The organism is Priestia sp. D3YE.R1 (assembly GCF_049199565.1).
GTDB lineage: Bacteria > Bacillota > Bacilli > Bacillales > Bacillaceae_H > Priestia > Priestia aryabhattai.
The window spans coordinates 57,672-519,044 of the sequence record NZ_JBLTHW010000002.1; the positions used below are offsets into that span (position 1 = coordinate 57,672).

A 461,373-nucleotide genomic window follows, 5' to 3' on the forward strand; every position below is an offset into this window, starting at 1 on the left:
CAGAAGGAGAAATTGTTTTCTTTACTGGAATGACTGGTTATCAAGAAGTTGTGACTGATCCATCTTACAAAGATCAAATTATCGTCTTTACGTACCCTTTAATTGGGAACTATGGTATCAATGAAAAAGATTATGAAAGCAAAAAGCCTCACGTAGCAGGCGTTGTCGTATACGAATGTTCAGATGAAGGGTTCCATTACGAAGCGATGTACAGCTTTAAACAATATTTAAAGAAATGGAACATTCCGCTTATTACACATGTGGATACGAGAGCGGTCGTAAAACGAATTCGAAAAGAAGGTACGATGCAATCTGCCTTTTCGGCATCTGCTAAGCCGCCAGCATTTACTGCTGAATGCGATGGATATGTAGTAAAAGAAGTGTCAACAAAAGAGCCTGTTACTTACGGAAACGGTGAAAAACACGTTGTATTAATGGACTTTGGCTATAAAAAATCAATTTTACAAGAGCTGTTAAATCGAGAGTGCAAAGTAACGGTTGTTCCTTATTCTACAAGCTCTTCAAAAGTAAAAGAGCTGCAGCCGGATGGCATTGTCTTATCAAACGGACCTGGAGATCCAACTCAAGTAAGCAGTCAGCTGGATGAATTAAAAGAAATTATTTCATCGTATCCAACTTTGGGAATTTGCTTTGGACATCAGTTAATTGGGCTTGCTTTTGGGGCACAAACCAAAAAGCTGGCGTTCGGTCACCGAGGAGCTAATCAGCCTGTAATTGATTTAACAAATAACAAAGTGTGTATGACGTCTCAAAACCATAGCTATGTCGTAGACGAACAGACGATTACGTCTACCCCATTAAACGTTCGATTTAAAAATGTGAATGACGGATCGGTTGAAGGTTTAATGCATAAAGACCTTCCTGTTATGTCGGTTCAATATCATCCAGAAGCACATCCTGGACCAAGTGACAGCACGTATATCTTTGATGAATTTATGACGAAAGTACAGCAAGTAGGGAGCGGAAAAGTATATGCCTAAAGACCAAACATTAAAAAAGATTTTAGTAATCGGATCAGGACCAATCGTAATTGGGCAAGCAGCAGAATTTGATTATTCAGGAACTCAGGCATGCTTGTCATTAAAAGAGGAAGGTTATGAAGTTATCTTAATCAATAATAATCCAGCTACGATTATGACGGACACTCACGTAGCAGATCGAATCTATTTTGAGCCATTAACAGTAGACTGCGTAGAGAAAATTATTGCAAAAGAAAAGCCGGATGGTTTGTTAGCCACGTTAGGCGGACAAACGGGCTTAAACTTAGCTCTTGAGCTTCATGAACAAAACATTTTGCCAAAATACGATGTGAAACTTTTAGGAACACCGATTGAATCAATCAAAAAAGGTGAAAGTCGTGAAGAGTTCCGCGCATTGATGAATGAACTGAATGAACCGGTGCCGGAAAGTGAAGTTGTCACAAAAGTAGAAGAAGCGTTAGCTTTTGCCGAGAAAATTGGTTTTCCTGTTATTGTACGTCCTGCTTATACGTTAGGCGGAACGGGCGGAGGAATTGCTCATTCTATGGAAGAGCTTGAAAAGCTTTCAGCGTCAGGTTTGCGTGAAAGTGCTATTACTCAATGCTTAATTGAAAAAAGCATCGCCGGATTTAAAGAAGTTGAGTACGAGGTTATGCGTGACGTGAACAATACGTGCATTACAATTTGTAATATGGAAAACATCGATCCGGTAGGCGTTCATACTGGAGATTCAGTAGTCGTTGCTCCTTCTCAAACGTTAACAGACGTGGAATATCAAATGCTTCGCTCTGCTTCAGTTAAAATTATTTCATCGCTTGGGATTATTGGGGGGTGCAACATTCAGTTTGCGCTTGATCCAAAAAGCAAGCAGTACTATTTAATTGAAGTAAATCCGCGTGTGAGCCGTTCGTCTGCTCTTGCATCAAAAGCAACGGGCTATCCGATTGCTAAAATTGCTGCAAAGCTATCGGTAGGCTACACGCTTCATGAATTATTAAATCCTGTGACAGGAGACACGTATGCAAGTTTTGAACCTGCTCTTGACTATGTAGTAGTGAAATTTCCAAGATGGCCGTTTGACAAGTTTTTCTACGCTGAGAGAACGCTTGGTACCCAAATGAAAGCAACTGGAGAAGTAATGGCTATTGACCGTAACTTTACGCGTAGCTTCCAAAAAGCATTGTCTTCTTTAGAAATTGACTTACAGGGATTAGAAGTAGAAGAACTGCAAGAACTTTCAACGGATGAATTAAAAAGCAAGCTTGGCGAACAAAGCGATGAGCGTATTTTTGTTATCCTTGAGCTTTTACGCCGCGGCACAACGCCTGAGTATATTCATGAAGTAACCCAAATTGATTATTTCTATTTAACACACTTTACACAGCTGATTAAAATGGAAGCTTCTTTAAAGGAAGTACGTTTCGATTCCATTACAGCTGAACACTTCAAACAAGTGAAGGAGCATGGTTTTACAGATGCTTATCTAGCAAGCGTATGGAGTGTGCCGGAACTTGACGTAAGAGCGAAACGTAAAGCACTACATATTACGCCAAGTTATAAAATGGTGGATACATGCGCAGCGGAGTTTGAATCTTCTACGGCTTATTTCTACTCTAGTTATTACGGTGAGAGTGAGATTGAACCATCAACGAATAAAAAAGTTGCTATTATCGGTTCTGGACCAATTCGTATCGGGCAAGGAGTAGAATTTGACTACAGCTCTGTACACGGTGTGCTTGCTCTTGAAAAAGAAGGGTACGAAACGATTTTAATTAACAACAATCCAGAAACGGTAAGTACGGATTTTGAAGTAGCAGACCGCTTATATTTTGAACCTGTAACAGTAGAAGATGTATTAAATGTTCTTGATGCTGAAAATGTGACGGATGTAATTGTTCAATACGGAGGTCAAACTGCTATTTCGCTTGTTAAAGGACTAGAAGAAGCTGGCGTCAATTTACTGGGGATTACAAATGATGTCATTGATGCACTTGAAGATCGTGACCTGTTCTATAAGCTCTTAGATGACTGCGATATTCCGCACATCCCAGGTGAAATGGCCAAAGATGAGCAAGAGCTTGTCCAAAAAGCAAAAGATATGGGATTCCCATTACTTATTCGTCCTTCTTACGTGATTGGCGGAAAAGGAATGCTGACAATTCAAAATGAAACAGAGCTTCAGGCTTGTTTACCTGCTATTAAAGCTTCTCATTTCCCAATGCTTATTGATGCTTACTTCCCTGGAAAAGAAGCGGAGATTGATGTTGTAGCAGACGGAAAAGATGTGTTGATTCCGACAATCGTTGAACATATTGAAAAAGCCGGCGTTCATTCAGGAGACAGCTATGCGCTTTTACCAGCAAAAACAATAGAAGCAGCACATAAAGAAAAAATGGTGAGCTACGCTCAAAAAATTGTAAATAAACTTCAATATAAAGGTATTATGAATATCCAATATGTTATTTACAATGATGAAGTCTACATGCTGGAAGTTAATCCGCGTGCCAGCCGTACAGTGCCTGTAGTAAGCAAAGTGTGCAACACGCCGCTTGTTTCGCTATCAACTCAAATATTACTTGGGAAATCATTGTCGGAAATTAGTGAAAAGCTAGGTTTATTGCCAGATCCGGCTTACACAACTATCAAGTTTCCAGTGTTTTCGACAAGTAAATTATCAGGAGTTGATCCACTTGTTGGACCGGAAATGAAGTCAACCGGTGAAGGAATTGCGATTTCTTCAACGATTGAAGAAGCAGCAAAAAAAGTATTCCATCAGTACGTGTTAAGTAAAAAAGGTGCTGCAGAAGTGTATATCAACGGAGAAGCGCAGGGCCTTGAAGAACTTGTGCAAAGCGCGGGATTAACTCTTGTTAAAGATAAAGAAGTTAGTGAATGGGTAAAAACGAAAGAAGCTTTATTATATGTAAGCTTACAGCCTGAAGATAAAGAAAGCCGTATGTCAGCATTAAAACACGGTTTAATGGTTATGACGGAGGCAGAAACGGCTTCGCTATTTTTCCAATCGTTCCAAGTCGATGAATATCAAGTTTCATCACTGCAAGAATGGTTTCAAAAAACTAAAAAGGAAGTGACAGTATCATGAGTACGGTATCGGTAAATACGAATTTAAAAGGAAAAGATTTGCTTACGCTTAAAGATTTATCATCTGACGATATTATGTCACTTTTGGAAAGCGCCATTGAGCTGAAAGAAAAGCATAAAAATGGTGAGATCGTCACATCGTTAAAAGGAAAAACGCTGGGGCTCATTTTTGAAAAATCTTCAACAAGAACAAGAGTCTCATTTGAAGCGGGAATGATGCAGCTTGGAGGAAACGCCCTCTTTTTAAGCAGCCAAGATTTACAGATTGGACGCGGAGAAACGATTGCTGATACAGCGCGCGTACTATCTGAATTCATAGATGCTATAATGATTCGTACGTTTGAACATAGCAAGATCGAAGAGCTTGCAGATTACGCATCCATTCCCGTTATTAATGGTTTGACAGATGATTATCATCCTTGTCAGGCTCTAGCTGATTTATTAACGATCTACGAGCACAAGAAATCATTTGAAGGGCTAAAAGTAGCTTACGTTGGAGACGGAAATAATGTAGCGCATTCGTTAATGATTGCATGTGCAAAAATGGGGATAGATATTTCAATTGGATGCCCTGATGGATATGAGCCAAAAGACTTTGTAACAGCTTATGTTAATGAAATAGCTGCTACAACAGGTGCAAAGGTTACGATTACAAAAGATCCTGTAGAGGCTGTAAAAAATGCCGATGCTATTTATGCAGACGTATGGACAAGTATGGGACAGGAAGAAGAAGCACAGCAGCGCTTGAAAATATTTGCTCCTTATCAAGTAAATGAAGAACTAGCTGCCTATGCTAAGTCAGACTATTTATTTCTACACTGCTTGCCTGCGCATCGTGAAGAAGAAGTAACAGCAAGCATTATTGACGGACCAAATTCTGTTGTCTTTCAGCAGGCTGGAAATCGTATGCATGTACAAAAAGCTTTGCTGCAAGCCATTTTAGCTTAAGAGAAAAACCCTTTCTGAGAATATCAGAAGGGTTTTTTTGTTTAAAGGGAATTAATTGAGGGAACACCAATTGTATACTAAACAGAACGAAAGGTGATTTATGATGAAAGTATTAGTTGTTGGAGCAAACGGAACAACGGGAAAACAAGTGGTAGAAAAAGTTGCAAACAGCAAGCAGCACGAAGCTTATGCAATGATTCGCGACGAAAAGCAAGCAGACGCGTTAAAGAAGCTGGGTGCCAACGTTGTGCTTGGTGACTTGGAGCAAGATGTTTCAGATGCTTTAAGAGGTATGGACGCTGTCATATTTGCAGCAGGTTCTGGAGGACATACCGGAGACGAAAAAACAATCGCTGTGGATCAAAACGGTGCTAAAAATATCATTGATGAAGCAAAAAATCAAGGTGTAAAGCGCTTTGTTATGTTAAGTTCAATGGGAACAGACGCACCTGAACAAGGACCAGAAGGCTTACAGCTTTACCTGCGTGCGAAAGCGATAGCGGATGAATACTTAAAGCAGTCTAATCTGCAGTATACAATTGTACGACCAGGAACTTTATCGAATGATCAAGCTACTGGGAAAATTGATATCAATAATGATATTGAAGATAAATCTCAGACGATTCCTCGAGCGGATGTAGCAACCGTGCTTGTAGAATGTCTAAACGAAGAAGCTACGATAGGAAAAACGTTTGAAATGTTAGCTGGAGAAACTGAAATCGAACAAGCTATTAAATTTACTCATTGATACAAAAGGGCGGATCTAAAGGTCTGCTCTTTTTCTCTTCCTAATATGAAAACATCTCCATTATGAAACAGAAATCTTAAGGGAATAGTATAGGAGAACATTTCATTTCAGGAATGAGGAGGCAGGACAATGGGACAAAATCGTCATTTCACACCGGGTCAAAAAGCTCCTAATAACGGAGTGTATATTGAAATTGGTGAAACAGGAAGTAACGTAAATAATCCTCAAAAGGTTAAATTAAAAGCAGGAGAGCGTTTTCCAGAGACGGCAAACGATGATCGCCACTGGACATACATGCGCAAGCCTTAAATAGTAAAAAATAAAGAAGCCATTCTAAATTGAATGGCTTTACTTGTTTTCCTATTGCTGGGTATAATAAAATAAAGGTCAATAAAGGTCAAATGTATCGAAGGAGGATATTCAATGGATATAAATAAAATGACCCAAAAATTGCAAGAAGGCGTGATGGAAGCGCAGTCCGAAGCTATTAAACGAAATCAGCAGGAAGTAGATATTGCTCATTTGCTTTATACGCTTATTCATCAGCAAGATGGTATTGCTCCTCGCATATTAGATCATTTACATATAGATCATCAATCTTTTCAGCAGCAGGTAAATCAATTGCTGGCGAAAAAACCAGCCGTTACTGGAAGTGGAGCTGAAGCAGGGAAAGTTTATATTACAAATAAACTTCAGCAGCTGTTTGTTAAAGCTCAAGAAGAAGCATCTCGTCTGCAAGATGATTATGTTTCAGTTGAGCACATCTTTTTAGCCTTAGCACAGGAACCGTCTTCTAGTGAATATGGCAAGTTATTTTCAAGTCACGGTATAACAAAAAAAGCTCTGCAAGATGTGCTTACTAGCCTTCGAGGAAATCAGCGAATTACAAGTCAAAATCCGGAAGTTACATATGAAGCGTTAGCTAAATATGGAAGAGACTTAGTGGCAGAAGTACGAGCTGGGAACATTGATCCCGTCATTGGACGAGATGGAGAAATTCGCCGCGTTATCCGCATTTTATCGCGAAAAACAAAAAACAATCCAGTTTTGATTGGAGAACCTGGCGTTGGTAAAACAGCAATTGTTGAAGGTCTAGCACAGCGTATCGTTCGTAGAGATGTGCCTGAAGGATTAAAAGATAAAACCATCTTTTCATTAGATATGGGAGCTTTAGTAGCAGGAGCGAAGTTCAGAGGCGAATTTGAAGAGCGTTTAAAAGCTGTTCTTCAAGAAGTCAAGAAAAGCAACGGTCAAATTCTTTTATTCATTGACGAACTTCATACAATCGTTGGAGCAGGCCGTACGGACGGAGCGATGGATGCAGGGAATATTTTAAAACCAATGCTTGCTAGAGGAGAACTTCACTGTATAGGAGCTACAACTCTTGATGAGTATCGTCAGTATATTGAAAAAGATCCAGCTCTTGAAAGACGCTTTCAACAGGTGCTGGTTGAAGAACCTTCAGTAGAAGATACAATCTCTATTTTACGTGGTTTAAAAGAAAGATTTGAAATTCATCACGGTGTAAACATTCATGACCGGGCGATTGTTTCAGCAGCGGTTATGTCAGATCGTTATATCTCAGATCGCTTTTTACCTGATAAAGCAATTGATTTAATTGATGAAGCATGCGCAACCATTCGAACAGAAATTGATTCGATGCCATCAGAATTAGATGAAGTAACGCGACGTGTCATGCAGCTTGAAATTGAAGAAGCGGCATTAAGTAAAGAAACAGATCAAGCAAGCATCACAAGGTTAGAGGCAATTCGAAAAGAAGTCTCTGATTTAAAAGAACGTGCAGATACAATGAAGCTGCAGTGGGAAAAAGAAAAGCAGTCGATTCAAACGGTGCAAGATGTCCGGGAGCAGCTTGAAAAAGCGAAGCGAGACCTAGAAGAAGCTGAAGGGAAATATGATTTAAATAAAGCAGCTGAACTTCGCCACGGACGCATTCCAGCTCTTGAAAAAGAACTAAAACAGCTGGAAGAAACAGCTGCTGAAAAAGCACAAGAAAACCGTTTGTTAAGAGAAGAAGTAACAGAAGAAGAAATTGCTGAAATTGTAGGAAGGTGGACGGGAATTCCGGTATCGAAACTAGTTGAAGGAGAAAGAGAAAAGCTGTTGAAGCTTGAGTCCATTTTACAGCAGCGTGTGATTGGACAGGATGAAGCCGTATCCTTAGTTACAGATGCTGTGATTCGTGCACGGGCAGGAATTAAAGACCCGAACCGCCCGATTGGATCATTTATTTTCCTAGGACCTACCGGAGTAGGAAAAACGGAGCTAGCCAAAACGTTGGCCCATTCTTTATTTGACAGTGAAGAACAAATGGTTCGTATTGATATGTCTGAATACATGGAAAAGCACGCGGTCTCTAGGCTTATAGGAGCGCCTCCTGGCTATGTAGGGTATGAAGAAGGCGGACAGCTAACGGAAGCGGTGAGACGCAAGCCTTATTCAGTCGTTTTGTTGGATGAAATTGAAAAAGCTCATCCCGAAGTATTTAACGTGCTCCTTCAAATACTAGATGATGGAAGAGCAACAGATTCAAAAGGAAAAGTCATTGATTTTAAAAATACAGTCATTATTATGACGTCCAATATCGGTTCTCAATTTTTATTAGACGGTTTAACAAGTGAAGGCGAGATTACTGAAAAAGCCAGAGAGCAAGTGATGGCTCAATTAAGACAGCATTTTCGCCCAGAATTTTTAAATCGAGTAGATGACACGATTTTATTCAAACCGCTAACTGTTCATGAAGTAAAAGGGATTATTGATAAGCTATTGCTTCAGCTTGAAAAGCGTTTATCCGATCGTCATATTTCGTTAACGTTAACAGAAGAAGCAAAAAATTATATCGCAGCCTCCGGGTTTGACCCGGTATACGGGGCTCGCCCTTTAAAAAGGTTTATTCAAAAATATATTGAAACAAAAATTGCCAGAGAATTAATTGCAGGGCAAATTGAAGATTATAGTCAAGTGAAAGTTGACGTAAAAGATGATGAGTTTGTTGTCAGCGTGTAAGTTTTCTAAAAAGGCCATTCATGATAAATTGAATGGTCTTTTTTTGCTATTAAGAGCAGCTTGCCTTTTAAAATAAATAAAAAGAAATGAAAGAAAATACATGAAGGCTAAGCGTAAAAACTTATTCAGTTTTAGGTTGTAGAATATATCTAATTCATTTATGATAATACAAAATGGGCAAAGGAGCATGAATGAGCACATGAAGGACCGTATAGAGCTTATATATGACGAAGCATACGATTTTATAGATCAGGCATTAACTAAAATAAGAGCGCTGGATAAAAATGATCTTCAAACTGAAAATGAAGAAGTGCAGGAAAAGGCAGAACGGACAGAGTTTGCACTTCAAGCTGCACGAGATATTTTAGAAAATATGATTATCCCGGGTAAAAAATTGACTTTTATTTACGAAAAAGGTTCTGTGGTAGTAGAAATTCCCGATAAAAAATAAAAACGACTTCCTTTTATGGAAGTCGTTTTTATTTTGGCAATGCAAAGTGCTCATCAAGGGATGCATCACTTTTTCGATACTGCCCAGGTGTCATATTGGTTGTTTTGCGAAATACTTTTGTTAAATAATTGGCATTTGCATAGCCGACGTTTTCAGCAATTTCTTCGATTGAATACTTGGTTTGATGCAATAGCTCGGCCGCTTTTTGAATGCGAAGCTTCGTTAAATATTGAATCGGCGTAATCCCTGTTGTTTGTTTGAATAACCGGCTAAAATGATAGCGAGATAAATGGGCTGCATCTGCCATCTCATCCGGACCGATTTCTTCATGATAATGGTTGCGGGCAAATAAAATAGAGCTAATGATACTTTCAGGCCAATCCTCTGTAAAACTATCCATGCTTTTAATATATTGATACAGCTCCATTACAAAGCGGTAAGATAAGCTTGAGGCATGAAATGGATCTGCTATATGTTTTTCACTTGCCCGCTTATATATTTGAGCAAGCAGCTGAACAGGTGCTGATTCAGGGTGAAATCGAATTACAGGGGAGTGGGTTGACTGAATATAATCCCAGCATTTTTGTACTTCATCTCCGTATAATGTAAGAAAAATAAACTCCCAGTTTTCACTTTCCTTTGGTAAGTAATAGCGATAATTTCCAGGTATATTGACGATGAATGCTTTTCCAGCATCCACTTTATATTCTTTTCCATCTATTTCAATCATCCCGTACCCAGAAACCGTGTATTGAAAAATATATTTTCCTACATCTTTTCGCTGATTTCCGCTCCAGTTATAAAGAGGAGAGAAAACTTCATCCCATCCAACCGACCAGAGCTGCGCAACTTCGTTTGTGCGGGATTCTAAAAACCTGTATGCGTACGTTGAATATTCTTGAGCTTGGAAATGTGAGAGCAAATTTTCACCTTCTTTTTGAAATAAAGTAGTACTTAATTCTTACTTTAACGTAATCGCTTTCATTTTTCTATAATTTTTTGAAAATATCATGATTATTTTTAGTGAATGTCTCTAAATCTATTATTTTCTTATAATTTGCAAGTCAAAGCTTACATGAAGATAACACCTTTTTGGCGCAAGAGTAGTTCATCATCAATTTAAAAGAATCATTTTTAAAGTGATAAGCAAAAAAGTACCGATTATCGATAGTAATTTTACCATTGAGGCAAGGAAAATTGGACTTTACAATGTACATATGAATCCGTTTCCAAAAAACTACTTAAAATAGGTGATAATAAATGCTGGGAAAATTAATCGAAGAGTTCAAACAAATATTTCATTCGTCAGAAGCTATTCGCTGCTTTTTTGCGCCAGGACGTGTCAATTTAATTGGAGAACATACTGATTATAATGGAGGGCATGTTTTTCCTTGTTCATTGAGTATAGGAACGTATGCGGTAGTACAAAAACGTCATGATCGAAAAATACGTATGTACTCTAAAAACTTCTCTGAAGCAGGCGTTATTGAATCTTCTTTAGAGCAATTAACGTACAAAGCCGAGGATGATTGGGCTAATTATCCAAAAGGAGTAATGGACACCTTTAAAAAGCACGGATATGACCTTCCTTTTGGTTTTGATATCTTGTTTTTCGGCAACATTCCTAACGGAGCAGGGCTTTCATCGTCGGCGTCAATTGAGTTAGTCACATGCGTACTTTTAAATAAAATTCTTGAATTGAATATTGATATGATAGACCTTGTAAAAATGGCGCAGCAAGCTGAAAATGAATTTATCGGCGTAAGCTGCGGGATTATGGATCAGTTTGCAATTGGAATGGGAAAGGAAAATCAAGCCGTATTGTTAAACTGTCAAACTCTTGAATATCATTATAGCCCGCTGCAATTAACAGATGCTGTGCTCGTTATTTCTAATACAAATAAGCGAAGAGGGCTGGCAGACTCAAAATATAATGAACGACGCATGGAGTGTGAAAGAGCGCTGTCAGATTTGCAAACGTCACTTTCCATTACTTCGCTTGGTGATTTAACCAAAGAGCAATTTGAAAAGCACAAATCTTTGATACAAAATGAAGTAGATTGTAAGCGCGCTAAACATGCGATATATGAAAATGAGCGCACAAAAGAAGCGGTTGGTAAATTGCAAAATGGTGATTTAAAAGGGTTTGGTCAATTGATGAATGAATCGCACCGTTCGCTGCGAGATGACTATGAAGTAAGCGGGAAAGAATTAGATGCTCTTGTAGAAGCAGCTTGGTTGCAAGAAGGTGTGATTGGATCACGCATGACAGGTGCAGGCTTTGGCGGCTGTACAATCAGCATCGTAAAAAAAGCACAGGTTGATAGGTTTATTGAGGAAGTAAAAGACGCCTACTATAAGAAAACAAGTTTAGAAGCTGAATTTTATGTGGTTACGGTTGGAGAAGGAGCGCGTGAACTCACATTAGAAGCAGTATAAGAGAAAACAGATAGAGAAAGGAACGAGTGTATGTCAGTCAACATTCATGAAGAAATCACCCGACTTATTCAATATGGTTTACAAAAGAATCTAGTAACAAAATGGGATATAGATGTGGTGAGAAATAAACTGCTGGAAGTGTTAAAACTCGACGAATGTATTATAGTAGAAGTCAAAGAAGAACGTCTGGAACATCCAGCTGCTATTTTAGACAACATGCTTGATTGGGCTGCAGAAAACAATCGAATCGCCGAGAATTCTATCACGTATAGAGATTTATTCGATACCAAAATAATGGGATGCTTTGCAAGCATGCCTTCAGAGGTTAATCGGACATTTTATGATCACTATCAGCAAAGCCCTCAAAAAGCCACAAGCTATTATTATAAGCTGTCAAAAGACATTCACTATATTCGCAGAGATCGAATTGCTAAAAACGAAAGATGGGTAACAAACACTGACTTTGGAGAACTTGAAATTACTATCAACTTATCAAAGCCGGAAAAAGATCCAAAAGCAATTGCAGCAAGCAAATCATTGAAGGAAAGCAACTATCCGCTGTGTCTTCTATGTAAAGAAAATGCTGGTTATGCAGGTCGTATTAACCACCCAGCTCGTCAAAATCACCGGATTATTCCTGTAGAATTGCAGGAAGAGCTGTGGTATATGCAGTTTTCACCTTATGTTTATTATAATGAACATGCCATTATTTTTGCGAGTGAACATACACCCATGCATATTTCAAAGCAAACGTTTAAGCGGCTGCTTGCCTTCGTTGAACAATTTCCACATTATTTTTTAGGGTCAAATGCAGACCTACCCATCGTAGGAGGATCTATTTTAACTCATGACCACTTTCAAGGCGGCTATCATGATTTTCCTATGGCTAAAGCAAAAATAAATAAATTGTTCTCTCTTAAAGCATATCCAAACGTGAAAGCTGGAATTGTTCATTGGCCGATGTCGGTCGTTCGTCTTCAAAGTTCTCACCTTGCACCATTAGTGGAAGCAGCGGATTTCATTTTGAAGAAATGGAAATCATATAGTGATCAAAGTGCCGATATTTTGGCTTTTACAGGTCAAACTCCTCACAATACGGTCACGCCTATTGCTCGGAAAAGAGGAGATTTGTACGAATTAGATTTAGTACTGCGAAACAATCGAACAAACGGCAAGCACCCAGATGGTATTTATCATCCGCATGCAGAAGTTCATCATATCAAAAAAGAGAACATAGGTTTAATCGAAGTAATGGGGCTTGCGGTTTTACCCGGTCGTTTGAAAGACGAAATGAGTCTAGTGGCCAAAGGGTTGGTTCAGAATAACCTGAGTGAGTTAGCCAGCAGACATGATCAAGTGCAAAAACACGTGAAGTGGGCGGAACAAATCAAGAAAAAATATCCACATATTGAAGCGGAAAATGTTCAAGAGATTCTCCAACAAGAGCTCGGTTTGGTCTTTGCCACTATTTTAGAACATGCAGGTGTGTTTAAACAAACTTCTGAAGGGCAGCTCGCATTCAGTCGTTTTATGAATTCGTTAAATGAAGCGTAAATCATTAATAAAAACAGGCAGCTCGTTACGAGCTGCCTGTTTTTATACAGTTAGGGCATGCTGTTTCAAAAGGATATACAGAGCCTGTGTTCCTTTATTATCATCGCCTTGTTTTTCGAGCTGTTCATAAAGTGATTTTGCTAATTTTAGCCCGGGTGTATACAGCTCCATTTCTTCAGCTGATTCAATGGCAATCTTCATATCTTTAATGAAGTGTTTAATATAAAAGCCTGGTTCGAAGTCTCCTTTAATCATGCGAGGAGCTAAATTGCTTAACGACCAGCTTCCCGCTGCGCCTGTTTCAATACTTTTTAGAACGGTATTCGGATCTAGTCCAGCTTTTTCAGCATAAAGTATCGCTTCGCAAACACCCATCATATTAGAGGCTATAGCAATTTGATTGCACATTTTTGTATGCTGACCAGCACCGGCGCTTCCTTGAAGAACGATATTTGTCCCCATTTTTTCAAGAATAGGCGTAACGGCAGAGAATGCTTCAGAATCGCCTCCGACCATAATCGCTAAGGTTGCTTTCTGAGCCCCGATATCTCCTCCTGAAACAGGAGCGTCAAGCGCATGAATGTGCTTCTCTTTTGCTGCTTGATAAATCTCACGAGCAAGTATAGGACTTGATGTCGTCATATCAATTGTATAGCAGCCTTTCTTTGCATTATGTATAATGCCGTCTTTTCCTAAATAAATCTCTTTTACATCGTGAGGGTAGCCTACCATGGTGATAATGACATCAGATTGTTCGGCCACTTCTTGAACGGTTTCTTGCCATTTGGCCCCTTTCTCAAGCAGTGCTTGAGCACGAGTTTTGGTTCGTGTATAAACAAGGACTTCATATCCTGCGTCAATTAAATGCCCGGCCATGCTTTGACCCATAACGCCTGTTCCGATAAAACCAATTTTTTCTTTAGTCACAGCAGTATTCACTCCTACAATTAATAGTTTGATTATTCTAAAATTATACAGTTAAAGTCTGGCATAATCAATGATTATAAATGTATATAAATGTAAAAAATAGCTTCAGTCATTCGTTTTGAATACGAGTTAACGAAAGAAATTGCTGAGAAGAGCTTATGCCAAAAGATAAAAAAAGCGCTGGCTTTACAGCCAACACTTTTTAGTGGTGATTATTTGCTGGTTTATTCGGTACACCCAGTTCTCCAATCAAAATTACAACTAGCGTGAAAACTACTCCAAGGATGGAAGCGGTTGCGAAACTGTAAGTACCGCCCGTCATTGCAGAGATTACGTACACTGCCATATTCATTAGTAAAAAGCCCCAAACAAAAGCCATTACGACACGCATTCTATTCACCTCGTTTACAGTACAGTTTGATTTCATTTTAGCATATAGCAGTCAAATAAGAAATTGAATTTTTTATGAATAAATAAGGGGCGTGTTCCTATATAGAAACAAAAGATCAATAAGTCAGAAATAGGCATTATTCTAGTGCGCTTTTTGATGGTTCTATCATACACTGTATGGAACAACTAGTAAGTTACGGAGGAAGAGCTATGATACATCGACGCTTTTTTAGCTTAGATACGCAATGGAATGTCGTACATGTCCCTGAACGACCGAATGGTTTCGGTGTGTTAGTATTGGGTGATAAAGATCATTTTGTTGAAAGTTCAACTAGCTTATGGATTCAGCACGGCGGAAGGTCACAGCTGTTGCAATGTTTACAAGATGAAGGATACACAGTATTTTATTCCAATTTATATGGCCGGCATTGGGGGTCTCCTGAAGCATATCACCTTGCAAAACAACTTTATCATTTAGTAATGAAACAAGAAATTTTAAATAAACGAATTCATATTTTAGCTGAAGGAATGGGGGCTCTGTTAGCGCTGCAGCTAATGGAAAATGACGGGAATACGTTCATTCGATCAGCTGGTTTGCTAAATCCATGTATTGATCTTCATACGCATGCAGAACATGAAAAAAACAATAAATTCTTTTATAAACAATTCACGAAGGACTTGACTCAAGCTTATAAAGTGGAGCGGAAGCAAGTATCAAAGCTAATTAAGGAGTACCCTTCCGTTACGGAATTAAAATCAACGCTGCCCGTGAAGATATGGACCGCGCCTAATGCCTCTACTCATTATCCAATTGCACACAGTAAAAAATATGAACTACATCGTGAAGAACTTCACTCTCCGATTATGCTTTCACTTTATTTGCCGGAAAAAAACTATTTATTTGAACGGTCCCTTCTCCAATTTTATAAACAGCATGAAAAAGTGTTATAAGCAAAGCTTCTATGATTATACATATCATAGGGGCTTTTTGTATAAGAGATAAAAGGAAAAAAGAGTTCATGATGCTTTTACAGATGAACTTCTTTGAAATAAGGAATGAGTGCTCTCTATAACTATAGGGATTTAAGCTTTTTGTTGAATAAATGATGAATGAAGAATTGGAGGAAGCGATATGGGAAATGTAGTAGTAATAGGGGCAAACCGCTTTATTGGTTTTCATTTATGTATGACTTTTTTAGACGAAGGTACAGAAGTAAAAGGATATACACATTCTGCTCATAAAGAAGAAGATGATTTGCAGGAAGAGATGAAATTTTTCTTAGGGCGAAACGCTAATTATACATCGACTGAAGTAGGAGATTCATTAGATATGATTACCTCAGAAACGGATATTGTCTACTTTACGTATTTCGATGGAGGAGATTTTTATCATCCTGATTTTTTAAGACAAGAAATGCAAAAAGCGCAGCAAGTACTCATTCAAGCGCTTAACAAATGCCGTCAATTCAACATTCGATTTGTGTTTGTTTCTACCATGCGCGTATTTGGAGACCAGCAGCGAAAGATTGAAGAAACAACGATTCCGGAACCGGACAGTAGTGAAGGAAGGCTATACGTTCATTTTGAGCGAATGATAGAAAAATATAAAGATGATGGATGGCCCATTATGATTGTCAGAACGCCGACTCTTTACGGACCTTGGCAGCCTTTGTCAATGTGCTATTCTAAAAATATTGCCGGGTACGAAGAAGCTTTTACCATCATGGAAGGCACGGATTTTATTATTTATATTGAAGATGCGGTCAGTGCACTTAGACGCTGTAAAACTTCTGCATATTCATATGAAGTAGTTCATTTAGTTGAAGAAAAGTTACAGCCTTGGAGTGCAGGAGCAAACATTACTCATATGGAGGTGAAGGAAGAAGCGGCTCAAGAGAAATATGAAATCAGCAGGAAAGCGAAAGAAATGCTGCATTTTTCTTCCAAAGTAACGGCTAAAGAAGGCATTTATCTGCAAAAAAAACATATGAGAACATTCTTTTTACCTCTTCATTAAAAGGAGAAAGTTGTACTTATAGAATAGATTCGCTAATATAAGGAGGAATAAATGTTTTTAATAAAGGAGATTTCACTATGGAAGAGCAAAATATGCAATTCATGCAAATTGCAATGAAGTACTTGCCAGAAGCAAAGCAGATCTTAGATGAAACAGGCGTTGAGCTATCAATGGAACACGTACAGCCGGTATTGACATTACTGACAAAAGTAATGAACGACGCCTATGAGCTTGGCAAGCAAGATGCGTTAGCTGAAAATGAAAACAACTAAAGAAAACAGCTCGGTAGAATCCGAGCTGTTATTTTTGTTTGGAAAATAAATCGACTAAAGGGGCAAACTGTTTAAGAAGAGGAGCTAGTTCTTCGACGGCGAGTACAATTTCATCGATTTGTTTAAATAATCTTTCCCACTCCTCTCGCTCTCTTTCTTCTCTTGATTTTCTGCGCCCAGCTCCAAACATAAAATCAGAAAAAGCTTCATTTCTTTGTCTTCTTGCCATGATACTCATTCCTTTCACTATTTTAATGGAGGGTAAGTTCTTACCTAATGTCCCATACTAGAGTAAGAGGGACCCGTATGATTACTATATGTAGCATGATAGATACCTGAGTAGGACGAACACCCATATAGACAAAAAATAAAAAATGAAGTAAAATTAGTACCAACTCATAATAATTGATTATATAATCGATAAATGAAATGACGGATATAGGTTTTATAGGAATATAAGCCTTTTATTTAAAGGAGAGGTTGATATGAACGCTGGTGTTCTAGGAATTGGACGTTATGTACCAGAGAAAGTTGTAACAAATTTAGATCTTGAAAAAGTAATGGATACATCAGATGAGTGGATTCGTACGCGCACAGGTATTCAAGAGCGCCGAATTGCAGCCGATAACGAGGACACATCTGATTTAGCTTATAAAGCAGCAGTTGAAGCTTTACATAAAGCTAACGTCGAGGCAGAAGATATTGACATGATCATTGTTGCTACGGTAACGCCAGATCAACCGTTTCCTACAGTATCATGTATGCTGCAAGAAAAATTGGGAGCAAAAAAAGCAGCTTCTTACGATGTGAGTGCAGCATGTGCAGGGTTTATGTACGGCATGATTACAGCTAAGCAATTTATTGAAACCAATGCTTACAAGCATATATTAGTGGTCGGTGTAGAAAAGCTTTCTAAGATTACAGATTGGGACGACCGTAACACGGCTGTTTTATTCGGAGACGGAGCAGGTGCAGTTGTAATGGGACCTGTATCAGAAGGACGAGGTATTTTATCCTTTGAACTAGGATCCGACGGCACAGGAGGCAAGCACTTGTATCAAAACGAGCTTGATCATATTGTCATGAACGGACGCGAAGTATTTAAGTTTGCTGTTCGACAAATGGGGGAATCTGCTGTTAATGTAATTGAAAAAGCAGGTTTAACAAAAGAGGATGTTGATTTTCTTGTACCTCATCAAGCGAATATTCGTATTATGGAAGCTGCAAGACAGCGATTAGACTTGCCTGAAGAAAAAATGTCTAAAACAATCCAATACTACGGCAATACATCAGCAGCATCGATTCCAATTTCAATTGTGCATGAGCTTGAAGCAGGGAAAATTCAAGATGATGATTTAATTGTAATGGTTGGCTTCGGAGGCGGTTTAACATGGGGAGCTATTGCTATTAGATGGGGAAAATAACACTACATTTTTAAAGCAACTGAAGGAGATGAATGTACGATGAATAAAAAACGTGTAGTTGTAACAGGACTTGGTGGGCTTACACCAATTGGAAATGACGTAGAAACAGCTTGGAAAAACGCAGTAGCAGGCGTGTCTGGCGTTGGTCCTTTAACAAGACTAGATGCAGATGAATTTCCGGCTAAAGTAGCGGCTGAAGTAAAAGATTTTAACGTGGAAGATTTTATTGACCGCAAAGAGGCTCGTAAGATGGATCGCTTTACTCAATATGCGATGGTAGCTGCATTGGCGGCTGTTAAAGATGCGGATTTGACTATTACAGAAGAAATTGCTCCAAACGTCGGCGTTTGGATTGGTTCTGGAATTGGCGGTATGGAGACGTTTGAAAATCAATATTCAACGTTATTAGAAAAAGGTGCCCGCCGTGTAAGTCCATTCTTCATTCCAATGATGATTCCTGATATGGCAACAGGGCAAGTTTCTATTGCTTTAGGGGCGAAAGGCGTGAACTCTTGTACGGTAACGGCATGTGCAACAGGTACAAACTCTATTGGTGATGCGTTTAAAGTAATTCAACGCGGAGATGCAGACGTGATGGTGACGGGCGGTACGGAAGCGCCAATCACGCGTTTATCTATTGCTGGTTTCTGTGCGAATAAAGCACTTTCTACAAATCCAGATCCTGCAACAGCATCTCGTCCGTTTGATAAAGACCGCGACGGCTTCGTTATGGGAGAAGGTGCGGGTGTTATTGTGCTTGAAGAGCTTGAACATGCACTAGCACGCGGCGCACGTATTTATGCTGAAATTGTGGGCTATGGTTCGACAGGAGATGCTCATCATATCACAGCGCCAGCTCCAGGAGGAGAAGGCGGCGTTCGTGCAATGCGTCATGCGATTGAAGATGCAGGCCTACAGCCAAGTGATATTGATTACATCAATGCTCACGGTACAAGTACAGGATACAATGATAAATTTGAAACAATGGCGATTAAAGAAGTATTTGGTGACCACGCTCAAAAAGTAGCAATTAGTTCAACAAAGTCAATGACTGGCCACTTGCTAGGAGCTGCTGGTGGAGTAGAAGCTATTTTTAGTGTAAAAGCAATTCAAGACGGTATTCTTCCTCCAACAATTAACTATCAAACACCTGATGAAGAGTGCGATTTAGACTACATTCCAAACAAAGCGCGTAAGCAAGAAGTAAAAGCAGTGCTAAGCAACTCACTTGGATTTGGCGGTCACAATGCAACAATCATCTTTAAAAAATACGAAGCATAATGAAAAATTCTAGGCTGATGCCTAGAATTTTTTTTATTTTTGATAACCAAAAGAGTAGCTGTGAACATATCATGAAACAAAAGGATGAAGAAAGAGAGGGGAAAACATGCCGATTGTTTCAACTTCTACTTGGACGGAGCCGAAAGAAATAAGCCGTCATCTTGCGCGCTATTTTAAGAAATTAAAAGAAAAAGAATGTATGGAATTACTTTTTAACTATGGAATGTGTCCGCCTTCTTTAATGTTTATAAAAGAATTAGAAGAAATGAAGAAAAGACAGGTTTGGAAGAAAGTAAAAGCACATTACGAAAAGCTTAAAAAAGCATGGAATGGGCCGGATGTAGCGGTGCTAGTGCTTCCAAGCAATCCTAGAAATCGAAAAATGCAGCGTGAATTTAACGGAAGAGCAGGTGTCGCTTTTACCGATAAATTATTTGTGTTTATGACAAGTCATACATCCGATGAAGAAATGTTAGCGGTGCTTACCCATGAATACCATCACGTTTGCAGGCTAAAAGCCATTAATAAGTCTGATGAAACCATTACTTTGTTAGACGCTATGATGATGGAAGGGTTAGCAGAAAGAGCTGTAGAGGAGTATTGTGGTAAAAAATATTTAGCTCCTTGGACAAATTATTATACCATTGAAGAAGCTAAAAAAATGTGGGAAAAGCATGTTAAACCTTATTATAATCTTCGCGCTGACGAAAAAAAATATGATCAACTGTTATTCGGCCAAAATTGGTATCCAGAAATGATGGGCTACAATATTGGTTATCATCTTGTTACTTCATGTATGAAGCCTCACGTTTTAACCACTACCCAGCTGCTTCCTCTTAGTACCAATACTATCTTAAAAAAATCTGCGTTCCAACTGTAAAAAAACAAGTGCTATATACCTAAAACAAAAAATAGTAAATTTTATCCTGTTTTAAACAAAAAATTAGGAGGTTTATGCGTTAAAGTGCTGAAGAGATATTCAGAAATAATTATTTTAAAAATAAAAAATATAATTAATTTTCAAAATATATTGATTTTGTAATGAAATTGTAATAATATCTTATTCAAATATAACAATTTTTAGAAAAATGAGGTGTGCACTATAAATGGATAAAAAGCCTGTCGGATCAACACCTTTACTAGAAGTGAAAAATTTACAAACTGCTTTTTCCATTAATGATTCCTGGCATAATGCTGTAGACGACGTGTCGTTTCAAGTCGGACGAAAGCGAATTGTAGGAGTTGTAGGAGAATCTGGCTGTGGAAAAAGCGTATTGTCTTTATCCGTTATTGGGCTATTACCTAAAGTAAATAGTCAAATTAGAAGCGGGAGCGTTGTATTTAACGGAAAGAATCTTACGCACTTATCAGAAGATGAGATGAATGATGTTCGTGGGAAAGACATCTCAATGATTTTCCAAGAACCGATGACATCCCTCAATCCTGTTTTAACCATTGGGTATCAGCTGCAGGAAGTATTGTTTAACCATATGAATATATCGAAAGCGGAAGCGCGCGAAAAAAGCATTGCGCTTTTAAGAAGCGTTGGTATTTCGAGATCCGAAAAGCTCATCGATGAATATCCGCATCAGCTGTCGGGAGGAATGAGGCAGCGTGTCATGATTGCCATGGCGGTAGCTTGTCAGCCTAAACTTTTAATTGCGGATGAGCCGACAACGGCCCTGGATGTTACGGTTCAAGCTCAAATTTTAGAATTGCTAAAAGAAATTCAAGAAAGTAATGATATGTCTATTATTATGATTACTCATGATTTAGGAGTAGTTGCTGAGATGTGTGATGAAGTGATTGTCATGTATGGCGGGAAAATTGTTGAGCATACAGATGTTGATACGTTATTTTATGCCCCAAAACATCCGTACACGAAAGCGCTTCTTCACTCAATTCCACGCATGGAAGATGATGTAGAAGTATTAAATACGATCAAAGGAATTGTGCCTTCTCTTGTAAACATGCCGCGGACAGGCTGTCGTTTCGTTAACCGATGTCCTCATGCAATGGAAGACTGCAGTTCCGTTACGCCTGTTCTTCGCCAGGATTCACAGGGGCATGACGTCGCATGTCTGCTGTATGAAAATAGCTATCCGTCAAAAGGAGTGAAGACAAGCTAATGACTAAAGCGGTGAAAGATGTATTGCTAGAAGTTCAGCATTTAAAAACCTACTATCCTATTCACGGGGGATTTTTTCGAAAGAAAATTGGTGATGTAAAAGCAGTTGACGGTATTTCTTTTGCGATTCGAAAAGGAGAAACGCTCGGTCTGGTAGGAGAATCTGGCTGTGGGAAATCCACGGCAGGAAGAACGATTCTAAGACTGTTGGAACCAACTAGCGGAAAAATTATTTTCGATGGTAAAGATATCACAGAAGTAAAAGGAACTTTTCTCCGTAAAATTAGACAAGATTTCCAAATGGTTTTTCAAGATCCCTATGCTTCCCTCAATCCAATGCAAATGGTTGGAGATGTTATTTCTGAACCAATTCGGAATTTTACAGGAAAATCAACCAATCAATTAAAATCAGAAGTTATGAATCTACTTACAAAAGTAGGGTTACCGGAAGATGCATACTATAAATATCCTCACGAATTTTCCGGTGGACAGCGTCAGCGGATTGGAATTGCACGTGCACTTGCACTTCGTCCAAAGCTTATTATTGCTGATGAACCGGTATCGGCACTCGACGTTTCTGTCCAATCACAAGTTTTAAACCTTCTTAAAGAACTTCAACAAGAATTCGACCTAACCTTTTTATTTATTGCCCATGATTTGAGTGTTGTTAAACATATGAGTGACCGTATCGGTGTTATGTACCTAGGCGGTTTAGTGGAAATTGCTGATAAGAAAAGTCTATACGCAGAGCCATTGCACCCTTATACGCAAGCGCTTGTATCGGCTATACCTGAACCAGATCCACGAAAGAAAAAACAGCGTATTATTTTACAGGGAGATGTGCCAAGTCCAATTGATCCGCCAAAAGGCTGTGCATTTCATCCTCGCTGTATACATGCAATGGCAGAGTGCAGCCAAACGAAACCTGCCTTAAAGGAGGTGAGACCTGGCCATCAAGTAGCTTGCCATTTATATAACTCGTAAAGCTACATACGAACAGATTATTAGTTAAATAGGGGGAACGTCATGATGAAAAGGAAATCATTTTTATCACTTTTTTCCATTTTGCTTGTGCTATCGCTTTTTCTAGCGGCGTGCAGCGGTGGAAGCACTTCTTCATCTTCTAGTAAAGAAGGAGGAGAAACAAAAACTGAAGGTGCAAAAACAGACAAGCCAAAAGACGGCGGAACGATTACGTATGGGATTGACGGAGCGCCAGAAGGGCTTTTTGAGTACGCATTGTATGGTAGTGCATATGATAGCCAAATCTTAGAATTTATCAATGAAGGTCTCTTTACTTATGATAAGAAATTAAAAATTAAATCTGACTTAGCTACTTGGGACGTGAGTGGTGATAAACTAACTTACACGTTTAAATTAAAAAAGGGCATTAAGTGGCATAACGGAGATCCATTAACTGCAGATGATTTTAAATATACGTATGAAACGATTGCCGATAAAGACTATACAGGTCCGCGCTATGTAAACGTTGAGCATATTAAAGGCGCTCAAGAATATCACGACGGCAAAGCGGATTCTATTTCTGGAGTTGAAGTAGTAGATCCGCAAACATTTAAAGTAACGTTTAAAGAAGTTCGTGTAAATAACTTAGATAATCTATGGCCGTATCCAATGCCGAAAAAGTACTATGAAGGAATTGCTGTAAAAGATCTTGCAGAGTCCAAACAAGTTCGTAAAGAGCCAATTGGTGTTGGGCCGTTTAAAGTGAAAAAAGTGGTAGCAAGTGAATATGTCCAAATGAAGCGTAATGATGATTATTGGAAAGGTAAGCCTCATCTTGATGGTGTTGTTGTAAAAGTACTGGATCCATCTGTTTCCGCCGGAGCATTGAAAAAAGGCGATGTCGACATTATGGATGTTCGTCCAGCTGATTTAGGGCAAGTTGAAAAAGCAGAAAACTTAGACTTTTTGGAAGGGAAATCAACTAGTTATTCGTATATTGGGCTACGATTTGGCCATCGTGATCAAAAGGCTGGTAAAAATGTAGATGATTACGAAAAGTTCAAAGACCTAAAACTTCGTCAAGCATTGCTTTATGCAATAGATAGAAAAGCAATGGTAAAAGCATTTATGAACGACAAAGCGGTTGTTTCTAATACAGTTATTCCGTCTGTATTCTGGATTGCTGCTGACCAAAAAGATTTAACAAAGTACAAGTACAGTCCAGAAAAAGCTAAAAAGTTATTAGCTGAAGCCGGTTATAAAGATAAGAATAATGATGGTTTTGTAGAAGATCCAAACGGAAAACCATTTACGATTTCATTCGGTCACTATGCTGGTCCAGCCAACTTCGAGGGTCGTGCGAAGGCTATTATGCAAGCATGGAATGATATTGGTATTAAAACAAAATTAGCAACGGGTTCACTTGTTGAATTTAACTTGTACAATGAAATGAAAGATAACGACGATAAGGCCTTAGAAGCGTTCTTTGGTTCTTGGGACACTGGTTCAGATCCAGACCCTACAGGATTATGGAGCTCTAATGCTGAATGGAACTATGGACGTTGGGTAAATAAGGAATCTGACGAAATGCTTAAAGACGGTTTGAGTGAAAAATCATTTGATGATAAATACCGTAAAGATGTATATGTAAAATGGCAAAAATTCTTTAATGAGCAGCTGCCAGCACTTCCTTTATGGGAAAATATCAATATTTATGCTGTGAATAAGCGTGTGAAAAACGTAACTCTAGATCCATCAACGGTAGTTGTAGATCCGGAGAAATGGTCTGTAACAGAATAAATATTTTACATGTAAAGGAGAGTCAACGATGCTGCAATACTCACTAAGACGTATTTTAGGGATGATTCCAATGTTGATTCTGATCTCCTTTGTTGTGTTTTCCCTGGCAAAAATGATGCCAGGGGACCCTTTTGGGGGAGAAATCAACCCTAGTAATACAGATCCAAAATACATTGAGGAAATGCGCGATAAGCTAGGATATAACGATCCTATCTACGTTCAATATTGGAACTGGGTAAAGGGAGTGGCACAAGGAGATTTAGGAAAGTCAACAACTCATAAGTTACCGACATTAGATATTATTTTAGAGCGTATGCCTAATACGATCTTTTTAGCTTTGACTTCGCTTTTAATTACGTATGTGTTTGCATTTATTTTAGGTATGTATGCAGGAAGAAAACCGTATACCTTAGCAGATAACTTTATTGCAGGATATAATTACTTTGCATTAGCGGTTCCATCGTTTATCGCAGGGATTGTAGGCATTTATTTATTTTCCTTTCAGTTAGGCTGGTTTCCATTTAGCGGTTCTGTTGAAGTAGGATTGAAAGAGGGATCATGGGAATTTATTCAAAGTAGAATTCATCACGTTATATTACCCGCGCTGATTCTTGGCTTGATGTCGACCGCGCAATATACCCAATTTTTGCGTAATGATATTATTGAAAACAGTCGCAAAGATTTTGTGCGCACAGCTAGAGCAAAAGGGACAAAAGAATCTAAAATTTATAATGTTCATATCTTACGCAACTCAATGATTCCGCTTATTACGTTTTTAGGGTTTGATCTTGTAACAATCATTAGCGGTTCTATCATTACAGAGACAATCTTTACGTATCCAGGAATTGGAAAGTTGTTTGTTGACTCTGTAGCAACTCGTGACTACTCAGTTATGATGTCGCTTACAATGTTGTTTTCAATTTTAACCCTGGTTGGGAATCTGGTTGCTGATTTGTTATACGGCGTAGCAGATCCGCGTATTCGTTTGGATTAGGAGGAGAAAGTATGGAAATTGTAACGAAAAAAGATGTACAGCCAGAAGTGAATATGAAAGCTCCTAAAAACCTTTCTCCATGGGCGATTGCGCGAAAGAAGTTTGTTAAAAATAAACTAGCTATGATAAGTTTGGCTTTCATGATTGTGATTACGCTTCTTGCCATTTTTGCACCGCTGCTTACAAAAGCAGATATTACACGTATCGACTATATGGCGATGAATGCAGCGCCTTCTAGTGAGCATTGGTTTGGAACAGATACAAATGGGCGAGACGTATTTGCACGTACATTGTATGGAGGAAGAACTTCGTTACTGATTGGAGTTGCTTGTACAACACTCGTTATTTTAATCGGAACTCTTATCGGTTCGGTTGCGGGTTATTACGGAGGCAAAGTGGACCAATTCTTAATGCGTTTTACAGACTTTGTATTAAACTTTCCCCTAATTGTTTTCGTTGTAGTGTTAAATACAATTCTAATTGGAAAGATTTCAGGCGTTTGGACGCTCATTCTAGTTGTTAGTTTCTTAAGCTGGGGAAGTACGGCCCGGCTGGTGCGAAGCAAAGTCTTGGCTGAAAAAGAAAATGAATATGTGCTTTCAGCTGTTTCCATTGGGTGCAGCCCGTTTAAAATTATCTTTAAACATTTGCTGCCAAATGTGTTTTCAACGATTGTGGTTCAAGCCAGTTTGCAGATGGCTATCCTTATTGTGTTTGAGTCAGCGATTAGCTTTATCGGTTTTGGCGTGCCGGCTGATACGCCAAGCTGGGGGAATATGCTGACAGAAGCAAGGGAATCAGATGTGCTGCAGAATAAGCCTTGGATGTGGGTTCCGCCAGGCTTAGCTATTACATTTACAATCCTAGCTATCAACTTCATTGGTGAAGGATTAAAAGATGCTTTGAATCCAAAATCTCTTCGTTAAAAATCTATCACAAAAGTGTGATAGATTTTTTTAGGTTTGTCAGACCTCCTGACAAACCTATTACTATAGAAGAAACTCGGATTTTTTTCTGCTTATAGCGGTGGATATAGCTCATGAAGCCTTTAGCAATCATCAGCACTCTCGGTATGTCCTAGCTTTGAAATAATGGCATTTGAATAATAAACAAGAACGAAGGCTTTTCATAATTAATTTTTAGAAAAATAACATCATTTGGAATAAAAATTCCTTTCTCTGCCTATACTGATGGATAACAAACAGATAGTAAGTGAGGGGTAAATTATGCTATATCTTCATGATGTATGGGTTAATTGGTTTGAAGGCGAAGAAAACGGTTATAATGTGTGTCATTTCCATGAGTGGAGAAAAGATGATTGTGTAGAACTGCTCGATCAAGCACCGTTATTAAAAGTAAATCCGCTTTTATTTCATTACATTGAAAATGATCTTTCCGAGCTACCTCAACAACTACTACAAGATGTCTATCAGAAAGCATACATTCGGAAAAATCATGAACGCACGCAGGTTGAATATTGTTTTATTGTTACAGACGGAACGAATATTTTAGCAATTGATACGATGGGATATCATATTCCGATTCGAAAAAGCCGCTTAATTCCAAGACAAGAACAGTTGGTCTATGAAATGATTGCGGATCAAGAAGAGCTAGAATATAAGTTCAGTGAAGACGAGCTAAATAAAAAAGAGCATCATATTCTTTCGCCGTCTCCTGAAACGATGAGAGGATTAACACGTAAAGAACGTCAGCTAAAACAGCTGTTATTTATGGCACTTGATCAGCTACATACAACAAAAAATACAGCTCAAATCCGCTACTGGTACACAGAGTGGAATCCAACGAAATACGAAGACATTCAAGAGATGCCGTTTCAAGATGTATGGAATCAGCTATACGATGAAACGAAGTCAGGGTGGTCACCGAAACATAAATTATTATGCGAGCGCTTAGTAAAAGGACAACCTTTCTTTGAAAAACTTTGGGAAATTGAACAAGAGCCAAAAGTTAATTAAAAAAACGACTGCATAGCAGTCGTTTTTTTTAACGTTTACGGCCAATTCCCATTGCGTTTCGCATTTTGCGAAGCATTTTATTCGCCGTTGCATTTGCTTTATCAGCACCTTGATCTAAAATATCATCTAGCTCGCTAGAATCAACTAATTCATAATATCTTTCTTGAATTGGAGCGAGTGCTTCAGCTACTACTTTAGCTGTGTCAGCTTTAAAGTCACCATAACCTTTGCCTTCATACATTGCTTCAATGTCTTCGATCGATTTATTGGCTAGGATTGAATAAATACTTAATAAGTTTGAAATACCTGGCTTATTTTCTTTATCGTAGCGAACAATACCTTCTGAATCCGTTACGGCACTTTTGATTTTCTTTTCAATTGTTTTAGCGTCATCCAAGAGCGTAATAAAAGCTTTTTGGTTTGGATCAGACTTGCTCATTTTTTTCGTAGGATCTTGAAGGGACATGACGCGTGCGCCTACTTTTGGAATACGTACTTCAGGAATAGTGAATATATCATTGTATTTTTTGTTAAAGCGCTCAGCTAAGTCACGCGTTAATTCTAAATGCTGCTTTTGATCTTCACCAACAGGAACCAAATCGGTGTTGTATAAAAGAATATCAGCGGCCATTAGTGGAGGATAAGTTAATAATCCTGCTGATACTGCTTCTTTTCCAGCGGACTTATCTTTAAACTGAGTCATACGCTCAAGTTCACCGATATACGCTACGCACTGTAACATCCATCCTGCTTCCGTGTGGGCAGGCACTTCTGATTGAATAAATAAAGTTGATTTTGCTGGATCAATTCCTACTGCTACATACAGAGCAGCAAGGCTGCGAATGTTTTTACGAAGTGCTAAACGGTCTTGAGGCGCTGTAATTGCATGCTGATCTACAATACAAAAATGACAGTTATAGTCATGTTGAAGTTCCACAAATTGCTTCATCGCTCCAATGTAGTTACCTAAAGTGATTGTACCGCTTGGTTGAATACCTGAAAAAATTGTTTTCATCAAATCTTCCTTTCATCTGCACATATATGATGCTAGTTTACGGATACAACATAAAAAGGCCCATCCGCTCCTAGCATAAGCTAGGGGCGAATGGACCGCGTTGCCACCCTAATTAGCACACATTATTGTGAACTATCTTTATTCATGTAACGTTGAGGTCAACGTTCAAGCTTTGCACTTGAAAGCTCCAAAGTCCATTCTGCAGGTTTCAATGTTTGTTCTCACCAGCCACAAACTCTCTAAAAATGAAAATTCTGCATACTACTCTTTTTCACAGCTTTAATTATATAGTTATTCGTTATTATAACGCGAAAAAGCAGGAATTTAAACATCTTATCGCTAAAAAGTTTTATAAGACAATTTACTGGAATTTTTCAGCGACAAAAAAAGACAAGAACCTTTTAATTAAAGCATTTCTTAATGAAAATTTGGCAGAGGATTTGGTAAAAATCTTTTATTTAGTATTTCTAATGGCTTTGTAATACCATTATAATACCTATACTACAAAAAAGATTTTAGACGTCTGACAAGTAGGCACAATCCTTATAAGATAAGGTTTTTTCCCTCATGATAAAAAAATACCATTAAATAATAGTATTGCAATAAATTTTTAAAATATTTATAATAGGCGTAACAAACATATTTTTTACAAAGGTATTACAATTTCTTAATTTTTCAGAAAAAACAAAATAGCCAATGTTTTGTTTCAATTAGCGAATTTTGTAATGAATGAGTCTTCTACATATTAAGCGCATACATTGGATTTACAGCATGTAAACAATTGATGACAGTTTCATAGGGTAGAAGAATAATTTTGCAGTGAGTTCTTTAACACTCTACTATATGAAAAAATAACTGATTATTTTGTATTGAAAGAGGATTAAGAAATTAGTGAATATCAAAAAAATATGGTTGCTACACAAACAAAATTTAATAGGGGGTAACACGCAATGAAGAAAAGATTGTCGATTCTTTTCAGTTTGCTGCTTGTCATGAGCTTGTTTTTAGCTGCATGTGGATTTAACAAAGAATCTGGTGGCAGTGAAAATGCTAGCAGTGATGGCGGCGATAAGAAAAAAGAGCAAGAGCTTCGCGTAAATATTAAAACTGAGCCTTTTTCACTGAATCCAGGCTTAGCTAATGATTCAACATCATCAAACGTATTACTACAAACATTTGAAGGTTTAACTCGCATCGGTAAAGATGGAAAACCTGAAAATGCAATGGCGAAAGATGTGAAGATCAGCGATGATCAAACTAAATATACGTTTACGATTCGTGACGATGCAAAATGGTCAAACGGTGACCCTGTAACAGCAAAAGATTTCGAATATGCATGGAAGTGGGCGTTAGATCCTAAAAACGAATCACAATATGCATATCAATTATACTATGTTAAAAATGCACAAGCTGCTAATGAAGGGAAAGGTTCATTAGATGATGTTGCCGTTAAAGCAACAGATGATAAAACGCTTGAAGTAACATTAGAAAACCCAACGCCATATTTCTTAGAATTAACAGCTTTCTATACGTACTTCCCAGTGAATACAAAAATTGCTGAATCAAATGAAAAATGGTACACAAATGCAGGTGACAACTATACGTCAAACGGTCCTTTCAAATTAAAAACTTGGAAACACAATGACAAAATCGAGTTAGTTCCTAATGAAAACTATTGGGATAAAGATGCTGTAAAACTTAAAAAAGTTGAAATGTACATGATCAATGATAACAACACTGAACTTTCAATGTTCAAAAACGGTGAATTGGACTGGGCGGGTATGCCTACTGGTCAATTACCAGCTGATGCACTTCCTGAATTAAAGAAAGACGGTTCATTAAACATTCAAGAGATTGCAGGTACTTACTGGTACAAGTTTAATACAGAACAAAAACCTTTAGACAATGTGAACATTCGTAAAGCATTAGCTTATGCAATTGATCGTAAAGGTATTACGGAACAAATTACAAAAGACGGTTCAGTTCCAGCGATGGCAGCTGTACCACCAACAATGTTTGAAGATAACAAAAAAGGCTACTTCAAAGACAATGATGTGAAAAAAGCAAAAGAATATTTAGAAAAAGGCTTGAAAGAAATGGGCCTTAAAGATGCTTCAGAACTACCAGCAATTAAGGTTTCATACAACACGGATGAAAAACATGCAAAGATTGCACAAGCTGTTCAAGATATGTGGAAGAAAAACCTTGGTATTAAAGTACAGTTAGACAACTCTGAGTGGGCTGTTTACATTGAAAAATTACACCAAGGAGATTATCAAGTTGGGCGTATGGGCTGGTTAGGAGACTTTAACGATCCAATCAACTTCCTAGAGTTATTCCGTGACAAAAAAGGCGGAAACAATGATACAAACTGGGAAAATCCAGAATATAAAAAGTTATTAATTGACTCTCAAAAAGAAACTGATCCTAAGAAACGTCAGGCAATGTTGAAAAAAGCAGAAGGTATCTTCATGGATGAAATGCCAGTGGCACCAATCTATTTCTACACAAATGCTTGGGTACAAGACAAGCAGCTGAAAGATGTTGTGATGTCTGGCCTTGGAGACATTCAGATTAAGTGGGCTCATTTTGAGTAAGTAACATCAATTATGACAAAGGGTATATGGGGCCTGGTGCTCCATATACTTTTCTTTCTTGTGCGCGGATTTTGTAAAAATATGGAGGTGTGTCAGGGTGTTCAAATATATAGGAAAACGACTTATTTATATGTTTCTATCATTATGGCTGATCGTAACAGCGACTTTTTTCTTAATGCGTGCTGTTCCAGGAGGTCCATTCACATCAGAAAAGCAGCTTCCCCCTGAAATTCAAAAAAATCTAAATCAGTATTACGGTTTAGACCAGCCTTGGTACCATCAATACTTTGATTATTTAACATCAATTTTAAAATGGGATTTTGGTCCATCTTTCAAATATAAAGGCCAAACGGTAAACGATTTGATCAACGGTGGATTCCCTGTTTCATTCATGCTAGGGATGGAAGCTATTTTAATAGCGATTGCTATTGGTGTACTACTAGGTGTTATTGCTGCTTTAAAACACAATAAGTGGCAAGATTACACGGCGATGGTTATTGCGGTTCTAGGAATTTCAGTACCGAGTTTTATCATGGCAGCGGTATTACAATACGTTCTGGCTATGAAACTGCAAATTTTTCCGGTTGCACGCTGGGAATCATGGGCACACACAGTGTTACCGGCTCTCGCGCTTGCTTCAACTCCTATGGCGTTCATCGCACGATTAACTCGTTCAAGTATGCTTGAAGTGCTAAGCAACGACTATATTCGTACGGCAAAAGCAAAAGGTTTAAGCAGAGGCGTTATTACAGTTAAGCACGCGATGCGAAATGCGATGCTTCCAGTCGTATCCTATATGGGACCTTTAGTAGCAGGGATTTTAACGGGTAGCTTTGTTATTGAAAAAATATTTGGTATCCCGGGATTAGGTTCACATTTTGTACTCAGTATCTCAAACCGAGATTATACAACAATTATGGGCGTAACGGTGTTCTACAGTATTTTACTACTTGTGTGTATTTTGCTTGTAGATATTGCATACGGCTTTATTGACCCTCGAATTAAACTTACAGGTGCTAAGAAAGGAGAGTAACTATGCAGCAACTTCCGAAAATTCCTAAAGAAATGTTTGAAACAGCAGGGATTGACCATGCTCAAGCAGAAAAGATTGAAAAACCGAGTCTTTCGTTCTGGCAAGATGTTTTTATTCGTTTTCGCAAAAATAAGCTTGCTATGTTTGGTGTAGTACTAATGGTTCTCCTTGTTTTTATGGCTATATTTGGTCCATTGATGGTGAAATATGATTATGCAACGAATGATTTATTGAATGCTAATCAGGCACCATCTTCTGAGCACTGGTTCGGCACAGATGAATTAGGGCGCGATGTGTTTGCCCGTACGTGGGAAGGCGCTCGTATTTCATTATTTATCGGGTTAGCAGCAGCTTTAATTGATTTATTCATCGGCGTAGTTTGGGGAAGCATCTCTGGATACCGTGGCGGCCGTACGGATGAAACAATGATGCGTGTTGCGGATATCTTATATGGTGTTCCTTACCTTTTACTTGTTATTATTTTGATGGTTATGCTTGGCCAAGGGTTAGGCACGATGATTTTGGCAATGACCATTACTGGCTGGATTAACATGGCCCGTATTGTACGTGGACAAGTATTGCAGTTGAAAAACCAAGAGTACGTAATGGCTTCACAAACTTTAGGAGCAACAACAAAGCGTATTTTATTTAAACATCTTATTCCTAATGCAACAGGTCCAATTTTAGTAACAATGACACTAACGATTCCTTCAGCAATCTTTACAGAAGCATTTTTAAGCTACTTGGGACTAGGCGTTCCGGCACCGCTTGCAAGCTGGGGAACAATGGCTTCAGAAGGCTTACCTGCTTTGGAATACTATCCTTGGCGCTTATTTTTCCCAGGTTTGTTTATCTGTTTAACAATCTTAGCGTTCAACGTAATTGGTGATGGATTACGAGATGCGTTAGATCCAAAACTACGTAAGTAAGGAAGTGAACTCATATGTCACGTTTATTAGAAGTAAAAAATTTAGCTGTATCATTTAAAACATATGGCGGAGAAGTTCAAGCTGTTCGCGGCGTTAACTTCCACTTAAATAAAGGTGAAACGCTAGCAATTGTTGGTGAGTCAGGATCTGGTAAAAGTGTAACTTCACAAACGATCATGCGCCTTATTCCGATGCCTCCTGGCCGAATTAAAAGCGGTGAAATGCTGTTTGACGGCATTGATTTAGCAAAGAAAACGGATAAAGAAATGGAAGCTATTCGCGGCAAAGATATCGGTATGATCTTCCAAGATCCAATGACTTCTTTAAATCCGACGATGAAAGTTGGAGCTCAAATTGGTGAAGTCGTAATCAAGCATTCTAAAGTATCTAAAGCGGAAGCGAAAAAACGTGCAGTCGAGCTACTAACGCTTGTAGGCATTCCTTTTCCAGAACAGCGTGTGAATCAATATCCGCATGAATTCAGCGGCGGGATGAGACAGCGTGTTGTCATTGCGATGGCTCTTGCTTCTAATCCGAAATTACTGATCGCTGATGAACCAACAACCGCGCTTGATGTAACCATTCAAGCTCAAATTTTAGAGTTGATGAAAGACATTCAGAAAAAAACGGATACATCTATTATCTTTATTACCCATGATCTTGGTGTAGTAGCAAATGTAGCAGATCGAGTAGCCGTTATGTACGCTGGTCAAATTGTTGAAACGGGCACAGTGGATGAAGTATTTTATGATCCCAAACATCCGTACACGTGGGGACTGCTAGCTTCTATGCCAAGCTTAGATAACGAGGCAGAAGAAGAGCTGGCTGCTATTCCTGGAACGCCGCCAGATTTAACGAATCCTCCAAAGGGAGATGCATTTGCAGCGCGAAATCCATACGCAATGAAAATTGATTTTGAGCAAGAACCTCCAATGTTCAAAATATCTGATACGCACTATGCAAAAACATGGCTGTTACATCCCGATGCACCAAAAGTAGAGCCGCCTGCTTCAGTTCAGCGTCGCATGCGTAAAGTTGATAATGTATACAGTACACCTGTACTCGTAGCGAAGGATGGTGAATAACATGACAGATAAATTATTAGAGATTAAAGGCTTAAAGCAGCATTTTTTCACAAGTAAAGGAACAATTAAAGCAGTTGATGGTCTGACGTTTGACATCTTCCGGGGAGAGACGTTAGGTCTTGTAGGTGAATCCGGTTGCGGAAAGTCAACGACAGGCAGAACGATTATTCGTTTATATGATGCTACTAGCGGTGAGGTGCTATTTAATGGCGAAAATGTACATGGTCGCAAATCTCGCTCAGAGCTTAAAAAATTCAATCGTAAAATGCAAATGATTTTCCAAGATCCATATGCGTCACTTAACCCTCGTATGACCGTAGCAGATATCATAGCAGAAGGCATTGACATTCACGGTTTAGCTAAGACGAAAAAAGAGCGTATGGCAAAGGTTCACGAGCTTCTTGAAACCGTGGGACTTAACAAAGAACATGCAAACCGCTATCCACATGAGTTTAGTGGCGGCCAGCGTCAGCGTATCGGTATCGCAAGAGCACTGGCAGTAGAACCTGATTTTATCATCGCAGATGAACCAATCTCAGCTTTGGACGTATCTATACAAGCTCAAGTTGTTAACTTAATGAAGAAGTTACAGCGTGAACGTGGACTAACATATTTATTTATCGCCCATGATTTGTCAATGGTAAAATACATTAGTGACCGCATCGGCGTTATGTACAGAGGTAAGATTGTAGAGCTTGCACCAAGTGATGAGCTTTATCGAAACCCTGTTCATCCATATACAAAAGCGTTGCTTTCCGCTATTCCGCTTCCCGATCCTGACAGTGAAAAAACGCGTCAGCGCAAAATTTATGATCCAGGTATCCATGACTATAACGGTGAAGAACCAGAGCTTAGAGAAGTATCTCCAGGTCACTACGTGTCTTGTTCTCAAGCAGAGTTTGCCGCATATACAACATAACAAAAACGATCTCACAACGAGGTCGTTTTTTATTTAGTTATCAAAGAACGCTAAACTTTAAATTGAGAAAAACATGTAAGAACAAGTAACATTAGCGCTTTACAGGTATTATACAATACAGGATTAGAAAATACTATTGAAAATTTTCAGAATTTTATATTTAAGACAAAATATCTATATGTAAATCTTATAACTAAAGGAATATAAGTGTTTAATAATGTTTTGGTTTGAATAATAATTCAAAAATATAAAAAGGAGGTAGACGCATGTCTACCTTCTTTTTATAAATCTGCTAAGATATCGCCGTCTTTACGATTTTTATCAATTTTTAACACTTGATCTGCCGGCTGATAAGACGCACCATATATTTCTTTGTCTTTGTACGTATGAATTAGCTCGTACGTTTTTTTCATTTTATTTAAGATGCTTTCCTCTGTTTCAGAGGTAGGAGACCAGTATAGGATTTCCATCTGGTTAATTTCATTTGTAGCTAATGAGCGGCGGTTATAGCCGATTGTTTGAGCATGCTTAAAGTCTGCACGTTTATAAAAATGCAGTCGTTTGGCTGAGTCTGAATCTTTATAGTCTACAGGCTCTACTTCTAAGATAATTGGTTTGTTATGCTGTTTTAACTCATCAATTAATTTACCGCCAAGCCCTTGACCTCTAGCGTCTTTTGAAACAAAGAGGTAATCAATAAAGATAAATTGGTCTGTTTCCACGTACATTAATACGTGATGAGGTCCTTCATTTTTATGATAAATATCGCTGCGTTCTTGTAAAAGCGTTTCGATATGCTTCTTTGATTTCATTTCTTCAATGGGAAAATATTGACTTAGTTTTTCATACCAATTCATAGCACCCTCCTACTGATCTTTTCATGGTGATGTTCATAATAGTGTTTAAACAGTTACCTTATCTTTACCCCTTTTAGGGAAAAGTAAGCATCTATAATTGAAAATATAGAAGAATAATCGATTGATTATTCTTAATAGTAAGAAAATTATGGTGAAATAAGAACATATAATGTAAAAAATGGTTTTTATTATGTTTTGATCGTAAGTTTATTTGTGAAAATCACAAAAAACTATCGCATTTTTTGTGATTTTTGATAAAATGAACAAAGTGAAGTTTTTTTAATATTGTATTTTATAGATGTGATAGCGGTAAAGGTGCAGGTGTGGAACTTGCAATATCAGATTTTTAGTACATACACTGCCTAGAATTATTTGACTGAAAAATAAATTAATACTATACAAGTAGCCGCTATTAAATGAAACGGACATGTTAGGAGAGAGAATTATGCAAGAGAACACGCAAGAAAAAGAATTAAGCCGTGGACTTGAGGAAAGACATATTAGTTTAATGTCTTTAGGTGCAGCTATCGGAGTTGGACTGTTTTTAGGTTCTGCATCTGCTATTCGGTTAGCAGGTCCTGGTATTCTTATCATGTATGGAATCAGTGGTCTTATTATGTTTTTTATTATGAGAGCGCTAGGTGAAATGGCAGTACAAAATCCAGTAGCCGGTTCTTTTAGTAAGTATGCTAACGATTATTTAGGGCCACTCGCTGGTTATTTAACAGGCTGGAACTACTGGTTTATGTGGATTATTACATGTATGGCTGAAATTACAGCTGTTGGAGTATATATGGAGTTTTGGTTCCCGGGTGTGCCCCAGTGGATATGGGCACTTGCAGCACTTGTTATCATGACAGGCGTTAACTTTTTAGCTGTAAAAGCATATGGTGAACTAGAGTTTTGGTTTTCTCTTATTAAAGTAGTAACGATTATCCTTATGATTGTGCTTGGACTAGGCATGATTATCTTTGGAATTGGAAATGGCGGTATTGCAACAGGAATCAGTAATTTATGGAATCACGGGGGCTTCTTCCCGAATGGCATGAAAGGCGTTCTTTTATCACTTCAAATGGTTATGTTTGCTTACCTTGGTATTGAAATGATTGGGGTAACAGCAGGAGAGGTGAAAAATCCGGAAAAGACATTAACAAAAGCCATTGATAATGTTCTGTGGAGAATTTTGATTTTTTACATCGGAGCTTTGTTTGTTATTATGTCTATTTATCCTTGGCCAGAGATCGGAACACAAGGAAGCCCATTTGTTTTAACATTTGATAAAGCTGGAATTCCCGCTGCAGCAGGGATTATAAACTTTGTAGTGTTAACAGCGGCTTTATCTTCTTGTAACAGTGGAATTTTTAGTACAGGCCGTATGTTATTTAATTTAGCTCAGCACGGGGAAGCACCAAAACGCTATGCCAACTTAACAAAAGGCGGCGTGCCTGGTGCAGCAGTTATTGCTTCAGCTGTTGTACTGCTACTCGGAGTTGGCTTAAACTATGTTGTTCCTGATAAGGTGTTTACGTGGGTTACAAGTATTGCTACTATTGGAGCGATTTGGACATGGGGCATTATTTTACTTTCTCAAATTCGCTTCCGCAGAGGATTAAGCGATCAGCAAGTAAGTGATTTAAAATATAAGCTTCCGTTTTTCCCGTATACGTCGTATCTCGCTCTTGCTTTCTTAGCGGGAGTAGTAGTGGTGATGGGGTTTTCCTCAGATACAAGAATAGCCCTTATTGTAGGTCCGATATGGTTTGTTTTATTGGTTGTTGTCTACTATTCAAAAGGTTTTCATAAAAGATAAAAAATGAGGTCCGGATAAAAGTAGTTTCGTTGAAGGGAAATCCGAACGAGTTGAATTCTTGATTAAGAATCCAACTCGTTCGGATTTTTTTATTGGTAGGGTGAACGTAGATTTCATGTATGTAGCCGCGTCTAGCGGTTGATTGGAGAGCAAGGCGAAAACTCCTGCAGGAAGCAAAGTCTTGCACGAAAATCAACAGCGGTGGAACAAGTGATCCATACTAGCTCATTTACCCAATTTGTTTGTCTTTAGGTTGAAGTGATTTAGTTATGTTTAAGTCTCATTTTTTTCCAAAAGAAAATGAAAGATTTATTATTTCTCTTTTCGCTTTAGTGTGCTAATATATTATATTGTTAAACAAATGAAGAAATAAATGAAGAAACAAATAATTTCTATGTTTTAATAGATTAGCATCGAGCTTTCTATGTCAAAAGTTTAAGCTTTTAGAAAGCAAAAGGAGAAACGGCAAATGAAAGATAAAAAATGGGGTCTTTGGTTTTTAACAGCCTTTGTAGTTGGTAATATGGTAGGCGGAGGAGTATTTATGCTTCCTTCTAATTTAGCAAACGTATCAAGTCCAATTGGTTCAACACTTGCTTGGGTTGCAACAGGTCTTGGCGTATTCATGATTGCTCTTGTGTTCGGGAACTTAGTCATGAGAAAGCCTGAATTAAAAGGAGGGCCTCAAAGTTATGCAGCGAATCTTTTTTCATCGCCTAAAGCAGGTAAAGTAGCTGGGTATAGCATGGCTTGGGGTTATTGGGCAGCAAACTGGGCTGCAACAGCATCTGTCATCATATCGTTTGCAGGGTACTTAACAACGTTCTTTCCAGTAATGGAGAGTAAAGATATTTTATTTTCAGTCGGAGATTTTCAATTAGAAGCTGGAAAATTTATTACGTTTTTAGTATGTTCTGTTGTACTATGGGGGATTCAAGCTATTTTGCAGAGAGATATCAATAGCGCCGGTAATATTAACTTTATCACAACGGCAGCTAAAATTATTGGATTCGGTTTATTTATTGTTGTGGCGCTATCGCTATTTAGCGCATCCAACCTGGTCAGTACAGAATTTGTTAATTCAAAGGGTATAAATGTAGGATTAGGAAGTCAGGTCAATGGAGCAGCCATTGCTACGCTGTGGGCGTTTATCGGAATTGAATCAGCTGTACTGTTATCTAATCGTGCAAAATCACAAAAAGTAGTAAAGAAAGCAACGCTGCTTGGATTATTAATCTCAATGGTTATCTATGTGGGAATTACGCTTCTCGCTATGGGGATTCTTTCGACAGCTCAGCTTCAGCAGTCTCAAAAGCCTTTGGTAGATACGTTAGAAATGGTTATTGGACATAAAGGTGCTTATGTAATGGCCATTTTAGCACTTATATCTTTATTAGGTTCTACTGTTGGATGGATTGTTGTGAGTGCAGAAGTTCCTTATCAAGCAGCAAAATCAGGGTTGTTTCCACAGTGGTTTGCTAAAACGAATCAGAACAATAGTCCAGCCCGCTCACTAACATTAACAAATGGCTTAACACAGTTGTTTTTGTTTGCGACTATTTCAGGCACAGTTTCGCAAGCCTATAATTTCGCTATCGTTGTAGCTACTCTCGCTTATTTAGTTCCTTATTTTGTGACGACAGTTTATCAATTAAAGCTTATTGTGACAGGTGAGACGTACGATATTATTAAAGGATCGCGAGTAAAAGACGGAATTATTGCTTCGTTAGCACTTATTTATTCGCTATGGGTGATTAAGACAGGGACAGCTGATTTAAAAACATTTTTCCTAGGTATTGGCTTATTTGTCATCGGGCTTTTACTGTATCCTATCTTAATGAGACGAGGAAAAAGCGCATCAGCTATTAAATAAATAAGAGATTATCTCAAAAGCTTTGCAGAAAAGTCATTTCTTCTGCAAGGCTTTTTTAGTGACTGAAAAGTTCGAGGAATTTGTGAAAGAAAAAAATAATAAAAAAAATGAAACTAATCTACAGGTTTATTCGTAATAGTAGTGTGGTAAATAAATAATGAAGAAAATCGGTAATGAAAATAATGACAGTGAAGGAACGAACTAATGTACTAGTTCACTTTAAAAAGTATATCATTCCGATGAAGTTTATAGTATAATGCAAATAGATATTATTTTTTAAAAGTAATTATAAAGTAGTATCGATTTTCATTATCAGTCATTAAATATTTACACTCGTTGAAGTTTGTATAAAACAACATGATTTACAGTTCATGTTTTGAATGTTATGACCGATTATGATAGAAGGAGTGAAGGAGTAAATGGTTACATTATATACATCACCAAGTTGTACATCTTGTCGTAAAGCGAAAGCTTGGTTAGAGGAAAATGATATTGGATATACAGAGCGTAATATCTTTTCAGAGCCGTTATCAATCGATGAGATTAAAGAAATTTTACGTATGACAGAAGATGGAACAGATGAAATCATTTCAACACGTTCGAAAACTTTCCAAAAACTAGACGTTCAGGTAGACGCTATGCCTTTACAAGATTTGTATGAATTAATTCAGCAAAATCCTGGCTTATTGCGCCGTCCGATTATCATTGATGAAAAACGTCTACAAGTTGGTTATAATGAAGACGAGATCCGTCGTTTCTTACCACGTAAAGTGCGTACTTTCCAACTTCGCGAAGCTCAAAGACTTGTGAATGGTTAATTTTTATATTTGTCTGTTTAAGATTTAAATAAGAAACCAACCAAGTAACGTTTGCTTGAAGTTGGTATATAAAGAAATAAGCAGCAGGGAGCCAAATGGCCTCTGCTGCTTATTTTTTGTCGAAATAGCAGGGAAAATGAAGTATATATGTAATTAATAAAGAAAGAGAGTAATTAAACATATAAAAGTGGTGGTGAACGGATTGGAGCTTTTACAGCTAAAATATTTCCAAGTAGTTGCTAGACTAGAACATATCAGCAAAGCGGCTGAAGAGCTATACGTATCTCAGCCTGCGCTCAGCAAAACGATTTCACAGTTGGAAAAAGAGCTAGGCATTCGTTTGTTTGATCGAAACGGTAAATACATTAAATTAAATCGGTATGGTAAAGCGTTCTGTGCCAAAGTAGAACGTGCTTTAAAAACATTAGAAGACGCAAAACACGAGCTAAAGGATATGTCGAGCGATCCATGTGAAGAAATTCGTCTTGTTGTATTAGCTAGTTCACATTTACTTCCAGAGCTATTAAGCAGGTTTCGTGAGCAATATCCTCAGGTGCGTTTTCGGCTGATGCAGCATTTGACTAATAGCTATTCACAGCCTGATTTTGATTTATGTATTTCAGCTTTTCCATTAACAACCCGTCAGATCCAACATACTCCTTTGCTTCGTGAATCGATTTTGCTTGCAGTCCCTCATGATCACCATTTAGCCAAGCAATCACGTGTAAAGTTAAATGAACTTAAAAATGAGAAATTCATTGTGCTAAAGAAAGGGAAAGAATTAAGAAAAATAACGGATGTGATTTGTAAGGAACAGAATTTTGTACCTCAAATTACGTTTGAAAGCGATGATCCAGCAACAGTGAGAGGTTTGATTAGAGCGAAGCAAGGAATCGGTTTTATTCCTGAAGTGACGTGGGGAGGTTCTACAGGAAAAGATGTAAAACTGTTGAAAATTGAAGAGGAAACATTTGAACGTACTATCTTTTTAGCTTGGAACAATGGAGGCTACGTGACGGATTTACAACAAACCTTCCGGCAGTTTGTGATTGATTACTTTAAACATTTACCTTCCGGTATGCCTCATGAATACATATAAGGATCATGACTAAATGTCATGATTTTTATTTCTTTTTCGAATAAATCTAAAATAAACGGTAGAGAAAAACTGCATTATGTCGTTTTTGATATAAGTATATAACTAAAAATGCATAGGTTATTCAACTTTTTTCCTTTACACTATTTTTAAACTATAAAGTAAACGCTTTCAATAATGGGTTGGGGAGGAAGTAATATGATAATCTTCGGTGTAGCGCTGCTGTCTATTTGCATGTTGATAGGAGTAATTGTAGGGGACGCATTAGGAGGGCTGATGGGAGTAGAAGCCAACGTTGGAGGAGTAGGGGTGTCCATGCTTCTTCTTGTACTAGCGGTGGATTATTTAAAGAAGAAAAATAAGCTTCAAGTAAAATCCGAAGAAGGCATTGCTTTTTGGGGAGGTATTTATATTCCTATCGTGGTAGCAATGTCTGCACAGCAAAATGTTGTAGCTGCTCTTGATGGTGGAGGCATGGCAATTCTTGCAGGGGTGCTAGTAGTCGTAGTAGGCTTTTTATCCATACCATTTATCAGCAGAATAGGAGAGAAAGCGAAGGTGAAGGAACAAGAAATAGAGCTTTCTATTTTACCTAAGGAGCAGATAAAATGATGAATATGATCAAAGAAGGATTAGAAAATAACGGGCTGATTACGGCATTTGCTATTATTGGGATTGTCATGTATATTGCTTATTTTTTATCAGATAAATTAACAAAAGGAAGAGTTCACGGATCTGCTATTGCTATTATGTTTGGATTAATTCTTGCTTATATCGGTGGAGTGAACACAGGAGGAGAGAAAGGAATTTCTGATATACAGTTATTTTCAGGAATTGGTTTAATGGGCGGGGGGATGCTGCGAGATTTTGCCATTATTGCTACTGCGTTCGGCGCCAATTTTAGCGAAGTAAAAAAAACGGGAATCAGCGGGATTACGGCCTTGTTTTTTGGGGTTTTCTATTCCTTTGTAATAGGTGTAATTATTGCTCTTTGTTTTGGATATAGAGATCCCGTTGCTTTGACCACAATCGGAGGAGGAGCCGTGACCTATATTGTGGGGCCGGTTTCTGGAACTGCGATTGGAGCCTCCTCCGATGTTATCGCGTTAAGTATAGCTGTAGGATTAATTAAATCCATTTCAGTTATGATTTTGACACCGATATTTGCTAAGAAAATCAAATTAAACAACCCTCGCACAGCAATGATCTATGGAGGAATTATGGGGACGACGAGCGGTGTCGCGGCTGGTTTAGCCGCGACAGATGTAAAACTTGTACCTTACGGAGCCATGACAGCTACATTTTATACAGGTCTTGGTTGTTTACTCGTACCATCTATTCTTTTTTTACTCACAGAGATTATTTTTTAAGTGTACAAAGTGTTTTATGAATAAAAGACTGCTGTGCTCATTAAACTAAAGAAAAGGCCATACTAAATAAAAATGTTTAGTATGGCCTTTTCTTTATCATTTAGTTGAACGAAAGCTATTAACAGCCATGCCGCTTATCAGCACAACAGCAATTGTTATAAACGGAATAAATGTTCCTAGAGATGTATGGCCTGCAAAGAATGAATGTAAACTCTTCTCATGTCCAATCATATTTCCAGCAGTATAAGCTAAAATAGCTGCTCCACCATAAACGAGCAGAGGAAACCGTTCCATCAAATACAAAATGAGCTTGCTTCCCCAAACAATAATGGGGACGGATACGAGTAATCCGGTGACAACCAAGATAATATTTCCATGAGCTGCGCCTGCTACAGCTATTACATTATCTAGTCCCATTACAATATCAGCAAATACAATCGTTCTTACAGCGGCGCCTAATGTCACACCTGCACGGATTGAAGATGCATCATCACCTTCTGATACAAGAAGCTTAAAGGCAATGATCACTAATAAAAAACCGCCGATGAGCTGCAAGTAAGGAATAGTTAGTAAATAAACAGCTAAAATAGTAAGTACAATGCGAACTATCACAGCTAAGCCAGTCCCTAAAAAAATAGCTTTATTTCGCTGATATTCAGGTAAGTTGCGGCTTGCTAAGGCAATAACAATAGCGTTGTCTCCACCTAATACAATATCGATACCGATAATAAGAAGAATGGAGGTTATTAATTCTAAATCCAATAGTCTTCCCTCCCAATATGTAAGGATAAGTAGCTCATATTGCTTTATCTGTGTTCATTTTTAACAAAAAGCGTTCATAGGGTAAAGAGATTATGTATATAACAAAGTAAGGTGTAAGGTGGCTGTGAGTTGTCAGAGTATTTTTTATTTCCTTTCTTTCGCATTTTGTCATAAAATAGATATACAAGGTTCACTCAAATAGTGTATGCTTGTATATCCCAAGTTAGAATGCTTTACAAAGTGAGAAAGTACATGTAATATTGCTTTAACACGGGGGTAAAATAGTCCCTTCATCGTTTAGGGGTAATGTTCGAAATGGCCGGATTACCTTCACTGATTTTTCCGAAGGGAGAGATGATAATGGAAATCGAACGCATTAATGAAAACACAGTAAAATTCTTTGTCACTTACGTAGATATTGAAGAACGTGGATTTGATCGCAATGAAATTTGGTTTAGCCGAGAGCGCAGTGAAGAGCTATTCTGGGAGATGATGGACGAAATTCATCAAGAAGAAGAGTTTGTAGCAGAAGGTCCTCTTTGGATTCAAGTACATGCGCTTGAGAAGGGGCTAGAGGTTATTGTAACAAGAGCACAAGTTTCAAAAGACGGTCAAAAGTTCGAAGTACCTGTTGGTGAAAATGATAAAATCGATATCCCTGTAGATGGAAAAATTGAAGCGTTGCTTGATCATCAAGCGAATCAAAATAAAAAAGCTGATTTTGAAGAAGAAATTATAGAAGACGAAGGGCTACAGTTCGTCGCACGCTTTCAAGACTTAGAACATTTAATTTCCTTAAGTCACCATTTAGAGTTAGATGATATCATCAACAGCATGTACGTGTTTGAAGGGAAATATTATTTATACGTTGAGTTTACAGATGATGAAGACTTTGTAGCTGAAATTGATAACATTTTGAGTATCATTTTAGAATATGCAAATGAATCAAATGTAACAGTTCATCGTTTAATGGAATATGGAAAAGAATTAATCAGTGAAAATGCACTTGAACAAGTAAAGCAGTATTTTCCTTTACGATAATAGCAGCCGATTTCATGTATATGAAATCGGTCTTTGTTTTGCCCTCTTTTTTGGAAATGCTCTCTGCTCAGTTTGAACAATATAGGTGGAAAAAGCAGGGGCTGGTTCCTACACGGGAAAGTGTAGTGTTAAAATAACAAGTTTGAGGATAATAACGGTATAAAGACCTGTTATTAATGATGAAAGATTGGTTGTAGGATAGGTGAAAACAAGTTGAAAAATAGATTACAGCTTTTAATTTTTGTTATTGGTATTATTGCTTTGCTTTATTTTACAAAAGGGTATTGGGACGGTAAATTTATTGGCGTGCTGAGTATCTTAATTACGATTAGTGTTGTTTTCATCGGTCTTGTTATTTCATTAGAAAACCGTCATCCAACTCAAACGCTAACGTGGCTCGTAGTATTAGGCGGTTTCCCGGTAATAGGGTTCTTTTTTTATTTGTTATTTGGACGCAATACGCGAAAACGGCGTTTATTTGCTAAAAAAGCAAAGCTGGATGAACAGGTGCTTTTAAAGATGGAAAGAGATTCCGGTATATTAGAAAATCACTTTGAACAGTTGGGCACCAGTAGAAAGCAAATGCTGAAGCTAGCCGTCAGGCTTGGCAAGAGTCCAATTTCTTTTTCATCAGATACGCGCGCATTGACGAATGGAAAAGAGACGTTTCACGAAATTATGGAATCATTAAAGCATGCAAGGCATCATATCCACTTAGAGTATTACATCGTACGACATGATCACTTAGGAGAACAAATTAAAGATATTTTGATTCAGAAAGTACAAGAAGGAGTTTATGTACGCTTCTTGTATGATGCTGTGGGCAGTTTTCAGCTTTCACCGCATTATATTCACGAGTTAAGAAACGCGGGCGTAGAAATGATTCCATTCTTGCCGGTCAGACTTCCATTTCTCAATAATAAAATCAATTTCCGTAATCATCGTAAAATTGTAGTCATTGATGGAACAATTGGGTTTGTAGGAGGTTTGAACATTGGTGATGAGTATCTTGGGAAAAGTCGGCATTTTGGCTTTTGGAGAGATACTCACTTGATGGTGAAGGGTGAGGCAGTCCGTTCATTGCAACTTATTTTCTTGCAAGACTGGTATTATATGACAGGACAGACGATGCTTACTCAAACGTATCTATCGCCTGATTTAATTGACATTGATATGGAAAAGTGCGGCGGTGTTCAAATGATTGCTGGCGGACCAGACCGTGAGTGGGAAATTATCAAACACTTATTTTTTTCGATGATTACGTCTGCGAAAGAGTCCATTTGGATTGCTTCTCCTTACTTCATACCTGATGAAGATATTTTTACTTCCCTCAAAGTAGCTGCTTTAAGCGGTATAGATGTAAGGCTTCTTGTACCTCAGAAGCCCGATAAAAAAATTGTTTTTCATGCATCACGCTCTTATTTTCCGGAGCTGCTAGAAGCAGGTGTGAAAATTTACGAGTATAAAAAAGGATTTATGCACAGCAAGATTGTGATTGTTGATAGAGAAATTGCCTCTATTGGAACAGCTAACATGGACATGAGAAGCTTTCATTTAAATTTTGAAGTAAATGCTTTTTTATATCGCACAGCTAGTACCCAAAAGCTCGTATATGAATATATGCAAGATTTAGAAGAAACGAGTGAGCTTCACTTTAAAGACTTTGAAAAGCGGCCATTTATACAGCGGCTGTTTGAATCAACAGCCCGTTTGCTTTCACCGCTATTATAATTGCTGTAAACCACATTGCGTATCTGCAATGTGGTTTTTTTCTGAAAGAAAAGGGTTTAGTAGAAAGGTGTCGAATACAAGGATATAGCTCGCTACTATAGGAAGGAGAAATGTATGATTGTTAGTTGCCCAAACAGACGAAGGCCTCATTTCACTGGCTCAGCGCTTTTCGCTTGAACAGCTTAAGCTGTGGAAAAAAGAAAAGCAGTTCTACTGTCCCTCTTGTCAATCCCCTGTACAGTTAAAGGTAGGTACAAAAAAAATTCCTCATTTTGCGCACCTGAAAAAAACGTGCGTCGCTCAGCATGAAGGTGAAACAGATTATCATCTCGACGGAAAACGAAAGCTGTTTCACTGGTTTAGTTCTCATCTTGAAGTCGAGTTAGAAAGTTATCTTCCTGACATTATGCAGCGTCCAGATCTTCTTGTAGATACGCCCTCGCAAAAATATGCAATCGAATTTCAATGTGCTTCCTTATCTTCCTCAGCGCTAACCAAACGTTCTATTCATTATGAGAAAGGAAATTATATGCCCCTTTGGATTATGGGGGCAAAAAGAATGAAGCGCTTATCCACTTATATGTATCAACTTTCTTTTCAAGAGTGGCAGTTTCTTACTCTTTCCGATTATACGCCCACACTTCTTTATTTTTCACCTTCTACTAATCAACTGTTGAAACTTGAACATCTTATTCCTTTTTCATCTCAGATTTGTTATGCACAGCTTGTCGTGCTCTCTCCTCACGAGCATACCTTTCATGATCTTTTTTCTACACATACACAGCCTCAATTTTTCTCTTCATGGATAAAGAAAAAGAAGGCATGGAGAACGCATTATATCCTCTATCCTAATCAGAAGCTTCAGCCTTTTTTACACGCTCTTTATGAAAGCAATATTCCTCCCTCTCATATTCCAGCAGAAGCAGGCATGCCGCTGCCTTCTTTATACATGATTGACACGTCTGCTACTATATGGCAAACATGGCTGCTTCTTGATTTAATGCAGGAAAAGCACGTAGGGGATTTAATTACAGAAAAAGAGTTATGCAGGCTATGGCTCTACAGAATTCATCAGAGGCATATTGTGTTTCGGTCTTTGCCGATGGCCCCTGTTGTTGTGGAACAGCCTTTGGTTGAGTATATAGAGGTATTATGCCGGCTAGGGATGCTAACGTCTATAACTTCTGGGGTATACAAAATCAGAAGGCCTTACACGATTCCAAAGCGAACATCCGATGCGTTTTTAGAAGATGGACAAATGATGAAAAGGTGGTTAAATCAAGCAAAAGAAGTGACATAACCACTGAAAATCAGTACGCTTAAGAAAGAATCCTTTTTTCAAAAGCGTACTGACTTTTGATTAATTCTTTTAAAACAACATACAATAACGAAAGAAATAAAAAGGATTCGCCTTAGAAAAAGCGAACAGTTATAGACAGGTAGAAAAAGATGGAGGGATGACCATGAGTGAACAATCAAAAGTGAAAAAGTTACCAAGTAGAAGCGAGATAAAAGTAGAAGATACGTGGAAACTAGAGGATATTTTTGCTTCAGATGACGCATGGGAAAAAGAATTTGAAGAAGTAAAAGCTCTTATTTCGCAAATGGAAAAATTCAAAGGAAAACTTGGAGAGTCCGCTCAAACTTTATACGACGCTCTTCAAGAGCAAGACGAGCTCACAATGCGCGTTAGTAAACTTTATACATATGCTCACATGCGCTACGATCAAGATACCACTAACTCTTTTTATCAAGGATTAAATGATCGTATTAAAACCCTTTATACTCAAATTGCAAGTGCACTATCGTATGTAACACCAGAAATTTTGTCTATTGAAGAATCAAAAATTAAACAATACATGGCGGAACATAAAGAGCTAAAGTTATACGCTCATGCGTTAGATGAAATTACTCGCGAGCGTCCGCACATTTTATCAGAAAGTGAAGAAGCGCTTCTCGCTCAGGCTTCTGAAGTACTAGGGTCTTCAAGTAACACGTTTGGAATGTTAAATAACGCAGATTTAGAATTTCCGTCCATTAAAGACGAAAATGGAGAAGAAGTAGAAATCACGCACGGACGCTATATTCGCTTTTTAGAAAGCAGCGATCGCCGCGTACGAGAAGAAGCGTTTAAAGCGGTGTATGAAACGTACGGGAAATTTAAAAATACGTTTGCAAGTACGTTAAGCGGCACGGTGAAGAAAGATAATTTCAGCGCCCGCGTTCGTCACTATAATTCAGCTCGTCACTCAGCTCTTAGCACAAATAATATTCCAGAAGAAGTATACGATAACTTAGTTAAAACAGTGAACGATAATTTGCATTTGTTGCATCGATATATTGATTTACGTAAGAAAGTATTGGGAATTGAAGAGCTTCATATGTATGACCTTTATACGCCTTTAGTAAAAGACGTAAAAATGGAAGTAAGCTATGAAGAAGCAAAAGATTATATTTTAAAAGGTCTGAAACCACTAGGTGAAGACTACCTTAATGTGTTAAAAGAAGGATTTGAAAATCGTTGGGTAGATGTTCATGAGAACAAAGGCAAGCGAAGCGGTGCTTATTCTTCAGGAACGTATGGCACCAATCCTTATATCTTAATGAACTGGCAGGATAATGTAAATAATTTGTTTACACTAGCTCATGAATTTGGCCATTCCGTACACAGTTATTACACAAGAAAAACGCAGCCATATCCTTACGGAGATTATTCAATCTTTGTTGCAGAAGTAGCTTCAACGTGTAATGAAGCGCTTCTAAACGATTATTTACTAAAAACAATTGATGATGAAAAGCAGCGCTTGTATTTGCTTAACCATTATTTAGAAGGATTCCGCGGTACGGTATTCCGTCAAACGATGTTTGCTGAATTTGAGCACGATGTGCACGTGCGTGCTCAAAACGGAGAGCCGCTTACACCTGAATTATTAACAAAATTATATTATGACTTAAATAAAAAGTATTTTGGAGACAACTTAGTAATTGACGAAGAGATTGGATTAGAATGGGCTCGTATTCCGCATTTCTACTACAATTACTATGTTTATCAATATGCTACAGGGTTCAGTGCAGCAGCGGCATTAAGCAAGCAAATCCTTGAAGAAGGAGATGCAGCTGTTGAGCGCTATGTAGGTTTCTTAAAGTCAGGAAGCTCTGATTATCCAATTGAAGTGTTGAAAAAAGCAGGAGTGGACATGACAACATCTCAGCCTATTGAAGAAGCCCTAGCCGTATTTGAAGAGAAATTAACGGAAATGGAACGTTTATTAAATCAATAAAATTAAAATGAAGCAGGAGCTGTATCCTGCTTCATTTTTTAAATCCTCGAAATTTGTTGTGATTGTTAAGCAATGTAAAGATAATAAGAATAGCTAAAAATAAGAGAGGGCCTGCGATAATGAGAGGGACAAGCTGCATAAGAGACAAAATATAGAATAAAAAAGAAAATAAAAGAATAACAACTCCTAGAGTAATTCCAGCAATTTTCATAGTTAACACCTCTATTAAAAGCATAATTGGTTGTACTATATGAGTGAATCTGGCTGTTTATGAAGTTTTTTTATAAAAAAGTGAATAAAATTGAAAAAAGGGGTTGCCAAAAGTCGACATAATTTGCTATAGTATTAATCGTGAAGTTTATCACAAAACAAACATATACCCCTTTGTTTGACCGTGAAAAATTTCTCCCATCCCCTTGTTGTCTTAAGACAAACGAAAAGACTTGGCGAAAGCCAAGTCTTTTTTGTTTAGTCGATGCTTAGGATAAGCATCAACATTTAATAATTAACAGCTCTTTTCAGTACTTCGCCAAAAGGTTCCGTATTTGACAGGAACTCTCTCAACAACTTGCTGAAGCTGAAGTTTTTTCAATTCTTTTTCAGCCTCTTCTAATGATAAACCATACACAACTGCCACTTCTTTTGAAGCAACAAATTGAAAATAGCTTAAAAATGAACGAAGAGGCGGAAGACAAGCTGGATCTGGGTCAATTTCTAACATCTCTTTAATGATGTGTACATATGTTTCGTACGAATAGTATCCTGATATCTTAATGCCTTCTTCTTCAACTTTTTCGTTAAAGAACACAAGAGTTGGAATCTCATCGACATCCATTTCCGACGTGATTTTTAAATCACATTGAAAAGCCTTCGCAGCGTAATCTGAATGCAAATCTTTTACAAATTCATTAACATCTAGCCCCACATGTTTTGCACATTGTATTAAGACAGATTCTTCTGTAACATTTTGTTTTTCTAAAAATACTACTTCTTGAAGTCTTCTCAAAAAGCGAATGCCCTGTTTCTTTCCTTGCAGTCCGGCCGCTTTAATTGCAATTGATGCAGCGTAAGGAGTATCGATTGGGTTTTCAAGCCACAGGTTGCCGTCACATGACATGCCGGAGCGGCTTCCAGTTTTCTCCCACGATTTTGCAATATGTTCAAATCTCTGCTGTGCTCCAATATTTAATTGCTGCAAGTTTCCGCCAAGCACATGCTTGAGGGATAACAGCTGACCATATTCTATTTGTAACTTCTTTAGAATAGGCTCGAGTGCCCAGCACTCTGGACAAAGAGGGTCAACAAATACATAGATTTCAAGCGGTTTTTTATTTGAACCTTGACAAAGCTGATGCAAGGATGGGTATTGGCTGTTTAGATTACTCAATGTGAAAATCCTTTCTCATCTGTCTGTTCTGGTGAATTAATCATGTGTTGGGCAGTTAAAATAAGACGATGATAAAGTTCATCTCTCTCAGGGCCTTCTAAATTAATTTCGTCCATTGCTTCATGCATACACGTCAGCCAGGCTTTGGCTCTTGACGGTGTAATTTCAAAAGGAAGATGTCTAGCTCTCAGCATAGGGTGACCATGCTCTTCAGTGTATAACGAAGGCCCTCCTAAATATTGTGTCAGAAATTGCTTTTGCTTTCTTGCTGTTTCTGTTAAATCATCAGGAAAAATTGGCGCGAGCTCAGGATGTTGTCCAACGCGTGTATAAAAAGCATCAACAAGTTTTGAAATCGTATGTTCACCGCCTAATAATTCGTAAGGGGAGTGGATTTTTTCTCTCATGTTGATAACTCCTTTGTTATAAGAAATATACGTCTTAACTCTTTGGTGTTTTTTACTTTCCTTAATTTTAGCAGTGTCATTTCGTTAACTCAAACTATCCGCTTACTTCTTCTACTGGAAAAGAGATAAAGTGGAATTTTACATAAGAAAAGTCTATGATGCTGTGGCGAATCACTAATTATGAGAAACAAAGGAATCCTTTCACAAACGTTTCCTTCTATTTATATAGTGTAACCTCGACAAACTACAGCCATTCCACGTTCGAGTGGCGAATGATTGGACTCTTTTACACAAGATAAGAAGACATAATTTTGTTTACATATTTTTGCGTTTCTTGAAAAGGAGGTACTCCGCCGTATTTATCGACATTACCTGGTCCAGCATTATAGGCCGCCAACGCTAATTTCACGTTTCCGTCGTATTTATCTAACATTTGTCGAAGATATTTGGCTCCTCCAAATACATTTTGCTTGGAGTCGTACGGATCTTCTACACCAAGAGCTTTAGCGGTTGCTGGCATTAGCTGCATAAGCCCAGCTGCTCCGACAGAACTTTTGGCAGATGGATTAAAATTTGACTCTTGTTTAATAACAGAACGAATAAGTTTAGGGTCCAGCTGGTAGCGTGCTGCTGCTTCTGTAATTATCGTTTGGATATCCTGAGAACTGGCCTTTACCGTTTCGTTTTTTTGTGCAGGTAAGGCAGCAGTCGGAGCGGCTGCCTTATCTGAGGAAGAAACAGATGGCTGGAACAGCGTTTGAACCGCCGTAGCTGGAAACATCTGCGCTGCCTGCAAGTAAAGATTGGTACTCATTTGAGGCTCTTGATTGACGTAGTCTTGAAAAAGCTGAGCAAATACAGAGAGTAAAGTTGTACCAAGCATCACGTTAGCTGTTGGCAGCTGGTTGTTAACTGAAAATGGCTGAGTTCCAGGAAATTGAACAGAAGACATGTAATGGTTAATATTCATACTCATGAATTTATTCTCCATCCATTAACGTATACTTTTGCTTGTAAAACCGTCGAATTTTGTTTTCCGTTGGTTTCTTTTTAATATCAAGCTCCGTAAGCAATTGTTCAAAATGTTTTGCCCCTTCATTGGCATCCGTTACTTCGTATTCAAGTTCATAGTCCTCAGCACCTAGATAAAAGCTATGATCGAGTACAAGTAACCCATTTTTATATGGAATTTCTGCTCGACTTGTACGCAAAGTGCCAAAATAAGTTAGCGCATGGCTATCGACTTGTAAATCAGTAATAAGCTGTTGAATCGTTGAAGGAATCTTGGCGCTGCCATCTAGCAATTCTTTAGCTTGTTCATTTGTTAATGCTTCATGTGTTTCTAAAAGACCCTCTTGATGAGGCTGTTTGAGGGTGAGAACGGATTTATCTTTTTTGCTTCGAATTCGCAGGGCAGCCCCGCAGTCTTTCAATGAGAAAGCAGGTGTATCAAAATAGTGGTTTTCTTGAGAAATAAACTGATCTTCAGTTAATTGAAAGTGTGAGCGGAGACGATCAAACTCTTCTTTCGTTACTATATTTTTAAATTCAATTTCAATTTCTTGTTTCAATGAAATCATCCTTTTAATTTAGGTCTTTTGATAAGGCACTTTCCATCTTAATTTATCACACTTTTTGAGACAGTAAAACTACATTTCCTAACAGGAATATCCATATGGGGAACTTGGAAAATGAAGAAATACGGATTGTTTAGGTTTTACCTTTATTAAACGTTCCTGTAATGTGTTAAAATAGTAACGAATTGTATAGTTGGAAGGAGTTTATTTATGCACAATCGAATTGACATCACTACCTGTGTGATGAAATCAAATGAATTACATTTAAAAGCAGACCCTATTGAGACGGAAATTGAACAATTGGAAGATACAAAACAAATGCTTGTTGACTCAGATAACATGTCATTTGTATATGTTGTAGATATTAATGATCAATTTATGTATGTTGGCCTTAGTGATAATATTTGGGCAAATTTAAAGCACGTCTTACATAAAGATATGAAAGTATTTTTAGAAATTAATAAGGAAGTAATTGAGCTATCAGCCGTTAAAGAAGAGCTATCTTATCTCATCAGTAACATCGAAGGAAATGTGAATTATGGAGACGAGATGGTAGCAAGAGTAGAGGAAGTTTTTTTAGATAAAGAAAATAAGTAACAGAGAGAAAAAAGGGGGGTGTTATTAATGATCAGACATTGGGATTTATTTTTAGCACCGTATAAACAAGCCGTTGAAGAACTTAAGGTGAAATTAAAAGGAATTCGTTCACAGTATGATATGAAGTCTACGCATTCACCTATTGAATTCGTGACGGGACGAGTAAAGCCTATCGCCAGTATTTTGGATAAAGCGACTCGAAAAGGAATTTCTCTGGATCGCTTAGAGGAAGAGATGCAGGACATTGCGGGACTCCGTATGATGTGTCAATTTACGGACGATATTAAAGCGGTCGTAGAGCTCCTTCGTCAGCGCACAGACTTTGAATTGATTGAAGAAAGAGATTATATTCTTCATAAAAAAGAAAGCGGCTATCGTTCATATCATGTGGTCGTATGTTATCCTGTTCAGACAATTAAAGGTGAAAAGAAAATTTTAGTGGAAATTCAAATTCGTACACTGGCTATGAATTTTTGGGCTACAATTGAGCATTCTTTAAATTATAAGTACAGCGGGAAATTTCCTGAGAATATCAAAAAGCGACTTCAGCGTGCTTCTGAAGCGGCTACTCAGCTCGATGAAGAAATGTCTCAAATACGAGGTGAGATTCAAGAAGCCCAGGCTATTTTCTCACGAAAAAAAGAATCGGCGGAAGAATCTTAGGTATGACTCAGCAACAGCTTTGTACTTTGGATGGATAGGGGGAGAGAATTAGGTGGAGAAAATAAAATTTGCTATTACATCAAAAGGCAACCAAATATCAAATACGCTTATGCAAAAAATGAAAACGTATTTATTAGATTTTCATTTAGAATATGATGAAAACCAGCCTGATATTGTAGTGTCAGTAGGGGGAGATGGAACGCTTCTCTACGCGTTTCACCGCTATCGAAACCGACTTGACAAGACGGCTTTTATTGGGGTTCATACCGGCCATTTAGGCTTTTACGCAGATTGGACACCTGATGAGATTGAGAAGCTGGTCATTGCTATTGCAAAGACACCCTATCAGACTGTAGAGTATCCACTGCTCGAAGTGATTATTCGCTATACAAACGGTGGACGCGAAGCTCGATACTTAGCTCTGAATGAATGTACGGTGAAAAGTGTAGAAGGTTCTTTAGTAATGGATGTGGAAATTAAAGGGCAGCGATTTGAGACATTCCGAGGAGACGGCCTTTGCGTATCCACTCCCTCGGGAAGTACAGCTTATAACAAATCCCTTGGAGGCGCGATTTTACATCCTTCGCTTCAAGCTATTCAAATTGCTGAAATGGCTTCTATTAACAATCGAGTGTTCCGTACGATAGGTTCTCCATTGGTTCTTCCTGGACATCATACAGCGCTGTTAAAGCCTGTTAACGACGCAGACTTTCAAATTACCATTGATCATTTAACTCTTTTACATAAAGATGTAAAGTCGATTCAATTTCGGGTAGCAAGCGAAAAAATTCGATTTGCTCGCTTTCGCGCGTTTCCTTTCTGGCAGCGTGTCAGAGACTCTTTTGTATGTGATGATTAAAGGCAGGGAAGAGAATGAAACAAGTTTTTACGTTGAGTTGGACCGTAGATCATTCTTTCGAGGGTGTAGCGGTTCGTGAATTTTTAAAAGAACATGATATTTCCAAAGCTTCGCTGACGGACATTAAGTTCAGAGGAGGAGCAATTGAAGTAAATGGAAAGCATGCAACGGTGCGATATATTCTGCAAAAAGGTGACGAAATCAAGGTGGCGTTTCCACCAGAAAAAGCAAGTGAAAGTCTTCTCCCTAAAGCTATACCTTTAGATATTGTATACGAAGATGAGTATATATTAGTTTTGAATAAGCAGCCAAACATGCCAAGTATACCTTCTCGAGAACATCTAACGTGGTCGCTAAGTAATGCTGTGCTCTATTATTATGAGCAAAATAACATTAACTCGACTGTTCATCTTGTGAATAGGTTAGACCGAGACACATCTGGGCTGCTTATTGTCGCTAAGCATAGGCACGTTCATTACTTATTCTCTAAAGCACAAAAAGAACATGAAATTAAACGCGTGTATCGGGCTTTTGTTCATGGTAAGCTTGTTGGCAAGGAAACGATAGAGGCACCGATTGGCCGAAAAGAGTCAAGTATTATCGAACGGGAAGTAAGAGAAGATGGGCAGTTTGCTATTACACACTATGCGGCGCTTCGTCCGTATTCTTCTTTTACAGAAGTTGCTCTTTCGCTTGAGACGGGGAGAACTCACCAAATTCGTGTTCATATGGCTTATAAAGGATATCCACTGCTTGGAGATACCCTATATGGCGGAACGAATCATCTTATTTCTCGTCAAGCTCTCCACAGCTATGAGCTCACTTTTTTTCATCCTTTTTTACAAGAAACTTTGTCTTTTACAGCACCTTTGCCGCCAGATATGCAGAAACTTCAAATCGTAAGATAAAAGTCGCTTTTTAAATGAAAAGCGACTTTCTTTTTACACGAAGTCGTTAAATTTTCCCTCTACATAGGGCATAGATGAAGGCACCGATATAATATTCCCTTCAGGATACTGAAACGCTGTTAAAGCCCCTCCAAAAACTGCGCCTGTATCAATATTAATGGTATTATGAATTTTTCTGGCTTTTACTACGGGTGTATGCCCATACACGATAAAAGGTTTTCCGTTATAATGTTTGGCCCAATCCCGTCGGACAGGCATGCCGTTTAGATGTTTTTCACCCGTAATGTCTCCGTATAGCACAAAGGTTTTTACTTTTTTATCCGTTCTGCCGATGTATTCAGCTTTAAGGCCGGCGTGAGCAATAATTAATTGATTTTGATCAAGCTGCACATATAGAGGTGATTGTTCATAAAGCTCAATGAACTTTTTTTTAATGAATTTCTGTTCTCTTGAAGGCAAAGCTTCGTACTCAGCAACGGTCGTTTCTAACCCATGAGTAATCTGCACTTTGTTACCGCAAAAGAAGCGATATAGCTTATTGCAGTGATTGCCTGGACAGTAGTAAGCTTGCTGATGCTTTATTACAAGTGACCATACGAGCTCAATCACTTTTAGTGAATGAGGTCCCCGGTCTGTTAAATCACCTACAAATCCAAGGCGCCGTCCGTCAGAGTGGACAGGAATCCCGTCTTGCCACTCATACCCAAGTTTTTCTGTTAACGCTTTTAATTCATCATAGCACCCATGGATATCGCCTATTATATCTACTTTCATCTTTTATCCACATCCTTAAGAGGTTTTTCCTTTGACGATATAAAATTACCCTTATATGGAGCAAACTATGTGTAGAACTTATATATTATTGGGAAAAGAGTAAAGAGCTGTGAGTTGAAAAAAAACAAAATTCATCATAAAGTTAAATGAGTTTTGTGCGACAGGGAGGTTGAAGACATGACAGATTCAATTGAAAAAGAAGAAAAGGCATGGTTCGCCGAACATTTATTATCACTTTTAGAAAAAAATGAAATCGATGCATTTCGTGAAGAATTTTTACATATGCATACGTATGACCAAGCTCAATTTTTTGAAGAATTAGATGAGCCTTCTAGATTTGCGCTGTACGAGATGTTATCTCCGGAAGAAATGGCGGATATCTTTGAAAATGTAGAAATACGAGAAGAAGATTATCAAGAAATTCTCTCAGAAATGCATCCGAATTTTGCAGCAGACATGCTGTCGGAAATGTCGGCGGATGATGCCGTTGACGTATTAAATGAATTGGATAAAGAACAAGTGGCGAGCTATTTAACGATTATGGATGAAGAAGCAGCCGATGAAATTAAAGAGTTGCTTCATTACGAGGAATATACCGCTGGAAGTATTATGACCACTGAGTTTGTGGCCATTCGTGAAAATCAAACCGTACATTCAGCTATGCACATTCTACGCAGGGAAGCTCCAGAAGCGGAAACGATTTATTATGTATTTGTTATTGATGAACAAAAGCATCTAGCAGGTGTTATTTCTCTTCGTGATTTAATTATAGCAGATGAAGATACGATGATAAGCGAAGTGATGAATGAACGAGTCGTATCAGTGTCAGTGGCAGAAGACCAAGAAGAAGTTGCGCGTATTATGCGCGATTACAACTTTCTTGCGCTTCCAGTTGTTGATTTTCAGCAGCATCTTCTCGGGATTATTACGGTTGATGATGTGATGGATGTTCTTGATGAAGAGGCATCGGATGACTATTCTAAATTAGCCGGTATTAGTGATGTAGATGATACGATTGATCACAATCCTTTAGTAGCGGCCAAAAAAAGGCTGCCTTGGCTGATCATTTTGCTGTTTTTAGGAATGATGACAGCGAGTTTAATTGGACGTTTTGAAGATACGTTGAATCAAGTAGCTATTTTAGCCGTATTTATACCTTTGATTGGCGGTATGGCTGGTAATACAGGAACACAGGCATTAGCCGTTGCGGTTCGCGGACTGGCGACGGGAGAAATCGAAGAAGAAAGCAAATTTAAGCTGTTAATCCGAGAAGCAGCTACCGGAATGATTACGGGCGCGTCATGTGGACTTTTAGTCGTATTAATTGTTTATATTTGGCAAGGAGATCTCATTTTAGGCGCTTTGGTAGGCGTCTCTGTATTTTCAACATTGATCGTGGCTACACTAGCAGGAGCGTTTATCCCGCTTCTCATGCACAGGTTTAAAATTGACCCTGCAGTCGCATCAGGACCATTTATTACAACGATTAATGATCTTATCAGTATTTTAATTTACTTCGGCCTAGCGACAACATTTATGAGTTACTTAAAATAATGACAGGAACTTTAGAATTCGGCATGAGTAATCATGTCGGATTTTCATTATCAGTTCATATAGTTGACAGAGAACCTTCAAGCTTTTATGATTAACCTTTAATTTTGAATACTAACGTCTTCGTTTTATAAATAGCGAAGGTAAAAGGAGGGGAATCTAATGGAACAGCACGCGTCCTTTACATCACTTGTTATCGTCATTAGTTTGGCCTTTTTAACGCCTATACTGTTGCATCGGTTTAAACTCAACATTATACCTGTAGTCGTAGCTGAAATTATTATGGGGTTAATTATAGGGAAAAGTGGTTTTGACCTTGTGGAGCAGGATATGTGGCTTGAAACACTTTCGACTCTAGGCTTTATCTTTTTGATGTTTTTAAGTGGTTTAGAAATTGATTTTTCGGCTTTTGCTGGAGGAAATTCAAAAGACAAAAAGGCATCAGGAGCAAAGGTGCCAAATGCTTTTTCCATTTCTATACTAGTGTTTGCAGCTATCTTTGCGGTTTCACTATTTTTGTCCTATGTTTTTGTATGGACAGGTTTTATTGATAATGCCTTTTTGATGACGCTTATTATTTCTACCATTTCACTAGGAGTAGTAGTGCCGACATTAAAAGATGCACAGATTATGAAAAAGCCGATTGGACAGACCATTTTACTGATTGCGGTTATTGCGGACTTAGTCACGATGATTTTACTAGCCGTATTTGCTTCCGTCTATGATAAATCAGGAAATAGCAATACATGGTTGATTTTAATTTTATTTGGAGTAGGAGTGATTTTATACTTCATAGGGAAGCAGTTTAAAAATCGATCGTTTCTTGAGACAATGTCTAAAGGTACAATTCAAATCGACACGCGCGCCGTATTTGCACTCATTATCATTCTAGTGGGCCTCTCGGAGTCAATTGGTGTTGAAAACATTTTAGGCGCTTTTTTAGCGGGATCACTCGTTTCTCTTCTTGCGCCCAACAAAAACTTAGTCCATAAATTAGATTCGTTTGGCTATGGATTTTTAATTCCTATCTTTTTTGTGATGGTAGGAGTGAAGCTTGACGTTTGGTCATTGTTCAGTGATAAAAAAGTGCTGATTTTAATGCCTTTATTATTCATTGCATTATTAATATCCAAGCTAGTCCCAGCGTTAATCTTAAGAAAATGGTATGATATGAAAACCGTTTTGGCATCGGGTTTTCTTTTAACATCGACTTTATCACTCGTTATTGCGGCAGCAACGGTTGGCGAAAATATTGGTGTGATTGATTCACAAATGTCCGGTGCGCTGATTTTGGTGGCAATTATTACATGCATTATTACACCTATTATCTTTAGAAAGCTGTTTCCAAAGCCAGAGATCAGTGACAGAAAGCTGAAGGTTAATATGCTCGGTGCAAATCAATTTACACTCCCGGTTATTCGAGAAATGGATCTTGATTTATATGATGTTACGATTTATCATCCTACTCAGGACAAGATTGAAAACCGTACGTCCGATTCCATTTTTAATATCGTCGACATCGATGGGTATAGTAAGGAAACGTTAATACGTATGGGGATTTTAGATGCGGATGTATTAGTTGTGACAACAGGGGAAGAAGAGAGAAATAGCGACATTGCTCTATTTGCAAAAGAACATGGTACAGAACGGGTTATTGCCCGCGTAGAAAGTCCTGTATTAGATGAAAAAATGAAAGAAAATAACATTGAAGTTTTTTCTGTGCTGTTATCTACAACGGCATTGCTAAAAGCTTTAATCGAATCGCCAAATATTTTAAATATCTTAACGAATCAAGAAACAGCACTTTATCAAATCAATATGCGTAACCCTAAATACGAGGGGGTGGAGCTTCGTAAGTTCCCGTTTACAGGAGATGTGATTTTTGTTCGAATCTTTAGAGGCAAAGATTCCATTGTACCTCACGGCGATACGGAGCTTGAATTTGATGATCGTTTGATTGTAACGGGGTCTCGTTCGTATGTGAATGAATTGCGTATGCTTCTTGAGTATAAAATTAGATAAAGATATTTAGCTGGATTTAGTTTTCTACCTGATTGAATGAGAGTAAAAGGCTGAGACAAAAGTATTTTAGCCCAAGTGAAAAACGAACCATTGATCAAAATTTTTGATTAGTGGTTCGTTTTTTTTTTTGTTATGGTGAATATAGGTTTTATCTGTTTAGTTCCTTCTAGCAGTTGATGGGAGGGCAAAGCGAAGTCTTGCACGGGAATCAGCTGCGGTGTAACAAGCGGCTCAGCTAATGTATCCTATTTGTGCGTCTTTAGATTGAATTAATTTCGTTATATCTCAACCTCTTTTATTGTGTTTTTTCAAATGCTGGAAACAAAAGTACAGCGCTGATTTTAATTCCAAAAAGGCTACCGCAAAAAAATAAACAAGTTTTTCCGTGTGCAAGCATACATTTTTAAAAGAACGATAACAAGCAATTGGAGGTATGCTTCATGACTAACTCAAAATCTAAGTCAGAAGAAAATGAGCCGCTAATGTACATTGTCCAGCCAAACGCTACGCAAAACCAGCGTTCTATGCAATATTATTTTAGTTCAAAACAGCAAGACGATAAAGGAATAGAGAAAGAGCATGTGTTAAAAGAAGAGCCCAGCTTTTCTTCCATTCAAGAAGTCAAAGAGCCTGACGTAGAAAAAGTGGAAGAGATTAAGCAAGAAAAAGAGGAAGAGCGTTCAATTGTTCCCGTGGATATACCGCAATCAGAGACTAAAAAGCCAAATAAAATGTTTCAGTCTATGACGATTAAAGAAAAAGTTGAATTTCTATGCAGCTTCCCGCCTCATATGTCTCAGCCAATTTGTGAAATTACGTGTCAAAACCAAAAATATATAGGAACAATTTTAGAATTAAAAGAAGGAAGTTTATACGTAAGCGTTCCTCCTAATAAAGAGAAAACAGTATTGACATTTCATGATATTCAGACCATATCTATCGTTAAAATTTAAGTGATTCTAAAAGCTAACAGTGAAGAAGCACGTTAGCTTTTATTTTCACAAGTTTGTGAATGCACGGAGGAATGAAGATGACATGGATTTATCTAACATTATTTGTCTTTGCGACGTTTCGACTTACTCGTCTAATTGTTTTTGATAAAATTACAGTGTTTATTCGTAAACCGTTTCACAAAATCGTAGAAGATCAAGATGAACAAGGAAATACGGTAACTTACCTAGAGATAAAAGGGAAGGGACTGCAAAGATGGATTGGAGAGCTGCTCAGCTGTTATTGGTGTACGGGCATATGGTGTGCGGTAGGGATTTACTTTAGTTATGTAGCGGTCCCACACATTGCTATTCCTATCATTACAATCTTAGCTATTGCAGGATGTGCGGGAATTATAGAATCGTTTATGAAATAAATGGACGAGTTAAAAGACATATTGAACATCAATATGTCTTTTAATAATTAAGGGAAATTTAGTACAACTTTATTTAAAAAAGGGATACCTTCTTGCCACTCTTCGCTATAAAAAAAGCCTTCTAGAATAAATGAAGTCGTATCAGAGGACAGCGGAATGACTACTTGAAAAGAGTCAAATAGTAATTTGTCTTTTGGCTTTAATACGGTTTGCTTAATAGGTTTGATCCAATATTCACCGTCATTTTGAATTTTTTCGTTCCATTTTGGATGAGCATAGCGCCATTCTAAAGAAGCAGAGGGGATACTAGAAACTTCAATGTCTTTTTCATCAATGATCTTCCCGCTTAATATAGCCGAAGCATTGGGCTTCATTTTTAAGCAAAGCACGGGAGAGCGTAAAGTACTGCTCGTTTGATTTTGAATAATTACGTTGCCGAATATCATCAGCTCGCTTTCATCTTGTTCTGGCAGCAGTAAAGAATGTTGAAAAAAACAGAGGATATCACTCTTTTCAAATCTTTCCACGGGTTTTTCTACAATTTTTTCGATTACTTTTTCCACAATCTTTTCTTCAATAACGGGCTGTTTTCTCGAGGCTTTTTCTCGAAATGCTTCTGCAATAATTTTTTGTTCAGAAAGCTCGTTTCTCAGTAAATCCAGCTCTTTTTCTAATCCTTCAATTTCTACTTCTTTTTCAGATGTAGAAAGCGTCTCAGCGTGTTTTTTCTTCCAAAACGATGTATTTTCTTTTTCTCGTTCTAAAGCTCGTTCATAGCTTTTTAATTGGTTTTGTACGTGCCGAATTTCTGATTTATAGTGAATGAGCTTTTGTTTTAATTGAGTTAAATCATCTTTAGGGGAAGGGGAGTTACGACTCATCTAGTAGTCTCCTTTCCTGCTGAGCTATGAATTAATTTTGTAAACCTAAGCTGCCCACAGCAGTTTTATTTATATGTATGCACAAAGCTTGTAAACGATGAAAAAAGAGGAGAAATATTCTCCTCTGATGATATCTAATTAATCAAAATCTGTTTCAAAAGAACTTTCGTAGCTGCTGCTTTCCTCACAATCATCGTGATGGTGGCGTCTTCCAGGGAAAATCGCTTCACATTGAGGTGGATATTCAACAGGTGCGCAACCGCTGGCTGCATCTATAATTTCAGGGCGAGGATAGCAGAAGCTGCCTTCCACTTCAATTTTAACATCTTTTTCAATTTGTACACTGAAACATAACACGAGCTCAAAGCTTAACAGCTGTAAGTCACAGTGTGACAATCTGATAGAACCGCCGGATCCTTCAAAAGAATCAAGGTGAACAACTGGCTCTGTGCCTTCTGGAGCACAAAGGTAAAACGTTTGATGTGTCTTCCATGGAATATTGCAAGAAGTAAGTTCATGATGTTTGTGATGACCACCTAAATCAATTAACTTAATCTTATAGAACCCACTGATTGACAATCTAACTTCATGAAGAATAACCACTTCTCCATCTGGTAACACGATTTTTCTAGCGCGGCGACCACCGTGTGGCACAAGTTCAATTACTTTATCCAGTGCATCTTCATCTGAAGGATCCACAGGTTTACCGTCACTATCTGTTAAAATAATTTCCACTTCTACGTCATGCCCTAAATCTTTAAGTGCTTCTTCTTCAAATAATGAAGTGTCGTTCGTAAAGATTTGTGGTAAAACAACTTGACGTCTAACCCAGTCGTACACTTTAGGCACGCGGATACATAATGATTCAAAAAGTTCTCCCATTTTTAAACCTCCTAATTGTAATTGTCCTTCCTTTACGCTTTTCGTTACTAGGTATCGGACTACTATAGTGTATGAATGACCTGCTTTTATGTTCCTTAGTAAAAGCGGAATTTATCGGAATAAATTCTAGTTGGAGCGAGCATAAAAAATGAAGGAAATAATAAACTCAATTACAGCATATTCATGTTAATAAAAAGTGTTATTCATCTTTAACTGATTTTTTAGAAGTAGTGGGTTATTTATAATGGAGGAGTGAAGGGCATGAGTGAGGAAAAAACAAAACAATATATTGCTTCATTGAAGTCAGAATTGGCTTTTTATAAAGAAGAATATCAAAAATTCAAACATCAAGAATTTGAATATGAAGATATTAAGGAAGAGTTAGCGGAATTAAAGCAAAAGCATGAAGAAGAAAAAAGAAAACTAGAGGAAAAAATAGATTGGCTTAAAGCATGCGTCAATGAACAAAAATCAAAAACCGAACAGTCCATTGTACAGTACAATCATGAAGCACAAGGAACCATTCAAGAGCTGCAAAAACGGCTGCGTGAAGTGACAGAGCAAAAGGGAGGAGAAAGATCACGAGTAAGAAAGCCAAAAAACAGCACGGATTTATTTTTGTCCATGCAGCGCAAAATGGACAAATAAGATAGAACGTCTTTCTTTAGTCCTGAATATAATGTTATAGATAGGATGCTGTAAAAAGGAGGGAAACATGATGTATTATCATTATAATTATAATCCTAATCAATACCCTCAGCCCCTGCCTTATCATCCACAACCAATGACAAAACAATCGGTGAAGAAAGGGCAGGCTATTCCTAAGCCAGTCCAGTACCCTTCTCCAAAACAAGGTGGTTGCGGCTGCGGTTCAAAGTTACCAAAGCGATAAGCAATAGAAGCATTGTCACTCGGACAATGCTTTTTTACATGGAGTGGAGAGTGGAGAGAGGTGTAGAGATGCCGGATTTTTTCGATGAATTTGAACGGTTTTTTGAACAGCATATGATGGGAGAACATCGAAAGAGAATGAAAGAAGTAGAAAAAGCAGAAAAGCAGATGGAACAGCAAGAGAGGAAACTGCAGCAAAATGTAAAAAGACTTGATGAGCAAGATGCTGAAGATCCGTTTGGACAATGACATTTAATGTACACAGTTGAAAAGCCCATACAAAATCATTTGAGTGAACATACAGTATAGAGAGTAAAACAGAGGGGGTGTAATATTATGGGCTGCGGATTTGGCTACGGTGGTTGTGGTTACGGTGGTGGCTACGGCGGTGGTTTTGCGTTAATCGTTGTATTATTCATTCTATTAATTATTGTTGGTTGTGTTTGTTTTTACAATTAATCCCTTCTATGAATAAGGCACCGAAAAGTGCGGGTGAAGTTTCACTCGCACTTTATTTTTTTATTAAATGTAAAGGGCACCATCTAGGCACATGGTGCATACGATGAAGTATAAATAAAGGAGGTCATGCAAAATGGATAATAATATGTTTAAAAATATAGAAAAGAAAACAGGCGTTAATATGAAGGATATTTTTGAGCTTGCGAATTCTGTACAAAATGCTAACTTTAAAGATGAGCAAACGGTGCGTAATATTGTAAAGCGAGTAGCACAAATTGCGAATAAGCCAATTTCAAAACAAAAAGAAGAACAAATTGTTAAGGCGATTGCAAACAATAATCAGTCCATTGATTTTGCGACCATCGCTAAAATGCTAAATGAGAAAAAATGATTTAATGTTTTTATATAAAGTCCTGACGTGTCAGGGCTTTTTTCCATTTATGCAATTTCATTTGTTTGAAATGCGTTAGAATCAAGATCAAACAGTTCCGGATGCTGTGCTAAGTAATTAATTTCTTTAATACGATGAGCGATAGGAGGGTGAGTTGAAGTGGCTTGATTCAACCACATAAAAAAACCTTTTTCCTGTGAGTGCGTATGAACAAATTCCTCCTGATTTACTTTTTTATTTAGACAACGCCCAACCGCAAGTATAGTGAGTGCTTGAGTGGCAGCTTTTGCATTACCAATCGCAACGGAAGCTATGCGATCACATGTATATTCACAGGCTCTAGAGTAAGCTTTTCCTAAAAAAGGAACCCAAAGAGCAGGTAGAATAAGTGAGTGGTAGAGTGTATGCTTACGTTTTATATGAACTAATTCGTGGGCAATAATAAAAGAAAGTTCTTTTTCTTGATTATCTTCAATCATTTCAACAATATCCGAGTATAAAACGACAAAGTGACGTCCAAAAAAACGTGTAGCAAACGCGTTTAATAAGCCGCCTGATTGAATAATATAAATATCGGGCAGCTCTAAATCCAGCTCTGAAGATAAATGTTTTGCCTGATGATAAGTGTGCGGGAACTGCTTCTCTGTCAATCTAACTCCATTATTGCGAATTTGAGCAATAGAGAAACCGTGGAGCATAAATGTAATTAAAAAACCGATTGCAATGTAGATAATACCGACGAGTGAAATAATTAAAAGCAAATAGGTTAATAAGCTGATAACCATACATAGAATGAAAAAAATCTTTTCATTTTCATGAATAAGCTTTGCGTTCAATAATGGAACCTCCTAAAATATAGTAATATAGTACATAACGTAGTTTAACGCATCTACTTATGAATATCTACCTCTTAGTGGAATATTTGGTTAATAGAAGCAACTAAACATATTAAACCTACATTCACATGACAATAAAAAGTACGAACTGTTAATCAATAATTCTGATTAACAGTTCGTACTTCAATTTAACTAAAATACTTTTGTCCCAGCCTCTTTTTCCTTTATACTTTTTTTATAAAAGACTTCAGGAATCTTGAAGGATAAGCAGTTTTACCTCTTCTAGTTTGCGGAACGGATAAGTAAAGTGAATTTTGCGCACGCGTCATGGCTACATATAAAAGGCGCCGCTCTTCTTGAAGCGGCACATCATCTCCGCCTCGATAAGCTTCGAGTGCATAATCATGAGGCAATCCTCCGTCTACGCTGCTCAGTACGTATACATGCTTATATTCAAGACCCTTTGCTCGGTGAATGGTGGTTAGCTGAATACTTTCATTGAATTGCTTGCTTAAAGCTTTCATCTCTGTGTTCATGGCAATCATATGATCCACATGCTCTAAGAGTTCAGGTACAGTTTTGAATTTACGTGCTACAACTTTTAAATCCCGCACGTCATCCGAACCTTTTTCCATCATATTTCCTTCATTTCCGCGTTTTTTAACAAAATCATCGAATCCCATATCTTTAGAAATCGTCTCAAGTGCCAAAGAAGGAGACATTGATTTTAGCGACTTGAATAAAGGAATTACTTTCTTGAGCTTTTTTTGCTGAAACGGTTTTAAATCTTGAAGATATTCAAGCGCATCAATAAATGTACCGTCATGAAGAATACTTGCTGCTTTTAAGTCATTGACTGCTGTTTTCTTTAAAAAGAGCGCGTTCACTAAATCTTGCAGCGAACTTGCATCATTTGGATTCACGCTCAAGCGTAGAAATGAAAGTAAACTTCGAACCATTCGTCTTTTATAAAACGAATCTGCATCTTGTTCGATTGAAAACGGCAGGTTTGACTGCGATAAACGTTCAAAGATGGCACGTGAAGAAGCGTGAGTTCGGTACAAGACCGCGAAGTCAGTTGGAGAAGCGCCTTGCTTAATCTTTTCTTTCATATCCGTTACAATCATTGTTGCTTCTTCTTCTTCGTCATATGGAAAGAAGAAGGTAGGTCGCAACTCATTATCAAACTGGGCAGCCATTTCTTTTTGTCGGCGAGCTGTATTTCGTGCAATCACTTTATTAGCGGAAGAAACGATGGCATGAGCTGAACGATAATTTTGGTTTAACGTAATAACAGTTGTATGAGCAAAATCTTTTTCAAAATTTAAAATGAACGAAGGGTCGCTTCCGCGAAAAGCGTAAATTGATTGATCATCGTCTCCTACGACACACAAGTTTTTAGAGTCTTCACTTAGCATTTTCATAATTTTATATTGAACTTTATTGATATCTTGAAATTCGTCAATTAAAAAATAGCGAAACCTTTTTTGGTAACGAGTTAGTAAATCGGGATTTTGTTTTAGCATTTCATAACATCCATATAGCATGTCATCAAAATCGAATAGCTGTTTTTGCTTTTTAACTTCTTCATAGCGACGATATAAAAAGTGAACATCTTGTTCCCACTTGTCTTTTGGGCGCACATCTTTCACTCCAACAAGCGTGTTTTTCCAATAGCCGATTTGCTGAAGTGCCTGATCAAACGGAAAATCTTTTTCATCCACGTGGAGCTCTCTTGCTGCTTCTTTCACGATCTGTTCTTTTTGCCAATCCCATTTCAGAAGGCGATCCATTTGCCACGCTTGAGGATTGTGATGAACAATCATACGTAAGAAAATGCTGTGAAAAGTTCCAACTAGCATTTGACGAAGATGGAAGCCGGACATCTTTGGATATGTAGCTAATCGTTCTTTCATTTCTTTAGCTGATTTAGCCGTGAAAGTCACCAGCATAATGGATTTTGGATCAATTTGTTTTTCTTGTATCATATATGCGGTGCGAGCTGTTAACACACGCGTTTTGCCGCTTCCTGCACCGGCTAGAATAAGGAGAGGTCCTTCTGAATGTGTAACAGCTTTCCATTGGTTCGAATCTAATTCAATACCGCTCTCTTTAAATTCATTTAAATAAGGAGAGTCAGAGTGTTTAGGAACAGGTGGTTTTGAGCGAAAAGCAGGAACACTTGAAAAAGGTGCGGAAGACCTCCATGTCGCTTTCTCTTTTGCAGTTGAATTTTTCTCACCAATAGCTCGTCCTTTAGGAATACGAAATCCATTAGTTTCTCTATATTCAGCCGGAGTTTCTTTTATTTGTTGTACAGCTGTTGTTTCTGATAGTGTGTCTGAACACTCTTCTCTTTCATGGGGAACTTGAGCATGATAAAAGTAAGGAGAATGTTCAATCCCCAGATATAATTTAACTGGTTCTCCGCAGTGAGCACATATTATTTCTCCTCGGAGACTAGCTTCATATAAATATTGAAATCGGTCTCTAGCCGTTATAGCAAGGTTAAGTATCTGATTTTGATAAAGTGCACGTTGCAAAAAACATGGCCTCCTTTGTAAAACATGAACAATCAATAGTAAATAAGAGGGGGGTAAAGCAAGAAGCCGCTCTCGTTCTACATCGATATAGATGTGTATATACGCACAGTTTTTATTCCATAATCAAAGTCTATCATATCAAAATCATCTTTTTTTAAAAAGAGCACGGATATTTTTGGAGGGATAGGATGTAAAAAAGGGTATATATTGAGTAAGAGGTCACATATGTTCAAAAAAAGCGGTATAGATACAAAGTGCTATCTGTTCTGAACGAGTCTAGAAGAGGGGTTAAGTGAGCTGTTTCAATGTCGATACTTCTTGAGAAAAATACTGAGGTCTGAGAGTAGAAGGTATCTTGAAAAAGAGGAGGGTTCATATGGGATATATACTTCCCGTCACACCTTATCAGTCTATTCAATATGCAAATCGCCTTCAAAAAAATAATGCTTCTTTTTCAAATCGTATTTGGCCTGTCGAGAAAAAAAGCTTTGACGAAGAGTTTGAATCGCGTTCTCACTCGTTGGAATTGACGCCAAGTCCATTACAAAAGCGGAGAAAGCTTCAAGAAGCAGAGCGTGTATACAGCAAGCTAACAAATAAGGGCCTAGTGATTAATGCACGGGTATAATAGAAAAAATCGTGAACGCAGCAGAATGAATGCGCTCACGATTTTTTCACAAAGTAATGAACAAGTAAAAAACACCTTAGTAAGATTCAATAAAAAGTGTACTTCCCTGCTGCCATTCAGCATAAAGCACCTGTTTATAATCGGTAAATCCCTGTTTTTTCAACTGTGTCTTTAGCCAGTCTTCATCAAAGCCTGACTGAATTAAGTTTTTCAAAAGCAAACGTCCATCACTGACGAAGGCGATAGATAAAACAGGTTCAGAAGGAGGCAGCTGCAGATCGCTTCTTGTTGGCTTAGCATAATCAGATTTTGGCAATACGCTTAGTGATCCATCTGTTTCTAAAATCGCATATTCAACTTCACGAATGGAAAATATGTCTTTTGAACGAAGCATATGAAGAAGCTGATCGATATCTAATCGATTTTTACTAAGTTCTTTGTACGAAATTTTCCCTTTTCGAATAATAATAGATGGCCGTCCTTCTAAAAACAAGCGCAGGCGAATATTTTTTTGAGTAATAACTTCGGTGACATAAATAAGCGCTCCCCAAAAGATAACAGCAAATAAAATTTTGCCTATTCCTACTTCTGAGTCATATAACGCATTTCCTACTAACTCTCCTAATACAAGAGCAGAGATAAAATCAAAAGTGGTAAGCTGAGTGATCGTCGCTCTGCCTAAAAATTTAGTTAAAATAAACAAGCAGATAAATCCGATAAAAAGTTCTAGTGCAATTCCGATAAGTTCATCCATATTTTCACCTAATTCACATGATTAGGTATTAGTATAAGCAAAGTAAAGGTTCTTATCCTTTAAAAAAGCAAAAACACCAGGTTCAATTCCTAGTGTTTTTTACTTAGTTTCTTTACCATCTCTACATGTGGAATTCCAGCATCCATAAACTCACCTGAAACCGTTACGTAGCCTAGCTTTTTATAAAATCCTTCCGCATGCGTTTGAGCATGCAGCTTAATCTTTTCAATCTCATGCTCCGCTGCGAGCTCTTCTAACTTATCCATCAAAAGCTTTCCTACGCCGTCTTTTCGATAAGAAGAAAGAACGCAGATTCGTTCGGCTTTTCCGTAGTCCTCTACTATACGGAAGCGTCCTGCACCAATTGGTGCAGTTCCTTTGTATACAACTAAATGCAGGGCTTCGGAATCGTATTCATCGATTTCTTGCTCCACATCAACCTGCTGTTCTTTTATAAATACTTTTTGACGTACGAAGTAAGCATCAGAAGGATCTTGTTTGTTCGTTAGTACTTTGATGTTCACGTATCTTATCCCTTTCCAAGACGAAATGTTTCAAACACAGTCCACGTTTCATTTTCAAGCTGGTACATTAAATGAAAACGATCTATTGTTTCTTCATGAGCGACATCTACAAGTTTCAACTGGCTATACACATCTAAGTGCTCATCATCTGAAAGTCGTTGGCCAATTGTGATATGTGGAATAAATGAATACTCGGTTGGCTGTTCGAGATTGCCTTTATGAAGTTTATTGTAAAGTGACGTCAGTTCTGGCTTTTGTTCCACTTTTAAGTAAATAACGTTATTGGCTGGTGAAAATGAGCTTACTTTCGTTACATTTAATGTAAATGGATTTGTTTCTTCGGCAATTTTACGCAAGTTAGCCGCAATTTCATCAATTTGGTCTTCTGTAGCTTCAAAGACTTCTTTTAATGTAAGATGAGGCGGAATTAATGAATAGTGAGAATCATAGCGTTTTCGATAAGAATTCGCTACATCTTGCAATTTTTTAGATGGAAAAAGTACAACGCCAAATTTCATAAAAAATCCCTCCAAAGTAAGATCATAAAATATGTATAAAGCGAGCTTATTATAACAAATTTTCAAAAAATATGATATCTTTCTACTTCAACATGTATTGAAGCGAACGCTTTACGTCTTTTTGCCAGTATTTCCACGTATGGTTTCCATTAAATTCTTCGTAGAAAACAGAATATCCACGCTGCTTCATTTGTTCATGCAACAGGCGGTTAGGCTCAATAAAGTTTAATATACCATCTTGTGTGGTTTTGACATCCGTTTCTTCCGTTCCAATAACATGATACAAATCAAGAAGTGAAGGAGAAGCAAATGAGTTGACCGTTTGTAATACAGCATCGTTCACGAAAGGAGAATGCATAATTACTTTCCCGAACGTGTGTGGATACGCAATGGCCGTCAGCAGTGAAACTGTAGCAGCAAGCGAATCGCCAATTAGAACACGCGATTTTCCCATTTGATATGTAGGATATGTTTTATCCAAAAATGGCACAAGCTCATGTGCTAAAAAGCGAATATAAGCATCTACTTGCTTTCCTTCTGGATGATACTTATCACGTCTGTCTTCTACGCTTTTGTATGGAATTCCAACAAAAATAGTACGATCGATTTCTGACTTGTCCATTAAATCATCGATTAAACGAGGTGTACGTCCGTACATAACATAATCTTTTCCGTCTTGGGCGATAAGTAGAGAATACTTATAGAGCGTAGAATAGTTTGACGGCAAATAGACTAGTAATGTGACATCTTCTTGCAGTGCGTCACTATAAAAAGAAATTTCTTCTAACTTCCGCTTACTTTCTGACATGAATAATCGACTCCTATGCATTTGAATGAAAGCGTTACCTTTATTGTAACACATTTTCTAACAACCGTTCTTTATTTTATTGTAACGAATTTTTTAGCGAATGACGAGAAAGAGGCATGCGTCATTAAAAAAAGCGCTTCAGAATCGACTGAAGCGCTTTTGGTTAATCTAATTTTTTCATTTTTTTAAACATAGCTTTTTCTGCTTGGCTGGCTTTTTCTAGCGGTTTCTTCGTATATTCCTCTTCTTTTTCATCAATCGAAACCAATTCTGTGTCATTTTTTACATAACTTCGGATATTGCGAGCACCAAAATAGCCGTTTACATCTTTCAAAATAGGCTTGTTTTCTTTTTGATCATAAAGAGTATATGAATTCTCTTCTTTAACGATAGCGTAGTGATTCCCTGCTAGAAGAGCTACGGCTTCTTTTTCGCTTTTTCCAAAAGTAGACATGAGAAACAGAACGATTAAAACGATAAAGAAAAGGGCTGTTGCGCCAATGAAAAATAATAATAAGCCTCTGCTAAATTTACTTTGTTTTTCTTCCACAGTAGACAAACCCCCTGATTAGATAATTTCATTATAGCAAGTAAATGTAATGAGCGCCTAAAGAGATATGTGACGAGTTTATGAACTCAGGCGGATGAACAAAAAAGGTTTTTAGCGCCTCTCATCGAATTTAGTATAAAGAGAGACAACAACTTGAAAAGGAGAGAGAGATATGACAGCGAAAAAAATCCCAACGAGCAAAGAAGTAGCCAAGGCAACATTTAATTTGCTGGAAGAGCGTGGCGTAACAGTTTTGGATATTGCTGAAATTGTGTATGATTTACAGCTTCCTTATCATCCAGCTCTAACCATTCAGGAATGCGCTGAAAGCGTAGAGAGAGTACTGCAAAAGAGAGAAATTCAGCATGCGCTTCTAGTTGGAATCGAACTTGATAAGTTAGCTGAGCAAAATAAATTATCAGAACCTCTTCAAAGTATTGTAGAGCAAGACGAAGGGCTGTTTGGCGTTGACGAAACGATTGCTTTAGGTGCCGTTTTAACCTATGGCAGTATCGCTGTTACGACCTTTGGCTATTTAGATAAAGTAAAAGTAGGCATTATTGAAAAGCTGGACTGTAAAAAAGAAAAAGGAGTTAATACCTTTTTAGATGATTTGGTAGCGAGCGTAGCTTCTAGTGCGGCAAGTCGTTTGGCTCACCGTCAGCGTGATGAACAAGAACAGCTGCAAGAAGGCAATCCGGCTACGTAATAAACTTCTTTTAGTATGTATATAAGCTGCGTAAATTAACGCGTCAAAATGATTTAGTCTTTTATTTGAATAACGGAGGCTAGGCACGTAGAAGATACGTGCCTAGCCTCCGTTAATGGAACGATTTATGGCTGTAGTGAAGTAGTCATAAGATAGCTTAAGTTTTCCAGCCCAAGACTTTCATAAAAAGCACGTGCTTTTTCGTTAAATGCCCATACGGTAAGCTGGAGGTCACTTGCTCCTTTTTGTACAGCCCACTGTTTCGTAGCAGAAAAAAGACCTTTTCCTACGCCGTAATTTTGAAAGCCTTTTTTTACACCAAAATATTGGATGTATGCTGTATAGGAAAGAGGAGCTAATGTGGTGGGAGGGTTATATTTTAATTCAACAACAGACGCCCCAATAATTTGATTTCGATATTGAGCTACAAGAATATCAATGGTTGCATAATAAAGAGTAGCTTGATATTGTTCCGGAGATAAAACAGCCATTTGGTTATCAAACATAGAAGGAAGCGCATTTGCGTGGAGTTCTAGTGATTCCCCTAATATTTTATTTACTTCTGTATAATCATCTAGTTTTGCAGTGCGATAGATAATATCCATACACACTTCACCTACTTTTTAAAAGTTGTGCTTTATCATATGTAGCAACTTAGAAAATGTTAAATGAGAATGAAAACCTGAAAAATTTAAGTGAAGAACGGCACTAAACAGAGCATATATTTTATGCTCTGTTTGATGTTGTAGTTGAAGAATATATAAGGGCGAAACATTAAATTCTAGTTTCAGCAATAGCATCGCGTACTTTTTCAAGCGAGTGTTTAGAGGTGTCTTTATTCGCAATCATTACATTAACATACAAAGCATCAATGAGGCTTAGCTGTCCAATTCTCGAGGCGAGAGCTTCAGATCGATATTCGGTTTCTTCTGAACTTGTATAAAGAGAAACGTCAACGTTTTGACTTAATGGAGATTTAGGAAAACCCGTGATCCCGATCGTTTTGGCACCGTTCGCTTTTGCTGTATTTAAAATGTTCATCGTGTCTTTATTTGTTCCAGAATGAGAAATTACTACCGCTACATCTTGTTTCGTCAATTGAGAAGCTGACATAAGCTGGAAGTGGGAATCGATAAATGCAAACGTTTTAATTCCTGTTCGCACAAATTTATGAAAAGCATCCATAGCCACGACTGAAGAGCCTCCCGTGCCATAAAATTGAACTTTATCGGCCTTCATCAGAAGTTTCACGGCTTTTTCAATAGCATTGCCCTCTAGTATTTGTAATGTATTCTCAAGCGTTCTCACGTTGGAGCGAAAGATTTTTTCAGCGATCGTTTTTTCATTATCCGTTTCAGCAATTTCCTCATGAATCTGCTGAATGGGTGTCATAATTTCAGCAGCCAGCGCTATTTTCATCGCTTGATAGCCCTTGAAGCCAATTCGTTTACAAAAGCGAAAGACCGTTGCATCAGCTACATTTAAATCGTCTGCTACTTCATTAATGGTACTGTGAATAATTTGTTCTGGCTGTTCTAAAATATAATTTGCAATTTTTTTCTCTTTTTCACTGAATCTAGCATAGTGAGAACGAATTTTTCCTAAGCAATTTTGCGTCATAACTGATGTTCCTTTCCACGAATTTAGTAGTAAAAAGAGTATAGCACAAAAATATGTGTGAAAAAAATTTTCTTGTAAACGATTGCAAAATGAAAAATAATTCGTATAATGAAGGTAATGTGAAATTTTTTTTCAAAGGGAGTTTGTAAAATGAAAATTGGATTAATCGGTTTAGGAAAAATGGGATATAATTTATCATTAAATTTAATGGACAACCATCATGAAGTTGTAGCTTATGATGTGAATAAAGAAGCGGTAGAAAAACTTTCAAATGAAGGAGCGGCTGGTGCCTTTACTATTGAAGAGTTAGTCAATGAACTTCCCTCTTCACCTAAAGTTGTATGGGTTATGGTTCCGGCTGGAGAAGTAACGGAAAATGTTATTACAGAACTAAAAGATCTTCTGTCAGAAGGAGATATTGTAATAGATGGAGGAAACTCTAATTATAAAGAATCTGTTCGACGTGCTAACGATCTTCAGGAAAAAGGTATTTACTTCTTTGATGTAGGGACAAGCGGCGGAATGGAAGGCGCAAGAAACGGAGCGTGTACAATGATTGGCGGAGATGCAGAAGCATTCCGTACAATTGAACCAATTTTTAATAATATTTGCGTAGAAAATGGATTTATGTATGCAGGTAAAAGCGGAAGCGGTCATTTTTTAAAAATGGTTCATAATGGTGTAGAATATGGAATGATGCAATCCATTGCTGAAGGATTTGAAGTTCTGGAAAAAAGTCAGTTTGATTTCGACTATGAAGCCGTAGCGCGCGTTTGGAATAACGGATCTGTTGTTCGCTCTTGGTTAATGGAACTAACGGAAAATGCGTTTTCAAAAGATCCTAAACTAGATAGTATTAAAGGAGTCATGCAGTCTTCTGGTGAAGGGAAATGGACCGTAGAGACTGCCCTTGATCTTCAAACGGCAACTCCTGTTATTGCTTTATCGCTAATGATGCGCTATCGTTCATTAGAGGAAGATACATTTACAGGAAAAGTTGTAGCAGCACTTCGAAATGAATTCGGCGGTCACGGTGTTGTAAATAAGTAAAGTAGTAAAGTAGGGGGACAGCAGCATGAGCAAAAAATATGCAATAGGTGTAGATATCGGAACAACGAGTACAAAGTCTGTATTGTTTTCAGTAGACGGTACAGTCATTGCTAACCATGGGATTGAGTATCCACTATACTCGCCTACGCCCGCGATGGCTGAGCAAGATCCTGAAGAAATTTTTCAAGCAGTTGTACGTACCATTCAAACGGTTGTAAAAACAAGCGATGTAAAACCTGAGGATATTTTATGCGTTTCATTCAGCTCAGCTATGCACAGTGTTATTGCCGTTGATCAGCAGGGAAAGCCGCTGACAAAATGTATTACGTGGGCGGATAATAGAAGTGCAGAATGGACGGAAAAAATTAAAAATGAATACAATGGCCATGAGATTTATTTACGTACGGGCACGCCTATTCATCCGATGTCGCCGCTTTCCAAGCTAACATGGCTTTCTAATGAACAGCCTGAATTAGTGAAGGGAACACATAAGTTTATTTCAATTAAAGAATATGTATTCTTTAAGCTATTTAACGAATATGTTATCGACTATTCGATTGCATCAGCAACAGGTTTGTTTAATCTGAAAAATCTTGCGTGGGATGAAGAAGCACTAAAAGTAGCAGGTGTTACAACCGATCAGTTATCCACTCCTGTTTCAACCATGCATCAGTTAAAAGGGTTAAACCCAGAGCTTGCAGTTGACATGCATTTACTTCCGGATACGCCCTTTATTGTAGGTGCAAGTGACGGTGTATTATCAAACTTAGGCGTAAATGCAATTGAACCAGGCGTTGTTGCGGTGACAATCGGGACAAGCGGAGCGATTCGAGCAGTCACTGACAAGCCAGTAGTCGATCCTAAAGGTCGTATTTTCTGTTATGCGTTGACAGAAGACCACTGGGTAATTGGCGGCCCTGTAAATAACGGAGGCATGATTTTCAGATGGGCTCGCGATCAGTTTGGAGCGTCGGAAGTGGAAACAGCTAAACGTCTTGGAAAAGATCCGTACGAAGTATTAACAGATATTGCGGCTTTAGTGAAGCCGGGAGCAGACGGCTTATTGTTTCATCCATACCTTTCAGGAGAGCGCGCGCCGCTTTGGGATGCAAATGCTAAAGGCTCATTTTTTGGCCTAGGTCTGCATCATAAAAAAGAACATATGATTCGTGCCGTACTAGAAGGCGTTATTTTTAACTTATATACGGTGTTATTGGCACTTGAAGAGTTAATTGGAGAGCCTACAAAAATTCAGGCAACAGGCGGATTTGCACGTTCCGCACTTTGGCGTCAAATGATGGCAGATATCTTTAACCAAGAAGTATCCGTGCCGGAAAGTTTTGAAAGTTCATGTTTAGGAGCAGTTATCCTTGGCTTATATAGCCTTGGCGAAGTTGACTCATTAAACGTTGTTTCCGATATGGTTGGAGCGACTAATCATCATTATCCAATCAAAGAAAACAGTGAAGTATATAAAGAGTTAACGGCTATCTATATTCGTTTGGCTCGCTTATTTAAAGAAGAATACGCAAGCATTACGGCTTTTCAAAAAAAATACGTACATTAAGTTTAAAGATCATCGCTTGAAGCTGTCAGGCGATGATCTTTTGTGTGTTAGGTTATCTAACAACCAATAGAGTTAACACTACACAATATATAAAAGTTCCCTCAAATAATGTTACAATTTGTCCAGTGTATCCCTGTTTCGCATTAAATATAATAAGGGGTAACGTTAGTATTTATCACATACTAGAAGGAATCGTCACAAACGCCTTTATATTTCAGAAAATTCAAATAAAATTTGTTTTTTGAAATGAACTTATTTTATGAAAAGGGGTTTTATGGATGAAAACACAAATCGAGCAAGATGGAATTGTGACGCTCACAGATGAGACGCACAATCAGCTGAGCGGCAGCGATCTTTGGAATGAAGATTTACGTCCTACTACGATGAAAGAACATTCTTGGAAAGGAGTTAACTTTGCCACGCTTTGGATTGGGATGTGTCTGTGTATTCCAGCTTACACAATGGCAAGCGGAATGATGACGCTTGGAATGAACTGGTGGCAAGCAATTGGTACAATCTTTTTAGGAAATGTGATTGTTCTTATTCCTATTTTGCTTAATTCTCACGCTGGAACCAAGTTTGGCATTCCTTATCCAGTATTTGCCCGCCTGTGGTTTGGAGATAAAGGAGCACATATCCCAGCACTGGCTAGGGCCATTGTGGCTGCTGGGTGGTTTGGAATTAATACATGGATTGGAACGGAAGCAATTGATACACTACTAAGCGCTTCGTTTTCATCTTGGAATGGTTTAGCTGGTCATACAGCCATTGTATTCGCTCTCTTTTGGCTTTTAAATGTAGGAGTGGCATATAAAGGACCGCAAGCAATTAAAGTATTAGGAGCGATTGCTGCTCCGGTTATTGGTATTTCAGCTATTATTCTTTTTATATGGGCTTATACAAACTCAGGAGGGTGGGGCCCCATCTTATCTACGCCTTCTAAATTTACATCTACTGGAGAATTTCTAGCTGTATTTTTCCCTGCTTTAACCGGAGTCATTGCATTTTGGGCGACGCTCGCTTTGAACATCCCGGATTTTTGTCGATATGCTAGAAGTCAGAAATCTCAAATGGTTGCGCAAACCTTCTCTTTGCCGTTGACGATGAGTATTTTTTCATTTATTGGAATTGCTGTCACCTCGGCAACCATCGTTATATTCGGAGAAGCAATTTGGGACCCAGTGGCGTTAGTAGCTAAATTCCCTCCGTTTATCATTTTCTTAGGAACAATCGTTATCGTGCTTTCTTCTTTAACGATTAATGTGGGAGCAAATATTGTGGCGCCGGCCCGTGCAATTGAGAATCTGAATCCAAAGAAAATAACGTTTGCCATGGGGGCACTGGTTACCGGTATCTTTGCTATTTTGCTTCAGCCATGGTACATCATGTCTAATTTCGGGAACTATATCTTCGGCTGGCTTGGAACATATGGGGCGCTGCTTGGTCCTATAGACGGCATCGCCATTGCTGACTACTGGCTTGTAAGAAGGAGACAGATGGCATTAAAGGATTTATACGAGGTAAACGGTCGCTATAGTTATTCAACAGGTTTTAATAAAAACGGTATTTATGCATTAGTAATTGGCGTAGCCATACCCGTTTTAGGTTTACTAATTCCTGAACTGCGCTTTTTATGGGATAATGCCTGGACATTTGGTTTATTCATTTCTATCATCGCTTACACGTATCTCATGAGAGGAGATAAAAGTGTATTAGCGCCGGGGGAATATGAAGAAATAACGTTAAAAACAAGCGAAAAACCGATTATTGACAGTCAAACGGCTGATCCAACCATCACCAAATAAATAAGGTTAATCCAATCATTAACATGATTGGATTTTTTTATGTTTTAAAACTGTATGGAAGAAAATTGATAAAATTTTTTTTAGTTTTTTTATTGATTTAAGAATTTTTTTTTCATATAATTTAAGTAATAAAAAGATGAAATCGTTTTCTGATGTAATTAATGTAAACGATTTCGATAATTAAAACTTATTTTTTAAAAAATTAACAGGTTTAGAGCTTTTTTTGCTACATAAAGAAAGCGTTTACTTAAGGGGAAGGTGGAAAGCAAGATGGATGCATACTTATTAGCTATTACAGTTGTCGCAATTGTTATTGTTATTGTAGGTGTTTCAGTTTTTAAATGGCATGCGTTTATCAGTTTAACGGTTGCGAGTTTGTTTTTAGCAATTGCTTCTGGGTTATCAATGGATAAAATTGTTGCCGCTTACGAAACGGGAGTGGGCGGTGTTTTAGGCCACTTAGTAGGAATTTTAGCACTGGGAACAATTTTAGGTAAGCTGATGGCTGATTCAGGTGCTGGCATGCAAGTAGCGGATTATTTCGTAAGAATATTCGGTGTGAAAAGATTGCCGTGGGCAATGCTAGTAGCAGGTTTCATTATTGGTATTCCTGTTTTCTTCGAAGTAGGAATTTTAATCTTACTGCCTTTAGTTATTTCGATTCATAAAACAACAAAACAAAATATATTATTGATTGCTCTGCCAGTTATTGCAGGATTATCAATTGTTCACGGTCTCGTTCCTCCTCATCCAGGAGCGATGGCAGCTATTAGTATTTACGGAGCAAATACGGGGAAAGTGCTTTTATACGCGTTAATCATTTCAATTCCAGCCGCAGTTATTGCTGGACCAGTTTTTGCAAAATGGGTTCACAAACGAGTGGTTCCAGAAGGAGAGCCTGATCTAATTCGTATCACGACAACATCAAAAGATCTTCCTGGTACAGGCGTTTCGTTCTTTGTCATTTTACTGCCCGTTCTATTAATGGTCTTAGCAGCTATAGCACCTGTTATTAACGGATTGCCAAGTGGCCTAGTGAAATTTATAGAACTAATAGGAAGTCCATTGATTGCACTATTAATTTCTTGTTTTGCAGCGTTTTACCTGCTTGGAAAACGTCAAGGTATGACAAAAGATGTGATTAAAAAACTAACGGAAGAATGTTTGCTTCCTGTAGGATCTATTGTCTTAATTATTGGTGCAGGCGGTGGCTTCAAACAAGTATTAATCGATAGCGGAGTAGGTACAACGATTGGTCAAATGTCTGAACATCTATCTCTATCACCACTGGTACTTGCATTTTTAATTGCTGGATTAATCCGTATTGCTACAGGTTCAGCAACAGTTGCATTAACAACAGCAGCGGGTATTGTTTCACCAATCATTGAGCACATGTCCGGTGTTAACTTAGAACTTCTGGTTATCGTTACGGGCGCGGGTTCACTAATGTTCTCTCACGTTAATGATGCTGGATTCTGGATGGTGAAGGAGTATTTAGGATTAACAGTAAAAGAAACGTTCAAAACATGGACTGTTTTGGAAACGCTTCTATCCTTTATTGCTTTTGCAGGAGCACTTATTCTAAATGCAATAATCTAAAAATAAGACTCTTTTACTCTATGTAAAAGAGTCTTATTTTTTTATGAAAGAAAAGAATTTACTAGAAAAATAATCAAAATATTTTATTTATTCGTTAAATTATGGCAAAATAGAAATAGAAGAACAATAGCTTCTAAGAAGGGAATGACAGAGAGTGAGTAATCAACTAGTATTTTTCACAAACTTTTCAGAAGGAAAATTAGATTCAGACGTTTCTTGGTATTGTCCACCAGCTCAATTTCAAATTGATACGGAAACGAATCGATTAGTGATTAAAACGGACGCTAAAACAGATTTTTGGCAGCGTACTCATTATGGCTTTGAAGCGGACAATGGACACTTTCTTTACCGTGAAGTAGAAGGCGACTTTGAAATCATGACCAAGGTGCATACATATCCAGTTAATCGCTACGATCAAGCAGGTCTCATGATTCGTGTATCAAAAGATACGTGGATCAAAACGTCAGTTGAATACAATCCCGATGGACCTAACCAATTAGGAGCAGTCGTAACCAACCAGGGCTTCTCAGATTGGTCCAGCCAAAATTTTACTCAAAACAAATCAGCGCTTTATTTTAAAATTCAGCGCAAAAACGATGATTACACCGTTTGTTATTCAAGTGATGGAGATTCCTGGACTCAGCTCCGACTCGCTCACTTATTGCACTCATCCAAAGAACCTGTTCAAGTTGGAGTTTACGCTTGTAGTCCTCAAGGAGAAGGATATGAAGCCCAATTTGATTTTATAAAAGTAGAAAAGCTTTAAACGAAAAACACGATTTAGTCACAGCTAAATCGTGTTTTTTATTTAGAAAGCACATTATCTAAAGGCTGTGTGGCAGCAGTGGGTGTCGGTTGATTGTGTAAAGCAATTTTTTGCTTGAAATAGCTTATGACAAACCCTGTAATCGCAATGGACATAACAGAGAAAATTCCTTTTGAAAATCCAATTGAATACATGCTCGACAGCACGACAAGGAAATCAAATGAAAAATTCACTTTTCCAGGATCCCAACCGAATTTTCGCTGCGCGAATAACGCGAGAATATTAGCACCGCCGAGAGAAGCTCCGTTCATAAATAAAATGGATAAGCCAAGACCGGCAATTAGTCCACCCGTAACAGCACCCATCAGGCTGGGAAGTGTAAAAGCAGGAAGCAAGTGATCGAGTGAAGTGAGAAGTGATAGCAAAGACACTGATCCTATAGTTGTGACGGTAAATTTCCATCCCATTTGAAAGAAGGAAAAGAGATAAAACGGAATATTAATGAGAAAAAAGATCACCGCAAACGATAAAGGAAGGGCATATGACAAGCTAAGAGACAGACCAGCTGTTCCCCCCGTCACGACGTGAGAGTGCCGCAAGATAAGAACACCAATACTTGCAATCGTACATCCAAGAATAATCCATAAAACTTTTTTCATAAATAAACCCCTTTGTTTGTTTTTTCGGAATTTTCATTTTCAATTATCTACTTTAATGATAGGATATTAAATAAAGAAAACACATGTATAAATGAAGGAAATAATACTTGTTCTGTTATCAACTTGAATAAAGATTTTATTTATTATATTCATTTTGAAAGGAAAGGTTTGTATGGATCAAATCGATGCACAATTATTGTCTATTTTGCAAAGAGACGGGCGTATGACGATTAGTGATTTATCAAAAAAGCTTGCTCTTAGCCGTCCAAGCGTATCAGAAAGGCTGCAGCGTCTTCAGGAACGAGGAGTGATTCAGCGTTTCAGCGCTACGGTGTCTCCGAAAGCTTTAGGAAGAGATACACAGCTGTTTATTCAAGTAAGCGAATTAAAAAGAAAACCAGAGGAATTTGAAGACTTTATTGAGCAAAATGAAGACGTGCTTGAATGTCATCGCGTAACGGGGCCGGTTTCTTACTTTATCAAAGCAGCCGTGTCTGGAATGGATGGACTTAGAATGCTCGTGGATGAACTGATTCCTTATGGAAATGTGAATACCTCAATTATTTTAAAGTCGCCTGTAGAAAACAGGATGATTACCCCTATACAAAAACCGGCCCCATAAGAGGCCGGTTTTTTTGTGTAAGGACATATTAATAAAATCCTTTAATAATATAAAAATGATTTTGTAAAATATCAGGTATTTCTTCTTCTGAAACGTTCCTTTTCGTCTTTTTCCCACCATCTGTTACAGTTAGCGTTTCACCAGAGAGGGTAATGCGCCCTGTAGATGTTGCGATAGTAACAAGACGATTGTGTACAAACGGAGAATCGGCTGACGTTTGATTGAACTCACACATAGGAGTAAAGTCAGTCAGTTTCTTAGAAAGCGTAGACACACGGTACAGCGTTTTCCATACATCATCTTCCCATCGCTGCAAATCATACATATGCTCAGCAACGTTTGTCATACGATAAGAGCCGCTTACATCTCTTACTACTTCGCCATTTAAAGGCATTGGCTTGCGAACAGAATCTCCAAATCCAACGTCTACGATGTAAGACTGATTTTCAACCGTCACAAGGTTTGTAGCGTGACTCCCTTCAATTGTCCACGTTCCGTCGGGTTTTTTGACGGTAGCTGAAACGTAAGAGACTTCATATCCGCTTTCTTTTAACAGCCAGCCAAATAGGCCGTTTAATTCATAGCAAAATCCTCCACGCAAATTCACAACTACTTTTTGAAAAATCCGTTCTAAATCAATGATAATAGGGGTTTGAGACAAAACGTCTAAGTTCTCAAAAGGAACATGAAGCATGTGCTTGTTCTGTAAAGCAGCTAAGCTTTCATACGTTGGGCTATCCGGTTTCTTAGCTAAAAACCGACTAAAATAATAAGTAATATTCATCAAATGCACCTCTTAGTAAATCATTTCTCTCGGTCTTCAAGCTTAGCAGAATGTTCATGCAACAGCGCTTTTTCGATTGTTTCTTTAGAAGCAAACCCTTGAAGTACGCGGCTGCCAATTTTTAAAGTTGGTACCTCCGTTACATGAGCGTCTTCATAAGCATGAGCTAAGCTATCTTTATGAACTTGTTCAAACGTCCGGTCTTTTAAGATACGCGTAAATATCTCTTTATCTAAATGCAGAGAATCAGCGATTTCTGCTAAGACTTCAATTTGGCTAATATCTTTTTCATCTTCCCAATAAGCTTTAAAAACAGCATATACATAGGCACTTTCTTGACCATGTTTTTTAGCAAAATGAAAGCCTTCATGCGCTAAATGAGTGCGCGGGACTGGGGACATGTCCGGCATTTTCATTTCTACGTGCAGCTGTTGTGCTAAGGGCACTATAAATTGATCCCAAGATTTCTCTAAAGAATCTTCTATTTGCTTCATTTGCTGGGCTGGCTCAGGACAAAGCTCAAAAGGCTTCCATTCAATCTCAGCTTTTTGTTCTTTACTGGCTTCTCTTAAAGGCTTAGTGGCTAGAAAACATAGTGGACAGACAAAATCAAAATAAAATTCAACATGTGCTTTCATCCCGTCACGCTCCTTTACGGCATGTTTTTATTTTATCAAAAGTAAAGACGGTTCTTCCAACTTGGGGACTGTAGAAAAATAGTTGACAAAATTAGATAACTCTTTCTATAATATAGTCAATACATATCACGAGCGATTAGTTCAGTGGGAGAATACATCCTTGACAGGGATGGGGTCGGGGGTTCGAATCCCTCATCGCTCATACCAAAGCCGTTTTCTTATTAATAAGAGAGCGGCTTTTCTCTTTCTTTAGTGAAGGTACAAGATATAAAAAGAATTTTATATTGTAAATCGTAATCATTACGTTTAAAATGAATAAAAAGATGAAGGGTGGAGTGACCATGAATGAAAAGATGATGGAGGTTTTTGCAAGAGATATTATTGCTTCTCTTCCTAGTAATAAACGAATGTTATATCAATTCATTGAAGGAGTCGAAGATCGTTTAGCACAGCAGGCCGAAACAAAAGCGCAGTTTTTGACACTTCTCAAAGAACACTCTCCTCATCACCAAGCAGCTAATCGATTTGGGATGACCATTTACGAAACGGTTGCTTTCATGCATGAGATTGAAGATGAAATTAGTGAAAAGCTAGAAAGGAAATTAGAAAGATACAAGTGGATAGATTATACGGATTATGCTACATATCCAAAACAAGCCAGTGATAGTGCTCACTATTACCTTACTATTTCTTAGTTAGTTTACTGACTTTTTATATTACAGGTGTATGAACTGAAAATAAGTTTGAATTCAAAAATGAGTGTATATCCAAAAGCGGCTTGTGTGATTTGAAATTTTGAGCGCGTATAGAAGAATTAAAGTATAATGAAACATAGTGCATCAGGTCATGATAAAGATAATCACTAATTTAAAATAAATGAGGGTACAAAATGAATCAAAGAAGTTTTAGTCAATATGGTCTTAGCGATAAGGTAGCTAAGGCACTTTCTAGCCTGCAATACAATCATCCTACGGAAGTACAAAGCAAGGTTCTTCCCATCGCGCTAGAAGAAAGAGATGTGGTCGTGAAGTCTCAAACAGGGAGTGGAAAAACGGCTTCCTTTGGTATTCCACTGTGTGAATTAGTTAACTGGGAGGAAAATAAACCCCAGGCGTTAGTGTTAACACCTACACGAGAGCTGGCTGCACAGGTAAAAGAAGACATTACCAATATCGGCCGTTTTAAGCGAATTAAAGCAGCTGCTGTGTACGGTAAATCACCATTTGCTAAGCAAAAAGTAGAGTTAAACCAAAAAACACATATTGTTGTAGGTACGCCTGGACGAGTGCTTGATCATATAGAAAAAGAAACGCTTGCATTAGAGAAAATTCGTTATTTGGTTATCGATGAAGCCGATGAAATGCTGAATATGGGTTTTATTGACCAAGTAGAAGCAATTATTCAACGTCTTCCTAGTGAGCGTGTAACGATGCTTTTCTCCGCTACGCTTCCTGAAGATATTGAAGAGCTGTCTCGCAAATATATGAAGAAGCCGGTTGATGTTGAAATCAAAGCGAACGGATTAACAACAAGCACGATTGACCATTCTGTTATAACAGTAGAAAATGAACGTAAATTTGAACTGCTGAAAGCCGTAACTAAAGTAGAAAACCCGGACAGCTGCATCATTTTTTGCCGCACGCAAGAGCAGGTAAATACACTCTTGGATGATTTAGATGATCTTGGGTATCCTTGTGATAAAATTCACGGGGCAATGGTGCAAGAAGACCGTTTTGACGTTATGAATGATTTCAAAAAAGGGAAATTCCGCTATTTAGTGGCGACAGATGTAGCTGCAAGAGGCATTGATATTGATAATATCACACACGTTATTAACTACGACCTTCCGCTAGAAAAAGAAAGCTACGTTCACCGTACAGGAAGAACGGGACGTGCGGGTAAAAAAGGGAAAGCTATCACATTTGTAACGCCTTATGAAGAGAGAATGCTATCGGAAATTGAAGAATATATCGGTTTTTCAATTCCAACATCCACTCCTCCTTCCAAAGAAGAAGTACAGCAGGCAGCATCCGCTTTTACTGAAAAAATCAATGAGCGTCCAGAAGTTAAAAAAGATAAAAGCGAGTCATTAAATAAAGACATTATGAAGCTGTATTTTAACGGAGGAAAGAAAAAGAAAATTAGAGCGGTTGATTTTGTAGGAACAATTGCGAAATTAGACGGAGTAACCGCAGACGATATTGGAATTATTACGATTCAAGAAAATGTCTCGTATGTGGAGATTTTGAATGGAAAAGGTCCCAAAGTATTACAAGCAATGAAAAACAAAACAATTAAAGGAAAGAATTTAAAAGTTCATAAAGCGATTAAATAGCAGGAAGAAGTCCATCTTTTTAAAGATGGGCTTTATTTATACAGCCAATAAAGGAGTTGAGAGTATGAAGTACATAAAAGAAGCGTGTGTAGAGGGATATGAGCAGGCAAAAAAAGCCGAAAAGCTAGGAGCAGACCGCATTGAATTATGTGACAATCTTAGTCAAGGAGGCACTACGCCAAGTTACGGCACCATTCAATATGCAAGCGAACATCTTGATACAGATATCAATGTGATTATTCGCCCAAGAAGCGGCAACTTTGTATATTCCGAGGCAGAATTTCAAATTATGAAAAAAGACGTTAAAGCATGTAAAGACCTTGGAATAAATGGAGTAGTATTTGGTATTTTAACAGAAGAAAGTGAAATTGATTACGGGCGCACTAAAGAGTTAATAACAGAAGCTCGTCCTTTAAGCGTTACGTTTCATATGGCATTTGATGAACTTCATGATAAATATAAAGCCATTGATGTACTTAGTGAACTGGGAGCAGACCGTATTTTAACTAAGGGAGGGAAAGGATCTGCTCTTCAAAACTTGCAGGTGATTCGAGAACTGATTGCATACGCCGGTGACCGTATTATTATTTTGCCCGGCGGAGGAATTCATGCAGGAAATGCGGGTCAAGTTATGACAGAAACAAAAGCAGCTGAATTACACGGAACAAAAATTGTAGGAGATTTATCTCGTTAAATAAAAAGAGGCTGGAACAAAAGTATTTTAGTTCAAGTGAAAAACGAACCACTAATCAATATGTTTGATTCGTGGTTCGTTTTTTTGATGGTGAATATAGTTTCATCTGTTTCGTTCCTTCTAGCAGGTGATTGGAGGGCAAGGCGAAGACTCCTGCGGGAACAGCGGAACAGATGAGACCCCGCAGGAGCACAAGTGACGAGGAGGCTCAGCGGCCGCCCGCGGAAAGCGAAGCCTTGCACGGAAATCAACTGCGGTGTAATAAGCAGTCCAGCTCATCTATCTCATTTGTTCATCTTTAGGTTGGATTCATTTCGTTATGTCTCAACCTCTTTTATTTTGATGTATTTTCTTTTGTTGCTAAGCCGCTCGTCATTTTGGTACGCTGAAAGAAAAAAGAACCTACGACGAGTACAGCAATTAAAAGAGTTAAGAAGAACTGGGAACGTAATGAATCAATAAATGCCATGGCAATAAAAATACTAGTGATGGCAAGGATTGTAGCGTAAGTTAAGTAAGGAAATAACCACATTTTAATTTTTAATGCTTCAGGATTTTCTTTTTCATATTTTTTTCTCATTTTAATCTGTGAAAATGCAATAACCAGATAGACAAGAAGTGCTACGCCACCTGATGCATTTACCAAGAATAGAAAGATTTTGTCCGGTGAAATGTAGTTAAAGATGACGCTGATGTACGAGATAACTGTACAAGCTAATATCGCGCTAACCGGTACGCCCTTTTTATTTAATTTTGAAAAGCTTTTTGGCGCATCACCATTTTGAGACATGGAAAACAACATACGAGAACTTGTATATAGACCAGAATTCAGACAGGAAAGAACAGCTGTTAAAATAATAAAGTTCATAATTTGAGCTGCGGCCGGTATATTCACTAATTCAAGAATAGATACAAATGGACTTTTCATTAGGCTTGATGAATTCCATGGAAGCACGGTTACTAAAATAAAAATAGATCCTAAATAGAAAAACAAAATGCGATAAATAACGGTATTGGTCGCGATGGTAATAGCTTTTTCAGGCTGAGAAGATTCACCTGCCGCCGTTGCGACAATTTCTGTTCCCATAAAGGAGAACATGACAAGGGCAATGCCTAAAAATACAGAACTAATTCCATTCGGTAAAAAGCCGCCTTTGTGCAAAAGGTTGGAAGTGCCGGGAGAATCGATTCCTGGAATAAATCCGCAAATAATAGCTATACCTAAAAGTAAAAAAAGAACGATGCTAACAACTTTAATGAGTGAAAACCAATATTCAAATTCACCGAAAGATTTAACAGAGTACAGATTGGTCATCGTTAATAAAAAAGTAAGAGCCAGGCTGACTCCCCAAGACGGCAAAGACGGGAACCAGTATTGAATAATATTTGCACCCGCAATGGCTTCAACAGCAATAACGATAACCCAGAAAAACCAGTAGAGCCAGCCAATCGTGTAGCCGGCCCACGGGCCTAATGCCTCTTTTGCATAAGTGGAAAACGAACCGCTGGAAGGATTTGCAGTAGACATTTCGCCAAGCATTCGCATGACTAAAATAACGAGCAAACCAGCAAATGCGTACGAAAAGATAGAGCCCGGGCCAGCGGTGTTAATGAGTGATCCGCTTCCGATAAACAATCCAGCCCCAATAATTCCTCCAAGAGAAATCATGGTAATGTGCCGGATTTTTAACTCTTTTTTTAACTGTGGCTGTGGATGGATGTTCATTTGTGACCTCCTATATAACCTGAATTTTTAGTTAATATGGAGAATTATAGTATGTTATAAGGTGCAAGGACAGGATGTTGTTAGAAGTTCTTTCATGTAAAAAACCGAATATGAATTGCTGCATTCATATCCGGCTTACTCTGACACAGACATTCATTATGCGTGTAAAGTACCTGATTAGCGTCTTTTTTCTTTCTCATGATAAGCAATGCAGATGAATTTCTTATGAATGTTGGCTGAAAATTAGCTGAAGGATCGTTTTAGATCCGTTAATCAAAAGAGGTATATATCTAAGTGAAGGATAACGTAGAATAATTTTCAAACTCTCTGTAAAGCGCTAAATGCGGGTTTCCCTTTCTGAAAACGGGTATATATAGTAGTAAGAAGTTTATTCTTTTGCTAAGTATAAAAGAAAGATGTGCTATAGAAACAGGAGGTTATAAATAATGAAACATGTTGAAGTAGTAGAAAACGGAGCGAATATTAACGAAGCAGTTAATCAATTTGCAGATAAAGGTTTTGAGAAAAATGAAGTATACGTGTTTACCTATGACAAGGAAAATTCTAAAAATTTAACAGAAGTAACGGACACAAATATTATTCGACTGTCTGAAGAAGGTCCTTTACATTCAGCAGCGAGTTTATTTTTAACAAGAGAAGATGAGCTTCGAACAAAAATGGCTTCGCTAGGTTTATCAAAAGACGAAACAAAAAAATATGAAGAAGAGTTAAAGAAAGGCAGTGCGATTGTGGTAGCTGCTACAGGGGAAAGAAAAGACGTTTAATTTTGATAGATAGATGCTGGTGCATCTATCTTTTTTACTGTTTTTTCAATATATGATTGATAAAACTAATGGTATTAGTTAAAATAAAAACTAATACCATTAGTTTTTATTTTGATAATAGGGGATGAGGAAATGAGAATAGTTCGTGAGAAAATGTTGTATCAATTGACGTTTTTGCCTCGCTTTTTTCCAGTGAATTGTTATTTAGTCGAAGAGAAAGACAGTCTTACGTTAATTGATGCGGCTCTTCCTTACAGCGCGTCAGGTATTTTGAAAGCTGCAGTTCAAATTGGAAAACCGATTACTCGAATTGTTTTTACACATACTCATGAAGATCACATCGGAGCGATTGATAATGTGAAGAAAAGTTTGCCGAATGCCTCTGTTTATATGTCGCAAAGAGATTATCGATTATTTTCAGGAGATCTCACACTCGATTCTGAAGAACCTCAAAACCCAATCCGTGGAGGAATACCAAAACTAGGAAAGATTTCAACTAAAATTGATCATTTCATCGAAGAAGAGTCTTATATAGGCTCACTTGCTCCTATTTTTACACCTGGACATACACCTGGGTCTATGTCTTTTTTAGACCAGAGAACGAACGCATTAATTGCCGGAGATTCTTTCCAAGTGCGAGGAGGAGTTGCGGTATCAGGTCAGTTAAAACCGCTGTTTCCGTTTCCTGCCTTTGGAACGTGGAGCAAAGAGCTAGCGCTTAAAAGTGCAGAAAAGCTATATGAACTAAACCCGTCACTTCTTGCTGTTGGACACGGAAGAGTTCTTTCTCAGCCGCTAAAAATGATGGAAAAAGCAATACAACAAGCAAAAGTAAAAATAGAAAAAAGGAGATGAAGGGATGTCGCCACGACAAGGACTAGATTTCAAAAAAGTTATTCAAACAGGTGAAAATTTGGCCAATCGTGAAGGGTTTTATGCTGTTACAATTGCTTCATTAGCCAAAGAATTAGATGTTCGCCCTCCGTCTTTATATAATCATATAAAAGGGTTAGAAGAGCTGCGCAAAGAACTGGCTTTAAGCGGACTGCAGCAGCTATATCATCTTTTAAAATGTGCTGTTGAACATGCTTCTGCAAAAGACGCTGTTTATCAGCTAAGTAAATCGTACGTTTCATTTGTAAGAAAGTCTCCCGGAATATACGAAGCAACGGCAACGGTCGCACCAAGGATACAGGATGAAGAAGTCCAAAAAGCATCTGATAACATCGTGTTTTTAGTGCTGGAGGTGTTGAAACCGTATCACCTTCCGGAAAATGAAGCCCTTCATGCTGTTAGAAGTCTTCGCAGCATTTTACATGGGTTTTCTTCTTTGGAGCAAAAAGGGGGATTTGGCATGCCGTTAAGTACCGATGAGACACTAGATTTTTTAATTCGTACGTTTGTATTGGGGCTACACCGGTATGAACAGACTCCATAAATTTCATTAATACCACTAAGCCTAACGCTTTAGTGGAAATTGAAAAAAAACAGGAAGAATGATAGATTACAAATAAAGACATTTATTCCTATTGTTTTAGGGTTGTTACTGATGAAGCAGGCAAAACCTAAGCTGCGAGGACAGAAAAGGTAGTTTCTGTTTGTTGCTGTTTAGGTATTTTTTGCTTTTGTTTAAAATAACCAGCTCTTTTAATTTATTTTATAAAGGGGAAATCTTCTGAGAATGGAGAGAAACAAACATGCTTAATTCAAGAATGATCGTCATATTAAGAGAACTAATGTCCGTACAGTCTACATTATCAACCGTTACGAGCGAATATTTAGCAACAGTAAATCAGGTATCTTCTCGAACTATTCGAACGGATATAAAACAGCTAGATGACATTTTGTCTCAGTACGGGGCCAAAATTAAATCAGCTCGAGGGACGGGATATGAACTTAGCGTTTTAGATGAAAAACAATTTCATCAGCTATTAAAAGAACTTTCGGCTAATCAATTATTTGATTCAACTTCTATTCCAACCGTTCCTGATGACCGCGTGCATTATTTAATTAAAAGACTGCTGCTAGCAGACGAATATTTGAAGCTCGAAGATTTAGCAGACGAGTTGTATATTAGCAAATCAACGGTTCAAAACGATTTAAGAGATGTTAAAAAACAGCTGTGTAAGTATGATATTCTTTTAGAAAAACGTCCTAACTATGGCTTGAAAGCTAAAGGGGACGAAATGAAAATGAGATTCTGTATGTCTGAGTACATATTTAACCGAAAAGATAAAGAAGTAGATATGGTATACAATGAAATATCCATCCTGCCCCAAGAATCAATCTTAACGATTAAAGCCCACATTTTAAATCAAATAAAACGATACAATATTATGGTTTCAGATATTGGATTAAACAATTTAATCATTCATTTAGCAATAGCTTGTAAGCGAATACAAGAAGAAAATTTTATCTCTTTGTATTCAGAAGACTTGCTTGAAATTATGGAGCATAAAGAATATGAAGTAGCAGCTGAAATTGTGAGGGAAATTGAAAAGGCATTCAAGATTCGTTTTCCGAAATCAGAAACAGCGTATATCGCCATTCATTTGTTAGGCACAAAAATGCTCAACAATAGCAATCATGAAGACAAAGAAGTGAAGCAGTTTATTGCCGCAGATATTTATGAATTAACAGCGGCTATATTAGAAGCAATTGAAAAAGAGCTTCATTTAGGAATTAGTGAAGATTCAGAGCTGATTCTTGGCATGAGTTTACATTTGAAACCGGCTATCAACCGCTATAAATATGGAATGAATCTGCGAAACCCGATGCTTGAAGGAATTAAGAGTCATTACCCTCTCGCTTTTGAAGCTGGGATTATTGCTGGAAAGGTTTTGAAAAATCGCCTTGAAATTGACATGCATGAAACGGAAATTGGCTATTTAGCTTTACATATTGGAGGGGCCATTGAACGTCGGAAAATTATCAATCAGCCTAAGCGCTGTTTGATTGTATGCGCATCGGGAGTAGGGAGTGCCAAGCTATTATCATATAAGCTGCAGGCTACGTTTGGATTAAATCTTACTATTTTAGGAACAACTCAGTATTATAAGCTCCACCAAATGTCGCTGCACTCTTTAGATTTTATTGTTAGTACCATTCCAATTCCAGATGATCTTCCTGTTCCTGTAGTACAAGTAAGCACAATTCTAGGAAACAATGATTTTAAAAAAATTGAATGTTTAATGAAGAATAAACCGCAGTCTTCGTTAGAATACACGAAAAAAGAATTAGTATATTTACAGCAAGAATTTCAAACAAGAGAAGAAGTGCTTCATTTTTTAGGAGAGAAATTAACTCATCTAGGACTAGTTCCTTTTCAATTTATAGAATCTGTTTTTGAAAGAGAAGCTGCATCACCAACAAGTTTTGGCAATCTCGTTGCCATTCCTCATCCTATGGTTCCTCAAACGGATACGACGTTTTGGGCCATTTGCACGTTAAAAAAACCGATTATGTGGGAAGGAAACCTTGTCCAATTTATTTGTCTTTTAAGTGTAAAAGCAAATAATCAAGGCGATTTGCAGAAGATGTACAGTTTGTTAGTCCGCGTCGTAGATGATAAGCAGGTCGTGCAGCGCTTAGTAAAGTGCAAGGATTATGAGGAGTTTATAGAGGTATTTATGAAAAATATTAGATAAAAAAGAAGTCCAAGAGAGGGCTTCTTTTTTTGTCTGAATGTTCAAACATAATTTTTCCGTTACTAACGGAAAAAGGTTGTGTATAAATGTAAGCGCTTTTATTTTAAGATAAAACTATCAACAAAACAGATGACAAAATAAAAAAACGGGGGAATGACCAATGAATATTCTATTATGTTGTGCAGCTGGAATGTCTACAAGTTTACTAGTAACAAAAATGGAAAAAAGCGCTCAGGACCAAAGTACGGAGTATAAAATTTGGGCGGTTCCTGGTGACTCTGTCCGCAACCATATTGATCAAGCAGATGTACTTTTATTAGGACCTCAAGTGCGCTACTTGCTGCCGCAGCTTAAGAAGCTAGGTGAAGAAAAAGGTGTGCCAGTTGACGTTATAAATCCTGTTCACTACGGAACGTGCAATGGAGAACAAGTATTAAAATTTGCAGCTCAACTAGTTTCAAAATAGGAGTGTGGACTACATGAGCAAATTTAATAGTATGCTTGAAAGCAAAGTAATGCCTATTGCCGGAAAAATGGCGGGTCAACGCCATTTACAAGCACTTCGAGACGGTATTGTTCTGACAATGCCTCTCATTATTATCGGTTCAGTATTTTTAATACTATCGAATTTACCAATACCAGGTTACAACGACTTTATGGCAGGGATTTTTGGAAAAGAATGGGCAACGAAAATGGCCTATCCAGTTGGAGCTACATTCGATATTATGGCCCTGCTTGCTTGTTTCGGAATAGCCTATCGGTTAGCTGAAAAATACGGGGTGGATGCTTTGTCCGCAGGGGCAATTTCACTTGCAGCTTTTTTACTCGCCACTCCGTATAAAGTGTCCTTTCTCCCTAGCGGAGCCAAAGAAGCTATTTTAGTAGACGGCGGAATTCCAACCGCTTTAATGGGAAGTAAAGGGCTCTTTGTGGCAATGATTGTCGCGATTCTCTCTACAGAAATTTACAGATGGTTTATTCAAAAAGCTATTGTTATTAAGATGCCTGATGGAGTTCCACCCGCTGTTGGAAAATCGTTTGCCGCTCTTATTCCTGGCTTCACGGTAATCGCATTTATTTGGATCTTACGTTTGTTAGTAGAACAGACGCATTTTGGAAGTCTGCATAATATTGTTGGAGAATTGCTTGGAAAGCCTTTAGGCGTGTTAGGCGGCAGTTTAGGCGGTACGCTAGTTGCCGAGCTTGTTATTATGCTCATGTGGTCTTGTGGACTTCATGGAGCGAATATTGTCGGTGGAATTATGGCTCCCATTTGGTATGGAGCTATGGATGAAAATCGAATTGCATTTGCTAACCATGAAGCATTACCCAATATTTTTACACAGCAGTTCTTTGATATTTGGATTAATATCGGAGGCAGCGGAGCGACACTAGCTCTAGTCGTTGCCATGATTTTAAAAGCGCGCAGTCAACAAATGAAGCAGCTTGGTAAATTAGGAATAGGGCCAGCTCTTTTTAATATCAATGAGCCAATCATCTTTGGACTTCCGATGGTGATGAATCCAATGATGCTTATTCCGTTTATTATTACCCCTCTTGTGACGGTAGTAGCAACCTATATTGCAATGTCGACAGGACTGGTAGCAAAACCAGCAGGTATTGCGGTTCCTTGGACCATGCCTCCGATTATTTCTGGCTATTTGGCAACAGGAGGGAAATTATCGGGTGCAGTTATGCAAGCTATTAATATCGGAATTTCTGTTTGCATTTATTATCCTTTCTTTAGAATGTGGGATAAACAAAAATTCACTGAAGAAAATGGGATAGAGCCTGCAGTTGAAGGGGTAACAAGTGATACACAGAAAGATATTGTGTGAGGAGGGATAAAGAATGGAAAGTGTTCAAGAATATATTTTTAAACTAATCTTACACGGTGGAAACGGCAGAAGTTCAGCAATGGAAGCGATAGCGGCTGCCAAAAGCGGAAATTTTTCAGAAGCGCGTGAAAAGCTTACACAAGCTGCGGAAGAATTAAATGCAGCTCATCATATCCAAACGTCGTTAATTCAAGGAGAAATTAGAGGGGAAAGCACAGAAATTTCTCTGCTCATGATTCATGCTCAAGATCATTTAATGAATGCGATGACAGTAAAAGAAATGGCTACTGAATTTGTAGATTTATATGAAGCAATCAAAATTTCCGGGGGGATTACATTATGACAAAAGGTATTAAGATTGTAACGATTGGCGGAGGTTCCAGCTATACGCCTGAACTAATAGAAGGATTTATTAAACGATATGATGAACTTCCAGTTCGAGAACTGTGGCTAGTAGACGTGGAAGAAGGAAAAGAAAAATTAGAGATTGTTGGAAATTTAGCAAAGCGAATGGTGAAAAAATCAGGTTTGCCAATTGAGGTTCACCTAACGTTAGATCGAAGAGAAGCACTAATAGATGCGGATTTTGTAACGACTCAATTTCGCGTAGGCTTGTTAGATGCACGAGCGAAAGATGAAAGAATACCGCTTAAATACGGGGTGCTCGGTCAAGAGACAAACGGTCCAGGCGGGTTATTTAAAGGCCTTCGCACGATTCCCGTTATTTTAGATATCTGCCGTGACATTGAAGAGTTATGTCCAGAAGCTTGGCTGATTAACTTCACAAATCCTGCGGGCATGGTAACAGAAGCTGTGCTTCGCTATAGTAACATTAAAAAGATTGTAGGACTTTGTAATGTGCCAATCGGAATGGAAATGGGGATTGCTAAGCTGCTTGATGTAGACCACTCCCGCATTCGAATTGATTTTGCTGGTTTAAATCACATGGTCTACGGATTAGATGTATATGTAGATGGGGTAAGTGTCAAAGATCAAGTTATTGATTTATTGAGTGATCCAACTAACAGCAGCTTTGTGAAAAATGTAGCGGGACTTGGATGGGAGCCAGAATTTACAAAAGCGCTGAATGCTTTAACGTGTCCATATCACATGTACTATTACAAAACGCGTGAAATGGTAGAAAAAGAGCTTGTTAACTATGAAAAAGGTGAAACGAGAGCAGAAGTGGTAAAACAGTTGGAAAAAGAGCTGTTTGAACTGTACAAAGATCCTAACCTAGATATTAAACCGCCTCAATTAGAACAGCGCGGCGGTGCTTATTACAGTGATGCAGCCGTTCGACTGATTACATCTATTTATACGGATAAAGGCGATATTCAGCCTGTAAATACTATTAATAATGGTGCCATTGCAAGCATTCCAGCTGATTCTGCCGTAGAAGTAAGCTGTATCATTACAAAAGATGGTCCAAAGCCAATTTCAGTCGGCGACCTTCCTGTACCTGCGCGCGGTCTTGTTCAAACAATTAAGTCTTTTGAGCGTATTGCAGCTGAAGCAGCAGTGACAGGAGATTATGACAAAGCTATTTTAGCACTAACCATTAATCCTCTTGTGGCTTCTGATAAACTAGCTAAACAAATTGTCGATGAGATGTTAGAAGCTCATAAAGATTACTTGCCTCAATTTTTTAAAACTGTTCAAGCTTAAATTCAAGCTGTTTGAGTACACTATGTATTCAAACAGCTTTTTTCTGTTTATACAGCTAGATTTCTGCCACCATCAATGTAACAATATAAAATAGAAACAGACAGCAAAGGGTGGCTAGAAATGATTCATTTATTAATTATGATGGTAGAACGAGTTGGAGTTATTGTCATTATAGGTTTTTTGCTGGCACATACAAAAGTTTTTCGGCAATTCCTCCGCAAACAGCAAGGTTATAAAGGAAAAGCTGTACTTATTTTTATTTTTTCTCTTTTTAGCATTATTAGCAACTACACGGGAATTGAAATTCAAGGAACGATTATTCGAAATGAAGATTTATTATTAAAAGTAGATCCATCAAGCTCGATTGCAAATACGCGAATTATGGGTGTGGAAATGGGCGGTCTGCTTGGCGGTCCTTTTGTTGGTTTAGGAGTAGGACTGCTTGCGGGCGTTCATCGCTTTATGTTAGGAGGGAGTACGGCGTTTAGCTGCGCTGTTTCATCCGTTTTGGCAGGAGTGTTAACTGGATATATCGGCTATGCATACCGAAAAAAACATCGAACGATTACACCGCGCTTTGCAGCACTTGTAGGCATAGCGATGGAAACGCTTCAGATGCTGATTATTTTATTATTTGCCAAACCATTTGATTCGGCATGGACGCTAGTGAGCATTATTGCTATTCCAATGATTATTGTAAATGGCACGGGAAGCTATATTTTCTTATCTATCGTTCAGTCCATTTTACGGCAAGAGGAACAAATGAGAGCGCTTCAGACACACAAAGTATTATTAATCGCGGATCAAACTCTTCCACATTTTCGGCAGGGCCTCACTAGTGAGTCGTGTGAAAATGTTGCAAATATTATTCATCGCTTCACAGGTACGGATGCTGTTTCACTAACTGATACGCACAAAATCTTAGCTCATGTAGGAGAAGGAATTGATCACCACGTGCCTTCCCACAGTTTAATTACCGGGCTGTCTCACGAAGTGCTGAAGACAGGGAAAATTATGAAAGCAAAATCGAGGGAACAAATTGACTGTCAGCATAAAGACTGCCCGCTTCATGCCGCAATTGTGATGCCGCTTACTTCTCACGGTACCACAATTGGGACACTAAAAATGTATTTTAAAGATGCGAGCGGGTTAAGCCGAGTGGAGGAAGAGCTGGCAGAAGGATTGGCCAAACTTTTTTCAACTCAGCTAGAGCTCGGCGAAGCAGAGCTTCGAAGTAAATTGCTAAAAGATGCGGAGATTAAAGCTTTACAGGCACAGGTGAATCCTCACTTTTTATTTAATGCCATTAATACGATATCGGCGCTGTGCAGACAGGATGTGGAAAAAGCCAGAAAGCTGCTTTTGCAGCTAAGCGTTTATTTTCGTTCCAATTTGCAAGGTGCAAGGCAGCTTTTGATTCCATTATCAAAAGAGCTTGATCATGTTCACGCGTACTTATCGCTTGAACAAGCCAGGTTCCCTAATAAATACGAAATTGACATGTATATTGAAGAAGGGCTAGATGATGTCTTGCTTCCGCCGTTTATTCTTCAAGTACTTGTGGAAAATGCCATTCGGCACGCGTTTCCGCGCAAACAAAAGCACTGTCGCGTAGAAGTTTATATTGAGACAAAAGATAAATATGTATATGTAAAGGTAAAAGACAATGGACAAGGTATAGACACAAAACGATTGGAAGTGCTTGGCGATCAGCCCGTTTTTTCAGAAAAAGGAACGGGGACGGCTCTTTACAATATTAAACAACGTTTACATGGATTGTTTGGAAAAGAAACAACGCTGGAGTTTGACGTAACAGAAGGAACAGCGGTTTCGTTTGTTATACCAATTGAATTAAAAAGTGAGGGTATGTAATATGCTGCGAGTACTAATAGTAGACGATGAAATGTTAGCGCGAGATGAATTAAAATATTTATTGCATCGAACGAAAGAAGTAGACTTCATTGAAGAAGCTGAGAGTATCGAAGAGGCGTTGGATAAAATGATGGATGAAAAGCCGGATTTATTATTCTTAGATATACAACTGTCAGATGACAGCGGTTTTGATATTGCTAAAAGGCTTAAAAAAATGAAAAATCCGCCAGCTATTATATTTGCAACTGCGTACGATCAGTACGCTTTACAAGCCTTTGAAGTAGATGCAATTGACTATATTTTGAAGCCTTTCGATGAAGAAAGAGTGGTGCAGGCCATTCATAAGTATAAAAAAATGCGTATCCATCATCATCCTGTCAAAGAAGAAGAAGCGATAGGAGAGTCTTCTTCACAAACTGGAAAGTTAGCAATTTCTGTAGATGATTCGATTGTGTTAGTGAATATAGAGGATATTTTATTTGCAGGATTGATAGAAGGAGAAGTCACCGTTCAGACAATAGCAGAATCCTATCATACTGCAGATACGCTGGCTGTGCTGGAAAAAAAGCTTCCTTCTCAGTCGTTTATTCGTGTGCACCGGGGGTATATCGTTAACGTACATCATATTTCTGAAGTACAGCCATGGTTTAATTCTACGTATAATTTAGTGATGAAAAACGATGAGCGAGTTCCTGTCAGCCGTACATATGCTAAAGAATTGAAGAAACGTTTAGGAATTTAAGTAAGAAACAGCTTGCGTATGCATTTTGGCAAGCTGTTTTTTGTATTTCAAGGCTCGATTTTTGTAAGTGAGCACAAATATTTGACTCTTTAATTTGAAAACGCTTTCTTATCGATTTTCATTTTATATAATGAAGTCAACAAACAGAGAGAGGTGAAAGAAATGAGTGCTAAAAAAGTGTATGGCTTTTTAACACAAGCATTTATTTTTTCCGTAATTATGTTGATTTCAGATTTTATTGCAGAGCATTTGCCTTTTCCGATGCCAGCTTCAGTCATTGGACTTGTGCTGTTATTTCTTGCACTCTGCTTGAAGATTATTAAACTAGAGCAAGTTGAATCACTGGGAACGGCTTTAACTTCTTTGATCGGATTTTTATTTGTACCAGCAGGTATTTCTGTTATGAACTCATTAGGTGTTATGCAGCAGTACGGCATTCAAATTTGTTTAGTTATCATCGTGGCAACGATTATTTTGTTAGGCGTTACGGGCTTATTTTCACAGCTTATACTTAGCATGACAAAAAATAATAAGGTACAAGAAGAAATAAAAGATGTAGATATGAGTGAAAAAACGAAAAAACAAGGCATTGCTTAATATCAATTACAAAGAGACAAGGTGGTTGGAAAGATGAATCCGTATTTTGGAATCGTGGTTTCTTTAGCTGCGTACGGTATTGGAACGTATTTATTTAAAAAGTCAAAAGGGTTTTTCTTATTTACCCCTTTATTCGTGGCAATGGTACTCGGGATTGCTTTTTTGAAACTTGGTCACTTTTCTTATGAGGAATATAGTAGCGGCGGAAAAATTATCAGCTTCTTTTTAGAACCGGCAACAATTGCTTTTGCCATCCCTTTATATAAGCAAGCCGATAAATTAAAAAAGTACTGGTGGCAAATTCTTTCTTCTATTGCGGTAGGATCAGTTTGTTCGGTAGCGATTATTTTTGCGATTGCTAAAGGCATTCATATGGATGAAGTCGTAATGAAATCAATGCTTCCACAAGCAGCTACAACAGCGATTGCACTGCCATTGTCTCAAGATATTGGAGGGATTCCTGCTATTACTTCTTTTGCCGTCATTTTTAATGCAGTCATCGTATATGCACTAGGTGCTTTATTTTTGAAAGTATTCAAAGTGAAAAATCCAATTTCAAAAGGATTAGCGCTTGGCACTTCCGGGCATGCGCTAGGGGTAGCCGTAGGGATTGAAATGGGAGAAGTAGAGGCAGCCATGGCAAGTATTGCCGTCGTTATTGTAGGTGTCGTCACAGTTGCCGTTATTCCACTTTTTGTTCAGTTAGTCATGTAACAAAAGCCTGAAGAAGTCAGAGGTTTTCTGACATCTTCAGGCTTTTGTTTGTTAATACACCACTCCAAAATGTCGTGATGCGCAGTTTTGACAGGTTGTATGGTCAAAAAGACTCTCAGGAATGATAAATTCAAAACAAAATTGACATTGTTTGAATTGACTTTGTCTATAAAACATTGTCTCTAAGAAAATAGCTGTAATATGTTCGGTTATGTGCTTGAGGGAACGTTGTTCTAAAGTGGACCATGGAATAGACTGATGCTCTATGTAAATCGGAGAAGAAGTATAGGGTGTATCCCATTGAATTGTTTGATATCCAAACGTAAGGCCATGACGAGTTGCTGATGTAAATATGATCAGGTTTTGATGGAATTCTGGTAGAGGTAATTCTAGTTTTTGATCTTTAAGCGATCTAGTTTTGGAATGAAGGTTATACAATTTAATTTGAAAATGAATCCACTGAGTGGCGTGAACGGTTATTGACATATTTTAAACCTCCAATTCGGAATCTTTCTTTTATCATAATTGATTTCAAAATAAATAAATAGTAGGCAAAAAGAAGATAACAAAATTTTATATAGATTGCTTATAAAGCCTAGAGAAAGGTAATGCAAGCACAGCATCCTTTTTTCTACCCCTTTTTAAAGCATATTAATCTTCTATATAAAAGCCTGCTTTCAGCGAAAGGTATCGGCGTATTCATACGCTTTAAACAGATTTTAATGTTAGAAGTTATAACAAGGTTCATTTCTTTTAGAGAAGTTTATGAAATAATAAAAAATGTATATTTTACGGTCTGAATCTATGTGTTGGAGGTTTTTATATGACGAAACAAAAGCTGATATTAATCGGAAACGGAATGGCGGGAATGCGCTGTATTGAAGAAATTCTTATTCATTCTCCAGATTGTTTTGATATTACTGTTTTTGGAAGTGAGCCTCGCGTTAACTATAATCGAATTTTATTATCAACCGTTTTACAAGGCAGTACAAAGCTTGAAGATATCAATATTCATTCTTTGGCATGGTATAAGGAAAATCATATCACGTTATTTAAAGGAGAAAGTGTTACGCACATAGACACCGAGAGAAAAATAATAAAAACAGATAAAAACAGAGAGACGATGTACGACAAGCTTATTATTGCTACCGGTTCGAGCCCGTATATGCTCCCCGTTAAAGGGGTTGAAAAAGAAGGTGTCCTCGGTTTTCGTACCATCGAAGACTGTCAGAAAATGATTGAAATTTCTAAACAGTATAAAAAATCAGCGGTTATTGGAGGGGGTCTGTTAGGGCTGGAAGCTGCTAGAGGGCTATTAAATTTAGGAATGGATGTTCAAGTTATTCATCATTCGGGTTTTTTAATGGAGCGACAGTTAGACAGAGCAGCATCTGCTATGTTAAGAGAAGAATTGGAAAAGCAAGGCATGAGTTTTCTATTAAACAAACATACGGATGAGATTATAGGGGAAAACCGAGTAGAAGGCGTCCGATTTAATGATAACAGCAAAATTGCAGCTGATTTAGTTGTAATGGCTACAGGAGTGAGGCCTAATGTTAATCTAGCTAAAAAAAGCGGAATAGAAACAAATAGAGCAATTATCGTAAATGATTATTTAGAAACGAGCATCCCGGATATCTATGCAGTAGGTGAATGCGCTGAACATCGAGAAATGACATACGGCCTTGTTGCTCCTCTTTACGAACAAGGAAAAGTCTTAGCGCGACACCTTTGCCAAATAAAAAACGAAGGTTATGGCGGGTCCGTTCTTTCCACTCAGTTAAAAATATCAGGAATAGACGTTTACTCGGTCGGAGAGTTTAAGGAAAATCAAGGTGCAAAAGCTATTACGATTTCGAATATGTTAGATGGTATATACAAAAAAGTAGTTTTTCGCGAAGGAAAAATAGTGGGAGCTGTTCTTTTTGGGGATACCAGTGAGGCTATAAAGCTATCACAAATGATTAGTGAAAAAAAGGATTTGTCGCAAGCGGAAAAAGTACAATTATTTCCTTCTCAACATGAAAAAGAACATGCAGCAGCTTCTATGCCACTTACAGATATCGTATGTAACTGTAACGGTGTAACCAAGGGAGCTATTATTGAAGCAGTACAGAAAAATGATTTAACGACAGTAGATGAAATAAAAAATTGCACGAAAGCTTCTGGTTCATGCGGAGGATGCAAACCCCTTGTAACAGACCTTTTAACGTATATTCAAAGCGATGAATTTGATGAAATCATTGAACAAAGAACCTTTTGTACATGTACACATTTATCAGAAGATGAGCTGGTAAAAGAAATGCAGCAATATCAATTTGAAACGGTTCAGCAAGTAAGAGAAATGTTAAAGTTTAAAGACATGAAAGGCTGCTCGTTATGTGAAGGCGGTCTTCATTACTATTTAGATATGATGAATCCTCATTATGAAAACAATCGACATTCTTTATTTACTACGGAGAATGAACAGGCCGTTTTGCTTCACGACGGGACTTATGCAGTGGTACCGCAAATTCACGGTGGTCTGACAAATGTACAGGAATTAAGGAACATAGCAAATGTGGCTGAAAGGTACAACATCTCGAATATTCGTTTAACAAGTGATCAGCGCATTCAACTTATTGGAGTGAAAAAAGAATATCTTCCGTTGATAAGTGAGGAAATAGATAGAGGACTTCAGCAGCTATATGAACGTACAGTTAAAAATGTATCTGTTTATATCGGAAAAGGAACGTGTATTTGTCAGTATGAACCTGCTCTTGCTTTATCAAATGAATTAGACAAACAGCTTGAATACGTAAAGACCCCATGCGATATCAAAATCAGTATTGCTTCTTGTTTTCACATTACAGAGGATGTAACAACAAGTGATATAGGATTAAGAAGAATAGACAGAGGTTGGGAAATATATGCTGGCGGAAGCAGCACAGAAGCCAGAAGCGGGGAGCTGTTTTATGTGGCCGAAACGAACGAAGAAGCGATAGAAATCAGCTGTTCTTTGATTCAATATTACCGTGAAACGGGCAACTATTTAGAAGCTGTCGGCAGCTGGATCGAGCGAGTAGGAATTGTTCATGTCAGAGAAGTTTTGTTTGAGGCAGACAATCGAGAGTATTTAATGAAGCAGCTCAGCTCAGAACGCTCTCGTGCAATCACATATTTATTATAGGAAAGAAGGGTGACCTACGATGACTGAGATGCTGTTGAAATATTTTCGTGAGCAGCAAAAGCAAGTTGAAACCGAGCGTATCTATGATACGCAGTGTCCTTACTGCAGCATGCAGTGCAAAATGCAGTTAGTTGAACAAACACATGTAAAAAGAAAAACGTATAAAACAATTGGAAGAGACAATCCTACTTCTCAAGGAAGATTATGTATCAAAGGAATGAATGCGCATCAGCATCCTTTGCATAAAGAGCGGATTCAATATCCTTTATTAAAAGTAAACGGAGAGTTTGTAAAGATTTCTTGGAGGGAAGCTCTTGACTATATTAAAGAGCACGTTACAGAGATTCAAGAGAAGAATGGAGCAGATGCGCTAGGTGTGTATGGAAGTGCCTCTATTACAAATGAAGAAGCTTATTTATTAGGGAAATTTGCTCGAGTTGCGTTAAAAACAAAGTATATTGATTATAATGGACGTTTATGTATGTCAGCTGCTGCTTCTGCTGCTAGTAAAACATTTGGCATGGACCGAGGATTTACGAATAGCTTACAAGAGATTCCATTTACTGAATGTATTATGTTAGCTGGAACAAATATTGCGGAATGTCAGCCAACGATTATGCCTTATTTTGAAAAAGCAAAAGAAAACGGAGCTTTTATTATTGCTATTGATCCAAGAGAGACAGGTACAACTAAAATAGCTGATTTACACCTGAAGCTTAAACCGGGGAGCGACGCGGCATTAGCCAATGGAATCTTGAAGGTCATTATCGAAGAAAATTATCTAGATGAACGATTTTTACAAAAACGTGTTAATGGATTTGAAGAGGTAATGCAATATGTGGCGTCGCTAGAATTTAGTGTTATTGAAGAAATAACGGGAGTGCCGCTTGAGGAAATGTATCAAGCTGCCCGTATGTTTGGTCAAAGAGAAACAGGAATGATTTTTACTGCTAGAGGGGTAGAGCAGCAAACAGACGGGAGTGCTGCTGTGCAGAACTTTTTGAATATTCTACTTTCTGTTGGGAAAATCGGTAAACCCCGCTGCGGATATGGAGCCATTACTGGTCAAGGAAATGGGCAAGGAGCCCGAGAACACGGTCAAAAAGCGGATCAGCTTCCAGGCTACCGTTCAATCGAAAATCACGAGCATCGGATGTATATAGCAGATGTGTGGAACATACAGGAGAAAGACCTTCCAAGAAAAGGTGTTTCCGCATATGAAATGATTGAAAAAATTCATGAAGGTGAAATTAAAGGGCTGTTTCTGATGTGTTCAAATCCAACAGTTTCAAATCCAAACGCTAATTTTGTTAAGAAGGCTTTTGAAAAGCTTGAATTTCTAGTGGTAGCAGATATGTTTGAATCAGAAACAGCAAAATTAGCAAACTTGATCTTACCAGCATCCTCTTATTTGGAAGATGAAGGAACGATGACAAATGTAGAGGGAAGAGTTACACTGCGCGAAGCTAGCTTTCCGTGCCGCGGCGAAATCAAACACGACTGGGAAATACTATGTGAAATTGCTAAAGTTTTAGGGAAAGAGGAACATTTTTCGTTTTCATCAGCTGAAGAAATATTTAATGAACTGCGAATAGCAAGTAAAGGAGGGATCGCGGATTACTCCGGTATTACGTACGAACGATTACGAGAGGAAAAAGGAATTTTATGGCCATGCAGAAGCTTAACAGATAAAGGAACCGAGCGCCTGTTTGAAACGCGTTTTGCTCATAGTGATGGAAAAGCGATGATGGTCCCTGTCTCGAATCAAGCTATTGTTCCTAAAGCGAAAATAACGAAAAAATATCCTCTCTATTTAACAACAGGGAGAGTAATGTCACACTATTTAACGGGTGTGCAAACGCGAAAAAGTGCGTCTTTATCTGCTAGAAATTTCGAATCTTTTATGGAAATCCATCCTTTAACAGCGAAAAAATATGAAATTTCGAATCAAGAATTAGTACAAATTGAATCTTCATATGGAAGGATTGTAGTGAGAAGCAAATTTTCAGAGGGAATTCGGCCAGATACCGTATTTGTTCCTTTTCACTGGGCGGATTCTCAAAATGTTAATAATCTTGTCTCTGAGAAATTAGATCCCGCCTGTAAGATGCCAGGCTTTAAAGTAAGTGCTGTGAATATTAGCCCTTCTGTAAAAAGAAGCAGCTATTAAAAATGCTGATGCAAAAAGCCTCTTGAAAAAGAGGCTTTTTACATGGAATCAGGCAAGGTGCTTTTGGTTAATACGTACATCTTGTTTTTTGAATCCAGAATAATTCAGTAAGAGACAGAATAGGGCAAAAAGCGCTAGTAAGGAAAAGCCAACCACGTAATCTCCGCTTGTATCTTTTATAAAGCCTAGCACAATGGGAGGGAAAAAACCGCCTACTCCTCCGAATGCTCCTACGATGCCGGTAACAGCTCCAATATTTCCTGTTGAAACAGATGGAACCATTTTAAAAACAGCTCCATTTCCGATACCAAGAGTAATGGCTGCAAGTAAACAACCTACGCTAAATAGGGAGAAGGCCGTGATGGTAAAGGCAATAAATACCCCTATTAGTAGCATTCCGCTAAAGACGAAGGTGAGTACTTTTTTTGCTCCGAATACATCTGATAAATATCCTCCAAGAGGCCGTACAAACGTCGCTAGTACAACAAAAACAGCTGTTTTCAGCCCGCTGTCTACAGTTGAAGCATTAAATTGATCATGCAAAATGGTAGGGAGATAGATGCTGAACGTGACAAATCCACCAAATGTTAAAAAATAGAAAACGGATAAAAACCACGTTTCTTTAAATTTTAATACCGATAAAGATTCCTGCAGCGTTTTGGGGGAAGCAGCAGAAGGGTGGTCTGAAGTTCCTACCCATAATAAAAGAGCCATTAAGGCTACCGCAATTGCTAAACTCCAAAATACCCAAGGCAAGCCAAAAGAAGAAAAGATAAGTGGAATACTAAAGCTTGCTACCGCTGATCCTAAGTTGCCCATGCCGGCAATTCCTAAAATAAAACCTTGCTTTTGAGGTGAATACCATTTAGAGACATATGTAATGGAAATAGCAAATGTTGTTCCAGCCATGCCGATAAAAAATGCCCAAAAGAGCAGCATGGAGTAAGAATGGGTAAAGCCTGCACAAATGGTAGGGAGTAAAAGAGCAAGCATTGTCAACGAATACACTTTTCTTCCGCCAAAGCGATCTGTTAAAATCCCCATCGGAATCCGCATGAGGGAACCTAATAAGACGGGAGTGGCAATTAAGATACTTTTTTCAGCATTGGTTAATGAATACATCACTTGAATATCTGCGGCGATAGGTGCGAAGACAGACCATACTGAAAAAGCAATAATCATAGATAAAGTAGAGATAAGAAGTACAGATAAGGGCCGTTTAGAAAACATTGCTTAAAAACCTCCTTTTTTATATACAGCGTAAAGCTGTTGCAATATGGTAATTATGATACTACGCTTTCTTTCTTATGTATCATTCTGTGTTAGGTTTTCTTCCGTACTTTTGCTGAAGAACGGACGCAGATAAGAGTGGAGAGATAACTTAGAGTTGTACTCCATCTAAGTGCTGATGAAGAAACAATTAAAAAGCTTTGAAAGAACAGCAAGTAGAAATATTGTGGGAAGAATGGAAGAAAAATTGAAATTAGAAGAGATTAATAGAGTAAGCACCTATAAATTTGTGCTATCGAATTATATCGAAATGAAAAATAATTCATATTTTATATAGAACACAAATTTTTGAAATAGAAGGTGGAAAAAGTGACAGAAAAGCATCCTCTTTCAGGTTATAAAAAGGATGATAATGGAGTTCTCTGGATCTGGAGTTACGTTGGACAGGCTAGAGTGAAAATGGGGTATAAAGTAAAAAGTCTGCTTCACTATGAGCAATCTTCCTATCAGCAAATCAGTATTGTGGATACAAAATGGTATGGGAAGATGCTGGTGCTAGATGGTACTCCACAAATTTCAACAGGAGAAGGGTTTATTTATAATGAAATGATTAGCCATGTGCCAATTATAACGCATTCAAATCCCCAAAAAGTTGCGATGATTGGCGGAGGAGACTGTGGTCCTGCACGGGAGGCAATGAAGTATGACGGAATTCAACAAATTGATGTAGTTGAAATTGACCCAAAAGTTACAGAAATCTGCCGCACATGGCTAACTCCGGCTTCTTGTTATGATGGTGAAACCAGGCTCAATATGATACATCGCGATGGAATAGATTGGATTCAAGAGCAGAAGGGAGTTTATGATGTTCTCATAATTGATCGACCTGACCCTGTTGGGCCGGGAAAAAAACTATTTCAACCTGATTTTTATCAATATGTCTACAACAGCCTTAAAGATGATGGCGTGGTTGTTTTTCAATCAGGGTCTCCTTACTACAATACTTCTACGTTACAAGGCACCGTTAAAAATTTAAAGGAGCTATTTCCCATTGTCCGCACATATCTAGTGACTATACCCCTTTTCCCTTGCGGCATTTGGAGTTTTACGATTGCTTCTAAAAAAATGGATCCTCTTCAGGCCGATTTGGCGAAGTTACAGCATACACATACTCAATATGTTGATCCTGAAATTTTCCGTGCATCATTTGTTTTACCTAAATATATAAAAGAAATAGTAGACGGAAAGGATTCCTAAAAACTAAGTAGCGACGAATGTTTGTTGAAAGTCATCAATAATCTCGGAAAATATATTTGTTATAGCAGTTCTGTGTTTGCTACGCAGAGTCCGGGATAATTCAATTTGAAACGTATTAAAATTATGACTGTAACCTAGATAACCGCTATTGTCACCTTGTCTGTGAAAGGCAATTGATTCGTTTCCCACAAATTTATTATCAAATATTACATGGATTTTCGGGAACGAATCTTCAGATTTTTTAGTTAGCTTCTGTTGAAACCAATCTTTAACTTCCTTTGAGCAAGATTGTCCATATAAAGTCCCGACTTCAATTGCATAAGGTCCGTAATGTGTATCCTTCATTCCATGAAAAGATAAATGCAAATAGGGTGTTAAAAGGCAATTATTACTATCTATTATCTTTAAAAATTTAACAATTTCTTGGATTGTACTTCTATACTCTTGTATCCCCTCATAGTTCGCTTTATTTAGGTTTCTATTTAAATCTGCTACGGTTCTGGAAACCGTACTGACGATTCCTGCACATCCTGTTTTCTTGACTAAATTCTCTACGACTTTGTCCGTAAATAAATCAGCAGCGGGTGGTTCGGCATGAAGTGCATCCACATGACAGCTTATAAAACCAGTTCCTTTGTTGTATTTTAAGTAGTTTCCATGAATGAATTTTAATGTCATTGACTATTTCCCCTTTTATATCGTTTGAAATCTATTCTTTCTATAATAAATGCAGTGAAAATAAAATCGGTGAATTATTACGCGTGTTAAATAAATACATAAAAAGTTTTTAGAGACGGTGGAAATAAATAGATAAATGTACAGGAGTATTTTGTATAGTTACATACTATATGAGTAGCTGATTATTGTTATAGGGCATTAAAGTAGCAAAATACGATAGAAAGTTCTAATTAGGAGGCTTTAAAATGGATCCAATGAGAGAAGAGTTAGGGATATTATCTGATAAAGAAATGACGTTGCAAACTCTTAATCTGAATAATATACCGTCTGTTGAATTAGTTGACCCAAAAACCTGTTCATATCCAGTGATAGGGAGGAAATATGGTCACCATAGCGGAAGAGATATTGTTATCGTCAATACAAAGGACCAAGCAATATATGAAGGATATGATTATTTTACGAAAATATATGCAATAGACAAAGAATATTGTCTAGAAGTAGAAGGACTAAGCGTAAAAACAGTACAAGTAGTGACCAGTGAACATGTTGTATTTAATGAAATACCCATTCGAACGCAAGCCTTCGGTTGGAAATTAGAACAGATAAACAGCATGGATGTACCGGAAATGCTGATGAACGTAGCCATTCGAGCGCTCTACGTAACAGGAGCTAAAAGCGGCTTTGTTAAAATGGGTGTATTAGAAAATGGAGAGTGTATCGTCACAGATATTAACTCATCAGAAAGCGATTGGATAGAAAACCCGCTAAAGCCTGCTGTTCCTTTTAGCATGGGTGCTGATGTTGAGTTTATGTTAAGTTGCGATGGAGAGCTTCTACCAGCTTCTACTTTCTTTTCTGTTGAAGGTCCGGTAGGTTGTGATGAAAGGCAAATAGAGCAAGATAGCGGCGAGTATGCATTAGTAGAAGTTAGGCCTGAAAAAGCGAATTCATCAACAGAGCTATTTGAGAATATCCAAAAATTAATAGAAAAAGCATCTGCACAGGTACCATATAAAAACGTTCATTTTCGGGCAGGAAGCATGCCATTTTCAGGGTATCAATGTGGAGGGCATATCCATTTTGGCATCCCGCTTTCTTTATCTTTATTAAGAGCTCTTGACCACTACCTTGCTATTCCAGTAGCGCTGATAGAAGAATCTAAGACTGCTAAACTTAGAAGGAAAACTAACCATGGAGGTATTGGACGCTATCGTGAAAAACCGTATGGATTTGAGTATTTAACGTTAAGTTCTTGGATTATCGACCCTAGAATTACTCTCTCTACTTTAGCTCTTGCTCAGCTAGTTGCTACCCATCATCATGAATTAAAAAGCGAATTTTTATTTCATCCACTTACGCAGCGTGCCTACTATCAAGGGAATAAAATCTTTCTTAAGCGGATGTGGAAAGATATCAAGGCGAATCTTATGAAAACATCTAGCTATCCACACTATCAAAATGAACTATCTTTTCTATTTGAAATGATCGAAAAAGAAATTCCTTGTGATGAATCAAACGATATTCGAGGAAATTGGAATGTAAAGATTTCTGAAGAAATCTATGATCGCGGATATATTATCCAAATCCCCAAAAAGCTCCGTTTAAAATACGGCCTCACAGAGGGGCAGTCTACGATTGTTAGTGCAGGAAAGGCAATATCAACCGCAACTGTTCATTCTTATCCTTTTTCATTTCGCCATTCAAATATGGTTCAACTCTCTAAATCTCTCCGTCATAAACTATCTCTCCCAAAAGATTGGTGCCCCAAGCTATCAGCTTCAGAAGGCATCATAACTTTAGGTCCTATCATTGGCATTCTTGCTAATCGTCCTTTTGAAAGACAAACAACTTATTTCCACCATTTATGTCGCTTAGCAAATGAAAAGCGAATGCTTGTATATGTGTTTGAACCCGAAGATATTGATTGGGAGAAAAAACTGGTTAAAGGAACAACCATTAATGGTGAAGGGCTTTTTCCTTTTCCTGCTGTTATTTATGATCGTTATTTCATAGATGGTAGAAAAAATATTTTAATAGATGAAGTAAGAGCAAAACTTCAGGCGATTTATAAAATTCCTTTTATTAATTCTTCAAATTTGTTTCAGCTTACGGGAGATAAGTGGGCAACATATCAACTTCTTATGAAAGAATACGAAGAGTTTCTTCCGGAGTCACGTCTAGTAAAAAAACCTGCTGACATTGCAAAAATGCTTGATAGCTACGGAGAAGTTTATTTAAAACCGCTTGGCGGAGCCTTAAGTAAAGGAGTCATGCGCATCGTTCGCCGACCAACAGGTATCTTTTGGTTTGATCTTAATAAAAAAGAGCTTCATCAATTCAGTAATATGGAAGAACTATTTACTTTGCTCTCCCCTTTGATGAAAAACAATCCTTATCTTGTTCAAGAAGGAATTCGCAGAAAGCAGCATAAAGATAAAAATTTAGAAATACGGGTTTATATGCAAAAAAATGAAAAACAAATTTGGCTTCGAACGGGTATGGTTGCGCGCCTCACCGGTGAAGATGTGCTAACGGAAGATTCTGAAACGAATATGCGCCTCAGTAAAATATTGAATAGTTTATACCCTGATCCAACAGACAGAAGGTTCGTTATAAACCAATTAGCTAAAATATCTAAAAATATTGTTGCAACAGTAGAGGAGAAAGTGGGTCCTTTTGGAGAGCTGGCAGTAGATTTATGTATAGATCAGTACGGTTCCATAAAGTTACTCGAAATAAATGCAAAACCAGATAGTCTATTCTCACAAATTAGAGCCTATAAGCTTCGTACTTTGGCGGGGATTCGTCTACTCAATTATGCATCTTCACTGGCGGGTTACGAAGAAGAAAAGGAGGATTTAACATGAAGAACTTCACATTAAATGAAATCCTTAAACAAACGGGGGGAGACCTTTGTTATGGATCAGGAAATCCCGTTATTAAACATGCTATAAACTACGCTAAAAGAGATATAGAGGATCATACACTCATCTTTCATTTAGATAGAGAACCGATTAGAGGGAAGTATTGGAAAGAAAATCATTCAATTGTCGTTATAACAGACCAACCCGAGCTGTGCACGAACTTAGAGGAAAATATTATTCTTGTTAAAACAGCTCAATTAGAAGATGCTTATTGGAAATTTATTGAATACTACCGAGGGCTCTTTGATCTTCCTGTTATTGGTGTTACAGGAACTTGTGGGAAAACGACCACGAAAGAGATGATCCGACAAATATTAATTGAAGATTATAAAGTGAAAGCTACGTGGATGAGTATGAATTCTATGTCTGTAAATCTACGTTATTTAACAGGTATTGATGATACGACGGAGGTAGCTGTTTTTGAGATGCCGGTCGCTTATCCAGGTTATCTAAAAGTTGCGTGCCGCTACTTTCAGCCGCAAATACGAATTCTATTAAATATAGGCGTGCACCATCTCGCTGATTGTGAAACACCTGAAGAATATATGAAAGCAAAAGCTGAAATTGTCGAAGGCTTAGATCCAAATAGCGGCATTTTGATTTTAAACGCAGATGACGAAAATATTAAGAAAGTGGTTGATGTGAGTCCTTTTAAAGGCGTTGTATATGTAGGTAAAAATGATGGTTCCCAATTTCAAGCAAAGAATATTAAATATGCTAATGGAGGAATGGCCTTTACTTTAAAGCACAAAAACAAAGAGTACAATGCCTTTATCCCTGGATATGGTGAACATAATGTTTATAATGCACTTGCTGCCATTGCTGCTGTATTTTATGTAGGCGTTGATATTTCCGTTGCCATACAAAGACTTAGCTTATTTGAACAAGTAGAAGAACATTTGGAATTTAAAAGAGGAATGAATGAATGTACGGTAATTAATGATACATGGAACTCTTCACCTTTATCGATGGCTACAGCTCTTAAAGTTCTTGGTGATATGTCAAAAGAGAAACGATCTATCGCTTTATTAGGCTACATGCCTCAGCTGGGAGAAGGGCCTCATGCAATTAAACAATACGAAGAGATGGGAAAAAAAGCAGCGGAATCAAAAATTGACATTCTGGTTGTAGTAGGAGATGAGGCAAAAGCTATCGGAACAGGAGCTTTAAAATATGGAATGGATCCTAATAAAGTCTATTTCTGTAATACCGGCGACGAAGTATACGATGTTTTAGCTCCTTATTTAAATGAAAATACAATACTTCTATTAAAAGTAACGCATCGTGTTATGAAAAAACCTACTTTTAAACAATTAAGAAATAAACTCATTCCAGATAACGAAGAGTAAAAGGAGGATAGAAATGAAGAAGACTAAACAGCTAAGAGAGTTGATAGAAAGTAAACAGCTAGAGTTTATTATGGAAGCTCACAGTGCGCTATCTGCAAGGATTGTAGAAGAAGCCGGATTCAAAGGGATATGGGCCAGTGGCCTGTCCTTATCTGCAGCACTGGGTGTAAGAGATAATAACGAGGCTTCATGGACACAGGTATTAGACGTCTTAGAGTTTATGAGTGACGCAACATCCGTTCCAATTCTTCTTGATGGCGATACAGGCTATGGGAATTTTAATAATGCAAGAAGATTGGTTAAGAAATTGGAGCAGCGAGACATTCCAGGCGTGTGTATTGAAGATAAATTGTTTCCAAAAACAAACTCATTTATTAAAGGTGAAGCACAGCCGCTTGCAGATATTAATGAATTTTGCGGCAAAATTAAAGCAATGAAAGATAGTCAAAAAGATGAAGATTTTGTGGTGGTATCGCGCGTAGAAGCTTTTATTGCAGGGTGGGGGCTGAAAGAAGCTTTAAAGCGTGCAGAAGCTTATCGCCAAGCGGGAACCGACGCCGTTTTGATTCATAGTAAAAGGTCAGATATGACAGAGATCGAAGCTTTTATGAAAGAGTGGGGAAACAGACTTCCAGTTATTATTGTTCCAACCAAATACTATTCGGTTCCAACTGATAAATTTAGTGATTTAGGAATTAGCTTGAGCATTTGGGCTAACCATAACTTAAGATCTTCCATTACAGCTATGCAGAAAACGTCTGCTCAGATTTATTCCGATAAAAGTTTGATTAACGTAGAAAAAAATGTCTCTCCGCTTGAGGAAGTTTTTCGCCTTCAAAAAGCTGAAGAGCTCGATATGGCAGAGAAACTTTATTTAAGCTCTGCCAATCATAGCACGAACGCTATGATTTTGGTAAAAGAATCAGCAAATGACGCTTTAATAACTGAGCAGATAAATCAGTTAAAAAAAGTCGGCGTGACAAATAGTATAAAAGTAGATCGTAACAAAGCTATGGAAGACAAGGAGTTTCCTCATAAAGGAGAATTATATCATCTTTATGCTGCGAGGGATAAGCTAGGAACGGCTACTTTAATAAGCGATAGTAACATCGTGTATAAAACACATATTTTTGAGGAGTTAATTCATGAAAGTGGCGATATCACTATCGTAGCAGGAGCTGATTACGAGTTAAAAGGAAATCAAACATCTTATGTAACCGCTAAACTTCCCTATTCCAAACAGCTGTATTCCAAAACAGTAGACTTGATTCAAATGTCGTGCAATCCAAACTCTAAAAACATTCATGGTGAATTCATTGGTCTTTGGAAAGTTTCCGGAAAAGGCACTGAGATTGTAAAAAGAGCTTTAGAAGAACTGGCACAAAGAAAAGATTTCGCTCAGCTCACGTTCTCTGATTTCTTTAATTATATTAATCTAATTCATCCGGTTGCTGTTAAATATACGATGGGGTCATGGATAGATACGGAAACGTATACAAAGATTCAAAAAGATGGTGGGAAAAATGATTAGTACGTCCGTATTTGGAACTCAATTAAAAAAACTAGGTTTTCAATTTTATAGCGGGGTTCCTTGTTCCTATCTTAAACATCTTATTAACTACGCTATCAACGAATGTGAATATGTAGCAGCAGCAAACGAAGGAGAAGCGGTAGCGATTGCTGCTGGTGCATCAATCGCTGGTAACAAAGCGGTTGTTTTAATGCAGAACTCCGGATTAGCAAATGCTGTTTCCCCTTTAACCTCTCTTATTCATCCGTTTAAAATTCCTATTCTTGGATTTGTCAGTTTTCGCGGAGAACCTGGATTTCCGGATGAACCGCAGCATGAATTAATGGGAGAAATTACTCCTGCCCTGCTAAATACGATGAAAATAAAATGGGAATATTTATCTTCTGATTTTGCGGAAGTCAAAAAACAATTGCAGCGGGCTAATCAAGCTGTTGAAAATAATGAAAGCTACTTCTTTATTGTGAAAAAAGGAACGTTTGAGCCAGTTAAGCTTTTAGAAAAATCAATGAATAACGTTACTCCTAAAATGAAAAGTGAACAGATAACAACCGACGAGTTACCTTCAAGATATGAGGCATTACAAGTAGTTAATTCACTAAAAGACAATGATACCATTCAGGTGGCCGCTACAGGGAAAACTGGAAGAGAGCTTTACGAAATAGAAGACGCAAGAAATAATTTTTATATGGTTGGATCTATGGGGTGCGTTAGTTCCATTGGTTTGGGCTTAGCTTTAAGCAGAAATGAAAAGAACATCATTACGATTGATGGAGACGGAGCTTTGCTTATGCGCATGGGAAATCTAGCAACCAACGGCTACTATTGTCCGGCAAATTTATTACACATTCTTTTAGACAATCAAACCCATGATTCTACAGGGGGACAACATACGGTCTCTCATAACATTAATTTTGTAGATATTGCTTCTTCCTGTGGGTATCAAAATTCCATTCATGTTCATAACTTAAATGAGTTAGAGACGCATATAAAACAGTGGAAAAACGATAAAAAATTAACGTTTTTATATCTTAAAATAGCGAAAGGATCTAAAAAGAACCTGGGGCGTCCTGAAATGAAGCCTTATGAAGTCAGAGAAAGACTGCAGGTGTTTTTAGATGATTAAAACAGCTGTTATTCTAGCTGCAGGGATGGGGAGCAGGATTCGTAAAAGAGCTGGAAATCGCCCTAAAGGTTTTTTGATGATTGATGAAAAATCGATTATTGAACATTCCATTTCGAAGTTAATAGAAGCGGGAGTTGAGACGATTTTTATTGGAACAGGTTATATGAAAGAAGAATATGAAAAGTTAATGGTTAGATACCCTCAAATAAAATGTGTTTATAATTCTAGATACGAAACAACAGGAAGTCTGTTTACGCTGTATCAATTTAAAAATTATATTAAAGAAGATTTTTTACTATTGGAATCAGATGTAATTTATGAAAAGAGTGCATTGAAAACATTAGTAAACCATTCGAGATCAGATGTCATACTAGCGAGTAAATTGAACGGTGCTGGTGATGAAGTGTATATCGAAGCCGATGAAAATAATAGCCTTAAGAATATGTCAAAACAAAAAGAAGAGTTGAATAGTATCTATGCAGAACTAGTTGGTTTAACCAAACTCTCTTATGCTACATTTCAGAGACTTTGTGATGAAGCAAATACGCTATTTCAGTTTAATCAAACGATTGATTATGAATATGGCCTCGTTAAAATTTCTGAAAAAACAAATGTGTATATTCATAAACTGGACAATTTGGCATGGTGTGAAGTGGACGATGAAGATCACTGGGCAAGAGCAACTACTATTGTTTATCCGGTTATTAAAGCTCGAGAAGGTATTCCACACGCTGTTAAGAGAAATATACTTCTAAACCCGGGACCGGCAACTACCACAGACACCGTCAAATATGCTCAAATAGTGGAGGACATTTGCCCGAGAGAAAAAGAATTTGGGGAGACGATGGAATTTATCTCTGCTGAACTAACAAAATTTGTTGGGAATCCAGAGAAGTATACTACGGTATTATTCGGCGGATCTGGAACAGCGGCAGTGGAATCGATTTTAAGTTCAGTAATTGATAACGGTACTGTGGTTATTATCAATAACGGTCCATACGGTGAGAGAATGTGTAAAATCGCTGAGATTTATGGGCTGAATTATGCAGAATATAAAAGCTCCGCCGAGCAGGCTATTGATATGAACGACTTAGAAATTTTCATAAAAAAGATTTCAATGAACGTTTCTTATCTGGCACTTGTTCACTGTGAAACGTCAACAGGGCTTCTTAATGATATTGAACAAATTGGAGAATTTTGTGCAGTGAAAAATATCGAGATGATTGTGGATGCAATGAGTTCGTATGCAGCTGTTCCGATTGACATGAAAAAAATGAATATAAGCTATCTGGCCGCAAGTGCAAATAAGAACCTTCAAGGAATGGCAGGGGTGTCGTTTGTTATAGCAAATAAAGACCGGTTAGAAAAAACGGAGCAAATGAAGCCTCGTAACCTTTATCTTCATTTATATGATCAGTACCGCTATTTCCAAATGAATAAACAAATGCGTTTTACTCCTCCTGTTCAGACTATGTATGCCTTAAAGCAGGCAATTATAGAAACTCAGTGGGAAGGAATTGAGAAACGATATGAACGCTACTCAAAATCATGGACTACTTTAACTGATGGAATTACTCGGCTTGGGTTAACTTATTTGGTTCCGGAAACACATCATTCTAAAATTATTACTTCTATCATCGAGCCTTCCGATAAAAAATATAATTTTGATATTATGCATGATTTTTTTTATAAACAAGGATTTACCATTTATCCTGGTAAAGTTGATAAATTAGAAACGTTTCGAATAGCAAATATTGGTGATATCACATATAGAGATATAGAAAGATTTCTTCACCTTCTTGAACAATATCTTAAAGCTTTAAAAGGAGAGTGAGAAAGAGTTGAATCAAAAATTAGCTGTAGCAGTTATGGTAATCAATCAAGATCATCACGTACTTCTAGTCAAAAACTATAGACGGGGATGGGAATTTCCTGGAGGTTTTGTAGAAGCAGGTGAATCGATAAAAGAGGCGGGTATACGAGAAGTTAAAGAGGAATCTGGAATTGTTATTGAAGTGACCAACTTTCTTGGAGTAGAACAAGATGTTAAAAGGTCTACTACTGTTATTTTATTAAAAGGAAAAGCGATTAGCGGGGAAATTTCTGTCTCTAATGAAACGCAGGATGTGGGATATTTTACATTAGAAGAAGCAAAAAACATAATTAAATTAGATAACTTTAAGGATCGAATGGCTAGATGTCTAAAAGAGACTGAAATACCATTTTTCTATATTTTAAAAGACACGGGCTCCTTTTACTTATAGGCGGAAGGTTTCTGTGTTGTGCTAGAAAAGCAGCCTGAACTCGATTAAATAAAAAACTCTCATCGTCATGCGCAGCGATGAGAGTTTTTATCAGTAAAAGTATCGTTGTTTATTCAGCCGTCGCAATTTCTTCTTCTACATCATGGTCTTCTAAATTAGCATCTAAAAATTCACTTGTTTCCGATAAATTGAGATTTAATTTCGTTTTTTTGCAAATTTGAATGGTAACATCCTGAACTGAGACGTCTAAAACATGGCCCCCTTCGTTTTTATATTCATCAATAAAGTGCAGGTGGTAGCCGGGAACACCGATGCCTGAAGAATATTCTGGCGTGTAAAAACCTGCTAGTGTTCCATTTACATCTGAAGATGTAAATGTAGGCTGATCAGCCGCCGCATCTACCATAGAGGGGTAGGGTTTCTCTTGCTTTGCAACCGTGCGGGTTTTTACTTCTTTAAACTTCCCGTCAATGCGAACTGCATAGAATAGATTCGGGCTTGGAATAAGCTCGTTCATTAAGGTTTCTAGTTGTTCACGATTCATTTCCTTTTCTACACGGTAAGAGATATCTTCATAAAAGGTTGTCATAATGGCAAATGGTGTTTTTACATCTTCACTAATAGGTGCGGCTTTCCCATCAGCAATATGATAAAATTCTCCGTCAAAGGCAATCATTTCACCGTCCAATTGATTAAACGTACCGATGCCGAAATCACCTTTTTTAGCTAATTCCTTGTATGTGACAACACCGTCAAACACGCCGTCTAATAAAGCAATCATAGTGGAAGTTTGGTGAATCGTTAATTTTTCTTTATTGCTCATTCTTTACTCAGTCCTTTCAGTTAATTTGATCTGGCAGTAGGTGTGTATTTAATTTTTCATTATCTTTATAATCTACAGGAACATCAATGATAACGGGGCCTTGTTCGTGAAAAGCGTTTGCTAGAGTGTCCGAAAATTCTTCTGGAGAGTTAACTCTAAATCCTTTGGCACCAAAACTTTCAGCAAGTGTAACAAAGTCTACACTGCCAAACTCTACTGCAGATTTTCGGCCATATTTAATTTGCTGTTGAAAGCCAACCATATCGTAGGATTGGTCGTTCCAGATAATGTGAACAATCGGTAAGTTTAACCGAACGGCTGTCTCGAGTTCCATAGCTGAAAATAAAAAACCGCCGTCTCCAGACATGGACAGAACTTTTTTATGGGGGCGAACGAGCGCAGCTGAAATAGCCCAAGGTAAAGCAACACCTAGCGTCTGCATGCCATTGCTGAATAGTAAATGCTGAGGTTCATAGGAACGAAAATAACGAGCCATCCATATGTAATGCGAACCAACGTCACATGTGATGGTAGTATCATCTTCAACAAAGTCCTGCAGAGTTTCAATTAACTGTAGGGGATGAAGGTGAGTGTCATTAGAAAACTCGTACTGATCGTCAGGTTGTTCTAGTTTGCTTTTTAGCGTTTTTAAAAAAGAAGCACTTTCTTTTGAACGTATTAAATGTGGGAGTTTATCCGCTAGTATGTCAATTGTGCTTGGAATATCTCCTACTAACTCAATTTCTGGCTGGTAATGATGGTCAGCTTGTGCTTGTAAATCATCTAAATGAATAATACTTCTTTGACTTTCTGAGTTCCAGAGAGAAGGAGGGTATTCAACTGGGTCATATCCAATTGTTAAGACGACGTCAGCATGCTTTAATAAGACGTCTCCAGGCTGATTGCGAAAAAGACCTACTCGTCCAAAAAAATGAGTTTCAAGCTCTCGTGAAACAGCTCCCGCACCTTGGAACGTTTCTACAACAGGAAGGGCATGTTCTGCTACAAGCTGACGGATTGATTCCACTGCTTTAGATTTACTTGCTCTCATACCTAAAAGCAAAACAGGTAGCTTTGCTGTGCGAATAGTGTGTATAGCTTGGGCAACAGCGTCTAAATTAGCAGCGCCAATCCTAGGAGCTTTTAAAACCGGTAGAGTGGAAGCTGATGTTTCGCTATCCATTACATCCTGCGGCAAGCTGACAAAAGATGCTCCTGAAGGAGAAGAAACAGCTTCGCGAAAGGCGTCTGTTATCACTTCCGGAACGTTTGCAGCGTCTTCTACCTCAACGCTGAATTTGGCTATAGATTTAAATAGTCCTTCATTATCCATTGATTGATGCGTCTTTTTTAATCGATCTGCTCTTGGAACGGCTCCTGCTAGGGCTACCACTGGATCACCTTCAGAAGTAGCAGTGACAAGGCCAGTGGCTAAATTAGCAGCACCTGGACCTGATGTGACAAGGCAAACGCCCGGCGTACCTGTCAATCTTCCCATAGCAGCTGCCATAAACGCAGCATTTTGTTCATGGCGGCACACAATTACTTCTGGTCCTTTTTCTTTCAAAACATCAAATACGCCATCAATTTTGGCTCCTGGAATGCCAAATATATAAGGCACATTCTGACTTGCCAAACTTTCTACTAGTAAATCGGCGCCTTTTTTTGTGTCGGTAGTATCACCATTACTCATCATGCATTCTCTCCTTTATATTTCTTAGATAGGTTTTAAGGCCTACTGATTGAATACCCAATTTGTATGACAACTAACCAAAGGAAAGAGAAGGTTTTAATTTTCTAAATAAAAAACTTCCCTATTAATTAGGGAAGCAGAGATGTACCTATTTCGAATAAAACATATCTGTTTTATTTGTAGGTTTATGGTACTTGAGGGATAGCAAGTGAAAGTCCTACGCGGCTCTTATTTGGTATGGTTAAAAAGCTTTTGGTAACTAATAATTTTTTGATCTAGCTTTTGACTTAATTTTAAAATCTCACCGTGAGAATAGCTGCTTGTTTTCTTAGCTAATTGGTAAATATCTGATTGTAAGGCTCGAATTTCTTTTTCTAACTGAGGTTGCTTCATTTGAAATCCTCTCCAAGTCAGAATACTTCTATCTTTTATCTAATAGTATGAAATTCCTTCATATTTGTAAAATGTTTTTTGTTTTGAAAAATATGAAATAGGTGAAGAGCTGCTGCCAAGCTTTGTCGAACACTTTTTTTACCTGTTTTCAACTAATATGATATACTAAGGCTAGGAAAAATGATAATTCGGAGCGCACGTTCAGTTATTCTTAACAAGCGAATGAATTTTTAGCTTTGACAAGTTTAACTTGTAAGGTGAAGAAATTCATCACATAACCTTATTAGATCTGAACCTTGTTAGCCCGGATGAGGATTTGTCGAAAACGATTCACTAGAAAAAACCTTCGAGACCGCCAACTCGGAGGTTTTTTTATTTTTGTGTATGGGAAGTGAAAAAAAGACATAGACTAATAAAGAAAAAGGTCCCGCACCCATAATCGACCGTAGTTGATTACACCTTGTCCATTTCTGCAAGGAAGCGGTCTTTTTACTATAGGGAAGTGCCGCCAAACACCATTCCCTAAAGACAATCAGCACACGGGCCTTATGGATGAAGAACCTTTTAGACGATACTTATCGGTGATTACTTATTTTACTACTGGAAAAATAGCAAAATAAGAGCGACTATGGCTCCTAAAAGCTCTACGTAAGCCGTTAGGAGCTGAACATTCTCAGCATCTAGGAAAAATGACTTGAGGATTTGTCTCAGACTATCCACCACCTTTTTCTTCCTTGCGTGAATTCTCAAGGGAAAGAAAGGAGACGACAGTGCTTCTTTATTTTAACAAAAGTAGGAAATGATAAGTAGATTTATTTGAAGTGTAAATTAAAAAAGCATGTAGAATACATGCTTTTTTAATTTGGATAAATTTCTTTTATGCGTCCGACTTGTCCATCTGTTAAACGGACTTTGATGCCGTGTGGGTGAAAGCTTGAATTGGTCAGAATGTCTTTGACCGTTCCATGTGTAAGTTTCCCAGAACGCTGATCTGCTTTTAAAACAATGTCGACTTCAATTCCAGGGGCTACGTCTTTTCTATTTTGTCCGTTCATTATACACCTGTTCTCTTTCGCTGATTATTCGTTTTTTTTGTTTGTTGACTCGTCAGTTTTTTGGTTGCTTGATTCGTGCTGCTATTTTGAGCTTTACTTGAAGATTGATTTTTCTTATTAGCAAGCTGCTGTTTGATAGCATCTTGAAGACTAATTTTCTTTTTAAGTTGTTCTGTCATATGAGCTCCTCCTGAATACGTACATCGTCTGAAAAAACAAAGAAAGTAAGGCAATGAAAAAGCTGACTATCTAGTCAGCTTTTTTTAATTAGAAACAGTGACTTCTTCTACAGGCTGCATAAGTACAGCTTCTTTATCAGGATACGTTTTTTCAATATGATGTTCTCCCCAAGAGCATAATGAATCAAGAATGCTTTTTAAAGACCATCCGTAATCTGTTAAAGAATATTCTACTCGAGGCGGCATTTCATTGTACATTTTTCTAACAATGATGCCGTCTGCTTCAAGTTCGCGAAGCTGCTGCGTTAATACTTTTTGTGTAACGCGCGGCATAATCCTTTTTAATTCTCCAGGGCGCTTTGTCCCTTTAATTAAGTGGCAAAGAATAACGACTTTCCACTTGCCTCCAATGACTTCTAGTGCCGCTTCCACTGGAATATTATATTTTTTCACGTTAACAACTCTCCTTGTTCTAGAGATAACGGTTAAATGCATGGTTTCGCATTTTTTCTGATGTTTATCATACCACTATAGAGCAAAATTTTCTAGGTGTAAGCATTTTTTTAGAATACCCAATAGTTCATGACTTTAGTATTTACGCTTATTGTAACCTCCAGGTACCTATATCACTTGAAAGTGCGTACTTTTTCTTTGGTTTTACATCGCTCATAATAACAATTGTTGATGGCCGGTTAGCGAATATATGAAGGGTACCTGCGCTAATCAGCTGTAAGAGAAGCTATTATAGAAAAATTATTATAACGAACAGGAGGCGTTAAGAAGTGAATACACTTTCACAAACACAACAAAGTAAAAAAAGCGGTGCTTTGCCGCTATTAGCGCTAGCTATTAGCGCCTTTGGAATCGGGACAACTGAGTTTGTTCCAGTAGGTTTATTATCATCGCTTGCAGATGATTTAAATATTTCCATTACACTAGCAGGGTTATTAATTTCAGGATACGCAATGGGAGTTGCATTTGGAGCTCCCGTATTAACAGCTTTAACAAGTAAAATGAGCAGAAAATCATTGCTGATGCTATTAATGGTTATTTTTATCGTAGGAAACTCAGTAGCAGCTTTGTCAACAAGCTTTGGACTGCTGCTTATAGCACGAATTATCACTGCATTTTCACACGGTATTTTCTTTTCTATCGGTGCGACTATTGCTGCTGATTTGGTGCCGGAAGATAAGCGGGCAAGTGCCATTGCTTTAATGTTTACAGGTTTGACAGTAGCAACTGTTACTGGTGTTCCGCTTGGTACATTTATCGGACAAGCTTTCGGCTGGAGAGCAACATTTTGGGGAGTAGCGTTACTTGGAGTTATTGCCATTATTGCAAGTGCTCTTTTAGTGCCTAAAGACTTAAAAGAAGCGCCGCCGGCAAAATTTAGTGATCAATTGGAAATTTTGAAAAACGGGCCGCTTTTACTATCGTTTGCTATTACCGCCTTAGGATATGGCGGGACGTTTGTAGCTTATACGTATTTAGCACCTATTCTTGAAAAGCTAACAGGGTACGCACCAAGCGCGGTTAGTATCTTGCTACTGGTATATGGTGTAGCAGTAGCCATCGGAAATACGGTCGGAGGAAAAGCTGCGAATAAAAACCCGTTAAAAGCATTATTTTGGATGTTTTTAATTCAAGCAGTTATCTTAGTTATTTTATCGTTTACTGCATCGTTTAAAGTAGCGGGAACAATTACGATTTTTGCCATGGGCTTATTGGCATTTATGAACGTACCTGGACTGCAAGTGCTGGTCGTGAACTTAGCTGAAAAGTATGTCCCTTCAGCAGTGAACGTAGCCTCTGCGCTTAATATTGCTGCATTTAATGTTGGAATTGCTATTGGTTCTTTTGTAGGCGGCCTGATTGTTGATTCCATTGGTCTTGTTCATACTCCTTGGATTGGGGGAGTGATGGTTTTAGGAGCGGTCTTATTAACCGCATGGAGCCGCTCAATAGAAGCAAAAGCAAAATAAAACAAGAGATCATAGCCTTTTGCGATGATCTCTTAGCTATAAAAGGAGAAGAAGTGCTTCCGCGTTTGCCGTCTCATATGTAGCAAACAAAAAGAGGCTGGGACAAAAGTAGTTTAGTTAAAGGAAAATCCGAACGATGAATCGAGATTCTTAATGGAGAATCTAACTCGTTCGGATTTTTTTATGGGTAGGATGAACGTAGATTTTATGTATGTAGTTGCTTCTAGCGGTTGATTGGAGGACAAGACGAAGACTCCTGCGGGAAAAGCGGAATAGGTGAGACCCCGCAGGAGCTTAGCGACAGGCTCACCGGCCGCCCGCGGAAAGCAAAGTCTTGCATGGAAATCAACCGCGATGGAACAAGCGGGCCATATAAGCTCCTTTATCCAATTAGTTCATCTTTAGATTCCATTGATTCATTATGTCTCAATCTCTTTTTATATAGATTTTAAGTTATAGGATATATAAGAAATATGTATTAGAGTTATTGATCCTATGTTCTTTATAATAAAATTATCCATTATCTCCTTGGATGATATAAAGTCGAAAGGAGAAATACGATGAGTGTTGCATTTTTATTTCCAGGACAAGGCGCACAATATGCTGGTATGCTTCATGATATAAAAAATAAATGGGGATTAGCGACTACGTTTGAAGAAGCAAGTGAGGCTTTAAATCAAGACGTGTTATCGTTAGATTCGTCAGAAAAATTAAAATATAATAAAAACGTTCAAATATGTCTTTTTATTGCAGGGGTGGCTACGGCTAGGTCTTTTAAAAACAAAGGATACTCGCCAGACGTGGTAGGAGGGCATTCAATAGGGGCGTTTGGAGCAGCAGTTACATCTGAAGTGTTATCTTTTAAAGAAGCTCTTCTTCTTGTGAAAAAAAGAGGGGAACTGATGGAAAATGCTTATCCTGATGGTTATGGTATGGGGGTTGTAATGGGACTGCGCGAACATCAGCTTCTCTCTATTGTACATGAAATATCAACTGATGCAGCTCCTGTTTACGTAGCGAATCTAAATGCTCCTGATCAAATAACGATTTCTGGCACCTTAAAAGCAATTGAGAAAGTTCTTGAAAAAGCATCTAAAAAAGGGGCTAGAAAAACTAAAATGCTTCATGTAACGGTGCCTTCTCACTGTCCTCTTATGGAAGGAGTTTCGAGCGAATTACGAAAAATAATAACGGAAGTGAAAGGAAAAGCCCCGGTCGTTCCTTTTATAGGTAATTGTAAAGCTCGGAAATTATGGAAAGCTGCTGATATTAAGGAAGATCTGGCAGCGAGTGTTGCCCTGCCCGTTCGTTGGCATGATGCTACGGAAGTTATGTATGAAATGGGTACAAGATTATACATTGAAATGGCTCCCGGAAGAGTACTAACGGATTTGACTGCTAAGAGCTTTCCGGAAGCAAGGGCTATTTCTGCAGCCGAATCTACCATGAAATCTGTGTTAATTCTAATGGAAAAAGAAAAAATGTAAGCGCCTTAATTTAGGAATAGAAGAAAGGAGCTAGAACATGAGTGGCATAAAAAAAACTTCAAAATCATGGACAACTCGCCGAAATCAAAAAGCAGCCCGCCTTGCGAAAATAGACCATCTTCTTAAAGGAAAGTTATTGGTTAATGCACACATTATTGAAGCGTTAGAATTGCTTATATCACCCGGAGATAAAGTAGTGCTTGAAGGAGACAATCAAAAGCAAGCATCTTTTTTATCAAAGGCGCTGAATGAAGTAAGCGCTGATAAAATAAACGGCCTTCATATGATTATGTCTAGTATTTCACGGCCGGAACATCTCGACATATTCGAGAAAGGAATTGCTGAAAAAATTGATTTTTCGTACGCAGGTGCTCAAAGTCTTCGCGTATCTCAAATGATTGAAGATGGCACGTTGAAAATGGGGGAAATTCATACATATCTAGAGCTTTACGGACGTCTTTTCATTGATTTAATTCCCAATATTGCATTAGTGGCTGCCGATAAAGCGGATGCACAAGGTAACTTATATACAGGAGCAAATACGGAAGAAACGCCGACGATTATTGAGGCAACAGCGTTTAAAGACGGAATTGTCATTGTGCAGGTAAATGAACTTGTTGAAGAACTTCCGCGAGTTGATATTCCGGCTTCTTGGATTGATTGTGTCGTCGTGGCGGATCAGCCTTATCAATTGGAAGCTTTATTTACGCGAGATCCTCGTCATATTACAGAGCTCCAAATTTTAATGGCTATGATGACGATTCGAGGTATCTATGAGCGCCACAGCGTACAATCATTAAATCATGGCATTGGCTTTAATACAGCTGCAATTGAGCTTTTGCTGCCTACTTATGGAGAAAAGTTAGGACTGAAAGGAAAAATATGCAAGAACTGGGCTCTGAACCCTCACCCTACGTTAATTCCGGCGATTGAAAGCGGATGGATTGAGAGCGTACACTGCTTTGGCGGAGAAGTAGGAATGGAACAATACACAGCAGCGCGTCCAGATGTGTTTTTTACAGGACGCGACGGCAGTCTGCGTTCAAACCGTGCGATGTGTCAAGTGGCTGGTCAATATGCGGTAGATGCTTTTGTAGGATCCACTTTGCAAATAGATGGAGAAGGAAATTCTTCTACCGTCACATCCGGACGTTTGTCAGGATTTGGCGGAGCGCCTAACATAGGGCATGATCCTAGAGGCCGCCGACATTCTACGCCTGCTTGGTTGGATATGATAAACGAGCAGCACGAACTAGCAAGAGGCAGAAAGCTAGTTGTTCAAATGGTTGAAACCTTTCAATCGGGAAATGAGCCTGTTTTTGTTGAATCTTTGGATGCAATAAATGTAGCTAAACAGGCAAATTTAGCTACCGCTCCTGTTATGATTTACGGGGATGATGTGACACATGTCGTGACCGAAGAAGGAATTGCTTATTTATATAAAGCACAAAGCTTGGAAGAAAGAAAAGCAGCGCTTGAAGCCGTAGCAGGGGTAACGCCTATAGGGTTACGGCATAACCAAAATAAAGTAGAAAGAATGCGCAGAGATGGCCTAGTGGCTTTTCCGGAAGATTTACAGATTCGCCGTACGGAAGCAAAGCGTTCATTATTGGCGGCGAGAAGTGTAGAAGATTTAGTAGAATGGTCAGGTGGCTTGTACAATCCCCCTGCTAAATTTAGGAGCTGGTAAGGAATATGCGTATTCAGAGTATTCAAGAAGAGCCAAGACCAGCTGTGTTTTACTCATGTCTAATAGCTAAAATGGCAGTTACTGCTCTGGTTGATGAGGCGGTGCTTACACCTAAGCCTGGGCTTGTAGATGCAGTAACAACTGGATCTCATCAAGATATGGATATTGAAACGCTGTTAACTTCTGCTTATGCTTTACAACCGACCTTTTCACAGATTGCATTATATAGTCAAGGAAAGCAGCCAAGTCAGTTGCTAAGGGAAGAAATTGCTCGAATTGGACGCGAAGGCGAACAAATTATGTACGCGGCTACGGATGGTGTTAATACACACAAAGGAGCTATTTGGGCATTAGGTCTACTTGCTTCTGCAACAGCGGTTTGCGGCATTCAAGCATCACCTGCATCCATTACAGAAGCTGCAGGACAAATTGCTCGTTATGCAGATCGTTTTTGTCCTCTGCATTCATCTAATGGACTCCGTGTGAAAAAACAGTATGGCGCAAAAGGAGCAGCTGGAGAGGCGAAGCAAGGATTTCCACGCGTGATTCATATAGGCTTGCCTGCTTTACATAAGGCTCGCAAGCTAGGCATACATGAAACATCAGCGAGGATTGATACTTTAGTAACACTAATAGCCAATCTTGATGATACGTGTATTTTGCATCGTGCGGGTCCGGTTGTGTTAGAGGAGGTTAAAATGGCGGCATCCAATGTATTAGAAGTTGGAGGGGTATCTACATCAATAGGAAAACAGCGGCTAGAAGCGTTAGATACTATTCTTCTATCATCTAACGCTTCTCCAGGTGGAAGTGCAGATTTGCTGGCTGCTGTATTATTTTTAGATCGAATATCTCTTTTTAAAAAATCGTAAACGTCTGCAGGGAGGAGTGGCCAATGGAAACGTTAGTGTTTAAATACAAAGCCGATCGAAAGTTAACTCAGCGCGCACATGTAGGCGTTGTTGGTTCAGGGGATTTAGAAATTTTAATGGTTCCTTCTGATGAAGAACAGGCTCACGTATCAGTACGAACAGGAAGTGAAGGGTTTAGTGAAACCTGGAAAGCCGTATTAGACCGGTTCTTTAGTGATCATACGATTCAAGCGAAAATTGTAATTAATGATTTTGGTGCTACGCCTGGTGTAGTCGCTTTGCGTCTTGCACAAGCTTTGGAGGTGAGTGAAAATGGGAGTAAGTAATCAAAGCTTTATTGAGTTAAATGGAAGAGAACGAGCGCAGGCAATCTTAGATCAAGGTACATTCCGTGAGCTGCTCGGCCCTTTTGACGGGATCGAGTCGCCTCATTTACCTAAGCAAGATATTGTTCCTCAAAGCGATGACGGTGTCATCATAGCAGGTGGGCTCATAGCAGGGGAGCCAGCAGTTGTCATTTCAATAGAAGGAGGGTTTCAAGGAGGAGGCATCGGTGAAGTATCGGGAGCTAAAATTGCAGGAGCTTTAGAATTAGCCCTTAATAATCACAAAAAAGGTGTTCCTGTTAGACCTGTTTTTCTATTCGATACAGGAGGGGTAAGGCTGCAAGAAGCGAATTATGGACTTTTGTCCATATCTGAAATTGGCTCAGCTGTAGTTGCTCTGCGTGAGCATACGCCTGTTGTCGGCGTTATTTCAGGAAATGTAGGCTGCTTTGGAGGGATGTCTATCACTGCTTCACTCTTTAGTTATCTCATTATGACAAAAGAAGCAAGGTTTGGTCTTAACGGCCCCGAAGTGATTGAACAAGAAGCGGGAGTTGAAGAGTTTGATGCAAGAGACCGAAGCTTAATCTGGAAAACGATTGGCGGTATTCAACGCTATGAAACGGGGTTTGCAGATGCCTTAGCACAGGATGATGTTACTGCTATTCAACGGGCGGTTCAAGAGACGTTTCACAAAAAAGAAAAAGTAGCTAGTAAAACAGAACAAGTAGATTTTTACAGACATTTGCTTAGTAAGGTTGATCCTTCAGAAAAAATGGCTCCTGATCAATTTCAAGAATTGTATAAAGTAACAAAAAATGAACATATCCCTTTAACAGTCTCTTACTCGTTGAACGAAGTTCCAGGTAGCATGCCCAACAGCCGCGGTCGCGTGTGGATTAACGCTTTAATAAATGATGAAGAAGCAGATTTTGAAATTCCTTCCGTTCTTTATAAAGACGCACTACTAGGAAGAGAAAAGGTCCGATATATATCGGTTGTGCCTAATCCTTATAATCGTTTCTTACGTGCACGAAAAGGCGAAGTAGGACTAGATGAAGGATGGGCAATTGCCAAGCACGTTCGTGAAGTCATAAAAGAAGATCGAAATCAATCTCCGCGTCCTATAATTGCCATTGTGGATGTGCCGAGTCAAGCCTATGGATATCATGAAGAACTTCTAGGTATTCACTATGCTTGCGGTGCTGCGGCTGATGCTTATGCAGCAGCGCGCTTAGCAGGTCATCCGGTTATTACGTTAATTGTCGGAAAAGCAATTTCAGGAGCGTTTTTGGCTCATGGATACCAATCAAATCGGATATTGGCTTTGAAAGATGAAGGAGTGAATGTTCACGCCATGTCCAAACAGTCGGCTGCACGCATTACCAAAAGAAGCATCAAAGAACTTGAAGAAGCTTCAAAGAAAGTCCCTTCCATGGCCTATGATATTGAGTCATTTGCTTCACTTGGTGCTTTATATGAGCTGATTAGCGGTATTCAAGCAGAGCAGCCCACAGAGCGCGACGTTCAAACGATTCAAGATATTTTGACTGGAGCAGTAGAAGATGTACGCCGTGAAGGTGTATACGATTTAAGCAGCCGGCTGCACAGTGAGCAAGCAAGAAAAGCAGGGCGAAAAGCTTCTTTATTAGTAAGAGGTGAGTTGGAAAAACAATGGAATATATAGCTCATGATTTGCTTCAGTTAAAAGAGGAAGCAAAGCTTATCAGTTATACACCTATCCCCGAGTGGGTGGAGCATTCTTTAGCGAAAGCTCCGTTTGTAGTTGTAAGGCGTGCTGTTTACCGAGATAAACTGATACCTGTTGGAGTAAGAGGAGAACGAAGAAATCAGCGTTTTGGTGCTTTTTTATCTGAGGAGGCCATTAAACAAACAATTAGGCCGGAAAATCTCGTTTCACTTTTTCAAAACGGCCAGTCCAGAAACATGCCAGCTATACGCGCTTTAGAAGAGGTGGCTATTATTTTTGGGGAATTTGCGTGGGGACCAACCGGCAGTGTGGGGTTTGAGCTTGCAAGCGGTGAAGAAGTTGTCACGACAACCAGTGATTTAGATGTACTTATTCGCCTTTCTTCATATTTGTCGGTGAAACAAGCGGAAATGATAGTCAGTGAGCTAAAGAGGTGCTCAGTTTCTGTAGATGTACAGGTAGAAACAGAAAAAGGAGCCTTTTCTCTAACGGAATATGCAAAAGGCGAAGAGACGCTGCTTCTGCGTACTATATATGGGCCTGCCTTAGTGAAACTGAATCAATTAATATAAAAGACGGAAAGAGGGATCTGCACCTTTTCCGTCTTTTCTGTCAATACCAGCTTTTTTCCTGATTTAACAAACGCTTGGCTTCCAAAAAGAATATTTGAATAAACTTTTTGGTGTTAATGCGAATCGGCAAAATTTTAGAATCTCCTTGCAATTCTTTCATTTTTTTGCGAACGGCTGTAAAGTCAAAAAACTTAGAAGCGTAATTTTCAAACTTTGGATTTGAAAAATCTGTTAATCCAATAGAAGCAAAGTGATTCAGTGAGTGAGTAACTGCTCGTCTTATTCGCTGTTCACAAGCCTTGGTTTCACGATTAATTTCAATGGAAGACGCGTGAGCGCCCAATTTTTTCTCAGCGACATTCACAAAAATATTTTTTAGAGAAGGGAAATGTTTTTCCACACTTTCTCTTTGGTCATAAGTGTACAGAAACTGTAAAATATCCAGTAAATCTTTTGCACCATTTTCTCCTACAATACCTAATTCGGCTAATAAGAATTTCCCTACATCGTATAGATGAGCTTGTTTCGTTATCGGCTGACTTGAAGGGGAAGCGTGATGAGCTGTCGCTAAACTATTCAAGGAGGTTTTAATATCATCGATTGATTTCTCAAGAGAGATTCGTTCAATTACTTTTCGAATAACCGTTAAAATTTCAATTCGATTAATTGGTTTTGTAATATAGTATTCAATTCCTAATGAATAGGCTTCTCCTATCAATTCTTTGGACTCTACCTGTGAAATCATAATCATTTTTCCTTTAAATGAATCTTTTAAATGACGGATCGTTTCGATTCCGTCTCGTCCTGGCATAAGTAAATCAATAAATAAAATATCAATTTGCTTTAAATTTAACGTAGAGGCATCTAAAAAGCTTCCGTCTACGACTTCTTCTACAACTTCTCCTAAATCCTCATCTTCAATCAGCTGACTGAGCGTTGAACGAATGGCTGAATCATCATCTGTAATACAAAATCGCATAAACTCATCCTTTCTGAATTAGACTACAAAGAGGTATTTGAATGATAAAAATCATCCCGTTATCTCCATATTTAGCTTCAATCGTACCTCCAAGTTCTTGCACAATATCTCTTACGTAAGAAAGGCCAATTCCAGTAGAGGGGTTTCCAAATTGATCATATTTTGAGGTGAAGCCAGGTTCGAAAATAGCTTTTTCGTACTTCAAAGGCACGCCAGGACCATCATCTTGTACATGAAATTCTACATGTTCAGCTTGTCTATGTACGGATAAAACAATCATTCCCTCATTTTTAATCGCCTCCACTGCGTTTGCTACCAAATTATTAATGATCGATAAAATAGTGTAAACGTGGTAGCTGAAATGTTCCCCGGTGACAGAAGAAAAAAAGCTAATTTGTTTGTGAAGAGAATCGGCATATTTTTTGTTGATGCGTACGATCAGCTCGATTAATTCCTCTGTTTTCATATAATTTTGAAAGCTTTCATTTGAAATTGTTTTAGATAAGCCCGCAAAAATACGCTGATTGTCTTTTTTTACTTCGTGAATATCTCCTGCAATCCGAAGCGCTTTTTTGCTGAGCGATTGATTTAGCACAGAATGATCTTTTTCCTGCTGATTTAATACACGGTATAAATCGTACGAAGCTTTTGTAATCACTTCTGTATTATGAAGGGTCTTTTTTAAATGAACAGTTTCTTCATAAAGGCTTGTAATAAGCATTAGCATGTGCTCATTTTGTTTGCGAATTTGACGTTCTCGTGACTGTGATTCATAAATTGTCATCATATTAAAAAAGCTAAGCACAATGAAGCTGTGAGCAAAAGCAATAACGGCCATATCGGATAATGAATCAACATGAATGGTTGTGTGCAAAACGATATACTGCGCAGTTAGTTCGACTATATCAGCAGCTATTTCAATGATGAGTCCAATCAATCCAATCACAATAGCACTATAGTTCATGCGGCTTACTTTAAAAATAAAAAATAAAAGTGCATACGTAAAGTAAAAGAAAAACGTAGGGTAATGCGTATGTGCAGAAGCCGCAAATTGAAAATGATCGAGAGTGATATAATCGAGCATGATGCGAAAGAGAACGACGCTTAAAGCAGTTAACAAGCCGCCGGATAAAACGGTTTTTCGTTTTAAAAGCAATAGGAAAAAGAAAAATGTAGGAGCTCCAAATGTAATTCGAAATGTTTCATTTAACGGATAAAATTTTAGCTCTCCTGCCAGCGGAACAGTAATGAGCATGAGCAATAAAATGTACGGATCTTTTCGAATGAAAGATTTAAAATTCAGATAATTACACCTCCTGAAGTGATTCGTGAATTAGTATACATTGTGACAGCGTCCAGCACAATGGAGAAGAGTGCCAAAGATAAAAATATAATTCCAAAAAATTTTGTAGGTTTTTGTATGCTCTCGTAGGTTGCATTGTACATTAAAAATGAAAATGAAATCGCGCTTTATGAAAGCGCTTTAAAATAAAAAGTTAATGAAGTGATGAGGTGATTTTAATGAAAAGAGAAATAGAACAGGAAATGTCTCACTTACAGCTCACTGCAAAAGATCGGTTACATGAGTGGGTGCAACAAATAAAAGAATTTTCGTCAGAAGGAAAAACGGCTGATTATATCCCCGCTCTGAAAGATATGGACTCGTCTCAATTAGGTATTTGTTTGATTGGTGCTGACGGAACAGTTATCCAGTCTGGGGATTATGAAGCGGTATTTACTCTTCAAAGTATTTCTAAAGTCATTAGCTTTATAGCAGCTTGCTTATGCTGCGGCATTCCTTATGTACTAGAGAGAGTGGATGTAGAGCCGACTGGAGATGCATTTAATTCTATTATAAGACTGGAAATGCATAAACCAGGAAAGCCGTTCAATCCTATGATTAACGCCGGTGCTTTAACGGTTTCATCTCTTTTATCTGGGGAGACGGCAAAAGAAAAATTAAGCTATTTGTTTGATGTGATAACAATGCTTACCGGGAAAACACCGCTCATTAATGAAACCGTCTTTGAATCAGAATGGCAAACGTCTCATCGAAATCGTGCGCTTGCCTACTATTTAAAAGAAACAAACTACTTACAAGGAGAAGTAGAAGAAGTTCTAGAGGTTTACTTAAAGCAGTGCTCAATTGAAGTAACGACTGAAGATATTGCGCTGATCGGATTAATTCTGTCATTAGACGGATATCATCCAGTGTTTCACAAACAAGTAATTCCAAAAGAAGTAGCTAAATTAACAAAAGCGCTCATGCTTACGTGCGGTATGTATAATGCCTCAGGAAAGTTTGCGGCATTTGTTGGTATGCCAGCTAAAAGCGGTGTATCAGGAGGAATCATGTCATTGGTGCCACCTAATACGAAAAAGCAGTCTCCATTTCCTGACGGATGCGGTATCGGAATTTACAGTCCAGCTATTGATGAGTATGGAAATAGCGTAAAAGGCGTTACGCTGCTAAAAAAAATCGCAAAAGAATGGGATTTGAGTATTTTTTAGTCTATTTACGTACTCTTCACTCGCTTCAATAATATAAACACCAAGAGAAAAAACTTTCATGTTTTGCATTTGTTCTACCAAATTTTTTAATGAGGTGATAGGCGTGCAACAAGCAATCGAAAGTGTAATTAGTGTCATCAATGATTTTTTTTGGTCGAATTTATTAATTATTTTACTTGTATCAATCGGTATTTATTTTACGGTTCGCTCCCGTTTTTTGCAGTTTCGCATGTTGAAAGAAATGGTACTTGTTTTGAAAGAAGGACGAGCGGCTAAAGATGGGGGAGTCTCCCCGTTTCAAGCTTTCTGCATAAGCATGGCAGCTCGAGTAGGAACAGGAAATATTACCGGCATAGCGATTGCTATTGCTCTTGGTGGTCCGGGTGCTGTATTTTGGATGTGGATTATTGCCATTATCGGCTCAGTATCAAGTTTTGTAGAAAGTACACTCGCTCAAATCTATAAAGTAAAAGGGTCAAACGGATTTCGAGGAGGACCCGCTTATTATATGGAAAAAGGGTTAAATAAAAGATGGATGGGCGGACTATTTGCTGTACTCATTACACTATCATTTGGCCTGGTGTTTAACGCTGTGCAGTCTAATACGATTACGCTGGCATTTGAGAACTCTTTCGGAACGAGCCGCTTATTGATTGGGATTGTTATGACAGTTATATTTGCGGTAATTATTTTTGGCGGGATCAAACGCATCGCCAAGATATCGGAATACATCGTTGTTGTATTAGCCGTTTTATACATTGGAATGGCTCTGTTCATTATCTTTAAAAATATTGATCAAATGCCTGCGGTTCTATCTCTAATTGTGAAAAATGCATTTGGATTTGAACAGGCGCTTGGGGGATCAATTGGTGCAACGTTAATCAACGGAGTAAAGCGCGGACTGTTTTCCAATGAAGCAGGGATGGGAAGTGCTCCCAACGCGGCGGCAACTGCCGTGACGAGTCACCCAGTGAAACAAGGTCTTATCCAAGCATTTGGTGTCTTGACGGACACACTCGTGATTTGTACAAGCACAGCATTTATCGTTCTCTTATCCCCCGCCTATAAGCAGGGACTAAGCGGCATTGAATTAACGCAAGCTTCTCTTAGTACACATATCGGTTCTTGGGCGTCAGGGTTTTTAGCTATTATGGTATTTCTATTTGCTTTTAGTACGTTAATTGGCAATTACTATTATGGAGAAACGAATATTGAATTTTTAAATTCAAATAAGATGTGGCTTTGGTCTTATCGTATAGGTGTTTTAGCGATGGTTATTTTTGGATCGGTCGCTCAGCTTCAGCTTGTATGGAATTTGGCAGACTTATTTATGGGGATGATGGTAGTGGTAAACTTAATTGCTATTTTTCTATTATCGAAAGTGGCGTTTTCTGCCTTGCATGACTATACTCAGCAGAAAAAGGCAGGAAAAAATCCAGTCTTTTATAAAGATGCGTTAGAAAACAATCAAAATATTGAATGTTGGGAGAGAGAATCGACTTCCTCCCCTTCTGGAAAAGAGAATATTATCTAAAAAAAGTTCAGCCAATTGGCTGAACTTTTTTTATGCGTTTTTCTTTAATTCAGTTTGCGTAGTGCCTTTAGAAAATAATGTTTCTTTCACGCCATTTGTTGCTGCTTTGGTTTTTGCAGCAAAGATTGGATTTAAAATAACAACTACGAGTACGTTAGATAATAATCCCCAGAACCCTTCATAAAGACCAAATGAATTTCCTGTGGCATGGACGGTAAACGTTACAACCAGCCCTACTACTAATCCAGCAATCGTACTTTCTTTCGATTGATTTCTCCAAAACAGGCTGATCACGATAGCCGGGAAGATTTGTACCATGCCGGATACCCCTAGTAACTGTAGGGAAACAAGTGCTTGAGGGAATAATAAACCGAATAAAAGTGCCAGTCCAATAACAACAAAAACCATAGAACGAGTAACCATTGTTAATGTTTTACCCTGTACATTTGGATTAATTAAATCTCTAAATATATTATTTGCAAATAAGTTAGACGCTCCGATAGCCATGATAGAACATGGAATTAATGAAGCAAGAGCAATCGTTGCATAAGCTAACCCTTGGCCAATGCCGCCATATGAATATTGAATTAAGGTTAATAATGCTAATCTAGGATCCGTTGTATCTTGAGGCAATACTTGATAAGCAATAAACCCTAAGAAGATGACTAGAATTAAAACAATATTGTAAAGAGGTAAGAAAACAGCATTTTTACGAAGCGAATCTGCACTTTTAGCAGTGAAAACACCTGTAGCAGCGTGGGCCCACATGAATAAAGCTAAAGCAGATACGAGTGATGCTGTAATAAACCATGGAATGCCTTTAGGTCCTTGTGTTGGGATCGTTAATAGCTGAGGTGCATCCTTTGCAACATTGTCAATCATGTTGCCCCAGCTTCCAAAATGCATAATTGGCAGAGAAACAACCATGAATAACATAATCGCCCATACTAAAATATCTTTAATAATTGCCGTATAAGTGGGACCTTTAATTCCGCTGAAAAAGGTATAAAGAGCCACAAGAAAGAACGAAAGAATAACGACAGCTTTTACGTTAATGTAGCCAGTTCCTGCAACGCGAAGAGTATCTTGAATACCGCTAAGCTGAAGATCGATATATGGAATGAGCATCAATACACCTACTATGGCAATTAAAGAGGAGAGAAATTTACTGCTAAAACGTTCTCTTGCATAATCAGCAAGCGTCGTAAGTTTGTGCTTTTTAGCAACAGTCCAAAGTTTTGGAAGAAAAAAGTATGAAATTAAAAAAGCTAAAACAGAGTAAGGAATGGCAAAAAATGCGATGCTTCCTCCTTGATAAGCTGTACTTGTAAGACCTAGGAATGTATAAGCAGTATATAAATCTGCTCCTACTAAAAGCCAGACGAGCAGGCTTCCAAAACGTCTTCCCCCTACAGCCCACTCTTCAACGGAGCTTCTAGATGATTTGTCACGTCCTGCTATAAAGCCAATGGCGATAACGACAAGAACAATTGCTGATGTGATTAAAAGTGCGGTTAAATTTCCTTGCATTATTCAATGTCCCCCCAAGATTTTTGTAAACGATAAATGATAAATGTACACACAGGCGTTAAGAAGACCCATAAAAATAACCATAAATGCAAAATAGGTAATCCAAAAATAATTGGATGAATGTTATTTACAAAAGGTAAAAAAGCGAATTGAGCAATAAACGGAATGATGAATAAAATAAATATTATGAATTTTCTGTTCAATTTTTACTCCTCCTATAAAATTTATCTAACAATGTTCACTATGATAGCAAGTCTGACATAGTAAAGCAATAAGTTTTTTGAAAATTTCGTTATAAATTATGAAAATTTTTTTAGAAAAACAAAAAAAGAGCATGATGAGAAGAAGATATTTGAAATGATTAGGGAAGAAAAAGCAGGGGAGAACCTAAGCACAGTTGCCTTTGAAGCAAAAAAAGAATGGAAAAGAAGAAAGTTAGTTTTCTCGATGAGATAAAGTATATTACTATTGCATCAAAGAAAAAGAATTTGTATGTTCAAATAAAGATTTATGGAAGCTATAAAAACGAGCAAATAAAAAAACTAGACAATAAGTGCTTGTCTAGTTCCACCACTCTGTCAATGGTCCTTTGTCGCCATAAACAGGATCCGTTGTAGGAATAGGTACTTGTGCAATTTCATCAAATACGTGAGGGCGATCGGTTTGTTTTCCTGTTCGTAAGTTGTAATCCATGCCCTCTGGATAAGCTCCAACCACTTTAAAATCAGCAGTTGACTGCAGACGCATATGCCCTGTACCTGCAGGGAGTACGAGTACATCCCCAGCATGAACCACGATATTTTCTCCCATATGTCCACCTAGTTTTAAACGTGCAGATCCGCTAATTACACCTAGTGCTTCATGAGAATTACTGTGGTAATGGTGAAAATCATATATGCCGCCTACCCAGCTGTTTTTCCAGTTGTGAGAATTAAAAATGCTCTCTACTTTCTCTTTCTTACTAATAAATACGTGTTCATACAACAAAACTGGAAGACGAGGGTGATTTGGAATGGTTCCGTCGTCATCAAAATAAAGAACTTTTACATTTGCATAATTCATAAGCATCCCTCTAACAATCTTTTTTCGTAATTTTCCCTGTTTTTTGCTTGCGTAAACAGAGAAGTTTGCTCGAAGTACTTCATTCGTTGCGAAGTGCATGATATGTAGGTGTTAACGTTTTCCTAAAAGAAGTCTCCCACTTCAAGCGCAGCTAAGTGGTGGGAACTTCACTTTAGTATCTTTTCTTCATATTGTATATAAGTAAAGGGTCTAGTGCAAGAATTCTATGGATATATAGATGTTAATTCGTATTTTGTAAATGAATAATATATATTGGAATAATTTAAGGAAGGGGATTTGCTTATGAGTTAAAAGAATCAAATGATAAGTAAAGTTAGGGTTTCAGTTCTTTTTTGTAATTAAAAAGAGGTTTTTAGGAGATTAATTTTGAATTTTACGAATAATTTATTATTTTTAAAAACTAATGTAAACATTTTTGTGTATTGAGTAATAGTAATGAATGTTATATACTGATAAAAAATATATTCCTATATGTGACTGGCGCAACATGGATGACCATGGGGGAGCATATAGCGTATAAGCCGCGCGCCTGGGCAAACACTTGAGAAAATTTCGCAAGTGTTTTTTTTATTTTCCTAGGGAAGAGGAGTAGATTTGGATGAGCAATATGCAAAGGAAGATGGGAACATTTGCTTTAACCATGACAGGCATAGGTTCGATTATCGGTTCAGGATGGCTGTTTGGCGCATGGAAGGCAGCTCAAATTGCGGGACCCGCGGCTATTTTTTCATGGGTTATTGGAATGGTGGTTATTTTGACCATTGCCCTGTCATATGCGGAACTGGGCGCGATGTTTCCACAAGCAGGGGGAATGGTTAAATATCCTCAGTATTCACACGGATCATTTATTGGGTTTTTGGCTGCTTGGGCTAACTGGATTTCAATTGCTTCAACGATAACAGTGGAGGCTATTGCATCTGTGCAATATATGAGTACTTGGCCGTGGAAATGGGCGCGCTGGACTCATGAATTAGTAGACAATGGCATTTTAACGTCCAAGGGGTTGGCAGTTGCGTCTCTGTTATTGTTCGTTTACTTTTTTGTGAACTATTGGACGGTAAACCTCTTTGCTAAAGCAAACTCATTTATTACGATTGTTAAATTAATTATTCCTGGTTTAACGGCAGGGGCTTTATTTTTTGCTGGTTTTCATAGCGGGAACTTTTCAAGTGAGCATGGAGTTGCCCCTTATGGGTGGGCCAGTGTTTTAACGGCAGTGGCAACATCAGGTATTGTGTTTGCATTTAATGGGTTTCAAAGTCCTGTAAATATGGCAGGAGAAGCAAAATCACCTAATAAATCGATTCCGATAGCTGTAATTGGTTCAATTTTTATTGCTGGAATTGTATATATTATATTACAAATTGTTTTTATCGGAGCAGTAAGTCCGTCATCAATTGCGGATGGATGGAATCATTTGAATTTTAATTCTCCTTTTGCTGATTTAGCGATTGCGCTTGGAATTAACTGGCTAACAATTGTGTTATACGCAGATGCATTTGTTTCTCCTTCAGGCACAGGTGCTACGTATACGGCAACTACTTCTAGAATGTTATACGGGATGCAGCAAAATGGATATTTGCCAAAGATATTTGGTACTCTTCATCCACTTTACAATGTCCCGCGCCCAGCTATGTGGCTAAATTTAGCAGCTTGCTTTTTGTTTCTCTTTTTATTTAGAGGATGGGGTGTCTTAGCAGAAGTGATCTCAGTAGCGACGCTTATCTCTTATATTATGGGCCCTGTAGCGCTTATAACATTAAGAAAAACGGCTTCACACTTTTACCGTCCGTTTTATTTAAAAGGGGCATCAGTTATTGCGCCATGCGGCTTTGTTTTTGCTTCTTTGACGCTTTACTGGGCAAGGTGGCCACTTACAGGTGAAGTGATCTTTATTATGGCAATTGGCCTGCCAGTTTATTTTTATTACCAAGCGAAAAATAAATGGGTGGGCTTTAAAAAAGAATTTTTAACCGGGGCTTGGATGCTTATCTATTTAGCGTGCATGATTTTTATTTCCTACATAGGAAGCGAAAAATTCGGAGGCAAAAATATTTTGCCTTTTGGATGGGATATGCTAGTGATTGCTTGCGTATCGTTAGCTTTTTATTACTGGGGAATTAAAAGTGGAAAACCTAACCGATATATGAAAGAAGCTGAACAAATCAATCAAGAGAATTTTCAATCTAAATAAAAAATACGAGCACGAGCGGGTGCTCGTGTTTTTTTATTTATGGAGAATTTAGACTTAGTTTTTATCAAAATATTGTAAAAAATATAGATTTTAAGGTTTAAGGATTTACACAGAGGGAACCTTTATTTGGGATAAAGTTCTAAAAAAACAAAATAAAGGGGATTGGGCAGCTGTGAAAAAAATGAATGTTTTAGCTTTGGTTTTTGTACTTATGCTAGTATTAGCGGCTTGTAACAGTTCTAAGGAAACGGGAGGATCCACTTCGGCTAAAAATAAGGTGATTGAAGCATCTATTGACAGCGCTTCTTATATTTTAGTAGACAGTGATGAAGGAGCTACAAGTGAAGAAAAAGGGCTGTTGAAAGTCGATTTGAAAGTGAAAAATGTATCCAAAAACAGTATATCCTTATCGGATTACGACGGTGTGTATTTATATGAAGGAGATGAACAATTATCTCCAAAAACGGGAGTGAACAGTCGGGAACTTGGACTAGAAAGCAGTTCATCTGACAAGATTGGCGCTGGAAAGCAAAAAAAATTAACGTTTGTCTTTGAAGTTAAAAAAGATAAAAAGTACAAAATTGGGCTTCAGCCAACATCCTCTGATTATGATGAAGAAATTGACGAAGTAACATTAACACTTGATACGAAGAAATACGCGAAAAGCTATAATAAGCTGCAAGACCCAGAAAAAGCTCTGCAAGCTTACACGGAAGTTCTTTACTTAAACAAAGAAAATGTAGATTATGATAAATATGTAACAGCCGATAAAACAGCTGTCATAGAAGAACAGAAAAAAGCGTTTAACGAGGAATTAAAAGGCGCGTTTTCTAACAGTTTAACCGACAAAGCAAAAAAAGATTTTTTTAACATGTATAAAGACGTCTTAAAAGAAAAAGCAAGTGTAAAGACAAGTGTGATTGCGAATGCAAATAATAAAGCTGTAGTAGAAGTGGAGTACACTACTGTTAATTTATCAGACTTATATTCATACGTATCGCAGCTTAAGCGAGCATATACAGATGAAACGAAAGATTACGATACAAAACACTCTGAAGAGTTTGCGGCTTCTAAGTTCAAAGATATTGTAAATGAATTAGAAACGAAAGAAGGAAGTCGTCCCCTACGAATTTTTATGGTGAAAGAAGATGGGAAATGGACTGTGAAGTCAAGTGACCTATACAGTGACTCTTTAGGTAAAACGTTTGGATCAAGCTACATTCGATAGACAAAAAAGAGAAGAATTTTTCTTCTCTTTTTTGTTTTCTGTAAATAAATCAACGAGTTTTTTGTAAAGCTAAATTTATCAAAATATGCTAGTATAGTTTCATTCATTCTTTTATTCTTATTATGATAGGCATCAATGGAGGTTCTTACTAATGAAAGCAAATTATTGTAAAGATACAAAGGCCGTTCGAACGAGCCGCATTTTCCCTAATGATATTAATAATCACAATACGTTATTTGGCGGAAAATTAATGAGTGATATTGATATGATTGCGTCCATTTCAGCTTATCGTCACAGTCGTACAGAGTGTGTGACGGCTTCGGCAGACTCTATTCACTTCCTGCACCCTATTACGCCTCAGGATTCTGTATGTTTGGAGTCATACGTATCATGGACAGGCCGTTCATCCATGGAAGTGTTTGTGAAAGTGATTAAAGAAAATTTAAAAACCGGGGAGCGTCAAATTGCAGCTACGTCATTTTTAACTTTTGTGGCAATGGATGATGATGGAAAGCCCCGCACAGTACCCGAGCTTATTCCAGAAACAGAAGAAGAAAAATACCTGTTTCAAACGGGGGCAGATCGCGCTGCCACGCGTAAACAAGTGCGTAAAAAAAGCAATGAACTAGCCTCAGTATTGGATTTAGGACAACCTTGGTAGCATAAAAGAGAGGCTGAAAAATATTTTAGCTGAAGTGAAAAACGAACCATTGATCAACATGTTTGATTAGTGGTTCGTTTTTTTTTGTTATGGTGAACGTAGGTTTTATCTGTTTTGTTCCTTCTAGCAGTCGATTGGAAGGCGAGGCGAAGTCTTGCACGGAAACCAACTGCGGTTCAGCTTATGTATCCCATTTGTTCGTCTTAGGATTGGATTCATTTAATTATGTCTCAACCTCTTTTTATATTTGATGAATTTTTCCTCCTAACCGAGAGGAGGAAACAAAATTATATGAAATTTATTTTCGTTCATGGTAATATGAATTTAATATAATTTTCTAAAAAGTTTAAAAAGTACAACATTTATAAAGAAAGGTGTCGTGTCTAATGGTAACAGTAGAAGCAGCAGAAAGACAAAACAGCAGCACTGCCCTGCGCCGTGATGTAAAATTTCTCGGTCAATTGTTAGGGAAAGTTCTGGTTCACCAAGGTGGAGAAGAACTGCTCAACAAAGTAGAAAAAATACGCGAAGTGGCAAAATCACTTAGAGAAAACAAAGATGAAGCCATCTATAAAGAAATAAAAAATGAAATCGTTACTCTTGAACAGCCGATGCGCGCGCAGGTTATTCGGGCGTTTGCCGTTTATTTTCATTTAGTTAATATTGCAGAGCAAAATCATCGAATTCGTCGCAGACGCGAATATCAGCAGCAAGAAGATTCTATTATGCAGCCGGGTTCATTGGAAAGCGCCGTTGTTTCGCTTAAAAATAATGGCGTGGCGCCAGACGTAATAGCTAAGTTGCTTCAAACTTTATCTCTTGAGCTTATCATCACGGCACATCCAACAGAAGCCACTAGACGAAGTGTCCTTGATATTCATAAACGAATGGCTGAGCTTCTGAAAAACTTGGATAATCCAACGTTAACAAAACGTGAGCGTACAGAAATTGAAGAAAGACTGTTTAGCGAAGTGTTAATTTTATGGCAAACAAATGAACTGCGAGATCGCAAGCCAACCGTCATGGATGAAGTCTCCAATGGATTATATTATTTTGATGAAACGTTATTTGAAGTGCTTCCTCAACTTCATCAGGAATTGGAAAATTCATTGCAGGAGAATTACCCCGAAGAAAGTTGGAAAGTGCCTAATATTCTTCGATTTGGTTCATGGATTGGCGGAGACCGAGATGGAAACCCCAACGTAACTCCTAAAGTAACGTGGCAAACGCTTGTCAAACAAAGGAAGTTAGCTATTCGTAAATATAAAGAGTCGCTTACTCAATTGAGACAAAGGTTAAGTCAGTCTACAAAAAGAGTCGCAGTTTCAGATCATCTTCTTGATTCTATTAATCAAGAAATATCGCTGCTGCCTGAGAAAAAGCGATGGAGAATCAAACACGAAGTATATCGCTGCAAGCTTACGATTATGCTTCATAAATTAAATTTAGTTGGAGAGTCGGAAGCAGGTTATCAAAGGTCGGAAGAACTTTTACAAGATTTGTTTCTCATCAAAGACAGTTTGCAAAAGCACCAGCCTCAAGATTATCAGTTAAAAAGCTTGTGTAAATTAATTCGTCAAGTTGAGCTGTTTGGATTTCATTTAGCAACGCTTGACATCCGTAATCACAGCGGAGAACATGAAGCGGCAATCAAAGAAATTTTCCATGCCGTTTCTTTAGCTGAAGATTATTCAGCGTTAACAGAAGAGAAAAAAGTTGAGCTGCTAGGGAAAGTTCTTCAAGACCCAAGACCTGTGCTATCGTTTGTAGAGAATTACTCTAAAGAAACGCAGCAAGTAATTGAAGTATTTAACATGATACATCGAGCACATAAAGAGTTTGGAGAAAGATCCATTGAAGTCTACTTAATCAGTATGACGCAGTCTGCAAGTGATTTGTTAGAAGTCATGGTACTGGCTAAAGAAGCGGGTATTTATCGCCTTCATGCAGATGGCCGTATTGAAAGCAAGTTAAATATAGCTCCGCTGCTTGAAACGATCGATGATCTCACAGCAGGTCCTAAGATTATGGAACAGCTATTTCAATTAGACTTTTATCGAGAGCACTTAAGAAAACAGCAGGATTTGCAGGAAATCATGCTTGGCTACTCAGATGGAAGCAAAGATGGAGGAACGCTTACTGCTAACTGGAAGCTCTACAAAGCGCAGCAGGAAATTCACGATATGGCGAGGAAATATCAAGTTCGTCTGAAGTTTTTCCACGGTCGAGGCGGCTCACTAGGCCGAGGAGGTGGCCCGTTAAACCGAAGCATTTTATCTCAGCCTGTTGAGACACTAGGAGACGGTGTTAAAATTACAGAGCAAGGAGAAGTTCTTTCTTCTAGATACTCTTTATATGACATTGCTTACCGAAGCCTTGAGCAAGCGGTCTCAGCTCTTCTTACAGCGGCAGCAAATGTTTCTCAAGAAGCTGAACAATGTGATATTCGTACACATGAATGGGAAGAAACAATGGACGAGATTTCAACTGCTTCATTACGTAAGTATCAAGAGCTTGTTTTCAAAGACCCAGACTTTTTAACCTACTTTAAACAAGCTACACCTCTTCCTGAGCTGGGGGCTTTAAATATTGGGTCACGTCCAATGAGTCGAAAAGGAAGTGATCGCTTTGAAGACTTGCGAGCAATTCCGTGGGTATTTGCATGGACGCAAAGCAGACAGCTGCTTCCAGCCTGGTACGCTGCAGGTACGGGCTTGCAGCATTTAGTAGAGAAATCCGGAGATATACAGCTTCTTCAGCAAATGTATAAAGAATGGCCGTTTTTCCGCTCGACAGTCGATAACCTGCAAATGGCCTTAACAAAAGCAGATTTAATGGCAGCAAAAGAATATACGGAAATGGTACAAGACCCGGTTATTTCAGAACGGATTTTTACCGCTATTAAAAAAGAGTATAATGTTACGAAAGAAATGATTCTTCAAATCACGGGGCAAAAAGAATTAATGGATCATCTTCCTACGATTAAAGAATCTATTAAATTACGAAATCCGTATGTGGACCCTCTAACCTTCTTGCAAGTTAAGGTTATTTCCAAGCTGCGTGAAGATGAAGCTGAAACGTTAAATGAAGAACTTTTAAAAGAAGCATTATTAACGATTAACGGCATTGCAGCAGGGTTGCGTAACACAGGCTGATGATACCAAAAGACACCTCAAGAAAACAAAAGAGGTGTCTTTTGTTTATTTTTCTCACATAAAGAACTGCCTGTCAGTTCCCTCTCTTTTAAAGAGAACTTCCGTCTGTTAAATAGGCACTGAGAAAAATCAGTGATAAAATAGAGAAGAACTGGTAATATTCTACAAACGAGTGCGAGTGGTGGGATAACTAGATTGAATATGGAGGACGAGGATAATGGTAAAAAATTCACAAATCTTCATGGAAGCTGACTCCGAGAATTCTGTATTTATTGGACTGGAATTTTGTGAGTATACACAGAAAATGAATCCTACTTGTTTGTCCAAGCAGCATGTAAACGTGTCTATTGATCCAGAAGAACTCATCATAGAATTTAAGAAAACAAAAAGTGATAGAACCATCGACGATTTTCACCTGATGCATATCGTGCCGGTTCATTGCTTTAATTATTTATTATGTTCGATTTCCCAAGGTATCGTTACAGATGTTCAGCTGAAAGCGGTCGGTCATCAAGGAGAAACGTTGTTTGAAGAAAGCCTAACATTGAAGTTTCATGAAAAAGCGACGGATTATGAAGAAACGCTCTCGTTTTTCAAGCATTTAAATCAAGAAATACAAAAACAGACGAAAAAATATACAGCCAGTTATATGAGCTCATAATAAAACAAGCTGCGGTTTTAGAAACCGCAGCTTTTATTCGTTTAACCGAAAAAACTATGTTAGAGCTGCTTACAAAGCAAGAGATTTTTCAGTGGGAAATTGATAAAGTAAAAACAAGACAAATCAGTGGACAAAAAAGCTTTTAACGGGTAACCATTCTTTATTTAACATGTATAGATACTTAAGTGAATGTCCCCGTAGTGAGATTAAAAAAATAGCGATGAATACGTATTGTCATTGTAGATGAAGTGCTAAGGTCGCTCTATCTGCAATTATGTAGAATCTTCGCGCGCTTATAGTCTGTTTTACGGAACGAAAAAGCTGCGGAATTAGAAGACCCCCTTCTATTTCTGCGGTTTTTTTTATAAACAAGAAATAAATTTACTTATCGTACGGAGGCGATGCAGATGATTAAAGATTTAGTATTGGCTAAGGAATGGCTGCCTGCAGCTTATTCACATGATTTAACAGATCAGCCCTTGCAAGTAACGATTTTAGAAGAGCGAGTTGCGCTTTTTCGCACAACTAATGCTATTAAAGCATTTAAAGATTTGTGCATCCATCGCGGTGCAGCGTTATCTCTTGGAAAAGTAATAGATGATTGTATTGTGTGCCCTTATCACGGATGGAAATACGATGATACCGGGGCTTGTGTGAAAATTCCTCAACAGCCGCCGGGAAGAGCTATTCCTTCAAAAGCAAAAGCACAGGTATATGACTGCGTTGAAAAGTACGGGATTATATGGGTGAAGATGAACAGCGATGCAGGTGATACTCCTCTTCCTCAGTATGACGAATACCTTAACCCCGGATTTAAAACGGTTTGCGCCAACCCTCATACTCTGCAGGCAGCAGCTCCTCGTGTCGTAGAAAACTTTTTAGATGTAAGCCATTTGGCTTTTGTTCACGAAGGAAGCCTTGGACACTCGGACTACGCGGAAATTCCTGATTATAAGGTACATTGGAAAGATAATCGATACGTTTCTGATGAAATCGCTGTGTACGCAGATGCAGATGGTACGGGTAACTTTGCGACTATTTATTATACTTTTGAAATTCTTCGTCCTACCGTTGCGAGGTTGAAAAAAGTGAACTACGAAACGGGTGAAATCTTTTCGATGCTGTTTGCGGTTTTACCTGAAGATGAAAGAAAGTCGACCGTGTTTGCATTGGTTTCTAGAAACTATTCGTTTGATGCACCTGATCAATATTTCCGTGATTTTCAGCAGCTTATTATTGAACAAGATACGAGCATTGTAGAAAGTCAAAAACCAGAAGAGCTGCCGCTTGACTTACAAGCAGAGCTTCATTTGAATCCGGACCGACTGAGTATTGCCTATAGAAGATGGCTCGGTGATTTAGGAGTGACCTTTGGAAGTGACGTAGGAACAAGATTAAAAAAAGCTGCTCAATAAAAAGAAGAAAGGAGTCTCCTTTCTTCTTTTTTATGTATGCTCACGGATAAGCTGTTGATAGCTATTAAAAAGGGTAGGGTATGTTAAACGGCTTAAGATGACGCAGGAAAGCGTAGCAGACGCTAGAATAGTGAAAACGATGAGCAGCTGGAATTTGACTGCTTGTATCGGATCTGCCCCTCCAATAATTTGGCCTGTCATCATGCCGGGAAGCTGAACGAGTCCAATTGTTTTTTGACTTTCTACAGTAGGAATCATGCTAGCTTTGATTGCAGCATTTAAAATACTATGAATAGCTTGTTTAGGAGTGCCGCCAAGTGCCAGAATCAATTGAATTTCATCTCGCCTTCTATTTACTTCAGCGTCTAACCGATTTAAAAATAAATTGGCCAAAATCATCGAATTTCCAATAATCATACCGCTGACAGGAATGACGTATCGCGGAGTAGCAGGGATAATATGTAGGCCCAGCATAACGCTTTGGGTCAGGATTTCTACAATAAAAAGAGTGACAAATACACGAAAGAAAGCTTTAAATCCCTGCTTTTTTTTCTTGACAACATTTTGGGAAGCGACCGTCAGCATAACGAATAAAATGAGAATCATAAAAGCAGGGTGATTCGCGTCAAAAATAAACGATAAAACATATCCTATCACTAACAGCTGAACGGCTGCTCGAATACTGGCAATGATAATATCTTTTTCGAGTCCTATACGAAAAGATTTTGATAAAAAAAGAGCAATAAAAACGAAAACGATGGTAAAAATCAGTGAAAGTGAACTCATAGAAAGGCTCCTTCAATAAATTGTTTTGTTTCAGCTTTTACAGGAGCATGAAAAAAAGTCTCCGTCTTCGCTTTTTCTATAATCACTCCGTTCATTAAAAGCCAGACTTCCTCTCCTAAACGTTTGGCTTGATCTAAGTTATGGGTAACCCAAATAATCGTTTTATTCTGTTCTTTATGTAAATGAGAAATAAGCTGTTCAATTTCATGAGCAGAAGTGGCATCCAAAGCGGAAGTGATTTCGTCTAAAAGTAAAAGGTCAGATCCGTTCGACAGCGTGCGGGCTAATGATAACCTTTGTCTTTGACCACCGGATAAATCTCTTGCATCCTGCTCTAACAAGTCAGGGGAAAGGCCGGTTAAGGCACAGAGTTCTTCAGGCATAATATCCTGTTTGCCGTGCAGTTTTTGAACAAGCATCATATTATCTCGCACTGTTCCATCAATAACAGGGGCTGATTGAAAAGCGATGCCCACTTTTTTTCGTAAATCAGAAATATTCCATTTGCTAATGTCTTTTCCATATACTTCAATACTTCCTTCATCAGGTGCAGAAAGTAAATTGCACATGGAAAGAAGGGTGCTTTTTCCGGATCCTGATGGTCCTACCATCATGACGAGCGAGCCTTGCATCACTGTACCCGATATGCCTTTTAAAACACTATGTTCTTTATCCTTAAATGTTTTATGAACGTCTGTAAATGTAATGGCGGATATTGAATTGAACGTGTTCATAGTAACTCCTTTTTCATTCGTTTTGTTTATTGTAGCATAAGCGAAAGTATAAAAAGTTATTGGTTGATATAAAAAAAGCTGTGAAAAATCACAGCTTTTAAACAGTTGTATTCACTTTTTGGCTGGCTTTTAAGGCATAATCTAAATCTTCAAGAAGGTCGTCGATTGCTTCTGTCCCAACCGATAGACGAATGAGTTCTGGCGTCACACCCGAAGCTTTTTGTTCGTCTTCAGATAGCTGTTGATGAGTGGTGCTTGCCGGGTGAATAATGAGTGATTTAGAGTCGCCAATATTGGCTACATGAGAAAATAACTGAACCGAATCAATTAACTTAGCCGCAGTGTTTTTTCCTCCCCTTACACCAAAGGTTAAAATTGCTCCTTGTCCTTTAGGCAAATATTTTTGTGCCAAAGAATAGGAAGGGTGGGAAGGAAGCCCCGCATAATTTACCCATTCTACTAATTCATGCTGCTCTAAAAATTTCGCTACCTTTAATGCGTTTTCGCTGTGACGCTCTAATCGCAAATGGAGTGTTTCTACCCCTTGAAGGAGTAAAAAGGAATTAAAAGGTGATAAAGCAGCTCCAATATCTCGTAAAAGCTGAACGCGCGCTTTTGTAATATAAGCAGCTTCACCGGCAGCTTCTGTGTATACGAGGCCATGGTAACTTGGATCTGGAGTTGTTAAGTCTGGAAATTTCCCGCTCGCTTTCCAATCAAATTTTCCACTGTCTACGATAACACCGCCAATTGCTGTTCCATGTCCTCCAAGAAACTTAGTAGCAGAATGAACGACAATATCTGCTCCAAAATCGATGGGACGAAGAAGGTAAGGGCTTGGAACCGTATTATCAATAATAAGAGGAATTCCATGTTCGTGGGCAATGTCTGCAACTGCCTCGATGTCTAGCACATTTCCCTGCGGATTTCCAACGGATTCAGCATAAATTGCCTTTGTTTTGGAAGTGATTGCACTTCTAAAATTTTCTGGATTATCGGCGTTTACAAATTTGACGGTAATGCCCAGTTTAGGAAGCGTAGACGAAAAGAGGTTATATGTTCCCCCGTATAAACTGCTTGCTGATACAATTTCATCTCCTGCAGAAGCGATATTCAAAATGGAAAAGGTAGTAGCTGACTGACCCGAAGCTACTCCTAGAGCACCTACTCCGCCTTCTAACTCAGCAATTCGCTGTTCAAAAACGTCCGTAGTAGGGTTTACAATACGAGTGTAGATATAGCCTTGTTCACTTAAATTAAATAAAGACGCAGCATGCTCCGTATCTTTAAATCCAAATGAGCTTGTTTGATAAATAGGTACGGCACGCGAAAAAGTAGCCGGGTCAAGCTGTTGGCCAGAATGGATGGCTTGTGTTTCAGGACGAAATGGTTTCTTAGCAGACATTGAAACTCCTCCTTAGATTTAAAACTTATAAAAAACATAGGAATAATAAACTTTAATCATAATATACGAATTCTATTGAATGATGTCAAATGATAATTAGAATATTTAGAAAATATAAATAAGATTAATACTGTAATTCAGCATTAAGACATCTCTTTAATTGTTAAAAATACCATAAAAAATATAAAATGTAAGAAAAATGTAAATTAATTTGTATAATTATGTTAGAATATTAGGTGTTTGAGAGTTTCGTAGAGAGCCGATTTTGCTAGAAGACTTTAAAAAGTAGTAAAAGACGGGTCTTAAGAGCTAATAACGAAACAAAATAAAAGGAGTTTGATTATGAGTACAGAAGTCAATGTATCTTCGGAAGTTCAAGAGAAAGGAAAGCCTTCTGTTTTTGGTTTTATTACGAGTCCGGTTGTACAGTTTGAGAAAATGAAAAGCAATCCGGTCATCTGGGGACCTCTTTTACTTATCCTCATCTTAACAGCTGCAACAACGATTCTAGCTGTCTATACTCCTCAGGCACAAGAGGCGCTGCAACAGCAAAAAGAAGCTGGCATTGAAGTGAATTCAACATTTAGTATGATTGGCGGAGCGATTGGAGGAGTTATTGCAGTAGTTGCTACACTGGCATTCACAAGTTTGATTCTGTTTTTAATTGCAAAGTTAGGAACTGGAAAAACAACGTACCGTCAAATGTTTAGCTTGAATTTATTTGTTACGTTCATTACAGCAATCGGTCAGCTAATTAATACAGGAGTCGCTGCACTAGCACACACTTCAGCGAATGTGACTTCGCTAAATGGAATGGTTGATGCTAAAGGTGCTATGGGAGGAGTATTTAATTCCATTGAAATCTTTTCTATCTGGGGACTTATTCTAACAGCAGTGGGACTACAAAAAGTGGCAAATGTATCAAAAGCTGTTTCTATTATTACAGTGATTATTTTATTCATCTTAGGAGCGGCTATTTCAGGAGTTGGAGGAGCTGTTTCAGAAGCGCTTAAAGGAGCAGGGTTGTAAATGAAAAAAGGAATAATTATTACAGCTGTAGCAGTTGTTATTGTTGCGGTGATTGGGATTAACGTATATCGTGCACAAAGTGTAAGTGGAAAAGCAGTCAATGTTCATGTAGCAAATATAAAGGAAAAAAAGTTAAGAAATACAGTTATGGTTCCGGGTACGTTAAAGCTTGCTGATGAACAATATGTCTATTTTGATGCTGAAAAAGGCGAGGTTGAACGATTTCACGTAACAGAAGGCTCTCGTGTACAGCAGGGAACCTCGCTTGTAACGTATGAAAGCGATGCGCTTGATTTAGAGCAAGAGCAAAATAAGTTAGAAAAAAAATCCAGTCAGCTGCAAATGGATTCCGTAAGCAAACAAATCTCAAATTTAAATAAAAAACGAAAAGAATTAGAAAAAGAAATGAGTAAACAAGAAGCGAGAGATCAAATCGACACAGAGCGTACGCAGCTCAATCTCGATTTAGAAACGGCTAAAATTGATTTAGAACGAAACAAACTAGAAGCCAAATCAATTGCTAAAAAAGAACGTAATTTAGATGTAGCGAGTGATATTAATGGGACGGTGCTAGAAGTAGATAAAGAAGCGGTTAATAACACAAGTGATGTTCAAAAACCGCTTATACATATTGGTAATACCGATGAATACTTAGCTACTGGTGTGCTGTCTGAGTACGATGCATTAAAAATTAAAACCGGTCAAGCTGTCAAAATTACATCGGATGTTTTGCCTGATAAAAAATGGGCAGGGAGCGTAAAACAAATTGACTATCTACCTCAGCAGCAGGCATCAGCAGAAGCCGGCAATGATGCGGCTAATCAATATCCGGTTGAAGTAAAAGTAGATGACCAAGATATCACGATGATTAAGCCGGGATTTAAGCTGCTGCTTGAAATTGAAACAAGCAGCAAAAAAGCTTCATCACTGCCGATAAAAGCAGTTGTAAATGAAGACGGAGAAAAATATGTATACGTAGTGAAAGATAAAAAGGCGGTTCGTAAGGAAGTAAAGATTGGAGAAACCACAAATAAATTTATTGAGATCAAAAGCGGCGTTTCTTCTAAAGACAAAGTCATTACAAATCCTTCAAAGGACTTAACTGACGGTGCGGAAGTGACTGTTCAATGATTGAACTTGTAAATATTCATAAAAGTTATCATCTGGGCAAAGAGGAAGTGCCGATTTTAAAAGATATTAATTTGAAGATTTATGACGGTGAGTTTGTTGCAATTATGGGTCCTTCTGGCTCCGGTAAATCAACGCTAATGAACATTATCGGGTGTTTAGACCGCGCTTCTTCAGGCTCCTACTTATTAAATGAACAAGAAATCTCCACTTACAGTGATGAGCAGCTGGCAAAAGTAAGAAATATTCATATCGGTTTTGTTTTTCAGCAATTTCAGCTGTTGCCGCGTTTAACAGCGGTAGAAAACGTAGAGCTTCCAATGGTATACGCCGGCGTCACGCGTAAGGAAAGAAGAGCCAGAGCAGAAGCTGCACTTGAAAAAGTAGGGCTGAGTGAACGGATGAAACATTTACCGAGCGAGCTATCCGGCGGGCAAAAGCAGCGCGTTGCTATTGCTCGTTCTATTGTAAATAATCCGACGCTTATTTTAGCAGATGAACCTACAGGAGCTCTAGATACAAAAACAAGTGCTGATATTATGGACCAATTTTCTCAGCTTAATGCAGATGGTACAACGGTTGTAGTCATTACCCATGAACCTGAAGTGGCAGAATACACATCGCGTACAGTTATCGTTCGTGACGGTAAAGTGCTAAGTCATAGCGATAAGGAGAACGATAGCTTATGAGTTTAATAGAAAATATTCGTATGGCTCTCTCTTCGGTTCTTGCTCATAAAATGCGCTCTATTTTGACGATGCTTGGTATTATCATTGGCGTAGCGGCTGTTATTATCGTTGTAGCCATTGGTCAAGGCGGAGAACAGATGATTAAGTCGGAAATAACAGGAGCAAGCAATACAGTTGATGTCTACTATCAGCCTCCTGAAGACGAGATGCAAGTTGATGACCTTTCAATGATGGGGGAGCCCATCTTTACAGAGGATGATATTAAAGCTCTTTCGACTATTCCCGGCGTGAAGAATGTGGTGGCTTCTAGCTCAATGGGAATGGGAATAAGATATAGAGACAAGGAATCAGATACGACTGTTAATGCAATTAATGAAGGGTATATTGAAGTTAATCAGCTGGAGGTTTCAAAAGGAAGAATGTTAGACAGCTCTGACTTTTTATCAGGTAATCGAGTAGGTGTGATCACAAACGATATGAAAAAAGAGCTGTTTGATAAAAAGGAAGCCCTTGGACAAGTAGTATGGGTTCAAGGACAGCCTATTAAAATTATTGGTGTGACAAAAAAGCCAACGGGCTTTTTAGCATTTGAAATGCCAACTATTTATATTCCAGATAATACGTATAAATCAAGCTTCGGTAAGCTTGACTATACAAACCTTAGCGTTCAAGCAAAAAGCTCTGATCAACTAAAAAAAGTAGGCAATGACGCAACGGATTTGTTAAATAATTTGCATGATGCGGAAGATGCTTACCAAGTGCAGAACTTAGAAGAAATAGCAGATAGCATTGGAAATGTAACGCGAATTATGACAACGATTATTGGATCGATTGCAGGCATTTCCCTGCTTGTTGGTGGGATTGGCGTTATGAATATTATGCTGGTTTCTGTAACGGAACGTACAAGAGAAATTGGTATTCGAAAAGCACTGGGAGCATCTAAAAGACAAATTCTAACTCAGTTTTTGATTGAATCCATTACCCTCACGTTAATTGGTGGCTTGCTTGGAATTGGTCTCGGCGCGGGCGGAGCAGCTCTTGTTTCGTTATTTGCTGGCTGGCCGTCATTAATTTCGTGGCAAGTAGTACTTGGAGGAGTGTTGTTCTCCATGACGATTGGCATTGTATTCGGCATGCTTCCTGCAAACAAAGCGGCCAAGCTAGATCCAATCGAAGCATTACGATATGAATAAAGACATGCGTTCGCATGTCTTTATTTCAAGTTAAAGAGAATTAAGAAGATTTCTCGTTTTTCTTATTTATTACTTACTAGGATTGATACGTGCTACGTTAATAATATCATGTATTTTCTCTACCAAATCGAGCATGAGAAATCCGTTTCCTTCAGAGCTTTTCCGGTATCCAAGAGGGAGCGTCCTTTTCACAAGTTGAGCATAGATTTCAGCTTCAATTAAAGAGCGGCCAAATTCTTTCTCACATAAGTTAATTAATAGAGCTAAAGCTCCGGCGACGTGGGGAGTTGCCATTGAAGTTCCTGAAAGAGTCGCATATTTACCTTCTAAAAAAGTAGAGATGATGTTAACACCCGGTGCCACTAAATCCACTTCTTCATTGACATTGGTAAAAGGAGCAAGATTTAAGCTGCTGTCCACTGCTCCTACTTGAATAACTTCGTTGTAACTTCCGGGATATGAATATTCAAAGGTTTCTTCGCGGTCGTCACCTTCATTTCCAGCCGCAACAACGACAGAAACATCTTTATTCACAGCATTTTGAACAGCTTCGTGCAGTTCTGGAACGTCTTGTGGTCCCCCGAGTGACATGGAAATAACTCGTGCTCGCTCATTGTTAGGACCGCGCCATTCGACGGCGTAGTTAATAGCGTCAATAATCCATTCATAATTTCCTGATCCTTCACCGGTAAGTACTTTTAAGCTTAGAATTTTTGCTTTGGGTGCCACCCCTACGACCCCTTCATTGTTGAGCGCAGCAGCAATGGTACCAGACACGTGAGTGCCGTGCCCATTATTATCTTCAAATACAGAAGAATCTCCGTCATAATCCGTAGTGAAGTTTCTTCCTCCGATAATACAATCTTTTAAGTCAGGATGATTTGTGTCAACACCAGTGTCGATAACTGCAATTACAATGCCTTCTCCTTGATTGCTTTGTTCCCAAATAGCAGGCGCTTGAATTAAGCTTACTCCTTTAGGCGTTTCGTTTGTTGAATCGATAATCGACTCAATTGTATAAGGAATTAATTTGACTTGTAACGGTTGTTGAGTCATAGTCATCCTCCTTAAAATGAATTCCATAAAAATGGAAGTTACTCACTTATAAATTCCCAACTATTGCTATAAATTAAACGCTTTTTATGCGAATCCTTTCTTTTTGAATAAAAAGACTCACAAAAGATGTGAGAAGAGGAAAAAAGACCCTGTAGATAAGCGCGACAGAGATTTTTAATGTTATCTGTGTATTCACTTTTAATGTTTATCTCACACTATAGAAGAAAGAAACTCCAAGAAAAATCACATAGGACCGGTGACTTTTGATATAATTACGAACGGTATGACATTCTCAAAATACATGATATTTATAAATATACATTAATTTGCAAATTACGAAGGGGCTGAGGATAGTGTCAACTTTAACGTCTCAATCCGTCATTAAATGTGGAAAGTATAAGCTGAATTATGCGAACCGTACGCTTATTATGGGGATTTTAAACGTAAACCCAGATTCATTTTCAGACGGCGGAAAATACTACGATGTAGATAAAGCAGTTGCTCATGCTGAGGAAATGGTAAAGCAAGGAGCAGACATCATTGATATCGGAGGAGAATCAACTCGTCCTGGTTATACAAGAATTAGCGATGAAGAAGAGATTAAAAGGATTGTGCCCGTTATTTCTGAAGTGGCGAAGCGTGTAGAGGTGCCGATTTCCGTAGATACATACAAATCGGAAGTGGCGAAGCATGCGCTAGAAGCAGGAGCACATATTATTAACGATATATGGGGGGCAAAGGCTGATCCTAAAATGGCTCAAGTGGCAGCTGATTATAATGTTCCCATTATTTTAATGCATAACCGTCATGAGCCCAACTATACAAATCTGATCACAGATATGATAAGTGATTTAAGAGAAAGCATCTCCATTGCAAAAGCTGCAGGAGTTCGCGACGATCAAATTATTTTAGATCCAGGCGTTGGCTTTGGAAAAACGGCTGCCCATAATGTAGAAGCAATTCAGCATCTAGATCAGTTGACGAATATGGGCTATCCGGTGCTGCTTGCTACTTCTCGCAAAGGATTTATTGGACAAATAGTCGATGCTCCTCCTACGGAAAGAATGGAAGGAACCGCAGCTACTGTATATGCTGGGATTGCACAAGGCGTTCAAATAGTTCGTGTTCATGACGTATTAGAAATCAAGCGCTTTGTAAAGATGGCAGATGTACTGGTAGGAAAACATGTCTTTCAGTTTTAATAATCATTAAAGCAGATGCGTAAGCGCTGCTTTTTTATTTTTACTTGATTTATCCGGATAGAATACATGCCTTTAGATAAATTTAAGTAGCATCAAGGTTTTAAAAATGGAGGGTAAAAATGAAAGCGGTAACGTATCAAGGACCTAATCAGGTAAAAGTAGCAGAAGTAGAAGATGCGAAGTTAGAGAAGAAAGATGACATTGTCATTAAAATAACGTCAACCGCTATTTGTGGTTCTGATCTGCATTTATATCAAGGAAGTATGCCATTGCCTCGCGGTTATATTATTGGTCATGAACCGATGGGAATTGTGGAAGAAGTAGGGCCAGATGTTACAAAAGTAAAAAAAGGAGATCGCGTTATTATTCCGTTTAACGTAGCGTGCGGACAGTGTGCGTACTGTAAGGATGATTTAACGAGCCAATGTGATAATTCTAATCCACATTATGATTCTGGGGGCTATTTTGGATATACTGAAAAGTTTGGAAATCACCCAGGAGGTCAAGCTGAATATTTAAAAGTGCCGTTTGGGAATTTCACACCGTTTGTGATTCCAGAATCGTGCGAATTAGAAGATGAATCGCTTCTTTTTTTATCAGATGTGCTTCCAACTGCTTATTGGAGTGTAGAGCATGCGGGTGTTAAAAAAGGAGATACCGTTATCGTACTCGGCTGCGGGCCAGTGGGGTTAATGGCTCAAAAGTTTGCTTGGATGAAAGGTGCCAAACGGGTTATCGCAGTAGATCATGTTCCATACCGAATGCAGCATGCAAAGAAAATGAATGCCGTAGAAACCTTTGATTTTACAGAATACCCAGATATGGGGGAGCATTTAAAAGAAATCACAAAAGGCGGAGCTGATGTGGTGATCGACTGTGTAGGTATGGATGGCAAAAAGTCGCCTCTTGAATACATTGAACAAAAACTAAAGCTTCAAGGCGGAACGCTCGGACCTATTCAAATTGCGACAAAAGCCGTTCGTAAATGTGGAACCGTCCAAATCACCGGGGTATACGGAAGCAACTATAACAGTTTTCCGTTAGGAGCATTTTTTTCTCGAAATGTAACTCTCAAAATGGGGCAAGCTCCTGTCATTCCGGTTATGCCGAAATTATATGATCAAATTGTAAAAGGAGAATTCGATCCAAAAGAAATTATTACTCATAAAGTGGCTTTAGAAGACGCGGCTAATGCCTACAAAATCTTTAATGATCATCAAGATAACTGCATTAAAGTCATTTTAAAACCCTAAAATGTCATGTCTATTAGGTGAAAATTCCTGAGCAGTGAAGCTCGGGAATTTTTTATGTATGTAAAGTGGTGGAGGAAAATAATGCCCGATTGGATGGTTGATTTTACATAATTTAGCTTTATGATAGAAAGAGAAGATATAACGCTTTCATATTCTGATTAAATTTTGCTGCTTAAAATGAATAACATCTTGGTATTCAGTCTTATTCAATCACCGAAATATGGAGGAGAGAATGAATGAAATTAGCATTGCTTCTTGTCATTATTATCGGCGTTGCTGCCCTTGCAGGTACGATCAGTGCTGCAAAGAAAGTAGATGAAGATTACGGGAAATCTAAAAAGAAAAGTATAGTGAATTTATCTATTATTTACGGAGTTGTATTCATAGGATCAATCGTAGGAGTAGCATGGTATATTGCAGTGAGACCATAAATAAAGAGATTGAGACATGACTAAATGAACCGAACCTAAAGACGAACAAATGAGATACATGAGTTGGACTGCTTATGACACCGCAGTTGATTTCTGTGCATCCGCGGGCGGCCGCTGAGTCTCCTCGTCGCTTGCGCTCGTGCGGGGGCTCACCTGTTCCGCTTTTACCACAGGAGTCTTCGCCTTGTCCTTCAATCATCTGCTAGAAAAAACGAAACAGATAAAACGATGTTCACCACAACAAAAAACAAACCATTAATCAACGTGGTGATTAATGGTTTGTTTTGCAATTGGGTTAAAATACTTTTGTCCCAGCCTCTTTATTTTGATTCCAAGGTTAATTCTCCGCTTGAAACAGCTATATCGATCGAATATTTTCCATTTCCGTGCTTTCCTTTTAATACATCTTCCGTTACGGTTGCATTGCTTAACTTAAAGTCATTGTTAATGTCACCGCTGCTTACTTTTCCATTCACTTTAAAACCAGCACTTTTCGGAAGAACCAGCACGGCATCTCCAGATCCTACATCTACAGAAACGGCTTCTTCTAGCTTTTTAAAATCCATATAGAGATCACCAGATCCAATGCGCGCCTGAAGTTTCCCTTTATAGTTTGTTCCTTTAATTTCCCCAGAGCCTACAGCAAATTTAGCCGTTTTGGTCTCGACATTACTCAGCTGTAAATCTCCAGAATTAACATCTGTACGAAGAGAGGTACTCATCAAGTTTGAAATGCTTGCATTTCCAGAACCTACTTTAATCGAAACATCTTTCAGCTGAAGCGCTTGTTCAGGATGCGTAGCAACTTGAAGGTCCCCAGAACCTACCGTAAGCGCAAGGTTATGGTGATAATCTTTAGGAATGTAGATTGTTACTTTTGTGTTTGAAAAAATAGAAAGCCATTGAAAGGGACTTTTTTGATACGCGACAACTAGGGTGTCTCCATTTTGTTTTACATCCACTTTTCCTTTGCCTTCTACTTTTGTTTTAATATCTTGACGATCTTGTGGAACCACAGTTGTACTAATGCTTGGAGAGTCAATTTGAATATGCTGAATATCACTTGATAACGCAGCTTCAGACTTGGACGTCTTGAATGAGCTTAACGACCAAGAGGAAGGTGCAAATGCAGTAGAAAAGAGGACTGCCATACCACCTATTACTAAAATAAAAGCCAATATTTTTTTCAAATTATAACCCGCTTTCTACATAAATTAAATTTGTTTTCTTCTACCATAAAGTGTAAATTGAAAAGAGGTTAAATTCAACGAACAGCAGGATTATTTTTTTCTACGTCTCAAGTCGTAACAACAAAACATTTTTTTGAGGAATTAAATGAAAAGCGAAGTGGATATTTAAACATAATCATTAAAGAATCAATTTTTTTGCTTCAAAAATAGGAAAATAATTGAGTTGAAAGAACGATTAAATTCACTTTTTTTGTGTAATTTTTGGTTAAATAGTTCAAAAGAAGTAATAAATAAATAGAATTTTCATACCAATTTTATTATTCCGAAAAACTTTTAAAGTGTTGATTATTAAAAAAATAAAGGGTAGAATTTGTTCATATCAATTGAATACAGCTAAGATTACGATCTTGTATATTATCAGTAATATGGTCTGATAGTCTCTACCTAGTAACCGTAAAAAACTAGACTACAAGAAAGTTTGGATATAAGCAGCAAAAAGAAGGGCGTATTATCTAGATACAGCCTTCTTTCAAAGCTCTTACTTTTCATACTTTCTGTTATTGTCAGAATTTATGAAAAGTAAGAGCTTTTTTTGGTTTTCAAATACACACCTGGGAGTGGCTTGCATGTACTTTTTATTAAATTTATTAGGCGTTTTTGTAGTAATGGGTGTTGTCTTCTTATGTTCTCCTAAAAAGAAAGAAATAAAGTGGCGTCCCATTGCTTCACTGTTGGTCGTTGAAGTCCTCATTACTTGGTTTATGTTAGGAACTTCAATCGGAACATGGATCATTAATAAAATTGCTTCGTTCTTTACTTGGCTAATTTCCTGTGCTAACGATGGAATTGCTTTTGCGTTCCCATCCGTAATGGGAAATGAAACGGTTGACTTTTTCTTCAGTGCATTACTGCCTATCATCTTTGTCGTGACATTTTTTGATATTTTATCTTACTTTGGTGTTTTAACGTGGATTATTGATAAAGTAGGCTGGGTCATTTCGAAAGTTTCACGTTTGCCTAAATTAGAAAGCTTTTTTGCTATTCAAATGATGTTTTTAGGAAATACGGAAGCATTGGCGGTTATTCGTAATCAACTTTCTGTGTTAAAAGACAACCGTTTGCTTACGTTTGGAATTATGAGTATGAGCAGTATTAGCGGATCTATTATCGGTGCTTATTTAACAATGGTTCCCGCTACGTACGTGTTTACAGCAATTCCACTGAACTGTTTAAATGCGCTTATTTTAGTGAGCTTGTTGAATCCAGTTCATGTTACAAAAGAGGAAGATATGATTTACGTACCGCCAAAGTCGGAGAAAAAAGACTTTTTCTCTACCATTTCAAACAGTATGTTAGTCGGAATGAACATGGTAATTGTTATTTTAGCGATGGTTATTGGATATGTAGCTCTTACATCTGCGCTTAACGGTATTTTAGGTGTTATTGTAGACGGCTTGACTGTGCAAAAGATTTTCTCTTATATCTTTAGTCCATTTGCATTCTTACTAGGGCTAACGGGGCATGATGCCATGTACGTAGCTCAGCTGATGGGTATCAAGCTAGCAACAAATGAATTCGTGGCGATGATGGATTTGAAGAAAAATCTAGATACACTTCCACCGCATACGATTGCAGTTGCTACAACATTCTTAACATCTTTTGCTAACTTCAGTACGGTAGGTATGATTTATGGGACGTATAATTCTACGTTATCAGAAGGTAAATCAACGATTATCGGAAAGAACGTATGGAAACTGCTTGTGAGCGGTATCGCTGTTTCGTTATTAAGTGCTATGATTGTTGGATTGTTTGTTTGGTAAAAAGTTAAAAAAAGCTGTGCTTTCATCTTCGAAAGCACAGCTTTTTTCTTATTGCATCATCTATTCATTTGAAGAAAAACGGTTATGAATATCAACAGTAAAAGAAAATCACACTATTCAAGAAAAATTCATTTTACTTTTGCAGAAAAACATTTTAAATCTAGTCAGCATTATGTTAAGATTACAAAAGACTGTTTCATTTAAATTGAGAACACCGCATAAATATGTAAGTAAATATGCATATAAAACAAAGGTTTATTAATTTTTTTCTAGGTAATATCTCGTAATAAATAGGTTGAAAGGAAATGTCGTTAATATGATAGAAGGACAACAGCAAACAAATGAATTAAAAAAGACGATGAAAAGCAGACATTTGTTTATGATTTCGCTCGGCGGAGTTATCGGTACAGGTTTCTTTTTAGGAACAGGATACACGATTAGCCAAGCAGGAGCGATTGGAGCGATCCTTTCGTTTATCGTAGGTGGCTTCATTATGTACTTAACAATGCTTTGCTTAGGGGAGCTTGCAGTAGCAATGCCAGTTTCCGGTTCGTTTCAGACATATACAACAAAATTTATTGGCCCTGGCGTTGGTTTTGCTTTTGGGTGGTTATATTGGTTGGGCTGGGCTGTAACGGTTGCATTAGAATTTTTGTCAGCAGGTCAGCTTATGCAAAGATGGTTTCCTGATTCTCCGGTATGGATTTGGTGTGCTATATTTGCGCTTTTATTATTCTCATTAAATGCACTGTCAGCTAAAGCGTTTGGTGAAGCGGAGTTTTGGTTTGCCAGCATTAAAGTGTTAGCTATTATTTTATTTATCGTGCTTGGTGGAGCTGCTATGTTTGGTTTTCTTCCATTAAGCAGTGGAGACAGCGCGCCGTTTTTCTCTAACTATACGTCTCACGGCGTGTTCCCTCACGGAATTAGTGCCGTGCTGATTACGATGATTACCGTTAACTTCTCGTTCCAAGGTACGGAGCTTATTGGTGTAGCGGCTGGGGAAAGTGAAAACCCAGACAAGACTGTACCAAGAGCCATTAAACAAACGGTATGGAGAACACTTGTATTTTTTGTATTAGCTGTAGCTGTTTTAGCGGGTATGATTCCGCTTGAAAAAGCAGGCGTAGTGGAAAGTCCATTTGTTGTTGTGTTTGATCAAATTGGTATTCCATATGCAGCCGATATTATGAACTTTGTTATCCTAACGGCACTGCTATCTGTTGCTAACTCTGGTCTTTATGCAGCAACGCGTATGCTGTATTCATTATCAAAAGATAACATGGCAAGTTCAGCTTTTATGAAAGTAAATAAACGCGGTGTGCCGATGAATGCCTTGCTTTTAACATTAGGCATTGCGCTTTTATCTTTACTTTCAGGATTCTTTGCTCAAGAAACAGTATTTGTATGGCTTATTTCTGCAGCGGGTTTAGGTGCACAAATCGGCTGGATTACGATTGCTGCATCACTGCTTGCATTTAGAAAAAGATATATAAATCAAGGAGGACAAATCGAGGATTTAAAATTTAAAGTCCCTCTTTACCCGATGCTGCCTTTAATCGCATTAGTATTAAATACAATTGTATTGGGAAGCATGGCATTTGATGCAGAACAGCGAATGGCACTGTATGTCGGTATTCCACTAGCGCTGCTGTTTTATGCTTATTATCATGCACGTGTAAAAAAGAAAGTTGATTTATCTATCAGCCGTCAAGAAGTGCAGCTTAAAGACGACAAAAAAGTAATTTTATAAAATCAAAAAGACGCAAAAGCCCAGGTTTTTGCGTCTTTTTTTATTGTTTATTTGTAAACTTAAAATAAAATAAAGTTGACAAATAAAAAGAAATTATTGCAAACTTAAAGCAGCGAAAAGAGAAAGGAGGGTGAATATGAAACCGAAAACAATGGCGTATGTTTCCTTATTTGCAGCTTTAACGGCGATCGGTGCATTTATAAAAATTCCTATTCCCTACATACCGTTTACTCTTCAAATTGTTCCTGTTTATTTAGCCGGTGCGCTGTTAGGTCCGCGTTTAGGTTTGTATAGTCAGCTATGCTACATAGGTATTGGGTTAATCGGTGTTCCGGTTTTTGCAGAAGGAGGAGGTTTGGGCTATATCTTCAAACCAACGTTTGGCTATTTAATTGGCTATGCTGCAGGGGCATTTATGAACGGCTACCTTATTCAAAAATATGACTTAAAGAAACCTTTTTCTATCTTTTCAGCTAACTTATCTACGTTAGCTATTGTGTATGCAGTCGGCTGCTTCTGGCTTTACGGAGCAATGAAATGGATAATTGAAAAGCCTCTTTCACTGAGGGATACACTTCTTTTTGGAGCTGTTTTGCCAATGCCTGGAGACCTTTTATTGTGCATTTTATGTTCAGTGCTGATTCACCGAATGCAGCCTCAATTTAGTCGCTTGTCATTAAAGCAGGTTAAAGCAGGGTAATGAAGACATAGAAAAAAAGGAGAGAAAAGAAAATGGGCAAAGCGTATTTTATTACGGGAACTGGAACAGATATTGGAAAAACCCTGGTTACAAGTATTTTGTATAAAGTACTTGGTCGTCTAGGAATAAAAACGACAATTTGCAAACCATTTCAAACCGGCTATCAAGACGAAATTGGAGGTTATCCAGATATTCACTGGTTTGAAACAAGGCTTGGAGTAGCAGATACGGGTATTTATCAGTTAAAGCCGGAGACGTCTCCTCATTTGGCTATTGCACTGAGCAACAAGCAAGTGGAGCCTTCAATCGTCTTAACACGCATTAATGAATTAAAAAAGAAATTTGATGTAGTGCTCGTGGAAGGAGCGGGAGGTCTTGCCGTACCTTTAATTGAGGAGGAAACAACGTTTTATATGACAAAAGATTTGATCATAGATGCACAAATGCCGGTTATTGCTGTTGGAACGACGGGATTAGGAGCTATTCATGATGCGCTTTCTACCTTTTCATATGCAAGTGAGCATCACCTTAAAATCAACGGACTCATTTTTAATCGTTTTAATCACAGCAGTATCATTCATAACGACAATGTTCGAACGATTGAAAAGCTGCTTCAAATATCATCTTTAATGACCGTTCCAGTATTCACACATATCGATGAAGAGTTAGATGCATATATTGAGAAAATCATGAGGCAAAAAAGTGTTATTCAACATATTCAGGAGGTGTTTGACTGTGCCGTATCAAAAAGTTGAGCTGGAGAAATGGGATAAAGAATATGTATGGCATCCGTTTACACAAATGAAAGCTTACCGTCAATCGAATCCTCTTATTATTGAAAGAGGAGAAGGAAGCTATTTATATGATGTAGAGGGAAACAAATATTTAGATGGATACGCTTCTCTATGGGTCAACGTGCATGGACATAATGATCCGGAATTAAATACAGCTTTACATATACAAGTGGAAAGATTAGCGCATTCTACGCTGCTTGGATCGGCAAACGTTCCATCCATTTTGTTAGCCAAAAAGCTAGCGGAAATTACTCCTGGCAGCTTATCGAAAGTCTTCTACTCTGATACAGGCTCCGCCGCTGTTGAAATTGCGTTGAAAATTGCCTATCAATATTGGCAAAATCTCGACTCTGTAAAGTACAAAAACAAAAGTAAATTTATCTCATTGAATGAGGCATATCACGGAGATACAATCGGGGCAGTCAGTGTAGGAGGCATGGATTTATTTCATCGTATCTTTAAGCCGTTGCTGTTTGAACGAATTCCCACACCTTCTCCTTACACTTACCGTATGGACGGGTTCGAAACCGAAGAGCAAGCTTCAGCTTACTGTATTCAACAGCTAGAGAAGCTCTTGCAGAACAACGGAGAAGAAGTAGCCGGCTTGATTATTGAACCGCTTGTGCAAGGAGCAGCGGGTATTATTACCCATCCTCCCGGCTTTTTAAAACAAGTAGAGCGGCTGTGCAAAGCGTACGGGGTATTGCTCATTTGTGATGAAGTAGCGGTTGGGTTTGGACGAACAGGAACGATGTTTGCATGTGAACAAGAAGACGTAGTACCAGACATTATGTGTGTAGGAAAAGGGATAACAGGAGGATATATGCCGCTTGCTGCTACGTTAACAAGCGAAAAGATATTTAATGCTTTTTTAGCTCATCCGGATGAAAATAAAACGTTCTTCCATGGCCATACGTATACGGGAAATCAATTAGCCTGTGCAGTAGCGCTTAGAAATATTGAACTGATAGAAGAAAGAGAATTAATCCGTAGTATAAAAGAAAAGGAAAAAGTGTTTAAACGCTATCTATTAAAGCTTTATGACCTGCCTAATGTGGGAGACATTAGACAACGAGGTTTAATGGCAGGAATCGAGATTGTGAAAGACCGTCAAACAAAATCGATTTTTGAAGATAAAAAAGTCGTTGGAGACATTATTTTAGCGGCTCGCCAAAAAGGTTTAATTATTAGAGAGCTAGGTCCTGTGATTACAATGATGCCTATTCTTTCAATGGCGGAGGAAGAATTAAAAACAATGGTTGAAATTGTATATGAATCAATTAAAGAAGTGATCGCACGCTATAAAGTGAGCTAAATAAAAAGAGGCTGGGACAAAAGTATTTTATTTAGCTTAAAGAAGATCCGAACGATGAATCGTTCGGATCTTTTTTCAATCAATAAATATTTTTAATACTTGATAGTCGAAGTGATCGCACATGCTGATTTTCATCTTTTAATAGCAGAGTTTGTTCGAGCAAGTTTAAGTTTTGAATATAACCTTTGACCGTTTGAACAAAACCGTTGTTTTGGTAGTTAATAGTTAGTAATTTATTCGTTTTTAATGCTTTTAAAATCATACCTGTTTTCTCCCTTCTTATATCGTAGCTGACGAAAAACTACAAAATAACGAAGAAGCATTGGAGGCTTGTATTATTTATAAAAAGTACTCTATTTTTTATAAATGCTCTCCTTCTACTAATAGTAGAGGATGATGGTGAAAAACAGATGAAAGATAAAGAATAAGGTTTGATTTATTGTAATGAACTGACTTTTCCTTTACAAATACCTATTTCAAATTTCTTTTTAGTGATAAAATACTGTTAGTGAAATAACTACTTCTTTTCATTAAAGGGTAAGAACGGGTTATAGGTTATATTGATAGAGTTTTAGTTCTCTATTTCTAGTAATGAAATAAGAGATAGAGAAATAGACTAATAAAAATCAATCAAGGAGTTTTTTTATGGATCAGAGTTTTATTTTAAATCTTTTAGAAATTTTACTGATTAACATTGTACTGAGTGGCGATAACGCAGTCGTGATTGCTTTAGCTTGTCGGAATCTTCCGGACGAGCATCGAAACAAAGCGGTTGTTTTCGGTACATTAGGAGCGGTTGTATTACGTGTAGGGCTAACGTTTGTCGCTGTATATTTATTAACAATCCCATTTTTAAATTTCATCGGAGGCCTGCTTCTTCTATGGATTGCGATTAGTCTTTTAAAAGGTGAAGATGACGGAGATATTAAAGCGAATTCAACTCTAGCAGGTGCTATTAAAACAATTATTATAGCGGATCTTGTTATGAGTTTAGATAACGTAGTGGCGGTTGCGGGTGCGGCTAACGGCAGTATTCTACTCATTATCCTTGGTCTTGTTATCAGCATTCCGTTAATCATTTGGGGAAGTCAGCTTTTAATGAAAATCATGGAAAAATTCCCGATTATCATCATTGCCGGAGCAGCGCTTCTTGGCTATACTGCTGGTGAAATGATCTTTAAAGACAAAGCGGTAGGACATGTATTAGAAGGATTAAATCCGCATTTGCATACAATTGTTCCTATTTTGTTAGCTATTTTAGTTGTTGTCGTTGGGAAACTTAGCGGACGTTCTAAAAAAGAAACGCATTAATCCTAAAAAAGAGGTTGGGACAAAAGTGTTTAAGATGAAGTGAAAAACGAACCACTAATCAAAATGTTTGATTAGTGGTTCGTTTTTTGGTTGGGGGTGAACGTAGGCTTCATTTGTTTAGATCCTTCTAGCAGTTGATTGGAGGACAAGGCGGAGACTCCTGCGGGAAAAGCGGAACAGATGAGACCCCGCAGGAGCGTACGCGACGAGGAGGCTCATCGGCCGCCCGCGGAAAGCGAAGTCTTGTACGGAAATCAACTGCGGTGTCATAAGCGGTTCAGCTCATGTATCCCATTTATTCGTCTTTAGATTGGATTCATCTCGCTATGTCTCAACCTCTTTTTTTATTACTTAGCTAATGGAGGTGCAGAATTAACGTCTTGTATCGTCTCTACAGGAGGATGAAATTCATTTTCCATTTTTGATACAACTACAGTTGCTACACCATTTCCAATTAAGTTCGTAATGGCACGAGCTTCCGACATGAAGCGGTCTACACCAATTAACAGCGCGATTCCTTCAACTGGAATCATCGGGAATGCAGCAAGCGTAGCTGCTAGTGTAATAAATCCAGAGCCAGTAACTCCGGCAGCTCCTTTAGACGTTAGCATTAAAATACCAAGTAGCGTAATCTCTTGCATTAACGACAGGTCGACTCCATACGCTTGAGCGATAAAGATAGCAGCCATGGATAAGTAGATTGCTGTTCCATCTAGATTAAATGAGTAGCCAGTTGGAATGACAAGTCCTACTACAGATTTTGAACATCCGTACTTCTCCATTTTGTCCATCATTTTTGGCAGTGCAGATTCCGAAGAAGACGTACCTAATACAAGTAGAATTTCTTCCTTAATAAAAGCAATGAATTTAAAAATATTAAATCCATAAATCTTAGCAATGGTTCCAAGTACAAATACGATAAATAAGAACATAGTAATGTAAACAGATCCCATTAAGAAACCGAGTTTTTGAAGAGAGCCTATTCCAAAGTTACCGATCGTATAAGCCATCGCTCCAAACGCCGCAATAGGTGAAAGTTTCATAATCATATTAACAATTCCAAAGAAAATATCTGTACAGCGTTCAAAGAATGTAATGACAGGAGCCGCTTTTTCGCCAAGTGTAGCTGTAGCCATTCCAAATAGTACGGCAAAGAATAAGATTGGCAATAATTCACCATTTGCCATTGCGCCAAATACGCTGTCTGGAATAATTCCCATGATAAACTCCATAAAGCCATGCTCCGCTTCAGCTGCTTGCTGCGTATATTGAGTAACATCAGCTCCGCTTGCGCCGTTGATATTAAAGCCAGCCCCTGGTTTGATAAAGTTTACAACGATAATTCCAATTGCTAAGGCAAAAGTAGTGACAATCTCAAAGTATAAAAGAGCTTTACCTCCAATTCGTCCCACTTTCTTTAAATCTCCCATGCTTCCGATACCGATGACCACTGTTAAGAAAATAATTGGGGCAATCACCATCTTAATTAATTTAATGAAGATATCAGCCAATACTTTTAATTTAGCTCCAAATTCAGGAAACATGAAGCCAATTGCAATACCAAGAAGGATACCGATAACAACTTGAACAGTTAGATTTTTAAAACTTAATTTCATACGTAATGCTCCTTTCGAGAATGTTTTTGTTAACGCTTACATTATCCTTATCCTTATATTAACTGATAATTTTAACTATTTATATTTCTGGTGATAATGTTCTTTTTGGTCATTTTGGTCAAAAAAAGTGATGAACATATAGTCATCACTTTTGGCTTTCGATATTCTTTATTTGCTCAATGATATCAAGCGTTTGTTTTGTTGCATTGTTTTCAAACGATTGATAAAGAGAGGTAAACTGCTTTTTCCATTCGGCTTTCTGTGTATCATTTAAGTAATAAACGCGCATGCCAGATTTATTTTTTATTTGCTGCAGCTGTTTATCGTTCATCATTTTTGATTGATTCCAAATCCAGTTAGTTGTTTCTACCATTGCATCACTTAATAGTTGTTTTACATCTTCAGGGAGTCTGTCCCAATACTTTTCATCCATTAAAACAGCATAGCCTAAGTATCCATGGTTGCTGATGGTCATATATTTTTGCAGCTCGTACAAACGTTTTGAATAAATATTAGAAATGGTGTTTTCCTGACCATCAAATTCCTGTCGTTCAAGGGATTGATATACTTTATTAAACGAGACAGCCTGAGGCTTGGCGCCAAGAAGTTCGAATTGTTTTTTGATTACTTCACTTGGCATAATGCGAAACGTTTGACCTTGAAAATCTGCTGGATGGAGCAAAGGTTTTGTATTGCTAGTCATTTGTTTAAAGCCGTTGCTCCATAAAGCAAGCCCTTTAATGTTTTTCTCTTGCAGCGTACTCAACAAATCCTGTCCGATTTTGCCCGTAAACACTTGTTTTGCCTCGCTGTAATCATCGAAAATGAAGGGAAGATCAAAAAGTTGCCACGTAGGGGAGAGGTCGCTTAGCTTTGAAATGGAAGGTGCAATCATTTGTACATCATTTCGGCGAAGGGCGGCAAGTTCTTCGTCGTCTGAATACAATACACCGTTTGAATATACTTCAATTTTAACTTTACCATCCGATTTTTGATTAACGATTTCAGCAAATTTTTGAGCGGCTAAGCCTTTTGGAGTGTTTTCAGCTACAACATGGCTAAAATTAATCACAATTTGTTTATTTAATCCTTTTTGCTCATCATCATGATACACATTATCCTGATTTATAACCGTATACTGCAAAAAAACATAGATCATTAAGAAAACGCTAACAATGATACTTGCCCCTATAAACATCTTCAAAATGTCCAACCCCGCGATTCAATAATTTTTCTCTACGAATATTCTAACACGCAATTTCTCAACGTGGTAAAATTAAAATAAACTTCAATCAGCAGTAGGTGTTCCGCTATGATGCGCTTATCAATGCAAACGAAAATGACGGGGTTAATCTTTTTTATCGTGGTCTTTTCGTTGTTTTTAGCAAGTATTGTCGTGATTAATAATTTTGTGCAGTCAAAAGAAAATGATTTAGAGCAAAGGGCTTTAATCACTTCGAGAACAGTTGCTGAAATGCCTGAAATTCGAGAAAAAATTGAAAAAGATAGCAAGAACATTAATCAAATTGTAGAGCCGATTCGCATTATTCACGGTGCTTATTATGTAGTGGTTATGAATATGAATCATGAACGTTTGTCTCACCCTTTGCAAAGCATGATTGGAAAAATTTCTAAAGGAGATGATGAGGGACAGGCGTTTGCAGAACATACCTATACCGATAAAGCAAAAGGAGAAGGCGGAATGGTCATTCGCTCTTTTGTGCCCGTTGTAAACGATCAGCATGAACAAGTAGGAGTGGTTGTCTCAGGCTATCTTCTTCCGAAATTTACAGAGGTCATTTTAAGTTTAAAAAAAGAAATCTCTCTTATCTCAGGTCTTGCTCTTTTTTTTGGAGGATGGGGAGCGTGGGCGCTTGCATCTCGTATTAAAAAAGAGATGTTTGAGCTTGAACCCCATGAAATTGCCCGTTTGTTCGTAGAACGAACGGAGACCTTTAATGCCATGCATGAAGGAGTCATTGCCATTGATAAAGAGGAGAACATCACTATTTTTAATCATAAAGCGAAAATTATGATGGATGTACCCGATGAGGTAATTGGAAAAAAGATCTATGATGTGATTCCAGATACAAGACTGCCAGAAATTCTGCAGCTTAATCAGCCTGTTTATAATCGAGAGCTTCAAGTTCGAAATTTGAATATTTTAAGCAATCGTGTGCCGATTAAGGTTAATAATCACACAGTCGGTGCGGTCGCTATTTTTCAAGACAGAACAGAAGTTAAAAAATTAGCTGAAGAGCTAACAGGAGTTAAATCATTTGTAAGCGCTCTTAGAGTTCAAAACCATGAATACATGAATAAACTTCATACGATTGCAGGACTTATCCAACTTGGAAATAAGGACAAGGCTCTGCAGTACGTTTTTCAAGTGTCTGAACAGCAAGAAGAGCTCACCCAATTTCTTCATAAACATATTAAAGATGAAAGTATATCGGGGTTGCTGTTGAGTAAAGTCAGCCGTGCCAAAGAACTTGGAATTGAGTTAGCTATCGATCGCCACAGCGAGCTTCACTCATTTCCTCCTTACTTAGATCATCATGATTTTGTGATTATTATTGGTAACTTAATTGAGAACGCTTTTGATTCGTATCAGCATATGGAGCGTCGTGAACGGAAGGTCTATATAAGTATGGAACAAAATGACGGCATTCTTTCTATATTAGTTGAAGATAACGGATGTGGCATGAATGAAGATCAAGTAGACAGAATCTTTGATGAAGGTTTTTCAACCAAAGCAAAGGAAAATAGAGGAATTGGTTTGCATTTAGTAAAACAAATTGTTGAAAAAGGAAACGGTCAGATCGAAGTAGAGTCAGAATTAGATGTTGGAACGACTTTTATCATTACATTCTTTTTATAGGGGGAGTGGGAAATGAATAAAAAAGAATGGACGGTGCTTCTCATAGAAGACGATCCTATGGTACAAGAAGTGAACCGCCAATTTATTGAACAAGTTGAAGGATTCATCGTTATCGCTGCAGCTTCGAATGGTTTAGAAGGTATACAGCTCATTAAACAGCATCAGCCTGATTTAACGATTATTGATATGTACATGCCTAGTCAAGATGGCCTAACCACCTTACAGCAAATTCGATCAAATGGCTATAAAACAGACGTGATAGCAGTTACGGCTGCAAGTGATATTGAAACCGTACGAAAAGTTCTTCAGTACGGCGCGGTGGATTATATTATGAAACCGTTCAAGTTTGAACGAATGAAGCAAGCGCTTGAGCAGTATCGTTCGTTTCAAGTTAAAATAAGTCAAAAAGAACATATTACTCAGTCTGAATTAGATTCTATGCTGTTTCAGCAATTCGAAGAAAAATCCGATTTGCTTCCAAAAGGGCTAAATGCGGTTACGTTAAGGAGGATACAACAATATCTTTCCAAACAAAATCATCCGATTTCTGCTGAAGAAGTGGCGGACGGCGTAGGAATTGCGCGTGTTACGGCAAGAAGGTATTTAGAGTTTTTAGAACAGGAAAACGAGCTGAAATTATCAGTTGAATACGGCAGAGTGGGGAGACCTATTAACCGCTATATGTTAAAAATAAATTAAATCATACAGAACAGCTTTTATTTGGAAAAGCTGTTTTTTTGCGTTAGAAAGTATATCTTTTTCTCTCCTAGAACAAATTAAGGTATACAGTTTTCGCTATCCAAAGAATATTTCGTGCAGTCATTAATTCATAAAATGTCCCTGAGAAAGGATTAATGGCGGAAAAATTGGGGAATATGCACTTTGACATTTAATTTTAGCACAGGAAGGTTTTGAAACATGGACATATTGTTAGCTGTCTTACCAGCCATATTTTGGGGAAGCATTGTGCTTTTCAATGTGAAACTAGGCGGAGGACCTTATAGCCAAACGCTTGGAACCACATTAGGAGCTTTGATTTTCTCCATCGGTATTTATATTTTTGTACACCCTACGCTTACACCTTTAATCTTTGGGGTTGGAGTTGTATCGGGGCTATTTTGGGCAGTTGGACAAAGTAATCAGCTGAAAAGTATTGATTTAATTGGAGTTTCTAAAACAATGCCTATTTCAACTGGGCTTCAGTTAGTTTCCACTTCATTATTTGGAGTAATTGTGTTTCACGAGTGGTCTACAAAAACTTCAATCATTCTTGGTGTGCTCGCTCTTATCTTTATTATTGTAGGGATTGTTTTAACATCACTTCAAAGCAAAGAAGAGAAAGAGGCTGGAGAAGGAAAAGGAAACTTCAAAAAAGGAATTGTTATTTTATTAATTTCAACCGTTGGTTATTTAGTTTATGTTGTAGTAGCCCGTCTATTTAATGTAGACGGATGGTCGGCTTTGTTACCTCAAGCAATTGGTATGGTTATTGGAGGAGTATTGCTGACGTTTAAGCATAAGCCATTTAATAAATATGCAATTCGCAATATTATCCCAGGTCTTATTTGGGCCGCTGGTAATATGTTTTTATTCATCTCGCAACCTAAAGTAGGCGTAGCGACAAGCTTTTCGCTTTCTCAAATGGGAATCGTCATTTCAACATTAGGCGGGATCATCATTTTAGGTGAGAAGAAAACGAAGCGTCAGTTAGTTGGGATTATTATTGGAATTATACTGATCATCATAGCAGGAGTCATGTTAGGGCTCGCCAAAAGCTAACTAGGAGGGTATTAACAATGTATAAAGATTTAGAAGGAAAAGTAGTTGTCATAACGGGCTCATCTACAGGTTTAGGAAAAGCAATGGCGATTCGTTTTGCGACAGAAAAAGCCAAAGTAGTTGTGAATTATCGTTCTAAAGAAGAGGAAGCTAACAGCGTTTTAGAAGAAATTAAAAAAGTTGGCGGAGAAGCAATTGCTGTCAAAGGTGATGTAACAGTTGAGTCTGACGTTATCAATTTAGTTCAATCTGCTATTAAAGAATTTGGAAAGCTCGACGTTATGATTAATAACGCAGGGTTAGAAAATCCGGTTTCATCTCATGAAATGCCTTTAAGCGATTGGAATAAAGTCATTGATACGAACTTAACGGGAGCATTCTTAGGCAGCCGTGAAGCGATTAAATATTTTGTAGAAAATGATGTTAAGGGAACAGTTATTAACATGTCAAGTGTTCACGAGAAAATTCCTTGGCCATTATTTGTTCATTACGCGGCAAGTAAAGGCGGTATGAAGCTCATGACTGAAACACTTGCATTAGAATACGCTCCAAAAGGTATTCGTGTAAATAACATTGGACCGGGAGCGATTAATACACCGATTAACGCTGAGAAATTTGCTGATCCTGAGCAGCGTGCAGATGTAGAAAGCATGATTCCAATGGGATACATCGGAGAGCCGGAAGAAATTGCAGCGGTTGCTGCATGGCTAGCTTCTTCAGAGGCAAGTTATGTAACAGGGATTACGCTCTTTGCTGACGGCGGTATGACACAGTACCCATCATTCCAAGCAGGACGCGGATAAGGAAAAACGCACTCTATAATAGAGTGCGTTTTTTAGTTTTCCTGAGCTTTTTTTTGGTTCTTAGGAGCTGACTGGTGTTGAATTCGCAAAAAAAGCAAAATTAAAACGATGCAGCCAGTGATGTTGTACATCCCGAGAATAAGCGGCTGCTGTGTATCTGTTCCAGAAGAAATGCCGTGATACAGTGCTAGCAAATAGCCTGAAAAAGCAAGAAAATGAATGGCTTTCCATGTTTTTCTCCTAAGCTGTTTTATAAAGTCGGATGTACTAATTAGTACGAATAAAATGTAGAGTGAAATAGTACCGAGACCTGTGCTAATTGGTTTGTAATCGGAAGTGAACGGAATTAAAATGTCAGAAAGTGAAAAATGAATAGATTGATCAAATGATAAAACAAGTCCGTGAATCATGCCAAATAATAACCCGAACCACCCTGATGATTGATGAACCAGCAAAAGCTGTTTTTTTCGTTTTGGTTTAAAAAACGAAAAGCTGTGAGAAATGCCAGCGGCAACTGATACAAACATTAGTAAATAAGAAGTTAAGCCGGCTGCCCGAATGGTATTCCAAACGAGAAAGTGGGCACTAAATTGCGCGAGGAGAGTAGCCATAATGGTATACCTGACCTTTCACATGTTTTTCGATTAACACCCTGCCTTCTTTTGTAACCGCAATTACCTCTAAAGAAGGGTGATGCATTTTAGCTAATCTTAATCCAGCGTCCCATCCGAGAATAAGCATGCATTTTGCATAGACTTCAGAAACGGTCAAGTCTTCTGAAACAACCGTTACTTGCAGAAGCTCTGATGAACTAGGCTTGCTAATTCTGCCGTCAATAATATGATGGTGAGTGTGTCCGTTGACTTTCCACAATCGCTTGCCCACACTGCTTGTAGCAATGCCGCTGTTACTCTTTACTTTAATGCTCATGAGATTTTTGGATGAATGGAATGGATGAGACAGAGCAATGGACCAGTTCTTGCTAGCAGGCCCCCACGTTACAATATCACCGCCTCCATCGATTGCTCCAAGTGAAGTTCCTTTTTTCTTTAATTGATTCGCCATTTGCTGAATGCTCCAACCTTTGGCGATTCCGCCTAAATCCAGACCGACATTAGAAGCAAGCTGAATACTTCTCATTCCTTTATGAATCATGATAGGATTGACAGCATCAAAAGCTGCTACTTCTTGAGGAAGCTGGTTGTTAGGCAGTTGTTCAAAGCTTTGGTCATATCCTAGAGTTTGAATAGAATGATACAGAAATGGGTTGAAAATTCCGTTTGTCTCATTGTAATAGTAAGAGGCTGTTTTTACAGCTTCATACAACATTTTTGACGGTAAAAATAATCTTCCGTTCAGTGAATTAAGCTGTGAAAGCTCGCTTGTTGGAAGAAAGCGGCTTAGGGTTTCTTCTACAAGATAACACCAGCTCTCCACTTTTTTAATTACAGGTGCTTCCAGCTGATATACATTAAATTCGGTATTCATCGCTTTAAATGAGTAGCTCATTACATCACATCCTTAAGAAGGTCTTGATTGCATAGAAGAATCATTATTATTCCCCCAGTTATCCTGGCCATTGGGGGAATTATCATTTGACCACTGGTCTTGCTGATTACTCGAATCATCGTCTGACCACTGATTATCTTGACTGCTTGAATTATCGTCTGACCATTGATCACTTTGCTCATTAGAACTGTCATTTGACCACTGATCTTGCCCGTTAGTTCCATTGTCCGTATTGGAGTCAGGTCCTGAATTTGGAAATAGGTCCGTCTCATCTTCCGTTTGGGTTTGCGATGAATTACTGGCTGATGTATCGTTATTTAGTGCTGTAGCTGCTGAATTTGTTTGATCATATTTTTGAGAAAGTCCTACAAAAGTGGTAAATGCAGCAACGCTTGATAAACCAACCATCCATTTTGTCCATTTATTAGCTGCCATTGATATGCTCCTTTTATCTTTCCTATTTTGCAACTGAACACTGAAGAAAAACTGCAGTGGAAGGTAACATACATCGTTCAATTGTTATAGTTCAATATAGACAGAAAAAATGAAAAAATAGTGAAATAGATGTAGGTTGGATTATTTTTGTAGGGAGTTCAGTGAATTATTAGATTAAAAAAAGGTTGTTCTTTTTAGAACAACCTTTTTTTAATCAGCGATAAATCTTACTAATTGATACGTAATAAACCGTTAACTGTACAAGAGAAAGAAGCAAAAGAACGGCAATGGGATAGAAGCTAAAAGAATTAGGTAACAGCGGATAAAAAGCTATTAATATAGCACCTATAGGAATAGAAAATAGGAGAAAAACAAAGGCTTTTTTACAAGCTTCTGCTGTTATCATCTTTTCACGTTCATCTTCTTCTGCAAATTCAAAAGGAAATAATAAAGGCGAAACGTTCTTCGTCTTTTTACGCGCGCGGTAGTAAAACAATGAGACGATTAAAAGCACAATTAAGGAAGCAAAAGAGCCTATAGACATAGTAATTTCCCACGGGGGTTCAGGGTGGGTCATAACTTCACTAAATTGAATATTTAGGCTTAAAAAATCATATAAAAACCACCCTACGCATAGCAGAGACACTACATTCAAAAAATAAGATTTAATAACATTACTCAACATTTTTCTCCTCCTTTTGAAGTGTAAAAACATCTTCCATTTTTAATTGAAAGACATCACAAATTGTTAAACCAAGTAGTAGGGAAGGAACGTAATTTCCCTTTTCAATAGCTGCGATGGTTTGGCGAGTGGCTCCAACTTTTTCAGCTAAATCTCCTTGCGTATATCCATGTTTAGCTCTAAGCTCTTTTACGTGATTAATAAGAGTCAATATGTTCACCCGCTGCCTTTTTAATAAATTTGTTAAGTTGATTTAACATTATGTAAAGTTAATTTAACATTAATTGGATTATTTTTCAATAATTTATGGATAAAAAATACAAAAAAGATCCTAGAAGAATTCTTCAGGATCTTTTTTGTTAATAAATTTCTTTAATGCCAGACAAACGAATGGAAAAAATGTTTTGTTTTTCGTCTCGTAGGGAGAGGGTTTGGTCGGTTAGGTTTAAATTTTGGATTTTTCCTTTGAAGGTTTGAAGCAGGCCATTTTCGTAATAATTCACGGTTACATGTTTGTTTTTCTTTAACGCTTTTAAAATCATTTATTCATCTCCTTTCATGTGTGCATCTTTTATGAAAAGAAAGCTGTGGCTTAAACATACGAATGTAGAGAATGCTCAAGGCAGAATTATTATTATACAGCAAGATGAGGATAGTTTGTAGATAAATTGTGAAAAAATGCACAAGTTTGCAGTACGGGTGTTGCAACAGAATACATTATATGAGGGGAGAAGGGGTTTTATGATAAAAAAGGTGATTTTAGTTTATTTATTTGTGGGTATTAGGTAAACTAGTAGATGAATTTAAAGAATCTATCTATAGTTGTGAAGGCTAGGATTTCATTTAATTTTCATTTTCTATGAGTATAATGATAAAGGTTTTCTATATGTTCTTTGTGAATCTACTCATAAACTAATCGAGAAAGGAAAATCAAAATGAAGCGAATCGTTTCTAAGCCGCTGCACTATTTCATATTAGCCGCTGTTTTAATGTGGATAAAGTCGTACGTGGCTTATAAAACTGAATTTAACTTAGGCGTAAGCGGCGTAATGCAGCAAATTCTGCTGTTCATAAACCCTGTAAGTTCAGTGCTGATTTTTTTAGGAATCGGCTTGTTTTTTAAAGGAAAGAAAGCAGGAGCTTGGATTCTTGCAGGCAGTTTCATTATGACGCTGCTGTTATACAGCAACATTCTCTATTATCGTTTTTTTAACGATTTTGTAACGCTTCCTACACTATTGCAGACAAGTAATGCAGGAAGTATGGGCGGAAGCATTATGGATTTATTAAAAGCACATGATGTTTTTTATTTTGTTGATTTTATTATTTGTTTTTTCTTCTTTTTTAGTAAAAAGATTGACTGGAATAATGAAAAAGTATCGGTTAAAAATGCTGTAACCATTCTTTCTTTAGGATTCATGGTTTTTTCTGTGAACTTAACACTAGCAGAAATTGATCGCCCGCAGCTTCTATCTCGAACTTTTGACCGCAATTATTTAGTAAAGTATTTAGGCGCCTATAATTATACGATGTATGATGGTGTTCAGACTGCTCAAAACTCTAAACAGCGAGCATTTGCAAGCAGCAATGATTTAACGAACGTCGTTAATTTTAAAAACAGTCACTATGCGGAACCTAACCCCGTTTATTTTGGAAAAGCTAAAGGGAAAAATATTATTAAAATCCATTTGGAATCATTTCAATCTTTTTTAATTGATTACAAATTAAATGGCCAGGAAGTGACACCGTTCTTAAATTCGTTGGCTCATGGAAATGACTTTACGTATTTTGATAACTTCTTTCATCAAACAGGACAAGGAAAAACATCAGATGCTGAGCTAATGATGGACAACTCTCTATACGGCCTTCCTCAAGGTTCCGCCTTTGTGCTGAAAGGAAGCAATACGTATCAGGCAGCACCAGCTATTTTAGATCAAAAAGCTGGCTATACGAGCGCTGTGCTGCATGGAGACTATAAGACGTTTTGGAACCGTAACGAAATTTACAAGCAGTTCGGTGTGGATAAGTTTTTTGATGCAAGTTATTACAATATGACGGGTGAAAATAAAATTAATTATGGCTTAAAAGACAAACCGTTCTTTAAAGAATCTGTTCCAATGCTGCAGTCTTTACCACAGCCGTTCTATGCGCATTTAATTACGTTAACAAACCATTTTCCATTTTTACTTGGAAACAATGAGGCAAGCATACAGCCGGCTAACACGGGCGATGCGACAGTTGACCGCTATTTCCAAACGGCTCGTTATTTAGACGAATCATTGCAATCTTTCTTCCAAGAACTGAAAGCTTCTGGCCTTTATGATAATTCTGTGATTATGATTTATGGAGATCACTACGGTATTTCTGAAAATCATAATGCAGCAATGGAAAAAGTAATGGGAAAAGAAATTACGCCTTATGAAAATGCTCAGCTGCAGCGTGTACCTTTATTCATTCACGTTCCTGGAGTAAAAGGCGGAGTTAATCATACGTACGGTGGAGAAATTGATGTTGTGCCAACTCTTCTTCATTTAGTAGGGATTGACAGCAAAGAGTTTATCCAATTTGGTACAGATTTATTTTCTAAAGGTCATGATGATGTAGTAGCGTTCCGTAATGGCAACTACGTATCTCCGAAATATACATTAGTGGATGGAACGTATTATGATTCTAAAACGGGCCAAGCGCTTAAAGAAAATAATCAAATGAAAGCTTATAAACAGAAGGTAGCGAAAGAACTGGAGCTATCTGATCAAGTGCTTTATGGTGACTTACTTCGTTTCCACAAGCTGAAGGATTTCCAAACAGTCGACCCTTCAAAATATATGTACGGGAAAGAAGAAACAGAAACATCAGCTAAATAAAGCTAAAATCAAAAGAACATGATGACTTCTGCAAAGCAGAATGAGCATCATGTTCTTTTTTACTGTAAACTATTCATCAATAAATTTCTTTAATTCCCGATAAGCGAATAGAGAAAGTATTTTGCTGTTCATCTTTTAATGAAAGCGTTTGGTCTGTTAAATCTAGGCGCTGTACTTTTCCTTTAAACGTTTGAAGCAAACCGTTTTTATAATAGTTAATTGTAACGGCCCCGTTTTTTCTTAATGCTTTTAAAATCATTTTCAAAACTCCTTCCATATTTAAAATGTGTATGATTAACGAGCTGTAACATTCATTTTCATTTGCATATGTTTATTATACACAAAAATAGAAAGCGTTTTCACTAAAAGTTTGAACACTTTGTGAAAACTTTAACAGAGAATGTGACAAATACATACAGAAACTGATTTATTTGTCGTATTCATCATAAAACACATTTATGAAAGGAGTGTTAAGAACGTGTTAAAACTTTATGGATGGAAGAATATTATAAACTATCGTTTGAAATGTCGTAGTGAATCCACTCATCGTTCGTTACATTTCCGCCCATTTTTCTGTACAGCGTTTGGGCTCTTGTATTATCATAAGCCGTTTCCCAAGACATAGCTGCATACTGATGTTCTTTCGTATACTGGTGACTAATCGAAAATAACTTTTCCCCAATTTTTTGTCCTCTTGCTTTTTCAGTAACGTACAAGTCATTTAAAATCGCTACAGGTTTTACACGCGTGGTGCTAAATGTAAAATAAAGCGTTGAAAAACCTACTGCCTCGTCATTTTGAGTCGCGATAAACTGAACGCCAGCATCCGGATGGTGAAACAAGTGGTTAATTAAATTTCTCAGCTGCTTTTTGGCAGGCTGAGGGCGCTTGTAAAAATCAACAATGTATTCGTTCATTAATGAAATAAGTGCTTCCATGTCAGCAGCATTAGCTTGACGAATTGTAATAATAGTCATTAAATCTTCTCCTTTTTAATCAGATGATCTACACTTATAGTAAAAGAAATGTATCCCTTCTAAAAGAGCCAGATTTTAAAAATAAGATAGGGACAGATGAAAGGAGCTAGCGTGGAGTTCACACCTTTATTAAATCGCAAGGATGATACGCCGTTGTATCACCAGCTGTATGAATATATAAAAAAAGAAATTGTATCCGGAAGGGTGAAAGTAAAGGACAAACTGCCTTCTATCCGGTCTCTTGCTGATTACTTAAACGTAAGTCGAAATACTGTAGATATGGCCTATCAGCAGCTTTTAGCTGAAGGATATGTAGAAAGCAGGCCCAAAAGTGGATTGTACGTAACGAATACACAGTTTGATTTACTGCAAACAGATAAAAAGCCGACTGTATTTTTACACGCTCACTCAGAAACAAAGTCGTGTACCTATGATTTTCGGTATGGAAAAGTTGATAGCCGTTTGTTTCCTTTAAATGAGTGGAAAAAACGATACAATGAAAGTCTTCAAACTTATAGAGAAGCGCTGTTCACGTACCAAGAAAGTCAAGGAGAAGAATCACTGCGAGAAGAAATTGCTATGTACCTTTATCAGTCAAGAGGAGTGGTTTGTTCGAAACATCAAATTATTATCGGAGCAGGTACGCAGCACTCGCTCAGTTTACTAGCGCAGGTGTTAAAGCCAAGCATCAGAGATATTGCCTTTGAGAATCCTTGCTATGACGGGGCTAGCTTTGTATTTAAACAGCATGGATTTTCCTTAAAACCCGTGTCGCTTAATAACAAAGGCATAAACATCCAAGAGCTTTATGACAGCCAAGCACGAGCTGTTTATGTCACACCATCTCATCAGTTTCCATACGGAATGATCATGCCTGTTTCAAGAAGAATAGAGCTTCTTAAATGGGCGAATGACTGCAATGGTTTTGTTATTGAAGATGATTATGACGGAGAATTTCGTTATAAAGGCTCTCCCATCCCTTCATTGCAAAGCTTAGACTCTAAGGGGCGCGTCATTTATACAGGGACATTTTCAAAATCTTTTATGCCTTCTTTAAGAATCAGCTACCTTGTATTACCGGAAGTGCTTCTAAAGGAATATCATGAACGTTTCTCATTATACGAGCAAGCTGTTCCAGCCCTTCATCAGCGGACGCTCGGGCTGATGATGAAAACCGGAGAGTGGAGCAAGCATTTAAGAAGAGTGAAAACTGCTTATCAACTCAAACACGGTACTCTTTTAACGGCTTTACACAAGGAGTTTAACAAAAACATCACGGTGTCAGGAGAATATGCAGGTTTGCATATACTTGTCCGCGTGCACAACGATATGAACGAACAGCAGTTAATTAACGCAGCTCGAAAGCAAGATGTCTCTGTCTACGGCACTTCTCGTTATTGGCTTACCGAATTACCTCAACAAAAGACTCATCTATTATTAGGTTTTGGAAGTTTGGAGAGAGAAGAAATAGAAGAAGGAATAAGGCGGTTGAAAAATGCTTGGTTATAAGCCTCTCTTCATTTCTTTGGTTTCTTGACAAAAGTTGCCTAGTCCTTTAGACTTTTTTGCATATATTTTAAATTATCTGAAAGGAGGATAGGGTAATCGAAGCTAACTGCTAGTGGACAACCCTAGATTAAACAATGAATCCTATCCAACAAATTTTACATACATTTCCTGTGATTGTACTAGATGGTGCAATGGCAACTGAACTGGAGAGATATGGCTGTGACTTAAACGACAGCTTATGGTCTGCAAAAGTGCTGATGGAGCAGCCGGAATTGATTAAGAGAGTGCACCAAGACTACTTTGCAGCGGGAGCTGACTGTGCCATTACAGCAAGCTATCAAAGCACGTTTGAAGGTTTTGCTAAACGTGGTTTAAGTGAAGCAGAGGCTCGCGAGTTAATTCAAGCATCTGTAAAAATTGCGGCTGAAGCAAGAGATGAATTTTGGCAGCAAGAAGAGAATCGTCTTAATCGTCCAAAACCAATTGTCGCCGCTTCGGTAGGGCCTTACGGAGCATTTTTAGCAAACGGATCCGAATATACTGGACAGTATGACGTAACAGAAGAAGAGTTAATGGAATTTCATCGTCCTCGTATGAAAACATTAATTGAAGCAGGAGCGGACGTATTAGCTTGTGAAACCATTCCTAATGTAATGGAAGCAAGAGCCATTGCGAGGCTGCTGGAAGAATTTGAAGGAGCGTACGCATGGATTACGTTTAGCGCAAAAGATGATCTGCACATTAGCAGCGGAACATTAATCTCGGAGTGTGCACGCTATCTGGATTCCTATGAGCAAGTAGCGGCTATTGGAGTTAACTGTACGCCGCCTCAATATATTTCTTCACTTATTAAAGAAATTAAATCTCAAACGGATAAGCCAGTCGTTGTGTATCCAAATTCAGGAGAGCATTATGATGCTGAATCTAAAACATGGAACGGGACATCTGCAGGCGAAACCTATGGCTGCAGCGCTCACAGCTGGTATGAAGCAGGTGCTCAGTTAATCGGAGGGTGCTGCCGTACAACTCCAGATGATATCAAGGGCATTACAAAATGGGCTAGAAAATAACGGATTGAAAGAAAGAGAATGTGAGAAAAGTTGTTTCGCTAACGTTCAACACGAACTATCTATCAAAAATAGATAGTTCGTGTTTTTTTATGGTCACGGTGAACGTAGGTTTCGTGTGTGCAGGTCCTTCTAGCTGTTGCACAGAAATCAATAGGGGTGTCACAAGCAGTTCAGCTCATTTATCCCCATTTTCCGTCTTTAGATTGGATTCATTTTATTATGTCCCAATCTTTTTTTCTTGTAAAATAAAAGAATACAAGTTAAAAAATCTTTATTTGAACGAAAGAAGGGATGATGAAAGTGAAAGATATTAAAAATATTTATTGTGTAGGGCGAAACTACGCACTGCATGCAAAAGAATTACATAATGATATTCCAACATCACCTTTTTTATTTTCCAAACCTACTCACGCTCTTGTTGAAGCAGCTGGACAATCAATTACTCTTCCTAGCGACCAAGGAGAGGTGCACTTTGAAACTGAACTGATTCTTCATATTGGACAATCTTACAAAGAAGGCATAACAGTGGATGAACTTGTTGACGAGATGACGATTGGATTAGATTTGACGCTTCGAGACGTGCAGAGTGAATTAAAACAAAAAAAGCACCCTTGGCTGCTTGCAAAAGGATTCAAACATTCAGCGGTCGTGGGAAACTTTATTCCGTTTGAAGGAGTGGAAGCATCTAAGAAGAAAGACTTTTCGTTAGTGAAAAACAATGAACGCGTTCAGCTGGGAAATATCAAAGATTTGATTTTTGACTTGCAAACGATTATTGATTTCACAGGAAAACATTTTGGTCTTGATAAAGGAGATCTTATTTTTACAGGTACACCTGAGGGAGTAGGTCCTCTTTCTCATCATGATGAGCTTTCACTTAAATGGGGACAGCAAGAGCTTGGTTCTTGCGTCATTTCCTTTCGTTAACAAAAAGAGCTTAAAGCAAAGGTAGTTTAGTTGAAGAAAGATCCGAACGATGAAGCGAGATTCTTGACAGAGAATCCAGCTCGTTCGGATTTTTTATTGTGATGGTGAACGTAGGTTTTATATATAGTTGCTTCTAGCTGTTGATTGGAGAGGCGAGGCGAAATCTTGCACGGAAATCAACGGCGGTGTCAAAAGCAGTCCAGCCCATTTATCTCATTTGTTCGTTCTTAGATTGGCTCGATTTCGTTATGTCTCCATCTTTTTTTTTGCGAAGTGTTAATTTGTAGCCTTCAGAATGAATTTAATATCCAATGGGAAAGCTGTTTCTATCTCCTATAGGAAACGAGGTCGTAAGTGTGGTGCTATTAATCCTTACAACGGTAATCTCTATTCTGAGCGTATTGGTTATGCCAAAGCGTATCAGCTGGATAGAAATATACACAACGTCTTTGTTTGTTATGTTTTTAGGGTCGGTAGCAGATATATATCTTGATGTTAAATATGATTTTTATGGATTTTTTACAAAAGGAGTAGATTTTGAATATCTTTTAATTTTTATTTTTATTTATCCTGCGACGAATAGTGTATTTTTGAATTTTTATCCGCAGAGCAAAAGTTTGTCTAGAAAAGCTTTATATCTTACAGTATGGGTAATTCTTACGACTTTGTTTGAATACGTTTCTGGCCAAACAGAAGTGTTTTATTATAACGAATGGAAGCCGATATACTCGTTTTTTTGCTATCCTTTTCTTTATATAGCAATGGTTTTAAATTTAAAAATGATACGCAGGCTCCAGGTTATCGATAAGTAAAAATAGAAATAAAAAAAAGTAATGATAAATCATAAAAAAATGATATTTTATTAATGGCTACATATGTAATATAGTAAAAATAGAAAATAAACGAGGCAGCATATACGCAGGGTTAAAAAACATCAAAACGGGAATCTTGACATTAACTTCATAATTTTTAACCATGTATTGTGAATGACTGAATATACTTATTAATAAATAACATGCTGAAGAAGGAATTTAGCAAAGGAGGCAAGAAGATGTTTAAGCGCAGTGAAAAAATCCAAATTCATGGCGTAACGTTTCATGGAGTCATGAGTGCGAAGCAAAAAGCCGCCCTGCAGGAAATTGCTAATGTAACAGACGAAAAAGATTGGAATGGGCTAAAAGGTGTGTATTGCTTAGGCAGTGTAAAGGTGCAAGGAAAAGACGTGTTAGGTGTGTACTATGGCCAATTTAATGATAACCTTCCAAAAGAGAAGCGCAAACTGCAGTTTGAAATTGACTATATTAAATATACAGTAACGGAATGTCCTATTGTCTTTATCGATACAACAAAAAACAAAAAGCCTCATCAATTTGCCTTTATCATTCTGCATGAATTAGGCCATCATGTGGATCGTATGACAAATGGAACGCTTTTAAAAGAAGGAAATCGAACGCAAGAAATGTTTGCGAATACGTATGCTTTAGAAAAATATTCAAAAATAGAAAAGTTTCAAACAAAGAAGTTAAAAAACATTCCATTTTTAGAGGAATCTCTTACTCAATGGAATAAAACTCCTCATCCCGGAGCGTATTCTCTTAGAGTTCAAATTGAATAATTCACGAGAATAGTTCCTCTCTCTCCGTTTTTTACTTCCCTATCTTTTTCCTCTTCCTTTCTTTTATCCTTCCAATGAACAAAAAGGATTTAATTACCCATAAAGTTTTAAAAGTTTTTATAGTACGAATTATTTACACTATACCCTCCTGTAAATTATGATTATTTTAAGAAAAAACAGAAAATTTTAAAGTTTTAAGGTACAACTTAGTAGTGAACAAGCGATTTTGTAATCGTATAGACGAACTGGCATACATATGCGAGTCATACATACAAACGAATCGCTTCCACTGTTATGAAAGCGGATTCAGAAATAGGAGGGGTAATATGTTAGCTATTCTTGGGTTTTTGATGGTTTGTACATTTATGTTTCTGATTATGACAAAACGATTAACGCCGCTTATTGCTTTAATGGTTATTCCAGTATTGTTTGCAATCATAGGGGGATTCACAAGCGGTATTGGAGAAATGGCTTTAAATGGTGTAAAAGAATTAGCACCTACAGGTGTTATGTTAATGTTTGCTATTTTATATTTTGGGATTATGATTGACGCTGGTTTGTTTGATCCAGTTGTAGGAAGAATTTTAAAAATCGTAAAAGGTGATCCACTAAAAATCACAATTGGTACAGCTATTTTAGTTCTTATTATCTCGTTAGACGGAGACGGAACAACAACATATATGATTACGCTCTCAGCGATGCTTCCGCTTTATAAAAAGCTAAACATGAAGCCAATGATTTTAGCCTGTATCGCGATTATGGGTAGTGGAGTTATGAACTTAACACCTTGGGGTGGACCTACTGCTCGTGTGATGAGTGCATTGAAGTTAGATGCTTCACAGGTGTTTACACCACTGATTCCAGCCATGATTGGCGGAGCTGCTTGGTTATTATTCACGGCTTACTATTTCGGAAAAAAAGAGCGCCAGCGCTTAGGCGTTATTGATATTCAAGACGTTACAAATGCTCAAGTAGCTTTCGCAGAAGCAGCAGCAGCTGAAGGAATCGAGTACAAGCGTCCGAAGCTTTTATGGGTAAACTTTGCTTTAACAGCTTTACTATTAGTAGGACTTATCACAGCAGTTATGCCGCTTCAAATTCTATTTATGATTGGATTTGCAATCGCTATCATGATTAACTATCCAAATTTAGAAGTTCAAAAAGAGCGTATCACTGCACATGCTGGTAATGTACTCGCTGTTGTATCTCTTGTATTCGCAGCAGGCGTATTCACAGGCATTTTATCAGGTACCAAAATGGTAGATGCAATGGGTAATAGCTTAGTAGGATTAATTCCAGATGCGTTAGGGCCTTACATGTCTGTGATTACAGCCATCACAAGTATGCCATTTACGTTCTTTATGTCAAATGATGCTTACTACTATGGGATTTTACCAATTATTGCTCAAGCAGCTTCAGCATACGGTATTGATGCTGCAGAAATTGGCCGCGCTTCATTGATTGGTCAACCCGTTCACTTATTAAGTCCTTTAGTTGCTTCTACGTATCTATTGGTCGGGATGGCAAAGGTCGAGCTTGGTGAATTCCAGCGCTTTACTTTAAAGTGGACGATTGGAACAGCGATGGTGATGCTTTTAGTAGCTATTATTACAGGTGTTATTACGCTGTAAAGATCATGAACCTAAAAACTTATCAATTCCGCTTTTGGGATTGATAAGTTTTTTTGTCTAAAAAGCTTTTGGAATAAGGAGCGGATATACAAAAAATTTTGATAAAATAAAAGAGGAATAGAACTATAAGGTAAAGGCTAAAGGTGCGATGAAATGAAAAAATGGTTTCAAGTATCGCTGCAAACAAAAATCGTAGGTTTATCCGCGGCATTAATCATAACTGTTATTGTTCTTTTAGCAAGTATTTTCTCTTACATGCAGTTTGTAGAATCTAAAAGGCAAGCCGAGCAGCTGGCTCTTCAAGCAGCCAAATCAATATCATTTATGCCGGAAGTCAAAGCTGCTTTTCAAAAAAAACAGCCGAGTCGCTATATTCAGCCGCTTGCCGAGCAAGTGAGGGAACAAATCGGAGCAGCAAGTATTGTGGTTCAAAACCGCGGGCAAATCATCTATTCTCATTCTAATCAAAAATGGATAGGAAAGAAAAATAAAGAAGCGGTTAACGATAGAGCACTATTATTCGGGGGATATTATACGCTTGATGGAGAGGGAACCACAGGTCCTGCTATTATGGGGAAAGCGCCTATTGTCATCAGTCATGGAAAGTATACGGAGGTCGTGGGAGTGGTGACGGTTGAGTTTTTAAAGTCTCATGTTCATGCTCAGCTCATTACGCGTATTCAGCAAATTATCCTATTTTCACTAGCTGTTTTATTGCTTGGTATGATTGGGGGTATTTTTTTAGCTAAAAGTATTAAAAAAGATACTCTCGGTCTTGAGCCCCATGAGATCGCTTCTTTATACCGTGAACGAAATGCGATTTTACTTTCGATAAAAGAAGGAATTATTGCTATTGATCATCACGGCTTTATTACGATGATGAATACATCAGCTAAAAATATGCTAGGGTTACAGACGGAATATTTACATCATCATATCATTGAAGTATTTCCTTATACGAATATGATTGAAGTGCTAGATACGGGAATAGCACGAAGCGACCAAGAGATTTTTCTAAATGAAAAAACGTTTATCTTAAACTTAACACCTATTATTGAACATCAACGAATTGTAGGAGTGGTCGCTAGTTTTCGTGATAAAACAGAATTAAAAAGCTTAATCAATACAATTTCAGAAGTACGAAAGTATTCAGAGGATTTACGAGCTCAAACGCATGAGTTTACGAATAAGCTGTATGTTTTGTCAGGTTTGCTGCAGTTAGGGCAGTATAAAGATGCATTTGAGTTTATTCAAAAAGAATCAGCCGTACACCAAACGCAAAATCGTATTCTATTTGATCAGATATTAGATTCCAAAGTCCAAGCAATATTGCTTGGGAAGATTGGAAAAGCATCTGAAAAGAAAATTCATTTTTCGGTTGATCCGGAGAGTACGCTGGATACGCTCCCAGAACATATTGAAATTTCTCATCTCATTATCATTATTGGGAACTTAATTGATAATGCATTTGAAGCGGTGAGTCAACAGTCTGAAAAAGAAGTGTCGTTTTTCATTACCGATATTGGTCATGATTTAATTATTGAAGTGATGGATAACGGACCAGGTATATCAGAAGAAGTGCTAAATCAAATTTTTACAAAAGGTTTTTCAACCAAAGGGACAGACAGAGGATACGGACTGGCAAATATAAAGAAAATGGTAGATGAACTTGGAGGATCTATTGAAGTGTATAATCAGCCAGAAGGAGGAGCCATTTTTTCAGTTTACCTTCCAAAAAACTGAATCATGAGAAGTAAGGGGAGAGTCGAAATGTTACGAGTCGCAATTGCAGAAGACGATTTTCGAATTGCTCAAGTTCAAGAGCGATTTTTATTAGAAGTAGATGGTGTAGAAGTTGTAGGCAAAGCGTTGAATGCAAAAGAGACGCTTGAAATGCTAAAGGAGAAGAAAGTAGATTTGCTCCTTTTAGATATCTATATGCCAGATGAAATGGGAACGGATTTACTGCCAAAGATTAGAGCGCAGTTTCCACAAGTTGACGTTATCGTTGTAACGGCTGCAACAGAAAAAAACATTGTAGAAATCTGTTTGAGAAACGGCGTCGTTAATTATTTGATTAAGCCGGTTATGATGGAATCCTTCATTAATGCTATTAAACAATATCAAGAGAAAAAGGAACTGTTTAGTACGCATGAAGAAGTTGATCAATCATTTATTGATGCGTACTTTGGACATGTCAGAACAAAGCCAAAAGCGGATAAATCTCTTCCTTCAGGTATTGATGGTATCACATTACAAAAGTCAAAAGACATTTTAAAAAGCATCAAAGGAATTACAATCGAAGAGATGGGGCAGCAAATGGGAGTATCCAGAACGACAGCTAGACGATATTTAGAGTATCTAGTATCAACTGGTGAATGTCACGTTGAATATGATTATGGGATTATTGGACGGCCGGAGCGTAAGTACTATTTAGCGTAGCATTAGCCTTGAAGGATGGTATATATGATCAAAAAGCTCATGATAGTGTTTATAAGTGTATTGCTTGTTAGCTGTTCTTCTCCCTCTAAAAAAGACCGCACTGGTATGGAAAAAATTGAAATTGTGGCAGCCGGTGCAAAAGGCGGAGGAGCAGATGCAACAGTAAGAGCCATTCAACAAGTGCTAACGGAAAAGAAGATTGTGAAGGTAACGGTTTCTGTTAGTAATAAAATAGGTGGGCAAGGTGAAGAAGGGTGGAAATATATTAAACAGAGAAAAGAAGGAAATATTGTTTCCGGGAATTCCAGTTTGCTGATTACAAATAATTTGCTAGGGCAAAGTCAATTAACCTATAAAGACTTTACTCCGCTCGCTATTTTAACATCTGAATGGGAGGTCATCGTAGTCCCTGCTAACTCTCCTATATACAATTTAAAACAGCTCATACGCACGTTAAATCAAAGTGAATCCAGTATGAAAGTGGGAATATCACCCCGATTAGGAAACGACGATCATTTATCGTTCATGCAGCTCAATAAAAAAGCAGGCGTAGACTCTTCCAAGCTTGAGTTTTTTGTTTACAACAGCAGTCATAAAGTGATCGATGCGCTTGTTCATCATCAGCTAGATGTAGCACCCATGTCCTTATCAGAAGTAAAAAAGCAGTATGAACAAGGGCAGGTAAGAATACTCGCCGTTTCTTCTCCAAAAAGGCTAGAAGAGCTAAAAGAGATACCAACGTGGAAAGAAGCGGGAATTGACGTAACGTTTAGTCATTGGAGAGGTCTAATGGGACCGCCTAATATGACGAAAGAACAAGTAGCATATTGGAATAAAGCAGTTTATGAAATGGTTCATACAAAAGAATGGGAACAGCTGCTTAAAGATAACGATTTAACCTCTTTTTATAAAAACAGCAGCGGTGCTAAAGTTTTTCTTGAACAGCAAAGCAAGCTGTATTCTGACTTAATGGGCGGAACAAATGATGAATAAATACAATAGAAAGAGGTTGGGGTAAAAGGATTTTAGACGGAGTGAAAAACGAACCATTGATCAAGACTTTTGATTCGTGGTTCGTTTTTTTGTTTTGGTGAGCATAGTTTTATCTGTTTCGTTCCTTCTAGCAGTCTTGCATGGAAATCAACTGCGGCGTCAAAAGCAGTTCAGTTCATATATCTCATTTGTACGTCTTTAGATTAAATTCATTTCGGTATGTCTCAACCTCTTTCTATCAGTGTACATCTTTTAAATCCAAGTTTTGAATGAACTCAATAAAAGCTTTTACGATGTTAATTTTTAATGAATCCTCATGATAAAACATCCATGTACTGCGCGTTAAAGGCTCTTGATCTTTTGTTTTTAACGTGTATCTGTAAATCTCTGCTGCATCATCAAGCAGCATACTCGGCAAAATCGCATAGCCTAGTCCGTTTACAACCATCTTTTTACATGTTTCTGCTTTATCTACTTCAATGCTGACAAGGGGAGGCTGAGAGTAATTTTCAGCCCACCAGTTATCAACGGATGTTTTTAAAAACCGATCTTGATGATAATCAATTCGAGGTAGATTGGGAAGATTGTTTATGTCGACAGGCTGTGCAGACGCAATGCAAATGGTTTCTTTAAAAAGTAGCTCTTTCTGATCTTGCCAGTTATAATCACCTTTTACAAACGCAATATGAACATCGTGCTTATAAAGAAGATGAGCCATGTCGCTGCTCCATCCGGTCGTGACTTTGAATTCTACGTCGGGAAATCGCTCTTTAAATAAGCGTAATAGCCCAGGGAGTTTGTAGTCAGTAAAAAAGTTAGATACTCCTAGACGTAAAGTACCGGTTAATTGATCATCCATGTTTAACACATTTTCTTTTATTTTTTGAACCGTAAGCAGCATTTCTTCTGCGCACTTCACTAAATATTCTCCCTGCGGTGTAAACTGAACTCCGCGGCGCCCTCTGTTCACGATCTGAACATGAAATTCCTTTTCCATCTGCTGCAGTCTATGCGTAAGCGCAGGCTGAGAGATAAACAGCTCCTTGGCTGCTTTTGTAATGTTTTTTTCTCGATACAACACTTGTAGAATAAGCCAATCTCGATCGTCCATACTACCCCTCCAGGAATAAAAAAAATGAATGGTTTATAATAAAATTTCGATATTTTAATTATCTCTAAAATTATACTATAGTTAAGAAGAAGAATGTTCGGTGTAAGAAAGAAAAGCCTTGTAGAAGGAAGGAAGTAGATATGAACGCAAGAATTATTTTTTTACAATCTATATTTTTTATTTTATTAACATGCGTGGGAGGATTTCTTTTATCGTTAACAGGCTTATCCATTGGCTGGATGCTTGGGACCCTCATTTTAGCAGCTATTCTAGCTTTTCGAAAGCCGCGTTTTTTATCTCAAACAAGCAAAAAAGGCATTCCAAAATATTGGCTGTACGCTGGACAGTGCATTTTAGGGATTGAATTAGGTCAAAAGATTAACTTATCTGTGTTGACTACGTTTCAGGCTCACTGGTCCACCATTACGATTATGCTTTTGCTGTCCGTTGTTTTTTCTCTTTTATCCGGTTATTTGCTATGGAAGTTCAGTTCCACCGACTTATTAACAAGCTTTTTCGGTACGACTCCGGGTGGAATGAGCGCAATGCCAGGCATGGCTGAAGAGGTAGGAGCCAATACGGCAGTTGTAAGCATCATTCAAACGATGCGCGTGTTTTTAGTTGTGCTTGCTGTTCCTTTATTTGTGGTCTATTGGGGAAGTAATACAGGACGGCATGCAGTGTCAGTTACCCCAAGTGTTTTTCAATGGGGCTCACTGTTATGGACAGGCGTTTTAATCGTTATAGCAGTAGTAGGCTATTATATAGGGAAAAAACTAAAATTTCCTGCTCCTTGGTTAGTAGGAGGAATGCTTACTGTTGCGATTGTTCAAACAGCTGCTTCATCGTACGCGGGCTATAACCTTCAAGCATACTGGCCTCATTCTGTGATGATTTTATCGCAAATTTTTATTGCTTCAAGCATTGGTTCTCGCTTTCATAAAGAAATGTTTATTGGCGTAAAAAAAATTATAGTTGTTGCGCTTATTAATACAATCGGCTTAATCGCCGCTATGTTCGTATGTGCACTAGTAGTCTCCAAAATAACTGGAATTGAGCTTATCACGTCTATTTTAGCGTTTGCTCCTGGAGGCATTGCAGAAATGGCCACTACATCCATTGTACTGCAGGCTGATTCGACGTTAGTAGTAGCAGTCCAAGTGCTTCGGATTTTAACCATTTGGCTGCTTCTTCCTCCGCTGTTTCGATTGTTTCATCAGTGGGGAGAAAGAAAAAGAATACATTCACACGTTTCATAATAAATATGTGAATGCACTAGGCAAAGTAAGAGAGAGGTTTAAAGAGAGAAATGGAGGGAGAATAGATGAGTAATAAAGAAATGGTGGTCAGTCAGTTCGGGGGGAATGCCGGAAAGTATGTCAAAAGTAAAGGTCATGCAAAAGGCAAAGATTTAGCGGTTTTAGCGGAAATTGCTGAAGAAAATAGAGGAGGAAAGCTGCTTGATGTAGCGACAGGAGGAGGACACGTGGCAAATAAGTTAGCACCTGTCTTTCAAGAAGTAACGGCTTTTGACTTAACTCCTCAAATGTTGCAAAGTGCTGAAGGCTTCATTAAAGAAAATGGTTATGAAAATGTATCGTTTGTTCAAGGAGATGCTGAGGATATGCCATTTCAAGATGACGAGTTTGATACGGTAACGTGCAGAATTGCACCGCACCATTTTCCTAATATTAAACAGTTCATCAAAGAGGTATACCGAGTGTTAAAGCCAGGCGGACAGTTCTTGCTCATTGATAATGTAGCACCGGAAGTGAATGCTTATGACGAGTTTTATAATCGAGTTGAAAAGACAAGAGATCCAAGCCATTATCGTGCTTATAAAAAAACAGAGTGGCTTTCTATGCTTGAAATGCAAGGATTCCGTACAGAAGTGCTGACAACTTTTCCAAAGCGCTTTTTATTTGATGACTGGTGTGGAATGATGAATGTTCCGGAAGAGACAAAGCGTGAGCTTACTCAATATATGCTGAATATACCAAGCGGATTTAAACAGTTTTTCGACATCAAAACGAATCAGCAGAGAATTGAATCGTTTCAAGGAGAAGCAATCTTTGTAGCGTGTTACAAAAATAAATAAAAAGAAGCCAACTCCGGTGAGTTGGCTTCTTTTTTTACTTATGCTCGTTGGTTTGAACGATTTCCAAAATATTCTGTAATACGGTCTAAAATAATCGCTAAAATAACGATTGAAATTCCAGCTTCAAAGCCCGTGCCGACTTCAAGTCGAGAAACTGCACGATATACTTCCGCACCAAGTCCCGGAGCACCTACAAGAGAGGCGATAACAACCATTGAAAGAGACAGCATGATGCTTTGGTTAATTCCTGCCATAATTGTTTTTGTAGCTAATGGAAGCTGTACTTTAAATAATTTTTGTTTTGTTGTTGAACCGTAGGCATTTGCTGCTTCTACTAAGTCAGCGGGTACTTCACGAATACCTAGGTTCGTGAAGCGAAACGTCGGAGGCATTGCAAAGATAACAGATGAGATAACACCTGGCACCACACCGATTCCAAAGAAGAAAAGGGCTGGAATCAAATAAACAAATGCGGGCATTAATAATTGATTAAAGAGCTTTGCATCAGCTTTTACCTTGAATTGTAAAAAGAAGAAAAAAACAGTGAGACATAGAAGAAACGTGAGAGAAAATTGATACAATAAAAAAATATTTTTGAAGCACCATACGGAGGAACTTTTGATTAAATTTAAAGATTCAGAAAATTTTATCTTGCATAATTTCAGCTTCTTATAGTAAAATGAATGAAAGTCATTCATTTTATAGGTGGAGGGAAAGATTTGGTTACAAGCACAAGTGAAAAATACGATAAAATTTTACAGGCAGCGATTGAAGTCATATCTGAAAAAGGACTTGATAAAACATCAATTTCAGACATTGTAAAGCGTGCAGGCGTAGCACAAGGGACTTTTTATCTTTATTTTAGATCTAAAAATGCTCTTGTTCCGGCTATTGCAGAAAACTTACTTTCTTTGTCACTTGAAAAAATCAAAGAACGAGCTAAAACTGCAACGGATTTTTTAAGTACATTAGAGGTAATGATTGACGAAACGTATAAAACAACAGATGAGTATAGGGATGTTCTTGTTTTATGTTATTCAGGGCTTGCTTTTGACTATTCATTAGAAACATGGGAAGCAATTTATTTACCTTATTACAACTGGTTTGAAGAGGTATTAAATCAGGCTGTTAGAAAGGAAGAAGTCATCAAGCAGCTTAACGTTAAATGGACAGCTAAGACGATGATTAATTTGATTGAAAATGCTGCTGAACTTTTTTATATCGGGCGTGAGCAAGATGTCACACTTCAGCAATCAAAGGAAGAACTATTTCAGTTCTTAAAGCGTTCTCTTGTGCCATCCGTGTAATATTAGCACTGCTGATATTACACCTATTAAAATGACTGACATTCATTCAAAACATACAATCAATTATCAGAATTATAAGTTTTTTAATCGTTTGAAATGACTGACAATCAGTCGTTATTCAATAAGGAGGTATCTTATGGATCGTACAGCTGTTAAAACTTTAACCTTGAATATGTACATAAACGGAGAGTGGAGAAAAGCAGAGAAGCAGCGCTCTACTGTTAATCCAGCTACAGGTGAAGTGATTGGATATGCTGCAGAAGGCAGCGCAGAAGATATGAAAGCAGCAATTGAAGCAGCACGAGAAGCCTTTGACAGCGGAATTTGGTCTGAGACTTCTGCATCTGAAAGAGCAGCCATCTTATTCAAAATTGCCGATAAGCTTGAGGAAGCGAAAGAAGAACTAGCAGCATTAGAAACAATGGATAACGGAAAGCCATATCGTGAAGCTGAGGCTGATGTGGAAGATGCAGCTGCTTGTTTTAGGTATTACGCTGGGTTAATTACAAAGCCAGACGGTCAAACGTACAGTGTGCCTGCACCTATGCAAGCAATGGTTATAAAAGAACCAATCGGCGTGTGCGGATTGATTGTACCTTGGAATTATCCGCTATTGATGAGCGTGTGGAAAATTGCACCTGCTTTAGCTGCAGGAAATACGATTGTATTTAAACCTTCTGAAGTGACACCGGTTACTCCTACAAAACTTTTTGAGATCTTAGAAAGCGTAGGATTACCAAAAGGAGTAGCAAACCTTGTTATGGGAGCCGGAGATACTGTGGGAAATACGCTTATTCAAGATAATCGTGTTGATAAGATTTCTTTTACAGGCGGAACGGTAACTGGAAAACACATTATGCGTCAAGCAGCAGAAAATGTAACGAAGGTCTCTTTAGAACTTGGAGGAAAGTCACCGAACATTATATTTGCTGACGCTGATTTTGAAACAGCTGTAGATTATGCTTTATTTGGAATTTTTGCAGGGAGCGGCCAAATTTGCGCTGCAGGTTCTCGTATTTTAGTAGAAGAAAGCATTGCTGAGCGATTTATCGAACGTTTTGCAGAACGTGCTCAAAAAATTAAAGTAGGAAATGGAATGGATCAAGAGATTGAAATGGGTCCTCTTGTAAGTGAGGAACATATGAAAAAAGTATTAAAATACATCGAAATTGGAAAGCAAGAAGGCGCCCACCTTGTATGCGGAGGCGATCGAATCACCAGCAGTGGATTGGAAAAAGGATTCTTTGTAGAACCTACGGTTTTTAGTAGCGTTACGTCAAATATGAAAATTGTGCAAGAGGAAATCTTTGGGCCCGTTGTCGTTATTCAAACGTTTAAAGATGAAAAAGAAGCTATTAAGCTTGCAAATGATACGGAATATGGTTTGGCAGGCAGCGTGTTTACAAAAGACGGTGCAAAAGCTCTTCGGGTGATTAAAAAGCTGCGTGCGGGTATCACTTGGGTAAACACGTACCATTTTACGTTTAATGAAGCGCCTTGGGGCGGATATAAGCAGAGCGGAATTGGCCGAGGACTAGGCACGTTTGGTCTGGAAGAATTTCAAGAAGTAAAACAAATTAACATTAGCTTACAAGTAGAGCCAATCGGCTGGTTTAAAAATTAAAAAGTAGAGAAGGAGCGATATTAAAATGAATACAGTGACGAAAAATCAAGAGGTAAACAAAGCATACGGTGAAGTAAATGAATATATCAACAAAGTGCTAGGACTTATTGAAAAAAGCGAAGTGTCAGCTGAAGAAGCACAGTGGATTACGAAAGAAACAGTAGACGGATTTCGCGAGCATGTCAACCCAGGCTTTTTAGAATATCGTAAAACAGTAACGGTGGATACGCAGTTTGCAGCTGTTGAATGGTCAGATGAAGGTTCTTGTTTTACTGATGTAAACGGTAAAAAATACATTGATTGTTTGGGCGGATTTGGAATTTATAACGTGGGGCACCGTCATCCTAAAGTAGTCAAAGCTGTTCAAGATCAGCTTCAGCGTCAAGCGCTTCATAGCCAAGACTTATTAGATCCACTTCGTGCAATGCTTGCTAAAATTTTAGCAGATATTACACCGGGTGATTTGAAGTATTCCTTTTTCACAAACAGCGGAACAGAAAGTGTAGAAGCCGCTTTAAAATTAGCGAAAATGTATAGTGATCGAACAACGTTTATTTCTACAACACGTTCTTTTCATGGAAAAAGTCTAGGTTCTTTATCAGGTACTGCAAAAGGGATGTTCCGTAAACCATTTCTGCCGTTAATTCCAGGTTTCCGTCACGTCCCGTTTGGTGATATTGACATGATGCGCAAAACATTTGAAACGTGCGCGCTTGTAGGAGAAGATGTAGCAGCTGTTCTATTAGAACCAATTCAAGGAGAAGGCGGCATTATTCTTCCTCCTGAAAATTATTTAAAAGAGGTGCGTGCACTATGTGATGAGTACGACGCTATCTTAATTTTTGATGAAGTTCAAACAGGCATGGGACGTACCGGTGAAATGTTTGCATCAGAATTATACGATGTTGTACCAGATATTTTATGTCTTGCTAAAGCGTTTGGAGGAGGAGTTATGCCTGCTGGCGCGGTTGTAGCCAAAGAAAAAGTGTTTTCAAGCTTCTTTGATAATCCGTTTATGCACACAACAACGTTTGGAGGCAACCCGCTTGCCTGCGCAGCGGCTATTGCTACTATTAACGTATTGATCGAAGAGCAGCTGCCAAACCGTGCAAAAGAGCTAGGGGAATATTTCCTTGCTGGTTTAAAGAAAGCTGCTGAAAAACATGGAGATAAAGTACTTGAAATCAGAGGGCAAGGTTTAATGATTGGAATTGAGTTCCACCAAGATGAAATTGGCTACGCGCTTTCGAAGGGAATGTTTGATGAAGGAATTCTAGTAGCCGGTACACTTGTAAACTCTAAAACAATTCGTATTGAGCCGCCGTTAACTATTTCAGCGGAAGAAGTAGATCAAGTTATTTCTACATTTGAAAAAGTGTTAAATGAGCTGAACCACCAATAAATGTAACAAGGAGCAATGAATATGAGTCGGCAAACGTTTCTTATTCCTGTGTTGCTTTCGATGATTTTAGTAATGGAAAAGCCTAGCGACTAACTGAAATCATCGAAACGGAGGAGTAAATTATGAAATATCCATTGTCCCCAGATGTCAAACCAGAATTTTGTACAACAGGCTCATTTATGAGGCTTCCAGCGGAAAGAGAAAATGCAAAAGTAGGGTTAGTAGGGATGCCGTTTGATACGGCAGCATCTTTCAGAGTAGGTGCACGCTTTGCACCTCAAGCCATTCGGCAAGCTTCCATGACGCTGTTTCCTTATCACCCGGTACACGACGTATATCCATTCGATGATACAAATGCCATCGACATCGGTGATGTGCCGGTTATTCCTCATAATATTCACAGAAGCTACGAATTAATGGAAGAAGCGGTAGGAGCTCTTATGGATAGAGGAATCGTTCCGATTGGAATTGGAGGAGATCATTCGGTTACTTTGGCAAGTCTTCGTGCTGCTGCTAAAAGATATGGTCCAGTGGCTATGATTCATTTTGATTCCCATACAGATACATGGGATACGTATTATGATGAAAAATATTGGCACGGATCTCCTTTTATACGCGCATATGAAGAAGGACTAGTAGATCCAAAGAAGGTTTTTCAAATTGGTATCCGCGGAACATTAAATCATCCGGGAGATGTTCAAGAAAGCAAAGACCTTGGTTATCATGTTGTGACAGCAGGAGAGCTTGAACATAAGGGATTTTCAGTGATTTTAGAGCAAATGAAGACAGCGATTGGAGATACGCCGTGCTTTTTAACATTTGATATTGATTTTGTTGATCCTTCTTGTGCACCAGGAACGGGAACGCTTGAAGTAGGCGGATTCAGCAGCAGAGAAACACTGCAAATGATCCGTTCTCTGACGGGATTTAACTATGTAGGATTTGACTTGGTAGAAGTGCTGCCTTCTTATGATCCAACGCAGATAACCTCTTTGCTTGCAGCTACAATCATTCATGATTTTGCTAGTTTGGTTGCAGTGAAAACGAAAAGAGAGTCATTGGATACGATGATTGAATAACGGTTTGTAAGCAGAAATCCCTCTTATTCAGAGGGTATTTCTGCGTTGATATAGCAGGAGATTAGGAACATATAGCTATTTAAAATAGAGCGCTTTCATAATATGATAAAAGAAAAAGATAGTTTGTTAGCAACCCTTACCTACTTAAAGAAATAAATCATATATTTGCTATAGTAAATGTAACAGCCCTTTATATAAAAATGAATGAAAGTCATTCATTTTTATATAAAGAAATGAAATACAGGCATTTATGGATTTAATTGTCAGAATGTTCTTAATAAAAGAAGGGGGAAGATAAATGAAACATGAAACAGTAACATTAAAAAGGTCGTTGAAATTATGGCAGATTGTATTAATGGGGATCGGATATATGACTCCGATGGTAGTGTTTGATACGTTTGGGATTGCGTCTGATATGACGAATGGACACGTTCCCACGTCTTATATCATAGCCCTTGTCGGGATGCTTCTCACGGCAGTAAGCTACAAAAAGATGATTCAAGTGTTTCCAAATGCAGGGTCAGCTTATACATATACGCAAAAGACAATCAATCCGCATTTAGGGTTCTTGGTTGGCTGGTCTGCACTAATGGATTATCTCTTTTTACCGATGGTTAACGCACTTATTTTTCAAATTTATTTATCATCTATTTTTCCTTCGGTACCATCGTGGATTTGGGTTGTCAGCTTCGTCATTATCGTTACGCTGCTAAATTTACGAAGTGTTAATTTCACCGCCAATTTTAATACGTTTCTTGTTATATTTCAAATGACGATTTTAGTATTGTTTGTTGCTGTTTCAATCAAAGCCTTGCTAGGCGGAATGGGGGAAGGTACTCTTTTTTCTATGAAGCCTTTTTTTAATCAAAACATGACGTCATCAGGGCTCATAGCGGGAGCTACACTTATGTGTTTTTCCTATTTAGGATTTGATGCCGTGGCTATGTTATCAGAAGAAACGCCCAATCCTAAAAAAACGATTCCGCGAGCTATTTTTTTAGTTGCGTTAATTGGAGGAGTCATGTTTACCCTCACATCTTATTTTATTCAAGCGGTTTTTCCAACGTTAGAAGGATTCAAGCATCCAGACGCTGCCGCTCCTGAAATTGCTATGTATGTGAGCGGTACGCTGTTTCAAATTGTTTTTTTAGCTGGAGGAATCGCAGGCACATTATCATCGGGCATGTCATCGCATGCAAGCGTTTCGCGTTTATTATACGTAATGGGACGCGATCGAATTTTACCTCAGTCATTTTTTGGTTATGTTCATCCTAAGCTGCGTACACCTTCGCGAAATATTGTATTAGTCGGAGTTGTATCAGCAACTGCCATTTTCTTCAGTCTGGCAACGGCTACGTCATTTATTAATTTTGGAGCACTCATTGCGTTTTCTTTTGTTAATATTTCGGTTATTGCGCACTATGCTGTTCATCAAAAGCAGCACCGATCGGCTAAGGGTTTTTGGTCATACATTGTTATGCCACTATTAGGAGCAGCGGCGATTGGCGTCTTATGGCTTAACTTGGAGCGCAATTCATTTTTACTTGGTATTGGCTGGGCGATTGCTGGTTTAGTTTATTTGGTGTATGCAACGAAAGGTTTTAGAAGGCAGCTGTCTTCCATTGAGTTTAAGGAAACAGAAGAAATGTCACCTTTGATGAAAGTTGGAGAAAAGTAAGGATAGAAACCACCTATTTAAGCCTATCTTATTAAGGAAGCCACATTTATGGATTACGTATTTTGAACGTGTTACTATGTAAGGACGATAAGATAGAAAAAGGTAGGTAAATTATGATTAAAGCAGTTGTGTTTGATTTTGATGGATTAATTATTGATACAGAATCAGTGTGGTACGAGGTGTACCGCGAAATGTTAGAAGACAGGGGAGTAGATCTGCCGATTGCAACATTTGCTTCTTATGTGGGAACGGATGCTACGGCACTTTACGATTACTTGCTTCAGCAGTTTAACAATGAGTTCACGAAAGAGGAACTGGCTCAAGAATCGTTAAGACGTCATCAAGAAAAAATGAAATTATTAGTAGCCCGAGAAGGTGTAGCAGAGTACCTGGCAGAAGCAAAAGAACTTGGATTAAAAATTGGTTTAGCAAGCAGCTCATATCGCGACTGGGTAACAGCATTTTTAAAAGAGCTAGATTTGCTGCACTATTTTGAAGTCATTCAAACGCGCGATGATGTAGAAAAAGTGAAGCCAGATCCGGCTCTTTACCGAAATGCAATTGAAAAGCTAGGAGTAGAACCCTCTGAAGCTTTAGCATTTGAAGATTCTTCTAATGGAGCAAAAGCTGCCATGGCAGCAGGCTTGCGCTGTGTGATTGTACCAAATCCGTTAACTAAACATCTGTCATTCGAAAGATATCACTTACATATCGAATCGATGAAAGAGAAAAGTTTAAAAGAAGTGATTCAGTATCTTTGTATTGAAGATTAAAAAGAAAGGACGCTCCTGCTGCGTCCTTTCTTTTTTATAGAATAGATACAATTTTTTAATTAAAAAATAACGAATCAGCTTGTTTAAATAGATAAAACTGATATAATGATAACGATTATCAGTTTCAAGAGTCAATTATCTACATAAAGATACAAGCAGGAGGAATGACATTTGAATAAGAAAAAAATAGGACTGCTGGTTTTTATTACAATGCTGGCAATCGGAATGCTTATCGGCTGCAGCAGCACGAATAAGGAAAATTCAGCTGATGAAAAAAATGAAAAAACAAGAGTGATCAAACATGAGCTTGGAGAGACAAAGGTAAAAGAAAATCCAAAGCGAGTAGTCGTATTAGAGTTAGGTTTTATTGATGCATTGTTAGATGCTGGTATCAAACCTGTAGGAGTAGCTGATGATGATAAAGCAGAACAGCTTATTGATAAAGATGTACTAAAAGAAATCAAAGGATACAAATCAGTTGGCACGCGAGCACAGCCAAGCCTGGAATCGATTAAACTGCTGAAGCCAGATTTGATTATCGCTGATTCAGAACGCCATAAAAATGTATACAAAGAATTATCGAAAATTGCGCCAACGATTGAACTAAAAAACTTAAATGCTAATTATGATGATTTACTAAATACAGAGTTAAAAGTAGGAGAAGCAGTTGGCAAGAAAGCAAAAGTTGAAAAAGTGATAGAAGAGCATAAGCAAAAAATGAAGGATTTAAAAGCAAAAGCGCCAAAAAATCCGGGCAATGTACTTGTTATCGCTGATGCAAATGGTAATATTAATGCTAGAACTTCAAATTTCTTTACAACGGGTGTTCTTGAGCAATTGGGCTTCAAAAATGCATTAACAGATCCTACAAAAGAGTACAGTGTAAAAATGACAATGGAACAGCTTGTAAAAGCAGATCCGGACAAACTCATTGTTATGCGAAATGAAAAAGGTCATACGCCTTTAGCGAAACAGCCATTATGGAAAGAGCTAAAAGCGGTTAAAAATAATCAAGTGTATGAAGTTGATGTATTTAAATGGTCTCTTCGCCGAAGTGTACAAGGTGCAAATGGTATTGCAGATGAAGCAGAAAAGTTATTATTTGAAGGCAAATAATAACGAGGAAAAGAACAATCCAGCGGGGTTGTTTTTTTCTTTTTATTGAACTTTCAAATGGAAGGAGGCGCAGTCTACTATGAAAGCTGTTCACGGTTTATCCAAAAGAAACAAATCTCCACTTCGTATAATAGCTATTTTCCTTGCGGTTATTATTCTTTTACTGATTTCAATGTTTTTATCTATTTCCATCGGTTCTATACATATTTCTTTTGGAACGATTAAGCAAGCTTTACTAAATTTTGACGGGTCAAAAGAACAATCTATTATTCAAACTGTCCGCCTGCCTCGCTTATTGGTAACGGCATTTGTTGGTGCTAACTTGGCGGTCGCCGGAGCGCTGATGCAAGCATTAACTAGAAATCCATTAGCTTCTCCTGGTATCTTTGGTATTAATGCCGGGGCCTCAGCAGCAATGGTATTTTTAACGGTTTTAGTGCCGGGTGTAAGCATGATTGGCGGGGTATTTGGTGCGTTCTTAGGAGGGACCTTTGCTGCTGTTATTGTCTACGTCATGAGTTCGTTGATTAAAGGAGGCGACAGTGATGTAAAACTTGCTCTAACAGGTGTTGCTATACAAGGTATGCTTATGTCTCTCACGCAAACGCTGCTGATTTTTAATGAAAGCAAAACAGAAGGCGTTATGTTCTGGCTCACCGGTTCAGTTATTGGACGGGATTGGGGACATGTTCACGTATTGCTTCCTTTCAGCATCGTAGGTCTGCTTGTTGCCTTTGGTTTGGGAAGAGCGTCTTCTTTGTTGTCTTTAGGAGATGATGTAGCTAGAGGACTCGGGCAGCGAGTCTTTGCCATTAGAGCGTTCACGGCATTTGTCGTGATTGTATTAGCTGGTGTTTCAGTGGCTATTGCGGGTCCTATTGGCTTTGTAGGGCTTGTTGTTCCTCACATGGTGCGCTATTTAATAGGCGTAGATTACCGAGTTGTTTTGCCAATGAGCGCGCTGCTTGGTGCATCTTTATTACTATTAGCAGACGTATTGTCGCGATTTATTACATACCCGTATGAGACTCCTGTAGGTGCAGTAACAGCATTGCTTGGAACGCCGTACTTTATTTACTTAGCGAGACGCAAAAAAACAGAAAGGAAGGCATGAGTATATATGCAGACTGTCAATAAAACAAAAAAGCAGCCATCTCGATTCAAGTCTGTCGGCCTGTTTATCATTCTTTCTGTCTTAATTATAGCGCTGAGCTTGATAAGCCTTAGCTTAGGGGACATTAACATACCTCCTCTAGACATTATTACGTCTTTTATTGGCATTGGCGATCCTGACTTGACGTCTATTTTGGTAGAATTTCGCCTGCCTCGTATTTTGCTGGCTATTTTAACGGGAATCGGTCTAGCTGTGTCCGGAGTCGTCGTGCAGTCTATTATGAGAAATCCGCTGGCTAGTCCAGATACATTAGGTCTTTCAAGCGGATCAGGATTAGCTGCTGTTGCAGTCACTATTTTACTGCCTTTAGCAAGCCCGTCTGTTTTATCAGCCGCTGCGTTTGCAGGAGGCTCGCTTGTCTTTGTAATCGTCTATTTGCTTGCTTATAAAAAAGGAGTAGAACCTATTCGATTTGCATTAATAGGTGTAGCGGTCAGCGCTTTTTGTTCATCCGGTATTCACTTGTTAATTTCAAAAGCGAACCCAAACGTAAATGCAGCACTGATTTGGCTGAGCGGCAGCTTATGGGGAAGAACATGGGATCAATTAATTGGTTTACTTCCGTGGATAATTATATTATTACCGCTGATTTGGCTGTTAGCTGCCCGATTAGATTTAATTCATTTAGGTGATGAAGTGGCTCGAGGACTAGGGGCTAGAGTAGAGTTAATTCGTCTAGTATTACTAGCAAGTGCAGTGGCAATGACGGCTGCTGTTGTATCGGTTGTTGGCACCATCGGATTTGTAGGGCTTATTATTCCTCATGTGGCCAAACGGTTAGTGGGACCGAGACATAAACAACTAATTCCTACAGCCGCTTTGCTTGGCGCTTTATTTGTACTAGCAGCAGATTTGATTGGGCGAGGAATTGCTCCTCCGCTTGAAATTCCGGCCGGATTAATCATTGGCATTATCGGCGCTCCGTATTTTCTTTATTTATTGTGGAGAGAATCTAAAAAATGAGGCTGTGACAAAAGCAGTGTGGTTAAAGTTAAACACGAACTATCCATCAACATTTTACTATAAGAGTAATCGTCATGCATAATTTAAAGGTTCTTTTAGGAAAAGAAGAACTCAACCGCTTCTTTCTTGCAAAGCAGAAACAAAACCGAAATAATAAATGAAGAAAGTCAGGCAAGAAAGGAGTTTCATTATATGCCAGAAGGTCCAGAAATTAGACGAGCAGCTGACGAAGTGGAAAAAGCGATTATCGGTCTTCCCGTCAGCGAGATATGGTTTGCTTTTTCATCTTTGCAGCACTATGAAGAAGTATTAACAGGAGCTCGCATTAAAAGAGTAGATACAAAAGGAAAGGCTATGCTTATTCGTTTTGACAACGGCTATACCATCTACTCACATAATCAGCTTTATGGAAAATGGTATGTTCGTTCATCTTACAATTATCCATCTACAAACAGACAGCTGCGTCTTGCGATTCATAATGAAAAAAAATCAGCGCTGCTTTATAGCGCTTCTGATATTGAAGTATTGCGTGATGAAGAAGTTCCAGCTCATCCTTTCGTATCAAGAGTTGGTCCTGATATCTTAAGTGAAGAAGTAACGGCAGCTGAGCTTTTAGATCGTTTTTATTCTAAACCATTTTACCGCAGAAAATGGGCGTCGCTGCTGTTAGACCAAAGCTTTATAGCTGGGATTGGAAATTATTTGCGCAGTGAAATTCTATTTGTAGCGGGAATTAATCCTGCAGCTCGTCCAGTAGACTGCACGGAAGAACAGCTTAAAAAGGCAGCTGAAGCAACCATTTCTCTTGTAAAACAGTCCTATAAAACAGGCGGCATTACAAATGATGTAAAGCTTGCTGAAACGTTAAAAAAGAAAGGCCAAAAGCGCTCTGCATACCGCCACTGGGTTTTTAATCGTGAAGGAGAAGCTTGCCGAATTGACGGCACGCCTATCTTAAAAGTGCAGGCTGCTTCTAGAAGGCTTTATTACTGTCCTACTTGTCAAAAATAGCAGGATATATTTATTCTGCTATTTTTTTGATGTGGAAATGAACGACTATTCATTTCTGTGATATAGTTAAAAAGTAAAGTCATAATCTTAAGAGGAGGGATAAGATGGAATGTAAAGCAGGAGATACATTTACGTGGCAAAGAACGTTTCAAGAGGAAGAAATCATGCAGTTTGCGGAGATGACTGGAGACCGGGGCAAACATCATATAGAACGTGACGAAAAAGGGCGGCTAATGGTACATGGACTTATGACTGCTAGTATTGGGACAAAAATAGGAGGAGACTTAAACTACATTGCAAGAGAAATGGTGAGTGAATTTCTTCGTCCAGTTTTTGCGGGAGATACAGTTACCTGTGAATGCATATTAACTGAAGTAGAAAAAGCAGATGGCTTTCAAAAAGTGAAAATTAAATCAGTATATCGAAATCAACAAGGTAAAGAAGTACTGATAGGGACAAGTAATGGAATTATTAGAGATTGAAATGAAAACGTTAACAAAAATAAGTTATGAATGTTGCTAGAAAAGTCACGGATTCGTGACTTTTTTATTGTGCAATTTCCTTCTTTTGTTGGTTACCATTTAAATGTAAATATGGTAATTTAGTAAAGTTGGGTTTTTTAAATGGTAAAATTGTGTATTTATTAAGTACATAGATTCTTATTTCTGGAAAAATATTTAAAAAGGAGTTCTTATATGAAAAAAATAATGAATACAGGCTTAGCACTATCATTCGCTCTATTGCTTTCGGCATGTGGGATGCCGTCTTCAGAGGAATTAACGGGTGACGTAAAAGAAGCACAAGAAAAGGTGAAAAATGTTCAAGTGAAGGTCACGGGGAAAGAAGAAGGATCCTCTGATTACCAAGTAAACGGAGTACAAGAGTTTGATTTCAAAAATAAAGCAGGCTATGTAAACACAAAAATGAACGGCGAAGAATTGAAGATGTATCATGACGGTGCTGAAACGTTAGCCGTGGCTGGAGAAGAAAACACAAAAGTACAGGGAGAAGAAAAAAAGTACGTTACGGCTTTAATTAATAACGCCATGGAGCTTCAACAAAATCCAATACGCTACTATCAAAAATATGATAAAAATCTTCCAAATGAATTTGACGTCACCGAGAAAGACAAAGAGTATGTATTAACATTTAACGGAGACAAAGACAAAAAGCAAAAAATTGTAGCAGGTGATGCCAAAGCTTATTATAAAATAACAAATCAAGGCAGCGATACCGCTGTAGACCTTGAGCAAATTAAAGGAAAAGATTTTTCGCTTGTTGTGACAATTGATAAAGAAACGAAGCAAATAAAGAAAGTAGTAAAAAATCAGTCGTATTCAGTTAAAGTAGACGGAAAAACAGAAAATTCAACGTCTAAGCAAACGTATACGTATACATATAACCGATTAGACAATGTAACAAAACCAAAAGTGGAAGCAAAAGCCGGTGCTGCTTCTACAGATAGCAGCACCGAAACGCCAAGTAAAGAAAAGCAAGCTGCTTATGCGAAGGAAGCGGGACAATACGTGGATGCTTTAATTCAAGCAACTGTTTATCAAAATACAGATCAATTTGCTGCTAAACATCCGAATCAGCAAGATAAGAAACAGGTAAAAGAAAAAGGGGAGTTCCAAAAGAGTTCCTTTGTAGAGTTTTTTGAAACGAATTTTAAAGGTGCTTTATCATCATTGAGCTCAAATATAACCGACGAGCAGTTAAACGAAGTAAGCAGCGCTTTTCTAAAAGCTCTTTCATCTACAAAATATACCATTAAAGATGCAGCGTATAGTGATGAAGATGATGCGTACGTCGTACAAGTCGAAATTCAAGGGTTTAACGATGCAAGTGTATTAGCAGAAGTTATGACACCACTTGCAGAAAAATATCAGGCGGGTGAGCTGAGTAACGAGCAGTTAGTAAACGAACTTATTGACGGAGTAGCAAAACGCTATCGTGAGCCAGTTGAATTACTTCCGGCAAAAACAGTCCCTGTACACGTCGTAAGAAATGGTGAAAAAGATTACGAAGTTTTAATGCAAGATGAGTATCTGTTAACATTTGCTCAACAATCATAAATAGACATAAAAAAGGATTTCAGCTATATGCCTGAAATCCTTTTTTATGTTGTTTTAAAATATAATTTTAAAAAATAAAATAAATTATTGAAATTATATTTTAAACGAATTATAATAACCATAACTTCACTACATGATGAAAAAGGAGCCGAAAAGATGAATGAACAGCTTACGTTATTAACAACAGAGTCCCAAAACGAGCAGACCATGAAGATAGATACAGCTTGTACAAAAGAAATTTTAAACATAATGAATACAGAAGATCAAAAAGTGGCGCTGGCTGTGCAAGAAGTACTTCCAGACGTAGAGGTAGCAGTTGAGTTTGTAAGCGAATCGTTTCAAAAGGAAGGGCGGCTTATTTATGTCGGAGCAGGAACAAGCGGACGGCTGGGAGTATTGGATGCTGTTGAATGCCCGCCTACTTTCAGTACCAATCCCAATCAGGTACAGGGACTAATGGCTGGAGGAGAAAAAGCATTTGTGAAAGCAGTTGAAGGTGCAGAAGATAAAGAAGAATTGGGAGCAGCAGATTTACAAAAAATACATTTAAATGAACGAGACACAGTCATTGGAATTGCTGCAAGCGGACGTACGCCTTATGTGATTGGTGCATTGAAATATGCAAAATCTGTAAAAGCTAAAACGGTGGCGCTGTCTTGCAATGGTAATTCTCTTATTGGAAAAGCAGCAGATCATAGCATCGAGGTAGTAGTAGGTCCAGAAGTGCTGACAGGTTCCACAAGGTTAAAAGCAGCAAGCGCTCATAAAATGATTCTCAATATGATTTCTACCGCGGCCATGATTAAAGTAGGAAAAGCATATGAAAATTTAATGATAGATGTTCATGTAAGTAATGAAAAGCTTAAGGAACGAGCGATAGGTATTATTTGTAAAATTACAGGTGTTTCCTATGAACAAGCAAGTCGAACACTTGAAGAAGCAAATAATGAGGTGAAAACAGCAGTGGTGATGATCAAAACAAATGAAAATTATGACACCGCGAAGATATTACTGAATGATGCGGACGGTTATGTGAGAAAAGCGATTGACCATTATGTATAAAGGAGAAAAACGATGTCAACAGGTGGATTAACAATGATAAAAAACACGGTGGCTAAGCTTCCTGATTCGGAGCGGAAAATTGCTGAATATATTTTAAACAATCCGCATACTGTGGTAAACAGTACGGCTGGGGAATTAGGTAGACTAGCGAATGCGAGCAGTGCTGCCGTTATTCGTTTGTGCAAATCTATCGGGGTTAGCGGCTTTCAAGAATTAAAAGTAAGAGTAGCCGGTGATTTAGCTAGAGATACAGAACAAGGATACCGGGATATTGAAACAAATGAAACGATTCAATCTATTGTCAAAAAAACGGCAAGCAACAGCATTCAAAGTCTAAGTGATACGGCCGAGCTTGTGAATTATAAAGAAGTAGAGCGGGCTGTTTTGGCGCTGATTGAAGCAAAAAACATTCATTTTTTTGGAATTGGTGCTTCACATATTATTGCGATAGATGCTCAGCAAAAATTTCTTCGAATTAATAAAAATGCTACGGCTTTTGCAGATAGCCATTTAGCAGCTACACTCATCGCAAATGCAAGTAAAGACGATGTAGTCGTGGGTATTTCTTTTTCAGGAGAGACTCCTGAAGTAAGCAACGTCTTATCTTTAGCTAAAAATCGCGGAGTAAAGACCATTAGCTTAACCAAGTACGGACAGTCCACCGTTTCGTCTTTAGCTGATATTTGTTTGTATACGTCTTATTCTCATGAAGCGCCGTTTCGAAGCGCAGCTACATCGTCTCGTTTAGCCCAGCTTTACGTGATTGATGTGTTATTTTTAAGTATTGCAGCGCAGCAGTATGACCAGGCGATTGAGTATATTGACAAAACAAGAGATGCCATTCAGTTTTTGAAAGATAAGAAATAAAAAAAGAAAGCGATTACAAAGGGGATTTTGTGGTCTGTTTCCTCAGTGGCGTATCCATCTAAGAGGAAAATACAAAGGGGGATTAACATGTCTTTAGATAATCATCAATTAGCAAAGGCTGTTTTGGAGATGCTTGGGGGAGCATCCAATATTGAAGCGTATACACATTGTATGACGCGGCTGCGTGTGACTATAAAAGATGATTCAATTGTGAAAAAGGCAGATATACGAAAACTGGAAGGCGTGCTCGGATTAGTGGAAGAAGAAACGCTGCAAATCATTATTGGTCCGGGCAAAGTGAATAAAGTAACAGAGGAGTTTGGAAAGTTAATTGATGAATCCGGCGGTATTAACTTAGAAAATCGTGCAGCACAGCGGAAATCAGAGCTAAAAGAAAAAAATGCAACTCCGTTTAAGCTCTTGCTTCGCCGAATTGCAAGCATTTTTATTCCGTTGATACCTGCTCTCGTAGCATCTGGACTTATCACCGGAGTAACAAAAGCAGCGGTTCAAGCGAAGTGGCTTCCGGCAGATTCACAGATTGCTATTCTTTTAACTGTTATCGGAAGCGGCTTATTTGCTTACCTTGGTATTTTAGTAGGTATCAATGCTGCAAAAGAATTTGGTGGTTCGCCAGCTCTAGGAGGCTTAGCGGGCATTTTAGTCATTAATCCTGCCGTAGCTGATATTAAACTTTTTGGTGAAGCTCTTTTGCCGGGACGGGGTGGCTTAATAGGAGTGTTGCTTGCAGCAATCTTTATGGCCGTAGTGGAAAAACGAGTGCGTAAATTTGTCCCTCAGTCACTGGATATCATTATTACACCAACCGTTACGGTGTTAATTACAGGAATTATTACGTATGTAGTATTTATGCCAATCGGCGGCTTAATTTCCGATGGAATCACAAAAGGTCTTTTAGGAATTTTAGAGGTTGGAGGAGTTGTAGCAGGCTTTGTTTTAGGAGCGACGTTCTTGCCGCTCGTCATTACAGGACTGCATCAAGGCCTTACTCCTGTTCATTTAGAGCTTATCAATTCAATTGGAGATGATCCGCTTCTTCCTATACTAGCAATGGGTGGAGCCGGTCAGGTCGGTGCAGCTTTTGCTATTTATATCAAAACAAAGAAAAAACGTTTAAAGCGAGCAATTGGAGGTGCACTTCCTTCAGGGCTGCTCGGAATCGGAGAGCCGCTTATTTTTGGAGTCACACTTCCTTTAGGGCGTCCATTCTTAACCGCTTGTCTTGGAGCTGGAATCGGCGGAGCGTTTCAGGCGCACTTCCATATTGCAACTGTAGCAGTGGGAGTATCAGGTTTGCCGCTTACGTTTTTAGTTCATGCGCATCAAATTCTTCTTTATTTACTTGGATTAGTTATTGCTTACGCAGCAGGCTTTATTTGTACCTATTTCTTTGGATTTAACGATGAAATGGCAAGGGAATTTGAATGATTGGTATTTCGTTTTATTTAAATGATAGTGATGCCAAAAAAAGATTAATAAAAGCAAGCGAGTGCGGCGTCACACGCGCATTTACTTCGCTTCACATTCCAGAAGAAAAAGGAGATTTGGCTGAACGGGCAAAAGAATTGCTTCATGTGGCTAGAGATTGTGGAATAAGCGTGTATGCAGACGTATCCAAGCATACGCCGGTTCATTTAGGTATCAAAAGCTTTATGACTCTATCTTCACTTGGCGTATCGGGTATTAGACTAGACGATGGCTTCAGTGTAGAAGAAACTCTTTCACTTGCCAATGAATTTTATATTGCTGTTAATGCCAGTACATTGTTAAAACAAGAAATAGAAGCGCTGTTATCTGCAGGCCTTCATCATCATCAGCTGCTTGCATGGCATAATTTTTATCCGCGACCTGAAACAGGACTTGAAGAAGCGTTTTTTCAACAGCAGACAGATTTATTTAATGAACTTCGTATTCCAGTCTGCGCTTATATTCCGGGAGAAGGCGAAAAAAGAGGCCCTATTTATCAAGGTCTTCCTACTAGAGAAAAAGACCGTAATAAATGTCCTTTTACCTCTGCAGTAGATTTATACGGATGCGGAGTAACGGAGGTTTATATTGGAGATCCATACGCCGCTTCAAGTTTATTAAAGCGTTTAGTTCAATATCAAGAAAAACGCATTATTCCGCTACGCATTCGTTCCCCTCATATTCAGGGAACGTACAGCGTGCGTCCGGATGTATCAAGAGACGTTCTGCGTTTGGTTGATACTCGATCTGTAAAGCCAGTGCCGCCATTTCATACCGTAGAACGCAGAATCGGAGCAATTACAATGGACAATGATGGCTACGGACGTTACAGAGGAGAGGTTCAAATAGCTAAAACCAATTTGCCTGCAAATGCTAATGTTAACGTGATTGGGTATGTGATAGAGGAAGATCATGAGCTGCTTTCATTAGTGAGACCGGGACAAAAACTTGAGCTTATTACTGTCTAAATGGAAAAACGGTGTATTTTTAAAGAAGCCGATAGCTAACTAGTAAGTTTAGTAAAATAAAAAGCACACACTGCTTGAAAAAGGTGTGTGCTCTTTATTTTACTAAAAAGGAAACTATTTTCATTGCTGAATCATGAACCTTTCTATTGAATAAAACGCTTTACTATGATAAAACTATTACAGGTAAACATATAATAATAGATAATCTTATAGAGATACAACACCACTAGGGGTGCTTTCTAAGCTGAGAGAGACGAGAAGTCTTAACCCTTATAACCTGAACTAGGTAATACTAGCGTAGGAAAGAGGTATTGTAATGGATGTTTTGTATGGTATTTCCTTACGAACTCGTTATAATAATTTTTTGTATATAAACAAAAACACTTCTTTCCTGCGAAAGAAGTGTTTTTTTATGCGTAAAGGAAGGTGTCATACATGGAAGAAACAATTGATTTGCTTGTCAAACAGGTAGAGGAGCGCAAAGGGGAGCTAATCCAGTTATTAAAAAAGCTTGTTTCATATAAAACGCCAGCGCCTCCTGCACGAAATTCTCATGAAGCGCAGCTGTATGTAGCGGATTTTCTTAAAAACTGCGGTTTTTCCATCGATATGTGGGACTTATATTCCAACGATCCTATTGTAGTGGGCACATTAAAAGGAAAAAAATCAGCTGACTATCAAAGCCTAATTATTAACGGGCATATGGATGTAGCTGAGGTACAAGAAAATGAAAAATGGGAGACAGATCCGTTTGAAGCTGTCGTGAAAGACAATAAAATCATCGGACGCGGAGTTGCTGATATGAAAGGCGGCTTGGCAGGAGCATTATTTGCCGTTCAGCTTCTAACAGAAGCAGGAATTGAGCTGCCGGGAGACTTGATTTTTGAATCCGTTGTAGGAGAAGAAGTAGGAGAGGCAGGTACGCTGCAATGCTGTCAGAAAGGGTATACAGCTGATTTTGCGCTCGTAGCGGATACAAGTGATTTACATATTCAAGGTCAAGGCGGAGTGATCACGGGATGGATTACCATAAAAAGCAGTAAAACCTATCATGACGGTACACGCCGCAGTATGATTCATGCTGGAGGAGGCCTCTTAGCCGCCAGCGCTATTGAAAAGATGGCAAAAGTGATCGGAGGGCTGCAAGAATTGGAGCGTCACTGGGCTGTTACAAAGAGCTATCCAGGATTTTTACCAGGTACAAATACGATTAATCCAGCAGTAATCGAAGGCGGAAGACATGCTGCTTTTATTGCAGATGAATGCAGGTTGTGGATCACCGTTCACTATTATCCAAATGAGTCGTACGACCAAGTATCAAAAGAAGTGGAAGAATATATTATAGCTATTGCAAAAGCGGATCCATGGTTAAAAGATAATCTGCCAACCTTTGAATGGGGAGGCACATCGATGATTGAAGACAGAGGAGAGATCTTCCCGTCATTAGAAATTGATGAAAATCATGCAGGAGTACAGCTGCTTGCACATACTCATGAACAAATGGAAGGAAAAAAGCCTCCAATTGATGTGTCAACTAGCGTAACAGACGGGGGATGGCTAGCTGATGCTGGAATCCCAGCAGCTATTTACGGTCCGGGAAATTTAGCAAATGCACATGCTGTGAACGAACAATTAGATATTAATCAGCTTGTTCAATATACAAAAGTGATGGTGCAGTTCATTTATACGTGGCTGCATACGCATAAGGAGTGATCATCATGAAATTTAGTGAACGACTATACGAAAAGCTGCAGCCTATTTGGCGTCAAAATCATAATCATCCCTTCGTACAGGGAATGGGAGACGGAACGCTTGAAAAGGAGAAGTTTCGCTTTTACATGATTCAAGATTACCTTTACCTAATTGATTATGCCAAATTATTTGCAATTGGAGCCATGAAAGCTACCGATCTTCAAACGATGGGGAAATTTGCTGCGCTTTTAGATTCTACGTTAAATGAAGAAATGAGTTTGCACCGTGAGTATGCCAAGAAATTTCAAATCAGCGAAAAAGAATTAGAAAAAGCGCAGCCATCTCCTACAACGCTTGCATACACACACTATATGCTGCACGTTGGTCAAAGCGGAACATTAGCTGAATTAGTGGCGGCTCTTTTGCCTTGTATGTGGAGCTACTGGGAAATAGGAAAAGAGCTCAGTGAAAAGCCTGGTGCTGAAAATGAGTTTTATCGAGAGTGGATTGAAATGTACAGCTCAGAAGAATTTGGGGAACTAGCGACATGGTGCATTAATTTATTCGACTCACTTACTGAAGACAAATCAGAAGCGGAATTAGAAAAGCTTGAAGAAATTTTCTTAAATACGACGCGTTTTGAGTATATGTTTTGGGATATGGCTTATAACGAAGCGATGTGGCCAATTCATGAATAAGTCTGTGTTATCTTTTCAAAACGTCAGTTTTACGTACAAAAACGGCGATCAAGCGATTTTAAAATCATTAAACTTAGACGTGAAAGATGGAGAGTTTGTCAGTATCGTTGGAGCGAGCGGATCTGGAAAAAGTACGTTGTTTCGCCTTATTACAGGCCTTGAACAGCAGAGTGAAGGCGATATCGTGATTAACGGACAGTCTTATGAAAAGCGACTAGGAAAAGTAGGCTACATGCCGCAGCAAGATTTACTTCTTCCGTGGCGCACGATTCTAGACAATGCAGCGCTGCCGCTTGAGCTTCACAATGTGCCCAAAGCAAGTGCTCATAGGCAAGTGTCTCAGCTGCTTGAAGAGTTTGGCCTAAAAGGATATGAAAACCGTTTTCCAAGTGATTTATCGGGAGGGATGAAACAGCGCGTTTCTTTTCTTCGGACGGTATTAAGCGGTTCTAACGTGCTGCTTTTAGATGAGCCTTTTAGTGCACTTGATGCCATTACGCGTTTGTCGATGCAGGAATGGCTGCTTGAACAATGGCAAAAGCGTAAACATAGCATCTTATTTATCACTCATGACGTCAACGAAGCACTTTTTCTGTCAGATCGTATTTTTATCTTTTCAGACAAGCCGGTAAGTCATCTTGAAGAGATTCAAGTGCCGCTTAGCAGACCTCGAACGCAAAAAGATTTGAATCAACAGCGAGTGCTTGATGTGAAAGATTATTTAATTGAACAGCTAAGATCGAAGGTGAACACATGAAAAAGTACGGGGCTTCAGTGATTTTAGTAGTCATTTTGCTGGCTGCTTGGGAAATTGGAGCACGCATTGTAAACTATCCGTTTATTTTACCAACGCCCAGCGGTATTTTAACGAAGCTTTGGGAACTGCGAATGGATTTATTGTTTAAGCATTTACCAGCTACGCTATCTATTGTCGTAATTGGGCTGGTAATATCCGTTGTGCTAGGGGTTCTGCTCGCTGTATGGATGAATTGGAGCCCGCTTATTGAGCGTGCTTTTTATCCGCTTATTATTGCGTCACAAATGATTCCGACCATCGCCATTGCTCCTGTATTTGTGCTGTGGTTTGGCTATTCCATTTGGAGCAAAGTGATTGTGACCGTATTAATTACGTTTTTTCCCATTACCGTTAGCACATTTGACGGGCTTCGTTCCACAAACAAAGAGTTAAAAGAACTCATGTTAACGATGGGAGCAACAAAAAAAGATATTTTCTTTAAGTTGAACATTCCTTCTGCACTGCCTCATTTTTATTCAGGGCTCAAAGTAGCGGTTACCTTTAGTATAATAGGTGCTGCCATTGGGGAATGGTTAGGTGCGCAAGCAGGATTAGGATATTTCAGCCGTCGCATGATGACACAGTTTGATGCAGCTGGTGTATTTGCACCAATTGTGATTTTATCCGCGCTTGGTATTTTATTCTTTATTATTGTAGTAGGTTTCGAAAAACGTTCATTAAAGTGGAGGAAAACAGAATGAAAAAATGGTTTGTAATTGGCTTAAGCCTGCTGCTTGTTTTGATGCTAGCTGCTTGCGGTCAGAACAAGGAAAATAAAGCTGGAGACAGTAAAAAATTAAAAGACGTTACAATTATGCTTGATTGGTATCCAAATGCAGTGCACAGCTTCATTTACGCTGCACAAGAAAAAGGATATTTCAAAAAAGAAGGACTGAATGTAAAAGTACAGTTTCCTGCTAATCCAACAGACTCGCTTAATTTAGCAGCTGCAGGGAAAGTCACGCTCGGCCTTTACTATCAGCCTGATGTAGCAATGGCACGAGCAAATGAAGATGTGCCGGTAAAGTCGGTAGGGGCGATTGTAAGATCTCCGCTAAACCGAGTTGTGGCATTGAAAGATAGCGGTATTAAGCGTCCTAAAGATTTAGAAGGAAAAGTAGTAGGCTACAGCGGAACACCATTAAGTGAATCTGTTCTAAAGAAAATGGTAAAAAGCGATGGAGGAGATCCGAATAAAGTAAAACTAGTAGACGTAGGGTTTGAGTTAAATTCATCGCTGATTAGCAAAAAAGTAGATGCTGTAATAGGTGCGTATATTAACCACGAAGTACCATTACTTCATAAAAAAGGATACAAAACGGTTGATATTGATCCTTCAGATTACGGCGTGCCATCTTACTACGAGCTGGTGGCCGTTACAGGGGATCAAACATGGGCAAAAGATTCTGATACGATTAAAGCGTTTTGGCGTGCTGCGGCAAAAGGGTATGAGTACACAGAGAAGCATCCAAAGGAATCACTTCAAATTTTGTTAGATAATCAAGATAAATCAAACTTCCCGCTTGAAAAAGATGTGGAAACAAAAAGTTTGAATATCTTACTTCCAAAAATGAAATCTGAACAAGGATTTGGCAGTCAAACGAAAGAATCATGGCAGTCAAATGTGGACTGGTTAAAAGAGTCAGGATTAATTAAGAAAAAGCCAAATGTAGATGAAATGTTTGAGAATATCGGAGAATCCAAGTAAAATAATTTAAGACAAATTTAAAAGAACCTTCTTATACTGAACGTAACTTTCTGAACGAGAAAGTGAAAAGGTAAAGGAGGTTTTTTTATGGCTTTTACGATGGTAGATAAGGAAACATGTATTGCTTGCGGAGCATGTGGAGGGAGCGCACCAGATCTTTATGATTATGATTCAGAAGGTCTTGCTTATGCCGTGTTAGATAACAACGAAGGAACAAAGGAAGTTCCTGAAGATCAGCAAGATGAGATGATGGAAGCGTACGAAGGATGCCCAACAGAATCGATTAAAGTTGCAGAACAGCCGTTTTATGGAGATGCAGCAAAATTCGAATAGGATTTTTAAAAAGAGTTAACGATAAAGTACATTTAGTTATATAGAAAATTCCAAAACAAGAAGAGGGTTGAGACATAATCAAATGAATTTAGCTTAAAGACGAACAAATGGGATACATGAGCTGAACCGCTTATTACACCGCAGTTGATCTCCGTGCAAGGCTTCGCTTTCCGCGGGCGGCCGCTGAGCCTCCTCGTCGCTTGCGCTCCTGTGGGGTCTCATCTGTTCCGCTTTTCCCGCAGGAGTCTTCACCTTGCCCTCCAATCAACTGCTAGAAGAAACGAAATAGATGAAACTATATTCAACATAACAAAAAAAAACGAACCACCAATCAAACATTTTGATTAATGGTTCGTTTTTTCACTTAAGCTAAAAACCTTTTCTTAGCCTCTTTTTTATTCTAAATTTGCATGCTTTCCGTACATCGTATGAGTATCAAGTTCTTTCTTCTCCATGAAGCGAAGAATCAGCGCATCGTAAAAAAGAAGAAGCGTTTGTTCAAACAGTGACGCCATAGGCTGTACAGTTTGATAACTGCTTTGTTCTTGATCCTTCGGAGCACCGGGCAGCTTCACGATAAAGTCAGCCAGCTTGCCAAGGGCGGAATCGGGGGAAATCGTGACTACTCCAACTTTTCCTCCAAGTTCTTTTGCTTTTTGAGCGATGGGAATCAAGCTCTTCGTCTCGCCAGAACCTGATCCGATGATTAATAAATCATCCTGCGTGAAAGTGGAAGTCACGGTTTCTCCAATGACATAAGCATCAATGCCCATATGCATCATACGCATAGCAAACGACTTGCCCATAAGACCTGAACGGCCTGCTCCTGTAACAAACACTTTTTTAGATGAAATGATGCCATTTACAAGCTGTTCAGCTTCATCGTCAGCGATTAGAGCTGTTGTTTGTAAAAGCTCATTCATAACCGTTTTTAAATGTTCGCTCGTCTGCATAGAAAGCTCCTTAATTTGTAATAAGCTCTTTCATTTGAGAAGCAACTGATTTTTTGTCGTCATGGCTCGTGATGCCTCCGCCAACGATAACAAGATCAGGCTGTGCTTTTACTACTTCAGGTAAAGACTCTAATTTAATGCCGCCAGCAACGGCAGTTTTTGCATTTTTTACAACGCTTTTGATTGTTACTAAATCTTCAAAAGAGTTTTGACCAACAGCTTGAAGGTCGTATCCTGTGTGTACACAGATATAGTCAACACCAAATTCGTCTAGCTCTTTTGCGCGTCCTTTAATATCTTTTACCCCAATCATATCGACTAGAATTTTTTTACCTTGTTTTTTTGCTTCTTCAACTGCACCTTTAATTGACATATCTTCCGCCACACCTAAGATGGTAATAATGTCTGCTCCGGCTTGAGAAGCTTGCTGTACTTCATAACCAGCTGCATCCATGATTTTTAGGTCAGCTAATACTTTTAAATTAGGAAATGCTTCTTTAATTTCTTTAACGGCCCGAAGCCCTTCATTGATTACAACAGGTGTACCGATTTCCACGATATCAATATGTTCTTCAACTTCTTTTACTACCTCTTTTGCTTGAGAAATATTAACAAGATCTAATGCTAATTGTAATTCCATTCTACTCCACTCCTTACAGAAATCTATAGATACCTTTTGTGCTTTTGTACATAAAAAGCAGCTGGTGTAGTTATTGTACCCGCAGTTTGAGGTTCTTAAAAGTACGCACTTTTCCCACAAATAGTGTGGGGAATGATAGTATACAGAAGTATACTAATGGACATATCAGTCTTGTAACCGCTTAATTTTCATTAAAAATGCGGATGATATGGAGTAATATCATCCGCATAAAAAAATAAAGACTATGGAATAGAAGGAGTAGTTTCCATCATTTAATTAACGTTTCTGCCTTTTGTTCTTGATTGATCAGCACAGTATCACGGTAATTTTTACCCCAATCATACATAGCTGTCAAAATAGGCATTAAACTTTCTCCTTCTTTCGTAAGTGAGTATTCGACTTTAGGTGGTACGACAGGATAAACTTTACGATTAACAATCAGATCTTCTTCCAGTTCCCGCAGCTGATTAACCAGCATGCGCGGCGTAATATCAGGAATAAGGGATTTTAGTTCTCCAAACCGTTTAGTTCCCTCACGTCCTAAATGCCATAGTATCAGCATCTTCCATTTCCCGCCGATAATAGCAAGTGTTAATTCTTTCTCACAGTTAAATTCCTTATCAAGCTGGCTCAATTGCTTCACCCCTATAACCAATAGTATAAGATTTCTTTTAAAGTACTTCTTATTATACCGGTGCTGACAATCCTTTTACAAAAATCCGGCTTGCGCTTTTCCATTCAAAAGGGGGAGTTTTTTTACTATATAGTTATTCTTGACTAGTGCGAGCTAAAAGGTGGTCTTTAGTCATGTTTTTTGTGTTCAATTGTTTAAATATAAAAAAAGTGGGAAATCACTCAATAACAATGCTAAAGGAGGCAGTAAAAATGGAAAGAAGTCGATCTGAATTACAAAACCCTGCTGTAAGCAACAGCGCAGGCATTAACAACGATATAGGAATTAATAACAATCCACAGACAGCTAATAGCCCTACTGCTGTTAGCACGGGAAAAAGCTGCAGCAGCAAGCTGGTAAAAGGTGTTGTTGTCGGAGCAGTTGTGGGTGGGTGTATAACACTACTTGATAATAAAACTCGCTCGTCTGTTAAAAGAAGAGCCGTTACGTTAAAGGACTCTTCTGCAAATATGATTAATCAAGTAAAAGAAAACCCTCAAGAAACAAAAGAAAAAATGGTGCAGCAAATGAAAAACGCATCAAATTTGCTAAAAGACGCAATTAATGACGCTAAACATTTGTACGAGCGTGTAAACGAAGATTTCTTTAAGCAAGCAGAAGATGTGAAAAGCGTTACGCATGATGCAAAATCGACGGTAGAAGATGCTAAAAGTGATTTACAGCAAATTGGTGAAAAAGTGAAAGATGCAACTTCTGAAATAAGTAAGGAAAAGATGACGCCAGACGAAAAACCAGAAGCTGAGCGTGAAAGAACATACCAGTCTATTCACTAAAAAGGAGATGTTAACTGTGAGTCAAATGAATGAAGGAACTACAAAAGACATGAATAAAATTGAAGAAACGGCAGATAATTTAGGAACGGAGAAAAAAGAAGCAATTTTGCAGAACTTTGATACGTTTACTGATTATTTAAGTCAAAAAGTCCATGTCGGTAAAAAGCTCGGGTTAAATGAGGAACAATTAACGGCCGCTACAAAAAAAGTGGCTAGCTATTTAGCCAAAAATGAGGAACCTCGAAACCGAGAAGAAAAAGTCCTTCATGAGTTATGGAAAGTCAGCAGTGAAGAGGAAAAAGAAGTTCTTTCTCATCTCATTTTAAAACTAGTTGCGTAACATTAAAAAAGCATCCCGCTATCAGGATGCTTTTTTAATGTATTAAGACGATTGATTTTGAGCTTCTTGAATTGTTTTATCCCAATCAATACCGCAATCATCCGTCGTGCAAGAAGATTGCTGTCCGCAGCTTGCGCATTTTCCCTGAGTGCTCTTGCGGAAGAATTTTGTCATATGATAAAGGGCATACCCAAATATTAAAACCCCAATTAAAATATTAATAATCAATGTTAGTCACTCCTTTTAAGAAAACCCAAGTATTTTTCCAACCGTGTGTACAAGCAAAGCTACGAGATAAGCGACAACTAAAGGATAGGCCACAGCAAATGCCGTCCATTTCAATGAGCCGGTTTCTCGTCGAATAACAGCGACGGTTGCTAGACACGGAACGTAAAGAAGAACAAACACCATAAACGTATAGGCTGTTAGCGGTGTAAAGAACGTCTTCATTGTGTCTCCAAGCTGTCCTTCCTGTACTTTATAAATGATGCTCATAGTCGAAACAACTACTTCTTTAGCTAGGAAGCCTGTGATCAGTGATGCTACAGCCTGCCATGTCGCAAAGCCTAATGGAATAAATAGTGGAGCAATAGCGCCTCCAATAATAGCCATAAAGCTATTTTCCATAGCTACTCCAAAACCGCCAGGGCCAGCATAAGATGATAGCCAGATAAATACAGAGCCAGCTAAAATAACTGTACCTGCTTTTCGGACAAAGTTTCTGCCTTTTTCCCACGTGCTTCTCCAAAGAGTTTTGGCTTGAGGTACGCGGTAAGGAGGAAGTTCAACAATAAAAGTTGATTGTTCGTCTTTAAGAAGCGTTACTGATAAAATTTTCGTTACAACAAGTGCTAAAATGATGCCAAGCAAGTACATAGAAAACACCACAGCTGCTCCGTTTTGTACAAAAAACGCACCTACAAACAAAGCGTATACAGGAAGACGTGCTGAGCAGCTCATAAATGGATTTACTAAAATGGTCATAAGGCGTTCTTTTCGCTGTTCAATTGTACGTGCGGCCATGATCCCCGGTACGTTACATCCAAAGCTAATAATCATCGGGATGAATGCTTTACCGTTCAAACCGAAAAATTCCATGATACGATCCATTACTACAGCAATTCGAGCCATGTATCCTGAATCTTCAAGCAGTGAAATGAAAAAGAACAGAACAAAAATTTGTGGTACAAATACTAATACGCCGCCTACGCCTGCGATGATGCCATCCACAATTAAATCATGAATAAATGGAGCAGCACCAGCTGCATTTAGAAGAGAATCAGCGCCTTTACTAAGCGTTCCGCCAAAAAAACCGTCCAGTTTATCAGAAAGAGGAATGCCAATCCAAGTAAACGTAATATTAAAAATCAAGTACATTAAGCCAAGAAAAATAGGGAGGCCGAGCCACTTATGCGTCACAATTCGATCGATTCGATCTGTGAAGGTTAGAGGCATTTCGCTGCCCTTTACGATACACTCGCTGGAAATGCGCTCAATAAATGCTGTACGCACGTCGAAGAAATGCTCGCTAAGCGGCTTGTTTAATTTTTGTGCAGCTGCTTTTCGAAGCTCAAGCAGCTCTGAGTAACTGGTTTTTCCTTTTAATGTTGATTCGATTACGCTATTTTCAGCTAAGAATTGAATGGCAATCCATCTGCTGACATCCGCCTTTGTTTGAATCATATGAATTGCTTGTTCAGCGGTTTCCCCATAATTTAATTGAAATAACGGGGCTTTTAAATCTTGCTTCAAAGTGGAGAGAAGCTCATTAATTCCTTTTCCATTGCGGGCAATAATTGCAGAAACCGGAATATGTAATGATTTGCTAAGTTTCTCCAAATTAAAAGTCAATCCGCGTTTTTCCGCTACATCAATCATATTTAAGCCGATTACTAATGGCTTTCCATATTCCAATGCTTGAATAGTAAGATGCATGCTTCTTTCAAACTGAGAAGCGTCTACGATATTCAGCATGCTGTTAAATTCTCCGGTTAACAAAAAGTTAGTTACCACTGCTTCATCTGAAGAAAGAGGAGTGAAGTCATACACACCCGGCAAATCAACCAGCTGGCTGTTTTGCTTTTTAATAGACCCAACTTTCTTTTCAACCGTTACACCGCTCCAGTTTCCTACGTATTCATAGGAATCTGTTAATATATTGAATAAAGAAGTTTTTCCTGTGTTTGGATTTCCTAAAAGTGCAATTGTACTCATGCTGTCTCAACCTCAATTTTAGCCGCATCTCGTTTTCGGATGCTAATCATTTGACCTTGGCATTCAATAATACAAGGTCCCCCTAAAATGGTTTTTTGTTTCATGCATAGTTCGCAGCCCTTTTTTACTCCAAAAGAAAGAAGGCGGCGTTCTAATGATCTATCTAAAAATTCAATGTTTTTAACTTTTACTTTGTCGCCAATACTCACGGTAGTTAAATTCATCATTCAGCACTCCTGTTAATGATAATCATTTTCAATTTGTATCTATCTCGATTATACATAAGGTTCTAAAATCAATCAATGCTTCTAGAGCGTTACAATTAAAAATATATATTTATAACTATATTTTTTAGGTGAAATTATGTACGATTTTAGCAGCAAATTGTCAGGAGGGATGTGAGTGGAGGTAATCATTCGCAAAATGAGAAAAGAAGATATTACGTCTGTTCAATACGTCGCAAAGATGAGCTGGTATGATACATATGAAGGAATTATTCCTAGAAGCGTTCAGAATCGGTTTCTTTCAGAAGCATACTCCAATGAAAGGCTGCTGTGGCGCTTGCGCAATTCGTTCATTTATGTAGCAACTATTGATGAGAAAATCGTAGGATATGCTAACTTTTTCCGACTACAAAACAGAGGGGAAATAGAACTAGGGTCTATCTATATACTTCCTGCTTATCAAGGGAAAGGAATCGGTTCGCAATTGTTAGAAAAAGGAATGAAGCGGTCGAAGGAATTAAAAATCGTTTACATTAACGTAGAAAGGGAAAACGGAATAGGCCGTGCATTTTATCAATCAAAAGGTTTCCAGCTTGTGGATGAATTTGATGATGAATTTGACGGGCATTTATTAAGAACGATGCGAATGAAGCTCATGATTTAAGCCTGATATTTAGTGTGAACGTTGTCTTAAAAAGCTGATTTTAAACTTTCTGCTAAAATCAGCTTTTAATTACAGAATAACGATTGACCTTATTCTTGTGAATATGGTAACATTAATCAGAACTTAATGACCGAAAATGTTTTTCGGTCAAACAGTCAGGCGGAAGTAAGGATTATTGGAGGCTAGAAAACATGAATATGATTAAAGGAGAATGGAAAAAAATCTTTTCCAAACCAATGACTATTGTTGTGATTTGCGGATTGTTATTTGTTCCATTACTTTATAATGTCATCTTTTTATCTGCTTACTGGGATCCATATGGAAAAACAGATCAAATTCCAGTTGCAGTGGTAAATGAAGATAAAGGTGCTACGTTAGATGGAAAGAAATTGAATGTCGGTCGTGATTTTGTTGATGATTTAAAGAAAAACGATAAATTTGACTGGAAATTTACCAACAAAGAAAAAGCGTTAGAAGGCTTAAAAAATGAGGACTACTATTTAGTTTTAGAAATTCCAAAGAATTTCTCTAAAAATGCAACAACATTAATGGATAAAGATCCTAAAAAAATGAAATTTATCTATCATACAAATGCGGGAAAGAACTATTCAGGCGCTCAAATTAGCTCAAACGCAGTAGCTAAAATCAATGATCAAATTAAAGAAGCGGTCACAAAGCAGTATGCTGAAACGGTATTTGACAGCTTTAAGCAAGTAGCCGACGGTCTTCAAAAAGCAAGTGACGGTGCAGGTGAGCTAGAAGATGGCTCGAAAACGTTAAAAGATAATATGAAGAAACTAGCAGACAGCACGGTTACGTTTGAAGACGGTACAGCTAAATTGGCAAATGGATTAGCAGATGCACGAAAAGGCGCAACAGATTTAAATGCTGGTACGGCCAAGCTACTAAACGGTGCGGACACAATTAATGAAAACTTAGGCAGCTTAAACAGCGGTTTAGGGAAGTTAGAGAATGGAAGCGGGCAACTGTACGCGGCTTCTAAAGAACTTGAAACAGGTGCAGGAAAGCTTAGCACTGGATTAGGAAAACTACAAGATGGAACAGAAAAACTGCAAGGTGGGACTAAAGAACTCCAAGATGCTACAAAGCAACTTAATGAAGGAACAAAGACACTTCAAGGAAAATTACCGCAGTTTACAAGCGGCTTAAATCAAGTGGACGCTGAAGTGAGCAGCGTTACGCAGCAAATTAATCAAGCGGAACAAGAAATTACGCAGATTAAACAGCAGGTTGATTCAAAAAAAGCAGAGTTTGAAAAGCAGCAGCAAGCTCTCATTGACAGCATTAACAGCAATGAGTCCATTCCTGATGAGCAAAAACAAACGCTGATTGCAGGAATTAAAAAACTCACGTCTCAGCAGTTTATGGATGAACAGCAGCAAAAAGCAGAGCAGTTAAAAGCAAAAGTAGATAAAGTGCAAGAGTTATCAGCCGCGCTTCAAAAGCTGTCTAAAGGCGGAGAAGATATTCAAAGCGCTATTAATAAAATTGCTGACGGACAAAGTCAGCTGTACAATGGCCAAACTCAGTTATACAACGCCCAAACTCAGTTATACAATGGTCAAACTCAATTATACGACGGTGCTGTTAAACTAGCAGACGGAGAAAAGCAGTTCAACAGCAAATTTGCAGAGTTCAATAGCGGTATTGCTAATGCTCATACGGGAGCTGGAAAGCTTGCTGACGGTCAGCAGCAGCTGGTGGATGGACTTAAGAAGTCTGAACAAGGAAGCGCAGCGCTAGCAAATGGTTTAACGCAGCTCGAAAACGGGGCAACTAAACTAGCAAATGGATCTAAAGAGTTAACGAATGGTTCGTCAAAATTATATGATGGTTCATCTAAATTATCAGATGGAACAAGCGAACTTCATTCATCTTTAGCAGATGGTGCAAAAGATGCAAAAGATGTTAAAGCGGATGATAAAACATACAGCATGTTTTCAAATCCAACGGATTTAAAATCAGATAAACAAAACAATGTAGATAAGTACGGTGTCGGATTGGCTCCATATATCTTATGTATTGGTTTGTTTGCAGGAACGTTAATGTTCTCATCTGTTTATCCATTAAAAGAACCGTCTATTCGACCAACTTCAGGTATTTCATGGTTCTTGAGTAAGTTTAGTGTCATCACGATCGTAGGTATATTACAGGCAGCAATTGCCGTTACGGCTCTTTTATGGGGCTTACATTTAAACGTAACAAGCATTTGGCACTTCTATATCTTTACGATGATTACAGGTGTAACGTTCTTTGCGCTGATTTTGTTCTTAACAACAGCGTTAGGAAAAGTAGGACAGTATTTAGCGTTTATTATTTTGCTGCTTCAAATTGGCGGCAGTGCAGGTACATTCCCTAAAGCACTTGTGCCGGAATTCTTCCAGGCAATCAATCCATACTTGCCTATGACTTATGCAATTCGCGGCTTCCGTGAAATTATTTCAATTGGTGATGATTTTGGCTATGTATGGCATCAAGCCGGCATACTTGGAATCTTTGCAGCGATCTTCACTGTTCTTTCATTGATAATGTTTTATATCAGCACAAGAAAAGAACAGCACTATACAGAAGAAGAGTCAGCAGCATAATTTAATTAAATAGAAAAAGAGAGTTCCAGTTTAAAAAGGAACTCTCTTTTTCTTTATGATAGTATAGATTTACGTATAAAAGAGGGGAACGTGAATGCATGCAGCTTACAAAATTTTCGGTATATGAAAGTGATCGCGTGAAAAAGTGGCAGGAAGGCCTGAAAGAATGGGACGGCTCAATATCAGAACGGATGATAAATGACCGAGCTGAAGATGAATTTTGGCAGCAGTATCTAGAAAAAATGTCTTTTGATTCAGAAAACGATCCTGTAGTGAAACAGCTTCAGCAAGAACTTCTTGCTTTTTTGAATCCAACTGACTCTGTCGTGGAAATTGGCCCTGGGTGGGGAAATTATACGTTTGCTATAGCGGATTATGTAAAAGAACTTACGTGTATGGATTGTTCGCCAAGCATCATCCGCTACTTACAAACGCAATCGAATGCCCGCTCTAATCTAAATTTCATAGAAGGTAAATGGGAGTATGAGCGTCTAACAGATAACTATGATGCCGTAGTAGGAATAAACTGTTTTTACCGTATGCATAATATTGTCGATGGTCTCTTAAATATGAATGATTCGGCTAATCGTTTGGCGGTTATTGGAATGTCAACGGGTCCAGAAAAGCCTCATTACGTAGAGTTACATAGAAAACTTGGCTACGAGATTAAATGGCGCCGTAAGGAATATATTGACTTACTAAATATTTTATATGAACTGGGCATTTATGCAGATTGTAAGCTAGTTCCTATAACCAAAACGGTAACTTATGAGACGTACGAAGATCTCATCAAGAAGAACTCGACCAAGGTGCTTTCTAAAGATGTTGACAAGTTAGAAACTGAGAAGATTATTTTACAGCATGTAAAGAAAATAAATGGCACATATGAATATACGTATCAATATCATATGGCTTTTATTTATTGGAAACCGATAAAAAGAACCCGTTGAGTAAAATCAACGGGTTCTTTTTAGTAGTGATAAAGCTGTAATTTAGAATAAGCAATATTAAAATCGTCGCCGCTTAGAAGAACTTTCAATTCCTGCTTCTTCACGGTATTTAGCGACTGTTCTTCTTGAAATTTGAATTCCTTCGCTGGAAAGAAGAGACATGAGCTTTTGATCTGAAAGAGGTTTTAATTTATTTTCTTCGGCAATTAATGTTTTAATTTTTTCTTTTATAAAGGCAGTAGAATTGCTTTGTTCTCCATCATTTCGCTCTAAAGAATTGGTGAAAAAGTATTTTAACTCAAACAGCCCGCGTGGCGTTTGAATATACTTTCCATTAGTCGCACGGCTTACCGTTGATTCGTGACAATCTACTTTTTGAGCAATATCTTTTAAGGTAAGCGGCTTTAGCCCCGAAATACCCGTTTCAAAAAAATCTTGCTGATGTTCCACAATGGCTTTGGACACGTTGTAAATCGTCGCATTACGCTGCTCAATACTATTGATTAGCCAAGTAGCTTCATGGATTTTTTCCTGTACGTATCGATCGGTTGTTACGCATGCAGAGCGATGAACCAGTTTTTGGTAGGTGTTGTTAATTTCGATGGGCGGAAGCAGCTCGCTATGAAGAATAAAATGATAGCGGCCGTCAACTTTCTGTACCGTTACATCAGGCGAGATGTACTTCGTAAGCGGGACGTGGAAATCTCCTGCTGGACGAGGATTTAATGTCCGCAAGCAGTCAACAATTTCTTGTACTTCACGCATCGAAATAGAGTATTTTTTTGAAATGTTCCGATATTTTTTGTTAGCAATATCTTCAATATCATGTTTTACCACGTCGTATAAAAGAGGAGGCTTTGACCTTTTGGCCTTAATTTGAATAAGCAGGGAATCGACAAAATTTTGAGCCCCCACTCCAATTGGATCAAAGCTTTGTAAAACGTGAATCATATCGTTGACTTCGTTAATTGAAACATTCAGCAGTTCGGCTGCCAATTTTGGCTCAATTGCTAAAAAGCCGTTTTTATTTAAGTTTCCAATTAGAAATTGAACGATGTGTTTTTGGTGTGAGTGTAAATGATTTAGCATAGACAGCTGCTCTAATAAATGACTCTCTAATGTCACAGTTTGATCAGATATATAATTAAACGGATTATACTCGTCATCGGTATGACCTTTTGAATATGAACGCTGCTCTCGAGTATAAAATGAATCTTTTTGCTGAGAGTCGCCAGCAGACAGTTTAATTACAGGATTTTCATTGACTTGCTGATGAAGATAATGAACTAAATCGGCCGTAGAATAATTTAAAATGTTGATAGACTGACGTAATTCAGGTGTCATGGCCAATTTTAATAGTTGTTTTTGGGATAAATCTAAACCTAATTGCATCATTGAATCACCTATCATTCTTGAGTTTTATTTCGACAATTCTGGCTGCATCGTTCGACATCATCATAGCTGAAAATGCGAAAGAATTCTATAGTGTTGTCAGAAGTTCTTACACACGGGCGACTCGCAAGAAAGAGTAGGAGAATAGATAAAACAGCCGAATAGCTCCTCACAGCAGCTATTCGGTTGTTTTAACAGAGCTGCTAGGAGAACTTAGCTGCAATTTGGCGTGTTTCCCATTCTTCTATCTCCCCATGCGCACATCATATTTAAAATTTCTCGTAAGGTTTCGCCTTCTTCACTGAGTGAGTACTCTACTTTAGGAGGAACTTCATTGTATACTTTTCTATTAACTACACCATCTTTTTCTAATTCTTTTAGCTGTTGAGACAGCATTTTTTTGGTAATAGCAGGCATAGCTCGCTGAAGTTCACTAAAACGTTTTTCGCCTTCTTTTAAGAGGCATAAAATAACAACTTTCCATTTCCCGCCGATTACCTCAAGCGTTGCTTCAACAGGTACATTATAGTGGGGTGCTTTCACCGTTAATCCTCCATTCATAAATAGATATGAAATATGGATATAATAATTTAATATCCATAGACCTAGGTTACCGGGAAGGTACCTGGTTACATGAAAGTGCCGTCTTTTGTAAACAACATGTATTTATTATACTGAAAAAGAACTTTTAATTGAAGGAAGAAATGTAAAAGGGGAGATCTTGATGAAAGCTTTACTGCTAGAAGGCAAAGGGAAAGTAAGTGAGATGAAAGTCGGAGATATCCAAATGCCGCATCCAGCTAAAGATGAAATTTTAGTTAAAATTAAAGCTACTGCCCTGAACCCTGTAGATTATAAAACGGGAAACGGCGGTAATCCCAGTTGGACATATCCTCATGTATTAGGACTTGATTCAGCTGGCGTTGTCGAAGAAGTGGGAGAAGAAGTCACAACTGTTAAAGTTGGAGACCGCGTTGTATATCATAGCGATTTATCAAAAAAAGGCGGATTTGCACAATACGGAGTGACAACAGCTCACACAGTTTCTCTTATTCCACAAGGAGTTTCATTTGAAGATGCTGCAGCTATTCCATGTGCGGGGTATACAGCATATCAAGCATTGTTTCACAAAATGAACGCTTCAAAAGGACAAACGATTTTAATTCACGCAGGTGCTGGAGGGGTGGGCGGGTTTGCCATTCAGCTTGCCAAAAATGCAGGTCTTACAGTGCTCACAACCGCATCTTCTGCCAATCATGAGTTTGTAAAAAGTTTAGGTGCTGATTATGTAATCGACTACCGTAAAGAAGACTTTGTGAGAAAAACGTTGGAGCTTACCGGTGGAATCGGTGTAGATTTAGTCTTGGATACCGTTGGACGTGCCAATGCAGACGAGTCGGTGAAGGCTCTTGCTTTTAACGGTCAAATTGCATTTATCGCAGGTCCGCCTAATGTAAACGATGCAATTTCGTTTGCACATCCACTATCGTTTCATCAAGTTGCATTAGGAAGTGTACATCAGTCTAATAACGTAAAAGAACAGCGAAAACTTGCTGAAATGGGAAATAAAATGCTTTTGCTTTTACAAGAAAATAAGCTAAATGCACTCGTGGAAAAAGTCATTTCACTAGACGAAGTGCCAGCAGCATTAGATGAACTGGCGACTCGTCGGGTAAAAGGGAAAATTGTAGCCGTGATAGATAAATAATACAACAAAAAAAGCAAACACCATGAAGGTGTTTGCCTTTTAAATCGTAAACTGCTGCGTATAGAGCTTGTGGTAAAAACCTTGTTTCTCTAGCAGCTGGCGATGATTTCCTTCTTCAATAATTTGTCCGTCTTTTAAAACAAGAATTTGATCTGCATTTTCAATTGTTTTAAGGCGGTGAGCAATCACAAAGCTTGTTTTTCCTTTTAATAGATTACTCATTCCTTTTTGAATATCAATTTCTGTTTTTGTATCAATATTAGAAGTAGCTTCGTCTAAAATTAAAATATCACAGTCAGAGAGCATGGCCCGGGCAATCGATAAAAGCTGCTTTTGACCTTCACTTAAATTTCCTCCACCGGCTGAAATCACAGTATCGTATTGCTGCGGCAGGTGCTTGATAAAAGAATGAGCATTTGCCATTTTTGCTGCGCTTTTAACTTCTTCATCGCTGGCATCTAGCCTGCCAAATCGAATGTTATCCGCAATCGTACCGGAAAATAAATAGGTATCTTGAAGAACAATGCCGATTCGGTTTCGTAAATCATGGATGTTATAGTCACTGATGGAGAGGCCGTCAATTTTAATGTCTCCGTTTGCGATGTCATAAAATCGTGTGAGTAAGTTAATGATTGTTGTTTTACCAGAACCTGTCGGACCGACCAAAGCAACCATTTCACCTTTTTTTGCTGTAAGTGTAACATTTTTTAAAATCATTTTTCCGTCAGTATAGCCAAATGATACGTTCTCAAAAGCAACGTCTCCTGCAAATTTTGTAACAGAAAGAGCGGTTGGTTTGTTTGTGACGTCTGGCTGCTCATCCATAATCGCAAACACGCGCTCTGCGCCGGCAATAGCCGAAAGAATGGTGTTTACTAAGTTTGCCATTTGAATGATTGGGCGAGAGAACTGACGGGAGTAGTTAACAAACGAAGCGATCATCCCCACTGTAACGCTACCTTGAACCGCCATAAATGCTCCTGCTCCAATTACTAGTGCTAAGCCTAAGTTGTTAATAAAGTTTGTGACAGGACCTAAAAAGCCTGAAAATGTTTCTGCTTTTGTTGCTGAACTTCTCAGCTGTTCATTTCGTTCATTAAAAACAGTTAAAAAATCTTTTTCCTTACTAAAAAGCGTAACAACTTCTCCTCCAGAGATTGCTTCTTCTACAAAGCCGTTTAGTTCACCTAAGTCTTTTTGGCGTTTGACAAAATTTTCACTGCTTCGTTTTAATATTTGTCGAACGATTATAACCATCAATGGAATAACAATCAGCGTGATAATAGCAAGAATCCAGTTGAGCGAGAACATCGCAATGGTAATGCCCACTAAAGACAAAATAGAGGACAGAGCCTGAATGACACTTTGACTCAGAGCGTTGTTTAGATTATCAATATCATTAGTAACCCGGCTCATTAACTCTCCGTGAGCTCGTTTGTCAAAAAAGCGAAGGGAGAGAGTCTGAAGCTTTGCAAATAAATCTTGGCGGAGCATTCCAATGGTCGTAAACGAAACGTTTACCATTAAATAGGTTTGCAGCCATGTTAACAAAGATGTCGTAATGTAAATTCCTGCAAGAGTGAGTGACATTCGTATCGTTCCGCCGATATCTTTGGGAATAATATGCTCATCAATAATAACCCCAATTAAATAAGGGCCTAATAAATTAAGCAGGGAAGTCACAATAACTAAGATTATCGCAGCTACAAGCGGAGGCTTTCGTTTCCCCATATATGACCAGATTCTGTGCAGTGTTTTTTTCGCATTCTTTGGCTTCACTACAGGACCTTTCATCATTCCTCTAGGGCCGCGAATAGAGCTCATTTGATTTTTACCTTGATTATTCACTAGGCAACACCTCTTTTCCGCCTTGTGCAAGATAAATGTCGTAATAAAGAGAGCGGTGACGAAGCAATTCTTCATGAGTCCCTTGTTCAGCAATTTTGCCTTCATCCATGACGATAATATGATCAGCGTGAAGAAGAGACGAAATTTTAGATGCAATAATAATGACGGTTGCATCCGAAAACTCTTCTTTTAAATGTGTTAGTACCTGCGCTTCTGAGACAGCATCCAACGCCGAAGTTGCATCATCAATGACCAATATAGCAGGCTTTCTAACAAATGCACGGGCGATTGAAAGGCGCTGCTTTTGCCCTCCTGATAAATTGGTAGCTCCTCTCGTTAAAGGATACTCATATTTTTCTGGGAGCTTTTCAATAAACTCCGTGGCGCATGCAAAAGCTGCAGCATCTTCAATTTCTGAGGAAGAAGCATGATCTTTTCCCATTCGAATATTCATATCAATCGTTCCGGTAAACAGCGTAGCTTTTTGAGGAATGAACCCAATGGATGAGCGAAGCTCTTTTACGTCATAGTTCGTGAGATTTTTTCCATCTATAAAAATTTCACCGCCATCAGGATCATATAAGCGCGAAATAAGTTTTGCAAGCGTCGATTTTCCGCTTCCAGTAGAGCCGATAATGCCAATGGTTTCCCCGTGTTTAGCAGTAAATGAAATATCTTTTAATACGTTTTCGCCATTTTTACTGTAGCTATATGTAACATTTTGAAACGATAGATCACCTTTAAGTCTGTTAATTTGAGCAGCAGAGTTTGCTGGAGGAATGTCTATTTTTGTTTTTAAAACAGAATCGATTCGTTCAGCTGAAGGGAATGCGCGTGTAATTTGCATCAGCACCATGCTGCTTGACATAAGTCCGTTTAAAATAATCGTTAAGTAATTAATAAAAGCTAAAATCACACCTGCTTCAATTTTCCCTGCTTCAACTTGAAGTCCACCCAGCCATAGAGTAGCTACCATTCCGATATTTACTACAAATAAAATAACGGGCATTAAAAGCGAAATAAGCTGAACGGCACTCATATTAGCTCGCGTCAAGGAGCTGTTTGCTTCTTTAAACTGATTGATTTCATATGCTTCTCTTACATACGCTTTTACTACACGCATCCCTGATAAATTTTCTTGGACTTTTGTGTTTACACGATCAACGCTTTGCTGAACTTTTTTAAAAAGTTTTCCAGCTTTCGTGATCACAAACCAAATGCATAAAAATAAAATAGGGACGACCACGACGATAATAGGAAACAAAGAACGAGCTGTTAATAACACGATCACAATACTTCCTGCAAAAAGTAAAGGACCTCTAACTAATACTTTTAGCGTCATATTCAATGCGTTTTGAACACTCGTTACATCGTTTGTCATGACGGTAATTAAGTGACCAGTCCCTAGTTTGTCTCTGTTGCTGTTTGAAAGGTTTTCAATCTTTTCAAACAGCGATTTCCGAATATCGGTAGAAAAATTTACTGCTGCTTTTGTGCTAAGGATGGCACAGACGATACCAGCAGCTAAGCCAATGATTGCTAACATGAGCATAAGGATACTTCGGGTGATAACATATGTTTGATTGTTGTTTGCAATGCCATAATCAATGATATGCTGCATAATAGTAGGCTGCAGAAGGTCAGCTAACACTTCAATTACCATCAATAGCGGGGCAAACAGCGCAAGCCATTTGTAAGGTTTTAAGTAAGGGTACAAAGATTTAATTGTATTCACACATTGTGGCACTCCTTTCTGTAAAAAATATGGTAACATAGAATAAGTTTAGAAGTTTGTTTCAAGCACCATTTATTATACGCCAATGCAAGCAGAAATCCACTTTTTGAGAGGGTCAGGTATGCAATGAATCAAACATTACGAGTACATCATCCACTTTTTGGATCTTTGTTATATGACTCGGCCTGGGTTGGAAAAAAACAGGTCACTTTCTTTGGACAAAAACAACACGTGCTGCTGACAATTGATGGAGATAAAGAGAAGCCATTTCAAAAACGGCAAGAAGAGGCTTTTCAAGCATTTTGGCTTCAAAGTGAATTATTGTTAAAGAGGACGGAAAAAGCTCTTTTTGATTATTATCAACAGGTGCGAGATGAATACAGAACTCAAGTTGAAAAAGACGTGGTAGACTTATTAGTTCCGAATGTAAAAAAGCGAAAAGACATTGGTTTTTTAGTTGAGTGTATTCAAATCTTTGTTCCTGAAGCACCTCATGATACAAGAGAACTTGGTTTGTTTTTTGAATGTACGTGGGAAGAAGAGCATATGTTAGCTGTAAAGTTTAGAAATGAACAAATTGCCGCTATTGGCTTACAAGAAGATTTATTCTAATAAAAAGCCTTGAAGCAGACTGCTTCAAGGCTTTTTGGCATTAATGTTTGACAGGCTCTTCGATTCCCATACCTGTATTTGCTTTTACTAAAATCTCATCAAATTTCTTTTCGTCGGCTTTTTTAGACGAAAGAAGTGTTCCTATAAAAGCAGCTAAGAAGCCTAGAGGAATAGAGATAATACCAGGGTTTGTGAGCGTGATGAGCGGTTCACCTACAAAGATAGCAGCTCCAGGCTCAGGTGCCCACACGTTTGGACTAATGGCAACTAAAAACAGTGAGCTGAATAGGCCAACCAGCATGCCAGTGACTGCTCCTGCTGTATTGAAACGTTTCCAAAAAATGGTAAGTAGAATAATTGGCAAGTTAGCGCTCGCTGCTACTGCAAAGGCAAGTGCAACTAAAAATGCTACGTTCATGTTTTGAGCAAATAATGCAAGAATAATAGATAGAATGGATACCCCAATAGAAGCCCATCGTGCAGCTACTACCTGTTCTTTTTCAGTTGCAGCTCCTTTACGGAGAATATGACTATAGAAGTCATGCGCGAATGCTGAAGCTGCTGAGAGCACCAGCCCAGCTACAACAGCTAAAATCGTAGCAAAAGCTACAGCTGAGACAAACGCAAAGAGAAAGTCTCCGCCAAGAACTTGAGCGAGAAGGGGAGCTGCCATGTTTCCTGCTGCGTTTGCTTTGATAATATCATCGTACCCTACGAATGCAGCAGCGCCGAACCCTAAAAAGATTGTCATAATGTAAAAAACGCCAATGATCCACGTTGCATAAATAACAGACTTTCGTGCGGTGATGGCATCTTTTACTGTAAAGAAACGAATAAGGATATGAGGCAGGCCTGCTGTACCAAGAACAAGAGCTAAATTCAACGAAATCATGTCCAGCGGATTTTTGAATTTATTTCCTGGATTTAAAAAGCCGTCACCAAGAGGAGTTGCGGTTTTCATCTCAGAAAACATTTTAGCTAAGCTAAAATCAAATTTTGAAAATACGATAATGGAAATAATGAACGTACCAATCATCAGAAGCAAGGCTTTGACAATTTGCACCCAGCTGGTCGCTGTCATCCCTCCAAATACAACGTAAACCGTCATCAAGACGCCGACAATCAAGACAGAGTACACGTAATCTAGACCAAGCAATAAATGAATTAATGCTCCTGCTCCAACAAGCTGCGCAATCATATAAAAAATGGAAATGGTGATTGTGTTTAACGCAGCAACTCCACGCACTTTCTTTTCGTTAAAACGAGCCGCTATCATATCTGCCATCGTGTACTTTCCTAAGTTGCGAAGCGGTTCAGCTACAATGTATAACACAACGAGGTAGGCAACTAAAAAACCGATGCTGTAAAAAAAACCGTCAAATCCAGAAAGCGCTACCATTCCAGCTATGCCTAAAAATGATGCAGCAGACATATAATCTCCGGCAATCGCCATACCGTTTTGCCAGCCGGTTAAACTTCCATCTGCTGTATAAAAGTCACTGGTCGTTTTTGTCCGCTTGGATGCCGCATACGTAATAATTAGCGTAAGACCTACAATGGCTAAAAAAAGTGAAAAAGCTAGTACGTTCATTCATTTAACCCCCTATTCAATTTGCAGCTTCTTTTTTTATTGTGTCAACAAGTTCATCAAATTTCGAGGCTCTTTTTGTGTATAAAATGCAGAGGGCCCAGGTCATCACAAACTGTGCAAAAGCAAATACCCACGCCCAAGTCATAGAAGCAAAAGCCGGTTTGTTTAAGACGGTTGTGTAAGCCGTTAAGATAGGCAAGGTAAAATAAAAAGCAAGAAAAAACAGAGAGAGCGGTAGAATAAAATTGCGTTTTTGTTTCAAAAGCTTTTGAAATGAAGCAGACTGTACAATTTCTGTGTAATCAGGAGAGGAAGAAGCATTGTTAACCTTCTTTAAAGAATTTTCATTCATCGCCAAGCGGAATTCCCCCTTTGATAATAAATAGATGAAGCAAAAAGCTTCATATCACTTGAATTATATTATTTTCGGAATAAAAAGTAAATTCTGTCTTTTTGTGAGAATGGTAACTTTGGAAGTTTTTTAATATACTAAAGATTCAAACTAAATGCATACTGCCATAATAAAAAACGAACAACATTCAATATAAAGGAAAAATCATTCGCAACAGAAATGTTGAAATTAATCCTTGGTTTCTTTTACATATAAGGCTTTTCTTCATTATTTAAACGTTATTTTTTTGTTTGATCTTTTGAAAAGCAAAAGAAGATGATGATAAAATCATAAGCACACAATAATGTTAGACAGGAAACGGGTTGAGAAAGTACGCTATTATTTAGAGATGGTTATAAATAGGCAAGATATTATGAAAGATTTCTATATGAATGATATTTTTTCTTTATAGTAAACAAATAATGTGACTACTTATATAAAAGAGAAAAGGTGAAATAATGGCATTTGGAATCAAGCGCCCGGAACTAAACGCATGGAAAGCAGCTGTTAAGCGAGGAGAGATCGCATTTTTAACTCATTACTGGCTTGATGAGCGTTTTCCAAATGCAACTACCGTAACAAAAGTAGGTTGCAGTGACTTAAATAAGCTGATTAAGTGGGGAGAAAAGTATGGTATTCCCGCTAAGTATATTGATAATCGATCCGGCTATCCTCATTTCGATTTACTAGGCGAGCGCCAGAAAGAAATTATGAAAAAGGAAAATCAGCTGGAGCAGCTGAAGCGATTTGAAGAAGTTAACGAGTGAAAAGCAAAGCTAATTTAAAAAACTGTAAAAAAATTCTATTGTTAAGGCTTTTTTTATGTTTAAATAGAAAAAACAGTGGAATAGATTAAGAAGAACAATTACGTTATATATTCTCTCATATAGGGAAAATAACTTGGTTTAGTTTCCTTATTTGATACGATAAAGAGCTTTGTTTTATAATAAAATTGTTGTTCGGATAAAAGGAGGAAGAAGGGCATGTCCGAGGTTGGAACTTTAAAAAAAGGATTAGATATCTTCTCTTTGCTTTTAAACCGTCCGAATATGACTATTCCAGAAATGATGGAAGCGCTCGGTTTTAATAAGAGTACGATGTATCGTCTCGTAAGCACGCTTGAACAAAACGGATTTATTGTAAGAAACCCGTCTAACCGCTATACGGTTTCACCGCAACTGGTGCTGGCACTCGTGCAAAATACGATGCATACGAATTATGAAATGAATTGGCTCTCTGTTCCTGCTATGCAGAAGCTGAGTGAAGAGACCAATGAGACCATTTACGCGGGAATTCTCCATCATAAACAAATGGTTACAACTCAGGTGGTGAACGGGCAATATAGCACTCGTACGCATTCCGAAGTAGGAAATAAAAAGCCGCTTCATGCAAATGCTATTGGGAAGTGTATTCTTGCTTATCAAGAGGACAGCGTGCAAAAATCTATTCTTCACGAACTTTCGCTTGAAGCTTATACAGATCGAACGATTACCGAGCTGGACGAGCTTGAAGCTGATTTGGCTTTAAGTAAGGAAAGAGGATATGCTGTCGATGATGAAGAACGGGAGCCTGGCGTTCGCTGTATTGCAGCCCCTATTTTCAGAAAAGGAAAAATAATGGCAGCTATTGCTTTATCAGGTCCATCCGTTCGTATTTCACAAGAGAAAGACGAAGAACATGCTGCACTTGTTAAACAATGCGCAGAACAAATTTCACAAGCAATTACTCTTTACGAATAATTCAACAGTCAAAAAAGGGGATGAACAGCAACATGGAAAACTTACAGTCAACGACGACCTTAGCAAATGGCGTTAAAATGCCTTGGTTAGGTTTAGGTGTTTATAAAGTAGAAGATGGTCAAGAAGTTGTAGACTCAGTTAAATATGCAATCAAAGCTGGATATAAAAGCATTGATACGGCTAAAATTTATGAAAATGAAGAAGGCGTTGGACAAGCAATTAAAGAATCAGGTGTTTCTCGCGAAGAACTATTTGTTACATCAAAAGTGTGGAATGCAGATCAAGGATATGACACAACTCTTCAAGCGTTTGAAACAAGCTTAAACAAGCTAGGTCTTGAATATTTAGATTTATACTTAATTCACTGGCCGGTTGAAGGTAAGTATAAAGATACTTGGAAAGCACTTGAAAAGCTTTATAAAGACGGGAAAATTCGTGCAATCGGCGTATCGAATTTCCAAGTTCATCATCTAGAAGACTTAATTGCAGATGCAGAAGTTAAGCCGATGGTAAACCAAATCGAATTTCATCCACTTTTAACACAAACAGAAGTGCGTGAATACTGCAAAAAACAAGGAATCCAAGTGGAAGCATGGTCACCGCTTGCACAAGGTGAGCTGCTTGATAACGAAGTGCTAACTCAAATTGCCGAAAAACACGGAAAATCAACTGCTCAAGTTATCTTACGTTGGGACTTACAAAACGAAGTAGTAACGATTCCTAAGTCAACAAAAGAACATCGTATTGTCCAAAATGCAGACGTATTTGATTTTGAATTAAATGCAGAAGAAGTTGAAAAAATTAACGCATTAAATCAAAATCACCGCGTAGGTCCAGATCCGGATAACTTTGACTTTTAATTTTAAATCAAGACTAAAACGTCTTGTAAGATAAATAATAAACAAAGCGCTATTGTCATTCATGCAGTAGCGCTTTGTTTATTAAAAAGGAAATATGATGGCTGAACGAGGAGGAAAAGTAATGAAAATGTCAGGAAACACTATTTTAATTACGGGCGGAGCGTCTGGAATTGGGTTGGCGCTTGCAGAACGTTTTTTAAATGAAGGAAACGAAGTCATTATTTGTGGAAGAAGGGAATCAAAGCTGCAAGAAGCAAAAGAAAGATTCCCTTCGTTACATACAAAAGTGTGCGACGTATCAATAGAAGAAAGTAGAGTAGAGCTAGTAAAATGGACGACTGAAACGTTCCCAAAATTAAATGTTATTGTAAATAATGCAGGCATTCAGCAGCGCGTAAATCTTTTACACATGCACGAAGAGTGGAAGTATTACGAAAAAGAACTAATGAGTAATGTAAGTGCTCCTATTCATTTAACTTCGCTACTGATTCCTCATTTTGTTCAACAAGAACGGGCTGCGGTTATTAACGTAACGTCGGGACTGTCTTTAACACCTGGAGCATGGGTGCCAATCTACAGCGCAACAAAAGCGGCGTTAAGGTCATTTACGATTAGTTTAAGACATCAAGTAGAGGAAACAAATACCGAAGTGATAGAAATTCTTCCTCCAGCCGTGAACACGGATTTAGGAGGACCGGGACTTCATACATTTGGAGCGCCGCTTGAGGACTTTGCTGATTCAATATTTGAAGAATTGAAAAAAGGTGAAATCGAAATTGGCCATGGAGATAGCGCTAAGAGGCTTCATGCTTCCAAAGGAGAAATTGAGAAAGCTACAGCACAGGCTTGGAAGGGATTTTTGAAAAATAATCCTGAATTTTAAAGGCAGCAAACACAAAGGTTTCTAAACCCTTCAATGGTAGCATGTCACAAAAAGAGGCTGGAACAAAAGTATTTGAGTCCAAGTGAAAAACGAACCGTGAATCAACATGTTTGATTCACGGTTCGTCTTTAGATTGAATTCATCTCGTTATGTCCCAGCCTCTTTTTATCATTAACGATCTACCGTTTGTCTAATTCGTTTTTCCATTTTTTCAAGCATGCGGAGATACTCATCCTGTTCTTCAGGAGTTAGAGCAAAAAGCATGTCTTGCCAAAATAAATTTCGCTGCTCAATTACATAGTTCACTAATGTTTCGCCAGCCTCTGTTAAGGATATCCATACAATTCGGCGGTCTTTTTGGTCACGTACGCGCTTAATGAGTGCATCATCTTCTAATTGATTTAATAAAATGGTAGTAGCCCCAGAGGTTAGCTTTAGGTTTGAAGAAATTTCGGCTACCATACGTTTAGAGCTGATTCCAATAAATTTTAGAATTAAAAATTTCGTAATGGTCAAATTATAGGGCTGCTCACTGATTTTATCTTCCAAGAGCTTTCGTTTGAGTTCAAATAATGAGGTTTTAACTTGGTCGAGTTTTTCTAGTTTATCTATTAACTGCTGATCCATCATAATCACCTTTTCTTTATCATTATAGGTGTTAAACAATTGCTGCTAGTTACCTATTGTGGTTTATGTATATAGGGAGTTTGTTCCAAAAAAAGGAGCTGTTTTTGTGTATAACCCTATGCTTATATATCTAACTTTAAAGTAAAGTAAAGTACTTGTAAAGAAACCAAAACTTTTAAGTTGTATTTCAGTTAAAGATGTAGTAAAGTATTCAGTCGGGAAAACTTTATGAAACATAAATGTTTAGTTTTAAAAATAAATTAAAATCAAAGTTATTTACAACTAAATATCTTTGTGATAAAGTTATCTAGCGTAATACTTAACTGAATGAAATATTAAGGAGGTAAAATAAATGTCAAGAGGGCGTTTAATTTTAATGAACTTTATCGGAATTATTGTAGTATTAGCTTTAATTATTGGTGGGGGATACTATTATATTCAAAAATCTAATTATGTATCCACAGACAATGCAAAAGTGTCCGGAGACCTTTATACAGTAGTAGCGCCAGCGGCAGGTAAAGTAGCAAGCTGGAACATTGAAGAAGGTAAAGATGTTTCAAAAGACGATGAGGTAGCTAAAATCCAATCAGAAGATGGGGAAAAAACAGTTACAGTACCAGAAGATGGTAAAATCATCAAAACACAGGTGAAAGAAAATCAAATGGTTCAAGCTGGTCAACAAATTGCTAGCGAAGTAGATATGAATAACTTATTCATCATTGCAAACATTAAAGAAGACAAATTAAAAGATATTGAAGCTGGCGATGACGTTGATGTAACAGTTGACGGAGATACTAAAACAACAATCGATGGAAAAGTAGAAGAAATCGGTTATGCAACAAACTCAATTTTCTCATTAATGCCAAGCTCTAATTCAGACGGCAACTATACTAAAGTATCACAAACAGTTCCTGTTAAAATCTCTATTTCTAACTACTCTGAAAACGTACTACCAGGTATGAACGCAGAAGTTAAAATCTCTAAAAACTAAGAACGTACATGATTAAGAAGAGAAGAAAGGAGGAAGGAACTGATGTCAGCAAACACGATACAACCAGAGGAAAGCTCAGTTAAAAAGCATATCCCGCTGCTAGTCGTACTTATGCTTGGATTGTTCTTAGCAATTTTAAACCAAACGCTGCTAAATGTTGCGATTCCGCATCTGATTACAGAGTTTGGCGTCACGGCTAATACCGCACAGTGGTTGCTTACAGGATATATGCTTGTAAATGGTGCACTTATTCCATTATCAGCCTATTTAATTGAACGTTTTGGAGTTCGTCGCTTATTCTTATTTGCAATGGCCTGCTTTACAATAGGTGCACTTATCTGCGGAATTGCGCCTACTTTCTCGATTATGCTAATCGGACGTCTGGTTCAAGCAGTCGGAGGCGGAGTGCTAGCACCTCTAGTTATGACCATTATCGTATTTATTTTCCCTCCTCATATGCGCGGGAAAGGAATGGGTATCTTTGGTTTAGCCATGATGTTCGCTCCGGCAATTGGACCGACGCTTTCAGGATGGGTTATTCAAAACTATGACTGGCACATTTTATTTACGGGAATGGTGCCACTAGGTGCACTCGTACTTATTATTGCAGCTTTTAAATTAAAAGATATTAAACCACCTCAAAATGTAAAAGTAGATCTAATTTCTGTGTTTACATCCCTTGCAGGTATGGCTTTACTTCTATACGGCTTCAGTGAAGCTGGAAACGATGGCTGGACGGATTCAGTTGTATTGTCAACGATGATTGGCGGTATTGTCTTATTAATCATCTTTGTCGTGCAGCAGCTTCGACTTAAGAGTCCGTTACTTGATGTGAGAGTGTTTAAATACAGTATTTTCTCATTATCTAATATCATTAGTATTGCCATCACAATTAGCATGTATGCTGGTATGTTCTTGTTGCCAATTTACTTGCAAAATATTCGTGGCTATTCAGCATTTGATTCAGGTTTATTAATCTTGCCTGGTGCACTTGTTATGTTAGTTATGTCACCAATTTCTGGTACGCTGTTTGATAAATTAGGACCGCGCCCACTAGGGATTGTTGGGATGCTGATTACAGTTGTGACAACATTTGAATTTACAAAATTAACGCTTGAAACACCGTTTAGTCATATTGTTATTATTTATATGATCCGTGCATTCGGTATGTCATTATTGATGATGCCAATTATGACGGCTGGTTTAAATCAGCTGCCGGCAAAATTAAGCAGTCATGGTACATCAATGGCGAACACGCTTCGTCAGGTGAGTGGTTCAATCGGTATCAGTTTAATGACTACAATCTTTACAAATCGCACAACATATCATGTGAATGAAATGAGCAGTTCAATGACTACATCCGATCCATTCTTTATGAATAACTTCCAGGTATTTGTTCAAAAGATTGCTCAAACGCTTCACCTTTCTCAAACAGAAGCGCAAAAACAAGCTTTAACAACATTAGCTGGAAAAGTTCAAGCGCAAGCAACTGTACAAGGAATTAACGACGCGTTTTATTGGACAGTTATTATCGCCATTATTGGATTGGTTTTAAGTTTCTTCCTACGTGATGTTCGTAAAGATGCAGTAGTAGAAGTAGAAGAGACAGAAAAAGAAACAACAGACGATATTCGTATGTTACCGGCACCAAAAGATATGAACTCATAAGCAACGGAGGGATAAAGGATGAAAATTTGTATCGTATATGATAGTGAAGGCGGACATACAGAGGCATTAGCAAAAGCGATTGCTTCTGGGGCCGAGCTGTCTGGAGAAGCAACCGTATATGTAAAGCATGTCGAAGATGCAGATGTACGTGAACTGCCTGAAATGGATGCTATTATTTGGGGCTGCCCAGGGCATTTTGGAACAATTAGTTCAGGGTTAAAAACGTGGATCGATAAATTAGGTTATCTATGGGCAGAAGGTAAATTAATTAATAAAGTAGGTGCGGTGTTCTGTACAACAGCTACAACGCACGGTGGCTTAGAAGCGACGCTTTTAAATTTAATTACACCTATGCTTCATCAAGGTATGATTATTGCTGGATTACCAGGTAACATCCCAGAAAATGCGCTTTACGGTACTTATTACGGTGTTGGAATTACTTGTCCAATCGAAGGTGACGAATTATTAACAGAGAACGACCAAGCGCTGGGTAAAGCATTAGGAGAACGTGTTGTTCAAGTGACTAAACGAATGACACAAGGACAGTAGGTGACGGTATGTTAGGTATTTTACTGATCGTTGTAGCTGTGATTCTGGTTGTACTAATTATTACTATGAATGCCAAAGCATCATCTTCTAAGCGCCAGCGTACAGTTCCACCTAAAAAAGAAGCGGCTGCTTCAAATGCTCCTAAAGAGCCAAAAGTAGCAGAGAAAAAAGTAGCAGAAGAAAAACCTGCAGCACCAAAAGAAGAACCAAAAGAGCCGCAGACGAAGATGGAAACAAGAACATCTAGACATAAGAGAGAAAAAGATGTCATGAACGATGATATGTATCGTCAAGTGCTGCAAAAGTTTAGAGAAGGCGAAAAAGACGACACGGTTTTTACAAAAGAAGAACGTGATGTTATGAATGATGACGCTTTTCGTAAGGCTTTAAGATCGTTTAAGAAAAACGATAATGAATGAGTTTCTTCTATTATAATAGTACGGAATAAAAGAGATAGAAAATAGGTTATAAGCATTCTACGAAACCAGCCGCTCTCCCCAGGTTAGGTTTCGCTTGGAGTGCAGCAGGGGGCTGACATGTTAACATCGACTCCCTGATTATAAGAAAGGGGACGTCAAAACATGGAACAGCTCACATTTATTGAAGAGGTCCAGAGAATTTCGATATCCCTTAACAAAAAGGTAATGACAGAGATAAAAGAAAGGTTACTTTCACAAGGGATTACACCTTTTCAATATCATATCTTATTAATTATCGGTAAATGCAGTCACATTGGGGTAACTAAGCTGGCAGAAGAGATGCGCGTCAAGCCTAGTGCGATTACTCCTGTTATTACTCGTTTAATAGATTTAGAGTTAGTTTCACGCTATCACTCTAAAGAGGATCGCCGTAAGGTAAACATTGAGTTAACTGCTAAAGGTGAACAAGTGATTGAAGAAGCAAATGAAATTGTGCAAAAGATGATTGCTCATTTCTTTTCTTGCTATGAGCCGAAAGATCAAGAGCAATTTTTGAAATTATTTAAGAAACTAGACGCTAATATCTAATGAAAGAAAAATCACTTCTTAATGAAGTGATTTTTTTTGTTAAAAAGATTGTCAACTTCACTTTTCCATGATATTATTTGTGTAAACGGTTACATATATGAAAGGAGGGAAATAAAGTGGTAACGATTCGTGATGTAGCAAAAGAAGCAGGTGTGTCCGTTGCGACCGTTTCGCGCGTTTTAAATAGTACAGGGTATGTAAAAGAAGACACGCGTGTGCGAGTAATGAATACAATTCAAAAATTAAACTACAGCCCTAACGAAGTAGCCCGTTCGCTTTATACACGTGAATCACGTTTGATTGGTCTCTTGCTGCCCGACATTACAAACCCTTTTTTCCCTCAGCTTGCACGTGGAATAGAAGATGAAGTACATAGCCATGGATTTCGTTTAATTCTTGGCAATAGTGATGAGCAGTTAGAGAAAGAATTAACCTATCTCCAAACGTTTACGCAAAATCATGTAGTAGGAATGATTACGGCAACAACAAGTCTAGCTCAGAAACTGTATGAAGGTCTTACATTTCCCGTCGTGTTTTTAGATAGAAGTTCTGATCAGTATCCATCTGTTTATGCTGATGGTTTTGAAGGTGGGAAACTTGCTGCAGAAGAAATAATCAAAAGAGGAAGTAAAAGAATTACCCTTATCAAAGGTCCAGTAAATGTAAAGCCTGCTCAGGAACGTTTTCAAGGCTCTCTGTCTGTTTTGAGTCAGTCTGATGCAGACTTTTACGTATTAAATACAAATTCTCTAGCGTTTGACGATGCGCAGAAATGGGCAAAGGAAATCTTTCAAAAGTATCCTGAAACAGACGGAATCATTGCAAGTAACGACATTGTAGCCACAGCTGTTTTACACGAGGCGTTTCGATTAGAAAAAAGCGTGCCTGATGATCTTCAAGTGATTGGTTTTGATGATATTCCGCAAAGCCGCTTTTCGTTTCCAGCGCTGTCTACAATTCGTCAGCCTGCTTATGAAATGGGCAAGCAAGCAGCAGGTCTGTTAATGAAATGCATTAAGAAAGAACCTTTAATTCAAAAGCAAGTACAACTACCCGTTACGTTTATTGAACGAAATACGACACGAAAGGTTGAGGAACATGGCTAAAGTAACTGTGATTGGAAGTTCATCAATGGATTTAGTAGTAACATCAAATATTCGTCCTGGAGCTGGAGAAACAGTGTTAGGAGAATCATTTAAAACCGTTCCGGGAGGAAAAGGAGCGAATCAAGCTGTTGCAGCAGCCCGTCTTGGAGCGAATGTGAGTATGATTGGATGTGTGGGCGAGGATCATTATGGAAAAGCAATCCTGGAGAATTTCAAATCAAACGGTGTATCCGTGGAAAATGTGAAACCGGTTACAGATTCAGACAGCGGAACAGCTCACATTATACTCGCTGAAGGAGATAACAGCATTGTAGTTGTCAAAGGAGCAAACGATTATATTACTCCAGACTACGTAGAAAAAGCAAAAGAAAAAATTAAAGAAGCTGATATCGTACTTATTCAGCAAGAAATTCCAGAAGAAACGGTTGAATATGTTGCTCAGCTTTGTCAGGAACTTAAAGTACCGCTTTTATTAAATCCAGCGCCTGCAAGACCATTAAAAGCAGAAGTGATTGAACAAGTTTCTTACATCACTCCAAATGAACATGAAGCAGAGCTTTTATTTGAAGGAAAAGAAAAAGAAGAAGTATTAAAACAGTATCCAAATAAATTGTTTATTACAGAAGGAAAACAAGGTGTACGCTATTTTAACGGCGAGAAAGAAGTGTTGGTTCCTTCTTATCAAGTAGAAACGATTGATACAACAGGAGCAGGAGATACATTTAACGCAGCGCTTGCTGTGGCACTTGCCGAAGGAATGGGCTTTGAAAAAGGAATTCAGTTTGCTAATCGCGCAGCTTCGCTATCCGTCACTAAATTTGGTGCGCAAGGCGGTATGCCTACTCGAAAAGAAGTGGAGGAGAGTCTGTAAATGAAACGCCACGGAATGATTAACAGTCATATTACGAAAATACTAACAGATCTAGGTCATACAGACACTATTGTCATTGCAGATGCAGGGTTACCTGTTCCTAGTGACGTGCCTAAAATTGATTTATCTTTAAAGCTAGGAGTGCCTAGCTTTGAAGATGTAGTAATAGCTGTGCTAGAAGATATGGCTACAGAAAAAATAGTGATTGCTTCTGAAATGAAAGAAAGAAATCAAAAGGCTTACGAGCTGATGGAGAAGCAAAACATCTTAGTAGAAGAAGTATCGCATGAACAATTAAAAATGCTGACAAGCAAAACGAAAGTTGTGATTCGTACAGGAGAAGCAACTCCTTATGCAAACTGCATTTTACAAGCGGGAGTTATTTTTTAAAAGAGGTGAACAGCATGCATATTGCAATGAGAGGGATTCATAAAGCCTTTGGAGCAAACCGTGTACTAAGGGGCGTGGATTTTGAATTACATGAAGGTGAAGTTCACGCACTAATGGGGGAAAATGGAGCGGGGAAATCTACGCTGATGAATATTTTAACCGGCCTTCATAAAAAAGATGAAGGGCAGATTCTGATTGATGGCAAAGAGACGTATTTTCAAAATCCAAAAGAAGCAGAACAAAACGGAATTACCTTTATTCATCAAGAGCTGAACGTTTGGCCTGAAATGACGGTGCTTGAGAACTTGTTTATCGGCAAAGAATTAAAAACGCCTTTAGGTTTTTTAAAAACAAAAGAAATGAAAGCGTTAGCAAAGAAACAGTTTGAAAAATTAGCTGTGACCATTCCGCTTGATCAAGAAGCGGGACTTTGTTCTGTCGGACAGCAGCAAATGATTGAGATAGCCAAAGCGCTGATGACGAATGCAAAGGTGATTATCATGGATGAGCCAACCGCAGCGCTTACTGAAAGAGAAATTCAAAAGTTATTTGACGTAATTAATGCGCTGCGAAAACAAGGTGTATCGATTGTCTATATTTCACATCGTATGGAAGAGATTTTTGCTATTTGTGATTCCATTACGGTCATGCGTGACGGACAGACGGTAGACAAAAAGCCGATTCCAGAAACCAGCTTCGATGATGTTGTTCGCAAAATGGTAGGAAGAGAGCTAACGGATCGATTTCCTGCTAGGACATCTCCTAAGGGAGACGTTGTATTTGAAGCAAAAGGCTTGGAGAGAAAAGGTGTATTTCAAGACGTTCATTTTTCAGTGCGATCAGGAGAAATTGTCGGCGTTGCGGGACTAATGGGAGCTGGCAGAACCGAAATTATGCGCGCTATCTTCGGGCTTGATCCGTTAGAAAAAGGCGAAATTATCTTAAATGGTAAACGGGTCAGTATCACAAAGCCTGACCAAGCCATTAAATTAGGTCTCGGGTTCATTACAGAAGATCGTAAAACAGAAGGGCTCGTTCTGGATTTTTCTATTCGAGAAAATATTGCGCTTCCAAGTCTATTCAGCTTTTCGCCAAAAGGCTTTATTGAACAAAAAAGCGAGCAGCAATTTGTAGATTTGCTTATTAAACGTTTAACGATTAAAACCGAGTCGTCTGAGACGAGTGCAGGTAACTTATCGGGAGGAAATCAGCAAAAAGTAGTTATTGCCAAGTGGATTGGCATTGGACCAAAAGTGTTGATTTTAGATGAACCGACGCGAGGAGTTGACGTCGGGGCAAAGCGTGAAATTTATCAGCTTATGAATGAACTGACAGACAGAGGCGTGGCTATTATCATGGTGTCTTCAGAGCTTCCGGAAGTACTCGGCATGAGCGATCGCATTTTGGTTGTGCATGAAGGAAAAATAACAGGTGAACTGACAAGTGAAGAAGCAACTCAAGAAAAAATTATGACATTTGCAACAGGAGGTCAGTAAAATGAAAGCAAACACAGCGATAAAAGAAAATCGCGTTGATAACGTGATGCAAAAGCTAGGTCCGTTACTAGGTCTATTTATTCTTATTGTCATTGTATCGATTTTAAATCCAAGCTTTTTAGAACCTTTAAATATTTTAAACTTGCTGCGTCAAGTGGCCATTAATGCTTTAATTGCATTCGGTATGACATTTGTTATTTTAACAGGTGGAATTGATTTATCGGTTGGCTCTATACTTGCTCTATCAAGTGCGTTAATGGCAGGTATGATTGTGTCAGGTGTAGATCCTATTTTGGCTATTTTAATAGGATGTGTGTTAGGAGCTGTAATGGGTATGATTAATGGCTTACTTATTACAAAAGGAAAAATGGCGCCGTTTATTGCGACGCTAGCGACGATGACAATTTTTAGAGGGTTAACGCTTGTTTATACAGATGGAAATCCGATTACGGGCTTAGGTGAAAACTATTACTTCCAATTATTTGGCCGAGGCTATTTCCTAGGCATTCCTGTTCCAGCGATTACGATGGTACTAGCATTTGCTGTCCTATGGGTGATTTTGCATAAAACACCGTTTGGCCGTAGAACATATGCAATCGGTGGAAATGAAAAAGCAGCATTTATTTCAGGAATCAAAGTTCCGAAAGTTAAGGTTATGATTTACTCATTAGCAGGATTATTGGCAGCGCTATCAGGAGCGATTTTGACTTCTCGCTTGAACTCTGCTCAGCCAACGGCAGGTACGTCTTATGAGTTAGATGCTATCGCTGCAGTAGTACTGGGGGGAACAAGCCTTTCTGGAGGACGTGGACGCATTGTTGGAACGTTAATTGGTGCGCTGATTATCGGAACGTTAAACAACGGTTTGAACTTACTCGGCGTTTCGTCATTTTACCAAATGGTTGTAAAAGGAATTGTTATTTTAATCGCGGTATTAATTGATCGCAAAAAGTCAGCTTAGGAGGGAAAAACATGAAGAAAATTTGGCTCGTGCTATTATCATTTTCATTATTACTGTTAGGGGCTTGTTCACTTCAGCCTCCTGAGTGGGCGAAGCCATCTGAAAGTAAAAATTTAAAAGATATTAAAATTGGTTTATCCGTTTCTACATTAAATAATCCGTTCTTTGTTTCGCTAAAAGAAGGGGTACAAAAAGAAGCAAAAAAACTGGGCATGGAAGTAGTTGTAGTAGATGCTCAAAATGATTCAGCAAAACAAATTAACGATGTGGAAGATTTAATGCAGCAAGGTGTTAACATTCTGCTTATTAACCCAACGGATTCAGCTGCTATTTCAACAGCTGTACAATCGGCTAACAATGTAGGCATTCCAGTTATTACGCTAGATCGTTCAGCAGAAAAAGGAAAAGTGGAAACACTGGTAGCTTCAGATAATGTAAAAGGCGGTCAAATGGCTGCTGATTACATTGTGAAAAAAGTAGGGGAAAAAGCTCAGGTAGCAGAACTTGAAGGCGTGCCGGGAGCTTCAGCAACTCGTGAACGAGGAAAAGGGTTCCATAACGTTGCAGATCAAAAGCTAGATATTACGGCTAAACAGTCAGCTGATTTTGACCGTACAAAAGGCTTAAACGTTATGGAGAATGTTCTTCAAGGAAACCCTGGTATCAAAGCCGTATTTGCTCACAATGATGAAATGGCATTAGGAGCTATTCAAGCGATTAACAGCTCAGGAAAAGATGTGTTAGTAGTAGGGTTTGATGGAAACGATGATGCAATTAAAGCAGTAAAAGAAGGGAAACTAGGAGCAACTGTAGCCCAGCAGCCTGTTTTAATTGGTAAACTTGCCGTAAAGTCTGCTAAAAATGTTCTTCAAGGCAAAAAAGTAGATAAGCAAATTCCAGTGCCTTTAAAACTAGTAACCTCTGAAAAATAATGGCTTTATACGTGTGAAGAAAAAAGACGCTCATTTGATTTATGGGCGTCTTTTTATATATATAAAGTGTAAAAAAGAAGTGAAAAAGTCACAACTTTATAAATAGTGTAGGAATTATGTAGGTGGAATTTATGTAATAAAAAGTAAAAAACACCGAAAAAAGACGGTAAAACACATAATTTTCTGTGAAAAATTTGTAATATAGCTGTAATAATAAGCGTTTATTTCGATTTTTAAAGAGTAATTTTGCCCCCTTTGTGACAAAAATATATCTTTTTTAATAAACAGTAAACCTCTCTATCAAGGGATTTTGGTGGTAAATTCCCAGAAAGAGATTCTTGGTTATACAGATTATGGGAAACTTTTAACTGTATTGTAACATAAACAGCTAGTTTTTTATGGTATAACTATGTCTATGAGGAAAGGGGACTATTACTTTATGAAAATTTTTAAGCGTATGACTCTTGCAGCAGTCACAGGAATTTTCTTCATGACCGGCATTACAGAGACTCACGCCCAATCGAATGAAGAAGCGCTCCAGACTACTGAAAATAAAATTAAAGAAACAGAAAAGGCTGTTCAACAAAAAGAGAAAGAGAAACAGTCTATCAATTCAGATGTTCAAAACATACAGTCACAATTAAATTCATTACATACAGTAATCTCTAGCAATAAAAAAGAGTTAGCATCGACTGAAAAGCAGATTTCAGAAGCGAACAAAATGATTGAGAAAAAGAAAAAAGAGATCGTGTTGCTTCAGGAAAAAGTGTTAAGTCGTAAAGATATTATTGAAAATCGATTAGTTGCTTTACAGCAGGACGATAAAACAAGCGTTGTTATTGATACATTAATGAATGCTGATAACTTTGGAGATTTTGTTGCACGTATGGGTGCGGTCACAACTTTATTGTCAGCAGATAATGATATTTTAAAGCAGCATCAAAATGACTTAGATCAAATTGAAAAAGATAAAAAAGAAATTGATAAGCAAGAAAAAGTATTAGAAGCAGCAAAAAGTAGCTTAGCGGCTAAACAAGCTGAATTAGATAAAAACGTTGCGAAACAAACAGCAACGTTAACAACTATGCAAGAAAAATACAGTACGGTCGTAAATGAAATTGATGCAGCTTCTTCAGAAAAAGCAAATCTTCAGTCTGAACTAACAGGCATTCAAGATAAGATTGCAAAAGAAAAAGAAGCAGCTCAAAAGCAAGCTGAGCAAGTGGCAAAACAGCAGGCGGCTGAAAAGGCTGAGGCTGATGCAGAAGCAAAGCGTCAAGCTGAATTAGCAACAGCTAAGAAAGAAGTAAAAACAGAGCCGAAACAAGAAGTGAAAACAGCTGCGGCTACAGAGAAGAAAGCAGCCGTTTCTTCAGAAGCAAAAGAAACGAAAAAAGAAGAAAGCACACAAAAGCATTCTGGAAAAGAAATGTATGTAGAAGCAACAGCTTATACAGCTAATTGTGCAGGCTGCAGCGGCGTAACAGCGACTGGACAAAATGTAAGTTCAGGCACTCATAAAATTATTGCGGTAGACCCATCCGTTATTCCATTAGGTTCGAAAGTATATGTAGAAGGATACGGAGTGGCAACAGCAGGTGATACGGGCGGTGCGATTAAAGGATATCGAATTGACGTATTAGTACCTTCTGAGTCAGCTGCAAAAGCATTCGGACGTCGTACAGTGAAAATTACGGTGTTAAATTAACGAAATAGGCTGAGACAAAAGCAGTTTAGTTGAAGAAAGATCCGAACGAGCAATCGTTCGGATCTTTTTATTGTGTTGGTGAGCAAGTTGCTAGCTAATCTATGTTCTTTTCGTTACCATACAATAAAGTAAATGGAAGAAAAGGAGTGGGTAAAATGAAGATAGTTAATCCAGCGGTACAAAGTGCAAAAGACAATTATCATTTGCTAACAGGTGTTGTCATTCCCCGGCCAATTGCGTTTATAACAAGTCAAAATGATGACGGTGTAGTGAATGCCGCGCCGTTTAGTTTTTTTAATGTAGTTGCGGCAGAGCCTCCGCTGATTGCCGTTTCGGTTTCGAGAAGTGAAGGTCAAATGACGAAAGATACGGCCAAAAATATTAGTGTATCTAAAGAATTTGTAGTTCATCTTGTAGACGAAAACTTAGTGGAACAGGTGAATCAAGCGGCATCTTCTTACCCTTCTTCCGTGAGTGAAGTCGAGGAAACAGGGTTAACACTAGCACCGAGCAAAAAAGTGCAGGTTCCTGGAATTCAAGAAGCCAGCATTCGAATGGAATGTAAGCTTCACCAAATTGTTCCATTAGGAACGGATGAGGCATACAGCTCAGATTTGTTTATCGGTGAAGTTGTGATGTTTCATATTAGTGAAGAAGTGATAGAAAACGATCGCGTTTCTGCAGAACGTGTGAAGCCAGTGAGCCGGCTTGCGGGTTCTAACTATAGTAAATTGGGGCAATTATTTTCCTTAGAACGTCCCAAATAAGCAAGAAAGTGTTACTTATGTAGCAAAAAAATAGTATACATTGGATTTTTTTTAAGAAGCGATTGTGTTCTGTTTCAACAATAACAGTACATTCGCTTTTTTTTATGAACGAAAAAGTTAATAGAAACCATAATAACAAAATCAATTTAGAAAAAGGCAAAAATGTAAGGTTTTTGCCTTTTATATTTACCATTGAGGAAAAAGGTATTCATTCATATAATTTAGATTAAGTAAATTGTATACGCTTTCAATATACAGAATTATTTTTCAATAATTTTCTTGAGAAAGAGTCATGAGCGTCTACAAAAAAACTTGCCACACTAGGAGAAGAGATTATAGGAGGGGTATTCATTGAAACGTTGGTTTAGTTTAATCAGTTTTGCACTCATTTTAACCCTAGTACTTGCAGGATGCGGAGGAAAGTCTGCTAATGAAACAAGTGGTAGCGGTGGAAAAGAAGTTGTTGCATGGGCTTGGAATATTAACGTACCAGTATTAAAGAAAGCAGCAGCAGAATACCAAAAAGAGAATCCAGGGTTTAAATTAAAAGTAGTGGATATGGGACGTGAAGACGTTTATTCAAAACTAACAACAGGATTGCAAGCTGGCGGAAAAGGTCTTCCTGATATTGTATTAGTAGAAGACGATCGTTTCCAAGGATATTTGGATGCATTTCCAAAAGCATTTTTAAACCTATCTAAAAAAGGATTTGATAAGCAAGAAGATAAATTTCCAGAGTTTAAGAAAGCTCTTTTATCAAAGGATGGGGACATGTACGGCTTCCCGTTTGATGCAGGTCCAACAGGCGTTTTCTACCGCACAGATTACTTTGAAAAAGCAGGCGTAGATCCAAACAGTATCAAAACATGGGATGATTACATTGCGGCTGGTAAGAAGATTAAAGAAAAAGTTGGCGTTGATTTACTAGGTTTAGATTTTAATAATGACGATGGCTTATTCCGAATGGCGCTGACGCAGCAAGGTACGTTCTATTTTAATAACAAAGGTAAGCTCAATTTAACTTCTAAAGAAGCGAAAAAAGCGATGGAGTTAAATAAGAAGTTAAAAGAAGCAGGCATTGTTAAAAATACAGTGGGCTGGGATGCTTCAATCAGTGCTTTAGCAGAAGGTAAAGTAGCAAGTTCACCATCTGGTGCTTGGCTATCTGGTTCTATTACACAGCAGGCTCCAGATTTAAAAGGAAAATGGGGAGTATTTTTATTACCTTCGTTTGAAGAAGGAGGCAACCGTGCTTCTAACTTAGGCGGAAGCAACTATGTGATTTCAGCAAATAGCCAAAAAGCAGATGAAGCGTACAAATTTATGGAATATTTCTCAACAACGGATAAAGTTCAAGAAGAAGCGATGAAGGGCGGATTATTCCCATCATTAAATACCGTATATTCTTCAAAATTATTCACTGCACAAGATGAGTACTTTAACAATCAAACGATTTGGAAAACATTCGCAGATGAAATGAAAGATATTAAGCCGGTTAATTTTACAGGCAATTACTCAGTTGCAAACAGTGAAGCAGTCAAAGCTGTGTCAGAGGTAACAAATGGTAAGGGCGTTACAGACTCGCTTGAAGCAGCTCAAAAACGCTTAGAAAACCGAATTCAAAAATAATCAAGAAGCATAGAAGGTGATTTCTAGAAAATTGCCTTCTATCTCTTCTTCTTGCGGTACTAGGAGGTCATCATGAAGACAAATAAATCATTGCCTTACTTATTTATTGCTCCAGCACTTTTGCTGTTCGCGCTGTTTACCATCTATCCTATTTTTTCATCGTTTATTCTAAGCTTTCAGAGTATGGAAGGCGGAAAGTATGTATTTACCGGGTTATCAAACTATACACGTTTGCTCGGAGATGATATTTTCTGGAAAGCGCTTGGAAATACGGGGATTATTTTAATCGTTCAAGTACCCGTCATGATTTTATTAGCGCTTGTACTAGCTAACGCGTTAAACAGTCAGCTTTTAAGACTAAAAGGTTTTTTCCGAGTTTCATTTTTCTTGCCTGCAGTAACGTCGCTAGTTGCCTATTCTATTTTGTTTTCAATCATTCTTCAAGATGAAGGAATTATGAATACTATTTTAGGGTTTTTCGGTATCGATGCCATTCAGTGGCTGGGAGATCCTTTCTGGGCTAAAGTCTCAATCATCGTTGCGATGACTTGGAGATGGACAGGTTATAATATGGTTATTTTTCTAGCAGCTCTTCAAAGCTTATCTCATGAAGTTTACGAAGCAGCTGATTTAGACGGGGCAAATCGTATTCAAAAGTTTTTCCACGTAACGGTTCCACAATTAAAACCCGTTATCTTGTTTGCTACTATTTTATCAACAATTGGCACGCTTCAATTGTTTGACGAACCTTTTAACTTAACAAAAGGCGGCCCTGCTGATTCCACGATGACGCTAGGCTTATATATTTATCAAAATGGCTTTAAATATTTTGATTTTGGATATGCTTCAGCCATTGCGTACGTTGTTGTATTATTAGTCGGTATTTTAACGTTCTTCCAATTTAAATTTACGGGTGATAAATCATGAGTGTATTAGAGAGAGTAGAAGCAACCGCAGTAGCTACCATGCCTAAGGTTAAAAAGAAAAGCAACATCATGCGTAAAATAGGATTATACAGCATGCTTGGGCTGTTCACGATTATCTCTATTTTTCCGTTTTACTGGATGATTATCGGCGCTACGAATGAATCAGGAAAAATGTTTACAAACCCTCCAACGCTGAAGCCTGGCGATCAATTTATGACAAATCTACAAAATTTAAATGCTTCAATTGATTTAGGGCGCGTCTTTTTTAACTCAGTATTTGTTTCAGTCGTGTATGTGATTGTAGCTTTAATGGTTTGTTCTACAGCTGCATATGCGCTATCTAAATTTGAATTTAAAGGACGAAACGCAATTTTTACAACGCTTTTATTGTCCATGATGATTCCATATCAAGCAACGCTCATTCCGCTTTTTCAGCTGATGTCGAATTTTAATTTGCTTGATACGTATTTTGCTCTTATTGTTCCCCAGCTTTGCTTTCCGTTCGCTATCTTTTTATTACGTCAGAACTTTTTAGCTTTTCCAACGGAACTGATTGAAGCAGCACGTTTGGACGGTGCTGGAGAGATGAGAATCTTTTTAACCATTGTGCTTCCTTCTATGAAGCCTGCGATGGCTGCAGCAGCTATTTTCTTATTTATGACACAGTGGAATAACTTTATGTGGCCTTTAGTTGCGACTACATCAAACGAAATGGCTACATTGCCGGTTGCTCTTTCAAGCTTAATTGGATTATCGATCATTGATTACGGTCAAGTAATGATGGGGGTAACGATTGCCACCATTCCAATTATTGTCTTCTTCCTAGCACTTCAGCGTCATTTTATTTCCGGAATGCTTGGAAGTGCAGTAAAATAAAAAGCAGCAGATGTTGAGAAAAAAGTATGTTAGTTAAAGGAGGATCCGAACGAATCTTATTATTGATCGAGAATCAAATTCGTTCGGATTTTTTCCTTTCTAGGATGAACGTAGATTTGATTGTAGTTAATTGCTTCTAGCTGTTGATTTAGCCATAGTTCAATCACTTTCTTAATGAACAGGGGGAGAGAAGATGGGAGAAATACCTATAGGAGTTCAGCTTTATACGCTACGTGAAGAAACGAAAAAAGACTTTAAAGGAACTCTTCAAAAAGTAGCGGCTTTAGGGTATCAAGGGGTAGAGTTTGCGGGGTACGAAGGATATACAGCGCAAGAAGTAAGAGCATGGTTAACGGATTTACAGCTGAAGGCAGCTTCTAGTCACGTGCCGCTTGAACAATTAGAATCAAATTTAGAGCAAGTGATTCACTTTGAGCAGCAAGTTGGAAATTCACATATTGTTTGTCCTTATTTAATGCCTGAACGACAAACTGAAAAAGGATATTTCGAACTTATTGATTCTTTAAATTACATTGATGCTTATTGTAAAAAAGAAGGCCTGTCGTTTAGCTATCATCATCATGATTTTGAGCTGGAAAAATTGTCAACTGGAAAGTCAGCTCTCCAAACGATTCTAGAAGAAACTGGGGTAAACGTCGAGCTGGACATTTATTGGCTCACTAAAGCAGGCGAAGATCCAGTTGAGTGGATGAAGCACTATCGAAATCGTACGCCTTTTATCCATTTAAAAGATATGACAGCAGACAGTGAGCAATTTTTTGCTCCTCTTGGTACCGGAGGCGTAGATGTAAAGGCTGTCATGCAAGAAGGACATAGAGCAGGAGTAAAATGGTGGATTGTTGAACAAGATCAGTGCAAAGAAAATCCTCTTAGCAGCATAAAAAAAAGCTTAGCATATATCAAATGAAAAAACGAACAGACGCTGTCTGTTCGTTTTTTATTGATAAGCTGGAGTCCATTCAATCTCTCCGCACTTATTTGTATAATCAATATTTACCTCAAAGTTATGTTTTTCATAAAAATGAATCAATCTTTCGAGATGATCCCAGTCGCGCTCAGCAATATCGCCTTTAATAACATGAACATTTTGATCAACCGCTACTTCTTTTAAATAATTCATACATACAGAGCCATATCCCCTATTAGCGGGACCTTTAATGTCACCGATAAAAATCGTGTGATTATCTTCATATACGCCATCGATGGCAAAATCCCAAGCCCCTCTATAGGCTTTTGTACATTCATTTAGCATAATTTTACATGCGCTTCCGTCATTTTGTGCCGATACAATAACTAACTGATTATCTTCAGGCTGATCGACACCAATAACTTCGTACTTTTTAGCAATTTCTTTTAAATTATCCTGCATGCGAAATAGCTGAAACTCTAAATCATCAAGTGTTTCTTTTAGTTCTTCTGCATTCTGGTTTTTTTCTGTAAGCTGAGTAAACATTTTATACTCCTTTCCGTCTGTTTTCGGTCTAAGTGCGCCTATGACAAAGAGGACACGGTGTATAAAGCGAAACTTTATTTAGCAAAGTATCTGCCTTAGTAAAAATATAAAAAGGAAAGAACCTGATTTGATTGATTATTCATCAAAACGGCTGCTTTCCTTAACATTCACTTTTAAATTTTTCACAACGTGTATAAGGGTAACAAAGACTCATTAATTTTGTCAATAAGGTTGTAGATCTATTTATAAAGAAGATAACAGGGCATTTTACTTATTAGAAAGGGAAAATAATGAGTGAAAAAAGAATCATTTTAAAGTAAAATCATTAGAGGAAAAGTATGGTTAAAAAGGAATTGCTTTTCATTTAGAAAAAACATACTTAAAATAAAAGTAAGAAAATATTTCATTTACTTACAAAATATTATAAAAAATGGATGGATTAATATGGGGTAAGTGTTAACTATATCGAACAAAGGGTGTATAAGATGGATAAATATCAAATTGCATTATTAGCTAATGTGCGTAAGCAGCTGCAAGAGTGGACTGATCAAAATGAAGAAATACTTCATGAAGAGGTGTACCGCTTTTTGCATTCAATTTCTGGAACGTCTGCGACTATTGGACTGCATTATTTAGGAGATCGTTCCCGCGAATTAATGGAAGCTGTTGAAAAAAAACAGAAAAAAACCTGGGATTACGCGGAGTTGAATACTTTTTTATTAGATATTATTAAAATTTGTTATCAAGATGAAATTCAATCCGCAGAAGATATAAATAAACTGATAGAAATCAGTGAACAAACAGCTAATATTTTACTTGTTGACGACGACCTTTCAATGCTGATGTATTTAAAAGAACAGTTTGAAAAACAAGGGTGGTACGTATTAGCAACTGCGTCTAAAGAAAAAGCCATTACGGCTTTTTACGAATTAAAGCCGGATTGTTTTGTTGTTGATGTACATATGAAAGACTGTACAGGCTTTGACATTCTTTCATTTTTACGTGATAAAACAAAGCAACTGTTCGTTCCGATTGTCATGATGAGCGTTGATAATCATAGAGAGACGCGTTTGAAGGCTTTTAAATTAGGGGCCGATGACTTCCTTGTTAAACCTCTCGATATGGAAGAAAGTCTGCTTCGAATTGGTCACCATATTGAACGAAAGCAGATGTTTAACTCCTATTTAATGTTTGATGAATTAACAGGAGCCTATAACCGAACGTATTTAAAAGAAATCTACAGTCAGCAGCTATCCAGCTACGACCGCTTAAAAGATCCTTTTTGTTTAGCGATTTTAGATTTAGATTTCTTTAAGAAAATAAATGATCAATATGGACATCTTATGGGAGACCGCGTGCTGCAAGCATTTGTAGAGTATATGAAGCATGAAATTCGTCCAACAGATCACATTTTTAGATATGGAGGCGAAGAATTTATTCTTTTACTGCCAAAAACCAATATAAAAGAGGCAGAAACAGTATTAAATAGATTATTGGAGTTCTTTGTGAAAAAAGTGTTCACACATCAAAGCGATTCGTTTTATTGCAGCTTTTCCGGCGGAGTTGTAGAAGTTCATAACACTGAATGGCCGTTAGAAAAAGCGCTTCATCAAGCTGATGAAGCATTATATATAGCGAAGGAATCAGGACGTCAAAGAATTGTAGCTTCTTCTCAAAGCAAGCTGGTTAAAAAGCGAACGCTTCGTATGGCTATTATTGATGATGATTCTATCATTCGAACGATGCTGAAAGAGCTTTTAAGTAAGATTGATGTAGGAGATCGCTATGAAGTGAAAATAGAAGTGTTTAAAGATGGCATCGAATTTTTTGAGTCTCAATGGATTCACTCTAGCGATCACTACTTTGTTATTTTAGACGGAATGATGCCTAAAATGGATGGCTTAGAGGTGCTGCAAAAATTAAGGCAGCAGAAACGTCACGATCAGTACACGGTTATTATGCTTACATCACGAAACAGCGAACAAGATATTCAAAGAGCATTAGAACTTGGGGCAGACGATTACATGACAAAGCCATTTAAGTTAATGGAGCTTGAAGCGCGCGTACGTCATTTAATGAAGAAGGTGAAATAAATGGCGATGTCTATTCAAGTGGTATATGTCTTATTTGGGGGATTGCTATTGCTTTTAGTCAGTTTTCTAAGTTATTTACTTATTCAAAAGGCACGTTTAAACGCTTTTCGGGCAAAAGTAGAATCCTATAAAGACAGTATGAAAGAATCTCTTTTTATTTATTTATACAGAAAAGATGAAGAACATCGGATAGAACCTAAAAATAAAATAGAGCTGGCGGGTGTAGAGGAACTATTGAGCGGTTTTTCTGCAGCTGTGCAAGGCGATGACATTCTAAATAACATCACGCTCTATGCGGAGAAGGTTTTTACACCCAAATATAAAAAAGAGCTGCATCATTCTAGGTGGAGTGTCAGAATGAATGCCCTTTATGCTATTGAAGACTTCGGTCTACGTACGCTAACAGACCAATTACTAGAAATGTATGAGAAGAAAAATAGTACAGCGGCTGAAAAAAATCAAATCTTAAAGATTTTAGTTAAGCTAAACCGTCCTGAGTTTGTTATGTACATGACGAATACTTCTAAACCGCTGTCTGAATTTATGTACCGCTCTTTGTTTGGAACAATGAACAGTGAGCAGTTTCAGCAATTTATTAATAAATTTGAAGACCTGCAAGAAGAAATTCAGCTGCCACTCATTGATATGATCGGTATCAATCGTAAATTAGAGTATATAGATTTCTTAAAAGTGCACATGAAAAGTTCATCAGAAGAACTGCGAATTCGTTCGTTGAAATCACTTAACGCTTTATCTTTTCCATTAAAAATAGAGGAGCTCACGAAACACCTTCAATCAGATATGTGGCAAGAGAGAATGATGGCTACAAAACTAGTAGGCAAAACGAGAGATGAGAAGGGATTGTCACTTCTCGAGCAGTCGCTAAAAGATTCTCATTTTCTTGTGCGTTCGAATGCTGCTCAGTCAATGATGAAAATCCCAACAGGTACAGAATACTTAGTTCATGTATACGAAACGACTGATGACAAGTTTTCGAAAGATATGGCAGCAGAATGGCTTGAAAAAGGAGGAATTACGGTTGTGGAATAGTGTTTGGCATCTTTTATTGTCCATTTGTGGATGGGCTGTATTTGCTTATATGATTTTTGTGCTTTGTTTTTATTTTATGATGTTTATCATCTCTGCTTTTCAACTGCGAAAGCAATATCAATTAAATGATGAAGAACCTTATGAAGATTTGCTTGCGGTCAGCTATACAACGCCGTTATCTATATTAGTTCCCGCTTATAACGAATCTGTCGGGATTATTGGAAGCGTGCGTTCGCTGCTTGGAATTGAATATCCAGAATATGAAGTAATTGTAGTAAATGACGGATCTTCAGATGATACGCTAAAAAAGCTCATCGAAGAGTTTTCTCTTGTAAAAATGAATCGAGTTGTGAGAAAGCAAGTGGAGACGAAAGAAGTAAAAGCTGTATATCGTTCTAAATTATACGATTATTTATATGTAGTCGATAAACAAAATGGGGGAAAGTCAGATGCATTAAATGCAGGAATTAATTTATCCAACTACCCTTATTTTTGTTCGATCGATGGCGATTCAGTATTAGAAAGAGACGCTTTTTTAAAAGTTATGAAGCCAATTATTGATTCAGACGGAGAAGTAATTGCTTCAGGGGGAAGTATTCGAATTGCAAACGGATGTAAAATCGAAAACGGTGCGGTCGTATCAATTGGACTTGATACGCAGCCGCTTGTTGTGATGCAGATTATTGAATATTTACGTGCCTTTCTTATGGGGCGCATTGGTCTCAGTCGCCATAATTTATTACTTATTGTGTCAGGAGCATTTGGCGTATTTTCTAAACGCTGGGTGATTGAAGCTGGGGGGTATTCTCATACAGTCGGTGAAGACATGGAGCTTGTTGTTCGCCTGCACCGACTGATTAAACAGAAAAAAACCAACAATCAAATTGTTTATATTCCAGATCCAGTATGCTGGACAGAGGCTCCTGATGAAATCAAATATTTGCGAAGACAGCGGAACCGCTGGCACCGGGGTTTATTTGATAGTCTCTGGAAGCATAAAGAGATGCTGTTTAATCCGAAATACGGAAGTATCGGAATGATTTCCATGCCTTATTTTGTGTTTATTGAACTAATCGGGCCGGTCATGGAAATGTTAGGCTATTTGTTTATTGTCATTTCCCTAGTTGTAGGCGGGATTTATGTAGAGTTTGCTTATTTGCTTTTTCTCTTAATGGTTGTATATGGTTCTCTTTATTCGATGGCGGCCGTTTTGCTAGAAGAGTGGAGTCTTCGCAAATATCCAAAAGTATCTGATATCGTTAAGCTGTTTGTCTTTTCCCTGACTGAATCTTTTTGGTATCGCCCTCTAACTGTTATATGGCGCTGTCATGGATTGTTGGATGTTATTCGCAATAAAAAAGGCTGGGGAGACATGCAGCGAAAAGGAGTTTCACAATGAAAAAATGGTTATTAATCGGCGGCATTATTTTGGTTATGGTAGTAACAGCTTCGCCATTTCTTATTTGGCAGCTAAAGAAACCAACTGATTTGAATCTGCTTGTCATTGATAAAACAGTGCCAGATCAAACGTTTCGGGAGCATCAGGGCTTAATGTGGATGCTGAATCAAGCGAAAGTACGCAAAGACGGGAAGCCTTATGAAATCTCAAAAGATTATGCAGGGTTTTATCCGAATGGAAATAAAACATACAGCATCAAATCTCTGCCAAAAACAAACTCTGCAGATATGATTTATATCACGGACACGTACGGTGTATACAAAGAAGATTTAGGCGTAAAAGCTAAAAGGGGAGATCGCTCTCAGTTGGTGTATGGCGGCATGACTTCTGAAGACGTAAGCTACGTTAAGAAAGCGCTGAATGGACGTACAAAAACGCTGATTGGAGAGTTTAATACATTTGGAAGCCCTACTTCTTTAGACGTTCGTAAAGAACTGTATGAATTGTACAATGTGACGTGGTCCGGCTGGATTGGTCGCTATTTTGAGGAATTCGGCAGTGAAGAAGTTCCTGCTTGGGTGAAAAGTGCTTACAAAAAGCAGTACAACAAAGAGTGGAACCTTACAGGCAAAGGCTTACTGTTTGTTAATGAATCCAATAAGCTCGTTATTATAACGGAAAAAGAATTAAAAGAAAACCCAGTATGGTTTCAATATACAAAACAAGGAAAGAAAACATTGAATTTACAGAATGAATCGGCTTATCAATATTGGTTTGACGTAATTACGCCGCAGCAAAAAAGTGATGTGCAGGCTCAGTTTGTCTTTCACTTGGATTCGAAAGGGAAAAACAAGCTAAAGGAAAATGGTATTCCCTTGTCTATACCAGCAGTCGTTCACCATAATAAAGAGCGATATGATACTTATTACTTTGCAGGAGATTTTGCAGATCAAGGAGAAGTACCTTCCATTTATCAAACCTCTTTTTACCCGGTGTGGAAGAAATGGACAGAGAAAATCGGAAAAGAAGATGAGTCTTCTTTTTACTGGACTGTTTACCTGCCTCTTATGAATAAGATCATAGATCAACAGCAAAATGAATCACAGCCTGCTTCTGTTACTTTTAATAAAAATATGGAAATCTATGAAGATGCTGACCGTAAAGTAGCAGGGAAAGTAGGAAAAGATTATTTGCAAGTTTATCAAAACGGCAAGTGGCAAGATGTGCTGATTAAAGGAGTAAATATGGGCATTAGTAAGCCAGGTCATTTTCCTGGTGAGACTGCTATTTCGAAAGAAGAATATTTGCGCTGGTTTAAAGAAATTGGAAAGATGAATGCAAACTCAATCCGCGTATACACTATTCACCCTCCCGCCTTTTATGAAGCGCTTGCTGAGTATAACCAAAAAGCCAAGAAACCCATTTATCTTTTTCATGGGGTATGGGTGAATGAAGAAGTTTTCTATGATTCACAAGATGCTTTTGCAAAGGAAAATACAAAAGAATTCGAAGCTGAAATGAAAAGGATTGTAAACGTTATTCACGGAAATGCAACGCTGCCAAAGCGTACGGGACATGCTAGCGGAACGTATACAGCAGACGTGTCTCCTTATGTTTTGGGCTGGATTATAGGAGTTGAATGGGATCCAACGGTAGCCCTTTCGACAAATGAAAAACATAAAGGGATGAAAGATTTTAAAGGGGAGTACATCTATACCGAAAAAGGCAACCCTTTTGAAATATGGCTTGCGCAGCTCATGGAAAAGACAATTTCCTATGAGCAGGATAAATATGATTGGCAGCGGCCTATGAGCTTTACGAACTGGGTGACGACGGATTTATTGACGCATCCATATGAGCCTTCTGAAGACGAAGATAAAGTGTCTGTTAATCCTAATTTAATTCACACAACTAAAAAATTTGAGCCGGGCTTATTTGCCTCTTATCATATTTATCCGTACTATCCTGATTTCTTAAATTATGAACCTCGTTATCTCGCTTATAGAGACCATCGAGGAGAGAAAAATAACTACGCAGGCTATTTGCAAAATATGAAAGAAGTTCATCATATGCCCGTTCTTGTTGCTGAATTTGGCATTCCGGCTTCGCGAGGACTTACCCATAGAAACGTATACGGTTGGGATCAAGGCTTTCATACGGAACAAGAACAAGGAAAAATTCTGTCGCGCTTATACGAAGATATTGTGGAAGAGAAAATGGCTGGCGGTATGGTCTTTACATGGCAAGATGAATGGTTCAAGCGAACGTGGAATACGATGGAGTACGACAATCCGAACCGCAGGCCATTTTGGACGAATTTGCAAACGGGAGAGCAGCATTTTGGCCTGTTGAGTTTTGATCCAGGAACAAAGCTAAAAGTCAAAGTAGACGGCAAATCAGATGATTGGAAAAAGCTGAACAGCAAGTCGGTATATAAGCCCTCTAAGAAGTTAAAAGCATTGAACATTACAAGTGATGAAGGTTATCTATATCTACACGTGAGTGCAAAAGATTTGGAAAACCAAAAGCTTTATTTCTTGTTTAACACGATTAACAATCAGGGACAATCAAAGATTCCTCAAATTCCTTCTTTAAAAACAAAAGGAATTGATTTTGTAGCAGAATTAAACGGGAAAGAAGACAGTCACTTGCGGATAGACAGCTATTACGATACGTATTATTTTTCGTATGCTCATCAGCTTCAAATGATTCCATTGGTAAAAGGAACCGATACAAAAGATAACGGCATGTTTAATCCAATTAGGCTCGCCCTTAACAAAGAATTAGCGATTGGAGAGGGGGGAAATAAGAGAAACATTCCTTTTGAGGCCTATGAAACAGGGGAGCTCCAAGAAGGAAACAGCGACCCTAACTCTTCTTCGTTTGATTCGTTAGCAGATTTTAAAGTGAATGAATCAAATGGAATTGCTGAACTTCGCATCCCTTGGGCGCTTTTAAATGTAAAAGACCCGAGTCAAAAAGAAATAATGGGAGATATTTGGTCTAAAAAAGGATTAGAATCCAGCGAAAAAATAAAAGGAATTCAAGTGGGAGTCGTAGCTGTTAATAGGAAGAACAATGACGTGGTAGATACGTTTCCAACTCAGAAAAAAGGAGAACTTTTATTAAAAGATTTTTACTTATACAAGTGGAAAAATTGGGAGTATCCAACTTTTCACGAACGAATAAAGCCGTCCTACTTCATATTGCAAAAAACGTATGGACGACTACAAGCGGAGGAATAACAATGGCAAAAATTTTATTAGCGGAAGATGAAGAAGTGCTTCGTATGTTAGTGGTAGATACGCTTGAAGATGAAGGACATGATGTGACGGAAGCAGAAAATGGCGAAGAAGCTTTGAAATTTATTAAAGAACGTGATTTTGACTTAATTATTTTGGATTATATGATGCCCGTGTTCACCGGGCTTGAAGTCATTCAGCAGCTGAAAGAAATGAAAGACAAGCGCCATACAAAAGTATTGATGCTTTCAGCTAAGAATCAAGCTGCTGATCAAAGCAGAGTGTTAGAAGCGGGGGCTGCGTATTTTATGTCTAAGCCGTTTAGTCCCCTATTACTGGCCGAACGTGTCGAGGAAATTTTAGATGAACAATAAACTAAAACGAAAAAGTATCTCAACCCAGTTCATCCTCTTAGCAAGTATCCTTTTACTTGCTTTTGCAGCGGGTTCAACTGTACTTGTCGTACGGCAAAAAGAAATTACAGCTGATTATGCCCAGTACAGGGCACAAGTACGGGAAAAGGCACAGCTGCTATCTACAATTGATAAATCAATGAACAGAGCTTTTTTACAGGCTCGCGGTTTTATTGCGTTTGATTCAGAGGATATGTATAACCAGGCTGCAAGTCAGCAAAAAATTATCGAAGAAAATCTCGATCGACTTTCAGGTCTAGCCGCAGATAGACGTGAGCGTACGTTTGTAAATGAAGCGACGGTGATGTTAAACACTTATTTTAATCAAACGCTTCCTTATTTTAAAAATATTTACGACAAAAAAGGTATTGAAGGAGTCCGCTCTAGTCCTGAGCGGAAGACTGCTTCTAAATCAATAGAACAAATGCAAAAAGAACTTGATGACTACCAAAGTGAATTAACTAAAGACTTAAATACACAGTACGATGCTACGTCGAGTGACATGCAGAAAAGTCAGACGCTCTTTATTTTATTTTTAGCGTTTACAGTGGTCATTTTATTGTTGCTTACAAGGGTACTACTAAATAAGTTTGTAAAGCCGCTGAGTCAGCTAGCATATACGGCAAGCGAAATTGCTGCTGGAAAAGAAATGCCTATAGCTTTTGACGAACAGAGAAAAGATGAAATCGGCATGCTATCTCAGGCTTTTTACAAAATGGTATCGACTTTGCAAAATAATGAACAGGAGTTAACGGCTCAAAACGAGGAGCTGATTGCACAGCAAGATGAGTTGCACAGTCAGCAAGATGAACTTCAGCACGCATTAGAATTGACAAAGGAACGGGAAGGAGAGTTAGAATTGCGCAATTTATTTGTGCATGGACTAACCAATTCTCTTCACAAGCAAGAAGTTCTCACGAGTGCTGTCACAAACATGAGCCGAGTGATGAAAGCTGATCACGGTTTTATTATGCTAACTGATGAAAAGACACATGCTTCATTTGGTCTATCTTCATCAAGTGTTCAACAGATGGTGGCAAATCTTCATAATAATTATGTTGATCATGTGCAAAAGACGAAAAAATGCATGGTAGTAAAAAGAGAGTGTATAGAACATGAGCGCCTATATCATCAGCAAACGTTTTATTTGTATGATGTTATCGTACCGGTGCTGTCTTCAAAAGGAGATATGCTAGCCTATATGTTTTACAGCCGCTACGCGGATGAATACACAGAACATGAATTACAGACATTTGAAATACTGGCCAAACAAATCACGATTGCTCTTGAAAAAATTTATATTTACGAAGAGTCTGAGCATGACCGATTGCTATCTCAAGATATTTTAAATTCGATTCAAGAAGGAATGCAGCTTGTAGATACAAGCGGTACGATTCTACAAGTGAATACGAAGATTAGCGAATTGTTTCAATATGAGCATCAAAGCGGGCTTCTTCAGCTCTCTCGCGATCAATGGCTAGATGCCCTCTCTCAAAAAGTTGAAAATATAGGGGAGCTAAGACAATACGTTGAAGCCATTTGCAAGAGAGAGCAAGTAGAAAAGTCTTTTGTTTATTACCTGCACACGGAAGGTAAGCGAAAGGTTATAAAAGTTTATAGCGAATACGTATATCGAAACCGTCAGATGTTTGGCGTATTGTTCGTTCATCGTGATATTACGAAAGAATTTGAAGTTGATCAGATGAAGTCGGAATTTGTAAGCACTGTGAGTCACGAGCTGCGAACGCCTTTAGCGAGTGTATTAGGGTTCACTGAGATTATGCTAAACAAAACATTAAAAGAAGAAAGACAGAAGAAGTATTTAACTACTATTTATCAGGAAGCACAGCGGTTAACGTCTTTAATCAACGATTTTCTGGACGTCCAAAGAATGGAAGCGGGGAAACAAACCTACGATAAAAAGTATCAAGACATTCTTCCGCTTATTAAGCAGGTGATTGAAGTCCAGAAAATCCAAACAAGTAAGCATGAATTTGATATGATTTCCGATCAAGAGCATTTTACAGTAATGGGAGATAAAGATAAGCTTCTGCAATTGTTTAATAATGTAATTAGCAATGCAGTGAAATATTCGCCGGATGGAGGGAACGTTACAGTTAAAGTGTATCAAAAGGAACACGCTGTTTATATTGATATTCAAGATGAAGGAATTGGTATACCGAGTGAAGCGCTAGGTCAATTGTTTACCAAATTCTACAGGGTAGATAACTCCGATATGCGCAAAATTGGCGGAACGGGTTTAGGGTTAGCAATTGTAAAAGAAATTGTAAAAGTTCATGGTGGAGACATTACTGTACAATCGGAATGGAAAAAAGGAACAACGTTCACGATTGTTCTCCCGCTTCTACATGAAGTTCAGTACGATGAAGAAATGACGATAAGTGCGAATGATAATCGTAAAAGCGTAGTGATTGTAGAAGATGATAAAAGTTTAGCGACGCTTTTACAGGTAGAATTAAAAGAAAGCGGTTTTCACGTTCGGTATTTTAACAACGGAGAAGACGCATTAAACTCTATTCATCAGCAAAAGCCTGAAGTGATTGTTCTAGATATCATGCTAGGAGAAAATAAGTTAGACGGCTGGGATGTTTTAAGACATCTCAAAGAAAATACAGAGACAGAAAAAATTCCTATCTTAATCTCATCTGCTTTAGACGAAAGAAGCAAAGGATTAGAGCTTGGGGTGTGTGAGTTTCTGATTAAACCCTATCAGCCTAGTAAATTATCCAAAACGATTCTCCAGCTGCTTTTGAAAAAACAAGAGCATGAAGGAGAAATTATGATTCCATCAGATAAAGAAGAGTAGAAATTTGGTGAGGCTTCGTTATACGTACGGAGTCTCATTAAACGAAAAGAAAATTAGTAAAGTAATAAAAAAATATTGAAAACGCTATCAAAATGTGGTTCTATAGAAAGTAGGCATAACATGATGACCTTAGAATTACCTTTTTCCACCTCCTTACATGCGTAAGGAGGCTTTTTTGTATAAATATAGTAAGATAAGATAACAAAGCCTGATGCAGAATCGGTTATTGAATTTCAGCTCGTTAAGAAACTGCTCAAGAAAGTTTGATAGTGAAAGGCGTGAAGCTCTGGAGATTATTTCACAAAGGGAGGATAGTCTATCTAAGAAGTGAAGGTAGTTCAATTTTTATAATCATAGTATAATAAAAAATACGGTTATAAAAGCTGTGTTTGTTATACATCTTTTATATAGAAGGTAAGATTGAATTTTATATTTTTTTAAAGGAGGTCTTTCCTTGGATATTGCGTATATAATTGCTGAAGAAAGAATTAGACAAGCAATAAAAGACGGTGACTTTGATAAGCTGCCTGGGGAAGGAAAACCATTAAAGTTAGAAGATTTATCACATATACCTAAAGAACTGCGCCAAGCGTATAGGATGTTAAAAAATGCAAATATGATAAGTGATGAACAAGAGCTAAAACGAGATATGGCTACAATCGAAGAATTGATTTCTATATGCACGGATGCTAATGAAGAACAAAGGCTAACAGAGATGCTTACGGAAAAGCGTTTGCGCTTTGAACAGCTCGTTGACCAGAAAAAGATGACAAGTTCTGCAGCTTACAGGAAGTATCAGAATAAAATTTACTCCAAATTTTTTTATTAATGAGTGTAATGGACGAGACGATCGGAGGGTGAGAACTTGCGGCTGTTAATTTTATTGATTAGTATCATATTATTTATTTCGCTTTGTTTTTATATTTTTGCTCCACAAATAAAACGAGGTGCCCAATCGAAAAATGTGCCGGTTTTATTTATTCATGGCTATTTAGGCAGTCAAAAAAGCTTAGGGAAAATGATTAAACGATTTGAACAAAACGGATGGGGAACTAAAGTAGCTTACTGCGTCGTTCAAAAAGATGGAGCTATTCAGTGGAAGCACATTATGAAAGCAAAAGAGGGAAAACTTCCGCTTATTCATATCGTCTTTAAAAAGCCGGATGCCAGTGTTGCACAGCAGCAAAAATGGATTGAAGCTATTATGCAAGATGTACGTGATACATATAAAGCATCTTCTGTTGATTTAGTTGGACATAGTATGGGAGGAGTAACAGCAGCAGCTGTTAGTTTGGCTAACCCTCAATATATTCAAAAGTTAGTTACGTTAGGCTCGCCAATTCAAGGATTAGATTATCAGGAATTAATGGAGATGTATCCTCATGCACGCAATCATATTGAATCTATGGGTGCTCGTGATTTAGCTTTTCACTCTATAGCGTTAAACAAGCTGTACGAAAGTCGTCAAGATTTCTCAAAAGAAATCGACGTTTTTTCAGGAGCAGGAGATGTAGGAGATAAGACAGATGGAGTGGTAACAGTAGAAAGTGCATACGGACTGCAAGAGTTTACCGAACACATTCATCTCCAAACGTTTCATGAAGCACATTCGGATTTGCATGAAAGCTCAGAGGTTGATAAAGCTGTTTATCAATTCTTAAAACGGGATTAAAGGGGGATTACGATGCTTTACTTAATTAGACACGGCCAAACAGATTGGAATAAAAACAAACTTATTCAAGGGCATGCTGATATTTTGCTCAATGAAACAGGAAGGCAACAAGCCAAACGCGTAGCGGAACGTTTTCGAGATATCCATATTGACGTAGTCTACACAAGCGATTTGCTTCGTGCGCAGGAGACGGCTAGGGAAATTGCCGCAGCGGCTAAAGTAGAGAAAGTCGAGGTTTGTGAGCAGCTGCGTGAGCGCTCTTTTGGAGAACTAGAATCAAAGAACGTAGAAGTGCTTCATGAGCTTGTGCCAAACTATGCGACAAATTGGGGAGAAGAACCTTTATATAGTATTGAAACGCTTGAAGCCGCTCAAGAACGGATGGTTCGGCGGTTAACGGAAATTATGAAGGAGTCTATTGGAAAGAAAGTAGCAGTTGTTAGTCACGGGGCGGCAATTAATACATTCATTCATCATGTAACAAGCGGAGAACAAGGAACAGGGACTACTATTTTACAAAATACATCCATTACAACTTTTGCTTATGAAAGTGGAAAATGGCGTCTTGAAACAATCAATGATGCCAAACATCTTGAATAAATATACTTAAAGAGGCTGTGGCAGTAGTATTTTAGTTGAGGGAAGATCCGAACGATTAATCGTTCGGATTTTTTTATGGTGATGGTGATCGTAGGTTTCATATATGTAAGTAATTCTAGCTGTGGATTGAAGGGCAAGGCGAAGACTCCTGCGGGAAAAATGGAAGGGATGAGACCCCGCATATTAATTTTATATATAAATATTTATACAATTGATTTTAATAAAAATGCATAGTAAAATAAGTTTTATTACTATTCTATTAAAGCGTTTAGTATAACTGAATTTCCTAATATTGTTTAATAAGTAACTATATTTCGGAATAAGATTAATTGATTTGTATAATTTCAAGGAGGATGTAGCATGTCAAAAGATTGGAGTCACTTATTTGAAAGAATGCCTGAATTGCTAGCACCGACGATGGCTAAAGACCATCCGAATTTGCCCGTTGTGAAAGAAGAAGGTTGCTATTATTATGGATTGGATGGTAAAGAATATCTCGATTTTACTTCCGGAATCGCTACGACAAATGTAGGACACAGACATCCGAAAGTAGTAAAAGCAATCAAAGACGGAGCAGATCAATTATTGCACGGTCCTTCAGGTGTCATTATGTACGAATCGATATTAAAGTTAGCCGATGAGTTAGGAAAAGTAACGCCGGGCAATTTAGACTGCTTTTTCTTTGGAAATAGTGGCACCGAAGCAATTGAAGGAGCCTTGAAATTAGCGAGACATGTCACAAAGCGTCCATATGTTATTTCTTTTTTAGGGTGTTTTCATGGCCGCTCGATGGGAGCTTTAAGTGTTACAACATCGAAAAGCAAATATAGACAATTTCAGCAGCCTTCGGGACTGACGTATCAAATTCCATATGCCAATCCAAAAGAGTGCCCTGCGGAGCTAGACAGCGATGTATACTTTACTGAAAAGCTTGAAAAAGATTTTGAAATACTCTTTAAGCACCAAGTCACGCCTGAAGAAGTGGCTGCTGTTATTTTGGAACCAGTATTAGGAGAAGGCGGCTATATTATCCCTCCGAAAAGTTGGATGAAGAAGTTAAGAGAGATTTGTGATCGTCACGGAATATTACTTATTTTCGATGAAGTGCAAACAGGGTTTGGCCGTACCGGTGAATGGTTTGCTGGACAAACGTTTGATGTCGTACCAGATATTATGGCTATAGCAAAAGGAATTGCTTCTGGAATTCCCCTTAGTGCAACGGTAGCTTCTCAAGAATTAATGAAGCAGTGGCCTCTTGGCACACATAGTACAACATTTGGAGGAAATCCTATTGGATGTTCAGCAGCTCTTGCAACTCTTGAAGTGATGAAAGAAGAACAGCTGCTGGATAATACGAAAAAAATGGGCGCTTATGCGTTAGAGAAGCTGCATCTTTTAAAGGAAAAACATTCAGTTATTGGGGATATCCGTGGTTTAGGACTTATGATTGGAATTGAAATTGTTAATCCGCATACGGGAGAAGGAGATGGAGATGCCTTATTCGAGATTTTGGACTTAGCTTTAGAAAAAGGCGTGTTATTTTATTTTTGCGGAAATGCAAGTGAAGTTATTCGCATGGTACCTCCGCTTACTGTAACAAAAGAACAGATAGATGACGGCATTCGTATGCTAGATGAGGCTATTACTTCTTTTGAGAAAAAGTCAGCTGTAAAAGCGTAATAAAAAAATATAAAAAAATTATATATTTGTAACCTAGTTGTCATAGTAATGGTAGCGATATCATAGTTTTAGAGGGAAAACAATTTTCTGAAAAGTAGTTGACATCTGTTTGTGCAGCATGTAACATAATATTTATCTTATCAACAATTATCAACAAAATTCGACAAACTTCTTATCAAGAGAGGTGGAGGGATAGGCCCTTTGAAACCTCGGCAACGGACTATATAGAACCGTGCCAACTCCCACAAGCAGTGCTTGAAAGATGAGAAGAGACCAGGTTTACTAACAATTGTGATCCCAACCTCTTCTTACAGGCACTTAGACACTGTAAGTGGAGGTTTTAATTTTATGACAAGAAGATGACATTTAGATAAAAAACAGCAGGCGGAATTACCTGCTGTTTTTATATGCTGTAAAATGATAAATAACCTACCAGAATTCCTAGTAAAAGTACCCCGGCTGTAATACCAACAATCCACCACATCATTTTTTTCATCGTTTATTCCTCATTATCAATTGACTGTAGCTGTAGATCCGCCAGAAGCGCCAGAAGCCGTGCCATAAGCGGTTTGTCTTTTGATTCCGGCATTTTTAGCTGCAACTTTCCACTGCCAGTCAATTCGCCCGTAGGCTCGATTATTTTGTACCCAAGATTTTGAGCTCTTTTTTGAAATAGACACAAGGGGGTTTACGTTTTTTGTGACTACACCTCGTACACTTTTGACTGAAGTTACCGAGGAGCTTTTTGTGTAATAATCTACATACACCGTTAGTTTTGTTGTTGTAAATCCAGCCGCTTTATAAGAAGCCGTATAAGCTGCTGTTTTGAATAAAGGTGAAGCCGTTCTTGCTCCGTATGTTGCTGTACTTGCAGCTTCGACCGTGCCGCTGCTCTCTTCAATATCCATTTTTAACAGAGATGGATCTCTTAGTGATTGTACAACTTTTTGTTTTTGTTGACGCGACAGTTTCGAAAATTCATACAGTGAACTTTTATCACTTTGCGCTTTCAAGAACTGCGTGTAAGAAGCAACCGTTAAATGAGCAGGTTTTTCACTAGCCTGAACAGAGTTTGGTACGACTAATAGACATAATAATGCACCTATCAGGGAAAAAGAAAAAAACGTTCTTTTTGTAGCCATATTTATATAAATCCTTTCTAGTACTCTATCTTTATAAATAGATAAGAAGTAATTTATCGTTTTGAAGAAGGGCTGTGTGCTGACATATTAACTGTCATCACGACACGAGCTTGCTGTACAGATTTCATAAAACATTCGTATAAAGAAGCGAATACTTTGTTCACATCTCCTTCTAAAGCTGTTGCAAAAGGCACGGTTTCGGCAAATACTCCCTGTTGTTTAACTGCGCCAATTCCGCTTTTGATGATGTCTACATAATGCGGCGTATCTAATGGATACAAAGAAAATTGAGTGGATACAGGGAACGAAGCACAAAGCTGTTGGTTTGAAGGCACGTTTTCTTTTGGTTTTATTTTTCTTTCTTCGAAATATTCTTCGTGACGCCCTGCTGAAAACGTGGCATTCAGCACAATATGCTTTTCTGATTTTCCAGCACTTTTATAAACGGCTTGAACAACTTCAAATACGTCTTTGGCAGTTCCTTCAATAAACGTACTAACACGGTCCGTTTTTCGCTGTAATTTAGACATATCCACTTCGTTTATTGCGCTTAAAATAATATCGATGAAGTTATCGCTCATAACAGAAAGCGTAAAACGACAGCCAACATTTATTTTTTCCAAGTTAATCACCCCTAAAATATAGATTTATAGTTTTTTAATCATACAAATCATAAAATAACTTTTCTGTTTTGTATAGAAACAGAAGATAGATTCTTTATTTTTAGGAAATATTACATAGAAGAAACGAAAATAAATTGCATAACATGAAAATTAAGGGTGTTAAGAAAAGTCACATAATGAAAAAGAATAAAAAAACAATGTTAGAACTTCTGACAAAAAACTGGTATGTAGATTGAAAACACCATATTATATATACAAGATCACATTATTCTCCTGCGATTTCGTATAACCTCTTGAAAAAGGGACTTGGGATTTTATCATAAATCCAACCTCCTAGCTGTATAATCAGCTAGGAATTTTTTTTACCCAAACTCTCTATCGCCCATGAGGTTACCTACACTTATTCAACTCAGAGCATACACCATATTATATATAAGGCTAGTGTAAGAAAGATTGCTTGAAGACGTTAGTGTTCGGCTTGAGCTAGAAAAAGATAGATGTTATGAAAGAGGGGAAAGAAGGTATGACGCACACATTAATTAAAAATGCAGAGATTATTACGATGAATGAGAAGAATGATATTATTTACGGTGACCTTTATATTGTTGGAAATCGTATTGCAGCTATCGGGAAAAACCTGCATCCGGAAAAGGTAGATAAAGTCATTGACGCAGTAAATAAAACGATTGTGCCGGGCTTTATACATACTCATATTCATTTATGTCAAACGCTTTTTAGAGGGCAAGCAGATGATCTAGAGCTGCTAGACTGGCTAAAGAAGAAAATATGGCCGCTTGAAGCTTCGCATGATGAAGAATCTATCTATTATTCAGCACTGTTAGGGATCGGCGAACTCATTCAAAGCGGAACTACAACAATTGTAGATATGGAAACTGTTCATCATACGGACTCTGCTTTTCAAGCTATATCTCAAAGTGGAATCCGGGCTCTTGCAGGAAAAGTAATGATGGATAAAAAAGGCGATGATCTACCAAAAGCTCTGCAGGAGACAACGGCTGACTCGATTAAAGAAAGTGTAGAGCTGCTTGAAAAATGGCATAATTCAAATAATGGTCGTATTCGATACGCATTCTCCCCAAGATTTGTGCTGTCGTGTACGGAAGATTTGCTGCGTGAAGTGAGCCATTTATCAGCTGCCTATAATGTCCATGTACATACTCATGCTTCTGAGAATCAAGAAGAAATTCGCATTGTAGAAGCTGAAACGGGTATGAGAAATATCATGTACTTAGATCATTTAGGATTAGCCAATGAGCGCCTTATTTTAGCGCACTGTGTGTGGCTAAATGATCAAGAAAAGCAAATTATTAAGAATCAAGGAGTAAAAGTTAGTCATTGCCCAGGCTCCAACTTAAAGCTTGCCTCGGGAATCGCAGATGTGCCTAGTTTATTAGAGCAAGGCGTATTTTTAAGTCTTGGCGCTGACGGTGCTCCTTGTAATAATAATTTGGATATGTTCAACGAAATGAGGCTGGCCGCTACGATTCATAAACCCTCGTACGGACCAACGGCGATGAATGCAAAGCACGTGCTAGAAATGGCTACAATCGGCGGAGCTAAAGCAGTTGGGCTTGAAAAAGAAATTGGAAGTTTAGAGGTTGGGAAAAAAGCGGATCTTGCTATTTTAAATTTAAATCAGCTTCATACCTTTCCATCTTACGGCGTAGACCCTATTTCCAGAGTTGTGTATTCAGCAACGCGAGGAGATGTAGAACTAACGATGGTTGATGGAGAAATTGTGATGGAAAATCGCGTGCTAAAAACAATTGACCAGGGAATCGTGCTAAAAGAGGCAAATCGTTCGATTGATCGTCTTTTAAAAAGAATTCCACTTTTGATTTCATAAGATGTAAAACAAAGAAGAGGCTGGAATAAAAGTATTTTAACAAGAGTAAAACTCGAATTATTAATCGGAGTTATTGATTAATAATTCGAGTTTTTTGTTGTCAAGGTGAACGTAGGTTTCATCTGTTTAGTTGCTTCTAGCTGTTGATTGGAGGACAAGGCGTAGACTCCTGCGCGAAAAGCGGAACAGATGAGACCCCCCAGGAGCGCAAGCAACGAGGAGGCTCATCGGCCGCCCGCGGAAAGCGAAGCCTTGTGCGGAAATTAACAGCGGTGTAATAGCAGACTATATTGTTTATTCGATTTATTTGTCTTTAGAATGGATTTATTTAATTATGTCTCAATCTCTTTTTTGGATAAATGAGTAAAAAGAGTACTGTCGCACAGACTAAAGGGATAGAAGAAATAAATTTTCAAAATTCCAAACTAACGGAAGATAAAAATTTTTATAATGATAGCGTTTTCCACCTTTGCATATCTACAAATTAAGACTATAATAGGACAAAAGATTTTACTTTGAAACGTAAAATCCTCCTAAATCGTGTCCTTTTTAGGACATTTGAATAGGTAGGGTTTTTATTTTTTTTTAGAAGTAGGGAGGCGCGCGTGTTGGAGCGTAACGGAATATTAGAGCGCTTGTTTAAACTATCAGAGCGCAACACAACACCAAAACAAGAAATACTAGCAGGACTTACAACTTTTATGACGGTCAGTTATATGGTAATCGTCAATCCCATTATCATGTCTGACGCGGGTATTCCTCGAGAAGCGGCTCTTGCAGCTACCATTTATGCCATTGTATTTAGTACGTTACTGATGGCTCTGTGGGCAAATTTTCCGATTGTAACCGGTCCAGGGATGGGTTTAAATGCGTTTTTTACGTATTCAGTAGTATTAGGGCAAGGGTTGTCATGGCAAACGGCACTTGGAGCAGTTTTTATATCCGGGGTCTTATTTTTTGTTTTAACAGTAACAGGAATACGGGGAAAGATTATTGATGCCATTCCGAACGTATTAAAGTCTTCCATAGCAGTTGGAATTGGTCTTTTTGTTGCGTTTATCGGTTTGAAAAACGCTGGATTAGTTGTGGCAAACGAGTCTACTTTTGTAGGGCTTGGAAATGTCATGGATAAAGGCCCCTTACTTGCTATTTTTGGGCTGATATTAGCAGCTGTACTGATGGCTAAAAATGTAAAAGGTGCTCTTATTATAAGTATTTTTGCTACGACAATATTAGCGATGATTGTAGGAGTACAAGCAGTTCCTCATTCGGTGAAAGACGTCTTCTCAGCTACGCCGCCAAGCGTTGGGGAAACATTTTTTCAAATGGATTTAAAAGGTGCAGTTGCCTACGGCATTTTTTCAGTTGTATTTTCTTTCACCATCGTAGAATTATTTGATACGCTAGCGACATTGATTGGACTATCTAAAAAAGCAAACTTAGTAGATAAAAACGGTAAAATTCCAGGTTTAAATCGCGCGCTTGCAGCGGATTCAATCGGTACAATGGCGAGTGCTATTTTTGGAAGCACAGCGCTAAATACGTATATTGAAAATGCAACAGGCATTGCAGAAGGAGGACGTACCGGCTTAAAGGCATTAACGGTTGCCATCTTATTTATATTTACCTTGTTTTTTGCACCGCTCATTCAATTTATCCCAAGCGTTGCTACTGCTCCAGCACTTATTATTATTGGTTCGCTTATGCTAAGTGACATTCGAAACGTTAACTTCGACGATTTTACTGAGGTTGTTCCCGCTTTCTTAACAATTGTCATGATGCCGTTAACCTACAGCATTGCAGAAGGGTTAGCATTCGGCTTCATTTCATACACAGCGATTAAACTGTTTACAGGACGCCATCGCGAAATTCATTGGATGATGTATGTAATCACCATCGCCTTTTTTATCAATTTTTATATGAGTTCCCATTAGGAATGAAAAAAGACGTAGCATTAAGCTACGTCTTTTTTGTAAAGGCTTGTTAAGGGAACAAACCTTTATTTCATTAAGGTTGATAAATATCCCAAGCTGTTTTTAATGAATCAACGATATAGTTAGCTACTTCTTCGATATCTAAATTATCAGTTTCAACTTTCGAATGGTGGTTTGAATAGATAGCTTGACGGTCGTAAAATAGTTTTTCAATATCTTCTAAGCTTCTTCCCTGTAAAACAGGACGGCTATCAATAATCAAACTAATGCGTTCTTTCCAAGAATCCCAAGATAAATCTAAAAAGAATACGATGCAGTTAGATAAACAAATCTCTTGAATTTCTTCTTGTAAAAAAGCGCCTCCCCCTAAAGAAATGATTTTTAAGCGCTGCTGTGAAAGTCGACTTATTACTTCTTTTTCTTTTTGTCTGAAGAAAGTTTCACCGTGCTCTTTAAAAATCTGAGAAGTAGGCATATTAAATTCTTTTTCGATTTCTTGATCTATATCAACAAAATCTCTATACAATTTTTTGGCAACCATTTCTCCAATAGTTGTTTTTCCTACCCCCATAAAGCCGATAAACACAATACTTTTCTCTCTAAGAGATATGTCGTTATATGCCATTTTTAAGCCTCTTTCTGATTTTTAAATACAAATCGGATGTTATAGTAAATACTGAAATTATAATATAAATCCTTTAGTTTGTAAAAGCTACTATTCTTCTCTGAAATAAATCGAAAATTATTTTTTAGGGTGCATTGAAAGGTAAACCCGAGTATCTTTTTTGCGCTCATACTTTGGATTAGCGCTTCGCGTATATTCTTTGGACTGATGTTCTATATGGTAGTTCTGTTCAAACTGTTTGATCGCTTCATTAATTTCTTCCTGTTTTCCCATTAATCTTACTTGCAGCATTGTAATGTCTCCTTCCTCACACTTTGCTTTTTGACTATATCATGAAATGAAAAAGAAGTAATTTTATTTTTGTTGACGAACCTGTATATACAGGTTAGAATAAAAACATAAAACTTGTATATACAAGTTTGCGGTGAGATTTATATGGGGGATAGGAAATACAGGAATAAAATGAAAACGGAAACAAGGGGGAAAAGACATGAATCGAGAATCTGTGGAGCGCATTGTAGAAGCCGTTGGGGGAAAAGAAAATATCTCTGCTGCAACGCATTGTGTAACGCGTCTTCGACTTGTTTTAAAAGATGAAGGTAAAGTCAATCAACATATGCTAGATGAGCACGAACTAGTAAAAGGATCTTTTTCTACAAACGGCCAGTTTCAAGTTGTTATTGGTCAAGGCACGGTTGATAAAGTATACAAAGAAATGGTGGCGCTTACAGGGATAGGAGAACTGTCAAAAGAAGAAGTGAAAAACGAAGCGGCTAAAAACTTAAATCCGCTGCAGCGTGCAATAAAAACATTAGCTGACATTTTTATTCCTATTTTACCGGCCATCGTAACCGCGGGTTTATTGATGGGAATCAATAATGTGCTAACAGGAGCCGGAATTTTTTACGATGATAAATCAATCGTAGATGTTCATACACAGTGGAAAGACTTCGCAAGCATGATTAATTTAATTGCGAATACGGCTTTTGCCTTTTTGCCAGCTCTTATTGGGTGGTCAGCTGTTACGCGTTTTGGAGGAAGTCCTTTATTTGGAATTGTCCTTGGGCTCATGCTTGTACACCCTGATTTGCTAAATGCTTGGTCTTACGGAGAAGCATTAAAAAAAGGAAGTATCGATACGTGGAATTTATTTGGCCTGCACGTTGAGAAAGTCGGCTATCAAGGACAGGTTTTACCTGTATTAGTCGCTTCATTCGTCCTGGCAAAAATCGAATTATTCTTACGAAAACGCATACCGGATGGTTTTCAACTTTTAGTTGTAGCACCTGTTGCTCTTTTAGTCACAGGGTTTCTCGCTTTTATTGTAATTGGTCCGATTACATTCGCAATAGGAAATGTTATTACAGATGCAGTTGTATGGCTATTTAAAACGGCTCCATTTATTGGAGGGCTTGTATACGGAGGCTTATATGCTCCTCTTGTTATTACAGGTATGCACCATACATTTTTGGCCGTAGATTTACAGCTGATTGGAAGCGTAGGAAGTACGTTCTTATGGCCAATGGTAGCATTATCGAATATTGCACAAGGCTCTGCGGCTTTCGCGATAATGGTTCTTTCAAAAGATGATGAGAAATTAAAAGGATTATCTTTAACGTCAGGGGTTTCAGCGTGGCTGGGCATTACGGAACCTGCAATGTTTGGTGTGAATTTGCGCTTTAGATTTGCTTTTATTTCTGCAGTAATTGGTTCAGCTATTGCCGGTGTCGTCATATCTGTAGCCGGAGTGAAAGCAGCGTCGGTAGGAATTGGGGGTATACCAGCTCCATTATCAATTGTTCCACAGAGCTGGCCGCCTTTTATTATTGGAATGGTAATCGTAATCGTTGTGCCGTTTCTTTTAACGTTAACGCTCGGAAAGCTTCAGAAAAAATCAACCGTTACATCAACGGTCGCGGGTACACACTCGCTTCAACACAATTCTAAGAATTAAATGGTGGTGTTAAAAATGCAAGAACCTTGGTGGAAAAAATCTGTTGTTTATCAAATTTATCCAAAAAGTTTTTATGATACGACTGGAAACGGCGTAGGTGATATAGCTGGCATTATTGAAAAGCTAGATTATTTGAAAAAACTCGGGGTAGATGTTGTGTGGCTAACGCCAATTTATAAATCACCGCAGCGGGATAACGGATATGATATAAGTGATTATTTTGTTATTCAAGAAGAATACGGAACAATGGAGGACTTCGACCGTTTAGTAGCAGAAGCGCATAAGCGGGATCTTAAAATCATCATGGATATTGTCGTTAATCATACGTCAACTGAACATGAATGGTTTCAAGAAGCTAAAAAATCGAAAGATAACCCCTACAGAGATTTTTATATTTGGAAAGATCAAAAAGAAGATGGAAGTGCTCCGACAAATTGGGTTTCGAAATTTGGAGGTTCGGCGTGGGAGCATGATAAGCTGACAGAACAATCGTATCTGCATTTGTTTGATGTCACACAAGCGGATTTGAACTGGGAAAATGAGCGTGTACGCCGCAGTGTGTATGATATGATGACGTTTTGGTTTGAAAAAGGAGTAGATGGATTTCGTCTGGACGTTATTAACTTAATTTCAAAAGATCAGCGCTTTTTAGATGATGATGGTTCTATCGCTCCAGGAGATGGCCGGAAATTTTATACCGACGGTCCTCGCGTTCATGAGTATATGCGAGAAATGAATCAAGAAGTTTTTTCAAAATACGATAGCATGACCGTTGGGGAAATGTCGTCAACGACCGTTGACCACTGTATTAAGTACTCTCATCCCGACCGGCACGAGCTTAGCATGACGTTTAATTTTCATCATTTGAAAGTCGATTACCCAAATGGTGAAAAGTGGGCGCTAGCAGATTTTGATTTTATTAAATTAAAAGAGATTCTATCAATTTGGCAAACGGAAATGAATAAAGGAGGGGGATGGAATGCATTATTTTGGTGCAACCATGATCAGCCTCGCGTTGTTTCACGCTATGGAAACGACGAACTCTATCATAATAAATCTGCTAAAATGCTCGCTGCAACGATTCATCTGATGCAGGGAACACCTTATATCTATCAAGGGGAAGAAATAGGGATGACAAATCCGAAATTTTCCTCTATTGATGAATATAGAGATGTGGAGTCACTAAATGTGTATGAGATAAAACGTGCACAAGGAATGGACGAAAATGAAATTTTAGAGATTTTAAAACATAAATCAAGAGATAATTCCCGTACACCGGTGCAATGGAGCGATGAGCCAAATGCAGGTTTTACAAAAGGAAAGCCATGGATTAATCCGGGCGATAACTACCGTGAAATTAATGTAGAAAAAGCGCTAGATGATGAAGGTTCAATTTTTTATTTTTATCAAAAGCTTATTGCACTGCGCAAACAGTACGAGATTATCACCTATGGAAACTATGAATTAATTCTTGGAGAAGACGAGCAGATTTTCGCTTATATCAGAAATGGAGCAGATGAAAAGCTGTTGGTGATAAATAATTTCTACGGCAGCGAAACAGCATTTGAACTGCCGGAAGATATAACTTTTGAAGGATATCATAGTGAAATATTGCTGTCTAACTACGAAGATTCATCGAAGGAATTCAAGCAAGTCTTGCTTCGGCCGTATGAATCAATCGTGTATCATTTAAAAAAATAAAGAAAAAAGTCAAAAGAACGATGGGTGACAATCTATCGTTCTTTTTATACAATTGGGTATATATAGAAAGTAAAATAGGTGATGGCAATTGAAAGAAAATAAATTTATCAGCATTTACGAACAGTTAGTCGATAAAATTAAACGTGGTGACTGGCGTCCTAACACAAAACTTCCTTCTGAAAATGAGCTTGTTGAACAGTATCAAACGTCTCGTGAAACAATACGGAAAGCGTTAAATTTACTTTCACAAAATGGGTACATTCAAAAAATGAAAGGAAAAGGTTCTTTTGTATTAGACGTATCACGCTTTGATTTTCCAGTATCAGGACTTGTTAGCTTCAAAGAAGTGGCGGAAAAGCTAGGACATACATCGACTACTATTGTAAAAGAATTTGAATTAGTCAAAGCCGATCAAGATCTGTGCACACAGCTTGGGGCGACGAAAAAAGATCTCATATGGAAAGTAGTTCGAGCGCGTGAAATCGATGGAGAAAAAATTATTTTAGATAAAGATTTTTTTCATAAAAAGTATGTTCCTCACCTCACAAAAGATATATGCAAAGGCTCTATTTATGAATACTTAGAAAAAGATCTTGGGCTAAAAATAAGCTTTGCTAAAAAAGAAATTTCCGTTGACGAGGTGACGGACGAAGATAAGTGTTACTTAGATTTAAAAGACTATGAGCATATTGTGGTAGTAAGAAACTATGTGTATTTAGAAGATGCTAGCCTTTTTCAATATACGGAATCACGTCATCGTCTTGATAAGTTTCGTTTTGTGGATTTTGCTCGCAGAGGTATATAATGGTTCACTGCCCATGAGTTTTTCCTTTTTTGTAGATGTTTACAAAAAAACTGCTTTGGTATAAAAAACAAGGCAGTTTTTTTATGGGAAAACTGAAAAAACGTGATCCTTTTGGGGATAAAATTTTTAAAGGGTTGAATTTTTCTTTGGAGTTTGTTTTAGTAAAACATAAGATTATTTTATATTTGTATAATATTATCCATACAGGATACAGATTTATTGTCCTTTTTTTTATTAGATATATAAGGATTTGTTATTTAAGAACAGAAATTCCATTAGTAATTCTAATGAATATATCTAACTACAGCATTAAAGAGAGCTGCTCAAACAATACTAAGGAAAAAGGAGGAGACGGAATGAGTAGCGATTATCGACTTTATCCTCTTGGTGACAGCGGCATTGTCGTTTCATTTGGAGACGAAATTAATTTCGGCATACATAAACGTATTCAGCAATTTACTGAGGTGCTAGAGCAATCATTATGTAAGGGAATGATTGAATATGTGCCGGCTTTTACAACAGTTACAATCTATTATGATCCTTGGACAATGAGTGAAAAAGGAAGAAGAAATCCTTACACGGCAATATCTACATATATTGAAGAACTGCTTTTCCGCCAGGAAGAAAAATCTGAAGCGGTCGCTAGACAAATTGAAATTCCGGTGTGTTATGGAGGAAAGTACGGCCCCGACTTAGAGAGAGTAGCTGCTTTTCATTCATTAATGCCTGATGAAGTTATCTCCATTCATACAAACGGAGAATATTTGGTGTATATGATAGGCTTTGCTCCTGGTTTTCCTTACTTGGGAGGGATGAGCAAAGAAATTGCTACTCCAAGAAAAGAATCACCGAGAAACAGCATCCCAAAAGGGTCAGTTGGCATCGCAGGAATGCAAACAGGCGTGTACCCAATTGAGACACCTGGGGGATGGCAGTTAATCGGGCGCACTCCTCTTACACTATTTAACCCAGAAAAAGACTCGCCAAGCTTGCTTCAAGCAGGTGATCGTGTCCGATTTGTTTCCATTTCTGAAACGGAATATGAAGCACAAAAGGAGGTGGATGAAGATGAGTATTAAAGTGATACGTCCCGGTTTATTAACAACAATTCAAGATATCGGCAGACATGGATATCAAAAGGACGGCATGATTGTCAGCGGGGCAATGGACAAAGTTGCTTTAAGGATTGCCAACTTATTAGTAGGAAATCAAGAAAATCAGCCGGTTATTGAAATTACGTTAATGGGACCAAAAATTGAATTTCAGCAAGATGCTTTGATTGCTCTGACAGGAGGGGATTTATCGCCAACTGTTAATGATGAAGCCGTAAAGATGTGGCGACCTTTATATGTAAAAAAAGGGAGCGTGCTGCAGTTTGGTATTCCGGCTTTAGGGTGCCGTTCTTATTTAGCGGTTTCCGGTGCTTTTAATGTTCCTGCAGTTATGGGAAGTACATCTACTTCACTTCGCGCTCGGATAGGCGGGCTGCACGGTAAAGCATTACAGTCAGGAGATGAAGTATTAAGCCATCCTCCTACAGAAAGAGGGGAAGCAATTATAAAGAAACTGGTGAAAAAGCAAACGGACCGCTCTTTTCAGCAGGCTTTTTGGACAATTCACCCTAAACTTCTTCCTTCATACGAGACGCCTGTTATCCGCACGATGAAAGGTGCGGAATTTGATTGGTTTACGAAAGAAAGTCAACAACATTTCTTTAATCAAGAATTTGACGTTACGCCGCAATCTGACCGAATGGGCTATAGGCTAAAAGGGAAGAAATTAGATCTTGAGAAGGAAAAAGAGCTGCTTTCTAGCGCTGTGACGTTCGGTACAATTCAAGTACCAAAAGAAGGACAGCCCATTGTTTTATTAGCAGATCATCAAACGACAGGAGGATATCCTAGAATCGGGCAGGTAGCAACTGCCGATTTTTCGGCGCTGGCGCAAGTTTCTCCAGGGAAAAAGGTTTCTTTTCAATTCGTTTCACTGGATGAAGCTCAGCATTTATATATGGAGCAGGAAAAGAAAATAAATCATATTAAAAGAGCACTTCGAATGAAAATATAAGGGGGAAGAAAAATGACTACCGTTGATTTGAACTGTGACTTAGGGGAGAGTTTTGGGAACTATAAATTAGGAAATGATAAAGAGATTTTGCGCTATGTAACGTCAGCAAACATTGCTTGTGGCTTCCATGCCGGAGATCCTTCGGTTATGAGAGAAACAGTAAAGCTGGCTTTGAGTGAAAATGTGGCGATTGGCGCGCATCCCGGATTGCAAGATTTAGCTGGATTTGGACGTAGATATATGAAAATTACGCCTCGAGAAGCTTATGATTTAATGGTATATCAAATGGGGGCCCTTTCAGCTTTTATACGTGCAGAAGGAGGAATCCTTCATCATGTGAAACCTCATGGTGCTTTATATAATATGGCTGCAGGGGATCGAGACATAGCTAAAGCTGTTGCTGAAGCTGTGTATAATGTCAGTGAGGAAGCTATCCTATATGGTCTGGCTGGAAGTGAATCGATTAAAGCCGGAAACGAAATGGGCTTGCGTACGTCTCAGGAAGTATTTGCAGATCGAACCTATCAACATAACGGCATGCTGACGCCCAGAAACGTTGAAAACGCCGTGATTCAAGATGAAGGAGCGGCTATTTCTCAAGTAATTAAAATGGTCAAAGAAAAAAAAGTGCTCACTGTGCAAAATGAAGAGATTCCCATTCAAGCAGATACCGTTTGTATTCATGGAGACGGTGCACATGCTGTTGAATTTGCCAAAGCTATTTGTGACAAGCTAAAAGAAGAACAAATCATTATTCAACCACAATGAGGTGACATCATGAAAAAAGAACGCAACTGGAGCGTGCTGCTCGGAGCAGCATTTTTAATGGCTACTTCAGCAGTGGGCCCAGGGTTTTTAACTCAAACAACGGTCTTTACACAAGCTCTCGCCGCAAGTTTTGGTTTTGTCATTTTACTGTCAATTGTATTAGACATTGGCGTTCAGCTAAACGTATGGCGTATTATTGCCGTTTCAGAAAAAAGAGCACAGGATATCGCTAACAGTGTTTTGCCAGGTCTCGGCTTATTTATCGCTATTTTAATTGTAATCGGAGGCTTAGCATTTAATATTGGAAACGTAGGAGGGGCGGGTCTTGGCTTCAATGCGCTATTTGGCATTTCTCCTAAAGCGGGTGCAGTCATTACAGCTATCATTTCTATTGCAATCTTTTTAGTCAAAGAAGCCGGAAAATTAATGGATCGCTTTGCTCAATTAATGGGCGGAATATTAATTATTTTAATGGTGTATGTTGCGGTTTCTTCCGCTCCGCCATTAGGAGAAGCGGTATCTAAAACATTTTGGCCGGATAACATTGACGTAATGGCGATTGTTACTCTTGTAGGAGGAACAGTAGGAGGGTATATCACATTTGCAGGAGGTCACCGTTTATTAGATGCAGGAATCAAAGGAAAAGCCTCGATTCCTGAAGTAACCAGAGGAGCAGTATCCGGTATTACGATTGCTTCGATCATTCGAATTTTTCTATTTTTAGCCACGCTAGGTGTGTTGAGTCAAGGACTAAAGCTGAATCCTGATAATCCACCTGCCTCTGTTTTTCAGTTAGCTGCAGGGGATATTGGCTATAAATTATTCGGTATCGTCATGGCGGCGGCGGCTATCACTTCAGTTATTGGTTCGGCATATACATCGGTTTCCTTTATTAAATCCTTCAGTAAAAGGATTGAGAAATATGAAAACTGGATTATCATTGCATTTATTACGATTTCAACTCTGATCTTCTTAACGATTGGTCAGCCGGTCACGCTGCTTATTTTAGCTGGAGCACTAAATGGGTTAATCTTACCTATTACACTCGGAACGATGCTTATAGCGGCGTATAAAAAGAAGATAGTAGGTGATTACAAGCATCCGACTTGGCTTGCCGTTTTTGGCGGTTTTGTGGTCGTTATTATGGCTGTGCTAGGAGTCTATACGCTTGTAACTCAAATGGCAAAACTGTGGTAAGGAATTCGATAACCAACTAAAAAAGAGCCTTCTGGCTCTTTTTTAGTTGGTTATAGGCAATACATATAAAATGATTGCTAAAAAATGGAGTACGGTTCCGCCAAGAACAAACATATGCCAAATCATATGATGAAAACGAAATCCTCGCCATACGTAAAAAACGGCTCCGATTGTATACAGCACGCCTCCAACTACGAGAAGGACAATTCCTTGATGGGCAATGTTTTGAGTTAACGAATCCCACGCAAATACAATCATCCATCCCATAAATACGTAAAGAATGGTGGAAATAAAAAGGAATTTCTTCACAAAAAAAGCTTTGAATACAATTCCTGCAAGAGCGATGCCCCATACAATTCCAAAAAGTGTCCAGCCGGTGGTTCCTTTTACTGCGATAAATAAAAATGGAGTGTAAGTCCCGGCAATAAACAAATAAATAGAAGAGTGGTCGAATATTTCAAAAAGATCTTTTACCTTACCTTCCGGAAAGCTATGGACAAGCGTAGAGGAGACATAGAGAAGCAGCATGGTTACTCCGTAAATAGTAAAACTGATAACATGCCAAGGCGTTCCTTCTAACGAAGAAAGTACGATTAAAAGCGTTAATCCAACAATGCTGAGTACGGCTCCAACGCCGTGTGTAATCGCATTTGCAATTTCTTCTCCTCTTGTAAATGTGTGTGTAGTAGCCATTTACAAAATCCTTTCTTTACACAAATTTATCTTCTGTTTTCTCAGAGGATCAGTTTTGAACATACCTGCTGAGAAAAAATCCGTAACGGTCAAAAACATGAGTGAAAAAGTCATTGGTTATTTCTTTATTATAGACCATTCTTTTGATTTTATCTATTTTGACTGGAGGTCCGAAAAGAGGAAAGATGTATATGTGAATGTTCACTAGCTGTAAAAAGCATGTATAGAAGAAAAAATTGCTTTTTGAAAAAATGGCAGAAAAGTTGTCATGAAGGCATGATTTTGAAATACATATAAAATAAAACTTTTAACAGTCAAGGTTACGATTACTGCTTAGCTCATTTGCAATAGATAAGTAACAAGATTGTAAGAAGGCAGGGGGATGGAAGCAGTGAAAAAAGAAGTTATTTTTGATGAAACAGGCACATACAAATACTCTCTATTATGCAAATGGAGTGAAGTAAACGAACGTAAACTTACGTTTATTTTATCATTTCCAGAAAATACGTATGAATACAGCGACGATACGGCTGTATCCAAATGCATAGAACTGGCGCAAAAGTGGGGATTTGGAGTTTTAGAAATCGTTTATTTATTCAGCTATCAAACCGACCATGTTTCGTTTTTACGCATGCTTTCAAAAGAAGAAGCTGTTGGAACAAGAACAGGTGAATATATTCAAAAGGCAGTGGAAGATGCTGAACTGGTTGTGGTAGCTTGGGGTGATCATGGAAGCATTTATAACCGGCAAGAGGAGGTAGAACGCTTTTTGAAACACAAGCCGGTATATTGTTTTGGAAAAACGAAGCAGCAATTTCCTCGCCATATTTTATCCGTCGTGCACCGTACAGAATTACAGAAATACGAAGTGCCGGCTAATCGTGAAGAGTCGGAAGAAGTTTCTTCGTTTATTGAAGACATAGATCAAAGTTTTGGGGGAGAGGATTATTCTCCAATTAAACAACTAACAGAAGAAGAACCGCTTATGTTTATTGAAGACATTGCTAGTATGTATCGATAAAAAGAAAAAGCGAGGTTTATATTCCTCGCTTTTTCGTTAGTATAAAACACCAAGTTTTGTCATATGGTTGTATCAAGAAGCGTGTGTGAAGGGGGAACTTTATGAAGTTGAATGAAGTACTGCACCGCATCACAACTATTTATAATGAGTTAGAAGAAGAGTGCTTTCAATATATAGGGACTGTGATCAATGAAAATGCAGAGCTGGATATTTCTCGTCTAGAAGAATTAAGTACGCTGTTAAACTTCGTATATGAATGCTCGCAGGATGTATTAGTAGGTTCTATTTTAACAAAATTGGATTATGGACAACCCATTTATCAATTTGCTATGTTAAAGCCTATTTCCCTTGAAGGAAATGAAGATAAGTTAGATATTTTATATGAAGAAAAGGTAAAAGTAGAAAGAGCGATTTTAGATGTGTATACAGCTCAGCGAAAGAAGTTATTGACTCAAGCAGCTGAAGACTTAAAAGAACTGCACTACGAGCTGCAGACCTATGTGTATGCTTGCAACATATAAGTGAATCTGTTGAAATAGCAAGGCATATATACAAATAAAAAGGAACATGTTAGGATAAGTAAAAAGAACTCCTGATCAAAGAGTTCTTTTTATTGTAAAATATATGATTTTGAACTAGTAAAGCATAAAGACGGTGGTAATGGCAGTTACCCTTTTCTTTGTGCTTTTTTTATCCGATTGTGTTGATGATACTGCTTACTGCGTTAAAAAAGTTCATAAGTACCTCGTTAAGCATGGAATATGCCTCCTCTCTTACTAAATATGTACAATCAAATTATCCAATTGTGTTAATGATGCTGCTTACCGCATTAAATAAGTTCATTAAAACGTCGTTGAACATGTTTGCAACCTCCTTTATGATAGATTCATATAGTAATACGAGAAAACAGAAAGTTTGGATCACATTTTTTTAATGTTTTTTTAGAAAAATAGTTAAAAAGAGAGTTTAATGGAGGTTGAAAAAGATGAACTCGTTTACAAACGACGAAAAGCAAGCGGTATACAAAGCGATTTACGGAAGAAGAGATGTACGAACATTTTTGTCTGATGAGATTCCTAATGAAACGGTTTATAACATTTTACAGGCTGCTCACAGCGGGCCTTCCGTCGGGTTTATGCAGCCTTGGAATTTTATATTAGTATCTGATACAGAAGTGAAAAATAAACTTGCCTGGGCAGCGGATAAAGAGAGAAGAGCACTGGCTATTCATTATGAAGGTGAAAAGAAAGAAGATTTTTTAGAGCTAAAAATTCAAGGATTAAAAGAAGCGCCGTTAACTATTTGCGTAACGTGTGATCCAACAAGAGGTGGCTCTCATGTTCTCGGAAGAAACTCAATTCCAGAAACCGATATGATGTCCACTGCATGTGCGATTCAAAATATGTGGCTTGCTTCATATGCAGAAGGACTGGCAATGGGGTGGGTAAGTTTTTATAAGAAAAATGATGTGCGCGACATTTTACATATTCCTCCTCATATTGATCCTGTAGCGCTCATGTCAATTGGCTATACAGATAAATACCCTGAGAAACCAATCTTAGAACAAGCTAACTGGGAAAAAAGAAGGGATTTAGACAAGCTAATTTATCATAACGTATGGGAAAACGAAAAAGAATAGCGAAGAAAAAATAAAGACATACTAAAAAGCGCCGAAATATAGTAAAATTTGAATATTAAATGATACACTATATATAGCGAAAACGGATATGAGCGTCTAGCGTATCCGTTTTATTTATATGTATACAAATGACTTGGGAAAAAGAGAGATAGGAGAATTGAAGGTTTCATGAATATTGCAAGAAGTTGGCTTCACAACAAACTTACTGTTCGCATCATTACGCTTATTATCATTACAGTTTTACTTGTCAGCATTAGAAGTATGCTTCAGCTGCTGTTATTTACGTTTATTTTTACCTTTTTAATTGGTCGTTTTCAACAAACGTTAAGAAGAAAGCTTCCGCTTAATTCAACGCTTATACTCATCGTCATCTATATCGCACTGATTGGGGCCCTCGGTATTGTAGGATATGTATATATCCCGGTTATTATGACGCAAGTTACCGAGCTTGTACAGAAGCTGATGTATTTTTACAAGCATCCCCCTGATAATACATTCGTCACCTATATTATCGATAATCTAAAGAGATTCAAATCACCAGAAAATATTCAGCAGAATATTGATTTAGTATACAGCTATTTATCCAATATTGGAAAAGTAAGTGCACAAGTTTTCTTAGCACTCTTGTTAAGCTTATTCTTTTTACTTGAAAAGTCGCGGATTCACCGATTATTTGTCCAGTTGGAACAATCTAGGCTGGGCTGGTTTTTTCAAGAAGCTGGCTATTTGGGAAGAAAATTTGTTAATTCCTTCGGCAAGGTAATAGAAGTTCAGTTTATTATCGCTTTTGTGAACAGCATTTTATCCGTTATTGCGCTGTGGGTGTTAGGGTTTCCTAATTTGCTTGCACTTGGCGTTATGGTCTTTCTACTAGGGCTAGTGCCGGTTCTTGGAGTATTTGTTTCACTCATTCCGCTTTGTACAATCGCTTACAGTTTAGGAGGCGGTGTAAAAGTACTATCTGTATTAATTATGGTGGTAGTACTTCACGCACTTGAAAGCTATGTATTAAATCCAAAGCTTATGTCATCTAAAACCAATTTGCCAACGTTCATTACGTTTATCATTTTAGTATTTGGTGAACATTTCTTGGGCGTATGGGGGCTGATCCTTGGTATTCCTATTTTTATTTTCTTTTTAGATTTAGTAGGAGTAGATTCAGCACAGCAACTGTCAAAAAAAGAAGAGACTGGAACAAAATGATTTTAGACGAGGTGAAAGACGAACCACTAATCAAGATGTTTGATTAGTGGTTCGTTTTTTTTTTTGCTATGGTGAACGGAGGTTTCATCTGTTTTCGTTCCTTCTAGCAGTTGATTGGAGGGCAAGGCAAAGACTCCTGCGGGAAAAGCGGAACAGGTGAGACCCCGCAGGAGCGTAAGCGACGAGGAGGCTCAGCGGCCGCCCGCGGAAAGCGAAGCCTTGCATGGAAATCAACTGCGGTGTCACAAGCGGTTCCGCTCATGTTATCCTATTTGTTCGTCTTTAGAATGGATTCATGTCGTTATTTCTCAACCTCTTCTTTTTTAACGAGCGTATCGTTTTTTGAATGACTGGATGATCTCGATGCTTAAGTTTATAAGCAAGAAAGATCTGATTTTTTACCGCTAAATGTTCAAGTTCGATTTTCACCTTTTTTTCTCGGAGCGCTTCTTGAATCAAATAGCGGGGAAGCAGGCTGATTCCCATGTGATGCTGAATGGCTTTTAACACCGTTTGAAGATTTGGAAGCACATGATGAGGCTGAATTTCAGGCCGTTTTTTAAAATGCTGCCGCCAAAAACGCCTAATAATAGGAAGTTCAAGGCCATAGCTAATCCACCGCTGATTGTATAAAAAATCCTCTATGTCTTCACTGGGTGTCATTTCAAAAGAAGGAGGGACAGTTAAGACAAACTCTTCTTCTTCAATGACCGTATATTCGACTCCTGGTATTTGCAATCTTTGGGTTGTAATAGCAATATCAATTTCGTCGTTTTGTATCTTTTCCAGTAAAACAGAAGCAATACCAAACTGGCTGTAGCAGCGGATACCTGCATCTTTTATTCTTTCTAAAGCTTGTTCCGTAAAATACTCTACGGGAGAACCAATTTTTACGACTGGCAGCGCGTCGGGAGATGATGCGCTCATTTTTAATTGGAGTGAAGCAGCTTCTAGACTTTCAATTAACGGGACAATACGCGTGTACAGTTCTTTGCCTTTTTCAGTTGGAATCATCTTTCTCGGTGCCCGGATAAATAAATCTTCGCCTATTTCAGCTTCTAAAGCAGCTAAGTGCTGACTCATGGCCGGCTGCGTTAAGATCCTTGCTCTGGCCGCTTCAGAGACGGATCGATATTTATAAATGCTAATAAAGCTGCGGTACCATTCAAAATCAATCATTTACGCTACCCTTTCTTATAAATTTATTTATGGATATCTAATTATTTTCTAATTTGTATTATAGACAAGTTCTCTTTAAAATAAAAATAGTAAGCAAATCATTTTTAGATAAAATAATAAAAGCACCGCTAGCTAAATGATTTAAAAGGAGAGTTAAACTATGAAAGCATTATTATTGCAAGATAAAAATAAATGGACAGAAATGAAAGTAGAAGAAGTGGAAAAACCTCTTCCGAATAAAGGAGAAGTAGTAGTTGAAGTTCACGCAGTGGGGCTTAATCCAGTTGATTATAAAACGGCTATTAACGGAAACCCTCATTGGACATATCCTCACATTCTAGGTTTAGATGTAGCTGGGACAATTGATGAAATTGGAGAAGGAGTAGTTGACTGGAAAAAAGGAGACCGCGTTGTCTATCACGGGGACTTTATGAAAAAAGGCGGATATGCTGAATATGCGGTTACAACTGCTCATTCAATTTCGCGCATTCCTGATGCTGTTACATTTGAAGAAGCTGCTGCTTTACCTACTGCAGGTTACACGGCGTATGAAGCACTATTTCGTAAACTTCCAATGAACCATATTCAAACCATTTTAATTCACGGAGGAGCTGGAGGCGTAGGCGGCTTTGGCGTGCAGCTTGCTAAAAACGCTGGAAAAATCGTTTTCTCAACAGCTTCAGCACATAACCATGAATATGTGAAGTCGTTAGGAGCTGATTATGTAATTGATTATCGCGAGGAAAACGTCGTAGAAAAAGTATTGGAGCTGACAAATGGCCGCGGCGTAGATGCTGTGCTTGACACGGTGAGCGCAAAGAACGCAACTGATTCTTTAGATATGATTGCCTATAGAGGACATTTAGCACATATTGCTGGTGCACCTGATTATACAAAAGTAAAGCCTTTTACAAAGGTGATTTCTTATCATGAAGTAGCTTTAAATGCTGCACACCACATCGATGACATGATTGCACAAGCGGATTTAGCAAAAATGGGCGATGAGCTTTTAGCATTAGTAGCAGAGAAGAAAGTAGCTCCGATGATTGAGCGCATCATCTCGTTAAAAGAAGTGCCAAGTGCATTAGAAGAGCTTTCAAAACGCCATGTGAAAGGGAAAATTATTGCTAAAATTAAATGATAGCAAGACAGAAAAGACTCTTTTATTACAACTAATAAAAGAGTTTTTTTCTGCTATTTTCTTTTTTTGCATTACTTCATTTATGAACTGCATATGATAGAAGATAATCAAATATAGCAAACGGGTGCGTATGAGCTTTTTTTACTAGTAAAATTGCTTTGAAATCGTGAAATTTTGAATAGTTTGAGTTATGATGAAAGAACGTGAAATTTGTATGATTGAAAGGAGAAAAAAGGTGCAAGGGTTTATTGATTTTGTACAAAATTTAGGCATAGTGGGCATCTTTATTGCTACAGCAATCGAAGCTGCGGCAATTCCTTTTCCGTGTACGTTATCGATTTTGCTCATTGGCTCGGTGCTGCAGCTTTCAATATGGAAAATCCTTATTGTTTCAGCTGTCAATACCGTTATTTATATCGCATTCAACTATATTCCGTTCGTTATGGGATACAGGTTTGAATCTATTACCAAGCGCTGGTTTGGTGAAAAAAATATAAAGCGTGCCCAAAAATGGTTTCATAAATATGGAAAATGGAGTATTACGATTTCTCGTCCCATCAGTATCGCAAACTATATAACCTATTTGGCAGGCCTTAGTAAAATCAAATCTAGGGACTTTGTTTTATACAGCACCTTAGGTATTTTTCCGTGGTTTGTTTTTTTGCTCTATGTAGGAGGACTTGGAGATATTGAAAAAATCCAAAAATATTTGCATGATGTTGATCGTTTAATATTTGTTATTCTTATACTGGGAGTAATGGTGGGTGCAGGCTGGTGGATGAAAAAGAGAAAAAGTACATAAAAAAGGACCGGCCTAAATAAGCACTTCCTTAAAAAGAAAAGCCTGAGAGAATGATGTCATTCTCCCAGGCTTTTATCCTTCCGTGTATACGGACCGTTCCGTACGCTCTCTCTCGGACCAGCCTTTAACATGTGTTAAACGGAACCCTAGATCGCTTTTTGTCTTCAACAGAGTGAAGACCTTTATAGATAATGCAAGTAGTTCGAAGTATAAGCAGAATTATAGGAAGATGCAACTACTGTGTTAGATAGTTTAACAAACTTTTTTGAAAAGTAAACTTTTGTAAAAGGCGAACTATATATAATTTTATTGAAAAGATTATTCGTTTATAGTTGACTTGTAGAAAGACCTATAGTATATTTGTAGACAAGAAAAAGCTAAATACGGTTCACTCATATATGTTTGAGAATATGGCTCAGACGTTTCTACCTTATCACCGTAAATGATAGGACTATGAGTAAAAAGTGAATCTAGGTTCCCATTTTTACGTTAGTAGAAAGTTTGGTCCAAGCGATTCACATATTCATTTTTGAAAAGAAGTGGATATGACACCGAAGGGATAAAAGCCCAGGCGGGTAGGTTTTTGCTCATTGTATTTGAGAGACCTGCCTTTGTTTGGGCTTTTTCTTATGTGTCTATTTACAGTATGAGCGAGTGATGGAAGTTTCTTGTTTGTATCTGCATTGCTTTCTGGGGAGAATAGCGATGCAAAGCATGAAATCACTCACTGAAGCTTTATCTGTAAGCCCTCATTTAACCATGGGAAGTACATTCTATCTATTTTCTAGCATTTTTTCTTTGATGAGCAGCGTGGGGACGCTGCTCTTTTTTTGTTCTTGCTTTTTTCTCTGTAAATAAAGGTCTCTAAAGAGAAGGTGATTTGCGAAATTTGGCGAATTAATGCTTTAAACAATAAATGATAGAGAAGATAAAGCGGTCTATGAAAAATGAAGAAGTTGAAAAATTGAGGAGGGAATTATGTTGCTTCACTTAATTAATGTTCGTTTGCCAATTATGCACGATCACGCTCTTTTTGAAGTGAAAATTTCAAATGGAATGTATACTTCTATCGTTTTACAAAACGGTTATCTTGAAGGTGACGAGTTTTTTCCGCTGCACGCGGCCGTGTTAGGAAAAGAAAGCTCACTTGATGCACAGGGTCGTGTGCTATTACCAGGATTTGTAGATATGCATATGCATTTAGACAAAGCTCATTCGCTTCCTCAAGTGCCCAATCTATCTGGAACTCTTCAAGAAGCCATCAAAAACTACAGCAGCAGCCTGCCTGCATTTCCAGAAGAAGAAATTAAGCAGCGAATGTTAAAAACTGCTTTGCAGGCATTAGCTAACGGTACGACTACGATTCGAACGCATATTGATTTTGACTGCAGCATGGAAGAAGATAGTTTATTTCGAAGTTTACAAGCGGCTGTCGAAGTGAGAGATGAATTAAACCCGTATATGGACGTGCAGGTTGTTCCGCTATTCTCTAACCTAGACATTGATGATATGCATAAGATGAATAAAATTGAACGAGCATTCGATCTTGAAATTGATGCGATTGGAGGCTGTCCTCATTTAGCTAGAAATCCAGAAAAAGAGATTGATGCTCTGTTTTCGCTCGCTCAAGCCTATAATAAACCTCTTGACTTACATGTGGATGAAAGCGATGATCCGTCTGTTGATACAATAATTAATATTGCTCATAGAACAATTGAATTGAATATGGAAGGAAAAGTGGTAGTGGGGCATCTTTGTTCGCTTGCAGGAATGAAGGATGCAAAAGTGAAAGAAATCTTAAACCTTTTGAAACAGGCTAAAATTGGAGTTGTCACATTACCTGCTTCTAATTTATATTTACAGGGAAGAGAAGATAAAGGAATTGTAAGACGAGGCGTAACGCGTATTCGCGACATACAAAAAGCAGCGATTCCGATTGCTACTGCATCTGATAACGTGAACGACCCCTTTCATCCGTTTGGAAAAGCAGACTTGCTGCAAGTAGGGTTACTAACTGCCTATGCTGCACATATGGGAAGTCCGGATGATCAGCGGCAGTTGCTCCGAATGATTACAAGTATACCAGCCCGGCTGATTGGAAAAGAAAAGTATGGAGTGGAAGAAGGAAACGAAGCAAACTTTGTTCTATTAAATGTGCAGTCTGTACAGGAAATATGGACTGAACTTCCTGAAACTCGCTTTGTTTTCAACAAGCATCGCTGGCTTAGCGTAAAAGAGACGCATCAGCGGCTTGCTGATACGAACTTGACTAATCTTTGGCAGGAAAATCAAATTTTAATTGGTTAAATAGACATAAAAAGAAGCTGTCACTAAAGTGACAGCTTCTTAATCAATTACTTTTGAACGTTAGCAGCTTGTGGTCCACGAGCTCCATCTTCGATTTCAAATGTAACTTCTTGACCTTCTTCAAGTGATTTGAAACCTTCGCCTTGGATAGCTGAGAAGTGTACGAATACGTCGTCTTGTCCTTCTACTTCGATGAATCCAAAACCTTTTTCTGCATTAAACCATTTTACTTTACCTTGTACCATTGTAGTACCTCCTGTGTGGAAAATCCACGAATATATTACTATCTCTGCTCAATTTCAATAAGAATCACTTTAAAGAAAGTCTTTCTATTTGTTAACACCGAACAAGAAATAATATACCTAGTATAACACTTTTTTATAAAAAAGAAACCTTTTTTCATAAAAAAGTACTCTGAGATAAAAATAAGTTGAAAATATGGATATATTTTGAAATAGTAAATAAGCTATTGTTTTGTGGATTTTTTAGCGATCCCTAAAATCTTTTATCTCGTAAAAAAATGAATAGTGAGGTTGACAAATTGAATAGTGTGTAACTATAATGGTTACAACGAGCCGAAAAGAAATAGCAGTGCTATAAAAGCTCAATTTTTTTGTGCTATGTGTAACTATTGTGGTTACAACTAAAATAAAAGGAGAGAATAAAAATGAAAATTGGCGTTATTGGAGCAACAGGAAAAGCAGGTCAATTAATTATGGAAGAAGCAAAACAGAGAGGACATGAAGTAACAGCCATTGTTCGAAATGCTTCTAAACTAAAAAATCAAACAAACGTAATTGAAAAAGATATTTTTGTCATTACTTCAAAAGACATTGAACAGTTCGATGCTGTGGTAGACGCATTTAATGCACCTCCCGGAAGTGAACAGATGCACGTTGAGTCTATACAATCACTTATTAAAGCATTTCAAGGTGTTCAAACGCGACTCGCAGTAGTGGGCGGAGCAGGAAGTTTATTTGTAGATGCAGAAAAAACAACGCCTTTAATGAGCACAGAAGGTTTTCCAGCAGCTTATTATCCAACGGCTTCAAATATGGGCAAAGGTTTAAAAGAACTAGAAAAATCAACTATAGATTGGACTTATTTAAGCCCAGCCGCTTTTTTTGACCCAGAAGGTGCTCGCACTGGAGCCTATCAATTAGGAAAAGATCACGTGATCACAAATAGTCAAAATGAAAGCTATATTAGCTATGCTGATTATGCGATTGCTTTAATAGATGAGTTAGAGAATAAAAACTATGTAAACGAACGTTTTGCTGTAGTGGGTGAGAAAGCATAAGCTTACGTTTGAGTCATATAAAAAAACAGCTTACATTTGTTGTGAGCTGTTTTTTTTATATAGAACAAAATAGATATAAAGCAATGGAAAATGGTATAGATTTTTTATTATTTCTTCGTTTTTCTTTTTAAAAACGATACAATACAACATAGATGATAAAAAGGAGATGAAAAGATGATTCGTTTTGGCGTAATAGGAACAAACTGGATAACAGATCGACTGTTAGAATCAGCTCAGTATGTAGACGACTTTCAGCTTGCAGCCGTTTATTCTCGAACCATTGAAAAAGCAGAAGAATTTGCAGGTAAATATGATATTCCTCATATATTTACTGATTTAGAGGAAATGGCAGCGAGTGCTGAAATTGATGCAGTGTATATTGCTACTCCAAATGCTTATCATGCGGAACAGGCTATCTTATTTTTGAAAAATAACAAGCATGTACTGTGTGAAAAACCGCTCGCAGCCAATGCAGCAGAAGTAACTCGCATGATTCAAGCAGCCAAGAATCACAATGTATTACTAATGGAAGCGATGAAATCAACACTTCTTCCTAACTTCAACGTGATTCAAGAGAACTTACATAAAATTGGTCCAATTCGGAAATACGTGGCATCTTACTGTCAGTATTCTTCTCGTTACGATAAATACAAAGAAGGTATCGTGCTTAATGCCTTTAAGCCAGAGCTTGCCAACGGTTCACTGATGGATTTAGGTGTATATTGTCTGTATCCTCTGATTACGTTGTTTGGAGCGCCTCATAAAATAAAGGCAACGGCATTTATGCTAGAATCTGGAGTAGATGGAGAAGGATCAGTTGCTTTAGAGTACGAAGATCGCGACGCGGTCATCATGTATTCTAAAATTACAAATTCGCATTTACCAAGTGAAATTCAAGGAGAAAAAGGCAGTATGATTATTGACAAAATACATACCGCTGAAAAGGTAGAAATTCGATACAATGACGGACAGGTAGAAGAGTTAACGGTCGATCAGCCTTATCCTGCTATGTACTATGAAATAAATGAATTCGTAGAGCTGTTAAAGCAAGGAAAGATGGAATCGGACACAAATTCTTATGAAAATTCATATCTAACAATGCACGTGATGGATAAAGTGCGAGAGCAAATCGGTCTTGTATATCCAAATGATAAGAAATAAATAAAAGAGGCTGAGACAAAAATAGTTTAGTTGAAGGAAGATCCGAACGAGCTTGATTCTTGATGGAGAATCAAGCTTGTTCGGATTTTTTTATGGTTACGTCTCATTCTCTTTTATTGTGATTATAAAGAGCATAATTGAGATTCGACATCTTGCTGCAGCATACTTTAAAAGCAAATATGTTGAAATAAGGGAAGTTTTTTAGTATCTTCTATCTTTATTCATCCCTGCATACATAGGATTAATCAAGGAAAAGAATAAAAAAGAGTGGAAAACATTCGATAATTAATCCTAGATTAAAATGATTATAAAAAAGTATTGACTATAATAATAGCTCGTGTATAATAAAGAATGTAATCAATAGTCATTACTAGTTTGTAATAATACTAATAATCGTTATCAAATAGAAGGTGTCATTGATTGCATTAAAAATAATACATACAAGCATAAGCTTGTGAAATACATCGTACAAGGAGAGATTTTGACATGGCAGAACGTATGGTAGGAAAACAAGCACCACGCTTCGAAATGGAAGCTGTACTTGCAAATAAGGAATTTGGAAAAGTAAGTTTAGAAGAAAATATGAAAAACGGTAAATGGACAGTATTGTTCTTCTATCCAATGGATTTTACATTCGTATGTCCGACAGAAATTACAGCGCTATCAGATCACTACGAAGAGTTTGAAGATCTAGATGCTGAAGTGGTAGGTGTTTCTACAGATACAATTCATACTCACTTAGCTTGGATTAACACAGATCGTAAAGATAATGGACTTGGAGATTTGAATTATCCATTAGCTGCAGATCCAACTCATGCAGTAGCACGTGATTACGGCGTGTTAATTGAAGAAGAAGGCGTAGCGCTTCGCGGATTATTTATTATTAATCCAGAAGGTGAATTACAATACGCAGTTGTAAATCATAACAACATCGGCCGCAGCGTAGAAGAAACATTACGTGTACTTCAAGCTCTTCAAACTGGCGGACTTTGCCCAGCTAACTGGAAACCAGGTCAAAAAACACTTTAATAAATAGCGGTGGAGTAGAGGCGAAATTCCTCTACTGCTGCCATTAAAATAGAAAAGATAGTTTTCTAACTATAAAATACAGAATATTCAGTTTAATTAATGTAGAGGAGGATTTTAACATGAAATTACGTGAACAAATGCCTGAATTAACTGGAGCAACATCTTGGATTAACGACGAAGTAACAAAGGAAGATTTAGTAGGTGATAAAGCAACGCTTATTCACTTTTGGTCAGTAAGCTGCCATTTATGTAAAGAAGCAATGCCTGAAGTTAATGATCTTCGTGATGAGTATGATGATCAATTGAATGTTGTAGCGGTTCATATGCCTCGTTCGGAAGATGATTTAGATATGGGTGTTATTGAGGCAATGGCAATGGGACACGATATTACTCAGCCAATTTACGTAGACAGTGAGCATAAGTTAACAGACGCTTTTGAAAATAAATATGTACCAGCATATTATGTATTTGATAAAGAAGGTCAGCTTCGTCATTTTCAAGCGGGTGGAAATGGAATGCCGATGCTTCGCAAACGTATCAACCGCGTTTTAGGAGAAGAATAATCTATACATGAAGAAATAAAAAGGCCCTAGATAAAATATTTTAGCCGAAGTGAAAAACGAACCACTGATCAACATGTTTGATTGGTGGTTCGTTTTTTTGTTATGCAGAACGTAGATTGCATCTGTTTCGTTCCTTCTAGCAGTTGATTGGAGGGCAAGGCGAAGACTCCTGCGGGAAAAGCGGAATAGGCGAGACCCCGCAGGAGCGCCAGCGACGAGGAGGCTCAGCGGCCGCCCGCGGAAAGCGACGCCTTGCACGGAAATCAACTGCGGTGTAATAAGCAGTCCAGCTCATGTATCCTATTTGTTCGTCTTTAGATTGGATCCATTTCGTTATGTCTCAATCTCTTTTTTTATTTTTACTGAGTCGTTTTAATTATTAATGAGTATTTCATCACATTGACATAAAAAACCTAATATAGTTAAATTTATATAAGAACAAACGTTCGTTTTTGGTGTTGTTATTTTACTCTTTTCTCCCTTTTTAATAAGTATAAGAAAAAAAGGAGGAGATTTGCACAATGACTCAGCTCTATTCGCAGCAAGAAAAGCGGCACGACAAAGAATGCATCTTTCATACATTTCTTACAAACCACAGCGCAACTCTTCAGACTCATATAATGAATACATTTTTGACACCAGAACGCTACGAGCGATTACAAAAAGCGGTCGTTAAAAATGATACAAAAGAACAAAGACTTCTAAACAAAGAATTTCATCAGTTTTATAGCGAAGTTAGATTGCTTCATTATATTAACAAGCTTTGCAGCCATTATTCCAGAGATGTTATGCGTGTAAAAGAAAAAGAGCGTTCGTATATTCCTCTTCGCCTGCAGCAGCCTGCTGCGCTAGATGGAAATCGAACAGTTGAAGATATGCTAGGAGTACAGGACGGAGCTGTATGGGAGCATGAATTTTTAGGAAATCAACTTGAAAATCGTATTCTTCATCATGCATTTCGCCAATTAACGGCCAAGCAGCAGTGTATGCTGCACTTGATTATTGTTGAACGCTGGACTCATAAAGAAATCGCTGCTTATTTTTCTATTTCTCAGCAAGCGGTTTCTAACCATTACCAACGTGCGCTAGGCAAGTTAAAAAAAATTATGAAGGTGAGTGATAGATATGTTTGATCCTCAGTGGCTTCAACTTGTTGGAAACGTAGGGTTTCCCGCTGTCCTTTCTTTTTATTTATTACTGCGTGTAGAAAACAATATAAAGCGACTTGAAGAAAAAGTGGAAGAATTAACAACTGACTTAAGAAAGAAGTGAAGAAATGGAAACTCTATATGAGCTTGTAAATAAAGTGAAAGCTGGAGATGAAGAGGCGTCAAGGCGTTTACTAAAAAAGCTGGAACCAAAACTAAATAAAGCTGTCCAAAGTTTTTCGCTGCATGAGAGAGAAGACGTAAAGCAGGATTTAAAGATTAAAATTCTTTCCGCTGTTAAAATGTTTGATTTTTCCAAAACGCCAGGGCTTTGGGAATTTTTACGCCATAAATAAAAAAGAGCGCTCGTTGTATCGACGCTCTTTTTTTATTTTTGTTGCAGTTCGACTACTTACCTTTCAGGGGAAAGTACAAAAAATAGAAAATGGATAAATATTTTAAAAAAGGTAAAAGGTGATGTGTACAAATAGAGTTTAGCAGTATACTAACAAGTAGAATTTCTTGTATAAAAGGAAGGTAATCGCTCTTTATATAGTGAGGATTGTCGGCAGCAAACAGAGTATAGAAGAGTTTTACTTAATGAAGGAAAAAATAGTGCTGTTCGATAAATCAAACAATACTACTTATAAAAAAGCGGCCGTAAATAATATGTAAGCTAAGAAGCCTATTGTTTTTTGTTTTAGCTTTTGGAAAGAGGTGAAGAAGAATAGATTGAGTCAACTTCTCTTTAATATCACATTAATTATTTCTTTCATGTTTGCTGCAAGTATAGTTCGAGAGCAAATCATTTATAGAGTAGAAGGAATAAAACGGTATAAAATGTATTGCTTAATTTCTTACGGACTATTAGGCAGCATTTTAATGATATATACAATTCAAATAGATTCTACTATGATTCTGGACCTTCGCTTTTTAGCGGTGACAATTGTTTGTCTTTATGCAGGAATGGTACCGGCTATCATTGCAGCTTGTATTATAGGGATAATGCGTTTGCTTTTGTTTGGAATTACGGCAAGCGGAATAATAGGTGCTGCTACAATTATCGTAATGGCTTTGCTGTCTGGATGGACGGTTCGCTTACCTTATCGTCCATTTATTCGTTTTTAATTAATGAATTTTATGAGCTGGCTTTGCGTATTTTTCTCATTATCCTTTCTTTTTAAAGATATCAAGCACGCTGCTACAATTATCATCTATTTACTGCCTGCTTCTTGTATAGGTGGGTGTTTAGTATATCTGGTAGGTAGGTATATATATGTATCTCGAGTAACGACAAATCAGCATAAAAACCTGTCTAAAATGTTTTCGGTTATGGTTCAAAATGCAAAGACAGGCACCATGATTGAAACGCCAGAGCGCGAAGTAGCCGTTATTAATCAAACTTTTTGTGACATGTTTGATATACCCGGTTTTCCTAAACAATACGTTGGACTGGAAAGTAATCAGCTGTTTTTACCTCACGCTCCTATGTTGAAAGATCCTGCTAGGTTTTTAAAAACGGTAGAAAGCACCGTCTATTCAAAAGAGTCAATAGTAGATGAAGAAATTACCTTTATCAAGGGTAAAATTTATGCGCGTGACTACATTCCAATCTATGAAGGTCATGTGTATATTGGCCACTATTGGGAATATCGAGATATTACGGAGAAAAAGAAGGCTGAGTGTGATCTTCGCAAAGCCAATAAAAAGCTTGAAATGCTGTCCATGAAAGATGGCCTAACAGGTCTGAACAACCGCCGATCTCTTGATAAACAGCTGGAAATGGAGTGGAAATACGCACGGAAAGAAAAAGAGCCTCTTTCTTTTCTTTTATTTGATATTGATTATTTTAAAGCGTATAACGATACCTATGGCCATATTCAAGGAGACGAATGCTTAAAAGAAGTAGCGAAGATCGCTAAAAGCATTGTCTTTGACGAATCGGCTTTTGTCGCAAGATACGGAGGAGAAGAGTTTGGTATATTGCTTCCTCGAGCTAATCAATATGAAGCGATAAAATGGCAGAAGCTATTAGACAGCAAGTGGAGGAGCGTGGAATTGTCCACCAGGCTTCTGAAGTGTTTAAGTGTGTCACAATCAGCGTTGGAATAATGACAGTCGTTCCATCCGAAAACATACAGCCCATTTCAATTGTTCATCAAGCAGATCAGGCTTTATATGAAGCAAAGCGTACGGGTCGAAATCAAATTTCAGTATATTCTCACCACAAAGAAGCTGACTCAAACGTTTGAGTCAGCTTTTAAAAGAGATATAAGCCTCTTATTTAGGAGGGGCTTTTTCTTTTTCGTCTTCTTCCATAATTCCTTTTGTAGCGTTTTTAAACTCTTTTAACGTTTTTCCAGCAGCTTTGCCTAATTCCGGCAGTTTCTTTGGACCAAAAAGCAATAGAGCGACAAATACAATTAAGGCAATTTCTCCAAACCCAAGGTTCATTGTCATCGTCTCCTATTTTTTGAAAGTGTTTACAAGTTTAGTATAGCACGAAAAGAGGGGAAGTAGTACACCCTTATCCGGTGATTTTAAGGCCGATTACACCTGCTACAATACAAAAAATAAATAGAATTCGACGCATATCTTTTGCTTCGCGAAAGAAAAGCATGCCAAGAAGTACGCTTCCGGCAGCTCCTACTCCCGTCCATATACCGTAAGCTGTTCCAAGAGGTATTTCCTTTAACGCTAAGGAGAGAAAATAAAAACTTCCTGCACCGAAAAGGATAAATCCAATCGAAGGAAACAATCGCTTAAATCCATCTGAAAGTTTCAAGAAAATTACAAATCCCACTTCGCAAAAACCGGCAGCTATTAATGCAATCCAAGCCATGTTAAGATTCCTCTCTTTCTGTTCCTTCAGTAGAAATTAACTTTAAACCGATGATTCCAAAGATCATTAATCCTAAAAATAAAATCTTTCCAATATTTGCACCTTCGTCTAAAACGGTCATTCCTAGTATCGCTGTGCCAGCAGCTCCTATACCAGTGAACACTGCATAAGCTGTTCCGACAGCAATTTGTTTTAAGGCATTTGAAAAGAAATAAAAGCTGATGACAATTGTGACGATCGTAATGATTGTTGGAGTTAATTCAGTAAATCCGTGTGAATATTTTAAGCCGATTGCCCATACAATCTCGAGTAAACCAGCGATAATAAGATAAATCCATGCCATTTTAATTCCTCCTTGCATAATAATAAGCCCTTTTTACAGGGCCTATTTAGCACGTATGCCTTCCCAAAATATTGTCCAAGCATCGTGGATTTTTTGGTCATAATACTCTGGTTCATAATAAAAGCGCTGAATGAACAGTCCGTCGGTTAAACAATAAAAGCTATTGATATACAAATCAATGGGACGTTCAATTATTTCGCCTTCAGCCATTCCCTGTGTAAAAATAGCATGCAGGATTTGATCAGACAATCGTTCGCTTCTTAAGAAAATAGCTTTTACTTCCGACTGCAAATGTTCAGGCGGAAACAAAATAAGACGACGGTACATCTGGCCAAAAGAATCTTTTTCAATCATCGTGCAGAAATCTACAACAAAGCAGTAAAGCTGTTCTTTAGCAGACTTTGTTTTATGCTGTTCGTATATAACAGATAACTTTGTTAAAAATAAATTCATTAAATCATGCACGGTTAGTAAAAATAAGTCGTCTTTGTTCTTAAAATGAGCGTACAGGGAAGGTTTTTTTATGCCTACTTTTGATGAAATATCAGCAAGCGATGTTTCTGTATAGCCTTTCTTTCCAAAGAGCTCCATTGCTGCAGCTCTAATTTTTTCTACAGTTGATAATTCACTCAAAAAAAGCTCCTCCTCAATCTAACTAACGGTCGTTAGGTAAAAGATATCAAATATAAAAAAAAGAAGCAAGGAAATCGCTTCTTTTTAATGTATTTTCACTAAATGACGCTGAGTTAAAAATAAAGAGAAGATAAAAATAAGCTCAAACGTATTTGTTACGGCTGTGCTTGGTATAGGAATTGACACGGCACTTCCTACAATCATCACGGCTACTCCAATCATCATGCTGCTCCACCTGGTCTTGCGAAATAAGGAAATTCCAACAAAAAGCAAAATAATCGCCACAATGAGAACCATAAGAGGGGGACCGGATGATCCCACTAATGTATAGCGAACAATGCCATATTCACGTATAACTTCCATACGCTGAGTAATCGTCTCGATTATTTCATAGCTAATTAAGGCAAACGTAGTCAGCAAAAAAAGAATGCCGGCAACAGGTTTTTTAGCCCATGTAATCGTCGAGTATTTCGCTACGCCATACGCAAAGAGCACCAAAGTAGGAGTAAATAAAGCGTGAAACCAAAAGCGAAGCATGCTGAGTGAACGTAAAGTATCGCCTTCACCGATAAATGAACCAATCCCAATCATTATATTATCGTAAATTAGTCCAGCTATTACTAAAGGAAGAAAAAGCATGTAAAACGGCGAAGTGTTTTTTCTTACTACATATATGCTAAAGAAAAACAGGACAATATAGCAAAACGAAAATAGAAAATAAAGGATTGTATCAACCATTGTTTTCCTCCTTTTGATGATACTTCTTCTTTTTATGATAACATCATATGCCAAAAAAGTGAGAAATCATGCATTTTTATAGGCAATCTTATCGGACGAAAGCTGCCTTTATCGGTAGAAAGATTCAGAAAATATTGAAATAAAAATAGGAAAAGAGGCCATAGTCAAGCGATTTAGATTTACTGAATTGAATATTAAATAAAGGAAATCTATAAAACAACAACAAAAGAACTAGACGCATATGGAGGCTAAATACTTATATAATTAGAAAAAAATATTTAATGTCCTTTCTATTTAAGTAAGTTAAATGTAAGCATAAAATGGTAAGTAAATGTATTTTTCTTACTTTTATATCTATCTATCATCCTTACAAGTACGGTTGTTAGACAAATACAATTGGTATATCCATAAAAAGGAATTAATGGGATAAAATATTTTTTATTCTACCTTTATATTACAAAACGTTTTCTAAAGTTAAGAAATTTTTAATTACGTAATATTTCCGTGTGTTAATTGTAAGAGTGGTGTATAAAATATTCCTGTTGTTATGGTAAAAAAAGGTATAGATGGGATTTTTCTAGGTAAATAAACTTTAGACCTATTCTGTGAATTTTAAATAAAACGATGAGTTTTTAATTCTGTAAATAGACAATCGGAATTGTAAGAATATATAACATTTGAGCTATTGACCACTAATGAGCGCAGATGATAGTTTTAGAGCTGTTGAAATTGGTACTCGAGTCCATTTTTCAAAGCAGGTGTTTTAGCAGCATGCTAGCGCTGTTAATTGATTAGCTCCCATACATATATAAAGGGAGTGAAACTATGAAATCGTATATCTATCATTATGAATCAAAAGCGTTCATAACGTATCCAACAGGAGAAGTTTGGAAGGAGAAGAATGAAACATGATCTTAATTATCCTATGCTGCCTATTTTTAGTAGGGTATGGCGTTTGGGAGTATCGCAGACATTTACGCAAGCTGCATTCAATTCCTGTACGAGTGAATGTTAATGGTATTCGCGGAAAATCCACTGTTACACGATTGATTACAGGTATTGTAAAAGAAGCAGGTTACAAAACAGTAGGGAAAACGACAGGAACACAAGCGCGTATGATCTACTGGCATACAAGTGAAGAAGAACCAATTATTCGTCGTAAAGAAGGTCCGAACATTGGAGAACAGCGACGAGTGGTAAATGAAGTTGCCGATATTGGCGCGGAAGCTCTTATTTGTGAATGTATGGCGGTACAGCCTGATTATCAAATCACATTCCAAAATCAGCTGATTCAAGCCAAGGTAGGCGTTATTGTAAACGTACTAGAAGATCACATGGATGTAATGGGTCCAACTCTAGATGAAGTTGCTCAAGCGTTCACTGCTACTATTCCTTATGATGGCCACCTTGTTACAATTGAAGGTCCATATTTGGAATACTATAAAAAAATAGCTGCAGAGCGCAACACAAAGGTGATTGTAGCTGACAATGATAAAGTATCTGAAGCGTATTTACGCGAATTTGATTATATGGTTTTCCCTGATAATGCTTCCATCGGTTTAGCAGTAGCAGAAGCACTTGGTATCGATGCTGAAACAGCGATGAGAGGAATGTTAAATGCTCAGCCTGATCCAGGAGCTATGAGAATTACAACGTTTGGCGATGAAAAAAATCCAGCATTTTTAGTAAATGGATTTGCTGCCAACGACGCTTCTTCCACGCTTCGTATTTGGGAACGTGTAGATTCAATGAACTATAGTGAAAAGCTTCCTATTGTCATTATGAACTGCCGTCCGGACCGTGTAGATCGCACGGAGCAATTTGCTGAAGATGTAATGCCATACATTGAAGCGGACGTAATGATTGCAATTGGTCAGACGACCTCACCAATCGCTGCTGCACACCAAAGAGGCGAATTGCCAACAAAAGAATTCTGGGATATGGAAGGCGCTTCTACAGAAGAAATTTTAGAGCGCATGAAGCCTTATTTAAAAGATCGTATTGTATACGGTGTAGGAAATATCCACGGTTCAGCCGAGCCGCTTGTTGAAGCTATTATTGAAATGAAAAAGATGAGAAAAGCAGTTTAATCTAGGAGGCCATTTCATGTTCGGATCAGATTTATATATTGCCCTTGTGTTAGGGGTTACACTAAGCTTAATTTTTACAGAAAAAACGGGCGTATTGCCAGCCGGTCTTATCGTACCAGGGTATTTAGCTCTTGTATTTGATCAGCCAATTACCATTTTAATGATTTTCTTAATTAGTATTTTAACGTACGTTATCGTCGTGTACGGAATCTCAAAAGTAGTTATTTTATATGGACGTCGCAAATTTACAGCGATGTTAATTACGGGTATTGTGATTAAAGTTGCATTTGATTATTTCTTCCCGATCTTGCCGTTTGAAGTGTTTGAATTACGCGGAATTGGTATCATTGTACCGGGCTTAATTGCAAATACAATGCAAAAGCAAGGTCTTCCTTTAACAGTTGGAACAACGGTTTTATTAAGTGGTGTAACATTTGGAATTATGCAAGTTTATTATTTATTTTAATACACAAACAAACCGCAGCTGGTAAAGGAAGGTGAAAGCGTTGAAAGAGAAAAAATTAAACTTTCAAGAAAAAGTATTGATGTTTATAAAGAAAACAAAGCCTACAACAGGCAAGCAAGCTCTTATCTTAACGCCAATTTTAATCGTAATTTTAGCTCTTTCAGGATGGATGGAGCGTTCGGATGCTCTTGAGAACCCTGAGACGGCTAATCCAGAGGCCAATAATGATTTAACGATGACTATGGTCGGAGACATTATGATGGGTCGCCATGTAAGAGAAGTAACTGAACGCTACGGAGAAGATTTTGTATTCCGCAACGTGGAGCCGTTCTTTAAAAATTCGGATTACGTAAGCGGGAACTACGAAACGCCGATTTTAACAAACGACGTAGATTCATATAAAGCAATGGAAAAAGGTATTCATTTATATAGTAAGCCTGCTGATCTAGCGACCGTTAAAAATGCAGGTTTCGACGTATTAAACTTAGCGAACAACCATTCAATGGACTACAGTGCAAAAGGGTTAGAAGATACGATCTCTACTTTTGAAGCAAACAAATTAGATTTTGTTGGTGCTGGCCGTAACTCTGAAGAAGCAAAGCATATTTCGTATAAAGATGCTGACGGCATCCGCATTGCAACCGTAGGCTTTACGGATGTATATTCAGACGGAATGTCGGCTGGAAAAAACAACCCAGGTATTTTAAAAGCAGATCCGGATCTTATTTTCAGCACGATTCAGCAAGCGAAAGCAAATGCTGATTTAGTTGTAGTAAATGCCCACTGGGGTGAGGAATACGATGCACAGCCAAGTCCTCGTCAAGAAGGACTAGCAAAAGCGATGGTAGACGCTGGTGCGGACATTATCATCGGTCACCATCCGCACGTTCTACAGTCATATGACGTATATAAAGGTTCGGTTATTTTCTATAGCTTAGGAAACTTTATTTTTGACCAAGGGTGGTCAAGTACGAAAAATACAGCGATGGTTCAGTATCATTTAAACAAGCAGGGCCAAGCTAAAATTGATGTTATTCCAATGGTTATTAAAGCAGGTACACCAACCCCAACAGATAACCCTTGGCGCATGAAGCGTATTTATAACGATTTAAACAAGTTTTCTTCAAACCCTGAACTGTTAGAAAAAGAACGAAACAAGTTTGAATTAAACTTAGATCATTCTCGCATTATAAAACATGCAGAGGAACGCAAAAAGAAAGAAGCACAAGCTAACTAATAGCCCGTCATACACAGAGGAGGTAAAAGATGATAAATAAACGTAATACGATTATTGTTTCCATTGTCATCTTTTCACTCATAGTAGGTGTATGTGTTTATCAATTTATGTTTCCAAAACAAGAATATGCAGTAAGTACTTCAGATCCTCGCGCCACAAAAGTAGGTATGGAAATTCTTAAACAAGGCGGTACAGCAGTTGATGCAGCTATTGCCATTTCCTACACGCTTGGTGTTGTGGAACCGTACGGATCAGGACTTGGGGGAGGCGGAGGAATGCTGATTGATCCAGCAGATGCCTCTCCAACATTTATTGACTACCGAGAAATTGCACCTAAGAATGATAAAGAAGATGAGATTGGCGTACCAGGGTTCGTCGCTGGTATGGATTATATTCAGCATCACTACGGATCTCTGTCGATGAGCAAACTAATCGACCCGGCCATTAACTATGCCGAAAATGGGTACAAAGTGGACAAAGATTTGCACGATAGGCTGGTTTCATACAAAGGAAATGTGAATGAAGATGAAATTCCTAGCTTTTATCCAGATAAGGACGCCATTAACACAGGTGAAATTGTCAAACAGCATGAATTAGCGAACACGTTGCAAAAGATTAAGGAAGAAGGGCCAAATGCTTTTTATAGAGGGAAAATTGCAGACGATATTACAGAAGAAACGAAAGTAAGTCACAAAGACTTGCGAAAGTATGCGCCTGTTGAGCGCAAACCTCTATCAACTAATTATAAAGGTCATCAAATTATTTCAGCACCTCCTCCTTTTGCTGGTGCTACGCTCATTCAAATGTTAAAAATGACGGATCAAGAAGATATTTGGAAGCTGAAGGAATCGCATCCTAGTCTTTATTATCATTTTCTTGGTCAAATTTCAAAAGTAGCTTATCAAGACCGCTTGAAAAAAATTGCCGATCCGGCTTTTATAAAAGAAACGCCAAATGATTGGATCGACGATCATTACGTGCATTTACTTCGTAATAAATTAAATAATACTGAAACAGATCACACCAAAGTAAGCGACGTCGAAGAACATGAAAGTACCACTCATTTTGTTGTGATGGACGGTGAAGGAACCGTTGTATCAACAACGAATACGCTGAGTAATTTCTTCGGCAGCGGTGAATATGTAGATGGGTTCTTTTTAAATAATACGCTCAATACGTTTGGGGAAGGAATTAATAAGCGTCAACCTGGCAAGCGTCCAAGAACATTTACAGCCCCTACCATTATTCGTGAAGGTGATGAATGGGTAATGTCCATTGGCACACCGGGAGGAAATCGCATTCCTCAAGTGTTAACGCAAGTAATTGGGGATTATTTCGAAAACAAAGACTCCATTAAAAACGCAGTAGAAAACAAGCGTGTCATTTTTGATTCTCATAAGTTTTATTCAGAAGCCAAGCTTAAACAGTCAACGAAGGATGGTTTAAAAACGTACGGCTATGACTTAAAAAACAATGATAACGCGATGTTTTACGGAGGCGTTCAAGCTCTTGTGAAAGACTTAAAGAAAAATAAGATTCAAGGTGACGCTGATCCGCGCCGCCACGGTTTATGGGAAAAAAGTACAGACTAACTTAATTGGAGGAATAGAAAATGATCGCAAAACGTATCGTAGGGATTGTAGGACCAATTGCTATTGTAGCAGGAGTAGTAGCAGGACTTGGAGCTTTGAAGCATCCGGCTACTCTTTCAACAGATGAACAGCAAAAAATTGAAAATAACGTAAAAATGATTGAACAAACAAAATCAGCTGCTACAGATGCAGTAAATGATGCTGCGGCAGCCGCTGGAAAATAAATCTTATGCAGTAACAAAAAAGGCATCGTCTAGGACGATGTCTTTTTTGTGTGCAATTTAATGTATGGATAAAAATGAAAGCGCTTCACAAAATATACAGATAAGTAAAAATGGAGGGTAAGATGTGAATAAGAAATTACTGTTGTTTAATATTATTGCTTTTTTATTATTAATTTGCGTTATAGCCGCTTTTTTTATGAGTCAATCGAGTACAGATCTTAGTCCTAAAAAGCTGCTTAAAAAAAATAATGATCATTCTTATGGTGTGAGTTCATCTAATTCTCTGGCAGCAAATGTAGGGATGGACGTATTAAAAGAAGGCGGGAATGCAGTAGATGCGGCTATTGCTATTTCGTATGCCCTGAACGTAGTCGAACCTTTTGGATCTGGAATTGGCGGAGGCGGAGGTATGCTGATCGCCAAAAAAGATCAGCCTGCTACCTTTATCGATTACCGGGAAACCGCTCCAACTTCTATGAGCGGTAAAAACGGCGTGCCGGGATTTGTCGCTGGTATGGAATATATTCAGCAGAAGTATGGCACAAAATCAATGAGTGATTTAATTCAGCCGGCTGTTGAATACGCTGAAAAAGGGTTTGAAGTAGACTCTCTTTTATCTTCTCGATTGTATTATTCTCGAGGAAGGATGGATGTGGATGATCTATCCGCATTTTATCCGAAGGGAGAAGCAATTGAAGAAGGAGAAAAGCTGACGCAGCCAGTGTTGGCTAAAACGTTAATTAAGATTCAGCGAGAAGGTGCATCTGCATTTTATAAAGGAGATGTGGCACAAGATCTTGCTGATGCAACGCCTATTTCTAAAAAAGACCTATCTTCCTATCAAGTAACAGAAACTAAGCCTGTCGTGTCTACTTACAATGGAACAGAAGTGATTTCAGCGCCTCCGCCTTTTTCTGGAATTACACTTATTCAAATGTTAAAAATGGCAGAGACAGAAAATCTTGAAACAATGCCTGACAAAGACTATTACGAAACGATGAACAGAATTAAAAAAGCAGCTTACTCAGACCGATTAAAACAAATCGGAGATCCTGACTTTCATCATCAAAACTCAAGTGAGTTAGTTAGTGATGATTATATAACAAACCTGGTCAATCACCCGACACGTTCTTCAGGTGAAGGCGATGAAGAACACGAAAGTACAACACATTTTGTAGTTATTGATTCAGAAGGAACCGTTGTATCAACAACCAATACGTTAAGTAACTTCTTTGGTACAGGTGAACAAGTTGACGGCTTTTTTCTTAATAACAATGCTGATACGTTTGGAAGCAAAGAACCGAATAATCGTGAGCCAGGAAAAAGAGCAAGAACTTTTACGGCTCCAACTATTATAAGAGAAAAAGGCGAGTGGGCGATGGGAATAGGTTCTCCGGGCGGAACACGGATTCCTCAAATTTTAACTCAGGTACTTTCTAAAAACCTTGAAGGGAATGAACCGCTTCAAGAAGCTGTAAATGAACCGAGATTTATTTTTGACGATTCGACTATTTATGTAGAGCCTGATTTAAATACAAAAAATATTCCTTCTGCGTTTCGAATAGAAACAAAGGAAAGCAACGTCTTTTATGGAGGTATCCAAGCATTAACCATTAATTTTCAAGATAAACAAATGGAAGGAGCGGGAGACCCTAGAAGAAATGGAGTTTGGAAAACAGGAGATTAACGGAGCAAAGGCCCCTTCTCATATGCTTAGGCATAGTGAGAAGGCGTTTGAAAATATCGAATGGAATGAAATTCTTTGTCGCTGGAATGAAAATGTACGTAAATGGGGGAACGATCTAAAGCAGGGTGAGCGTTGAAAAACGTGGCATCACCGTAGCGCAATGCTTTTAGCAAGTAAGGCATTTCTTGTTTGAAAATAGCATAACGAATGGCTTGCACAGACTTTTCCGTCTGTTCATTTCCAATAAATACGTATACATACAGCGTATCAACACCGTCTTTGTGGAGCCATTCGGCAAAAAGCTCATTTCGCTGCTCATTTAATTGATCAACAGCAAACTTTTCATCGATCCAAAGAAATAAATCATCTGTTTGTTCAGAATGAGTGAGCGTATAGCGGCGCCCAATAAAAGGGAAAGTGGGCGTGCTTCCTTGCCGGTATGTAACGCTAAATTGCTGAGGATTAAAAGCAGACAAACGGCATCTTCCTTTCGCGCTTTTAAGTAGTTTATGCATAAAAAAGAGAAATTTCACACATTCGTCAAGAATTTTAAGCTGTTTTTCTTACATGCATACTTATGAAAAAGTTGTTACACTGAAGAAAAGAAATAGTGGGTGATAAAAGATGGAGCCGCTGTATATTGTCTTATCGATTTTTTTAGCAGCAATGCTATCGTATGATATTGCTAAATTTGTTCGAGGGGACCGCCCAGATTGGAAAGAGGGTCTCGTGACCGGCCTTGTGTTCGTAGGCTTTTTAGCAGCCATGCAAATGGCTTTTCACATTGTATAGCGACGAAAAAGGCTGAGACAAATGTATTTTAGTTGAAGGAAGATCCGAACGATGAAACGTTCGGATCTTTTATGGTTAAGTGAACGTAGATTTCATGTATGTAGTTATGTCTCAATCTCTTTTTTTTGAGGATATGCCCCATAAGTTTAGTTCAGCAATACTAAAAAGCCTCGATATCGAATAAGCTGTTGTATACTGCATTTTTGATAAAGGGGCTTTTTACTTGTATCGAAAAAAAACACTGCTTTTGAAGCGAAGTTTAGGAGTAGCTGTGTTTCTTTCTGTTATTGCGCTGGGAATTTGGATGTTTCAATTTACATTCTTTTCTCCGAGTCATCAAGCCAAATCTGCCGTAAAAGAATTTTATACGCTAGAACAGGAAGGGAACTTTTCGGAATCATGGAACCTTTTTCATTCATCCATGAAAAAGAAGTGGACAAAAGGTGCATACATACAAGATCGTGCACACGTATTTCTCAATCATTTTGGGGTAGACACCTTTACGTATTCCATTGAAGATGTTGAAAAAAGAAAGAGCTGGAAGATGGAAAATGATCGTAAAGCGTTTCCTGTTGTTTACGAAATGACCGTTATCCAAACGTATAAAGGGAAATATGGAAACTTTGATTTGGTGCAGAAAGTGTATGCTGTTCGTGAAAAAGGAGAATGGAAAGTCGTGTGGGATTATAAACAGTAGGAGAGCCTGCTGTTTTTTTATCTTCATAAGAAATGAGTATACCTCAGCTGGTAATATGCCTCTTTTTTAACAGAAAAAACGTTATGTTTTTTTACGAGTGGGTAAAATGAAAGAAGGAGGCGAACGCAGATGAAATTTAAAACAATTTTGTTTGATGCATATGGAACACTGTTTGATGTACATACCGTTATTGAAACGTGTGATAAGCTGTATCCGGAACGAGGAGAAAGTATTAGCCATTTATGGCGTTTGAAGCAAATTGAATATGCAATGCAATATCAGCTGATGGGAAGATACGTTGACTTTTATACATTAACAAATCAATCCCTGAAATATGCAGCAGAAGCAAATGATATTGATTTGACGGAACACGAAGAAAAAATGCTGATGAGTGCTTATATGAAGCTGAATGTCTACGATGAGGTCAAAGAGGTGCTCGCCTATTTAAAAGAAAAAGGCTATCGTCTGGCTATTTTTACGAATGGTCCTAAGCACATGATTGATCCGCTTGTTTCTTATCACAACATGAATCATTTATTTGAAGACGTTATTTCCGTAGACGAAATCAAACAGTACAAGCCTACGATGGCAAGCTATCACTATGCAAAAAACAAAATGAACGCAAAAAGAGAAGAAGTATTATTTTTGTCATCGAATACATGGGATATTGCCGGTGCTAAAAACTACGGGTTCGCAACGGCTTGGGTCAACCGAAAAGGAAATGTAGCTGAACATAAAGAATTGCAGCCAAACGTAATCATTAAAAGCTTAAATCAGCTTATTAAATAAAAAAAGAACGAGCATAAGCTCGTCCTTTTTTTATTTATTGCTAAATGTATCTTTTGTTTCGCCTACTGCTTTTTGAGCATTTCCTTTTGTTTTCTCAGCTTTTCCTTCACGCTGAAGGTCGCGGTTATTCGTTGCATTTCCAACTTGATCTTTTACTTCACCTTTAGCTTTTGATACGTTTCCTTTAACTTTATCTCCTAAACCTTTACTCATGTTAATCTTCCTTTCTATTAGTGATTAAGTAGTGTTACTTGTCTGTTCCACCATTAGAAAGAAATTAAACATATTTTCTGATTTTGACCTAAACAGAAGCTAAGCCTGCGATATTCAGCAGTAATGTTTAGTCACTATCATCATTATCGTTCGGAGGTTTTAAGTTCCCATTCATCATAAATCTGAGATTCATAAGGCCATGATAATAAGCTTAAAGATTCCACTGCTTTTAGAACAAGAGGAGAAGCATTATTGATGTTAAGATCTTGCGGTGCGATCCACAATGCTTCCAAAGAATCTTGTCCTTCAAACTGGACCGGGTTGGAAAGAAGCTCACCGCCGGCAATGTCTACGTGATAAAAAACGGCAATGTGATGTACATGGGTAAATTCTTTCCACTTACAGGGATACTGAAAATCCGTTGTACCCGCTTGAGAAATAATAGTAATTTTAAAGCCCGTTTCTTCACTAAATTCTCTTTTCATCGCATCTGTTAATGTTTCACCGTGTTCTAGCTGTCCGCCTGGCAAATCAAAGCGATGAATATACGGCCCTCTATTTTTTCTGATAACAAGCAGCTTGTTATCTCGCATACAAATTCCATATACGCCAAAGGCGCGGTCATAGTTTGGTTCCATCTTTTTTTCACTACTTTCTATAACAGAATGGCTTGATAAAGCATCATTTGATTTCTTTATCCTACCATACATTTTGCTATAGAACCTTTTTTAATGAGATGCTTTTACAGTAAGCGTGCGGGAAACAGCACTTTCGTTATGCAAACGGTCAACAGAGGTTACAACATATGTGTATGTTTGATTTTTGAGTGCGCTTTGATCTGCAAACAATTGTGTTTCTCCTGTTTTCCGAACGGTCGTCAGCAAGTTTTCTGCGTTGTGGATTTCGCCTCGTTTATTGCCCTGGAAGCGATAAATGGCATAATATGCGGAATCATTCTGCTGATGATCTCGAATTTCAAACGCCGCTTCTTTTGTATGAGGGCCCGCGTTTTTTAATTTTGGTGCTTTTGGGGCCGTATCATCAAGCCAAGGCATTGACGGAATAAGAGCAGGATGTTTATAAATATCGTTTTGCAGCTTGTCTTTTATTCCTAGTGGGTTTCGGTTCAAATCTTTCAGGCTAAAATGCATGCTCCCGTGTACTTCTGGAAATTGGTGATTCAGGGCAATTTGCCTTGGATACTCATCGGGATCAGACCATGCCTCTACCGCGTTGTTATTAATTTTGTAAGCAGCTTGTCCAATATAAAGGTGGACTGGCTTTCCGTGAACTTCATCTCTCCACCAGTTGAGCAGCGTATCGTAGGCAGCGGGTTCAAATCCGATATTCCAATAAATTTGCGGAGTGATGTAATCAATGTATCCATTTTGAATCCACGTACGCGTATCGGCATACAAATCATCGTAGTTTGTTTGTCCAGCAGTAGTCTTAGAGCCAGTTGGATCATTAGCAATGTTTCTCCATACGCCGAACGGACTGATACCAAATTTTACGTATGATTTTGTTCTTTTAATAGACGTATTTAAATCTCGAACAAGCTGATTAACATTGTCACGTCGCCAGTCTTCAATATTCGAAAATGTTTGAGCACCGTAGGTTTCATATGTTTTTTGGTCTGGGAACGTTTGCCCTGCAATTTTATAAGGATAAAAATAATCGTCCATATGAACAGCATCAATATCATAGTTTCTTACGACTTCGAGCACTTCTTCAATAATAAAATTTTTCACTTCTGGAATACCTGGGTTGTAGTAGAGTTGTTTTCCGTAGGAGACGACCCAATCAGGATGTTGTTTGGCAGGATGATTATCGGCAAGTTTGTTTAAATCAGTATGATTCATGGTAATGCGGTAAGGGTTAAACCATGCGTGGAATTCTAAGTTGCGCTTATGTGCTTCCTCCACCATAAAAGCTAGAGGATCGTAGCCGGGATCTTTTCCTTGTGTACCCGTTAAATATTCTGACCACGGGCCATATTTCGACGGATAAAAGGAATCAGCGGTAGGTTTAATTTGAACGACCACAGCATTCATCCCCATTTTTTTGACTTCATCTAGCAAATAGGCAAACTCTTTTTTCTGCTGCTCAACCGGAAGACCAGGCTGAGAAGGCCAGTCAATATTGTATACGCTTGCAATCCAAGCGGCTCGAAGCTCCCGCTTTTGATACGTGGTAGGTACGTCTGCTTTAGCAGGTAACGCGCTCGAACAAAACAGCAGCAAAAACAGGACGCCTCCAATCCATTTTTTAATATGCATATTCGTTCCTCCTTCTTTTTGGGTTGAGATAAAATTTCTTTCATAATATAGCATGCGGTCGTTATATTCACAATAGATTTTAATAAAATATTCTGAAAAATAAAATAAAGTTTTAAAAATATCAGAAAAATATTGAAATTAAACTTCAGAAAAAATATAATAATGGTAATTTAAAGAATATTTTAGAAATACGTTACTTAACGATGGAGGAATTCATGCGCCAATTTTCCGTACTTACTTTAATCGATGCACAAATGAATCATTACAGTCCTGCTGAAGGAAGAGTAGCTGATTACGTGTTAGAAAATCCTACGACCACGTTGAACTTAACGACCAAACAGCTAGCTAAGCAGTGTCAGTGCAGCGAGGCTACGATTATCCGCTTTTGTCAGCGTGTAGGAATCAATAGTTTTAAAGAATTAAAGATTGAATTAGCAAAAGATGCCCATAAGGTGAATAACGAGCAGCTGCCCAATCTTCCGGTTAATTTCGAAGACGAGACCGAAGCCGTGCTTGAAAAAGTCATGAGCAAAAGTATGAGTGCACTTATGAATACGAGTCGATTAGTGAGTTCTTCTGCAATTGATGCAGCTGCGGAAGCTATTCATGGAGCGAAGCGAGTGTTTTTATACGGAGCAGGGGGATCATCTGTAGTTGCGCTAGATGCGCAGTATAAACTGCTTCGAATTGATATTTCAGCGCTGTTTTCATTAGATAGTCATGTTCAAATGGTGATGGCTACAAACATGACAAAAGAGGATGTGCTGTTTGTAGTATCGACTTCCGGTCAAACAAAAGAAGTAGTGGAGCTGATGCAAATAGCCAAAGATAAAGGAGCAGTCGTTATTTTGCTAACGCAGCACGGGTCATCGCCAGCTTCTAAATTAGCTGATATTCTGCTGACTATTTCAGTAGAAGAACAGCATATCCGAATTGGAACGATGAGCGCTCGTATTGCTCAGTTAGCCGTTGTAGATGCGATGTTTATACGGTTATGTATTCAAAAAGGCAATCAAGTATTTGAACGCATAATCGATACACATAATGTAATTCAAAAAATAAAGAGGTAGGGGGAAACGAGAAAATGAAGGTATTGTTTGTATGTTCTGGAGGAATGTCAAGTGCGATTGTGGTAAAAGCGTTAAAAACGGAAGCACAAAAGCACGGAACGGATATGGAAGTGCTGGCAATTGGGACAAATGAAGTGGCAGAAGAAATTCAAAAAGGCTGGGATGTTGTAATGGTTGCACCGCAGATTCGCCACCGGTTTAACGCAGTGAAAGCGGAAGCGGATAAAGCTTCTGTTCCGTGCGGGCCGATTCCGCCGCAGGCTTATACGCCGCTTGGAGGTCCGACGCTTTATAAAACGGTTCAACAGCTCGTTAGCTGAGGAAAGCAGGTGTATTCCTGCTTTTTAAATAGAAAAGGGGTTTATTACACAAGGGGAGAACATGGAGGGGGAAAGGGTATATGAGCAAATTTGTGTCGTTTTTAGAGAACAATTTATCAGGACCTATGGCCAGGCTATCAGAACAGCGGCATCTTCAAGCCATTCGTGATGGCGTTATTTCCGCTTTGCCGTTTATCATTATCGGAAGTTTTTTCTTGATTCTAGCATTTCCGCCTGTGCCGCAAGACAGCACAATTGCAAAATGGGCAGCTGATAACAGCGCCAATATTTTAATACCGTATCGAGTCACGATGTTTATTATGTCTTTATATATAGCTTTTGGGATAGGGTACAACTTGTCCAAAAGCTATAATCTCGATCCGCTGTCAGGAGCGCAAATTGCAGTAGCTGCACTACTTCTTACGGTGACTCCAAAGCTGATTGAAGAAGAAGGGTTTATGCTTCCAATGACAAACCTTGGAGGTCACGGTTTATTTGTAACGATGATTGTATCGATTTTGTCGGTGGAGATTCTCAGGTTTTGTAAAGCAAAAAATGTCACCATTAAAATGCCGGAACAAGTGCCGCCTTCGGTATCACGGTCTTTTGAAGCGCTCATTCCGGTTGCAATTGTTGTTGTACTTATGACGATTATTACCATTGTTTTAGGTATCGATCTTCACCATTTAGTTGATAAACTAGTTGCTCCGCTTGTAGAAGCTGGAGATAGTTTAGCAGGAGTGTTAATACCGGTTTTCTTAATTACGTTTTTCTGGTCATTTGGAATCCACGGCGTCTCTGTTGTTGGGACAGTGGCACGGCCTGTATGGGAAGTGTATTTAGCGAAAAATGCTGAAGCGGTAGCAGACGGAGCTTCAACGCTTCCATATATTGCACCCGAAACGTTCTTTCAGTGGTTTGTGTGGATCGGAGGATCTGGAGCGACGCTGGGCCTTGCTTTAGCGATGCTGTTTTTCTCAAAATCTAAATATTCGAAAGCGCTTTCTAGAACATCTTTTATTCCAGCGGTTTTTAATATTAACGAGCCAATTATTTTCGGTCTGCCAATTGTCTTAAATCCTATTTTAATTATTCCATTTATCATTATCCCGATTATTACAACAATCATTTCATACGCAGCAACGGCGACAGGCCTTATTACTCCAACCTACGTAATGGTTCCTTGGACGCTTCCAGCGCCAATTGGAGCTTATCTGTCGACAGGGGGGGACTGGCGGGCGGTTGTGCTAGTCGTTATTAATATTGCTATTTCTGTTGTCATTTATCTCCCGTTCTTTAAAATGTACGACCGAAAGATGGTTGAAATGGAAAAAAGCGATGAAGCAACGGTTGCACCATCCGATAGTTCAGTTCAAATGTAAAAAAAGAGAAGCCAACTTGTTTGGCTTCTATCTCTTTAATAGGAGTGGAGATCAATGTTTGTTCGGTTTCGATATAAAACCGTGTTTTTATTTCTGCTAACCATGGTTCTTTGCAACGTTATTTTTACACCTTTGCTGCAGTATGCTGGTTTATCAGCACAGCATAGTTTATTTGTCATTACAAGTCTATCAGCAGCGCTGCTTACAACATTTATTTCCGTTCGGCTTTCAACCGCAGCTTTATCTAAAACTGCCGTTTGTACCCGCTTTGTTTTGCTTGGAGCAGGGTGCACAGCCGTTACATATTTAGCCGTTTTTTAACAAGGAGGGGCAAAAAATGAAAGTGGTGACAATAGGGGGAGGATCAAGCTATACACCTGAATTGGTCGAAGGGTTTATTAAACGATATGATGAGCTTCCGATTCGAGAGCTATGGCTTGTAGATGTTGAAGAAGGAAAAGAGAAGCTTGAAATTGTAGGAGCACTCGCAAGGAGAATGGTCAAAAAAGCAGGTGTTGATATGAAAATTCATTTAACGCTTGATCGAAAAAAGGCATTAATAAATGCTGATTTTGTAACAACACAGCTTAGAGTAGGTCAGCTTGATGCGCGTATTCAAGATGAGCGTATCCCTCTTAAGTACGGAATGATTGGTCAAGAGACAAACGGGGCGGGAGGATTATTCAAGGGCTTGCGAACAATCCCGGTTTTGTTGAAAATTGCCGAGGAAATACACGAAATTTGTCCAAACGCCTGGCTTATTAATTTTACGAACCCTGCAGGTATGGTAACGGAGGCGCTGCTTCGCTACGGAAAGCATTCTAAAATAGTAGGAGTTTGCAACCTGCCTGTACATATGACAAACTCGATTGCCAGCTTGCTTCAAATAGAAAAAGAAGATGTGTACATTGAATTTGCAGGATTAAATCACTTGGTATATGGACTGCATGTGTATGTCAAAGGAAAGAAAGTAACGCAAGAAGTTATTCGCCGATTAAGTGATCCAAAGTCCCAAGTAACAATGAAAAACATAGCTCCTATTCCGTGGCAACCGGATTTTTTGGAAGCTCTCGGCGTGATTTTATGTCCTTATCACCGCTACTACTATAAAACAAAAGAAATATTAGCAGAAGAGCTTCTGGCCTTTCAGTCAGGTGCCACGCGCGCTGAAGTGGTCAAAGTATTAGAAGCAGAGCTTTTCGAACTCTACAAAAATCCAAATCTAGAAATGAAGCCTCCGCAGCTGGAAAAACGAGGAGGAGCCTATTACAGCGATGCCGCATGTAATTTAATTTCATCCATTTACAACGATAAAGGTGATATTCAAACAGTAAATGTAAAAAACAACGGCGCGATTTCTTCACTGCCGAATGAATCAGCGGTTGAATTAAACTGTATCATAACAAAACAAGGACCGGTACCGCTTGCTGTTGGTGAACTTCCTGTAGAAGTGAACGGACTTGTGCAGCAAATTAAATCGTTTGAACGAGTAGGAGCAGAAGCTGCCGTTACAGGATCTTATGAAAAAGCACTTGTTGCCCTGACCATTAATCCGCTTGTTTCAAGTGACGAACTGGCTAAGGCGGTCTTAGATGAACTGCTTCAAGCTCATCGCAAGTATTTACCCGCTTTTTTTAAGGAAGTGAATGCGTAGTATGTATGCTGTGGGACTTATGTCAGGAACGTCACTTGATGGAATTGATGCGGCTCTTGTTCAAATTGAAGGAAGCGGCTATGAAAGTAAAGTTACGCTTCTTCATTTCATTACTATGCCGTTTTCTTCTCAGTTAAAAAAGGAAATTGAACAGGCCATTTCTGTTGAATCTTCAAATGTGCAGCTGATCTGTAGCTTAAATTTTAAACTGGGCTATGCATTTGCAGATGCAGTGAAAAGAGTGTGCCAAGAAGCCGGTTTTTCTCTTGAACATGTAGATGTCATCGGATCGCATGGGCAAACCATTTACCACCAGCCTTATGCTTCAGGAAATACAGCAATGTCTACCCTGCAAATTGGAGAGCCCGCTGTTATTGCCTATGAAACCAAAACGAAGGTAGTGGCAAACTTCAGGGTGATGGACATGGCAGCGGGCGGGCAAGGTGCTCCGTTAGTTCCTCATACGGAACGGATTTTGTATGGCCACAGTGACCGTACAAGGCTGCTTCAAAACATTGGAGGCATTGGGAATGTAACGTTGATTCCGCCAAAACACTCTCCTATACCCGTAGTAGCTTTTGATACGGGGCCGGGAAATATGATGATAGATGAAGCGTGTCAGCAGCTTTTTAATGTTTCATTTGATGGAAATGGGCGTTTAGCAGCTGGCGGAACTATTATTTCAGAGCTTTTAGAAGACTGTATGAATCATGATTACATGAAGCTTTCTCCTCCTAAATCGACGGGAAGAGAACTGTTCGGTACACAGTACACAAGGAGACTGCTAGAGAAATATAGCAAACATAAAAAAGAAGATTTGCTGGCTACGATTACTATGTTCACGGCATCATCCATTGTACATCACTATGAGACATTTATTTTTCCTGCCTATTCTATTGACGAAGTGATTATTGGAGGAGGAGGAAGCTATAACAATACGCTGATGGATATGATTAAAACCAAGCTAGGAAAGCGGTGCCGTGTGTATACCCAAGAAGAAATAGGAATGTCTTCAGAAGCAAAAGAAGCCGTAGCTTTTGCGGTGCTCGCAAATGAAACACTTTTAGGTTATCCAAGCAATGTACCAAGCGCAACCGGCGCCTTGTCTCCTGTAATATTAGGAAACATTACGCCTGTGCCACTATAAAAAAGGGGATGGAAGAAATGACAGAAGCAGCAAATATGGAAAATGAAATTTTTGAACTTATTGCATACGGAGGAAATGCTAGATCACTGGCATACGAAGCGTTAGAAGCAGCTGAAGATTATGATTTTAATAAAGCTGACGAACTTTTAAAGCAGTCTCAAGAAGAGCTCAGTCATGCTCATAAAACGCAAACGACGCTTATTCAACGTGAATTGACCGGAAAAACAATTGAAAAGTCGCTGCTTTTAATTCACGCACAAGATCATTTAATGACGGCTATTTCAGAGCAAAAATTAATTGAACATATGATTAAGCTTATTAAAAAATTTAAAAAAGAAGGCGAAAATCAATGAAAAAGCTAGGTATTGCGATTTACCCGGAACATTCGACTGTGGAAAAAGATAAAGCGTATATAGCACTTGCGCATCAATACGGATTTACCCGCATTTTTACGTGCTTGCTTTCTGTTGAAGGCGATCAGAAAAAAGTAATGGCAAATTTTAAAGAAATCATTGAGTTTGCCAATGAGCTAGAGATGGAAGTAGTAGTGGATATCGCTCCTCGCGTATTTGGAGCGCTTGGCATTTCTTATGATGACTTATCTTTTTTTCACGAACTAGGAGCTTATGCTATTCGTCTTGATTTAGGTTATACGGGAAATGAAGAGTCTATTATGACCTTTAATCCATACGGCTTAAAAATTGAAATTAATATGAGCAATGCAACAAAGTATGTCGATAATATTTTAAGTTACCGGCCAAATCGAAAACAGCTATTGGGATCGCATAATTTCTATCCTCATCGGTACGCAGGATTGTCGTATGATCACTTTATGAAGTGTTCAGCATTGTTTAAAGAACATAATCTAGAAACCGCTGCTTTTATTAATTCACCAAGCGCTACTTTTGGACCGTGGCCTGTTACTGAAGGGCTTTGTACGCTTGAGATGCACCGCACGCTTCCGATTGATGTGCAGGCTAAGCATCTTTTTAAAACGGAGTTAATTGATTGTGCAATTATCGCCAATGCGTATGCATCGGAAGAAGAAATGAAGTCGCTGCGCGATGTTGTCCAGCAAGAGCGCTTTACCTTTAATGTGACTCTGTATGATACGATTACTGAGCTTGAAAAGAAAATTGTGCTGGAAGAGTTTCATTTTTACCGAGGAGACGTATCCGATTATTTAATTCGCTCTACGCAAAGCCGAGTAAAATATAAAAAAGAAGAATTCAAGCCTACGCATACTCCTTCCATTCGAAGAGGCGATATTTTAATAGAAAATGAGCTCTACGGACAGTACAAAGGGGAGCTGCAAATTGCGCTGTTAGACATGGAAAACTCAGGGAAAACTAACGTAGTAGGGCGCATTGCAGAAGAGGAAATTTTCTTATTAAATGAACTGCAGCCATGGGATAAATTTGCTTTTTATGAGCGGTGATGAAATGGACTATATTATCGGTATCGACGGTGGCGGAACAAAAACAGAAGCCGTTGCGTACAGCTTAGACGGTCAAGAGCTTGCTGTTTCAAAAAGCGGTTACGGCAATTTGCTTATTCATTACGATACGGCTATTACTCATATTGATGAATGTATTACGGCGTGCAAAACGACGCTTGCTGGTCATACATGTAAAGGGATTTCACTAGGACTTGCTGGAAGTAAAGCATTATCTAAAGAAGAAATAAAAAAGTATTTTTATAATCGTTATCAGGTAGAAGTAGGGGTATATGATGACGCCATGATTGCACATGAAGCACTTTTAAGTGGAAAAGACGGCATTTTAACCATTGCAGGAACTGGAGCTGTCGGCATTGGAAAAAAAGACGGAGTGTACGAATACGGCGGAGGGTGGGGACATCTTCTTGGAGATGAAGGAAGCGGATATTGGATTGGTCTTCAAGCACTTATATTGCTGACGAAAGAGCATGATCAAAACCGTCCTTACAGCAGCCTTAGTCAGACAATCTTGCAACATGTAAAAGCAGATACCATACACGATATAAAAAAGTTTGTCTATTCATCTCCTAAATCAGAAGTTGCTTCACTCACTCTGCTTGTTGTAAATCAAGCGAGAAATCATAAACAAGAAGCAAGTGACATTCTTCAGCAAGCTGGAAAGAACCTTGCAAACATGACGCTGCGTTTGTATAAGAAACAGCAGTTTGAAGGGAGCTGCTTGCTGGCATGCAAAGGCAGCATTTTAACAGAAGTTCCAGAAGTATTTAATGTTTATAAGGAAGCATGTGAAAAAGAAATAAAGCATATCCAGTGGGCAATGCAGCAAGTATCATCTGCTAAAGGGGCTTATCGTTTGTTCATGAAGAAGTATAAATAGAGAAAAAATGATGGTGGAAAAGGCAGGGGATCACAGTGAACTTGAATCATATCTTAACAGAAAAACGCAATCCGCAAACCTTAAACATTGATGAATTATCAAGCCTGGAAATTGTGAAAAAAATTAATGAAGAAGATCATCAAGTGCCTCATGCAATCAATCAGGTGCTTCCTGTTATTGCCTTGTTAGTAGATGAAATTGTCAGCGCTTTTAAACAAGGCGGCCGTCTTATCTATATCGGAGCAGGTACAAGCGGACGCCTGGGCGTGTTAGATGCATCGGAATGTGTACCAACATTCGGTACACCTGCCGAACAAGTAATTGGTATTATAGCCGGAGGAGACAAAGCGCTTCGGCATGCGTTAGAAGGAGCAGAAGATAATAAGAAACAAGCGATAGAAGATTTGAAAGCGATTAATTTATCAAATAAAGATATTCTTGTAGGTATAGCTGCAAGTGGAAGAACTCCTTATACACTCTCAGCGCTTGCGTATGCAAACAGCCTGGGGACAGTAACCGGCTGCGTTGTAAATTCTCCTCAATCAGCTATGGAACAAGAAGCACAATATGCAATAGTAGCAGAATCAGGGCCGGAAGTTGTAACAGGTTCTACAAGAATGAAAGCCGGAACTGCTCAAAAGCTTGTTCTTAATATGCTGACGACTGCTTCTATGATTCAAATTGGTAAAGTCTACAGCAATCTAATGGTAGACGTACAGCCGACCAATGATAAACTCGTACAGCGTGCTAAAAATATTATTGCAGAACTAACAGGTGTCTCATCAGAAGAGGCAGCGGAAAGTTTACAAACCTACAAAACGCCAAAAGCTGCTATCCTTGCGCTTCTTACTTCTATAGAAGGTGATGAAGTGCACCGGCTGCTTGTTAAACATGACGGCCATTTAAAAAAAGCGATTGAAGAAGCTAAGGTACAGCAGACTAAAGATTAACCCCTAAAAGAAGTGCATACAGCACTTCTTTTTTTGTTGAGTACATTTTTTGCACAATGTATGTGGGTGAATTCGGTCTAATCATTTTGCGAGACCCGTAGTATAGTAAAAGCATAAAGCGTAGTAAGTATTTCAATTTGTGCACGAATTGGACTGAAGGTGATTCATGTGTTAGACAAACGCAGTACGGCCGTATTGCAAGTTTTGCTTCAAGCTGCAACATTTATACCAGTACAAGAGTTAATGAAACAGTTTCAAGTGTCAAGACGTACCATCTATTACGATATTGAGAAAATTAACGATTGGCTGTGTCAGCAAGAATTAGAGTTTGTTCAGTACACATATGGAAAAGGTTTTTTTCTAAACGATCAAGCAAAGGATCAAGTTGCTAAACAATTTTCTCATGTTATGCCATCTGCTTATTTATCAGTTGAGGACCGGCAAATATACGTTGCTTTGATGTGTATACTTCGAGGCGGAAAAATCGGAACTCAGCAGCTAATGGAAGAAACAGAAGTTAGCCGTAATACTGTGCTGCAAGACATTAAAGACTTAAAAAACAAGTGGGCGAAGAAAGGCATATCTTTGACGTACAGCTATAAAGATGGGTACGAAGTAAAGGGATCTGAAAGCGACATTCGAAATTTGCTTTATATACACATCACGGAATTAATAAGTCAACACCAAGAAAAATTGCTGAAAAGGGTCATGAAAGCAGATTACGAATATTCAATGATTTATAACTGGCTTGTGGAGTGTGAAGATAAACTGGGGATGGCGTTTACAGACAAGATGCTGACGCAATTAGCGTATATGCTTACATGCTGTATTCAGCGCATTCAAAGCAAGCGCTACGTAGACTCCTTGATTACTAGAAAAGACGAATTAGAAAAAACCAGGCAATATAAAGCGCTGCAAGGAATTGAAAGCGTTTTAGGATTTGGGCTTCCATCACAAGAAAAGCACTATCTTGCCACTGTCTTACTAAGTGCAAAAGTAAATGTAGTAAATCAAGCAGATAGTGAGGATTGGATGAGAAGCATTGTAAAAGAAATGGTATCGCGGTTTCAAGCCTATGCTTGTGTAGTATTTGAAGATCGAAACCGGCTTGAACAAAATTTATATATTCATTTGAAGACGGCTTATTACAGGCTTCTCTATAATATTCATCTTCCTAATCCTATGCTTTCAGCTATTCAAACAAAATATCAGGATATAGTGGAACTGACAAAAAAAGCGTTGTTTTCTTTGGAAAAAAGCCTTCAAACACGTATTAACGAAGACGAAATTTCTTATTTTGCTCTTCATTTTGGAGGATGGATGAAAAAAAGAGCGGGAAGGCAAAAACAAAAGCGTATTGTTATTGTTTGTGCCAATGGAATTGGAACGTCTCGCATGCTTCAGTATCAGCTTGAACAACTGCTAACAGACGCTGAATTGATAGGGCCGATGACGGTAAGGGACTATGAACAATTTAAGGAAAGCTATGATTTAGTTATTACAACTGCGCCGTTAAAAAAGCGAATGAATGTGATGCTTGTGAATCCTATTTTAACAGATGATGAAAAGCGGAGATTAATCGATTTGGTTGAACCAGCTTCCTCTCAGCTAACGACTCAAGCCATCATGGGTATTATCAAGCAGCATGCAAATATACAAGATGAAAAAGCTCTGTTAGCTAATTTAAAACTCGTTATACAGCAATCTAAAAAAATGGTAAGAGAGGATAGAAAGCCAATGTTGCATGAAGTATTGCAGGAGCCATTCTTGCAGCTTACAAATTCAGCAGATGACTGGAAAGCAGCTGTTAGGCTGGCTGCCAAGCCTTTGCTGAACTACGAATATATTGAACCTTCTTATGTAGAGGCAATGATTAAAAGTGTAGAACAGTTAGGCCCTTATATTGTTATTGCGCCAAAAGTTGCGCTTCCTCACGCAAGGCCAGAAGAAGGCGTGAATCGTGTGGGGATGAGCATGCTTCGCTTAAAGGAGCCCGTCTATTTTTCTACTGAAAAGCAGCACGGAGCGCAGCTGATTATTGTACTTGCTGCTACTGATAATGAAACCCACTTAAAAGCACTGTCTCAGCTTTCGATGATGCTATCTGAAAACGATAATATTGACAAGCTTATTGCAATGAAAACAAAACAAGAAATGCTTGCGTTAATTGAAGCTTACTCAAATTAAAAGGAGAGATGAAAAATGAAAAAGATTTTAGTTGTATGCGGAAACGGTTTAGGAAGCAGTTTTATTGTGGAAATGAATGTAAAGAAAATTTTAGTAGAACTTGGTGTTGAAGCACAGGTATCTCATACGGATTTAACAACTAGTAAAACGGAGCAGGCAGATATCTATTTAGGATCTGCAGATATTGTGAATCAATTGGATGATGGTACTCGAACGGTCGTGGCGCTGCAAAACATTTTAAATCAAGCGGAAATTAAAGGAGCACTGCAAAAATACTTCGTGGAGGCGTAAGCCATGTTTGATTTAATTATGAAAGATATATTAGGAACACCTGCTATTCTAGTAGGATTGTTTGCCCTAATCGGTTTGTTGCTTCAAAAGAAAAAAAGTGCAGATATTGTATCCGGCACTTTAAAAACGATTATGGGCTTTCTTATACTAGGAGCAGGAGCTAACATATTAATTGCTTCACTTGAAGCGTTTGGAAAAATGTTTAATAAAGCGTTCTCCGTTGAGGGCATCATTCCTAATAATGAAGCAATTGTAGCTGTAGCTCAACAAACGTTTGGTACAGAAACAGCGATGATTATGCTCTTAGGTATGATTGTAAATATCATTATCGCGCGTATCACGAAATTTAAGTATATCTTTTTAACGGGGCATCATACCATGTTTATGGCTTGTTTGATTGCAGCTATCTTATCTACAGGCGGGTTAACAGGAGCACCTCTGATTTTTATCGGTGCGCTATTATTAGGTATCTTAATGGTTTTATTCCCTGCACTTCTTCAGCCTTATGTGCGTGAAATTACAGGATCAAATGATATTGCCGTTGGTCATTTTGGTTCCCTAGGCTACTTGGTAGCAGGGTTTGTCGGCAAGCGAGTAGGGAATCGGGAAAAAACTACAGAAGAAATTAAAGTTCCTCAGTCCTTAGGATTTCTTCGAGATACGTCCGTTTCTGTCTCGCTCACTATGACCGTTTTATTTATTGTTGTTGCGCTTTTTGCTGGACCTGCATTTATTGAAACAAAATTAAGCGGGGGTCAAAACTTTATTGTGTACTCGCTCATTCAAGCTATCACGTTTGCAGCAGGTGTATATGTCGTGCTGGCGGGTGTTCGTATGCTTTTAGCAGAGATTGTACCCGCATTTAAAGGAATTGCAGACAAAGCGGTACCAAATGCCATTCCAGCTTTAGATTGTCCAACAGTGTTTCCTTTTGCTCCTAATGCAGTGGTGATCGGATTCTTCTCAAGCTTTATCGCAGGCCTTATTTCAATGTTCTTTTTGCCTTTATTTGGGCTAAGTATTATCGTGCCAGGCCTCGTTCCACACTTTTTTACCGGAGCCGCCGCGGGAGTGTTTGGAAATGCAACGGGTGGAAGAAGAGGAGCAGTGGTCGGGTCATTTGCCAATGGAATCTTAATTAGTTTTTTACCGGCTATTTTACTGCCTGTTCTCGCGTCGTTAGGTTTTAAAGGCACAACATTTGGAGATTCGGACTTTAGTGCAGTAGGTATTCTTCTCAGCATGCTAATTAAATTATTTACCTAAAGATAAAAAACTCATGTTACGCTAGTAGCATGAGTTTTTTATGATGTTGGAAGTGGAGGAGCAATGAATGAAAATTGGGTTAGCGCAAGTGAGATTTCCAAAGTCAGCCGCAGAGAGTGTAGAAACGGTAGAAAATTGTATGAAACAAGCAGCAGAAGAAGGATGTAACCTTGTATGTTTTCCAGAATCAATTGTGCCAGGACTTAGAGGAGTGGGTTTTGAAGTTGAGACATACAATCACGAAATTCAACAAAATGCGCTTTATAAAGTTAAGTTGCTTGCCAAACAGTTAAAGCTCAACGTAATTTTACCACTGGAATGGCATGACGAACTTGGTATGCATTTAACTGCTTTTGTAATTGATGAAAATGGAAAAGAATTAGGGTATCAAACTAAAAATCAAATTGATCCAGCAGAAGATCAATTTGGTTATAAGCCTGGAAATGGCCGCCAGTTGTTTGAAATAAACGGCGTGAAATTCGGTATTGTTATTTGCCACGAGGGATGGCGCTATCCTGAAACTGTTCGATGGGCTGCTGTAAGAGGAGCAAGCATTGTGTTTCATCCACAGTTTACTGGTGAAGTACCAGATCCGAAGTTTTATGATTATGCAATGATTGCAAGAAGTACGGAGAATGGTATTTACTTTGCAAGTGTGAATTATGCCTTAGAGAACCAAAAAAGCACGACTTCTCTTCTTTCTCCAAAGGGTGAATGTTTGATAAAAGCGGAAGCTGAAAAGCAGGAATTAATAACGTATACGATAGAGCCGGGCAAAGCAAACCGGCTGTTAGCCCAGCGCTTGTTATCCAATTTACTATTGTAAAAAAGTTTATTTTTCTAGTTAAATTAGCATGTGCGCTCTGATAATCCTTTGGTTATTTCTCCTTATGACGATGTAAACATCAATATGGTATTATCGAAAGTTAAAGGGGTATTAAAAGGTGTGTGGAAACAATGGATCGAAAAAAAGCCGCATCAGTAGCTGGAGCATTGGTCATTGCCGTAGGAATTTGGCTGTTTCAAAGCGGGAAATTTAAAAGTGAAGCGCAGGCAGATAAGTTTACGAGTACGTTTTTGGTCGATCATGAACAAACAGACAATGGATTTGAACTATTTACTTCGGATACCAATCAATATAGGATGTGGTTTCCGCTTCAGTATGTTATTCATAAATCTTCTTATAAAAGCAGTGAAGATGAACGTGAAGTATGGACAGCATCAACGAAGGAAAATGATTCATACAATGCTGGGAAAATAACGGCTTTATTTTCTAAGAAAAAAAGCAAAGAAGCTCAAAAAAAAATGGATGCGTTTCAGCCTGATTACATGTTAAAAGGTAAAAATGCAACGATTTATGTGAAAAAACAAACAAGAGATGGAAAGTATAGCATTTATCATGCTTATGTGAATGATGATTATTCAAGCAGGTATATTTACTATACGTTTGAACTAAAAAGCAATGAACAGACAAACAGTACAAAACAGCAGTATTGGGTAGAAAAAATTCTTCTAAATACACGGTTTCAAAAAAACTCAGCTGAATAGTCAGCTGAGTTTTTTCGTAAGGGTTCATAATGCTTTTGCTTTTTTATGTAAACGGGTACAATATGAGTAAGGAGGCCTTCGTATGATTGAAAAACAAGCAGTTGGTGAAAAAGCAGCACAATTTGTTGAAGATGGAATGATTGTAGGGCTAGGGACAGGTTCAACAGCTTATTATACAATTGTAAAACTAGGTGAACGAGTAAAAAATGGATTAAACATCAAAGCGGTTCCTACTTCTCAAAAAACAGAAGAACTGGCAAGGAAACTAGGAATTCCTATTGTTACCTTAGCGGATGTTGAATATATTGATATAGCAATTGACGGAGCGGATGAAGTGGATAGCGAGCTTTCTTTAATTAAAGGAGGAGGGGGAGCGCTGCTTCGAGAAAAAATGATTGCGTACGCAGCGAAGCGTTTTATCGTGATTGCGGATTCTAAGAAAATAGTGAAGACGCTAGGAGCTTTTCCTCTTCCTGTTGAAGTGATACGTTTTGGCTGGGAAATGACCGCGAAGCATATTCGCAGCGCAGGCTGTGTACCGCAGCTTAGGCTTTTAGATGATCATACGCCGTTTATCACCGATAACGGAAATTACATTCTAGACTGCCATTTTTCAGAAATTGAAAATCCCGCTGTGCTGGAAAAACAGCTTACAATGATTCCAGGCGTAGTGGAAAGCGGTTTGTTTGTAGGAATGACGGAGGAAGTCATTACCGTACGAAATCAAGATGTTCATATCATAAAAAAATAGAAGCTTTGGCGTCTGGCCTAGGCTTCTATTTTTTAATTGGAAAGAAAGTTCCAATTTTTCTCTAATTGATATATGTATTGAGACGCATTCAGTACATTTGGATGAACGAAAGTATCAATCGTTTTTTGCGGACAAGCAGAGCCATATAATGAAAAGATGACAAGCTTGCTATGCTCGATTGGTGATACAACGTGAGATAAACAGCGATAAGAAAGATTTATCAAGCTTTTTACCATCTCATGGATATCTTCTTTGTCGTAAAAATCGACTTCAATTTCCGTCTTTACTAAATAACGGCTTTCAATGGCGCTGCTTCTATAATAATTGTAGCGTGCTCCGATGAAGTAGGACGGATCTGATGTTGAAACGTCCAAATTCGTATATGTTTGATCCTGCTTGCTTTTATAAAAAATAGAATCATGAGTATGCTTCATGAATTCTTGATAAGTTGTTCCATCTTCCCACAGAGCTAGAATACAAGCATCTGTTTCATCTTCCACGTTCCAACCCCCTAATTGGCCAATGAAACCATTCACGTGTGCAAGAGCAGCCCAATGCTGTTGCGTATATGAAAAAGATGCTTTTTTATCAGTCGGTATGCTGCATTTCACAATTTTTGTCAACATTCTCCCATCACCTCAATTAATTACTTCGATAAATGCAGGAAAAATCCTTCTAAAAAGAGGAAAATGATAGACATATCCCCCCTTTAAAAGCCATACATTTCAAATAGGACAATGTTAGGGAAAGAAGGGGAAATGAATGAAAGTTTTTCGTGCAAAAGCCTGTCAGTCTCCTATGCGAAAAGGCTGGTCAATTATGTTTCAGCATCCGTTTAAAAAAGATGAAAGAGGAAGATCGCACCCGTTTGTTAAACGGTTTATGTATACAGAGCAACACGATGAAATTGACATTCTGGTTGAAGAGATGAATGAACTGCTGAGAGTGCAGGATTTTTGGACAAGTACTGCAAAAGGCAGAGCAAAAGCAAGATATGATGAACGAGTAGTGAATGCTTTTTATAACGATATTGAAAAAAGAACGAGCGAACAAATTGACAGCGAGTATGAGTACATTCATGTAATCGGAGAACAAGGAAGCGGCAAAACAGCCTTAATCAGCCAGCTTCTCGGTATAAAAAAAGAATGTGGCTTTCTAGGAATAGGAAGTAAAGGCGCTTATTCTGCTACGTATAAGGTGAAGGATTCCCAACACTATGAAGCTGCTGTCTGTTTTTTTACGCGAAGTGAAGTGCAAAGAAAATTGGAGAATATCCTACTAAGAAGCGCTGAAGTGTATGCTGAAGGAGGCACGGATTATGACTTGGTCTTTGAGTTATTACACGGAGATTCCTCTTTTAATCTGCGCGCTCTTTTAGGGGATATCCCATACAAAGCCCGTTACTTTAATGATGATGTTCCTTTAAGAATGAGCGATGAAAATAGTTCATTCAAACAATTTGTAGATGCAATTAAACGAGAAAGTGAAATAGTAAAAGACGCTGTTGATCAAGAAGGAAGAGATTTTGCAGAGGTATGGCACAAGCGGCTTGAATGTAGAAAAATCATCGAGCAAATGCTTCTAGTAATTGAATCACGGCTGAAAGAATATAAGGAAGGAACGTGGGAAGTAGGAGAAGACGACTGGCCAATATCCTGTCGTCTCACAGCAAAAGAGCTGTCTTCCTTTGGTCCCCTAACAAATGAAGAAGAAGAAAATAACGGACGTCTTATTTATCCATTGTTTCGTAGAATTGAAGTTTGCGGCCCTTTTTCTTTTAAAAAAGGGGTAGCAATTTGCGAGCATCCGTGTTTTGAATATACGAGCACTATCCACGATTCTTTTAAACAAGCAGCTTCTATTTTATACGTACATCATGGGCTTAAAGAATTAGATATTCAATTTCTTCAGCAGCTCATTGTACATGGTCACGGCGCTAAAGTAAACGTTTGTGTTACACACGGAGATTTGCTGACCTCTCCAAGCTGCCGTACGGATTATGCTAAAAAACATGCCATGGCTAAAATGATAGATTATGCGCTTAAAAGCGTTTCACCTCTTATGAAAAAGCAGCTTCACTACTATTTAACAGTAGGCAAAACGTCTATTTGGGAACGTGTACACGAGGAAGCTAAAGAGAGTCACGTCCTATATAAAGACTTAAGTTCAGCTTTAGTATCAGGAGTGAGAAAAAAACAGCATGAGCTGCATCCTATTTATTTAAATTTGACCGTTTCCCAGGCTTTTTACGAAGCGATGGAGTCGCTGAACATTCCTTATATGGATAGAGAAGCGTGTTTGAAGATTGCTTTAGGAGAGCATGAAGGACCGGTACCAGCTATTGCCTCAGCCGTTATTTCATCTGTGTATGAGCATTTTTTAAGCCAGCCGTCTGGATGGTCAAGTACCTATCATTCTGTCACGGAACGACAGCAGGTTATTCAAGAATTGGCAGGTGAGTTTGCAAGCGTTGTGTATTCATATTTCAACGAACAGCTGCTTGAAAATGCCCGTAAGGACTGGCTCGCTCTTTATAAAGAAAAAGAAGACGATCAACCGTATAAATATAGCAGGGTAATAGAAAGTGTAATCCCTGCCAAAAACGATATCTATCAGCAGCAAATTCTTATGAGAACCGTTTATCAATTAATTAAGTATGTGATAGAAAAGAAAGACGGGGTAATGGTTCATTAAGAAGTTAATGTAAAAAGAAGTTTATAAATAAAAAACAGAGCCTGATTTCAGGCTCTATTAGCGTTTAGAAATAGCAGTTAAAGTATTAGGTCCGGCAACGCCGTCAACTGCTAGCTTATTGTCTTTTTGAAACTTACGCACAGCGGCTTCTGTATTGGCGCCGAAAATACCGTCCGTGCCTTTTGTATCATAGCCAAGCGCCGTTAATTTCTTTTGAAGAGCTTGAACATTGCTGCCTTTGCTTCCTTTTTTTAGCGTTTGTTTTGTGTTAATTGTTGTATCCGCTGGTGGATTTGTTGGCTTTGGATTTGTTGGCTTTGGATTTGTTGGATTTGTCGGATTTGTTGGATTTGTTGGTGTCGGGTTGGTTCCAGGGTTTCCTAAAGCTTTATACGTCGCTGGCCCAACAATACCGTCAGCCGTTAAGCCATGGTCTTTTTGGAACTTACGCACAGCTGAATCTGTATTGGCACCGAAAACACCGTCCGTACCTTTTGTGTTATAGCCAAGTGAAGTTAGCTTCTGTTGAAGTTCTTTAACTGCATTTCCTTTACTGCCTTTCTTTAAAACAGTTCCTGTAGAAGGAGCTGGAGTAGAACCTGAGTTTCCAGAAACGTTGTACCCGTTTGCTGCTGCAATGTCATTAAATGATTTAGAAGAAGTTGTAATCACAACCGGTGTACCGACGGTCACTTTACTAAATAACCATGCCACTTCTTCATCGTACATACGAACGCATCCGCTGCTTACATATTTGCCAATGGAAGCAGGATTATTATTTCCATGAATAGCATACGTCGTGCCGTATGTACCTCTCGCATTTAGACCCAGCCAGCGGTTGCCAAGAGGATTTCTAGGGTCTCCACCAGGAATGTTCCCTGAGTAATAAGGGCGATTGACAATTTTATTCACTACTTTAAAATGGCCCTCTGGTGTAAGAGACTGCGTGCGTCCTGTTGCTACTGAAAACGTTCGGACAAGTGAACCATTTTGGTAATAAGCGAGTTTATTTGTTGCTTTGTTAATGATAATTAAATGAGATGGTGTTGAAGCAGCTTCTGTTTTTGGAACTCCTACAAACAAGCAGGCTAGAGCTAAAATAGCCGCTATGAGTACGATTGTTGTTCTTGATATTCTATTTGCCATGTGCTGCGCCTCCTTAGGCTGCATTAATGAAAAACGTATGATGCGGCAGTGCTATAAATTCTTCACTAATAAAATAAAAGACGAATAGCTGAATTTTCTATACCTGTATGTATAAGCTTAATAAGGAAATCATTAAGTAGAAAGACTTTACTAGCGGGAATTTATAATAATAAGAATAACTAAGTTTTTCTTGATACTTTGTACAACTTTAAGAATATAAGTTTACTAATCTAGCGTATTCATATTTACATAAGCAGCACATCCTTTCCAGTTCTTCATTTTCGTGTAAAGAAATGAAAGCGTTATACAGATTATTTTGTAATCATATTGTAACATATTTGTATTTTTTATACCATAAAAAGACATAAAATAGTATAAAAATACTTTATATGGGTTTTATGTACAAAAAAATTCAAAAGTTCAGGAGAACGAAGCTATTATTAGATATACGAAATTGGAAAAGAAGTATGCGTAGTTTTGTGGAAATAGATAAATATTCTTATTCGAATATAGGGAGGAAAAAAGTAAAAAACTACTTGCAAAGAGACAAGTAGTTTTTAAACCGTTATTTTTGAGCATACATCACAACAAAATTAAAAAATTTATAGATGCAATCCACCGTGCTAAACCCGCTTGCTGTTAGCCAATTTAACTGATCATGTAAAGTTGCCATTTTATCTAACTTCGTACGTTCATGAGCAGCTTCAATTTGCTCATGAGTTAATCCGCTTGCGGCAATTCTTTCACTCCAGTCTTTTTTATATAACTCTTCAATAATAGAAGAATGGCCTAATACTTGATCGGCATTAATAAATATCCCTCCTGTATGCAGCAAATTATAAATTTGCCCATACAGCTTTTGCTTTTGTTCGTCTTCTAAATGATGAATAGCAAGTGAAGAAATCACAATGTCGAATGAGTGCTCAAATTCGTAGCTTGTTATATCTGATACAATAAATTCCATATGCTGTTCATTTTTAAAGCGTTCCTTTGCTTTTTCAAGCATTTGATCTGAGACGTCAATCAACGTGAAATGCGCATCTGGGTATTTTTCTTTAACAAAAGAAGAAAACAACCCTGTACCTGCTCCGATATCAAGTACGCGAAGCGGCTTGTTTGAAAAGTGAAGAAGAGAAACGGGAATGGAATAAAAATCAAAAAAACAAGGAATAAGTTTGCGGCGCTGCTCATCATACTGAGAAGCATGGGCGTTAAATTTTTCTTTCACGTTATTTTTCATTTTTACAGCTCCTTTATTTGGTAATATTGAGATACATATATCGTATAGAATTTTGGTAGAAAAGAAAATAAACAAAAATAAGCAGTATTGATTCCAGTTTGTTATGAATAGAAAGAGATGGAGAGAAGAAAATGGAGATCAAATGGTTAAAAACATTCATCATAGCGGCGTCTTATGAAAATTTCAGGCAAGCGTCTGAAGATTTATTTTTAACGCAGCCTGCTGTATCAAAGCATATTCAGCGACTGCAGCAAGAGCTAGGCGCTGAGCTTTTTGAAAAAAAAGGTAAATATATCGCGCTGACTGAGGCCGGACGCTTTTTTTTGCCTCATGCTCAAAAAATGGTGAGGGCATACGAAGAAGGAGTAGGGAATTTTAAGTTATGGAAGCAAGGATATAACCGAAAACTGACTATATCCGCTGCCCCTCAAATAGCAGCATCTGTTTTACCAAGCCTTATCAAACAATTTGTAGAGAGATATCCCCATATTGAAGTAACGGTTAATATCACAAATTCGTTTCAAGTGGGAAAAGACATCAGCGACAGAAGGTCAGATATTGGATTAACAAGGATGCTTCCAGGTCAGGCAGACGTTTTATATGAATTAATTCATAAAGAAAAAGCAGTCTTAGTTGCACCATTTTCTGCAGAGGCACGTACGGAACAGGAGCTGTTATCTTCCTACCGGCTGCTTACGAATAATCATCCTGTTTATTGGGAAGATTTACTCCTTCAAATCAAGGCTTGTTATCCTCATATTCAGCTGCTTCCTGTGACGCAAGTAGAAATTACAAAGCGCTTTATTGAAGAAGGTCTAGGCGTATCTTATTTGCCATTTTCTATGGTGAAAAAGGAAATTGACAATCAAACGTTAAGCGTGATTTCACAGCAAAAAATTATCCGGCCTTCTTCACATACGTATATCGTAACAAAAGGTGAAACGGAAGAAACAAAGCAGTTTAAGCACTTTGTAGCTGAGACCTTAACAGAAACGAGCTGAAATGATACCATAAAAAGGAAGGGAGAGTGGCGATGTATATATTAATAATACTTGTAGCAGCAGCGGTATTAGCAGACTTTATCGTAAGAAAAGTGCTTGATATCCCTCGCAGCAAATTTTGGGGCAAATATGAGTATGCAAGTCTAGCTTTAGACCGGTGGGATAAATATGTGACGATAGCTTTTGTTCTTTGTCTGTTACTCGATATGATCTTTATGTTTGTCGAGCCTTATATCGTATCGTTCCTATTTTTAGTCGTGAATATTTTATTGAAAAGTATAGATGAATGGACATATAAACAAGAAACGAAAGAGTACATAACAAGCTTTGTACAGCTGGGATTCTTCTTTACAGCTTTTGTTCTATTAGCCAGCGGAATTGTATAGGAAAAAGAGATAAGACATAACTACATTAATCCAATCAACAGCTAGAAGCAGCTAAACATATGAAACTTACGTTCACCATAACAATAAAAAAACCGAACAATCAATCGTTTCGATTGATTGTTCGGATTTCCCTTCAGCTATTTTGTCCGAGCCTCTTTTTATATTATTTAAAAATATGATCAATGTCTTTAATTTCAGAAGAAGTAAGCTGAACATCTAATGTTTTTAAGTTATCAAGTACTTGCTCAGCGCGTTTTGCTCCTGGAATTAATACATCAATTGAATCGCGCGTTAAGTACCAAGCCAGAACAAGATGGGCTACTTCTACACCTTTTGCGCTAGAGATTTGACGAAGACGCTCTACTTTTTCTAGGTTTTGCTGAAATGCTTCGCCGATAAAATGAGGCATATCTTCGCGCAGGTCATTAAACTTTGTATTTTTATCGTATTTCCCAGCAAGTAAACCAGCAGCTAGCGGGAAGTATGGAATAAATGAAATGCGGTTTGCAGCCGTATAAGGTAAAATATCGTTTTCTGCTTCTCGCTGAATTAAGTTATATTGCCCTTGTACTACGTCTACATAACCATCTTTATTTGCTTCTTTTAACTGATCTAATGTGAAGTTTGATACCCCAATAGAACGGATCTTTCCTTCATCTTTTAATTCTTTTAACGCACCGACCGCTTCGTCTTTAGGTGTGTTTTTATCTGGAAAGTGAATATAATATAAATCGATATAATCTGTTTGAAGGCGTTTTAAGCTATCTTCAACCGACTGTTTTAAAAACGCAGGAGAATTGTCTAGCAGTACCTCATCTCCAACAATTTTATGTGCCCCTTTTGTAGCGATAACCGCTTCTTCACGATTTCCGCGTTCTTTTAGTACTTCACCAATTAATTCTTCAGAACGTTTAGGACCATAAATGAACGCTGTATCAAGTAGGTTTATGCCATTATCTAGCGCCTTATGAACAAGGTCTTTGCCGACTTCTTCGTTTAGGTTAGGATATAAGTTGTGTCCTCCTACAGCGTTTGTTCCAAGTCCAATAGGATTAACATATAATTCGGATTTTCCAATCTGCACTTTTTCTGCCATGTCTAACGTCCATCTCCTTTTTTATATCTTCTTTTTTACTATAGCAAAATATACCATGAATCAAAAATAGTACGCTCATATGAAAAGCAGCTTTAACAAAGTATGTGAACTTGAGTTGCATGTAAATAAGGATTATATGCTACAGGGCTCTATTTCAATAGCAGAAATCAAAAAAGAACCTCTTTTAAATAAGAGACTCTCTTTTAGTCATGGTAATATGATAGCTTTTTGACAGCTGAAATGTTTCAGCGAGCTGCCTGCGACCTTGCGCTCCTTGTTCGCGCACATATTCTAATTCGTTTGGTGTAAGAAGCTTCATGCTAATCAGTTTAATAGATTCGTAAGGTAAAGAGAGGCTAGCTGAAACAGAAGGAGACTGAACTCCTAGCAATACACCAATATCTCCATTTTTATTTACAAAATGAGGCGGTACGTCCAAATCCGTAAATTCAATTGAAAGAACATCATGTTTCATGAATAGTTCTAGCATATTAGGATGAGCGGCGGCATTTTGACTCATTTGATAAAGAAGGTCAAATGCCCAGTGATCCTGGATATCCGATAAAGGTCCGCGCAGAGATTCATCATCGCATTCGATATAGAATTCTAATCCTTTTCCTTGTCTTTGGCTCTTTTCTTCAGGGAGTTGAAACGGATCGGACAAGCCGTCGCTTGCTAAAATAACCGTCTCTGTTTTTTGAACACGAATAAATGTTTGACGTCCAGATGGCCAAGCAGGCCCGCCAAAAAACATGGGATTTAACAAATGAGTTAATACGTCTCCGTCTATATGTCCAATTGTGTTCCAGTAGTCTTTTCTTTTTGAGATTGATTCCTCAAGAACACGCTCTGCTTCTTTTTCCTGCTTCTTTTGCTTCCACTTTAAAAATAATGACAAGTATCCCACACCTCTTTACGACTTCATAGTACCCAATATATACCTCATTTAGGGAACTCGTAAACCACTATTTAACAATAGTGTATAAATTATTATATATTTGCTTTCAACTAACCAGCTTAGAACCTTTTAACCCCTAATTGTTTTAAGTGTACTTATGTCTACGAGAAGGGGTGTTTGTTATACATGATAAGCGTAACCAACTAGGTTGAAAATTTATATATTTATAGTTGCTAGATACATATACGACCGTTTACTACTTTTACTCATCTACCACATAAATTTGATTCTATTCCAATAATAAGCAAAGATAAATAAAAAAGTGATGTTCTTAATAAAGGTACGAATTTTGTAAAAATTTATATCTTTTTGTTCTTAATAAAGGTTTACTATTTGTGTTTTGTTCTTTATAATAGAAAACAACTAGTTATTAAGTATTATGAGCCTGGTTTTAATAGGTTTAAATGACTAGTAAGGGATATCTTTAGGAATTTTGTTCTTTATAATGAACGTTATTACGAATTATTAAAGGAAAGCGAGTAGTGTCACAACTGTCTTTGATCCCCTTGTCTAAAGGACATATGAAAATTTAAAAAAGAATATGTAGAAGCGTGAAATTCATGTGAAACAAATTACTTTTTGTGAAGTGTTTTTCTAGTTACTTGGGTAATAGTTGAGGGGAAACCTTATCACTTTGCTTCTGGGAGTTGAAATATAGTAATATCTTTAATTCTCGAGATCAAGGAGTTAAAAAAGAACCCTCAAATTATTATATATAATCTGAATAATATGACGAATTGAAAGGAGGACTACACTATGAAAATGACAAAAAAACAACCAGGGGTATCATCTAAGCGCCCAATGGTTATGGATCATCAGCCTATTAGATTTGAAACTGCTCAAAGCTGGAATCCTGGACAAGGTAACCAGGACCACCCTGGACATGGTAATGGAGGTGTTAATTTCCCACCAAACAATCCAAATAGACCATAAAAAAGGATATACAAAGAGGTTCTAAACCCACTTGTTAGGCATCTTAACAAAATCTATTATTTTTAAATCAATGTTGAATGCTACATATAGATGATTGAAGAGATGCCTAACATTTACTTGTTTTTCTCTATTTAAAAATTGAAGGAGCATATTATGGAAAAAGTTACAATGAGAATTGGAGAGCATCAAGCTTTAATTGTGTGTCATTCATTTCAGATTTTGAATTTAATTCAAAAAAACTACGAGCCTTTTTTTTCTAAAATTGAATGCCCAGATATGGTTATACACATAGAAAGTGGATATGGAATTCCTTTTGTAGACTATCAAGTAGAAGTCGAACAAGAGGCAGATACTATATCTTTTCAAAGAGCTGATTATAGAATTCAAGCAAATTTGAGCGAGGGAAAGGCTCAAATTCAAATTTATGATGAATTAGCTTTAAAGCATGCGCTTATGAATTTTTATAGTTCTTATATTGTTTATCACAACTGGGGGCTGCTTATTCATTCCTCATGTGCTACTGAAAAAGGAAAGGCTCATTTATTTGCTGGCCAATCCGGAGCAGGAAAATCAACTTGTGCACAATTGTCCGCTCCAAGACCCATTCTTTCTGATGAAGCAACTCTTGTAAAGGTAGAAGAAAATCAAATTACTGTGTTTAATTCTCCGTTTCGGAGTGAGCTCTCAGCTCCATCTATTAAAGGAACTATTCCATTAGCAAGTATTCAGCTGCTGCATCAAGCTTTAAACAATGAGAGAACAAAGTTGGGAAAAGCAAGTGCTTTACTTCAAATAATGGATAAAGTCTTTTATTGGAATAAAGACCGCGAAGAAACAAAAAAAATTGTTCAAATGATAAAAGAGGTATTAGATTATGTACCTGTATATGATCTTTATTTTCAAAAAAATAATACGTTTTGGGAGTTGATATCCTAATGAAGCAGTTTATTCGAAATCAAGATATGGAGGCCGTTCAACTTGACAGTGAATGGGTAATTTTAAACACGGAAGCATATACGGTAACAAAAATTAACGAATTGGGAGGTTGCTGCTGGTCTTTACTCGAAAACCCTTGTACCATTCCTTCACTTATCAAATCTTTGCAAACGGATTATCAAGTAGAAGACGAGCTTTCGTTTGAAGATATGGAAAGCTTTCTCTCTGAGTTGATAAAATATGGATTGATTGATTATGCCAATTAACCAAGAAAGCGTAGTATTGTTGAAGAATGTTATAGAAAAAAAAGGGTATGTCCATTTTCCTTCTGAGGGGTTCAGCATGTACCCTTGCATTCGCCAAAATGACCTTTGCACCTTTGAAAAAGCACCTGTTTTAAAAAAAGGTGATATTGGTCTCTTTCATACGAAAAGCGGGCAATTGATTGCTCATCGATTAATTAAAACAAGATACAAGAACGAGCAGCTGCACTATATATTTAAAGGAGATACTAATCTTTGCTGTGATGAGCCTGTAACGAGAGAACAAGTTATTGGGAAATTGACGGCAATCTCCCGAAAAAAACAAAAAAAAGTTTATATGGCTGCTCCTTTTGACTATATATGGTGCTGGTTAATGCTTTTTTTTCCTTTTAGCTCCCGTTTCTTAAAAAAATATATTAATCAAAAAATAGTTAATTAAGCTAATCGCTTATTTTTGGAGTGTTATGATGAAATTAAATCGAGCTGATATAAAGCGGTATTTTGACAAAGAGGAAATGATAAGCGCTTTTTCAATTGTATACCCTTTGCTTAGAAAACATTGGAAAGCTTACGCAGGGCTAATGCTTTTTTTATTGACGGACATTTTAATTACTCTTGCCTCCGCATGGTTTCTTGGACATCTATCAGATGCTGCCGTTCAAGGAGACTTTACCCGCGTTAAGCACTTGCTGCCACTTGCTTTTGGTCTAATACTTATAAGCTTTCTTACAATCTATTACGATACATATATTGAAGCGGTTGCAACATCTTCTATTAAACGAGATTTAAAAGAGCAGCTGCTAAGGCAACTGTTACTTTCTCCCGTTCATAAAATTCATACAACCCACTCTGGAGAATTTATTTCTCATTTTACCAATGATATTAACAGCATAGATGGAATGATTGGGCGAAATCTTATCAACCTTATAAAGTTGCCGTTATTATTTATTGCGATCTTTCTTTATCTAGCCCATATTAGTCTATTGCTTTCATTTGTGGGTTTATTTATTATACCTATTGCTGTGATTGCAGGTGGTGTTTTTGGCTTTTTATTACGCAACAGCAGCAGGGAAATTTTGAAGCTAAACAGTGAAATGACCAGTAGTTTATCTGAAATCTTTCAAGGGTTTATTGTCATTCGATCTTTTTTATTAGAACGATCTTTCTTTAGTAAATACCGTCAGCAAAATCAGCAAGCTTTAGCATTGGATTTGTATAATGGAAAAATGAAGGGGTTATTTTATGCAGGAGGCGAAGCTATTGCATTAATAGCCTTTCTAGTCACTCTATGCTTCGGGGCTTTAATCGTTTCAAAAGGGATGTTAACAGTGGGTTCCCTTCTAGCGTTTGTAAGTCTTAGCAACCGTCTAATTTATCCATTGAATGGACTCGCAGGGCAGTGGGCTGCATTTCAACGGTCTATATCAGCAGTTGAAAGAATAGCTCATATACTAAAAGCACAATATGAAACTACTGATTTTCCTGAGTTTTCTCAAAAGAAGCCAAAGCAAAAAGCTATTTGTTTTCAGAATATGACCTTTAGCTATGACGGAGAAAGGTATATCTTTGAAAATTTTAATCTACAAATACCTGCAGGAAAAAGCATAGCGATCGTAGGAGCGAGCGGTGCAGGGAAATCTACTCTATTTAACTTGTTACAAGGTTTTTATAAACCTCAAGCAGGAAAAATTTATGTGGATCAAACGCCGATTGGTACTCTTAATGCATCCGAACTGCAGAATTTAATTGCATATGTCCCACAAGAAACTTTTCTGTTTACTGGTACTATAAGAGAAAATCTGCTTTTAGCTAACCCTCAGACAACTGAAGAAGAGCTAGTCACAGCTGCAAGAGCTGCTCATATTCATGACTTCATTCTATCACTTCCTCATGGATATGAGACCAAAATAGGTGAAAAAGGGGTAACGTTATCCGGAGGGCAAAAGCAAAGGATTGCAATTGCTCGCGCTATTTTAAAGAATGCACCTATTTTATTGCTTGATGAAGCAACATCTGCACTAGACAATGAAACAGAATACTTGGTTAAAGAAGCGCTCCAAGGAATTATGAAAAATAGGACAACTATTGTAATTGCTCATCGTTTATCTACTATTCAAAATGTTGATTCTATTATTGTCATTGATAATGGAAAACTGATTCAATCAGGAAAGCATGAAGAGCTGATTCATCAGCCAGGCTTATACCGAGACCTTGCTAATGTCAACACATCACAGCTTTCTAGTAACGAAGAAAAAGCCATCATGCTGTAAAGACAAATAAATTAGGAGGACTTCCCTAATGTTCATTGAGTTTATTCAATCATTATATGATCAAAGCCGTCCATTGCCAGAAAATCCGGATGATTATAGCGCTATATTAGAAGATATCGAATACTTTCACTTATCAGCAACGATATATTCTTTGTTAAAACAGCAAGGGAGAATGGAGCAAACGCCAACATATTTTCGAAATCAACTAAAGGCAGAATATCAAGCTGTTTTGTATAACAACCTTTATATTAAAAATCAGCTAAAGCTTATTTTGGATACGTTCGAAGCTAATGATATCTGTGCTATCCCATTAAAAGGAATTTTATTTAACGAAACATATTTTGGTCATTTCAGTGCAAGAAGGACAACGGACATTGATATATTAATTCGCAAAGAGGATATGGAAAAAGCGATAAGGTGTATTGAAGAGTTAGAATACGATACAGAAGGAGAATACTCATCTCATCACTTTCATCGTTCGTTTGGTAAAGTGATTCCTCATTCACCTGTTCCGTTAGCTATTGAACTTCATTGGGATCTTCTTAAAGAGGAGAGTTCCTCACTAGAGATTGAGCAATTTTGGCAGCACTCTGCTCCTTTAGAAGGTTACAAACATATAAAACAACTGTCTGAAGTACATACCTTTTATATGATTTGTCTTCACGGCTGGAAGCATGGAATGGATTCTTTAAAATATTTTATCGATATTATACAAACTATACATGTCTTAAATCATAAAATTGATTACAATGCATTATTTAAAATAGCAAAAAACGATCAAACTCTAAAACGATTAACAAGTACATTAACGGTTGTTTATAATCAATTTCCACATCTCGATCAAATTAATAACCTTCCTTTTAATAAAAAATCAAAAATATGGTGGGATTATCAAGAAATACGTTATGGAGACAGACAAAGCGTAAAAGGATTTAAAAATCTTATTCGGGTACATTTGTCTGAGTATGACCGGTTTGAGCATTCTATGATCTTTTTTAAGAGATGGCTTTTTCCAAATAAATCGGAGATAACTAATCTTTATCCACCTTCAATAAAACATAAAAAATATAGTATCTTTAAAGGGTATATTAAATTTTATCAAAAAAAGTTTCATACATTATTTCGTGCTTTATTTTATTCAAAAGTTAAAAATTAGAAAAAATATTGAAAGAGTAATATAGTTAAACCTGGTTTTTGGTAATTTTACAAGGCATTCAATGATCGTTGATTAAAACTTTAAAAAGGTAGCTATAATAAAGCGTCTTTCTACTTAGAAGGTGCTTTTTTGTTTTAGACAAAAACATTAAAAAGTCAGGTTACTGTTATGAAGGTGCTTTTAGGTAGAAATTCGTTACAAGAAAAACGTAAACAAAGAATGCTATCTCATAAAACGAGAAGCATTCTTTGTTTAAATATACAAGGTTGCGGAGGATTGATTATATTGTTTCCACTGCGTCTTTCTCTAATAAATCAGGTGAAAAATCAAATAAGCCACATACACGGCCTGTAGGAAAAATAAAAAACCCCAAAAGCGTGCTGAAAGATGGGTAAGCTGCTTTAAACTCGTAGCGTCACCCGCATCGTGTGGATATTTGATGCTTAACACAAAAATAATAAAGGCGGAAAATAGAGATTCTACAAGTAACAGTGCACCAACAAACATCATGCTGTAACGTATAAGCTGTGGATCTTGCAGATAATAGATGCCTCCGAGGATCAAAACGATAGAAAATAGCCATACAATTCCGTAGCCGTTACGTACCCAAAGCAGCAAATTAATAACAACAACACTTCCTAACCCGTAAAAAAGCCAGTCGTAGTGGTTGTGAACGAGCAGGTAGAAAAACAAATAAGCCATTGCTGAGCTGAACGGGTAGCCGGCTAAGGCAATAATGACGCGCGGCAGCCATCCACGGGATCCCGCGTAGGTGGCAGTCACAGCTACACCTTCATTATTGGTGTAAAGCTCAATGCGATTGACGCCTTTTCCGACAATAAGCCCCATTAACGCATGGCCATCTTCATGAAACATCGTATTTAAATTTGAAAAATAACGTCCAATATGCCGAAGCAGCTGATTAATGCTAGGAGCAAATGAACCTATAAATGGAATGCCTCTTGTTAGCACAAAAGCTAATAAAATAAATAAGAAAAGCGTAGTAGATTGTTCCATCGCGATAGTCCTTTTCGTAAAATGATATGTTTCTACTTTACTCGCAAACGTGCTAAAAGGGAAATGAAACGGCTAGTTTCTATAGGAAAAGAGAAGCTGGGGGATTTATGTAATATTAGTGTTAACAGACCTGACACATTCATTGACCAGCTTATTCCAAATTTTATATTCTAAACAGATATAAGAAATGAGGAGATGGTTGAATGAAAGATACGTGGGATGCATTTGTAGACAGTGATCTTTACGTACCTCCAACGGGAACGGGAATGTTAAATAACTTGAGTTTTGCGTTAAAAGACGTATTTGATGTACAAGGACATATATCAAGTGCAGGAAATCCAGATTGGCTCGCCACGCATCAGCCTGCAAGCGAACATGCAGATGTAGTAGCTGCTCTTTTAAAAGAAGGAGCGGCACTGAAGGGAGTTACGCACACGGACGAGCTTATGTACGGATTAAATGGAGAAAACACGCATTACGGAACGCCGGTAAACCCAAAAAGCGCAGATCGAATTCCGGGAGGATCTTCGAGCGGATCAGCGGTTGCAGTGGCAGCGGGAATAACTGATTTTGCGATTGGAACAGACACGGGAGGATCGATTCGAATTCCTTCAAGCTACTGCGGTATTTTCGGATATCGTCCTTCTCACGGACGCATTTCTACAAACGGTCTAATTCCACTTGCTCCAAGCTTTGATACAGTTGGTGTAATGGCTAGAGACGGTCACACCCTGCAAAGAGTTGGAGCGGTTTTATTGAACTCAACGTCGCGTGCTAGCGGTTTTACAAGACTTTATGTAGCAACAGACGTGATGGAACTCGTGGATGAACAAAGCATGCGAGCTCTTGCGCCGTCTATCAACCACGTAATGGAGTCTTTCTCTACTATAGAAGAGATAGCGATTGCCCCTCAGGGTTTTTCTACATATATGGAAACCTTCCGTTTGCTGCAGGGAAAAGAAATTTGGCAAACGCACGGAGAATGGATTCAAAAAGAAAATCCAACGTTTGGAGAAGATATCGGAAGCCGCTTTCAATGGGCCAGCACTCTTACCTTATTAAATATGAATTATATAGAAGAAAAGCGTCGTGAACTTCGCTATTTTATGTACTCACAGCTTGGAGAAGACGGAATATTAGTCCTTCCTACTGCTCCAGGACCCGCGCCTGTAAAAGATGCAAAAGGACCGGAGTTAGAAAACAGAAGATTGCGAACACTTCAAATGACGTGTATTGCCGGCCTAAGCGGTCTTCCCCAAGTTACGATACCTGCAGGAGAACTAGATGGTTTGCCAATCGGCTTATCTTTTATTGCAGGATACAACCAAGATGAAAAATTATTAAATTGGGTAAAAGAAAACAGCGATCGTATCATTCAAGCATCGGTAAGGAGCGTATTATGAAGTTAGTGAATATAATAGAGCAAGGGAAAGAACAAGCAGCTATTTTAGACAATGACAGCATTCTGCTTATAGAAGATATCAATACTAAATATTTAACAAACTGGTCTACAACAATTTGGGATCTTATTCAATATAAAGAACTTCGCCACCTTGAAACATGGTATGCCCATAATAAATTTGGTATGAACAGCTCTTTTCCCGCACTGCACTTGCAGGGCAGAAAAACAGCTCCTATCATTAGTAATCCGTCGAAATTAGTAGGCATTGGATTTAATTATGCGGCTTCTGAAGAAAAACTAAAAGACTACGACCGTGCCATTGATCCAGTTAGTTTTTTAAAACCCGCAACCGCCATTATTGGGCCAGACGACAGCATTCGTATTCCAAAGCAGTCCTACAAAACAACGGCTGAAGCAGAACTAGCGGTGGTAATCGGCGAAACGTGTAAGGATATAGATCCAGATGAAGCCATAAACGTAATTGCAGGTTATACGTCAGCCATTGACGTAACCGCAGCTGATATTCACGCGGCGAATCATCGCTACTTAATGCGAGCGAAAAGCTTTGATACATTTTGCAGTATAGGCTCAGAATTTATCACAAAAGAAAGCATATCAAACGTGAAATCACTTCAAGTGCGCACATTGCTAAACGGAGACGTACATCATGAAAATACAGTGTCTAATATGATTTACGACATCGCATACTGTGTTTCATTTTTCTCAAAAGTCATGACGCTGCATCCAGGTGATATCATTCTAACAGGAACGCCGGGACCCGCTGTTATTGAAGACGGGGACTGTATTGAATGCCATATTGAAGGCATGCTTCCATTAAAAAATAAAGTAAAAGATATGAAGAAAGTGCCTCAGCAAATATAAAAAAAGAGGCTGTGACAAAAGTATGTTATTTGAAGTAATATCCAAACCGTTAATCCAAATTATTAATTAATAGTTTGGATTTTTTCACTGTTATGGTGAAAGCAGATTTCAACTGCTTAGTTGCTTCTAGCGGTTGATCTAGTTATTTCTTAATTGCTTTGTAGCGGAAATAAGTATCTTCACACTCAGTTCATAATTAGTAGATATACTAATTAAAAGATAACAGTTGCGTTATCATATACTGAAAAATGAAATATTTACAAATGGAAAAGAAACGGGTACGATATCTGTAGCGACACTTAATAAAAAGGAGCTGACTGACAGTATGATTTTAGTCATCGGAGGAGCAGGCTATATCGGAAGCCACCTAGTAAAAGAATTAGTGAAAACAAATGAAGTTGTGGTACTTGATAATCTATCAACGGGTCATCGCTGGGCAATCGATGAGAAAGCGGTATTCGTAGAAGGAAATCTAGGTAATGAGAAAGATTTAGAAAGCGTATTCACAAATCATAAAATTGATGCTGTCATGCATTTTGCTGCTAATAGTTTAGTAGGGGAGTCAGTAACAGATCCTCTTAAATATTATCAAAACAACGTAGCTGCGACGTTAACACTTTTACAAACGATGATGAAGCACAATGTGAAAAAGTTTATTTTTTCATCTACTGCTGCTACATATGGGATTCCTTCTGTAGATATCATCACAGAAGATACGGCAACAAACCCAATTAATCCGTACGGACGTTCAAAGTTAATGATCGAACAGATTCTAGCTGACTTTGCAAGTGCTTACGATATGGAATATGTTGTACTTCGTTACTTCAACGCAGCTGGTGCTTACGAAACAGCGGAAATTGGTGAGTGCCATGATCCTGAAACGCACTTAATTCCAATCATTCTTCAGCACCTTCTTGGTGAACGTGAAAACATCTCTGTATTCGGCTCAGACTACGATACTGCAGACGGAACGTGCATCCGTGACTACATTCACGTAACGGACCTAGCGAATGCTCATATTTCAGCGCTTCAAGCACTGTTAGACGGTTCAAAGAAAACAGCAACGTACAATCTTGGAAACGGCCTTGGCTACTCTGTAAAAGAAGTGATCGAAACGTGTGAAAAAGTAACGGGTAAAAAAGCGAATGTTGTGATGTCAGACCGTCGCGCTGGAGATCCGGCACGCCTAGTTGCATCTTCTGATAAAATTCATGCAGAATTAGGCTGGAAAGCGCAAATTTCATTAGAAAAAATAATCGCATCAGCTTGGAACTGGCATCAAAACAGCGCAAAAGTAACAAATTAATAAAAAAGCCTCTTTTCTTTTTGAAAGAGGCTTTTTTATTACGATTAAACTGATTTATGTTCTAAATAATCCTTTTGAAAAGCCAGCGGTTTAGCCCATGGATAAGCCTTCCTCTTTTCGGACATTTTCGCTAAACAAGCACGACTTTTATTCTTTTCCATATGCTATAGGTAAATATACTACTCACAACTATCCCCGTTTATAAAATAGTCCGCAAGGAGGTTATGATATGTATTACTGTGTAAGATGCTCCAAATTTCATGACGAACAGAAAAAAGAAAACATCTTTCAAAATGGTTTTTACATTGATCCCTATTTGCTTCAAAAAGTCCATCTAGGCATGTGCGTCCACAAATCCCCATCAATCAAACAAATGAGAGCCGTAGAACGATTCGAAACGAAAAAAATGTAGAATTCACATTCACCAATAAGAAGCTAGATCTAACCAGGTCTAGTTTTTTCAGTGAATAACAGCTTTCTTCAGCTATCTTTCATGTAATATTAAGAGAAATTTAAGACAAGCCCGCTATACTAGTTAGTAGACGTATACATAGGATATAGTACGTTAAGAAATTGAAAAAGCAGTCCGTTTTATAAACTAGAAAGGATGGCGTCAAATGATTTCTGAAAAACGATCACTTTTGTTGAAAGAACAAGCAAAGCTTCTCGCATTAAAAGAATATAAAGGCATTGTCAAATCCATATCGCTGAGTAAAATACTCACTCTTCCTATTTATATAGTAGACATCCTTACGTTAAACGGAGAAGAGCACAAAGTAAAAATTAACGCCCAAACCGGCAGTATTTTGAAAGAAAAAACGATTCCTTTAACTAAAAGCCGTGCAAAAGCATATGCATTAAGACAGCATAAAGGTATTATCGAATCGGTTGTTCTCACTAACAAGCAATATGAAATTGTCATCCTTGGACTTGATGGAAAAACCCACAGCGTAAAGATTGATGCTGAAATTGATGTGCTGGCACAAGAAGAGCGAAACGTTCAGTGAATGGCCTATATTATGTAATCAACCTCACTTTTTTGAAAGTGGGGTTTTCTTTATTGAGAGAAATCATTAATAAAGGTAACAATGATAAAGAAAGAAGTGATTATTTCTTTAATACAAAGGGTAAGTGATAGTGAAAAATAACCACTTCCTAATTATGGTTCTTTGATTCGTTCTGCTTATGACTCTCCCATTATAAGTATGATAGTATCGAACATGTATAAAACATAGGTTATAACATAACTAAAAGGGTGTGCGACAATGAAAAAACGTACGAAGACCATTATTGCAGTCATTGCAGGAGCTGCTATTTTAATAGGAGGAATATGGATGATAAACGAAAGCCGATACCCAAACGTCCCTGCTTTTGATGATCACTTTACGCGTGAATTCTTAAACAAAGATAAAAAAGTGGATGATGGGTTTTATGAATTTAAGTCGAAGACCGGGCAGTATACGATGTGGTTTCCGGAGGAATATCAGTTGATTCATGAAAATAAAGAAGATTATTCTATCAACGGAAAGGATTATGAGCGATGGGTAGCTTCTTCGGAAAATTTCTTTAATAATAAAAACGAGATTTCATATATTAACGTGGAACTGGCAGATAAAGTGAAAAAAAATGAGGACATAAATGTAGAGAGTTTGTTTGAAAAAAATTTACACGTTAATATGCCAAAAAAGATAGAAACAGCTAATGCCAGTATATATTACGATTCAGCATATACATATTTTAAAGGAACTGAGGAAAAAGTTGTAAAGAACAATATTAAATATGTTCCAAATACATATGTAGCATATATAGCAGATAAAGATACGGATAGAGTAATCGAGCTCTACTACAAATATACAGGAGAAGAGTTAACAGAAAAACAAGGGGAGAAACAAGAAAAATTAATTGTGAAAATACTGCAAAGCGTAAATTTTCATGAGGAGAAATGATTATGAGTGAAAAGGCATTGCTAAATAATAAACTACGAAATAGAATAACTCAGCTGGAGTATAAGGGGTTATCTGGAAGAGAAGATGAGATAAAGAAGATCTATAAAGAAGTTAAAGGAAAAAATCCTCCTAATTTTGAAATTTACACGAGCAAAGACATGGGGATAGGAAAAAAATCGGGGTTTGATGGTGCTGCTATCCATTTTTATGACAAAGAGAAGAAAGTAAATCAGGTTTATTATTTCATGAGAGGAACGGAACCAACCAAGGATTTTCCTGATGTTGTTTATGATGGTTTAGGTATTGGTGCTGGAAGCAACGATAATCAAATTGAAGATGCTCAAGAAATGTATAACAAGGTTGAGAAACATATTAATAAGAAACAGAATAAAAACTTAAACGTGAAAATTCAACACTATGGTGATGGTCATTCTTTAGGAGGAAACCTAATAGTTACATTAGGTTTAATCACGAAAGATTTTACAAATATTAGAGGGTTAAATGATGCTCCTGTAAATATTAAACAATTGAAAAGGGTAGATAAACAATTCTCTAACTATATAACGCAAATAAAAGGAAAGACTGAGGATATATCTACAAAAGAATTGTTAAAGTTAGCAAATACCTATTATGAAAAACAAAAAGCCACAATTAGCCATACTTGGGTAAAAGGTGAACCTATGCATGCGCAATCTTTCCCTGGCAGTTGGTATGCAGGTAATAAAGTAACCATGCTTGGAGATATGGATACAGAAGAAATGATTAATATTGGAGAATATCCTCTAAAAAGGTTAGCCAAATGGAACTTATTTTTAAAACTTGACGAAGTCAGATATAACTCTGGAGTATCCAATATAATTGGAGGATTATCTTTGGCAAACGCCCATGTAGACGACAGTGTTCTTCTCAATATTCCATCATATGTTGATGATGTGAAGGAAAAGCCGCTTAAGCATCTTCCTGGGATTGTGCTAGGAACAGAAGGCGCATTTTTCTTGACGAAACAGGCGATAAAAAGTCCTGGAGTTTTAGTACAAGGGATTAAAGGAATATCTCAAAGAAATCAAGCAAAACTCCACGGAATTAATTACGTTGTCAAATACACAGAAGCTAATGCTATGAAGACGTATTATCAGGTTTTTGATTCAGGATCTCAGGAAGAAATCTTGCTAGATTATGAACAAATGAAGAAGTTTGTTTATTACTGTGCTAATGCTATTAAAGACAAAGAAGCAAACTTAAATACACTAAAGCAGTATTTACATAGTGAAATTAACGAAGTCTTCGAAGCTAAGAAGAAAAAGTTAAAAATGAAAATATCCAGAGAAGAAGCTTCTCCCCAGTCATTTATGGAAAAGGCAGATAAAGACGGCGCTACCCTCGCATGGTTTGGACAAAAGCGTGTGGCTGAAAAAGTGACGTTTGACAAAACGTTTGATCCGCTAGACGATAGTGTATTTACTCCTGTTGAAGAGATCATTTCTTCTATTCAAGAGGAAGTTACATACTATCAAAAGTTTCTTGAAGCGTTCTTTCAAAATTTCGAGAAGATGATGGAAGCAGACGAATCGGTAGCTTCAGATATTAAAAGCATGAAAGAAGTAGTAGGGGGGATTTAATTGTTTGATTTTGATTTTACACACACAGGAACAACGAGCGGTAAATACACGTTTGAATTTGATGGTGATGACTTCAAAGGCGAGCAGGCAAAAAGGATTAAAGAGTTAATCAAAAAGGATCAAGAAGTAAATGAAAAGCTTTGGCATGCTAAAAGCTATTTAGAAAACCAAACGGGTGAGTTTGCGGATGCGGTTAAAAGTAAATTAGAAGCAGCAGAGCGGGGATATACGCTAAGGGCTCAGCAGTATGATACTGGAGCATTTCAGCATATTATGAGTTTTATGCATTCTGTTAAAGATATGCATAAGAGAGAGTACGAAATTCGATATAGAGAATCAATGGATGAAAGTGAATTAACATAAGGGATACTTCTATTCCTCAGACAGTGGTCTGAGGGATTTTTATATGTTGAACAATTTACATTAAGTCCTATTTATTTCAAAAGAGTAATAAAGGGAGTGTAGGACAATGAAAAAACGTACGAAGACCCTTTCCGCAATCATTACAGGAGCTGCTATTTTAATAGGAGGAATATGGCTGATAAACGAAAGCCGCTACCCAAACGTCCCTGCTTTTGATAATCACTTTCCGCGTGAATTCTTAAACAAAGATAAAAAAGTGGACGATGGGTTTTATGAGTTTAAGTCCAAGACAGGGCAGTATACAATTTGGTTTCCAGAGGAGTATCAAGTTTCACATAAATACCGCGAGGATTATACTAGAAATGGCGAATCATATGAAAATTGGTCAGCTGCTTATATTAAACCCTACGAAAGTGATCAACAAACGTACGCTATCAAGGCCGAATTTTCCGAGAACGACACAAAATCATAATCAATTTATGTAGAGAGTTTATTTAAAGAACAATTAGGCAGTAAAAAACCTAAACAGTTAGAAACCTCTAATACAAGAATTTATTATGATTCTGCCTATACATATTTTCACGGTACTAACCAACATATAGTGCATGACAGTAAAGAAAATCCACCCAACCTTTATGTAGCATATGTAGCAGATAAAAGCTCTGATAAGGTAATCAAATTAATATATGATAGTGTAGGGGAAAACACAGAAACAAATAAAATGGATAGAAAGAAATGGTTTTTAAAAATGCTAAAAAATATTCATTTTAACGAGGGGAAATAGTAGAGAATTTATAGAGAAGAAGAGGTAACAAGTTAAACGAAGAAAGTTATAAGATTTGTTTTAGCTGTTAGTATATTAGCTGTAGGTATGTAGGTATGTAGGTATAATGTTTTTTGGTAATGCTGTATATAGGCTATTATCGTTAATTTTTCAACGAGCGTCTATTTATCAGTACGAGCAATTTGTCTATGATTACAAACTAACGATAAGAGGTTATTGCGCTAAGTATCTGGTTAAACGTAAGTTTCACATATTAGATGCTTCTAGCGTTTGATTGGAGGGCAAGGCGAAGACTCCTGCGGGAAAAGCGGAACAGGTGAGACCCCGCAGGAGCGCAAGCGACGAGGAGGCTCAGCGGCCGCCCGCGGAAAGCGAAGCCTTGCACGGAAATCAAACGCGGTGTCACAAGCAATCTATACTAGTCCCTTTATTTAATTTGCTCATCTTTACATGGGTTGAGTTACTTATGTCTCAATCTCTTTTTTGAAACATCCTTTACAGCCTATCTATCAAAAGTATAAAAGTCTCTAAAACACTTCTTTGTTGCTATCATAAGCCCTCAGTAAGTCTCAAAATACCTAAATTACTTAATGGAATCTCTTCCTTTTAATGGACAATTAGCTGTTTTTAGGATATATTTTTATAAGTTTAGGTTATGGAAGAAATAGTATATTGAAAACGAAAGGTGATTAAACGAAAGAATGGATGCTCATGTTTTAAAGGAACTGACGTATGAAGACCTTCAGTTTGTATATCAGCCTATTTATGCGTTGAATTCGTGGGAGACGCTGGGTTTTGAGGCTTTGCTGCGCACAGCTTTCGCAAAAGGGCAGATTGAAGAGTTGTTTTCACTGGCAAGACGCCATAATTATTTGTACAAGCTTGATACGATGGCAATTGAAGGAGCGATTAAGCACTTTCCGTTTGAGGTGTTGAAATCAGAGGATTTATTTATCAATGTGTTTCCATCTACTCTTCTCCATCCACATTTTCAACTGTTTTTAACGTATCTGCTGAACACTTATAAAAATGCGAAGCATCGCATTGTATGGGAGTTAAATGAAACGCTTCATGAAAAGATTTTATGGGAATCACCTGCTCTTTTTGCCCGAGTAATGAGTTTGAAAGAGGCCGGTTTCAAAATTGCGATTGATGATTTTGGAGCAGGAGCCGCAGCGATGAGACAGGTAAGCATGTATGAGCCTCACTATATGAAATTGGACCGAAGCTATGCTGAAGGGCTAGCTGACTGCAAACAAAAGAAAGATCTGATTGATTTGCTTGTTAACTATTATCCGCATACGAATCTCATTTTAGAAGGCGTGGAACGAGATAAGGATTTAGCCGCAGCAATTTCGTTAAATCTACATGCTGCTCAAGGCTATTTGCTGGGCATGCCGCAGTCGATCTCTTCCTACTTAACTTATAATAAGTACCGCGGTTTATTCAGACGAGAACGGCTGCTGAACTCTTAACCCATACGCTTCACTAAATAGATAATTTATCGTAATATAGGAATGGGTAATTAGACTTATATGCAGCATAGATATCTTGAATTTTTATAAAATTATGTGATTTTGTGCGATTGTTAAAATATTTTAAGAGATACAGAAGACGTGTTGTTTTGGGATAATGAGTGAATTGCATATTAAAACAAGACGTTGAGTGAAATTCCAAAGGCAGATGGAGGATATGTAGTATGTATAGTGAAGGGATATTCCAATTTTATTTTATGAATATGCCGCAGCCCGTTATTGTAATTCAGCAAAAAAGACATCAGCTGTACTATAAAGAATGTAATAAAGCCGCTCAGCAATTCTTTGACAAAATGAAAGACAAGATAATCAATAAAGAAGAAAATCTGCTTTTTTACACACTTTGTGAAAAAGCCATTGCCACGAAAGAACCGATTCAATATCAATACATACAGCTTTTTCATCCCGAACGGCATGCATATGAAGTAACATTTACCCCTCTCTTTAATCAAGCGACAACCCCTTCACATGTCCTTGTCATGGCTCAAGAAATTCATTATAAAAAAACGCAGGAAGAGAGCACGCGCTTACTCGATGCGTTTCTAGAAAACACGGTAGATGCCATTCTAATTGCTGATTGTAATGAGAAGGTCTTAACAGTCAATGGAGCATTTGAAAAGCTATTTCAGTGGAGAAAAGAAGAAGTTATAGGAAAAAGCCGTCAAGAGATGGACATCGTATCAAAAGAAGAGGGAAAAGAAAACCTTAAATTAATCAAAGAATTAAAAAATGGTAAGCCGCTCCCTCCTTATGAAACAGTCAGGTACACCAAAAGTGGCGAAAGCGTGTGTGTATCTGTCAGCTGTTCACCGATTTATGATGATCAAAATCAACTGGTCGCCTATTCGGTGATTTACCGAGATATTACGCCTCAAAAAGAAGCAGAAGAACAGCTGGCTTATACAATGAAAGAACTTGAAAATATAAAATATGCGCTTGATGAATCAGCTAGCGTTATGATTCTAGATGCAAATGGAACTATCACTTATATAAACGATATGTATATACGTTATTCAGATTATCAAAAAGAAGATTTATTGGGGAAGTATTATCGAGATGCAGGGCTTCGTCATGACCTTTCTGAGCTGCGTGAGACAATCAAAAGCGGAAAAGTATGGCGAGGGGAGCTTGAAATGTGGACGAAGCATAATCAGTTATACTGGGTATCGAACACAATTGTGCCATTAAAAGATATAGACGGAAATATTACTTATTATGTCTCGATTCATAATGATATTACAGAACAAAAAGCGCTAGAAAATAAACTTCATTTTGAAGCCACTCACGATAGTTTAACAGGTCTTCCCAACCGGGCGATGTTATTAAAAGAGTTAAACAAAGTAATTGAAAAAGGGCAGAGAAAAAGCGATGAGTTTTTTGCGCTTTTGTTTCTCGACTGTGATAATTTTAAGCAGATTAACGATGAATATGGCCATCATATAGGCGACGAATTTCTAAAAGCATACACGAAGAGGTTAAAAAGCTGTGTGAGGAAAGGCGATCGCATTTATCGTTTGGGCGGAGATGAGTTTATCATTATTTTAAACGTAACAAATGGACGAGAAATTGAACAAATTGCTAGGCGAATTCACGTATCTCTTCAGCAAAGCTGGAATGTACGGGGCTATTGTTTGCGCACAACAACTACCATCGGTGTCTCTATTTATCCAGAAGACGGAGAATCGGCTGCTTCATTATTAAAAAATGCAGATGATGCGTTATATAAAGGAAAAAGAGAAGGGAAAAATAATTATATCCTCTACCAAACGTAAAAAAAGCCTCCAAAGAGGCTTTTTTATTTTATCCATGTTTTTGCCCACTTGCTGACGGGCCCTAAGATCATACCAAGCTCTGATCCTTTTTTAGTTAAGATATATTCAATACGAACCGGACGTTCAGGAATAACGTGCCGGATTACAATGCCTTCTTCTTCTAACTCTTTCATTCGTTCGGTTAACATTCGTTTACTCAAAGAGGGAATGCTGGTGTGAATTTCACTAAAGCGTTTAGGACCGCTCATCAGGACATAAATAATTAATCCATTCCATCTTTTTCCTATTATATCAAACGTTTTCCACACTTTTGGACATAACTCATCAAATTCATTCATTGATGTCACCTACTTTATCGTATATAGGATATTAAAAGTAACCACTATAATGTTATTATATACTAACATTTGGATAATGAAAAGGCTATCTTTTTTTATTTTCAAAACTTTCAGTAGCTTGGAAACGCTGTATTGTAAAGTTTTTAAAAAAAGTCACAAAATCGACATATTATTGTTGACGTATCAAGAAAAAAGGTCTAAGATTGGTTACATAAAGTTACCTAGTTAAATAAAAGGTACTTTAAATTTACAATTACATCAAGAGTTTGAGAAAGAAGGTTAGTATCAAATGGATATCCTTTTGGCTATTCTTCCTGCGATTTTCTGGGGAAGTATTGTCCTGTTCAACGTTAAATTGGGCGGAGGTCCTTACAGTCAAACGCTTGGGACTACAATTGGTGCGCTGATCTTTTCAGCCGTTATTTATTTCGTAGTTCATCCAGTGTTGACACCGCTTATTTTTATTGTCGGAATCGTTTCGGGATTATTTTGGGCAGTTGGGCAAAGTAATCAGTTGAAAACGATTGATTATATTGGTGTTTCAAAAACCATGCCAATTTCAACTGGTATGCAGCTTGTGACGACATCACTGTTCGGTGTTATCGTATTTCACGAGTGGTCAACAACAACAACCGTTATCTTAGGCGTGTTAGCTCTTATCTTTATTGTTATTGGTATTGTGTTAACATCACTAGAAAGCGAAAAAAATGCAGAGCAATCTGGACAATTCAAAAAAGGGATTATTACCCTTATTATTTCAACAATTGGATACTTAGTGTATGTAGTTGTCGCTCGTTTATTTAATGTAGACGGATGGTCGGCGCTATTCCCACAAGCTATTGGTATGTTAATTGGTGGCCTTATACTTACTTATAAACACAAACCGTTTAATAAATACGCAATTCGCAACATTATTCCAGGCCTCATTTGGGCAGCTGGTAACATGTTCTTATTTATTTCTCAACCTAAAGTAGGGGTTGCAACAAGCTTCTCATTATCACAAATGGGAATTGTTATTTCAACGCTTGGCGGTATCTTCTTACTTGGAGAAAAGAAAACAAAGCGTCAGCTTATTTCAATTACGATTGGTATTGTGCTCATCATTTTAGGTGGCGTATTCCTCGGAATGGCTAAAAGTTAACGTTTACGTAAAAGTTAATGATAGTATGTATGAATAAATGAAAACACTAGGAGGATTTTATTATGTATACAGATTTAAAAGATAAAGTAGTTGTAATTACAGGTGGATCAACAGGTTTAGGACGTGCAATGGCTGTTCGTTTCGGTCAAGAAGAAGCAAAAGTTGTTATTAACTATTACAACAATGAAGAAGAAGCTTTAGATGCGAAAAAAGAAGTAGAAGAAGCAGGCGGACAAGCAATCATCGTTCAAGGCGACGTAACAAAAGAAGAAGACGTTGTAAATCTTGTTCAAACAGCTATTAAAGAATTCGGTACATTAGACGTTATGATTAACAACGCTGGTGTTGAAAACCCGGTTCCTTCTCATGAGCTATCTCTAGACAATTGGAACAAAGTTATTGATACAAACTTAACAGGTGCATTCTTAGGAAGCCGTGAAGCAATTAAATATTTCGTTGAAAACGACATTAAAGGAAATGTTATTAACATGTCTAGTGTTCACGAAATGATTCCTTGGCCATTATTTGTTCACTACGCAGCAAGTAAAGGCGGTATGAAACTAATGACGGAAACATTGGCTCTTGAATATGCGCCAAAAGGTATCCGCGTAAATAACATTGGACCAGGTGCGATGAACACACCAATTAACGCAGAGAAATTTGCAGATCCAGAACAACGTGCAGACGTAGAAAGCATGATTCCAATGGGTTACATCGGTAAACCAGAAGAAGTAGCAGCAGTTGCAGCATTCTTAGCATCATCACAAGCAAGCTATGTAACAGGTATTACATTATTTGCTGATGGCGGTATGACGAAATATCCTTCTTTCCAAGCAGGAAGAGGCTAATAGTTTTTAATCGATGTAGAAAAAAAGACATGGCAAAATCGGCCATGTCTTTTTTTCTATACCTAAGCGAATGCCACCCCCCTTGCGGGGTTGGTGGCATTCGCCTAGGTAAAACCTTCTTAAAACAAAGAACTTTTAGAGAACATTCAAGGGAGTTTTTTGATCCCTTATAAGTTTGTTATATTAGCCAGCCATTTTTTTATCAGACGAATGCTGGTTTTTGTCTTTTAGTTTGCTGAAGATAAAGGCTAGCACTGAGCCTGAGATGTTGTGCCAGACGCTGAAGATGGCGCTTGGGACAGCGGCTAGTGGCGAAAAATGAGTGGAAGCAATGGTAACGCCGAGCCCTGAGTTTTGCATGCCAACTTCCATTGCCACTGCTTTTTGTTTGGCTAGATCCATTCCGCATAAGCGGGCAAAGAAGAAGCCGATTGTGAAACCAAGAATGTTGTGAAGAACAACTACGGCAAAAATGATACCGCCTGTTTTAGCAAGCTGTGCTTGGCTTCCTGCCACAACCGCAGATACAATCAAGACAATCGCGACTACTGAAACAAGGGGAAGAGCTTTGGAACTTGCTTCTGCAGCTTTCCCAAAAAACTTTTTAATCGTAAATCCAAGAGCAAGCGGAATGATGACAACTTGTATAATGGAAATAATAAGAGACATGATATCAATATCGACCCATTTGCTTGCAAATAATAGAATAAGAAGCGGTGTAACAATCGGTGCTAAAATGGTTGAAACAGAAGCGATGGCAACTGCGAGCGCAACGTTCCCTCGAGCCAAAAAGACCATTACGTTTGATGATGTGCCGCTTGGACAACAGCCTACTAAAATAACGCCCACTGCTATTTCTTTTGGTAAATCTAAGCCGATTGCCAAACCGAATGCGAGAAGCGGCATAATGATAAAATGCCCTACCACGCCTAGTGCTACTTCTTTCGGTCTTCGAAATACTTCGCTGAAATCAGACGCTGACAGCGTTAACCCCATTCCAAACATGACAATTCCTAAAAGCGGAACGATGTACTTTCCAATCCATACAAAGTGCTCCGGGAATGAATAGGCAATAACGGAAATTAAAATAACCCAAAGCGTAAATGTTTTTCCTGCAAATGTACTGATTTTCTCTATTGTTTTCATCTGTACGATACCTCCTGCGAACTATAAGAAGAAATTATACTATTTATTCAGAAAAATTAAAACAGTATTTTTGTAAAATAGTACAGAATATTTTATCTTTTGGAGATTATTTCAGCTTAAATGCAAGCATTCCTTCATTGAACGGACAAAATATGTGGTAATATAAAGAAGTTAGTTTTAGAAAGTCGGAGGAGTTTAGTCATGAAATTTATCTATATTTTGTCTGTCCTTCCGTTCGTAGGCATATTAGGGTTTCTCCCTTTTGTTAATCGAGTCACTCCGTTTGTTCTCGGTATGCCGTTCAATATGTTTTGGATGGTGATATGGGTGGTGCTTACGTCCATTATTTTAGGGGTTATGTATAAGCTTGATCCCAGAAATCGGGAAGGGGAAGAAGAATGAATAGTGCACTTATTATTATTTTACTATTTTTAGTGGCAGCTATTTTTCTTGGCATACGATCAACCAAAGGCAAGGATATGAACTTGGAGCAGTGGACGGTAGGCGGACGCGGTTTCGGGGCTGTTTTAGTGTTTGTGCTGATGGCCGGAGAAATCTATACAACGTTTTCGTTTCTAGGCGGAAGCGGATGGGCTTATGGAAAAGGAGCTCCTGCACTTTACGTCTTAATTTATATTAGCTTATCGTATGTCTTATCATACTGGCTTCTTCCGGTTATTTGGAAGTATGCAAGAGATCATAAGCTCGTTTCGCAGCCTGATTTTTTTGTAAGCAAATATAAAAGCCCTTATCTTGGTGTGCTTGTAGCGGCTGTAGGAGTGATTGCCGTCATTCCTGTTATTGTTGTGCAGTTAAAAGGATTGGGGATTATTGTATCACAAGCATCCTACGGCGCCATTTCAATGCCGGCAGCCATTTGGATGGGAGCTATCAGTTTAACGCTGTATGTGATGATATCCGGTATCCACGGTTCTGCATGGACGGCCGTTATTAAAGACATTATGATGCTTGCTGTGATTGGATTTTTAGGCATTTATTTACCTTTTCATTATTACGGAGGATACGGTCCGATGTTTGAAGCGGTGAATACAGCGAAGCCAGGGTTTTTAAAGTTTCCTGAGCAAGGATTAAGCGTCTCGTGGTTTATTTCGACCGTTATTTTGCTAGTACTCGGGTTTTATATGTGGCCGCAGGTGTTTAGTTCAAGCTATACAGCGAAAAATGCAAAGGTATTTCGTAAAAATGCAATCATTAGTCCTCTTTATACGCTGATGCTGCTCTTTGTATTTTTTGTTGGATTTGCAGCTATTTTAAAAGTTCCTGGTTTAAGCGGAGGAGACGTGGATCTTGCGCTATTACGGATCTCGATCCAAACCTTCGATCCTTGGTTTATTGGAATTATAGGAGGAGCGGGTTTGCTGACAGCGCTTGTGCCGGGATCGATGTTGTTAATGAGCGCGTCAACGCTGCTGGCGAAAAACATTTACAAACCGTTTGCGCCTCAAGCAAGCGAAGCGCGTATTGCTCGTTTAGCGAAAAGCTTTGTACCGATTGTGGCTCTTATTTCTGTTTACTTTACGCTAAATGGAGGAACGACGCTGTCAACGATTATTTTAATGGGCTATAGCCTAATGACACAGCTGTTTCCGTCTCTGCTTTTCAGTTTGAAGAAAAATAACTTTGTAACGAAACAAGGAGCAGCGTGGGGGATTGTTGCTGGAATTATTGTAGTGGCCTATATTACAATCAGCGGCTCTACGATTGGTACGTTATTTCCGTCACTGCCTCAGCAAATGAAGGATATCAACGTCGGATTTATTGCGCTGCTTATTAACTTTATCGTAATGTGCGCAGTCAGTATGCTCACAAAGCAAAACGAGGCTGGGACAAAAGTATGTTAGACGAAGTGAAAACGAACCATTGATCAACACGTTTGATTAGTGGTTCGTTTTTTTGTTAGGGTCAACGTTAGACCCTTCTAGCAGTTGATTGGAGGGCAAGACGAAGACTCCTGCGGGAAAAGCGGAACAGGTGAGACCCCACAGGAGCGCAAGCGACGAGGAGGCTCAGCGGCCGCCCGCGGAAAGCGAAGTCTTGCACGGAAATCAAGTGCGGTGTCACAAGCAGTTCAGCTCATGTCTCCCGTTTGTTCGTTTTTATATTAGATTCATCTCATTATGTCCCAGCCTCGTTTTTTCTAATCAAACAGCAAAGAGCCAAAGGACTATAATCATCCTTTGGCTCTTTACGTGGCTTTTAACCGATAATTTGTAAAATTTCCTACATCAACTGATTTACGCTAAAGCGGGAACTCGGTCGTTATAGTAAATAACTTCCGATAGGATCTTACACCCTTTAATCTCCTGAAATGTCTTTTTCGCCTCTACCTCTGATTCAAATTCAAACATAGTCGGACTTTGGTTTTTCGAGTAAACGGTAATGATCCACATTGTAAAATAAGCTCCCCCTATAAAATAATAGTTTTCCTTTTTAGTGTAGCTATCAGGTGATGTAATAATAATTGAATAGTTGTGATACAGCCTCACATTTTAAAAGGTACTTCTACTATACAACAAAAATTACAAAATAAAACAAGAAAATCTAAAAAACTACAAAGAATAATGAAAGAGAATAAATAACCGTTTATATATGGGCTATATTTATAAATGCAAGTGTGAGCGTAAAAAATATAGGAAGAGCGATTGTCTTTTAGATTGCTAAACTATATACTTATGTTCAAAAAGTGCAGGAAGTGAACGATGAAAGTTGATACGGTAATAAAAAAAGATGTTTTACTCATTCTAGTAATGATAGTCGTTGTGCCGCTGGCAGGAGAGCTTAAATATTATCCTTTTCACGATACGTATAGAGTTAGCTTTGCTGTGCCCATTTTTTTCTTTTCACTGCTGCTTTTAAGAAAGGTATCTCCTGTAATACCAGGTATTTTAGTTGCTAGTGCTATAGTGGGCTTTCGAATGTACCTTGATTGGTATAATTATGAATCATTTGATTTTCTGCCTTCTTTGCAGATCCGGGGCTCAGCAGGGATTTATTATCTCGTTTATGCGATTGCTTTTTCTTGGTTTAAGATTAACGATTTTCATTCAAAGCCGTGGATTATCGGTATATGGAGCATCATCATCGAAACGGTTTCGGGCGGCATGGAACTGCTTTGTATGTATGTGATGGTTCATCATCATATTATGTTTCCAGAGTTCATGCAAATTTTTATTGTAGGTGTTTTTCGAAGTTTCTTTGTTTTATGCCTGTTTAGCATGATCAAACTCTACGAAGGGCAGCTGAGGGAACGGCAAATCTCTCAAAAAAATGATCAGCTGCTTGTTGTGCTTTCAAATTTGTATGAAGAATCCATTCATTTGAAAAAAACGTTGCAAGACGCTGAGAGAATTACGAAAAAGTCGTATGATTTATATGAAGAACTGCACGATGCAGATATAAATCAGCTTACTTCTCTGCACGAATTTAGCCAAAAAGCATTACAAATTGCAGGAGAAGTACACGATATTAAAAAAGACAATCAGCGGATATCAGCAGGATTGTCCAAAGTCATTACAAAAGAAGAATTTTCTGAGTATATGGAAATCGAAAGTCTGCTTCAAATCGTCATGCGCAGCAATGAAAAATATGCGTCGCTGTTAACAAAAGATATTCATTTTTCACATTCGATTCTAGGAGAGCACCCTCGCTATCACGTTTACTTGTTTTTATCATTAATTAATAACTTAGTAATGAATGCAGTCGAAGCGATTGAAACAGAAGGCGCGATTATTATTGACGTATGCCGAGAAGAAGACCGCATTTTACTATATGTAAGAGACAGCGGTCCCGGCGTGAAAAAAAGGCATGAACGTCTCATTTTTAAAGCGGGATTTACATCCAAATATGCAAAGGACGGGACGCCTTCTACAGGTCTTGGGCTTGTCTACGTTAAGCAAATGACCGAGCAGCTGGGCGGGAGTATTCAATTTATTAATCTGTCTCCAAGCCCCGGTGTTCAATTTACTATAGATTTACCTATTTCTACGTTAATGGGGGATAAGGACTAATATGCGATTTTATATCATAGATGATGACGAAGTCTTTCGTTCAATGTTAGCTGAAATTATTGAAGATAATGATCTAGGAGAGGTTATAGGAGAAGCAGAAGACGGAATTGTATTAAATGATCAATTTTCTCTATTACAGCAGATCGATATTTTATTTATTGATTTATTAATGCCGATTCAAGACGGAATTGAAACCGTGCGCAAAATAAAGGATAGTTTTAAAGGCAAAATCATTATGATGTCACAAGTAGAAACAAAAGATTTGATTGGAAAAGCCTACTCCCTTGGCATTGAATACTATATCACGAAGCCGCTTAATCGTATGGAAGTGCTCATGGTCATTCAAAAAGTAATTGAACGAATTCAAGTTCAACAATCAATGGAGAAAATTCAAGAATCGTTAAATACCGTACTTAATGTAGGAAATCAGCAAAAAACGCCTTCTTTTGGTAAAAAAGAAAGCGATCCGGCAGAAGCGTGCAGGTTTCTTTTAAGAGAACTTGGGATTTTAGGAGAAAGCGGAAGTAAAGATTTGATTGAAATCATCAATTACCTGCATCAAACGGAAAAAAGCACAATGTATGAACAGCATTTTCCTTCTCTTAAAGAAATCTTTGAGAAAATTACTGTGAAAAAGCTCGGGGCATCTTTTTCAGACGACGTGCTGCAAAAAGAAATGAAAGCAGCCGAACAGCGAGTAAGAAGAGCCATTTATCAGTCTTTAAATCATTTGACCTCTCTTGGGATGGTTGATTTCTTTAATCCTAAATTTGAAAATTACGCTTCTAAGTTTTTCGATTTTTCAATGGTGCATCAGCGCATGAGAGATATAGAAAAGGGCACGGGAAAAAGCAGTACTCCGAGCCGCATAAATGTAAAGAAATTTATCCAAATGCTCTATTATGAAGTTAAACAAACGCTGTAGTAAAAAAACTACAGCGTTTTCATTTTGTAATTTTCTAAAAACTTTTTTGTTAGTTTCAGTAGGTTTTTGTTAGATTTTGTGATGCCTATGATAATGTAATCTTATGAATAAAAGAACTACTTAATAAACAGTTCTTAATGGAATTGTATCTGTTGAATACAGTAAGTGCAAATAAACAGCTTCGAGCTGTTAGAAAAAAGAAGGAAGGTGCAAAGATATGTTCAAAAAGCTTGGATTAGCAGGACAAATTTTAATTGGTTTGATTGCAGGTATTATTGTAGGGGCCATTTTTTACGGAAATCCTAAAGCAGTTGAAGTGCTGCAGCCAATTGGAGACGTATTCATTCATTTAATTAAAATGATCGTGGTGCCGATTGTTATATCTAGTATCATTGTGGGCGTTGCGGGTGTTGGTGATATTAAGAAGCTTGGTAAATTAGGCGGAAAAACAATTCTTTACTTTGAAATCATTACAACGGTTGCCATTGTTGTAGGCTTATTAGCAGCTAACTTGCTTCACCCTGGTACTGGTGTGGACCGCAGCGGTCTTGAAAAATCAGATATCAGCAGCTACACATCAACGGCAGAAGCTACAGAGCAAAAAGGATTTGTAGAAACATTTGTTCACATCGTTCCAACGAATGTATTTGAATCAATTGCTGCAGGCGACATGCTGCCAATTATTTTCTTTTCAGTTCTATTTGGACTTGGAATTGCATCCATTGGTGAAAAAGGAAAGCCGGTTTTAAGATTTTTTGAAGGCACAGCAGAAGCGATGTTTTGGGTAACGAATTTAGTTATGAAGTTTGCACCGTTTGGCGTATTTGCATTAATCGGTGTAACCGTATCAAAATTTGGACTAGCGTCTCTGATTCCGCTTAGTAAGCTTGTAATTGTTGCTTACGGCACAATGATTTTCTTTGTATTAGTTGTACTAGGACTTGTAGCTAAATGGGCAGGCGTTAACATCTTCCACTTATTAAAAGTGTTAAAAGATGAATTGCTATTAGCATTTTCAACTGCAAGTTCAGAAACGGTGCTGCCGCGTATTATTGCGAAAATGGAAAAGTTCGGATGTCCTAAAGCCATTACATCTTTTGTTATTCCGACGGGATATTCGTTTAACTTAGACGGATCTACTCTTTATCAAGCGCTTGCTGCGATTTTTATCGCGCAAATGTACGGTATTGATATGAGCATTACACAGCAAGTTTCACTGATACTAATTTTAATGGTTACATCTAAAGGAATTGCAGGAGTTCCTGGCGTTTCATTTGTTGTACTGCTTGCAACGCTTGGATCTGTAGGACTTCCGGTAGAAGGGCTTGCTTTTATCGCTGGAATTGACCGTTTGTTAGATATGGGACGTACAGCGGTAAACGTAATTGGAAACTCACTTGGTGCGATTGTCATTTCGAAGTGGGAAGGTCAATTTAACGATAAAGACAAGGAAGCTTATATTAACGAAGTAACAAAAAAAGTATCGTAACAACAAAGAGTCTGGGACAAAAGCATTGTAGTTGAAGAAAGATCCGAACGATTATTCGTTCGGATCTTTTTTCGTTTGAATTTGCTTTGAAAAGTTGGGAATAGTAACTAAAGATGAAAAATAAATGATTGATACAAGGAGGTCTCAACATGGGAAGAGCAAATAATCACAAATCATCACATAACAACAAAGGGTCACTGCCTCAAACACCAAAAGAGTTAAAAATTGCTCCAGATCAAGCAAATGAAGAATTTTCACGTGAGTTAGCTCAGCATCATGATGCTAAAGCGAAACAGGACTTAATTTTAAAACAGCAAAAAGAAAAGTAAAAGAAAAAGAGCATTTGGATATCCAAATGCTCTTTTTTATAAACAATTAAAGATAAAAATTCCTAAGTAACCATTTTGTAACATTATTTAATCATAGCGTAATAGTTTTCGAGGCTTTTTTCATTATAATTAAACCGAACATATTGAAAAATAAGTTCATAAAAACGTAACGTTCGGTTACATAATGGAGGAAAAAAATGAAAAAAGCCATCATTGGGTCTATAACGGCAGCTACAGTTTTATTTAGCGGAGCCAGTCCGTTTATTGCACCTGCTCAAACAGTAGAAGCAGCGTCATATTCATACAAAGACACGGCTATTGCTACTGGTAAAAAATTAATGGGTGTTCCTTATAAATGGGGAGGCACAACAACAAAAGGTTTTGACTGCTCTGGATTTATTCAATACATTTTCAAAAAAGCTGGAAAAACACTTCCGCGCACAACGGAGCAAATGTATCGAGTAGGGACAAGCGTTTCAAAAGCAAAGCTTCAAAAAGGAGATTTAGTTTTCTTTCAAACGTATAAAAAAGGTCCTTCACATGTAGGCGTGTATTTAGGAAATAATCAGTTTCTTCAAGCTTCTACGTCTAAAGGCGTGACAATTACATCTCTTAGCAACAGCTACTGGAAAGCACGTTATATTGGTGCAAAACGGATTTAACCATCCGTCATTTTTTTGGAAAACAACACTACAACATGTAGTGTTGTTTTTGTTTGCATATACATAACATCTTGCCTATATTATTTTTAACGTTTTATACAAAAAAATCCATATTCTATGAGATAATAACGTTAACACATTTTGTACTTTAACATAAGGAATATCCCACTCTATTCGAAAGTTTGGTGAGCGAAGATGAAGCGCTTAGTATGGAGTTATGGAATAGGTATTGTTGCAATAGTAGCAGTACTCTCATTTTTCTTTATGATGAAAGGTCAAACAGAGAAAGCCGTTGTTAGCGGAGATGTACCAAAAGCTCATGCGCAGGGAGAAAGAGTGAAGCAGCCCATCTCACAGTTCCGAGCAGTACAGCCTGATGAAACAGGCAATGAAGTGAAAAGTGTAAAAAACAACATGCCTGAAAAAGCGGATCCTCCTCTTTTTTTAGTCTATATTGACCCTGGTCATCAATCTCAGGCTAACCTAGAGAAAGAGCCAATCGGACCGGGATCAGCAGAAACGAAAATAAAAGTTTCCGGAGGCACATCAGGCGTAGTGACTAAGAAGCCGGAATACAAGCTGACGTTGGAAGCCTCCATGATATTAAAACAGCTGCTCGAAGAAAAAGGCATAACCGTAAAGCTTACTCGCAGTTCTCACGATGTGAATATCAGCAACCGGGAACGAGCGGAGCTTGCGAATAATTCAAAAGCTGACTTACACGTACGTATACATGCAGATGGTTCTGAAAATGCTTCTGTAAAAGGATTTTCTGTGCTCACTCCTGCAGAAGATAATTCCTATACGAAGCCTATTTATCAAAGCAGTTTACAAGCATCTCAAGCTATTCTGACAGAGGTGAAAAAAGATCAGTTTGTCGAAGCAGACGGCATTCGCTATCGCAGTGATCTCTCAGGATTTAACTGGTCGACTGTACCCGTAACGCTAGTTGAACTGGGGTATATGACGAATCCAGAAGAAGACCGGAACCTGTCTGATCAGGCTTACCTTACAAAGCTGATGAATCATGTTGCAGACGGTATTGTGGCATATGAAGAAATGGAAAAATAAAAGGTGAAAAGACCTATAAAAGCGTGTGACTAAATCAATTGATTTAGTCACACGTTTTTTTTGTCGTTCATATGATATAAAAAGCGTTTTTTCGACAAAAAATGGACGAGCAGAAAAGAAACCTAAGTGAAATGCTTTAATTTTTATAAAAATGTGTCGATATAACGAGTGATATTAAAATGCGTTAGACAGTACATGAAAATGGGGGAACAAGATGAGAAAGTTAACGGCATTAGCTTTAGTACTAAGTGTACTGCTGTTTCAATTCACGCCGCTTGCTAGCGTGAAAGCTGAAACGGTAGAACCAGTTGTGTCTGTAAAATTAGTAAACTATTTAGGAGATCAGCATGCAATTACAATTAAGCCGTCTTATTTATACACTATTAAAAACTCGGATTTGGTCTTAAATGCCAATACAGAGTATATGGTAACAGCAACGACTCAAGGTGTCATTTTAAAACAAGGAGCCACCGTATTAGGTGAATTTACAAGCTTTGAAATTACACCGTCTCTTTATAAAAATCCCGTATCTATTAACGGCAGACAATACTTAGGGGACGTTGCGTTCACAAATGAAAAAGGAACGTACGTCAGACCTGTTAATACGCTCCCGATTGAAGACTATTTAAAAGGCGTTGTACCAAATGAAGTCTATACATCTTGGAATCTGCAAGCCTTAAAAACTCAGGCGGTGGCAGCGAGAACATACGCAATGAGCTATGCAGGAAAAGTAATCAATGACACGGTAAGCTATCAAGTGTACGGTGGCTATACGTGGTATGACAGTACAAACCAAGCAGTAGATCAGACATTTGGACAAGTAGTCACCTACAACAATAAATTAATCAACGCCGTTTTCTCATCAAGCAACGGTGGAAGAACGGAATCAAACAGCAACGCTTGGGGAGGAACTCAACTTTCTTATTTCCCGGTGAAAGAAGATCCATACGATAAGCAGACGCCGTGGACGTTAGCTATTCAAAAAACGCAAATTGATTTAACAGGAAAAGATTTAGCTAACTATAGCGCTTGGTGGAATACAGTTTCTGAAAAAGATAAAACTGTTACGGATAATTTGAAGTCATGGTTAGTAGCCAATAAGCATCCTGGTAAAACCATTAAAATTACGTCTATTCCAAAGGTGAGTTTTTATGCTCCTTCATCAGGAGGCCGTGTGACTAAAGGTGCGATTACAGTGGACTACCTCGTTAAAGGAGATGTAGACAGTTCGCAAAAACTAGTGGTTCATCATTTGGAATTAAAAGATTTAACATCGACGAAGCTAAAATCAATGTTAAACAGCCGTGCGATGCTTAGTCTGCTTGTAACGGAAACAAATGAAACAAGCACATCAACAACTTTTAATGGGAAAGGAAATGGTCACGGTGTTGGAATGAGTCAATACGGTGCTCAAAAAATGGCAAGCCTAGGAAAAGACTATCGTGAAATTTTAGATTTTTATTATCCAACAACTACTCTTTTAAGTTTTTATACAACAAAGTATCCGCGAAAAGAGCAGGAGCAAGAAGTACCGAAAGATACGGTTGCGCCTGATGCACCTTCAGTTAATGCACTAGGAGACAACCAAACATCTCTTACCGGGGTAACAGAACCAAATGCTTCTGTTATTGCAAAAGTGGAAAATGAAGTAATTGGAACAGGTCTTGCTGATGAAGCCGGAAAATTTGCAATTACGATTGCCAAGCAGTCAGCAGATACAAAAGTGTCGGTAACGTCTAAAGATGCAGCTGAAAATGAAAGCACGGCCACGGTGGTGACCGTAACGGATCAAACGCCGCCGTCTGTTCCAATTGTAAATGAAGTAAGTGACCAAGATACGACCGTAACAGGCGTAACAGAAGCAAACGCCGCCGTGATGGTAAAAGCGGGCGATGCAACGTTCTCTGCAGTAGCGGATGGTAACGGTACATTTACTGTTTCAATTCCAGTACAAATAGGCGGAACAACAATAGCGGTAAGTGCAAAAGATAAAGCAGGAAACGAAAGCCAAGCGCCTTCTTTTGCGGTTAAATCTACGTTAAAAGCACCGCTTGCACCAAAAGTAAACGAAGTAAGTGATCAAGACACAATGATCAAAGGAACGGCTGAAGCAAATGCGACGGTCATCGTTAAAAACGGAAGTCTTCAGCTTGCAGCAGGCAATGCAGATGCCAAAGGAAATTACAGCATCTCAATTGCAAAACAAAAAGCAGGAAGCACGCTGTCCGTAACGGCTCAAAATGCAGGTGGAACAAGTTCAGCCACTGCGGTAACCGTACAGGATAAAACGGCACCAGCTGCGCCAAAAGTAAACGCAGTAAGTGATCAAGATACAAAAGTTACAGGTACAGCAGAATCAAATTCTACAGTTACTGTAAAAGTCGGAACAACAACTGTGGGAACGGCTAAAGCAGGTGCAAATGGAGCGTTTTCTGTTTCTATTTCCTTGCAAAAAGCGAATACAAAGCTAAGCGTACAAGCAAAAGATGCAGCAGGAAATAACAGCTCTGCATCGACTGTAACCGTTACGGCAAAGCAAAAAGCTCCGGTTAAACCAACGGTTAATGAAGTGAGTGATCGAAGTACAGCGGTTACGGGTACAGCAGAAGCAAATGCGGCGGTTATCATTAAAAACGGAAGTCTTCAGCTTGCAGCAGGAAAAGCAGACAGCAAAGGAACATACAGCATCTCGATTGCAAAACAAAAAGCAGGAAGCAAGCTGTCTGTAACGGCTGGAAACGCAGCGGGCGTAAGTCCAGTGGTAACCGTAACCGTGCAGGATAAAACAGCACCCGTTACACCAAAAGTAAACGCTGTAAGCAATCAAGATACAGTCGTAACGGGAAGCACAGAAACGGGCGCGGAAGTGCATGTGAAAATTGACAAAAAAGTAATTGGCAAAGGAAATGCCAAATCGGATGGAATGTTTAGTATCACCATTCCAAAGCAGCCTGCTTCTACAAAATTAGCTGTTATTGCAAAAGATGCAGCCGATAACTACAGCTCCAATGCGTTTGTAACGGTTAGTGCCGTACAGACAAAACCGGCACTTCCAACCGTTGCTACGCTTACTGAAAAAAGTACAGCAGTAACGGGAACAGGAGAAAAAAATGCATCTATTTATATTAAAGTAGGCGGGAAAATTATTGCGAGCGGAAAAATTGATGGAAACGGCAAGTTCAGCGTAAAAATTCCTGCTCAAAAAGCAGGAACGGAAGTGACGGCAGTTCTGCAAAATAAAGTAGGATACAGTCCGTATAAAATTGTAAAAGTACAAGACACAACGCCGCCAGCACCTCCGGCAGTGAATGCCGTTACGTCTTTGTCCACGTTTATTTCTGGAAAAACGGAAGCAAATGCCGTGATTACAATTAAAAGCGGTACAAAAGTAATCGCGTCAGGCAAAGCAGATAGTAAAGGACAGTTTAAAGTAACTATTCCAAAACAAAAAGCAGGCGTAAAGCTGGCTGTGACGGCAAAAGATGCCGCTGGAAATACAAGTTCAGCAGTCAATATAAACGTCAAATAAAAACAAAAAGAATTCTCTGCGGAGGATTCTTTTTTTAGTGATTTTTAAATGGGATAGAAGGTTACTAAAAAGTTACCTTAGAACTTTGAAGTGCCTAACTTACTTTAAAGTGGGTTCTATCTTTTTCTTTTTTTCTGTTTCATAATAACAAATGTAAAGAAATTAGCAGGGGGTTTTTTATAATGAGTAATCATTTGCAAGATACAGTAACACTTCATAACGGAGTCAAAATGCCGTGGTTTGGATTAGGTGTATTTAAAGTAGAAGAAGGGCCTGAATTAGTGAACGCGGTGAAAACAGCTATCGTCAAAGGCTACCGCAGCATCGATACGGCAGCTATTTATGGAAACGAAGAAGGTGTAGGGGAAGGAATTCGCCAAGGTCTAAAAGAAGCAGGTCTTTCACGCGAAGACATTTTTGTTACATCAAAAGTTTGGAACGCAGATTTAGGCTATGAAGAGACGCTGGCTGCTTACGAAACAAGCTTACAAAAGCTTGGCTTAGAATATTTGGATCTATACTTAATTCACTGGCCGGTAGAAGGTAAGTATAAAGCAGCGTGGAAAGCATTAGAAACGCTTTATAAAGAAGAAAAAGTAAGAGCTGTAGGTGTAAGTAATTTTCAAATTCATCATTTAGAAGACTTAATGAAAGATACAGACGTTAAGCCTGTTATTAACCAAGTTGAGTATCATCCTCGTTTGACGCAAAAAGAGCTGCATGCTTTTTGTCGAAAGCACGATATTCAGCTAGAAGCATGGTCTCCGCTTATGCAAGGAGAATTGCTAGATAACGATGTGTTAAAAGAAATTGCTGAAAAACACGGTAAATCAGTTGCTCAAATCATTCTGCGATGGGATCTGCAAAACGGAGTTGTAACGATTCCAAAATCAACAAAAGAGCACCGTATTGTTGAAAATTCATCTGTGTTTGATTTTGAATTGGATGCTGAAGATGTAAGCAAAATTGATGGATTAAATCAAAATCACCGAGTAGGTCCAGATCCGGACAATTTTGATTTTTAATAGAAGAACTAATAGGCTGGGACAAAAGTATTTTAGCCCAAGTGAAAAACGAACCATTGATCAACTAGTTTGATGAGTGGTTCGTTTTTTTTTTTATGGTGAATACAGCTTCATCTGTTTCATCCTTCCAGCTGTTGATTGAGGAGCAAGGCGAAGCCTTGCATGGAAATCAACGGCGGTGTCATAAGCGGTTCAGCTCATGTATCTCATTTGTTCGTCTTTAGGTTGGATTCATTTAGTTATGTCCCGGCCTCTTTTTATGCATTATTACATAAATTTAACATTTTCTTCACAGTAAGCTAAAGGACGGGCCCTATGATAAAGAAAGGTCGTGAAAGATAGAGAAATCATTTCATTTTTAAGTGTAAAATAGGCGGTGTAACGATGACAAAACAAGCTTACTCTCACATACAATGTAAAAAAACATCAATGATTGATTTATTGCTGGATGCAGGGGTTTATAAAAAAGGAAATAAGCAGCTATACGAGCTTACGCTTCAAGAACTAGAATCAGAATACGAAGCCGTTGCACAACAGCGCATATCTCAATGAAATTTTGATACATTGCTAGAATTTGTTATAATAGAGGAAAGGATAGGAGTTGATTTATATCGAAAAGCACCCGACAGACTCGCAGCCCATCCGTATGGATATCCTCGATTCTATATTTGCTAAAATGGTATTAAATAAGGCTATCCGAGATTTTAGAAGAGATCAAATTTTACGTGAAGTCGATCAAACATTAGAAGAAAGAAACAAAGAGAAATTTTTTCAATTAATTGAAGAATTAAAATCAATTTCGTAAAGAGCGTTCGCGCGATAGAATTTGATTTTATCATTTTAGCATATAAAAACAGGTAAAAAGCGGCATGCTTAGTTACCTGTTTTTTTGTTGTCTTCTTGTAAACGAAGACCTCACATAAGAAATGAACCTTATCACTTAACAGACAAAAAGAGCAAGTCTAATGTACTCACTCTTTTCAGAAAGGTATGGGTGTTACTGAGAAAATGAATGTCACTCTCTAAATGTTGCGTGTGGGGTTTAGAAAGTTCTATGCAACTGCATATTTTCTAATTCATTCGCTCTATGTATTGTTAAAGTAACAATATAACCATATCTTATCACATGAAGGAAATTCGATTCAATATATTTATTGATTTTCTTTTTAAATTGTTCTAAATAATTAGTGAATGTAAAAAAATGTTTTTGTTGGGTGAATGTGTATCTATAAAAAAACAATAGAAAAACATAGTGAGTTTTTATGAGAGACATTTGTTTATTTCTGACGGACTGTAAGCTTCAAAAGAGTACAATCCGTCCTGTAAATCAGTATTAAGAAAAAATGAGCTGAACCCAGTAGAATAGGAGGAAGAGCGTAACGATGGTGGTAAGCGGGATAACGATAAGTGATACTTTTAAATAATCTTTCCATTTTATTTTGATATGATTTTCTTTTAAAATATGCATCCAAATAAGAGAGGCCAGTGTTCCAATCGGCAATAAAAGCGAGCCCATATCACTTCCAATAATATTAGCAAGGTAAATAGTTTTAAGAGTAATAGGATCGAGCCCCATTTCAGTCAAGGTAATGGTTCCGACCATTAAGGCAGGGTGATTGTTAAACAAGTTAGAGAGAATGGAAACAAGTCCTCCCATGATAAAGCTTGCTTCAAAAAGCCCTCGATTCACAATTGGTTCGCAAATTTTTACAAGTAGATCTGTCAATCCTACGTTATGCAATCCGTAAATAATAACGTACATTGAAAATGCAAAAACGAAAATGTGCCACGGCGTTTTCTTTAAAATATCAATCGGATTTGTACGTAAGTGATACCATCTCCAAATAAGTAAGATCAGTGAGCCTAGTACAGCAACCAATTCGATTGGTATGCCGAAATAAGAGGCGACAAATAGGAGACAGCGCATAACAAACACAAATAATAAAACTTTCAGCATAAATTGTGTGCGTTTACGTTTTGTTTCAACAGAAATGCTTCCTTTTAAGGGGTGAAACTGTTTCGTAAAGAAACTCTCTTCTATATCTTTTGAAGCATGCGGCAGTTTTTTTGGCAAATGGCGTTTTACGACCGTATACATGAGCCAAGACATAAATAATAAACCAAGTGTCGCCGGTACAAACATCATCGCCGTGTGCATATAAAGCGACATATGAACAATTTTTAAGGCAATCAAATTGACAATATTACTTACACCTATAGGCGCGCTGGAAGCGGTAGCAATAAGCGCTCCACTTAAAAGGTAGGGGATCTGCTGGTGGGGTTTTAGCTGAAGGTTTTTCAAAAGTAGAATTAAAATTGGAGTGGTAATTAAAATACTGCCGTCATTATTAAATAGTAAAGTCATTAAAAAGCACAGCAGTTGAATGTACCAATATAATCGGTACCCTGAGCCTTTGGATAAACTCACTAGTCGTGCAGCTGCCCAGTGGAAGAATCCAAAACTTTCTAATATGACGGCCATGACAATGGTGGCAATAATGGTGATAGAAGCGCCGCTTATCTTTCCGAAAATATCAACGATGTCTGATTTGGATACAATCCCTGTAAGCAGGATAATGGCTGCTCCTATGGCTGCCGGCCATGCTTCATTGATGCCGTTTGGCCTCCAAAAAATGACGAGCATTGTCATTGTAAACACGAAAATGGCAATTCCAATTTCAATATTCATCAGTATGCTCCTTTCTTCTAAAATTTGTAATGAATATACCCTTGCATGTCCCTTACACTCTATTTATATTCATTTATTACTAGAAGGATTGTGCATAAGACCATTTTTGCTAATATGTTTGTTTATCTTGCCAAGGCACGTACCATCTCGGGAGAGGAGCCTATAAAAAAGAGGCTGGGACATAACTAAATCCATCCAATCTAAAGAGAAATCAATTGAATAAAGAAGCTAGTATGCATTGCTTTTTACAACGCTGTTGATTTACATGCCAGACTTTGCGGGGTCTCATCCCTTCCACTTGTCCCGCAGGAGTCTTCGTCTTGCCCTTCAATCCACAGGTAGAAGCCAACTACATACATGAAACCTACGTTCACGTTTATCATCACAATGAAAAGATCCGAACAGTTTATCGTTCGGATCTTCCTTTAACTAACATACTTTTGTTCCAGCCTGTGCAAGATTAGCAAGTATAGGTTTTTTCGTGTAAAGTTAGCGCTTTTACCTGATCGTAATCAGGCTCATAGCCAATTCCCGGTGTATCAGGAACGGAAATAATGCCGTTGTCCACTGTGATTTCCGGGTGAACGATATCACGCGGCCAGTATTTAGATGATGCGGCCGTATCTCCGGGAAGCGTAAAATTAGCAAGTGTAGTAATGGCAATATTATGTGCCCGCCCTACGCCTGATTCGAGCATGCCGCCGCACCATACGGGCACACCGTGAGTTTGACAAAGGTCATGAATTTTTTTGGCTTCTGTTAGTCCGCCTACTCGGCCAATTTTAATGTTAATAATTTGTGTGCTTCCAAGTTTAATAGCTTTTCGAACGTCTTCAGCTGAATGAATGCTTTCGTCTAAGCAAATGGGGGTGCGCATGCGGGCCTGCAGTTCAGCGTGATCAATTAAATCATCATGAGCCAACGGCTGTTCAATCATCATTAAATCAAACTCATCCAGCTGAGCAAGGTGATCAGCATCTGCAAGCGTATAAGCAGAGTTCGCATCAACCATCAGCGGAATAGAAGGGAACTCGTTTCGAACGGCGCGCGTCAAGTTAAGATCCCAGCCCGGCTTAATTTTAATTTTTATCCGCTTATATCCTTCATTCAAGCCGGCTTCAATTTTTCGAAGCGTTTCGTCAATCGTAGGCTGAATGCCAACGCTGAGACCAACTTCAATTTGACTTTTACTGCCTCCTAGCGCTTTAGATAGAGAGAGGTTTTGCCTGCGCGCATACAAATCCCAAACAGCGCCTTCTAACGCCGCTTTTGCCATGTAATTGCCGCGAATATGAGCAAAGCGTTGAGATACTTCGTCAGGCTGCTGAATTTCTTTCTGTTGAAGCAAAGGAATTAAAAAATCCTCCATGATGTGCCAGTTTGTTTTGAGCGTTTCTTCTTTATAAAAAGGGTCCGCGCACGCTACGGATTCAGCCCAGCCGGATCGTCCGTCTTCATCTTGAATTTCAACTAAAATAAAATCTCGATCCACTTCTTTTCCAAGACTTGTGGTAAACGGATGAAGTAAATCCATTTTTAAATGCCGTAAAATGACGCGTTTTATGTTCATTTTTGCACCTCTTTTTTCGTTAAAATATAAAAATGAACGGGTGCGCTGCTTTCTGGAGACTTCTTGAAGTCTATTACTTGGAATCCTTTAGCAAAACACGTTTGAAATACGTATCTTGTACGCATTCGCCAGTCCAATGCAAGAGAAGGAGAGACTTCTTTCATTTGCTGAAAAGCAGACGGAATAGCTACAGACACGACGTCATGATCCAACCACTTTTCATCAATATCTGTAACAGAAGGAAATCCTTTATCCGTTAACGTCCATTGAATGAGCGATGCGTCCATTATTTGATCTGGCGTATAAAGAGGCTGAGCTCGTTTTGTATCCTCTAAAGATGCCCATTCTACAACGAATCGATCAGAAGGCAAGTCGGCATTTAACGGATCATTCATGTCTCCGTAGCAGTTTTCAATATATGTAGAACAAACGGCTCCAAGCTTTCCAATATTTAAATACCCATTGGCGCTTTCTAGAGGATCATACGTCCAGCTGATATATGAATACCCTATTTTTTTACTTTCTTGCCGCTGCGCATGCTTAAGCTTAGCTCCGATACCCATGCTGCGGTAGGCGGAGTCAACTGCTAGTATATGAGAACATAAATAGACGCAATTTCCGTCAAACCCTGGAAAACTATATTGAAAGCCAATCAGCTTTTCATTTAGAAACGCACCGAGAACAAGACCTCCGTTTTTAACAGCGGTTAAGGTTTGGTGAACAGGCGTTGCTTCTTCTTCTCCCCACACGCGGCTTTCTAATGCGCGTACGTCTTCTAGTTCAGCGGTTGTTTTGAGTGAACGAATCGTTAAAGCTTCAGTCATTTGTTTACTTCCTTTCTTTTGATCATTTATTCTAAAAAGATGCCTTGCTCGGCATAGAGCTTTTCCAAGTATTCCTGCCGTTTTCCAGCCGTTTTTTCATCTCTTTTTTGCATGCTGCTAATGACAATTTGAGATAGGGCAAGAAGCGATAAAATATGTTCGGTTGTTCCGGCTAAAAGTGTGATATCAGCGACTTGACCTACCGGAGACAGCCGGCGGTCTGTAATGGCAATTACTTTTGCTCCTTGTTTTTTAGCCTGCTGAGCTACTTCGAGCGCTTCTTTTGTATAGCGCGGCAGTGAAAATACAACAACGGCTGATGCGCTCGTGAGATTGCATAGCGTTTCAAGCAAAAATCCAGTTGGAAAAGATAAAAGAACATGATTGCGAAGCTGATTCATTTTATAATACAGCCAGTAGGCTGCCGTATGAGATTCACGGAAACCTGCAATATACACTTGATCACTTTTGATAAGCGCATCTACAGCTTGAGATAATTCCTTTTCGTCAACAGGGGAAAGCCATTCACTAAAAGGTTTCTTTTCTTCCGCTGCAGGCTTGCTAGCTGCTTCTTTTGATTCAGTAGATGAAAGCCATTCTTTTCGCATTAGCTCCTGCAAATCTGAAAAACCATTTAATCCAAGTGCGTAAGCTAGACGAATAACGGTTGTTTCACTGACACCTGCTTCTTTGCCAATCTGCCCGGCCGTGTACAGCGAGCCTTTTTCCATAAAATTGACGAGAAACTCCGCCACTTTTTTTTGACCGCGAGAAAGGTCAGGGAATTTATGTTTAATTAATTCTTTAAATGATTGATTCATATAGCCTCCTGAAAGAAGTTATAACTTCATAAAAATATATTAATGCATTTTAAACTTCATTTCAATTGTTGTTTCAAAATAAAAAGAAGCCCCCGTGATATAATAAATTGATTATTCAAAAATAAATGCCGTTATTCAAAAACGAATTATATTTTATTCAAAAATGAATAGAAAGCGGGGAGCATACATGAATTCAGAATGGAATGAAAATCAGTGGATCCTTCATTCATTAAAAGATGATTTGCTTGTGACGGATGAAAAAGGCATCATTGTCCGAATACATGAAGGAACGGGAAACATTTACGATGTAAAAGCTGAAAAACTGCTGGGAAAGTCTGTTTATGAACTTGAAAAACAAGGGTTGTTTACGCCAATCGTCACGCCAATTGTGCTTGAAACAAAGAAGAAAATTACGCTTGTACAAACAACTAAACAAGGCAAGCAGGTGCTCGTTACGGGCATTCCAGTAAAAGATGAAAAAGGAGAGATTAAAAGAATCGTCAGCTATTCTCATGATGTGACGGAGCTTATGGAAATGAAAACATATCTTGATGCGATGGAAGGCGAAATGCAGCGCGTAAAGAGCGAGCTTATGCTGCTGCGGAACCAAAATCTATCAACAGAAGGAATTGTATGCAACAGCGAAAAGATGCAGCACGTTCTTCGTACGGCTGTTCACGTTTCGAACGTAGACGTAAATATTTTACTTTTAGGGCAGTCCGGAGTAGGAAAAACGCACTTAGCCAAGCTGATACATAACAAAAGTACAAGAAGCAAAGGGCCGTTTATTGAGGTGAACTGCGGGGCAATTCCAGATCATTTATTTGAGGCTGAGCTGTTTGGCTATGAAGCGGGTGCTTTTACCGGTGCATCTAAAAATGGAAAGGTGGGACTGGTCGAATTAGCAGATGGAGGCACGCTTTTTTTAGATGAAGTGGGAGAACTGTCACCGGCGCATCAAGTGAAAATCTTAAAGCTCATTCAAGAAAAACAGTTTTATTCCGTTGGAGGAAGAAAGCCTAAAACCGTGGACTTCCGCTTAATTGCAGCAACGAACAAAGATCTTGAAAAAGCCGTAGCTGAAAAAGAATTTCGAGAAGATTTATATTTTCGTTTAAGCGTCGTACCGATTACCATTCCATCTTTGAACGAGCGCCCTGAAGATATTTTTCCGCTGCTCACACATTTTGCCGAGCAGTTTGAAAAGAAATACAACCGAAAAAGAACGTTTGATAATGCGGTTATTCATGCACTGCTTGCACATGAATGGAAAGGAAATGTGCGAGAGTTAATCAATGTGATTGAACACGCGGTGGTTGTGTCTTCACAAACGCTGATTACAATGGAGCATTTGCCGCATTCTCTGCATAGAAAAAAACGGATTCAGCACGTTGAAGAACATGGGGAAATAAAGCTTAACGACGCGTTAAACGAGCTGGAAAAAGAGATATTAGTAAAAGCAAAAAAACGGTATAAAACGACAACAGAAATAGGGGAAGCACTTGGAATCAGTCAGCCTTCAGTTGTTAGAAAATTAAAAAAACATTCCGTTTTTTAACGTATTTGGCACGCTCTTTGCATGTAAAACAAGTACACACACATTACTTGATAGATTGCGAGGAGGAAGTCAGATGACGCAGGCATCACTTACACAGTTAATGAACAGTTTACCGGACTTACTAGCACCAAGTATGGCGAAAGATCATCCTAATTTACCAGTGGTAAAAGCAGAAGGCTGCTACTACTACGGAGCTGACGGAAAAACGTATTTAGATTTTACATCAGGTATTGCAACAGCGAATACAGGTCATCGTCATCCTAAAGTTGTACAAGCGATTAAAGAAAGCGTTGATCATCTTATGCACGGCCCGTCAGGTGTGATTATGTACGAATCTATTTTACAGCTTGCTGAAGAATTAAAAACAGTATTGCCAAGAGGATTGGACTGCTTTTTCTTTGCCAACAGCGGCACTGAAGCAATAGAAGGAGCGTTAAAACTGGCAAAGTACGTTACGCAAAGACCTTATACGGTTTCGTTTATGGGCTGCTTTCACGGTCGTTCTCTCGGAGCGCTTAGTGTGACAACATCAAAAAGCAAATACCGGAAATTTCTTCAGCCATCGGGCTTAACGTATCAAGTGCCTTATGCAGACGCGACGCAGTGTCCAAAAGGAGAGGATCCGGAAATCTACTGCGTGGAAAAGCTGGAAAGAGATTTTGACACTTTGTTTAAGCATCAAGTAACGCCGGAAGAAGTAGCGTGCATGATTGTAGAGCCGGTTCTTGGAGAAGGCGGCTACGTGATCCCTCCGAAAGCGTGGCTGCAAAAAATAAGAGAAGTGTGTGACAGACACGGCATTCTGCTTATTTTTGACGAAGTACAAACCGGCTTTGGACGCACCGGCGAGTGGTTTGCAGCTCAGACGTTTGACGTGACGCCTGACATTATGGCAATCGCAAAAGGCATAGCATCAGGACTTCCGTTAAGTGCGACCGTAGCTTCCAAGCAGCTAATGGAAAAGTGGCCGATTGGTACACACGGAACCACTTTTGGAGGCAATCCAATCGCTTGTTCAGCAGCGCTTGCGACATTGGACGTACTAAAAGAAGAAAAGCTGATTGAAAACTCAAAAGAAATGGGGAAATATGCAGCGGATCAGCTTCAGCATTTAAAAGCGAAGCATGAAGTGATCGGAAGCATTCGTTCAGTAGGACTAATGATTGGAATTGAAATTATTAATCCGAAAACAAAGCAAGGTGACGGAAGTCTTCTTCTTGAGATTTTAGACAAATGTTTGGAAAAAGGGGTACTGTTTTACCTTTGCGGAAATAGCGGAGAAGTGATTCGAATGATTCCTCCTTTAATGATTACAAAAGAAGAAATTGATGCCGGGCTTCGCGTGTTAGACGAAGCATTGACAGAAATCACAAGTCTTCACGTGATCTAAAGCTTTAGAAAGCTCTTTGTTTCAATGAAAGATAGATTGACCCATAATAAGGAGGAATCTGTTATGAACGGACTGGATATGACGGTTATGTTTGTCTATTTTGGCGTATTGGTTGTAGCTGGTATCATTGGCTCGTTAAAAGCAAAGTCATCAGAAGATTTTATTTTAGCCGGGCGAAACTTAGGGATGTTCATGTATTTAGGATGTTTGTCTGCCGTTATTCTAGGAGGAGCGTCAACGATTGGAACGGCTCAGCTTGGCTACGAGCACGGGCTGTCTGGTATTTGGTTCGTGACGATGATTGGACTTGGAATCATTACGCTTGGCACGATTTTCATCAAGCGAATTTCGTCTTTGAAAGTGACCACTATCAGTGAGCTGCTAGGAAAAAGATATAACGCTCAAGCGCAAATAATCAGTGCGGTTGTTGCCGCTATTTATACACTCATGGTATCAGTCACTCAAGTGATTGGAATGGGAACGATCATTCATGCGTTGCTTGGCTGGAACATGACCGCATCAATGTTAATTGGCGGTTCGATTGTTTTGTTCTACACGATTTTAGGCGGAATGTGGAGCGTAACGGTCACTGATATTATTCAGTTTGTTGTGATGACGGTGGCGATTTTTGGATTTATGCTTCCAATGAGCGTATCAGAAGCAGGGGGTCTCAAAGCGCTTACCGGAGATTTGCCATCATCTTATTTTGATTTTTCATCAATTGGATACGGTCAAATCTTTCAGTATTTCCTCTTGTATACGCTTGGTATGGCAGTATCTCAAGATATTTGGCAGCGGGTATTTACGGCGCGAACAGAAAAAATCGCCCGAAACGGCTCCATTTTTGCAGGCGTGTACAGCATTGCCTACGCGATTGCCGGAAGTGTAATTGGAATGTGTGCATATTTGCTGCTGCCAAACGCAGAAAGCAGTCAAAGCATATTTGCGACGCTTGCAGTTCAAATTCTGCCTCAAGGGTTACTAGGTTTAGTACTAGCAGGCGTTTGTTCGGCGCTGATGTCAACTGCTTCAGGAACGCTGCTTGCGTCTTCTACGCTGATTAGTAACGATATTATAAAAAAAGTGTGGCTTAAAAATATTTCAGAGAAAAATTATTTAATTTTAACCCGTGTAAATACGCTTATTGTCGGCGTGCTTGCTATTATTTTTGCTCTTTGGATTCAAGACGTGCTTGTTGCGCTAGACGTTGCGTATGCCATTTTATCAGGAGCGATTTTTGTTCCGTTTGTTGTGTCCCTATTCTGGAAAGACATTCATCCAAAAGCAGGAGTTTCAGCGATTGTTGTCAGTACGCTAGTAGTACTTGGAGGTCTATTGATTGAAGGACTTTCTTCTACTACGCCAATCCTATACGGAATTTCAAGCAGCATCATTGTAATGGCTGGATTTGCGGTTATGGCTCGAAACAAAGAACTGTCTGATCAAGAAAAGGTCCAAGAAGATATGTGAATAAGGGGGTAAAAAGCTTCTCATAGTAAAGTGAGAAGCTTTTTAGCATTTTGTATGCATAAGTATAGACAACAAACGGCAAGGAGGAGTACACTAGACGCTCAGATTATAGAGATAAGGAGATTGTTACATGAAAAGCAGAACGTCCGTAATGGTTAGTATTGTGCTGGCAATGCTAGTGGCTTCGCTTGATTCAACGATAATGAATACGACGATGCCCGTTATTGCAAAAGAGCTTGGAAGATTTGATTTGTACGCGTGGTCGTTTGCTTCGTACATGATTGCAAGTACGATTTTATCTCCGGTAGCGGGTAGATTATCGGATTTATTTGGGCGCAAAAAAGTATTTGGGTTTGGAATTATTGCTTTTTTAATTGGTTCTATGCTTTGCGGCGTGGCGAATACGATGATTCAGCTTGTTCTTTTCCGTGCGGTTCAAGGAATAGGAGCCGGGTTTATGGTGGCCTTTCCCGCTATTATTGCCGGAGACTTATTTCCAGTTGAGAAGCGAGGGAAAATTCAGGCGCTCTTTACAACAATGTGGGGATTATCAGCTGTGTTGGCTCCGCTTTTAGGCGCTTTTTTTGTGGATTATTTAACGTGGAGATGGATTTTCTTTATTAATTTACCGGTATGTATCGTCTCGTTGCTAGCGTTAATGCCGTATCAAGAAAGCTATGAGCCGAAAAGAGCAAAAGTCGATTACATCGGTGCCATTTTGTTTGGAGCGGGCGTTACGTCGCTGCTGCTCGTTACGGTAGTGGAACAGAATCGAGTTGTGTATGCAGTAGCGGGACTTATTTTATTAGTGATTTTTTATCTCCATGAACGAAAACATGCTTCTCCGATTGTACCGCTGTCCATGTTCCAAAACAAAACGCTGTCATGGATTAATATCAATGCATTTATTGGGACAGTGGCTTTATTCGGAACGTCAAGCTACATTCCATTATTTTTACAGCGAGTAGCGCATCTGTCACTGTTTATGAGCGGAGTTGCGCTGTTAGGAACAGCGGTCGGATGGATGTCTGTATCTGTGCCTGCAGGTAAATGGATTTTAAAACACGGCTACAGAAAGCTGTTGTTAATTGGAAATGTGCTGCTGGTTGGCTCAGGAACACTTCTGATGATGCTAAATGCAAGTCACGGTTTCTTTTACGTGTTTTGCGTCATGATTGTACAAGGACTATCGTTTGGTCTGCTTTCTACGGTTGGAGTCATTGGTGTACAGCAATTAGTAGGCGGACATGAAAGAGGTATTTCAACATCATTTTTTATGTTTTGCAGAAACATGGGAACAGCAATCGGCGTTACCATTATGGGTGCTTTGCTGACTTCAGGCGGAAGCTTTATGGCGGGCATTCATCACTTGTTTTTATTTGGCTTTGCAGGAAGCATCGTGGCGTTATTAACGTCTTTAAAAATTCAAAACGATACGGAAGCAAAGCACAGTCGAGCTGCTAGTTGAGGGAATTTATGCTAAATATGTTTATTTCATAAAAAAACGGGAAAAGACCAAATAAGGTCATAGAATTGCCTGAGAAATCGTAGGCATATTCTTCTTCTTCTTTCACTTACTACATGTGGGACGCCGGGTATCGGCGTCTTTTTTTTGTGCTGTAAAAGAGCTGTTTATATAATCAAACGCATATACATAAATGATTTTGTTCAAATAATGGGACTTTTTTCAAAAATAAGTCTTTAAATGGTAAGTAACATTAGGTATAATTTAATGGTTATTTAGCATATTTTAGAAATGTTTGACTGAGTTTGTACGAAAAAGTGAAAGGGGATATTTCATGTCATGGCTCACCAAATGGTCGTTTAAAAACAAAGCGGCTATTACCATTATGTCTATTTTAATTTTAGCTTTAGGAGTCATTAGTTATTTTACACTTCCGATGGAGTTCCTGCCGACTGCTGATCAGCCTCAGGTGTCCGTAGTGGTTATGGGGCAAGGAACGGATGCAGACTCCATGGAAAAACAAGTGACGTCACCGATTGAAGAAGCGGTAGCCGGTGTTAAAGGAAAAAGCAACGTGTATTCGACGACGGGAGACGGCTATTCCAAAATCGATCTTTTATTTGAATCCAAAACGGATATGAAAGAAGCAAAAACAAACGTCCAAGAAGCGCTGTCTTCGGTTCAGCTTCCAGCCAGCGTATCAAAGCCTAATGTTATTCAATTAAATACCTCTATGATTCCCATCGCAGATATTTCACTCACATTTAAAGAAGGATTAACAAGAGACAATCTGGATCTTGCAGAGAAAAAACTGATTCCTAAATATAAAGACATTAAAGGCATTGCGAGTGTCCAAACGTACGGAACAGCGGATTCCTATGTGTCTATTAAAGTTGACAATAAAAAATTGTCACAAAAGAACGTGACGATTGATAAAGTCATCAGCGTGTTAGAAGGGAAAAACACGTCGCTTGCAGTTGGAGAAAAAGTCATTAATAACAAGTCGAGCAACATCAATGTAACAGGTAAAATTGACAGCTTGGATAAAGTGAAAAAGCTGCCGGTTGCACCGAATGTAACGCTAGGCGACCTTGCAAAAGTAGAGGTCAAAAAGCCTGAAGGCATCGTGACGCATATTAACGGAAAAGATGCACTTTTACTTATTGTGACAAAAGACAGCCACTCAAACGCCGTTAGCATTACAAAAGAAGTAAAAAAACTGTCTCAGCAAATTAACAAAGACTATAACAATGTGAATGCTTCTGTATTTTTTGCAACAGGGGACAGCGTACAAAACTCTGTTCATTCAATGATGAAAGAAGTGTTGCTCGGCGCACTTTTTGCGACCGTTGTCATCATGCTGTTTTTACGCAGCGTTCGCTCTACGTTTATCACAATTGTATCCATTCCATTATCGCTTTGCTTTACGCTGTTCTTACTGTCTAAATCAGGCGTCACGCTCAATATTTTAACGCTTGGAGGAGTAGCGGTAGCAATTGGTAGGTTGGTAGATGATAGCATTGTTGTCATTGAAAACATCTTCCGGAAAATGCAAAAAGAAGAGTTTTCGCTTAGTTTAATTATTGATGCCACAAAAGAAGTAGGCTCTGCTATTACTGCTTCTACGTTAACGACAGTAGCTGTATTTTTACCAATCGGTCTCGTAAACGGAGGACTTCAGGACTTTATGCTTCCGTTTGCTCTAACGCTGACGTATTCGCTGCTTTCTTCATTGATTGTGGCACTTACGGTTGTACCGTTAATGAGCGCGGGATTATTAAAAAATGAAAAACTTCGCAAGCACAAGCAGCCGGTTCGTTTCACAAAGGTTATTACGTGGTCGCTTAATCATAAATGGGTTGTGCTGCTGCTTTCGTTGCTTTTATTTGTCGGATCTATTGGCGCGTACACGATGATGCCTAAAGGAGCGGTGGATAACTCTTCATCTGACTTTGTAGGCACGACATTAAGCTATCCAAATAATACGCCAATTAAAACCGTAGAAGAAAAATCACTGCAGCTTGAACGCTATATTTTAGCGCAAAAAGAAGTAAAAGAAGTATACATGCAGCTTGGTAATACGGATGAAGGAGCCAAGTGGGGAGACGTTGGTTCGCCTACTGAAGCTACGTATACGATTATCGTAAAAGACAGTGGAAATACGGATTCGCTGATGAAACGAATCCAAAATCAAAAGAAGCTCTATGACGGAGGCGATCTTAGCGTCAGTGCTGCTTCACTCATGGGAGCGTCCACTACTTCCATTACCGTTGATGTGATTGGAAACGACATGAACAAGTTAGAAAAAACAGCAAGCAGCATTAAGAAAGAAATCAGCGATATAAAAGGAGTAGACAAAGTTTCTACGAACCAAGACGAAAAGAAAACGATTTACTCTTTAGACGTAGATCCAACAAAAGCGAATACGCAGCAAGTAGCGCAGCAGCTTGGCGTTATGCTGAACAAAACGCCGATTGGAGCGGTAGATTTAGAAGGCAAGCAAGCAAACGTACTTCTTGAATCTGTCTTAAATCCAACATCACCAAAAGAGTTAAAAGATATTTCTATTATGACAGAGACAGGACCGTCACCTGTTTCAAAAGTGGCTTCACTAACGCAAGCTGAAAAGCCAACCAATCAGTTTCACAAAAATGGAGACCCGTATATTCAAGTAACAGCAGATGTCAATCCAGAAAAGCTTTCAGAGATTAATAAAGACATTCAAACAACCATTTTTGGAAACGGTAAGAGTAAAGGACTGTCGATTTCAAAAGATGTTGACGTTGTAATTGGAGGAGCAAGCACGCAGCAAGGAGAAGACTTCTCTGACTTGTTTATTACGATGCTTGTGTCGATTGGTATTGTGTTTTTAATTATGGTGATTACGTTTAAAACAATCCGCACGCCGTTTGCGATTTTATTCTCGCTTCCGCTTGCAGCGATTGGTGCCGTTTTAGGGTTATTAATCAGCCGCATTCCAGTAGACGTAACGGCTTTACTTGGAGCACTGATGCTGATTGGTATCGTTGTAACCAACGCCATTGTACTATTAGACCGCGTGAAGCAAAATGAAAAGAAAATGATTATGCGCGATGCCATTGTTGAAGCAGCCGCTACGCGTATGCGTCCAATTGTCATGACGTCTGCTGCTACGATTTGTGCGATGCTGCCGCTTTTATTTAAACAAAGCGAAAGCGGAAGCCTCGTTTCTCAAAGTCTAGCAGTCGTTGTAATCGGAGGATTGGCCGTTGCGACTCTTCTTACGCTCGTAGTTATTCCGGTTGTATATGAACTGCTTCATTTCAGAAAATCGAAAAAGCAAAGAATACAGCAAAAACAGCAGAAAGACGTCACTCCGCTATAATGTTTAAAAGAGGCTAGGGCATAAGTATGTTAGGTGAAGGAAGATCCGAACGATGAATTGAGATTCTTGAGAGAGAATCCAACGCGTTCGGATTTTTTTATTGGCAGAGTGAACGTAGGTTTCATGTCTGTAGCTGGAATTGATTTGGTTACGTCCCAGCCTCTTTTTATGAAACCTTTTGGCTAGGAAAACGTATAGTTAGATAAAGAGATGGAGGGATAGTATGTTTCGAATAAAAGAGCGATGTTGCGTTTGTCAAAAAGAAATTCAGCCAAATGAAGAAGTATGGATGCGGATGAAGTATCCAAGTAAAAGAGGCATGATCGAAATTAAAGCTTTTCTACATCAAGAAGCGCAGTTTGTATGCATGGACTGCTTTGAAAAAACAAAAAAATGAGTCAAATGCAGTGTTCTCTTTTCAACATATTGACATATTATACTTTATAGTTTAATATTTAGATAATTATCTAAATACTTAAATATGATGGAGATGAACTTCAATTGAATGAAACGTTTAAAGCCTTAGCAGATCCTACTCGCAGAAAGATTTTAGAGCTGCTAAAAGAGCGGGATTTAACCGCAGGAGAAATTTCCGAGTATTTTAATATGACCAAACCAAGCATCTCAAATCATTTAAAAATCTTGAAGCAAGCGGACCTCGTTCAAGATGAAAAAAGAGGGCAGTTTGTGATTTATTCGTTAAATACAACCGTTTTTCAAGATTTAATCGGCTGGTTTTTCAGCTTTCAGAAAGGAGAGAATTAAATGAAAAAGCACGTATTTCCTTTAGGCATTACCCTTCTAACATTGGTTGCATGGCTCATTGCACTGCCACACCTACCAGCTACGATGCCCATTCACTGGGGAGCAAATGGAGAAGCAGACGGATTTGCCACGAAGATCAATGCAATGATCTTAACAGTAGGAATCATGGTATTTATTTATTTTGTCATCGCATTTGTTCCGCGAATTGATCCGCGTAAAGAAAATTATAAGTACTTTTCAAAAACGTATAACATCCTGTTAAACGCTGTACTGCTATTATTCTTTTTTGTAAATATGAGCACTATTTTACAGGGGCTGGGCTATAACGTGCCGATGTCGTACATTGCTCCGATTATGGCTGGACTCGTTTTTATCATTATCGGAAACTACTTGCAGCGCGTGCGCTCGAACTATTTTATGGGGATTCGTACACCGTGGACGCTAAGCAATGAAACCGTATGGAAAAAGACGCATCGGTTATCTGGAAAGATCTTTTTTATCGGCGGACTGCTAATTCTTATTAGCGCTTTTTTACCTGATGGATATAAGTCCATTATCATGTGGGGTAGTATTGTTCTGTGCGTGGCGGTTCCTTATCTGTATTCGTACGTGGCGTATAAAAAAGAAATGAATATGTAAGCATACCAAAAAATCCGGTGAAGATACCGGATTTTTTTATGGATAACATATCAGCCGTAACGCCACGGTTCGTGTCACGCCGGCTGATGAGAATAAATACAGCATAAAGTATGAAACGCGTTTCAGGTCAAGAGCTGCTATGAAAAAACTTACACTTGCTTACGATCGCTTGCTTCAGGCGGCTTTTCAATCCAGCCGTTTTTAATCATCACTTCGCTGCAGCGCCCCGCTACTTTTAAGTCTCGTAAAATACACGCTTCACAGTGCCCGACAATATCAAGCCTCATGCTGGTGGTCATTGCCGTTGCGTAGTAAGTAATGGCTACTTTAAACATTGCGCCTGCATGAAACGTCATCAGCTTTTCTGAAAAAGGCGCGTGCGTAGACGTTGTGATTTCATTATCCAAAAGCGGAGGAGTATGGAGGTTTTCTTCGTGCATAATGGAAGAATAAAGCTCAATATGCTTGTGGGCCACATCAAGACCGGTCTCCATTACTTTCTTCACATCTTTTCGTTTGCTCACTTGTTTAAAGGCAATCAAAAGCGCTTTGGTTGCCATGCTTTTGCGTAAGTTAAAATAAATATTACCGGCTTCATTTGCGTTTAAAAGACGCTGCTTTCCGACAAAATCAAGAGCGTAAGACAAATCTGTGATCGGCTCTTGTTTTTTAGGATTTAAAAAATAAGGAGCAGGCACATAAAGATTTTTTGCTAAAAGCAAATCGAGCGACCGATTGTAGATTTCCATCGCATCTAAATTACATTGATGATAATAATCTCGAATATCTCGCCGAACCGAAACGCTAAATGAAATGCCATACCCTGACAAGCCGTGAATCGTCATGTCATGAAGATACTTCAGCCAAAACGAGTCTGTAAAAAGCGGAGGTGCGTGCAAGTCCACATCTTCATCTGTAAATCCATTCGGCAGCGGAAAATGTTCGGCCTGAAAAATGGCAGTCAGTATCTCAATATGTCTTTCAGATAACTTTAGCGAAAAAGCAAACAGCGACCGAATCTCGGCATCCCTCACCGTTGCAAGAACGTGTTTTGCGACACAAATCGCCAGCGTATCCTGATGGTACTGCGCGCATAGACTCGTTATTTCAGTTGAAGTCAAACGCTTGCTTTCTGCATTCAATGAGCTTTCCTCCTATCTATAAAAATGGTACGTATCTACGAAAAACAGATAAGTATAGTGTGGACAAGGTTGTGTTAAATTATTCCATTGATAAATTGGAATCAAAATAGAAAAAAGACCTGCATGGTAAAGAGCAGATCTCTATGTAAAGCGTTTATTTTTTATTGAATGCTTTTTCAATTTCAGGGTAGGTAATGCCGTATTTTTTAGAGACGGTAACTAAACTCATAATTTCTTCTTCAGTAGGCGGTCCTACTTGCGGCAGAGGAGCACTTTCTGGAACGGAAATACCAAGTTCTTTAACGAATGAATCAAAGCCTGCAGGAGAAGCAGTAAGGATAAATTCCGTTTCTTCTGGTCCGGTCACAAAGCGATGCTGAATACCTCGAGGAGCAAAAACATAATCGCCCGCTTTTGCTTCAATTATTTCTTCTCCTACGTAAAAAATCATCGATCCGCGCTTTACGTAAAACGTTTCGTCTTCATGTTCGTGAAGGTGAAGCGGGGGACCTTGGTTTGCTGGTTTCACTACGTGCGCCACGGCGTAAGCTCCGTTTGTATCTTCACCTGATACAAGAAGCGTTACTTTTTCATCAAGAAAATGAAATGTGTTTTGATCGTGTGGTGTACGGTGAAAAGCGTTTGTTAGCTGATTATGAGTTGCGGTCATCCTTTTATCTCCTTAAAAAACATATTTTGAGATTATTGTATACTAATATGGACGTTTTGTGTGCAAAATAATAGTTAAAAAGAATTATTTATTTACATTTATTATCTTTTAATAGTTCTATTGTTGTTGGTTGTGGATTTTCCATAGAATTCCCTTTATCTATTTTCCAAAACTAACCAATATGCTAACATAAAGGTAGAATTTCTAAATGGATAAGTGATGGATAAAATGTAAAAGGAGAGTTTAGATGAAGTTATTTAAAGATGCGTCTAAACGAGAGCATCAAAATTGGAATAAAGCTGTGTCGGCAGGTTTTTATATACTTTTATTGCTGCTGTTTGTGAACGTAACAATGTATACCTATAAAGGTGCCGAGTTAGTGTCGTCATCTTCTATGTTTTGGACAGGGATCATCGTGACGTTTGGCTATCAGTTCATTTTAAATAGAAAAAGTGAGGAAAAATGAATAAACAGCCTTGGCACCGTTCAGAAAAATTCCTGCTGCTGCTGTGCTTTTTTGCGCCACCCATTGGTTATGTGGCGGTGGTGATGAATAAGAAAAAGCTAAGCAGAGAACAGTGGCTGAGTAACTTAACGGTAGCGACTATTATCATGTCCATATGGCTGCTGAAGTTTTTACCGCATCAGTGGGGAACAATTATTTTACTAACGGGAGTCGGAATTTACTGGTATCACCGAATTTTGAAGAAGTTTAAGAAGTAGGGGCAGGGATAAAGAAAGTTAAATTTTCCCCCTTTGATATTTTGATAAAAGAAGTTAAAATATTATAGTAATACAAATTTGTTCTACCCATGTAAATAAAAGTATGTATTTAATATGTTTTATGATTAGTTAAGAATAGAGCCAACCAAAGCGGTTGGTTTTTTGTATGAGTTCATTCTTTTTTTGTGGAAATTGAAGAATAGTATCCGATGTAAAGCTAGAGCATACAGGCGAGTTTTAAACTGTCGGATCAGTTCTTTAAACAGGAGGCCATCACTAGTGTCGATAAAGAAAAAGTTATCCGTATTCTTTACTTTGCTGGTATTGTGTATTCTACTAGCAAATAACACCTTGCACTACATTCGATCAAAAAATAGATTAATAGAGTTTAACCAAAAGGAAATTACGCTGGTAACAGAAGAAATTGCGTACGAAGTCGAAAATTCCAAAAATAGTGCTTCCTATATGGAAGATCGAATGGCACAGGAATTACGAACGGCTTCAATTGCGATTCAACAGTCTTTGCCTGCTGATTATCATGACATCAGCAACGACCAGTTGAAACAACTGGCTAAAAAACTGATGGTATCTCACATTACATTATTAGCTCCTGTAGGAGACGATATTATAGGCGTAAAATCTTCTGATCCTAAGGAAATCAATATGTCTACTAAAGAGTGGGGCTATTGGTATACATCTTTCCAGCAGCTTCTTTCACAGCAGCCGGTTACTACCAAAAAAGGATTTGCTTTATCTCACTTTTGGAGCGGGCCGATTGAAATAGCTTCCAGCAACCCTAATCACATTGACAAATGGGGGTATTATTACGACGGGTCTACTAATTATATTATTAACCCTTATTTTCGTGATAAGCATGTGCTGGATTTTGAAAGGAAATTTGGTCCTACGAACGTAATGAACCGCTTTACTGAAAATCTTGACGGCGTTCTTGAACTGACCGTTTTTAATCCTAAAAATTTCGGAAGAAAAAATCAAAACGTATATTTAAACGGCAATAAATATATTAAAATAAAAGATCAGCCGATTTGGTACGGAACATACACGTATCGAAATACTAAACGTGACGAACAGTTTATTCAAAAGGCCTTAAAAACGGGAAAATCACAAAGCTATACTGCTGTCATTAACCATAAAAAAGTATTAAAAACATTGGTGCCGATTAAAGAAAAAAACTCTCCAGCTTACGTAATAGGCGTAGTGTATGACTACGGACTTATTGAAAAAGAGCTGCAGCAAGAATTAATTAAACATTTACTGCTGTCTCTTCCATTCATTCTTCTTGTTCTTATTATCAGCTTTGTCTTCTCTACATCGATTACGCGGCCAATTAAACATATTATGGAGCACGTAAATCAAATCGCCAAAGGCAATTTCGGCAAGGTGCTGAATACAAGAAGAAAAGATGAGCTGGGAGGACTTGTGGCCAATATCAACCACCTTTCTCACTTTTTAAAAACATATGTGGACGATTTAAAGAAAAGTCAGGAAGAAAGTGAGTATCATGCGTACCACGACTTTTTGACAGGATTGCCGAACAGAAGATATTTTAAAGAAGAATTAAACAGGCGCTTAATTGAGTCGAAGGAAAAGTCTATTCGTCACGTAGCCGTGTTATTTATGGATATAGACCGGTTTAAAGATATTAATGACACGCTAGGGCATTCAAAAGGCGATCAGCTTATACAGCTCATAGCTAACCGCATTAAAGAATGTCTGCCTCCTGCTAACAGCTTTCTTACAAGGCAAGGAGGAGACGAGTTTGTCATTTTATTCAGTGATTTTACACCGGAAGAAGTTAAATGTATCACTGAGAAGATCATCGCGTATGTTCAACAGCCCTGCTACATTGACAATGATGAAGTTTTCGTCAGTATCAGCAGCGGGTTAAGCTTTTATCCGGAGCACTCTACGAATTTGGACACGCTTATTACGTATGCAGATGTCGCCATGTATGCTTCAAAAAGACAAGGCGGCAGCAAAGTAAGTATTTATCATGATTCGTTAAATCAAAAACAAGCTGAGAAAGTTCACATCGAAACGCGCTTGCGAAAAGCAATTCAAAAAGGTGACATTGACGTTTACTATCAGCCGAAAATAGAAGCGCATCGCAATGTAATCACCGGAGTAGAAGCATTAGTTCGCTGGAATGACGCAGAGCTTGGATTTGTTTCTCCGGAAGTATTTATCCCTATAGCAGAAGAAGCTGGTTTGATTCAGTCTCTATGGGAAGTTGTCATGAGAAAAGCTTGTTCTCAAGTCAGCAAATGGAACAAGGAACGAAACGAAAAAATGACGCTAGCGGTTAACTTTTCTCCGCGGCAGTTTCAAGATCCAATTGTGTTGGTTAATGAAATACAGCAATTTCTTTCGCTCCATAGATTTGATCCCACATGGTTTGAAATGGAAATTACGGAAAGTACATTGCTGATGAACGCGGAAGAAACGATTAAAGCTTTACATCTGCTAAAGAAATATGGTATATCAATTTCTATCGATGATTTTGGAACCGGATATTCTTCATTGAGCTATTTAAAAAAATTACCAATCGATTGTTTGAAAATCGACCGGTCTTTTATCCAGGATATTCAAGAAGATTACAGCAATAGTGAAATTGCGCAGGCGATTATCAGCTTATCTCAAAGCTTAAAGCTGCAGGTAATCGCAGAAGGTGTGGAAGAAGAATATCAAAAAGCGTTTTTAATGGAAAATGGCTGTGATCATATGCAGGGATACTTGTTTAGCAAGCCTCTTGCTGCAAAAGATTTTGAAGCAGCGTTTTTAAATAGCTGAAACAAAACCATCATTTGAAAATAAACTTACTAAGAAAAGGGAAGAGGACATAAAGAGATGGCACTTAGTACACAAAATTTAATTGCTCAAAAATTTTTAGAAACACTAGGAACAAATTCAACTGAAATAGATAAAAAAATCGGTCAAGCTGACACATTTATGAATGCGGTGAAAGAACTGATTGATTTATGCGGAGATAATCCGGAAAGAGACGGCCTTGAAGAGACGCCGTACCGCGTGTTAAAGGCGTTTTTAGAATACACGGAAGGCTACCGAGAAGACCCGAAAGCTCATTTGGAAAAAACATTTGATGTGAATCACAACGAACTGGTGTTAATACGAGACATTGAGTTTCATTCAATGTGTGAACATCACTTTGCGCCGTTCTTTGGCGTTGCCCACGTTGGGTATATACCGGATAAAAAAATTACAGGTCTATCTAAAATCGCTCGTACGGTAGAAGGATACGCAAAAAGATTTCAAGTTCAAGAACGTCTAACAAATGAAATTGCAGATGCAATCGAAGAAGTGTTAGAGCCGAAAGGAGTGATGGTGATTATTGAAGCGAAGCATATGTGCATGTGCGGAAGAGGAATTAAAAAGTCTTCAGCTTCTACAGCCACTTCATCCGTTCGAGGAATGTTTATGGAAAAACCAGAGGTTCGAGGAGAATTTTTATCTCTTTTACAGCGACAAATGTAAAGAAACAAAAAGCCATATAAGCTGAGAAGCAGAAGCGAGGTGAGCTGTATGCAACACGTTGACGTACTGATTATTGGCGGAGGGCCCGCTGGCATCTCTGCTGCCGTGTGGTGTAAAAGGCTAGGCGTTGAGTGCTTGCTTCTTGAAGAACAGGCACAGTTAGGCGGACAGCTGTTTAAGATTTATAATGAAATTATTGATTATCCCGGAATACAAGCGGAAAATGGAATCGAAATGCAGCGTAAAATGGTTCAGCATTTTATCGATATGGACTGCTTATATGAAGCGAATACAAAAGTAATTTCCATTGATGAACGTTCTAAAACAGTAAAAGTAAAGCAGCAAGAAACAGAAAAAGAAATTGGCTATACGTATCTTATTTTAGCAACGGGCTCTAGTCAGCGAAAGCTCGGAGTGCCGGGTGAGCAGCAAATGATTGACCGAGGAGAAGTATATTCTGCTTCAGCAGACGGAGAACGGCTAAAAGGTAAAAGGGTTGCTCTCATTGGCGGAGGAGACCGGGCGTTTGAAGGAGCATATCTTTTAGCATCACAAGCAAAAGAAGTATATCTGATTCATCGTTCTACGCATTTTAAAGCAAGAGAGCAATACGTTGAAAAAGTTCTTTCCGACCCCGGTGTTAAAGTGATGACAGATACAGAAGTGACGGCTATCCACGGAAAGCATCACGTCACATCGATCGATTTAAAAAGTAAAAACAGTGAATGTAAGAACCTATCAGTAGACGCAGTGCTGATTAGACTAGGCATAGCGCCCAATGTTGAACTTATTAAAGAAAAAGTCACGACTACACAAAGCGGGCTTATCGTCATTAATGAAGTGCATCAAAGCAGCAACCCAGCCATTTACGCGATTGGAGACGCGTGCACGACTCCCTTGTTTTCTAGTATCAGTTCTTCAGCAGGTCAAGGAGCGATTGTAGCCAAGCATGTATCGAGTCTTTTGAATGAGTCATAATATCAAAAAGCATCTATCAAATCGATAGATGCTTTTTTACGTAACATAGTAGAAGAAACATAAAAGAAGTGTGTTCACAGGCAGACAAATTGTTTGAAAAAAAGCAATGTAGTTTTTAAGTGCAGCGCTGATTCTTTTTACTAGAATACACTCGGTAATGAAATTAAAAAGAACGATGATAGTAGCGACCGTTATATACGTCCAGACGTTCTGCTGAAACAAACGAGTAAAAAGAGGCGAGAAAAGAAGCAGAAAAGCAGCGGTTTGAAAAGAACCTCGAGAAAATAAGTCGTGTTTTTTAGCACTTTGCGTCACAATATCCCTCCTATATATGTTTTATTTTACCAAACTAAAAAGACGTTAAAAACCTTTTTAGCTATCTTTACCTGAGATGTTCCTCATTTGGAGAAAGTAGGGTAAAATATATGTCAAATGTAACTTATTCTACTAGTATAGAAGAAATGGATAAAAGGAGGCAGCATGAGACCTTGCCAGATAAAAATACGGAGAAGGAGCAGTCGATCGTGATCATAAAACATCTTGATCGTTTGAACACACAGCTTTTAAAAGAATACAGTGAAGGTATTTTTTTTATCAACTGTGAAGGGGATATCATGTTTAGCAACGAAGCAGCCTTCAAGTTAACAGGAAACGAGCACAAACAAAAAAGCCAGCAGCTGACAGCTCTTATACATAAATCGAAACAACAGCAGGCACAAGAGCTTTTTCAACGTGCTTTAAAAGGGGAAAAAGTTCATTTTTCAACGACAATCAATCATAAAACAAAAAAAGAACTTCATTTATATACTACGCTTATTCCTATTATCGTAAATGAGCAAGTTGCGGGTGTTTATGCCGTATGCAGAGATGATTCAAAAGAACAGGAGCGCTCCAATCACATTTCTCAATTAGAAACACATTTGAAAATGGAGCAAAAGCTTGCGAATGTAGGAAGCTGGTATTACGACGTGACGGAAGATAAAAGCTATTGGTCGCCTCAGTTACATAATATTTACGGACTAAACCCTAATCGGCTCTTTACTCCTTCTTTTAAGGAAGTCCTTCAATTTATCAACGGCTGTGATCAAAAAAGGTTAGAAAAAGCAGTTGCAGAGGCACTTTCAACGGGCGAAAGCTATAAAATTGAATACGCGCTAATGCGGCCAAACGGTGAAGAACGTACGGTGTTTGAGCAAGCGGATGCACTAGTAGATGAGCAAGGAAACGTCATACAGCTGATTGGCGTTGTTCATGATATTACCGAATCGAAAGTGATTACGAATGAATTAAAGCAAAAAGAACAGCAGTTTCAAACGATTTATAATAATTTGGATGCTGGAATATGGTCCGTTGATGTGCAGCGTAATAAAGTGATTGTATGCTCGAGTGGTGTTAGCAACATTTACGGAGAAGATGCGATTAAATTTTTAGAAGATAGAGATCTGTGGGAAAGCTTTATTCACCCTGACGATAAACCAGCTGTGGAAAAAGCGCAGCATCAGCTGCAAAAAGGAAAAACAATTCGCCAGCAGTATCGAATCTACACAAAAACAGGTGAGATGAAATGGGTGAAAGATAGATGCATTCCCACGCTTGACGAAAACGGCAAGCTGAGGCGCATAGACGGCATTGTTGAAGATATTACCGCAGAAAAAAAGTACGTGGATCATGTTGAATATCTTGCGACTCATGATCATGTGACAAATTTACCGAATCGAAGAAAGTTTGAAAAGAAATTAAAAAATTTCATTCGACAAATGAAAAAAGAAAGAGATTCATTAGCGGTCTTTTATCTAGGACTGAATCGCTTCAAACATATTAACGACACATTAGGCTACGACATAGGCGATCGCCTGCTGCAGCATATTGCCAGTCGGTTAAAAAAGTTCGTAACGCCAGATGTAATGCTAGCTAGAGTAGGAGAAGACGAGCTTGCGATTTGTTTTTTATCTCTTGCACATATCAATGAATGTCAAAAGCTAGCTGCAGCACTTTTTCAAGAAATCGAAAAAGAAATTACCATTGATGACTTTTCACTGTACGTCACGGCCAGTATAGGAATCAGCATCTATCCCCATGACGGTGAAGATGTGAAAACCTTATTAACGAATGCCAACCTTGCTATGCGCCGTGCCAAAGAAATCGGGCGAAGCGACTGGCAGCTGTATTCGCCGTTAATGGACAGCGAGACATATAAAAGCTATCATCTGGAAAAAGGACTGCGCAACGCACTTCTTCAAAATGAATTTTTTATTGAATATCAGCCAAAGGTCCATACAAACAGCAGAGAGATTGATAGCATCGAAGCGTTAATTCGCTGGAATCATCCGGAGTGGGGACGCGTATCACCTGAAGACTTTATTCCATTAGCGGAAGAAACTCATTTAATTATTGAACTCGGCGACTGGGTAATTGATCATGTGTGCAAGCAGCTGCAGCAGTGGAAGAATCAAGGATTACAAACCGTGCCCGTTTCAATTAACGTCTCGTCTAAACATTTGCTGAAACGAGGATTTGTAGAGCACGTTCAACAAACGTTAGCTCATTACAACATCGACCCTTCATTCATTGAATTTGAAGTGACGGAAAGCTCTATTATTCAGTATGAAGAACACGTAAAAAAAGTCATGGACGAATTAAAGAAAATCGGCGTAACGTTTGCTTTAGATGATTTTGGCACCGGCTTTTCTTCGTTATCACATTTAAAAGACTTCGAATTTAATACGCTTAAAATCGATAAAACGTTTATTCAACACGCGACTGATAAAGGAAAGCAGCAGGCGATTACAAAAAGCATTTTGTACTTAGCTCATGCTCTTGATATGAAAGTGATTGCAGAAGGCGTTGAAACAAAAGAGCAGCTCGCCTTTTTACAAAAGCACGAATGTTCCTTTATTCAAGGCTACATTGTCAGCCAGCCGGCTGCTCCTCAAAGAATCGCCGAATATTTAAAGAAACGATTTCTATAAAAAAAGTGATGTCTCGACAGAGACATCACTTTTTTACGCTTGAATAGGCTTTCGCAGCGTCCAAATCTGGTAAACCATATAAAGAGACTGATAGATGGTCAAATATGTCAGCAGAATCCATCCGTTCATTAAGTACGGGTAAATGGCTTGCTGTACAGAAGGGCTTGTTAAGTAGTCGCGGAAATAGATGCACAGGACAACAATCATTCCTGTAAATGCAAAGCCTGTTAAAATGCCTTGCCCTAACTTACTGCGCGTTTTCCCGTTTTCTGCGTTGTATTGATTCGCCCAGCCGTCTTTTTTATTCGCGGCAAGCCTTTCCATCCATACTTGACCAAACGTAATTAAATTCACCCACAGATAAATTTCCGGACTAATCAAAAGACCGGCCAGTATTACATCAATTGGCCTGTGCATCGGCGTTTTGACAGCGAGCATAATATTTAAGACAGAAGCTAACGCAATTGGAATAATCCAAAGCCACGACCAGTAAAATTGATCGGTCGCAAGCGCAGCTGATAACAATAAAACAAACAGCAGGCGAATGAGTAAATCACACAGCGTTTTGATCTGTGAACGCCACAGCTTTCCTTTATGCTTGGTTCTTACGTCCAAGTTTCCGTTTGTCAGTAAATCAACCGTCCCAGACTTCCATTTATTACGCTGTTCACGGTACGTGTGATAGCTTCTCATCGAATCCACAAAGCAGCGAGCGCCTGGACTGATTAACGTTTTCCAATTGGACTTTTGCAGCTGCCACGTCAGCAGCATATCTTCAACGTCGCTGTCATTTTGCCAAGGACCGTCAAGCTTATTTTCTTCCACGATATTTTGAAGCGCTTCAGGACGAAACAGCGTAGCCTGACCGCCGAGTACGTACGTGCTCCCGCCGTGGTACTGAAGATCCAAAAGCCAGCTCGCCATATCCTGCTTTTGCTGATGCGTCCACCACCGGGCTATCGGTCCGCCGTACTCGCCGCTTGCAAGCTTTTCCTCGTAGTGCACATCATCTTTTGAAAGCGAGCTTTTCTTTTTAGGCATTCTCATCGTATATTTTGCCATCACGCCGCCGATGTTTCGCGACGTCATTAAATCTTCCCATAAATTAATGAGTGCTTTCGGAGCCAAGCGGCTGTCTGCATCCATCCCTAAAATTGCTTTAATCGACTCTTTATACAGCTGCTGATATTTCGTCAGCGTCGTATTATATAAATCCAGTGTATCTCCATATATCTTTTTCCAAGCCGTATTTAATGCGCCGACTTTTCGTTGTTTATTGCCTTCAGTGACCAGTACTTTCACATTTAAATCAAATTCATCTCCGGCTAGCTCCGCTTTTTCCTTTGTGCGGTCCGTACAGTTATCTGCGATTACAAACACATCAAGCTCCACATTATTCGGAAGAAGCTGGTCACCTAACCCTGCCAAGCAGTCGCGAATTGATTTCTCTTCATTGTGCGCCGGAATAAATGCCACAATGCGAGGCCTCATATACGAAGCTCCAATACTTCCAGTAACGACACGCTGATTGTTCATGTTTTACTTTACCCCCTGATATATCAGGAAACCCAGCTATCCTAGTCCTAAAGACCTTAGACCTGAAGTTTTGCGTCCCAGCCTTTCGACTGGTTTGCCTTTAACTGAACAAGTTAAGTTCACTACCTTCGTTCCTTTTGAAGAACAAAATATCTATAATTATACTATATAACGAATATATTTTTTATATTTTACCATAAAAATAGGTTGAATTACCCTAAAAAGATTCGACAAATTTCGATGATGTTTCGAAGGAAATTAAATAATTAACTTTAATAAAATTAATTCTGTAAAAGTATAAAAATAAAATGGTAAACCAATAGGTTTTTATATCTATATTTAGATAAATATTGTAATATGAATAGGTAATTTATAATGATGGAGGGGTATGGATGATTTTATCTGCGCGAAAACTGACTTTAGTGTGTATTATTGTAGCTTTTAGTTTGTTAGGAATAAAACCAATTTTTACGTATGCTGCAATTTCAAATGCTGTGCCAATAGAAGTAAATAAAACATATAATGGCACACTGCATGAAGGGAAGAATGAACAAGATTTTTATAAATTTTCTTTACCGAGTGACGGAAATGTAACGTTGTCTGTGAAGCAAAAAGCAGGTGTTACATGGGATGTAACAATTTTAAATAATAAAGGTGAGATATTTGAATCCCTTGAAACGGATGACAGTGAATTGATTGAAGGGAATGCTGCAGTTCAAGTTGGGCTCCCAAAAGGAACATACTATATCCAAGTTAGTCCATATGACTATTCTACCTACGATCAGCGCTATGAGTTTAAGGTAGGTTTTGCAGCCAGTAATAATTATGAAAAAGAGTTCAATAATAGCTTAGCTATTGCAAATGCTATGAATGTAAACCAAAGCTATAAAGGAACTTTAAGTGATGGTAATGATCAAGACCTTTACAAAGTAAAAGTTCCTAATGATGGAAATGTAACGCTATCAATGAAGCAAAAGCCGGGCATTAGATGGTACGCATCCATTCAAACTAGCAGCGGGAAAGTAATGGAAGAATTAACTACAGATGATAGCGAACTGATTGATGGGTACGCCTCAAAAGAAGTAGGTTTACCAAAGGGAACATATTATGTTCAAGTGAGCGACGATTCTTATTCAGAAAACGAACCATATGAAGTACAAGTGGGTTTTATCAAAAGCGATAATTATGAAAAAGAATTTAATAATAGTTTAACAGCAGCTAATAAAATGAATCTTAACCAAAGCTATAAAGGAAGTATTAATAGTTCGAATGATAAAGACGTATATAAAGTTGATCTTCCAAGCGATGGAAACTTGACACTGTCTATGAAGCAAAAAGCTGGAGTTAGATGGAGTGTTAGTATTTTAAATTCTAAATCTCAAAACTTTGATAGCTTTGTTACAGACGATAGTGAACTTATCGAGGGATATGAAACAATGCAAGTAGGCCTGCCGAAAGGTTCGTACTATATTGCGGTTGAGCCTGATAGTTATGCCGAAGATGAATCATATGAAATAAAGACAGCTTTTACAGCAAGCAATAATTATGAAAAAGAGTTTAATAACACTTTAACTACAGCTAATTCGATTAGTCTAAATCAACTATACAAAGGGACAATGAGTGATAACAATGATAAAGATATTTACAAAATAGTCTTACCTAACGATGGAAATGTAACGTTATTAATGAAACAAAAGGCAGGAGCACAATGGCACGCTCAGCTTCAAAATAGCAATGGATATGTATATAAAGATTTTATTACAAATGGAGATGAGTTAGTTTCTGGAAATGCTTCAATCCAAACGTGGTTGAAAAAAGGAACTTACTATGTCGTTATTGAAAATGATGGTTATACAGAAGATATTCCTTATGAGTTCATCACTTCTATGAAATCATCTGTTTTAAAATCATCTCAAATTAAAGTAACCAACAACAAGGGAAAAGATGATGTAATTGAAGTTTCAGGCACTGCTAAGGGAGACATTGTGAAAGTGTACAACGCAAGTTCAAAAGGAACACTTTTAGTGTCAAAAACGTCTCCAGGACCGTCAGTCACTCTCACAACAAAACAAGTGGGAGAGAAAGCAGGGAAAGTATATGTAACAGTTACACAATCAGGAATGAGTGAAAGTGATCGAGTAGTAGCTGGATTCTCTGGAGAGCAGTCTAATGCTTTATCATCGTCACAAGTAAAAGTAACTAACAATAAAGGAAAAGATGATGTTATTGCAGTTTCAAGCATCGCTAAGGGAGACATTGTGAAAGTATACAATGCAAATTCAAAAGGAACGCTTATAGCATCTAAAACATCAACAGGAACATCGGTTACTCTTACAGCAAAACAAGTGGGGGAGAAAGCAGGGAAAGTATATGTAAGCATAACACGTTCAGGAATGAGTGAAAGTGCGCGAACTGCAATTTCATTTGCTGGAGAACAATCCAATGCATTACAATCGTCTCAAGTAAAGGTTGTTAACAATAAAGGAAAAGCAGACAGTGTAACCGTAAGTAAGATTGCTAAAGGTGACATCATTAAAGTATACAATGCAAATTCAAAAGGAACGTTGCTTGCAAGCAAGGAATCAGGTGGAACATCGACAACATTATCGATTAAGCAGCTTGGACAAAAAGCGGGGAAAGTATATGTAACGATTACAAATCCAGGCATGACTGAAAGTACACGAACATCGGTTAACTATAGCGCAGAACGATAATTAACGCAAAAGCGAAATGTTTCGGCGTTTCGCTTTTCGTTTGAAAGCATCTTTTGAGATTAAAGCATAAATAAGGGATAAAGAAAGGGAATTTAAATGGATAAAAAGAAAAAAGGGCTAATTTTTATTGCAATCTTTGGGATAGTAATATTAACAGCCTGTTCAGAACAATCTTCTGCAGAATCGAAAGAAGAAAAATCAAAAGGTACAAAGGTGGTTCTATCTGAAGAGAACCAATCAAATAACCCTCTAAATAGCAATATGAAAAATAAGAATGCAGAAGAAGAGGATTCGGATAACTCTCCAATAGAATCATTAACATTTAATGAATTTATAAATGGATGGAATAAAATTGAACCGAATTTGTTAGACAAGCAAGTAGAAGAAGTAGGGGTTAATAAAGGATTAATAGTTAAAAGAGGTGGTTTTAGAAACGCGGATTCTTACATAGTGTTCTTAACAAAAGAAAGCAAAAATATTCATCATATTACCTTAAACTTGACTTATCCTTCAGCCGAAGAAATACAAAGCTTGGACAATTTGGTCCACGACATGGATACGCTAATACAGGTGTTAGAACCTGATTTAAGCCGCGAGGAACGGACAAAGATAATAAAAGCATTAGGTATTACTAATGACGACTGGATGGCAGAAGTATCAGTAAGGCTAAATAGAGTCGCATATACAATGAACACAGAAGACGATCGTCTTTATATCACTGCAACGTATAAATACTAAAAATAATAAATTTAATAATTTGTGTAATCACGTCTATTTGAAGTTTGATGGCTTGTCAAACAGTGAAAAGTAAATTGAGATACTTTTCTAAAAGCAGTTATTTTCTCAACATTATGGGTTGATGCTTATATCATAGATGTTGAATAATACATATCTGTTCTAGGGAATAAAATAATCATCCTAGTTTTATAGTTAGACAGAGTAAAAAGACAGGATAGATGTTTATCCTGTCTTTTTACTCTGTTATTTATTTAAGGTATGTAAAAAATCACTTAAAGCTTCTTCTGTTTGAAACTTAAACGAATACCCGAAAGAAATAGGCTGTTTGCCTCCGTTTAACCGTTTTGGAAAGTGTTTTAACGCTGTACTATGAACTTTTCCATCGCTTTGACTTAAGTCCACATCAAATGAAAGGGGACTGACTACAAGGTTTATTTCTTTTGTTGGTAGTAAATATACAATATCTTCAGTTTTTTGATGTTTATATTCAAGTCCTTTGGTTGTTTCGTTTGTTAGTGCAAAATTATGCGTCTTAAAAATGTGTTGGAGATTGTGCATGGGTAAAGCTCCTGTCTTTTTAGTAATTATGCATATTTTACAAGAATTTGAGAGGTTTTTAAAGGAGGAATTAGTAAAGTATTTTTATAGTAACTAATCAAAATCTAATCCTAGCAACAGCATCAATAAAATTTTAAAAGAAAATATACAGAGAGTATAAACAACTTTACCTCTACGTCGATATATAGTATGAACATATGTCCAGTGGTCTATGTTTGATTATTAATATTCCTCGCTTAATCAATTATTAAGTGAGAGGCTTCTTGAATACAAGGATGTAACCAAGAAGTAAAACAATTATATGGAGGTAAAGAAAAATGAGAATTGGTCACAATATTGCAGCGTTAAATACTTATCGTCAGTACAATAATGCAAACAATGCACAAAGTAAATCAATGGAGAAATTGTCTTCAGGTCTTCGTATTAACAGTGCAGCGGATGATGCAGCGGGGCTTTCAATTTCTGAAAAAATGCGCGGTCAAATTCGTGGATTAGACATGGCTTCTAAAAATGCTCAAGATGGTGTTTCTTTAATTCAAACAGCTGAAGGTGCGTTAAATGAAACACATGATATTCTTCAGCGAATGCGTGAACTAGGTGTTCAAGCTTCAAATGACACTAATACAACAGATGACCGTGCTGAGATTCAAAAAGAAGTTAACCAATTAACAGAAGAAATTAATCGAATTGGTAATAACACTGAATTCAATACTAAAAAATTAATTAACGGTGATGCTCAGGGTGGCGGTTCTGCTGGGGCTACTCAAGAAGGTGTTAGATTCAATTTTACAAATATTGTTGCTGGTGAAACGGGTAATACTACTTTGAATATTGGTGGAACAGATTATACAATTGATTTCACTGCAACAGCTAATGCCGATGGAGGTGGATCTGATAGTTTTTCTGGAACAACAATTACTATTGCTGCAGGAACTACTGATCCAAATAATCTAGGAAATCGTATTAAAGCACAATTTGAAGCGATGCGTGGAGCGGATCCAAGCCTGTCTATCGCAGATTTCAATTTTGATTCAGATGGAAATGAAGGGTTAACAATTTCAGCTACTTCTGGTGGTAAATTTGATGGTCAAGCTGGCGATGGGAGCATTTCATTTAAAACCGGTGTGAGCCCAACAATAACCTCTATAACAGAAGGTACAAATGGTACAAATGGTAAATTAACTTTCCAAATAGGTGCTAACAGCGATCAACAAATGACGCTAGATATCAATGATATGCGTGCAGTAGCACTTGGTATAGCAAGTACTACTGCAAATGCTGATGCTGATGCTGGTGCTGGAAGTGCAACATTTGCAGCAGGGGCAGGTAATCAAATTACTAAAGATGTGACTTCTGGAACAGAATATGCTTTGGATATGTCAAGTTCTGCAAAAGCTACTGATGCAGTAAAAGTAATTGATAATGCAATTAAGACAGTTTCACAAGAGCGTTCTAAACTTGGTTCATATCAAAACCGTTTAGATCACACAATTAACAACTTAAGTACATCTTCTGAAAACCTAACTGCTGCGGAATCTCGTATCCGTGACGTAGATTATGCTTTAGCTGCATAAGCAGTAACAAGCACAGTCGTCCTAGCTGGTAACGGCTAGTGATAATTATCGGGTGAATTGCTGGAACGCTCTTAGAGCTTTTCTTGCCACAACGTAGTTGGAAACGACAAGCGTGAAGGCGTGAAAAAAGAAAAGATTGGGCAATCAGCAGCCAAGCTCCTGTCTCGAAAGAGTGGAGAAGGTTCAACGACTAGGATAGACCATCTAAGGCGAAAGCTATGATGATGAAATCCATAGGTGAAACAATATACATCAGTATTGTGAATCTGAAGTGCCCGGCCCCTACTTATATAAGAGGGTGAAGATATAGTCTAGTCATTTATGAAAGTAAATGTTCGCACGATGGCGAAAGAAATGATGGAACAAACGAAGAATTCAATTCTTTCTCAAGCATCACAAGCAATGTTGGCTCAATCTAATCAGTTGCCTCAAGGAGTATTACAACTTTTGAGATAATGATTAAAGGGCGTCTGGCTTGGTAACAAGCTAGAGGATAACTGGGTGAACTGCTGGAACTTCCTAAAGCTTTATCAACCACAACGTAATCAGAAACGATAATCGTGAAGGTTTTAAAATGGTGAAGATACAACAATGGATAATCAGCAGCCAAGCTCCTGTGAGGAAACTCTGGAGAAGGTTCAACGACTAGAGAATACGGTCTAAGGTGAAAACTATGACTATGAATCTCGTAGGGCAGTGAAAACTGTTCGAAGTGCCCAGCTCCATGAAAACCATGGATGAAGATATAGTCTATTCTGTAATCGAAAGATATAGTCGCAAAGCAAGCGAACCAACAACCACAAGGAGTATTACAACTTCTTCGTTAATTTTAGATTACCTGAGAGGGACTCTAGTTTTGCTAGGGTCTCTTTGTTTTCTTGAAATTTATGATATCAATGAATTTTTCACAATGAGATTCAGTTTAAAAATTCGTCTTATAGGAGGAATAAATTATGTAGGGAAATACAATTATACGTGGCAATTTATAAATTAAAAAAGGAGTTAAAGAGTAATCTTATGATTAGTATATTACGTAAAATTTTGTGATATCATTAAACATCAAGGTGAAACTCGAGTATATTATATTTATTTATGAAAGTACAGTATGAGTTAGCGATGATGTGGTGATGTATAATTATTATAACTTTCTTATGATTTTGTAGGGGGACATTTTGTGGGACATGTTAATACTCCAAGATTGAATGAACGTGTATTAAATTTAGATGAATGTTTCAATCCGAAAAAAATGGAAGAGGTTTGGAAAAAATACGTAAAAGAGGCTATGCGGGGTCAAGCATTACTTGATTTACATGATTATTTTGATTTCCACAGAAATAAAGCTGAAATATTGAGAAGTATTAGTAATCAGATTAGGAAAGGCATATACAGGCCCAAACCACACTATGAAATCGTTGTAGAGAAAAAACTTGGGATTTGTAGGCATCAATTAATACCTTCCCCTGAGGATGCAGTAGTTTTACAATCAATTGTAGAGAGCATTTCTCCAATTATAAAAACTGCCCAGCCTTCGGAAAGGGCATTTTATAGCCGTAGTCATGGAGGTCCAAAATCTGAGGCTGATATAGATGAAAAATTCCCCTATGCTTGGTGGGAGTTATGGCCGCAATTTCAAGAGAAAATATATGATTTTAAACAAACTTTTGCCTTTATTGTTGTAACTGATATTTCAAACTACTTTGATAATATTATCTTCCGACAACTTAGGAATGTCTTGGCAAGTTACGGTAAAATTGAAGAGAGCCTTCTTGACTTTTTATTTTTTATGGTTGAAAACTTTGTGTGGCGACCGGATTACTTACCTTTATCCGGAATGGGGTTACCTCAATTAAATTATGATGCCCCTAGATTGTTAGGTCATTCTTTTTTGTTTGAGGTTGATAAATACCTAGAGTCTCAAACTGGAGGGAATTTTGTCAGATGGATGGATGATATTGACTTTGGAGTACATCATATTCATGAGGCAAAAGTAATATTAAGAGGTTTAGATGAACTGTTACTTACTAGAGGAATTAGATTAAACATGGGGAAAACTAAAATATTAAGTATGAGTGAGGCCGAAGATTATTTCTTACCCAATGAAAATAGATATTTAACCATAATGACCAAGAGAGTGAAGAGAATGGTTAAAGCTGGTCTCTCTATCGAAGGGGAGAAGCAGAAAATTAGAAAAAGGTTTAGAAAATTTTTAAAAAAACCTAAGGTTGGGAGATGGGATAAAATACTAGGAAGATATTTTTCCATTTCTGCTTTAACTGGTGATAAATTTTTACAAGACCGAGTACCGGATATTTTAAGAGACCAGCCTGGGCTAAGAAATCAAGTTTTGAGATACTACAAGCGCCTAGGACCTAACAAGACAAGCTTTAAACATTTAGCTGATTTTTTGGTGAGTATGGATTGTTTTGATGACCCCTCAGTATTTGGTGTTGCAAAACTTTTTGTAGATTGGAAAATTAGTCCCGGGCATAGCCTGCGAAGGAAAATTGTAAGTTTAGCCTTGAGCACAGCTCGAAAATCCCCTACTAATTTTTTAGCAAGTCTATGGATGATAACCAAATATGAATTACCACAAGGATTATCGTCATTTATAACAGAACATTCAAACATTTGGCGTTTCTCTAGTTTTCTTTCCAGACAGGTAGCTGCAGTTAGCCCAAAAATTATGGGACAAGAGAGTGACTATAAAACTATAAAAAAAATAATTAGTGATTCTGGACAATTAGATGCATTGAGGGTATTAGATCATCTTAATGAATTAAATGCTTTTTCTTCATTGAAGAGTGCTGACCGGCTACATATTCTACATGGTAATAACAATATTGATGTATATCCACTTCAAAAATACTTAATTGCTTTTAGTGTGTTAAATTCAGAAAAAATGAACTCTTCCTATCGAACCAATTTAAGAAATGATTTGATTTCAAGAATTGACGACCCTATTTATATAAAAGAACTAAATGATATTACAATTTAAATTTATTTAATTAAGTAGACGTTCTATAGTTAATAATTAAATATCTGACGCAATTTTTCGATATTATTTGTTCAGGCCAGCGAAACTTAATCTAATGAAACTTCATGCACTAAAAGAAGGAGCTGGATAAGCTCTCAATCATAGCCTTACAGCAAAAAAGTGGTTTTGTTGAATGTGCGATAAAATGAAGTTTATTATTTAGTTTAACAGCTACACTTTGTTGTTCATTAGAAGAAAGGGAGTGTTTTTGTGGATATGTCATTAATGTCAATGTCACTAAATCAAGTAAAAGTCTAACAGCAAGCTTCTCTATCAGTCATGAAAATAGCAATGGGAAACGCCAAACAGCAAGGAAAAGCTGTTCAAGAGTTAATAAGCACTGCCAATGTAAAAGCCCTTCAACAGGCTGCTCAGCCGCATTTAGGTAGAAATATTGATTTGAAATTATAAGTTCATTGCTCTTTTAATATAATTGAAATATAAGAGCAGTGAAATTGTTCCATTACGCAAAAAGACCTTACCAAATGAAGTAAGAGTAAGGTCTTTTTGCGTAAGGTATTGGGGTTATTTGAAACGTATTGTTAATGTGTAGCCCCACCAGAAACCACAACATCCTCCTCAACCAAAATCGTCGTCTTCACCACACTCAGCAGTCCCTGCACAATTAAATCCAGCGACATGCTCGCTTTCCCTGGATGGTTCACAGCTTGTTCAGGAAGATAAGGAATATGAACAAATCCGCCTTTAATACAACAGTTTTGAATCATGTTCATCAGCCCGTAAAATACGTGGTTACAGACAAATGTTCCTGCGGTTTGCGAGACGCTGCTTGGAATGCCTGCTTGGCACAAGTTTTCGACAGCTGCTTTGATGGGTAGTGTCGAAAAGTATACGGCAGGACCGTTTTGAATAATAGGGCGGTCGATAGGCTGCTGGCCGATGTTGTCAGGAATTCGCGCGTCGTCTACGTTAATCGCCACCCGTTCTATCGTAATTCCTTCTCGGCCGCCTGCTTGTCCAACGCAAATGACGATAGAAGGGCTAATTTCTTCTATATACGTATGAAGCTTTGCGATTGATTCACCAAAAACAGTGGGAAGAGGCTTAGCAATGATGTGATAGTCTTCAACAGCTACGCTGTCTAAAGCTTTTACAGCTTCTAAAGACGGGTTAATACTTTCACCTTCAAATGGTTCAAAGCCAGTTAGTAATACAGTTGTCATTCTACTAGTCTCCTTTAAAAGTGATATACAAGGTAGTACATTAATAGCGTATTAACAACAAAAACAGATAAAGCAATCGGCACTTGAGCTTTAATCACGGCGTTTTTATCTTTTAATTCAAGCAGCATGGCAGGTACGATGTTAAAGTTAGCTGCCATTGGCGTAAGAAGTGTGCCGCAGTAGCCAGCAAACATACCAAGTGCCGCCATAATCGCTGGATTTCCTCCGTGGATGTGTACAATCAAGGGAAGTCCAATACCTCCTGTAATAACGGCAAACGCTGCGAAAGCATTTCCCATTACAATCGTAAACAGCAGCATTCCCAAGCAATAAGCAAGCACAGCAACAAACGCATAGTTAGTCGGTAGTACATCACTTACAATATCCGAAACGACTTTTCCAACGCCTGATTTTGAAAAAATACCGCCAAGCGCTGCGAGCATTTGCGGTAAAATAACTGCCCAGCCGACGGCTTGAAGCAAGCGGCTTCCTTCTTTAACAGGCACGTCCATTTTTGCTTTGGTGACGCCCATTGAAGCGATGAACGCAATAACAGCTGCGATTGCCAGTGAAATTAACGTAACTTTTTCTGGATCAATTAGCGCCCAGTTTCCAAACTTAATTTTGCCGAAAAGAAGGGTACCAATAATCGTAAAAATAGGAATAAATAAAGCCGGTAAAAAAATTTTGTTTTTTAATCTTTGTGCGTGAGCCACGCGTTCTTCAGCAAGTGTTTCGGCTTCATTCGATTTAGTGACTCGGTTAAATGAAGCAAGCAGCACCATGATAATGACCAAGCATCCTACATAAAAAGGCGGAATGATGTTGCCAAATAAAAACGTAATGGAAAACAGCGCCCAGAATAGAGAAGATCCTAAACGATTAGGATGGTTAGGGTCACGTGCAATTCGAATTGCGATAAAAGCGACAATAATACCGAGTAAGTAGTAAATCGTATCAAGCGTCAGGATACTTTTCATTTAGCTCGCCTCCGTCTTTGAAGATGATGTTGATTTGTGCTTCGTCATTTTTTTGTGAATACGTCGGTCTAACTGACGGAAACGAATGGCACTGATCAGCAGCGCTGAGATGGCTGTCGGAGTTCCCCAAAGCGCCATATCCCAGACGTCAACGTGAATGCCTACAGAATCAAAGAACCCTTTCATTAAGAGAATTCCACCCGTTGCGATAAAGATATCTTCACCGAAAAACCAGCCTGTATTTTCAGCAGCTGCTGCGTGAGCGCGAATATCTTCTTTTACTTTAGGAGCAAGCTCTCCGTATTTGGCACGAGCTGCGCCTTCAGACATAGGTGCCACTAATGGACGGACGGATTGAGCGTGTCCTCCGATATTTAAGCCGACTGCGGCTGAGATTTCACGGATAAAAAGATATATAAGTAAAACATTTCCAGATGAAGCGTTTTTTGCTTTTTTTATTAGTACTTCCGCTTGTTCCTTTAACCCGTATTTTTCTAACACGCCAAAGATAGGAAGAGTAAGTAAAATAGCCATAGACATATAGCGGTTATCAACAAAGAACTGACCGAACATCGTAATCACTTCATGCAGTGACAAACCTGATACAAGGCCCGTCACGATGCCTGCGACGGTCACCACAAGCAGTGTATTTAGACGAAATAAAAAACCCACTGCTACTAGCAAAACCCCAATTAATTTCAACATAAAAAAATCCCCCTTGAGTATGTATAAATCGTGCTGTAAATTCACCTCCATTGCTTTTCTAAAAAAACAAAGACGTCTTGAGTATAAACAATTCTGAAAATTAAAACAAGATGCTTAAGGCATAAAATAGTTTAATTGTTTAAATAAACAAATAAATCAAAAAATGAAGAAAAGAGTGTCATGTATGGTAATATTTTAATGAGTATAATTACCTATTTTTATAACTAGAAGAATGAGAGTTTAAGAAAATATATACATAAATTAATATCATTTTCATCAGGAGGATACATACATGTTATTTTGTAAAGAATGTGGCAAGCAGTTAAAGAAAGGAGCGGAATTTTGTCAGGAATGCGGGCGACCTGTTGAACAAAACAGCGCACAACAGACATCGCTTGAAGATAATCATATGGACATAAGAACCTCAAATCGATCACCTGAGCCACCTAAGCAAATGTCTAAAAAGACAAAAGGAAAACTTATTGCTGCAGGAGCAGCGGTTGTCCTATTAATAGGAGGATATAAGGCAGGGGAGCATTTTACTGATAAAGATAGAGTTATTGATCGCTTTGAAACAGCCATACATAATAATGATCAAAAAACTGTTGCTCATCTGTTAAGTTCTCAGAATTCAAATTTGGAAATAAACAAAGAAAATGTTAAAGGATTTATGACATATTTTCAAAAGCATCCTGATGAAATAAATGACATGATAGACGTATTAAAATTAGAATCTCAAGCATTAGATAAAGGAATTAATCTAGATAAAGAGTTAAGCGGCAGCTACGAAGATGATCCGGAGGTTCTTCCTTTTCAGTTAGCACAACGTGGGAAAACAGCTTTTCTTTTTGATAAATATACGATTGAAGTAAAGCCCATGTATCTAGAAGTAGAAACGGATTATAAAAATACAGCCATTTATGTAGACGGGAAAAAAGTTGGGGCTGCTTCTTCCAATCATTTTTCGAAAACGTATGGACCTTATTTGCCTGGTATATATAAAATAGAAGGAAAATATAAAACAGGGTTTGTTGATTTAGTTACAAAAGATACGGTTTCATTAATGGATAATCTAAACAAAAAAACGGTCTCCTTGGATTTGAAAGGGGAAGACATCGCGTTTGATTTAGGAACGAATCCTCCAGATATGAAAGGAGCATTGCTGATTGATGGAAAAAAGGTAAAAGTTAATCCATTTAAAACATCTGAATTTGGTCCTGTTGTAACGGATGGCTCCATGAGTATGAAAGTAGCAGCAAACTTTCCTTGGGGAGAAATGACAAGTAATAATATTCCTATTGATAGCGATGAAATTCAATACAACTTTGGTAGAGATAAAGATTTAGAAAATGCGTTAATGAAAATAGCAGCTGCTGAGAATAAAAACTTATTTAAGGTTTATAGCACAGGTAAGCCGAATGCATTAGAGAACGTTACGAATCATTACAAGCGTGCAGTCACGGAATCTATTGGCGATGGAATGGACACGGAGTACTCAAAAATCAAATACGTAGGTACAACGTTTGATTTGAATACAGGCGAACTGAATTACACGGATGAAGGAAGTTGGGAAGCTACCATCGTCGGTAAAGAATTGTACGGTATTGACTATGGTTCAGGCTTTGAAAACGAGGGAAAAGTTCTTAAATACAGTTTAGTGTACGATGAAACGAAAAAGAAATGGCTGCTTGATGATGTAGAGGACGCATATGATTCGTTCTCAGAAAATGTGGAGGAGGTTAAAGAGGAGCATCCAATAGTATATCAAATGAAAACCGCTAAGTTAGAGGGAAACGATAATGATGATAGTGAAGTGGTAGTTGATGATACAGACGTGGAAAATACGGATGAAGGTGTTCGTACAGAAACAGAAGATACAGCTGAGGTGGAAGATGAAGATGTATCCGATACAGCCGACCTTACACGATTTATGACAGAGTACATGGATGCAACGATGGAATCGATTAAAAGTCATAACTTCTCAATTGCAGCGCCGTATATTGATCCAGCTGGGAAAAAGTATAGCGAACAAAAAGAGTATACTGCATATCTAAATCAAAAGAATATTACAGAAGATTTATTAAATTTTGAGGTGACGAAAGTAGAACCTATACCAAACGGTTACCAAGTAAATACTTCAGAAGAATATAACATTACATATGGCGACGGCAGCGTGAAACACAAAAAATTCAAAAGTGTGCACAAAATTCAGCAGCAGGCTAACGGAAGCTTAGGCGTGAATGAATTAATTAGCTCGACTGAAGTGAATTAAATATAAAATTATATCTAAAAAAGCTCTGTATCAAAGTTTGTACAGAGCTTTTTTTAACGGATATATTTAAAAAATAACGCTCCTAAAATACCAAAAATGGTGTATAATGCTAAAAGGTGTGAATATAGAATTATATAGATTTTCTTTACATAAATCTATATAACTATATTTTAAACAATTTATTGAAGGAGGAAGGAGCATTTGAATTGTTCAAATTGCGGCCATTTTAATGATGGCGGAAAATTTTGCGTGAAGTGCGGTCATAAACTGCAAGAAGAGGTAGCTGTAAGTCAGACGGCAGCAGCATCTGAATATCAGCCTCAATCTCAGCCGCAAACAGCGTATGCGCCTCAACCACCTAATCAGCGTGTTCAGCAGGCGAAAAAGGTGTCAAAATCATTTTTTAGTTATTTTGTGGAAGGAATTAAACATCCCACAGCTACAGCACAAGCAGCAGGCGAAGGCCAATTTATCAATGCTCTTATCACAGTCATTCTTTATGCTCTTAGTATACCTATTATGCTGTATGTGGGCTGGAAGCTACTATTAATTCAATTTGTTCGAAGTATGTTTAAACTCCCTGTTATAAGTGCAGAGATGGATCCATCTGATATAGAGGAATTTAATATGGGAGTTAGTTTTATAAAAGCTACGGACATTAATAGTATGATTCATTTCAACTTTACTGATTTTGTCTTTAAACAAGGGATTTTTATTTTTATTGGACTCGCGGTCATTATTGGAGCAACGTATGTTGCCGCAAAGTTTGGAAAAGTAGACGTTTCCTTTAAAGAGTTTTTCTCACGCTTTGGGACGTTCTTAATTATTCCGACAGCTCTTCTTTTAATTGGGCTTGTACTTGCGTTTCTTCACGTTGAATTCTTTTCATATTTTATGAACTTTGGCTTATTGAGCATTTTCCTTGTAGTTCCATTTACTATTGCAAGCTTCAAGCCAAGTGCAACAAATGGGCTTGATCGTATTTATAGTACTCTTATTGTATACGTAGTCATTACGATTGTATCGGTATTCATTGCAAATGGCTTAGGAGAAGAAGCAAAAGCAATTATTACAAGAATGGGAGAAAGCACTGAATTGAGTGACTTCTTTTAATTTGACAAAAAGCATCGTTTTTAACGATGCTTTTTCATACCATTACGAATACGGAAAAAGGAGTGTAGAAATTGGGATATTGTAGAGAGTGTGGCCATCAGTTAACAAACGAGCATGAATTTTGTCCAGAGTGTGGACATCCTGTAGAAAGAAAAGCTGCTTCTAGCGAAGGAGCAGAATCACAGAGTCACGTAGAACCTGCATCTTCTTCGGTAGAGGAAACGAGACAGTCGGTAAAGCCTTCAAATAAAAAAACAAAGGCTATAACAATTTCAGTTGTAGCAGCAGCTGCTATACTGGGAGGCGCCTATTACGGAATAGATAAAACAATAATGGCCCCTAAAGCAGTATCAGAAGGGTTTGTCACGGCCGTAAAAGGAAATGACGTTTCAAAAGTAAAGGGATATGTAAATGATGGTCAAACGAAGCTAAAAGCCAACGACGAGCAAACAAAATCATTTATTACATATTTAAATGAAAACCCCGATGTAATGAAATCCATCTCTGAAGGGTTAGCGGCAGATAGCAAAGCGCTTAGCTCAGGCGCCCCAAGCGAAGAACACTCGTCATATGCTAAGTTAGAACAAGACGGAAAGAAATGGGGAATCTTTGATCATTACACCGTACAAATAGCCCCAGTGTATGCCAAAGTACAGTCTACAGAAAATGCAACAACAGTATACATTGACGGTCAAAAAGCTGCATCGGTAAGCAGTGACTCTTCTGAAAAAATTGGACCACTCTTACCTGGAACACATGCTGTAAAAGGTGAAGTTAAAAATGATTATGGAAAAGTTGAAAATGAACAAAAGATTGACGCAACTGACGGAGAAGTGGATGTAGATTTTGATTGGTCAGATTACGCGGTATACGTTTCTTCAGATTATGATGACGCTACGCTGTTCGTTAATGGTAAAGACACCAAAACAGAAATTGGCGATATTGATTACTTAGGCCCACTGCCAATGGATGGTTCTGTAAAACTATATGCAAAACGTGAATTTGATTCTGAGGAAAAGAAAACGGAAGAAGTGTCAATCAAAAAAGGAATGGAAGATGTTGCGCTTAATTTTGATGAAGAAAATACGACAGAAGCATCGGCAGCTCCATCAACGAAAGAATCTAATTCCAGTTCCAGTTCTAGTTCTAATTCTAATTCTAGTTCTAATGATTCTAAAGAGGAAGTGGATAGTTCAGAGGCTCAAACGCCTACTTACGGTGGTGGTATCACAGATTCAGAAATTGAAAGAGTTTCGTCATTCACTGAGCAATATATGAATGCAACGATTGAATCGATTGAAAGTGAAGATTTTTCTGTTGCCTCTCCATATATCGATCCCAACGGTCCAAAGTATAAAGAACAGAAAGACTATACGGCTTATTTAATTAAAAAAGGGATAAAGGAAGATTTATTGAATCTCGAAGTGAATGATGTAACAAAAATTGATGATTCTACTTATAAAGTAGCAACGTTTGAAGAATACGATATTACGTATGGCGATGGATCAGTGAAATATAAAAGATTTCATAGTGTTCATAAAGTAAAGCGTTTGTCTAATGGCGATTTAGGAGTTTATCAGCTTGTTAGTTCAACAGAGATATAATACACATAATAGGAAAACCCTCGGTCATACCCAAGGGTTTTCTTCTTATTGCTTAGATTTATCAATGATCTCTAAAGCTAGTTCTTCAGTTGTCATCTCTTCAATACCATTTTCGTTCATATCCAAAAGTTCTGTTCCATCTCCTCTTTGTAAGTGTACGGCAGGGACAAAGAAAATACTTTTTTGGTCATAATATTGGCCTGATTTATCTAAATAAACGGGAAATTTTAAAGATTCTCTTTGAATAGCCTGTTTATCTGCATATTTGGCTGAACCATCTGTTACCCCAATCACTTCAATGTCTGCTTTTCTAAATCTAGACATTTGACTATTTATTTCACTCAAGAAAGGCTCCTCTGCCTCAAACTCTGCACTAACATATACAAATAAAAATAGTTGATTAGATCGTCCAGCAATGACGTCTTTAGTACGACCAAAGTCAAAAGATGTAAGTTCTAGCACCTCAGCATCATTTTCTGTTTGCTTAGATTCAGTGTCTGTACTGTCTTCTTCAGAGGTTTCTCCACTTTTTTCGCTATCGTTCGAAGCGGCATCTTTTCTTTTAACAATACTTGTATCAGCTTGTTCTGAAGATTCTTCTGCAGAAGATTCCGTATAATCGTCCGTATCTTCTTCTGCTGATACTTCTTCGGAAACGGAAGTAGAAGAAGTACTATCAAGGTCGGCCGCACCGCTAAGAAAGCTCATAAATCCACCAGCTGCCACTATCCAAAAACCAATTTTGTAAGCAGCTCCTCCTAAACCAAATAGAAGACCTAATACTGACATGCCTCTGCGATATTTTTTGCGAAGACCAATTAGTCCAAATAAAACGGCCAGTGCCCATACGGGGGCCATAAACCATCCTAAATAAGGAAGAAATCCTATGACACATCCAATAATTCCTAAAACAAGTGCGGTAACAGCGGCTCCATTTGTTTCTTTTTGAATATAAATTGTTTGCCCATTATCCAGTTTTCCCAAGTGTTTTTCTCCCTTTCCATACTATGTGATTCGAAATCTTGTGGAAATTATTACAAAGTGTTTTTACTCATTATAATATGTCTTTAAGATCATGGAAATAATAAAATGTTAAAAAAGTGAATATAAAAGACTATTGAATTCTTGTTTTTACTAAAATAAAAGAAAAAACAAAATAAATAGTACTAAACAACTGGAAATAGTGTATAATTCTAAAGTATGTGTTTTGTTAGAAAGGTAGATTTTAGCTTTTCTACATTTCTAAGAAAAACTTCAAAAGGAGGAAAAGAAATTTGCAGTGTTCAAATTGTGGCCATCTTAATAAAAGTGGCAAGTTTTGTGTCAAATGCGGTTCGAAATTAGGAGAGGGAGGTGTAAAAGAGCAAGTGGCGGCAACAGCTGATCATTCAGCTACTCATACATATTCTCAGCCTAGCGGCCAACCTGCTCAGCCAAATCAGCATGTGGAAAATGCTAAACATATTTCAAAAATGTATATCGGTTATTTTATGCAAGGAATCAAGAATCCTTTAGCTACAGCTCAAGGAGTTGGAGACGGACAATTTATCAATGCGCTTATTACAATTATTCTTTATGCAATTAGTATTCCGCTTATGATGTATTTTGGGTGGAAGATGTTGCTTGTTAAGTTCTTTGGTGTTATTTACACGACTACTACGGGGGAGCAGCTGGAAAGTGATTTTGGTAGCGGGCTTTTAAATGCCAAGCCAGCTGCGGATGCAAGTGGAATTAGTTTTGTTGATGTCGTTGTGAAGCAAAGTATTTTTATGTTTATTGCACTAGTGGTTATCGTCGCAGTAACGTATGGAGTGGTGAAATTAGCAAAAATAGATGTTTCATTTAAAGAGCTGTTTGCTCGCTTTGGTACATTTTCAATTGTGCCGACCGGTTTATTTATTGTAGGAATTGTCCTATCACTTATACATATTGATATTTTCGTATATTTCTTATTATTTGGGTTGTTAGGCATATTATTTGTCATACCACTTACTATCACAAGTTTTAAAAACAATACACCTGGGGGATTAGATAAAGTCTATAGCATTCTTATCACGTATGTTGTAACTATTATCGCCCTGTCTATGGTAAGTAAAGGATTACTAGAAGAAGCAAAAGCAATTGTCTTAAGTGTAACTGGAGATGAACTTAATAGTTTGTTTTAAAGGGATGAAGTGATACTAGAAGGCATCGTTAGCGCGATGCTTTTTAGCTATGTATAGCACGTAAAGGAGCGAATAGAGATGGATTTTTGCAGTAATTGTGGACATAAATTAACAAAAGAGCAGGAATTTTGCCCGGAATGCGGTCAAAGTGCTTCGGCAAATCAAGAAGTGGCATCTGCTCATCAGCCTCGCTATGAGGAACAGCAGCGTTCGAACCCCCGCAAACCTATGAGTAAAAAAACAAAAGTTCTGTCTGCCTCTATACTGGCAGCAGCCGTTGTTTTAGGTGGGGGATATTATGCAGTAGATAAAATGGTGATGTCACCTCGAGCCGTTTCAGAAGGATTTGTGAACGCGGTCAAAGAGAAGGATATTGACAAGGTAAAAAGCTATGTAAATGAAGGACAAATTGAGCTTAGCGCAAATGATGAACAAACTAAGTCTTTTGTAGAATATTTACATCATAATCCAAAGGTTCTCTCATCCATTAACGATGGATTATTAAAAGAAACGGCATCTTATGAAGCAGAAGCTGCTCTCAGTGATGATTCGGATGACCAGCCTTCACCATATGCGCATTTGCAAAAAGACGGGAAGAAATGGGGCATTTTTGACCATTATACCGTTCGTGTGAATCCAGCGTATGCGGCTGTAACGTCAAATGAAGAAGGCGCTACGGTGTATGTAGACAACCAAAAAGTGGGTAAAGTCAACAGCGATGAAGAAGAGAAAAATGTGGGCCCTTTCTTACCGGGAACTCATAAAATTAAAGCGGTCATTAAAAACGAATACGGAACAGTGTCTAATCAGCAAAGCATTGATACGTCTGAAGAAGAAGCAGCAAGAGTTGATTTTGATTGGTCTGATTATGAAGTGTACGTCTATTCAGATTACGATGATGCAACGCTGTATGTAAATGGAAAAAGTACCGATACTGAAATAGGAGACCTTGATTATTTAGGACCTTTACCAACAGACGGATCTGTCAAAGTGTATGCAAAACGAAATTTTGCATCGGGTACAAAGAAGACGAAGGTTGTAGAGATTAGAAAAAATACGAGCGAAGTCAATTTAATGTTTGATTCAGAAAATGAAGTAACAGTTGATGATTCAGATGAGATTGAAAACCACGAGGAAACTGAAGCTGAAAATGATACATCTGCTGCCGAAGAAGCAGATATTAAAGATGCAATCACGTCTCACTACAATCTTATTACCAGTGATGATTTTTCATCAGCTTATAATTACTTTGCTTCAAGCCGAAAAAGCTCAGTGGATTTAGCAGACTGGTCAGAAGGGCTACAAGCGAACTCTAGAGATGATGTAACAGAAGTTCAAGTAACGGAAGTAGACGGAAATGAAGCAACAGCTTACATTGAAATGACGTCTTATGACGATAATGAAGATGGAAGCACATTAGTTCAAGATTGGGAAGGCAGCTGGGATCTCGTAAAAGAGAATGGAAACTGGCGTCTAAGTGAAGCTCATCTTGATAAAGTAGATTCAAGGACTGAATAAAAATGAAAAAACCTATCTTTGGCGTTCTATACGCAGTAATCGCAGTTGTATTAATTATAGGAGCAGTTTGGGCTTATCAATCTATGTCGAAGCCTGCTTCTTCTGTTGCAAAAGCACCAACTACGGAAAAAATTAGTACAAAACCAATAAAAGCTTCGGCAGAAAAAAGGAAAAGTCAGCCTAAAAGTACAGATCAGCAAGTACAAGAACTTATGAGTAACATGACGCTGCAAGAAAAAATCGGTCAAATGATGGTCGTTGGTTTTCAAACAGAAGAAGTGGATGAGCATATTAAAACGATGATCTCAACCTATCATGCAGGCGGCGTTATTTTATTTGATCGAAATATGAAAACGCCAAAGCAAGTAGCGACGTTAACGAATAGTCTGCAAGATCTAGCGCAGGAAACTAAGAATCAAATCCCGCTGATGATGGGAATCGATCAAGAAGGCGGTGCGATTGTTCGCATGAAGGATCAAGTATCACCGATTCCTTCACAGCAAGAGCTAGGTCAGAAAAATGATAAAGAACTTGTGTATCAAACGGCAAATCATAACGGAAAAGAACTCGCGGCGATGGGTTTTAACGTAGACTTTGCGCCTGTATTGGACTTGTCTGACACAGATACGCGTTCATTCGGCACAGACCCCGAAAAAGCGGCTGAGTTTGGAGAAGCAGCCGTGTCAGGATTAAATGCGAACGGTCTAACAGCTGCGCTTAAGCATTTTCCGGGCAACGGACGAAGCAATATTGATCCGCACTTAGAAACATCATCTGTTAAAGCAGATAAATTAGATTTAGAGAACGGAGATATTTATCCGTTTAAACAGATGATTACAAATGTAGATAACAATAACTTCTTCGTTATGGTAACGCACATTAAGTATCCGGCTTATGATAAAGAAAACCCGGCAAGTATTTCCCCAATTATTATCCAAGAGCTACTGCGTAAACAGCTTGGATATAAAGGGCTTGTGGTAACTGACGACCTTGAAATGGGCGCTGTGAGTAAATACTTTACGTATGAAGAACTAGGCGTACGAGCTGTAGAAGCAGGCGCAGATGTTCTGTTAGTCTGTCATACGCTTGATAGCCAAGAAAAAATGTATAACGGTATTTTGCAAGCAGTAAAAGAAGGGAAGATATCAGAGAAGCGAATTGATGAGTCAGTACAAAGAATCCTCACTCATAAACTAACGTCTGATATTCAGCTGCATGTAGACCCTGAAACGGCCAAAAACACAGTAGGTAAAAATAAATAAAAAAAGACGCCTTCCATGAGAAGGCGTCTTTTTTTATATCAAACCCAATACCTGGGATACTGCCGATCTTGAAATAAATTGTTATACACGGTAGAAATCAATACGACCACACATGCACAAATCATAATAATACCTAAATATCCCCAGCCGGCTTGAGTATTAATAGCTACAATTGCGCTAGCCGCAGCGGGAGGATGAACGGTTTTTGTAAGAATCATTAAAATAAGAACAAAAGCAAGCACAATCGCAATCGTAATAAGACTTCGATGAAATAAGCTCCAAATAATAAGTGCAGAAACGGTTGCGAGCAAGTGCCCTCCAAGCACGTGACGCGGCTGTGATAAAGGACCTTTGTGAGCTCCGAAAACAAGTACGCAGCTTGCGCCAATCGGAGCAAGCGCCATTGGATAACCAAGCGCTAGCGCAATCGCGCTGCTGATGATAATCGCAATTAAGCCTCCGATAGAAGAAACGATCGCGTCTCTATAATTGATTTTTGGTTCTTCTTTTAGTTCTCCTTTCATCTTTTTAGCATAAGAGCTTAAGTAAGACAGAAAGGGGCTTTTTGTTTGAGAGAAACTTTTTTCAATCTGCATTTCTTCTTTCCTTTCTCTTTTGTAAGTAAAAGTTGTTTGTCAAGTTGTATGTCAGAACATCTGCTATATTAAGTTAGTTTATAAGAAAACCAGGATTACTGGAAGAGGAAAAACGTCTTTTTTTATTGGAAATACTTTTTATGACCGAATAAAGGCAGGATAAGCGGCTAAAGGGTATCTATGTGCAGGGAAAGCAAGAGAGATGTATAATAAACCTAGAGGTGACTAAATTATGTATCTAGTAGACTACCATCATCACACGAACAATTCATTCGACTCACAGGCAGTCATGAAAGAAGTGTGCGAACAAGCTGTAAAAAACGGCATAAACGAAATTTGTTTTACCGAACACTTTTCATTAAACCCATTAGCCCCCACATACGGTCATATGGATTTTGATAAATATAAACGAGAACTAGCGGAATGCAGAGATCAGTTTCAAAATCAGCTAGTGATAAAAAAAGGAATTGAAATTTGTGAGCCGCACTATTTAAAAGAGAAGTATCAAGAAACGATGAAGCAAGAGAACTTTGATTTTATTTTAGGTTCGGTGCATAACATTAATAACATCAAGCTTCGTAAACATTTGGAGCTAAACGACAAAGAAGCGATTTACCGCTCTTATTTTAACGAAATGTATAAGTTAGTAAGCGAAGCGGACATTGATGTGTTGGCTCATTTAGATTTAATGAAGCGCTACGCGTTTGAGCAGTACGGCATTTACGACTTTGATCAATTTAAAGATATTCTTGCGGAGATTTTGAAAAAAGCAATTGATCGTAATATTGGAATTGAAATTAACACTTCAGGCATGAGAGGGAAGCTGGGCGAAGCATTGCCGGCACTTGAAGTTGTTGGGCTCTACCGCGATTTAGGCGGAGAAATCTTAACCATTGGATCTGATTCACACTTTGCCGAAACCGTAGGAGCACATATGAAAGAAGCCGTTGAAATGGCGAAACAGTGCGGATTTAAGCAGATTTATACGTTTGATCAACGCAAGCCAAAAGGAATTCGTATTTAAGAAAGAGAACTGAAAAAAGCATGCTCACGGGAGGTAATTCTTCTAAGTGAGCATGCTTTTTAGTATGTCTATTTTAGGAATAGAATCCATTTAACTATATAAATAGTATTTTTGGTAAAATTTTAACCATAAATAGGTCTTATGATATATAATAATATAGTTTGAATAATAAACAATAAGGAGGAACGGCCTTTTTATTAAGGAATATTTGTAATTCATCACAACTAAGAAGTTAGGGACATCAGGAAAAGGAGTTAGTTATAGTTGAGTAGAAGATTAGGAATTTTAATTGCAGCAATTATCATCATAGGAGCAGGAAGTTATTTTTGGTATCATAAGTCTGCGGCCACAGCGACCAATCAAACCACAAGTGAGGAAACAAAACTAGCTAGTGAAAAAATAGATAATTCCTCTCAAAATACCCCTACGTATCTAGATACAGACGTAAACAAAGAATGGGTTATCTCTTTTGATGAAAGTTTAGATCTTAAGACGATAAATTCTAAAAACATTGAAGTATTTGATAAAAACCACAAAGTAGTTCCAGTTCATTTAGAATTAAAGAATCAAGGACAGTCTATTTCTATTCAACCACCAAAAGGAGGATATAGAAAAGGAGAACAATATACAGTTCAAATGAGCAAAGCACTTAGGTATAAGGATGGGGAGAAAGTGAAGAATTCGTTTACTTTCTCATTTGTTACAAAAAGAGAAGAAGTAAAAGACGTAGTGTATAATCCTAACATTCACAAATTGAAGGCTAGTGACGTACTTAAGGCAAGTACAAATACACTATTGTTAAAAAAGACAGCGACAACTAGTAATCTTAAAAAGGATGATATTTTAACCGTTCCTCATGAAAAAGACGTTATTAAAGAAGTAGCTGTAAAAGTAAAAAGTGTTGGAGAACAAGATGGAAAAGTTTTATTGGAAGTGACGCAGCCCAAGTTTGAAGAATTATTTGACAGCGTGGATCTCTACCAAACTTATACACTAGCAAGTAAAGATTTAATCGTTAAGCCAGTAAAAGGTGTTACATATGAAAAGTTACAAGCGCAGGCTGCAGATACTCAAATAGCTTCTAGCAATACAAAAGAATCACACGGAGAGTTTCAAGTAGAGGATGTTTTTGACGCAGAGTTAAAAGAGGAAAATGGTGAATTATCATTTGCTGTAAACAAATTAAAAGTGTCTAAGTATTTTTCTATACGCGGACATGTGAATCTCAAAGACCCTAAGGTAATAACCGACATCCGGAAAAACAAAAGAGACGATAAATTCTCCCGTTACAATATGGAAATTAAGACTGCTGAAGAAGTGCAGCTAAGTATGGTTGCTGAAAAGAATTTTGAAAATACAATCAGTTCTGAAAAGCTGAAAAAAGCACTGGAAAAGACGCGAGACAAAACAATTGCGACTGTTTATTATCCGACCCCTGTTCCTGGACTATATGTAACGGGCGATATTCAAATTGGGGGAATGTTATTTGGGAATGAAATAAAGAAAACGAATACTAAAAAGATAGATATAAATGATAAGACGACTGTAAAGGCTGAAGTGTATGGAAGTGCTGATAGCATTCAACATGCAGGTGTTATTAAGACGAGTAAAGGCTATAAACCTTACATAAATTCAACAGGAAATGTTTCTTACGGATTTAAAGGACGGGGGCACATTGAAGCTGAAGTTGAGCCGAAAATTGGAGCTGGAGTGAGTGCTCTAGGTGTTTTAGGAGTAGGTGTAGAAACAGGAGTAGGCATCAAGTCACAGGTAGAAGCAATTGGAGAAGTAAATTTTGATGGAGATGATTATGATCCTGTAAAAAAAGTAGATATCAATGCCTGTGCCAAAGCTTCGTACTATCCATTCGCCTCAGTTGGTGTAGAGGTAGGAATGATGAAAGATATAGTTATTTATAACCCTGAATTGGAGGTTCCTTTAACAGAAGAAAAAGAAATTAGTACATGTCAGCAATTAAAAAAAATTGAGGCTTTCCCAAAAGAAATCGTAGCAAAACCAGGTGATACAATCGACATGAAATATATGCCTGCAACTTATTACGATATAGAGACATCACATGAGGTTCAAGAAAATTTATTGGAGGATAAAGAAGCCACATCTTCAATGAAAATAACGACCGAAAATAAAAAAGTTGCAAATGTCTTTTTTACAAAAAGTAAAAAGGGTGACCAGCCGACTTTCAAAATAAAGATACCTAAACATCCAGAAGGTAACACCACAGTTGTTACTGTAATGGTGCTCAAAGGAAATAAGCACCTTCAAGTGAAAATTCCAGTTGCTATCAAAGAAGCAAATACGGTGATTCACAAAAGTAAAAACAGTGAACAGGAACAAGAAGCTAAGCATGCAAGTAAAGATAAAGCAGAAGTAGCTCCCAAAATTACAGGTAAAGGTGTCACAAATATTTACCGCGATATAATAGGCGTACTTGGCGATTTACAGCTGGAACATCAATGGGACACCGCTGCTAGTCCGCTTTCTACAAAAGAAGTAGCAATGATACAACAAAAGCTGGAGCCATATGCGACAGAAAAGTTTATTGAGCAGCAGTTAACTCCTGCTTTTAACTTTTTCTTTAGCAGTGCAGATTCTATAGGCATTCCGGATAACCTATATGACAATATAAGGTTAAAAGTTTTAAGTCAAAGCTCGAAGCGTATAAAAGTTCAAACCATTATGTTAAGCAATGATACAACTAATCGCGGAGGTTATTTAACGTTCACTGCAGTTGTGGAAAATGGCAAATGGAAGCTTGATGGTTATGCAGTGATAGATGCTGACAGAAAACCATTAAATTTAACGTGGAATGAAATTGTGAAAATTAACAAATCTCCTTCCTATGAATCTAGCAGTGGCTACCGTATAAAGAGAATAGGCGAAGCTACTCGAGAGTGGGGAGAGGGAGAAACAAAGAAAGTCATGATGTATGAAGTATTAAATCCGGAAAGTGAAAGTGAACGCTATAAAGAAATTTACTTAGATGATGGCTTTATAACTTTTACATCACCAGAAGATCAACCCTCTCCAGATAACAAACCTTTAAATGATGAGATAAGTGAAGCAAATACTGAAGACACAGAAGAAAAACAAGCTACTAAACAAAAAGATTCTGAACCACGTACTGGCTGGAACGGTACATTTTTGAATGCCGCAAACACACAATCTATAACCATTACCAATGCTTCTGATGAAGGGTTTGATTTTGCACTAAGAGCTTATTATCAACAAAATACCGGAGACATCGAAGGGAAAGCTCATTTTATGAGTGAAGGTAAAGCAAGCTATGATGATTCTGGAGATGAATTTAGCGTAGGGTGTCAAGTACAATTTCAGAAGCAAAGTGACAGCACAGTGGTTGTTGATAGCAATGCAGCCTGTAACCAGTTAGGTGGTTTGAATGTAAGCTTCGGTCATGAAGAATTGAATAAGAAATAAAAAACTGAAATAAATAGAGAACTTTGAAAAGATCAGAAAACACCCCTTTGCTGGTTCTGTAGTACAGGACCGGCAAAGGGGTGTTCATTTTAGCGTGCTTTTTTATTTAGTTCCATTAAACTCCGATAAAAATCTCCGGACTTCTTCGATAGTCAGCCCCAGCATGCGAGCTGATTCCATAAGACTTACCCACTCTTGATCGATTAACAGTACATGTTCTTTTTTCATTACGATTCATCCACCCTTTGCCAGGGAACCCAGCCATCGTAGCCGAAAGCGGCCTTAGACCTGAAGCTTTGCGTCACTATTTTTCAATAGTTTTGCCCTTGTCTGGATAATTTGTAATATTCATTCCCATATATATTTCAAAGTTATTTTACAAGAAAATAGTTGTCTAGTATGTCGAAATGAGTCGATTGTCATAAAAAATTCGAAAAATTAGTTAACTAAGAGTGCTAGTTCTTTTTACGGAACTTTAAATAACACTGAAATTCAATAAAATCTTCTCGTGTCATGCCATCTTGGATTGCCTGTTCAATTAATTGAAGCCATTCTTTGTTAAGATTCGGCTTTAGAGGTACCGTTTCAATGCTAATTTCTGAATCAATTAAATAATCAATGGTCGTATGCAGAGAAGAAGCAATTTTATCAAGCATTTTTAAGGAAGGATTACTGTTAAGGCCTTTTTCTAAATGGCATAAATATGATTTTGAAATATGAGCTTCTTCAGCTAAGCGGGTCATTGAATAACCTTGTTTTAACCGTAAATTCTTAATTTTTTCTCCTATCACTTCAATTCATCCTCTTCTCATTCTTTTGTTCATTATAACGTATAATAAACTTCTTTGTGTAGGCTTAATTTTAAAGTTTGTTCTTTATAAAGAATAAAAATCAGCATAAAATAACCGTTTCTCTATGTGGTATACACCTAAATTCATAGAGAGTTCATATAAACCATGCACAATAAAAATAGAAAAACATAAGACAGGAGAGATGAACATGACGTGGAAAACTGAATGGAAGAAATGGAGTACTCATAAAGAGCTGACAAGTAAACTAAAAGAACAAATGACTGAAATGAACGAACGTGAACGAGAAGAGGCCTTTTATAAACAGCTTGAGTTTGAAACAGGAGGAATGAGAGGCGAGCTTGGTGCGGGACCCAATCGTATTGCATGAAGTAGGGGGAAAACAGAGACTTAAGCCTTCACAAGTGATTAATAACCATGAAAAAATCAATCTCATTAGCCTTTAGTGATAAATAAAGTAAAAGAAGTTATGATGTGAATCTATAGACACGATTAAAAAATAAATCTTTTTAGCTATATTAAGTAAAAATAAGTAAATATGTATATCAAAAGTATGCGTTTTGTTATAAAATAGTTTTGCTATAAAATATTACATAAAGCCTTTAGTACTATAAACTGAAGGTGAAAATTATATATTAATTGGAACGAGGGGATTTTATTGCCTAAAACTGCACCTGTACTTATTTTTTCAAATAATAATTATCCAGAGTTAATGAAATTTAAGCTTTATGAAGGCTGCTATTTTATGCCTTCTAACGTAGCTGTACATACACAAATAAAAAACGCTGACTATTTAATAGACAGCAGTGGTTCAGGAGTATACAGAAGTCAATTTATTATGAACCCAAGCGACTGGGTTACTGCTTTAGAAGAAGCGGGTCATCATATTTCAGGTGACTTTATCGGTCGAGATATGCGAGGTTCATTGTGCGGATTTATCAGTAACAAGTCTGCTCAAGAAAGTATGATTATCCCAGATCCTTTTGGAAGCGCTATTGTCTTCTATTACCGCTCGCGTTCGATTACTGTTTTTTCAACGGATATTGACTCTATTGTTAATATGCTAAGCAGTGTAGGTATTTCACTTCAAAAGTCTATGGACTACTTGAATGAAGTTATTGGAACAGGAAATGGAGGCTTTTTTGAATCAAGCTATGAAGAGATTCAAGCGCTTAAACCTTTTGAATATGTAACTTCTACTAACAATAGTTTCTCTATTAATGAATACAGCTGGAAACAAGATTTCTTCTCAAGTGATAAGTCATATGAAGAGCAGCTTGCGCTTGCTGTAGAAGAAATTAAAAATAACATAAAAGCCGTTAGCAACTATAAACATGCAGCTCACAAAATTTCTCATTTAACAGGTGGGTTTGATTCGCGCTTAGTATTGGCTGGTATACTAGGTACGGATTCAGGGCAATCTTATCGTTTCTTTTGTTCGGGCCGCCCCAATATGCCGGATCGATATACGGCTGAACGATTATGTTCTGAATTTGGGTTAACGATGACGGAATACAATGGTTTTAATGCATTAAAGGCACCACAAACGTTAGAAGAACGATTTTTATGGCCATTGGATTTCTCCAGCGGCATTCTTACCGCGTCTCCGCACCGTTTTTATGAGACGAACTCGAATATTGTGCTAAGCGGCGGTTACGGTGAATGCTTTAGATCATTTTTCGGTTCAAGGGCAGAGCTAGAGCAAATCCATGATGTGGATTCTCTAATGCCAACTTTGTGGGGGAAAATCTTTTTTGATAAAGACACAGATAATGCTTTGCTGTCGGAAAAATTTAAAAAGCGCTTCTCCCAAAAGATTAAGCAATTCTTTAATGATTGCCGTGAAAATGGCCTTCGTGAAGATGCATACTTGGATTATATGTATCTCGTAATTCGAAACAGATATTACGTAGGAGTAACTTCTCACCGCTGGAGTAGTTTTGGAGCGCGATTTGACCCGCTTTATACGCTAAACGGTATTAAGTGTGCTTTATCTGTTTCTCAGGAAATGCGTTCTGCAAATGTGGTTGGTATTGATCTGATGAATCGTTTATTCTCTGAGTTATCGACTTTGCCGTTTGATCGAGAGATTTATACAGAAACGTATTCTAAACTGCGCGAAAACGTAACCATGAGAGAGTTTAAAAGTGAAAGACGTCCGAAGTTTGCGCTAAGTGAAATGGTTAAACCTGTTGAAGGAATGAAAGCACCAAAGGCATTGCCTGAACATATCGAAAGAGCTAAAAAGCTTAGAGCACCTCTTTGGCAAGTAGTTGAATTAGGTTCCGTGCAAGAAAAATGTTTGGAGTATCTATCAACGATGGAAACAAGAGAAATTGATGCGATTTTTAATCGTAAAATTCTATTTAGATTGCTGCGATCACCGAATTTAAGCAGCAGAGTTCATATTCGAAAAGTATTTTCGGTGTATTCTATTCTCCTTTGGTATTTTGCTGAAAAGGAAACACTACAGTCTATTGGGTAAAAAAAGAATTTGTGTGAAGGAAGTCATTTAAATAATGGCTTCTTTTGTTATGAAAAAATTCGCTTTGTAAAGTCACTACTATAAAAAGAATTATGAAAAGATTTCATGACTAAAGTTGCGGTTATAAATAACTACAAGTTGGTATAATTAGCTGAAAAGTTTAAATTGAACTTATAAGAGGGGGCTAATAACGCTAGAGATGTTTATTGAGGTCAACTAAATAGATAAAAAAAGTGTACTTTGATTCTGGGGGAAGAAAAATGACGAGAAAGATATTGACAGTTTGTTTGATTATGTGTTGCTTGTTCTCTATAGGAAATTACGCAACGCCTGCAAAAGCAGAGATTGCAGATGGAAAAATAGAAAATTTGATATCCTTTACACTGGCAGAAAAAACGGTATTAATTCCTAACTATCAAACCGTTACAATGAAATTCAATCCAGATAGTAAAATTCGCCGTGTGTATATTAATTATAAGACTCCCGCTGGATATCTCCAAATGTCTTTAGGGAACTATGGAAACGGCTTGTATGAGGGGATGATCGGAAGTTTTTACAATGCAGAAGGAGAGTGGAAAGTTTCTTCTATATGGGTTGAGTATAGCGATGGCCGTTTCAGCATGTATGATGACGTAGAAGAAGGAGGAGTCTATGAGTTAGATGAAGGGAATTTTAAGACCACGTCTTATGCGGATACTGCTGGTCCAGTTTTTAATGGGATTAACTCTGATAGCAAAAGAGTGAATTTATATGATTCAGTGAATATCATTGTAAATGCCTATGATGAGTATAGCGAAATTAAAAGAGTAACAGTAGATTATAAAACACCTCAAGGTAGGTATTACTCTTTCGACGCTACTGGTATAGGAAATAATCAATTTCAGCTGCAAAATTTATATTTAGCTACATATGGATATATGGGACTAGGACAGTTTGAATGTGTGTCGGTTATGTTAACCGATAAATTTGACAACCAGACTTTTTTTTATGACTATGGAGATAATTTTAGGAACGCAGATTTAAATGGAGGAGATTTCACAGTAGCAGAGCGAGATGTCACGGCACCTTATAAGCCGACTGTTTATGATATAGGAGATCAAGATTCATATGTACAAGGTTTATCTGAAGAAAACGCCACTATTACAGCTAAAATTGATGGAAACATAATAGCAACTACACAAGCACAATCAGGTGGCTGGTTTTATATGGAGATTCCTAGGCAAGCACCAGGAACAAAAATAACGTTTACAGCTACAGATGAAGCTGGCAACGAAAGTGAACAAACAGAAGTCACTGTTCAAGATCGAACGTCACCATCTGCTCCTGAAGTATATACAGTAACAGATCAAGATACAGTTGTTGCTGGTACTGCAGAAGCAGGAGCTACCATTAGAGTCACAGGAGAAACAAACACTTATGAAGGAACGGTCGATAACCAAGGTTCATTCCAAGTGAAAATAGATCGTCAAAGAAGTCTTTCTTCTTTAGACGTAATAGCGATTGACAGTACAGGAAACCAAAGTGAACGAACGGTTGTAACGGTAAATGATAAAACAGCGCCGCCTACACCGACTGTTAATCGAGTCACTGATCGAGACACTACGGTTAACGGAACAGCAGAAGCTGGGTCAACAGTCAGTGTAAAAGCAGGAAGTACACCAATTGGAAGTGGAGTAGCAAGTGAAAATGGTAGTTTTACAGTTTCTATTGCTAAACAAAAAGCGGGAAGCAAACTTGTGGTAACAGCTAAAGACCTCTACGAAAATACGAGTGGAGAAGCTCAAGTTATTGTACAGGATAAGACTCCACCAGCAGTCCCAAAAGTAAATGCTGTTAATGATTCTTCCACTGCTGTAACCGGAACAACTGAAAGCAATGCAACGGTTTACGTAAAAGCAGGCAGTAAAGTAGTTGGGAAAAGTAAAGCTACAAGCAAAGGTACGTTTAGTGTAAAAATTCCTAAACAAAAAGCGGGAACAAAATTAAGTATTGTTGTACAAGATACAGCTAACAACACAAGTAAAGCTGTGGAAATCATTGTACAAGACAAGACTGCACCTGCCGCACCGGTTGTAAATCCTTTAACTGATCAAGAAGAAACAATAATGGGATCATCCGAGCCAAATGCTTTCATTACAGCAAAAATTGATAGCAAAGTAATTGGCAGTGCAACATCAGATGCAAAAGGCAACTTCTCTATCAAAATAGGAAAGCAGCTTGGAGGAGTGAAAATAAGTGTAACAGCTCAAGATAAAGCGGGTAATAACAGTACAACAAGTGAAATAGTCGTTGAAGACAAAACACCACCTGTCTCTCCAAAAGTGAATCCTGTAACTGATCAAGATGAGAGTTTAACAGGAACAGCTGAGCCTAATTCTCTTGTCACAGCAAAAGTAGGAACAGTAACAATTGGAACAGCTACGGCTAACGATAAAGGCGGTTTTTCCGTACGGGTTAGAAAACAAAAAGCGGGAGCAAAAATCAGTGTATATGCAACAGATAAAGCAAATAACGTGAGCTCGACTGTTTATGTAAGTGTTACAGCTAAAAAGAAAGTGCCTTCTGCTCCAAAAGTTAATGAAGTAGGAGATAATACTACGACTATTACGGGAACAGCAGAAAGTAATTCAACTGTTACTGCAAAAGTAGGAACAATAGTCATCGGAAGCGCTAAAGCAGGGAGTAATGGACAATTTTCAATGATAATTTCTAAGCAAAAAGCAGGAACCAAAATAGCTGTGAACGCCAAAAACAGTACGGGAGAAAGTACTCCTACAACAGTCGTTGTCAAAGATAAAACAGCGCCTTCTACACCAACAGTAAATAGCCTCACAGATCAGCAAACAGTTGTCACAGGAACGGCGGAACCTAATGCTCAAGTAGATATAAAAATAGGGACCACGGTTATTGTAACAGGAACATCTAATGCTAAAGGAGAATTTAAACTTACCATTCCTAAGCAAAAAGCAGGAACAAAAATCTTTGTTACAGCAAAAGATTCAGCTGGAAATATAAGTGCGACTCAAACAACTACCGTTCAAGACAAAACAGCGCCATTGGCTCCTGCAGTAAACAAGGTCACGAGTCAATCTACTTCTGTAACAGGCACCACAGAAGCAAATGCAAAACTTACAATTAAAGTAGGTACTAGGCTGATTGGCAGCGGCGCAGCAGATGCCAAAGGGCAGTTCAAAGTTGCTATAGCAAAGCAAAAAGTAGGAACTAAGCTATCGATTACATCAACCGATTTAAGCGGAAATCAAAGTGCAGCTAAAGCAGTTACCGTAGTTCAATAGAAAAAAGAGTCCTTTTCTACAAGTAGAAAAGGACTCTTTTTTGGTTTTAATTAGGTTTTAAATCAAGCATGATATAAAGTCATATCCTCAACATTATAGCATAAGGATTCGACAAATATAAACAAAAAGTTGAAAAAAGCACATGATTTAAGGATTTTATCAACTTAAGTAAAAAAAAGTAAAAAAAATTAAGCTTGCCTCTGGCAAGTATGAAATTGTATCCGATATTAGGAAAGAGTGTTTTTTATGCAATATTACTAGAAAAATAGAGAAAGGTAAGGCGAAAAGAAAATGAAATTTATATTAAGAGCTGTACTAGGACTAGCTATTGTTTTAACTCCACTAGCCTGGTTCTCCACAGCAGAAGCAGCAGGAACGGAACCCCTTGTGTCGGTAAAACTAGAAAATTATCTAGGCAACAAAAGCAGCATTACCATTCATCCTTCAGCATTATACCGTGTGAAAGATGAAAATGTAACTCTGCAAGCAAACAGAGACTACGAAGTGAAAATTGCTGGTGCGAATGTAGCGTTATATCAAGGAGCGGAAAAGTTAGGGGAGTTTCCTAGTTTTGAAGTTACCCCATCTACTTATGACGCCAAACTTACTATTAACAGCATGTCTTATTTAGGAGACATGAAGTTTACAAATGAAAGCAATAAGTATGTTCGCCCTATTAATACGCTTCCTATGGAAGACTACATAAAAGGCGTAATAGGAAAAGAATTGTATTGGTCTTTCAAAACAGATACGTTTAAAGCTCAAGCGATAGCAGCAAGAACATATGTAATTAGCCTTCCAAAATCAGTGTTAATTAATGACAAGACAGATTATCAAGTATACGGTGGTGACTACTGGGATGACCGTATCTCACAGGCTGTGGAAGATACGTTTGGCCAAGTTATTACATATAAAGGTAGTATTATAAACTCCGTATACTCTTCAAGTAACGGAGGAATTATTCAATCCAACACAAATATCTGGGGAACTCCAGTTAATACATATTCCCAAGTAAAAGAAGATCCTTATGATCCACAAAGAGTATGGACAAAGACAGTTCGAAAAAAACAAATTGATTTATCAGATAAAGATTTAAAAAAACCGGAAGAATGGTGGAGTAAGACAAAAGAAACTGATACAGAGATGACAAATCGCCTCAAAGCAAAGATGCTAGCTGACGAACTAAAAGGAAAAGATATTAAAATTACAAGCATTTCAAAAATTAAATATTACGCTCCAGACTCAGCTAAGCGTGTAACAAAAGGTGATATCAGTGTTAAATATATAGTGAAAAATGAATTTGATAAAAACGGAAATATTGAAGAAAAGCAGTGGGATTTAATCGGAAGTTCAGCAGGGACGATTAACTATCTTATTACTGAAGGAGGAATACCCAACAAATACGTGACAGACATTGATGATAATGGGACATCTATTGTTATTAAAGGAAAAGGATCTGGACACGGTATAGGCATGAGTCAATTTGGTGCTGATGCAATGGCTACTCAAGGTAAAAATTACAAAGAAATTCTGGACTTTTATTATCCTACAACTCTTTTAGTAAGTAGATATGCTACACCTTACCCGAGAGTATATAAAGTACTTCCTAATGCCCCAGAAGTAAACGACATTACATCAGAAGATACTAAGGTTACAGGAAAAGCAGCGCCTGGAAGTGTCGTATATGTGAAAAAAGGCTCAACGTTGTTAGGGCGTAGTACAGTATCCAGTCAAGGTACGTATTCAGTATCTATCCAAACGCAGGCAGCTAAAACGAAGATTGGTGTAGTTATTAAAGATAGTGTGGGATACAGTACGTACACGTATAAAACAGTTATACAAAAAGCAACAAAACCACAAGCACCGACCATTAATAAAATCTATGATCAAGATACATCGGTCAGCGGAACAGCTGAAGCAAACAGTATTGTATATGTAAAAAAAGGCTCAACAGTGTTAGGAAGAGGAGTAGCAACGAAGCAAGGAACGTATAGCATTGGGATAGCGCCTCAAGCCGCTAATACAAAACTAGGCGTAACGGTGAAAAACAGCGCTGGGTATAGCGGCTATACGTATGTAACTGTTTCAAAAACTGTGCAAAAACCAGCTGCTCCCGTTGTTCACACAGTGGCTGACCAAGATACAAACGTAACAGGTACAGCTGAAGCAAACAGTATTGTGTATGTAAAAAAAGGATCAACCGTGCTAGGAAGAGGAGTAGCAACGAAGCAAGGAACGTATAGCATTGGAATAGCGCCTCAAGCCGCTAATACAAAACTAGGTGTAACGGTGAAAAACAGCGCTGGGTATAGTGCGTACACATACAGTACAGTAATAGCAAAATACAAAGCACCTAATGCTCCAGCCGTTAGTGACATCACGGGCGAATCCACAGTGGTAACAGGAACGACTGAAGCGAGAAGCCGTGTATATGTTAAAGTCAGCACAAATGTAATTGGAACAGGCACAGCGAATAGTAAAGGTACATTTAGTATTACCATTCCAAAACAAGCAGTGAATACGAAAATAGGCGTAACAGCAAAAGGAAAAGGTGGATATAGTCCTTACACCTATAAAATAGTTGTATCTTCTGGACCTTCTGCTCCTAACGTAAACCGTGTTCGCAGTATGGCTACAACCGTTACGGGTACAACAGAAGCTAAAAGTATCGTCTATATTAAAAAAGGATCGGAGCTAATTGGAAGAGGGGTAGCGGATAGCAAAGGAAATTTTAATGTAGCAATTAAACCGCAGGCAGCCAAGACAAGAATTAGTATTATTATTAAAAATCCAAAAGGTAAATATAGTCCGTATCGTATTCTAACGGTAGGCTAATAAAAAAGCCGGAACATGTGAAACTTCACATGTTCCGGCTTTTCTTTATTCTGCTTTATAAGCAACAGAAGTTTTAGTGCTTTCTACTTTGCCTGTGCTAATTTTAGAAATCAGTACATTTCCTTTTCCAGTACCAAGCTGTTTAATAGAAATCTTAGTGTAGTTAGATGTAACGGGTTTAGAAGTCGTAATCAGACTTCCTTTTGAATTATAAACTTTGATAACATCATTTTTGCTTAATGACTTAACTGTAATTAAATCGTTTTTGTTTTTGTTATTTTCAATCGTTACTTGTTTGGCAGCGACAGAAGCAGATGGAACAGGTTCTGCTGCATAAGGCACAGAGACAGGATCACTTTCTAAAACGCCTGATGTTGTACGTGATACAAGGACGTTTCCTTTAGCTGTACCTAATTGTTTGATTGCTACTTTCGTATAGTTAGATGTAACAGGTTTAGAGGTAGCTAATAAAGCGCCTTTAGTATTATACACTTTAATTACATTACCTTTAGCCAATGACTTCACCGTTACAACGTCATTTTGGCTGTAGTTGTTAGCAACAGATACACGAGAAGCGGATAGTTTAGCTGAAACCGGTAGCTTTTGGAATACTGCGTTGCCTAACACAACGTTATGATATCCTTTTGCTCCTTTCTTTTGCTTAACTAAGATTTTAAATTCCTGAGTTTTTGAAGGGATTTGCACACCTACATTTACAATACCTGTTGATCTTGTTAGAGCCTGTGAATAAAGCACTCTATTATCTGCTAAAAGCTGAATTGTTGATGACCCATAGTCACCTTGAAGGTATGCAGAATCTAATGCTAATTTTGCTTTAAAGTAGTTTACTCCGGCATCTGAAAGATTGTAAGTAGTATAAGCGTCGCCACCATAATTACTTTCAAAAATTAACCCTGAAGTTGCTAACGTTCCGTTTGAGAATCGGATAATCCCCCCGAAGTGTGATAAATTAGTTTCCCATGCGCCGTTACTAGCATTATCACCGATTGTAGATGGTAAAGCTGTATATGGAACAGATGTGTAAGAAGAACCTGCTTTGGATACCACAGGCTGACTGAATGTCACTGCTTGCGTTCCTTTAGCACCTTTAATTTGATTCACTACAAAGGTTAAATATTGTGTACCTTTGGGAATCGATACTTTGACTTTTTGAATCGATGTTTTAGACGTAAATTCTTTTTCATAAAGAAGGTAATCATCTGCATAAATACCTACCACAGACTTACCCCAATCACCATTTATGTATCTTGCATCAAGAGAAATAGACGTTTCTAGAGTATTATAGCCGTTACCACCAATAGAAAACCTTGAATAGCTCAATCCTCCAACGTTACCTGAAGTATCTAAAGAAAAACCTTTAGTAATAAGGTTCCCGTTAATATCTTGTATATTATTATAAGAATCTGTGCTTTGATAACGTTCAGAGCTAGAGTCACCTATAGTCACAAGAGAACTATATGAAGAATAAGGGATACTTAAGTAAGAACCGCCTTTAACAAATTTGCCATCTTGTATAACGATAAAATGTTTGCCTTTACTTCCACTGTCTTCTTTAAGGATGATGAAAAAATTTTTTGTGTTTTTAGGTAATTTTATATCTACGTTTGCGACCCCACTACTTTTAGAAAGAGGCTTTTCATACAGCAATTGATCATCTGCATAAAAACCGACTATAGATTTACCATAATCACCATTCACATCTCTAGAATCAAGAGTGACTTTTCCTTGAAAAGAAGAGTATCCTTTTCCAGCAACGTCATAGCTTGCATAAGGAGCACCATCATAAAAACCTAATCCATCATTTACTGTGTTGCCATATACATCAGTAAATTTCTCATTAGACCAATAAGAAGTGTAAAAACCCCTCTCAGAATCTGGAGATAATGAACTTAACCGTACGCTTGAAATTGCTGCAGAAGCTTTAATGGGTAAAAAGTTACTGTACGCAGCAACTGAGAAGAGAACAATGACTGCAATCATTGTTTTTAAAACTTGTTTAATCATACTAAAGTCTCCTTTAATTAAAATATTTTACCATTTTAATATTTTAATGGTATTGGAAGGTAGAAGCAATTTAATTCACTCGACAAAATGTGACAAAAGAATTATATTTATGGATAATATATAAGAATTAAGACCTAACTATGAATGAAGAGGGAAAATTAATTTATGATAGTAAGAATAAAACCAAACTTTTCTCTTTATTTTTTCTGGATTAAGATAGAATAGGAATAAAGAAATTTTACCAATAGGTAAAGAGAAGAGTATTCAGCTAAAATGTTCCCATTTAGCTAAGAAATAAAAGGAGCTACGAATGAAACTATCGACTAGTGAGTTAACCCTTGAACTTAAAAACTTTTATCAGCTTGTAGTAACATGCCACGGAGAACACAAACATACAAAGGTGTCGTATTACTTAATCAAAGATCAAGAAGTCATTGAAAAGATACCGTATTCTAGAAATCATTCACATACGTTTAACTTACATGAACGAGGAAGATATAGAGTAAAAGTCTTTATCCGAAATGCTGAAGGAGAACGAACAATAAAAAACAGCGAAGATTTTCGCTACAAAGATTTTGAAACGAAAGACTACCCAGTCTACCAACAGAAGATGTATTCCATCGTAGGTGTCCACCGAAACGCAGCTTTTATTAAACTATTGATGGAAAAGCATAATACAATTAGAAGTTTTATTGATCCTACCAATCAATACTGCGGCCAAACTTTTTTTGATCTTCCAGTTGAAAGCCTTGAAGACATAGAAGGACAAAACGTTACGTTAATTGCGTTAGAAGGTCTTGAACTAGACGATTATCGAACTGAGAGCTATACCTTAAAAGTAAGTGAAACAAATATACTGACAAATAACTTACATCGCTTCCTTGCAATGGATCTTTACAAGTTATCCAGAACATTTTACGAAAATGGATTAACAAAAGGAGCGGAATATGTAAAAGACTTTATTCGTCATAAATTCAACTCTTATATTCCATACACAGCAGAAATAGGTGAAGGGACAAAATTAGGCTACGGCGGTATTGGAGTTGTTATTCAAAAATCAGCGAAAATCGGAAGAAACTGCACGATCTCACAAAACGTAACCATAGGCTCACGCGGCAAGCAGCCGATTATTGGAGATAATGTATATATTGCTCCTGGGGCAATTTGTATTGGAGGCACGATTGGGGATAATGTTGTAGTAGGAGCCAATGCAGTAGTGACAAAAGATATTCCAAGCAACTGTGTCGTAGCTGGAGTGCCGGCTAAGATTATTAGTACGGATATGGAGAAGTACGAGAAATATGTAAAAAAAGAGGAATGAAATACAGGTCCTCTTTTTTGCTACTTAATTTATTTTGTTTCGTTGAAAACAAAACTTGTTTTTTAGATAAGGAATTATAAAATGGAGTGTTTTCCCATTAACAACTCTAGGAGATGTCTTTAATGTTAAAGAGGAATTCTATTAATGTTTTATTTTTAGTTTCTATTCTGCTTGTCATTAGGTTAACCATGTTTCCAGAAAGTTCGTTAGGCATTGGTGAAGGAAAAGGTGGCATCAATCTTGTGCCATTCTACACAATAAGGGATTTATTATTTCATCATTCATTTGGAGACTTTATTCTAAATAATATAGGAAATATAATTTTGTTTTTACCGTTTGGTTTTTTCTTACCCATGAGATTTAAAAAAATAGATAATTTCTCAAAAAGTTTACTCGTTGGAATGTTGTTTTCAGTATCCATTGAAATAGTTCAAATATTTATGCCAAATCGATGGACGGATATTGACGATGTTCTCTTGAATACTTTAGGGACAGGTGTAGGATATAGTTTATTTAAGGCGTTAAATAAGATAGAGATCTACATGAAAGAAGGCTAATAACAGCCTTCTTGTGTTTTGTGAAAGCGCAAAAGTTCATCGCGAGAAATGTAGTTTATCCACATCATTATTTTTTACTGTATAGTTCTGGGAGGGAAATAAAGGGTTAAGAAAAAACAACCATTAAATAAAACTACTATGAGTATATATGTAAAAAAGATCTCTATATTCTAGAGATCTTCTTGTATCTGTATAGTAAAAATAAAAATAGCGCCCCACCAAATGAATCAATAGCCACATCAATAATTCGCCCGTCGCGTCCAATAATAAACGCTTGGTGCAGTTCGTCTAAGAAAGCAAAACAAGCGAGTAAAACCCACGCTTTTACATATCTCCAAGAACTTTTTTTCAAATTCCAGTAAATTAATAGAGCTAATAAGCCGAAAAAAGAGATATGGGCAATTTTACGTAAAATAAACTCTAAATCAAATCCGTATGTATAAGACGTATAAAATTCACTGCCGGGGTGTAACACAGACCAAAGAGTGGCTTTATGATTCCAGACTGAAGCATTGCTCCATGAGTTCGGATCTGTCACTTGAAGATGAGGCGTGTGGGAAAAATGAGAGATAGCAAGTATCATCGCAACAACACAAATTCTTTTTAATATCATACAAAAAATTCCTTTTGTTTTTAGATTTATCTTCATATCGTAAGAGAAAAGCAGTGAAAATGCAAGAAATATTCATGTGTCTCTCTATATATAAATCCTCTTCTAAAATATTTTCATATAGAAATATCAATTATTTCAAGTATAGGTGACAGAAGTTCTAACACATTACTAAATTTAGAAGAATATGAGACTATCAGCATTTAACGACATAAAAAGGTCTTTTGAAGCGAAAATATTATCTTTTCATTCAAAAACCTTGTTATATCGCAAATTTCGACAAAAAAATTCATCCCTCTTTTCCTATTTTTGTGATAACATTAATTTTGCGATTGCTTCATAAGTTATAGGTCTAATGACTGTCAATAAAATCGTATAGAAATAATTGAGAATAGATAAGATAAATGAACTATAAAAAATCATCGTAGATAAAGTATCGAAGCCTTAGAAACTTGTTGAAATTAAAGACAAGTTTTTAATTTTTATCTAGTGAAGGATGAATATTCAAGAAAAGTCATATAAAGCGCAATATGTATGGTGATGTCTCCTCAGCCACTATCAAAGGAGGCACTCGGCCGCACTGTGGGTAGAAAACTACCTTAGACACGTTTGTTGTCAGGAGTGTGGTGTGAGGTGGGGTTAAATGCCCCTATTAATTTATAAGCATTAACGAATGCGCTGCAGCTACAGCTGCAGCGCATTCGTAAGTGCTTACAAAAAATATATATAAATAGGAAGAAACGGGGAGTGAGTGACGGTGAAAAAAATAAAAAAAGCTATTATTCCAGCTGCTGGACTGGGCACGCGGTTTTTACCCGCAACGAAAGCAATGCCAAAAGAGATGCTTCCAATCGTTGATAAACCAACTATTCAATATATCGTCGAAGAAGCGGTTCAATCAGGTATTGAAGATATCATCATCGTAACCGGAAAAGGAAAACGCGCGATTGAAGATCATTTTGATTATGCTCCAGAACTTGAAAATAATTTAGTCGAGAAAGAAAAGTTTGATATTTTAGAAAAAGTGCGTCAATCTTCAAACGTAGATATTCACTATATCCGTCAAAAAGAACCAAAAGGATTAGGTCACGCCGTATGGTGTGCGCGTAACTTTATCGGTGACGAGCCATTTGCCGTGTTGTTAGGCGATGATATTGTCCAAGCAGAAACACCTTGTCTTCGTCAGTTGATGAACGAATATGAACAAACTCTTTCGTCCGTAATAGGCGTGCAAACGGTTCCTGACAATCAAACGCATCGCTATGGCATCGTAGATCCGATTTCAAACGACGGCCGCCGTCACCAAGTGAATACATTTGTAGAAAAACCAGCCGCGGGTACAGCTCCTTCGAATCTAGCAATCATGGGGCGCTACGTCTTCACTCCTGAAATTTTTAAATTTTTAGAAGAACAAGAAGTCGGAGCAGGCGGTGAAATTCAATTAACCGATGCTATTCAAAAGCTAAACGAAATTCAACGTGTATTTGCGTATGACTTTGAAGGCAAGCGCTATGATGTGGGGGAAAAGCTAGGGTTTATTCAGACAACCATTGAATTTGCTCTTCAACATGAGGATTTACGAGATAATTTATTAACAATTATGGAAGAGTTATTAAAAAAAGAAACGAAGAAACCGGTAGAAATAGAGTAGAATAGAAGGAGTGAGTTGCGTTGCCATCAATTGCTGAACCTAAAACGGAAACTTCTATTCAACAAACACAAGTTGTACAAAAGAAAGTTCAGCCTAATAATCAAGCCGGGTACCTTTTGGCTAAGAGATGTATAGATATAGCAGGAGCAATCGTTGGATTACTTGTTTTGTTTGTTGTTTTTCTTATTGTCGGTCTTTTGATAAAGCTCGAAGACCCGAAAGGTTCAATTTTCTTCTCTCAAAAAAGAGTAGGGAAAAATGGTGAAGAATTTAATATGTATAAATTTCGTTCCATGGTTTCGGATGCCGAAGCAAAGTTAGCTGAATTACTTGAACAAAATGAAGCTACGGGCGCGATGTTTAAAATGAAAAATGATCCGCGCGTCACAAAAATAGGACGATTTATCCGAAAAACAAGTATTGACGAACTTCCTCAATTGATTAATGTATTAAAAGGGGATATGAGTCTAGTAGGACCCAGACCGCCGCTTGTAAGAGAAGTAAACGAATATACAGAATACCAACTGCAAAGATTGCTTGTCACTCCTGGCTGTACAGGACTATGGCAAGTAAGCGGAAGAAGCAACGTAGGGTTCGAAGAAATGGTCGAATTAGATTTAACATACATAACAACACGCTCCCTAACGGCCGATATTAAAATTATATGCCGAACCATTCTTATGCTGTTTGGCTCGAAAAATGCTTATTAACCCAAAGAAAGCTGGTGTCTTAAAATGAACAAAAATTCAAAAATTTATGTAGCTGGTCACAGAGGGCTTGTCGGTTCAGCTATCGTACGAAAACTGCAAGAAAAAGGCTATAGCAATCTAGTATATCGCACAAGTGCTGAGCTAGATTTACGAGATAAGCCGCAAGTAGACGCATTTTTTGCTGAAGAAAAGCCGGAATTTGTTTTCTTAGCAGCAGCTAAAGTAGGCGGTATTGTGGCAAACAATGAATATCCAGCGGAATTTATTCACGATAACTTATTAATTCAGTCAAATATTATTGATGCAGCGTACCGTAATAACGTAGAAAAACTATTGTTCTTAGGAAGCACATGTATTTATCCAAAATTAGCTCCTCAGCCTCTAAAAGAAGAATACTTACTAACAGGTGCGCTTGAACCAACAAATGAACCGTATGCAATTGCTAAAATTGCTGGTATTAAAATGTGTGAATCTTACAACCGTCAATATGGTACAAAATATATTTCAGCAATGCCGACTAACCTTTATGGTCCAAACGATAATTTTGATCTTCATACATCACACGTTCTTCCTGCACTTCTTCGCAAGTTCCATGAAGCAAAAGAAAGCAAGGCACCGTTTGTGGAAATGTGGGGAACAGGCACACCAAAACGTGAATTTCTATATTCAGATGACCTAGCAGATGCGTGCTTGTTCTTAATGAATACATACGAAGGCAATGAAATTGTTAATATCGGTGTGGGAGAAGATATTACGATTAAAGAGCTTGGCGAAAAAGTAAAAGCAGTTGTCGGTTACGAAGGAGACATTCAGTTTGATACATCAAAACCAGACGGAACGCCTCGTAAACTAGTAGACGTAACAAAATTGAACAGTCTTGGCTGGAAAGCAGAAACAGCTTTAGAAGACGGTCTTCAAAAAGCGTATCAGTGGTTTTTAGATAACGAACTAGCTGCAGCAAAATAAGTAAAAACTTCAATTAAATTAAATACTAAAATAACAGTTGATATATATGGAGGATACGATGAAAACAGCATTAATTACAGGTGTAACAGGACAAGATGGATCATACTTAGCAGAACTTTTACTAGAAAAAGGCTATGAAGTGCACGGACTAATTCGCCGCAGCTCTTCTTATAACCAAGAGCGTCTAGAAGATCTTTTAACAGAAGAAGCAGCGAGCGCATTATTAAACAACTCAAACTTCCACCTTCACTATGGTGACGTAACAGATGCATTAAATGTTACGCGTATTATTGGTGACATTCAGCCAGATGAAATTTACAATCTAGCTGCACAGTCACATGTACGTGTGTCTTTTGATATGCCTGGATATACATTAGATGTTGATGCAAAAGGTACGTTAAACATTCTTGAAGCTGTACGTATTTTAGGGTTAACAGATAAAACACGTGTGTACCAAGCTTCTACATCTGAACTGTACGGTAAAGTTCAAGAAGTGCCGCAAAAAGAAACAACACCTTTCTACCCACGTTCTCCATACGGCGTGGCGAAAATTTACGGCTTCTGGATTACAAAGAACTATCGTGAGTCTTATAACATGTTTGCAGTGAACGGTATTTTATTTAACCATGAATCAGAGCGCCGCGGCGAAACGTTCGTAACACGTAAAATTACGCTTGCTGCTTCACGTATCGCACAAGGTAAACAGGAAAAGTTAACGCTAGGAAACTTAGATTCTTTGCGTGACTGGGGTTACGCAAAAGATTATGTAGAATGCATGTGGCTAATTCTTCAACATGACAAGCCGGAAGACTTTGTTATTGCGACTGGTGAAATGCACTCAGTACGTGAATTTGTACAACTTGCATTCAAACATACTGGCATCGAAATTGAGTGGAGCGGTGAAGGCTTAGATGAAAAAGGAACAAACAAAGCAACGGGTGAAGTGATTGTAGAAATCGATCCTAAGTTTTTCCGACCTGCAGAAGTGGATCAATTGTTAGGTGATCCGACTAAAGCGAAGACGTTATTAAACTGGAATCCGACGAAGACTTCGTTTGAAGAGTTAGTTCGTATTATGGTTGAAGCGGATATGAAGAAGGTTGAGAGTGAAGAAAAGATTAAGGTAATGTTTGATTAATTTTTTAATTAGAATTAATGATTGGTTAAATTTGATATATGGCTGTTAGAAGGAGCTAACTTCTTTCTGTTTGAATGTACTCATTACATAAAAATAGGAGAGAAGTGCTCTTTTTGACGTTTTGGAATATCGGGATAAAAAGCTTGAGAAATCAAAGATAGTTTATAAATAATATAATATAGAGGCTAGTAAAGAGGGGTCTTTGTTAAGGCAAGTAAGTGTAGCCTCAGGCAGATAGGAAAGAGATATTCTATGATTGAAAAGGTGAAAACTGATAAGAAAAAACTATTAATATACGCACATTATTATATTCCAGATGTAGCTTCGACCGGTCAGATCCTAAGGGAGTTAGCGGAAGGAATGATTGATGAGTTTGATATAACTATAGTCTGTGTAGTTCCATCTTATACAGGAAAAGTTGCTGACGAATATAAAAAGAAAATGTTTTACAAAGAAGAAATTAACGGCGTAAAGGTTATTCGAATCCGTGTACCAGAATTTTCTAAGAGCAATAAACTAAGCAGAGTTAAAAATATTCTTTCCTATTTTATTGGAGCTATGATCGCTACCTTTAAAGTTGGAAAAATGGACTACGTATATTCTATTTCTCAGCCACCTATTTTAGGAGGCCTGCTCGGTGTTTGGGGTAAATGGGTGAAGCGGGCTAAGTACATTTACAATATCCAAGACTTTAACCCGGAACAGACAATGGCTGTTGGATATAGTAAAAACAAGCTGGTACTAAAAGCTATGATGATGTTTGATAAGTTCAGTTGTAGACAAGCTGATAAGGTCATTGTGGTTGGGCGCGATATGGTTGAAACATTAAAAGGTAGATTTAAAGGAAGAAAAGTACCTAATCATACATTTATTAATAACTGGATTGATGAGAAAGAAATTTATCCTTTGCCAGCAAATCATGAAAAAGTGGTAGCTTTCAAAGAAAAGTATGGTTTGCAGAATAAGTTTATTATCATGTATTCAGGTAATCTAGGACTTTATTATGACCTTGAAAACTTGATGAATGTTATAGAAAAGTTTAAAGATAGAGACGATGTAGTTTTTGCTTTTATAGGAGAAGGCACTATTCGAGAGAGATTAGTTCAATACAAAGAGAAAAATAATCTTCAAAATGTCCGATTTATTCCTTATCAAGATAAAGCAGATTTAATTTATAGTTTAAATGCTGGTGATGTCCACTGGTGCTTAAATGCTAAGGGAATTAAAGGTGTATCAGTTCCGAGTAAATTATATGGAATTATTGCAGCAGGTAAGTCAATTATTGGTGCTTTAGAAGAGAATTCAGAAGCTAGATTGATAATAGAAGACGCTAAGTGTGGTTACGTAACAGAACCAGGTAACTATGAGGAAATTGAACATATTATCAATACTTTCCTGAATGAAAAAGAAAGCAATGTACTAGCTGGAATGAGTGAGCGCGGACGAGATTATTTAGTGAAAAATTTAACAAAAGATGTCTCTGTGCATAAATATATTGCAGAAATTAAGTCCTCATAATTGTGAGTGAATACATCGAAAGGATATCTATAGAATGAATAGCAACTGGTTTAAGCTATTAATGAAAATTATGAAAATTGATTATGGCAAAAACCTTTTATTAAAAGGGCTGCCTGTGATCTTTAATAAAAAAGGAGCAACACTAAAGCTAGGAAGTAATGTCGTAATAAAGTCCTCGTTCTTATCAAATTTAGTAGGTCTTTACCAACGAACGATTATTGTAACTAGGACATCAGAAGCAGAAATACACATTGGTGATAATGTTGGAATTTCCGGTGCGACTATTTATGCTAGAAAATCAATTAAGATTGGAAAGAACACTCATATTGGTGGAAATGCAAAGATTTTAGATAATGATTTTCACCCTTTAGAAATTGAGGCTCGTAACGCTGACGATAAAGAAAAGATTGGTACACGACCAGTTGTTATTGGAGAGAACTGTTTTATTGGATGTAACTCTTTAATATTAAAGGGAACTGTACTAGAAGATGGATGTGTAGTAGGTGCGGGAGCAGTAGTATCAGGGTATTTTGAAAAGAATAGTGTTATCGCTGGCAATCCCGCTAGATTAATTAAAAAATTACAATCCTAGGAGATAGGGATATGTTGAAATTTGCTTTTTTTACTTTAGTATTAGCATTTTTTTATTTAGGATTTTTTTTAAAAAAGAATAATAGAATTCAAAAATGTAGGTTTATGGATAGGAATCATACCACTATTCTTAAATCACTAGCTATATTAATGGTAGTTTGGGGACATGTTGGGGCAAAATTAGGAGTATCCAATATACAATTTATTGGGGGAGTAGGTGTTTCTCTTTTTCTAATTTGTTCTGGGTATGGTTTATTTACTTCCTATAAAGTAAACAAAGAAAAATATGGTGAGGCTAATGCTTTAAAAGATTATTGGAAAAAGAAGATTATTAAAGTAATAATTCCGTACTGGATTGTCGAACTTATAGGTTTAGGGGTAACACACAAATGGGATATTAGTGTAGTAATTAAAGATTTATTTTTTATTACACCGGCCACTTCATATGGTTGGTACATGCAATATTTAATGATTTGTTATATTTTATTTTGGGTGGTAATGAAATTAAAAGTTTTTATTTTAATTTCAAGATATAATTTTCATTTCTACTTAGTTGCTGGCTTCTCACTATGGTTTGTAATAGAAAGTTTATTTTTTGCCAATCCTGATATGCCATTTCTAAAAGCAAGACAGATGTTTTCATTTCCTTTAGGAGTTTTATTAAGTCTTTATATAGATCATATTTTGGTAGTTTTGTCTGGTAAAAAAGTTACTGTATATTTTATGTTAATAGGAATGATTGGCTTATTTGTAACTGTTTTTAGTCAATTAAGTCTAGTAAAGGAATTACCTTATTTAATTTCAAATACTATATCCTTATTTACTGTCTTACCTATAGCACTTAGTATCATAGTAATTACTATGGCTGTACCATTTGTGTTTCAAAATCAATTCTTATATCAGACGGGTAAATATTCATATGAACTGTATTTGATTCATGCTTTTAGTTTAGGTTTAATTGATAAATCTATAATTAATCTATTAGAGTTTATACTTGTAACATCAATATTAGTAATCGGTTTGTCTAAGTTCCAGAAAATAATAAATATTAAAGTTGCATCTAATTTGGATAGGAGGAAATATGGTAGATTTAACGGTGGTTATCCTTACAAAGAATGAAGAAAAAAACTTAAGGAAGTGTATAGAATCTTTTAGGGGAATCGCAAGGAGGTTTGTAATTGTTGATAGTTTTAGTACGGATGGAACGGAAACGCTTTGTAGCGAACTAAATCAAGAATTACAAAAAATTGGTAGCTCTTTAGATTTTTATCAAAATAAGTGGGTGGATTATGCGACTCAACTAAATTGGGGACTAACCCAAACTAACATTACTACACAGTGGTCTATGCGAATGGATGCGGATGAAGAATTAATGGAGGACTTAGTGGAAGAGATTAAGTCAAAGCTACCAGAGTTAAGCGCAAAAATAAATGGTGTAATTCTTCGCAGAAGAGTTTATTTTATGGGCCGTTGGATTAAACATGGTGGGAGATATCCTGAGCTGTTACTCCGTATTTTTCGAACAGGAAAAGCTATGTGCGAACAGAAGGTTATGGATGAACATATGATTTTATTCGAGGGTCAAACTGTAGAGTTTAAAAAAGATTTGATAGATAACAATACTAAGAATTTAGAGTGGTGGACAAACAAGCATAACTGGTATAGTAATCGCGAAGTCTTGGATCGACAGTTGACGGTCGAAAAGACTTTGAATGAACAGAGCTTACTGGAAAACAATCAATCAACAAAACAAGCTAAGGTAAAGCGTATAGTTAAAAATTCAGGGTATTATGGGTTACCAAAATTTTTTAGAGCTCACATATATTTTATTTATAGGTACTATATCAAGCTAGGATTTCTTGATGGTCCTGAAGGGAAAATATTTCATTTTCTACAAGCTTACTGGTACAGATTTCTAGTAGATGCTAAGATGTATGAATGTGAAAAATTTGACAGGAAAATGGATTCACAAGGCGACTTAAAAGCGTAGGAGGAAATGAAAGTGAAGGTTGTATTATTAGCTCCACTCCCCCCACCTAGTGGAGGTATTGCAAGTTGGGCAGTTCGAATGTTAAATACAAAACTAAAGAACGATTGGAAGGTAGAGATAGTTGATGAAAAGTTAATTGGCCGTTCCAGTCATGGAGATAACAATAAAAAAAAGCTATTAGTAGAGTTAAAACGATGTTTTAACATTTGGAAGAACTTGATAAGAGAGTTGAAAGACCCAGAGGCAATTGTAGTTCATGCCTGTACTGCTGCTACTACAACAGGTATGTTACGGGACTCTGCTAGTTGTGTTATTACACATTTTTTTCGAAGAAAATATATTATTCATTTTAGATGTACTATTCCGAATTTAATGAAAAGTCCTCTGAAACGCTTTGTCTGCAATATGTTATGTCGTATTAGTGATGTAGTGATAGTACTTAATGAAGAATCAAGAGAATATGTAAGTAATATTTCTAGGTCAAGAGTAGAATTAGTGCCTAATTTTGTTGAGGACAGTGTAATAGAAGAAAATAAAGATAGGTTATATCACCCTATAGTAAAACGTATTTTGTATACAGGTGGGGTTACTATCGAAAAAGGATGCGCTGAAATAATTGAAGCGGCCAAATCTTTTCCTGATATACAATTTAGACTAGTGGGAAATATAAGAAAAGAAATTTCTGAATTAGATAAACCTTCCAACGTTCTTTTGACGGGTGTACAGAGTAAGGTAGTTGTTCAAGAGGAGATTAATGCTGCAGATTTATTTATATTTTTCACTCATATGGACAGTGAGGGCTTCGCCAATTCTTTGGTTGAGGCCATGGCTGCTGGATTACCTTGTATTGTTACTGATTGGTCTGCCAATGCGGAAATGATAGAGGATAAGGGAGGGGTTGTTTTACCCATTCATGATATCAAAGGCTTAATTGGTGCTATTGAAGGATTAAAGGACGATGAAAAGGCTCGATCGAAATTTGGAAAATGGAATATTCAAAAAGTAAGAAATGAGTATTCTGAGTCAGTTATTACTGGAAAATACGTTGATATCTACGAAAGTATAACAAGGTAAGGGAGTTATTATGTGGCGTACAATATCGTATGTTTTGAGAGTTGCTTATAATATAATTCATTTACCGATTTTATCCTTATTAAATGGAGGTAGAGTGAAATTTTCATGGGTTCAAAAAATTTCTCCTAAGGCACATTTATCTTTGGATAAAAAAGGTAAAATAATACTTAGTGAGAGGTGTTTATTAGAAGAAGGAACTCATGTTAGGGCTGGAAAAAATAGCTGTATACAGTTTGGAGAAAAAGTATATTTTAATAGAAACTGTACAATTACAAGTCATAATTCAATTTCTATTGGAGACTTTACTACGGTAGGCCCTAATACATGTATTTATGACCATGATCACGATTTTAGAGGGAATAGAGGGTTTATAAGTGCCCCTGTTAAAATTGGAAAAAATGTCTGGATAGGAGCAAACGTTACAATCCTTAAAGGAGTTACAATTGGAGATAATGCTGTAATTGGTGCCGGGTGTGTTATAAGAAAAAATATACCAGAAAGCACTGTAGCGGTCATGCAAAATAATTTAATTATTAAGGAAATTAAGCAGTAGGCTTGGAGTGAAAATCATGGTATACACTAAAGATAGCAAAAGGAAAAAAGTAATGTTTGTCCTTCCTCATTTAAGAACTGGTGGAGGACAGAAACTAGTTATAGATATCATAGGGAATTTAGATTCTGAAAGATTGGATGTATTGTTAGTTTCTCTATATCCTGCAGAAGGAAATATTTTTGAGGATTTGGCTGAGGAGAAAGGCATTCAAATTAAGTACCTTCAAAAAAAAGAAGGAATAAATTTATCAGTAATTAAAGAGCTAATTAGTTTAATTAAAAATGTGAGGCCTGATGTTATCCATGCCCATTTACGTGTAATGCCTTATTTATTGTTTCCTCTTATAGTGACAGATGTTAAAAAAAGATACTATACTGTTCATAATTTGGCAGAGAAAGATGCTGGAAATCGTAGATATATGAAGATGATCTTAAATTTTGCATTTAGATATGCGAAAGTAGTTCCTATTGCTATCTCTGATTTATGTAAACAATCAATTGTATCTTTTTATAACCTGCCTAAAGAACAGGTTCCATGCATATATAACGGTATTGATGCTAACAGATTTAAGTGTATTATTCCTTACACACAACGAAAGAGTGAAACATTAACTTTTATAGCCACCGGCCGCATGGAGCCGCAAAAAAATTATAAGCTCATGTTAGAAGCATTTTCAGAAGTCTATAAAACTTATTCTAATATTCGTTTAGTTATTCTAGGTGATGGGTACCTTCGTAAAGAACTTGAAGAAGATATTAAGAGATTAAATATTAGTAATTCTGTTTTATTAAAAGGTAGGGTTTCTAATGTGGAAAAAGAATTAAATAATGCACATGTGTATCTGATGAGTTCTAATTGGGAAGGTTTACCGTTATCCGTGATGGAAGCAATGTCTTGTGGTTTACCTATTATTTCCACGAAAGCTGGAGGAGTAATAGATATTATTAAACACAATAAAAATGGTTGTTTAATAAATATAGGAGACAAAGAAAAATTAATTGAAGCTATGTTAAAGATGGTTACTGAACCGGATTTGCGTAATCAATTTTCTATTTCAGCTCTAGAAAGCTCTAAAATGTTTGATATAAAAGAATGTGCTAATAAACATATGGAATTATATCTGACAGAAGAAAAGTTAGCCATTAAGTAACATCTAATTATAAGTTTATTGGTCAAAAGGGTATATTTAACTGAACATAAATCTAAAGGATTACACACATTGTATAGAGATTAATAACGGCAAGCCGAAACATAAGGTAAGATTAGAGGATAAAAATTCATGAGAGATATTACTTTAAATAAAAATACGATAGTTAAATGGAAAGAGGTATTTATTGTTATATTGTTCTTATTTCCATTTTTTGAACCACTTTCACTAAGATATATAGTTTCAAGTTCGATAGCTCCATTATTTGAATACTGGAGGTTTTTTTCTAGTTTATTAGTTATTCTTATTTATATCATTATAAATAAAGGATTATCAAAAAATGTACTTTATTTGGGAGTATTCATAGCTGCCTATTTTGCTATATCTCTAAATTCGGTTCGGTGGACATTATTAGCATTTTTTACAATTAATATTGCTGCGTTATATATGTTTTTTGAAATAATGATTAAACGAAAAAAAAATACAGTAATTGTTTCTATGTTCTATCTTTTGTTCTTTTTGGTCTTAATTAATTTAATTTGTCTTATTTTTCACCCAGAAGGTATTGTTTATACAAAAGCTTATAGAACTTGGAACTCATCAGGATACTTTAATGTATTTTATGATTATATTCATTTTCTTGAACGCGATAATAGGCTAATTAATTTTTTATTACCTTTATGGTTTTCCATGATGATTTGTTATTCAAAAGGGTATATCAATAAAAGGTTGTCTTTTCTGGTTATGTTTGCTATTGATTTAACAATTGTTTTAGTATGGAGCGCTACATCGGTTATTGGCGGAACTTTAATGACAATAGCATACATATCAATTGTATTTTTTAAGAAGAAAGTATCATTGTTGAAGTTTAGAAATACTGTAGTTTTTTTAGTGATATGTAATGTTGGACTACTTTGTTTTAATATACAAAATGCGTTTTCTTTCCTTATTGAAAATATTTTAGGGAAAAGTCTAACTTTAACTGGGCGAACTGTAATATGGGAAAGCGCTAAAAAAATGATAATAGAATCTCCGATATTTGGATATGGTACAAGACAAAAAGGTTACATTATCCATTTTTCTGGTAGTGATTGGTACGCTCATAACTTTATTCTTGATATTCTTATTCAAGGTGGAGCCCTTTTACTAATGGCTTTCATATTTATAATTTATAGGTGCTATAAATCTTTATTAATACACGCAGATAAGTACACTGTAAATATTATGTTGGTTGCGTTTGCTTGTTGGGGAATTATGGGGTTAGTTGAAAGCTTTTTCTATCAATATAGTTTTTGGGTAACACTAGCTATTTTGACCAACTTAAAACATATGGAGAGTTAAATAATAATCATATTTATTAGAGGTTTAAAAATGAAAATATTATTTGCAGTAAATTGTATTAGTGGTGGAGCTAGTAATGTAATTCAAGTACTTGCATTACATTATCAGCAACAAGGACATGAGGTGGATTTGCTCCTATATGATGGTATAGATGTCTCATCGCGGTATGACCTTTCTAATATTAATATCATAGAGTTACCGAAGTTAATGCCTAACCGCAAATTAAATTCGTTTATGCGGATTTTTTATCAAATTAAAAACGTAAGGTCATATCTAAAAAAAGAAAATCCAGACCTTATTATTTCGTTTTTGGATAATGTCAATACATTAACCAGTTTAGCTAATTGGAAGATTGATATTCCAATTATTGTTTCAGAAAGAAATAATACATTGGTCTTAAAACCGAAGTTTCCATGGGATTTTTTAAGAAAAGTTGCTTATAAACGGGTAGATATAATCGCAGTTCAATGTTCTATCTTTTCAAATTTTTACAAGGGTTATTTTAAAAATAAAACTCGAATAATACCTAATCCCATAGTGAGTCCTAGAGACAGACATGAAGTTAAGAATAACCATAACATCAATATAGTCTCAGTGGGTAGATTAGTGGAACAGAAAAACTTTAAATGGTTAATAGAATCATTTGGGAAAATAATTCAACAGGTTCCAGAAGCTAAGCTTACAATCTATGGGCGTGGAGAAAAACAAGAAGAATTAAGAAAACAAATTAACGATATGGGGCTACACCCGTATATTAATTTAGCTGGGTATACAACAGATATTCATGAGGCTTTAGCACAATCAGATATATATGTAATGACATCTCTTCAAGAAGGTTTTCCTAATTCATTATCAGAGGCTATGGCAGTAGGTTTACCTGTTGTTGCTTTAAGATGTCATGATGGATTACAAGATATTATTAGT

Annotated in this window: 438 protein-coding genes, 1 tRNA gene, 3 pseudogenes, 8 riboswitches and 1 other annotated feature (2 of these 451 running past the window's edge); of the genes and pseudogenes, 324 read left to right on the forward strand and 118 right to left on the reverse strand. The window is 37.9% G+C overall.

Annotated features, from left to right (window positions below; translation table 11 throughout):
- The 7 genes from ACOZIR_RS12645 to ACOZIR_RS12675 all read left to right on the forward strand — a co-directional run.
- Positions 1 to 1,001: the 3' portion of a carbamoyl phosphate synthase small subunit gene (locus tag ACOZIR_RS12645; protein WP_045291934.1), read on the forward strand. Its footprint begins 73 nt before the window's first position; the window shows 1,001 of its 1,074 coding nt (coding positions 74–1,074); its start codon lies beyond the left edge, outside the window; it ends in the stop codon at positions 999 to 1,001.
- Positions 994 to 4,104, forward strand: a complete 3,111-nt coding sequence (locus tag ACOZIR_RS12650) for a carbamoyl phosphate synthase large subunit (protein ID WP_045291932.1) — start codon at positions 994 to 996, stop codon at positions 4,102 to 4,104. The genes ACOZIR_RS12645 and ACOZIR_RS12650 overlap by 8 nt, the downstream gene beginning before the upstream one ends.
- Positions 4,101 to 5,051, forward strand: coding sequence for an ornithine carbamoyltransferase (argF, locus tag ACOZIR_RS12655; RefSeq protein ID WP_045291930.1), 951 nt, complete (start codon positions 4,101 to 4,103; stop codon positions 5,049 to 5,051). The genes ACOZIR_RS12650 and argF overlap by 4 nt, the downstream gene beginning before the upstream one ends.
- Positions 5,052 to 5,154: 103 nt before the next feature.
- Positions 5,155 to 5,799 carry an SDR family oxidoreductase gene (locus tag ACOZIR_RS12660; protein ID WP_045291929.1) on the forward strand — a complete coding sequence of 215 codons (645 nt, stop codon included), beginning with the start codon at positions 5,155 to 5,157 and terminating at the stop codon, positions 5,797 to 5,799.
- A 129-nt stretch (positions 5,800 to 5,928) separates the two neighbouring features.
- Positions 5,929 to 6,108 carry a YjzC family protein gene (locus ACOZIR_RS12665; protein ID WP_013055394.1) on the forward strand — a complete coding sequence of 60 codons (180 nt, stop codon included), beginning with the start codon at positions 5,929 to 5,931 and terminating at the stop codon, positions 6,106 to 6,108.
- A gap of 114 nt (positions 6,109 to 6,222) precedes the next feature.
- Positions 6,223 to 8,826, forward strand: coding sequence for an ATP-dependent chaperone ClpB (gene clpB, locus ACOZIR_RS12670; protein WP_045291927.1), 2,604 nt, complete (start codon positions 6,223 to 6,225; stop codon positions 8,824 to 8,826).
- 199 nt (positions 8,827 to 9,025) lie between these two features.
- Positions 9,026 to 9,277, forward strand: coding sequence for a hypothetical protein (locus ACOZIR_RS12675; RefSeq protein ID WP_045291925.1), 252 nt, complete (start codon positions 9,026 to 9,028; stop codon positions 9,275 to 9,277).
- 28 nt (positions 9,278 to 9,305) lie between these two features.
- On the opposite strand, the gene ACOZIR_RS12680 is transcribed toward ACOZIR_RS12675, so the two are convergent.
- Positions 9,306 to 10,199: a helix-turn-helix domain-containing protein gene (locus tag ACOZIR_RS12680; protein ID WP_421535625.1), complete on the reverse strand. Its 894-nt coding sequence runs from the start codon at positions 10,197 to 10,199 to the stop codon at positions 9,306 to 9,308.
- Between the two features lie 338 nt (positions 10,200 to 10,537).
- Between ACOZIR_RS12680 and ACOZIR_RS12685 the strand changes: the two genes are divergently transcribed.
- The gene (locus ACOZIR_RS12685) at positions 10,538 to 11,716 is read left to right on the forward strand and encodes a galactokinase (RefSeq protein ID WP_045291923.1); all 1,179 of its coding nucleotides are present in this window, start codon (positions 10,538 to 10,540) and stop codon (positions 11,714 to 11,716) included.
- A gap of 30 nt (positions 11,717 to 11,746) precedes the next feature.
- Positions 11,747 to 13,270 carry a UDP-glucose--hexose-1-phosphate uridylyltransferase gene (galT, locus tag ACOZIR_RS12690; protein ID WP_045291922.1) on the forward strand — a complete coding sequence of 508 codons (1,524 nt, stop codon included), beginning with the start codon at positions 11,747 to 11,749 and terminating at the stop codon, positions 13,268 to 13,270.
- A 42-nt stretch (positions 13,271 to 13,312) separates the two neighbouring features.
- On the opposite strand, the gene ACOZIR_RS12695 is transcribed toward galT, so the two are convergent.
- A complete protein-coding gene (locus ACOZIR_RS12695) occupies positions 13,313 to 14,197 on the reverse strand; it encodes an NAD(P)-dependent oxidoreductase (RefSeq protein ID WP_114894177.1) in 885 nt (294 codons plus the stop codon).
- A 202-nt stretch (positions 14,198 to 14,399) separates the two neighbouring features.
- Positions 14,400 to 14,588, reverse strand: coding sequence for a YjzD family protein (locus ACOZIR_RS12700; protein ID WP_013055400.1), 189 nt, complete (start codon positions 14,586 to 14,588; stop codon positions 14,400 to 14,402).
- A 209-nt stretch (positions 14,589 to 14,797) separates the two neighbouring features.
- On the opposite strand from ACOZIR_RS12700, the gene ACOZIR_RS12705 reads away from it, so the two are divergent.
- The 3 genes from ACOZIR_RS12705 to ACOZIR_RS12715 all read left to right on the forward strand — a co-directional run bounded on the left by ACOZIR_RS12705 (position 14,798) and on the right by ACOZIR_RS12715 (position 16,876).
- A complete protein-coding gene (locus ACOZIR_RS12705; RefSeq protein WP_013055401.1) occupies positions 14,798 to 15,538 on the forward strand; it encodes a hypothetical protein in 741 nt (246 codons plus the stop codon).
- A gap of 181 nt (positions 15,539 to 15,719) precedes the next feature.
- Complete coding sequence (locus tag ACOZIR_RS12710; protein ID WP_310878276.1) at positions 15,720 to 16,604, forward strand: NAD-dependent epimerase/dehydratase family protein; 885 nt, start codon at positions 15,720 to 15,722, stop codon at positions 16,602 to 16,604.
- 77 nt (positions 16,605 to 16,681) lie between these two features.
- Complete coding sequence (locus tag ACOZIR_RS12715) at positions 16,682 to 16,876, forward strand: ComZ family protein (RefSeq protein ID WP_013081746.1); 195 nt, start codon at positions 16,682 to 16,684, stop codon at positions 16,874 to 16,876.
- A gap of 28 nt (positions 16,877 to 16,904) precedes the next feature.
- On the opposite strand, the gene ACOZIR_RS12720 is transcribed toward ACOZIR_RS12715, so the two are convergent.
- On the reverse strand, positions 16,905 to 17,105 hold the full coding sequence (locus tag ACOZIR_RS12720; RefSeq protein WP_045291919.1) for a hypothetical protein: 201 nt from the start codon (positions 17,103 to 17,105) through the stop codon (positions 16,905 to 16,907).
- A 256-nt stretch (positions 17,106 to 17,361) separates the two neighbouring features.
- Here ACOZIR_RS12720 and ACOZIR_RS12725 point away from each other — a divergent pair, with 256 nt between their 5' ends.
- The 9 genes from ACOZIR_RS12725 to ACOZIR_RS12765 all read left to right on the forward strand — a co-directional run bounded on the left by ACOZIR_RS12725 (position 17,362) and on the right by ACOZIR_RS12765 (position 27,442).
- Positions 17,362 to 18,300 carry a beta-ketoacyl-ACP synthase III gene (locus tag ACOZIR_RS12725; RefSeq protein ID WP_013081747.1) on the forward strand — a complete coding sequence of 313 codons (939 nt, stop codon included), beginning with the start codon at positions 17,362 to 17,364 and terminating at the stop codon, positions 18,298 to 18,300.
- 39 nt (positions 18,301 to 18,339) lie between these two features.
- Positions 18,340 to 19,581 (forward strand): beta-ketoacyl-ACP synthase II, encoded by a 1,242-nt coding sequence (fabF, locus tag ACOZIR_RS12730; protein ID WP_013055405.1) that lies wholly within the window; start codon positions 18,340 to 18,342, stop codon positions 19,579 to 19,581.
- 106 nt (positions 19,582 to 19,687) lie between these two features.
- The gene (locus ACOZIR_RS12735; protein WP_310878275.1) at positions 19,688 to 20,461 is read left to right on the forward strand and encodes a DUF2268 domain-containing protein; all 774 of its coding nucleotides are present in this window, start codon (positions 19,688 to 19,690) and stop codon (positions 20,459 to 20,461) included.
- A 226-nt stretch (positions 20,462 to 20,687) separates the two neighbouring features.
- The gene (locus ACOZIR_RS12740) at positions 20,688 to 21,710 is read left to right on the forward strand and encodes an ABC transporter ATP-binding protein (RefSeq protein ID WP_045291915.1); all 1,023 of its coding nucleotides are present in this window, start codon (positions 20,688 to 20,690) and stop codon (positions 21,708 to 21,710) included.
- A complete protein-coding gene (locus ACOZIR_RS12745; protein WP_045291913.1) occupies positions 21,710 to 22,693 on the forward strand; it encodes an ABC transporter ATP-binding protein in 984 nt (327 codons plus the stop codon). Before ACOZIR_RS12740 ends, ACOZIR_RS12745 begins: the two co-directional genes overlap by 1 nt.
- A gap of 42 nt (positions 22,694 to 22,735) precedes the next feature.
- Positions 22,736 to 24,472: an oligopeptide ABC transporter substrate-binding protein gene (opp4A, locus tag ACOZIR_RS12750; protein WP_310878274.1), complete on the forward strand. Its 1,737-nt coding sequence runs from the start codon at positions 22,736 to 22,738 to the stop codon at positions 24,470 to 24,472.
- A gap of 28 nt (positions 24,473 to 24,500) precedes the next feature.
- Positions 24,501 to 25,466, forward strand: a complete 966-nt coding sequence (gene opp4B / locus ACOZIR_RS12755; RefSeq protein ID WP_013055410.1) for an oligopeptide ABC transporter permease — start codon at positions 24,501 to 24,503, stop codon at positions 25,464 to 25,466.
- 11 nt (positions 25,467 to 25,477) lie between these two features.
- Positions 25,478 to 26,392 (forward strand): oligopeptide ABC transporter permease, encoded by a 915-nt coding sequence (gene opp4C / locus ACOZIR_RS12760; protein ID WP_045291911.1) that lies wholly within the window; start codon positions 25,478 to 25,480, stop codon positions 26,390 to 26,392.
- 300 nt (positions 26,393 to 26,692) lie between these two features.
- Entirely contained in the window at positions 26,693 to 27,442 is a 750-nt protein-coding gene (locus ACOZIR_RS12765) for a YjbA family protein (protein WP_014461589.1), read from the forward strand.
- A gap of 28 nt (positions 27,443 to 27,470) precedes the next feature.
- Here the strand turns inward: ACOZIR_RS12765 and trpS are convergent, their stop codons facing one another.
- A complete protein-coding gene (gene trpS / locus ACOZIR_RS12770; RefSeq protein WP_028412367.1) occupies positions 27,471 to 28,460 on the reverse strand; it encodes a tryptophan--tRNA ligase in 990 nt (329 codons plus the stop codon).
- 76 nt (positions 28,461 to 28,536) lie between these two features.
- Positions 28,537 to 28,741 (reverse strand) — a binding site (T-box leader).
- 666 nt (positions 28,742 to 29,407) lie between these two features.
- Here trpS and ACOZIR_RS12775 point away from each other — a divergent pair.
- The 5 genes from ACOZIR_RS12775 to ACOZIR_RS12795 all read left to right on the forward strand — a co-directional run bounded on the left by ACOZIR_RS12775 (position 29,408) and on the right by ACOZIR_RS12795 (position 35,020).
- A complete protein-coding gene (locus ACOZIR_RS12775) occupies positions 29,408 to 31,054 on the forward strand; it encodes a peptide ABC transporter substrate-binding protein (RefSeq protein ID WP_045291909.1) in 1,647 nt (548 codons plus the stop codon).
- A 97-nt stretch (positions 31,055 to 31,151) separates the two neighbouring features.
- Positions 31,152 to 32,087 carry an ABC transporter permease gene (locus tag ACOZIR_RS12780; RefSeq protein WP_045291908.1) on the forward strand — a complete coding sequence of 312 codons (936 nt, stop codon included), beginning with the start codon at positions 31,152 to 31,154 and terminating at the stop codon, positions 32,085 to 32,087.
- A 2-nt stretch (positions 32,088 to 32,089) separates the two neighbouring features.
- Entirely contained in the window at positions 32,090 to 33,016 is a 927-nt protein-coding gene (locus ACOZIR_RS12785; RefSeq protein ID WP_014461585.1) for an ABC transporter permease, read from the forward strand.
- Between the two features lie 14 nt (positions 33,017 to 33,030).
- Positions 33,031 to 34,101: an ABC transporter ATP-binding protein gene (locus ACOZIR_RS12790; RefSeq protein WP_028407470.1), complete on the forward strand. Its 1,071-nt coding sequence runs from the start codon at positions 33,031 to 33,033 to the stop codon at positions 34,099 to 34,101.
- A gap of 1 nt (position 34,102) precedes the next feature.
- Complete coding sequence (locus tag ACOZIR_RS12795) at positions 34,103 to 35,020, forward strand: ABC transporter ATP-binding protein (RefSeq protein ID WP_045291906.1); 918 nt, start codon at positions 34,103 to 34,105, stop codon at positions 35,018 to 35,020.
- A 281-nt stretch (positions 35,021 to 35,301) separates the two neighbouring features.
- Here ACOZIR_RS12795 and ACOZIR_RS12800 read toward each other — a convergent pair whose 3' ends face one another.
- The gene (locus tag ACOZIR_RS12800) at positions 35,302 to 35,877 is read right to left on the reverse strand and encodes a GNAT family N-acetyltransferase (protein ID WP_013055419.1); all 576 of its coding nucleotides are present in this window, start codon (positions 35,875 to 35,877) and stop codon (positions 35,302 to 35,304) included.
- A gap of 445 nt (positions 35,878 to 36,322) precedes the next feature.
- On the opposite strand from ACOZIR_RS12800, the gene ACOZIR_RS12805 reads away from it, so the two are divergent.
- The 6 genes from ACOZIR_RS12805 to madM all read left to right on the forward strand — a co-directional run bounded on the left by ACOZIR_RS12805 (position 36,323) and on the right by madM (position 42,844).
- Positions 36,323 to 37,687: an amino acid permease gene (locus ACOZIR_RS12805; protein WP_045291905.1), complete on the forward strand. Its 1,365-nt coding sequence runs from the start codon at positions 36,323 to 36,325 to the stop codon at positions 37,685 to 37,687.
- 469 nt (positions 37,688 to 38,156) lie between these two features.
- Positions 38,157 to 39,560: an amino acid permease gene (locus tag ACOZIR_RS12810; RefSeq protein WP_045291904.1), complete on the forward strand. Its 1,404-nt coding sequence runs from the start codon at positions 38,157 to 38,159 to the stop codon at positions 39,558 to 39,560.
- 419 nt (positions 39,561 to 39,979) lie between these two features.
- Positions 39,980 to 40,378 (forward strand): transcriptional regulator SpxA, encoded by a 399-nt coding sequence (gene spxA / locus ACOZIR_RS12815; RefSeq protein ID WP_013055422.1) that lies wholly within the window; start codon positions 39,980 to 39,982, stop codon positions 40,376 to 40,378.
- Between the two features lie 202 nt (positions 40,379 to 40,580).
- A complete protein-coding gene (locus ACOZIR_RS12820) occupies positions 40,581 to 41,477 on the forward strand; it encodes a LysR family transcriptional regulator (RefSeq protein ID WP_045291903.1) in 897 nt (298 codons plus the stop codon).
- Positions 41,478 to 41,672: 195 nt separating this feature from the next.
- Complete coding sequence (gene madL, locus ACOZIR_RS12825) at positions 41,673 to 42,086, forward strand: malonate transporter subunit MadL (protein ID WP_045291902.1); 414 nt, start codon at positions 41,673 to 41,675, stop codon at positions 42,084 to 42,086.
- The gene (madM, locus tag ACOZIR_RS12830; RefSeq protein ID WP_045291900.1) at positions 42,083 to 42,844 is read left to right on the forward strand and encodes a malonate transporter subunit MadM; all 762 of its coding nucleotides are present in this window, start codon (positions 42,083 to 42,085) and stop codon (positions 42,842 to 42,844) included. The genes madL and madM overlap by 4 nt, the downstream gene beginning before the upstream one ends.
- A gap of 96 nt (positions 42,845 to 42,940) precedes the next feature.
- Here madM and ACOZIR_RS12835 read toward each other — a convergent pair whose 3' ends face one another.
- Positions 42,941 to 43,606 (reverse strand): TerC family protein, encoded by a 666-nt coding sequence (locus tag ACOZIR_RS12835; protein ID WP_045291899.1) that lies wholly within the window; start codon positions 43,604 to 43,606, stop codon positions 42,941 to 42,943.
- Positions 43,607 to 43,966: 360 nt separating this feature from the next.
- Between ACOZIR_RS12835 and mecA the strand changes: the two genes are divergently transcribed.
- The 4 genes from mecA to pepF all read left to right on the forward strand — a co-directional run bounded on the left by mecA (position 43,967) and on the right by pepF (position 49,659).
- Complete coding sequence (gene mecA, locus ACOZIR_RS12840; RefSeq protein WP_013055427.1) at positions 43,967 to 44,647, forward strand: adaptor protein MecA; 681 nt, start codon at positions 43,967 to 43,969, stop codon at positions 44,645 to 44,647.
- A 213-nt stretch (positions 44,648 to 44,860) separates the two neighbouring features.
- A complete protein-coding gene (gene cls / locus ACOZIR_RS12845) occupies positions 44,861 to 46,378 on the forward strand; it encodes a cardiolipin synthase (protein WP_013081764.1) in 1,518 nt (505 codons plus the stop codon).
- 118 nt (positions 46,379 to 46,496) lie between these two features.
- Positions 46,497 to 47,678 carry a competence protein CoiA gene (locus tag ACOZIR_RS12850; RefSeq protein ID WP_340141579.1) on the forward strand — a complete coding sequence of 394 codons (1,182 nt, stop codon included), beginning with the start codon at positions 46,497 to 46,499 and terminating at the stop codon, positions 47,676 to 47,678.
- Between the two features lie 163 nt (positions 47,679 to 47,841).
- A complete protein-coding gene (gene pepF, locus ACOZIR_RS12855; protein WP_045291897.1) occupies positions 47,842 to 49,659 on the forward strand; it encodes an oligoendopeptidase F in 1,818 nt (605 codons plus the stop codon).
- Between the two features lie 31 nt (positions 49,660 to 49,690).
- Here pepF and ACOZIR_RS12860 read toward each other — a convergent pair whose 3' ends face one another.
- The 5 genes from ACOZIR_RS12860 to ACOZIR_RS12880 all read right to left on the reverse strand — a co-directional run bounded on the left by ACOZIR_RS12860 (position 49,691) and on the right by ACOZIR_RS12880 (position 53,024).
- On the reverse strand, positions 49,691 to 49,870 hold the full coding sequence (locus ACOZIR_RS12860) for a hypothetical protein (RefSeq protein ID WP_014461572.1): 180 nt from the start codon (positions 49,868 to 49,870) through the stop codon (positions 49,691 to 49,693).
- A gap of 294 nt (positions 49,871 to 50,164) precedes the next feature.
- The gene (locus tag ACOZIR_RS12865) at positions 50,165 to 51,016 is read right to left on the reverse strand and encodes a ClpXP adapter SpxH family protein (RefSeq protein WP_028412354.1); all 852 of its coding nucleotides are present in this window, start codon (positions 51,014 to 51,016) and stop codon (positions 50,165 to 50,167) included.
- Between the two features lie 26 nt (positions 51,017 to 51,042).
- Positions 51,043 to 51,453, reverse strand: a complete 411-nt coding sequence (locus ACOZIR_RS12870) for a globin-like protein (RefSeq protein ID WP_013055433.1) — start codon at positions 51,451 to 51,453, stop codon at positions 51,043 to 51,045.
- Between the two features lie 286 nt (positions 51,454 to 51,739).
- Positions 51,740 to 52,429 carry a lytic transglycosylase domain-containing protein gene (locus ACOZIR_RS12875; RefSeq protein WP_310878272.1) on the reverse strand — a complete coding sequence of 230 codons (690 nt, stop codon included), beginning with the start codon at positions 52,427 to 52,429 and terminating at the stop codon, positions 51,740 to 51,742.
- Positions 52,430 to 52,433: 4 nt separating this feature from the next.
- On the reverse strand, positions 52,434 to 53,024 hold the full coding sequence (locus ACOZIR_RS12880; RefSeq protein ID WP_310878271.1) for a CYTH domain-containing protein: 591 nt from the start codon (positions 53,022 to 53,024) through the stop codon (positions 52,434 to 52,436).
- A 216-nt stretch (positions 53,025 to 53,240) separates the two neighbouring features.
- Between ACOZIR_RS12880 and ACOZIR_RS12885 the strand changes: the two genes are divergently transcribed.
- The 4 genes from ACOZIR_RS12885 (at position 53,241) to ACOZIR_RS12900 (ending at position 56,057) form a co-directional block, all read left to right on the forward strand.
- Entirely contained in the window at positions 53,241 to 53,627 is a 387-nt protein-coding gene (locus ACOZIR_RS12885; RefSeq protein ID WP_014461567.1) for a hypothetical protein, read from the forward strand.
- A 27-nt stretch (positions 53,628 to 53,654) separates the two neighbouring features.
- Positions 53,655 to 54,290 carry a GTP pyrophosphokinase gene (locus tag ACOZIR_RS12890; protein ID WP_014461566.1) on the forward strand — a complete coding sequence of 212 codons (636 nt, stop codon included), beginning with the start codon at positions 53,655 to 53,657 and terminating at the stop codon, positions 54,288 to 54,290.
- Positions 54,291 to 54,351: 61 nt separating this feature from the next.
- Complete coding sequence (locus ACOZIR_RS12895) at positions 54,352 to 55,149, forward strand: NAD kinase (RefSeq protein ID WP_025749877.1); 798 nt, start codon at positions 54,352 to 54,354, stop codon at positions 55,147 to 55,149.
- Between the two features lie 14 nt (positions 55,150 to 55,163).
- On the forward strand, positions 55,164 to 56,057 hold the full coding sequence (locus ACOZIR_RS12900; RefSeq protein ID WP_310878270.1) for an RluA family pseudouridine synthase: 894 nt from the start codon (positions 55,164 to 55,166) through the stop codon (positions 56,055 to 56,057).
- 33 nt (positions 56,058 to 56,090) lie between these two features.
- Here ACOZIR_RS12900 and prpE read toward each other — a convergent pair whose 3' ends face one another.
- Entirely contained in the window at positions 56,091 to 56,831 is a 741-nt protein-coding gene (gene prpE / locus ACOZIR_RS12905; RefSeq protein WP_045291893.1) for a bis(5'-nucleosyl)-tetraphosphatase PrpE, read from the reverse strand.
- 177 nt (positions 56,832 to 57,008) lie between these two features.
- Here prpE and mgtE point away from each other — a divergent pair, with 177 nt between their 5' ends.
- The 4 genes from mgtE to ACOZIR_RS12925 all read left to right on the forward strand — a co-directional run bounded on the left by mgtE (position 57,009) and on the right by ACOZIR_RS12925 (position 61,770).
- Positions 57,009 to 58,385: a magnesium transporter gene (gene mgtE / locus ACOZIR_RS12910; RefSeq protein ID WP_014461563.1), complete on the forward strand. Its 1,377-nt coding sequence runs from the start codon at positions 57,009 to 57,011 to the stop codon at positions 58,383 to 58,385.
- 159 nt (positions 58,386 to 58,544) lie between these two features.
- On the forward strand, positions 58,545 to 60,404 hold the full coding sequence (locus ACOZIR_RS12915; RefSeq protein WP_045291892.1) for a monovalent cation:proton antiporter family protein: 1,860 nt from the start codon (positions 58,545 to 58,547) through the stop codon (positions 60,402 to 60,404).
- Between the two features lie 440 nt (positions 60,405 to 60,844).
- Positions 60,845 to 61,357: a CotO family spore coat protein gene (locus ACOZIR_RS12920; RefSeq protein ID WP_045291891.1), complete on the forward strand. Its 513-nt coding sequence runs from the start codon at positions 60,845 to 60,847 to the stop codon at positions 61,355 to 61,357.
- Positions 61,358 to 61,434: 77 nt separating this feature from the next.
- Positions 61,435 to 61,770, forward strand: coding sequence for a DUF1360 domain-containing protein (locus tag ACOZIR_RS12925; RefSeq protein ID WP_045291890.1), 336 nt, complete (start codon positions 61,435 to 61,437; stop codon positions 61,768 to 61,770).
- 47 nt (positions 61,771 to 61,817) lie between these two features.
- On the opposite strand, the gene ACOZIR_RS12930 is transcribed toward ACOZIR_RS12925, so the two are convergent.
- The gene (locus ACOZIR_RS12930; RefSeq protein ID WP_045291889.1) at positions 61,818 to 62,651 is read right to left on the reverse strand and encodes a hypothetical protein; all 834 of its coding nucleotides are present in this window, start codon (positions 62,649 to 62,651) and stop codon (positions 61,818 to 61,820) included.
- A 138-nt stretch (positions 62,652 to 62,789) separates the two neighbouring features.
- Positions 62,790 to 63,533 carry a hypothetical protein gene (locus tag ACOZIR_RS12935; RefSeq protein ID WP_045291888.1) on the reverse strand — a complete coding sequence of 248 codons (744 nt, stop codon included), beginning with the start codon at positions 63,531 to 63,533 and terminating at the stop codon, positions 62,790 to 62,792.
- A gap of 261 nt (positions 63,534 to 63,794) precedes the next feature.
- Between ACOZIR_RS12935 and ACOZIR_RS12940 the strand changes: the two genes are divergently transcribed.
- From ACOZIR_RS12940 to ACOZIR_RS12960, 5 genes are all read left to right on the forward strand, one after another.
- Complete coding sequence (locus tag ACOZIR_RS12940) at positions 63,795 to 64,181, forward strand: hypothetical protein (RefSeq protein WP_045291886.1); 387 nt, start codon at positions 63,795 to 63,797, stop codon at positions 64,179 to 64,181.
- Between the two features lie 67 nt (positions 64,182 to 64,248).
- Positions 64,249 to 64,425 (forward strand): hypothetical protein, encoded by a 177-nt coding sequence (locus ACOZIR_RS12945; protein ID WP_165351683.1) that lies wholly within the window; start codon positions 64,249 to 64,251, stop codon positions 64,423 to 64,425.
- A gap of 50 nt (positions 64,426 to 64,475) precedes the next feature.
- Positions 64,476 to 64,673, forward strand: a complete 198-nt coding sequence (locus tag ACOZIR_RS12950; RefSeq protein ID WP_232217001.1) for a hypothetical protein — start codon at positions 64,476 to 64,478, stop codon at positions 64,671 to 64,673.
- A gap of 87 nt (positions 64,674 to 64,760) precedes the next feature.
- Entirely contained in the window at positions 64,761 to 64,883 is a 123-nt protein-coding gene (locus tag ACOZIR_RS12955; protein WP_013055448.1) for a YjcZ family sporulation protein, read from the forward strand.
- Positions 64,884 to 65,016: 133 nt separating this feature from the next.
- Positions 65,017 to 65,274: a stage VI sporulation protein F gene (locus ACOZIR_RS12960; protein ID WP_013055449.1), complete on the forward strand. Its 258-nt coding sequence runs from the start codon at positions 65,017 to 65,019 to the stop codon at positions 65,272 to 65,274.
- Positions 65,275 to 65,321: 47 nt separating this feature from the next.
- On the opposite strand, the gene ACOZIR_RS12965 is transcribed toward ACOZIR_RS12960, so the two are convergent.
- Both ACOZIR_RS12965 and ACOZIR_RS12970 read right to left on the reverse strand, forming a co-directional pair.
- The gene (locus ACOZIR_RS12965) at positions 65,322 to 66,110 is read right to left on the reverse strand and encodes a M48 family metallopeptidase (protein ID WP_237758432.1); all 789 of its coding nucleotides are present in this window, start codon (positions 66,108 to 66,110) and stop codon (positions 65,322 to 65,324) included.
- 224 nt (positions 66,111 to 66,334) lie between these two features.
- Entirely contained in the window at positions 66,335 to 68,653 is a 2,319-nt protein-coding gene (locus tag ACOZIR_RS12970; protein WP_045291885.1) for an ATP-dependent helicase, read from the reverse strand.
- Positions 68,654 to 69,029: 376 nt separating this feature from the next.
- On the opposite strand from ACOZIR_RS12970, the gene ACOZIR_RS12975 reads away from it, so the two are divergent.
- Complete coding sequence (locus ACOZIR_RS12975) at positions 69,030 to 69,281, forward strand: hypothetical protein (RefSeq protein WP_415383630.1); 252 nt, start codon at positions 69,030 to 69,032, stop codon at positions 69,279 to 69,281.
- Between the two features lie 76 nt (positions 69,282 to 69,357).
- On the opposite strand, the gene ACOZIR_RS12980 is transcribed toward ACOZIR_RS12975, so the two are convergent.
- The 5 genes from ACOZIR_RS12980 to ACOZIR_RS13000 form a co-directional block, all read right to left on the reverse strand.
- On the reverse strand, positions 69,358 to 70,035 hold the full coding sequence (locus tag ACOZIR_RS12980) for a DUF421 domain-containing protein (protein WP_013081784.1): 678 nt from the start codon (positions 70,033 to 70,035) through the stop codon (positions 69,358 to 69,360).
- A gap of 89 nt (positions 70,036 to 70,124) precedes the next feature.
- A complete protein-coding gene (locus ACOZIR_RS12985) occupies positions 70,125 to 70,559 on the reverse strand; it encodes a GNAT family N-acetyltransferase (RefSeq protein WP_421535626.1) in 435 nt (144 codons plus the stop codon).
- A gap of 5 nt (positions 70,560 to 70,564) precedes the next feature.
- On the reverse strand, positions 70,565 to 71,077 hold the full coding sequence (locus ACOZIR_RS12990) for a YjcG family protein (RefSeq protein ID WP_415383631.1): 513 nt from the start codon (positions 71,075 to 71,077) through the stop codon (positions 70,565 to 70,567).
- An 82-nt stretch (positions 71,078 to 71,159) separates the two neighbouring features.
- Positions 71,160 to 71,885 (reverse strand): alpha/beta hydrolase, encoded by a 726-nt coding sequence (locus ACOZIR_RS12995; protein WP_415383632.1) that lies wholly within the window; start codon positions 71,883 to 71,885, stop codon positions 71,160 to 71,162.
- A gap of 163 nt (positions 71,886 to 72,048) precedes the next feature.
- On the reverse strand, positions 72,049 to 72,435 hold the full coding sequence (locus tag ACOZIR_RS13000) for a hypothetical protein (RefSeq protein WP_216142916.1): 387 nt from the start codon (positions 72,433 to 72,435) through the stop codon (positions 72,049 to 72,051).
- Positions 72,436 to 72,607: 172 nt separating this feature from the next.
- Here ACOZIR_RS13000 and ACOZIR_RS13005 point away from each other — a divergent pair, with 172 nt between their 5' ends.
- The gene (locus tag ACOZIR_RS13005; protein ID WP_028412335.1) at positions 72,608 to 73,144 is read left to right on the forward strand and encodes a phosphatidylglycerophosphatase A; all 537 of its coding nucleotides are present in this window, start codon (positions 72,608 to 72,610) and stop codon (positions 73,142 to 73,144) included.
- A 125-nt stretch (positions 73,145 to 73,269) separates the two neighbouring features.
- Here the strand turns inward: ACOZIR_RS13005 and ACOZIR_RS13010 are convergent, their stop codons facing one another.
- Both ACOZIR_RS13010 and ACOZIR_RS13015 read right to left on the reverse strand, forming a co-directional pair.
- Entirely contained in the window at positions 73,270 to 73,749 is a 480-nt protein-coding gene (locus ACOZIR_RS13010) for a GNAT family N-acetyltransferase (protein WP_071276815.1), read from the reverse strand.
- 169 nt (positions 73,750 to 73,918) lie between these two features.
- A complete protein-coding gene (locus ACOZIR_RS13015; RefSeq protein WP_014461544.1) occupies positions 73,919 to 74,764 on the reverse strand; it encodes a MurR/RpiR family transcriptional regulator in 846 nt (281 codons plus the stop codon).
- A 150-nt stretch (positions 74,765 to 74,914) separates the two neighbouring features.
- Between ACOZIR_RS13015 and gnd the strand changes: the two genes are divergently transcribed.
- From gnd to ACOZIR_RS13040, 5 genes are all read left to right on the forward strand, one after another.
- Positions 74,915 to 75,814 carry a phosphogluconate dehydrogenase (NAD(+)-dependent, decarboxylating) gene (gnd, locus tag ACOZIR_RS13020; RefSeq protein ID WP_421535627.1) on the forward strand — a complete coding sequence of 300 codons (900 nt, stop codon included), beginning with the start codon at positions 74,915 to 74,917 and terminating at the stop codon, positions 75,812 to 75,814.
- Between the two features lie 25 nt (positions 75,815 to 75,839).
- The gene (gene gntK / locus ACOZIR_RS13025) at positions 75,840 to 77,381 is read left to right on the forward strand and encodes a gluconokinase (RefSeq protein WP_045291877.1); all 1,542 of its coding nucleotides are present in this window, start codon (positions 75,840 to 75,842) and stop codon (positions 77,379 to 77,381) included.
- Between the two features lie 278 nt (positions 77,382 to 77,659).
- Positions 77,660 to 79,186 (forward strand): NCS1 family nucleobase:cation symporter-1, encoded by a 1,527-nt coding sequence (locus ACOZIR_RS13030; protein WP_415383634.1) that lies wholly within the window; start codon positions 77,660 to 77,662, stop codon positions 79,184 to 79,186.
- A 270-nt stretch (positions 79,187 to 79,456) separates the two neighbouring features.
- Complete coding sequence (locus ACOZIR_RS13035) at positions 79,457 to 80,785, forward strand: gluconate:H+ symporter (protein ID WP_045291876.1); 1,329 nt, start codon at positions 79,457 to 79,459, stop codon at positions 80,783 to 80,785.
- 154 nt (positions 80,786 to 80,939) lie between these two features.
- Positions 80,940 to 81,551 (forward strand): DUF1349 domain-containing protein, encoded by a 612-nt coding sequence (locus ACOZIR_RS13040; RefSeq protein ID WP_045291875.1) that lies wholly within the window; start codon positions 80,940 to 80,942, stop codon positions 81,549 to 81,551.
- Between the two features lie 38 nt (positions 81,552 to 81,589).
- Here the strand turns inward: ACOZIR_RS13040 and ACOZIR_RS13045 are convergent, their stop codons facing one another.
- Entirely contained in the window at positions 81,590 to 82,210 is a 621-nt protein-coding gene (locus ACOZIR_RS13045; protein WP_045291873.1) for a YitT family protein, read from the reverse strand.
- Between the two features lie 172 nt (positions 82,211 to 82,382).
- Between ACOZIR_RS13045 and ACOZIR_RS13050 the strand changes: the two genes are divergently transcribed.
- The gene (locus ACOZIR_RS13050) at positions 82,383 to 82,832 is read left to right on the forward strand and encodes an Lrp/AsnC family transcriptional regulator (RefSeq protein WP_216142910.1); all 450 of its coding nucleotides are present in this window, start codon (positions 82,383 to 82,385) and stop codon (positions 82,830 to 82,832) included.
- A gap of 28 nt (positions 82,833 to 82,860) precedes the next feature.
- Here ACOZIR_RS13050 and ACOZIR_RS13055 read toward each other — a convergent pair whose 3' ends face one another.
- Positions 82,861 to 83,616, reverse strand: a complete 756-nt coding sequence (locus ACOZIR_RS13055; RefSeq protein WP_045291871.1) for an arylamine N-acetyltransferase family protein — start codon at positions 83,614 to 83,616, stop codon at positions 82,861 to 82,863.
- A gap of 20 nt (positions 83,617 to 83,636) precedes the next feature.
- On the reverse strand, positions 83,637 to 84,254 hold the full coding sequence (locus ACOZIR_RS13060; protein ID WP_415383635.1) for a DsbA family oxidoreductase: 618 nt from the start codon (positions 84,252 to 84,254) through the stop codon (positions 83,637 to 83,639).
- A gap of 130 nt (positions 84,255 to 84,384) precedes the next feature.
- On the opposite strand from ACOZIR_RS13060, the gene ACOZIR_RS13065 reads away from it, so the two are divergent.
- The 4 genes from ACOZIR_RS13065 (at position 84,385) to ACOZIR_RS13080 (ending at position 87,283) form a co-directional block, all read left to right on the forward strand.
- Positions 84,385 to 84,456 (forward strand) — tRNA-Val (locus tag ACOZIR_RS13065).
- Between the two features lie 139 nt (positions 84,457 to 84,595).
- Positions 84,596 to 84,949 carry a hypothetical protein gene (locus ACOZIR_RS13070; RefSeq protein ID WP_415383636.1) on the forward strand — a complete coding sequence of 118 codons (354 nt, stop codon included), beginning with the start codon at positions 84,596 to 84,598 and terminating at the stop codon, positions 84,947 to 84,949.
- A 194-nt stretch (positions 84,950 to 85,143) separates the two neighbouring features.
- Positions 85,144 to 86,589, forward strand: a complete 1,446-nt coding sequence (locus ACOZIR_RS13075) for a DEAD/DEAH box helicase (RefSeq protein ID WP_415383637.1) — start codon at positions 85,144 to 85,146, stop codon at positions 86,587 to 86,589.
- 64 nt (positions 86,590 to 86,653) lie between these two features.
- On the forward strand, positions 86,654 to 87,283 hold the full coding sequence (locus ACOZIR_RS13080) for a copper homeostasis protein CutC (protein WP_415383638.1): 630 nt from the start codon (positions 86,654 to 86,656) through the stop codon (positions 87,281 to 87,283).
- Positions 87,284 to 87,617: 334 nt separating this feature from the next.
- Here ACOZIR_RS13080 and ACOZIR_RS13085 read toward each other — a convergent pair whose 3' ends face one another.
- Positions 87,618 to 89,009, reverse strand: a complete 1,392-nt coding sequence (locus tag ACOZIR_RS13085) for an amino acid permease (RefSeq protein WP_421535628.1) — start codon at positions 89,007 to 89,009, stop codon at positions 87,618 to 87,620.
- 446 nt (positions 89,010 to 89,455) lie between these two features.
- Between ACOZIR_RS13085 and ACOZIR_RS13090 the strand changes: the two genes are divergently transcribed.
- From ACOZIR_RS13090 to lrgB, 12 genes are all read left to right on the forward strand, one after another.
- Positions 89,456 to 89,794, forward strand: coding sequence for a general stress protein (locus ACOZIR_RS13090; RefSeq protein WP_028412322.1), 339 nt, complete (start codon positions 89,456 to 89,458; stop codon positions 89,792 to 89,794).
- A gap of 132 nt (positions 89,795 to 89,926) precedes the next feature.
- Positions 89,927 to 90,649 (forward strand): MBL fold metallo-hydrolase, encoded by a 723-nt coding sequence (locus tag ACOZIR_RS13095; protein WP_340141574.1) that lies wholly within the window; start codon positions 89,927 to 89,929, stop codon positions 90,647 to 90,649.
- 4 nt (positions 90,650 to 90,653) lie between these two features.
- Positions 90,654 to 91,232 (forward strand): TetR/AcrR family transcriptional regulator, encoded by a 579-nt coding sequence (locus ACOZIR_RS13100; protein WP_415383639.1) that lies wholly within the window; start codon positions 90,654 to 90,656, stop codon positions 91,230 to 91,232.
- A gap of 259 nt (positions 91,233 to 91,491) precedes the next feature.
- The gene (locus tag ACOZIR_RS13105) at positions 91,492 to 93,441 is read left to right on the forward strand and encodes a BglG family transcription antiterminator (protein ID WP_421535629.1); all 1,950 of its coding nucleotides are present in this window, start codon (positions 91,492 to 91,494) and stop codon (positions 93,439 to 93,441) included.
- A gap of 160 nt (positions 93,442 to 93,601) precedes the next feature.
- Positions 93,602 to 93,907, forward strand: coding sequence for a PTS sugar transporter subunit IIB (locus ACOZIR_RS13110; protein WP_028412318.1), 306 nt, complete (start codon positions 93,602 to 93,604; stop codon positions 93,905 to 93,907).
- A gap of 13 nt (positions 93,908 to 93,920) precedes the next feature.
- Positions 93,921 to 95,279, forward strand: coding sequence for a PTS cellobiose transporter subunit IIC (gene celB, locus ACOZIR_RS13115; protein ID WP_421535630.1), 1,359 nt, complete (start codon positions 93,921 to 93,923; stop codon positions 95,277 to 95,279).
- A gap of 13 nt (positions 95,280 to 95,292) precedes the next feature.
- Positions 95,293 to 95,622 carry a PTS lactose/cellobiose transporter subunit IIA gene (locus ACOZIR_RS13120; protein ID WP_114894216.1) on the forward strand — a complete coding sequence of 110 codons (330 nt, stop codon included), beginning with the start codon at positions 95,293 to 95,295 and terminating at the stop codon, positions 95,620 to 95,622.
- Complete coding sequence (locus tag ACOZIR_RS13125) at positions 95,619 to 96,947, forward strand: 6-phospho-beta-glucosidase (RefSeq protein WP_114894217.1); 1,329 nt, start codon at positions 95,619 to 95,621, stop codon at positions 96,945 to 96,947. The genes ACOZIR_RS13120 and ACOZIR_RS13125 overlap by 4 nt, the downstream gene beginning before the upstream one ends.
- Before the next feature lie 120 nt (positions 96,948 to 97,067).
- Positions 97,068 to 98,819: a LytS/YhcK type 5TM receptor domain-containing protein gene (locus ACOZIR_RS13130; RefSeq protein WP_411305429.1), complete on the forward strand. Its 1,752-nt coding sequence runs from the start codon at positions 97,068 to 97,070 to the stop codon at positions 98,817 to 98,819.
- 1 nt (position 98,820) lies between these two features.
- Positions 98,821 to 99,561 carry a LytR/AlgR family response regulator transcription factor gene (locus ACOZIR_RS13135; RefSeq protein ID WP_045291857.1) on the forward strand — a complete coding sequence of 247 codons (741 nt, stop codon included), beginning with the start codon at positions 98,821 to 98,823 and terminating at the stop codon, positions 99,559 to 99,561.
- 162 nt (positions 99,562 to 99,723) lie between these two features.
- On the forward strand, positions 99,724 to 100,158 hold the full coding sequence (lrgA, locus tag ACOZIR_RS13140) for an antiholin-like murein hydrolase modulator LrgA (protein WP_045291856.1): 435 nt from the start codon (positions 99,724 to 99,726) through the stop codon (positions 100,156 to 100,158).
- A gap of 33 nt (positions 100,159 to 100,191) precedes the next feature.
- Positions 100,192 to 100,872, forward strand: coding sequence for an antiholin-like protein LrgB (lrgB, locus tag ACOZIR_RS13145; protein WP_028412309.1), 681 nt, complete (start codon positions 100,192 to 100,194; stop codon positions 100,870 to 100,872).
- A gap of 51 nt (positions 100,873 to 100,923) precedes the next feature.
- On the opposite strand, the gene ACOZIR_RS13150 is transcribed toward lrgB, so the two are convergent.
- Complete coding sequence (locus ACOZIR_RS13150; RefSeq protein ID WP_045291855.1) at positions 100,924 to 101,358, reverse strand: hypothetical protein; 435 nt, start codon at positions 101,356 to 101,358, stop codon at positions 100,924 to 100,926.
- Positions 101,359 to 101,695: 337 nt separating this feature from the next.
- Between ACOZIR_RS13150 and nirB the strand changes: the two genes are divergently transcribed.
- Both nirB and nasC read left to right on the forward strand, forming a co-directional pair.
- Positions 101,696 to 104,041, forward strand: coding sequence for a nitrite reductase large subunit NirB (gene nirB / locus ACOZIR_RS13155; protein ID WP_421535631.1), 2,346 nt, complete (start codon positions 101,696 to 101,698; stop codon positions 104,039 to 104,041).
- 19 nt (positions 104,042 to 104,060) lie between these two features.
- On the forward strand, positions 104,061 to 106,211 hold the full coding sequence (gene nasC / locus ACOZIR_RS13160) for an assimilatory nitrate reductase catalytic subunit NasC (protein WP_328120422.1): 2,151 nt from the start codon (positions 104,061 to 104,063) through the stop codon (positions 106,209 to 106,211).
- Positions 106,212 to 106,259: 48 nt separating this feature from the next.
- Here nasC and ACOZIR_RS13165 read toward each other — a convergent pair whose 3' ends face one another.
- Positions 106,260 to 107,441, reverse strand: a complete 1,182-nt coding sequence (locus ACOZIR_RS13165; RefSeq protein WP_045291850.1) for an MFS transporter — start codon at positions 107,439 to 107,441, stop codon at positions 106,260 to 106,262.
- A gap of 369 nt (positions 107,442 to 107,810) precedes the next feature.
- On the opposite strand from ACOZIR_RS13165, the gene speE reads away from it, so the two are divergent.
- On the forward strand, positions 107,811 to 108,698 hold the full coding sequence (gene speE, locus ACOZIR_RS13170; RefSeq protein ID WP_045291849.1) for a polyamine aminopropyltransferase: 888 nt from the start codon (positions 107,811 to 107,813) through the stop codon (positions 108,696 to 108,698).
- A 3-nt stretch (positions 108,699 to 108,701) separates the two neighbouring features.
- Here the strand turns inward: speE and ACOZIR_RS13175 are convergent, their stop codons facing one another.
- Entirely contained in the window at positions 108,702 to 109,376 is a 675-nt protein-coding gene (locus ACOZIR_RS13175) for a hypothetical protein (RefSeq protein WP_045291847.1), read from the reverse strand.
- 245 nt (positions 109,377 to 109,621) lie between these two features.
- Between ACOZIR_RS13175 and ACOZIR_RS13180 the strand changes: the two genes are divergently transcribed.
- From ACOZIR_RS13180 to ACOZIR_RS13205, 6 genes are read left to right on the forward strand one after another with little or no spacing between them, the layout of a single operon-like run.
- The gene (locus ACOZIR_RS13180) at positions 109,622 to 112,243 is read left to right on the forward strand and encodes a putative amidoligase domain-containing protein (RefSeq protein WP_421535632.1); all 2,622 of its coding nucleotides are present in this window, start codon (positions 109,622 to 109,624) and stop codon (positions 112,241 to 112,243) included.
- A complete protein-coding gene (locus tag ACOZIR_RS13185) occupies positions 112,240 to 113,649 on the forward strand; it encodes a Mur ligase family protein (protein ID WP_421535633.1) in 1,410 nt (469 codons plus the stop codon). Before ACOZIR_RS13180 ends, ACOZIR_RS13185 begins: the two co-directional genes overlap by 4 nt.
- Before the next feature lie 13 nt (positions 113,650 to 113,662).
- Entirely contained in the window at positions 113,663 to 115,180 is a 1,518-nt protein-coding gene (gene aepX / locus ACOZIR_RS13190; RefSeq protein WP_045291844.1) for a phosphoenolpyruvate mutase, read from the forward strand.
- A complete protein-coding gene (gene aepY / locus ACOZIR_RS13195; protein WP_328120419.1) occupies positions 115,173 to 116,303 on the forward strand; it encodes a phosphonopyruvate decarboxylase in 1,131 nt (376 codons plus the stop codon). Before aepX ends, aepY begins: the two co-directional genes overlap by 8 nt.
- Positions 116,296 to 118,137 carry a 2-aminoethylphosphonate aminotransferase gene (locus tag ACOZIR_RS13200; protein WP_328120418.1) on the forward strand — a complete coding sequence of 614 codons (1,842 nt, stop codon included), beginning with the start codon at positions 116,296 to 116,298 and terminating at the stop codon, positions 118,135 to 118,137. The genes aepY and ACOZIR_RS13200 overlap by 8 nt, the downstream gene beginning before the upstream one ends.
- Before the next feature lie 7 nt (positions 118,138 to 118,144).
- On the forward strand, positions 118,145 to 118,567 hold the full coding sequence (locus ACOZIR_RS13205) for an NUDIX hydrolase (protein WP_045291841.1): 423 nt from the start codon (positions 118,145 to 118,147) through the stop codon (positions 118,565 to 118,567).
- Between the two features lie 109 nt (positions 118,568 to 118,676).
- Here ACOZIR_RS13205 and budA read toward each other — a convergent pair whose 3' ends face one another.
- From budA to ACOZIR_RS13235, 6 genes are all read right to left on the reverse strand, one after another.
- Complete coding sequence (gene budA / locus ACOZIR_RS13210) at positions 118,677 to 119,390, reverse strand: acetolactate decarboxylase (RefSeq protein WP_045291840.1); 714 nt, start codon at positions 119,388 to 119,390, stop codon at positions 118,677 to 118,679.
- Positions 119,391 to 119,406: 16 nt separating this feature from the next.
- Positions 119,407 to 121,086: an acetolactate synthase AlsS gene (gene alsS / locus ACOZIR_RS13215; RefSeq protein ID WP_080890166.1), complete on the reverse strand. Its 1,680-nt coding sequence runs from the start codon at positions 121,084 to 121,086 to the stop codon at positions 119,407 to 119,409.
- A gap of 225 nt (positions 121,087 to 121,311) precedes the next feature.
- The gene (locus ACOZIR_RS13220) at positions 121,312 to 121,476 is read right to left on the reverse strand and encodes an aspartyl-phosphate phosphatase Spo0E family protein (protein ID WP_074679143.1); all 165 of its coding nucleotides are present in this window, start codon (positions 121,474 to 121,476) and stop codon (positions 121,312 to 121,314) included.
- A gap of 857 nt (positions 121,477 to 122,333) precedes the next feature.
- Complete coding sequence (locus ACOZIR_RS13225) at positions 122,334 to 122,531, reverse strand: YwbE family protein (RefSeq protein ID WP_013055498.1); 198 nt, start codon at positions 122,529 to 122,531, stop codon at positions 122,334 to 122,336.
- On the reverse strand, positions 122,531 to 122,710 hold the full coding sequence (locus ACOZIR_RS13230) for a hypothetical protein (RefSeq protein WP_013055499.1): 180 nt from the start codon (positions 122,708 to 122,710) through the stop codon (positions 122,531 to 122,533). The genes ACOZIR_RS13225 and ACOZIR_RS13230 overlap by 1 nt, the downstream gene beginning before the upstream one ends.
- Before the next feature lie 84 nt (positions 122,711 to 122,794).
- Complete coding sequence (locus ACOZIR_RS13235) at positions 122,795 to 123,163, reverse strand: winged helix-turn-helix transcriptional regulator (RefSeq protein ID WP_013055500.1); 369 nt, start codon at positions 123,161 to 123,163, stop codon at positions 122,795 to 122,797.
- Positions 123,164 to 123,492: 329 nt separating this feature from the next.
- Here ACOZIR_RS13235 and ACOZIR_RS13240 point away from each other — a divergent pair, with 329 nt between their 5' ends.
- From ACOZIR_RS13240 to ACOZIR_RS13275, 8 genes are all read left to right on the forward strand, one after another.
- On the forward strand, positions 123,493 to 124,692 hold the full coding sequence (locus tag ACOZIR_RS13240; RefSeq protein WP_045291838.1) for an MFS transporter: 1,200 nt from the start codon (positions 123,493 to 123,495) through the stop codon (positions 124,690 to 124,692).
- Positions 124,693 to 124,922: 230 nt separating this feature from the next.
- Positions 124,923 to 125,144: a hypothetical protein gene (locus tag ACOZIR_RS13245; protein ID WP_328120417.1), complete on the forward strand. Its 222-nt coding sequence runs from the start codon at positions 124,923 to 124,925 to the stop codon at positions 125,142 to 125,144.
- 108 nt (positions 125,145 to 125,252) lie between these two features.
- On the forward strand, positions 125,253 to 126,179 hold the full coding sequence (locus ACOZIR_RS13250) for an ACP S-malonyltransferase (RefSeq protein WP_114894232.1): 927 nt from the start codon (positions 125,253 to 125,255) through the stop codon (positions 126,177 to 126,179).
- 37 nt (positions 126,180 to 126,216) lie between these two features.
- Complete coding sequence (gene mdcA / locus ACOZIR_RS13255; RefSeq protein ID WP_045291836.1) at positions 126,217 to 127,869, forward strand: malonate decarboxylase subunit alpha; 1,653 nt, start codon at positions 126,217 to 126,219, stop codon at positions 127,867 to 127,869.
- A 5-nt stretch (positions 127,870 to 127,874) separates the two neighbouring features.
- Positions 127,875 to 128,741 carry a triphosphoribosyl-dephospho-CoA synthase gene (locus ACOZIR_RS13260; protein ID WP_328120416.1) on the forward strand — a complete coding sequence of 289 codons (867 nt, stop codon included), beginning with the start codon at positions 127,875 to 127,877 and terminating at the stop codon, positions 128,739 to 128,741.
- Between the two features lie 23 nt (positions 128,742 to 128,764).
- Positions 128,765 to 129,067, forward strand: a complete 303-nt coding sequence (locus ACOZIR_RS13265; RefSeq protein WP_328120415.1) for a malonate decarboxylase subunit delta — start codon at positions 128,765 to 128,767, stop codon at positions 129,065 to 129,067.
- Positions 129,054 to 130,754: a biotin-independent malonate decarboxylase subunit beta gene (gene mdcD / locus ACOZIR_RS13270; RefSeq protein WP_421535634.1), complete on the forward strand. Its 1,701-nt coding sequence runs from the start codon at positions 129,054 to 129,056 to the stop codon at positions 130,752 to 130,754. The genes ACOZIR_RS13265 and mdcD overlap by 14 nt, the downstream gene beginning before the upstream one ends.
- The gene (locus tag ACOZIR_RS13275) at positions 130,742 to 131,350 is read left to right on the forward strand and encodes a malonate decarboxylase holo-ACP synthase (RefSeq protein ID WP_045291831.1); all 609 of its coding nucleotides are present in this window, start codon (positions 130,742 to 130,744) and stop codon (positions 131,348 to 131,350) included. The genes mdcD and ACOZIR_RS13275 overlap by 13 nt, the downstream gene beginning before the upstream one ends.
- 40 nt (positions 131,351 to 131,390) lie before the next feature.
- On the opposite strand, the gene ACOZIR_RS13280 is transcribed toward ACOZIR_RS13275, so the two are convergent.
- The gene (locus tag ACOZIR_RS13280) at positions 131,391 to 132,329 is read right to left on the reverse strand and encodes a response regulator (RefSeq protein ID WP_045291830.1); all 939 of its coding nucleotides are present in this window, start codon (positions 132,327 to 132,329) and stop codon (positions 131,391 to 131,393) included.
- A 4-nt stretch (positions 132,330 to 132,333) separates the two neighbouring features.
- A complete protein-coding gene (locus ACOZIR_RS13285) occupies positions 132,334 to 133,584 on the reverse strand; it encodes an ATP-binding protein (RefSeq protein WP_045291951.1) in 1,251 nt (416 codons plus the stop codon).
- A 266-nt stretch (positions 133,585 to 133,850) separates the two neighbouring features.
- Here ACOZIR_RS13285 and ACOZIR_RS13290 point away from each other — a divergent pair, with 266 nt between their 5' ends.
- Positions 133,851 to 134,840 (forward strand): glutaminase, encoded by a 990-nt coding sequence (locus ACOZIR_RS13290; protein WP_045291829.1) that lies wholly within the window; start codon positions 133,851 to 133,853, stop codon positions 134,838 to 134,840.
- A gap of 103 nt (positions 134,841 to 134,943) precedes the next feature.
- On the forward strand, positions 134,944 to 136,374 hold the full coding sequence (locus ACOZIR_RS13295; protein ID WP_071276740.1) for an alanine/glycine:cation symporter family protein: 1,431 nt from the start codon (positions 134,944 to 134,946) through the stop codon (positions 136,372 to 136,374).
- Positions 136,375 to 136,404: 30 nt separating this feature from the next.
- On the opposite strand, the gene ACOZIR_RS13300 is transcribed toward ACOZIR_RS13295, so the two are convergent.
- The 3 genes from ACOZIR_RS13300 to ACOZIR_RS13310 all read right to left on the reverse strand — a co-directional run bounded on the left by ACOZIR_RS13300 (position 136,405) and on the right by ACOZIR_RS13310 (position 139,065).
- Positions 136,405 to 137,904 (reverse strand): sodium:solute symporter family protein, encoded by a 1,500-nt coding sequence (locus ACOZIR_RS13300; RefSeq protein ID WP_045294085.1) that lies wholly within the window; start codon positions 137,902 to 137,904, stop codon positions 136,405 to 136,407.
- Positions 137,904 to 138,107: a DUF3311 domain-containing protein gene (locus ACOZIR_RS13305; RefSeq protein WP_033578104.1), complete on the reverse strand. Its 204-nt coding sequence runs from the start codon at positions 138,105 to 138,107 to the stop codon at positions 137,904 to 137,906. The genes ACOZIR_RS13300 and ACOZIR_RS13305 overlap by 1 nt, the downstream gene beginning before the upstream one ends.
- A 358-nt stretch (positions 138,108 to 138,465) precedes the next feature.
- The gene (locus ACOZIR_RS13310) at positions 138,466 to 139,065 is read right to left on the reverse strand and encodes a cupin domain-containing protein (RefSeq protein ID WP_080754378.1); all 600 of its coding nucleotides are present in this window, start codon (positions 139,063 to 139,065) and stop codon (positions 138,466 to 138,468) included.
- A gap of 385 nt (positions 139,066 to 139,450) precedes the next feature.
- Positions 139,451 to 139,529: riboswitch (ZMP/ZTP riboswitch) on the forward strand.
- Positions 139,530 to 139,585: 56 nt separating this feature from the next.
- On the opposite strand from ACOZIR_RS13310, the gene ACOZIR_RS13315 reads away from it, so the two are divergent.
- The 6 genes from ACOZIR_RS13315 (at position 139,586) to ACOZIR_RS13340 (ending at position 148,301) form a co-directional block, all read left to right on the forward strand.
- Positions 139,586 to 141,181, forward strand: coding sequence for an APC family permease (locus tag ACOZIR_RS13315; protein ID WP_045294084.1), 1,596 nt, complete (start codon positions 139,586 to 139,588; stop codon positions 141,179 to 141,181).
- 181 nt (positions 141,182 to 141,362) lie between these two features.
- Positions 141,363 to 142,409, forward strand: coding sequence for a DUF5105 domain-containing protein (locus tag ACOZIR_RS13320; RefSeq protein WP_237758527.1), 1,047 nt, complete (start codon positions 141,363 to 141,365; stop codon positions 142,407 to 142,409).
- 151 nt (positions 142,410 to 142,560) lie between these two features.
- Positions 142,561 to 143,070, forward strand: a complete 510-nt coding sequence (locus tag ACOZIR_RS13325; protein WP_014461483.1) for an acyl-CoA thioesterase — start codon at positions 142,561 to 142,563, stop codon at positions 143,068 to 143,070.
- A gap of 386 nt (positions 143,071 to 143,456) precedes the next feature.
- Positions 143,457 to 146,225, forward strand: a complete 2,769-nt coding sequence (gene ppc / locus ACOZIR_RS13330; RefSeq protein WP_045294082.1) for a phosphoenolpyruvate carboxylase — start codon at positions 143,457 to 143,459, stop codon at positions 146,223 to 146,225.
- A gap of 217 nt (positions 146,226 to 146,442) precedes the next feature.
- Positions 146,443 to 146,886 carry a hypothetical protein gene (locus ACOZIR_RS13335; RefSeq protein ID WP_045294081.1) on the forward strand — a complete coding sequence of 148 codons (444 nt, stop codon included), beginning with the start codon at positions 146,443 to 146,445 and terminating at the stop codon, positions 146,884 to 146,886.
- Positions 146,887 to 147,293: 407 nt separating this feature from the next.
- A complete protein-coding gene (locus ACOZIR_RS13340) occupies positions 147,294 to 148,301 on the forward strand; it encodes an aromatic ring-hydroxylating oxygenase subunit alpha (RefSeq protein WP_045294079.1) in 1,008 nt (335 codons plus the stop codon).
- A 30-nt stretch (positions 148,302 to 148,331) separates the two neighbouring features.
- On the opposite strand, the gene ACOZIR_RS13345 is transcribed toward ACOZIR_RS13340, so the two are convergent.
- From ACOZIR_RS13345 to ACOZIR_RS13355, 3 genes are all read right to left on the reverse strand, one after another.
- Positions 148,332 to 149,087: an ABC transporter permease gene (locus ACOZIR_RS13345; protein ID WP_028412093.1), complete on the reverse strand. Its 756-nt coding sequence runs from the start codon at positions 149,085 to 149,087 to the stop codon at positions 148,332 to 148,334.
- The gene (locus ACOZIR_RS13350) at positions 149,084 to 149,821 is read right to left on the reverse strand and encodes a phosphate ABC transporter ATP-binding protein (protein WP_045294076.1); all 738 of its coding nucleotides are present in this window, start codon (positions 149,819 to 149,821) and stop codon (positions 149,084 to 149,086) included. The genes ACOZIR_RS13345 and ACOZIR_RS13350 overlap by 4 nt, the downstream gene beginning before the upstream one ends.
- Before the next feature lie 97 nt (positions 149,822 to 149,918).
- The gene (locus ACOZIR_RS13355; protein WP_310878264.1) at positions 149,919 to 151,226 is read right to left on the reverse strand and encodes a homocysteine synthase; all 1,308 of its coding nucleotides are present in this window, start codon (positions 151,224 to 151,226) and stop codon (positions 149,919 to 149,921) included.
- A 342-nt stretch (positions 151,227 to 151,568) separates the two neighbouring features.
- Between ACOZIR_RS13355 and ACOZIR_RS13360 the strand changes: the two genes are divergently transcribed.
- The 4 genes from ACOZIR_RS13360 to ACOZIR_RS13375 are packed head-to-tail and all read left to right on the forward strand — an operon-like array spanning position 151,569 to position 155,265.
- Positions 151,569 to 152,255, forward strand: coding sequence for a Yip1 family protein (locus ACOZIR_RS13360; RefSeq protein WP_045294073.1), 687 nt, complete (start codon positions 151,569 to 151,571; stop codon positions 152,253 to 152,255).
- Positions 152,256 to 153,386, forward strand: coding sequence for an efflux RND transporter periplasmic adaptor subunit (locus tag ACOZIR_RS13365; protein ID WP_045294071.1), 1,131 nt, complete (start codon positions 152,256 to 152,258; stop codon positions 153,384 to 153,386).
- Positions 153,383 to 154,072, forward strand: a complete 690-nt coding sequence (locus tag ACOZIR_RS13370; RefSeq protein WP_045294070.1) for an ABC transporter ATP-binding protein — start codon at positions 153,383 to 153,385, stop codon at positions 154,070 to 154,072. Before ACOZIR_RS13365 ends, ACOZIR_RS13370 begins: the two co-directional genes overlap by 4 nt.
- Complete coding sequence (locus ACOZIR_RS13375) at positions 154,069 to 155,265, forward strand: ABC transporter permease (RefSeq protein ID WP_045294069.1); 1,197 nt, start codon at positions 154,069 to 154,071, stop codon at positions 155,263 to 155,265. The genes ACOZIR_RS13370 and ACOZIR_RS13375 overlap by 4 nt, the downstream gene beginning before the upstream one ends.
- Positions 155,266 to 155,334: 69 nt before the next feature.
- Here ACOZIR_RS13375 and ACOZIR_RS13380 read toward each other — a convergent pair whose 3' ends face one another.
- Positions 155,335 to 156,321 carry a S8 family peptidase gene (locus ACOZIR_RS13380; RefSeq protein ID WP_375156307.1) on the reverse strand — a complete coding sequence of 329 codons (987 nt, stop codon included), beginning with the start codon at positions 156,319 to 156,321 and terminating at the stop codon, positions 155,335 to 155,337.
- Positions 156,322 to 156,674: 353 nt separating this feature from the next.
- Between ACOZIR_RS13380 and folP the strand changes: the two genes are divergently transcribed.
- The 3 genes from folP (at position 156,675) to ACOZIR_RS13395 (ending at position 159,207) form a co-directional block, all read left to right on the forward strand.
- Positions 156,675 to 157,523, forward strand: a complete 849-nt coding sequence (gene folP, locus ACOZIR_RS13385; protein WP_080890220.1) for a dihydropteroate synthase — start codon at positions 156,675 to 156,677, stop codon at positions 157,521 to 157,523.
- Positions 157,524 to 157,642: 119 nt separating this feature from the next.
- On the forward strand, positions 157,643 to 158,776 hold the full coding sequence (locus ACOZIR_RS13390) for a zinc-dependent alcohol dehydrogenase (protein WP_045294065.1): 1,134 nt from the start codon (positions 157,643 to 157,645) through the stop codon (positions 158,774 to 158,776).
- 236 nt (positions 158,777 to 159,012) lie between these two features.
- The gene (locus ACOZIR_RS13395; protein WP_013055532.1) at positions 159,013 to 159,207 is read left to right on the forward strand and encodes a hypothetical protein; all 195 of its coding nucleotides are present in this window, start codon (positions 159,013 to 159,015) and stop codon (positions 159,205 to 159,207) included.
- Positions 159,208 to 159,527: 320 nt separating this feature from the next.
- Here the strand turns inward: ACOZIR_RS13395 and ACOZIR_RS13400 are convergent, their stop codons facing one another.
- Positions 159,528 to 160,397: a LiaG family protein gene (locus tag ACOZIR_RS13400; protein ID WP_310878261.1), complete on the reverse strand. Its 870-nt coding sequence runs from the start codon at positions 160,395 to 160,397 to the stop codon at positions 159,528 to 159,530.
- A gap of 387 nt (positions 160,398 to 160,784) precedes the next feature.
- Positions 160,785 to 160,886: riboswitch (purine riboswitch) on the forward strand.
- Between the two features lie 137 nt (positions 160,887 to 161,023).
- Here ACOZIR_RS13400 and ACOZIR_RS13405 point away from each other — a divergent pair.
- The 5 genes from ACOZIR_RS13405 to bioA all read left to right on the forward strand — a co-directional run bounded on the left by ACOZIR_RS13405 (position 161,024) and on the right by bioA (position 166,779).
- On the forward strand, positions 161,024 to 162,217 hold the full coding sequence (locus tag ACOZIR_RS13405) for a NupC/NupG family nucleoside CNT transporter (RefSeq protein WP_045294062.1): 1,194 nt from the start codon (positions 161,024 to 161,026) through the stop codon (positions 162,215 to 162,217).
- Positions 162,218 to 162,533: 316 nt separating this feature from the next.
- Positions 162,534 to 163,970 (forward strand): amino acid permease, encoded by a 1,437-nt coding sequence (locus ACOZIR_RS13410; RefSeq protein WP_045294061.1) that lies wholly within the window; start codon positions 162,534 to 162,536, stop codon positions 163,968 to 163,970.
- A 136-nt stretch (positions 163,971 to 164,106) separates the two neighbouring features.
- Positions 164,107 to 164,670 carry a biotin transporter BioY gene (locus ACOZIR_RS13415; protein ID WP_045294059.1) on the forward strand — a complete coding sequence of 188 codons (564 nt, stop codon included), beginning with the start codon at positions 164,107 to 164,109 and terminating at the stop codon, positions 164,668 to 164,670.
- Positions 164,671 to 164,702: 32 nt separating this feature from the next.
- Positions 164,703 to 165,425: a dethiobiotin synthase gene (gene bioD / locus ACOZIR_RS13420; RefSeq protein WP_045294058.1), complete on the forward strand. Its 723-nt coding sequence runs from the start codon at positions 164,703 to 164,705 to the stop codon at positions 165,423 to 165,425.
- Complete coding sequence (bioA, locus tag ACOZIR_RS13425) at positions 165,406 to 166,779, forward strand: adenosylmethionine--8-amino-7-oxononanoate transaminase (RefSeq protein ID WP_045294056.1); 1,374 nt, start codon at positions 165,406 to 165,408, stop codon at positions 166,777 to 166,779. Before bioD ends, bioA begins: the two co-directional genes overlap by 20 nt.
- A gap of 79 nt (positions 166,780 to 166,858) precedes the next feature.
- Here the strand turns inward: bioA and ACOZIR_RS13430 are convergent, their stop codons facing one another.
- Complete coding sequence (locus ACOZIR_RS13430; protein ID WP_013081858.1) at positions 166,859 to 167,041, reverse strand: YolD-like family protein; 183 nt, start codon at positions 167,039 to 167,041, stop codon at positions 166,859 to 166,861.
- Between the two features lie 383 nt (positions 167,042 to 167,424).
- Here ACOZIR_RS13430 and ACOZIR_RS13435 point away from each other — a divergent pair, with 383 nt between their 5' ends.
- Positions 167,425 to 168,090, forward strand: coding sequence for a TerC family protein (locus tag ACOZIR_RS13435; protein ID WP_028412106.1), 666 nt, complete (start codon positions 167,425 to 167,427; stop codon positions 168,088 to 168,090).
- Between the two features lie 134 nt (positions 168,091 to 168,224).
- The gene (locus ACOZIR_RS13440) at positions 168,225 to 168,362 is read left to right on the forward strand and encodes a hypothetical protein (protein WP_169746692.1); all 138 of its coding nucleotides are present in this window, start codon (positions 168,225 to 168,227) and stop codon (positions 168,360 to 168,362) included.
- Between the two features lie 75 nt (positions 168,363 to 168,437).
- Here ACOZIR_RS13440 and ACOZIR_RS13445 read toward each other — a convergent pair whose 3' ends face one another.
- Together ACOZIR_RS13445 and ACOZIR_RS13450 are read right to left on the reverse strand one after the other, a co-directional pair.
- The gene (locus tag ACOZIR_RS13445; protein ID WP_013055541.1) at positions 168,438 to 169,706 is read right to left on the reverse strand and encodes a dicarboxylate/amino acid:cation symporter; all 1,269 of its coding nucleotides are present in this window, start codon (positions 169,704 to 169,706) and stop codon (positions 168,438 to 168,440) included.
- A gap of 145 nt (positions 169,707 to 169,851) precedes the next feature.
- Complete coding sequence (locus ACOZIR_RS13450) at positions 169,852 to 170,910, reverse strand: DctP family TRAP transporter solute-binding subunit (RefSeq protein ID WP_310878257.1); 1,059 nt, start codon at positions 170,908 to 170,910, stop codon at positions 169,852 to 169,854.
- A 108-nt stretch (positions 170,911 to 171,018) separates the two neighbouring features.
- Between ACOZIR_RS13450 and ACOZIR_RS13455 the strand changes: the two genes are divergently transcribed.
- The 4 genes from ACOZIR_RS13455 to gdh (ACOZIR_RS13470) all read left to right on the forward strand — a co-directional run bounded on the left by ACOZIR_RS13455 (position 171,019) and on the right by gdh (ACOZIR_RS13470) (position 175,169).
- Positions 171,019 to 172,587, forward strand: a complete 1,569-nt coding sequence (locus tag ACOZIR_RS13455) for an ATP-binding protein (RefSeq protein WP_045294054.1) — start codon at positions 171,019 to 171,021, stop codon at positions 172,585 to 172,587.
- 12 nt (positions 172,588 to 172,599) lie between these two features.
- Positions 172,600 to 173,286, forward strand: a complete 687-nt coding sequence (locus ACOZIR_RS13460; RefSeq protein ID WP_045294052.1) for a response regulator — start codon at positions 172,600 to 172,602, stop codon at positions 173,284 to 173,286.
- Between the two features lie 219 nt (positions 173,287 to 173,505).
- Positions 173,506 to 174,366, forward strand: a complete 861-nt coding sequence (locus ACOZIR_RS13465) for a RhaT/GlcU family sugar-proton symporter (protein ID WP_045294051.1) — start codon at positions 173,506 to 173,508, stop codon at positions 174,364 to 174,366.
- Positions 174,367 to 174,383: 17 nt separating this feature from the next.
- A complete protein-coding gene (gdh, locus tag ACOZIR_RS13470; RefSeq protein ID WP_045294049.1) occupies positions 174,384 to 175,169 on the forward strand; it encodes a glucose 1-dehydrogenase in 786 nt (261 codons plus the stop codon).
- A 32-nt stretch (positions 175,170 to 175,201) separates the two neighbouring features.
- Here gdh (ACOZIR_RS13470) and ACOZIR_RS13475 read toward each other — a convergent pair whose 3' ends face one another.
- From ACOZIR_RS13475 to ACOZIR_RS13500, 6 genes are all read right to left on the reverse strand, one after another.
- On the reverse strand, positions 175,202 to 175,780 hold the full coding sequence (locus tag ACOZIR_RS13475) for a ferric reductase-like transmembrane domain-containing protein (protein ID WP_310878256.1): 579 nt from the start codon (positions 175,778 to 175,780) through the stop codon (positions 175,202 to 175,204).
- Positions 175,755 to 176,678, reverse strand: coding sequence for an FAD:protein FMN transferase (locus ACOZIR_RS13480; RefSeq protein WP_045294046.1), 924 nt, complete (start codon positions 176,676 to 176,678; stop codon positions 175,755 to 175,757). The genes ACOZIR_RS13475 and ACOZIR_RS13480 overlap by 26 nt, the downstream gene beginning before the upstream one ends.
- 12 nt (positions 176,679 to 176,690) lie before the next feature.
- Positions 176,691 to 177,113, reverse strand: coding sequence for a hypothetical protein (locus tag ACOZIR_RS13485; RefSeq protein WP_310878255.1), 423 nt, complete (start codon positions 177,111 to 177,113; stop codon positions 176,691 to 176,693).
- 214 nt (positions 177,114 to 177,327) lie between these two features.
- The gene (locus ACOZIR_RS13490; protein WP_310878254.1) at positions 177,328 to 177,798 is read right to left on the reverse strand and encodes an MFS transporter; all 471 of its coding nucleotides are present in this window, start codon (positions 177,796 to 177,798) and stop codon (positions 177,328 to 177,330) included.
- Positions 177,788 to 178,006, reverse strand: a complete 219-nt coding sequence (locus ACOZIR_RS13495) for a helix-turn-helix transcriptional regulator (RefSeq protein WP_013081870.1) — start codon at positions 178,004 to 178,006, stop codon at positions 177,788 to 177,790. The genes ACOZIR_RS13490 and ACOZIR_RS13495 overlap by 11 nt, the downstream gene beginning before the upstream one ends.
- A 148-nt stretch (positions 178,007 to 178,154) precedes the next feature.
- The gene (locus ACOZIR_RS13500; protein WP_013081871.1) at positions 178,155 to 178,337 is read right to left on the reverse strand and encodes a YolD-like family protein; all 183 of its coding nucleotides are present in this window, start codon (positions 178,335 to 178,337) and stop codon (positions 178,155 to 178,157) included.
- A gap of 393 nt (positions 178,338 to 178,730) precedes the next feature.
- Between ACOZIR_RS13500 and ACOZIR_RS13505 the strand changes: the two genes are divergently transcribed.
- Positions 178,731 to 180,659 (forward strand): LTA synthase family protein, encoded by a 1,929-nt coding sequence (locus tag ACOZIR_RS13505; protein ID WP_310878253.1) that lies wholly within the window; start codon positions 178,731 to 178,733, stop codon positions 180,657 to 180,659.
- A gap of 76 nt (positions 180,660 to 180,735) precedes the next feature.
- Here the strand turns inward: ACOZIR_RS13505 and ACOZIR_RS13510 are convergent, their stop codons facing one another.
- Both ACOZIR_RS13510 and ACOZIR_RS13515 read right to left on the reverse strand, forming a co-directional pair.
- Positions 180,736 to 180,936 (reverse strand): YolD-like family protein, encoded by a 201-nt coding sequence (locus tag ACOZIR_RS13510; RefSeq protein WP_074893948.1) that lies wholly within the window; start codon positions 180,934 to 180,936, stop codon positions 180,736 to 180,738.
- A 229-nt stretch (positions 180,937 to 181,165) separates the two neighbouring features.
- On the reverse strand, positions 181,166 to 181,636 hold the full coding sequence (locus tag ACOZIR_RS13515) for a GNAT family N-acetyltransferase (RefSeq protein WP_045294036.1): 471 nt from the start codon (positions 181,634 to 181,636) through the stop codon (positions 181,166 to 181,168).
- Between the two features lie 111 nt (positions 181,637 to 181,747).
- On the opposite strand from ACOZIR_RS13515, the gene ACOZIR_RS13520 reads away from it, so the two are divergent.
- From ACOZIR_RS13520 to ACOZIR_RS13560, 9 genes are all read left to right on the forward strand, one after another.
- Positions 181,748 to 183,145, forward strand: a complete 1,398-nt coding sequence (locus ACOZIR_RS13520; protein WP_421535635.1) for a PLP-dependent aminotransferase family protein — start codon at positions 181,748 to 181,750, stop codon at positions 183,143 to 183,145.
- A 134-nt stretch (positions 183,146 to 183,279) separates the two neighbouring features.
- Positions 183,280 to 184,215, forward strand: a complete 936-nt coding sequence (mmuM, locus tag ACOZIR_RS13525) for a homocysteine S-methyltransferase (protein ID WP_045294034.1) — start codon at positions 183,280 to 183,282, stop codon at positions 184,213 to 184,215.
- A gap of 294 nt (positions 184,216 to 184,509) precedes the next feature.
- Complete coding sequence (locus ACOZIR_RS13530; RefSeq protein WP_045294032.1) at positions 184,510 to 185,142, forward strand: fumarylacetoacetate hydrolase family protein; 633 nt, start codon at positions 184,510 to 184,512, stop codon at positions 185,140 to 185,142.
- 407 nt (positions 185,143 to 185,549) lie between these two features.
- Positions 185,550 to 185,954, forward strand: a complete 405-nt coding sequence (locus ACOZIR_RS13535; protein ID WP_411305602.1) for a CBO0543 family protein — start codon at positions 185,550 to 185,552, stop codon at positions 185,952 to 185,954.
- Between the two features lie 239 nt (positions 185,955 to 186,193).
- Positions 186,194 to 186,757, forward strand: coding sequence for an ImmA/IrrE family metallo-endopeptidase (locus ACOZIR_RS13540; protein WP_045294028.1), 564 nt, complete (start codon positions 186,194 to 186,196; stop codon positions 186,755 to 186,757).
- A gap of 326 nt (positions 186,758 to 187,083) precedes the next feature.
- The gene (locus ACOZIR_RS13545; protein ID WP_045294026.1) at positions 187,084 to 188,388 is read left to right on the forward strand and encodes a CitMHS family transporter; all 1,305 of its coding nucleotides are present in this window, start codon (positions 187,084 to 187,086) and stop codon (positions 188,386 to 188,388) included.
- Between the two features lie 153 nt (positions 188,389 to 188,541).
- On the forward strand, positions 188,542 to 190,131 hold the full coding sequence (locus ACOZIR_RS13550) for an ATP-binding protein (protein WP_045294024.1): 1,590 nt from the start codon (positions 188,542 to 188,544) through the stop codon (positions 190,129 to 190,131).
- A gap of 27 nt (positions 190,132 to 190,158) precedes the next feature.
- Positions 190,159 to 190,830, forward strand: a complete 672-nt coding sequence (locus ACOZIR_RS13555) for a response regulator (protein WP_029324842.1) — start codon at positions 190,159 to 190,161, stop codon at positions 190,828 to 190,830.
- A 24-nt stretch (positions 190,831 to 190,854) separates the two neighbouring features.
- Entirely contained in the window at positions 190,855 to 191,823 is a 969-nt protein-coding gene (locus ACOZIR_RS13560; protein ID WP_045294021.1) for a tripartite tricarboxylate transporter substrate binding protein, read from the forward strand.
- Positions 191,824 to 192,061: 238 nt separating this feature from the next.
- Here ACOZIR_RS13560 and ACOZIR_RS13565 read toward each other — a convergent pair whose 3' ends face one another.
- Positions 192,062 to 192,934, reverse strand: a complete 873-nt coding sequence (locus ACOZIR_RS13565) for a LysR family transcriptional regulator (RefSeq protein WP_045294019.1) — start codon at positions 192,932 to 192,934, stop codon at positions 192,062 to 192,064.
- A 140-nt stretch (positions 192,935 to 193,074) separates the two neighbouring features.
- Between ACOZIR_RS13565 and ACOZIR_RS13570 the strand changes: the two genes are divergently transcribed.
- Together ACOZIR_RS13570 and ACOZIR_RS13575 are read left to right on the forward strand one after the other, a co-directional pair.
- On the forward strand, positions 193,075 to 194,193 hold the full coding sequence (locus tag ACOZIR_RS13570) for an AbrB family transcriptional regulator (RefSeq protein ID WP_310878251.1): 1,119 nt from the start codon (positions 193,075 to 193,077) through the stop codon (positions 194,191 to 194,193).
- Between the two features lie 65 nt (positions 194,194 to 194,258).
- Positions 194,259 to 195,032, forward strand: a complete 774-nt coding sequence (locus ACOZIR_RS13575; RefSeq protein WP_045294015.1) for a class I SAM-dependent methyltransferase — start codon at positions 194,259 to 194,261, stop codon at positions 195,030 to 195,032.
- Between the two features lie 38 nt (positions 195,033 to 195,070).
- Here the strand turns inward: ACOZIR_RS13575 and ACOZIR_RS13580 are convergent.
- Positions 195,071 to 195,511 (reverse strand): annotated as a pseudogene (locus ACOZIR_RS13580) (ABC transporter permease); the annotation flags it as partial.
- Between the two features lie 240 nt (positions 195,512 to 195,751).
- Between ACOZIR_RS13580 and ACOZIR_RS13585 the strand changes: the two are divergent.
- The 22 genes from ACOZIR_RS13585 (at position 195,752) to ACOZIR_RS13690 (ending at position 218,846) form a co-directional block, all read left to right on the forward strand.
- Positions 195,752 to 196,339, forward strand: a complete 588-nt coding sequence (locus ACOZIR_RS13585; RefSeq protein ID WP_081356466.1) for a TetR family transcriptional regulator — start codon at positions 195,752 to 195,754, stop codon at positions 196,337 to 196,339.
- A 136-nt stretch (positions 196,340 to 196,475) separates the two neighbouring features.
- Positions 196,476 to 197,963, forward strand: a complete 1,488-nt coding sequence (locus ACOZIR_RS13590; protein WP_310878250.1) for an aldehyde dehydrogenase family protein — start codon at positions 196,476 to 196,478, stop codon at positions 197,961 to 197,963.
- Positions 197,964 to 197,988: 25 nt separating this feature from the next.
- Positions 197,989 to 199,365 carry a putrescine aminotransferase gene (locus ACOZIR_RS13595; RefSeq protein ID WP_028407593.1) on the forward strand — a complete coding sequence of 459 codons (1,377 nt, stop codon included), beginning with the start codon at positions 197,989 to 197,991 and terminating at the stop codon, positions 199,363 to 199,365.
- A gap of 122 nt (positions 199,366 to 199,487) precedes the next feature.
- Positions 199,488 to 200,444, forward strand: a complete 957-nt coding sequence (speB, locus tag ACOZIR_RS13600) for an agmatinase (RefSeq protein WP_045294009.1) — start codon at positions 199,488 to 199,490, stop codon at positions 200,442 to 200,444.
- Between the two features lie 298 nt (positions 200,445 to 200,742).
- Complete coding sequence (locus ACOZIR_RS13605; protein WP_045294008.1) at positions 200,743 to 202,122, forward strand: APC family permease; 1,380 nt, start codon at positions 200,743 to 200,745, stop codon at positions 202,120 to 202,122.
- A gap of 113 nt (positions 202,123 to 202,235) precedes the next feature.
- Complete coding sequence (locus ACOZIR_RS13610) at positions 202,236 to 202,895, forward strand: HAD family hydrolase (protein ID WP_045294006.1); 660 nt, start codon at positions 202,236 to 202,238, stop codon at positions 202,893 to 202,895.
- Positions 202,896 to 203,066: 171 nt separating this feature from the next.
- Positions 203,067 to 204,011 carry an ABC transporter substrate-binding protein gene (locus tag ACOZIR_RS13615; RefSeq protein WP_045294004.1) on the forward strand — a complete coding sequence of 315 codons (945 nt, stop codon included), beginning with the start codon at positions 203,067 to 203,069 and terminating at the stop codon, positions 204,009 to 204,011.
- 79 nt (positions 204,012 to 204,090) lie between these two features.
- Positions 204,091 to 205,125, forward strand: a complete 1,035-nt coding sequence (locus tag ACOZIR_RS13620; protein ID WP_045294002.1) for a FecCD family ABC transporter permease — start codon at positions 204,091 to 204,093, stop codon at positions 205,123 to 205,125.
- A gap of 6 nt (positions 205,126 to 205,131) precedes the next feature.
- Positions 205,132 to 206,148, forward strand: coding sequence for a FecCD family ABC transporter permease (locus ACOZIR_RS13625; RefSeq protein ID WP_045294001.1), 1,017 nt, complete (start codon positions 205,132 to 205,134; stop codon positions 206,146 to 206,148).
- A gap of 192 nt (positions 206,149 to 206,340) precedes the next feature.
- Positions 206,341 to 207,159 carry an endonuclease VIII gene (gene nei, locus ACOZIR_RS13630; protein WP_310878249.1) on the forward strand — a complete coding sequence of 273 codons (819 nt, stop codon included), beginning with the start codon at positions 206,341 to 206,343 and terminating at the stop codon, positions 207,157 to 207,159.
- Between the two features lie 104 nt (positions 207,160 to 207,263).
- On the forward strand, positions 207,264 to 207,641 hold the full coding sequence (locus ACOZIR_RS13635) for an FAS1-like dehydratase domain-containing protein (RefSeq protein ID WP_013055587.1): 378 nt from the start codon (positions 207,264 to 207,266) through the stop codon (positions 207,639 to 207,641).
- A gap of 213 nt (positions 207,642 to 207,854) precedes the next feature.
- Positions 207,855 to 209,234 (forward strand): DUF6612 family protein, encoded by a 1,380-nt coding sequence (locus ACOZIR_RS13640; protein ID WP_310878248.1) that lies wholly within the window; start codon positions 207,855 to 207,857, stop codon positions 209,232 to 209,234.
- A 156-nt stretch (positions 209,235 to 209,390) separates the two neighbouring features.
- Entirely contained in the window at positions 209,391 to 210,296 is a 906-nt protein-coding gene (gene murQ / locus ACOZIR_RS13645; RefSeq protein WP_310878247.1) for an N-acetylmuramic acid 6-phosphate etherase, read from the forward strand.
- 12 nt (positions 210,297 to 210,308) lie between these two features.
- Entirely contained in the window at positions 210,309 to 211,163 is an 855-nt protein-coding gene (locus tag ACOZIR_RS13650) for a MurR/RpiR family transcriptional regulator (protein ID WP_310878246.1), read from the forward strand.
- Between the two features lie 87 nt (positions 211,164 to 211,250).
- On the forward strand, positions 211,251 to 212,612 hold the full coding sequence (locus ACOZIR_RS13655; RefSeq protein WP_045294961.1) for a PTS transporter subunit EIIC: 1,362 nt from the start codon (positions 211,251 to 211,253) through the stop codon (positions 212,610 to 212,612).
- Complete coding sequence (locus tag ACOZIR_RS13660) at positions 212,609 to 213,619, forward strand: MupG family TIM beta-alpha barrel fold protein (RefSeq protein WP_310878245.1); 1,011 nt, start codon at positions 212,609 to 212,611, stop codon at positions 213,617 to 213,619. Before ACOZIR_RS13655 ends, ACOZIR_RS13660 begins: the two co-directional genes overlap by 4 nt.
- 218 nt (positions 213,620 to 213,837) lie before the next feature.
- A riboswitch (TPP riboswitch) is annotated at positions 213,838 to 213,940 on the forward strand.
- Between the two features lie 114 nt (positions 213,941 to 214,054).
- The gene (locus ACOZIR_RS13665; RefSeq protein ID WP_310878244.1) at positions 214,055 to 215,332 is read left to right on the forward strand and encodes an acetylornithine deacetylase; all 1,278 of its coding nucleotides are present in this window, start codon (positions 214,055 to 214,057) and stop codon (positions 215,330 to 215,332) included.
- 5 nt (positions 215,333 to 215,337) lie between these two features.
- Positions 215,338 to 216,009, forward strand: a complete 672-nt coding sequence (gene tenA, locus ACOZIR_RS13670) for a thiaminase II (protein WP_045294955.1) — start codon at positions 215,338 to 215,340, stop codon at positions 216,007 to 216,009.
- Positions 216,002 to 216,766, forward strand: coding sequence for an ABC transporter ATP-binding protein (locus ACOZIR_RS13675; protein ID WP_045294953.1), 765 nt, complete (start codon positions 216,002 to 216,004; stop codon positions 216,764 to 216,766). Before tenA ends, ACOZIR_RS13675 begins: the two co-directional genes overlap by 8 nt.
- Positions 216,763 to 217,506, forward strand: coding sequence for an ABC transporter permease (locus ACOZIR_RS13680; protein ID WP_028412155.1), 744 nt, complete (start codon positions 216,763 to 216,765; stop codon positions 217,504 to 217,506). Before ACOZIR_RS13675 ends, ACOZIR_RS13680 begins: the two co-directional genes overlap by 4 nt.
- Positions 217,503 to 218,513: an ABC transporter substrate-binding protein gene (locus tag ACOZIR_RS13685; protein WP_045294951.1), complete on the forward strand. Its 1,011-nt coding sequence runs from the start codon at positions 217,503 to 217,505 to the stop codon at positions 218,511 to 218,513. Before ACOZIR_RS13680 ends, ACOZIR_RS13685 begins: the two co-directional genes overlap by 4 nt.
- 87 nt (positions 218,514 to 218,600) lie before the next feature.
- On the forward strand, positions 218,601 to 218,846 hold the full coding sequence (locus tag ACOZIR_RS13690; RefSeq protein ID WP_045294948.1) for a ferredoxin: 246 nt from the start codon (positions 218,601 to 218,603) through the stop codon (positions 218,844 to 218,846).
- A gap of 133 nt (positions 218,847 to 218,979) precedes the next feature.
- Here ACOZIR_RS13690 and ACOZIR_RS13695 read toward each other — a convergent pair whose 3' ends face one another.
- From ACOZIR_RS13695 to ACOZIR_RS13710, 4 genes are all read right to left on the reverse strand, one after another.
- Positions 218,980 to 219,114: a hypothetical protein gene (locus tag ACOZIR_RS13695; RefSeq protein ID WP_272946352.1), complete on the reverse strand. Its 135-nt coding sequence runs from the start codon at positions 219,112 to 219,114 to the stop codon at positions 218,980 to 218,982.
- Between the two features lie 127 nt (positions 219,115 to 219,241).
- Positions 219,242 to 219,799: a 6-phospho-3-hexuloisomerase gene (gene hxlB, locus ACOZIR_RS13700; RefSeq protein WP_328120252.1), complete on the reverse strand. Its 558-nt coding sequence runs from the start codon at positions 219,797 to 219,799 to the stop codon at positions 219,242 to 219,244.
- 10 nt (positions 219,800 to 219,809) lie between these two features.
- Positions 219,810 to 220,439, reverse strand: a complete 630-nt coding sequence (hxlA, locus tag ACOZIR_RS13705; RefSeq protein ID WP_045294946.1) for a 3-hexulose-6-phosphate synthase — start codon at positions 220,437 to 220,439, stop codon at positions 219,810 to 219,812.
- 268 nt (positions 220,440 to 220,707) lie between these two features.
- Positions 220,708 to 221,073, reverse strand: coding sequence for a winged helix-turn-helix transcriptional regulator (locus tag ACOZIR_RS13710; protein WP_045294945.1), 366 nt, complete (start codon positions 221,071 to 221,073; stop codon positions 220,708 to 220,710).
- Between the two features lie 251 nt (positions 221,074 to 221,324).
- Here ACOZIR_RS13710 and ACOZIR_RS13715 point away from each other — a divergent pair, with 251 nt between their 5' ends.
- Together ACOZIR_RS13715 and ACOZIR_RS13720 are read left to right on the forward strand one after the other, a co-directional pair.
- The gene (locus tag ACOZIR_RS13715; RefSeq protein ID WP_045294943.1) at positions 221,325 to 221,906 is read left to right on the forward strand and encodes a hypothetical protein; all 582 of its coding nucleotides are present in this window, start codon (positions 221,325 to 221,327) and stop codon (positions 221,904 to 221,906) included.
- Positions 221,907 to 221,922: 16 nt separating this feature from the next.
- Positions 221,923 to 222,246, forward strand: a complete 324-nt coding sequence (locus ACOZIR_RS13720; RefSeq protein WP_080890239.1) for a DUF3243 domain-containing protein — start codon at positions 221,923 to 221,925, stop codon at positions 222,244 to 222,246.
- 42 nt (positions 222,247 to 222,288) lie between these two features.
- Here ACOZIR_RS13720 and ACOZIR_RS13725 read toward each other — a convergent pair whose 3' ends face one another.
- The 3 genes from ACOZIR_RS13725 to ACOZIR_RS13735 are packed head-to-tail and all read right to left on the reverse strand — an operon-like array spanning position 222,289 to position 224,687.
- Positions 222,289 to 222,474 carry a FeoB-associated Cys-rich membrane protein gene (locus ACOZIR_RS13725; protein WP_014461400.1) on the reverse strand — a complete coding sequence of 62 codons (186 nt, stop codon included), beginning with the start codon at positions 222,472 to 222,474 and terminating at the stop codon, positions 222,289 to 222,291.
- Between the two features lie 15 nt (positions 222,475 to 222,489).
- Positions 222,490 to 224,460, reverse strand: a complete 1,971-nt coding sequence (gene feoB, locus ACOZIR_RS13730) for a ferrous iron transport protein B (RefSeq protein WP_328120251.1) — start codon at positions 224,458 to 224,460, stop codon at positions 222,490 to 222,492.
- A complete protein-coding gene (locus ACOZIR_RS13735) occupies positions 224,457 to 224,687 on the reverse strand; it encodes a FeoA family protein (RefSeq protein WP_013055605.1) in 231 nt (76 codons plus the stop codon). Before ACOZIR_RS13735 ends, feoB begins: the two co-directional genes overlap by 4 nt.
- A 175-nt stretch (positions 224,688 to 224,862) precedes the next feature.
- Between ACOZIR_RS13735 and ACOZIR_RS13740 the strand changes: the two genes are divergently transcribed.
- The 3 genes from ACOZIR_RS13740 to ACOZIR_RS13750 all read left to right on the forward strand — a co-directional run bounded on the left by ACOZIR_RS13740 (position 224,863) and on the right by ACOZIR_RS13750 (position 228,907).
- Complete coding sequence (locus ACOZIR_RS13740) at positions 224,863 to 225,348, forward strand: GNAT family N-acetyltransferase (RefSeq protein ID WP_080890238.1); 486 nt, start codon at positions 224,863 to 224,865, stop codon at positions 225,346 to 225,348.
- Between the two features lie 191 nt (positions 225,349 to 225,539).
- A complete protein-coding gene (locus tag ACOZIR_RS13745; protein ID WP_310878242.1) occupies positions 225,540 to 227,957 on the forward strand; it encodes a YhgE/Pip domain-containing protein in 2,418 nt (805 codons plus the stop codon).
- Between the two features lie 98 nt (positions 227,958 to 228,055).
- Positions 228,056 to 228,907, forward strand: a complete 852-nt coding sequence (locus ACOZIR_RS13750) for a class I SAM-dependent methyltransferase (protein ID WP_310878241.1) — start codon at positions 228,056 to 228,058, stop codon at positions 228,905 to 228,907.
- Between the two features lie 57 nt (positions 228,908 to 228,964).
- Here the strand turns inward: ACOZIR_RS13750 and rpoN are convergent, their stop codons facing one another.
- Complete coding sequence (rpoN, locus tag ACOZIR_RS13755; protein WP_328120250.1) at positions 228,965 to 230,302, reverse strand: RNA polymerase factor sigma-54; 1,338 nt, start codon at positions 230,300 to 230,302, stop codon at positions 228,965 to 228,967.
- Positions 230,303 to 230,512: 210 nt separating this feature from the next.
- Positions 230,513 to 230,860, reverse strand: a complete 348-nt coding sequence (locus tag ACOZIR_RS13760; protein ID WP_034668472.1) for a winged helix-turn-helix transcriptional regulator — start codon at positions 230,858 to 230,860, stop codon at positions 230,513 to 230,515.
- Positions 230,861 to 231,023: 163 nt separating this feature from the next.
- Here ACOZIR_RS13760 and ACOZIR_RS13765 point away from each other — a divergent pair, with 163 nt between their 5' ends.
- Complete coding sequence (locus ACOZIR_RS13765) at positions 231,024 to 232,007, forward strand: zinc-binding dehydrogenase (RefSeq protein ID WP_328120249.1); 984 nt, start codon at positions 231,024 to 231,026, stop codon at positions 232,005 to 232,007.
- A 39-nt stretch (positions 232,008 to 232,046) separates the two neighbouring features.
- On the opposite strand, the gene ACOZIR_RS13770 is transcribed toward ACOZIR_RS13765, so the two are convergent.
- Together ACOZIR_RS13770 and ACOZIR_RS13775 are read right to left on the reverse strand one after the other, a co-directional pair.
- Entirely contained in the window at positions 232,047 to 233,831 is a 1,785-nt protein-coding gene (locus ACOZIR_RS13770; RefSeq protein WP_421535736.1) for an ABC transporter ATP-binding protein, read from the reverse strand.
- Positions 233,832 to 233,847: 16 nt separating this feature from the next.
- Positions 233,848 to 235,590: an ABC transporter ATP-binding protein gene (locus tag ACOZIR_RS13775; RefSeq protein WP_310878239.1), complete on the reverse strand. Its 1,743-nt coding sequence runs from the start codon at positions 235,588 to 235,590 to the stop codon at positions 233,848 to 233,850.
- Positions 235,591 to 235,716: 126 nt separating this feature from the next.
- On the opposite strand from ACOZIR_RS13775, the gene ACOZIR_RS13780 reads away from it, so the two are divergent.
- Entirely contained in the window at positions 235,717 to 236,202 is a 486-nt protein-coding gene (locus tag ACOZIR_RS13780) for a DUF6985 domain-containing protein (RefSeq protein ID WP_045294929.1), read from the forward strand.
- 40 nt (positions 236,203 to 236,242) lie between these two features.
- Here ACOZIR_RS13780 and ACOZIR_RS13785 read toward each other — a convergent pair whose 3' ends face one another.
- Positions 236,243 to 237,793, reverse strand: a complete 1,551-nt coding sequence (locus ACOZIR_RS13785; protein WP_013081928.1) for a solute symporter family protein — start codon at positions 237,791 to 237,793, stop codon at positions 236,243 to 236,245.
- Between the two features lie 16 nt (positions 237,794 to 237,809).
- Positions 237,810 to 238,145 carry a DUF485 domain-containing protein gene (locus tag ACOZIR_RS13790; RefSeq protein ID WP_033579473.1) on the reverse strand — a complete coding sequence of 112 codons (336 nt, stop codon included), beginning with the start codon at positions 238,143 to 238,145 and terminating at the stop codon, positions 237,810 to 237,812.
- 497 nt (positions 238,146 to 238,642) lie between these two features.
- Between ACOZIR_RS13790 and ACOZIR_RS13795 the strand changes: the two genes are divergently transcribed.
- The 4 genes from ACOZIR_RS13795 (at position 238,643) to ACOZIR_RS13810 (ending at position 241,666) form a co-directional block, all read left to right on the forward strand.
- Positions 238,643 to 238,951, forward strand: coding sequence for a hypothetical protein (locus tag ACOZIR_RS13795; RefSeq protein ID WP_045294927.1), 309 nt, complete (start codon positions 238,643 to 238,645; stop codon positions 238,949 to 238,951).
- 216 nt (positions 238,952 to 239,167) lie between these two features.
- Complete coding sequence (locus ACOZIR_RS13800) at positions 239,168 to 239,923, forward strand: IclR family transcriptional regulator (protein ID WP_045294925.1); 756 nt, start codon at positions 239,168 to 239,170, stop codon at positions 239,921 to 239,923.
- A gap of 32 nt (positions 239,924 to 239,955) precedes the next feature.
- Positions 239,956 to 240,783, forward strand: a complete 828-nt coding sequence (locus tag ACOZIR_RS13805) for an aldo/keto reductase (protein WP_045294923.1) — start codon at positions 239,956 to 239,958, stop codon at positions 240,781 to 240,783.
- Positions 240,784 to 240,904: 121 nt separating this feature from the next.
- Positions 240,905 to 241,666 (forward strand): SDR family oxidoreductase, encoded by a 762-nt coding sequence (locus tag ACOZIR_RS13810; RefSeq protein ID WP_045294922.1) that lies wholly within the window; start codon positions 240,905 to 240,907, stop codon positions 241,664 to 241,666.
- 171 nt (positions 241,667 to 241,837) lie between these two features.
- On the opposite strand, the gene ACOZIR_RS13815 is transcribed toward ACOZIR_RS13810, so the two are convergent.
- Complete coding sequence (locus ACOZIR_RS13815; RefSeq protein ID WP_025749716.1) at positions 241,838 to 242,293, reverse strand: MarR family winged helix-turn-helix transcriptional regulator; 456 nt, start codon at positions 242,291 to 242,293, stop codon at positions 241,838 to 241,840.
- 352 nt (positions 242,294 to 242,645) lie between these two features.
- Between ACOZIR_RS13815 and ACOZIR_RS13820 the strand changes: the two genes are divergently transcribed.
- From ACOZIR_RS13820 to ACOZIR_RS13900, 17 genes are all read left to right on the forward strand, one after another.
- Positions 242,646 to 243,284, forward strand: a complete 639-nt coding sequence (locus ACOZIR_RS13820) for an HlyD family efflux transporter periplasmic adaptor subunit (RefSeq protein ID WP_028412179.1) — start codon at positions 242,646 to 242,648, stop codon at positions 243,282 to 243,284.
- A gap of 42 nt (positions 243,285 to 243,326) precedes the next feature.
- Positions 243,327 to 244,952: a DHA2 family efflux MFS transporter permease subunit gene (locus ACOZIR_RS13825; protein WP_114894296.1), complete on the forward strand. Its 1,626-nt coding sequence runs from the start codon at positions 243,327 to 243,329 to the stop codon at positions 244,950 to 244,952.
- 18 nt (positions 244,953 to 244,970) lie between these two features.
- Positions 244,971 to 245,501 carry an NAD(P)H-dependent oxidoreductase gene (locus tag ACOZIR_RS13830; protein ID WP_013055626.1) on the forward strand — a complete coding sequence of 177 codons (531 nt, stop codon included), beginning with the start codon at positions 244,971 to 244,973 and terminating at the stop codon, positions 245,499 to 245,501.
- 8 nt (positions 245,502 to 245,509) lie between these two features.
- The gene (locus ACOZIR_RS13835) at positions 245,510 to 245,920 is read left to right on the forward strand and encodes a hypothetical protein (protein ID WP_275036849.1); all 411 of its coding nucleotides are present in this window, start codon (positions 245,510 to 245,512) and stop codon (positions 245,918 to 245,920) included.
- A 162-nt stretch (positions 245,921 to 246,082) separates the two neighbouring features.
- Complete coding sequence (locus ACOZIR_RS13840; RefSeq protein WP_028412182.1) at positions 246,083 to 246,508, forward strand: MarR family winged helix-turn-helix transcriptional regulator; 426 nt, start codon at positions 246,083 to 246,085, stop codon at positions 246,506 to 246,508.
- Positions 246,509 to 246,624: 116 nt separating this feature from the next.
- Positions 246,625 to 247,614: a LacI family DNA-binding transcriptional regulator gene (locus ACOZIR_RS13845; protein ID WP_013081939.1), complete on the forward strand. Its 990-nt coding sequence runs from the start codon at positions 246,625 to 246,627 to the stop codon at positions 247,612 to 247,614.
- Entirely contained in the window at positions 247,607 to 248,485 is an 879-nt protein-coding gene (rbsK, locus tag ACOZIR_RS13850) for a ribokinase (RefSeq protein ID WP_045294917.1), read from the forward strand. Before ACOZIR_RS13845 ends, rbsK begins: the two co-directional genes overlap by 8 nt.
- Entirely contained in the window at positions 248,486 to 248,875 is a 390-nt protein-coding gene (rbsD, locus tag ACOZIR_RS13855) for a D-ribose pyranase (protein WP_045294915.1), read from the forward strand. It begins immediately after the preceding gene.
- A gap of 14 nt (positions 248,876 to 248,889) precedes the next feature.
- Entirely contained in the window at positions 248,890 to 250,371 is a 1,482-nt protein-coding gene (locus ACOZIR_RS13860) for a sugar ABC transporter ATP-binding protein (RefSeq protein ID WP_045294914.1), read from the forward strand.
- 1 nt (position 250,372) lies between these two features.
- Complete coding sequence (gene rbsC / locus ACOZIR_RS13865) at positions 250,373 to 251,332, forward strand: ribose ABC transporter permease RbsC (RefSeq protein ID WP_025749709.1); 960 nt, start codon at positions 250,373 to 250,375, stop codon at positions 251,330 to 251,332.
- Positions 251,333 to 251,343: 11 nt separating this feature from the next.
- Positions 251,344 to 252,264: a ribose ABC transporter substrate-binding protein RbsB gene (gene rbsB, locus ACOZIR_RS13870; RefSeq protein WP_014461376.1), complete on the forward strand. Its 921-nt coding sequence runs from the start codon at positions 251,344 to 251,346 to the stop codon at positions 252,262 to 252,264.
- A gap of 439 nt (positions 252,265 to 252,703) precedes the next feature.
- Positions 252,704 to 253,972: a 3D domain-containing protein gene (locus ACOZIR_RS13875; protein WP_274863322.1), complete on the forward strand. Its 1,269-nt coding sequence runs from the start codon at positions 252,704 to 252,706 to the stop codon at positions 253,970 to 253,972.
- Positions 253,973 to 254,127: 155 nt separating this feature from the next.
- A complete protein-coding gene (locus ACOZIR_RS13880) occupies positions 254,128 to 254,739 on the forward strand; it encodes a flavin reductase family protein (protein WP_310878237.1) in 612 nt (203 codons plus the stop codon).
- A gap of 351 nt (positions 254,740 to 255,090) precedes the next feature.
- Positions 255,091 to 256,368 carry an ABC transporter substrate-binding protein gene (locus ACOZIR_RS13885; RefSeq protein ID WP_028412189.1) on the forward strand — a complete coding sequence of 426 codons (1,278 nt, stop codon included), beginning with the start codon at positions 255,091 to 255,093 and terminating at the stop codon, positions 256,366 to 256,368.
- 72 nt (positions 256,369 to 256,440) lie between these two features.
- A complete protein-coding gene (locus tag ACOZIR_RS13890) occupies positions 256,441 to 257,295 on the forward strand; it encodes a carbohydrate ABC transporter permease (protein WP_014461372.1) in 855 nt (284 codons plus the stop codon).
- Positions 257,296 to 257,363: 68 nt separating this feature from the next.
- The gene (locus ACOZIR_RS13895) at positions 257,364 to 258,170 is read left to right on the forward strand and encodes a carbohydrate ABC transporter permease (RefSeq protein WP_013055640.1); all 807 of its coding nucleotides are present in this window, start codon (positions 257,364 to 257,366) and stop codon (positions 258,168 to 258,170) included.
- A 193-nt stretch (positions 258,171 to 258,363) separates the two neighbouring features.
- Entirely contained in the window at positions 258,364 to 259,098 is a 735-nt protein-coding gene (locus tag ACOZIR_RS13900) for a sugar phosphate isomerase/epimerase family protein (RefSeq protein WP_045293265.1), read from the forward strand.
- A gap of 30 nt (positions 259,099 to 259,128) precedes the next feature.
- On the opposite strand, the gene ACOZIR_RS13905 is transcribed toward ACOZIR_RS13900, so the two are convergent.
- Positions 259,129 to 259,644, reverse strand: a complete 516-nt coding sequence (locus ACOZIR_RS13905; protein ID WP_045293264.1) for an N-acetyltransferase — start codon at positions 259,642 to 259,644, stop codon at positions 259,129 to 259,131.
- 485 nt (positions 259,645 to 260,129) lie between these two features.
- Between ACOZIR_RS13905 and ACOZIR_RS13910 the strand changes: the two genes are divergently transcribed.
- From ACOZIR_RS13910 to ACOZIR_RS13955, 10 genes are all read left to right on the forward strand, one after another.
- On the forward strand, positions 260,130 to 261,737 hold the full coding sequence (locus tag ACOZIR_RS13910) for a GGDEF domain-containing response regulator (protein WP_310878235.1): 1,608 nt from the start codon (positions 260,130 to 260,132) through the stop codon (positions 261,735 to 261,737).
- Positions 261,738 to 262,787: a HEAT repeat domain-containing protein gene (locus ACOZIR_RS13915; protein ID WP_328120246.1), complete on the forward strand. Its 1,050-nt coding sequence runs from the start codon at positions 261,738 to 261,740 to the stop codon at positions 262,785 to 262,787.
- Positions 262,777 to 264,186, forward strand: coding sequence for a glycosyltransferase (locus ACOZIR_RS13920; RefSeq protein WP_310878233.1), 1,410 nt, complete (start codon positions 262,777 to 262,779; stop codon positions 264,184 to 264,186). Before ACOZIR_RS13915 ends, ACOZIR_RS13920 begins: the two co-directional genes overlap by 11 nt.
- Positions 264,183 to 267,431, forward strand: a complete 3,249-nt coding sequence (locus tag ACOZIR_RS13925) for a hypothetical protein (RefSeq protein ID WP_310878232.1) — start codon at positions 264,183 to 264,185, stop codon at positions 267,429 to 267,431. Before ACOZIR_RS13920 ends, ACOZIR_RS13925 begins: the two co-directional genes overlap by 4 nt.
- Before the next feature lie 2 nt (positions 267,432 to 267,433).
- The gene (locus ACOZIR_RS13930) at positions 267,434 to 267,802 is read left to right on the forward strand and encodes a response regulator transcription factor (RefSeq protein ID WP_045293258.1); all 369 of its coding nucleotides are present in this window, start codon (positions 267,434 to 267,436) and stop codon (positions 267,800 to 267,802) included.
- Positions 267,792 to 270,668 carry an ATP-binding protein gene (locus ACOZIR_RS13935; RefSeq protein ID WP_310878231.1) on the forward strand — a complete coding sequence of 959 codons (2,877 nt, stop codon included), beginning with the start codon at positions 267,792 to 267,794 and terminating at the stop codon, positions 270,666 to 270,668. Before ACOZIR_RS13930 ends, ACOZIR_RS13935 begins: the two co-directional genes overlap by 11 nt.
- Positions 270,669 to 271,122: 454 nt before the next feature.
- On the forward strand, positions 271,123 to 271,497 hold the full coding sequence (locus ACOZIR_RS13940; RefSeq protein ID WP_310878230.1) for a DUF1992 domain-containing protein: 375 nt from the start codon (positions 271,123 to 271,125) through the stop codon (positions 271,495 to 271,497).
- A gap of 36 nt (positions 271,498 to 271,533) precedes the next feature.
- Positions 271,534 to 272,340 (forward strand): alpha/beta fold hydrolase, encoded by an 807-nt coding sequence (locus tag ACOZIR_RS13945; RefSeq protein ID WP_045293252.1) that lies wholly within the window; start codon positions 271,534 to 271,536, stop codon positions 272,338 to 272,340.
- 12 nt (positions 272,341 to 272,352) lie between these two features.
- Positions 272,353 to 272,940, forward strand: coding sequence for a histidine phosphatase family protein (locus ACOZIR_RS13950; protein ID WP_045293250.1), 588 nt, complete (start codon positions 272,353 to 272,355; stop codon positions 272,938 to 272,940).
- Between the two features lie 360 nt (positions 272,941 to 273,300).
- Positions 273,301 to 274,620 carry an aspartate aminotransferase family protein gene (locus ACOZIR_RS13955; protein WP_028412199.1) on the forward strand — a complete coding sequence of 440 codons (1,320 nt, stop codon included), beginning with the start codon at positions 273,301 to 273,303 and terminating at the stop codon, positions 274,618 to 274,620.
- 169 nt (positions 274,621 to 274,789) lie between these two features.
- Positions 274,790 to 274,889, forward strand: a riboswitch (SAM riboswitch).
- A 243-nt stretch (positions 274,890 to 275,132) separates the two neighbouring features.
- Here the strand turns inward: ACOZIR_RS13955 and ACOZIR_RS13960 are convergent.
- Positions 275,133 to 275,762 carry a hypothetical protein gene (locus ACOZIR_RS13960; RefSeq protein ID WP_221814502.1) on the reverse strand — a complete coding sequence of 210 codons (630 nt, stop codon included), beginning with the start codon at positions 275,760 to 275,762 and terminating at the stop codon, positions 275,133 to 275,135.
- A 53-nt stretch (positions 275,763 to 275,815) separates the two neighbouring features.
- Positions 275,816 to 276,385, reverse strand: coding sequence for a YkoF family thiamine/hydroxymethylpyrimidine-binding protein (locus ACOZIR_RS13965; RefSeq protein WP_421535636.1), 570 nt, complete (start codon positions 276,383 to 276,385; stop codon positions 275,816 to 275,818).
- 523 nt (positions 276,386 to 276,908) lie between these two features.
- Here ACOZIR_RS13965 and ACOZIR_RS13970 point away from each other — a divergent pair.
- The 3 genes from ACOZIR_RS13970 (at position 276,909) to ACOZIR_RS13980 (ending at position 280,186) form a co-directional block, all read left to right on the forward strand.
- Positions 276,909 to 278,252: a 5'-deoxyadenosine deaminase gene (locus tag ACOZIR_RS13970; protein WP_045293243.1), complete on the forward strand. Its 1,344-nt coding sequence runs from the start codon at positions 276,909 to 276,911 to the stop codon at positions 278,250 to 278,252.
- Positions 278,253 to 278,395: 143 nt separating this feature from the next.
- A complete protein-coding gene (locus tag ACOZIR_RS13975) occupies positions 278,396 to 278,530 on the forward strand; it encodes a hypothetical protein (RefSeq protein ID WP_272946335.1) in 135 nt (44 codons plus the stop codon).
- Between the two features lie 330 nt (positions 278,531 to 278,860).
- Positions 278,861 to 280,186 (forward strand): NCS2 family permease, encoded by a 1,326-nt coding sequence (locus ACOZIR_RS13980; RefSeq protein ID WP_013055656.1) that lies wholly within the window; start codon positions 278,861 to 278,863, stop codon positions 280,184 to 280,186.
- A gap of 73 nt (positions 280,187 to 280,259) precedes the next feature.
- Here the strand turns inward: ACOZIR_RS13980 and ACOZIR_RS13985 are convergent, their stop codons facing one another.
- Together ACOZIR_RS13985 and ACOZIR_RS13990 are read right to left on the reverse strand one after the other, a co-directional pair.
- Positions 280,260 to 280,811 carry a shikimate kinase gene (locus tag ACOZIR_RS13985; RefSeq protein ID WP_033578182.1) on the reverse strand — a complete coding sequence of 184 codons (552 nt, stop codon included), beginning with the start codon at positions 280,809 to 280,811 and terminating at the stop codon, positions 280,260 to 280,262.
- A 117-nt stretch (positions 280,812 to 280,928) separates the two neighbouring features.
- Complete coding sequence (locus ACOZIR_RS13990) at positions 280,929 to 281,102, reverse strand: YvzF family protein (RefSeq protein WP_080781634.1); 174 nt, start codon at positions 281,100 to 281,102, stop codon at positions 280,929 to 280,931.
- A gap of 199 nt (positions 281,103 to 281,301) precedes the next feature.
- Between ACOZIR_RS13990 and treP the strand changes: the two genes are divergently transcribed.
- The 7 genes from treP (at position 281,302) to ACOZIR_RS14025 (ending at position 289,303) form a co-directional block, all read left to right on the forward strand.
- A complete protein-coding gene (gene treP, locus ACOZIR_RS13995) occupies positions 281,302 to 282,765 on the forward strand; it encodes a PTS system trehalose-specific EIIBC component (protein ID WP_088049095.1) in 1,464 nt (487 codons plus the stop codon).
- Between the two features lie 15 nt (positions 282,766 to 282,780).
- Positions 282,781 to 284,466, forward strand: coding sequence for an alpha,alpha-phosphotrehalase (gene treC / locus ACOZIR_RS14000; RefSeq protein ID WP_411305499.1), 1,686 nt, complete (start codon positions 282,781 to 282,783; stop codon positions 284,464 to 284,466).
- 88 nt (positions 284,467 to 284,554) lie between these two features.
- Positions 284,555 to 285,271, forward strand: coding sequence for a trehalose operon repressor (treR, locus tag ACOZIR_RS14005; protein WP_045293239.1), 717 nt, complete (start codon positions 284,555 to 284,557; stop codon positions 285,269 to 285,271).
- 356 nt (positions 285,272 to 285,627) lie between these two features.
- On the forward strand, positions 285,628 to 286,350 hold the full coding sequence (gene pxpB, locus ACOZIR_RS14010) for a 5-oxoprolinase subunit PxpB (protein ID WP_328120238.1): 723 nt from the start codon (positions 285,628 to 285,630) through the stop codon (positions 286,348 to 286,350).
- Complete coding sequence (locus ACOZIR_RS14015; protein ID WP_310878227.1) at positions 286,340 to 287,338, forward strand: biotin-dependent carboxyltransferase family protein; 999 nt, start codon at positions 286,340 to 286,342, stop codon at positions 287,336 to 287,338. Before pxpB ends, ACOZIR_RS14015 begins: the two co-directional genes overlap by 11 nt.
- Positions 287,339 to 287,350: 12 nt before the next feature.
- On the forward strand, positions 287,351 to 288,106 hold the full coding sequence (locus tag ACOZIR_RS14020) for a 5-oxoprolinase subunit PxpA (RefSeq protein WP_310878226.1): 756 nt from the start codon (positions 287,351 to 287,353) through the stop codon (positions 288,104 to 288,106).
- 9 nt (positions 288,107 to 288,115) lie between these two features.
- Positions 288,116 to 289,303: an NRAMP family divalent metal transporter gene (locus tag ACOZIR_RS14025; RefSeq protein WP_045293230.1), complete on the forward strand. Its 1,188-nt coding sequence runs from the start codon at positions 288,116 to 288,118 to the stop codon at positions 289,301 to 289,303.
- A gap of 42 nt (positions 289,304 to 289,345) precedes the next feature.
- Here ACOZIR_RS14025 and trhA read toward each other — a convergent pair whose 3' ends face one another.
- A complete protein-coding gene (gene trhA, locus ACOZIR_RS14030; RefSeq protein ID WP_013055671.1) occupies positions 289,346 to 289,996 on the reverse strand; it encodes a PAQR family membrane homeostasis protein TrhA in 651 nt (216 codons plus the stop codon).
- Positions 289,997 to 290,378: 382 nt separating this feature from the next.
- Here trhA and ACOZIR_RS14035 point away from each other — a divergent pair, with 382 nt between their 5' ends.
- The 5 genes from ACOZIR_RS14035 (at position 290,379) to ACOZIR_RS14055 (ending at position 294,209) form a co-directional block, all read left to right on the forward strand.
- Complete coding sequence (locus ACOZIR_RS14035) at positions 290,379 to 291,017, forward strand: DUF1643 domain-containing protein (protein WP_217916040.1); 639 nt, start codon at positions 290,379 to 290,381, stop codon at positions 291,015 to 291,017.
- A 101-nt stretch (positions 291,018 to 291,118) separates the two neighbouring features.
- A complete protein-coding gene (locus ACOZIR_RS14040) occupies positions 291,119 to 291,538 on the forward strand; it encodes a hypothetical protein (RefSeq protein WP_016763238.1) in 420 nt (139 codons plus the stop codon).
- A gap of 464 nt (positions 291,539 to 292,002) precedes the next feature.
- Positions 292,003 to 292,656, forward strand: coding sequence for a 5,6-dimethylbenzimidazole synthase (bluB, locus tag ACOZIR_RS14045; RefSeq protein WP_013055676.1), 654 nt, complete (start codon positions 292,003 to 292,005; stop codon positions 292,654 to 292,656).
- 168 nt (positions 292,657 to 292,824) lie between these two features.
- Complete coding sequence (locus tag ACOZIR_RS14050) at positions 292,825 to 293,859, forward strand: AI-2E family transporter (RefSeq protein WP_310878225.1); 1,035 nt, start codon at positions 292,825 to 292,827, stop codon at positions 293,857 to 293,859.
- A 110-nt stretch (positions 293,860 to 293,969) separates the two neighbouring features.
- Positions 293,970 to 294,209: a hypothetical protein gene (locus ACOZIR_RS14055; RefSeq protein WP_237758484.1), complete on the forward strand. Its 240-nt coding sequence runs from the start codon at positions 293,970 to 293,972 to the stop codon at positions 294,207 to 294,209.
- Here ACOZIR_RS14055 and ACOZIR_RS14060 read toward each other — a convergent pair.
- A complete protein-coding gene (locus ACOZIR_RS14060) occupies positions 294,142 to 295,038 on the reverse strand; it encodes a LysR family transcriptional regulator (RefSeq protein WP_045293226.1) in 897 nt (298 codons plus the stop codon). The two genes, ACOZIR_RS14055 and ACOZIR_RS14060, sit on opposite strands and share 68 nt — an antisense overlap.
- Positions 295,039 to 295,198: 160 nt before the next feature.
- Here ACOZIR_RS14060 and ACOZIR_RS14065 point away from each other — a divergent pair, with 160 nt between their 5' ends.
- The 3 genes from ACOZIR_RS14065 to ACOZIR_RS14075 all read left to right on the forward strand — a co-directional run bounded on the left by ACOZIR_RS14065 (position 295,199) and on the right by ACOZIR_RS14075 (position 299,288).
- Positions 295,199 to 296,179: a zinc-binding dehydrogenase gene (locus ACOZIR_RS14065; RefSeq protein ID WP_045293224.1), complete on the forward strand. Its 981-nt coding sequence runs from the start codon at positions 295,199 to 295,201 to the stop codon at positions 296,177 to 296,179.
- A gap of 235 nt (positions 296,180 to 296,414) precedes the next feature.
- Positions 296,415 to 296,981 carry a DedA family protein gene (locus tag ACOZIR_RS14070; RefSeq protein ID WP_237758482.1) on the forward strand — a complete coding sequence of 189 codons (567 nt, stop codon included), beginning with the start codon at positions 296,415 to 296,417 and terminating at the stop codon, positions 296,979 to 296,981.
- Positions 296,982 to 297,040: 59 nt separating this feature from the next.
- Positions 297,041 to 297,142, reverse strand: a riboswitch (guanidine-I (ykkC/yxkD leader).
- A gap of 211 nt (positions 297,143 to 297,353) precedes the next feature.
- A riboswitch (purine riboswitch) is annotated at positions 297,354 to 297,455 on the forward strand.
- 504 nt (positions 297,456 to 297,959) lie between these two features.
- Positions 297,960 to 299,288 (forward strand): amidohydrolase family protein, encoded by a 1,329-nt coding sequence (locus ACOZIR_RS14075; protein WP_045293221.1) that lies wholly within the window; start codon positions 297,960 to 297,962, stop codon positions 299,286 to 299,288.
- Between the two features lie 47 nt (positions 299,289 to 299,335).
- On the opposite strand, the gene ACOZIR_RS14080 is transcribed toward ACOZIR_RS14075, so the two are convergent.
- The gene (locus ACOZIR_RS14080) at positions 299,336 to 299,533 is read right to left on the reverse strand and encodes a cold-shock protein (protein WP_013055689.1); all 198 of its coding nucleotides are present in this window, start codon (positions 299,531 to 299,533) and stop codon (positions 299,336 to 299,338) included.
- A 422-nt stretch (positions 299,534 to 299,955) separates the two neighbouring features.
- On the opposite strand from ACOZIR_RS14080, the gene ACOZIR_RS14085 reads away from it, so the two are divergent.
- The 10 genes and pseudogenes from ACOZIR_RS14085 (at position 299,956) to ACOZIR_RS14130 (ending at position 306,741) form a co-directional block, all read left to right on the forward strand.
- Complete coding sequence (locus ACOZIR_RS14085; protein WP_045293219.1) at positions 299,956 to 300,588, forward strand: NAD(P)-dependent oxidoreductase; 633 nt, start codon at positions 299,956 to 299,958, stop codon at positions 300,586 to 300,588.
- A 174-nt stretch (positions 300,589 to 300,762) separates the two neighbouring features.
- Entirely contained in the window at positions 300,763 to 301,749 is a 987-nt protein-coding gene (locus ACOZIR_RS14090; protein ID WP_045293217.1) for a Gfo/Idh/MocA family protein, read from the forward strand.
- Positions 301,750 to 302,235: 486 nt separating this feature from the next.
- Positions 302,236 to 302,778, forward strand: coding sequence for a peroxiredoxin (locus ACOZIR_RS14095; RefSeq protein WP_014461319.1), 543 nt, complete (start codon positions 302,236 to 302,238; stop codon positions 302,776 to 302,778).
- A gap of 119 nt (positions 302,779 to 302,897) precedes the next feature.
- A complete protein-coding gene (locus ACOZIR_RS14100; RefSeq protein ID WP_013055693.1) occupies positions 302,898 to 303,341 on the forward strand; it encodes a TlpA family protein disulfide reductase in 444 nt (147 codons plus the stop codon).
- Positions 303,342 to 303,484: 143 nt separating this feature from the next.
- The gene (locus ACOZIR_RS14105) at positions 303,485 to 303,619 is read left to right on the forward strand and encodes a hypothetical protein (RefSeq protein WP_421535637.1); all 135 of its coding nucleotides are present in this window, start codon (positions 303,485 to 303,487) and stop codon (positions 303,617 to 303,619) included.
- Between the two features lie 243 nt (positions 303,620 to 303,862).
- The gene (locus tag ACOZIR_RS14110; RefSeq protein WP_310878224.1) at positions 303,863 to 304,474 is read left to right on the forward strand and encodes a sigma-70 family RNA polymerase sigma factor; all 612 of its coding nucleotides are present in this window, start codon (positions 303,863 to 303,865) and stop codon (positions 304,472 to 304,474) included.
- A complete protein-coding gene (locus ACOZIR_RS14115; protein ID WP_013055696.1) occupies positions 304,467 to 304,613 on the forward strand; it encodes a YvrJ family protein in 147 nt (48 codons plus the stop codon). The genes ACOZIR_RS14110 and ACOZIR_RS14115 overlap by 8 nt, the downstream gene beginning before the upstream one ends.
- Positions 304,614 to 304,617: 4 nt before the next feature.
- Positions 304,618 to 304,845: a helix-turn-helix domain-containing protein gene (locus ACOZIR_RS14120; RefSeq protein WP_225519208.1), complete on the forward strand. Its 228-nt coding sequence runs from the start codon at positions 304,618 to 304,620 to the stop codon at positions 304,843 to 304,845.
- Between the two features lie 376 nt (positions 304,846 to 305,221).
- Positions 305,222 to 305,617 (forward strand): LytS/YhcK type 5TM receptor domain-containing protein, encoded by a 396-nt coding sequence (locus tag ACOZIR_RS14125; RefSeq protein ID WP_045293215.1) that lies wholly within the window; start codon positions 305,222 to 305,224, stop codon positions 305,615 to 305,617.
- Between the two features lie 597 nt (positions 305,618 to 306,214).
- A pseudogene (locus tag ACOZIR_RS14130) lies at positions 306,215 to 306,741 on the forward strand (diguanylate cyclase).
- 28 nt (positions 306,742 to 306,769) lie between these two features.
- Here ACOZIR_RS14130 and ACOZIR_RS14135 read toward each other — a convergent pair.
- The 5 genes from ACOZIR_RS14135 to ACOZIR_RS14155 all read right to left on the reverse strand — a co-directional run bounded on the left by ACOZIR_RS14135 (position 306,770) and on the right by ACOZIR_RS14155 (position 309,045).
- Positions 306,770 to 306,943: a twin-arginine translocase TatA/TatE family subunit gene (locus ACOZIR_RS14135; protein WP_013055701.1), complete on the reverse strand. Its 174-nt coding sequence runs from the start codon at positions 306,941 to 306,943 to the stop codon at positions 306,770 to 306,772.
- A gap of 73 nt (positions 306,944 to 307,016) precedes the next feature.
- Positions 307,017 to 307,331, reverse strand: a complete 315-nt coding sequence (locus tag ACOZIR_RS14140) for a DMT family transporter (RefSeq protein WP_013055702.1) — start codon at positions 307,329 to 307,331, stop codon at positions 307,017 to 307,019.
- Between the two features lies 1 nt (position 307,332).
- Entirely contained in the window at positions 307,333 to 307,674 is a 342-nt protein-coding gene (gene sugE, locus ACOZIR_RS14145; RefSeq protein ID WP_045293214.1) for a quaternary ammonium compound efflux SMR transporter SugE, read from the reverse strand.
- A gap of 42 nt (positions 307,675 to 307,716) precedes the next feature.
- Positions 307,717 to 308,307 carry a TetR/AcrR family transcriptional regulator gene (locus ACOZIR_RS14150; RefSeq protein ID WP_045293212.1) on the reverse strand — a complete coding sequence of 197 codons (591 nt, stop codon included), beginning with the start codon at positions 308,305 to 308,307 and terminating at the stop codon, positions 307,717 to 307,719.
- An 84-nt stretch (positions 308,308 to 308,391) separates the two neighbouring features.
- Positions 308,392 to 309,045 carry a hypothetical protein gene (locus tag ACOZIR_RS14155; RefSeq protein ID WP_045293210.1) on the reverse strand — a complete coding sequence of 218 codons (654 nt, stop codon included), beginning with the start codon at positions 309,043 to 309,045 and terminating at the stop codon, positions 308,392 to 308,394.
- Between the two features lie 908 nt (positions 309,046 to 309,953).
- On the opposite strand from ACOZIR_RS14155, the gene pgsB reads away from it, so the two are divergent.
- The 6 genes from pgsB (at position 309,954) to ACOZIR_RS14185 (ending at position 316,341) form a co-directional block, all read left to right on the forward strand.
- Positions 309,954 to 311,135: a poly-gamma-glutamate synthase PgsB gene (gene pgsB, locus ACOZIR_RS14160; RefSeq protein WP_014461310.1), complete on the forward strand. Its 1,182-nt coding sequence runs from the start codon at positions 309,954 to 309,956 to the stop codon at positions 311,133 to 311,135.
- A 16-nt stretch (positions 311,136 to 311,151) separates the two neighbouring features.
- Positions 311,152 to 311,601 (forward strand): poly-gamma-glutamate biosynthesis protein PgsC, encoded by a 450-nt coding sequence (pgsC, locus tag ACOZIR_RS14165; protein ID WP_013055707.1) that lies wholly within the window; start codon positions 311,152 to 311,154, stop codon positions 311,599 to 311,601.
- Between the two features lie 40 nt (positions 311,602 to 311,641).
- The gene (locus ACOZIR_RS14170; protein WP_045293209.1) at positions 311,642 to 312,838 is read left to right on the forward strand and encodes a CapA family protein; all 1,197 of its coding nucleotides are present in this window, start codon (positions 311,642 to 311,644) and stop codon (positions 312,836 to 312,838) included.
- Positions 312,839 to 312,867: 29 nt separating this feature from the next.
- The gene (locus ACOZIR_RS14175) at positions 312,868 to 314,430 is read left to right on the forward strand and encodes a gamma-glutamyltransferase family protein (protein ID WP_045293208.1); all 1,563 of its coding nucleotides are present in this window, start codon (positions 312,868 to 312,870) and stop codon (positions 314,428 to 314,430) included.
- A gap of 20 nt (positions 314,431 to 314,450) precedes the next feature.
- Positions 314,451 to 314,654, forward strand: a complete 204-nt coding sequence (locus ACOZIR_RS14180; RefSeq protein ID WP_013082014.1) for a CapE family protein — start codon at positions 314,451 to 314,453, stop codon at positions 314,652 to 314,654.
- Between the two features lie 124 nt (positions 314,655 to 314,778).
- Positions 314,779 to 316,341, forward strand: a complete 1,563-nt coding sequence (locus tag ACOZIR_RS14185) for a gamma-glutamyltransferase family protein (RefSeq protein ID WP_310878222.1) — start codon at positions 314,779 to 314,781, stop codon at positions 316,339 to 316,341.
- A gap of 26 nt (positions 316,342 to 316,367) precedes the next feature.
- On the opposite strand, the gene ACOZIR_RS14190 is transcribed toward ACOZIR_RS14185, so the two are convergent.
- Positions 316,368 to 316,817 (reverse strand): staygreen family protein, encoded by a 450-nt coding sequence (locus tag ACOZIR_RS14190; protein WP_045293206.1) that lies wholly within the window; start codon positions 316,815 to 316,817, stop codon positions 316,368 to 316,370.
- Between the two features lie 148 nt (positions 316,818 to 316,965).
- Between ACOZIR_RS14190 and ACOZIR_RS14195 the strand changes: the two genes are divergently transcribed.
- From ACOZIR_RS14195 to ACOZIR_RS14205, 3 genes are all read left to right on the forward strand, one after another.
- On the forward strand, positions 316,966 to 317,133 hold the full coding sequence (locus ACOZIR_RS14195) for a hypothetical protein (RefSeq protein ID WP_013055713.1): 168 nt from the start codon (positions 316,966 to 316,968) through the stop codon (positions 317,131 to 317,133).
- A 223-nt stretch (positions 317,134 to 317,356) separates the two neighbouring features.
- A complete protein-coding gene (locus ACOZIR_RS14200) occupies positions 317,357 to 317,830 on the forward strand; it encodes a hypothetical protein (protein WP_013055714.1) in 474 nt (157 codons plus the stop codon).
- Positions 317,831 to 317,959: 129 nt separating this feature from the next.
- The gene (locus tag ACOZIR_RS14205; RefSeq protein WP_013082018.1) at positions 317,960 to 318,619 is read left to right on the forward strand and encodes a haloacid dehalogenase type II; all 660 of its coding nucleotides are present in this window, start codon (positions 317,960 to 317,962) and stop codon (positions 318,617 to 318,619) included.
- 30 nt (positions 318,620 to 318,649) lie between these two features.
- Here the strand turns inward: ACOZIR_RS14205 and ACOZIR_RS14210 are convergent, their stop codons facing one another.
- From ACOZIR_RS14210 to ACOZIR_RS14220, 3 genes are all read right to left on the reverse strand, one after another.
- Complete coding sequence (locus ACOZIR_RS14210; protein ID WP_013082019.1) at positions 318,650 to 318,832, reverse strand: CsbD family protein; 183 nt, start codon at positions 318,830 to 318,832, stop codon at positions 318,650 to 318,652.
- Positions 318,833 to 318,975: 143 nt separating this feature from the next.
- The gene (locus tag ACOZIR_RS14215; protein ID WP_328120230.1) at positions 318,976 to 319,470 is read right to left on the reverse strand and encodes an NUDIX hydrolase; all 495 of its coding nucleotides are present in this window, start codon (positions 319,468 to 319,470) and stop codon (positions 318,976 to 318,978) included.
- A gap of 90 nt (positions 319,471 to 319,560) precedes the next feature.
- On the reverse strand, positions 319,561 to 321,111 hold the full coding sequence (locus tag ACOZIR_RS14220) for a glycoside hydrolase family 10 protein (protein ID WP_045293201.1): 1,551 nt from the start codon (positions 321,109 to 321,111) through the stop codon (positions 319,561 to 319,563).
- 215 nt (positions 321,112 to 321,326) lie between these two features.
- Here ACOZIR_RS14220 and ACOZIR_RS14225 point away from each other — a divergent pair, with 215 nt between their 5' ends.
- The 16 genes from ACOZIR_RS14225 (at position 321,327) to rpiA (ending at position 336,013) form a co-directional block, all read left to right on the forward strand.
- The gene (locus ACOZIR_RS14225) at positions 321,327 to 322,181 is read left to right on the forward strand and encodes a MurR/RpiR family transcriptional regulator (protein WP_045293199.1); all 855 of its coding nucleotides are present in this window, start codon (positions 321,327 to 321,329) and stop codon (positions 322,179 to 322,181) included.
- A gap of 14 nt (positions 322,182 to 322,195) precedes the next feature.
- Positions 322,196 to 322,501, forward strand: a complete 306-nt coding sequence (locus tag ACOZIR_RS14230; protein ID WP_028412249.1) for a PTS sugar transporter subunit IIB — start codon at positions 322,196 to 322,198, stop codon at positions 322,499 to 322,501.
- Between the two features lie 80 nt (positions 322,502 to 322,581).
- Positions 322,582 to 323,883 carry a PTS sugar transporter subunit IIC gene (locus ACOZIR_RS14235; protein WP_013082024.1) on the forward strand — a complete coding sequence of 434 codons (1,302 nt, stop codon included), beginning with the start codon at positions 322,582 to 322,584 and terminating at the stop codon, positions 323,881 to 323,883.
- A gap of 54 nt (positions 323,884 to 323,937) precedes the next feature.
- Entirely contained in the window at positions 323,938 to 324,204 is a 267-nt protein-coding gene (locus tag ACOZIR_RS14240) for a hypothetical protein (RefSeq protein WP_045293197.1), read from the forward strand.
- Positions 324,205 to 324,220: 16 nt separating this feature from the next.
- Complete coding sequence (locus ACOZIR_RS14245; RefSeq protein ID WP_045293196.1) at positions 324,221 to 325,537, forward strand: 6-phospho-beta-glucosidase; 1,317 nt, start codon at positions 324,221 to 324,223, stop codon at positions 325,535 to 325,537.
- A gap of 1 nt (position 325,538) precedes the next feature.
- Positions 325,539 to 326,684: an anhydro-N-acetylmuramic acid kinase AnmK gene (gene anmK, locus ACOZIR_RS14250; protein ID WP_045293194.1), complete on the forward strand. Its 1,146-nt coding sequence runs from the start codon at positions 325,539 to 325,541 to the stop codon at positions 326,682 to 326,684.
- A gap of 17 nt (positions 326,685 to 326,701) precedes the next feature.
- The gene (locus tag ACOZIR_RS14255) at positions 326,702 to 327,037 is read left to right on the forward strand and encodes a PTS lactose/cellobiose transporter subunit IIA (RefSeq protein WP_045293192.1); all 336 of its coding nucleotides are present in this window, start codon (positions 326,702 to 326,704) and stop codon (positions 327,035 to 327,037) included.
- Positions 327,034 to 328,122, forward strand: a complete 1,089-nt coding sequence (locus ACOZIR_RS14260; protein WP_340141547.1) for a MupG family TIM beta-alpha barrel fold protein — start codon at positions 327,034 to 327,036, stop codon at positions 328,120 to 328,122. Before ACOZIR_RS14255 ends, ACOZIR_RS14260 begins: the two co-directional genes overlap by 4 nt.
- Positions 328,112 to 329,020 carry a BadF/BadG/BcrA/BcrD ATPase family protein gene (locus ACOZIR_RS14265; RefSeq protein WP_237758480.1) on the forward strand — a complete coding sequence of 303 codons (909 nt, stop codon included), beginning with the start codon at positions 328,112 to 328,114 and terminating at the stop codon, positions 329,018 to 329,020. Before ACOZIR_RS14260 ends, ACOZIR_RS14265 begins: the two co-directional genes overlap by 11 nt.
- A gap of 35 nt (positions 329,021 to 329,055) precedes the next feature.
- Positions 329,056 to 329,970, forward strand: a complete 915-nt coding sequence (gene murQ / locus ACOZIR_RS14270; protein ID WP_421535638.1) for an N-acetylmuramic acid 6-phosphate etherase — start codon at positions 329,056 to 329,058, stop codon at positions 329,968 to 329,970.
- Positions 329,971 to 330,138: 168 nt separating this feature from the next.
- On the forward strand, positions 330,139 to 332,157 hold the full coding sequence (locus ACOZIR_RS14275) for a BglG family transcription antiterminator (protein ID WP_045293185.1): 2,019 nt from the start codon (positions 330,139 to 330,141) through the stop codon (positions 332,155 to 332,157).
- A gap of 15 nt (positions 332,158 to 332,172) precedes the next feature.
- Positions 332,173 to 332,448: a PTS sugar transporter subunit IIB gene (locus tag ACOZIR_RS14280; protein ID WP_013055730.1), complete on the forward strand. Its 276-nt coding sequence runs from the start codon at positions 332,173 to 332,175 to the stop codon at positions 332,446 to 332,448.
- A 3-nt stretch (positions 332,449 to 332,451) separates the two neighbouring features.
- Positions 332,452 to 333,714, forward strand: a complete 1,263-nt coding sequence (locus ACOZIR_RS14285; protein ID WP_045293183.1) for a PTS ascorbate transporter subunit IIC — start codon at positions 332,452 to 332,454, stop codon at positions 333,712 to 333,714.
- Between the two features lie 67 nt (positions 333,715 to 333,781).
- Entirely contained in the window at positions 333,782 to 334,540 is a 759-nt protein-coding gene (locus tag ACOZIR_RS14290) for a carbon-nitrogen hydrolase family protein (protein ID WP_045293181.1), read from the forward strand.
- Between the two features lie 131 nt (positions 334,541 to 334,671).
- Positions 334,672 to 335,262, forward strand: a complete 591-nt coding sequence (locus ACOZIR_RS14295) for a hypothetical protein (protein ID WP_045293178.1) — start codon at positions 334,672 to 334,674, stop codon at positions 335,260 to 335,262.
- Positions 335,263 to 335,344: 82 nt separating this feature from the next.
- Complete coding sequence (gene rpiA, locus ACOZIR_RS14300) at positions 335,345 to 336,013, forward strand: ribose-5-phosphate isomerase RpiA (protein WP_045293176.1); 669 nt, start codon at positions 335,345 to 335,347, stop codon at positions 336,011 to 336,013.
- A gap of 32 nt (positions 336,014 to 336,045) precedes the next feature.
- Here the strand turns inward: rpiA and ACOZIR_RS14305 are convergent, their stop codons facing one another.
- A complete protein-coding gene (locus tag ACOZIR_RS14305) occupies positions 336,046 to 336,639 on the reverse strand; it encodes a YdbC family protein (protein ID WP_421535639.1) in 594 nt (197 codons plus the stop codon).
- Between the two features lie 136 nt (positions 336,640 to 336,775).
- Between ACOZIR_RS14305 and ACOZIR_RS14310 the strand changes: the two genes are divergently transcribed.
- A complete protein-coding gene (locus tag ACOZIR_RS14310; RefSeq protein WP_415383678.1) occupies positions 336,776 to 338,707 on the forward strand; it encodes a hypothetical protein in 1,932 nt (643 codons plus the stop codon).
- Positions 338,708 to 338,764: 57 nt separating this feature from the next.
- Here the strand turns inward: ACOZIR_RS14310 and ACOZIR_RS14315 are convergent, their stop codons facing one another.
- Positions 338,765 to 339,853, reverse strand: a complete 1,089-nt coding sequence (locus tag ACOZIR_RS14315; protein WP_421535640.1) for a L,D-transpeptidase family protein — start codon at positions 339,851 to 339,853, stop codon at positions 338,765 to 338,767.
- A 565-nt stretch (positions 339,854 to 340,418) separates the two neighbouring features.
- On the reverse strand, positions 340,419 to 341,093 hold the full coding sequence (locus ACOZIR_RS14320) for a class I SAM-dependent methyltransferase (protein ID WP_155010400.1): 675 nt from the start codon (positions 341,091 to 341,093) through the stop codon (positions 340,419 to 340,421).
- 131 nt (positions 341,094 to 341,224) lie between these two features.
- Between ACOZIR_RS14320 and ACOZIR_RS14325 the strand changes: the two genes are divergently transcribed.
- Both ACOZIR_RS14325 and ACOZIR_RS14330 read left to right on the forward strand, forming a co-directional pair.
- A complete protein-coding gene (locus ACOZIR_RS14325; RefSeq protein ID WP_045293167.1) occupies positions 341,225 to 342,094 on the forward strand; it encodes a LysR family transcriptional regulator in 870 nt (289 codons plus the stop codon).
- Between the two features lie 32 nt (positions 342,095 to 342,126).
- On the forward strand, positions 342,127 to 342,480 hold the full coding sequence (locus ACOZIR_RS14330) for a DUF4181 domain-containing protein (protein WP_415383679.1): 354 nt from the start codon (positions 342,127 to 342,129) through the stop codon (positions 342,478 to 342,480).
- A 163-nt stretch (positions 342,481 to 342,643) separates the two neighbouring features.
- On the opposite strand, the gene ACOZIR_RS14335 is transcribed toward ACOZIR_RS14330, so the two are convergent.
- Positions 342,644 to 343,576: an aldo/keto reductase gene (locus ACOZIR_RS14335; protein WP_045293165.1), complete on the reverse strand. Its 933-nt coding sequence runs from the start codon at positions 343,574 to 343,576 to the stop codon at positions 342,644 to 342,646.
- 184 nt (positions 343,577 to 343,760) lie between these two features.
- Positions 343,761 to 344,474 (reverse strand): suppressor of fused domain protein, encoded by a 714-nt coding sequence (locus ACOZIR_RS14340; RefSeq protein ID WP_045293164.1) that lies wholly within the window; start codon positions 344,472 to 344,474, stop codon positions 343,761 to 343,763.
- Between the two features lie 822 nt (positions 344,475 to 345,296).
- On the opposite strand from ACOZIR_RS14340, the gene ACOZIR_RS14345 reads away from it, so the two are divergent.
- The 6 genes from ACOZIR_RS14345 to ACOZIR_RS14370 all read left to right on the forward strand — a co-directional run bounded on the left by ACOZIR_RS14345 (position 345,297) and on the right by ACOZIR_RS14370 (position 350,092).
- Positions 345,297 to 345,467, forward strand: a complete 171-nt coding sequence (locus ACOZIR_RS14345; protein ID WP_160297360.1) for a hypothetical protein — start codon at positions 345,297 to 345,299, stop codon at positions 345,465 to 345,467.
- A 153-nt stretch (positions 345,468 to 345,620) separates the two neighbouring features.
- Positions 345,621 to 346,403 carry a hypothetical protein gene (locus ACOZIR_RS14350; protein WP_251533333.1) on the forward strand — a complete coding sequence of 261 codons (783 nt, stop codon included), beginning with the start codon at positions 345,621 to 345,623 and terminating at the stop codon, positions 346,401 to 346,403.
- The gene (locus ACOZIR_RS14355) at positions 346,403 to 346,669 is read left to right on the forward strand and encodes a PqqD family protein (protein ID WP_045293163.1); all 267 of its coding nucleotides are present in this window, start codon (positions 346,403 to 346,405) and stop codon (positions 346,667 to 346,669) included. The genes ACOZIR_RS14350 and ACOZIR_RS14355 overlap by 1 nt, the downstream gene beginning before the upstream one ends.
- A complete protein-coding gene (locus ACOZIR_RS14360) occupies positions 346,659 to 347,105 on the forward strand; it encodes a hypothetical protein (RefSeq protein ID WP_016763296.1) in 447 nt (148 codons plus the stop codon). The genes ACOZIR_RS14355 and ACOZIR_RS14360 overlap by 11 nt, the downstream gene beginning before the upstream one ends.
- A gap of 28 nt (positions 347,106 to 347,133) precedes the next feature.
- Complete coding sequence (locus ACOZIR_RS14365; protein WP_328120214.1) at positions 347,134 to 348,936, forward strand: ABC transporter ATP-binding protein; 1,803 nt, start codon at positions 347,134 to 347,136, stop codon at positions 348,934 to 348,936.
- A 28-nt stretch (positions 348,937 to 348,964) separates the two neighbouring features.
- A complete protein-coding gene (locus ACOZIR_RS14370; RefSeq protein ID WP_421535641.1) occupies positions 348,965 to 350,092 on the forward strand; it encodes a nucleotidyltransferase family protein in 1,128 nt (375 codons plus the stop codon).
- 306 nt (positions 350,093 to 350,398) lie between these two features.
- Here ACOZIR_RS14370 and ACOZIR_RS14375 read toward each other — a convergent pair whose 3' ends face one another.
- Positions 350,399 to 351,109, reverse strand: coding sequence for a M50 family metallopeptidase (locus ACOZIR_RS14375; protein ID WP_336063583.1), 711 nt, complete (start codon positions 351,107 to 351,109; stop codon positions 350,399 to 350,401).
- A 203-nt stretch (positions 351,110 to 351,312) separates the two neighbouring features.
- Here ACOZIR_RS14375 and ACOZIR_RS14380 point away from each other — a divergent pair, with 203 nt between their 5' ends.
- The 12 genes from ACOZIR_RS14380 to ACOZIR_RS14435 all read left to right on the forward strand — a co-directional run bounded on the left by ACOZIR_RS14380 (position 351,313) and on the right by ACOZIR_RS14435 (position 362,718).
- On the forward strand, positions 351,313 to 352,512 hold the full coding sequence (locus ACOZIR_RS14380; RefSeq protein WP_421535642.1) for an amidase: 1,200 nt from the start codon (positions 351,313 to 351,315) through the stop codon (positions 352,510 to 352,512).
- Positions 352,509 to 353,393: a fumarylacetoacetate hydrolase family protein gene (locus ACOZIR_RS14385; RefSeq protein WP_045293159.1), complete on the forward strand. Its 885-nt coding sequence runs from the start codon at positions 352,509 to 352,511 to the stop codon at positions 353,391 to 353,393. Before ACOZIR_RS14380 ends, ACOZIR_RS14385 begins: the two co-directional genes overlap by 4 nt.
- Positions 353,394 to 353,718: 325 nt before the next feature.
- The gene (gene galE / locus ACOZIR_RS14390) at positions 353,719 to 354,699 is read left to right on the forward strand and encodes a UDP-glucose 4-epimerase GalE (RefSeq protein ID WP_045293158.1); all 981 of its coding nucleotides are present in this window, start codon (positions 353,719 to 353,721) and stop codon (positions 354,697 to 354,699) included.
- Between the two features lie 229 nt (positions 354,700 to 354,928).
- Entirely contained in the window at positions 354,929 to 355,111 is a 183-nt protein-coding gene (locus tag ACOZIR_RS14395; protein ID WP_421535643.1) for a DUF3973 domain-containing protein, read from the forward strand.
- A gap of 205 nt (positions 355,112 to 355,316) precedes the next feature.
- Complete coding sequence (locus tag ACOZIR_RS14400) at positions 355,317 to 355,706, forward strand: PepSY domain-containing protein (RefSeq protein WP_045293157.1); 390 nt, start codon at positions 355,317 to 355,319, stop codon at positions 355,704 to 355,706.
- Between the two features lie 258 nt (positions 355,707 to 355,964).
- On the forward strand, positions 355,965 to 356,645 hold the full coding sequence (locus ACOZIR_RS14405) for a hypothetical protein (protein ID WP_045293156.1): 681 nt from the start codon (positions 355,965 to 355,967) through the stop codon (positions 356,643 to 356,645).
- A 2-nt stretch (positions 356,646 to 356,647) separates the two neighbouring features.
- Positions 356,648 to 358,264: a DUF6792 domain-containing protein gene (locus tag ACOZIR_RS14410; RefSeq protein WP_098626078.1), complete on the forward strand. Its 1,617-nt coding sequence runs from the start codon at positions 356,648 to 356,650 to the stop codon at positions 358,262 to 358,264.
- Entirely contained in the window at positions 358,265 to 358,627 is a 363-nt protein-coding gene (locus tag ACOZIR_RS14415) for a hypothetical protein (protein ID WP_310878215.1), read from the forward strand.
- A 106-nt stretch (positions 358,628 to 358,733) separates the two neighbouring features.
- A complete protein-coding gene (locus ACOZIR_RS14420) occupies positions 358,734 to 359,099 on the forward strand; it encodes a hypothetical protein (RefSeq protein ID WP_421535644.1) in 366 nt (121 codons plus the stop codon).
- Between the two features lie 582 nt (positions 359,100 to 359,681).
- Positions 359,682 to 359,846, forward strand: coding sequence for a hypothetical protein (locus ACOZIR_RS14425; protein ID WP_169746673.1), 165 nt, complete (start codon positions 359,682 to 359,684; stop codon positions 359,844 to 359,846).
- Positions 359,847 to 360,112: 266 nt separating this feature from the next.
- Complete coding sequence (locus tag ACOZIR_RS14430) at positions 360,113 to 360,886, forward strand: EAL domain-containing protein (RefSeq protein WP_421535645.1); 774 nt, start codon at positions 360,113 to 360,115, stop codon at positions 360,884 to 360,886.
- Between the two features lie 224 nt (positions 360,887 to 361,110).
- A complete protein-coding gene (locus tag ACOZIR_RS14435; protein WP_421535646.1) occupies positions 361,111 to 362,718 on the forward strand; it encodes a diguanylate cyclase domain-containing protein in 1,608 nt (535 codons plus the stop codon).
- A 23-nt stretch (positions 362,719 to 362,741) separates the two neighbouring features.
- Here ACOZIR_RS14435 and ACOZIR_RS14440 read toward each other — a convergent pair whose 3' ends face one another.
- Entirely contained in the window at positions 362,742 to 363,056 is a 315-nt protein-coding gene (locus ACOZIR_RS14440) for a winged helix-turn-helix transcriptional regulator (RefSeq protein ID WP_014461264.1), read from the reverse strand.
- A 289-nt stretch (positions 363,057 to 363,345) separates the two neighbouring features.
- On the opposite strand from ACOZIR_RS14440, the gene ACOZIR_RS14445 reads away from it, so the two are divergent.
- Positions 363,346 to 364,197: a RhaT/GlcU family sugar-proton symporter gene (locus ACOZIR_RS14445; RefSeq protein WP_025749619.1), complete on the forward strand. Its 852-nt coding sequence runs from the start codon at positions 363,346 to 363,348 to the stop codon at positions 364,195 to 364,197.
- Between the two features lie 62 nt (positions 364,198 to 364,259).
- Entirely contained in the window at positions 364,260 to 365,045 is a 786-nt protein-coding gene (gene gdh, locus ACOZIR_RS14450) for a glucose 1-dehydrogenase (RefSeq protein ID WP_025749618.1), read from the forward strand.
- A gap of 183 nt (positions 365,046 to 365,228) precedes the next feature.
- Here gdh (ACOZIR_RS14450) and ACOZIR_RS14455 read toward each other — a convergent pair whose 3' ends face one another.
- Complete coding sequence (locus ACOZIR_RS14455) at positions 365,229 to 366,191, reverse strand: bile acid:sodium symporter family protein (protein WP_257042862.1); 963 nt, start codon at positions 366,189 to 366,191, stop codon at positions 365,229 to 365,231.
- A gap of 201 nt (positions 366,192 to 366,392) precedes the next feature.
- Between ACOZIR_RS14455 and ACOZIR_RS14460 the strand changes: the two genes are divergently transcribed.
- From ACOZIR_RS14460 to ACOZIR_RS14520, 13 genes are all read left to right on the forward strand, one after another.
- Positions 366,393 to 366,593: a DUF3311 domain-containing protein gene (locus ACOZIR_RS14460; protein ID WP_013055761.1), complete on the forward strand. Its 201-nt coding sequence runs from the start codon at positions 366,393 to 366,395 to the stop codon at positions 366,591 to 366,593.
- The gene (locus ACOZIR_RS14465; RefSeq protein ID WP_280157611.1) at positions 366,590 to 368,053 is read left to right on the forward strand and encodes a sodium:solute symporter family protein; all 1,464 of its coding nucleotides are present in this window, start codon (positions 366,590 to 366,592) and stop codon (positions 368,051 to 368,053) included. Before ACOZIR_RS14460 ends, ACOZIR_RS14465 begins: the two co-directional genes overlap by 4 nt.
- 84 nt (positions 368,054 to 368,137) lie before the next feature.
- The gene (locus tag ACOZIR_RS14470) at positions 368,138 to 368,317 is read left to right on the forward strand and encodes a hypothetical protein (RefSeq protein ID WP_280157610.1); all 180 of its coding nucleotides are present in this window, start codon (positions 368,138 to 368,140) and stop codon (positions 368,315 to 368,317) included.
- Positions 368,318 to 368,911: 594 nt separating this feature from the next.
- A complete protein-coding gene (locus tag ACOZIR_RS14475; RefSeq protein WP_280157609.1) occupies positions 368,912 to 370,219 on the forward strand; it encodes a sensor histidine kinase in 1,308 nt (435 codons plus the stop codon).
- Position 370,220: 1 nt separating this feature from the next.
- Positions 370,221 to 371,144: a response regulator gene (locus ACOZIR_RS14480; RefSeq protein ID WP_045294663.1), complete on the forward strand. Its 924-nt coding sequence runs from the start codon at positions 370,221 to 370,223 to the stop codon at positions 371,142 to 371,144.
- Positions 371,145 to 371,361: 217 nt separating this feature from the next.
- Complete coding sequence (locus ACOZIR_RS14485) at positions 371,362 to 372,633, forward strand: cation:dicarboxylate symporter family transporter (RefSeq protein WP_045294664.1); 1,272 nt, start codon at positions 371,362 to 371,364, stop codon at positions 372,631 to 372,633.
- Between the two features lie 149 nt (positions 372,634 to 372,782).
- Positions 372,783 to 372,962, forward strand: coding sequence for a YfhD family protein (locus tag ACOZIR_RS14490; protein WP_013055768.1), 180 nt, complete (start codon positions 372,783 to 372,785; stop codon positions 372,960 to 372,962).
- Between the two features lie 197 nt (positions 372,963 to 373,159).
- On the forward strand, positions 373,160 to 373,624 hold the full coding sequence (locus ACOZIR_RS14495) for a C40 family peptidase (protein ID WP_025749613.1): 465 nt from the start codon (positions 373,160 to 373,162) through the stop codon (positions 373,622 to 373,624).
- A 195-nt stretch (positions 373,625 to 373,819) separates the two neighbouring features.
- Positions 373,820 to 374,695 (forward strand): N-acetylmuramoyl-L-alanine amidase family protein, encoded by an 876-nt coding sequence (locus ACOZIR_RS14500; protein WP_421535647.1) that lies wholly within the window; start codon positions 373,820 to 373,822, stop codon positions 374,693 to 374,695.
- A gap of 214 nt (positions 374,696 to 374,909) precedes the next feature.
- Entirely contained in the window at positions 374,910 to 378,224 is a 3,315-nt protein-coding gene (locus ACOZIR_RS14505) for an Ig-like domain-containing protein (protein ID WP_421535648.1), read from the forward strand.
- Positions 378,225 to 378,406: 182 nt separating this feature from the next.
- On the forward strand, positions 378,407 to 379,249 hold the full coding sequence (locus ACOZIR_RS14510) for an aldo/keto reductase (protein WP_421535649.1): 843 nt from the start codon (positions 378,407 to 378,409) through the stop codon (positions 379,247 to 379,249).
- Positions 379,250 to 379,633: 384 nt separating this feature from the next.
- Positions 379,634 to 379,801, forward strand: coding sequence for a Fur-regulated basic protein FbpA (locus ACOZIR_RS14515; protein ID WP_016766442.1), 168 nt, complete (start codon positions 379,634 to 379,636; stop codon positions 379,799 to 379,801).
- 49 nt (positions 379,802 to 379,850) lie between these two features.
- Positions 379,851 to 380,054 (forward strand): IDEAL domain-containing protein, encoded by a 204-nt coding sequence (locus tag ACOZIR_RS14520; protein WP_016766443.1) that lies wholly within the window; start codon positions 379,851 to 379,853, stop codon positions 380,052 to 380,054.
- A 528-nt stretch (positions 380,055 to 380,582) separates the two neighbouring features.
- On the opposite strand, the gene ACOZIR_RS14525 is transcribed toward ACOZIR_RS14520, so the two are convergent.
- The 5 genes from ACOZIR_RS14525 to ACOZIR_RS14545 all read right to left on the reverse strand — a co-directional run bounded on the left by ACOZIR_RS14525 (position 380,583) and on the right by ACOZIR_RS14545 (position 385,153).
- Complete coding sequence (locus tag ACOZIR_RS14525) at positions 380,583 to 381,938, reverse strand: arsenic transporter (protein WP_216873954.1); 1,356 nt, start codon at positions 381,936 to 381,938, stop codon at positions 380,583 to 380,585.
- 245 nt (positions 381,939 to 382,183) lie between these two features.
- Positions 382,184 to 382,324, reverse strand: coding sequence for a hypothetical protein (locus ACOZIR_RS14530; RefSeq protein WP_160297367.1), 141 nt, complete (start codon positions 382,322 to 382,324; stop codon positions 382,184 to 382,186).
- 74 nt (positions 382,325 to 382,398) lie between these two features.
- Complete coding sequence (gene menC, locus ACOZIR_RS14535; RefSeq protein ID WP_045294675.1) at positions 382,399 to 383,508, reverse strand: o-succinylbenzoate synthase; 1,110 nt, start codon at positions 383,506 to 383,508, stop codon at positions 382,399 to 382,401.
- The gene (locus ACOZIR_RS14540; RefSeq protein WP_421535650.1) at positions 383,505 to 384,332 is read right to left on the reverse strand and encodes a GNAT family N-acetyltransferase; all 828 of its coding nucleotides are present in this window, start codon (positions 384,330 to 384,332) and stop codon (positions 383,505 to 383,507) included. Before ACOZIR_RS14540 ends, menC begins: the two co-directional genes overlap by 4 nt.
- A gap of 26 nt (positions 384,333 to 384,358) precedes the next feature.
- Entirely contained in the window at positions 384,359 to 385,153 is a 795-nt protein-coding gene (locus ACOZIR_RS14545) for a MurR/RpiR family transcriptional regulator (protein WP_045294681.1), read from the reverse strand.
- Between the two features lie 187 nt (positions 385,154 to 385,340).
- On the opposite strand from ACOZIR_RS14545, the gene ACOZIR_RS14550 reads away from it, so the two are divergent.
- The 8 genes from ACOZIR_RS14550 to ACOZIR_RS14585 all read left to right on the forward strand — a co-directional run bounded on the left by ACOZIR_RS14550 (position 385,341) and on the right by ACOZIR_RS14585 (position 395,804).
- Positions 385,341 to 386,711, forward strand: a complete 1,371-nt coding sequence (locus ACOZIR_RS14550; protein WP_237758565.1) for a sigma-54 interaction domain-containing protein — start codon at positions 385,341 to 385,343, stop codon at positions 386,709 to 386,711.
- A gap of 73 nt (positions 386,712 to 386,784) precedes the next feature.
- Positions 386,785 to 388,101 carry an aspartate aminotransferase family protein gene (locus ACOZIR_RS14555; protein ID WP_421535651.1) on the forward strand — a complete coding sequence of 439 codons (1,317 nt, stop codon included), beginning with the start codon at positions 386,785 to 386,787 and terminating at the stop codon, positions 388,099 to 388,101.
- Positions 388,102 to 388,164: 63 nt separating this feature from the next.
- Entirely contained in the window at positions 388,165 to 389,571 is a 1,407-nt protein-coding gene (locus tag ACOZIR_RS14560) for a sodium:solute symporter (RefSeq protein ID WP_421535652.1), read from the forward strand.
- 130 nt (positions 389,572 to 389,701) lie between these two features.
- Entirely contained in the window at positions 389,702 to 391,039 is a 1,338-nt protein-coding gene (locus tag ACOZIR_RS14565) for an MFS transporter (protein WP_045294687.1), read from the forward strand.
- 331 nt (positions 391,040 to 391,370) lie between these two features.
- The gene (locus ACOZIR_RS14570) at positions 391,371 to 394,400 is read left to right on the forward strand and encodes an efflux RND transporter permease subunit (RefSeq protein ID WP_045294689.1); all 3,030 of its coding nucleotides are present in this window, start codon (positions 391,371 to 391,373) and stop codon (positions 394,398 to 394,400) included.
- A 223-nt stretch (positions 394,401 to 394,623) separates the two neighbouring features.
- Positions 394,624 to 394,797, forward strand: a complete 174-nt coding sequence (locus ACOZIR_RS14575; protein ID WP_328120322.1) for a Fe3+ hydroxamate ABC transporter substrate-binding protein — start codon at positions 394,624 to 394,626, stop codon at positions 394,795 to 394,797.
- Positions 394,798 to 394,901: 104 nt separating this feature from the next.
- Positions 394,902 to 395,165, forward strand: a complete 264-nt coding sequence (locus ACOZIR_RS14580; RefSeq protein ID WP_013055788.1) for an autorepressor SdpR family transcription factor — start codon at positions 394,902 to 394,904, stop codon at positions 395,163 to 395,165.
- A complete protein-coding gene (locus ACOZIR_RS14585; protein ID WP_045294692.1) occupies positions 395,166 to 395,804 on the forward strand; it encodes an SdpI family protein in 639 nt (212 codons plus the stop codon).
- A 149-nt stretch (positions 395,805 to 395,953) separates the two neighbouring features.
- Here ACOZIR_RS14585 and ACOZIR_RS14590 read toward each other — a convergent pair whose 3' ends face one another.
- Complete coding sequence (locus tag ACOZIR_RS14590; protein WP_045294693.1) at positions 395,954 to 396,946, reverse strand: DUF3231 family protein; 993 nt, start codon at positions 396,944 to 396,946, stop codon at positions 395,954 to 395,956.
- Between the two features lie 154 nt (positions 396,947 to 397,100).
- Entirely contained in the window at positions 397,101 to 397,616 is a 516-nt protein-coding gene (locus ACOZIR_RS14595) for a cupin domain-containing protein (protein WP_045294694.1), read from the reverse strand.
- Between the two features lie 247 nt (positions 397,617 to 397,863).
- Between ACOZIR_RS14595 and ACOZIR_RS14600 the strand changes: the two genes are divergently transcribed.
- From ACOZIR_RS14600 to ACOZIR_RS14620, 5 genes are all read left to right on the forward strand, one after another.
- Positions 397,864 to 398,082: a hypothetical protein gene (locus ACOZIR_RS14600; RefSeq protein WP_045294695.1), complete on the forward strand. Its 219-nt coding sequence runs from the start codon at positions 397,864 to 397,866 to the stop codon at positions 398,080 to 398,082.
- Positions 398,079 to 398,339: a hypothetical protein gene (locus ACOZIR_RS14605; protein WP_045294696.1), complete on the forward strand. Its 261-nt coding sequence runs from the start codon at positions 398,079 to 398,081 to the stop codon at positions 398,337 to 398,339. The genes ACOZIR_RS14600 and ACOZIR_RS14605 overlap by 4 nt, the downstream gene beginning before the upstream one ends.
- 279 nt (positions 398,340 to 398,618) lie before the next feature.
- Complete coding sequence (locus tag ACOZIR_RS14610) at positions 398,619 to 401,150, forward strand: EAL domain-containing protein (protein ID WP_421535653.1); 2,532 nt, start codon at positions 398,619 to 398,621, stop codon at positions 401,148 to 401,150.
- Positions 401,151 to 401,207: 57 nt separating this feature from the next.
- A complete protein-coding gene (gene folE / locus ACOZIR_RS14615; RefSeq protein ID WP_047931724.1) occupies positions 401,208 to 401,852 on the forward strand; it encodes a GTP cyclohydrolase I FolE in 645 nt (214 codons plus the stop codon).
- A gap of 48 nt (positions 401,853 to 401,900) precedes the next feature.
- The gene (locus ACOZIR_RS14620; RefSeq protein ID WP_421535654.1) at positions 401,901 to 402,830 is read left to right on the forward strand and encodes an NAD(P)/FAD-dependent oxidoreductase; all 930 of its coding nucleotides are present in this window, start codon (positions 401,901 to 401,903) and stop codon (positions 402,828 to 402,830) included.
- A 36-nt stretch (positions 402,831 to 402,866) separates the two neighbouring features.
- On the opposite strand, the gene ACOZIR_RS14625 is transcribed toward ACOZIR_RS14620, so the two are convergent.
- Entirely contained in the window at positions 402,867 to 403,145 is a 279-nt protein-coding gene (locus tag ACOZIR_RS14625; RefSeq protein WP_421535655.1) for a hypothetical protein, read from the reverse strand.
- A gap of 110 nt (positions 403,146 to 403,255) precedes the next feature.
- On the opposite strand from ACOZIR_RS14625, the gene ACOZIR_RS14630 reads away from it, so the two are divergent.
- Positions 403,256 to 405,799: a sensor domain-containing protein gene (locus tag ACOZIR_RS14630; RefSeq protein WP_421535656.1), complete on the forward strand. Its 2,544-nt coding sequence runs from the start codon at positions 403,256 to 403,258 to the stop codon at positions 405,797 to 405,799.
- A 33-nt stretch (positions 405,800 to 405,832) separates the two neighbouring features.
- On the opposite strand, the gene ACOZIR_RS14635 is transcribed toward ACOZIR_RS14630, so the two are convergent.
- Complete coding sequence (locus ACOZIR_RS14635) at positions 405,833 to 407,335, reverse strand: glycosyltransferase family 2 protein (RefSeq protein ID WP_421535657.1); 1,503 nt, start codon at positions 407,333 to 407,335, stop codon at positions 405,833 to 405,835.
- A 23-nt stretch (positions 407,336 to 407,358) separates the two neighbouring features.
- A riboswitch (cyclic di-GMP riboswitch) is annotated at positions 407,359 to 407,444 on the reverse strand.
- Positions 407,445 to 407,727: 283 nt separating this feature from the next.
- Between ACOZIR_RS14635 and ACOZIR_RS14640 the strand changes: the two genes are divergently transcribed.
- Both ACOZIR_RS14640 and ACOZIR_RS14645 read left to right on the forward strand, forming a co-directional pair.
- Positions 407,728 to 410,049: a hypothetical protein gene (locus tag ACOZIR_RS14640; protein ID WP_421535658.1), complete on the forward strand. Its 2,322-nt coding sequence runs from the start codon at positions 407,728 to 407,730 to the stop codon at positions 410,047 to 410,049.
- A 96-nt stretch (positions 410,050 to 410,145) separates the two neighbouring features.
- Complete coding sequence (locus tag ACOZIR_RS14645; protein ID WP_421535659.1) at positions 410,146 to 410,787, forward strand: hypothetical protein; 642 nt, start codon at positions 410,146 to 410,148, stop codon at positions 410,785 to 410,787.
- 243 nt (positions 410,788 to 411,030) lie between these two features.
- Here ACOZIR_RS14645 and ACOZIR_RS14650 read toward each other — a convergent pair whose 3' ends face one another.
- Entirely contained in the window at positions 411,031 to 411,345 is a 315-nt protein-coding gene (locus tag ACOZIR_RS14650; RefSeq protein ID WP_421535660.1) for a hypothetical protein, read from the reverse strand.
- Between the two features lie 317 nt (positions 411,346 to 411,662).
- Between ACOZIR_RS14650 and ACOZIR_RS14655 the strand changes: the two genes are divergently transcribed.
- The 4 genes and pseudogenes from ACOZIR_RS14655 to ACOZIR_RS14670 all read left to right on the forward strand — a co-directional run.
- Positions 411,663 to 412,919 carry a flagellin gene (locus ACOZIR_RS14655; protein ID WP_421535661.1) on the forward strand — a complete coding sequence of 419 codons (1,257 nt, stop codon included), beginning with the start codon at positions 411,663 to 411,665 and terminating at the stop codon, positions 412,917 to 412,919.
- 354 nt (positions 412,920 to 413,273) lie between these two features.
- A complete protein-coding gene (locus ACOZIR_RS14660; protein ID WP_275037572.1) occupies positions 413,274 to 413,375 on the forward strand; it encodes a flagellin in 102 nt (33 codons plus the stop codon).
- 718 nt (positions 413,376 to 414,093) lie between these two features.
- Complete coding sequence (locus tag ACOZIR_RS14665) at positions 414,094 to 415,914, forward strand: hypothetical protein (protein ID WP_421535662.1); 1,821 nt, start codon at positions 414,094 to 414,096, stop codon at positions 415,912 to 415,914.
- 309 nt (positions 415,915 to 416,223) lie between these two features.
- A pseudogene (locus ACOZIR_RS14670) lies at positions 416,224 to 416,364 on the forward strand (putative motility protein); the annotation flags it as partial.
- Between the two features lie 131 nt (positions 416,365 to 416,495).
- Here ACOZIR_RS14670 and pcp read toward each other — a convergent pair.
- From pcp to ACOZIR_RS14685, 3 genes are read right to left on the reverse strand one after another with little or no spacing between them, the layout of a single operon-like run.
- Positions 416,496 to 417,137 (reverse strand): pyroglutamyl-peptidase I, encoded by a 642-nt coding sequence (gene pcp / locus ACOZIR_RS14675; RefSeq protein ID WP_421535663.1) that lies wholly within the window; start codon positions 417,135 to 417,137, stop codon positions 416,496 to 416,498.
- Positions 417,138 to 417,151: 14 nt separating this feature from the next.
- Positions 417,152 to 418,117 carry a DUF979 domain-containing protein gene (locus tag ACOZIR_RS14680; RefSeq protein WP_421535664.1) on the reverse strand — a complete coding sequence of 322 codons (966 nt, stop codon included), beginning with the start codon at positions 418,115 to 418,117 and terminating at the stop codon, positions 417,152 to 417,154.
- On the reverse strand, positions 418,118 to 418,822 hold the full coding sequence (locus ACOZIR_RS14685; protein WP_368895215.1) for a DUF969 domain-containing protein: 705 nt from the start codon (positions 418,820 to 418,822) through the stop codon (positions 418,118 to 418,120).
- Positions 418,823 to 419,114: 292 nt separating this feature from the next.
- Between ACOZIR_RS14685 and ACOZIR_RS14690 the strand changes: the two genes are divergently transcribed.
- The 3 genes from ACOZIR_RS14690 to ACOZIR_RS14700 all read left to right on the forward strand — a co-directional run bounded on the left by ACOZIR_RS14690 (position 419,115) and on the right by ACOZIR_RS14700 (position 423,811).
- On the forward strand, positions 419,115 to 421,094 hold the full coding sequence (locus ACOZIR_RS14690) for a zinc ribbon domain-containing protein (protein ID WP_421535665.1): 1,980 nt from the start codon (positions 419,115 to 419,117) through the stop codon (positions 421,092 to 421,094).
- 201 nt (positions 421,095 to 421,295) lie between these two features.
- Positions 421,296 to 422,207, forward strand: coding sequence for a zinc ribbon domain-containing protein (locus tag ACOZIR_RS14695; protein ID WP_368895217.1), 912 nt, complete (start codon positions 421,296 to 421,298; stop codon positions 422,205 to 422,207).
- 71 nt (positions 422,208 to 422,278) lie between these two features.
- Entirely contained in the window at positions 422,279 to 423,811 is a 1,533-nt protein-coding gene (locus ACOZIR_RS14700; protein WP_421535666.1) for a zinc ribbon domain-containing protein, read from the forward strand.
- A 45-nt stretch (positions 423,812 to 423,856) separates the two neighbouring features.
- On the opposite strand, the gene ACOZIR_RS14705 is transcribed toward ACOZIR_RS14700, so the two are convergent.
- Complete coding sequence (locus tag ACOZIR_RS14705) at positions 423,857 to 424,795, reverse strand: hypothetical protein (protein ID WP_421535667.1); 939 nt, start codon at positions 424,793 to 424,795, stop codon at positions 423,857 to 423,859.
- Between the two features lie 290 nt (positions 424,796 to 425,085).
- Here ACOZIR_RS14705 and ACOZIR_RS14710 point away from each other — a divergent pair, with 290 nt between their 5' ends.
- The 3 genes from ACOZIR_RS14710 (at position 425,086) to ACOZIR_RS14720 (ending at position 428,756) form a co-directional block, all read left to right on the forward strand.
- Positions 425,086 to 425,976, forward strand: coding sequence for a zinc ribbon domain-containing protein (locus ACOZIR_RS14710; RefSeq protein WP_057241613.1), 891 nt, complete (start codon positions 425,086 to 425,088; stop codon positions 425,974 to 425,976).
- Between the two features lie 78 nt (positions 425,977 to 426,054).
- Entirely contained in the window at positions 426,055 to 427,494 is a 1,440-nt protein-coding gene (locus ACOZIR_RS14715) for a zinc ribbon domain-containing protein (RefSeq protein WP_368896376.1), read from the forward strand.
- A 2-nt stretch (positions 427,495 to 427,496) separates the two neighbouring features.
- Positions 427,497 to 428,756 carry a glycoside hydrolase family 3 protein gene (locus ACOZIR_RS14720; RefSeq protein ID WP_421535668.1) on the forward strand — a complete coding sequence of 420 codons (1,260 nt, stop codon included), beginning with the start codon at positions 427,497 to 427,499 and terminating at the stop codon, positions 428,754 to 428,756.
- Between the two features lie 38 nt (positions 428,757 to 428,794).
- Here ACOZIR_RS14720 and ACOZIR_RS14725 read toward each other — a convergent pair whose 3' ends face one another.
- Complete coding sequence (locus tag ACOZIR_RS14725; protein WP_057241615.1) at positions 428,795 to 429,352, reverse strand: HPP family protein; 558 nt, start codon at positions 429,350 to 429,352, stop codon at positions 428,795 to 428,797.
- A gap of 232 nt (positions 429,353 to 429,584) precedes the next feature.
- Between ACOZIR_RS14725 and ACOZIR_RS14730 the strand changes: the two genes are divergently transcribed.
- Both ACOZIR_RS14730 and ACOZIR_RS14735 read left to right on the forward strand, forming a co-directional pair.
- The gene (locus tag ACOZIR_RS14730; protein WP_421535669.1) at positions 429,585 to 430,376 is read left to right on the forward strand and encodes a histidinol-phosphatase HisJ family protein; all 792 of its coding nucleotides are present in this window, start codon (positions 429,585 to 429,587) and stop codon (positions 430,374 to 430,376) included.
- Between the two features lie 264 nt (positions 430,377 to 430,640).
- Positions 430,641 to 433,832, forward strand: coding sequence for an Ig-like domain-containing protein (locus ACOZIR_RS14735; protein WP_421535670.1), 3,192 nt, complete (start codon positions 430,641 to 430,643; stop codon positions 433,830 to 433,832).
- Positions 433,833 to 433,934: 102 nt separating this feature from the next.
- On the opposite strand, the gene sinI is transcribed toward ACOZIR_RS14735, so the two are convergent.
- Both sinI and ACOZIR_RS14745 read right to left on the reverse strand, forming a co-directional pair.
- Positions 433,935 to 434,060, reverse strand: coding sequence for a DNA-binding anti-repressor SinI (gene sinI / locus ACOZIR_RS14740; RefSeq protein WP_368895863.1), 126 nt, complete (start codon positions 434,058 to 434,060; stop codon positions 433,935 to 433,937).
- A 20-nt stretch (positions 434,061 to 434,080) separates the two neighbouring features.
- Positions 434,081 to 434,167: riboswitch (cyclic di-GMP riboswitch) on the reverse strand.
- A 120-nt stretch (positions 434,168 to 434,287) separates the two neighbouring features.
- Entirely contained in the window at positions 434,288 to 434,623 is a 336-nt protein-coding gene (locus ACOZIR_RS14745) for a helix-turn-helix domain-containing protein (RefSeq protein WP_421535671.1), read from the reverse strand.
- A 208-nt stretch (positions 434,624 to 434,831) separates the two neighbouring features.
- Between ACOZIR_RS14745 and ACOZIR_RS14750 the strand changes: the two genes are divergently transcribed.
- The 4 genes from ACOZIR_RS14750 (at position 434,832) to ACOZIR_RS14765 (ending at position 443,257) form a co-directional block, all read left to right on the forward strand.
- Positions 434,832 to 435,011 (forward strand): hypothetical protein, encoded by a 180-nt coding sequence (locus ACOZIR_RS14750; protein ID WP_421535672.1) that lies wholly within the window; start codon positions 434,832 to 434,834, stop codon positions 435,009 to 435,011.
- 288 nt (positions 435,012 to 435,299) lie between these two features.
- Positions 435,300 to 437,126 carry a hypothetical protein gene (locus tag ACOZIR_RS14755; protein WP_421535673.1) on the forward strand — a complete coding sequence of 609 codons (1,827 nt, stop codon included), beginning with the start codon at positions 435,300 to 435,302 and terminating at the stop codon, positions 437,124 to 437,126.
- A gap of 260 nt (positions 437,127 to 437,386) precedes the next feature.
- Complete coding sequence (locus ACOZIR_RS14760) at positions 437,387 to 440,422, forward strand: Ig-like domain-containing protein (protein ID WP_421535674.1); 3,036 nt, start codon at positions 437,387 to 437,389, stop codon at positions 440,420 to 440,422.
- A 291-nt stretch (positions 440,423 to 440,713) separates the two neighbouring features.
- On the forward strand, positions 440,714 to 443,257 hold the full coding sequence (locus ACOZIR_RS14765) for an Ig-like domain-containing protein (RefSeq protein WP_421535675.1): 2,544 nt from the start codon (positions 440,714 to 440,716) through the stop codon (positions 443,255 to 443,257).
- A gap of 45 nt (positions 443,258 to 443,302) precedes the next feature.
- Here the strand turns inward: ACOZIR_RS14765 and ACOZIR_RS14770 are convergent, their stop codons facing one another.
- Positions 443,303 to 445,282 carry an NPCBM/NEW2 domain-containing protein gene (locus ACOZIR_RS14770; RefSeq protein ID WP_421535676.1) on the reverse strand — a complete coding sequence of 660 codons (1,980 nt, stop codon included), beginning with the start codon at positions 445,280 to 445,282 and terminating at the stop codon, positions 443,303 to 443,305.
- 310 nt (positions 445,283 to 445,592) lie between these two features.
- Here ACOZIR_RS14770 and ACOZIR_RS14775 point away from each other — a divergent pair, with 310 nt between their 5' ends.
- A complete protein-coding gene (locus ACOZIR_RS14775; RefSeq protein ID WP_421535677.1) occupies positions 445,593 to 446,603 on the forward strand; it encodes a serine O-acetyltransferase in 1,011 nt (336 codons plus the stop codon).
- A gap of 122 nt (positions 446,604 to 446,725) precedes the next feature.
- A complete protein-coding gene (locus ACOZIR_RS14780) occupies positions 446,726 to 447,160 on the forward strand; it encodes a VanZ family protein (RefSeq protein WP_421535678.1) in 435 nt (144 codons plus the stop codon).
- A gap of 163 nt (positions 447,161 to 447,323) precedes the next feature.
- On the opposite strand, the gene ACOZIR_RS14785 is transcribed toward ACOZIR_RS14780, so the two are convergent.
- Complete coding sequence (locus tag ACOZIR_RS14785; protein ID WP_421535679.1) at positions 447,324 to 447,773, reverse strand: VanZ family protein; 450 nt, start codon at positions 447,771 to 447,773, stop codon at positions 447,324 to 447,326.
- Between the two features lie 754 nt (positions 447,774 to 448,527).
- On the opposite strand from ACOZIR_RS14785, the gene galU reads away from it, so the two are divergent.
- From galU to ACOZIR_RS14850, 13 genes are all read left to right on the forward strand, one after another.
- Positions 448,528 to 449,421, forward strand: a complete 894-nt coding sequence (gene galU, locus ACOZIR_RS14790) for a UTP--glucose-1-phosphate uridylyltransferase GalU (protein WP_421535680.1) — start codon at positions 448,528 to 448,530, stop codon at positions 449,419 to 449,421.
- A gap of 56 nt (positions 449,422 to 449,477) precedes the next feature.
- Positions 449,478 to 450,131 carry a sugar transferase gene (locus ACOZIR_RS14795; protein ID WP_306472908.1) on the forward strand — a complete coding sequence of 218 codons (654 nt, stop codon included), beginning with the start codon at positions 449,478 to 449,480 and terminating at the stop codon, positions 450,129 to 450,131.
- A gap of 24 nt (positions 450,132 to 450,155) precedes the next feature.
- Positions 450,156 to 451,097 carry a GDP-L-fucose synthase gene (gene fcl, locus ACOZIR_RS14800; RefSeq protein ID WP_421535681.1) on the forward strand — a complete coding sequence of 314 codons (942 nt, stop codon included), beginning with the start codon at positions 450,156 to 450,158 and terminating at the stop codon, positions 451,095 to 451,097.
- Positions 451,098 to 451,155: 58 nt separating this feature from the next.
- Entirely contained in the window at positions 451,156 to 452,235 is a 1,080-nt protein-coding gene (gene gmd / locus ACOZIR_RS14805; protein WP_421535682.1) for a GDP-mannose 4,6-dehydratase, read from the forward strand.
- A 252-nt stretch (positions 452,236 to 452,487) separates the two neighbouring features.
- Positions 452,488 to 453,753, forward strand: a complete 1,266-nt coding sequence (locus tag ACOZIR_RS14810; protein ID WP_421535683.1) for a glycosyltransferase family 4 protein — start codon at positions 452,488 to 452,490, stop codon at positions 453,751 to 453,753.
- Positions 453,754 to 453,787: 34 nt separating this feature from the next.
- On the forward strand, positions 453,788 to 454,345 hold the full coding sequence (locus ACOZIR_RS14815) for an acyltransferase (RefSeq protein WP_421535684.1): 558 nt from the start codon (positions 453,788 to 453,790) through the stop codon (positions 454,343 to 454,345).
- 11 nt (positions 454,346 to 454,356) lie between these two features.
- Positions 454,357 to 455,463, forward strand: a complete 1,107-nt coding sequence (locus ACOZIR_RS14820; protein ID WP_421535685.1) for an acyltransferase family protein — start codon at positions 454,357 to 454,359, stop codon at positions 455,461 to 455,463.
- The gene (locus ACOZIR_RS14825; protein ID WP_421535686.1) at positions 455,426 to 456,334 is read left to right on the forward strand and encodes a glycosyltransferase family 2 protein; all 909 of its coding nucleotides are present in this window, start codon (positions 455,426 to 455,428) and stop codon (positions 456,332 to 456,334) included. The genes ACOZIR_RS14820 and ACOZIR_RS14825 overlap by 38 nt, the downstream gene beginning before the upstream one ends.
- Positions 456,335 to 456,346: 12 nt before the next feature.
- The gene (locus ACOZIR_RS14830; protein ID WP_421535687.1) at positions 456,347 to 457,408 is read left to right on the forward strand and encodes a glycosyltransferase family 4 protein; all 1,062 of its coding nucleotides are present in this window, start codon (positions 456,347 to 456,349) and stop codon (positions 457,406 to 457,408) included.
- 10 nt (positions 457,409 to 457,418) lie between these two features.
- Positions 457,419 to 457,961: an acyltransferase gene (locus ACOZIR_RS14835; protein WP_421535688.1), complete on the forward strand. Its 543-nt coding sequence runs from the start codon at positions 457,419 to 457,421 to the stop codon at positions 457,959 to 457,961.
- Between the two features lie 16 nt (positions 457,962 to 457,977).
- Positions 457,978 to 459,111, forward strand: a complete 1,134-nt coding sequence (locus tag ACOZIR_RS14840) for a glycosyltransferase (protein WP_421535689.1) — start codon at positions 457,978 to 457,980, stop codon at positions 459,109 to 459,111.
- Positions 459,112 to 459,240: 129 nt separating this feature from the next.
- A complete protein-coding gene (locus tag ACOZIR_RS14845; RefSeq protein ID WP_421535690.1) occupies positions 459,241 to 460,449 on the forward strand; it encodes an O-antigen ligase family protein in 1,209 nt (402 codons plus the stop codon).
- Between the two features lie 30 nt (positions 460,450 to 460,479).
- Positions 460,480 to 461,373, forward strand: the 5' portion of a protein-coding gene (locus tag ACOZIR_RS14850; protein ID WP_421535691.1) for a glycosyltransferase. 198 nt of this gene lie beyond the right edge of the window; 894 of the gene's 1,092 nt are visible here — the first part of the coding sequence; the start codon lies at positions 460,480 to 460,482; its stop codon lies beyond the right edge, outside the window.

What these genes read in the sequence shown, in the direction of transcription:
- ACOZIR_RS12650 (WP_045291932.1), top strand. Translation starts at nt 994, where the DNA reads ATGCCTAAAGACCAAACATTAAAAAAGATTTTAGTAATCGGATCAGGA.
- argF (WP_045291930.1), top strand. Translation starts at nt 4,101, where the DNA reads ATGAGTACGGTATCGGTAAATACGAATTTAAAAGGAAAAGATTTGCTT.
- ACOZIR_RS12660 (WP_045291929.1), top strand. Translation starts at nt 5,155, where the DNA reads ATGAAAGTATTAGTTGTTGGAGCAAACGGAACAACGGGAAAACAAGTG.
- ACOZIR_RS12665 (WP_013055394.1), top strand. Translation starts at nt 5,929, where the DNA reads ATGGGACAAAATCGTCATTTCACACCGGGTCAAAAAGCTCCTAATAAC.
- clpB (WP_045291927.1), top strand. Translation starts at nt 6,223, where the DNA reads ATGGATATAAATAAAATGACCCAAAAATTGCAAGAAGGCGTGATGGAA.
- ACOZIR_RS12675 (WP_045291925.1), top strand. Translation starts at nt 9,026, where the DNA reads ATGAAGGACCGTATAGAGCTTATATATGACGAAGCATACGATTTTATA.
- ACOZIR_RS12685 (WP_045291923.1), top strand. Translation starts at nt 10,538, where the DNA reads ATGCTGGGAAAATTAATCGAAGAGTTCAAACAAATATTTCATTCGTCA.
- galT (WP_045291922.1), top strand. Translation starts at nt 11,747, where the DNA reads ATGTCAGTCAACATTCATGAAGAAATCACCCGACTTATTCAATATGGT.
- ACOZIR_RS12700 (WP_013055400.1), bottom strand. Translation starts at nt 14,588, where the DNA reads ATGCGTGTCGTAATGGCTTTTGTTTGGGGCTTTTTACTAATGAATATG.
- ACOZIR_RS12705 (WP_013055401.1), top strand. Translation starts at nt 14,798, where the DNA reads ATGATACATCGACGCTTTTTTAGCTTAGATACGCAATGGAATGTCGTA.
- ACOZIR_RS12710 (WP_310878276.1), top strand. Translation starts at nt 15,720, where the DNA reads ATGGGAAATGTAGTAGTAATAGGGGCAAACCGCTTTATTGGTTTTCAT.
- ACOZIR_RS12715 (WP_013081746.1), top strand. Translation starts at nt 16,682, where the DNA reads ATGGAAGAGCAAAATATGCAATTCATGCAAATTGCAATGAAGTACTTG.
- ACOZIR_RS12720 (WP_045291919.1), bottom strand. Translation starts at nt 17,105, where the DNA reads ATGGCAAGAAGACAAAGAAATGAAGCTTTTTCTGATTTTATGTTTGGA.
- ACOZIR_RS12725 (WP_013081747.1), top strand. Translation starts at nt 17,362, where the DNA reads ATGAACGCTGGTGTTCTAGGAATTGGACGTTATGTACCAGAGAAAGTT.
- fabF (WP_013055405.1), top strand. Translation starts at nt 18,340, where the DNA reads ATGAATAAAAAACGTGTAGTTGTAACAGGACTTGGTGGGCTTACACCA.
- ACOZIR_RS12735 (WP_310878275.1), top strand. Translation starts at nt 19,688, where the DNA reads ATGCCGATTGTTTCAACTTCTACTTGGACGGAGCCGAAAGAAATAAGC.
- ACOZIR_RS12740 (WP_045291915.1), top strand. Translation starts at nt 20,688, where the DNA reads ATGGATAAAAAGCCTGTCGGATCAACACCTTTACTAGAAGTGAAAAAT.
- ACOZIR_RS12745 (WP_045291913.1), top strand. Translation starts at nt 21,710, where the DNA reads ATGACTAAAGCGGTGAAAGATGTATTGCTAGAAGTTCAGCATTTAAAA.
- opp4A (WP_310878274.1), top strand. Translation starts at nt 22,736, where the DNA reads ATGATGAAAAGGAAATCATTTTTATCACTTTTTTCCATTTTGCTTGTG.
- opp4B (WP_013055410.1), top strand. Translation starts at nt 24,501, where the DNA reads ATGCTGCAATACTCACTAAGACGTATTTTAGGGATGATTCCAATGTTG.
- opp4C (WP_045291911.1), top strand. Translation starts at nt 25,478, where the DNA reads ATGGAAATTGTAACGAAAAAAGATGTACAGCCAGAAGTGAATATGAAA.
- ACOZIR_RS12765 (WP_014461589.1), top strand. Translation starts at nt 26,693, where the DNA reads ATGCTATATCTTCATGATGTATGGGTTAATTGGTTTGAAGGCGAAGAA.
- ACOZIR_RS12775 (WP_045291909.1), top strand. Translation starts at nt 29,408, where the DNA reads ATGAAGAAAAGATTGTCGATTCTTTTCAGTTTGCTGCTTGTCATGAGC.
- ACOZIR_RS12785 (WP_014461585.1), top strand. Translation starts at nt 32,090, where the DNA reads ATGCAGCAACTTCCGAAAATTCCTAAAGAAATGTTTGAAACAGCAGGG.
- ACOZIR_RS12790 (WP_028407470.1), top strand. Translation starts at nt 33,031, where the DNA reads ATGTCACGTTTATTAGAAGTAAAAAATTTAGCTGTATCATTTAAAACA.
- ACOZIR_RS12795 (WP_045291906.1), top strand. Translation starts at nt 34,103, where the DNA reads ATGACAGATAAATTATTAGAGATTAAAGGCTTAAAGCAGCATTTTTTC.
- ACOZIR_RS12800 (WP_013055419.1), bottom strand. Translation starts at nt 35,877, where the DNA reads ATGAATTGGTATGAAAAACTAAGTCAATATTTTCCCATTGAAGAAATG.
- ACOZIR_RS12805 (WP_045291905.1), top strand. Translation starts at nt 36,323, where the DNA reads ATGCAAGAGAACACGCAAGAAAAAGAATTAAGCCGTGGACTTGAGGAA.
- ACOZIR_RS12810 (WP_045291904.1), top strand. Translation starts at nt 38,157, where the DNA reads ATGAAAGATAAAAAATGGGGTCTTTGGTTTTTAACAGCCTTTGTAGTT.
- spxA (WP_013055422.1), top strand. Translation starts at nt 39,980, where the DNA reads ATGGTTACATTATATACATCACCAAGTTGTACATCTTGTCGTAAAGCG.
- madL (WP_045291902.1), top strand. Translation starts at nt 41,673, where the DNA reads ATGATAATCTTCGGTGTAGCGCTGCTGTCTATTTGCATGTTGATAGGA.
- madM (WP_045291900.1), top strand. Translation starts at nt 42,083, where the DNA reads ATGATGAATATGATCAAAGAAGGATTAGAAAATAACGGGCTGATTACG.
- mecA (WP_013055427.1), top strand. Translation starts at nt 43,967, where the DNA reads ATGGAAATCGAACGCATTAATGAAAACACAGTAAAATTCTTTGTCACT.
- pepF (WP_045291897.1), top strand. Translation starts at nt 47,842, where the DNA reads ATGAGTGAACAATCAAAAGTGAAAAAGTTACCAAGTAGAAGCGAGATA.
- ACOZIR_RS12860 (WP_014461572.1), bottom strand. Translation starts at nt 49,870, where the DNA reads ATGAAAATTGCTGGAATTACTCTAGGAGTTGTTATTCTTTTATTTTCT.
- ACOZIR_RS12870 (WP_013055433.1), bottom strand. Translation starts at nt 51,453, where the DNA reads ATGAGAGAAAAAATCCACTCCCCTTACGAATTATTAGGCGGTGAACAT.
- ACOZIR_RS12875 (WP_310878272.1), bottom strand. Translation starts at nt 52,429, where the DNA reads ATGAGTATGAATATTAACCATTACATGTCTTCTGTTCAATTTCCTGGA.
- ACOZIR_RS12885 (WP_014461567.1), top strand. Translation starts at nt 53,241, where the DNA reads ATGCACAATCGAATTGACATCACTACCTGTGTGATGAAATCAAATGAA.
- ACOZIR_RS12890 (WP_014461566.1), top strand. Translation starts at nt 53,655, where the DNA reads ATGATCAGACATTGGGATTTATTTTTAGCACCGTATAAACAAGCCGTT.
- ACOZIR_RS12900 (WP_310878270.1), top strand. Translation starts at nt 55,164, where the DNA reads ATGAAACAAGTTTTTACGTTGAGTTGGACCGTAGATCATTCTTTCGAG.
- prpE (WP_045291893.1), bottom strand. Translation starts at nt 56,831, where the DNA reads ATGAAAGTAGATATAATAGGCGATATCCATGGGTGCTATGATGAATTA.
- mgtE (WP_014461563.1), top strand. Translation starts at nt 57,009, where the DNA reads ATGACAGATTCAATTGAAAAAGAAGAAAAGGCATGGTTCGCCGAACAT.
- ACOZIR_RS12915 (WP_045291892.1), top strand. Translation starts at nt 58,545, where the DNA reads ATGGAACAGCACGCGTCCTTTACATCACTTGTTATCGTCATTAGTTTG.
- ACOZIR_RS12920 (WP_045291891.1), top strand. Translation starts at nt 60,845, where the DNA reads ATGACTAACTCAAAATCTAAGTCAGAAGAAAATGAGCCGCTAATGTAC.
- ACOZIR_RS12925 (WP_045291890.1), top strand. Translation starts at nt 61,435, where the DNA reads ATGACATGGATTTATCTAACATTATTTGTCTTTGCGACGTTTCGACTT.
- ACOZIR_RS12930 (WP_045291889.1), bottom strand. Translation starts at nt 62,651, where the DNA reads ATGAGTCGTAACTCCCCTTCCCCTAAAGATGATTTAACTCAATTAAAA.
- ACOZIR_RS12935 (WP_045291888.1), bottom strand. Translation starts at nt 63,533, where the DNA reads ATGGGAGAACTTTTTGAATCATTATGTATCCGCGTGCCTAAAGTGTAC.
- ACOZIR_RS12940 (WP_045291886.1), top strand. Translation starts at nt 63,795, where the DNA reads ATGAGTGAGGAAAAAACAAAACAATATATTGCTTCATTGAAGTCAGAA.
- ACOZIR_RS12945 (WP_165351683.1), top strand. Translation starts at nt 64,249, where the DNA reads ATGATGTATTATCATTATAATTATAATCCTAATCAATACCCTCAGCCC.
- ACOZIR_RS12955 (WP_013055448.1), top strand. Translation starts at nt 64,761, where the DNA reads ATGGGCTGCGGATTTGGCTACGGTGGTTGTGGTTACGGTGGTGGCTAC.
- ACOZIR_RS12960 (WP_013055449.1), top strand. Translation starts at nt 65,017, where the DNA reads ATGGATAATAATATGTTTAAAAATATAGAAAAGAAAACAGGCGTTAAT.
- ACOZIR_RS12975 (WP_415383630.1), top strand. Translation starts at nt 69,030, where the DNA reads ATGGGATATATACTTCCCGTCACACCTTATCAGTCTATTCAATATGCA.
- ACOZIR_RS12980 (WP_013081784.1), bottom strand. Translation starts at nt 70,035, where the DNA reads ATGGATGAACTTATCGGAATTGCACTAGAACTTTTTATCGGATTTATC.
- ACOZIR_RS12990 (WP_415383631.1), bottom strand. Translation starts at nt 71,077, where the DNA reads ATGAAATTTGGCGTTGTACTTTTTCCATCTAAAAAATTGCAAGATGTA.
- ACOZIR_RS12995 (WP_415383632.1), bottom strand. Translation starts at nt 71,885, where the DNA reads ATGTCAGAAAGTAAGCGGAAGTTAGAAGAAATTTCTTTTTATAGTGAC.
- ACOZIR_RS13005 (WP_028412335.1), top strand. Translation starts at nt 72,608, where the DNA reads ATGACAGCGAAAAAAATCCCAACGAGCAAAGAAGTAGCCAAGGCAACA.
- ACOZIR_RS13010 (WP_071276815.1), bottom strand. Translation starts at nt 73,749, where the DNA reads ATGGATATTATCTATCGCACTGCAAAACTAGATGATTATACAGAAGTA.
- ACOZIR_RS13015 (WP_014461544.1), bottom strand. Translation starts at nt 74,764, where the DNA reads ATGACGCAAAATTGCTTAGGAAAAATTCGTTCTCACTATGCTAGATTC.
- gnd (WP_421535627.1), top strand. Translation starts at nt 74,915, where the DNA reads ATGAAAATTGGATTAATCGGTTTAGGAAAAATGGGATATAATTTATCA.
- gntK (WP_045291877.1), top strand. Translation starts at nt 75,840, where the DNA reads ATGAGCAAAAAATATGCAATAGGTGTAGATATCGGAACAACGAGTACA.
- ACOZIR_RS13030 (WP_415383634.1), top strand. Translation starts at nt 77,660, where the DNA reads ATGAAAACACAAATCGAGCAAGATGGAATTGTGACGCTCACAGATGAG.
- ACOZIR_RS13035 (WP_045291876.1), top strand. Translation starts at nt 79,457, where the DNA reads ATGGATGCATACTTATTAGCTATTACAGTTGTCGCAATTGTTATTGTT.
- ACOZIR_RS13045 (WP_045291873.1), bottom strand. Translation starts at nt 82,210, where the DNA reads ATGAAAAAAGTTTTATGGATTATTCTTGGATGTACGATTGCAAGTATT.
- ACOZIR_RS13050 (WP_216142910.1), top strand. Translation starts at nt 82,383, where the DNA reads ATGGATCAAATCGATGCACAATTATTGTCTATTTTGCAAAGAGACGGG.
- ACOZIR_RS13055 (WP_045291871.1), bottom strand. Translation starts at nt 83,616, where the DNA reads ATGAATATTACTTATTATTTTAGTCGGTTTTTAGCTAAGAAACCGGAT.
- ACOZIR_RS13060 (WP_415383635.1), bottom strand. Translation starts at nt 84,254, where the DNA reads ATGAAAGCACATGTTGAATTTTATTTTGATTTTGTCTGTCCACTATGT.
- ACOZIR_RS13070 (WP_415383636.1), top strand. Translation starts at nt 84,596, where the DNA reads ATGAATGAAAAGATGATGGAGGTTTTTGCAAGAGATATTATTGCTTCT.
- ACOZIR_RS13075 (WP_415383637.1), top strand. Translation starts at nt 85,144, where the DNA reads ATGAATCAAAGAAGTTTTAGTCAATATGGTCTTAGCGATAAGGTAGCT.
- ACOZIR_RS13080 (WP_415383638.1), top strand. Translation starts at nt 86,654, where the DNA reads ATGAAGTACATAAAAGAAGCGTGTGTAGAGGGATATGAGCAGGCAAAA.
- ACOZIR_RS13085 (WP_421535628.1), bottom strand. Translation starts at nt 89,009, where the DNA reads ATGAACATCCATCCACAGCCACAGTTAAAAAAAGAGTTAAAAATCCGG.
- ACOZIR_RS13090 (WP_028412322.1), top strand. Translation starts at nt 89,456, where the DNA reads ATGAAACATGTTGAAGTAGTAGAAAACGGAGCGAATATTAACGAAGCA.
- ACOZIR_RS13095 (WP_340141574.1), top strand. Translation starts at nt 89,927, where the DNA reads ATGAGAATAGTTCGTGAGAAAATGTTGTATCAATTGACGTTTTTGCCT.
- ACOZIR_RS13100 (WP_415383639.1), top strand. Translation starts at nt 90,654, where the DNA reads ATGTCGCCACGACAAGGACTAGATTTCAAAAAAGTTATTCAAACAGGT.
- ACOZIR_RS13105 (WP_421535629.1), top strand. Translation starts at nt 91,492, where the DNA reads ATGCTTAATTCAAGAATGATCGTCATATTAAGAGAACTAATGTCCGTA.
- ACOZIR_RS13110 (WP_028412318.1), top strand. Translation starts at nt 93,602, where the DNA reads ATGAATATTCTATTATGTTGTGCAGCTGGAATGTCTACAAGTTTACTA.
- celB (WP_421535630.1), top strand. Translation starts at nt 93,921, where the DNA reads ATGAGCAAATTTAATAGTATGCTTGAAAGCAAAGTAATGCCTATTGCC.
- ACOZIR_RS13120 (WP_114894216.1), top strand. Translation starts at nt 95,293, where the DNA reads ATGGAAAGTGTTCAAGAATATATTTTTAAACTAATCTTACACGGTGGA.
- ACOZIR_RS13125 (WP_114894217.1), top strand. Translation starts at nt 95,619, where the DNA reads ATGACAAAAGGTATTAAGATTGTAACGATTGGCGGAGGTTCCAGCTAT.
- ACOZIR_RS13130 (WP_411305429.1), top strand. Translation starts at nt 97,068, where the DNA reads ATGATTCATTTATTAATTATGATGGTAGAACGAGTTGGAGTTATTGTC.
- ACOZIR_RS13135 (WP_045291857.1), top strand. Translation starts at nt 98,821, where the DNA reads ATGCTGCGAGTACTAATAGTAGACGATGAAATGTTAGCGCGAGATGAA.
- lrgA (WP_045291856.1), top strand. Translation starts at nt 99,724, where the DNA reads ATGAGTGCTAAAAAAGTGTATGGCTTTTTAACACAAGCATTTATTTTT.
- lrgB (WP_028412309.1), top strand. Translation starts at nt 100,192, where the DNA reads ATGAATCCGTATTTTGGAATCGTGGTTTCTTTAGCTGCGTACGGTATT.
- ACOZIR_RS13150 (WP_045291855.1), bottom strand. Translation starts at nt 101,358, where the DNA reads ATGTCAATAACCGTTCACGCCACTCAGTGGATTCATTTTCAAATTAAA.
- nirB (WP_421535631.1), top strand. Translation starts at nt 101,696, where the DNA reads ATGACGAAACAAAAGCTGATATTAATCGGAAACGGAATGGCGGGAATG.
- nasC (WP_328120422.1), top strand. Translation starts at nt 104,061, where the DNA reads ATGACTGAGATGCTGTTGAAATATTTTCGTGAGCAGCAAAAGCAAGTT.
- ACOZIR_RS13165 (WP_045291850.1), bottom strand. Translation starts at nt 107,441, where the DNA reads ATGTTTTCTAAACGGCCCTTATCTGTACTTCTTATCTCTACTTTATCT.
- ACOZIR_RS13175 (WP_045291847.1), bottom strand. Translation starts at nt 109,376, where the DNA reads ATGACATTAAAATTCATTCATGGAAACTACTTAAAATACAACAAAGGA.
- ACOZIR_RS13180 (WP_421535632.1), top strand. Translation starts at nt 109,622, where the DNA reads ATGGATCCAATGAGAGAAGAGTTAGGGATATTATCTGATAAAGAAATG.
- ACOZIR_RS13185 (WP_421535633.1), top strand. Translation starts at nt 112,240, where the DNA reads ATGAAGAACTTCACATTAAATGAAATCCTTAAACAAACGGGGGGAGAC.
- aepX (WP_045291844.1), top strand. Translation starts at nt 113,663, where the DNA reads ATGAAGAAGACTAAACAGCTAAGAGAGTTGATAGAAAGTAAACAGCTA.
- aepY (WP_328120419.1), top strand. Translation starts at nt 115,173, where the DNA reads ATGATTAGTACGTCCGTATTTGGAACTCAATTAAAAAAACTAGGTTTT.
- ACOZIR_RS13200 (WP_328120418.1), top strand. Translation starts at nt 116,296, where the DNA reads ATGATTAAAACAGCTGTTATTCTAGCTGCAGGGATGGGGAGCAGGATT.
- budA (WP_045291840.1), bottom strand. Translation starts at nt 119,390, where the DNA reads ATGAGCAATAAAGAAAAATTAACGATTCACCAAACTTCCACTATGATT.
- alsS (WP_080890166.1), bottom strand. Translation starts at nt 121,086, where the DNA reads ATGATGAGTAATGGTGATACTACCGACACAAAAAAAGGCGCCGATTTA.
- ACOZIR_RS13220 (WP_074679143.1), bottom strand. Translation starts at nt 121,476, where the DNA reads ATGAAGCAACCTCAGTTAGAAAAAGAAATTCGAGCCTTACAATCAGAT.
- ACOZIR_RS13225 (WP_013055498.1), bottom strand. Translation starts at nt 122,531, where the DNA reads ATGAACGGACAAAATAGAAAAGACGTAGCCCCTGGAATTGAAGTCGAC.
- ACOZIR_RS13230 (WP_013055499.1), bottom strand. Translation starts at nt 122,710, where the DNA reads ATGACAGAACAACTTAAAAAGAAAATTAGTCTTCAAGATGCTATCAAA.
- ACOZIR_RS13250 (WP_114894232.1), top strand. Translation starts at nt 125,253, where the DNA reads ATGAGTGTTGCATTTTTATTTCCAGGACAAGGCGCACAATATGCTGGT.
- mdcA (WP_045291836.1), top strand. Translation starts at nt 126,217, where the DNA reads ATGAGTGGCATAAAAAAAACTTCAAAATCATGGACAACTCGCCGAAAT.
- ACOZIR_RS13260 (WP_328120416.1), top strand. Translation starts at nt 127,875, where the DNA reads ATGCGTATTCAGAGTATTCAAGAAGAGCCAAGACCAGCTGTGTTTTAC.
- ACOZIR_RS13265 (WP_328120415.1), top strand. Translation starts at nt 128,765, where the DNA reads ATGGAAACGTTAGTGTTTAAATACAAAGCCGATCGAAAGTTAACTCAG.
- mdcD (WP_421535634.1), top strand. Translation starts at nt 129,054, where the DNA reads ATGGGAGTAAGTAATCAAAGCTTTATTGAGTTAAATGGAAGAGAACGA.
- ACOZIR_RS13275 (WP_045291831.1), top strand. Translation starts at nt 130,742, where the DNA reads ATGGAATATATAGCTCATGATTTGCTTCAGTTAAAAGAGGAAGCAAAG.
- ACOZIR_RS13280 (WP_045291830.1), bottom strand. Translation starts at nt 132,329, where the DNA reads ATGCGATTTTGTATTACAGATGATGATTCAGCCATTCGTTCAACGCTC.
- ACOZIR_RS13285 (WP_045291951.1), bottom strand. Translation starts at nt 133,584, where the DNA reads ATGCTCATTACTGTTCCGCTGGCAGGAGAGCTAAAATTTTATCCGTTA.
- ACOZIR_RS13290 (WP_045291829.1), top strand. Translation starts at nt 133,851, where the DNA reads ATGAAAAGAGAAATAGAACAGGAAATGTCTCACTTACAGCTCACTGCA.
- ACOZIR_RS13300 (WP_045294085.1), bottom strand. Translation starts at nt 137,904, where the DNA reads ATGCAAGGAAATTTAACCGCACTTTTAATCACATCAGCAATTGTTCTT.
- ACOZIR_RS13310 (WP_080754378.1), bottom strand. Translation starts at nt 139,065, where the DNA reads ATGCACTTCGCAACGAATGAAGTACTTCGAGCAAACTTCTCTGTTTAC.
- ACOZIR_RS13315 (WP_045294084.1), top strand. Translation starts at nt 139,586, where the DNA reads ATGAGCAATATGCAAAGGAAGATGGGAACATTTGCTTTAACCATGACA.
- ACOZIR_RS13320 (WP_237758527.1), top strand. Translation starts at nt 141,363, where the DNA reads ATGAATGTTTTAGCTTTGGTTTTTGTACTTATGCTAGTATTAGCGGCT.
- ACOZIR_RS13325 (WP_014461483.1), top strand. Translation starts at nt 142,561, where the DNA reads ATGAAAGCAAATTATTGTAAAGATACAAAGGCCGTTCGAACGAGCCGC.
- ppc (WP_045294082.1), top strand. Translation starts at nt 143,457, where the DNA reads ATGGTAACAGTAGAAGCAGCAGAAAGACAAAACAGCAGCACTGCCCTG.
- ACOZIR_RS13335 (WP_045294081.1), top strand. Translation starts at nt 146,443, where the DNA reads ATGGTAAAAAATTCACAAATCTTCATGGAAGCTGACTCCGAGAATTCT.
- ACOZIR_RS13340 (WP_045294079.1), top strand. Translation starts at nt 147,294, where the DNA reads ATGATTAAAGATTTAGTATTGGCTAAGGAATGGCTGCCTGCAGCTTAT.
- ACOZIR_RS13345 (WP_028412093.1), bottom strand. Translation starts at nt 149,087, where the DNA reads ATGAGTTCACTTTCACTGATTTTTACCATCGTTTTCGTTTTTATTGCT.
- ACOZIR_RS13350 (WP_045294076.1), bottom strand. Translation starts at nt 149,821, where the DNA reads ATGAACACGTTCAATTCAATATCCGCCATTACATTTACAGACGTTCAT.
- ACOZIR_RS13355 (WP_310878264.1), bottom strand. Translation starts at nt 151,226, where the DNA reads ATGTCTGCTAAGAAACCATTTCGTCCTGAAACACAAGCCATCCATTCT.
- ACOZIR_RS13360 (WP_045294073.1), top strand. Translation starts at nt 151,569, where the DNA reads ATGAGTACAGAAGTCAATGTATCTTCGGAAGTTCAAGAGAAAGGAAAG.
- ACOZIR_RS13365 (WP_045294071.1), top strand. Translation starts at nt 152,256, where the DNA reads ATGAAAAAAGGAATAATTATTACAGCTGTAGCAGTTGTTATTGTTGCG.
- ACOZIR_RS13370 (WP_045294070.1), top strand. Translation starts at nt 153,383, where the DNA reads ATGATTGAACTTGTAAATATTCATAAAAGTTATCATCTGGGCAAAGAG.
- ACOZIR_RS13375 (WP_045294069.1), top strand. Translation starts at nt 154,069, where the DNA reads ATGAGTTTAATAGAAAATATTCGTATGGCTCTCTCTTCGGTTCTTGCT.
- ACOZIR_RS13380 (WP_375156307.1), bottom strand. Translation starts at nt 156,321, where the DNA reads ATGACTCAACAACCGTTACAAGTCAAATTAATTCCTTATACAATTGAG.
- ACOZIR_RS13390 (WP_045294065.1), top strand. Translation starts at nt 157,643, where the DNA reads ATGAAAGCGGTAACGTATCAAGGACCTAATCAGGTAAAAGTAGCAGAA.
- ACOZIR_RS13395 (WP_013055532.1), top strand. Translation starts at nt 159,013, where the DNA reads ATGAAATTAGCATTGCTTCTTGTCATTATTATCGGCGTTGCTGCCCTT.
- ACOZIR_RS13405 (WP_045294062.1), top strand. Translation starts at nt 161,024, where the DNA reads ATGTACTTTTTATTAAATTTATTAGGCGTTTTTGTAGTAATGGGTGTT.
- ACOZIR_RS13410 (WP_045294061.1), top strand. Translation starts at nt 162,534, where the DNA reads ATGATAGAAGGACAACAGCAAACAAATGAATTAAAAAAGACGATGAAA.
- ACOZIR_RS13415 (WP_045294059.1), top strand. Translation starts at nt 164,107, where the DNA reads ATGAAACCGAAAACAATGGCGTATGTTTCCTTATTTGCAGCTTTAACG.
- bioD (WP_045294058.1), top strand. Translation starts at nt 164,703, where the DNA reads ATGGGCAAAGCGTATTTTATTACGGGAACTGGAACAGATATTGGAAAA.
- ACOZIR_RS13430 (WP_013081858.1), bottom strand. Translation starts at nt 167,041, where the DNA reads ATGATTTTAAAAGCATTAAAAACGAATAAATTACTAACTATTAACTAC.
- ACOZIR_RS13435 (WP_028412106.1), top strand. Translation starts at nt 167,425, where the DNA reads ATGGATCAGAGTTTTATTTTAAATCTTTTAGAAATTTTACTGATTAAC.
- ACOZIR_RS13445 (WP_013055541.1), bottom strand. Translation starts at nt 169,706, where the DNA reads ATGAAATTAAGTTTTAAAAATCTAACTGTTCAAGTTGTTATCGGTATC.
- ACOZIR_RS13455 (WP_045294054.1), top strand. Translation starts at nt 171,019, where the DNA reads ATGATGCGCTTATCAATGCAAACGAAAATGACGGGGTTAATCTTTTTT.
- ACOZIR_RS13460 (WP_045294052.1), top strand. Translation starts at nt 172,600, where the DNA reads ATGAATAAAAAAGAATGGACGGTGCTTCTCATAGAAGACGATCCTATG.
- ACOZIR_RS13465 (WP_045294051.1), top strand. Translation starts at nt 173,506, where the DNA reads ATGGACATATTGTTAGCTGTCTTACCAGCCATATTTTGGGGAAGCATT.
- gdh (WP_045294049.1), top strand. Translation starts at nt 174,384, where the DNA reads ATGTATAAAGATTTAGAAGGAAAAGTAGTTGTCATAACGGGCTCATCT.
- ACOZIR_RS13475 (WP_310878256.1), bottom strand. Translation starts at nt 175,780, where the DNA reads ATGGCTACTCTCCTCGCGCAATTTAGTGCCCACTTTCTCGTTTGGAAT.
- ACOZIR_RS13480 (WP_045294046.1), bottom strand. Translation starts at nt 176,678, where the DNA reads ATGAGCTACTCATTTAAAGCGATGAATACCGAATTTAATGTATATCAG.
- ACOZIR_RS13485 (WP_310878255.1), bottom strand. Translation starts at nt 177,113, where the DNA reads ATGGCAGCTAATAAATGGACAAAATGGATGGTTGGTTTATCAAGCGTT.
- ACOZIR_RS13490 (WP_310878254.1), bottom strand. Translation starts at nt 177,798, where the DNA reads ATGTTGAGTAATGTTATTAAATCTTATTTTTTGAATGTAGTGTCTCTG.
- ACOZIR_RS13500 (WP_013081871.1), bottom strand. Translation starts at nt 178,337, where the DNA reads ATGATTTTAAAAGCGTTAAAGAAAAACAAACATGTAACCGTGAATTAT.
- ACOZIR_RS13505 (WP_310878253.1), top strand. Translation starts at nt 178,731, where the DNA reads ATGAAGCGAATCGTTTCTAAGCCGCTGCACTATTTCATATTAGCCGCT.
- ACOZIR_RS13510 (WP_074893948.1), bottom strand. Translation starts at nt 180,936, where the DNA reads ATGGAAGGAGTTTTGAAAATGATTTTAAAAGCATTAAGAAAAAACGGG.
- ACOZIR_RS13515 (WP_045294036.1), bottom strand. Translation starts at nt 181,636, where the DNA reads ATGACTATTATTACAATTCGTCAAGCTAATGCTGCTGACATGGAAGCA.
- mmuM (WP_045294034.1), top strand. Translation starts at nt 183,280, where the DNA reads ATGAATCCTATCCAACAAATTTTACATACATTTCCTGTGATTGTACTA.
- ACOZIR_RS13530 (WP_045294032.1), top strand. Translation starts at nt 184,510, where the DNA reads ATGAAAGTGAAAGATATTAAAAATATTTATTGTGTAGGGCGAAACTAC.
- ACOZIR_RS13535 (WP_411305602.1), top strand. Translation starts at nt 185,550, where the DNA reads ATGCCAAAGCGTATCAGCTGGATAGAAATATACACAACGTCTTTGTTT.
- ACOZIR_RS13540 (WP_045294028.1), top strand. Translation starts at nt 186,194, where the DNA reads ATGTTTAAGCGCAGTGAAAAAATCCAAATTCATGGCGTAACGTTTCAT.
- ACOZIR_RS13545 (WP_045294026.1), top strand. Translation starts at nt 187,084, where the DNA reads ATGTTAGCTATTCTTGGGTTTTTGATGGTTTGTACATTTATGTTTCTG.
- ACOZIR_RS13550 (WP_045294024.1), top strand. Translation starts at nt 188,542, where the DNA reads ATGAAAAAATGGTTTCAAGTATCGCTGCAAACAAAAATCGTAGGTTTA.
- ACOZIR_RS13555 (WP_029324842.1), top strand. Translation starts at nt 190,159, where the DNA reads ATGTTACGAGTCGCAATTGCAGAAGACGATTTTCGAATTGCTCAAGTT.
- ACOZIR_RS13560 (WP_045294021.1), top strand. Translation starts at nt 190,855, where the DNA reads ATGATCAAAAAGCTCATGATAGTGTTTATAAGTGTATTGCTTGTTAGC.
- ACOZIR_RS13565 (WP_045294019.1), bottom strand. Translation starts at nt 192,934, where the DNA reads ATGGACGATCGAGATTGGCTTATTCTACAAGTGTTGTATCGAGAAAAA.
- ACOZIR_RS13570 (WP_310878251.1), top strand. Translation starts at nt 193,075, where the DNA reads ATGAACGCAAGAATTATTTTTTTACAATCTATATTTTTTATTTTATTA.
- ACOZIR_RS13575 (WP_045294015.1), top strand. Translation starts at nt 194,259, where the DNA reads ATGAGTAATAAAGAAATGGTGGTCAGTCAGTTCGGGGGGAATGCCGGA.
- ACOZIR_RS13590 (WP_310878250.1), top strand. Translation starts at nt 196,476, where the DNA reads ATGGATCGTACAGCTGTTAAAACTTTAACCTTGAATATGTACATAAAC.
- ACOZIR_RS13595 (WP_028407593.1), top strand. Translation starts at nt 197,989, where the DNA reads ATGAATACAGTGACGAAAAATCAAGAGGTAAACAAAGCATACGGTGAA.
- speB (WP_045294009.1), top strand. Translation starts at nt 199,488, where the DNA reads ATGAAATATCCATTGTCCCCAGATGTCAAACCAGAATTTTGTACAACA.
- ACOZIR_RS13605 (WP_045294008.1), top strand. Translation starts at nt 200,743, where the DNA reads ATGAAACATGAAACAGTAACATTAAAAAGGTCGTTGAAATTATGGCAG.
- ACOZIR_RS13610 (WP_045294006.1), top strand. Translation starts at nt 202,236, where the DNA reads ATGATTAAAGCAGTTGTGTTTGATTTTGATGGATTAATTATTGATACA.
- ACOZIR_RS13620 (WP_045294002.1), top strand. Translation starts at nt 204,091, where the DNA reads ATGAAAGCTGTTCACGGTTTATCCAAAAGAAACAAATCTCCACTTCGT.
- ACOZIR_RS13625 (WP_045294001.1), top strand. Translation starts at nt 205,132, where the DNA reads ATGCAGACTGTCAATAAAACAAAAAAGCAGCCATCTCGATTCAAGTCT.
- nei (WP_310878249.1), top strand. Translation starts at nt 206,341, where the DNA reads ATGCCAGAAGGTCCAGAAATTAGACGAGCAGCTGACGAAGTGGAAAAA.
- ACOZIR_RS13635 (WP_013055587.1), top strand. Translation starts at nt 207,264, where the DNA reads ATGGAATGTAAAGCAGGAGATACATTTACGTGGCAAAGAACGTTTCAA.
- ACOZIR_RS13640 (WP_310878248.1), top strand. Translation starts at nt 207,855, where the DNA reads ATGAAAAAAATAATGAATACAGGCTTAGCACTATCATTCGCTCTATTG.
- murQ (WP_310878247.1), top strand. Translation starts at nt 209,391, where the DNA reads ATGAATGAACAGCTTACGTTATTAACAACAGAGTCCCAAAACGAGCAG.
- ACOZIR_RS13650 (WP_310878246.1), top strand. Translation starts at nt 210,309, where the DNA reads ATGTCAACAGGTGGATTAACAATGATAAAAAACACGGTGGCTAAGCTT.
- ACOZIR_RS13655 (WP_045294961.1), top strand. Translation starts at nt 211,251, where the DNA reads ATGTCTTTAGATAATCATCAATTAGCAAAGGCTGTTTTGGAGATGCTT.
- ACOZIR_RS13660 (WP_310878245.1), top strand. Translation starts at nt 212,609, where the DNA reads ATGATTGGTATTTCGTTTTATTTAAATGATAGTGATGCCAAAAAAAGA.
- ACOZIR_RS13665 (WP_310878244.1), top strand. Translation starts at nt 214,055, where the DNA reads ATGGAAGAAACAATTGATTTGCTTGTCAAACAGGTAGAGGAGCGCAAA.
- tenA (WP_045294955.1), top strand. Translation starts at nt 215,338, where the DNA reads ATGAAATTTAGTGAACGACTATACGAAAAGCTGCAGCCTATTTGGCGT.
- ACOZIR_RS13675 (WP_045294953.1), top strand. Translation starts at nt 216,002, where the DNA reads ATGAATAAGTCTGTGTTATCTTTTCAAAACGTCAGTTTTACGTACAAA.
- ACOZIR_RS13680 (WP_028412155.1), top strand. Translation starts at nt 216,763, where the DNA reads ATGAAAAAGTACGGGGCTTCAGTGATTTTAGTAGTCATTTTGCTGGCT.
- ACOZIR_RS13685 (WP_045294951.1), top strand. Translation starts at nt 217,503, where the DNA reads ATGAAAAAATGGTTTGTAATTGGCTTAAGCCTGCTGCTTGTTTTGATG.
- ACOZIR_RS13690 (WP_045294948.1), top strand. Translation starts at nt 218,601, where the DNA reads ATGGCTTTTACGATGGTAGATAAGGAAACATGTATTGCTTGCGGAGCA.
- hxlB (WP_328120252.1), bottom strand. Translation starts at nt 219,799, where the DNA reads ATGCAGACGAGCGAACATTTAAAAACGGTTATGAATGAGCTTTTACAA.
- hxlA (WP_045294946.1), bottom strand. Translation starts at nt 220,439, where the DNA reads ATGGAATTACAATTAGCATTAGATCTTGTTAATATTTCTCAAGCAAAA.
- ACOZIR_RS13715 (WP_045294943.1), top strand. Translation starts at nt 221,325, where the DNA reads ATGGAAAGAAGTCGATCTGAATTACAAAACCCTGCTGTAAGCAACAGC.
- feoB (WP_328120251.1), bottom strand. Translation starts at nt 224,460, where the DNA reads ATGAGTACAATTGCACTTTTAGGAAATCCAAACACAGGAAAAACTTCT.
- ACOZIR_RS13735 (WP_013055605.1), bottom strand. Translation starts at nt 224,687, where the DNA reads ATGATGAATTTAACTACCGTGAGTATTGGCGACAAAGTAAAAGTTAAA.
- ACOZIR_RS13745 (WP_310878242.1), top strand. Translation starts at nt 225,540, where the DNA reads ATGAATATGATTAAAGGAGAATGGAAAAAAATCTTTTCCAAACCAATG.
- ACOZIR_RS13750 (WP_310878241.1), top strand. Translation starts at nt 228,056, where the DNA reads ATGCAGCTTACAAAATTTTCGGTATATGAAAGTGATCGCGTGAAAAAG.
- rpoN (WP_328120250.1), bottom strand. Translation starts at nt 230,302, where the DNA reads ATGATGCAATTAGGTTTAGATTTATCCCAAAAACAACTATTAAAATTG.
- ACOZIR_RS13760 (WP_034668472.1), bottom strand. Translation starts at nt 230,860, where the DNA reads ATGAATGGAGGATTAACGGTGAAAGCACCCCACTATAATGTACCTGTT.
- ACOZIR_RS13765 (WP_328120249.1), top strand. Translation starts at nt 231,024, where the DNA reads ATGAAAGCTTTACTGCTAGAAGGCAAAGGGAAAGTAAGTGAGATGAAA.
- ACOZIR_RS13770 (WP_421535736.1), bottom strand. Translation starts at nt 233,831, where the DNA reads ATGAGCTCTATTCGCGGCCCTAGAGGAATGATGAAAGGTCCTGTAGTG.
- ACOZIR_RS13780 (WP_045294929.1), top strand. Translation starts at nt 235,717, where the DNA reads ATGAATCAAACATTACGAGTACATCATCCACTTTTTGGATCTTTGTTA.
- ACOZIR_RS13785 (WP_013081928.1), bottom strand. Translation starts at nt 237,793, where the DNA reads ATGAACGTACTAGCTTTTTCACTTTTTTTAGCCATTGTAGGTCTTACG.
- ACOZIR_RS13790 (WP_033579473.1), bottom strand. Translation starts at nt 238,145, where the DNA reads ATGAATGAAAATTCTTTAAAGAAGGTTAACAATGCTTCTTCCTCTCCT.
- ACOZIR_RS13795 (WP_045294927.1), top strand. Translation starts at nt 238,643, where the DNA reads ATGGCATTTGGAATCAAGCGCCCGGAACTAAACGCATGGAAAGCAGCT.
- ACOZIR_RS13800 (WP_045294925.1), top strand. Translation starts at nt 239,168, where the DNA reads ATGTCCGAGGTTGGAACTTTAAAAAAAGGATTAGATATCTTCTCTTTG.
- ACOZIR_RS13805 (WP_045294923.1), top strand. Translation starts at nt 239,956, where the DNA reads ATGGAAAACTTACAGTCAACGACGACCTTAGCAAATGGCGTTAAAATG.
- ACOZIR_RS13810 (WP_045294922.1), top strand. Translation starts at nt 240,905, where the DNA reads ATGAAAATGTCAGGAAACACTATTTTAATTACGGGCGGAGCGTCTGGA.
- ACOZIR_RS13815 (WP_025749716.1), bottom strand. Translation starts at nt 242,293, where the DNA reads ATGGATCAGCAGTTAATAGATAAACTAGAAAAACTCGACCAAGTTAAA.
- ACOZIR_RS13820 (WP_028412179.1), top strand. Translation starts at nt 242,646, where the DNA reads ATGTCAAGAGGGCGTTTAATTTTAATGAACTTTATCGGAATTATTGTA.
- ACOZIR_RS13825 (WP_114894296.1), top strand. Translation starts at nt 243,327, where the DNA reads ATGTCAGCAAACACGATACAACCAGAGGAAAGCTCAGTTAAAAAGCAT.
- ACOZIR_RS13830 (WP_013055626.1), top strand. Translation starts at nt 244,971, where the DNA reads ATGAAAATTTGTATCGTATATGATAGTGAAGGCGGACATACAGAGGCA.
- ACOZIR_RS13835 (WP_275036849.1), top strand. Translation starts at nt 245,510, where the DNA reads ATGTTAGGTATTTTACTGATCGTTGTAGCTGTGATTCTGGTTGTACTA.
- ACOZIR_RS13840 (WP_028412182.1), top strand. Translation starts at nt 246,083, where the DNA reads ATGGAACAGCTCACATTTATTGAAGAGGTCCAGAGAATTTCGATATCC.
- rbsK (WP_045294917.1), top strand. Translation starts at nt 247,607, where the DNA reads ATGGCTAAAGTAACTGTGATTGGAAGTTCATCAATGGATTTAGTAGTA.
- rbsD (WP_045294915.1), top strand. Translation starts at nt 248,486, where the DNA reads ATGAAACGCCACGGAATGATTAACAGTCATATTACGAAAATACTAACA.
- ACOZIR_RS13860 (WP_045294914.1), top strand. Translation starts at nt 248,890, where the DNA reads ATGCATATTGCAATGAGAGGGATTCATAAAGCCTTTGGAGCAAACCGT.
- rbsC (WP_025749709.1), top strand. Translation starts at nt 250,373, where the DNA reads ATGAAAGCAAACACAGCGATAAAAGAAAATCGCGTTGATAACGTGATG.
- rbsB (WP_014461376.1), top strand. Translation starts at nt 251,344, where the DNA reads ATGAAGAAAATTTGGCTCGTGCTATTATCATTTTCATTATTACTGTTA.
- ACOZIR_RS13875 (WP_274863322.1), top strand. Translation starts at nt 252,704, where the DNA reads ATGAAAATTTTTAAGCGTATGACTCTTGCAGCAGTCACAGGAATTTTC.
- ACOZIR_RS13880 (WP_310878237.1), top strand. Translation starts at nt 254,128, where the DNA reads ATGAAGATAGTTAATCCAGCGGTACAAAGTGCAAAAGACAATTATCAT.
- ACOZIR_RS13890 (WP_014461372.1), top strand. Translation starts at nt 256,441, where the DNA reads ATGAAGACAAATAAATCATTGCCTTACTTATTTATTGCTCCAGCACTT.
- ACOZIR_RS13895 (WP_013055640.1), top strand. Translation starts at nt 257,364, where the DNA reads ATGCGTAAAATAGGATTATACAGCATGCTTGGGCTGTTCACGATTATC.
- ACOZIR_RS13900 (WP_045293265.1), top strand. Translation starts at nt 258,364, where the DNA reads ATGGGAGAAATACCTATAGGAGTTCAGCTTTATACGCTACGTGAAGAA.
- ACOZIR_RS13905 (WP_045293264.1), bottom strand. Translation starts at nt 259,644, where the DNA reads ATGTTTACTCAGCTTACAGAAAAAAACCAGAATGCAGAAGAACTAAAA.
- ACOZIR_RS13910 (WP_310878235.1), top strand. Translation starts at nt 260,130, where the DNA reads ATGGATAAATATCAAATTGCATTATTAGCTAATGTGCGTAAGCAGCTG.
- ACOZIR_RS13915 (WP_328120246.1), top strand. Translation starts at nt 261,738, where the DNA reads ATGGCGATGTCTATTCAAGTGGTATATGTCTTATTTGGGGGATTGCTA.
- ACOZIR_RS13925 (WP_310878232.1), top strand. Translation starts at nt 264,183, where the DNA reads ATGAAAAAATGGTTATTAATCGGCGGCATTATTTTGGTTATGGTAGTA.
- ACOZIR_RS13930 (WP_045293258.1), top strand. Translation starts at nt 267,434, where the DNA reads ATGGCAAAAATTTTATTAGCGGAAGATGAAGAAGTGCTTCGTATGTTA.
- ACOZIR_RS13935 (WP_310878231.1), top strand. Translation starts at nt 267,792, where the DNA reads ATGAACAATAAACTAAAACGAAAAAGTATCTCAACCCAGTTCATCCTC.
- ACOZIR_RS13950 (WP_045293250.1), top strand. Translation starts at nt 272,353, where the DNA reads ATGCTTTACTTAATTAGACACGGCCAAACAGATTGGAATAAAAACAAA.
- ACOZIR_RS13955 (WP_028412199.1), top strand. Translation starts at nt 273,301, where the DNA reads ATGTCAAAAGATTGGAGTCACTTATTTGAAAGAATGCCTGAATTGCTA.
- ACOZIR_RS13960 (WP_221814502.1), bottom strand. Translation starts at nt 275,762, where the DNA reads ATGGCTACAAAAAGAACGTTTTTTTCTTTTTCCCTGATAGGTGCATTA.
- ACOZIR_RS13970 (WP_045293243.1), top strand. Translation starts at nt 276,909, where the DNA reads ATGACGCACACATTAATTAAAAATGCAGAGATTATTACGATGAATGAG.
- ACOZIR_RS13985 (WP_033578182.1), bottom strand. Translation starts at nt 280,811, where the DNA reads ATGGCATATAACGACATATCTCTTAGAGAGAAAAGTATTGTGTTTATC.
- ACOZIR_RS13990 (WP_080781634.1), bottom strand. Translation starts at nt 281,102, where the DNA reads ATGCTGCAAGTAAGATTAATGGGAAAACAGGAAGAAATTAATGAAGCG.
- treP (WP_088049095.1), top strand. Translation starts at nt 281,302, where the DNA reads ATGAATCGAGAATCTGTGGAGCGCATTGTAGAAGCCGTTGGGGGAAAA.
- treC (WP_411305499.1), top strand. Translation starts at nt 282,781, where the DNA reads ATGCAAGAACCTTGGTGGAAAAAATCTGTTGTTTATCAAATTTATCCA.
- pxpB (WP_328120238.1), top strand. Translation starts at nt 285,628, where the DNA reads ATGAGTAGCGATTATCGACTTTATCCTCTTGGTGACAGCGGCATTGTC.
- ACOZIR_RS14015 (WP_310878227.1), top strand. Translation starts at nt 286,340, where the DNA reads ATGAGTATTAAAGTGATACGTCCCGGTTTATTAACAACAATTCAAGAT.
- ACOZIR_RS14020 (WP_310878226.1), top strand. Translation starts at nt 287,351, where the DNA reads ATGACTACCGTTGATTTGAACTGTGACTTAGGGGAGAGTTTTGGGAAC.
- ACOZIR_RS14025 (WP_045293230.1), top strand. Translation starts at nt 288,116, where the DNA reads ATGAAAAAAGAACGCAACTGGAGCGTGCTGCTCGGAGCAGCATTTTTA.
- trhA (WP_013055671.1), bottom strand. Translation starts at nt 289,996, where the DNA reads ATGGCTACTACACACACATTTACAAGAGGAGAAGAAATTGCAAATGCG.
- ACOZIR_RS14035 (WP_217916040.1), top strand. Translation starts at nt 290,379, where the DNA reads ATGGAAGCAGTGAAAAAAGAAGTTATTTTTGATGAAACAGGCACATAC.
- ACOZIR_RS14040 (WP_016763238.1), top strand. Translation starts at nt 291,119, where the DNA reads ATGAAGTTGAATGAAGTACTGCACCGCATCACAACTATTTATAATGAG.
- bluB (WP_013055676.1), top strand. Translation starts at nt 292,003, where the DNA reads ATGAACTCGTTTACAAACGACGAAAAGCAAGCGGTATACAAAGCGATT.
- ACOZIR_RS14050 (WP_310878225.1), top strand. Translation starts at nt 292,825, where the DNA reads ATGAATATTGCAAGAAGTTGGCTTCACAACAAACTTACTGTTCGCATC.
- ACOZIR_RS14060 (WP_045293226.1), bottom strand. Translation starts at nt 295,038, where the DNA reads ATGATTGATTTTGAATGGTACCGCAGCTTTATTAGCATTTATAAATAT.
- ACOZIR_RS14065 (WP_045293224.1), top strand. Translation starts at nt 295,199, where the DNA reads ATGAAAGCATTATTATTGCAAGATAAAAATAAATGGACAGAAATGAAA.
- ACOZIR_RS14075 (WP_045293221.1), top strand. Translation starts at nt 297,960, where the DNA reads ATGTTGCTTCACTTAATTAATGTTCGTTTGCCAATTATGCACGATCAC.
- ACOZIR_RS14080 (WP_013055689.1), bottom strand. Translation starts at nt 299,533, where the DNA reads ATGGTACAAGGTAAAGTAAAATGGTTTAATGCAGAAAAAGGTTTTGGA.
- ACOZIR_RS14085 (WP_045293219.1), top strand. Translation starts at nt 299,956, where the DNA reads ATGAAAATTGGCGTTATTGGAGCAACAGGAAAAGCAGGTCAATTAATT.
- ACOZIR_RS14090 (WP_045293217.1), top strand. Translation starts at nt 300,763, where the DNA reads ATGATTCGTTTTGGCGTAATAGGAACAAACTGGATAACAGATCGACTG.
- ACOZIR_RS14095 (WP_014461319.1), top strand. Translation starts at nt 302,236, where the DNA reads ATGGCAGAACGTATGGTAGGAAAACAAGCACCACGCTTCGAAATGGAA.
- ACOZIR_RS14100 (WP_013055693.1), top strand. Translation starts at nt 302,898, where the DNA reads ATGAAATTACGTGAACAAATGCCTGAATTAACTGGAGCAACATCTTGG.
- ACOZIR_RS14110 (WP_310878224.1), top strand. Translation starts at nt 303,863, where the DNA reads ATGACTCAGCTCTATTCGCAGCAAGAAAAGCGGCACGACAAAGAATGC.
- ACOZIR_RS14115 (WP_013055696.1), top strand. Translation starts at nt 304,467, where the DNA reads ATGTTTGATCCTCAGTGGCTTCAACTTGTTGGAAACGTAGGGTTTCCC.
- ACOZIR_RS14120 (WP_225519208.1), top strand. Translation starts at nt 304,618, where the DNA reads ATGGAAACTCTATATGAGCTTGTAAATAAAGTGAAAGCTGGAGATGAA.
- ACOZIR_RS14135 (WP_013055701.1), bottom strand. Translation starts at nt 306,943, where the DNA reads ATGAACCTTGGGTTTGGAGAAATTGCCTTAATTGTATTTGTCGCTCTA.
- ACOZIR_RS14140 (WP_013055702.1), bottom strand. Translation starts at nt 307,331, where the DNA reads ATGGCTTGGATTGCATTAATAGCTGCCGGTTTTTGCGAAGTGGGATTT.
- sugE (WP_045293214.1), bottom strand. Translation starts at nt 307,674, where the DNA reads ATGGCATGGATTTATCTTATTATCGCTGGTTTACTCGAGATTGTATGG.
- ACOZIR_RS14155 (WP_045293210.1), bottom strand. Translation starts at nt 309,045, where the DNA reads ATGGTTGATACAATCCTTTATTTTCTATTTTCGTTTTGCTATATTGTC.
- pgsB (WP_014461310.1), top strand. Translation starts at nt 309,954, where the DNA reads ATGATCTTAATTATCCTATGCTGCCTATTTTTAGTAGGGTATGGCGTT.
- pgsC (WP_013055707.1), top strand. Translation starts at nt 311,152, where the DNA reads ATGTTCGGATCAGATTTATATATTGCCCTTGTGTTAGGGGTTACACTA.
- ACOZIR_RS14175 (WP_045293208.1), top strand. Translation starts at nt 312,868, where the DNA reads ATGATAAATAAACGTAATACGATTATTGTTTCCATTGTCATCTTTTCA.
- ACOZIR_RS14180 (WP_013082014.1), top strand. Translation starts at nt 314,451, where the DNA reads ATGATCGCAAAACGTATCGTAGGGATTGTAGGACCAATTGCTATTGTA.
- ACOZIR_RS14195 (WP_013055713.1), top strand. Translation starts at nt 316,966, where the DNA reads ATGGAGCCGCTGTATATTGTCTTATCGATTTTTTTAGCAGCAATGCTA.
- ACOZIR_RS14205 (WP_013082018.1), top strand. Translation starts at nt 317,960, where the DNA reads ATGAAATTTAAAACAATTTTGTTTGATGCATATGGAACACTGTTTGAT.
- ACOZIR_RS14210 (WP_013082019.1), bottom strand. Translation starts at nt 318,832, where the DNA reads ATGAGTAAAGGTTTAGGAGATAAAGTTAAAGGAAACGTATCAAAAGCT.
- ACOZIR_RS14215 (WP_328120230.1), bottom strand. Translation starts at nt 319,470, where the DNA reads ATGGAACCAAACTATGACCGCGCCTTTGGCGTATATGGAATTTGTATG.
- ACOZIR_RS14220 (WP_045293201.1), bottom strand. Translation starts at nt 321,111, where the DNA reads ATGCATATTAAAAAATGGATTGGAGGCGTCCTGTTTTTGCTGCTGTTT.
- ACOZIR_RS14225 (WP_045293199.1), top strand. Translation starts at nt 321,327, where the DNA reads ATGCGCCAATTTTCCGTACTTACTTTAATCGATGCACAAATGAATCAT.
- ACOZIR_RS14230 (WP_028412249.1), top strand. Translation starts at nt 322,196, where the DNA reads ATGAAGGTATTGTTTGTATGTTCTGGAGGAATGTCAAGTGCGATTGTG.
- ACOZIR_RS14235 (WP_013082024.1), top strand. Translation starts at nt 322,582, where the DNA reads ATGAGCAAATTTGTGTCGTTTTTAGAGAACAATTTATCAGGACCTATG.
- ACOZIR_RS14240 (WP_045293197.1), top strand. Translation starts at nt 323,938, where the DNA reads ATGTTTGTTCGGTTTCGATATAAAACCGTGTTTTTATTTCTGCTAACC.
- ACOZIR_RS14245 (WP_045293196.1), top strand. Translation starts at nt 324,221, where the DNA reads ATGAAAGTGGTGACAATAGGGGGAGGATCAAGCTATACACCTGAATTG.
- anmK (WP_045293194.1), top strand. Translation starts at nt 325,539, where the DNA reads ATGTATGCTGTGGGACTTATGTCAGGAACGTCACTTGATGGAATTGAT.
- ACOZIR_RS14255 (WP_045293192.1), top strand. Translation starts at nt 326,702, where the DNA reads ATGACAGAAGCAGCAAATATGGAAAATGAAATTTTTGAACTTATTGCA.
- ACOZIR_RS14260 (WP_340141547.1), top strand. Translation starts at nt 327,034, where the DNA reads ATGAAAAAGCTAGGTATTGCGATTTACCCGGAACATTCGACTGTGGAA.
- ACOZIR_RS14265 (WP_237758480.1), top strand. Translation starts at nt 328,112, where the DNA reads ATGAGCGGTGATGAAATGGACTATATTATCGGTATCGACGGTGGCGGA.
- ACOZIR_RS14280 (WP_013055730.1), top strand. Translation starts at nt 332,173, where the DNA reads ATGAAAAAGATTTTAGTTGTATGCGGAAACGGTTTAGGAAGCAGTTTT.
- ACOZIR_RS14285 (WP_045293183.1), top strand. Translation starts at nt 332,452, where the DNA reads ATGTTTGATTTAATTATGAAAGATATATTAGGAACACCTGCTATTCTA.
- ACOZIR_RS14290 (WP_045293181.1), top strand. Translation starts at nt 333,782, where the DNA reads ATGAAAATTGGGTTAGCGCAAGTGAGATTTCCAAAGTCAGCCGCAGAG.
- ACOZIR_RS14295 (WP_045293178.1), top strand. Translation starts at nt 334,672, where the DNA reads ATGGATCGAAAAAAAGCCGCATCAGTAGCTGGAGCATTGGTCATTGCC.
- rpiA (WP_045293176.1), top strand. Translation starts at nt 335,345, where the DNA reads ATGATTGAAAAACAAGCAGTTGGTGAAAAAGCAGCACAATTTGTTGAA.
- ACOZIR_RS14305 (WP_421535639.1), bottom strand. Translation starts at nt 336,639, where the DNA reads ATGTTGACAAAAATTGTGAAATGCAGCATACCGACTGATAAAAAAGCA.
- ACOZIR_RS14310 (WP_415383678.1), top strand. Translation starts at nt 336,776, where the DNA reads ATGAAAGTTTTTCGTGCAAAAGCCTGTCAGTCTCCTATGCGAAAAGGC.
- ACOZIR_RS14315 (WP_421535640.1), bottom strand. Translation starts at nt 339,853, where the DNA reads ATGGCAAATAGAATATCAAGAACAACAATCGTACTCATAGCGGCTATT.
- ACOZIR_RS14320 (WP_155010400.1), bottom strand. Translation starts at nt 341,093, where the DNA reads ATGAAAAATAACGTGAAAGAAAAATTTAACGCCCATGCTTCTCAGTAT.
- ACOZIR_RS14325 (WP_045293167.1), top strand. Translation starts at nt 341,225, where the DNA reads ATGGAGATCAAATGGTTAAAAACATTCATCATAGCGGCGTCTTATGAA.
- ACOZIR_RS14330 (WP_415383679.1), top strand. Translation starts at nt 342,127, where the DNA reads ATGTATATATTAATAATACTTGTAGCAGCAGCGGTATTAGCAGACTTT.
- ACOZIR_RS14335 (WP_045293165.1), bottom strand. Translation starts at nt 343,576, where the DNA reads ATGGCAGAAAAAGTGCAGATTGGAAAATCCGAATTATATGTTAATCCT.
- ACOZIR_RS14345 (WP_160297360.1), top strand. Translation starts at nt 345,297, where the DNA reads ATGACAAAAAAACAACCAGGGGTATCATCTAAGCGCCCAATGGTTATG.
- ACOZIR_RS14350 (WP_251533333.1), top strand. Translation starts at nt 345,621, where the DNA reads ATGGAAAAAGTTACAATGAGAATTGGAGAGCATCAAGCTTTAATTGTG.
- ACOZIR_RS14355 (WP_045293163.1), top strand. Translation starts at nt 346,403, where the DNA reads ATGAAGCAGTTTATTCGAAATCAAGATATGGAGGCCGTTCAACTTGAC.
- ACOZIR_RS14360 (WP_016763296.1), top strand. Translation starts at nt 346,659, where the DNA reads ATGCCAATTAACCAAGAAAGCGTAGTATTGTTGAAGAATGTTATAGAA.
- ACOZIR_RS14365 (WP_328120214.1), top strand. Translation starts at nt 347,134, where the DNA reads ATGAAATTAAATCGAGCTGATATAAAGCGGTATTTTGACAAAGAGGAA.
- ACOZIR_RS14370 (WP_421535641.1), top strand. Translation starts at nt 348,965, where the DNA reads ATGTTCATTGAGTTTATTCAATCATTATATGATCAAAGCCGTCCATTG.
- ACOZIR_RS14375 (WP_336063583.1), bottom strand. Translation starts at nt 351,109, where the DNA reads ATGGAACAATCTACTACGCTTTTCTTATTTATTTTATTAGCTTTTGTG.
- ACOZIR_RS14380 (WP_421535642.1), top strand. Translation starts at nt 351,313, where the DNA reads ATGAAAGATACGTGGGATGCATTTGTAGACAGTGATCTTTACGTACCT.
- ACOZIR_RS14385 (WP_045293159.1), top strand. Translation starts at nt 352,509, where the DNA reads ATGAAGTTAGTGAATATAATAGAGCAAGGGAAAGAACAAGCAGCTATT.
- galE (WP_045293158.1), top strand. Translation starts at nt 353,719, where the DNA reads ATGATTTTAGTCATCGGAGGAGCAGGCTATATCGGAAGCCACCTAGTA.
- ACOZIR_RS14395 (WP_421535643.1), top strand. Translation starts at nt 354,929, where the DNA reads ATGTATTACTGTGTAAGATGCTCCAAATTTCATGACGAACAGAAAAAA.
- ACOZIR_RS14400 (WP_045293157.1), top strand. Translation starts at nt 355,317, where the DNA reads ATGATTTCTGAAAAACGATCACTTTTGTTGAAAGAACAAGCAAAGCTT.
- ACOZIR_RS14405 (WP_045293156.1), top strand. Translation starts at nt 355,965, where the DNA reads ATGAAAAAACGTACGAAGACCATTATTGCAGTCATTGCAGGAGCTGCT.
- ACOZIR_RS14410 (WP_098626078.1), top strand. Translation starts at nt 356,648, where the DNA reads ATGAGTGAAAAGGCATTGCTAAATAATAAACTACGAAATAGAATAACT.
- ACOZIR_RS14420 (WP_421535644.1), top strand. Translation starts at nt 358,734, where the DNA reads ATGAAAAAACGTACGAAGACCCTTTCCGCAATCATTACAGGAGCTGCT.
- ACOZIR_RS14430 (WP_421535645.1), top strand. Translation starts at nt 360,113, where the DNA reads ATGGATGCTCATGTTTTAAAGGAACTGACGTATGAAGACCTTCAGTTT.
- ACOZIR_RS14435 (WP_421535646.1), top strand. Translation starts at nt 361,111, where the DNA reads ATGTATAGTGAAGGGATATTCCAATTTTATTTTATGAATATGCCGCAG.
- ACOZIR_RS14440 (WP_014461264.1), bottom strand. Translation starts at nt 363,056, where the DNA reads ATGAATGAATTTGATGAGTTATGTCCAAAAGTGTGGAAAACGTTTGAT.
- ACOZIR_RS14445 (WP_025749619.1), top strand. Translation starts at nt 363,346, where the DNA reads ATGGATATCCTTTTGGCTATTCTTCCTGCGATTTTCTGGGGAAGTATT.
- gdh (WP_025749618.1), top strand. Translation starts at nt 364,260, where the DNA reads ATGTATACAGATTTAAAAGATAAAGTAGTTGTAATTACAGGTGGATCA.
- ACOZIR_RS14455 (WP_257042862.1), bottom strand. Translation starts at nt 366,191, where the DNA reads ATGAAAACAATAGAGAAAATCAGTACATTTGCAGGAAAAACATTTACG.
- ACOZIR_RS14460 (WP_013055761.1), top strand. Translation starts at nt 366,393, where the DNA reads ATGAAATTTATCTATATTTTGTCTGTCCTTCCGTTCGTAGGCATATTA.
- ACOZIR_RS14465 (WP_280157611.1), top strand. Translation starts at nt 366,590, where the DNA reads ATGAATAGTGCACTTATTATTATTTTACTATTTTTAGTGGCAGCTATT.
- ACOZIR_RS14475 (WP_280157609.1), top strand. Translation starts at nt 368,912, where the DNA reads ATGAAAGTTGATACGGTAATAAAAAAAGATGTTTTACTCATTCTAGTA.
- ACOZIR_RS14480 (WP_045294663.1), top strand. Translation starts at nt 370,221, where the DNA reads ATGCGATTTTATATCATAGATGATGACGAAGTCTTTCGTTCAATGTTA.
- ACOZIR_RS14485 (WP_045294664.1), top strand. Translation starts at nt 371,362, where the DNA reads ATGTTCAAAAAGCTTGGATTAGCAGGACAAATTTTAATTGGTTTGATT.
- ACOZIR_RS14490 (WP_013055768.1), top strand. Translation starts at nt 372,783, where the DNA reads ATGGGAAGAGCAAATAATCACAAATCATCACATAACAACAAAGGGTCA.
- ACOZIR_RS14495 (WP_025749613.1), top strand. Translation starts at nt 373,160, where the DNA reads ATGAAAAAAGCCATCATTGGGTCTATAACGGCAGCTACAGTTTTATTT.
- ACOZIR_RS14500 (WP_421535647.1), top strand. Translation starts at nt 373,820, where the DNA reads ATGAAGCGCTTAGTATGGAGTTATGGAATAGGTATTGTTGCAATAGTA.
- ACOZIR_RS14505 (WP_421535648.1), top strand. Translation starts at nt 374,910, where the DNA reads ATGAGAAAGTTAACGGCATTAGCTTTAGTACTAAGTGTACTGCTGTTT.
- ACOZIR_RS14510 (WP_421535649.1), top strand. Translation starts at nt 378,407, where the DNA reads ATGAGTAATCATTTGCAAGATACAGTAACACTTCATAACGGAGTCAAA.
- ACOZIR_RS14515 (WP_016766442.1), top strand. Translation starts at nt 379,634, where the DNA reads ATGACAAAACAAGCTTACTCTCACATACAATGTAAAAAAACATCAATG.
- ACOZIR_RS14525 (WP_216873954.1), bottom strand. Translation starts at nt 381,938, where the DNA reads ATGAATATTGAAATTGGAATTGCCATTTTCGTGTTTACAATGACAATG.
- menC (WP_045294675.1), bottom strand. Translation starts at nt 383,508, where the DNA reads ATGAACATAAAACGCGTCATTTTACGGCATTTAAAAATGGATTTACTT.
- ACOZIR_RS14540 (WP_421535650.1), bottom strand. Translation starts at nt 384,332, where the DNA reads ATGACTGAAGCTTTAACGATTCGTTCACTCAAAACAACCGCTGAACTA.
- ACOZIR_RS14545 (WP_045294681.1), bottom strand. Translation starts at nt 385,153, where the DNA reads ATGAATCAATCATTTAAAGAATTAATTAAACATAAATTCCCTGACCTT.
- ACOZIR_RS14550 (WP_237758565.1), top strand. Translation starts at nt 385,341, where the DNA reads ATGAATTCAGAATGGAATGAAAATCAGTGGATCCTTCATTCATTAAAA.
- ACOZIR_RS14555 (WP_421535651.1), top strand. Translation starts at nt 386,785, where the DNA reads ATGACGCAGGCATCACTTACACAGTTAATGAACAGTTTACCGGACTTA.
- ACOZIR_RS14560 (WP_421535652.1), top strand. Translation starts at nt 388,165, where the DNA reads ATGAACGGACTGGATATGACGGTTATGTTTGTCTATTTTGGCGTATTG.
- ACOZIR_RS14565 (WP_045294687.1), top strand. Translation starts at nt 389,702, where the DNA reads ATGAAAAGCAGAACGTCCGTAATGGTTAGTATTGTGCTGGCAATGCTA.
- ACOZIR_RS14570 (WP_045294689.1), top strand. Translation starts at nt 391,371, where the DNA reads ATGTCATGGCTCACCAAATGGTCGTTTAAAAACAAAGCGGCTATTACC.
- ACOZIR_RS14575 (WP_328120322.1), top strand. Translation starts at nt 394,624, where the DNA reads ATGTTTCGAATAAAAGAGCGATGTTGCGTTTGTCAAAAAGAAATTCAG.
- ACOZIR_RS14585 (WP_045294692.1), top strand. Translation starts at nt 395,166, where the DNA reads ATGAAAAAGCACGTATTTCCTTTAGGCATTACCCTTCTAACATTGGTT.
- ACOZIR_RS14595 (WP_045294694.1), bottom strand. Translation starts at nt 397,616, where the DNA reads ATGACCGCAACTCATAATCAGCTAACAAACGCTTTTCACCGTACACCA.
- ACOZIR_RS14600 (WP_045294695.1), top strand. Translation starts at nt 397,864, where the DNA reads ATGAAGTTATTTAAAGATGCGTCTAAACGAGAGCATCAAAATTGGAAT.
- ACOZIR_RS14605 (WP_045294696.1), top strand. Translation starts at nt 398,079, where the DNA reads ATGAATAAACAGCCTTGGCACCGTTCAGAAAAATTCCTGCTGCTGCTG.
- folE (WP_047931724.1), top strand. Translation starts at nt 401,208, where the DNA reads ATGGCACTTAGTACACAAAATTTAATTGCTCAAAAATTTTTAGAAACA.
- ACOZIR_RS14620 (WP_421535654.1), top strand. Translation starts at nt 401,901, where the DNA reads ATGCAACACGTTGACGTACTGATTATTGGCGGAGGGCCCGCTGGCATC.
- ACOZIR_RS14630 (WP_421535656.1), top strand. Translation starts at nt 403,256, where the DNA reads ATGTCAAATGTAACTTATTCTACTAGTATAGAAGAAATGGATAAAAGG.
- ACOZIR_RS14635 (WP_421535657.1), bottom strand. Translation starts at nt 407,335, where the DNA reads ATGAACAATCAGCGTGTCGTTACTGGAAGTATTGGAGCTTCGTATATG.
- ACOZIR_RS14640 (WP_421535658.1), top strand. Translation starts at nt 407,728, where the DNA reads ATGATTTTATCTGCGCGAAAACTGACTTTAGTGTGTATTATTGTAGCT.
- ACOZIR_RS14645 (WP_421535659.1), top strand. Translation starts at nt 410,146, where the DNA reads ATGGATAAAAAGAAAAAAGGGCTAATTTTTATTGCAATCTTTGGGATA.
- ACOZIR_RS14650 (WP_421535660.1), bottom strand. Translation starts at nt 411,345, where the DNA reads ATGCACAATCTCCAACACATTTTTAAGACGCATAATTTTGCACTAACA.
- ACOZIR_RS14655 (WP_421535661.1), top strand. Translation starts at nt 411,663, where the DNA reads ATGAGAATTGGTCACAATATTGCAGCGTTAAATACTTATCGTCAGTAC.
- ACOZIR_RS14660 (WP_275037572.1), top strand. Translation starts at nt 413,274, where the DNA reads ATGATGGAACAAACGAAGAATTCAATTCTTTCTCAAGCATCACAAGCA.
- pcp (WP_421535663.1), bottom strand. Translation starts at nt 417,137, where the DNA reads ATGACAACTGTATTACTAACTGGCTTTGAACCATTTGAAGGTGAAAGT.
- ACOZIR_RS14680 (WP_421535664.1), bottom strand. Translation starts at nt 418,117, where the DNA reads ATGAAAAGTATCCTGACGCTTGATACGATTTACTACTTACTCGGTATT.
- ACOZIR_RS14685 (WP_368895215.1), bottom strand. Translation starts at nt 418,822, where the DNA reads ATGTTGAAATTAATTGGGGTTTTGCTAGTAGCAGTGGGTTTTTTATTT.
- ACOZIR_RS14690 (WP_421535665.1), top strand. Translation starts at nt 419,115, where the DNA reads ATGTTATTTTGTAAAGAATGTGGCAAGCAGTTAAAGAAAGGAGCGGAA.
- ACOZIR_RS14715 (WP_368896376.1), top strand. Translation starts at nt 426,055, where the DNA reads ATGGATTTTTGCAGTAATTGTGGACATAAATTAACAAAAGAGCAGGAA.
- ACOZIR_RS14720 (WP_421535668.1), top strand. Translation starts at nt 427,497, where the DNA reads ATGAAAAAACCTATCTTTGGCGTTCTATACGCAGTAATCGCAGTTGTA.
- ACOZIR_RS14725 (WP_057241615.1), bottom strand. Translation starts at nt 429,352, where the DNA reads ATGCAGATTGAAAAAAGTTTCTCTCAAACAAAAAGCCCCTTTCTGTCT.
- ACOZIR_RS14730 (WP_421535669.1), top strand. Translation starts at nt 429,585, where the DNA reads ATGTATCTAGTAGACTACCATCATCACACGAACAATTCATTCGACTCA.
- sinI (WP_368895863.1), bottom strand. Translation starts at nt 434,060, where the DNA reads ATGAAAAAAGAACATGTACTGTTAATCGATCAAGAGTGGGTAAGTCTT.
- ACOZIR_RS14750 (WP_421535672.1), top strand. Translation starts at nt 434,832, where the DNA reads ATGACGTGGAAAACTGAATGGAAGAAATGGAGTACTCATAAAGAGCTG.
- ACOZIR_RS14760 (WP_421535674.1), top strand. Translation starts at nt 437,387, where the DNA reads ATGACGAGAAAGATATTGACAGTTTGTTTGATTATGTGTTGCTTGTTC.
- ACOZIR_RS14765 (WP_421535675.1), top strand. Translation starts at nt 440,714, where the DNA reads ATGAAATTTATATTAAGAGCTGTACTAGGACTAGCTATTGTTTTAACT.
- ACOZIR_RS14770 (WP_421535676.1), bottom strand. Translation starts at nt 445,282, where the DNA reads ATGATTAAACAAGTTTTAAAAACAATGATTGCAGTCATTGTTCTCTTC.
- ACOZIR_RS14775 (WP_421535677.1), top strand. Translation starts at nt 445,593, where the DNA reads ATGAAACTATCGACTAGTGAGTTAACCCTTGAACTTAAAAACTTTTAT.
- ACOZIR_RS14780 (WP_421535678.1), top strand. Translation starts at nt 446,726, where the DNA reads ATGTTAAAGAGGAATTCTATTAATGTTTTATTTTTAGTTTCTATTCTG.
- ACOZIR_RS14785 (WP_421535679.1), bottom strand. Translation starts at nt 447,773, where the DNA reads ATGATATTAAAAAGAATTTGTGTTGTTGCGATGATACTTGCTATCTCT.
- fcl (WP_421535681.1), top strand. Translation starts at nt 450,156, where the DNA reads ATGAACAAAAATTCAAAAATTTATGTAGCTGGTCACAGAGGGCTTGTC.
- gmd (WP_421535682.1), top strand. Translation starts at nt 451,156, where the DNA reads ATGAAAACAGCATTAATTACAGGTGTAACAGGACAAGATGGATCATAC.
- ACOZIR_RS14810 (WP_421535683.1), top strand. Translation starts at nt 452,488, where the DNA reads ATGATTGAAAAGGTGAAAACTGATAAGAAAAAACTATTAATATACGCA.
- ACOZIR_RS14815 (WP_421535684.1), top strand. Translation starts at nt 453,788, where the DNA reads ATGAATAGCAACTGGTTTAAGCTATTAATGAAAATTATGAAAATTGAT.
- ACOZIR_RS14820 (WP_421535685.1), top strand. Translation starts at nt 454,357, where the DNA reads ATGTTGAAATTTGCTTTTTTTACTTTAGTATTAGCATTTTTTTATTTA.
- ACOZIR_RS14825 (WP_421535686.1), top strand. Translation starts at nt 455,426, where the DNA reads ATGGTAGATTTAACGGTGGTTATCCTTACAAAGAATGAAGAAAAAAAC.
- ACOZIR_RS14835 (WP_421535688.1), top strand. Translation starts at nt 457,419, where the DNA reads ATGTGGCGTACAATATCGTATGTTTTGAGAGTTGCTTATAATATAATT.
- ACOZIR_RS14840 (WP_421535689.1), top strand. Translation starts at nt 457,978, where the DNA reads ATGGTATACACTAAAGATAGCAAAAGGAAAAAAGTAATGTTTGTCCTT.
- ACOZIR_RS14845 (WP_421535690.1), top strand. Translation starts at nt 459,241, where the DNA reads ATGAGAGATATTACTTTAAATAAAAATACGATAGTTAAATGGAAAGAG.